This window comes from Pseudomonas oryzihabitans (genome assembly GCF_014522265.1).
GTDB classification, from domain to species: Bacteria; Pseudomonadota; Gammaproteobacteria; order Pseudomonadales; family Pseudomonadaceae; genus Chryseomonas; species Chryseomonas aestiva.
The window spans coordinates 1020001-1476142 of the sequence record NZ_CP017024.1; the positions used below are offsets into that span (position 1 = coordinate 1020001).

Sequence of the window (456142 nt, forward strand, 5' to 3'; positions counted from 1 at the left end):
GCCGCCGCGGAACGCGTCGAGCCGCAGTGGAAGACCGAAACCGTGCGCAAGGGCGACACCCTCTCGACCCTGTTCGAGCGGGCCGGCCTTGCCGCTGCCGTGGTGCACGAGGTGCTGGCCAGCAGCAAGGAAGCCAAGAAGCTGACTCGCCTGCGGGTGGGCCAGAAGATCGAATTCCAGCGTGATACTTCGGGTGACCTGCTGGCGGTGCGCACCAAGCTCACCGCGTTGCAGACCCTGTCGCTGGTCAAGTCCGACCAGGGCTACGAGGTCGAGCACAAGACCGTCACCCCGGACATCCGCAAGGCCTATGCCCAGGGCCGGATCAGCAGTTCGCTGTTCGCCTCGGCGCAAAAGGCCGGGCTGTCCCATGACATGACCATGGCGCTGGCCACCATCTTCGGCTACGACATCGACTTCGCGCTGGACATCCAGGAAGGCGACGAATTCGAGGTGGTCTACGAGGACAAGGTGGTCAACGGCAGGCACGTCGGCTACGGCAATATCCTGGCCGCTCGCTTCGTCAACAAGGGCAAGGCCTACACGGCCGTGCGCTACACCGCCAAGAACGGCACCACCAACTACTACACGGCGGAAGGCGGCAGCATGCGCAAGGCCTTCATCCGTACCCCGGTGGAGTTCTCGCGGATCAGCTCGCGCTTCACCATGGGCCGCTTCCACCCGGTGCTGAACAAGATGCGCGCGCATAAGGGCGTCGACTATGCCGCGCCCACCGGTACGCCGATCCATGCCACCGGCGACGGCAAGATCGCCAAGGCCGGTCGCGAGAATGGCTACGGCAACGTGGTGATGATCCAGCACGGCAAGACCTACACCACCGTCTATGGCCACATGAGCCGGATCGCCAAGGGCATGCAGGCCGGTGCCTCGGTGAAGCAGGGCCAGGTGATCGGCTACGTGGGCATGACCGGCCTGGCGACTGGTCCGCACCTGCACTATGAGTTCCGCATCAACGGCAACCACGTCGATCCGCTCGGGGTGAAGCTGCCCATGGCCGATCCCATCGCCAAGAACGAGATCTCGCGTTTCCTGGCGCAGAGCCAGCCGCTCATGGCCCGCATGGACCAGGAACGTGCCTCTCTGCTCGCGATGAACAAGCGCTGAGATGGAGCGCTACCTGGGGGTAATGTCCGGTACCAGTCTGGATGGACTGGATATTGCCCTGATCGAACAGGACGAGCGGACCCGTTTCGTCGCCGCCCTGGGCGTGCCCATGCCGGACGCGCTACGCCAGGAGCTGCTGGCGCTGTGCGCGCCTGGCGACAACGAGATAGAGCGCATCGCCCGGGCCGAACAGGCCTGGGTCAGGCTGGCCGCCCGGGGTATCGCCGAGTTGCTGGCCCAGCAGGGACTGACCTCCGCAGATATCCGCGCCGTGGGTAGCCACGGCCAGACCATCCGCCATCTACCGGCACAGGGCTACACCCTGCAGATCGGCGATGCCGCCCTGCTGGCCGAGTTGAGCGGTATCGACGTGGTCGCCGACTTCCGCCGTCGCGACCTGGCCGCCGGGGGTCAGGGGGCACCCCTGGTCCCGGCCTTCCATGCCGATCTCTTCGGCCTGGATCGCCCGCGTGCGGTACTCAATATCGGTGGCTTCAGCAACGTGACCCTGCTGGCGCCGGGTCTGCCCGTACGGGGCTTCGATTGCGGACCGGGCAATGTGCTGCTGGATGCCTGGATCCACCACAGTCAGGGGCGATTCTTCGATGCCGATGGCGCCTGGGCGGCGCAGGGGCAGGTCGTGCCGGCGCTGCTGCAACGGCTGCTGAGCGATCCCTTCTTCATGAAGAGCGGACCAAAGAGCACCGGGCGCGAACACTTCAATCTGCCCTGGCTACAGGGACAGCTCGCCCAGCATGACGCGCTGGATCCGGCGGATGTCCAGGCCACCCTGGCCGAGCTGAGCGCTCGCAGCATCGCCGAGAGCATCCTGGCCGCCCAGGCGGTGGACGAGGTGCTGGTCTGCGGCGGCGGGGCGCACAACCGGGATTTGATGGCGCGTCTGGCCAGGCAGCTGGCGCCAGCCGTGGTGCAGAGCACCGCGGCCTATGACGTCTCGCCGGACTGGCTGGAAGCCATGGCCTTTGCCTGGCTGGCCCAGCGCTTCTGCGAGCGCCTGCCCGGCAACTGCCCGGAAGTCACCGGCGCCCGTGGCCTTCGCGTGCTGGGCGCACTCTACCCGCACTAGCCAGCGCGCTGGGCCGAAGGGACTGCCGGGTCAGATGGAGAAGGACTGACCGCAGCCACAGGTGGTGGCGGCGTTGGGATTCTTGATGACGAAACGCGAGCCTTCCAGGCCTTCCTGGTAGTCCACCTCGGCGCCGGCCAGGTACTGGAAGCTCATGGGATCCACCACCAGGTGCACACCATCGCGCTCGATGACGGTGTCGTCGTCGGCGGAATCTTCGTCGAAGGTGAAGCCGTACTGGAAGCCCGAGCAGCCGCCACCCGTGACGAAGACGCGCAGCTTCAGGCGGGGATTGCCCTCTTCCTCGATCAGGTTCTTCACCTTGCTGGCCGCGCCCAGGGTGAACTGCAGGGGGGTCGGGGTGAAGGTTTCAATGGTCATTGCCGTAGTCTCCCGGCTTGCGCCGAACACAATTCAGTCAGGAAATTATCCGCTTGCCCGAGCAAAACGGTCAACTATTGCGCGACCATGGGCTGCCAGCCGAGACGACCGGAGTGAATGACTTGCTGGCAGCGCCACTCTAATATCGCGCCGCCCGATAAGGAGAACGCCCCGATGCTCTATCTTTGGTTGAAAGCCTTCCACCTGATTGCCCTGGTCTGCTGGTTCGCCGGCCTGTTCTATCTGCCGCGTCTGTTCGTCTATCACGCCCAGAGCAGCGACGCCGTGAGCCACGAGCGCTTCTGCCTGATGGAGCGCAAGCTGTATCGCGGCATCATGCTGCCGGCGATGATCCTTACGCTGCTGTTCGGCATCGGCCTGCTGGTGATCAATCCGAGCTGGCTGACCCAGGGCTGGATGCACACCAAGCTGGCGCTGGTGGTGGTGCTGATCGGCTATCACCATGTCTGCGGCGCCATGCGCAAGAGATTCGAGCGTGGCGAGAACAAGCGCAGTCATGTGTTCTACCGCTGGTTCAACGAGGTGCCGGTACTGGTGCTTATCGCCATCGTCATTCTGGTGGTGGTCAAACCTTACTAGGTGCGCGGCAGATCCGCCGGCGACCGGCGTTTTCCTGGAGAAAGCAGTATGCAGCGTTATGCCCTGGTAACCGGTGCCTCGTGCGGGATCGGCCTGGCCCTGGCCGAGGCCCTGGCGCGGCGGGGTCAGCCGCTGATCCTGCTGGCGCGGCGCAAGGACAAGCTGGAGAGCATCGCCGCCGAACTGGCCCAGCGCTTCGACGTGGAGGTGCTGTACCGGGTCTGCGATCTGGCGGAGCCGCTGCACCTGACCGGTCTGCTGCACGAGCTGGAGCAGAGCGAGAGAGCCATCGGCCTGCTGGTCAATTGCGCCGGGATCGGCAGCGGCGGGGATTTTCTCGCCGCCGACTGGCCACGGGTGCAGGAGCAGCTGGAGCTGAACATCCTGGCGCTCACCCGCCTGTGCCATGCCCTGGGCCAGCACATGGCGATCCAGGGTGGCGGCCAGATTCTCAATGTCGCCTCGACCGCAGCCTTCCAGCCCATTCCCTACATGAGCAGCTATGCGGCGACCAAGGCCTATGTGCTGCACTTCTCCGAGGGCCTGCGCGAGGAGCTCAAGAAGCGCGGCGTGTCGGTGTCGGTGCTCTGCCCCGGGCCGACCCGTACCGCCTTTTTCAAGAATGCCGGGCTGCACACCGGGCGCATGGAGCAAGGCAAGCTGCTGATGTCCGCCGAGGAGGTGGCCCTGGCCGCGGTGCGCGGGCTGGAAAGGCGCCAGGCGGTGATCGTCCCGGGCTGGCGCAATCGCCTGGGCAGCCTGTTGCCGCGCTTCTTCCCCCGCGCCCTGGTGCGTTCGGCCGCGGTGCGGGTCGGCAAACTCTTTCAACCCGCGTAAGGGTGATCCCGCCAGTCGAACCTGCCGGTGGGCGGTAGCCGCTGGTACACTCAAGGTCTATTCAGCCAGCAGGAGATCGACGTGGATTGTCTGTTCTGCAAGATCGTCGCCGGGGACATTCCGGCCAAGGTGCTCTACGAGGATGATCAGGTCATGGCCTTCCATGACATCGCCCCGCAGGCGCCCGTGCACTTTCTGGTCATCCCCAAGAAGCACATCGCGACCCTGCACGACCTCAGCGAGGCCGATGACAAGCAGCTCGCCGGCCATATCCTCTTCACCGCCCAGCGCCTGGCGCAGGAGCAGGGCTGCGAAGAAGGCTTCCGCGTCGCGATGAATTGCAACGCCCTGGGGGGCCAGACGGTCTATCACATCCATATGCATGTGCTGGGCAAGCGGCAGATGACCTGGCCTCCGGGCTGAGCCACGTTCTCTCCTCCCTTCGCCCGCCAAGGAGATCACCTTGAGATCCAAGCGCCTCTACTCCCCCCTCGATCGACTGCTGATCCAGGCCGATACCGCTCTGCGTACCCTGACGCCCTTCAGTGGCGCTCCCACGCGCAGCTCGCCGGCCATTCCACTCAAGGATGCCGAGCTGAGCGACGAGGAACGTCGTCACGCGGCCGGCCTCATGCGCATCAACCACACCGGCGAGGTCTGTGCCCAGGCGCTGTACCAGGGTCAGGCGCTGACTGCCAAGTTGCCGGAAGTCCGGGAGGAAATGGAGCGTTCGGCAGACGAAGAGATTGATCACCTGGCCTGGTGCGAGCAGCGCATCCGCGCCCTGGGTGAGCGCCCCAGCCTGCTCAATCCGCTGTTCTATGGGCTGTCCTTCGGGATCGGCGCCGGTGCCGGGCTGATCAGCGATCGCCTGAGTCTGGGCTTCGTCGCCGCCACCGAGGATCAGGTCTGCCGCCATCTGGACGAGCACCTGGACACGCTGCCGGCAGCCGACGCCAAGTCCCGTGCGGTGCTGGAACAGATGCGTATCGACGAAGAGCAACATGCCGAGCACGCCCTGGCGGCCGGTGGCTGGCGCTTTCCCACGCCGGTCAAATACGGCATGAGCCTGGTGTCCAAGGTGATGACCAAGACCACCTACCGCATCTGACCTGCGGTTGGCGCCCACGAAAAAGCCCTGCCTCGGCAGGGCTTTTTGCTGTCTGCAACGCTAGATATCGAAGAAGACGGTTTCCTGCGGACCCTGCAGATGGATGTCGAAGCGATAGGCCAGGCGGCCATCGATTTCGCAACGGCGCGCCAGCAGGGTGGGGCGGCGCTCCGGCTCCGGCAGGTTGTAGACCGGACAGCGGGCGTTGGCCTCGGCTTCATCGTCGAAGTAGAGGCGGGTCTGCAGGTGGATGTTGATGCCGCGGGCGAACAGGGTGACGTTGATGTGCGGCGCCATGGGCTGGCCGCGCTGGTCGGCGACCTGGCCGGGCTTGATGGTGTGCAGCGTCCAGTCACCGGCGTCGAAGGTGGTGGCGGTGCGACCGAAGCCGTTGAAGGCCTTTTCCACGTCGTAGACCGGGTCGTATTGACCCTCATGGTCGGCCTGCCAGAACTCCAGGAAGGAATCGCGCACCAGGTTGCCGTTGCCGTCGAACACCTGGCCGGTGAGCAGGATGTGCTCGCCGGGAGCATCGGGACTGGCCAGCTCGTTCCAGATCTCGACCGCGCGGGTGGGATTGCCGGCGGCGGCCAGGGCCAGGCCGATATGCACATAGGGGCCGGCAGTCTGGGAGGGGGTTTCCGGTAGCAGGTCGTGGCGGTTGGGGGTCATGTCGGCGTCCTCAGTGATGTTCGAAGAACGTCTGCCGCGCGCCGCGGGTGACGATGTCGAAGCGATAGGCCAGGCAGTCCATGGGATTGGCCATGCTCATGTCCAGGCGGGCGATGAGGGTCTGCACCGCGTCAGGATCGGCAATGGACTTGACGATGGGGCACAGCGGGATCAGCGGATCGCCTTCGAAATAGAGCTGGGTGATCAGCCGGGTGGCGATGGCCGGACCCATGACCGAGACGTGGATGTGCGCCGGACGCCAGTCGTTGCTGCCGTTGCGCCAGGGATAGGGACCCGGGCGGACGGTGCGGAAGACGTAGTTGCCCTGGCTGTCGGTACGGGTGCGGCCGACGCCACCGAAGTTGGGGTCCAGCGGTGCCAGGTAGACGTCGTTCTTGTGCCGGTAGCGACCCCCGGCATTGGCCTGCCAGATCTCCACCAGGGAATTGGGCACCGGCTTGCCGAACTGGTCACGCAGGGTGCCGAACAGGATGATGCGTTCGCCCTGGGGCAACTGACCGGTGCCGAAGTTGAGCAGCAGGTCGTTGTCGTGCGGCCCGAGCGGCAACCGCGAGAAGTCCGGGCCGCTGCGCTCGGACGCGGTCTGGTGCTGCAGACTGACCAGCGCCTGGCGCGGTGAGCGGGGAATCGAGGATTTGTAGGCGGGCGTATAGGCCTGGGGATGCCAGGTGCGATCACGGGCGACGTAGCGAACGTCGTGGGGCTTGTTATGCATTGGAATGCTCCACGGAAGGATCGGGGCCAAGACTGGCTGATCCCAGTGTGGCCCAGGTCGCCGCCTGGCTGAATTGAAAGCTGCGCCCTGACCCATAACCTAATGGTTAAGGGTTAACTCGCCGGCCACCTCGCGCAGGACGTCGCAGAATCTCTGGGTGGCCAGCGACAGGGACACGCTGCCATTGCGGCAGATGCCGACCGAGCCGCCGGCTTCGCGGACGCCAAGCTCCACCTCGATCAGCTCGCCGCTGGCCAGGTCGCGACGCACCGCATCCCGCGGAGCGATCCACAGGGCCTCGCTCTGGCGGACATACTGGCGGCTGAGGGTCGGCGACAGGGTTTCCAGCCGCTGGGGACTGAGTGGGATACCGCATTGCACGAAGAGACTCTCGGCGTGGCGGCGGATGGTGGTACCGGGCAACGGCAGCACCAGGGGATAGCGCGCCAGGGTCGCCAGGTCCGCCGGCAGCGCCTGGCTCAGCGGATGCCCCGGACGGACCACCAGGGTCAGGGCCTCGGTATAGAGGTGCTCGAAGTCGAGACCGTGGATGTCGGGACTGTCGGTCATGCGACCGACCACCAGATCCAGATCGCCGACTCGCAGCTGACCCAGCAGGTAGGCGCTGGGGCCGGTGGCGACGTTGACGATCAATTGCCGGTGCCGCTCGTGCAGCCGCGCCAGGACCTCGGGCAGCACCTGGCTTTCCACCGTCGACAGGACCCCGACCCGTACCAGGCCACCGGCCTCGCCGCCGCGCACCAGTTCCATTCCCTCACGCAGGGCCTGGACGCAGGGACCGGCATGGCGCAGGAACAGCAGGCCGGCTTCGGTGAGGGTCACCTCGCCCTTGCCACGCTCGAACAGGCGCACCTCGAGAATCTCCTCGAGTTCGCGGATGGTCTTGGAAATGGCCGGCTGGGATACAGCGATGGCATCGGCCGCCTTGGCGAAGCTGCGCTGCTGGGCGATCTCCAGGAAACACAGCAGATGCCGGAATTTGATGCGGTTGTCGAGATTCATGACGCTCTCAAGGCAAGGCTCGGGCCAGAGACTACCACCCGGCGGTCGTGGAAAACCCTTGGAGTCAGCAGGGGCATCCTTTGCTACAGTGCCGCCTTCTCTTCCGGAATCTCTCCATGTCGATCCGTGCCCAGCAGAAGCTGCAAACGCGCCAGGCGCTGCTGGAGTCGGCGCGCCTGCTGATGAACAGCGGCCGCGGCTTCGGCAGTCTCAGCCTGCGCGAGGTGAGTCGCCAGGCCGGCATCGTCCCGGCGGGCTTCTATCGCCACTTCAGCGACATGGAAACCTTCGGCCTGGCCCTGGTGGCCGAGGTGGGCGACACCTTCCGCGACGCCCTGCGCCAGGTGCGTCATCACGAATTGCAGCAGCGCGGCATGATCGAGGCCTCGGTGGAGATCTTTCTCGGCGCCGTGAGCGACAACCGCGATCAGTTCCTCTTTCTCGCCCGTGAGCAATACGGCGGCTCCCAGGCCGTGCGCCAGGCCATTGCCGAGTTGCGCCAGCGCATCACCCAGGACCTGGCCCGCGACCTGCTCGCCCTGGGTCGGCTGCCCCATCTGAGTCCGTCGCAGATCGATGTCCTGGCCGACCTGGTGGTGAAGACGGTATTCGCCACCCTGCCGGAGCTGATCGATCCGCCGCCGCTGACCACACCGCCACCGCTGTGGCCGGCGGCGAAGATGGTGCAGCAACTCAAGCTGATCCTGATCGGTAGCAAGCACTGGCGGCGCGGCGAGCGCACCAATGCCCCAAAGGAGGGCGTCGCCCTGCTAGCCGATGCAATGGCGCACCAAATAAGAGCAACCTGATCGCCAGGTCAACTTTCAGCGCCCCAGAACCAGGCGACTTGCGCGCCTTGGCAGGCCCCTTGCTGTAGAGCTGGGCAAAACTGCCAAGAGTCCTGCCATGCTGGTCGTCCAAAGCCGCTGCGCACCCCGGGATACCTGGGACGCCGAACTCCACCTCACCTACGACGCCCGCAGCAAGAGTCGCCTGAGAGCCACCACCAGCGCTGGCGAAGACGTCGGCCTGTTCCTCGAACGCGGACAACCGCCGCTGGCCGATGGCGACTGTCTGGAAGCCCGCGATGGCCGCATCGTGCGCATCGTCGCCCGGCCGGAAAAACTGCTGCATGTGACCTGCGCCAGCGCCTTCGAACTGACCCGCGCCGCCTACCACCTGGGCAATCGCCACGTCGCCCTGCAGATCGGTGACGGCTGGCTGCGGCTGCTGGACGACTATGTGCTCAAGGCCATGCTGGAGCAGCTCGGCGCCCGGGTCAGCGAGATCGAGGCCGGCTTCCAGCCCGAGCACGGCGCCTACGGCGGCGGTCACCATCACTCGCGCCATGGCGAGGAAGGTTTCAACTACGCACCCAAGCTGCACCACTTCGGCGTGCGCACGTGAATTCGCCCTTCGCCCTGCTGCGCCTGGCCAGTCCCCAGCTGCCGATTGGCGGCTACAGCTATTCCCAGGGACTGGAACTGGCCATCGACAGCGGCCTGATCCGCAGCGCGGTGGAGGCCGAGACTTGGCTGCGTGACAGCCTCGAACTCAATCTCGCCCGCTTCGAGGCGCCGCTGCTGCTGGCCCATTGCCAAGCCGCCGCGGAGGGCGACTGGACTCGCCTGGGCGCACTGGCCGAGCGTCACCGTGCCAGTCGCGAGACCGCGGAATTCCAGCTGGAAAGTCGCCAGACCGGCTATTCCCTGGCGCAGCTGCTGCTCGGACTGCCGGAGCTGGATGACGCCAGCCGCCGTCTGCTCGGCGAGCTGGCCCCGACCTTCGCCCTGGGTTGGGCGCTGGCCGCCCGGGCCTGGGCCATCGCCCCCCGGGCCGCCCTGGACGCCTGGCTGTGGACCTGGCTGGAAAATCAGCTGGCGGTACTGATGAAAACCCTGCCGCTGGGCCAGCAAGCCGCCCAGCGCCTCACCTCCCTTCTGCTGCCGACCCTGACCGCCGTGGCCGAGCACGCCGCGGCCCTGCCCGAAGCGACCTGGGGCGGCGCCCCCTTCGGCCTGGCCCTCAGCAGCATGGCCCACGAGCGGCAGTACAGCCGCCTGTTCCGTTCCTAGGAGATCTCCTGATGACTACCCAACCCCTGCGCGTCGGTATCGGCGGACCGGTCGGCTCCGGCAAGACCGCCCTCACCCTGGCCCTCTGCCGCGCCCTGCGCGAGCGCTACAACCTGGCGGTGGTGACCAACGACATCTACACCCGCGAGGACGCCGATTTTCTGGTGCGCAACGAAGCCCTGGCGCCCGAGCGTATCCTGGGCGTGGAGACCGGCGGCTGTCCGCACACCGCCATCCGCGAAGACGCCTCCATCAACCTGGAAGCGGTGGATCAGCTCAACCGCCGCTTTCCCGGCCTGGATCTGATCCTGGTGGAGTCCGGCGGCGACAACCTGTCCGCCACCTTCAGCCCGGAGCTGTCCGACCTGACCCTCTACGTCATCGACGTCTCGGCCGGCGACAAGCTGCCGCGCAAGGGCGGCCCCGGCATCTGCAAGTCGGATCTGCTGGTGATCAACAAGATCGACCTGGCGGAGCAGGTCGGCGCCTCCCTGGAGGTGATGGATCGCGACACCCGCAAGATGCGCGGCGACAAGCCCTTCGTCTTCAGCAACCAGAAGACCGGTGTGGGTCTGGAAGAGATCATCGCCTTCATCGAGAAGCAGGGTCTGCTGACCGCCGCCTAGGAACCTGCTCACGACCTCGCGAGCTAGAGACAAACAAGGCGAAAAGGCCTGAGGAAGCGGAGTTTACAAATGGTAAATGAGCATTCCGAAGGACTTTTCAACGCCGTTTGGCCGACGCGCAGCAGGTCGTGAGCAGGTTATGAGTCCAGGATTTCATCACTCAAGGAGCCCCCATGAAACACGCCAAGATCCTCGCCACCGCCGCCCTGCTGCTCGCCCCGGCCCTGGCCTTTGCCCATCCGGGTCATGCCGAGAATGGCCTGGCCGCCGGGGTGCTGCACCCCCTGACCGGTCTCGACCACCTGCTGGCCATGCTCGCCGTGGGTCTCTGGGCAGCCCAGCAGCAGGGCAAGGCGCGCCTGGCGCTGCCCTGCACCTTTGTCGGCACCATGCTGATCGGCGGCCTGCTGGGCTTCACCGGGCTGGAGCTGCCCTTGCTCGAGACCGGCATCGCCGCCTCGGTGCTGGCGCTGGGCCTGCTGGTGGCCCTGGCCGCCCGTCCGCCGGTGGCCGCCGCCGTCGGCCTGACCGCCGCCTTCGCGCTGTTCCATGGCGTGGCCCATGGTCTGGAGCTGCCGGAGATGGGCAATCCCTGGGCCTATGCCCTGGGCTTCGTCGCCGCCACCGCCACCCTGCATGGCCTGGGCTATGCCGTGGTGCGCTACCTGCCCCAGGCGGCCACGCCGCTGGTGCGACTGGCCGGCGTCGCCACCGCTGTGGCCGGGGGCTGGCTGCTCGCCGCCTGATCCGTCAGGCGATCCCCAGTTGCTGGCGCAGTCGCGCCAGCACGCCCTCTTCCGCCACCGCCGGCAACTGCGCGGTATAGCCGCCAAAGCCGGCGAAGCGTGTGGCGAAATCCACCTCGAGCACGAATCTGTTGTCGAACTGCGGCGAGGCCAGGGGTGCCAGCACCTCGGCTGAATAGGTGTCGCGCGGATCGTTGCCCAGCCGCACCGGCAGGTCGCCGCTCTGCTGCCGATAGGCGACCCAGGGCGAATAGGTGAAGGCCTCCAGCCGGCCCCGCGCCAGGTCCAGTTCCAGCAGGCGCAGCAGGCCGTTGCCGCCGGCGTATTCGGTCTGGTAGTTGATCAGCAGCAGATCCACCGGATGGCCCAGGTCATTGGTCAGCCGCAGATGACCGCTGCCGTGGTTGTGGCCGTTGAGGGTCAGGAAGATCTGGTCGTTGCGGCGGATCAGCCGATTCCATAGCCGCACCCCGGTGTCGTTGCGCCGGGTGGAGAGCACGGCCTGGCCGTTCACCAGATCGACGATGTTGTGCGAGGCCAGGATGGTCGGCAGGTGCGGATAGCGATTCAGCATGCCCTGAGCCCAGTCCAGACTCTGGTCCGAGGGACACCAGTCCAGGGTCAGCAGCAGGAAGCCCTGCCCCAGTGCCGAGAAACGATGGGCCTCGTTGAGGCCGGTGACATCGCGTTCGATGAAGGTGGACTGGCGCGCCGCCCGCTCGCGGCCGAAGTACTGGGTGAAGAGTTCGCGACCGTCACGCAGGCGATCCTCGGTGTAGAGCTCGACGACATCATGGTCGCCGGTCATGACGCTGTAGGGCACCCCGGCCTGCTCCAGCCGTGCCATGGCGTGACTGGCCAGGGCCCATTCGCCACGCTGCTCGGCGTTTTCCACCAGATCGCCCAGGTGCACCACGAACGGCAGGTTCAGCGCCGCAGCGTTGTGCGCCAGCCAATGGGTCTGGGCATGAAAGGCCAGTGCCGGCGGATAGCCCAGGTGCCCATAGCGCTCCACCCGCCGGCCATTGGGCAGCATCTCGTGGTTGTTCTCGCTGTAGTACTGGGTATCCGGCAGGACACCGAGCAGGAAGCTGCTGCGCGACGGCAGCGGCGCCAGCGGCGCGAAGGTATGCCGTTCGAACCAGAGTGCGCGGTGTTCCGGCAGGCCGTAGCGCTGGGTGGGCTTGCAGGCGGCCAGCAGCGGCAGACCGGCCAGCGCCAGGCACAGCCGGCGACGTTTGAAATCGGGTGAATCGGTCATCACAGCGGCCTCAGGGCAGGTAGTAGGCCTGCCAGCGGTTGTCGTTGAAGCGGCCTTCCAATACCGGTCGGCGGTTGGCCAGCGGAGTGCCGGCCAGGGCCGCCTGGCTGTCGGCGTCGAGCAGCACATAGGCGGGTCGGGCGACCTGGGTGAGCTGCGCCGCCTGGCCGATATCGAGGAAGGTCGGCAAGGGCACGTCGTAATCCAGATTCATCAGGTAGCGAAAGGCCTTGGTGTCCTGGCCCAGGCCAAGGAACACCAGTTGCCCGGGCTCCCCCTGGCGCAGGCTTTCCAAACGGGTGACGAAGGCGCGGGTGTCGTAGCGCAGCGCCTGCATCGGATCCAGTGCCAGCACCACCAGCAGCCATTGCGCCAGGGCTGCCGCGGCCAGGGGCATGCCCAGGCGGAAGGCGCCGCGCTCGCGCCAGGCGGCCACCAGGGCGAACAGCGTCAGGATGGCGAAGGCGCCCAGCAGGAAGCGCAGATCCAGTTCAGGCCACCAGCCCGCGGCCTGCAGCTTGGGCTGCTGCAGCTTGACCAGCACCCCGAGCACCAGCGGAAAGATCACCAGCAGCGGCAGGAACAGCCGCCGTACCCAGGCCAGGGCACCCTGCCCCTGCAGCAGCACCCAGGCGCCGAGGGCGGCGCAGGCCGGGATGGCCGGCAGGATGTAATAGGGCTTCTTGAAGGTGGGTATCGACAGGGCCACCAGGATCAGCGTGGCGAAGCCGGCCAGCTGGAGCAGCAGGCGGCTGTCCGCCTGGGTCTGGCGCAGCCGCCAGTGGTGCCTCAGCGTCGGCAAGGCCAGCAGTGCCAGGGGAAAGGCCGGCGCATAGCGATAGAGCCCCAGTTGCAGGAAGTACCACCAGGGATAGCCGGCACCGTCGGTGTCGTCCAGCCGCCCAGAAACCTGCATGCGCAGCACGTCTTCGACGAAGGCCGGGCCGCCGGTACGCCAGGCCAGGCCGAACAGCAGGGCGCAGCACAGCGCCAGCACCACGGCGCCCACCAGCCCGTAGCCAAAGCTGCGCCGCCAGTCACCTTGCACCAGCCAGTAGACGCAGACCACGCCACAGGGCTCGATCAACCCCAGCGGTCCGCGCACGGCGAAGCCGGCGGCCATGCACAGGAACACCAGGGCGCGCCGCCGGGACAGGCCGCGCTGGTCGGCGCTCCACAGCAGATAGAAGCAGCCCAGCGCCGCCAGGGTGACGAACTGATCGAGGCAGATCGAACGGGCCTTGGCCAGGAAACCGTTGGTGAGCAGCAGCACCAGCACCGCCAGCAGGCCCCAGGCGCGGGACCGCTCGGCCAGCAGGCGATAGAGCAGCCCGACGATGGCCGCCGAGGCCAGCGCGGTGGGAATCACTGTGGCCAGGCGATTGACCTCGCCGAACAGCTGGGCGAAGACGTCTATCAGCAGCGTCGAAGTGGCGGGATAGTCCGGATAGGGCTGTCCGTAGCTGGTCGGGAAGGCACTGGCCCCGTGGCGAAACATCTCCTGGGCGAAGAGTGCGAAGCGGCCGTCGAAGCCAATGAAGGGCTGCTCCCACAGCCCCAGGGTGAACAGGGGCACCGCCAGCAGACACAGCGCCAGACTTTCCAGGCGCAGGCGCGCCAGACTCGGGATGGACGACACGCGGCAGGACTCCGGCAGGCTGGGAAGGACGGGCTCGCGCCTCGGCGCCACTATCGCCGAACAACCTTAGGGATCGCTGAAACCAGGCTGACGGCAGGCTGACAGGAACCCCAGGACAGAGCGGTTCGGCGATGAGGCGGTCGCGACTATGCCGATGAATTGAAGATTTTTCATGACAGCTGCATCCAAAGCGCCGGCTGCCGGGTATAGCCCCTACAGTCCAACCGACTGTGCCCCCTCTCAATCCGGAGCAAGCGCATGAACAACACCTCCAGCCGTTGCAGCATCCTGGTCCTGACCGCCCTGCTGAGCACCCCGCTGCTGGCCCAGGGCGAGTTGCCCGAGGCCGTCCGCGTGCCCGCCGGCAACAGCCTGATGCTGGAAACCGTGGGCAAGGGCACCATCGTCTACGAATGCCGCGACAAGAAGGACATGCCCGGCCAGACCGAGTGGTTCTTTGTCGGCCCCAAGGCCGACCTGCATGATCGCCAGGGCAAGCAGGTGGGGCGCTACTACGGTCCGCCCGCGACCTGGGAAGCAAGCGATGGCTCCAAGGTGGTCGGCAAGCAACTGGCCGTCGCTCCCGCCGGCGCCGGCAACCTGCCCTATCAGCTGGTGGAGGCCGCGCCCGCCGAAGGCAAGGGCGCCTTCCAGGGCACCACCTACATCCAGCGCACCGCGCTCAAGGGTGGCGTCGCGCCGGCGAAGGCCTGCACCTCGGCCAACAAGGGCGAACAGCAGACCGTGAACTACCAGGCCGACTATCTGTTCTGGAAGAAGGGCTGAGGTCCGGGGGACAGCCAGGAGCGGATCGGCTAGGCTCGGCTGATCCGGTCGCCACCCTGGCGTCCCCAGCCTGGCGCGCGCCCTCGTGACCGAACGTTCCCCCGATCCAGCCACCCTGCTCGCCGCCTGTGCCCGGGGCGAGCGCGCCGCCCTGCAGCGCCTCTATCAGAACGAGGCGCCGCTGTTGCTGGGTATCGTCCTGCGCCTGGTGCGCGATCGCGGGCTGGCCGAGGACATCCTCCACGATGCCTTTCTGCGCATCTGGCGCGGCGCCGCCGGGTTCGCCCCGGAGCGCGGTTCGGCGCGTGGCTGGATGTGCAGCGTGGCCCGCAACCTGGCGCTCAACGCCTTGCGCGATCGGCAGCGCCTCGTGCCCCTGGCGGACAGCTGGGAACCCCTGGCCGAGTCTGCCGATCCGGCGCGAGAGGCCGACGGCCGCCGCCTGGAGGGCTGCCTGCAGAACCTGGAAGCACCGCGGCGGGAGGCCATCCTGGCCGCCTACCTGGACGGCTGCTCCCATGGCGAGATCGCCCAGCGCCTGCAGGCACCCCTGGGTACGGTGAAGAGCTGGATCACGCGTGGTCTCAAGGCGCTCAGGGAGTGCATGACATGAACAGCGACGCCACCCTGCCCCCGGACGAAAAACGCGAACGCCTGGCCGGCGAATACGTGCTCGGTACCCTGGACGCCGAAGAGCGTCGTCGCGTGGAGTCTGCGCTGGCGACGGACGCCCTGCTGGCCGCCGCCGTGGCGCGCTGGGAGGCGCGCCTGCAGCCGCTGGCCGAGCGGGTGCCACCCGTCGAGCCCGGCGCGAATCTCTGGCCGCGCATCGAACGCAGTCTGGGTGAGGCCGACACCCGGGTCGTCATCCGGCGCGAGTCGCTGTGGCAACGGCTGGCGCTCTGGCAGGGTCTGAGTGCGGCAGGGCTGGCCGCCAGTCTGGTGCTCGCGGTGCTGCTACTGCTGCGCCCGGTACCCACGCCAAGCTACCTGGTGGTGCTGGCGGCGCCCAGCGATCGCACGCCCGGCTGGGTGATCCAGACTGCCAGCGCCCATGACCTGCAGTTGATTCCGCTGGGGCGCGATGCCGTGCCGAGCGGCAAGACCCTGCAATTCTGGACCAAGGCCGATGCCTGGCAGGGCCCGGTATCTCTGGGTCTGGTCCAGCCTGGGCGTACTCTGCAGGTACCGCTGGACCGGCTGCCGCCGCTGGAAGCCAACCAGTTGTTCGAACTCACCCTGGAAGACCAGGGCGGCTCGCCCACCGGCCGACCCACCGGACCGATCCAGTTCATCGGCCGGGCAGTGAAGGTGCTCTAGCGAGCGCCCTTAACTCTGGCGGTGGATGTTGAAGTTGTTGAACGCCTGGCAGGTCGCCATCAACTGGATGCGGTTGATGTTGACGTGTCTGGGCTGGTTCAGCGACCAGTGGATGGATTCGGCGATGTCGTCCGGCGTCAGGGGCTCGGTGCCGGCATAGACGGCATCGGCCTTGGCCTTGTCGCCACCGAAGCGCACCACCGAGAACTCGCTTTCCGACAGCCCGGGCTCGATGTTGGTCACCCGCACCCCGGTACCGAGCAGGTCGGATCTCAGGCTCAGGCTGAACTGCTTGAGGAAGGCCTTGGTGGCGCCATAGACGTGGCTGCCCGGATAGGGATAGTCACCCGCGACCGAGCCCAGGTTGACGATGCCGGCGCCAGCGCCATGGGCGATCAGTCGCGGCAACAGCAGACGGGTGCAATAGAGCATGCCCTTGATGTTGGTATCGACCATGGTGTCCCAGTCGTCCAGGTCGCAGCTCTGCGCCGGCGTGTTGCCCAGCGCCAGACCGGCATTGTTGACCAGGGCGCGCAACTGGTTGAATTCCTCCGGCAGGCCGGCGACCGCCGCTTCCACGGCCGCGCGATCCTGGACGTCCAGCACCAGCGGCAGCACCTTGGCCTGGCCGGACAGTTCCTCGGCCAGGGCGTGCAGGCGATCCTCGCGGCGGCCGGTGATGACGATCGACCAGCCGTCCTTGGCGAAGCGGCGAGCGGTGGCGGCGCCGAAGCCGGAGGTGGCGCCGGTGATGAAGATCGAAGACATGAAAGTTTCCTTCTGCGAGGGAGTTTGGCCGAGGCCCACGATAGCTCAGGGTCATTGGTCAGGCGAATACTCAGATCACCGGGAATCCAGCAGATCAGTTATAACGCCTTGGAATTGCACGGTTTTCCGCGCATTGGCGAATTTTTGAACAGTTTCCGCCAGGCCAGGTGCGCCGGGCCTCACGCCCGGCTATGCCAAGCTTATCCACAGGACGATCCACGGAATTCCTGTACAGAACTCGGACCGGGCTTCAGGTGGATAAGTCCGCGCGTACCAGCCAGGCGGGCGGCTCGGCCGGCGCCAGTCCGGTGCAGGCCGCCTCGACACAGGCGGCGAGGCCGGCGAAGCGCAGCTCGCGACCGGTAAGGCCCGGGCCGTAGTGGGCGAACTTGCCGGAATTGGTCAGCAGGGTACGGGCCGCAGGCGGCACCAGGGGCTCGCCGAGCATGCACCAGCAGGTGTCCCCTACCAGCTGGGCGCCGAAGGCTTCCAGCTCGGCCAGGCTACCGGCCCGTTCGGCCGCGGCGCGCACGTCTCGCCCCAGGGTGATCACCAGGGCCACCGCGGGATGCCGCTGCCGGCCGCGGCAGAGCTCGGCCAGGCGCTGGCATTCCTCGGCGGAAAAATGTGGATTGCCCAGGGCCACCAGCTGCACCTCGCGCGCAGCGGCGCTGTCCAGTTCGGCCCAGGCCTGGCGCAGGTCCGCCAGATCTATGTCCTCGACCTCCAGCTCGGGCGCCGCGACCGCGGCCAGGATCGGCGCCTCGGGCGTCACCCCGACCAGATGGAACAGCGGCGCCGCCGAGGTGGTGGCGAAGGCGGCGCCAAAGGCCTTGAGATCGTCGCGGCCGGGCTGGGCCTGTTCCAGCCCGAGCACCGCGGGGATCCGGGTGGGCGAACGCAGGCCGATGCAGTAGCCGAGCAGCGGATAGAAGGCGTCGTCATGGCCCTCGGGTACGCTGATCCGGAAGACCTTGCCCGCGCGGCGGCCGCTGTCCAAATGGCAGCCGGCCAGGGGTGCTCGACCGGTCAGGGCGGTGCAGATGTCGAGGAAGTCGGCGTACTTCTGGGTACGCGCCCCCAGCACGCTGTTGGCGAAGACCACGGCATTGGATTCGGCCCAGACCACCTGCTCGCCCAGGATCGGGGCGCTGTCCAGCAGATAGGGCGCACAGGTGAAGGTGGGACGGCAGCCCAGGGCCACATAGGCCTCGGCCAGGGCGCTGGCCGGTTCGCCCAACGCTGGCGCCACGCCCTGCGCGCGCCAGCGACGCTGATCCACCGACACCGCATTGAGGCTGGTGGGCACCCGTACTCGACCGCCCCACTCCACCAGTCGCTGGGCGAAGGCCAGGCTGGCCGGGCCGGTGTAGATGCAGCCGTCGATATGGGCCTGGGTGATGTCGAGCAATTCGCGAGCGCCCTGCAGGTGCGCCATGCGCACCAGGATCTTCATCGCCGCCTGCACGGCCTGGCCCTCGGCGCCCGCCAGCTTGGCCCGGTCGGTCGCGCTGAGCTGCAAAGCGGCAGGGGCTTCGGTAGCGGTGCCGGGAAAGCGCTCTCCGGGCGCGCCGACCCAGCCATCGTTTACCGCGATCTCGTCCTGCCCGGCGAGGGCCGCGAAGGCCTCGGCGCCCAGGCTGACGACCGGCAGGGAGCGACCGAAGAGTTCTTCCGCGACGATGGCACCCAGGCTGAGGATCTCGTCCGGCTCGGCCAGCAGCAAGGCTGCCGGCCCGCGGCCCGCCAGCAACAGCTCCAGCAGCACGGCGCTGCCGGTGCAGGAACCACGACCGCTGGGAATGGCGAGGATGCGTCCGGCCAGTTCCAGGCCGTGCAGGGGATGGTGGCGATCGATCACCCGGCCGCTGGCCGGATCGACGCCACCCCAGAAACTCAGCCCCAGGGGCGCCCAGGCCAGGCGTCCCCGGGCCTGGCCCGCGACCAGACAGCGACCGCGGACCGCCGCCACCGCTAGTGGCCGCCCAGGTAGGCTTCGCGCACCTGGGGATTGGCCAGCAATTCCTGGCCACTGCCGCTCATGCGGATCTCGCCGGTGACCATCACATAGGCACGGTCGGACAGGCGCAGGGCATGGTTGGCGTTCTGCTCTACCAGGAAGATGGTCATGCCGCTCTGCGCCAGCTCGCGCAGGATCTGGAAGATCTGCTTCACCACGATGGGCGCCAGGCCCAGGCTGGGCTCGTCGAGCAGCAGCAGCTTGGGTCGCGCCATCAGCGCCCGGGCGATGGCCAGCATCTGCTGCTCGCCGCCGGACATGGTCATGGCGCGCTGGTTGCGGCGCTCCTTGAGGCGCGGGAAGAGCTCGAACATGCGCTGCATGTCCTCGTCCACCCAGCGGGTGCCGATGGGGATGGTGCCCATCAGCAGATTCTCCTCGACCGTCATGTCGGGGAACACATGGCGCCCCTCCGGCGACTGGGCGATGCCGTTGGAGGCCACGTAGTGGGCGTTCTTGCGGGTGATGTCCTCGCCCCGGTAGAGGATCTGCCCATTGCGCGCCTGGGGCTGGCTGAAGATGGACATCAGCAGGGTGGACTTGCCGGCGCCATTGGAGCCGATCAGGCTCACCGTCTCGCCTTCGTTGATGGACAGGGAGACGCTCTTCAGGGCCTGGATCGGCCCGTAGAAGACGTCGACGTTGCGAAATTCCAGGATCGGCGTGGTCATGCCACCTCCTCTTCTTCGGCGCCGAGGTAGGCGGCGATGACCTTGGGATCGTTGCGGATGTCGGCTGGCAGGCCACGGGCGATGACCTGGCCATGATCCAGCACCACGATGTGGTCGGAGATGTTCATCACCATGCCCATGTCGTGCTCGATCAGCACCACGGTGATGCGGTGCTGGTCGCGCAACAGGCGGATCATCCCGGCCAGGGCTTCGGTCTCGGCCGGGTTGAGGCCGGCGGCGGGTTCGTCCAGGCAGACGATCTCCGGACGGGTACACATGGCGCGGGCGATTTCCAGACGGCGCTGCTGACCGTAGGAGAGTTCGCCGGCCAGGCGGTTGGCGTGATCCACCAGGTCCACTACCTCCAGCCAGTAGAAGGCCGTGTCCAGCGCCTTTTCCTCGGCGCGGCGATAGCCAGGGGTGTTGAGGATGCCGGTGATGAGGTTGCGGTTGCACTGCATGTGCTGCGCCACCAGCAGGTTCTCCACCACCGACATCTCCTTGAACAGGCGGATGTTCTGGAAGGTGCGGGCGAGACCGGCGCGGTTCACCAGGTGAGTGCCGCCGAACATCTTGTACCAGAGCCGGCTGCCGAACTGCACCGGATTGACGAAGTCGGCCGCCTGGAAGCGCTCGCCCATGATTTTGCCGACGCGGGTCGAGCGACCGTTGGCGGTGTCCAGGCGGATCTCGCCATCGGTGGCCTTGTAGAAGCCGGTCAGGCAGTTGAACACCGTGGTCTTGCCGGCGCCGTTGGGGCCGATCAGCGCGGTGATGGACTGGCGCTGGATCTCGAAGCTCACGTTCGAGAGGGCCTTGATGCCGCCGAATCTCATGCCCAGACCCTTTACGGTCAGAATGTTGTCGCTCACGGCGCCACTCCCTTACGAATCGCGAAGCCACTGCGGGCGATACGGATCAGGCCACGCGGCCGCCACATCATCATCACCACCATGAGCACACCGAACACCAGCATGCGGATGTCGCCGAATTCACGCAGCAGTTCGAACAGCAGGGTCATGACGAAGGCTGAGACCACCACCCCGACGGTGGAACCCAAGCCGCCCAGCACCACGATGGCCAGCACCAGCACCGACTCGAAGAAGTTGAACGAGGCCGGGTTGATGAAGCCCTGGTAGGTGGCGAAGAACACCCCGGCCAGGCCGGCGGTGGAGGCACCGATCATGAAGGCCGAGAGCTTGACCAGCACATGGTTCAGGCCCATGGCGCGGCAGGCGATCTCGTCTTCGCGCAGGGCTTCCCAGGCGCGACCGACCGGCATGCGGGTCAGGCGGTGCTTGATGTAGAGCACCAGCAGCACCACCAGGAACAGCACGGTGTAGATGAAGATCATCGTCGCGTTGGGGTTGTAGCTGATGCCCAGCAGCTCATGGATGGGTACCCCGCCCTCCTTCGCCCGACGCCCGAATTCGATGCCGAAGAAGGTCGGCGAAGGCGCGGCGATGCCGTTGGGGCCCTTGGTCACTTCCAGCCAGTTGTTGAGCACCAGGCGGATGATCTCGCCGAAGCCGAGGGTGACGATGGCCAGGTAATCCCCGTGCATGCGCAACACCGGGAACCCCAGTATCGCCCCCGCTACCGCGGCCAGCACCGCGGCGAGCGGCAGCATGGTCCAGAAGCCCAGGCCGAGGTACTGGTAACCCAGCGCCAGGCCGTAGGCGCCGATGGCATAGAAGCCGACGTAGCCGAGGTCGAGCAGACCGGCCAGGCCCACCACGATGTTCAGGCCCAGGCCCAGCAGCACGTAGATCAGGCAGAGGATGATCACCGTCAGCCAGTACTTGGTGGCCAGGAAGGGAAAGGCGATGGCCACCAGGATGATGATGGGCAGGATGAATCTGAGGTTGGACTTGTGTCCCGGCGGCAGCACGTGGACGCCACCGTCGTTGCGCTTGAAGGACTCGATCCAGTCGCGGCCCTTGGCGGTCTGGCCAAACAGGCTGAGCAGGAAACGACCGGCCATGACTACCGCGACCATGATGCCGACGCGGCCGGGCTGGACGTTGTAGCCATAGCCGTCGAGCACGATGCCGACGATGGGGCCGAACAGGATCAGCGAGACCAGGCCGACCATAAAGGTGTCGCGCAGCACGACCTTGAGATCGAAGGAGGAAGACGTCTGACTCATGGATTCACACCTTCGTGACCTGGGGTTTGCCGAGCAGCCCCTGGGGCCTAAAGATCAGGATCGCCACCAGCAGCGAAAAGCTGAAGACGTCCTTGTAGTCCGAGTTCACCAGGCTGGCGAACTGGGCTTCGGAGATGCCGAGGATGATCCCGCCGAGCATGGCGCCGGGCAGCGAACCGATGCCGCCGAGCACCGCCGCGGTAAAGGCCTTGATGCCGATGATGAAGCCGGCATAGAAGTCGAAGGTGCCGTAGTTGAGGGTGATCAGCACCCCGGCCAGCGCCGCCATGGCCGCGCCGATGATGAAGACGTAGGAGATCACCCGGTCGGTGTTGATGCCGAGGATCTGCGCCATCTTGCGATCCTGCTGGGTGGCCCGGCACATGCGACCGAGGGTGGTCTTCTGGATCACGTAGGTGAGCAGCCCCATGCCGATGATGGAGGCCAGGATGATGAAGATCTTGGTGTAGGTGATGATCACGAAGCCTTCGCCGATGTGCAGGCGCAGGGCGCCGTCGAGCAGCGTCGGTACGCCCTGCTGGCGCGCGCCCTGGGCGAGCTGCACGTAGTTCTGCAGGATCAGCGACATGCCGATGGCCGAGATCAGCGGGGCCAGGCGCGTGGAGTTGCGCAGCGGCTTGTAGGCGATGCGCTCGATGGCCCAGCCGTACACGGAGGTGACCACCACGGTGAAGATCAGGGTGCCGAGGATCAGCACCGGGAAGGAATGCAGGCCGAACACGCTCAGCAGGGCGATGCCGATGGCGGCGAGATAGGCCGACACCATGTACACGTCGCCGTGGGCGAAGTTGATCATGCCGATGATGCCATAGACCATGGTGTAGCCGATGGCGATAAGTCCGTAGACCGAGCCCAGGGTCAGGCCGTTGACCAGTTGTTGCAGGAAGATACCGTCCACGTTTGCAGTCTCGCGCTGGATGGATGACGAGGGCCGCCAGCCACCGCCTCGTCCTGGGGCGAAGACGAGGTGGCGGCTGGCGGATTCACGCGAGGATCAGGGCAGCTGGTGGTACTTGCCCTTGTCGTCCCATTCGTACATCACGTAGTCGGAGACCTTGAGGTCGCCCTTGCTGTCCCAGCTCTTCTCACCCAGTACGGTGTTGACGCTGTGGGACTTCAGCCACTCGGCGGCCTTGGCGCCGTCGGTGCCCTTGATGCCGTTGAAGGCGGCGGCCACGGCCTGCAGCGAGGCGTAGGAGTAGAGGGTATAGCCCTCGGGCTCGTAGCCGGACTTGCGCAGGGTTTCCACCACGGTCTTGCCGGCGGGGTTCTGCAGCGGGTCGGCGCCGAAGGTCATCAGCACGCCCTTGGTGTACTGGGCGCCACCGGCGGTGGTGACCAGGTCGGCGGAGACGATGCCGTCGCCGGAGACGAACTTGGCGGTCACGCCCTGCTCGCGCATCTGGCGTACCAGCGGACCGGCTTCGGGGTGCAGGCCGCCGAAGTAGACCACGTCGGCGCCGGAGGCACGGATCTTGGTGACCAGGGAGTTGAAGTCCTTCTCGCCGCGGGTCAGACCCTCGTAGAGCACCTCTTTCACGCCGCGCTTGTTGAGCTGCGCCTTGGTGGCGTCGGCCAGGCCCTGACCGTAGGTGTCCTTGTCGTGGATGATGGCGACCTTCTTGGCCTTGAGCACGTCGACGATATAGTCGCCGGCCACGATGCCCTGCTGGTCGTCACGTCCGCACATGCGGAACACGCCGGTCAGGCCACGCTCGGTGATCTTGGGGTTGGTGGACGCCGGGGTGATGGAGATGATGCCGGCTTCGTCGTAGATCTCCGAGGCGGGCATGGTGTTGGAGGAGCAGAAGTGGCCGATCACGGCCTTGACCTTCTCCGAGTCCACCAGGCGGTTGGCCACGGCCACGGCCTGCTTGGGCTCGCAGGCGTCGTCACCCTGCACCAGCTTGATCTTCTCGCCATTGATGCCACCGGCGGCGTTGATGTCCGCCGCGGCCTGGGTAGCCCCCTTCCAGAACTGCTCGCCATAGGCGGCACTGGCCCCGGTGTAGGGACCGGCGACACCGATCACGATGTCGGCATGCGCCAGGGAGGAGAGAGTGAACGCAGAACCGATAGCGAGAGCCAGAATGCCTTTTCTGTAAATCTTCGACATGGGAGGTGTGCTCCAGAGGGTGGTTGGCCTGTTCGCCGGAGCAAAGCCTGTGCCATCACCCAGCTGTGTACCGGGCGCAAAGGCCATTTGCCGCCACCGCGATGAGCCAAAACCTTCGTTTGCAGGCGGCGAGGGCTGCTGCCAGTGGACTCGACTGCGCCTTAGACTTTTGTCTTAACTGGCTCATTAGTCTGGATAATTCTGCAAAGCGGTAGCAGCGGAACAGGCAAAAGGCAGCGGTTTGTTACCAGATAGCAACCCGGTTGCACCTGTTTCGCACCAAAACGTAACACCGTCCCCACACTGTGCCACCAAAGTAACCATGATCCTGCGGCCTCAGGCCCCTGGGAAATCCGCCGTTCTCTCAGCCTGCTGGCGGTTATGAACAGCCATGAAAAAGCGGCCGACTTGCACAGGTCTAGATGCGCAAATCGGCCGCTTCGGGCGTTATCGCCCGGCCCGAGGGCCGGTGACAGCGGGTATGGCGGGGTCGCTAGAGCACCACGCGCAGGCACTGCCCCGCGTGATAGAGGGTGAAGCCGGCTTCGTACATCAGACTGCGCCACTGGCCGACCGGATTGGCATCCAGCGACGCCAGGGGCAGCGGCAGGTCGTGGCGATCGCCGCTGCACAGATAGCGGGCAAAGGCCTGCCCCACCACCGTGCCCGTGGTCACCCCGCGACCGTTGTAGCCGGACACCGCCAGCAACCCCGGCGCCGGCTCGAACAGTCGCATCAGATGATCGGGCGTGAAGCCGATACGGCCCGTCCAGCTGCACTCCCACTCGACCTTTCCGAGCGCCGGGAAATAGTGCCGCTGGATACGATCGGCCCAGGCGCGGATGAAGCCGGCCGGCCGCCCCGCCATGTTGCCGAGACTGCCCAGCAGCAGACGGCCATCGGCATCGCGGCGGATGCTGCTGAGCACCGTCCGGGTATCCCAGGAACCACGGCCCCGGGGCAGGATGAAATCCGCTTCCGGACCGAGCGGCCGCGAGGCCACCTGGTAGTAGTAGCCCGGGAAGAATTGCGTCCGCAGAGTGGTCCACTCGCCTTCGGTGTAGGCATTGGAAGCGATCACCACCTGGTCGGCGGTGACTCGTCCCTGTGGGGTTTCCACCTGCCAGCGTTCGCCGACCCGCTGCAGGCGCTGTACCGCGCTCCGCTCGAACAGCTCGCCGCCTTCCTGACGCAGCGCCCTGGCCAGGCCCAGGGCATAACCCATGGGCACCAGGGTGCCGGCGCGATGATCGAGCAGTGCGCCACTGATGTCGCGCGTGCCGCAGGCGCTGTAACAGGCTTCCCCCTCAAGCAGCTCGACCCGGGCACCGCGCCGCTGCCATTGCTCGGCACGCTGCCCCAGATCGGCCAGGCCCTTGGCGCTGTGCGCCATGTGCAGAGTGCCGGCGCGGCGCGGCTGGCAATCGATGCCATAGCGCTCGATGAGACCGAATACCTGACTCGGCGCATCGCCCATCACGCCCAGCAGGCGCTCTCCGACCTCCGGCCCCAGGGTCGCCACGGCTTCGTCCGGCGGGATCCACATGCCGGCATTGACCAGCCCGACATTGCGTCCGGAGCCGCCATGGCCGACGCCATGGGCTTCCAGCAGCACCACCCGCCGCCCGGCCTGCGCCAGGTGCAGGCCGGTGGACAGGCCGGTATAGCCACCGCCGATAACGCAGACCTCGGTGTCACGCTCGCCCTGCAACGACGCCCCCGGCACCGCCGGATACAGCCGCTCCCACAGGCACTCTTCACGCAACTGCATTCTCTGCGCTCCTGGCGGACCCACTCAGTCGAAGACGATGCCCTGGGCCAGCGGCAGTTCGCGGGAATAGTTGACGGTGTTGGTCTGGCGGCGCATGTAGGCCTTCCAGGCGTCGGAGCCGGATTCGCGACCGCCACCGGTTTCCTTCTCGCCACCGAAGGCGCCACCGATCTCGGCACCGCTCGGTCCGATGTTGACGTTGGCGATGCCGCAGTCGCTGCCGGTCGCCGACATGAAGGCCTCGGCCTCGCGCACGTCGGTGGTGAAGATGCAGGACGACAGGCCCTGGGGTACGGCGTTGTTCAGCGCCACCGCCTCGTCGAAATCGTCATAGGTCAGCACATAGAGGATGGGGGCGAAGGTCTCATGGCGCACCGCCTCGCTCTGCTCGGGCATCTCGACGATGGCCGGCGCCACGTAGTAGGCCTCGGGATACTGCTCAGCCAGCTGACGCTCGCCGCCGTAGACCACGCCGCCCTCGCCACGCGCCTGTTCCAGTGCACCCTGCATGGCCTGGAAACTGGCCGCATCGATCAGCGGACCGATCAGGTTGCCTTCCAGCGGATGGCCGATGCGGACTTTGGCATAGGCGGTCTTCAGCCGGGCGACGATCTCGTCCTTCACCGAACGGTGGGCGATCAGCCGGCGCAGGGTGGTGCAGCGCTGGCCGGCGGTACCGACGGCGCTGAACAGGATGGCGCGTACCGCCATGTCCAGATCGGCGCTCGGCGCGAGGATCATGGCATTGTTGCCACCCAGCTCGAGGATGCTGCGGCCGAAGCGCGCTGCAACCCGCGGTCCTACCTCGCGACCCATGCGGGTGCTACCCGTGGCGCTCACCAGCGCCACCCGCGGATCGTCCACCAGAGCCTCACCGGCGGCGCGATCACCGACGATGACCTGACTCAGATCGGCCGGGGCATCGCCAAAGCGCGCCAGGGCCTTCTCGAACAGCGCCTGGCAGGCCAGGGCGGTCAGCGGGGTCTTTTCCGAAGGCTTCCAGATCACCGGATTGCCGCAGACCAGGGCCAGGGCGGCGTTCCACGACCAGACCGCCACCGGGAAGTTGAAGGCACTGATGATGCCCACCACGCCCAGCGGCTGCCAGGATTCGCGCATGTGGTGACCGGGCCGCTCGGAGGCGATGGTCAGACCATAGAGCTGGCGCGACAGGCCAACGGCGAAGTCGCAGATGTCGATCATCTCCTGGACTTCACCCAGGCCCTCCTGGGTGATCTTGCCGGCTTCCCAGGACACCAGCTCGCCGAGATCGGCCTTGTGCGCGCGCAGTTCTTCACCCAGCAGCCGCACCAGTTCGCCCCGGCGCGGCGCCGGCACCGCGCGCCAGGCCTGGAAGGCGCGCTCGGCACGGGAGATCTTCTGCTCCACTTCGGCGGCGCTTTCCAGGGCGACGCTGCCCAGTTGGCTGCCATCGATGGGGAATGCACCCGGTGCTCGCCTTGGGTGTAGTGCTGGGCAGAAACGCCGAGGCGTTCCAACAGGGCCTTGCTCATGCTGAGGTCTCCGCGGAAAGGGAATCGTCCCTGAGTATGGTCAGCCCAGCGGCGCCGGACAACCGACCTTTGCTCGGCATATCATTCCCTTTTTTCATGCCGCGAGTCCGCTCATGCAACGCCGCCACCTGCCGTCCATCACCGCCATGCAGTGCTTCGAGGCGGTCGCGCGTCATCTGAGCTTCACCCGCGCGGCCGACGAACTGGCGCTGACCCAGAGCGCCGTCAGCAAACAGGTCGCCCAGCTCGAGGACCTGCTGCAGCACAGTTTGTTTCGCCGGGTCCGTCGCCGCCTGCAGCTTACCCCGGCGGGCGCCCTCTACCTCGCCGAGGTGGACAAGATCCTCAATCAGCTGGAGATGTCGGCGCGCTATCTGAGGTCCTATGGCGGCGAGACCGAGGTGCTGCGCGTGGCCACCCCGCCGACCTTTGGCGAGCGCTGGCTGGTGCCGCGGCTCAAGGGCTGGCGCCTGCGCTTTCCCAACATCCACCTGGATGTCTCCAGCGCCCTGGAACCGGTGGACTTCCGCGACCCCCGGCATGACGTGGCGCTGTTCTACGGCCACGGCAGCTGGCCGGGCGCCGAGTGCGAACTGCTGCTGCACGAGCACATGGTCGCGGTCTGCGCGCCGGACCTGCTACCCGCCGAGGGCATCGCCGGACCCGAGCAACTGGTGGACTTCGTCCTGCTGCAGAACACCACCCGCCCGGAATCCTGGCACGACTGGTACGCCAGCCTCGGGCGCGACGAGGTGCACAGCCACCACGGCCCGCGCTTCGACACCTTCACCCTCTGCGCCCGCGCCGCCCAGGAAGGCTGCGGGGTAGCCCTGCTCCCGGAATTCCTGGTCGCCGAAGAACTGGCTTCCGGTCGCCTGGTGCTCGCCTGGCCCCATCGCCTGGCCAGCCCACATGCCTACTGGCTGGCCTATCCGGAACAGATGGCCGAGGTGCCCAAGGTGCGCAGCTTTATCGAGTGGATCCGCGAGAAGGCTTGATGCACTGGCCAATCGTGACCATGGCGGTTCGCAGGTGCGACCGCTTGCCGTTTGCCGATCGCGGCCATGGGCCGCTCCTACAAAACATCACTCTCTGTAGGAGCGGCCGCATCGGCGGACCGCCACGGCCGCGATGAGGATGTCCACCGCGAACTTCATCCCGCACCAGAAACGAAAAACCCGGCCGAGGCCGGGTTTTTTATTCAGGGTCGTCTTAGACGCCGGAGGCTTCCGCCGCCGCCACATCCTTGATCGACAGCTTGATGCGACCGCGGTTGTCCACGTCCAGCACCAGCACCTTCACTTCCTGACCTTCTTTCAGCACGTCGGTGACCTTCTCGATGCGCTGATCGCTCAGCTGCGAGATGTGCACCAGACCATCCTTGCCAGGCAGGATGCTGACGAAGGCGCCGAAGTCGACGATGCGCTCCACCTTGCCGACATAGATCTTGCCGATCTCGGCCTCGGCAGTGATGCCCAGGACGCGCTGCTTGGCCGCTTCAGCGGCTTCGCGAGTCTCGCCGTAGATCTTGATGGTGCCGTCGTCTTCGATGTCGATCGACGCCTTGGTCTCTTCGCAGATACCACGGATGGTGGCGCCACCCTTGCCGATCACGTCGCGGATCTTGTCCTGGTCGATCTTCATCGCCAGCATGGTCGGGGCATTTTCGGACAGCTCGGCACGCGACTCGGAGATCACCTGGTTCATCTGACCCAGGATGTTCAGACGCGCTTCCAGCGCCTGCTCCAGAGCGATCTCCATGATCTCTTCGGTGATGCCGTTGATCTTGATGTCCATCTGCAGGGCGGTGACGCCCTTGGCAGTACCGGCCACCTTGAAGTCCATGTCGCCGAGGTGATCTTCGTCACCCAGGATGTCGGTCAGGACGGCGAACTTCTCGCCTTCCTTGACCAGACCCATGGCGATACCGGCAACCGGGGCCTTGACCGGCACACCGGCATCCATCAGCGCCAGAGAGGCACCGCAGACCGAGGCCATGGAGCTGGAGCCGTTGGACTCGGTGATCTCGGAGACCACGCGGATGCTGTAGGGGAAGGCGTCCTGGGTCGGCAGCATGGCCTGGATGCCACGACGGGCCAGACGGCCGTGACCGATCTCGCGACGGCCCGGGCTGCCCATGCGGCCGCACTCGCCGACCGAGAAGGGCGGGAAGTTGTAGTGCAGCATGAAGCTGTCACGGCGCTCGCCTTCCAGGGTGTCCAGCAGCTGCGAGTCACGGGCGGTACCCAGGGTCGCGGTGACCAGGGCCTGGGTTTCGCCACGGGTGAACAGTGCCGAACCGTGGGTCTTCTTCAGCGGACCGACTTCGATCTGCAGCGGGCGAACGGTGCGGGTGTCGCGACCATCGATACGCGGCTTGCCGTCGACGATGTTCTGGCGCACGGTGCGGTATTCCAGCAGACCGAAGGTCTCCTTGACCTCGGCTTCGCTGTACTGACCGTTCTCACCGGCCAGCTTGGCGATGGCCTGGTCACGCAGGGCACCCAGGGCCGCATAGCGATCCTGCTTGATGGTGATGGTGTAGGCACGGGACACGGCGTCGCCGACTTCGGCCTTGACGGCTTCGATCAGGGCGGTGTTCTCGGCAGGCGCCTGCCAGTTCCAGGTCGGCTTGCCAGCTTCGGCAGCGAACTGGCTGATGGCTTCGATGGCCACCTGGAATTCTTCGTGGGCGAACAGCACGCCGCCCAGCATCTGGTCTTCGGTCAGCTCGTCGGCTTCGGATTCCACCATCAGCACGGCGTCACGGGTACCGGCCACGACCATGTCCAGGCTGGAGCTCTGCAGCTGCTCGTAGCTGGGGTTCAGCAGGTAGCCCAGTTCGCTGTGGTAGCCCACGCGGGCGGCGGCAATCGGACCGGCGAAGGGATACCGGAAATGGCCAGGGCGGCGGAGGTGCCGATCATGGCGGCGATGTCCGGATCGGACTTCTTGTTGGTGCTGACCACGGTGCAGACCACCTGGACTTCGTTGAGGAAGCCTTCGGGGAACAGCGGACGGATCGGACGATCGATCAGGCGCGAGGTCAGGGTTTCCTTCTCGGAAGGACGGCCTTCACGCTTGAAGTAACCACCGGGGATGCGGCCAGCGGCGTAGGTCTTCTCCTGGTAGTGCACGGACAGCGGGAAGAAGTCCTTGCCGACGGCGGGCTGCTTGGCACCGACCACGGTGACCAGCACGCTGACGTCATCGGTGGAGACCAGCACGGCACCGGTCGCCTGGCGCGCGATGCGGCCGGTTTCCAGGGTGAAGTTCTGCTCACCGAACTTGAATTGCTTGATTACTGGATTCACAGTCTTTCCTTCTCTTTATTGCCTTGGGGGAAACAGGGGCGACCAGAGGGATTCGGACCCTCGCTGATCTCCGGGGTGACGCAGGCCGATTCTGCCGGCCTTTCAAGCAAAAAAGCCGGAGGCCGGCGCGAGCCGACCTCCAGCTTCAGACTGCTTGCAGCAGGTCTGCATCGTATTAACGACGCAGGCCCAGGCGAGCGATCAGTGCGCTGTAACGAGAGGTGTCTTTGGACTTCAGGTAGTCCAGCAGCTTACGACGCTGGTTGACCATGCGGATCAGACCACGACGGCTGTGGTGATCCTTGCCGTTGATCTTGAAGTGACCTTGCAGCTTGTCGATGTTGGCGGACAGCAGGGCAACCTGCACTTCCGGCGAACCGGTGTCGCCTTCGGCGCGCTTGAACTCGTTTACGATCTGGGCTTTGTCTTCAACGCTCAGTGCCATGATAGGGCTCCTCTGAGGAACAGGCCGGGATAGGTCCCGTGCTTAGGAAAGAGGTGTGACCGTGCCTGCTGACAGCCACCCTCGGTATCGGTCTAGGACCGAATCAGTCTACGGGGGCAACCTGCCCCTCGTCATCAATCTCGCCGATGCCGATGAAACGACCCTGGTCGTCCTGCACCCGCATCAAGCCGAATTTCGGTGCATTGGCCGCCCGGACGGGCTGACCGTGCAACCAGTAGTAGGCGCTGTGCTGAGTCAACTGCACCAGCGGCCAGTGCTCCAGGCCACTGTCGACCGGCAGCAGGAAGCGATCCAGCGCTGCGGAACCGCCTTCGGCGTGCACCGCCTCCAGCTCTTCCAGGCTGATGGCCTGCGCCAGACCGAAGGGGCCGGCCTGGGTACGGCGCAACTCGGCCACATGGGCACCGCAGCCGAGCAGGGCGCCGAGGTCTTCGACCAGGGTGCGCACATAGGTGCCCTTGCTGCAGGCCACTTCCAGCGTCGCGCGATCTTCCTGCAACGCCAGCAGTTCCAGCCGGGCAATAGTAACAGAACGCGGCTCGCGCTCCACTACTTCGCCCGCACGCGCCAGCTTGTAGAGCGGCTGACCGTCGCGCTTCAGCGCCGAATACATCGGCGGAATCTGCTCTATCTGGCCCCGGAAGGCCGGTAGCGCCGCCCGGATGGCCGCTTCGTCGACCGCGACCGCTCGTCGCTCCAGCACCTCACCCTCGGCATCGCCGGTGGTGGTGGTGACGCCGAGTTGCGCCACGGTGCTGTAGCCCTTGTCGGCATCCAGCAGGTACTGGGAAAACTTGGTCGCCTCGCCAAAGCACAGCGGCAGTACGCCGGTGGCCAGGGGATCCAGGCTACCGGTGTGCCCGGCCTTTTCGGCATTGAGCAGCCAGCGGACCTTTTGCAGGGCGGCATTGGAGGAAAAGCCGCGCGGCTTGTCCAGCACCAGCACGCCATGCACCTGCCGGCGAATTCGCTTGACCTGGGCCACCCTACTCCTCCCCGTCCTGCCGACGGTCTTCGGCGACCGCCCGCTCGATCAGCGCCGACAGCTGGGCGCCGCGACGGATGCTCTCGTCATACTGGAAACCCAGTTGCGGAACGGTCCGCAGTTTCATCGCCCGACCCAACTGCTGCCGCAGGAAGCCGGAGGCATCCTTGAGGATGGCGATATTCTGCTTGATCGCCTCGGGGTCATCGTCCTTGCCCAGCACGGTGATGTGCACCTTGGCATGGGACAGATCACGGGCCACGTCCACGCCGGTGATGGTCACCATGCCCAGCCGTGGATCTTTGATTTCGCGATGGATCAACAGCGCCAGTTCGCGCTGTATCTGATCACCGATACGCTGGGTACGGCTGAATTCTTTGGCCATGTCGAAACTCTCGTACAAAAGGCCGCAGACGTCAGGCCTGCCAGCCATGAACCTTGGAAACGCGAACGGCAAGTCCGGACCTGGCAGGGTTCTGCCAGGTCCGCGACCTGCCGTCCTGGTGCAGAGTCGTCGTTACAGCGAACGGGCGACCTGAACCTTCTCGAACACTTCGATCTTGTCGCCGACGCGGACGTCGTTGTAGCTCTTCACGCCGATACCGCATTCCATGCCGGCACGCACTTCGGCCACGTCATCCTTGAAGCGACGCAGGGATTCCAGCTCGCCTTCGAAGATGACCACGTCTTCGCGCAGGACGCGGATCGGACGGTTGCGGTGCACCATGCCCTCGGTGACCATGCAGCCGGCGACGGCGCCGAACTTGGGCGAACGGAAGACGTCACGTACTTCAGCGATACCCAGGATGTTCTCCCGGACGTCACTGCCCAGCATGCCGGTCAGCGCCTTCTTCACATCTTCGATGATGTCGTAGATGACGTTGTAGTAGCGCATGTCGAGGCCTTCCTGCTCGACGATCTTCCGCGCCCCGGCATCGGCCCGGACGTTGAAGCCGAACAGCACGGCATTGGACGCCAGCGCCAGGTTGGCATCGCTCTCGGTAATACCACCGACGCCACCGCCGACTACCCGTACCTGGACTTCGTCGTTGCCCAGACCGGACAGCGAACCCTGCAGCGCCTCGAGGGAGCCGCGCACATCGGACTTGAGCACGATGTTGAGGGTCTTTTTCTCGTCCTGGCCCATGTTCTCGAAGATGTTCTCGAGCTTGCCGGCGTGAGCGCGGGCCAGCTTGATCTCGCGGAACTTGCCCTGACGGAACAGCGCCACTTCGCGGGCCTTCTTCTCGTCGGTCAGCACGGTGAGTTCGTCACCGGCATCCGGGGTGCCGTCCAGGCCGAGAATCTCGACCGGGATGGACGGGCCGGCTTCCTTGATCGGCTTGCCGTTCTCGTCGAGCATGGCACGGATGCGGCCGAAGTTGACGCCGACCAGCGCCATGTCGCCCTGCCGCAGGGTACCGTTCTGGACCAGCACGGTAGCGACCGGACCACGACCCTTGTCCAGGCGCGATTCGATGACCACACCGCGACCGGGTGCTTCCGGCGTAGCGGTCAGCTCCAGGACTTCGGCCTGCAGCAGGATGGCTTCGAGCAGCTCGTCCACACCGGTACCGGCCTTGGCCGAGACGTGCACGAACTGGGTATCGCCGCCCCACTCTTCCGGGATGACCTGACGACCGGCCAGATCGTGCTTGACGCGATCCGGATCGGCATCGGGCTTGTCGATCTTGTTGACCGCCACGACGATGGGGACACCCGCCGCCTTGGCGTGCTGGATGGCTTCCTCGGTCTGCGGCATGACGCCGTCATCGGCCGCGACGACCAGGATGACGATGTCGGTGGCCTTGGCACCACGGGCACGCATCGCGGTGAACGCGGCGTGGCCAGGGGTATCCAGGAAGGTCACCATGCCACGCTCGGTTTCGACGTGGTAGGCACCGATGTGCTGGGTGATGCCACCGGCTTCGCCCGACGCGACCTTGGCGCGACGGATGTAGTCCAGCAGCGAGGTCTTGCCGTGGTCGACGTGACCCATGACGGTCACCACCGGCGCACGGTGCAGGGCCTTGCCACCCTCGAACTTGAGGGACTCGGCCAGTTGGTCTTCTAGGGCGTTCTCGTTGACCAGCTTGACCTTGTGGCCCAGCTCTTCGGCCACCAGCTGCGCCGTCTCGCGGTCGAGCACCTGGTTGATGGTGGCGGGAGACCCCATCTTGAACATGAACTTGATGACTTCGGCGGCCTTCACCGACATCTGCTGAGCTAGCTCAGAGACGGTGATGGTCTCACCTAGATTGACTTCGCGCACTACAGGTCCTGTCGGGCTCTGGAACCCGTGTTGGTTTCGCTTCTTGAGTCGCGATTTGCCACCGCGACCGCCACGCCGGCCAAAGCCCTCTTCCTCGTCGTCGCCACTGCGCACGGTACGGGGAGCTGCGACCTTGTCCTTGATCGACGGGCGATGCTGGGCATTCTTGCGCTCACGGCGCTCGTCTTCTTCGCGCTTGCTGCTCGGGGCAGGATGCACGGGACGACGCGGTTCTTCGCGCTTGCGCTCACCAGCCGGGTCGGCTTTCTTGACCTCGGCGGCAGGCGCGACAGCGGGTTGCTGCTCGGCCACCACGGCCGGGGCTTCCGGCGCGGCAGGGGCTGCAGCCTCGGCGGGGACCGCCTGCTGCGTGGCCTGAGCCGCGGCTTCGGCCTGCTGCTGGGCAGCGGCCTCGGCAGCGCGCTGGGCTTCTTCCTCGGCACGTGCCTGGACAGCGGCCTCTTCGGCGGCGCGCCGGGCTTCCTGCTCGCGGCGCTGTTCGGCCTCGAGTTCAGCGGTGCTGCGCTTGACGAAGGTCTTCTTCTTGCGCACTTCGACGCTGACTGTCTTGCTGCCGGCCACTTTCAGCGTGGTCTGGGTCTTGCGCTGCAGGGTGATCTTGCTTGGCTCGTCGAGCTGCGCGGTCCCCTTCAGGTGCGTCAGCAGGGCCTGCTTTTCCGCATCGCTCACCAACTGCTCAGCACTGCTGTGCGTCAGACCTGCCTCGCGCATCTGCTGTAGCAGACGTTCCACCGGCGTATTGACCGTTTGGGCCAGTTCTTTCACCGTGACTTGCGTCATGCACTTCTCTCCTCAGACTGCGCCGCTTACTCGAACCAATGGGCACGGGCAGCCATGATCAGCTTGCCGGCACGCTCTTCGGTCATGCCGTTGATGTCGAGCAGGTCGTCGATCGACTGCTCGGCGAGCTCTTCGCGATTGACCACGCCACGCTGGGCCAGCGCGCTGGCGAGCTGGGGATCCATGCCGTCGAGGGTCAGCAGATCTTCGCTGGGGCTCTTCTGTTCTTCGGTCGCGATGGCCCGGGTAAGCAGGCGATCCTTGGCCCGGGTACGCAGCTCGTTGACGATGTCTTCGTCGAAGCCATCGATGTTGAGCATCTCTTCCATGGGCACGTAGGCCACTTCCTCGAGGGAGGTGAAGCCTTCTTCCACCAGCACCTGAGCCAGCTCCTCGTCGACATCCAGCTCGTCGATGAAGCGCTGGATGATGTCGCCGGTCTCCGCCTGCTGCTTGGCGTTGATATCCGCCTCGGTCATCACGTTGAGCGTCCAGCCGGTCAGCTGACTGGCCAGGCGCACGTTCTGACCGCCACGACCGATGGCCTGGGCCAGGTTGTCCTCGGCGACGGCGATATCCATGGTACGGCTGTCTTCATCGACGATGATCGAAGCGACTTCGGCCGGGGCCATGGCATTGATGACGAACTGCGCAGGGTTGTCGTCCCAGAGGACGATGTCGACCCGCTCGCCACCCAGTTCACCGGATACCGCCTGGACACGCGAACCGCGCATGCCGATGCAGGCACCCTGAGGATCGATGCGCTTGTCCTTGGAACGGACGGCGATCTTGGCCCGCGAACCCGGATCCCGGGCAGCCGCCATGACATCGATCAGTTGTTCGGAAATTTCCGGTACTTCGATGCGGAACAGCTCGATCAGCATCTGCGGATCGGTACGCGACAGCATCAGCTGCGGACCGCGGTTTTCCGTGCGGATTTCCTTGAGCAGGGCACGCAGACGCACGCCCATGCGGAAGGTCTCACGGGGAATGATGTGCTCGCGCGGCAGCAGCGCCTCGGCATTGTTGCCTAGGTCGACGATCACGCTGTCACGGGTGACCTTCTTGACGGTACCCGAGATGATCTCGCCGACCTTCTCGCGATAGGCGTCCACCACCTGAGCCCGCTCGGCCTCGCGCACCTTCTGCACGATCACCTGCTTGGCGGTCTGGGCGGCAATCCGACCGAACTCGATGGACTCGATCTTCTCTTCGATCACTTCACCGGCCTTGACGCCGGGATGCTCTTCCTGGGCGTCTTCCACCGTCAGATGCGAATCGGGCAACTGATAGTCTTGGTCTTCCACCACGGTCCAGCGGCGGAAGGTTTCGTAGCTGCCGTTGTGTCTGTTGATCGACACCCGCAGATCCACATCTTCTTCGTAGCGCTTCTTGGTAGCCGTGGCGAGAGCCAACTCCAGTGCCTCGAAGATGACGCCGGGTGGAACACCCTTCTCGTTCGAAACAGATTCCACTACCAGCAGAACTTCTTTGCTCATCTTACGCCTCGTATTCGCAATCCTTGGGATCCGCGGTCTCGCGCTCAAATCACTCGAAACGGGGAACGACGTTGGCCTTGTCGATCATCTCGATGGGCAGCAGATACTCATGCTCGTCCACCTGCACCACGACGTCCTGGTCTTCCACACCGCGCAGCAAACCCTGGAAATTACGTCGCCCTTCGAAGGGCGACCGAAGTTTGACCTTGACCTGTTCACCGACGTGGGCAGCGAATTGCTCCAGGGTGAACAGCGGTCTATCCATACCGGGGGAAGACACCTCAAGGGTGTATTCATTGGTGATCGGATCTTCCACATCGAGTACGCCACTTACCTGGCGACTGACAGCCTCGCAATCTTCGACGAGAATGCCGTTGGGATGATCGATGTAGACACGCAGTAGCGAATGCCGCCCTTGGGAGATGTACTCGACACCCCAGCAGACATAGCCAAGCGCCTCGACGACGGGGGCCAGCAAGGCCTGCAACTGTTCTAGCTTGCTCGACACCTGGTTGCCTCGCGTTTTTTGAGAATAAAAAATGGGCATTACGCCCATCCCTAAGAGGTCTGCGCAAGAAAGCGCGACCCGAACTGTCCAGCCAACAAAAAGCCCCTAAAAAGGGGCTTTAAATAACTGGTTGCGGGGGCTGGATTTGAACCAACGACCTTCGGGTTATGAGCCCGACGAGCTACCAGACTGCTCCACCCCGCGTCAAAGCTGGAGCGAGATTATATTCAACTGAACTCTAGGAGTCAACCTACTCTATTCTCGCCGCGTCCTGCAGGACGTCTTTGCTATTTGGTGCCGAAGATGGGACTCGAACCCATACAGCCTATGGCCACTACCCCCTCAAGATAGCGTGTCTACCAATTCCACCACTTCGGCATGAAACCTTTTAAGCCTACTTGGACTCCTGGGGCACGTCCCCGGAAGTACCACCCTGGGCAGCACGTGGCTGGCTCAGGGGAACATCGTTACCATCCTGTTTCGGCTGAGGAGCCTGCTGGACTGGCTGAGTGGGCAAACCCACCTCACGCAGACCCAGCGCACGGTCTTTGGCGTAATACCCCAGACCCAGGCTAGTCGCGAAAAAAACCGCGGCTAGTATAGCAGTAAAACGACTCAGAAAGGTAGCAGAACCTTGACTACCAAACACGGTACCCGAGGCGCCCGCACCAAAGGATGCACCGGCTTCGGCACCCTTGCCCTGTTGCATCAATACCAGCACGATCAGGCCAAGCGCCATCAGCAAGTGGATCACAACTACTGCAGTTTCCAACATTATCCACGTCCTGCAGCGCGGCAAATCGCACTGAACTCTTCAGCATTCAGGGAGGCTCCACCCACCAGCCCCCCATCAATATCCGGCATGCCGAACAACTCGGCAGCACTGGCAGCCTTGACACTGCCGCCATACAACAGCTGAAGGCCTTCAGCGACCTCAGCATCGGCTTCGCGTACCAGAGCACGAATCGCCGCATGAACCTCTTGCGCCTGCTCCGGCGTTGCCGTGAGCCCCGTACCTATCGCCCAGACCGGCTCGTAGGCCAAGACGGCATTGGCAAAAGCTGCCACTCCAACCACCTCGATGACCGCCTTCAGCTGGCCACCTACCACGTCCAAAGTGCGCTCAGCCTCCCGCTCTTCACGGGTTTCGCCGACGCAGAGCACGGGAATCATCCCGCCCTCCTGAATGGCCGCGAATTTCTTCGCCACCACCGCATCATCCTCGCCCAGCAGTGCACGCCGCTCGGAGTGCCCCACCAGTACGTAACGGCAACCGAATTCTGCCAACTGGGTCGAGGACACCTCGCCAGTCAGAGCCCTCTCACCCGCGACGGAGGCACAAGTCTGAGCCCCCACCATCAGCGACGTTGCCGCCAGCGCTTCAGCCACCCCCGGCAGATGCACCAATGTCGGAATCACCACGACATCAACACCCGCTGCGCCATCCAACCCTTTCAAGCCTGCGACCAGCGCCGACACGCCTTGCAGCGAGCCATGCATTTTCCAGTTACCGGCAACCAGGGAACGACGCATGCGTTTTACCTCAGGGAGCGAAGTGGGCGCAGATGTTACTCAATCGAAAACAGGCATGCAAGCAAATCAAGCACATACCTCGCTTATCAGCTCGGCGAGGGCCTCGGCATGGGCGCGCACCTCGCGCTCGTTCTCGCCTTCGACCATGACGCGCAGCAGCGGCTCGGTACCGGATTTGCGCAGCAGTACCCGTCCCTTGCCGGCCATCTTCTCGGTGACCTCGGCACTGGCCTGCTTGACCCGCGGGTTCTCCAAGGGATCCTGGCCGCCACCGAACCTCACGTTTATCAGCACCTGTGGGCACTTGCGCAGCGCCATGCGCGCCTGGGCCAGGGTCTGGCCGGCATTGCGCAGGGCGATGAGCACCTGCAGCGCGGCGATGGTGGCGTCGCCGGTGGTGGTGTACTGGCAACAGACCACATGCCCGGAATTCTCGCCGCCCAGCACCCAGTTGCGCTCCAGCAGCTCGGCCATCACATAGCGATCGCCTACCTTGGCGCGCACGAAGGGAATATCCAGTTCGGCCAGCCCCAGCTCGAGACCGAGATTGCTCATCAGGGTACCGACCACCCCACCCTCGAGGCGACCACGACGCTTGAGATCGCGGGCGATCAGATAGAGCAGCTCATCGCCATCCACTGCCGCTCCGGTGTGATCCACCATCAGCACTCGATCACCGTCGCCGTCGAAGGCGATGCCGATGTCGGCGTGCTGGTCGAGCACCGCCTGTTGCAGCCCCTCCAGATGGGTGGAACCGCAATCCTTGTTGATATTGAGACCGTCCGGCTGCACCCCGAGCACGCTGACATCAGCTCCGAGCTCACGGAAGACGCTGGGTGCGATCTTGTAGGTAGCGCCATTGGCGCAGTCCAGCACGATCTTCATACCGGCGAAACTGGTCCCGGTCGGCACGCTGCTCTTGCAGAATTCGATGTAACGACCCGCGGCATCGTTGATGCGCGAGACCTTGCCGATACGCGCCGAGTCGACCACGGTCATGGGCGTGTCGAGCAGCTCCTCGATCATGGTTTCCAGTTCATCGGGCAGCTTGGTGCCGGCGCCGGAAAAGAACTTGATGCCATTGTCGTAGTAGGGATTGTGCGAAGCACTGATAACGATGCCGGCGCTGGCCTGGAAGGTCCGCGTCAGATAGGCGATACCCGGCGTCGGCATGGGACCCAGCAGCATAACGTCGGCACCGGCAGCGGAAAGACCGGCTTCCAGTGCCGATTCGAACATGTAGCCGGAGTTGCGGGTGTCCTTGCCCACCAGCACTCGACAACCGCCGCGACTGCGAAAGGCGATACCCGCCGCCCAGCCCAGCTTGAGCATGAACTCGGGGGTGATGGGATACGTTCCGACCTTGCCGCGAATACCATCGGTTCCAAAATACTTTCTTGCCATCAGTTCTGTTCCTGCCTGAAGCCTTCGACCGCGGTGATCATCTTCACCGCGTCCACCGTTTCCGCCACATCATGGACCCTGAGGATCTGCGCACCCTTGGCCAGCGCCAGCGCCGCCAGAGCCAGACCGCCTGCCAGGCGTCCCTCTACGGGTCGCCCGGTAACCGCGCCGATCATGCTCTTGCGAGAAACGCCCACCAGCAAGGGTAGCCCAAAGGCGAGCAACTCGGTTTGTCGTCTGAACAGCTCGAGGTTGTGCTCCAGGGTCTTGGCAAAGCCATAGCCCGGATCCAGCACCAGCCGCCCGCGGCAGATCCCGGCCGCTTCGCAACGGGCAATCTGCTCGGCGAGAAAGGCGCCGACTTCGCCGGCGACGTCAGCATAGACGGGCGCCTGCTGCATGGTGCCGGGCTCGCCCCGCATGTGCATCAGGCAGACCGCCAGATCGGTCGCGGCGGCAGCTTCCAGGGCGCCGGGCCGGCGCAGCGAGCGGACATCATTGATCAGACCGGCCCCTGCCTGAGCACCTTCCCGCATGACTACCGGCGAGGAGGTGTCCATGGAGATGACGACATCCAGCTCTCGGGCGATCGCCTCGACCACCGGCACGACACGCTCGAGCTCCTCGACCTCGGACACTGGGGGCGCCCCTGGTCGCGTGGACTCTCCACCCACATCGATGATGGCAGCACCGGCCGTCATCATCGCCTCGGCATGGCGCAACGCGCTGTCGACAGCCGTATAGCGACCGCCGTCGGAGAAGGAATCTGGCGTCACGTTGAGGATGCCCATGACTTTGGGCGCGTCAAAAACAAGAACCCGATTGCCGCAAGGCAATCGGGTCGAAGGGAACGGATTGAACATGGGTGTTTCAGTGTTCTCCGGCCGGACCACCGATGGGTGTTTCAGGACGATCGCTACCGCTTTGCGGTGCCGGCGAATCACCGGTAGGACCACCCCGGTCATGCCAGTCGCGCGGCTCACGCGGCACCTTGCCCGCCATGATGTCGTCGATCTGGTCCGAATCGATGGTCTCGTACTTCATCAGGGCATCGGACATGAGTTCGAGCTTGTCGCGATTCTCGTCCAGCAGGCGCTTGGCAGTGTTATAGCAGTCGTCGATGATGCGACGAATCTCCAGATCGATCAGCTTGGCGGTCTCTCCCGACATGTTGCCGGCGCCACTACCCCCGAACGACCCAGGTAGCCTTCGTTCTCTTCCTCACCATACAGCAGCGGACCGAGCTTCTCGGACAGGCCCCACTTGGTCACCATGTTTCGCGCCAGGGAGGTCGCCCGCATGATGTCGTTGGAAGCGCCCGTGGTGACGCCTTCGAAGCCCAGGGTCATCTCTTCGGCGATACGGCCACCGAACAGCGAACAGATCTGGCTTTCCAGCGCCCGCTTGGACAGGCTGTAGCGATCTTCCTCGGGCAGGAACATGGTCACGCCCAGGGCCCGGCCACGGGGAATGATGGAGACCTTGTAGACCGGATCGTGCTCGGGCACCAGGCGACCCACGATGGCATGGCCCGCTTCGTGATAGGCAGTGTTGCGCTTCTCCTTCTCGGACATGACCATGGTCTTGCGCTCGGCGCCCATCATGATCTTGTCCTTGGCCAGCTCGAACTCGCGCATATCAACGGTGCGCTTGTTGGAACGAGCGGCGAACAGGGAGGCCTCATTGACCAGGTTGGCAAGGTCGGCACCGGAGAAACCCGGGGTACCCCGCGCGATGACGCCCGCGTCGACGCGCTCGCCAATCGGCACCTTGCGCATGTGCACCTTGAGGATCTGCTCGCGGCCGCGGATGTCCGGCAGACCGACCACGACCTGGCGGTCGAAACGACCGGGACGCAGCAGTGCCGGGTCCAGTACGTCAGGCCGGTTGGTGGCTGCGATGACGATGATGCCATCGTTCATTTCGAAGCCGTCCATCTCGACCAGCAGCTGGTTCAGGGTCTGCTCGCGCTCGTCGTGACCACCGCCCATGCCATTGCCACGATGGCGACCGACCGCATCGATCTCGTCGATGAAGATGATGCAGGGGGCATGCTTCTTGGCCTGGTCGAACATGTCGCGGACACGGCTGGCGCCGACACCGACGAACATCTCGACGAAGTCCGAGCCGGAAATGGTGAAGAACGGCACCTTGGCCTCGCCTGCCACGGCCTTGGCCAGCAGCGTCTTGCCGGTACCCGGCGAACCGACCATCAGCACACCGCGGGGAATACGCCCGCCGAGGCGCTGGAACTTGCCCGGATCACGCAGGAATTCGACCAGCTCGGTGACTTCTTCCTTGGCTTCGTCGCACCCGGCGACGTCGGCGAAGGTGGTCTTGACCTGGTCTTCCGACAACAGCCGCGCCTTGCTCTTGCCAAAGCTCATGGGGCCGCCGCGACCACCAGCGCCCCCCTGCATCTGGCGCATGAAGAACATGAAGACCGCGATGATCACCAGGATCGGGAAGCTGGCCACCAGCAGCTGAGTCCAGATGCTCTGCTGCTCGGGCTGCTTGCCGGTGATGGTGACGCTGTTGTTCACCAGATCGCCGATCAGGCCATTGTCCTGGATCGCCGGACGGATGGTCTTGAAGGGATCGCCGTCACGATGCTTGCCGGTGATGACATAGCCATCCACGGTCACGCTCTCGATCTGCCCGTCCTTCACCTGCTGGATGAAGTCGGAATAGTTGAGCGTCTGGGGTTCGTTGGGGCTGGAGAAGTTGTTCATCACGGTGACGAGCACCGCGGCGATGATCAGCCACAGGATCAGATTCTTTGCCATGTCGTTCAATTGACTACCCTCTGCGCCGGTTTCGTGGGTAAACCGTTCGAAGCGAAACCGGCAGTGACCGGTAAGTTACTACACAAAGCCTGGCCCACGGCAGACATCGTCTGTAACGCTATATGAGTCTTCTGCCTTTGACTCTAGGGCAAGGCAGACGTTGCGGCCATCAATTCTCTCAATTGCCCCTAAAACCGCGACCCAATAGCTATTGCTGGCGCGATCTGGTCCCGCGACACGGAGAGCCTTGGATCAGCCCGCCGTACTCCGCTCGCTCATATGGGGGCCAGGACGGAAATAACAAGGCCTCCCGCCGGACACCTGGTATCTGGCCCTGCGAACTGCCCAGGCAGGTCCCCCGGGTGGCTTGCTTCCAGCCGCGAGTCCATCCACTACGGTCATGCCTCACAGTGACCTGACGCCTGCGCTCTTGGCGGTATCCCTTGAGCCGGCGAGACCGGTTCTGTCGGGGGCCACCGTCACGTTGTCGCGTATCGCTGGGCGGCACCGGGCAGCTGGGATAAACTGTTCGGCTTTTATCCGGGGTGAATTATGGCGCTCAACAACGAGCTCAAAAAGCGGTTCAAGGCGATCGGTCATCAACTCAAGCCGGTGGTCACCATCAGCGAGAACGGCCTGAGCGAAGGCGTACTGGGTGAACTCGACCGCGCGCTGAACGATCACGAACTGATCAAGATCAAGCTGGCCGTCACCGAGCGTGATGACCGCCGGGCCCTGATCGACGAGCTGTGCGCGTCGAGCAAGGCGGAGCTGGTGCAGGTGATCGGCAAGATGGCGCTGATCTATCGCAAGGCCCGCGAGCAGAATCGCAATCTGTCCAACGTGGTGCGCTACACCGCCTGATTGCCCGGCGCGCGCCCGGGAACGGGCTGCAGCACCAGGATCAGTCCGCAGAGCAGCAGAACCAGGTAGCCGGCCAAGGCGGTCGGCCCGGTCCAGAAGCGTGCCAGTTCGTTCTGCAGCAGCACCGCCAGTGCACTGGCCAGCAGCAGCTGGCCGCGCAGGTCACGCCACAAGGCGCCCACACCTGCCCACCACACCAGCACCACGATCTGGGTAAAGACCCCACCGCCTGCGGCGCTGAGCATCATGCGTAGCAATTCTTCGCGTCCGGACTGGATCAGCAGCGGCGCCCAGCCCGCCTGGGCCAGCGCCACGGGGATGCACAGGTGCAGGGCGACCAGCGGGCCGACCCAGAACACCTGGGCCAGCTGCCAGGCGGCGGCGAGCAGCCTGGCGAGCCAGCCGCCGGCGCGGTGATCAGACGTGACGGACGGCGACAATTTCGTATTCGACATTGCCACCCGGGGTCTTCACCACCACCACGTCCCCTTCTTCCTTGCCGATCAGCGCGCGCGCGATGGGCGAACCCACCGACAGCTTGCTCTGCTTGATATCCGCCTCGTCGTCACCAACGATCTGGTAGGTCACCGTCTCGTCAGTCTCGGTGTTAGCGATTTCCACGGTGGTGCCGAAGATCACCTTGCCGGTGTGCGGCAAGGCGGCCACGTCGATCACCTGAGCGTTCTGCAGGCGACCTTCGATATCGCGGATACGCGCCTCGACCATACCCTGCTGCTCACGGGCGGCATGGTATTCGGCGTTCTCCTTGAGGTCACCCAGCTCGCGCGCCTCGGCGATGGCCTGGGTGATCTGCGGGCGTAGCTCGGTCTTGAGATGCTTGAGTTCGTCTTCCAGGGCGCGAGCGCCCTGGACGGTCATCGGGTACTTGGTCATGCCTTCACTCCTGCATGCAGATCTTGCAGACGGCGCACGGTCTTCTCGGCGCCGAATTTCAAAGCTTCGCAAATGGCCTGGCCGCCGGCAATGGTGGTGGTGCAGCAGAGCTTGTGCTGCAGCGCGTTGCGGCGGATCGAATAGGAATCGGCGATGGACTGCCGGCCTTCGGTGGTGTTGATGATCAGGGTGACCTCGTCATTCTTGATCATGTCGACCACGTGGGGACGGCCTTCGGTCACCTTGTTCACGCGGCGCACCGGCAGGCCGGCTGCCTCGATCACCCGCGCGGTACCGGCGGTGGCCACGACCTCGAAGCCGAGGCCGACCAGATCGCGGGCGACCTGCACGGCTTCGGGCTTGTCATCGTCCCGCACACTGATGAAGGCGCAACCGGAATTCGGCAGGATCTCGTTGGCGCCCAGCTGGGCCTTGGCGAAGGCTTCGCCGAAGCTGTCGCCGACCCCCATCACCTCGCCGGTGGACTTCATTTCCGGGCCGAGGATGGGGTCGACGCCGGGGAACTTGTTGAAGGGGAACACCGCTTCCTTGACGCTGAAGAACGGCGGGATGATCTCCTGGGTGAAGCCCACCTCGGCCAGGGTCTTGCCAGCCATGACCCGGGCGGCCACCTTGGCCAGGGACTCGCCGATGCACTTGGAGACGAAGGGCACGGTACGGGAAGCGCGCGGGTTGACCTCGATGACGTAGATGTCTTCACCCTGCACGGCCATCTGCACGTTCATCAGACCGATTACGCCAAGTTCCAGGGCCATCTTTTTGACCTGCTCGCGGATCTCGTCCTGGATGTGCTTGGGCAGCGAATAGGGCGGCAGCGAACAGGCGGAGTCACCGGAGTGCACGCCGGCCTGTTCGATGTGCTGCATGATGGCGCCGATCACCACGGTCTTGCCGTCGCACACCGCATCCACGTCCACCTCGATGGCGCAGTTGAGGAAGTGGTCGAGCAGCACGGGACTGTCGTTGGACACCTTCACCGCTTCGCGCATGTAGCGCTTGAGCTCTTCTTCCTGGTAGACGATTTCCATCGCCCGGCCGCCCAGCACGTAGGAGGGACGGACCACCATCGGATAGCCGATGTTCTTGGACAGGGCCAGGGCCTCGTCTTCACTGCGCGCGGTGGCGTTGGCCGGCTGACGCAGATTCAGACGCTGCACCATCTGCTGGAAGCGCTCGCGGTCTTCGGCGCGGTCGATGGCGTCGGGGCTGGTGCCGATGATGGGCACGCCGGCTTCTTCCAGGGCGCGGCAGAGCTTGAGCGGGGTCTGGCCGCCGTACTGGACGATGACGCCCTTGGGCTGCTCGACGCGAACGATCTCCAGCACGTCCTCCAGGGTCACCGGCTCGAAGAACAGGCGGTCGGAGGTGTCGTAGTCGGTGGAGACGGTTTCCGGGTTGCAGTTGACCATGATGGTCTCGTAGCCGTCTTCACGCATGGCCAGGGCCGCGTGCACGCAGCAGTAGTCGAACTCGATGCCCTGGCCGATGCGGTTGGGACCGCCGCCGAGGATCATGATCTTGTCGCGACCGCTGGGCTTGGCCTCGCACTCTTCCTCGTAGGTGGAGTAGAGGTAGGCGGTGTCGGTGGCGAATTCGGCGGCGCAGGTGTCCACCCGCTTGTATACCGGCAGCACCTTGAGCTTGTGGCGATGGGCCCGCAGGTTCTTCTCGGTGACGCCGAGCAGCTTGGCCAGCCGCGCATCGGAGAAGCCCTTGCGCTTGAGCTTGCGCATCAGGTCGTAGTCGAGGTCGGCCAGGCCCAGGGTCTTGATGCGCTCCTCGTCCTTGATCAGGTCTTCGATCTGCACCAGGAACCAGGGATCGATACGCGTCAGTTCGAAGACCTTGTCCAGGCTGTAGCCCTGACGGAAGGCGTCGCCGATGTACCAGATGCGATCGGCACCGGGCACGGTCAGCTCGCGCTTGAGGGTGCTGTCGGCCTCGGGATCGGTCGGGTCCAGCTTGGGATCGAAGCCGACCACGCCCACTTCCAGACCGCGCAGGGCTTTCTGCAGGGATTCCTGGAAGGTACGGCCGATGGACATGACCTCGCCCACGGATTTCATCTGGGTGGTCAGACGGGCGTCGGCCTTGGGGAATTTCTCGAAGGCGAAGCGCGGGATCTTGGTGACCACGTAGTCGATGGCCGGCTCGAAGGACGCCGGGGTACGACCGCCGGTGATGTCGTTCTGCAGCTCGTCCAGGGTGTAGCCGACCGCCAGCTTGGCGGCGATCTTGGCGATGGGGAAGCCGGTGGCCTTGGAGGCCAGCGCCGAGGAACGCGACACCCGCGGATTCATCTCGATCACCACCATGCGCCCGGTGTCCGGGCAGATGCCGAACTGGACGTTGGAGCCGCCGGTCTCGACGCCGATCTCGCGCAGCACCGCCAGGGAGGCGTTGCGCAGGATCTGGTATTCCTTGTCGGTCAGCGTCTGCGCCGGCGCCACGGTGATGGAGTCACCGGTGTGCACGCCCATGGGATCGAAGTTCTCGATGGAGCAGACGATGATGCAGTTGTCCTTCTTGTCACGGACAACCTCCATCTCGTATTCCTTCCAGCCGATCAGGGATTCGTCGATCAGCAGCTCGTTGGTCGGCGACAGGTCCAGACCGCGATTGCAGATCTCTTCGAATTCCTCCCGGTTGTAGGCGATGCCGCCACCGGTGCCGCCCATGGTGAAGGACGGCCGAATGATGCAGGGGAAGCCGACCTTCTCCAGCACGCCGTAGGCTTCTTCCATGCTGTGGGCGATGCCCGAGACCGGACAGGCCAGACCGATGTCCTTCATGGCCTTGTCGAAGCGCGAGCGATCCTCGGCCTTGTCGATGGTATCGGCGTTGGCGCCGATCATCTCGACGCCGAACTTCGCCAGCACGCCATGGCGCTCCAGATCCAGGGCGCAGTTCAGTGCGGTCTGGCCACCCATGGTCGGCAGCAGGGCGTCGGGGCGCTCCTTCTCGATGATCTTGGCCACGGTGGCCCACTTGATCGGCTCGATGTAGGTGGCGTCGGCCATCGACGGGTCGGTCATGATGGTGGCCGGATTGGAGTTCACCAGGATGACGCGGAAGCCTTCCTCGCGCAGGGCCTTGCAGGCCTGGGCGCCGGAATAGTCGAATTCGCAGGCCTGGCCGATGACGATGGGGCCGGCCCCGAGGATCAGGATGCTCTTGATGTCTGTACGCTTAGGCATGGGCTTCTCGAATGCAGGTAATCAGGTCAGGGTCGCGGTGGCCAACTTCACACCGAACCCCACGAACAGGGCGCCGACGCCACCGGTGGCGCCCGCGCTGAGGCGACGCCGCTGACGGAACCAGGCCGCCAGGCGAACGCCGCAGAAAATCAGGAACGACAGGTAGCAGAAGCTGATGGCTTCCAGGACCGCGCCCAGCACCAGAAAGGACAGCGCCGGATGGGCGTAACCGGGGTCCACGAACTGGATGAAGAAGGAGACGAAGAACAGGATCGCCTTCGGGTTCGACAGACTCAGCAGCAGGGCCTTGCGGAACGGCTGGTGGACGTCTTCGCGCAGGGTCGCCTCGGCCTGGCCCTGGGCCGGACTGCGCCAGGACTTGAGTCCGCCGCGCAACATGCCCCAGCCGAGGTAGAACAGATAGGCCGCGCCCAGATACTTGAGGATCTGGAAGAACAGTGGCTCGGCCTTGAGCAGCGAGGCGACGCCCAGGGCGGAGAGCAGCATCAGCACGGCGTCACCGAGGAACACCGCGGAAGCCGCCTGGTAACCGCTGCGGATACCGCGCTGGGCGCTGGTGGCAAGCACGAAGAAGGAGTTGGGGCCGGGCAGCAGGATGACGAACAGGGTCCCGACCACGTAGGTCCAGAAGTCGATGACACCCAGATTCGCCAGCATGAGCCTTACCCTCCTTCCGTCTTAGCGGCGTGCCGCCATGGCCTGGATGAACTTGTCGAACAGCGGTGCCACGTCGTGCGGACCAGGGCTCGCCTCGGGGTGACCCTGGAAGCTGAAGGCGACCTTGTCGGTACGCTCGATGCCCTGCAGGGTGCCGTCGAACAGCGACTTGTGGGTGGCCCGCACATTGGCCGGCAGACTGGCCTCGTCCACGGCGAAACCGTGGTTCTGGCTGGTGATCATCACCACGCCGCTGTCGAGATCCTGCACCGGATGGTTGGCGCCGTGGTGACCATTGGGCATCTTCACCGTCTTGGCGCCGGAAGCCAGGGCCAGCAACTGGTGGCCCAGGCAGATGCCGAACACCGGAATCTCGGTTTCCAGGACGTCCTGGATCGCCTTGATGGCGTAGTCGCAGGGCTCGGGATCGCCCGGGCCATTGGCCAGGAAGACACCGTCGGGCTGCAGCGCCAGGGCTTCGCTGGCCGGGGTCTGGGCCGGCAGCACGGTGATGCGGCAGCCGCGGGCCACCAGCATGCGCAGGATGTTCAGCTTGACGCCGTAGTCGAAGGCCACCACGTGATAGGGCAGCTGTTCGGCCGGGATCTCGGCGTGGCTGTCGGTCTCCAGCGACCAGACGCTGGAACGCCATTCGTAGCGTTCCTTGACGCTGACTTCCTTGGCCAGGTCCATGCCCTTGAGGCCGGGGAAGGCGCGGGCCAGTTCCAGGGCGCGCTCTTCGGTGGCGTCTTCGCCGGTGAGGATGCAGCCATCCTGGGCGCCCTTCTCGCGGAGGATGCGGGTCAGTCGACGGGTGTCGATGCCGGCGATGGCGATGGTGCCGTTTTCCCTGAGATAGTCCGGCAGCGACTGCTTGTTGCGCCAGTTGCTGGCCAGCAGCGGCAGGTCACGGATGATCAGTCCGGCGGCCCAGACCTGGGCGGCCTCGCCATCCTGCGGCGTGGTGCCGGTGTTGCCGATGTGCGGATAGGTCAGGGTGACGATCTGCTTCGCATAGGAAGGATCGGTCAGGATTTCCTGGTAGCCGGTCATGGCGGTGTTGAACACCACTTCGCCGACCGTGTGGCCGTCGGCACCGATGGATTCACCGCGAAAGATGCTGCCATCGGCAAGTGCGAGTATGGCTGGCTTAGTCAAGAAGACCTCCGAAAATCAAGCCTTGGCGGGCAAACGCAGGGTGCAAAAAAACGGGATGACATCTCGAAGAGTCATCCCGTTTTAATGTTGTGATTTCATTCTGCGCTAGCTTTTAGTGGATACACTAAAGCTGCATTGTACAGGAATTGATCACGGCTGGCACCCCCGCGAGCGGGTCAGCGCAACTCCAGCACGTCCTGCATGTCATATAGCGCCGGTTGTTTGTCCTTGAGCCAGAGGGCTGCGCGTACGGCGCCCTTGGCGAAGGTCATGCGACTGGACGCCTTGTGGGTGATCTCGACCCGCTCGCCTTCACTGGCGAACAGCACCGTGTGATCGCCCACCACGTCGCCGGCACGTACGGTGGCGAAGCCGATGGTCTGGCGATCGCGGGCACCGGTCTGGCCTTCCCGGCCATAGACGGCCACTTCTTCCAGATCACGACCCAGCGCCTGGGCAACGACCTCGCCCATGCGCAGGGCAGTACCCGAGGGCGCATCGACCTTGTGCCTGTGGTGCGCCTCGATGATCTCGATATCGACCTCGTCACCCAGCACCCGGGCAGCGGTATCCAGCAACTTGAGACAGAGATTGACGCCGACGCTGAAGTTGGCCGCGAAGACGATGGGGATTTCCTTGCTGGCCTCCAGCAGGGTCAGCTTCTGCTCGGCGGTGAAGCCGGTGGTGCCGATCACCATGGCCTTCTTCGCCTTGCGGCAGAGCGCCAGATTCTGCAGAGTCACATTGGGGTGGGTGAAGTCGATGACGACATCGAAATCATCCAGCACCCGCGCCAGGTCACCCGACAGCATCACCCCGTTACGGCCGATGCCGGCGAGCTCGCCCGCGTCGGCACCCACCAGGCTGCTCTCGGGACGATCCACCGCGGCGGTAAGGCCGGCAGCGCCCTGGGTCTGCTGGACCGCTTCGATCAGGGTCTTGCCCATGCGCCCCGCGGCGCCCATTACAGCTATACGTCGCATCATCAGCTCCAGGCTGCTGGCCGGGCGCCGCCTCGCGACGACGCCCCTGCCGGTTTAGAGGTCGTCGAAGAAGCGCTTCATGCCGTCGAACCAGCCACTGGCCCGGGGCGAATGGGAACTGTCGCTCTGCAGGGTGTTGCGGAATTCCTCGAGCAGCTCGCGCTGCCGCCGGCTCAGGTTGACCGGAGTCTCCACCACCACCTTGCACATCAGGTCGCCGGCGCCACCGCCACGCACGGGCGTCACGCCCTTGCCACGCAGGCGGAACATTTTGCCGGTCTGGGTGCCCTCGGGGATCTTCAGCTTGACGCGGCCATCCAGGGTCGGCACTTCCAGCTCGCCACCCAGGGCGGCATCGGTGAAGTTGATCGGCACCTCGCAATAGAGATGCTTGCCGTCGCGCTGGAAGATCGAGTGCTCGCGCACATTGACCACCACGTAGAGATCGCCGCTCGGACCACCCAGGGTCCCGGCCTCGCCCTCGCCGGTCAGGCGGATGCGGTCGCCAGTGTCGACGCCCGCCGGCACCTTGACCGACAGGGTCTTCTGCTCTTCCACACGTCCCTGACCATGGCAGGCGTTGCAAGGCTCGGGAATGATCTTGCCGCTGCCGTGGCAGCGTGGGCAGGTCTGCTGCACCGAGAAGAAGCCCTGCTGCATGCGCACCTGACCGATGCCGCCGCAGGTAGGGCAGGTGGACGCCGAGGTACCCGGCTTGGCGCCGTTGCCGTCGCAGACCTTGCACTCGACCAGGGTGGGCACGCGAATGGTGACCGTGGTCCCGCGCACCGCCTCTTCCAGATCCAAGTCCAGGGTGTAGCGCAGATCGGCGCCGCGCTGCGGACCGCCACGCCCACCGGCACCACCGCGCCCACCGAAGAAGTCGCTGAAGACGTCGCCGAAGATGTCGGAGAAGCTCGCGCCACCCGCCGCACCACCGAAACCGCCGCCACCCATGCTCGGATCGACGCCAGCATGGCCGTACTGGTCGTAGGCCGAGCGCTTGCCCGCATCGGACAGCACTTCGTAGGCCTCGGCGGCCTCCTTGAACTGCTCCTCGGCAGCCGCGTCACCCGGATTGCGATCCGGGTGGTATTTCATCGCCAGGCGTCGGTAGGCCTTCTTGAGCTCGGCTTCGCTGGCGCCGCGCTCGACCCCGAGCACCTCATAGTAATCACGTTTGGCCATAGACTTTCTGCACCTTAAATTTTCTCACCCTCCAGACACGCCAACGCGGGAGCAGGCTCCCGCGTGGCGGATCCGACGGGCCGAAGCCCGTCAGGTGCGGTAAGCACGCGGCTTACTTGTTGTCCTTCACTTCCTCGAACTCGGCATCGACCACGTCGTCGCCGGGCTTCTTGGCATCACCGTCCGCCTTGGCCGAGGCGCCTTCGGCACCCGCGGCAGCACCCTGCTCGGAATAGAGCTTCTGGGCCAGCGGCGCGGAGGCCTGGGACAGGGCATTCATCTTGGCTTCGATGGCATCCTTGTCGTCGCCGCGTACCGCGGTTTCCAGTTCGCCGATGGCCTTCTCGATGGTGCTCTTCTCCTCCGCGGTGGCCTTGTCGCCGGCCTCGGTCAGCATCTTGCGGGTGCCGTGCACCAGGGCATCACCCTGGTTGCGGGCGGCAGCCAGCTCTTCGAACTTGCGATCCTCGTCGGCATTGGCCTCGGCGTCACGCACCATCTGCTGAATCTCGTCCTCGGACAGACCGGAGGACGCCTTGATGACGATGGACTGCTGCTTGCCGGTGGCCTTGTCCTTGGCGGACACGTTGAGGATGCCGTTGGCGTCGATGTCGAAGGTCACCTCGATCTGCGGCACGCCACGCGGCGCCGGCGGGATCTCGGCCAGGTCGAACTTGCCCAGCGACTTGTTCTGCGCGGCCTGCTTGCGTTCGCCCTGCAGCACGTGGATGGTCACGGCGCCCTGGTTGTCGTCGGCGGTGGAGAACACCTGCGACTTCTTGGTCGGGATGGTGGTGTTCTTCTCGATCAGCGCGGTCATCACACCACCCATGGTCTCGATGCCCAGGGTCAGCGGAGTGACGTCCAGCAGCAGCACGTCCTTGACGTCGCCGGCCAGCACGGCGCCCTGGATGGCGGCACCGATGGCGACGGCTTCATCCGGGTTGACGTCCTTGCGCGCTTCCTTGCCGAAGAAGTCGGCTACGCGCTTCTGCACCAGCGGCATGCGGGTCTGACCGCCCACCAGGATGACCTCGTGGATGTCGGAGACGTCCAGGCCGGAGTCCTTCAGCGCAGTGCGGCACGGCTCGATGGTGCGCTCGACCAGCTCTTCCACCAGGGACTCCAGCTTGGCGCGGGAGACCTTGACGTTCAGGTGCTTGGGACCGCTGGCATCGGCGGTGATGTACGGCAGGTTGACGTCGGTCTGGGTAGCCGAGGACAACTCGATCTTGGCCTTCTCGGCAGCTTCCTTCAGGCGCTGCATGGCCAGCGGGTCACCCTTGAGGTTCATGCCGCTTTCTTTCTTGAATTCTTCGACGAGATAGTCGATGAGGCGGATGTCGAAGTCTTCGCCACCCAGGAAGGTGTCGCCATTGGTGGCCAGCACCTCGAACTGATGCTCACCATCGACCTCGGCGATCTCGATGACCGACACGTCGAAGGTGCCGCCGCCCAGGTCATAGACGATCACGGTGTGGTCGCCCTTGGCCTTGTCCAGGCCATAGGCCAGGGCAGCCGCGGTGGGCTCGTTGATGATGCGCTTGACGTCCAGACCGGCGATGCGACCGGCATCCTTGGTGGCCTGGCGCTGGCTGTCGTTGAAGTAGGCCGGTACGGTGATTACCGCCTCGGTCACGGCTTCGCCCAGGTAGTCCTCGGCGGTCTTCTTCATCTTCTTCAGGACTTCGGCAGACACCTGGGGCGGCGCCATCTTCTGGCCCTTGGCCTCGACCCAGGCGTCACCGTTGTCGGCCTTGACGATCTTGTAGGGGACCATCTCGATGTCTTTCTGCACGACGTTTTCTTCATAACGCCGACCGATCAGACGCTTGACCGCGTACAGGGTGTTCTGCGGATTGGTCACCGCCTGGCGCTTGGCCGGCTGGCCGACCAGGGTCTCGCCATCGTTGGTGTAGGCGATGATGGACGGCGTGGTACGGGTGCCTTCGGCGTTTTCCAGTACCTTGACGTTACCGTTTTCGAGGATCGCGACGCAGGAGTTGGTCGTCCCCAGGTCGATACCGATGATCTTGCCCATGTAGTCTTCTCCAGAAATCTCAGATTCCGCGCGGCCCGCTCAGGGGGCCTTTGATGTTCGCTTGCCTACCAGATGGGGCCGAGCGAAAGAATTTCAAGCCTTTTCGTCGATGCTCGGCTGCTGCGCCGCAGGTGCCTTGCTGACTACCACCATCGCCGGCCGCAGCAGGCGACCATTGAGCAGATAGCCCTTTTGAAACACCTTGAGCACGCTGCCCGGCTCGGCGGTAGCGCTCTCCTCCATGGCCATGGCCTGGTGGTGCTCCGGGTTGAAGGGCGCGCCGAGGGGATCGACGGCCTCGACCTGATAGCGCTTGAGGGTGTCCTGCAGCATCTTCAAGGTCAGCTCCATGCCTTCACGCATGGACTTGAGGGCCTCGTCGCTGGCGTTGGACAACTCCAGGCCACGCTCCAGGCTGTCGAGCACCGGCAGGAGATCGCCGGCGAATTTTTCCAGCGCGAACTTGTGCGCCTTCTCCACATCCTGCTCGGCGCGACGACGCACGTTCTGCAGTTCGGCGACGCTGCGCAGCGACTGATCCTGGGCAGCAGCGAGCTGCTCTTCGAGCGTGGCGACGCGGGTGGCGAGATCCTCGTGCTGGACGTCGCCCTGAGCGGCTGCTTCGTGCTCGGGGTCTGGGAGTTCTGTTCGTCGGCCATGGAGTCCTCCTGTGATAATGCCGGTGGGCGCGCCCGCGAATGGACGATGCCTTGATCGATGGCGCCTATATGGGGCCGCCGGCCGGCGCTTCAAGAGCTGTATGGATTGCCAGTGCCCGAGAGGCACTGTATAAACAACCAGAAAACCGCTTTCGGAGATCGTCGCATGCTGGTGCATCTGTCCGTCCGCAACTACGCCATCGTCGAACACCTCGACCTCGACCTCGAGCGCGGCATGACCGTGATCACCGGCGAAACCGGCGCCGGCAAGTCCATCATGCTCGATGCCCTCGGCCTCACCCTGGGCGACCGCGCCGACAGCGATGCGGTAAGGCCTGGCGCCGACAAGGCCGATGTCCTGGCCAGCTTCGACATCTCCGACATACCCGAGGCGCGCCAATGGCTCGCCGAGCGAGACCTGGAGCAGGACGGGCCCTGCCTGCTGCGCCGCGTCATCACCCGCGAAGGACGCTCGCGCGGCTATATCAATGGCTCGCCCTGCCCGCTGGCCGACCTCAAGACCCTCGGCGGTCTGCTGATCGACATCCACAACCAGCACGAACACCAATCGCTGCTCGGTCTCGATACCCATCGCCGCCTGCTGGACGAATACGCCGGCGCGGGCGAGCTGGTGCGCCAGGTGCAACTCGCCGCCCAGCGCTGGCGCCAGGTGCGCCAGGCCCTGGAGCGCCTGACCCGCAACGGTGACGAGCAACGCGCCCGCCATCAGCTGCTCAGCTATCAGCTGGAAGAACTCGACAACCTCGCCCTGGTCGAGGGCGAGCTGCAGGCCCTGGAGCAGGAGCAGAGCGATCTGGCGAGTGCCGAGCACATCCTGCTGGCCTGCCGCCAGGCCATGGACCTCTGTACCGAGAACGAGCAGGGCAATGCCCAGTCAGCGCTCAATGCCAGCGTGGCACGCCTGACTGCCTTCGACCGCCCGCCTGCGCAGATCCAGGAAGCCAGCAACCTGCTCGCCTCCGCGCAGATCCAGATCGAGGAGGCGATGAACGAACTCAATCGCTTCGTCGATCATTTCGAAGCCGACCCGGAGCGCCAGCAGGCGGTACAGGAGCGTCTCGACAGCGTTTACAGCCTCGCCCGCAAGCATCGCGTGCAACCCGAAGCCCTGCTGGAGCTGCACGAACAGCTGCGCAACGAACTGCAATCGCTGGATGCCGACGACGTCGCTCTGGAGCGCCTGCAGGAAGAGCTGGCCGCCTTCGAGCGCCACTACCAGGAAAAGGCCGGCGAATTGAGCCGTCTGCGCGAGCAACGGGCGCCGGAGCTGGCCGCAGCGGTCGAAACCGAAATGCAGCGCCTGGGCATGCCAGGTGGCCGCTTCAGCATCACCCTCTCGCCGGGCAGCACCGGCGAACCTCAGCCGGTGGGCAACGAGGGGGTCGAATTCCGCGTCAGCGCCAACCCGGGCCAGCCCCTGCGCCCACTGGCAAAGGTCGCTTCCGGTGGCGAACTGTCACGGATCAGCCTGGCCATCCAGGTCATCACCGCCCAGACCTCGCGCACGCCCACGCTGGTGTTCGACGAAGTGGACGTCGGCATCGGCGGCCCGACCGCCGAGGTGGTCGGCCAGCTGCTGCGGCAGCTGGGCGAGCGCGGCCAGGTACTGACGGTCACCCACCTGCCCCAGGTAGCGGCCCAGGGGCATCAGCATCTTTTCGTGCACAAGGAGCGCGGCACCGACGAGACCCGTACGGCGGTTGCAAAACTGGACCGGGCGCGCCGTGTGGAGGAAGTGGCGCGCATGCTCGGCGGCGTCGACCTTACCCGCGAATCCCTCGCCCATGCCCGCAAGCTGGTGGTCAGCCGCTAGATGCGGGCTGGCAACAGACATGAAAAAGGCGACTCGGAGTCGCCTTTTTCATGTCTGGATCTTCACTTGCGCTGACGGATGTACAGCACGAGGTTGTGATCGACCAGCTCGAAACCATGCTCTTCGACGATCTCGCGCTGACGCTTTTCGATCGAGGCATCGGTGAACTCGATGACTTCGCCGGTATCCACATCCACCATGTGATCGTGATGTCCGGTGTCGGCCAACTCGAACACGGCGTGACCGCCATCGAAATTGTGGCGCACCACCAGGCCGGCCGCTTCGAACTGGGTAAGGACCCGATAGACCGTTGCCAGCCCCACGTCCTCGCCTGCTTCCATCAGCGCCTTGTAAACGTCTTCAGCGCTCATGTGGCGCTGCTCGGTGGTGTCCAGCATCTGCAATATCTTGACGCGCGGCAGGGTCACTTTCAGACCCGCTTTGCGGAGTTCGTTGTTCTCTACCATGCTCTTTCTCGGTGCCGAGTGCTTTCGCAGCCCTCGGGAATACGGGTATGATCGGTGCTTCGTTGCCCAGCAAGATAGTGGAAGTCTCCCACCGATGCAAAACCTCAAGCAAACGCTGACCGGGCTCTCTCTGATGGGCCTAGCCATGCTCGCCGGCTGCTCTCTGCCGGGGGTTTACAAGATCGACATCCAGCAGGGCAACGTCGTCACCCAGGACATGATAGACCAGTTGCGCCCCGGAATGACCCGACAACAGGTCCGGTTTATCATGGGCTCGCCGCTGATCCAGGACACCTTCCATCCCAATCGCTGGGACTATCTGTACAGCCTGCAGGCCGCCGGTGGTCAGCGGAAACAAGAGCGTGTCAGCCTGGTGTTCAACGGTGACAACCAGTTGAGTAGCCTGGCTGGCGATTTCATGCCCGGCACCAGCCGTGAACAGCAGATCATGGGTACCGACAGTGGTACCAGTATGGATCCCACCGCGCCGGCGCAACCCGCTGCTGCGCCTGCTGCGACACCGGAAACGCCCGCCGTGCCCGGCTCGACCGAAGACACTATCCAGAAAGAGATCGATAGCGCTCGGCCGGCTGCCATCCCGACTCCCGACCGCATCCGTACCGACGGTCAGTGATCTCCAGCTAGAGGCCAGTCTTGGCTCTGGCCTTTTCGGCCCGCCGCTTGCGACTCTCCTTGGGATCCGCAAGCAGCGGGCGGTAGATCTCGACCCGTTCGCCTTCCAGCAGCTTCCTTTCTTCCGGCTTGGCGACCTGCTTGCCAAAGATGCCGACCCGATAGCCTTCGCGCTGCTCTGGCGTCAGCTGGTCGAGCAGACCCGAAGCCAGCACGGCCTGCGCGACCGTGGCGCCCTCCTCCAGCTCCAGCCTCAATAGCCATTGCCGCTCCGGCAGCGCCAGTGCCACCTCGATGGCGAGACGCTCAGCCATAGAGGGCTCGGGCACGCTGGCAGAAGGCATCCACCATGGTATTGGCCGCCTGATTGAACAGCGGGCCCAGGGTCGCGCGCACGATGGCGCTGTCGTATTCGAAGGACAGATCCAGCGAGATCTTGCAGGCCTTGTCGCCCAGTGCCTTGAATGTCCAGACGCCATGCAGCTGCTTGAAGGGCCCCTTCTCCAGATCCATGGTGATGGACTCGTCCGGCACCAGGGTATTGCGGGTCGTGAACTGCTGACTGAGGCCGCCCTTGGCCACGGTGAGACCGGCGCGCATCAGCCCTTCGTTCTGCTCCAGAATCTGGGCGGACGAGCACCACGGCAGGAACTCCGGATAACGGTCCACGTCATTAACCAGCGCATAGAGCGCTGAAGCAGGATAGGGAAGCAACGCCGAACGTTGGATGTGCGAGCTCATCGGAACCTCGTAGAATAGCGATATCGGTGTCGGACCTTGAATTTGAGGGCGGCGCTCGCATTTTACTCCCGCACCAGCCTGCCACGGTCCAGAACCGCGGTATTGTCCGTGTTTGCTCATACCCGCTCAAGCGCGTGGCGACATTTCCCCCGACTCGCTGTACCCTGGAATCATGGCCAAGCAAAAGAAAGTCTCCCCCGGTAGCATCGCGCAGAACAAGAAAGCGCTACACGAATACTTCGTCGACACCCGCTTCGAGGCAGGTGTTTCCCTGGCAGGCTGGGAGGTCAAGAGCCTAAGAGCCGGCAAGGCGCAGCTGACCGACAGCTATGTGCTGCTCAAGGACGGCGAAGCCTGGCTGCTCGGTAGCCACATCACCCCGCTACAGACTGCCAGTACCCACGTCATCGCCGACCCCACCCGCACCCGCAAGCTACTGCTGAACAAGCGCGAGCTGGGCAAGCTGTTCGGCGCGGTGCAGCAGAAGGGCTACGCCTGCGTAGCGCTGTCGCTCTACTGGAAAAAACACCTGGTCAAGTGCGAGATCGCCCTGGCCAAGGGCAAGAAGGAATTCGACAAGCGTGCCACTGAACGCGAGCGCGATTCCGACCGTGAGATCCAGCGCGCCATCCGCAAGGACGCCAAGTAGCCAAGCGGCTAAAAAAACGTTTCGTCAGCAATGACTTGCGCAGGACGGCTGGAATTCCTATAGTGAACGACCAGCAAGTTTTGGGGGCGATTAGGATTCGACGCCGGTAACGAAACTTGAGGGGCATGCCGAGCTGGTAGCAGAACTCGTAAATTCGCTGCTGCAAACTTATAGTTGCCAACGACGACAACTACGCTCTAGCTGCTTAACGCGGCTAGCAGTCGCTAGGGATGCCTGTAAACCCGAAACGACTGTCAGATAGAACAGGATCGCCGCCAAGTTCGCTGTAGACGTAACGGCTAAAACTTATACAGCTCGCCCAAAGCACCCTGCCCGTCGGGCCGCAATGGGTTAACTCAGTAGACAGGGCTAAGCATGTAGAACCGATAGCGGAGAGCTGGCGGACGGGGGTTCAAATCCCCCCGCCTCCACCAAAAAGAAAGGGCAGCCACTGGCTGCCCTTTTTCTTTGCCTGATCAACGAGGCCCTAGAAGGGAATGTCGTCGTCGAAGCTGTCGTAGTCCTGCTGAGCCGGCTGCTGCTGGGGCTTGGGCTGCTGCTGAGGACGACTGTTGCCAGAGCCGGCATTGCCACCGTTGTCGTACTGCGGAGCCGACTGCTGGGGACGAGGGGCACGCTGCTGCTGGGGCGCAGGGGCGCTCTGGTTGTATTCATCGTTGCCACCGGCATTGCCACCGCGGCCACCCAGCAACTGCATGTTGCCGTTGATATCGACCACGATTTCGGTGGTGTAGCGATCCTGACCGTCCTGACCCTGCCACTTGCGGGTACGCAGGCTGCCTTCGACATAGACCTGGGAGCCCTTGCGGATGTACTCGCCGGCGATCTCTGCCAGACGACCGAAGAACACCACACGGTGCCATTCGGTGCGATCCTGCTGCTGGCCGGTCTGCTTGTCCTTCCAGCTTTCGCTGGTGGCCAGGGTGACATTGGTCACCGCATTGCCATTGGGCATGTAGCGGGTTTCGGGATCGGCGCCGGCATTGCCGACGAGGATGACTTTGTTGACGCCACGGGCCATATGAATCTCCTGATAGGGCTGTCGATCAAGCGGCGACTGGCGTTTGGCTTACCAGTCGCTCCAGTTGCGCCCGATCGACGATTTTAGTATCGATCTTGATGTAGACGGCTTGTTCTTCCGCCACCATTACCGCGTCGGTCACTCCGGCCAGGGCCAACAGGCGTCCGACCAATCCCTGGTCGTTGACTAGCGCGGGCGTAACCGGCAAACGCAGACTGGTGACATAGGGCGGTTCTCGCATCGTGCCAGCTACCACCGCCCATCCCAGGCAAAGCGCCGCACAACCCAGGAAGACGGTGGACAGGCCACCATGCTGGAACAGCCAGCCACCGAGGATACCGCCCAATGCGGAACCAAGGAACTGACTGGTGGAATAGATCCCCATGGCGGTGCCCTTGCCGCCTGCAGGTGCCACCTTGCTCACCAGTGACGGCAGCGAGGCCTCCAGCAGGTTGAAGGCGGTAAAGAACACCACGATGCCAATGACCAGGGCCACCAGGCTGTCGCTGAAAAAGAAGAAGTACAGCTCGCAGAGCACCAGCACACTGATGGCACCCACCAGCACGCGCTTCATCCGTCGCTTCTTTTCACCATAGATGATGAAGGGAACCATGGCGAAGAAGCCGACCACCAGTGCGGTCAGGTAAACCCACCAGTGCTCTTCCTTGGGCAGGCCGGCGTGTTCGGCGAGGGCCAGCGGCAGGACGACGAAACTGGCCATCAGCACAGCGTGCAGCGCCAGGATACCGAAGTCCAGCCGCAGCAGATCGCGATTGCGCAGGGTGGCGCCCAGCGCCTGGCGCGCCAGATTCGACTCTCGATGGGTGAAGGGCGAGGCCTGGTGAGGAACCAGGAACAGCACGATCAGCAAGCCGACCAGTGCCAGCCCGCAGGTCGCCCAGAACAGGCCGGCGAGACCATAGGCACGGGTCAGCAGCGGTCCGGCTACCATCGCCACGGCAAAGGACACGCCGATGCTCATGCCGATGGTAGCCATGGCCTTGGTGCGATGCTGCTCGCGGGTCTGATCCGACAGCAGCGCCATGATGGCGGCCGAAATGGCACCGCCGCCCTGCACGATACGACCGGCGATAACGCCCCAGATCGAGTGGGCATTGGCGGCAATGGCGGCACCAAGGGCGAACACCAGCAGTCCACCAATGATGATGGGGCGGCGACCGATGCGATCGGACAGCGTCCCCAGGGGAATTTGCAGAAGCGCTTGGGTCAAACCATAGGCACCTATGGCCAGGCCAATCAGCGCCGGGGTGGCATCAGCCAACTCCTGACCATAGGTCGCCAGGACCGGGAGCACCATGAACATACCGAGCATACGAAAGGCGAAGACCAGAGCCAGCCCTAGGGCGGCACGGCGTTCGACGCCGTTCATGGCTTCACTGCGCTTGTCGAGCATTGATAATCCTCTCGTCGGCGACAGGCTTTTACGTCGCCACACAGCTTTAAAACAGTCGTGACAATGACCATTTAGGGAGGAAGCGGTGAAGATAGCCGAGCGCTCGTCCGAACGTTCCCGACCGCCAGGATCACGAACGCCCGATCACCGCTGTCGGGCCACCAATTTTACCAGCCTTACCCCCTCTCTCACAGGCGCGGCAGATAGCCGCAGCCCGGGACGAGACCTCTTTCCTATTGAAGCGCCGCCAAAACGAGGCAGAAGTCTACGTGGATAAAATCCTCATCCGTGGGGCCCGCACCCATAATCTGAAGAACATCGACCTTACCCTCCCCCGGGACAAGCTCATCGTCATTACCGGCCTGTCCGGTTCCGGCAAGTCTTCGCTGGCGTTCGACACCCTCTATGCCGAAGGCCAGCGCCGCTACGTGGAATCCTTGTCGGCCTATGCCCGGCAGTTCCTGTCGATGATGGAAAAGCCCGACGTGGACACCATCGAAGGCCTGTCCCCGGCGATCTCCATCGAGCAGAAATCCACCTCGCACAACCCGCGCTCCACCGTGGGTACCATCACCGAGATCTACGACTACCTTCGTCTGCTCTATGCGCGCGTCGGTACGCCCCGCTGCCCGGAACACGACGTGCCCCTGGAAGCCCAGACCGTCAGCCAGATGGTCGATCAGGTGCTGGCCATGCCGGAAGGCGAGCGACTGATGCTGCTCGCCCCCATCGTGCGCGAGCGCAAGGGTGAACACCTCTCGGTATTCGAGGAACTGCGCGCCCAGGGCTTCGTCCGCGTCCGCGTCAATGGCCGTCTGCACGAGATGGACGAACTGCCCAAGCTCGACAAGCAGAAGAAGCACACCATCGAGGTGGTGGTGGATCGCTTCAAGGTGCGCGAAGACCTCCAGCAACGCCTGGCGGAATCCTTCGAGACGGCGCTGAAGCTGGCCGACGACATCGCCATCATCGCGCCCATGGAAGGCGGGAAGGGTGAGGAGATCGTCTTCTCCGCGCGTTTCGCCTGTCCGATCTGCGGCTTTTCCATCGGCGAGCTGGAGCCCAAGCTGTTTTCCTTCAACAACCCTGCCGGTGCCTGTCCGACCTGCGACGGCCTGGGCGTGAAGCAGTTCTTCGATGCCCGCCGTGTGGTCAACGAGGAGCTCAGCCTCAGCGAGGGCGCCATCCGCGGCTGGGACAGGCGCAACGTCTACTACTTCCAGATGCTCGGCTCATTGGCGAGCCACTATGGCTTCAGCCTGGACGAGCCCTTCAAGGGTCTCGATGACAAGCACCGCAAGGCGGTCCTCAGCGGCTCCGGACGCGAGAGCGTCAACTTCCGCTATCTGAATGACCGCGGCGACATCGTCAAGCGCGCCCACCCCTTCGAAGGCATCCTGCCGAATCTGGAGCGGCGTTATCGCGAGACCGAATCCCAGAGCGTGCGCGAAGAGCTGGCGAAGTATCTGAGCACCCAGCATTGCCCGGACTGCAATGGCACCCGCCTGCGCCGCGAAGCCCGGCATGTGTGGGTCGGCGACAAGACCCTGCCGGCGGTCACCCGCCTGCCCGTGGGCGATGCCACCCAGTACTTCCAAGACCTCACCCTCAAGGGCCAGCGGCAGCAGATCGCCGACAAGATCCTCAAGGAGATCCGCGAGCGCCTGCAGTTCCTGGTCAACGTCGGCCTGGACTACCTGACCCTGGATCGCAGCGCGGACACCCTGTCCGGCGGCGAGGCGCAACGTATCCGCCTGGCCAGCCAGATCGGTGCGGGTCTGGTGGGCGTCATGTACATCCTCGACGAGCCTTCCATCGGCCTCCACCAGCGCGACAACGAGCGCCTGCTGGGTACCCTGACCCACCTGCGCGACCTGGGCAACACCGTCATCGTCGTCGAGCACGACGAGGACGCCATCCGCCTGGCGGACTATGTCATCGACATAGGTCCGGGCGCCGGCGTACACGGCGGCCAGATCATTGCGGAAGGTACGCCCGACCAGGTTATGCAGCACCCCGACTCGGTGACCGGGCAGTACCTGTCGGGTCGCAAGAAGATCGCAGTCCCCGCCAAGCGCACGCCGCGGGACAAGAAGAAGCTGCTGAAGCTAAAGGGTGCCCGCGGCAACAACCTGCAGAACGTCAATCTGGAGATTCCCGTTGGGCTGCTGACCTGCGTGACCGGGGTATCCGGCTCCGGCAAGTCGACTCTGATCAACAACACCCTCTTCCCGCTGACCGCCACGGCGCTCAATGGCGCGACGACCCTGGAAGTCGCCGCCCATGACAGCTTCGACGGCATGCAGCACCTGGACAAGGTGGTGGACATCGACCAGAGCCCCATCGGCCGGACGCCACGTTCCAACCCGGCGACCTACACCGGTCTTTTCACCCCGATTCGCGAATTGTTCTCCGGCGTCCCGGAATCCCGCTCCCGCGGCTACACCCCGGGGCGCTTCTCCTTCAACGTCAAGGGCGGCCGCTGCGAGGCCTGCCAGGGCGACGGCGTCATCAAGGTGGAGATGCACTTCCTGCCGGACGTCTATGTCGCCTGTGACGTCTGCAAGGGCAAGAGATACAACCGCGAGACCCTGGAGGTGAAGTACAAGGGCAAGACCATCACCGAGGTGCTGGACATGACCATCGAAGAGGCCCATGCCTTCTTCGAGTCCATCCCGGCCCTGGCGCGCAAGCTGCAGACGCTGATGGATGTCGGCCTGTCCTATATCCGTCTCGGCCAGAGCGCTACGACCCTGTCAGGCGGCGAGGCCCAGCGTGTGAAGCTGGCGCGGGAGTTGTCCAAGCGTGATACCGGCAAGACACTCTATATTCTTGACGAGCCTACTACCGGTCTGCACTTCGCCGATATCCAGCAGCTGTTGGACGTTCTGCATCGCCTGCGGGATCACGGCAATACCGTGGTGGTGATCGAGCACAACCTCGATGTCATCAAGACCGCCGACTGGCTGGTGGACCTGGGCCCGGAAGGCGGTTCGAAGGGTGGTCAGATCATCGCGACAGGTACACCCGAGGAGGTCGCGGCGAACAAGAAGTCCTATACCGGCCACTTCCTCAAGCCCTTGCTGGAACGTGACCGGGAGTAATCTTCGGCACCTTCCAGAACGCAAAAAGCCCGGCCAATGCCGGGCTTTTTCTTGCTCACGAAAAGATGCGGTAGGTTGGGCTGAGCACAGCGAAGCCCAACTTCCGGAAGCCAACCCCTGCCCCTCACCGCCCCGACCCGCCGCCGTTCGCTTGATCCCTGCAGCGGAGCTGATTGTTGGGCTTCGCTGCGCTCAGCGCCAACCTACGATGATTCTGTGCCGCGCTTCCAACCCAACAGCCTGGCGTAGCCGGGCTGTTGGGGCTCTTGGGCTCTTTGCAGACTTAAAGCAGCACCTGCCTAGCAGGCACTGCTTCAACGCCGCCGCCGCGCCCTTTTGGTCCCCTCTCCCCCGGGAGAGGGCTAGGGTGAGGGCAACCTCAGCCACGCGGCTTCAGGCGTCCGCTAGCCAATTAGCCGCTCCCAGCACTCAAGCCCATGACGCCCGGCCAAACTTTCCTCGCCCCAAAGACAACACCCCCGCCAGAATGAACTGAGCGGGGGTGCTGGGTGTTAGGCGCTTGACGATGACCTACTCTCACATGGGGAAACCCCACACTACCATCGGCGATGCATCGTTTCACTTCTGAGTTCGGGAAGGGATCAGGTGGTTCCAATGCTCTATGTTCGTCAAGCAATTCGGTTGGCTGACCAGGCGATGAGGCTGCCTGGCTGGCTCAATTGGGTTTGTGATCGAAGTAGACAACTCGTCTTTGGGGTCTTGCGAACCCACGCGCCGTTTTCGGCGTCGTCTTCCTCACGCTCTGACCGCGGTCAGATTGTTTGGGTGTTATATGGTCAAGCCTCACGGGCAATTAGTATCGGTTAGCTCAACGCCTCACAGCGCTTACACACCCGACCTATCAACGTCGTAGTCTTCGACGGCCCTTCAGGAAGCTCAAGGCTCCAGTGAGATCTCATCTTGAGGCAAGTTTCCCGCTTAGATGCTTTCAGCGGTTATCTCTTCCGAACATAGCTACCCGGCAATGCCACTGGCGTGACAACCGGAACACCAGAGGTTCGTCCACTCCGGTCCTCTCGTACTAGGAGCAGCCCCTCTCAAATCTCAAACGTCCACGGCAGATAGGGACCGAACTGTCTCACGACGTTCTAAACCCAGCTCGCGTACCACTTTAAATGGCGAACAGCCATACCCTTGGGACCGGCTTCAGCCCCAGGATGTGATGAGCCGACATCGAGGTGCCAAACACCGCCGTCGATATGAACTCTTGGGCGGTATCAGCCTGTTATCCCCGGAGTACCTTTTATCCGTTGAGCGATGGCCCTTCCATACAGAACCACCGGATCACTAAGACCTACTTTCGTACCTGCTCGACGTGTCTGTCTCGCAGTCAAGCGCGCTTTTGCCTTTATACTCTACGACCGATTTCCGACCGGTCTGAGCGCACCTTCGTACTCCTCCGTTACTCTTTAGGAGGAGACCGCCCCAGTCAAACTGCCCACCATACACTGTCCTCGATCCGGATAACGGACCAGAGTTAGAACCTCAAGATTGCCAGGGTGGTATTTCAAGGATGGCTCCACGCAGACTGGCGTCCACGCTTCAAAGCCTCCCACCTATCCTACACAAGCAAGCTCAAAGTCCAGTGCAAAGCTACAGTAAAGGTTCACGGGGTCTTTCCGTCTAGCCGCGGATACACTGCATCTTCACAGCGATTTCAATTTCACTGAGTCTCGGGTGGAGACAGCGCCGCCATCGTTACGCCATTCGTGCAGGTCGGAACTTACCCGACAAGGAATTTCGCTACCTTAGGACCGTTATAGTTACGGCCGCCGTTTACCGGGGCTTCGATCAAGAGCTTCGCTTGCGCTAACCCCATCAATTAACCTTCCGGCACCGGGCAGGCGTCACACCCTATACGTCCACTTTCGTGTTTGCAGAGTGCTGTGTTTTTAATAAACAGTCGCAGCGGCCTGGTATCTTCGACCGGCATGAGCTTACGGGGTAAACCCTTCACCCTCACCGGCGCACCTTCTCCCGAAGTTACGGTGCCATTTTGCCTAGTTCCTTCACCCGAGTTCTCTCAAGCGCCTTGGTATTCTCTACCCGACCACCTGTGTCGGTTTGGGGTACGGTTCCTAGTTACCTGAAGCTTAGAGGCTTTTCCTGGAAGCATGGCATCAACCACTTCTCCTTCTAAAAGAAGGATCGTCATCAGCTCTCGGCCTTAACTGTCCGGATTTACCTAAACAGTCAGCCTACCACCTTAAACTTGGACAACCAACGCCAAGCTGGCCTAGCCTTCTCCGTCCCCCCATCGCAGTAACTAGAAGTACGGGAATATTAACCCGTTTCCCATCGACTACGCCTTTCAGCCTCGCCTTAGGGACCGACTCACCCTGCGTCGATTAACGTTGCGCAGGAACCCTTGGTCTTTCGGCGTGCGAGTTTTTCACTCGCATTGTCGTTACTCATGTCAGCATTCGCACTTCTGATACCTCCAGCAAGCTTCTCAACTCACCTTCACAGGCTTACAGAACGCTCCTCTACCGCATCACCAAAGGTGATACCCGTAGCTTCGGTGCCTGGTTTGAGCCCCGTTACATCTTCCGCGCAGGCCGACTCGACTAGTGAGCTATTACGCTTTCTTTAAAGGGTGGCTGCTTCTAAGCCAACCTCCTAGCTGTCTAAGCCTTCCCACATCGTTTACCACTTAACCAGGACTTTGGGACCTTAGCTGACGGTCTGGGTTGTTTCCCTTTTCACGACGGACGTTAGCACCCGCCGTGTGTCTCCCATGCTCGGCACTTCTGGGTATTCGGAGTTTGCATCGGTTTGGTAAGTCGGGATGACCCCCTAGCCGAAACAGTGCTCTACCCCCCAGAGTGATACATGAGGCGCTACCTAAATAGCTTTCGAGGAGAACCAGCTATCTCCGAGCTTGATTAGCCTTTCACTCCGATCCACAAGTCATCCCCTGCCTTTTCAACGGAAGTGGGTTCGGTCCTCCAGTCAGTGTTACCTAACCTTCAACCTGCTCATGGATAGATCGCCCGGTTTCGGGTCTATTCCCAGCGACTAAACGCCCTATTAAGACTCGCTTTCGCTACGCCTCCCCTATTCGGTTAAGCTCGCCACTGAAAATAAGTCGCTGACCCATTATACAAAAGGTACGCAGTCACCTAACAAAGTAGGCTCCCACTGCTTGTACGCATACGGTTTCAGGTTCTATTTCACTCCCCTCTCCGGGGTTCTTTTCGCCTTTCCCTCACGGTACTGGTTCACTATCGGTCAGTCAGGAGTATTTAGCCTTGGAGGATGGTCCCCCCATATTCAGACAGGGTTTCTCGTGCCCCGTCCTACTCGATTTCATTGATAAGAGCGTTTCGCGTACAGGGCTATCACCCACTATGGCCGCCTTTTCCAAAGCGTTCCGCTACTCTCAAATCAACTTAAGGGCTGGTCCCCGTTCGCTCGCCACTACTAAGGGAATCTCGGTTGATTTCTTTTCCTCAGGGTACTTAGATGTTTCAGTTCCCCTGGTTCGCCTCTTAACCCTATGGATTCAGGTTAAGATACCCAGCTTATGCTAGGTGGGTTTCCCCATTCAGAGATCTCCGGGTCGCAGGTCATTTGCCACCTCACCGAAGCTTATCGCAGGCTATCACGTCTTTCATCGCCTCTGACTGCCAAGGCATCCACCGTATGCGCTTCTTCACTTGACCATATAACCCCAAGCAATCTCGCTGGCATCCAAGGACGCTACCGATCTGCAGGCGTTACATGAGTGAAGACGACATTTCGCCGAAAACTTGCGCTTGAGTTCGCAAGATTTTACCTTGACGACACTAACTGCCAGTGAAAACAGTTAATGCAGTCTACTTCTATCACTTTCCCAATTTTTTAAAGAACAGTTCTGATCAAAGACCAGAAGTCAGCTTTTGTGCCCTTCTCATTACCTTTCGGCAGGGAGAAGTCAAAGGCTCACTTCTGAGCTTTTCAAGCAATCGCGTTAGCGGTAGGTGGAGATGGTGGAGCCAAGGAGGATCGAACTCCTGACCTCCTGCGTGCAAGGCAGGCGCTCTCCCAGCTGAGCTATGGCCCCATCGATTGGTGGGTCTGGGCAGATTCGAACTGCCGACCTCACCCTTATCAGGGGTGCGCTCTAACCAACTGAGCTACAGACCCAATCGTCTTACCTTGAGTCTAACTAACTCAATTGCTCTTTTATCAGTGAATCAAGCAATTCGTGTGGGTGCTTGCCAGCAAGCTGACATCTTCGATTAAGGAGGTGATCCAGCCGCAGGTTCCCCTACGGCTACCTTGTTACGACTTCACCCCAGTCATGAATCACTCCGTGGTAACCGTCCTCCCGAAGGTTAGACTAGCTACTTCTGGAGCAACCCACTCCCATGGTGTGACGGGCGGTGTGTACAAGGCCCGGGAACGTATTCACCGTGACGTTCTGATTCACGATTACTAGCGATTCCGACTTCACGCAGTCGAGTTGCAGACTGCGATCCGGACTACGATCGGTTTTATGGGATTAGCTCCACCTCGCGGCTTGGCAACCCTTTGTACCGACCATTGTAGCACGTGTGTAGCCCTGGCCGTAAGGGCCATGATGACTTGACGTCATCCCCACCTTCCTCCGGTTTGTCACCGGCAGTCTCCTTAGAGTGCCCACCATAACGTGCTGGTAACTAAGGACAAGGGTTGCGCTCGTTACGGGACTTAACCCAACATCTCACGACACGAGCTGACGACAGCCATGCAGCACCTGTGTCTGAGTTCCCGAAGGCACCAATCCATCTCTGGAAAGTTCTCAGCATGTCAAGGCCAGGTAAGGTTCTTCGCGTTGCTTCGAATTAAACCACATGCTCCACCGCTTGTGCGGGCCCCCGTCAATTCATTTGAGTTTTAACCTTGCGGCCGTACTCCCCAGGCGGTCAACTTAATGCGTTAGCTGCGCCACTAAGATCTCAAGGATCCCAACGGCTAGTTGACATCGTTTACGGCGTGGACTACCAGGGTATCTAATCCTGTTTGCTCCCCACGCTTTCGCACCTCAGTGTCAGTGTTAGTCCAGGTAGTCGCCTTCGCCACTGGTGTTCCTTCCAATATCTACGCATTTCACCGCTACACTGGAAATTCCACTACCCTCTACCACACTCTAGCCAGACAGTTTTGGATGCAGTTCCCAGGTTGAGCCCGGGGATTTCACATCCAACTTATCAAGCCACCTACGCGCGCTTTACGCCCAGTAATTCCGATTAACGCTTGCACCCTTCGTATTACCGCGGCTGCTGGCACGAAGTTAGCCGGTGCTTATTCTGTCGGTAACGTCAAAACTCACAGGTATTCGCTGTAAGCCCTTCCTCCCAACTTAAAGTGCTTTACGACCCGAGGGCCTTCTTCACACACGCGGCATGGCTGGATCAGGCTTTCGCCCATTGTCCAATATTCCCCACTGCTGCCTCCCGTAGGAGTCTGGACCGTGTCTCAGTTCCAGTGTGACTGATCATCCTCTCAGACCAGTTACGGATCGTCGCCTTGGTAGGCCTTTACCCTACCAACTAGCTAATCCGACCTAGGCTCATCTAATAGCGTGAGGTCCGAAGATCCCCCACTTTCTCCCGTAGGACGTATGCGGTATTAGCGTTCCTTTCGAAACGTTGTCCCCCACTACTAGGCAGATTCCTAGGCATTACTCACCCGTCCGCCGCTAAATCGAGGAGCAAGCTCCTCTCATCCGCTCGACTTGCATGTGTTAGGCCTGCCGCCAGCGTTCAATCTGAGCCATGATCAAACTCTTCAGTTAAGTAGACTGATCGGGTTTTGAGAAAACCCTAAACTTGGCTCAGCAATCGCAAAAAACTCATGAATTCACGAGTTACTTGTGTTGCTGATAATCTTGCGACACCAGACTTATCTCACAAGCACCCACACGAATTGCTTGATTCAACTTGTTAAAGAGCAGTTGGTTGCGACCGTGTCGCTAACCGAGGCGCGCATTCTACGCTGTCCTCACATCCTGTCAAGCGTTGATTTGAACTTTTTCGTTTCAACTCAACCACTTGCGCTTGCCTGACTGGTCTAGCCAATCTCGGCAGCGGGAGGCGAATCCTACAGCATCCTGAGACGCTGTCAACCCCCTCCGCTTCATCCCGTCATCACCCGGAGGTGAAGACCAAACAGCGAAGAATCCGTGGACCCCTCGCCCGGCTCAGACCTAAGTGCTTGATTTTCAAGCCGCTTCAGCGTCTGCGCTGGAAGTGGGGCGCATTATAGGGGAGTTTCGGGGCAGGTCAACAGGTTATTTTCAGAAAGGCCAAAAAAGAAAGGGGGGCTGCTTACGCAGCCCCCTTTCCTATAGACCTCTCGTGCGGCTAGCCGCGGCCGACACGGCGATTGCGCCAGAGGGTGGTGAAGGGGCCGGAGACGGCATAGGCCAGGAAGCCCAGCAGCAGCACGCGCGGCGGGTCGGTGAAGACCACGGCGAAGACCAGCACGGCGATCAGGATGACCACGAAGGGCACCCGCCCTTTCAGGCCCAGGGTCTTGAAGCTCCAGTACTTGAAGTTGCTGACCATGAGCATGCCAGCCGCGGCGACCATCAGGGCTACCAGCAGGGACAGCTTGGAGCCCTGGATGCCGAAGTCACTGAAGCACCAGACGGTACCGGCCACCAAGGCAGCCGCGGAAGGACTGGCCAGGCCGATGAAGTAGCGCTTGTCCACGGAACCGATCTGGGTGTTGAAGCGCGCCAGACGCAAGGCGGCGCCTGCCACATAGATGAAGGCAACGGCCCAGCCGACATTACCCAGGCCGCTCAGTGCCCACTGGAAGGCCAGGATCGCCGGCGCGACGCCGAAGGCGACCATGTCGGAGAGCGAATCGTACTGCTCGCCGAAGGCGCTCTGGGTGTTGGTCATGCGGGCGACGCGGCCATCCAGGCCATCAAGAACCATGGCGATAAAGATGGCGGCGGCAGCGGCCGAGAAACCGGCGGAGGCAATCTCGTACTGCCCCTGGATGAAGGCGGTCTGAGCCGCAACACCCTTGATGATCGAATAGAGGCCGGCAAAGAGCGCCGCGGTGGTGAAGAGGTTGGGCAGCAGGTACACGCCACGGCGTCTGATCTTGCGCCCCTGGGCGTCCTGCGTCTCCTCGATGTGTTCATCCACGGGGATGAGGCCGTCGGTGTTGGTGTTGGACGGGGTTTCTTCGGGACGCTCGCTCATGGATTTTCCTTGGGCATTACCTGACGGATTGGACTGACCTCTTGAGGATAGGGTTCAGCCTAACCTCCCATGCTAAGGCATTGCCGGGGTCGTGGGCAGTGCAATAAAAAACGCGGCCGAAGCCGCGTCTTTACTGTTTGTTACAGGGCTGACGCCCTGCCCGATCAGTTCTTGGTCTTGTCGACGATCTTGTTCGACGCGATCCAGGGCATCATGGCCCGCAGCTTCTCGCCGACCTGCTCGATCGGGTGAGCCGCGTTGTTGCGACGGTAGGCGGTCATGGAAGCGTAGTTGGACGCACCCTCGGCCACGAACATCTTGGCGTACTCGCCGTTCTGGATGCGCTTGAGCGCATTCTTCATGGCGGCGCGCGACTCGGCGTTGATCACCTCGGGGCCGGTCACGTACTCGCCGTACTCGGCGTTGTTGGAGATCGAGTAGTTCATGTTGGCGATGCCGCCTTCGTACATGAGGTCGACGATCAGCTTCAGTTCGTGCAGGCACTCGAAGTAGGCCATTTCCGGCGCGTAGCCGGCTTCGACCAGGGTTTCGAAACCGGCCTTGACCAGCTCGACCGCACCACCGCACAGCACGGCCTGTTCGCCGAACAGGTCGGTTTCGGTCTCGTCCTTGAAGGTGGTCTCGATGATGCCGGTACGGCCGCCGCCGACACCGCAGGCGTAGGACAGGGCGACGTTCTTGGCATTGCCGGAAGCGTCCTGGTGGACGGCGACCAGATCAGGGATGCCGCCGCCCTTGACGAACTCGGAGCGCACGGTGTGACCCGGGGCCTTGGGCGCGATCATGATGACGTCCAGGTCAGCGCGGGGCACGACCTGGTTGTAGTGGATGGCGAAACCGTGGGCGAAGGCCAGGGTGGCGCCCTGCTTCAGGTTCGGCTCGACTTCGTCCTTGTACAGCTTGGACTGGAATTCGTCGGGGGTCAGGATCATGACCACGTCGGCGGAGGCGACCGCGTCCTTGACCGGCTTGACGGTCAGGCCATGGGCCTCGGCCTTGGCCACGGTGGCCGAGCCGCTGCGCAGGCCGACGACGACGTCGACGCCGGAGTCCTTCAGGTTGCAGGCGTGGGCGTGGCCCTGGGAGCCGTAGCCGATGATGGCGACCTTCTTGCCCTGGATGATGGAAAGGTCACAGTCTTTGTCGTAGTAAACGCGCATTGCAGGTTCTCCTGGAAAAGGGGGGTATCAGATGCTCAGGGCTTTGTCGCCACGGGAAATTCCGGTCACGCCGCTACGCACCACCTCGAGGATGGACGCGGCGCCGATCGCCTGGATGAAGCTGTCGATCTTCTCGCTGGTGCCCGCCAGCTGAATGGTATACACGCTGCTGCCGACATCGACGATCTGGCCGCGAAAGATATCGGTGGTGCGCTTGACCTCGGCGCGCTGGGCGCCAGTGGCCTTGACCTTGATCAGCAGGAGTTCGCGCTCGATGTGGGCGCTCTCGGACAGGTTGACCAGTTTCACCACCTCGATGAGCTTGTTGAGGTTCTTGGTGATCTGCTCGACCGTCTCTTCCTGGCCGATGGTGGTCAGGGTCAGGCGCGACAGGGTCGGATCTTCGGTCGCGGCGACCGTGAGGCTTTCGATGTTGTAGTTGCGCTGGGAAAACAGGCCGACCACGCGGGACAGGGCGCCGGGCTCGTTTTCCAGCAGCAGGGAGATGATGTGTCTCATGTTCAGGTCCGCTCCGTCTTGCTCAGCCACATGTCGCGCATCGCGCCATCCTTGATCTGCATCGGATAGACGTGTTCGGTGTTGTCCACGGCGATGTCGAGGAAGACCAGGCGATTCTTCATGGCGAAGGCCTCGGCCATCATCGGCTTGAGGTCTTCCAGACGTTCGATGCGCATGCCGACGTGGCCATAGGCCTCGGCCAGCTTGACGAAGTCCGGCAGGGATTCCATGTAGGAGTGGGAGTAGCGGCTGCTGTACTGCATATCCTGCCACTGGCGGACCATGCCCAGGGCACCGTTGTTAAGGCAGACGATCTTCACCGGCAGGTCGTACTGCATGCAGGTGGAGAGTTCCTGGATGTTCATCTGCACGCTGCCTTCACCGGTGACGCAGGCGACGTCGGCGTCCGGGAAGTTGAGCTTGACGCCCATTGCCGCCGGAAAGCCGAAGCCCATGGTGCCGAGGCCGCCGGAGTTGATCCAGCGATTGGGCTTGTCGTAGCGGTAGTACTGGGCGGCGAACATCTGGTGCTGGCCCACGTCCGAGGTGATGTAGGCATCGCCCGCGGTGACGTCGTACAGGGTCTCGATGACGGTCTGCGGCTTGATGATGCTGCCGTCGCCCTTGTCGTAGGGGAACATCTCGCGACCGCCACGCCATTCCTCGATCTGCTTCCACCAGGCGGCCTGGCTTTCGGCGTGGGGCTTCTCGCTCAGCTCGCGGACCACGGCGACCATCTCGGTGAGGACGCTGTCGACCGGACCGACGATGGGCACGTCGGCCTTGATGGTCTTCGAGATCGACGCCGGGTCGATGTCGACGTGGATAATCTTGGCGTTCGGGCAGAAGCGCGTGGCGCCGTTGATGACGCGGTCATCGAAGCGTGCGCCCACGGCGAGGATGACGTCGCTGTGGTGCATGGCCAGGTTGGCCGGGTAGCTGCCGTGCATGCCGAGCATGCCGAGGAACTGGCGATCGCTGCCCGGATAGCCGCCGAGCCCCATCAGGGTATTGGTGACCGGCAGGTTGAGCAGGCGCGCCAGCTCGGTGAGGGCCGCGGAGGCGCCGCCGAGGATGACACCGCCACCGGCGTAGAGAACCGGGCGCTTGGCCGCCACCAGCATCTCGATGGCCTTGCGGATCTGCCCGGAATGACCGCGTTGCGCCGGATTGTAGGAGCGCAGCTTGATCTTCTTCGGATAGACGTATTCGAATTTCTTGGTCGGATCGCCCATGTCCTTGGGGATGTCGACCACCACCGGACCGGGACGTCCGGACTCGGCGAGGTAGAAGGCCTTCTTGAGGACTTCGGGGATCTCGGAGGGATGCTTGATGATGAAACTGTGCTTCACGATCGGCCGGGAGATGCCGACCATGTCGGTTTCCTGGAAGGCGTCGGTGCCCACCATGTTGCTCGGCACCTGCCCGGACAGGACCACCATGGGGATGGAGTCCATGTAGGCGGTGGCGATGCCGGTGATGGCATTGGTCGCACCGGGCCCGGAGGTCACCAGGACCACGCCGGCCTTGCCGGTGGCGCGGGCATAGCCGTCAGCCATGTGAGTGGCGGCCTGCTCGTGACGAACCAGGATGTGGTTGAGCGCCGGTTCCTTGAACAGGGCGTCGTAGATGTGCAGCAGGGCACCGCCCGGGTACCCGTAGATGTGTTTCACGCCTTCGTCGCGCAAGAAGCGGACGACCATCTCAGCGCCAGTTAATAGCTCCACGTATCACCTCATTCCACGCATGGCGAGCGCCCATTGGTGGACGCTCAAGGTTCGGTTGACTGCAAGGCAGAGCATGGGCGACGGTGGTCACCGACGATTCAGCTGCCTAGAAAGCCTTGTTGGAAGATTCCGATGAATGCTGGAGCTTCCACCCGACGCGAGGTAACGCGGTGCAGGGTATTTGACTGTGGCGGCGCGGGTAGGCACCTCATGGTCTGCCGAGCAGTCAGCTTTGGGCCGACTCGCTACAGCGAACTTTGGATTGTTCGCATTCGACCGGTGCAAGTCAAGCCGAAAGGTGCAACCGGGCGCAATCGGTCGTCGGCGATCAGCCGTGATGAAAAGGTCGACGTCTCCTCTTATAGTGAAGTCCTGTCCTCTCCCCTTCCAGGATTCCCATGCGCTCGATCTTCTGGCTTTCCGCCCTGGCTTTCGCCTGCAGCCTGTCCGCCCAGGCCGCGCAGGTCTACAAGTGGACCGACGACAAGGGTGTCACCCATTTCAGTGCCCAGCCGCCCGAGGGCCAGAAGGCCAACGAGGTGGACGTGAAGACGGCGCCGCAGATCAATGGCGGTGGCACTGCGCCCACCTACAAGATGCCCAACGGCGCCCAGCAGCCGTCGGTGTCCAACGATGCCCAGCAGCAGGAGCTGGATCGCCAGGTGAAGGCGCAGGTGCGCGAGGAGCAGAACAAGCTCAAGGAGCAGTGCGACCAGGCGCGCCAGAATCTGGCGCAGCTGCGCAACAATCCACGCATCCTGGTGCAGTCCGGTCGTGGTGAGACGCGGCGGCTGAGCGAAGAGGAGCGTCAGCAGCGGCTGGCCGAGACCCAGCTGTCCATCGAGCAGAACTGCGGCAAGTAGCTCAGGGGCCTTCGATGATGCGATCGAATTCGGCCAGGGACGCGAGCAGGGGCAGGACCGGATCGAGATTGCCCTGGTAGACCATCTCGGCCATCGGCCGGATGCCCGAGCGCGCCGGCAGCACCGCATCGCTTTCGATGATCAGCTTCATCCGTGGCACGAAGATCCACTGCAGCCACTGGGCAAAGCTCAGGGTATCGACGCAGAAGGGCTCCTGGCTGGCCAGGGCCTCGGCGCTGGGCGCCTGCGCCGACCACCAGCCGAGCAGGCGCAATTCACGCTCGATCTGCAGCAGCTGATCGGCCAGGGCGGGCAGGCGCTCGTCCATCAGGTACCCACCTGCGCCTTCTGCCGGGCCAGGGCGGCCCCGGAGGCATCGCCCTGGGCTTCGCGGGCCTGGGCGATCAGCTGCCAGAGACTGGCCTGCAGGGCCGGACGACCATTGGCGTAGGTCAGGGCGCGACGGGCCAGTTGCTCGCCCTGGGCCGGATCGTTCTGCGCCAGGCGCACCTGGGCCAGGCGATAGAGCACCTGGGGCTCGCGCGGCGCGATGCGCTGGGCACGCTCCAGGCTCGAGGAGGCGCCGTTGAGATCGCCACCACCCTGCTGTTGCTGGGCGGTGGTCAGCAGGGCCAGCACCGGACCGTCGAGCTGCTCGTCGGCAGCCAGGCCGCCGCCCGTGGAAGTGCTGGCGGAGGGGATGCCAGTCGGCGCGCTGCTGGCAGCGGCGGCGCCCTGAGTGGCGGGCGGATAGACCGGCTGTGAATAGCTCGGCTGTACCGGCGCCTGGGCGGGCGGCGTGCTGGGGCTGGACGAGGTGATCAGCGGCGCCGAGGCCGCCGGCGCGGCATAGGTCTCCAGAGGCGCGGAACTGCCGCCCGGCACCATGACGGTCACCCCGGCATCGGCCGGCGCACTGGGCGCTGCGGCCACCGGAGCCTGGCGCTGCGCCGGCAGGGGCCGGTTGTTGCCCTGGCGATAGAGTTCGCCGTTGGACACCGGACCGCCGGAATCGACCACGGGGATGGCGCCACGCTGCGGCGCGGCGCAACCGGCGAGGAGAACACCGGCGATCATCACCGGCCAGACTGCTTTCGTCACCTTGGGACCTCTCAATTCAACCAACCCTTGACCCAATCCATGACCGGACTGCCGCTGTTGCCGTTACCGCCGGCGGCGGGTGCGGCCGGTGCACCACAGGAGGCGCCCGCTGGCGGTTCACTGCCGCGAATATAAGGCATCTGCACGGCATTGGGACACGAGGGATCCGTGCCGCGGCCAGTGGTGGCATCGACCCAGGCCTGGGTGATGTTGTCCGGCACCGGCATATCCAGGGAGACCGGATCGGCGCGGCGCATGAAGTTGCTCCAGACCTGCAGGGCGCCGGTGGCACCGGTCAGCGGTGTCTTGCCGTTGTCGTCGCGCCCCAGCCAGACCACCGCCAGCAGATCCTGGCTGAAGCCGGAGAACCAGCTGTCGCGGGAATCGTTGGTGGTACCGGTCTTGCCCGCCAGGTTCACGCTGGTGGGGATCTGGTTGTAGACCGAGCGGCCGGTGCCCTCGCGCATGACACGCTGCATGGCGTACTGCACCAGGTAGATGGCGCCGGTATCGAAGCGCTGCTCGATCTGGAACGGATAGCGCTTGAGCGGCTCGCCATTGGCGTCGAGCACGCTGCGGATGCTGCGCAGCGGCGTATTGAAGCCGCCGTTGGCCAGCGTCTGGTACATGGTCGCCACTTCCATGGGCGTCAGGGCGCCGGCACCGAGCAGGGTCGCCGGGTAAGGCGGCAGGGCGCGACTCACCCCCAGGCGCTCGACGGTCTTGAGCACCTCGGGTAGCCCCAGGTCCAGGCCCAGGCGCGCCGTGGAGAGGTTGTAGGAATGCGCCAGCCCCTGATAGAGGAAGATGGTGCCGTGCGCCTTGTGCTCGTAGTTCTGCGGCCGCCAGACCTGGCCGTCGGCGCCTTTCACCGAGAAGGGCTCGTCCTGGATCAGGGTGGTCAGGGTGTACTTGCTGGGGCGTTCCAGGGCGGTGAGATAGACCGCCGGCTTGATCAGCGAACCGACCTGGCGCACCGCATCGAGGGCGCGGTTGTAGCCGGCGAAGCGCGGATCGCGGCCACCCAGCAGCGCCTGGACCTCACCGGTTTCCGGATTGGTCACCACCATGGCCGACTCGACGTTTTCCGCGCCCTTGCGACCATCGATGCGCTTCAAAGCCTCGGCCATGGCCGCTTCGGCCTTGGTCTGCAGGATGGGGTCGAAGCTGGTGAAGATGCGCAGCCCTTCCTCGGTGAGGTCTTCGTCGCGGTAGTCCTGCTTGAGCTGACGCTTGACCAGGTCGACGAAGGCCGGGAAGGAACTGTTGGTCAGGCTGCCGGCCTTGGTGATGCCCAGCGGGCGGGCTTTGGCGGCCTCGGCCTCGGTGGCGCTGACCACGCCCTGCTCGGCCATGAGGTCGAGTACCAGATTGCGGCGGGCCATGGCGCGCTCGGGATAGCGACGCGGGTTGTAGTAGGACGGGCCCTTCACCAGACCGACCAGCAGGGCGACCTGATGCAGTTTCAGTTCGCTGAAGGGCTGGCCGAAGAAGTACTGGGCGGCCAGACCGAAGCCGTGGATGGCGCGCGAGCCATCCTGACCGAGGAATACCTCGTTGAGATAGGCCTCGAGGATTTCCTGCTTGCTGTAGTGCAGCTCCAGCAGCAGCGCCATCAGGGCTTCGGTGCCCTTGCGGGTGATGCTGCGCTCGTTGGTGAGATAGAAGTTCTTGACCAGCTGCTGGGTCAGGGTACTGCCACCCTGGCGAACCTGGCCGCTGGTGGCGTTGACCCAGACGGCGCGCGCGATGGACTTGGGCGAGACGCCGTGGTGATGCCAGAACTCGCGGTCCTCGACGGCCACCAGGCCATCGACCAGGTGCGGTGGCGCCTGGTCGAGCTTGATGAGGATGCGATCCTCGTTATGCGCCGGATAGATGCCGCCGATCATCAGCGGTTCCAGGCGGGCCACGGCCAGGTTGCTGCCATCCAGGGCGCTGACGCCGGAGACGGTGCCGCCGGCGAAGCGCACGCGGATCGCCCGGGCCGGTTCGACGCCTTCGTAGAACTGGAAGCCGCGGGTGTTCAGCTCGACCGTGGAGGCACCCACGGAGACGCTGCCGGGGCCGTCCACGGTCTTCTCGCGGCGATAGCCGAGGGCATCGAGTTCGGTGAGGAAGTCGTCACGGCTGAGCTTGACGCCATTGAACAATTCCAGCGGCCGGGCATAGACCTTGGCCGGGATGGTCCAGCGCTTGCCGGAGAATTTTTCCTGGACCACGGCATCCAGATAGATGCATACGCCAGCCAGGGCTACCAGCGCGACCAGACCAAGCTTGACTGCCCAGCCGGACAGACGGCGCCAGTCAAAGGTCTTGCGCTTGCGGGAACGAGAGGATCGGGGTCGCTTCATGGCGGCGCATTATACGCACTTGCCCGTTGGCCGACAGCGGCCCACAAGCGCTTCGTCAGCTGGGGTTCAAGGATGCCCCTTCCCGGTGTCTTGGCTTGCGTGGACCGCCCTGGCAGCGATAATGCCGCCATCCATTTCCTACAAGGACCGCCCGTGAGCCAGCTCCTGATTTCCGCCCTGCAGAACCCGGCGCTCTATCCCCACCCCACCTCGGCGTTCCGGGTGATCGAAACCCATATTTCCTGGGTCGTGCTGACCGGCGAGGTCGCCTACAAGATCAAGAAGCCGGTGAACTTCGGCTTCCTCGACTTCACCGACCTGGAGGCCCGCGGTCACTTCTGCCGTGAGGAGCTGCGCCTCAATCAGCGCCTGACCCGCGATCTCTACCGGGACGTGGTGGCCATCACTGGCAGCGAAGGCGCTCCCGAGCTGGATGGCAGCGGTCCGGTGATCGAATACGCCCTGCGCATGCGCGAATTCCCCCAGAGCCAGCTGCTCAGCGAAGTGCAGCAACGCGGCGAACTGACCGAGGCGCACATCGATGCCCTGGCCGCCCAGATCGCCCGCTTCCACCTGGCAGCGCCCCAGGTGGCGACCGAGCATCCGCTGTGCACCCCGGACGCCGCCATGGCGCCGGTGCGGCAGAATTTCGAGCAGATCCGCGCCATGCTCGGCGAGGCGGCCGACCTCAAGCAGCTCGATCAGCTGGAAGCCTGGGCCGAAGCCAGCTACGCCCGCCTGCTGCCGCTGTTCGAGACCCGCTGCCGAGACGGCTTCATCCGCGAATGCCACGGCGACATCCACCTGGCCAACGCCACCCTGCTCGACGGCGAGGTGGTGCTGTTCGACTGCATCGAGTTCAACGAGCCCTTCCGCCTGACCGACACCATGGGCGATGCCGGCTTCCTGGCCATGGACCTGGAAGACCGGGGTCTCAAGGCGCTGAGCAACAGATTCGTCAACGCCTACTTCGAGGCGACCGGCGACTATGCCGGTCTTGCCCTGCTCGACTTCTACAAGGCCTATCGCGCCATGGTGCGCGCCAAGATCGCCCTGTTCCGCCTGGGCCAGGCCGAGGAGCCGGCGCTGCGGGCCGAGATCCTCGCCAGCTATCGCAGCTACACGGCCCTGGCCGAGGGCTACACCCAGGTGCCTCAGCCCTTCGCGGCGGTGATGCATGGCGTCTCGGGCATCGGCAAGAGCACCGTGGCCCTGGTCCTGGTCGAAGCGCTCGGCGCCATTCGCCTGAGATCCGATGTCGAGCGCCAGCGCCTCTATGTCGACAGCGACGAAGCCACCCGTTACAGCGCCGCAGCCGGCGAAGCCACCTATGCGCGACTGCACGAGATCGGCGCCCAGGTGCTGGCGGCCGGCTATCCGCTGGTGCTCGACGCCACCTATCTCAAGCAGGCCCAGCGCGCCGCGGCCCAGGCCCTGGCCGAAGCCCAGGCCGCCCCCTGCTGATCATCGACTGCCAGGCGGACGACGAACTCATCGCCCGCTGGCTGCAGGAGCGCCAGGCCGAGGGGACCGATCCTTCCGAAGCCACCCTCGCGGTGGTGGCAGCCCAGCGCCAGGCGCAGGATCCGCTCGAACCCGCCGAGCAGGATCGGGCACTGGTGGTGGAACTGGAGCGCGCGGGACAGCTGGAGGCCCTGCCGACTCGACTGCTGCGCCGCCTGGGTCGCGCGCCGGTCTGACCGCGACCTCCTGGGAGGCAGAACAAGCGTTCCGTCACAGCTCGTGGAGTTGTGGATTTACGGTCGCCGACGAGCGGCTTATCGTGCGACCCACGTCACAACCTCTGCGTAACAAGAAGGAATTGGCACCATGTACCTCATCGGCGATCAGCCTCCCTATGTCGATCAGCTGCGTCAGGCGCTGCAGGCCATTCCGGCGCGGCTGGTCAGTGGTGTGGCGCCGAGTCGGCAGCCGCTGCAGCTGAGTCCCGCCGCCCTGCTGCAGGACTGGATGCGCAATGACGAGGTCTATCTGATCCAGCGCGGCCCGCTGCGGGTGGTGTTGGATCAGCGGGCGCTGTTCCAGCTCGGCGAGGGCGATCTGATCGGCCTGGGGCGCACCCTGGACCTGCCGATCCTCAACTACGAGAGCGAGGCCGACGTGCGGGTGCTGCCCTACGACCGCGAGACCTTTCTCGCGGCGGCCACCGCCACGCCGGTCCAGCGCGATGCCCTGCTGAGGTACATGCTGGGCCAGCAGTCGCTGCTGGCCCAGGCGCTGATCCGGCTCAAGCCGCCAGTCACCCAGCCGGCGACCGGCTTCCGTCGCTATGCCGCCGGCGAGGTCATCATCCGCCAGGGCGACTCCGCCGAGCATGTCTTCGTCATCACCGAAGGCCATGCCGAGGCCTGGGTGGATGGCTGCAAGGTCGGCGAGGTCTGCCAGGACGAGATCGTCGGCGCCCTGGCGGTCTTCACCCATACGCCGCGTACCGCCAGCGTCATCGCCAAGACCGTCTGCACTGTGCTGGTGATTCCCCAGGATCAGTTCGTCTCGCTGATGGAGACCACCCCGCGCATCGCCCACAGCCTGATCGAGAACATGGCGCGCCATATCGATACGCTGAACAAGGAAGTCACTCGCCTGCGCACTGCCCCGGAGTGCCCCGCTGGCAGTAATTAAGAAATATTCTCGAATACGCTTGACGATGGAATGAGAATTGTTATTATTCAACTCAGCCGGTCGCGAGATCGGTCGATAACTGGAGGTCCAGCAGTGGTCTTCGGGTTATCTCCTCATCAGGCTAATCACGGTTTTGGACCCGGCTCTGCCGGGTCTTTTTTTGTCCGGAATCTGACGCTAGCGGCGATCCAGTACGACTGGCACAGCATCAGCCGGCCGCTCCTCCCCCAGAACATAGGCCGCCTGCAGTTGCCGGGCAGCCCGCGCGGCACGGTGGGCGTCGCCGGCATGGATCAGACCCAGGGGCCGATTCTCGTCGACCCACTCGCCGGGCAGTGCCAGATCAGCCAGGCCTACGGCAGGATCCACTTTATCTTCCGGGCGCTGTCGACCGCCACCCAGTTCGACCACCAGCAAACCCAAGGCACGGGTATCGACCTGCTGCACCCAGCCCGGGCGGACCGGATGGACGGCGCGCACGATCGGAGCCCGAGGGAGATGCTGCCAGGGCCGCTTGGTCAGGTCGGACGGGCCGCCCAGGGCCAGGTTCATCGCCGCGAAACGCGCCAGGGCGGCGCCGCTCTGCCAGGCCTCAAGCACCAGGCGCTCGGCCGCGATGGCATCGTCGGCCAGTCCGGCCAATTGCAGCGTCTCCTCGGCCAGCGCCTGGATCACCTGCCAGAGGCGCGCGCTGCGCACCTCGCCGGCCAGCAGGGCGATCGCCTCCTCCACTTCCAGGGCATTGCCGGCGCTGCGCGCCAGGGGCTGGCCCATGTCGGTGACCAGGGCGCGGGTACGGACACCTGCCGCCTCGGCGACCTCGACGATGCTGTCGGCCAGGCGCAGGGCGGCTTCCTGCTCGGCCATGAAGGCACCGCCGCCGGTCTTGACGTCCATGACCAGCACGTCCAGGCCGGCGGCCAGCTTCTTGGCCAGGATGGAGGCGGTGATCAGGTCCACCGATTCCACCGTGGCGGTGACGTCGCGAATGGCATAGAGGCGGCGATCGGCCGGGGCCAGATCGGCGTCCGGACCGACGATGGCGCAACCCACCTCGGCCACCACCTGACGAAAGCGCGCGAGGCCAGGACGGATACGATAGCCGGGGATGCTCTCCAGCTTGTCGAGGGTGCCGCCGGTATGGCCCAGGCCGCGCCCGGAGATCATCGGCACATGGCAGCCACAGGCGGCGAGCAGCGGTGCCAGCACCAGGCTGGTGAGATCGCCCACGCCGCCGGTGGAATGCTTGTCCACCACCGGCCCCGGCAGGTCCCAGTGCAGCACCTGGCCGCTGTCGCGCATGGCCAGGGTCAGGGCGGTGCGCTCCGCAGCGGTCATGCCACGCAGCAGGGTGGCCATGGCGAAGGCGGCGATCTGGCCTTCGCTGAGGCTGTCGTCGGCGATGCCGCGGACCAGCCGCTGGAGATCCGCAGCGGACACCTCCAGGCCATCGCGCTTCTGGCGGATCACTTCCTGGGCAAGCCACATGGGCGGACTCCTCAGAAGTCTTCGAAGGCGCCGGGCAGCAGCTCGGCCAGGGTCCAGGTGCGGGTACGGCCGGGTTCGCTGCCGCTGCAGACGATGGTCGCGTCGGGCGCCATCAGCTCCAGCAGCACCTGCCGGCAGGCGCCGCAGGGACTGATCAGGGGGACGCCCGGCGCATGGATGGCCATGGCAGCGAAGCTGCGCGGCGGCAGGCCTCGGCTGATGGCGGCGAACAGGGCGCTGCGCTCGGCGCAGTTGGTCAGGCCGTAGGAGATGTTTTCCACGTTGCAGCCATGGATGACCTCGCCCTCGGCGGTCAGCAGGGCGGCGCCCACGGGAAATTCCGAATGCGGACAGTAGGCGCGCTCGGCTGCAGCGACCGCTTCCGGAAGCAATGCGGCGAGGTGCGCAGGCAGGTTGGTGCTCATGACAGTCTCCAGATCAGAATTGATAACCCACCCCCGCATAGTAGCCCCAGCCGTTGGAGCGACCCTCGAAATCGCCCTCGCCAAAGTTCAGCTCGGTGCCGTCGCGCCAGTTGCCGCCATTGTGGAAGTGCCGCGCCGCGAACATGAAGCGCAGGTGGGTGAAGGCATAGAGCAGCACGTTGGTGGACACGGTGGCATTGGCCGTACGCCCCGGCTCGTCGCCCAACTGCGAGCCGAAATCGAAGTTGGTGAAGCCGACATAGGTCAGGGAGGCGCCGTTGTCGAACCTGGCCAGCGGCCAGATGTACTTGAGCTGGGCCCGATAGCCGTCCCAGGAATCCTCGTTGGCGGCGCCATAGTTTTCCCACTGGCGGCGGCCGTAGAGGTTGGCGGACAGCAGTACCGGAGTACGGGTCTCGATGTCGGTACCGAAGCCGGCGTAGAGGGTGTTCTGCCGACTGGCCTGGCTGCTGCCGTGATCGTAGATCCAGTCGAAGGCCAGGTACCACTCCTTGAACGGCCCGAAGGCCAGCGAGCGGCCGGTGAGCTGATCGAGGGAAATCCGCGGTTCGTGCTCCATGAACAGGGGCGAACCGCGGTCCCAGACGCCGGAGTCGTGGCTGTTGCCGATGCCAAGCACCTTGGGCACGTCGATGTAGCCATAGAGTTCGAAGGGCCCCTTGCGGCCGAAGTACTCGTACTCCAGATAGACGTCGTCCACGGGCTGCGGGCCGAAGCTGATGTCCTTGCTGCCGATCAGGGTCAGATCCTGGTTGTACCAGGACGATAGATAGGGCGAGCGATTTTCCGTCTGTTGCGCGGCAGGACTGGCGGTCTCGCCCTGGGCGCTGTCGGTCGCGACAGCGGGAGCGGCCAACAGCTGAGTGCTGCAGCAGAGCAGGAGCGATAAGGCGCCGAAGCACACGCGACGGGGGCGGGAAAACGTCATGAGGAGGGTTCCTGAGCAAAAGCCTTGAGAAGCCGCGGACAACCCGTGGCGGCGAAGCCGCAGCACGCCACGGTCATCCGCTGTTACGTTTTGGCGCACCCAGGCCAGCTGTGCACCATAAAGTGGACCCGATGGTCCGATCAACATCGACCTAGAGGCCGATGAAGAAGCCGGCCAGGGCTGCGCTCATCAGGTTGGCCAGGGTGCCGCCAAGCATGGCGCGCAGGCCCAGCTGAGCCAGTTCGTGACGCCGCTGCGGGGCGATGCCGCCCAGGCCGCCGAGCTGGATGGCGATGGAGGAGAGGTTGGCGAAGCCGCACAGGGCGAAGGTGACGATGACCTGGGTGTGCGCCGACAGCGGCTGGACGCCAGCCGCCGCCGACTTGACCGGGTCCAGGTAGGTCGAGAGGTCGGCATAGGCGACGAATTCGTTGAGCACCAGCTTCTGGCCGATGAAGCCACCGGCCTGCACCGCCTCGCTCCAGGGCACCCCGATGAGGAAGGCCACCGGCGCCAGCAGATAGCCCAGCACCAGTTGCATGCTCAGTTGCGGCACGCCGAACCAGGCGCCGCACCAGCCGAGGATGCCGTTGAGCAGGGCGATCAGGGCGATGAAGGCCAGCAGCATGGCACCGACCGCCAGGGCGATGCGCAGACCGACCTGGGCGCCTTCGGCGGCCGCATCTATGACGTTGGCCGGACGCTCCTCGCCCTCTCCCAGGGTCTTCATGGCCTGGTCGCGCGGCTGCTCGGTCTCCGGCTCCATCAGCTTGGCCATCAGCAGTCCGCCCGGGGCGGCCATGAAGCTGGCGGCGATCAGGTACTTGAGTTCCACGCCCATGCCGGCGTAGCCCAGCAGCACCGAACCGGCCACCGCGGCGAACCCGCCGACCATGATGGCGAACAGCTCCGAGCGGGTGAGATCGGCGATGAAGGGCCGCACCACCAGCGGCATTTCCGACTGGCCGAGAAACAACGTCGCGGTGACCGTGGTGGATTCCACCCGACTGGTGCCGAGCAGGGCGTGCAAGGCCCCGCCCACCACACGGATGATCCAGCCCATGATGCCCAGGTAGTAGAGCACCGCGATCAGGCTGCCGAAGAACACGATCAGGGGCAGCACCCGCACGGCGAAGACGAAGCCGCCGTTACCGAAGTACTCGAACATCCTCGGTCCGGCGAGGCCGCCGAAGAGGAATTCGATGCCCTTGTCGGCATAGAGCTGCAGGGAGGAAACGGCTCCGGAGACGCTGCCGAGCACCTGCTGGCCCCAGGGAATGTAGAGGACGAACAGACCGAGTCCCGCCTGCAACAGAAAGGCCGCAAGCACGGTACGCACGCGAATGGCGCGCCGCTGGCGGGAAAAGAGGATGGCGATGGCCACCAGCAACAGCATGCCCAGCACAGAGATCATCAAGAGACTCCTGACAGGATCGCCCGATAGCGGCGATCGATGGGCGATATCCGTAAGCAAGGCGCCTGCCAGATCCTGTCCGGGCGATCAGCTTTTTGTGACCGCTCAGTCAGCGAGACGTAGCGGTCGGTCCAGCTGCAGACCCGCGGGCGAGAGCCGTGCCCCATAAGCCAGCACCTGCACGCCCTGCCGGCGGGCTTCGCCCAGGGCCAGGGCATAGGCGGCATCGATCTCCGCCGCCGGGCGCACCGCCTCGATGCCATCGAGCAGCACGCAATAGAGCAGCACCGCCCGCTCGCCGGCCGCGGCCAGGGCCGCCAGCTCGCGCAGATGGCGGGTCCCGCGGGTGGTCACGGCATCGGGAAAGGCGGCGACCGTGGTGTCGGCAAAACCCAGGGTGACGCTCTTCACCTCCAGATACAGCGGCCCGGCGGGATACTCCAGGCGGAAATCGGCGCGACTGTTCTCCAGGCCGTAGGCCACCTCCCGGCGCAGGGCGGTGAAGCCGGCCAGCTCGGGAATGCCACCCGCCAGCAGGGCCTCTTCCACCAGGCGATTGGCACGAGCGGTATTAATGCAGGCCAGGCGCCCGTGATCCGTCTCGACCAGTTCCCAGGTGCCGGGCAGCTTGCGCTTGGGACCACTGGCCCGGCTGAACCAGACCCGGGCGCCCGCCGGCTGACAGTGAAGCATGGACCCGGTATTGGGGCAGTGCAGGGTCAGCACCTCACCGCTGGCGGTCTCGATGTCGGCGAGAAAACGCTTGTAGCGGCGCAGCAGGCGACCCTCCTCCAGGGGCGGATCGAATCTCACCGGGCCCTCCAGCGCTGCAGGCCCTGGGCGATGCGGGCGACGGCCTCGTCCAGGCGCGGCAGCGACTGGGTGTAGGCGAAGCGCACATGGGTGTCGGCACGGTGGCGACCGAAGTCCAGGCCGGGGGTGATGGCCACGTGTTCGGTCTCCAGCAGGAACTGGCAGAAGGCATAGGCGTCGCCGCCAAAGGCGGAGATGTCGGCATAGAGATAGAAGGCGCCCTGAGGCTCGACGGCGATTTCGAAGCCCAGGCCACGCAGCGCCGGCAGCAGATAGTCGCGCCGGCGAGCGAATTCGGTGCGCCGCTCTTCGAAGATGGCCATGGCCTCTGGGGTAAAACAGGCCAGGGCCGCCTGCTGCGCCACGGTAGAGGCGCTGATGTAGAGATTCTGCGCCAGTTTTTCCAGCTCCGGCACAGCGGCGGGCGGCGCCACCAGCCAGCCGAGGCGCCAACCGGTCATGCCGAAGTACTTGGAGAAGCTGTTGAGCACAAAGGCCGAATCGTCGACTTCCAGTACGCTGGGGGCGTCCAGGCCGTAGGTCAGGCCGTGGTAGATCTCGTCCACCACCAGGTGACCACCCCGCGCCCTGAGGGCGGCCGACAGCCCGGCGAGTTCATCGCGATCGAGCAGGGTGCCGGTCGGATTGGCCGGCGAGGCCACCAGGGCGCCGACGCTGGCCGGTTGCCAGTGCCGCTCGACCAGCTCGGGCGTGAGCTGGTAGCGGGTGTCGGCACCGACCGGGATCAGCTGAGCCGCGCCTTCCACCAGGCGCAGGAAGTGCCTGTTGCAGGGATAGCCGGGATCGGCCAGCAGCCAGTGCCGCCCGGGATCGACCAGCAGGGCGCTGGCCAGCAGCAGGGCGCCCGAGCCACCGGGGGTGATCAGCACCCGCTCCGGATCCAGGTCGATGCCGTAGCGCTCGCCATAGAAGGCGGCGATGGCGCGGCGCAACTCCGGCAGGCCGCGGGCCGCGGTATAGCGGGTCTGACCGGCTGCCAGCGCGGCCTGGCCAGCGGCGACCACCGGGGCGGCGGTGGTGAAATCGGGCTCGCCGATCTCCAGGTGGATGACGTCGTGCCCGGCGGCCTGGAGCTGGTTGGCGCGCTCCAGCAGGGCCATCACATGGAAGGGCTCGATGGCCTGGCTGCGTGCGCTGTAGGAATTGGACATGGACGGGGTCCGAACTTGTGGCGAAGGCGGGATTCTAACCAAGGCTTCGCAGACCGGCACCCGCCGCGTCGGCACGGAGCGGGAGGCCAGTAGTAGCGCCCCCTGGAAGCTTCTGGTAAGTTCGCCGGCTTGCATCCGCAGGGCGACTGGCCAGTCGAGAACATATTCAGCCTGGCGTCGGCATTGCGCGGGACGTCATCGGCAGCCACAGACCCCGGGCGTTCCAACATGGAGAGGCCTGGAAACGCATCCAGCCTGTGGACAGGATCAGCGAAAGTGAGAGGGTCAATCATGCCCAGCGAAGCAAATCAGCAGAACAATCATCTGGCCCGTGGCTACGAACCCTACCAGCCTGCCAAGGGCGAGGAATACATGAGTGAGCGCATGCGCGCCCACTTCACCGGCATTCTGAACAAGTGGAAGCAGGAACTGCGCGAAGAAGTCGATCGCACCGTGCACCACATGAAGGAAGAAGCGGCCAACTTCGCCGACCCGGCCGATCGCGCGACCCAGGAAGAGGAATTCAGCCTGGAACTGCGTGCCCGCGACCGCGAGCGCAAGCTGATCAAGAAGATCGACGAGACGCTGCAGCTGATCGAAGACAACGAATACGGCTGGTGCGATTCCTGCGGCGTGGAAATCGGCATCCGTCGTCTGGAAGCCCGTCCGACCGCCAGTCTGTGCATCGATTGCAAGACCCTGGCCGAGATCCGCGAGAAGCAGACCGGGACCTGAGTCCTGCTGCCTCACCGACGAGGGCGCTACGGCGCCCTTTGTTCTGTTCAGATTTCGGTTTTTCCGGCATTCACAGGATGAGCTATGGCCAGGCGCCCCTATGTCGGCCGTTTCGCCCCCACGCCCAGCGGCTATCTGCACTTCGGCTCGCTGGTCGCCGCCCTCGCCTCCTACCTGGATGCCCGCGCCGCGGGCGGGCGCTGGCTGGTGCGCATGGAAGACCTGGATCCGCCACGCGAGGTCCCGGGCGCCCAGGCGGCCATTCTCACCACCCTGGAGGCCTATGGCTTCGAATGGGACGGCCCGGTGCTGCGCCAGAGCGAACGCCTGGACGCCTATCGCGCAGTCATCGCGCAGTGGCTGGCCAGCGGGTTGGCCTATGCCTGCGACTGCTCGCGCAAGCAGCTCGAAGGCAGTGGTGGGATATACCCCGGCTACTGCCGCAATCGCGGCCTGCCGGCGACGGACGCCGCCATCCGCATCCGCGCCCCTGAGCTGGACTACCGCTTCGTCGACCGGGTGCAGGGCGAATTCCGCCAGCACCTGGGACGCGAGGTGGGCGACTTCGTCATCCAGCGTCGCGACGGCCTGATCGCCTACCAGCTGGCGGTGGTGATGGACGATGCCCTGCAGGGAGTCACCGACGTGGTGCGGGGTGCCGACCTGCTGGACTCCACGCCGCGCCAGCTCTATCTGCAGGAATTGCTCGGCCATCCGGCGCCGTGCTATCTGCACGTGCCGCTGCTGATCCAGCCCGACGGCCACAAGCTGGGCAAAAGTTACCGCTCGCCGCCGCTGCCAGCCGAACAGGCCGGCGCCCTGCTGGTACGCGCCCTGCGCGCCCTGGGCCAGCCGACCCAGCCGGCGCTGGCCCAGGAGTCCCCGACCCGGGTGCTGGCCTGGGGCGTCGCCCACTGGGACGCCACGCTGATCCCGCGGGTGCCCCACCTGGCCGAAGCCCAGCTGCCGGACTAGTAGTTGGGCCAGAGTCCGGGCGTGACCAGTTCCAGCAGGTGCCCGTCCGGATCGCGGAAATACAGGCTGATCGCGCCCCGTGGCCACTGGGTACGTTCCTCGATGGCGACCTCGGCGACTGCCAGGTGCCCGACCCAGGCGTCCAGTTCATCCGCCGCGATCGCCAGGGCCAGGTGCTGACAGCCCTGGGCGCCGTGAGGGGGGATGCAGCCGCCCGGCAACCTGACGGGTTGCTCGGTAGTGCCCCGCTGGAACAGCAACAGGACGCTGGCGCCCACCGCATAGGCGGCCAGGCGGTCGTCGGCGAACAGCGGCGCCAGGCCCAGCACCTCGTCATAGAAGCGCCGGGCCCTCGGCAGATCGGCGACATAGAGCGCGGTTTCCAGCACGGCGGCGAGGCGGGGTCTGGTCATTGGCGAACTCCAGCGGGCAAGTAAGCCTTCACGGTAGAAGCCTCCCTCTCCGGGGTACAGCGCTTTTGCTTTACCATGGCGCCATCGCCGTTCGGGAACCGCGCATGTACATCTACCGGCTGGTCCTGCTCCTCGTGGTAGGCATCTATCTGTTCTCCCCCGCCATCATGGATTGGTGGATCGCTCCCAGCGGCGCCTGGTATCGGCCCTACCTGCTGTGGCTCATTCTCATCGTGGTGACCTTCATCCTGCAGAGCCAGCGCGATGCCGACGAGCTTTAGTCTGTCCCAACTGGTCCTGATCAGCGCCGGTTACCTGCTGATCTTCTTTGGCGTCGCCTGGATGACCGAGAAGGGCTGGGTGCCGCGCCGGCTGGTGCGCCATCCGCTGATCTACACCCTGTCGCTGGGTGTCTATGCCAGCGCCTGGGCCTTCTATGGCACCGTGGGCCTGGCCTACGACTACGGCTACGGTTTTCTCGCCTATTACCTGGGGCTGTGCGGCGCCTTTCTGCTGGCGCCGGTATTGCTCTACCCCATCCTGCGCCTGACCCGTGCCTACCAGCTGGCGTCCCTGGCCGATCTCTTCGCCTTCCGCTTCCGCAGCACCTGGGCCGGCGCCCTGACCAGTCTGGGCATGCTGATCGCTGTGCTGCCACTGCTGGCGCTGCAGATCCAGGCGGTGGCCACCAGCACCGGCATCCTGGTGCAGGCCCGCGCCCAGGACGCCCCGGCGCTGGGCTTCTGCCTGTTGATCACCCTGTTCGCCATGCTCTTCGGCGCGCGCCAGATCAACTCCAAGGAGCGCCACGAGGGCCTGGTGGTGGCCATCGCCTTCGAATCCCTGGTCAAGCTGCTGGCCCTGGGCATCGTCGGCGGCGTCACCCTCTATACCGTGTTCGGCGGCCCCAACGGCCTGGAGACCTGGCTGCAGCAGAACCAGAGCGCCCTCTCCACCCTGCACACCCCGCTGCAGGAAGGCCCCTGGCGGATCCTGCTGCTGGTGTTCTTCGCTGCGGCCATCGTCACCCCGCACATGTACCACATGGCCTTTACCGAGAATCTCAGTCCCCAGGCGCTGGTCAGCGCCAGCTGGGGCCTGCCGCTGTTCCTGCTGCTGATCAGCCTGGCAGTACCGCCGATTCTCTGGGGTGGCCTGGCGCTGGGTTCGCCGACGCCGCCGGAGTACTTCACCCTGGGCGTGGGCCTGGCGCTGGACAATCCGCTGCTGGCGCTGGTGGCCTTCGTCGGCGGCCTGTCGGCGGCCAGCGGCCTGATCATCGTGGTAACCATGGCGCTGTCGGGCATGCTGCTCAACCACATCGTGCTGCCGCTCTACCAGCCGCCCACCGACGGCAACATCTATCGCTGGCTGCGCATGACCCGGCGCCTGCTGATCGCCGCCATCATCCTCGGCAGCTACGGCTTCTATCGCCTGCTGCAGGGCCATGGCGATCTCTCCAGCCTGGGCATCGTCTCCTTTGTCGCCACCGTGCAGTTCCTGCCCGGCGCGCTGTCGGTGCTCTACTGGCAGACGGCCAATCGCAAGGGCTTCATCGCCGGCCTGCTATGCGGCCTGGGCCTGTGGTTCCTGAGCATGCTCATGCCGCTGGTGGCCGACATCAATCCGCTGCACATCGGCGTCTTCAGCTATCGCATCAGCGCCAGCAACTGGCACCTCGCCGCCGTGGCCTCGCTGACCGTCAACGTGCTGGTGTTCGCCCTGGTCTCGCTGTTCACCGAAGCCAGCGAAGAAGAGAAGAGCGCCGCCGAGGCCTGCGCGGTGGACAACGTCCGCCGTCCGCAGCGCCGCGAACTGGCGGCCAGCTCGCCCCAGGACTTCGCGGCCCAGCTGGCCAAGCCGCTGGGCGCCAAGACCGCGCAAAAGGAAGTCGAGCGCGCCCTGGCCGACCTGCTGCTGCCCTATGACGAACGCCGCCCCTATGCCCTGCGCCGGCTGCGCGATCGCATCGAGGCCAACCTCTCGGGCCTGATGGGCCCGCGGGTCGCCCAGGACATCGTCGAGACCTTTCTGCCATTCAAGGCGGAAAGCGAGGCCTATGCCACCGAAGACATCCACTTCATCGAGAATCGCCTGGAAGACTACCAGTCGCGCCTGACCGGTCTCGCCGCCGAGCTGGACGCCCTGCGCCGCTATCACCGCCAGACCCTGCAGGAGTTGCCCATGGGCGTCTGCTCCCTGGCTCGGGACCGCGAGATCCTAATGTGGAACCGCGCCATGGAAGAACTCACCGGCATCGACGGCGCCCGGGTAGTGGGCTCGCGCCTGAGCGCCCTGCCCGATCCCTGGCAGGACCTGTTCGAGCGCTTTCTCGCCGAACCGGCGCAGCAGCACCTCTACAAGCAGCGCCTGCCCCAGGAACACGAGCAGCGCTGGCTCAACCTGCACAAGGCGACCATCGACGAACCCCTGGCGGTGGGCAGCAACGGCACGGTGCTGGTAGTGGAAGACATCAGCGAGACACAACTGCTGGAAGACCGCCTGATCCACTCCGAGCGCCTGGCCTCCATCGGCCGGCTGGCCGCGGGCGTCGCCCACGAGATCGGCAACCCGGTCACCGGCATCGCCTGCCTGGCGCAGAATCTGCGCGAGGAGCGCGAAGCGGACGAAGAGATCGACGAGATCAGCAGCCAGATCATCGAGCAGACCCGCCGTATCACTCGCATCGTCCAGTCGCTGATGAGTTTCGCCCACGCCGGCGGCCGCCAGCAGGCCCACGAACCGGTGTGCGTGGCCGAGGCGGCGCAGGAGGCCATCGCCCTGCTCTCGCTCAATCGGCAGAGCGTGGACGTCGACTTCTTCAATCTCTGCGACCCGGAACACCTGGTGCAGGGCGATCCCCAGCGCCTGGTGCAGGTGATGATCAACCTGCTGTCCAACGCCCGCGACGCCTCGCCGGCCGGCGCGCCGATCCGGGTGCGCAGCGAGGCCCATGGCCAGACCGTGACCCTGAGCGTCGAAGACGAAGGCAGCGGCATTCCCAAGGCCATCGTCAGTCGGCTGTTCGAACCCTTCTTCACCACCAAGGATCCGGGCAAGGGGACAGGGCTTGGCTTGGCGCTGGTCTATTCCATCGTAGAAGAGCATTATGGTCAGATAATGATCGATAGTCCTACCGACCCCGTGACCGGCCAGGGCACCCGCATTCGGGTACTGCTGCCGCGCTATCTCGGGTTGCCGGAGGCGCCGTGACGGACCCATCCGCCTGCTGGATGGATCTGCTAAAGCATTCGGAAGTCCAGACGACCGCGACAACACACGCTGCCTGGCGTGGGTCGTCTTGCCTTCCCGTAAGAGAGCGCACTTGATGGCCCATATCCTGATTGTCGAAGACGAGAAGATCATCCGTTCGGCGCTGCGCCGCCTGCTCGAGCGCAACCAGTTCCGCGTCAGCGAAGCCGGCTCCGTCCAGGAAGCCCAGGATCTCTACGACGTTTCCAGCTTCGATCTCGTCATCAGCGATCTGCGCCTGCCCGGCGCCCCGGGTACCGAGATGATCGATCTCGCCAAGGGCAAGCCGGTGCTGATCATGACCAGCTACGCCAGCCTTCGCTCGGCAGTCGATTCCATGAAGCAGGGTGCGGTGGACTACATCGCCAAGCCCTTCGATCACGACGAGATGCTGCAGGCCGTGGCGCGCATCCTGGTGGAACGCGAGCAGCGCCCGCCGATGGTCGCCGAGGAAAGCGTCACGCCGGCGCCGGCCACCGGCGAGATCGGCATCATCGGCAACTGCGCGCCGATGCAGGACCTCTTCGGCAAGATCCGCAAGGTCGCGCCCACCGATTCCACCGTGCTGATCCAGGGTGAATCCGGTACCGGCAAGGAACTGGTGGCGCGGGCACTGCACAATCTGTCGCGGCGGGCCAAGGCGCCGCTGATCTCGGTCAACTGCGCGGCCATTCCCGAGACCCTGATCGAATCCGAACTCTTCGGCCACGAGAAGGGCGCCTTCACCGGCGCCAGTGCCAGCCGTACCGGCCTGGTGGAAGCGGCTGATGGCGGCACCCTGTTTCTCGACGAGATCGGCGAATTGCCGCTGGAAGCTCAGGCACGCCTCTTGCGCGTGCTGCAGGAAGGCGAGATTCGCCGGGTCGGCTCGGTGCAGTCGCAAAAGGTCGATGTTCGCCTGATCGCCGCGACCCACCGGGATCTCAAGGGCCTGGCCAAGATCGGCCAGTTTCGCGAAGACCTCTTCTATCGCCTCAATGTCATCTCCCTGCGTCTGCCCGCCCTGCGCGAACGCGGCGGCGACGTCATGGAGATCGCCCGGGTGTTCCTCGCTCGCCAGTCGGCGCGCATGAGTCGTCCAGGCCTGAAGCTCGGCGCCGAGGCCGAGGCCGCCATTCGCCACTACAGCTGGCCGGGCAACGTGCGCGAACTGGAGAACGCCATCGAGCGCTCGGTGATTCTCAGCGAAGGCCAGGAAATCAATGCCGATCAGTTGGGCATCGACGTCGAGCTCGGCGAACTGGAGCTGGCCGACAGCTACCTGGATCCGCTGCCCAGCTCGGGACTGGGTAACGGCAATGGCGCCCACGAACCCACCGAGGACCTGTCGCTGGAAGACTACTTCCAACACTTCGTGCTCGAGCATCAGGACCACATGACCGAGACCGAGCTGGCGCGCAAGCTGGGCGTCAGCCGCAAGTGCCTGTGGGAACGTCGTCAGCGCCTGGGCATCCCGCGGCGCAAGGCCAGCGCCAGCGCCAGCAGCGACGCCTCCTGATCCATACCGGGACGTGACAGCCCTGCACGTCCCGCGGTAACACCTCTCCAGTCTCTCCCCCATCCTTTGCAATGTGTTACCGCCGTAACAGCCGGCGGGTTCAGCGGTAACGAAAATTTGCCTGTAGCCCCTGAGCAAAAAGGCTACATTTTTCGCAAATCATTGAAAATAAAGGATTTTATAAAACTGGCACGGCATCTGCTTTATGTTCTCGTACAAGAACAATAAGAACGTACCCCAGCCATAACAAAAACAAGACGTAGCGACTCCAGCACAACAAGAACAAGCAGGCGGAGGCGTAGCTAACTGATCATTTTGGAGAAGAGTCGTCTAGCGGGATGGTCCGCGCGATGTCAGGCCAGAGAACAACAAAACTGCCCCGAGGCAGCACCCGTACCAGGCAGAGCAGGAATGATCCTGACGGCATCAGCTTCCAAAGTAATCCGTTTGCTCTTGGCTCTAGACTTCAGAGCCTTTCCGGCGGCAGGTAACCGCACGGAACAGACCACACAAGAAAAACAAGAGGTCTGGATAAACAATAAAAACAAAGCACGTACCACTTTGGGGGGAGCTTCGGCTCCCCCAGTGCCTTTGACAGCCTCCCCTCCCTCGTTCAAGATCCCCTCCTTATCTATTGCGCAACGGTTCCCGCTGTGGGCCAGATTGCGTATAGCCGTCTCTCCGAACAGAAACTCGCATGCTGAAGAAGCTCATCCAGACTCTGCGCTCGCCCCTGCGGCGTACTCCGCCCGCGCCTGCCTTGCCCATCGAACTGCCCCGCAGTCAGCATGCTCTGGAACGAGAGCGCATCAGCCGCTACGCCCTGAGCGTCGTCGAGCGGCTGGAAAAGGCGGGTTATCAGGCCTACCTGGTGGGCGGTTGCGTCCGGGACCTGCTGCTGGGCTTCGAGCCCAAGGACTTCGATGTCGCCACCAGTGCCACGCCCGAACAGGTGCGGGCCGAATTCCGCAATGCACGGGTCATCGGTCGGCGTTTCAAGCTGGTCCACGTGCATTTCGGCCGCGAGATCATCGAGGTCGCGACCTTCCGCGCCAACCATCCCACCGGCGATGCCGAGGACGAGGCCCAGGGCTCGCGCCATGAAAGCGGCCGGATCCTGCGCGACAACATCTATGGCAACCAGGAACAGGATGCCCAGCGGCGCGACTTCACCATCAACGCCCTCTACTACGACGCCAGCGGCGAACGCATCCTCGACTATGCCAATGGCACCCAGGACATCCGCCTGCGGCAGATCCGCCTGATCGGCGATCCGGAGCAGCGCTACCAGGAAGACCCGGTGCGGATGCTGCGCGCCGTGCGCTTCGCCGCCAAACTGGACTTCCAGATCGAGACCGCTACCGCCGAGCCCGTCAGTCGTCTGGCGCCACTGCTGCGGGACATTCCCGCACCGCGCCTGTTCGACGAGGTCATCAAGCTGCTGCTCGGCGGCAAGGCCGAACGTACCTTCGAGCTGCTCTGCCAGTACGGCCTGTTCGCCCCGCTGTTCCCGGCCAGCGGCGAAGCCCTGGAACGCGACCCGGAATACGCCGGCAGCCTGATTCGCCAGGCCCTGGCCAATACCGATACCCGCATCCGTGAAGGCAAGCCGGTCACTCCGGCCTTCCTGTTCGCCGCCCTGCTCTGGCCGGCCCTGCCCGAGCGTGTCCGGCATCACCAGGACCTCGGTCTGGCGCCGATTCCGGCCATGCAGGAAGCCGCCCACGACCTCACCGTGCAGCAGTGCCAACGCACCGCCGTCCCCAAGCGCTTCACCCTGCCGATGCGCGAGATCTGGGACATGCAGGAACGCCTGCCGCGCCGTCAGGGCAAGCGCGCCGATCAACTGCTGGAAAATCCGCGCTTCCGTGCCGGCTACGATTTTCTCCTGCTGCGCGAGAGCGCGGGCGAAGAGACCGGCGGCCTGGGCGACTGGTGGACACGCTACCAGGAGGCCGGTGACAGCCAGCGGCGCGAGATGATCAAGAACCTCAGCCGGGACGAAGGCGCGCCGGCCAAGCGTCGCCGCCGGGGCGGCAGCAGTCGCAAGCGGCGCACCTCGGATGCGCCCACCGCCGGCGACGAATGATGGAACGGGTCTATCTCGGCCTGGGCAGCAACCTGGCCGAGCCACGGCGGCAGCTGGACGCCGCCCTGGAGGCCCTGGACAGCCTGCCCGAGAGTCGGCTGGTGGCGGTCTCCGCCTTCTATGCCAGCGACCCCCTGGGTCCGCCCGACCAGCCGCGCTACGTCAATGCCGTCGCCGCGCTGGATACCGCCCTCGCCCCCCTGGCGCTGCTCGACGCCACCCAGGCCATCGAGCAGCAGCAGGGCCGCGTGCGCAAGGACGAACGCTGGGGTCCGCGCACCCTGGACATCGACATCCTGCTGTTCGGCGAACGGCTGATCGACGAGCCACGCCTGCAGGTGCCGCACTATCACCTCCAGGCCCGCGCCTTCGTGCTCTATCCGCTGGCCGAGCTGGCCCCCTCTCTGCATCTGCCCGACGGCCGCCGCTTGCCGGACCTGCTGTCCGCCTGTCCTTTCGAAGGCCTGGAACGGCTGCTACCGTCCTCACCCAGCCGGTAACACAGCCGTAACACCGAGCATTGACTTGTGCCGGACGCGCCGGGACTATAGCAGCCGTTTGCGCGCGGCAACCCCGCGCCCGCGGCGCCCAGACAACAACCATAGCGCCGTCCCACGAGGACCCCTTGCATGCCTGATATCAGCCTCACGACCCTTCAGGGGCTCAAGCAGCGCGGCGAAAAGATCGCCATGCTGACCGCCTACGATGCCACCTTCGCCCAGGCCGCCAGTCAGGCCGGCGTGGAGATGCTGCTGATCGGCGATTCCCTCGGCATGGTGCTGCAGGGTCACGACAGCACCCTGCCGGTGACCCTCGACGACATGGTCTACCACACCGCCTGCGTCAAGCGCGGCCATGCGGGTGCCTTCATCGTCGCCGACCTGTCGTTCATGACCTATGCCACCCTGGAGCAGACCCTGACCAGCGCCGGTCGCCTGATGCAGGCGGGCGCGCAGATGGTCAAGCTCGAGGGCGATGCCTGGCTGGCCGAGCCGATTCGCCGCCTGGCCGCCAATGGCGTGCCGGTCTGCGCCCACCTGGGCCTGACGCCCCAGTCGGTCAACGTCTTCGGTGGCTTCAAGGTGCAGGGCCGCGATCCGCTCCGCGCGCAGCAGCTGCGCGAGGCCGCGCGCGAGCTGGAAGAAGCCGGCGTGGCCATGCTGCTGCTGGAATGCGTGCCCTCGGCGCTGGCCGAGGAAATCACCCGGACCGCCCGGGTGCCGGTGATCGGCATCGGCGCCGGTGCCGCCACCGATGGCCAGGTGCTGGTGCTGCACGACATGCTCGGTCTGGCCCTGCGCGGGCGCACGCCGAAATTCGTCCGCAACTTCATGGCCGGTCAGGACAGCATCCAGGCTGCCCTGGCGGCCTACGTCGCCGCCGTCAAGGACGGCAGCTTTCCCGCTCCCGAACACGGATTCTCCGCATGAAAACGGTCCATAGCGTCCGCGAACTGCGCGCCGCCGTCGCCGCCGCGCGCCGCCAGGGCCTGCGCATCGGCCTGGTGCCCACCATGGGCAATCTGCACGCCGGCCATATCGCGCTGGTGGAGACTGCCCGGCGTCACGCCGACTTCGTGGTGGCGAGCATCTTCGTCAATCCGTTGCAGTTCGGCCCCGGCGAGGATCTGGACACCTATCCCCGCACCCTGGCGGAAGACAGCCGCCAGTTGAACGAAGCCCATTGCGATCTGCTGTTCGCACCGGCGGTGGCCGAGATGTATCCCAGCGGCATGGACGGCCTGGCTCGGGTAAACGTCCCCCAGGTCTCGGAAGGCCTCTGCGGCGCACGCCGGCCCGGGCATTTCGAGGGCGTGGCGACGGTGGTCACCAAGCTGTTCCAGATGGCGCAACCGGACGTGGCGGTGTTTGGCGAAAAGGACTATCAGCAGCTGGCGGTGATCCGCAAGCTGGTCCAGGACCTGGACATGCCCATCGAGATCGTCGCCCAGCCCACGGTGCGGGCCACCGACGGCCTGGCGCTGTCGTCCCGCAATGGCTATCTCGATGACGGCCAGCGCGCCAGTGCGCCCTGCCTGTACAGCCTGCTCAGGCGGCTCGCCGATCAGCTCGCCGCCGGCGCCGCGGTGGAGGCCACCCTGGCCGCCGGTGTCGCCGAACTGCAAGCTCAGGGGCTTAAGGTGGACTACCTGGAACTGCGTGAGCAGCTGAGTCTGCAACCGGCCGGGCCGGACACCTCGGCACTGGTCCTGCTGGTGGCGGCCTACCTCGGCCAGACCCGCCTGATCGACAACCTGAGCTTTCGCCGCAGGGCCCGAGTGTGACGCAACCGAAGGTTAGCTCACCCGACCCTGACTGAACCCTGGAAGCCCGGAACATACCGGGCTTTTTCATGCTCGAAGCGCGGCGCCACGACCGGCGTCTCGCGGTCACCGACTTTCTCTTGCAAGCCAGCGGCTTGTGGGGCACAACAGCAAACAAGAGCCACCAAGGAAAAGCCTACCCATGGAGTACTATCAACATCCCCTCGACGTGACCCAGCTCGCCTCCTGGAAAGCGCTGCAAGAGCACCGCAAGGCCATGCAGAACTTTCGCATGCGCGACGCCTTCGCCGCCGACCCGCAGCGGTTCACGCAGTTCTCCCTGAACACCAGTGGTCTGTTCCTCGACTATTCCAAGAATCTCATCACCGAGCAGACCCGTGAGCTGCTGGTGAACCTGGCTCGCGAAGCGGGCCTGGAAGGCGCCATCCACACCCTGTTCGACGGCGCCTACGTCAACTCCTCCGAACACCGCCCCGCCCTGCACACCGCCCTGCGCCGCCCGGTGGGCGACAGCGTCCAGATCGACGGCCAGGACATCATGCCCGAGGTGCACCGGGTCCTGAACCAGATGACCCAGCTGGTCACCCGCATCCACAACGGCCTCTGGCGCGGCTACACCGAGAAGCCGATCACCGATGTGGTCAACATCGGCATCGGTGGCTCCTTCCTCGGTCCTCAACTGGTCTCCGAGGCGCTGGTGCCCTTCACCCAGCGCGGCGTGCGTTGCCACTACCTGGCCAACATCGATGGCAGCGAATTCCGCGAGGTGACCTCCAAGCTCGCCGCCGACACCACCCTGTTCATCGTCTCCTCCAAGTCCTTCGGCACCCTGGAGACCCTGAAGAACGCCCAGGCCGCCCGCGCCTGGTGCCTGGCCCAGGGCTGCCCGGAGCCGGAGCTGCACAAGCACTTCATTGCCGTCTCCAGCAACGTCAAGGTGGCGGTGGAATTCGGCATCGCCGAAGAGAACATCTTCCCCATGTGGGACTGGGTCGGCGGCCGCTATTCGCTGTGGTCGGCGATCGGCCTGCCCATCGCCCTGGCCATCGGCATGTCCAATTTCAAGGACCTGCTGGCCGGCGCCTATGCCATGGACCAGCACTTCACCAGCGCCCCCTTCGAAGAGAACATGCCGGTGCTGCTGGGCCTGCTGGGAGTCTGGTACGGCAATTTCTGGGGCGCGACCAGTCATGCCATCCTGCCCTACGACCACCACCTGCGTAACTTCGTGAAGCACCTGCAGCAGCTGGACATGGAGTCCAACGGCAAGAGCGTGCGTCAGGACGGCTCGCCGGTGAGCGTCGAGACCGGCCCGGTGATCTGGGGCGGCGTCGGCTGCAACGGTCAGCACGCCTACCACCAGCTCTTGCACCAGGGCACCCAGCTGATCCCCGGCGACTTCATCGTGCCGGTGGTGAGCCACAACCCGGTGGCCGATCATCAGCAGTGGCTCTATGCCAACTGCCTGTCGCAGAGCCAGGCGCTGATGCTGGGCAAGACCCGCGAAGAAGCCGAGGTCGAACTGCGCGAGAAGGGTCTGGGCGAAGCCGAGATCGCCAAGCTGGCACCGCACAAGGTGATCCCGGGCAACCGCCCGAGCAACACCCTGGTGCTGGAGCGCATCTCGCCACGGCGCCTGGGGGCGCTGGTGGCCCTGTACGAGCACAAGGTGTTCGTGCAGAGCGTCATCTGGGGCATCAACTGCTTCGACCAGTGGGGCGTCGAGCTGGGCAAGGAGCTGGGCAAGGACGTCTACCAGCACATCATCGGCCGCAGCGAAGGCAAGGCCGACGATGGTTCGACCCAGGGCCTGATCGACTACTTCCGCGGTCGTCACCGCGGCTGATCGATCAAGGTCCGCTCGGAAAAGCGCCGCTCTGCGGCGCTTTTTTCGTTTTATCGCCTCGCTGAACCCCGGCAGGCCATCCGCGGCCTAAACTGGGAGCACAACAACACCAAGAAGGAGCCGGCCATGAGCCAACGCTATCCCGTGCCCGAGAGCCTGACTGCCCGCACCCACCTCGACGAAGCCCGTTATCGCGAGCTCTACCAGCGCTCGGTGGAACAGCCGGAGCGCTTCTGGAGCGAACAGGCCAGCGCGCTGCTCGACTGGTCGCGCACCTGGGACGAAGTCCATAGCGGCGATATGCGCCAGGGCCAGACCCGCTGGTTCAGCGGCGGCCAGCTCAACGTCGCCTACAACTGCATCGATCGCCACCTCGCCGCACGCGGCGATCAGACTGCCATCCTCTGGAAGGCGACGACCCCGCCGACAGTCAGGCCATCAGCTATCGCCAGTTGCACGAGCACGTCAGCCGCCTGGCCAATGTGCTCAAGGATCGCGGGGTCGGGAAAGGCGACCGCGTCTGTCTCTATATGCCGATGATTCCCGAGGCGGCCTACGCCATGCTCGCCTGCGCGCGCATCGGCGCGGTGCATTCGGTGGTATTCGGCGGCTTCTCGCCCGAGGCGCTGCGCGACCGCATCCTCGATGCCGACTGCCGGGTGGTGATCACTGCCGACGAGGGTGTGCGCGGCGGCAAGCGTGTCCCGCTCAAGGCCAATGTCGACAAGGCCCTGGCCAAATGCCCGGAGGTCCACACCGTGGTCATGGTCGAACGCACCGGCGCCGCCGTGGCCCGCCAGGAGGGACGCGACCTGCCCTACGCCCAGGCGGTGGCCGCTGCTTCGCCCGACTGCCCGGCGGAGCCCATGGACGCCGAGGACCCGCTGTTCATCCTCTATACCTCAGGTTCCACCGGCAAACCCAAGGGCGTGCTGCACACCACCGGGGGCTATCTGCTGGGCGCCACCCTGAGCTTCAAGTACCTCTTCGACTACCACGAGGGTCAGGTCTTCTGGTGCACCGCCGACGTTGGCTGGGTCACCGGCCACAGCTACATCGTCTATGGCCCCCTGGCCAATGGCGCCACCACCCTGATGTTCGAAGGCGTCCCGAGCTATCCCGATGCCAGTCGCCTCTGGCAGGTGGTGGACAAGCACCAGGTCAACATCTTCTATACCGCCCCCACGGCCCTGCGCGCCCTGATGCGCGAAGGCGACGGGCCGGTACAGCGCACCTCGCGCAAGAGCCTGCAGCTGCTGGGCAGCGTCGGCGAGCCGATCAATCCCGAGGCCTGGGAGTGGTATCACCGGGTGGTGGGCGAAGGGCGCTGCCCCATCGTCGACACCTGGTGGCAGACCGAGACTGGCAGCATCCTCATCGCTCCGCCACCCGGCGCCCTGGCGCTGAAACCGGGTTCGGCCACCCTGCCCTTCTTTGGCGTCCAGCCGGTGCTGCTGGACGAGCAGGGCAAGGAGATCGACGGTCCCGGCAGCGGCGTACTGGCGATCAAGTCCAGCTGGCCGAGCCAGATTCGTACCGTCTATGGCGACCACCAGCGCCTGATCGACACCTATTTCAGCGCCTATCCGGGTTACTACTTCACTGGCGACGGCGCACGGCGGGACGAAGACGGCTACTACTGGATCACCGGGCGGGTGGACGACGTGCTCAACGTGTCCGGTCACCGCATCGGCACCGCCGAGGTGGAGAGCGTGCTGACCGAACATGCAGACGTGGCCGAGGCCGCCGTGGTGGGCTGTCCCCACGAGGTCAAGGGTCAGGCGGTCTATGCCTTCGTCACCACCAAGGGCGGGGTGACCCCGAGCGACGAACTCAAGGCCCGCCTGCGCCAGCAGGTGGCCGACGAAATCGGCAGCTTCGCCAAGCCGGAATTCCTGCAGTGGGCACCCGCCCTGCCCAAGACCCGCTCCGGCAAGATCATGAGGCGCATCCTGCGCAAGATCGCCTGCGACGAACTGGACAGCCTGGGCGATACCTCGACCCTGGCCGATCCTTCGGTGGTCGACAGCCTGATCGACGCCCGCCTCAATCGCGCGCCCCAAAACTGAACGCCGGCCCAAAGAAAAGCCCCGCCTAGGCGGGGCTTTTTCTGCGCGCAGCCTTAGTGGGCGGCTTGCATACGGTGCTTCAGGTCACGCATGCGATCATGGGTCGCACGGGCCTTTTCCAGCTGGCTGCGCAGGTTGGCCTGGGCATCCGGGGTGGCGTGTTCGTTGACGGCACGCTCCAGCGCGTGCAGCAGGCGGTCTTCCTGCTCTTCCAGCTCGCTGACGTAGGTGACTTCTTCCTTTTCCTTGCTGGCAAAGGAGGTTTTGACGTCGGTGTAGTACTTGCGGAAGCTGCCGGCGAAGGTGCCTTGTTCGGCGGGCTTTTCACCCGAGGCCGATACCTGGCTGCTCAGGGCGCTGATGATCTCGGCCTTGCTCTGGGCGATCTCGGTGAACAGGGCCTTCAATTCGGGGTTCTTCACTTCGGTGAGGGCGTGCTCGTAGAAATTCTTGCCGTCACGGGCGATCTCGATCAGATCGTTGAGGGTTTCAGTCGTGCTGGTCATGGCAGTTCTCCGGGGCGAAGGACAGGGGGTGATGGCAGCGCGCGGCGCCGCCATCGTGCCGGGTGTACCGGGCGTTCTTACTGGGCGGCTTTCAGCGCGTCAGCCGATACGGCCTTGACGCCCTTGATGGCCTTGGCTTCCTTGATCGCCAGGTCGCGCTGGGCTTCGGTCGCCACGGTGCCGGACAGGGACACGACACCCTTGTTGGTCTCGACCTTGATCGAGGTGCCCTTGATGTGTTCGTCGGCCAGGAAGGAAGCCTTCACCTTGCTGGTGATCCAGGTGTCGGAAGCGGCTTCTTCGGTCTTGTCCATGGTGTTGTTGGCGGCCAGGGTCATGTTCTGGCTGGTGGCAGCAAAGGCACCGCCGGCCAGCGGCAGGCTCAGTACGGAAGCGGTAACGGCAGCGAGGGCAAAAGTACCGAAAGTCTTTTTCATGAGATGACTCCTGTTTTCCTTGGTTGTACTGCGCTCAGGTCCTGGCAGCAGCGACCTAGATGTAGAGCGCAACGGTGGCGCCGAATTCCGAAACTTGTTAAAGACGTTATTTATCAATGACTTATATAAAATAGATAGAAACAGGAAGCGGGCAAAATGCAATTCGCAGGTGGATAGGCCTGGTAATTTGCACGAGGTCAGACGACTCTTGAGCCTGGATGGGAAGAGTGGCCTGTCAGGGCACCTCACCCGATAAAGCCGGACTTATGGAAAAGATTTCCTCGTGACCAGGCCAGAACTGCCATACCTTTATCCGGTCGAAGCCCAATCGAACCCGACACCTGCGATCGGGCCTTGAGGATCCGGCATGCGGCCTCTTTCTCCTGCGCGCATTGCCCTGGTTTATCTGCTGCTGAGTGCCCTCTGGGTGATCGGCAGCGACGGGCTGCTGTATCTGCTGGTCAGCGATCAGGACAGTGTCTATCTGTGGCACACCCTGAAGGGCCTGGCCTTCATGAGTCTGCTGTCGCTGGTGCTCTATGCATTGCTGCGGCGCCAGGTCAGCTATCGCGAAGGCTTCATCGAAGAGCTGCAGAATCAGCGTGCCACCCAGGATTTCGTCCAGCGCCTGACCAACACCGGTGACTGGCAGCTGACGGCCGATGGTCGCCTGCTCTGCTCCGAACGTGCCCTGTTGATGCTGCACCAGCCCAAGGGCAGCGATCCGCTGGATTTCGCCACCATCGCGGCCTGCGCCCGTGCCGATGACCGCGATCATGTGCACAGCATGCTCGAACGCCTGCAGCACATGCAGGGCCCGCTGAATTTCTCCGCGCATTTCGCCGATGGCCAGGACAGCTGGCGCTGGCTCAACTGGCAAAGCGACTTCGACGAAGCCGGCACCACGCGCGGTGCCCTGGTCGACATCACCAGCCACAAGCTGGCCGAGCAGGCGCTGCAGGACAGCCAGAGACGCTATCGCGAACTGGTCCAGCACCTGCCGCTGGTGGTCTTCGCCAGTGATCACCGTGGCCGCTGGCAGTTTCTTAATCCGGCCTGGGAAGCCCTGACCGGCCAACCCGCCAGCCAGCAACTCAACCACCCCCTGGATCAGGCCTTCCACCCCCAGGATGGGGCCCGGCTGCGCCAGCTGGTGGCCGATTTCGCCGCCGGTCAGCGCCTGCACTGGAATGGTGTGGTACGGCTGCGCCTGTCGGTGGAAAGCCATCGCTGGATGCAGATGGAGCTGCGCGCCGGTCTCGATGGCGAGATCCAGGGCACCCTCACCGACATTCATCACGATTACCAGGCGCAGCAGCTGCAACAGGCCCGCAGCGACGTCCTCGACGATCTGCTCACCGGCCTGCCGCTGGCGGAGATCCAGCAGGGCATCGCCCAGCGGCTGGAACGGATCTATCCGGAGATGCGCGTCGCCCTATTGCTGGACGACCAGGGCGAGCATCTGCGGGTCGCCGCCGCACCGAGCCTGCCACCCGCCTTCCAGGCGGCACTGGAAAGCGTGCCGCGCAGCCACCATGACCAGGGCTGCTGCAGTGCCGTCACCACCAATGCCCCGGTGTTCACCATCGATGTCGAACTGGATCCGGCCTGGCAGAAGCTGCTGCCGGCCGCCCAGGCGGCCGGCATTCGCGGCGCCTGGGCCCTGCCCCTGCAGGACGAGCAGCAGCGCGCCGTGGGCGCCCTGGGCGTCTACTACGGAGAAGCGCGGCTGCCCGAGACGGAAACCCAGGCGCTGATCACCGAATTCACCCGCCTCGCAGTGCTGGCCATCCGGCAACAGCGCGTGGTCCAGGCCCAACGCGCGAGCGAGGCGCGTTACCGCGGCATCTTCGAGCAGGCCTACACCGGCATCATGCTCAGCGACCTGGAAGGTCGCTGGCTGAGCGCCAATCACCACTTCTGCCAGATGCTCGGCTACTCGCAACCGGAATTGCTGCAGAAGGACACCGCCTCGGTGACCCATCCGGACGAGCGCGCCCTGGGCGCCACCCTGCGCAAACAACTGGTCGACACCGGCCAGGACCGCTACACCCTGGAAAAGCGCTATCTGCATCGCAGTGGCCAGCCGGTCTGGGCCAATGTCACCACGCGCCTGATCCGCGACGACCAGGGGGGGCCCCAGTATTTCATCAGCACCGCCCAGGACATCACCCTGCGCAAGCAGCAGGAAGAAAGCCTGCGCCAGGCCGCGGCGATGTTCCAGAACAGTCGCGACGGCCTGCTGCTGCTCGACGAGCGCCGCTGGATCCTGGCGGTGAATCCGGCCTTCGCCCGCCTGCTGGGCGCCCAGGAAGGCACCCTGCTCGGCCAGCGGCTGGGACTGCCCGGCGGCGGTCGCCAGGACCAGCGCTTCTACCGTGAACTCTGGCGCGCGGTGCGCCGCGAGGGCCGCTGGGAGGGCGAACTGCTCTGGCCGCGCCTCGACGGCACTACCTTTCCGGCCTGGACCGCCATCGACACCCTCTACCCCCGGGAAACCCGGCAGTACACGGTCACCGTCAGCGATACCACGCGCCTGCGGGAAAGCGAGGCGCGCCTGAGTCACCTGGCGCATCACGATCCCCTGACCGACCTGCCCAATCGCCTGCTGGCGCGCACCCATCTGGAGCACGCCCTGGCCCTGGCCGAGCCCCAGGAATACCTGGTCGCCGTACTGATCCTCGACTTCGATCATTTCCGCACGGTCAACGAAAGTCACGGCCATGCCCTGGGTGACGAACTGCTGGTGGAATTCGCCGCCCGCCTGCGCGCCCTGCTCAGCGAAGACATCACCCTGGCGCGCATCGGTGGCGACGAGTATCTGGTCATCATCGAGCGGATAGACCGGCCCGAATTCGCCGCCCAGATCGCCCAGGCCATGCTCGGCAAGCTGGAGCAGCCCTTTCACCTCGGCGAGCACGACATCTATCTCAACGCCAGCATCGGCATCAGTCTCTTTCCCGACGATGGCGCCACCGCTGATGACCTCATCCGCAATGCCGACACCGCCATGCACCAGGCCAAGGACCAGGGTCGCGACACCTTCCGCTTCTATACCCAGGCCCTCACCGAGCAGTCGCGGCGGCGGCTGAATCTGGAATCGCGGCTGCGCACGGCGCTCAAGCGCGGTGATTTCGTCCTCTACTACCAGCCGCTGATGAGCGTCAGCACGGCCCAGACCATTGGCGTGGAAGCCCTGGTGCGCTGGCGGGATCCGGAGCTGGGCCTCATCCCGCCCACCGAATTCATTCCGCTGGCCGAAGAGACCGGACTCATCGTGCCGCTGGGCGACTGGATCATCGAAAGCGCCTGCCAGCAGATGCACAGCTGGCTCGCCCAGGGACTGGAGCTGGAGACCCTGGCGATCAACATTTCGCCCCGGCAATTCGCCAAGCGCGACCTGGCCAGCACCATTTCCCGCGCCCTGGCGCGCAGTCGCCTGCCGGCCGAGAATCTGGAACTGGAGATCACCGAAGGCACCCTGATGAACAATGTCGAGGAGGCGCTGCTGTCCCTGGCCACGCTCAAGACCCTGGGGGTGCGCATCGCGGTGGACGACTTCGGCACCGGCTATTCCTCGCTGGCCTACCTGCGCCGCTTCCCCCTGGACAAGCTCAAGATCGACCAGAGCTTCATGCACGAACTGCGCAGCGACAGCGGCACCCACAGCAGCCAGGCCATCGCCGCGGCCATCGTCGCCCTGGGCCAGGGGCTGGATCTCGACGTGCTGGCCGAAGGGGTGGAGACCACCGAGCAGTGGGACATCCTGCGCAAGCTGGGTTGCCAGCAATGCCAGGGTTTCCTGTTCAGTCCGCCACTGCCGCCGGACGAGTTCGAGGCCTGGTATGCCGAACGGCAGAAGGCGCGCGCCTAGCGGCTAAGCGACGAATGTCACGGTATTGCAATCAAAACCGCTCTAGACTCGGGTTTCCACTTTCCGTCTGTCCCCGAGGGTACCAGCATGAAGATCGTGGTTCGTCCCCTGCGCAAGTCCACCACCAGTGCCTGGCAGGTCTGCATCGACAAGCAGGCCATCACCTTCCTCAGCGAAGCCGATGCCCGCAGCTACGTGGCCACGCTGGAGGCGCGCATCGCCGCCCCCATCCGTTGCCGCTGCGCGAAGCGACCACGGCAATGGCCGCGCCGCTCTAGGCCGGCAGCACCCTGACCATTCGTCTTCCGGATCACCCTGGCGCCGCCCGTTCAGCGACGGCCCAGGGCGGTTCACGGCTGTTCTTCGGCGAACGATTGGCTAGCCAGCTATCGAAAATGTAACTTTTGCGGCGTCCGCCCCATCCTACCCCTAGGCCCTGCGTTCGCAGGGGCTCGCTGTCTGATGGATCTGGAACGCCATGCTTGAACTCGCTGCTGCCTTCATCTGCTTCACCTCGCTGCTCACCTACCTCAACTATCGCTTCGTCGGCCTGCCGCCCACCATCGGCGTCATGGTCATCGCGCTGATCTTCTCGGTCGGCCTGCAGAGTCTTTCCTGGCTCGGCTTTCCCGGCCTGGAACACCGCATCGGCGAATTGCTCGGGCAGATCGACTTCAACGACCTGCTGATGAACTGGATGCTCGGCTTCCTGCTGTTCGCCGGCGCCCTGCACGTCAATCTCAAGGACCTGCGCGACTACAAATGGGCCATCGGCGGCCTGGCGACCCTCGGGGTGATCATCTCGACGGTGCTGATCGGCTATCTCAGCCACTGGATCTTCGGCTGGCTGGGCTGGCACGTCGACATCCTCTACTGCCTGATCTTCGGTGCCCTGATCTCTCCGACCGATCCCATCGCCGTACTCGGCATCCTGCGCTCGGCCGGCGCGCCCAAGTCGCTGGAAACCACCATCGTCGGGGAGGCGCTGTTCAATGACGGCGTGGCCGTGGTGGTCTATTCGGTGCTGCTGGGGGTGATCCAGCTGGGCGAGGCGCCCACGGTCAACGCGGCGCTCTGGCTGTTTCTCGAAGAAGCCGGTGGCGGCATCCTGTTCGGCCTGCTGATCGGCTTCGCCTGCTACTGGCTGATGCTGAGTATCGAGCAGCATCAGATCGAGGTGATGCTGTCGCTGGCCCTGGTGATCGGCGGCTCGACGCTGGCCAGCCACCTGCACGTCTCGGGTCCCATCGCCATGGTGGTGGCCGGACTGATCATCGGCAACCTGGGACGAACCAAGGCAATGAGCGACTTCACCCGGCGTTACCTGGACGGCTTCTGGGAGTTGATCGACGAGATCCTCAACGCCCTGCTGTTCGCCCTGATCGGCATGGAGCTGCTGGTACTGCCGTTCAGCTGGGCTCACCTGGGCGCGGCGCTGCTGGTGACCCTGGCGATCCTCTTCGCCCGCTGGATTAGCGTGGCACCGGTGGTGCTGCTCAGCCCGCACTGGCGCAACATGACCCGTGGCACGGCGCGCATCCTCACCTGGGGCGCCCTGCGCGGCGGGGTCTCCGTGGCCCTGGCGCTGAGTCTGCCGGCCGGTCCGGAACGGGATCTGATCCTCGCCCTGACCTACATCGTGGTGCTGGTTTCCATCCTCGGCCAGGGCCTGACCATCGGCCGGGTGGTCAAGAGCGTCACCGGTGGCGCCCCGGTCGCGCGCGACGAGCATCACTGATCGCCGGAAACGAGAAACCCCCGCCATGGCGGGGGTTTCTGGGTACCCGAGCGATCAGCGCGGCAGGTTGCGGCCGGAGAATATCTCGCGCATCTCGTGCTTGAGGCGCTGGGTGATCTGCTGACGCTGTTCGGACGAGAGGCTGCGCGAGGCGTCGCCGAACAGATAGTTGTCCAGCTCGAATTCCTTGAGCAGCATCTTGGTGTGGAACAGGTTGTCCTGATACACGTTCACGTCGGTCATCTGGTAGGCCGCGCGAGTGTCCTCGGACAGGTAGTTCTGGATCGAATTGATCTCGTGGTCGATGAAGTGCTTGCGCCCTTCGATGTCGCGGGTGAAACCGCGCACCCGATAGTCCACGGTGACGATATCCGAGTCGAACTGGTGGATCAGGTAGTTCAGGGCCTTGAGCGGGGAGATCACGCCACAGGTGGAAACGTCGATGTCGACGCGGAAGGTGGCGATGCCGTCGTCCGGATGGATCTCCGGATAGGTGTGCACCGTGATGTGGCTCTTGTCCAGATGGCCGAGAATGGTCTCGCGCAGCGGACCGGGCGACTCCTCGATCTGGCTCTCGGTCGGCTCGACCGGTTGCTCGGAGATCAGGATGGTCACGCTGGCGCCCTGGGGATCGTAATCCTGGCGGGCGATATTGAGGATGTTGGCCCCGATGATATCGACCACGTCGGTCAGGATCTGGGTCAGACGCTCGGCGTCGTATTCCTCGTCGATGTACTGGACATAGGCCTGTTGATCTTCCGACGTCTCGGCGTAGCAGATGTCGTAGATGTTGAAGCTCAAGGTCTTGGTCAGGTTGTTGAAACCATGAAGCCTGAGTTTGCTTTTCACGGTGGTAAAGCTCCCGTCGTGCGGTCTCTGACCGCGGTCCTGAGTGCCCGTCAGTTGCGGATTGCGCAAGCTGCGTAGGGCGGCGAACACCTCTTCGCGATGGCGATTGGCTGTACTTGTCGGGGGCTTGCCCCTTAAGAGCGGCGCATTATGCAGATCGGCAGCGGCTGGGGCCAGAGTCTGCCGGGCCCAGGTGATGAATTGATGTCGGCGGGAAGGGGTGACGCGGAGGGCGACGCCTGGACGGGCGTCGCCTGCAAGAGCATCAGGCGAGTTCGACGAGTTCGTAGCTGTGCGTGATCTCGACGCCGGCCCGACCGAGCATGATGGACGCCGAGCAGTACTTTTCCGCCGACAGCTCGATGGCGCGCTTGACCTGGGCTTCCTTGAGACCACGGCCCTTGACCACGAACTTCAGGTGGATACGGGTGAACACCTTGGGCTCGGTGTCGGCGCGGTCGGCTTCGAGGAAGGCTTCGCAGCTTTCCACCGGTTGCCGCGCCTTGCGCAGGATGCTGACCACGTCGTAGCTGGCGCAGCCGCCCAGGCCGATCAGCACGGTTTCCATCGGCCGCACGCCGAGGTTGCGACCACCGCTTTCCGGCGGGCCGTCCATGACTACCACGTGGCCACTGCCGGATTCACCGAGGAACATGGCCTCGCCTGCCCACTGGATGCGCGCTTTCATCGCTTTCGTCCTACTTATATATGCAAATGGTGATCAGCTTAACATGCTGGATGGCGTAAACTGGGGCGCAGTGAAGGGTTATTCAGCTCGCATTTAAGCTGCGCATGTTCTTATCCGGTCTTTGGATTGGAACCGGCGCAGCCTGTGCATGCACCGGTTCGGACCTCGGTGCCCCCGACTCAGGTTAGCTTTCAACCTCAGGAATCAGCATGGCCGCTATCATCCCACCCGCGAAGTTACAGCACATCGACAAGCTGCTAGCGCACTGCTCGCGTCGCCGCTATACCGCAAAAACCACCATCATCTACGCTGGCGACAACAGCGAAAGCCTATTCTTCATCCTCAAGGGTTCGGTGACCATCCTCATCGAAGACGATGAAGGCCGCGAAATGATCATCGCCTATCTCAATGCCGGGGACTTCTTCGGCGAGATGGGGCTGTTCTCCAAGGAAGGCAGCGAGCCCGAGCGCAGTGCCTGGGTGCGTGCCCGTACCGAGTGCGAAGTCGCCGAGATCAGCTACGGTCAGTTCCGCGAACTGAGCCAGCACGATCCGGACATGCTGTTCTCCCTCGGTCGCCAGATGGCCGAGCGCCTGCGCCAGACTACCCGCAAGGTCGGCGACCTGGCCTTCCTCGACGTCACCGGTCGCGTGGCCCGTACCCTGCTTGACCTGTGCAAGCAGCCCGACGCCATGACCCACCCGGATGGCATGCAGATCAAGATCACCCGTCAGGAAATCGGCCGCATCGTCGGTTGCTCCCGCGAGATGGTCGGTCGCGTGTTGAAGTCCCTCGAAGAACAGGGTCTGGTCCACGTCAAGGGCAAGACCATGGTGGTGTTCGGCACCCGCTGAGCCCGCTTAGCGTGCCCCTGCCAGCAGGCGGGGGCCGCTCCCCCCGCCCATCCTGGCTTCAGTTCTCGACCTGCGGCTGGACCTTCGCGACCCGCACCGTGGCTTTCTCGTCGACGATCTTCTCGTCATTGCCCTTGGCCTTGGGCTCGCCCACGACGAAGTGGAATTCTTCGCCGTGCTTGACCGCGCCATAGAGCACCGCCTTCTCGATCAGCTCGGTACCGCGCAGATGCCGCAGCATCAGCGGATCGCAACGCAGATCGCGATAGAGCGCCAGGCACAGCAGCGCCATCACCACCACGAAGGGTAGCGCGACCACAATGGTCAGATTCTGCAGGCCGTTGAGCGCCGCACCCGGGTTGCCCGGGTCACCGATGGCCAGCATGATCGCCGCCACCGCGCCGGTGAGGGCGCCCCAGAAGATCACCGTGCGCCGCGAAGGCTCGGTAGTGCCGCGCTCGGACAGGGTGCCCATCACCAGGGACGCGGCGTCGGCGCCGGACACGAAGAAGATCGCCACCAGCACCATCACCAGCACCGAGGTCACCGAGACCCAGGGATAGCTGGCCAGCAGGTCGTAGAGGGCGAAGTTGCTGTTCACCGCGCCGTCGACCAGGGTGAAGGCACCCAGGCGCATGGCGTCGATGGCCGCGCCGCCGAAGATGACGAACCAGACCACGCTGACCAGACTCGGCACCAGCAGCACGCCGGTGACGAACTGGCGGATGGTGCGACCGCGACTGATGCGGGCGATGAACATGCCGACAAAGGGCGTCCAGGAAATCCACCAGGCCCAGTAGAACACCGTCCAGCTGGACAGCCAGTTGCCCATGGCCTCGCCACCGCTTGCGCTGGTGCGCGCCATCATCTCCGGCAGGAGGTCGATGTAGTCGCCGATGGCGGTGGGCAGCAGATTGAGCATCAGCAGGGTCGGACCGGCGACGAAGACGAACAGCGCCAGGGCCACCGCCAGCACCATGTTGGTGTTGGACAGCCACTGGATGCCCTTCTCGACCCCGGACACCGCGGAGATGACGAAGGCCACCGTCAGCACCGTGATGATGCTGATGTAGAGCATTTTTCCGGGTTGCTCGATCCAGCCATTGTGTTCGAGTCCGCCGGCGATCTGCAGGGCGCCCAGACCGAGGGAGGCCGCCGAGCCGAACAGGGTGGCGAAGATCGCCATCATGTCGATGACGCGACCGACGGGGCCATTGGCGTGTTCGCCGATCAGGGGGCGAAAGGCCACCGAGATCAGCTGGCTGCGACCGCGCCGATAGGTGCCATAGGCGATGGCCAGTCCGACCACGGCATAGATGGCCCAGGGATGCAGGGTCCAGTGGAACAGCGTGGTCGCCATGGCCACCTGCAGGGCGGCGCTGCTCTGCCCCGCGGCGCCACCGGGCGGCGGATTGAGATAGTGCGACAGCGGTTCGGCGACGCCAAAGAACATCAGGCCGATCCCCATGCCGGCGCTGAACATCATCGCCACCCAGGAGAGGGTGCGGAATTCCGGCTGCTCGTCGTCGCGCCCCAGGGGGATCCGCCCATAGCGACTGGCGGCCAGCCAGATGACGAAGACCACGAAGCCGGTGGAAGTGAGCACGAACAGCCAGCCGAAGTGGGTGATCACCCAGCCTTGGGCGGTGGAGGCGCTGCTGGCCAGGCTGGCCTGGCTGACGAAGCCCCAGATCACGAAGGCCAGCGCGGCGATGCTGGTGACGCCGAAGACTACCCAGTCGGTGGTGCCGGCGAGTCGCCGATCCCGGCGCGACTCCTCGGTCCGGGAGGGATCGGTGACGCTGATATCAAGTGTTTCGCTTTTTTCTTCCGTTGCCATGGTGCTTGCTTGCCCTGGTTATGGATGGCCTGGTGCGGCGGAGCGCTGTCTTGTCCTGCGACAGCCAGCCGTCTCCGCGCCTCGCCACGGTTCAGCGAGTCGGAGGCCATTAACCGGGTTTATTCCGATGGAAACAAAGCCCTGCGTCGGCAGCGGGCACACGGAGGTCGTTCCCGCCACCCGGGGTGGGCGCGAGTCGACATGGATCACCCTGCGGAAAGAAAAAAGCCCCGAGGTTATCCCCGGGGCCTTGTGCGAACGACCGGCGCCTCAGGCGTCTCTGAGCGGGAACCGGCGATCCGGGAAGAACAGACGCTGCAGCTCCTGACCCGGCTCGTCGGCGCGCATGAAGGCTTCGCCGACCAGGAAGGCGCGTACCTCGTTGATCTCCATCAGCTCCACGTCGGCGCGATTGAGGATGCCGCTCTCGGTGATCACCAGGCGATCCTGGGGGATACGCGGCAAGAGATCGAGGGTGGCTTCCAGGCTGACCTCGAAGGTGTGCAGGTTGCGGTTGTTGACCCCCACCAGTGGGGTATCCAGCACCGTCAGGGCGCGCTCCAGCTCGGCGCCGTCATGTACCTCGACCAGGACGTCCAGGCCGACGTCCTTGGCCGTGGCGGCCAGTTCGCCCATCAGGCCGTCGTCCAGCGCGGCGACGATCAGCAGGATGCAGTCGGCGCCGATGGCCCGGGCTTCCACCACCTGGATGGGGTCGACGAGGAAGTCCTTGCGGATCACCGGTAGCTGGCAGGCGGCGCGCGCCTGCTGCAGATAGGCGTTGCCACCCTGGAAGAAGTCCACGTCGGTGAGCACGCTCAGGCAGGTGGCCCCGCCCAGGGCGTAACTGTGGGCGATCTCGGCCGGCACGAAGTGTTCACGGATCACACCCTTGCTCGGCGAGGCCTTCTTCACCTCGGCGATGATCGCTGCCTCCTTGCGCGCCACCTGGGCCTGCAGGGCGCGGGCGAAGCCGCGCGGGGCGTCGGCGGCACGGGCCTGGGCCTCGAGTTCGGCCAGGCTGGTCCGAGCCTTGAGCTGGGCGATCTCCTCGGCCTTGCGGGCCAGGATCTTCTGCAACACGGTTGGCACACTCACGGGCGACCCTCCTCGCGATAGACGGATGTGAAATGGGCGAGCTCGTCCAGCTTTTCCCGGGCCAGGCCGCTGTAGAGCGCATCGTGGGCCAAGAGTACCCCTTCATGCAGGCTGTGGGCGAGATCCGCGGCGTAGAGCGCCGCGCCGGCGTTGAGCACGATCATGTCGGCGGCCTTTTGCCCGGCTTCGGTCTTGCGTCGGCCGAGGGCGTCGCGGATCAGCGCCAGCGAGGCCTCGGGGCCGTCCACTGTGAGGCCGACCAGGGTCTGGCTCTTGATGCCCAGATCCTCCGGCAGCACCTGGTATTCGCTGATGCTGCCGTCCTTGAGTTCGGCGACCCGGGTCGCCGCGGCCAGGCTGAATTCGTCCAGGCCGTCGCGGGAATGCACCACCAGCACATGGTGGCTGCCCAGGCGCTGCAGCACCTCGGCCAGCGGCCGGCACAGCGCGGCGCTGAACACCCCGACCACCTGGTGCCGGACACCGGCCGGATTGGTCAGGGGACCGAGCATGTTGAACAGGGTGCGCAGCCCCAGCGAGCGGCGCGGCCCGGCGGCGTGACGCATGGCGCTGTGGTGCGACTGGGCGAACATGAAGCCGACGCCCACCTGCTCGACGCAGCGGGCGATCTGCGCCGGAGTCAGCTCCAGGTAGATGCCGGCGGCCTCCAGCAGATCGGCGCTGCCGCTCTTGCCGGACACCGCGCGATTGCCGTGCTTGGCGACCTTGCCGCCCGCCGCCGCGACCACGAACACCGAGGCCGAGGAGACGTTGAAGATATTGGCGCCATCGCCACCGGTACCCACCACGTCGACCACGTGGTCGAGGCTCGGCAGCACCACCGGGGTGGCCAGCTCGCGCATCACGCTGACCGCGCCGCAGATCTCGTCGATGGTCTCGCTCTTGATGCGCATACCCATGAGGAAGGCACCGATCTGCGCCTCGTCGGCGCCACCGGTCATGATCTGGCGCATCACCGCCTGCATCTCGGCGACGTTGAGGTCGAGTTGTCCGCTGATGCGATTCAGGGCCTGCTTGATGTCCATCTAGCGCCGCCCTCCCTGCTGCTGGAGAAAGTTGGCCAGCAGATCATGGCCATGTTCGGTAAGGATGGATTCGGGGTGGAACTGCACCCCCTCGATCATGAATTCGCGGTGCCGCAGGCCCATGATCTCGTCCATGCTGCCGTCCGGATGCTGGGTCCAGGCGGTGATCTCCAGGCACTCGGGCAGGGTCTCGCGCTTGACCACCAGCGAATGGTAGCGGGTCACGGTGACGGGATTGGGCAGACCGGCGAAGACGCCTTCGCCGTTGTGGTAGACCGGGCTGGTCTTGCCGTGCATCGGCTCGCGGGCCCGGACCACCTCACCGCCAAAGGCCTGGCCCAGGCTCTGGTGCCCCAGGCAGACGCCCAGCACCGGCAACTTGCCGGCGAAGCGCTCCAGGGTGGCCAGGGAGATGCCCGCCTCGTTGGGCGTGCAGGGACCGGGAGAGACGACGATGCGCTCCGGCGCCAGGTCTTCGAGTGCCTCGACCGGCATCTCGTCGTTGCGCACCACCTTGACCTCGGCGCCCAGCTCGCCCAGGTACTGCACCAGGTTGTAGGTGAAGGAATCGTAGTTATCGAGCATCAGCAGCATGGCGGATCACCCTTGGAATCGATTGCAGCTGTGGAAATGGACTCAGCTTCGCCACGGCGCCGGAAGCGGTTGGCCGGGGGCTGGAACGACAAGGCGGGCCGGACGTACCGGCAAGGGGATGTCAGGCGCGCCAGCGCCAACGGGCGTGGGCCTTGAAGAGAGGCATCGAGAGGGCGGCGCTGCAGGTCACGGGATGGATTCCGACGTGGTTCTTTCCGCACAGTAGCCCAGCCCGCCGCCCGGCGCAACCGCTGGCGGCTCAGGCCTTGAGTCGACCGTAGGCCGCCAGCACCGTCCGCTCGGACTGCACCAGGTAGCTTTCCAAGGCGGCCGTGGCCTCGGCGGGCCTGCCCTCCTCCAGCAGCTCGACGATGGCGACATTCATCTCCAGGTAAGGACCATGGAGGAATTCCGGATCGTTGAGCAGGCCGAAGGCCAGGCGCAACTCGGCGGAGAGCTGGTCGTAGAAGGCCGACAGCCGTGGGCTGTCGGCCAGTTCGACGATAGCTGCGTGGAAGGCCATGTTGCCAGTGCCCACCGCCACCCAGTCCTGGACCGCGCGGGCGCGCTGGGCCGCTGTCACCGCCTCACGCATGTGCAGCGCGCCCGGATGCCGCGGGTAGGCCTTGGCCAGCGCCTGGCATTCGATAAAGCGCCGCACCCGGTAGATGTCGATGATTGAAGCCATGTCGGGTACGCAGACGAACACCCCGCGATTGGGTTCGTGCTTGAGCAGCCCCTCCTGGGTCAGCACCCGGAAGGCCTCGCGCAGGGTATTGCGGGATATCTCCAGGCGCTCTGCCAGCGCCGCCTCGGACAGGCGCTGGCCGGGCTTGAGTTCGCCCGCTACCAATTGGCGGCGGATCTCGGCGGTCACGGATTCGCCGAGGGTACGAATATTGTCGGGCGCAGGGTTCTTCATGGGTTTTCCAGAGCTGGCAGTCGCGCTGCCGATGGTGTCCGAGGCCAAACACTTAGGCAAGGAAACCGGGGTAATGGCGCACCAGCAGGTAGCATCCCTAAGTAGCCGAGTAACAATACAGTGCAAATGAAAGAACTATGACTATATCTTTGTTGAACAATAAGTATCGGTAAAGCCTACAAATAATGGCTTTCCGGTCGGCAGTGGCACAGAGGTTGCCTTAGCCAGGGCATGCCTTCCCGACCAGGACCGCCACCGTGACCCAGACCGCCAGCACTACCCAGGCTTTCACCAAGGACCGCCGAGCTTCACTGATCGCCGCGATCTTCCTGATGGCCACCTCGGCCATCGGCCCCGCCTTCCTCACCCAGACCGCCACCTTCACTGCCACCCTGGGAGCCGCCTTCGCCTTCGGCATTCTCGCCTCCATCCTCATCGACTTCGTGGTGCAGCTGAATGTCTGGCGAATCGTCGCCCTGACCCGTATGCGCGCCTCCGACATCGCCAACGCCGCCCTGCCCGGCAGTGGCTACCTGCTTGCCGTGCTGGTGATCTCTGGTGGCCTGGTATTCAGCCTGGGCAACATCGCTGGCGCCGGCCTGGGCCTGAACGCCCTGCTCGGCTTGGACCCGGCCTGGGGTGGAGCCTTCAGCGCGCTGGTGGCGATAGGCATCTTCCTGTCGCACCGCGCTGGGGTAGCCATGGATCGCATCATGGTGGTCTTGGGCCTGCTCAAGGTGACGCTGATCGTGATCGCCTGCTTCGCCTCCCATCCGCCACTGGGCGAGGCGCTGCGCCAGACCGTCTTCCCCAGCGTCATCAGCTTCACGGCCATCACCACCATCGTCGGCGGCACCGTGGGCGGCTACATCACCTATGCCGGCGCCCACCGCCTGCTGGACCGCGGTACTGTCGGGGTGGAAAACCTCGACGCCGTGTCCAAGGCCGCGCTCAGCGGCATTCTGGTCACTGGCATCGCCCGCTATGTGCTGTTCCTGGCCATCCTCGGGGTGGTCGCCAGCGGCGTGGTGATCGACGTCTCCGGCCAGGCCGCCAACCCGGCCGCCCAGGCGTTCGATGCCAGTCTCGGCGAATACGGCTTGAGGGTGTTCGGCCTAATCCTCTGGGCCGCCGGTATCAGCAGCACCATCGGCGCCGCCTATACCTCCACGACCTTCATCACCGTGTTCTCGCCGAAGCTCAGCGAGCGCGCGCGCAACCTCTTCACCGTGGTCTTCGTACTGATCGCCCTTGCCGTCTATCTGCTGATCGGCAAACCGCCGGCTGCCCTGCTGGTGTTCGCTGGCGGCTTCAACGGCCTGATCCTGCCGATCGGCCTCACGCTGTTCATGTACGTGGGCTGGCGCCGATCCGACCTCATGGAGGGCTACCATTACCCTCGCTGGCTGCTGGTGCTCGGCGCGCTCACCTGTGTGCTGTCGTGGTACCTGGCGATCAAGTCCGCCGGCCCCATCTTCGCTCTCCTCAACGCCGCCTGACCTCGGGAGATCCCTATGCCGACCATCGATCTGAACAGCGACCTGGGCGAAAGCTTCGGCCAGTGGCGGATGGGTGACGATGCCGCCATGCTCGATATTGTCACCAGCGCCAACGTCGCCTGCGGTTTCCACGCCGGCGATCCGGCCGGCATCCTGCGCACCCTGCAGGCGGCCGCCGCCAGGGGGGTCGCCGTGGGTGCCCATGTCGCCTACCCCGACCTGGTGGGCTTCGGTCGGCGCAATCTGGATATTGCCAGCGACGAGCTGAGCGCCGATGTGCTCTACCAGATCGGCGCCCTGCAGGCCCTGGCAAGGGCCGCCGGAACGCGGGTGACCTACGTCAAGCCGCACGGCGCCCTGTACAACACCGTCGCCCAGGACCACCGCCAGGCTCAGGCGGTGATCGCCGCCCTGCGTCAGCTGGACGAGGATCTGGTGCTGGTCTGCCTGGCCGGCTCGCCGCTGCTCGGCTGGGCGCGAGAGGCCGGCCTGACCTGCGTCGCCGAGGCCTTCGCCGATCGCGCCTACACGCCGGAGGGCACCCTGGTATCGCGGCGCCTGCCCGGTGCGGTGCTGCACGATGCCGAACTCATCGCCCAACGCATGCTGCGCTTGGTGCAGGACGGCGTGGTGGAGGCCATCGACGGTAGCCTGACACCCATTGAGGCCGAGTCCATCTGCGTGCACGGCGACAGCCCCGGCGCGGTGGACATGGCGCGTGCCCTGCGTCGCCATCTCGAACGCGCCGGGGTGACGCCCAGCGCCTTCACGGAGGTCCCCTCATGAATCCGCTCAAAGCCGCCCAAGACGCCGCCATCGCCGCCGCCCGCGAGGCACGCGCCCGCTACCGCGACGGCCTGGTCGCCCCCAGTGCCGGCGTCGCCCCCGGCCTGACCCAGGCCAATCTCATCGCCTTGCCGCGCGAATGGGCCTACGACTTCCTGCTTTACGCTCAACGCAATCCCCAGGCCTGCCCGGTGCTGGACGTCATTGACGCCGGCAGCTACGCCACGCCGCTGGCCAAGGGCGCCGACCTGCGCACCGACCTACCGCTGTATCGCGTCTGGCGCGACGGCGTGCTGGCGGAAGAAGTGGCCGACGGCCGCGCCGCCTGGGCCGAGCATGCGGACTTGGTGACCTTCCTAATCGGCTGCAGCTTCACCTTCGAGACCGGCCTGCTGGAAGCCGGCATCGAGATCCGCCACATCACCGACGGCTGCAATGTGCCCATGTACCGCACCAACCGCGCCTGCCGTCCGGCCGGCCGCCTGCATGGCGAAATGGTGGTGTCCATGCGCCCCATTCCCGCCGAGCGGGTCGCCGAAGCGGCCACTATCACCGCTCGCTATCCGGCGGTCCATGGCGCACCGGTCCACATCGGCGAACCGGCGCGCCTGGGCATCTCCGACCTGGCACAGCCGGACTTCGGCGATGCCGTACGCATCGAGCCGGGCGAGATCCCAGTATTCTGGGGTTGCGGTGTCACGCCCCAGGCGGCGGTCATGGCCTCCAAGGTGCCCTTCGCCATCACCCATGCGCCGGGCCACATGTTCATCACCGACGTGCCCGATCGCACCTACCACGTCTAGGAGAAGCCCTTGCGTTTTCTGCCCGTCAACCTGGATGCACTGCTGGTGGAGCTGGCCGATCTCGACGAGACCCTGGCCCTGTTCGACGCCCTGCAGGCCAGGCCGCTCGCAGGGATCGAGGAGGTCGTCCCGGCGGCCCGCACCCTGCTGGTCCAGTTTCGCCCCAGCGCCCTAACAGCGGCCGACCTGGTCGACCATATCGCCGCCCTGCCCCTCGGTGGCGGTGCCCGTGCGGCCGGCAAGCTCGTCGAGATTCCGGTGCACTACAACGGTGAGGACCTGGACGACGTCGCCCAACTGCTCGGCCTGAGCGTGGCCGAGGTGATCCGTCGCCATACCGGCAGCGACTATCAGGTGGCCTTCTGCGGCTTCGCCCCGGGCTTCGGCTATCTGAGCGGCGGGCCAGGCTTTCAGGTGCCACGGCGCTCTTCGCCGCGCACCCGGGTGCCGGCCGGCTCGGTGGCCATCGCCGGCGGTTTCGCCGCCGTCTATCCGCAAGCCAGTCCCGGTGGCTGGCAACTGTTGGGGGTGACGCCCCTGCACCTCTGGGACCTGTCGCGCCCGGAACCGGCCCTGCTCCGTCCCGGCTATCGAGTGCGCTTCCGCGACGCCGGACCACTGCCCGCGGGCGGCCTGCCAGAGACACCGGTTGCAGCCTCCGCCACGCCGGTCACCGCGGACTATCTGGACATCATCACCCCCGGCCTGCGCACCCTGCTGCAAGACCTCGGTCGCCCGGGCCAGACCGGCCAGGGCGTCTCCGCCTCCGGCGCCCTGGATCGGGGCGCCCTGCGCGCGGCCAATCGCGCGGTGGGCAATGAGCCAGGCAGCGGCTGCCTGGAAATCCTGCTGGGTGGCTTCAGCTGCGTTTGCCACGGCCAGGCCTTGGTCGCCGTCACCGGCGCCCCGGCGCCGCTGGAGGTGCTGACCCACGCCGGCCGGCGGCTGCAACCTGCGCCCTATCAGCCCTTCCTCCTGGAAGACGGCGACCGCCTGAGCCTGGGCAGCCCGCCCGCGGGGTTGCGCAGCTACCTGGCACTGCGCGGCGGCTTCGCCGTGGCCCCGGTACTGGGCAGTCTCGCTTTCGATACCCTGGCCAAGGTCGGCCCGGCGCCCCTGGCTGCTGGTGATCGCCTGGGCTTTTATCCCAGGGTCGGCGGTGCCGCCGCGTCCTGCAGCGAAACCGCCCCTCTGGTGCTTCCCAGCGCCGACCAGGAGGTGGTGCTCGACGTGGTCCTCGGTCCGCGCAGCGACTGGTTCACCGCCACCGCACTGGAAACCCTGGCTGGGCAGAGCTGGCGCGTCACGCCCCAGTCCGACCGGGTCGGCATCCGCCTGGCCGGCGAGACGCCCCTGGAGCGCCAGGTATCCGGCGAGCTGCCCAGCGAAGGCACGGCCCTGGGCGCCATCCAGGTGCCGCCCAACGGCCAGCCGGTGCTGTTCCTCGCCGACCATCCGCTCACCGGCGGCTATCCGGTGATCGGCGCCATCGCCAGCCACCACCTGGACCTGGCCGGGCAGATCCCAGTCGGTGCCCGTATCCGCTTCAATCCGCTGGGCCCCTTCGCTGAGCTGCGCCCCAGCGCTTTTCCTGCTGCCGAGAACACTCCATGAAAAAAGTCCTGATCGCCAACCGCGGCGAGATCGCCGTCCGCATCGTCCGCGCCTGCCGCGACTACGGTGTGGCCTCGGTCGCCGTCTACGCCGACGCCGACTTCGATGCCCTCCACGTGCACTTGGCCGACGAGGCCTATGGCCTGGATGGCCAGCGCCCGGCCGAGACCTACCTGGACATCGCCAAGGTGCTGGACGTGGCCCGCCGCGCGGGCGCCGATGCCGTCCACCCGGGCTACGGCTTCCTGTCCGAGCGCGCCGACTTCGCCCGGGCGGTACAGGCGGCCGGCCTGACCTGGATCGGCCCGGACCCGGACACCATCGATGCGTTGGGCGACAAGGTCCAGGCCCGGCGCATCGCCCTGGGCGTCGGCGCCCCCCTGGTGGCCGGCACCGAAGACCCGGTGAACGGCGCCGCCGAGGTGCTGGCCTTCGCCGAGGAGCACGGTCTACCCATCGCCATCAAGGCGGCCTTCGGCGGTGGCGGACGGGGTCTCAAGGTGGCCTGGCGCCTGGACGAGGTTGCCGAGCTGTACGACTCGGCGGTCCGTGAGGCCACCGCCGCCTTCGGCCGCGGCGAATGCTTTGTCGAGCGCTTCCTTGACCGCCCGCGGCACATCGAAGCCCAGGTCCTGGCCGACCGCCATGGCCGGGTCGAGGTAGTGGGCACCCGCGACTGTTCGCTGCAGCGGCGCAACCAGAAGCTGGTGGAAGAGGCGCCCGCGCCTTTCCTCGAAGACGAGCTGCGCCAGCGCATTCACGCCTCCGCGCGAGACATCTGCGCCGCCGCCGGCTATATCGGCGCCGGCACCGTGGAATTCCTGCTGAGCCAGGACGGTACCCTGTCCTTCCTGGAGGTCAACACCCGCCTGCAGGTGGAGCACCCGGTTACCGAGGAAACCTGTGGCCTGGACCTGGTGATCGAACAATTGCGCATCGCCGATGGCCTGCCGCTGTCCTTTACCGAGGTGCCGGCGCCGCGTGGGCATAGCTTCGAATTCCGCATCAATGCCGAGGATCCGGGTCGCGGTTTCCTGCCGACCCCGGGATCCATTACGGCCTTCCGCGCCCCCAGTGGTCCCGGCATCCGCCTGGACAGCGGCGTGGTAGCCGGTTCCCAGGTGGCGCCCAACTTCGACTCCATGATCGCCAAGCTGATCATCACCGGCGCCACCCGCGAGCAGGCCATCGCCCGGGCCCGCCGTGCCCTGGCCGAATTCAGCGTGGAAGGCGTCGCCACGGTACTGCCCTTCCACCAGGCGGTGATGGCCCACGCCGACTTCACCGGGGCGGCTTTCGCTGTGCACACCCGCTGGATCGAGACGGTATTCGCCGAGCAGATCGTCCTGGCACCACGCAGCGAGCCGGCTGACGAAGGCGTGCTGCGCACCTTCGTCGAGATCGACGGCCGCCGCCATGCCCTGGGCCTGCCCACGGCCCTGCTGAGCGGCCTGGCCATGAGCACCCCGGCGGGCGAAACGCCCGCGCCTGCTCCTGCAGCAGACGCCAACGCCCTCACTGCCTCGGTGGCGGGCAACCTGCATGCGTGGCTGGTCGAAGACGGCGCCCAGCTCGAAGCCGGTCAGGTGGTGGCCGTGATGGAAGCGATGAAGATGGAAACCCAGGTCATCGCCCCACGCGCCGGCCGCTTGGCGATCACCCAGGCGGCCGGAGACTACCTGGCGGCTGGGGCCGTCCTGGGGCGGATCGAAGAGGCTTAGCGAGAGGACTTTAGGCGAGGACCTATCGCGGCTACGGGCCACTCCTACAGTAGTTGACGCTTTGTAGGAGCGGCCCATGGCCGCGATCAGCAAAGCACCAGAGTCTTTCAGGAACGGCCGTATCGGCGTACCGCCATGGCCGCAATCCCCACGCGCCTCTAGATCTTGCCTTCCGCCAGCTTCACCGCGCGGAACATGGCGCGACGCTTGTTGAGGGTCTCTTCCCACTCCGCCGCCGGCTGGGAGTCGGCGACGATGCCGCCGCCCGCCTGCACATGCAGCTCGCCGTCCTTGATCACCGCGGTGCGGATGGCGATGGCGGTGTCCATGTTGCCATTCCAGGCCAGGTAGCCCACGGCGCCGCCGTAGATGCCCCGCTTGACCGGCTCCAGTTCGTCGATGATCTCCATGGCGCGGATCTTCGGCGCGCCGGACAGGGTGCCGGCCGGCAGGATGGCGCGCAGGGCGTCCATGGCGCTCAGCTCGGGCTTGAGCCGACCGGTCACGTTGCTGACGATGTGCATCACGTTGGAATAACGCTCGATGACCATCTTCTCGGTCAAGGTCACGCTGCCGGTGGTGGAGACCCGGCCCACGTCGTTGCGCCCCAGGTCGATCAGCATCAGGTGCTCGGCCAGCTCCTTGGCATCGGCCAGCAGATCGCGCTCCAAGGCCAGATCGGCTTCTTCGCTGGCGCCGCGCGGACGGGTCCCGGCGATGGGACGCACGGTGATCTCGCCGTCCTCCACCCGCACCAGCACCTCGGGCGAACTGCCCACCACATGGAAGTCGCCGAAGTTGAAGAAATACATGTAGGGCGTGGGGTTGAAGCAGCGCAACGCCCGATAGAGGTCGATGGGCGCCGCCTGGAAATCAATGGTCATGCGCTGCGAGGGCACCACCTGCATGCAGTCGCCGGCCAGGATGTAGTCCTTGATCCGTACCACCGCATTTTCGTAGTCGTCACGGCTGTAGCTGGAGCGGAAAACCGGCTCGCCAGGCACCTGCATGGCATTGAAGTCCAGGCCCAGACGCGGGGCGATGGGTTGGCGGATGCGCTCGCGCAACGCGGCCAGGCGTGCCTGGCCCTGCTCGTAGGCCTCCGGCTGGATAGGGTCCACCAGCACGATGCAGTGCAGCTTGCCGGCGAGGTTGTCGAACACAACTACCTCGTCCGAGACCATCAGCAGGATGTCCGGGGTACCCAGCGGATCGGGATTGGGCGAGGCACCGAGGCGTTTTTCCACGTAACGCACGCAGTCATAGCCGAAGTAACCCACCAGACCGCCATCGAACTTGGGCAGGTTGGGCACCGCCGGCACGCGATAGCGGGTCTTGAACGCCTCGACGAAGGCCAGCGGATCCTCGGCGGTGCAGGCTTCGAGCTGCCGCTCGCCCTCGTGCACGGTCACCTCATAGCCATGCACGCGCAGCAGCGTCCGGCACGGCAGGCCGATGATCGAATAGCGGCCCCATTTCTCGCCGCCCTGCACCGACTCCAGCAGATAGGAGTTGGGCGCATCGGCCAGCTTGAGATAGAGGGACAGCGGGGTGTCGAAGTCGGCCAGGGTTTCGAAGGCCAGGGGAATGCGGTTATAGCCTTGAGCGGCCAGGCGCAGGAAATCGTCGCGGGTCATGATCAGCCTCGTGGCGAGGAAAACGAAAGGTCGGGTGCACAGCGCGCCGGTCAGATACCGGCCAGGACGAAATCAGGCGCGCCAGCGCCAACGGGCCAGGGCCTTGATGACTTTCATCCATGCTCGCGAGGAGCCTGTGCGGGTGACCACCACGATGCGATCTCTTGCTCTTGAGGCGGGGGGTTGAAGGGCCACGTTAGCCTAGCCGGCGCAGCATGGCAACCGGCCGGCCACCTCGGCGTGCTAGATGAACAGCTCGCGCAGATCGTCGACGACCAGATCCGGCTGCTCCAGGGCGATGGACTCGCCATGGTTGTAGCCATAGCTCAGGGCCACGCAGCGCACCCCCGCGGCACGGGCGGCGCGGATGTCGTTGCGCGAATCGCCGATGAACAGGGCCTGGCCGGCCACCACGCCGGCCTGCTGCATGACCCACAGCAGGCCGGCCGGGTCCGGCTTCTGCTGCGGCAGGGTATCGCCGCCGACGATCCAGTCGAAGTCACCCAGGCCCATGTCGGCCAGGAGCGGCGCGACGAAGCGCTCCGGCTTGTTGGTGATCACCGCCAGGCGCACGCCCAGGGTGCGCAGCAGCGCCAGGCTGTCCAGCACCCCCGGATAGACGCGGGTCAGGGCGTGGCTACCGCCATAGAGCTCCATGAACAGCGCCAGGGCCTCGTCGGCGGCGGCAGCGTCCACGGCGTCGTGCTGCATGTCATCGGCCAGGGCGCGACGCACCAGCACCCGGGCGCCGTTGCCGATCCACAGCCGCACCTTGTCCAGCCCCGCCGGCGCGCGGTCCAGGCGTTCGAGCATGGCGTCCACCGCGGCGGCCAGGTCCGGTGCCGAATCCAGCAGGGTGCCGTCGAGGTCGAACATCACCAGGGCCGGCGGATGCCCGCCACCGAGCCGCACCAGGGCGCTCATACCGAGCGGGCCTTGGCCAGCTCGGCGCGCATCGCCTGGATCACCGCGGCGTAGTCCGCCTGGCCGAAGATGGCCGAGCCGGCGACGAAGGTGTCGGCACCCGCGCGCGCGATCTCGCCGATATTCTTGACGTTGACCCCGCCATCGATCTCGAGCCGGATCGGCCGGCCGGAGGCATCGATCAGGGCGCGCGCCTCGCGCAACTTGTCCAGGGTGCCGGGAATGAATTTCTGGCCGCCAAAGCCGGGGTTGACGCTCATCAGCAGCACCATGTCGATCTTGTCCATCACGTACTTGAGCACGTCCAGCGAGGTGGCCGGATTGAACACCAGGCCGGCCCGGCAGCCGCCATCCTTAATCAGCTGCAGCGAGCGATCGATGTGCTCGGAGGCCTCGGGATGGAAGGTGATGTCGGTGGCGCCGGCCTCGATGAAGTCGCCGATGATGCGATCCACCGGCTTGACCATCAGGTGCACGTCGATGGGCGCGGTGACCCCGTAGTTGCGCAACGCCTTGCAGACCATCGGGCCGATGGTGAGGTTGGGCACATAGTGGTTGTCCATCACGTCGAAATGGACCATGTCGGCACCGGCGGCGAGGACCTTGTCGACTTCCTCGCCCAGGCGGGCGAAATCGGCGGACAGGATCGAGGGGGCGATGGCGAAGGGTTGCATGGGATAGCCTCGGCGAAGGTTGAGGACGGCATTGTAACGGAGATCCGTGTGCGGCTCGGGCGTTCCCGCTGCCCCGACGGGGCGAACGGCGGTAGGCTCGCCAGGGTCAACCGTGCCCCTGTCGAGGATTCCCGTCGATGTCGTCGCCCGCCCTGCTGCCGCTCTGCCTCCTTCTGCTTGGCCTCGCCGCCCCGGTGCGTGCCGAAGAAGCGCCCACCCCGGCGCCGGAACCGCCTGCGGCTCCCACAGCCCTGGCGCCAGCATTGACGCGAAGTCAGGAGCAGCAGCAGGCGCTGATGCGGCAGCTGCCCGCCGAGCAGCAGAAGACCCTGCAGGCCGGCGACGAGTCCTTTCTTGCCCTGCTGGTGCCCGCCGCCCGGGCCAAGGCCAGCGGGACGGTAGTGCTGGTGCCGGGCGACGGCGAATCGGCCGACTGGCCCAATGTGATAGCCCCCGTACGCCAGGAGCTACCCACTTACGGTTGGCAGACCATCAGCCTGAGCCTGCCCGACCCCTATGACCCGGTGGTGGCGATCGAACGCGATACCGCCCCGGCGGACACCGACGCCCAGGTCAACAGCGAGCAGACGGCACCGCCGGTGACCGGTGGCAGCGGCACGGCGCCCGCCGCCCCGACCCAGGCCGAAGCCGGCAGCGGCGAACCGGCCCAGGCGGCGGTCGCGCCGGTCGATCCCCAAGCCGCGGCCAATGCCCAGGCCACCCGGGTGCTGGCCCGCATAGCCGCTGGCATCGACCTGGCACTGCAACAGGGCGCCAACCCCATCGTACTGGTCGGCCACGGCACCGGCGCCTATTGGGCCGCGCGCTATCTGGCGGAAAAGGAACCGGCCGAGGTCAAGCAACTGGTGCTCATCGATGGTCGTGAGCCCCAGGGGCTGCCGCCGCGGCTGGACGCCACCATGGGCAAGACCGATCTGCAGATCGCCGACCTGGTACATGCACCCGGACCGGCCGCCCAACGGCGCAAGGAGCGCGCGGCGCAAAAGGCCAACAAGGGCTATCGGCAGATCGACCTGCCGGTGATTCCCGGCGACCGCGCCGCGGAGCAGGAGCAGACCGTTCGCCGGCTGCGCGCCTGGCTGGATCGCCTGCCACCGGCCGCTAGCGGAAGCCCCGCCGCCTCTTGATCAGCTGATAGGCGGCATGCAGCTCGGCGGTGCGCTGGGCAGCGGCATAGACCGCCGACTGGCCCGCCCCGGCACCGGCCTTCTTGTCGGGGTGGTGGCGGGAGAGCAGCCGCCGATAGGCCTGCTTGACCGTGGCGGCGTCGGCGTCATTGGTAACGCCGAGCAATTGCAGCGCCTTGCGATACTTCTCCTCGCTGCCGGGCTGGCGCGGCGCCGCCTGCACCGGTGGCTGCAGGGCCAGCACCTGGGCTTCGGCCAGACCCATCGCCTGCCCCCAGCCGAGGATCTCGTCGCGGTCCCCAGGGCGCACGCTGCCGCTGATCCAGACCATGCGCCAGCAGGCGCGCAGGATGCCCTCGCTGCGCTCGCTGAGACGCTGCAGGTCGGCCGTCGACGGCAGGGTGCCGCCCTTGCCCTGCTCGAAGGCGGCGATGGCCTTCTTGCGGTCGTCGGCGTCGAGCCCCAGACGCTCGATCTCGCCTTCGGCCTGGCGGATGTGGGCCGTCAGCACCCGACCGCCGCGCTTGGCCAGACGACCGAGCATCTGGAATTGCGCCTGATGTTCGAAGCGCCCGGGGCGCCCCTGCCAGCGTGCCTTCCAGCCCGCCAGGGAAGTCAGCCCCAGCTGGCGTTCGCCGGCATGGGCGAGCAGCGCCACCAGCAGGGCGCCGGGAATGCTGGCCACGGCCCAGCCGGCCAGGAAGCCCAGCACCGTCAGCGGCCAGAACCAGACCTTCAAGAAGCCGTCCCGAACAGCCGCTCCGCTTCCGCCAGCCGCTCCAGGGTGCCCACGTCCACCCAGCGACCGTCCAGCCGCTGGCCCGAGACCTGTCCGGCGGCAATGGCGGGTCGCAACACGTCCACCAGCTTGAAGGCCCCGGCCGTGCGCTCGGCGAACAGCTGCGGATGCAGCACGGCGATGCCGCTGTAGGTGAGCTTTTCCGGGGCATCCAGGGTGATCCCCCGTCCACCAGACCGAAGTCGCCGGCCGGGTGATGCGGCGGGTTGTCGACCAGCACCAGGTGCGCCAGGCGACCGGCTGGCAAGGCCAGGGTGCCGAAGGCGAAATCGGTGCGGATATCGCCGTTGACCAGCACGAAGGGCGCACTGCCCAGCAGCGGCAGCGCGCGGAAGATGCCGCCCCCGGTCTCCAGCGGCTCACCCTCGGCAGAGAAGCGGATGGTGACCCCTAGTTGGCTGCCATCGCCCAGGGCGGCTTCCAGCTGGGCGCCCAGCCAGGCGTGATTGATCACCAGCTCGGAAATGCCTGCCGCGGCCAGTGCCCGGATGTGATGCTCGATCAGCGGCCGGCCGTTCACCTCGATCAGCGGCTTGGGCAGGCTCAGCGTCAACGGTCGCATCCGCTCGCCCTTGCCCGCCGCCAGGATCATGGCCTTCATGCGTCGACCCGCGCGGCGTGCAGCTCGTCGAGCAAGGCGCCGAGATCGGCCAGCTCCGGTCGCCGCGCCACCACGGTACGGATGTAGGCGAGAAAGCGCGGGGTGTCGGCGACGTAGCGCGGCTTGCCGTCGCGATGCCAGATGCGGGCGAAGATGCCCATCACCTTGAGATGGCGCTGCACGCCCATCAGATCCGAGGCGCGCTGGAAGTCGGCGAAGTCGGGCTGCACCGGGATGCCGACGGCACGCGCCTGCTCCCAGTAGCCTAGCAGCCAGCGCTGCACCAGCGGCTCGGGCCAGCTGAGGAAGGCATCCTTGAACAGGCTGGTGATGTCATAGGTCACCGGCCCGATGACCGCATCCTGGAAGTCCAGCACGCCCGGATTGGGCGTGCTCAGCATCAGGTTGCGCGGCATGAAGTCCCGGTGGACCAGCACCTGGGGTTGCGCCAGGGCGCTGTCGATCAATCGGTCGCAGACGGCCTGCCAGCGTTCGAGCTGACTCGCGCTGAAGGTCATGTCCAGTTCGCGACCCACGTACCACTCTGGAAACAGACTCAACTCGCGGGCGAGCAGAGCCCTGTCGTAGAGCGGCAGGCTGCCGTTCGTCGGCTGCTTGCCCTGGAAAGCCAGCAGGGCATCGATGGCCGCCTGGAAATAATCGTCGGCATTGGCCGCATTGATCACCTCCAGATAGGTCAGGGTGCCGAGATCGCTCAGCAGCAGGAATCCCCGCTCCAGATCCTGAGCCAGGATGCGCGGTACATGGACCCCGGCCTCGGCCAGCAGCGCGGCCACCTGGACGAACGGACGGCAGTCCTCCTGCGGCGGCGGCGCATCCATCACGATCAGGCTGCGGCCCTCGCCCGCCCAGCGGAAATAACGGCGAAAACTGGCATCACTGCTGGCCGCGGTCAGGCTACCCTTGGGCACCTCGCCCCAGGCCTGTTCCCGGAAAATTTCCGGTAGAACGGTGGTCAGCCAGTCTTCTATCTGGTTTAAGCGAACATCTTCAGTCATTTACAGCGGATCCCTCGGCCCTAGCCGATGTGCAGGTCATGTTTTATTATCCGCTATCTTTTTGAGCCCATCGAGAGGCCGCGGCCCCTTAATGGCCGGCGTGCAGGACGACTTTAAGGATGGCCGTGAAAACCCCCGCGTTTCGCAGAAAATTTCCCCTCTTGGTAACCGGCAGCCTGCTCGCCATGCAGCCCGTCACCGCCCTTATCGCCGCCCCCGCCGAGCAGTTCAGCTGTAACGCCGGAGCCGGCGGCGGCTGGTCGTGCAACACCCAGGCACCCACCGCGGCCATTCCTCCCCGCCCCAGCAAGGGCGAGACCCAGGGCGTCGCGGCGGAGCCCGCCGCGCGCAAGGGCGATGCTGCCGTGCTGGTGACCGAGAGCAAGGGCCGCGCCCTCAAGTCCCGCAGCGCCGACTACAGCCACCTGGACTGGGTCCCGCGCGATCAGCTGACCCCGGCCCAGTTGGCCGAGACCGGTCCCTACTGCAGCGGTGCCTATGTCGAGCCGCAGCGTCCGGGCATGTACGACGACACCCCGACCGCCAAGGCCCCGACCTATATCTCCGCCAAGGCCTCGCGCTACGAGCAGGAGCAGCAGGTCGCCACCCTGGCCGGTGACGTAGTGCTGCGCCAGGGCGGCATGCAGGTGGAATCCCAGGAAGCCAACCTGCACCAGCTGGAGAATCGCGGCGAGCTCAAGGGCAACGTCAAATTCCGCGACAACGGCCTGCTGATGGTCGGCGACAAGGCCGACATGCAGCTGGACAACGGCCAGGTCCAGGTCGACAACGCCGAATTCGTCATGCACCAGAGCCGCGCCCGTGGCAGCGCGCTCTACGCCAAGCGTGGCGACGACGCCATCATCCGCCTCAAGGATGGCACCTACACCACCTGCGAACCGGGCAGCAACGCCTGGCAGGTCAAGGGCAACACCGTCACCCTGAATCCGGCCACCGGCCTCGGCTACGCGACCAACGCCACGCTGCGAGTCAAGGACATTCCGGTCCTCTATACGCCCTTCATCTACTTCCCGATCGACGACCGTCGGCAGTCCGGTTTCCTGGCGCCCTCGATCAGCACTTCCAGCGACACCGGCTTCGCGATCACCACGCCTTACTACTTCAACCTGGCGCCCAACTATGACGCCACCCTCTATCCGCGCTACATGGCCAAGCACGGCCTGCAGACCGAGGGCGACTTCCGCTACCTGACCCGCAGCAGCGAAGGCGAGGTCTACGGCTCCTACCTCAAGGACACCGACCCGGAGCACGAGGGCGAACCGGAAGCCACCGACAACCGCTGGCTGTACGGCTGGAAGAATCGCAGCGGCCTGGATTCGCGCCTGATGGCCGAGGTGGACTACACCCGCATCAGCGATCCCTACTACTTCCAGGACCTGGACACCGACCTCGGCATCAACAAGCCGACCTACGTCAACCAGCAGGGTCGCCTGACCTACCGCGGCGACACCTTCGTCGCCGGCCTCAACGCCCAGGCCTACCAGCTGGCTACCGTCTCCGACGTGACGCCCTATAACCGCCTGCCGCAGCTGACCCTGAGCGGCGCCCTGCCCTACAACCCGGGCGGCCTGGACTTCACCTACGACACCGAGGCGGTGCGCTTCACCCGCAGCTTCGACGACAACACCTACTTCGACCTGGACGACAACGGCAACCGCACCAACGTGCGCAACCGCCCGGACGTCAACCTGTTCGGCCTGACCCGCGCCGAAGGCAATCGCTACCACGTCGAGCCGGGCATTGCCCGCCCGATGACCGCGTCCTGGGGCTTCCTGACGCCGTCGCTGCGCTATGCCTATACCCGCTACGACCTGGATCTGGACAGCACCGGCCAGAACGACCTGAACTCGCCGCTGGTTGGCGGTAGCCGTCGTGCCGCGGCCGGTTCCAGCGTGACCAGCTTCAACGACAGCCCGACCCGCTCGGTGCCGATCTTCAGCCTCGACAGCGGCCTCTACTTCGACCGCACCTCGAACCTGTTCGGCGAAGGCGGCAAGCAGACCCTGGAACCCCGCGCCAAGTACCTCTACGTACCCAACCGCGACCAGGACGATCTGCCGGTGTTCGATACCGGCGAATACACCTTCAGCTACAGCTCGCTGTGGCGCGACAACCGCTTCACCGGTCGCGACCGCATCGGCGACGCCAACCAGCTGGCCCTGGGTGCCACCAGCCGCTTCATCGAGCCCAACGGCTTCGAGCGCGCCAACGTGAGCTTCGGCCAGCTGTTCTACTTCCGCGACCGCGAAGTGCAGCTGCCCGGCCTGACCAAGGACGACCTGGCCTACGCCCGCAGCCTGGGGCAGAACATCGACAATCCCCAGGCCACCACCTCGCGCTCGCCCTATGCCCTGGCTGGCATGTATCGCTTCAATCGCGACTGGCGCGTGAACGGCGAATTCAACTGGGATCCGACCCTGCACCAGACCGACTCCGGCAGCGTCATGTTCCACTACCAGCCGGAAGCCGAGCCGGGCAAGATCCTCAACGTCGGCTATCGCTATCGTGACAACGTCCGAGTGTTCGATCCGAACTTCGGCCGCTTCACCTACAACAGCGACGACTACAAGGTCGACCAGCACGACATCTCCTTCATCTGGCCGATCGTGCCCCAGTGGTCCGCGATTGCCCGCTGGCAGTTCGACTACAACAAGAGCCGTACCCTCGAAGCCTTCGGTGGCTTCGAATACGACAACTGCTGCTGGAAGCTGCGCCTGATCAGCCGCTACTGGCTCAAGAGCGAAGACGACGTCTTCTACACCGCCCAGAGTTCCGAAGCCGATCGCGGGATCTTCCTGCAGATCGTGCTCAAGGGACTTGGCAACGTCTTCGGCGGCAAGACCGAAGGCTTCCTGGACAGAGGCATTCAAGGCTATCGTGAACGTGAAGACCAAGCTATGTAACGCCCTGCGCCCGCTCGCCCTGGGCGCGGCGCTCGCTCTCTCCCCTCTGGCTCAGGCTGCCGTGGTCCCGCTCGACAAGGTCGTGGCCATCGTCGACAACGACGTGGTCATGCAGAGCCAGCTCGATCAGCGACTCAACGAGGTCAAGCAGAACATCACCCGCCGCGGCGCCGCGGCGCCGCCGGAAAGCGAGCTGCGCCAGCAGGTGCTCGAACGGCTGATCCTGGAAGACATCCAGATGCAGCTGGCCGGGCGCATGGGCGTGAAGATCTCCGACGAAGAGCTCAACCAGGCCGTGGCCACCATCGCCCAGCGCAATGGCCTGAGCGTGGCCGACTTCCGCAAGGCCCTGGCCCGCGACGGTCTCTCCTACGACGCCGCCCGCGAGCAGGTCCGCCGCGAGATGATGATCAGCCGGGTGCGTCAGCGTCAGGTCGGTCAGCGCGTGCAGGTCACCCAGCAGGAGGTGCAGAACTTCCTCGCCTCGGACCTGGGCAAGCTGCAGCTGTCCGAAGAGTATCGCCTGGCCAACATCCTGATCCCGGCAGCGGACAACGCCGGCACCGCCGGTCTCGACGCCGCCGCGCGCCAGGCCCAGGACACCTACAACCAGCTGCGCCAGGGCGCCGACTTCAACCAGCTGGCCATTGCCCGCTCGGCCGGTGACAACGCCCTCGACGGCGGCGAGATCGGCTGGCGCAAGGCTGCCCAGCTGCCCCCGCCCTTCGATCGCCTGATCGGCAGTGTCGGCGTCGGCGGCATCACCCAGCCGGTGCGCGTGCCCGGCGGCTTCGTGATCCTCAAGGTGGAGGAGAAGCGCGGAGGCGAGGCCAGCATCGTCGACGAGGTGCACGTCCGGCACATCCTGCTCAAGCCCAATGCCGTGCGCAGCGACGCCGAGACCCAGCGTCTGGCGGCGCGCCTGCGCGAGCGCATTCAGAACGGCGAAAGCTTCGCCACCCTGGCCAAGAGCTTCTCGGAAGATCCGGGCTCGGCGCTCAATGGCGGCGACCTGGGCTGGATCAATCCGGAATCCCTGGTCCCGGAATTCCGCGAGGTGATGAACAACTCGCCGGTCAACCAGCTGTCGCAGCCATTCCGCACCGCCTTCGGCTGGCACATTCTGGAAGTCCTGGGCCGTCGGGCCACCGACAACACCCAGCAGGCGCGCGAGCAGCAGGCGTTGAATCTCCTGCGTAGCCGCAAGTACGACCAGGAACTGCAGACCTGGTTGCGCCAGATCCGCGACGAAGCCTACGTCGAGATCAAGCAGTAACCCCAAGGCCGCAGGCACCCCCTGCGGCCTTCTTGTTTCCGGAGCCCGCCATGGCCCTGCGCTTCGCCCTGACCTCCGGTGAGCCCGCCGGTATCGGTCCCGACCTCTGTCTGCTGCTGGCCCGCGTGGCCCAGCCCCACGCCCTGATCGCCATCGCCAGCCGCGATCTCCTGGCCGCCCGCGCAATCGAGCTGGGACTCGCCATCGAGCTTATCGAGGTCGCTCCCACGGCCTGGCCCGACCGTCCGGCACCCGCCGGTGCGCTCTATGTCTGGGATACCCCGCTGGGTGCCCCGGTGGTGACCGGCCAGCTCGATACCGCCAATGCCGCCTATGTCCTGGACACCCTGACCCGCGCCGGCCAGGGCTGTCTCGACGGCACCTTTGCCGGGATGATCACCGCGCCGGTGCACAAGGGCGTGATCAACGACGGCGGCGTGGCCTTTTCCGGCCACACCGAATTTCTTGCCGAGCTGACCCATACTCCCCAGGTGGTGATGCTGCTGGCAACGGCCGGCCTGAGAGTGGCCCTGGTCACCACCCATCTGCCACTGCGCGAGGTGCCCGATGCCATCGATCGCCAGACACTGCTGGATGTGACCCGCATCCTGCATGGCGATCTGCAGCGCTATTTCGGTGTGGCGCGGCCGCGCATCCTGGTCTGCGGTCTCAATCCCCATGCCGGCGAAGGTGGTCACCTGGGTCGTGAGGAGATCGAGATCATCGAGCCGGCGCTGGACAGTCTGCGCGCCGAAGGCCTCGACCTCATCGGGCCGCTGCCCGCCGACACCCTCTTCACACCCAAGCACCTCGAGCACTGCGACGCAGTCCTGGCCATGTATCACGACCAGGGCCTGCCGGTGCTCAAGCACAAGGGTTTCGGCGCCGCGGTCAACGTGACCCTGGGTCTGCCGATCATCCGCACCTCGGTCGACCATGGCACCGCCCTCGACCTGGCCGGCAGCGGACGCATCGATACCGGCAGTCTGAAGGTCGCCCTGGAGACCGCCTACAGCATGGCGGCCCATCGCCGTTCGGTGACTTAAGAGGCTGTTCACAGCGCGCGAGCTCAGAGACAAACAAGGCCTGGGCGGCCCCGCAAAAAGCCCTGAGGAAGCGGATCGGACTCGCGGGCGAGTTTACGAAGGGTAAAAGAGCATCTCCGACGGAGCTGGCCTTCCAGGGTCTTTTCAACGCAGTTTGGCCGACGCGCAGCAGGTTATGAACAGGCTCTGAGCGCTCCGGTGACGGTCAAGGGTCTGCTAAACTGGTGGGTCTTTGCCGTCTTGAAATCGCAGGCCCGCTGCCTGCGCCGGAGCACCTGATGACCGAGCTCTACCAACACCGCGCCCGCAAGAGGTTCGGCCAGAACTTCCTGCACGACGCCGGAGTGATCCATCGCATCCTGCGCGCCATCCACGGTCGACCCGGCGAACGCCTGCTGGAAATCGGCCCGGGCCAGGGCGCCCTCACCGAAGGCCTGCTCGGCAGTGGCGCCCGGCTCGACGTCATCGAGCTGGACCAGGACCTGATTCCCCTGCTCCGACTCAAGTTCGGCCTCAATCCGCTGTTCACCCTGCACCAGGGTGACGCCATGAAGTACGACCTCTCCAGCATCGCCGCCGGCGATCGGCTGCGGGTGGTGGGCAACCTGCCCTACAACATCTCCACACCGCTGATCTTCCACCTGCTCAGCTTCGCCGACATCATCGCCGACATGCACTTCATGCTGCAGAAAGAAGTGGTGGAACGGCTGGCCGCGGTGCCCGGCAACGGCGACTGGGGTCGGCTGTCGATCATGGTGCAGTACCACTGCCGTGTGGAACACCTGTTCAACGTCGGTCCGGGTGCCTTCAATCCGCCGCCCAAGGTGGATTCGGCCATCGTGCGCCTGGTGCCCCACACCGAGCGCCCCCACGTGGCGCGCGATCCGGTCCTTCTGGAGCGCGTCGTCCGCGAGGCCTTCGGCCAGCGGCGCAAGACCCTCAGGAACACCCTCAAGGGCACCCTGGACAGCGCCGCCATCGAAGCCGCTGATGTCGACCCGGGGCTGCGCCCCGAACAGCTGGACCTGGCCGCTTATGTACGCCTGGCCAACCAGCTGGCGTCCAGCTGAAGCCCCTCCATCCGTATCTGCCGAGAATCCTCTTGTGACCGAGCCCGATCCGCGCTACCTCATCACCGTGCAGGTCACCACCCGCTACCTGCCCGAACAATCCAGCGCCAGCCAGGAGCGCTACGCCTTCGCCTACGACGTGAGCATCCGCAATGACGGCCGGCTGCCGGCGCAGCTGCTCAGCCGCCACTGGATCATCACCGACGGCAATGGCGAGGCGCAGGAAGTGCGCGGCCCGGGCGTGGTGGGCGAGCAACCGCTGATCGCACCGGGCGAAACCCACAGCTATTCCAGCGGCACCCTGATGCCGACCCAGGTGGGCAGCATGAGGGGCAGCTACCAGATGGTCGCCAGCGATGGCCATACCTTCGAGGCCACCATCCCCACCTTCCGCCTGGCCGTACCCGGCTCGCTGCACTAGGAGTCCCGATGACGCTGTACGCCGTTGGCGACCTGCAAGGTTGCCTCGACCCGCTCAAATGCCTCCTCGACGAGGTCCGCTTCGATCCCGCGCAGGACCGCCTCTGGCTGGTGGGTGATCTGGTCAATCGCGGAACTCAGTCCCTGGAAACCTTGAGATACCTGTACGGGATGCGCGATTCGCTGGTCAGCGTCCTGGGCAATCACGACCTGCACCTGCTGGCAGTGGCCTTGGGCGGCGCCAGGCTGAAGAAGCAGGACACCCTGAGCGACATCCTCGCCGCCCCCGACCGCGACGAGTTGCTGCATTGGCTGCGCCACCTGCCGCTGATGCGGCACGATGCCGGGCGCAACTGCGTGCTGGTCCACGCCGGTCTGCCGCCGCAATGGACGCTGGCCCAGGCCCTGAGCCTGGCCGGCGAAGTGGAAGCCGTATTGCGCGATGACCAGGCCCATGTGCCCTTTCTCGAGCAGATGTATGGCAACGAGCCGGCGCTCTGGCAAGATGAGCTGCAAGGCCAGGAGCGCCTGCGCCTGATCACCAACTACCTGACGCGCATGAGATTCTGCAGCCCGGAAGGTCGCCTGGAATTCAAGAGCAAGGAAGGCCTGGACAGCGCGCCGGCCGGTTTCGCCCCCTGGTTCAGCCACGATCACCGGCTGACCCGCGACGTGCGCATCCTGTTCGGCCACTGGGCCGCGCTCAAGGGTCGCTGCGCGGCGCCCAATGTCGAGGCGCTCGACAGCGGCTGTGTCTGGGGCGGCGACATGACCCTGCTCGACGTCGACGGCAACCGCCGTCATCTCTGCAGTTGCAAGGAGAAGAAATGAGCGAATTCACCTGTATCTCCCCGGAACGGGCGCTGGAACTGCGTAGCGAGGGCGCGCGGATCGTCGACATCCGTGACCCGCACAGCTATGCCACCCTGCACGTCGCCGGCGCCCAGCGTCTCGACAACCAGAACATCCACGACTTCATCGCGGCCGCCGATCTCGACGCGCCGCTGCTGGTGTTCTGCTACCACGGTCACTCCAGTCAGAGCGCGGCGGCCTTTCTGGCCGGCCAGGGCTTCAGCCAGGTCTACAGTGTCGACGGCGGCTTCGAAAACTGGCGTACCCGCTATCCCGAACAGACCGAAAGTGGCGAGGCCCTTTAACACAATGGCTTGACGCTGTGGTTACAAGAATAAACCGAATTGGCTCTTCCACATCTCGCAGATAGGACTATTCTGGAATCAGGCCCTCCGGAAACGGCGGGTTCGATAACCGGCTTTGGACCATCGGTGTAACCACTGGAGATTCGGGGAATTCCAGGGGGACCGTCTCCATCGGTCTCCTTCGTGCGTCTCTCGAAACCCAACCCTACTTCTGCAGGCGGATCGATTAGGCAAGACGACAACGAAGGTATTAGGGACGTTATCTTTCGTCGCCCGGCATGACCGCTCCCCACCGGCAGCAAGGCAAGGCTCCAGGCATCGATTCCAAGCTGGTCCAGGGTATCCAGCGAGGAGACGTCATGAGCATTTTCAGTCACTTCCAGGGGCGTTTTGAAGCGACTCGCCAGGAAGAGTATTCCCTTCAGGAATACCTTGAGATCTGCAAGAAGGATCGTACCGCCTTTGCCAGTGCCGCCGAGCGCATGCTCATGGCCATCGGCGAACCCGAACTGGTGGACACCACCAGCGACTCACGCCTGTCCCGCATCTTTTCCAACAAGGTCATCCGCCGCTACCCTGCCTTTGCCGACTTCCATGGCATGGAAGACTGCATCGAGCAGATCGTGTCCTATTTCCGCCACGCGGCGCAGGGCCTGGAAGAGAAGAAGCAGATCCTCTATCTGCTCGGCCCGGTAGGTGGCGGTAAATCGTCCCTCGCGGAAAAACTCAAGCACCTGATCGAGAAGGTCCCCTTCTACGCCATCAAGGGCTCGCCGGTGTTCGAATCGCCCCTGGGGCTGTTCAATCCCGACGAGGACGGCCAGATCCTCGAAGAGGACTACGGCATTCCCCGCCACTACCTGCGCAGCATCATGTCGCCCTGGGCCGCGAAGCGGCTGCAGGAATTCGGCGGCGACATCAGCAAGTTCCGGGTGGTCAAGCTCTACCCCTCCATCCTCAACCAGATCGCCATCGCCAAGACCGAGCCGGGCGACGAGAACAACCAGGACATCTCCGCCCTGGTGGGCAAGGTGGACATTCGCAAGCTGGAAGAATACCCGCAGAACGATGCGGATGCCTACAGCTACTCCGGCGCCCTGTGCCGCGCCAACCAGGGCCTGATGGAATTCGTGGAGATGTTCAAGGCCCCGATCAAGGTCCTGCACCCCCTGCTGACCGCGACCCAGGAAGGCAACTACAACAGCACCGAGGGCCTCGGCGCGCTGCCCTACAGCGGCATCATCCTGGCCCACTCCAACGAATCCGAGTGGCACACCTTCCGCAACAACAAGAACAACGAGGCCTTCATCGACCGGATCTACATCGTCAAGGTGCCTTACTGCCTGCGCGTCTCCGACGAGATCCACATCTACGACAAGCTGCTGGTCAACAGCTCCCTGGCCAACGCCCATTGCGCGCCGGACACCCTGAAGATGCTGGCCCAGTTCTCGGTGCTCTCGCGCCTCAAGGAACCGGAAAATTCCAACATCTATTCGAAGATGCGCGTCTACGACGGCGAAAACCTCAAGGACACCGATCCCAAGGCCAAGTCGATCCAGGAATACCGCGACAGCGCCGGTGTCGACGAGGGCATGAACGGGCTCTCCACGCGCTTCGCCTTCAAGATCCTCTCGCGGGTGTTCAACTTCGACGCCAACGAGATCGCGGCCAACCCGGTGCACCTGCTTTATGTGCTGGAGCAGCAGATCGAAGCCGAGCAGTTCCCGGCCGAGACCCGCGAGCGCTACATGAGATTCATCAAGGAATACCTGGCGCCGCGCTACGTGGAATTCATCGGCAAGGAGATCCAGACCGCCTACCTCGAGTCCTACAGCGAATACGGCCAGAACATCTTCGACCGCTACGTGCTCTACGCGGATTTCTGGATCCAGGATCAGGAATACCGCGATCCGGAAACCGGCGAGATCCTCAACCGCGCCTCGCTCAACGAGGAACTGGAGAAGATCGAGAAACCGGCCGGCATCAGCAATCCGAAGGATTTCCGCAACGAAATCGTCAACTTCGTGTTGCGCGCCCGTGCCAACAATAACGGCAAAAATCCGAGCTGGCTGTCCTACGAGAAGCTGCGCGCGGTGATCGAGAAGAAGATGTTCTCCAACACCGAGGAGCTCCTGCCGGTCATCAGCTTCAATGCCAAGGCCAGCAAGGAAGACCAGCAGAAGCACAGCGACTTCGTGACCCGCATGGTAGAGCGCGGGTACACCGAGAAGCAGGTACGACTGTTGTCCGAGTGGTATTCACGGGTACGCAAGTCGCAGTAAGGCAGCCTGAGGCTGAGCCCGCGACGACGCGCCAGCTGCGTCGTCGTGGTGTCCTGCAATAGCCCGGAGGGCCTGTATGAGCTATGTCATCGACCGGCGTCTAAACGGCAAGAACAAAAGCACGGTGAACCGCACGCGTTTCCTGCGGCGTTATCGTGAGCACATCAAGAAGGCGGTCGAGGAAGCCGTGAGCCGGCGCTCCATCACCGACATGGAACATGGCGAGCAGATCAGCATTCCTGCCCGCGACATTGACGAGCCCGCCCTCTACCAAGGCAAGGGCGGGCGGCAGACCATCGTCCACCCGGGCAACAAGGAATTCGTCAGCGGCGAACGCATCCCGCGTCCCCAGGGCGGCGGCGGTGGTCAGGGCCAGGGCAAGGCCAGCAACAGTGGCGAAGGCATGGACGAATTCGCCTTCCAGATCACCCAGGACGAATTCCTCGACTTCATGTTCGAGGACCTTGAGCTGCCCAATCTGGTCAAGAAGCAGCTGACCGGCACCGACACCTTCAAGACGGTCCGCGCGGGCATCAGCAACGAGGGCAATCCTGCCCGCATCAACATCATCCGCACCCTGCGCGCCTCCCATGCGCGGCGCATCGCCCTCTCCGGCGGCAGTCGCAACAAGCTGCGCGAAGCCAGGGCGGAGCTGGCGCGGCTGCGGGTGGAGGAACCCGACAACCTGGGCGACATCCAGGCGCTGGAGGCCGAGATCGAGCGGCTGCGCGCGCGCATCGACAAGGTGCCCTTCCTCGACACCTTCGACCTCAAGTACAACCTGCTGTCCAAGCAGCCCAGCCCCAGCTCCAAGGCGGTGATGTTCTGCCTGATGGACGTCTCTGGCTCCATGACCCAGGCCACCAAGGACATCGCCAAGCGCTTCTACATCCTGCTCTACCTGTTTCTCAAGCGGAACTACGAGCGCATCGAGGTGGTGTTCATCCGCCACCACACCAGCGCCAAGGAAGTGGATGAGGAGGAATTCTTCTACTCCCGGGAAACCGGCGGCACCATCGTCTCCAGCGCCCTCAAGCTGATGCAGGAGGTCATGGCCGAGCGCTATCCGGTCAACGAGTGGAATCTCTATGCCGCCCAGGCCTCCGACGGCGACAACTGGAACGACGACTCGCCCATCTGCCGGGAGATCCTGACCAAGCAGATTCTGCCGTTCATGCAGTACTACACCTATGTGGAGATCACCCCGCGCGAGCACCAGGCGCTGTGGTACGAATACGAGAACGTTCGCGGCGCCTTCCCGGACTCCTTCTCGCAGCAGCAGATCGTCTCGGCGGGGATATCTATCCCGTGTTCCGCGAACTGTTCCAGCGGAGACTCGTGTCATGAAACGTGAGCCCATCTCCACCGGCTCGGAATGGACCTTCGAGCTGATCCAGACCTACGACCGGGAGATCGCCCGGATCGCCAAGCGCTATGCGCTGGACACCTACCCCAACCAGATCGAGGTGATCACCGCCGAGCAGATGATGGATGCCTATGCCTCCGTCGGCATGCCCATCGGCTACAACCACTGGTCCTACGGCAAGCACTTCCTGCACACCGAGAAGCACTACAGCCGTGGCCAGATGGGCCTGGCCTACGAGATCGTGATCAATTCCGATCCCTGCATCGCCTACCTCATGGAAGAGAACACCATGACCATGCAGGCGCTGGTGATCGCTCATGCCTGCTACGGTCACAACAGCTTCTTCAAGGGCAACTACCTGTTCCGCACCTGGACCGACGCCAGCTCCATCATCGACTACCTGGTGTTCGCCAAGCAGTACATCACCCAGTGCGAGGAACGCCATGGCATCGATGCCGTGGAAGAACTGCTGGATTCCTGCCATGCGCTGATGAACTACGGGGTGGATCGCTACAAGCGGCCCTACCCCATCTCCGCCGCCGAAGAACGCCAGCGGCAGAAGGAGCGCGAAGAGCAGTTGCAGCGGCAGGTCAACGACCTCTGGCGGACCATTCCCAAGATGGCCGGCAAGGAGTCGCATGACGAAGGGGCGCGCTTCCCCAGCGAACCCCAGGAAAACATCCTCTATTTCGTGGAAAAGCACGCGCCGCTGCTGGAGCCCTGGCAGCGCGAGGTGATCCGCATCGTGCGCAAGATCGCCCAGTACTTCTATCCCCAGCGCCAGACCCAGGTGATGAACGAAGGCTGGGCCACCTTCTGGCACTACACCCTGCTCAACGATCTCTACGACGAGGGCCTGGTCACCGAAGGCTTCATGTTCGAATTCCTGCAATCCCACGCAGGGGTGATCTACCAGCCGGGCTTCGACAGTCCCTACTACAGTGGCATCAACCCCTACACCCTGGGGTTCGCCATGTTCCGCGACATCCGGCGCATCTGCGAGGACCCCACGGAGGAAGACCGCCGCTGGTTCCCCGACATCGCCGGCAGCGACTGGCTGGCAACCGTCACCTTCGCCATGAAGAGCTTCAAGGACGAAAGCTTCATCCTGCAGTACCTCTCGCCCAAGGTGATCCGCGACCTCAAGCTGTTCAGCATCCTCGATGACGACCAGCGCGACGAACTGGAGGTGGCGGCCATCCACGACGACGGCGGCTATCGTCTGATCCGCGAGCAACTCGCCGCCCAGTACAACCTGGGCAATCGCGAGCCCAATGTGCAGATCTGGAACGTGGACCGGCGTGGCGATCGTTCGCTCACCCTTCGCCACTTCCAGCATGACCGCAAGCCGCTGGGCAACTCCACGGACGAGGTGCTCAAGCACCTGCACCGGCTCTGGGGGTTCGACATCCGCCTGGAAAGCATGAGGGGCGAAGATGTCACCCATAGCTTCCAGGTTCCGCCCCGCCACGAGAGCCGCGACCATGACCGGCGTCTGGATCTGGCTTCGCCGATCTGAGCCGAGTCAGGCTTTCGGGCTATCCTAGACCTCCGCAAGGAGGTCTTTTTCTATGCAAATCTACAAGGTGGGCGGCGCCGTGCGCGATCGCCTGCTCGGCCGACCGGTGACCGAAGTCGACTGGGTCGTGGTGGGCGCCACTGCCGAAGCCCTCGCCGCCCAGGGTTATCGTCCCGTGGGCGCCGATTTCCCGGTGTTCCTGCATCCCCGGACCGGCGAGGAATACGCCCTCGCCCGCACCGAACGCAAGAGCGGGCGCGGCTATGGTGGCTTCACCTTCCACGCCGCACCTGACGTCACCCTGGAACAGGATCTGATCCGCCGCGACCTGACCGTCAATGCCATGGCCGAAGACGACGATGGCCAGGTCATCGACCCCTATGGCGGGCGCGCGGATCTTCAGGCGCGCCTGTTGCGTCACGTCTCGCCTGCCTTCGCCGAAGATCCATTGCGCGTGCTGCGCGTCGCCCGTTTCGCCGCCCGCTATTGCAGCCTGGGTTTCCAGGTGGCGCCCGAAACGCTGCTGCTGATGCAGGAGATGGTCGCCAGCGGCGAGCTGGATGCCCTGACCGCCGAGCGGTTGTGTAAGGAAATTTCGCGCGCCCTGCTCGAAGAGCGGCCCGATGTCTTCATCCGGGTGCTGCACGATTGCGGCGCCCTGACTGCGCTGTTGCCGGAGGTGGCTGCCGGGTTCGCTGGCGAGCAGCCCGAGCCGGGCGCCCGGGTCTCTGCCACCCTGCGCCAAAGCGCCGAGGTCCAGGCCTCGCTGAGCGTACGCTGGGCCTGCCTGTTGCTGGACGTACCGGAAGATAAGCACGCTGCCATCAACGCCCGCCTCAAGGTCCCGCGTGATCCCGCCGAGCTGGCATTGCTGCTGGCACGTCATTGGCCCACGGCCCTGCGGGCCCGGCAGCTGACGCCGGAGGCCTGGTTCGAGCTGCTGCAGGGTTTCGATGTGCTGCGCCGCCCGGCGCGCTTCGAGGAATTCCTCCAGGCCTGTGCCTGTGCGGCGGCAGTCAGGACCGAAGAAGGCGAGCCACCGCTGGCCTTGCTGCGTCAAGCGGCCGAGGTGTTGCGTGGAGTCGAGGTCCAACCCCTGGTCGCCCAGGGCTTCAAGGGCGCGGCTCTGGGCGAGGCGCTCAAACAGGCCCGCATCGACGCCCTGGCCCAGCTTTCGTAGGTTGGGTTGAGCACAGCGAAGCCCAACGACCGCTGCGCTATACCCGATCGGCGCTCAGCAAGGCGTCGGGCGTCAACTCCAGCCCCTTCCAGCTGAAAGCCACCGGCCGCAGCACCTGGGTAGTCTGGCCGCGCATTTCTTGCCACAGCTCATCGAGCCGGCGGCCGTTGTCCGGATGCCGCCGCTCGCCGGCCAGCAGGGCCAGCGGCCAGAGCACGAAGGCGTTGCGCAGGATCTCGGCGCGCGGCAGGGTCTGGCCGGCGAACTCGCCGGCCAGGTCGCCATGCAGCAGGATGTCAATGTCCAGCGGCAGGCCCTGGCGATCCGGCGCATAGCGACCGCTGCGGGTTTCGATGGCCTTGAGTCTCTGACTCAGGGCCGCCGGGTCGAGCGCCGTGTCACCCGCCACCACCAGATTGAAGAAGGGCGCACTGCGGATACCCACCGCTTCGCTCTCGAACACCGGCGAGCACTGCATGGCGGTCAGCAGCGTCGCGAGCTCGTCCAGGGCCATGCCCAGATGCTGCTCGCGCTGGATATTGCTGCCCAGCCCCAGATAGACCCGGGTCACGCCTGCCCCCGCTCGATCTCCACGCCCACGCCGCGGGCGGTCGGCACCGCGCCGGGCTTGGTGATGCGCAGGCGCAGCCAGGGCAGCTTGAATTCCGCCTGCAACAGGGCAGCCAGACGCTCGGCAAAGGTCTCCACCAGCTCGAAGGTGGTCTCGTGGGCGAAGGCGGTGATGCGCTCGGCCACCGCCGCATAGTTCAGGGTGTGTTCGAGTTCGTCGTTCGCCGCCGCCGTGCGGATATCCCAGCCCATGGTGAGATCGATGCGCAGGCACTGGCGGATGTCACGCTCCCAGTCATACACCCCTATCACGGTGTCGACCTCGAGTCCCTCGATGAAAACCTTGTCCACTGCCTTTGCCTCGCACCTTTGCCGTGCTCTGTGTGATCGTCGCCGCCGGCCTATCGTCGGGCGGCGGGCTGTCGGTAGAATCGAGCCTTCTCCTGGCGCGGAACCCTACCATGTTCTGGCTGCTGCTCCTGCTGGCCTATCTGCTGGGCTCGCTGTCCTTCGCCGTGCTGCTCAGTCGCCTGTTCGGCACCCGCGACCCGCGTCACGACGGCTCCGGCAATCCCGGTGCCAGCAACATGCTGCGCCTGGCCGGGCGCAAACTGGCGCTGCTGACCCTGGCCGGAGACCTGAGCAAAAGTCTGATTCCCGTGCTCATCGCCCAGCAGCTGGGACTGTCACCCCTGCAGCAGGCCTGGATCGGGCTGGCCGCCGTGGTCGGCCATCTCTATCCGCTGTACTTCCATTTCCGCGGTGGCAAGGGCGTCGCCACGGCAGCCGGGCTGCTACTCGGCCTCTATCCGCCGGCGGCCCTGCTGGGGCTGGTGCTCTGGGCTGCGGTGTTCGCCAGCCTGAGGATCGCCTCCCTGGCATCGCTGGTCGCCGTGCTCGGCATCCTGCCGCTGTTCGCCTGGCAACGTGCGGATCTGCTGGCGCCCATGCTGCTGCTCGCCCTGCTCATCCTGATTCGCCACCGACACAATCTGCGCGCCCTGCGCCAGGGCACCGAGCGTCATTTTTGACCCTGGCGCCGCCCGGGGATTACCCGGCGACGCCCTCCGCCCGTCTCAGAGCGCCGCCAGCTGCTCCATGGGCCAGCGTGCCTTGACGACGATGGCCGGACCCTCCTGCTGGCCGGCCAGCAGGCGCTGGCAACCGGCGTAGGCGATCATGGCGCCGTTGTCGGTGCAGAAGCGCGGCCGCGCATAGAAGACCTGGCCGCCCAGCTCGCCGAGCATCTGCTCCAGGTTCTGCCGCAGCGCCCGGTTGGCACTGACGCCACCGGCGATCACCAGCGACTTGAGCCCGGTCTGCTTCAGCGCGCGCTTGCACTTGATCGCCAGGGTTTCGACCACCGCCGTCTGGAAGGCCAGGGCGATGTCGCACCGGGTCTGCTCGCTGTCGTCACCGGCCGCCCGGCAGCGCTGCCAGGTGGTGAGGGTAAAGGTCTTGAGGCCGCTGAAGCTGAAGTCCAGACCAGGCCGATCGGTCATGGGCCGCGGAAAGACGAACCGCCCCACGACGCCACGCTCGGCCAGACGGGCGATCTCCGGTCCACCGGGATAGCTCAGGCCCAGCAGCTTGGCGGTCTTGTCGAAGGCCTCGCCGGCGGCATCGTCCAGGGATTCGCCCAGCACGCTGTAGCGGCCGATGCCATCGACCCGCACCAGCTGGGTATGGCCACCGGACACCAGCAGGGCGACGAAGGGGAATTGCGGCGGCTGCTCTTCGAGCATGGGCGCCAGCAGATGACCTTCCATATGGTGGACGCCCAGGGCAGGCACGCCCCAGGCCAGCGCCAGCGCCTGGGCGCAGGCCGCACCCACCAGCAGGGCGCCGACCAGGCCGGGGCCGGCGGTATAGGCGATGGCGTCCACGTCCGCGGGACGGCTGCCCGCCTCTTCCAGCACTTCGCGGATCAGCGGCAGCATGCGCTTGACGTGATCGCGCGAGGCCAGCTCCGGTACCACGCCACCGTAGACGCGATGCAGATCGATCTGGCTGAACAGCGCATCGGCCAGCAGGCCGCGCTCGCTGTCGTAGAGGGCGACGCCGGTTTCATCGCAGGACGTTTCCAGTCCCAGAACACGCATGGAGATAAGCCTTCGAGGGTATAGAATGTCAGGCTGCGCATGATAAGCGCCGCTTCCAGCACCGGCCAGCGCTTTTCGTCCGCCGGGGGTTGGCAGCGGGGCAGTTGAAGCGTTACTATCCGCAACCCTTAAAAACCGACGCTTCCCGTGCCCTTTTGCCGCTAGCGTTGGATTAAACCTCGGTAAATTTGAAGGTACGACCTGGATGCCCAACGTCAAAGTCAAAGAAAACGAACCCTTCGACGTAGCGCTGCGTCGTTTCAAGCGTTCCTGCGAGAAGGCCGGTGTACTGGCCGAAGTTCGTAGCCGCGAGTTCTACGAAAAGCCCACCGCCGAGCGCAAGCGTAAAGCTGCCGCCGCGGTCAAGCGCCACGCCAAGAAAGTACAGCGCGAGCAGCGCCGTCGCGAGCGTCTGTACTGAGTTACAGCGCTTCTCTGGCGTCATCAAACAACCCGACCTCTGGTCGGGTTGTCTGTTTCTGGCCTTCCCGCTTCGCCCTGGCGTCCTCTGGCGCAGTGCGGTGCCTCAGAAGTTCGCGCAAGATTTGGCGAGTGATTTTTTGGCCTGGGCAAGGCGCTGCGACGAGTCATAGCAGGGCTATGGCGCGGAGTAGCAACGCCTTCCAGGACGAAAAAGCGCCGCCAAAATTGTGTAGATAACTTCTGAGGCACCGCACTAGACTGCCCTCCTCGCTTCATCCTCCGCTCTTCGCTCCTCTATCCAGACGCTGACCATGGCCGGACTCATCCCGCAAGGCTTCATCGACGACCTGCTCAACCGCACCGACATCGTCGAGGTGGTGGGCGCACGGGTGAAGCTCAAGAAGGCCGGCAAGAACTGGATGGCCTGCTGCCCCTTCCATAACGAGAAGACACCCTCCTTCAGCGTCAGCCCCGACAAGCAGTTCTACTACTGCTTCGGCTGCGGCGCCGGCGGCAACGCCCTGGGCTTCATCATGGACCACGACAACCTCGAATTTCCCGAGGCGGTCGAGGAACTGGCCAAGAAGGCCGGCGTGGACGTGCCACGCGAAGAGAGCGGCGGGCGGCGCAAGCCGCGGCAGCCCACCGACTCGCCGCTCTATCCGCTGCTGGCCGCGGCCGCCGAATTCTATCGCCTGGCGCTGCGCAACCATCCCAAGCGCCAGGCGGCGGTGGACTACCTGAAGAAGCGCGGCCTCACCGGCGAGATCGCCCGGGACTTCGGCCTGGGCTTCGCCCCGCCGGGCTGGGACAACCTGGGCAAGCACCTGGGTGGCGACGACCTGCAGCAGAAGGCCATGCTCGACGCCGGCCTGCTGGTGGAGAACGCCGAGAGCGGCAAGCGCTACGATCGTTTTCGCGACCGGGTGATCTTCCCGATCCGCGACAGCCGGGGCCGGGTGATCGCCTTTGGTGGCCGGGTACTGGGCGACGACAAGCCCAAGTACCTCAACTCGCCGGAAACCCCGGTGTTCCACAAGGGCCAGGAACTCTACGGCCTGTTCGAGGCACGCAAGCACAACCGCGACCTGGACGAGATCCTCGTCGTGGAAGGCTACATGGACGTCATCGCCCTGGCCCAGCAGGGCATCCGCAATGCCGTGGCCACCCTGGGCACCGCCACCAGCGAAGAGCACATCAAGCGGCTGTTCCGCATCGTGCCGAGCATCCTGTTCTGCTTCGACGGCGACCAGGCCGGCCGCAGCGCCGCCTGGCGCGCCCTGGAATCGGCCCTGCCGGTGCTCAAGGATGGCTTCCGGGTGCGCTTCCTGTTCCTGCCCGAAGGCGAGGACCCCGACACCCTGGTGCGCGCCGAGGGGGCGGATGCCTTCCAGGCGCGCTTCGTCCAGCAGGCCCAGCCCCTGGCCGAGTATTTCTTCCAGCAACTGATGATCGAAGCGGACCCGGCCACCCTGGAGGGCAAGGCGCACCTGGCCACCCTGGCGGCGCCGCTGATCGAGAAGATTCCCGGCAACAACCTGCGCCTGCTGATGCGGCAGCGCCTGAGCGAACTCACCGGTCTCGGCAACGACGCCCTGAGCCAGCTGGCACCGTCCGCACCGGCGCAGGATGCGCCTCCCATGGACTATGGCGACTACGCCTACGCCCATGCCGAGGAAGCGCCGGCGCAGCAGCAGTGGACGCCACGCCGCGAGGGCAAGGGCGGGCGCGACGGCAAGGGCTGGAAAAAGGATTTCAACGGCAAGGGCGGCGGCGAGCGCATCCCGCGCCAGCCACCGGTTAAGGTGGAAACCCCGGTGCTGGCCGCGCTACGCAGCCTGCTGCATCACCCGACGCTGGCCCAGGCGGTGCAGGACGCCCGCGACCTGGCCGAGGAAAGCGATCAGTACGCCCAGCTGCTGGTCGCCCTGGTCGAGGCGCTGCAGAAGAAGCCGGGGCAGAGCACCCTGGCGCTCATCGCCCGCTGGCACGGCACCGAACAGGGCCGACTGCTGCGCGCTCTGGCGGAAAAAGAGTGGCTGATTGCCGGCGACAACCTTGAACAACAGTTTTTCGACACCATAACGAGGTTAGCCGCCAGCCAGCGTGATCGCTCGCTGGAGCAACTCCTACGCAAGGCGCGACAGAGCGAACTGAGCTCCGAAGACAAGGACCGCCTACGCGAACTCCTCAGCCGTCCGGCGGGGTCCGTGACCTAACTGGCACGACCACCGTCTAACCGGCTATAATGTTCAGCTATTTTTGCCCGCCTAAGCCTTCAGTGGAAGGGTACCTATGTCCGGAAAAGCGCAACAGCAATCCCGTCTGAAAGAATTGATCGCCCGCGGTCGTGAGCAGGGTTACCTGACTTACGCGGAGGTCAATGACCACCTACCGGAGGATATTTCAGATCCGGAACAGGTGGAAGACATCATCCGCATGATCAATGACATGGGGATCAACGTATTCGAGACCGCGCCGGACGCTGATGCCCTGCTGCTGGCGGAAACCGATACCGACGAAGCCGCCGCCGAAGAAGCCGCCGCCGCCCTGGCCGCAGTGGAAAGCGATGTCGGCCGCACCACCGACCCGGTGCGCATGTACATGCGTGAAATGGGTACCGTGGAACTGCTGACCCGCGAAGGCGAGATCGAGATCGCCAAGCGCATCGAGGAAGGCATCCGCGAAGTCATGGGCGCCATCGCCCAGTTCCCGGGCACCGTCGACTACATCCTCAGCGAATACACCCGCGTCACCACCGAAGGCGGTCGCCTGTCCGACGTCCTCGCCGGCTACATCGATCCCGACGACGGCAGCCTGCCGAACGAGAGCGAGGTCCTGCCCGTCCCGAACAAGGCCACCGATGCCAAGGCCGTGGACGACGAGAAGGACGACGAGGAAGAGAGCGACGACGCCGACGAGGAAGAAGGCGACGGCGGTCCGGATCCGGAAGAGGCTCGCCTGCGCTTCGGCGCAGTCGCCGAGCAGCTGGAAAAGACCAAGAAGGTGCTGAAGAAGCACGGCCGCGACAACGACCACGCTGTGGAAGAATTCGTCGCCCTGGCTCTGCTGTTCTCGCCGATCAAGCTGGTGCCCAAGCAGTACGAAGCCCTGGTGATCCGCGTGCGCGAATCCCTGGAGCGGGTGCGTGGCCTCGAGCGCGCCATCATGCAGCTCGCCGTGCGCGATGCGCGCATGCCGCGCGCCGATTTCCTGCGCCACTTCCCCGGCAACGAGACCAACACCGAATGGACCGCCGGCCTGCTCAAGGGCAAGCCCAAGTACGCCGAAGGTCTCGAGCGTTTCCAGGCCGACATCAAGGCCAAGCAGGCCCAGCTGGCCGAGCTGGAGCGTGACTACGAGCTGAAAGTCTCGCAGATCAAGGACATCAACCGCGCCATGTCCATCGGCGAGGCTAAGGCCCGCCGCGCCAAGAAGGAAATGGTCGAGGCGAACCTGCGCCTGGTGATCTCCATCGCCAAGAAGTACACCAACCGTGGTCTGCAATTCCTCGATCTGATCCAGGAAGGCAACATCGGCCTGATGAAGGCGGTGGACAAGTTCGAATACCGCCGTGGCTACAAGTTCTCCACCTATGCCACCTGGTGGATTCGCCAGGCCATCACCCGCTCCATCGCCGACCAGGCGCGCACCATCCGGATTCCGGTGCACATGATCGAGACGATCAACAAGCTGAACCGGATCTCCCGCCAGATGCTGCAGGAGATGGGGCGCGAGCCGACCCCGGAAGAGCTGGGCGAGCGCATGGAGATGCCCGAGGACAAGATCCGCAAGGTGCTCAAGATCGCCAAGGAGCCGATCTCCATGGAGACGCCTATCGGCGACGACGAGGATTCGCACCTGGGCGATTTCATCGAGGACAGCTCCATGCAGTCCCCGATCGAAGTGGCTACCAGCGAAAGCCTCAAGGAAGCCACCCGCGACGTGCTCTCCGGCCTCACCGCCCGTGAAGCCAAGGTCCTGCGCATGCGTTTCGGCATCGACATGAACACCGACCACACCCTCGAGGAAGTGGGCAAGCAGTTCGACGTCACCCGCGAGCGTATCCGCCAGATCGAAGCCAAGGCCCTGCGCAAGCTGCGCCACCCGTCCCGCAGCGAGCACCTGCGCTCCTTCCTCGACGAGTAAGACGTAGCCGCTGCACCAGAAAACCGGAGCCCAGGCTCCGGTTTTTTTATGCCCGACAAGGGTTTGGCGATCCCCGCCACCCCCGGTATACTCCACCGCGCTATAGGGCCTATAGCTCAGTTGGTTAGAGCAGAGGACTCATAATCCTTTGGTCCACGGTTCAAGTCCGTGTGGGCCCACCATCTTTCAGGAGCCGCGCGTTGCGCGGCTTTTTTGTGTCTGCAAATCGCTCTTCACGCTTTTGGCACTCAGACGTGCAAAAGCGCCAGTATCCCAACCACCACTCCTCCCCCTGCCACCCCATAGACCGCGGCCTGCAGCCAGCGCCTCCGCGTCAGCAGGGTGATGGCGGCCAGGGAGATGGCGACCTGCATCAGCATGGTGGCCTGGGCCCAGCGGTGGTGGCGGTGAAGTTGGGTTTCGCTCAGGGCTTCGTTGGCCATGACCTTTTCCTCCAAGGCTTCGGCCTTGGTGCGGATCTCGGCTTTTTGCTGGGCATAGCGCTGGCTGTCCTGGGTGAAGCGCTGGGCGGTGTCGGGGTTGGTCGCGAGGGCAGCGCCCAGGTCGGCAAGATTCTGCTTTTCGCCCTTGGCCTGGTAGTAGCCCCACTGGTTGGCGGCTTCGGTCTTGGCGATGGCTTCTTCGTTCTTGTAGTAGAGCGCCAGGCTCTCGGCGTTGCCGCCCTGATAGGCGCAGAGGGCGCCTAGCGTCGCCAGGATGGCGGTGGTGACGGCGATGCGGCCGGTGAGGCTGTCGCGGCGATGGGCGCCGTGGGTAACGTGTTCCACCTCGTGGTCGTGGGGGCCGTGGACTTCGTATTCGCTGGACAAGACTCAGCTCCGCTGCGGATTCCTGCGGCGAGGCTAGCCCAGTCGACTTAAGGCCTTCTTAAGACTGGGGCAATCGTGCCTGCAGCCAGCGGCGCAGCGGACCGGCCACCCAGCGCTGCATGGCCAGGCCGAGCAGGACGATGAGCACCAGGTGCAGCGGCAGCATCCAGCCGGGAATAGGGATAGGCAGCGCCAGCACCTCGCCAACGTCTTCGGCCAGGTCTTCGAGGCTGTCGCCGGCCAGGTGCATCCAGCCCAGCAGGGTGCGGGTCCAGGGTTCGAGCACGCCGATCAGTGGGGTGTGGACGGCGAAGATGCACAGCGAGGCCTCGCCGAGGCGCTGGGCCAGGCGGCGCACGCCGGCGCGACCGGGTTCGCCGAAGGTGGCGCAGGCCAGCAGCACCGCGGCCTGGAAGGGCGTCAGCAGGCCATTGTGGACCAGGTAGAACCAGCGGCGGCCATCGCCTTCCAGCAGCAGGGCGCCCAGCCACAGGCCGGTCAGACCGAACAGCAGCAGCGGCACGCGCAGGCGCTGGGTCGTCTCGGCCACCCAGGGCTCTTGCACGGCGCGATAGAGCAGGATGCCGAGCAGGAATTCCGGCAGGCGGATCAGCGGATTGCGGTGGATGACGCCCACGGTGACGGTATCGAAGGCCTGGGCCCAGGTGGCCACCAGCGGGCCGAGCAGATAAAGCCCCCAGAGCACGGCGGCAGCCAGCGCCCAGCGACGCAGGCGCATCAGTCGCGGGCCGAGCAACGGGAACAGCAGGTAGAAGAACAGCAGCGCCGAGATCGACCAGGCGGCGCCGTTGAGCCAGAGAAAGCGCGGTTCCCAGGATTGCAGCAGGAGCAGTTGCAGGAGCACGTGGGTAGTGGCGGCCAGCCAGGACAGCGGCAGCATCTCGTCCAGCGTGCTGCCCTCCTCCAGCTGCAGATAGGGGTGCTGGTTGTAGTAGACCGGCACCCCGTGTTCCAGCCAGGAATCCTGGGACAGCCAGTAGGACAGCCCCAGCGCGACCAGCAGGGTCAGCAGGTGGATGGGATAGAGGTTGCACAGCCGCCGCAGGACGAAGCCACGGGAGCTGCCCTTGAGCGCGCCCTGGCGATCCAGGCTGACGTGGGCCAGCAGGAAACCGGAGAGCAGGAAGAAGGTGCTGGTGGCGAAGAAGCCCATGCCGGCCAGGCGGCGGAAGGCATCCGGCAGATCGCTGTAGAGCCCGCCCAGGTGGTAGACGACCATGTACAGCGCCATGAGGAATCTCAGCCATTCCAGGCCGTAGTAACGGGCAGTGGGGCGGCTTGCGGTTGAAGAGGTCATGGCGGCGGTTTACGGCGAATAAGACCTGATTATAAGCCGCCTGGGCGTAAGCCCTGCCGATGTTCATGACAAAAGCATGACAACCGATTTCCCAAGGTTGCCATGCACCGCTCAGGACGCCGCAGTTCGAAAGTCCTGCCGTGTCTTAAACCGGGACCGCTTCAGCCGGCGAAGGCAGGCTCCGGCAACCCCTGCACGCCGGGGTCCAGGGCGAACAGACCACCCGCCAGCGGCTGATCGCTCAGATCGCCACCCGGACGGATGGAGGTCACGAACAGGGTGTCCAGGTTGCGTCCGCCAAAGGCGCACATGGCCGGCTTCTTGACGGGCACGGCCAGGGAGCGATCGAGGCGGCCGTCGGGCGTGAAGCGATGGATCAGGCCGGCATCGTTGCCGCAGATCCAGTAGCAGCCGTCGACATCCACCGCGGCGCCATCGGGCCGGCCGGGATGGGCGTTCATGTCGACGAACAGCCGCTGGTTGCTGGGTGTGCCCGAGTCGGGATCGTAGTCGAACGCCCAGATCAGCTGGCGGCTGGGATGGGAGTCGGACAGGTAGAGGGTGCGACCATCGGGGCTCAGGGCCAGGCCGTTGGGCACGATGAGGTCGTCCAATAGCAGCCGGGCGCCGTCGCCGGCCGTATGGCTGTAGAGGCGCCCAGCCGGGGCGCCCTGCGCCATGTCCTGCACCATGGTGCCCACCAGGAAGCGGCCCTGGCGATCGCAGCGACCGTCGTTGCATCGCATCGCCGGCTGGGCATGGTCGAGAGTGATCAGGCGCTCGCCGCTGAGTTGGCCGGACGCCTTGGCCTGCAGGGCGAAGAGGCCGCTTTCCAGGCCGGCGAGCCAGCCGCCGCCTGCACGGGCGGCGATGCAGGCGAGCATTTCCGGCGCGCTCCAGCTGTCCAGCACATCTGTCGGGGTCCAGCGCTGCAGCCGTTTGGCCGGGATATCGACCCAGTAGAGCGCCTGTTCGGCAACGTGCCAGACCGGGCACTCCCCTGTGGCGTTGCGGGCATCGACGAGCAATTCGGCAGTCATGGCGGCCCTCCTCAGTCGTCGAAGGGACCGGTGGCGACGAAGGCACCACCCTGGTAGACCATCGACGGATCGTCGGCCGCCGGCATGGGCTGGGCCTCGACCTTGGCGCGGAATTGCTCGGAGTTGTCCTTGGGCTGGAAGCCCAGGTGCGCGGCCAGGCGGTTGTCCCACCAGCTGTCGCGGTTGTCGGAGGCGCCATAGACTATGGTGTGGCCGACGTCGGGGGTGGTCAGGCTGCGCAGGATGAGATCGGTCAGGTCTTCGTAGCTCAGCCAGGTGGCGAGCATGCGGCGATTCTGCGCCTCGGGGAAGGAGGAGCCGATGCGGATGCTCACCGTCTCGATGCCATAGCGATCGAAATAGAAGGTCGCCAGGTCTTCGCCGAAGGCCTTGGACAGGCCGTAGTAGCTGTCCGGACGCTGGGGCACGTTGGCGTCGATGCGCTGGTCCTGGCGATAGAAGCCGATGACATGGTTGGAGCTGGCGAAGACGATGCGCCTCACCCCATGGCGCCGCGCGGCCTCATAGAGATTGAAGGTGCCGCGGATATTGGCTTCGAGGATGGGCTCGAAGGCGTGCTCGGTGGAGATGCCGCCGAAATGCAGGATGGCATCGACGCCTTCCACCAGGGCATGGACGCCAGCCTTGTCCGCCAGGTCGCAGGTCACCACCTCTTCCGCTGGTCCCTGGGCCGCATCCATCGGCGCGATGTCGGACAGCCGCAGGATCTCGGCATGGGGCTTGAGCCGCTGGCGCAGCTCCTTGCCCAGGCCGCCGGCAGCGCCGGTCAGCAGCAGACGATGAAAAGGTGACGAGGAGACTTCGGACATGAGCAGGCGCCTTCTTATGGAGTTATCTGGCAAGAGGTACGACATCCCACCTCTTTTCGCGATTCTCGCGGGCGCCTGGGGTCCTGTCAATGCTGCCTAGGTCGGCAGGCAGGGCAGCCGCAGGCGGAAGGTCGCGCCCTGCCCGGCGATGCTTTCCACGTGCAGGCTGCCATGGTGCGCCTTGACGATCTGGTCGGCGATATAGAGGCCCAGGCCCAAGCCGGCGATATTCTCGGTGCCGCTTGCGCGCTCGAACTGGCGGAAGATCAGCGCCTGGTGCTCCACCGGGATGCCGATGCCATGGTCCTTGACGCTCAACTCCACGTCGGCGCCATCGCTGCGCAGGGAAATCTCCACCGGACGCCCGGCGCCGTATCTCATGGCGTTGGTCAGCAGGTTGGTGATCACCTGCTCGATGCGGAATTCATCCCAGTAGCCGGGCGCCGGGCCTTCCGCGTGCAGCTCCACCGGGCAACCGGCGGCGGCGAATTGCGAGGCGAAGCTGTCGACCACGGTGTTGACCAGGGCGGCGAGGTCGCACTGCGAGGGGCGGATGGACAGCTTGCCGGTGCGGATCCGCGAGATGTCGAGCATGTCGTCGATCAGGTGCACCAGGCGCTGGATCTGCCGCTCGTCACGCTCGGCCATGCCGGCCAGCTTGTCGGGGGTGAAGGCCTCCAGCTTGCCCTTGTCCAGGTACATGCGGCGCAGCTGGGCTTCGAGCATCAGGGTGTTGAGCGGCGTCTTGAGTTCGTGGGAGACCATGGACATGAAGTCGTCGCGGGTGCGGACCGCCTGCTGCAGCTCGACCTGGGTCTGGCGCAATTCGCCGAGCAGGATCTCCTGCTCCTGGCGACTCTGCTCCAGGGCCACCAGTTGCTCGGCCAGGCGCTTGCGGTGCCAGTAGAGATCGACGAAGACCCGGGTCTTGCTCTTGACCGCATGGACATCGAGGGGCTTGTGCAGGAAGTCCACCGCACCGCTCTCGTAGCCCTTGAAGGCGTAGTTGAGGTCGCGGCCGGCGGCGCTGACGAAGACGATGGGGATGTGCCGGGTCTTTTCCAGGCCGCGCATCATCTCCGCCAGTTCGAAGCCGTTCATGCCCGGCATCTGCACATCGAGGATCGCCAGGGCGAATTCGTGCATCAGCAGGAGCTCCAGCGCGGCCTCGGCGGAGCTGGCCTGGAAGATCTCCAGCGCCTCGCTGCGCAGCAGGGCTTCCAGTGCCAGGAGATTCTCCGGCAGGTCGTCTACGAGCAGGAGCTTCGCCTGTTCGACGGGTACTTCAGCCATGGTCGCGTTCCAGCTCGATGAGCAATAGATGGATGCCCGGCACATCCAGCACGAAATCCGGGTGGAATCTCTTCAGCGCCGCCTCGGGCATGGTCGGTACCTCGGCCGACTGCGGCGACTGGACGACGGTGACCGCTCCATTCTGAGCCAGGGCGTGCAGGCCGCTGGCGCCGTCTTGGTTGGCGCCGGTGAGCAGGATGCCGCAGACCTGCTCGCCCAGGGCATCGGCCGCGCTTTCGAACAAGACATCGATGGACGGCCGGGAAAACTGCACCGGCTCGTCGCGTGACAGCGACAGGGTGAAGTCGTCCTCCACCAGCAGGTGATAACCCGGCGGCGCGAAATACAGGCTGCCCGGCAGTATAGCGTCCTTGTCCTCGGCTTCGCGTACCCGCAAGGCCAGTCGCTGCTGAAACAGCTCGGCCAGGCGCGAATTGCGATCGTCCGGCAGGTGCAGCACCACCGCCAGCGGCAGGCGAAAACTGGCCGGCAGGGTCGAAAGCAGGCGCAGCAGCACCTGCAGCCCGCCGGCAGAGGCTCCGATGACGATGAGGCGCAACGGCTTCAGGGGCGGGAACATGCTAGAGCCTGCGGAACAGCCGTTCCTGCTTCACCACCGGCTCGAAGTGGCTGGCGTAGGCGGAGAAGTCCAGCGACTCCTTGCTGCCCAGGCCGAGAAAGCCGCGGTGGCTCAGGGACTCGTGAAACAGGCCGAGCGCCCGATTCTGCAGATTCTTGTTGAAGTAGATGAGCACGTTGCGGCAGGAGACCAGCTGCGTCTCGGAAAAGACGCTGTCGGTGGCCAGGCTGTGGTCGGCGAAGGTCACGTTGGCGATCAGCGACTTGTCGAACAGGGCGCCGTCGTAGGCCGCGGTGTAATAGTCGGAAAAGGCCCGGGTGCCGCCGGCCTTCTGGTAGCTGGCGGTGTAGGCGCGCATCCGCTCCAGCGGAAAGATGCCCTGGCGGGCCTTTTCCATGGAGCGCGGATTGATGTCGGTGGCATAGAAGAGCGTACGGTCGAGCAGCCCTTCCTCTTGGAACAGGATGGCCATGGAGAAGACTTCCTCGCCGGTGCTGCAGCCGGCGATCCATACCTTGAGCGAGGGATAGGTACGCAAGACCGGCACCACCTGCTGGCGCAGGGCGAGGAAGTAGCCTGGATCGCGAAACATCTCGCTCACCGGGATGGTGATGAATTGCAGCAGCTCGGCGAACAGCGCCGGATCACGCAGGACCCGCTCCTGCAGCATAGAGATGCTCGGGCAGTCGAAGCGCGTCAGCGCCTGCAGCACCCGCCGCTTGAGCGAGGCCTTGGAGTAATTGCGGAAGTCGTGGCTGTATCTCAGGAAGATGCCTTCCAGCAGCAACCTCAGCTCGATGTCCTGCAGCCGTTCGCTCATGACCTACAGCCGCTCCAGCGACGGCATCCAGACACGGATCAGCGAGAACAGCCGGTCCAGGTCGATGGGCTTGGCCAGGTAGTCGCTGGCACCGGCGGCGAGGCAGCGCTCCTGGTCATCCTTCATGGCCTTGGCGGTGATGGCGATGATCGGCAGCTTCTTCATGTGCGGCCGCTTGCGGATCTCGCGCATGGCTTCGTAGCCGTCCATCATCGGCATCATGATGTCCATCAGCACCAGGTCGATGGTGTCGCTGTTGTCGAGCTTCTCCAGCGCTTCCAGGCCGTTGCGGGCGATCTCCACCTTGGCGCCCTTCTGCTCCAGGGCACTGGTGAGGGCGAAGATGTTGCGAACGTCGTCATCCACCAGCAGCAGGGTGCGGCCATCGAAGGCCTTTTCGCGGCTGCGGGCGCTTTCCAGCATGCGCTGGCGATCGAGCGGCATGTCGGCCTCGATCTTGTGCAGGAACAGGGTCACCTCGTCGAGCAGTCGCTCCGGCGAGCGCGCACCCTTGATGATGATGGAACGCGAATACTTGAGCAGCGCCGCTTCTTCGTCGCGGGTCAGGCTGCGACCGGTGTAGACGATCACCGGTGGGAAGGAGCAGATGTCTTCGCTGGCCATGCGCTGCAGCAGCTCACCCCCTTCCATGTCGGGCAGCTTGAGGTCGATGACCATGCAGTCGTAGACCTCGTCGCGCAGCAGTTCCAGGGCCTGGCTACCCATCTCCACGGCGGTGATCTCCACATCCACGTCGCCGATCAGCTTGGCGATGCTGTCGCGCTGCAGGGCATCGTCTTCCACCAGCAGCACCCGCTTGATGCCGGCGGCGAACTTGGCTTCCAGCCGGGTGAAGGCCTCACGCAATTCGTCGCGGGTGGTGGGCTTGATGGCGTAGCCGACCGCGCCCATGTGCATGGCCGTCTCGATGCGATCCGAGGCTGAGACCACGTGCACCGGGATGTGCCGGGTCAGGGGATTTTCCTTGAGGCGCTCCAGCACCGTGAGGCCGGAATGATCCGGCAGTCCCATGTCCAGCAGGATGGCGTCGGGGCGGTACTCCAGCGCCGCGGCGAAGCCTTCCTCGGCGCGATGGGCGATCAGGCAGCTGTACTTCAGCTCGTGGGCCAGATCGAAGAGGATCTGCGCGAAGGGCACCTCGTCCTCGATCACCAGCACTCGACGATCCGGATAGGGCCAGCTGTCCCGATCGTCAGCGAAGGCAGCTGCCACAGGCGCCGCTGCCTCGGTGACCGGCGGCGCTGCGGGCGGACGCGGGGTAGCGGCCAGGGTGGCGAGAGGCGCAGGTGCTGCAACCGGCATGGTGGCCTGCGCCGGGGCCATGACCGGCGTCACCGGCAGACCGGGCGCGGCGGCTTCCTGATACTCCAGCGGCAGGCGCAGGGTGAAGGTACTACCCTCGCCCGGCTGGCTGATGACGCCCAGGGCGCCACCCAGCAGCAGCGCCAAGTCGCGGGAGATCGACAGCCCCAGGCCGGTGCCGCCGTAGCGACGGGTAATGGCGCCGTCCGCCTGGCGGAAGGCCTCGAAGATCAGCTCCTGCTGCTCGGCGGCGATGCCGATGCCGGTATCGCTCACGGCGAAGCTGGGCTGGCCGTCTTCCAGCGACAGGCGCAGGGTCACCTGGCCGTGCTCGGTGAACTTGAAGGCGTTGGACAGCAGGTTCTTGAGGATCTGCTCGACCCGCTGGCGATCGCTGAAGAAGGTCGACGGCATCTGCTCGTCCAGCTCCACCACGAAGGCGACGCCCTTGTTCTGGGCCACCGGCTCGAAGGCGGTCTTCAGGGCTTCCACCAGGCGGCGCACGGACATCTGCTCCGGGCGGATCTCCAGCATGCCGGCCTCGACCTTGGAGATGTCGAGGATGTCGTTGATCAGGGTGAGCAGGTCGTTGCCCGCCGAATAGATGGATTCGGCGTAGCGCACCTGCTCGGCACTCAGGTTGCCCACCGGGTTGTCCGCCAGCAGCTTGGACAGGATCAGCGAGCTGTTCAGCGGCGTACGCAATTCGTGGGACATGTTCGCCAGGAATTCGGACTTGTACTGGCTGGCGCGTTCCAGCTCGCGCGCCCGGTCTTCCAGCAGTTGCTGGGCTTCGTTGAGGCGATTGTTGCGGTCGTCCAGCACGTCGCGCTGCTGCAGCAGTTCCTGGGCCTGCTCGGAGAGTTGCTCGTTGGTCTGCTCCAGTTCGGCCTGCTGCTGCTCCAGATGAACCTGGGATTCCTTGAGCGCCTGGGACTGTTCTTCCAGCTCTTCGTTGGCGGTGCGCAGCTCTTCCTGCTGTACCTGGAGCTCTTCGTTGAGTTGCTGGGTTTCCGCCAGCACCTGCTGCAGCCGCTGGCGATAGCGCGCGGCTTCCACCGAGGAACCGATGGAGTCGGCGATCAGGGTCAGCAATTCTTCGTCCTGCGGACGCAGGGCGCGCAGGAAGCCCAGTTCGACCACACCATTCACCCGGCCATCGTTCTCGATGGGCACGATGAGCGCCGCGCTGGCCTGGCGCTCGCCCAGCGCCGAATTGACCTTGAGGTAGTCGAGGGGCAACTGGTCGAGCGCCATTAGGCGACCGTCCAGCACGGCTTGCCCGGCCAGACCCTCGCCCGGAGAAAGGCGCTGGCGCCGGCGACGACCCTCGTCGTCGAGGGCGTAGTCGGCGACGCGCTCCAGGCTGCCGTCGTCGAGCCGTACATAGAGGGCACCGGCCGCGGCACCGAGATAGCGCGCCAGGAATTGCAGGATGCTTTGCCCCAGCGGCGCCAGCGTCGCCTGACCGATGACCGCTTCCGACAGCTGATTCTGGCCGGAGCGGAACCAGCTCTGTCGCTCAAGATTGTCGGTGTGCTCGGCCTGTTGATCGAGCAGCCGGGTGTAGGTCGCGGAAAGCCGCATGAGTTCGCGGCGACCAAAGAAGGCCATGATGCCCGACAGCAGCAGGCTGACGACGAGGAAGGCCGCCACGAACACCACCGTCATGCGGCTGGCCGTCGCGGTACGCTCGGCGCGCATCTGCTCTTCGTAGGCGATGAAGTCGGTGTAGTCGCGGCGGATGCTGTCGATGCGATTCTTCCCCTGGCCATCGCTCAGGGGGGTCTGGAAATCCCCCCCGGTGCGGCGCGCCTCGATCACCTGGCTGGCGTATTGGCGCCACTCTCGGTGTACCGCTTCGATCCGCTCCAGTCGGCGGATCTGCACGGCGCTGTCGCTGACCAGATTCTTCAACTCATCCAGTTGCGGCTCGACATTGGGCAGGGCGCGCTCATAGGGCTGCAGGAACGCGGTATTGCCGCTCAGCAGATAGCCGCGCATCCCGGTTTCCAGATCGACCACCAGGCGGAAGTTGGCGTTGGCCTCGCTGATGACACGGTCGGTGTGCTCGACCCACTGGGTGACCTTCAGCAGGTAATAGATGATGGCGATGAAGAAGATCGCGCTGAAGACACCGATGCTCAGCGGCAGGGAAAGATTGCGCTTGAGGATCTGGCTGAAGTGCTTCTGATCGAGGGGCGACTCGCGATTCATGGGGTCTGAAAGCCTTGTACGGGACAAAACGGTCGGCGACGGCAAAGCCTCGGCCTGCGGGGGGGTGTCGTCACTGACCGTGGCGCAACCGACGGTCGATCAAGGATATCGACACGGGCTGGCCGAAAGGCCTCGAACAGGACCATGGAAGGCGCATCCGCCTAGCACGGACGTCTTGCCCTCCGGCCCCTTTCGCTCCGGTCGGCGCTGACCCCTCGGGTCAACCAGGCGATCGCGGCATTCGGGTCTCGATCAGGCCGCTGGTTCAGCGACGGGCAATCACCCAGACGGCATGAATGATACCCGGAATGTAACCCAGCAGCGTCAGCAGGATGTTCAGCCAGAAGGCGCCGCCGAAGCCGACCTGGAGGAAGACGCCCACGGGCGGCAGGATGATGGCGAAGATAAGGCGGATGAGGTCCATTTCAGGCTCCAGTAGTGGGCAGGCAAGAAGATGCCTCTAAGACTGGCAGGGCCTGAATCAGGTTCCGGCAGGCAATAAAAAACCCCGCCGAAGCGGGGTTTCGCAGACTTAACCCGACATCCTTGTCAGGCCGCCAATCCTTGGCCATCTATCCCTGTAAGTCTCTGCCCGACATCCGTGCCGGGGGGCCATCCTGGCCATATTTCCTTGAAATCATCTGGAGCGCTGGGTACATCCTGTACCGCGATCCGATGGGTGTAGATTACGCAGCTATCAGAGACTAGGCGATGGCTTATCGCGGCGACGTGGTGTAAGCCAAAGCTTACACGACATGGCTTTTTACCTTGCTGGTCAACAGCTTAGAACGCCTCCTCGGCCAGGGCGTAGAGCGGTTGGGCGCCACTGCGCACGGCCGCAGCCAGGCTCAGGGTGCGCGGTAGCAGACGAGCGAAATAGAAACGCGCAGTGGCCAGCTTGGCTTCGGCGAAGGTCGCCTCCTGATCCGCCGCAGCGGCCGCCGCCCGGGCCCAGAGGTAACCATAGGCGACATAGCCGAACAGGTGCAGGTAGTCCACCGAGGCTGCCCCCAGTTCGTGGGGATCGCTGGCGCCGGCCTGCAGCAGCCATTCGGTCGCCCCGTCCAGCTGTTCCAGCGCTTGGCGCAGGGGTGCGGCGAATTCATTGTCCGCCGGCAGACCGCCCAGATAGCCATGGACCTCTTCGCTGAAGGGCCGATAGAGAGTACCGCGGCTGCCGGCCAGCTTGCGGCCGACCAAATCGAGGGCCTGGATGCCGTTGGTGCCTTCGTAGATCTGGGTGATGCGCACGTCGCGCACCAGCTGCTCCTGGCCCCATTCACGGATGTAGCCATGACCGCCGAACACCTGCTGACCGGCGACGCAGAGTTCCAGGCCGAGATCGGTGAGGAAGCCCTTGGCCACCGGGGTGAGCAGCGCCACCAGGGCCTCGGCGCGTTCGCGCTCGACGGGCTCAGGGCTGTACTTGGCGGTGTCGAGCTGCAGGGCGACATAGCTGGAGAACAACCGGCCGCCTTCGTTCAGGGCCTTCATGGTCAGCAGCATGCGCCGCACATCGGGATGGACGATGATGGGATCGGCGTTCTTGGCGGCCTGCTGGATGCCGGCCGGCGACCGACTCTGCAGGCGCTCGCGGGCGTAGGCCAGGGCATTCTGGTAGGAGCGCTCGCTCGAACCCAGGCCCTGGATGCCGACGCCCAGGCGCTCGTAGTTCATCATGGTGAACATGGCGGCCAGGCCCTTGTTGACCTCGCCCACCAGGTAGCCGACCGCGCCGTCGAAGTTCATCACGCAGGTGGCGGCACCCTTGATGCCCATCTTGTGTTCCAGCGAGCCACAGGCCACGGCGTTGCGCGCGCCCAGGGCACCCGCCTCGTCCACCAGGATCTTGGGCACCAGGAACAGCGAGATGCCCCGGGAGCCGGCCGGCGCATCGGGCAGCTTGGCCAGCACCAGATGGATGATGTTCTCGGTGAGGTCGTGCTCGCCGGCGGTGATGAAGATCTTGGTGCCGGTGACCCGGTAGCTGCCGTCGAACTGGGGCTCGGCGCGGGTGCGGATCAGCCCCAGGTCGGTACCGGCATGGGGCTCGGTCAGGCACATGGAGCCGGCCCACTGGCCGCTGTAGAGGTTGGGCAGATAGGCCTGCTTCAGTTCTGCGCTGCCATGGGCGTGCAGGGCCAGGCAGGCACCGGCGCTGAGCATCGGATAGAGGCCGAAGGCCAGGCAGCTGGCGTGCATCATTTCCTCGACCTGGGCAGTGAGCACCTTGGGCATGCCCATGCCGCCGTATTCGGGATCGCCACCGACCCCGACCCAGCCGCCTTCGGCAAAGGCCTGGTAAGCCTGGCGGAAGCCCTGGGGCGTGGTCACTTCGCCGTTTTGCCAGTGGCAGCCTTCCTCATCGGAATTGCGATTGAGGGGCGCCAGTTCCTGGGCGCACAGCTTGCCGGCTTCTTCGAGGATGGCATCGGCGGTCTCGCCGTCCACCACTTCGGCCAGGGCAGGCCACTGACTCCAGCGGTCCCTGACCTTGAGGACGGCATCCAGCACGAAACGGATATCGCGAAGCGGCGGGGTGTAGTCAGCCATGTCGAGTCTCCTCGGAAGGTGTTCTTGTCGGTATGACCCGAGTGTAAGACCGAACCGGAAGGGAGACATAGGTTCATGATCTGACCTGGCGGTCAGCCGATCGGAGGTTCGCGCTGCTGGCTTCTTCGCATGCGTGAAAAAGCGAAAACCCCGCCGGAGCGGGGTTTTCAGTAGAGCGGCGACGGCTTAGTAGCCGAGGGCGAAGTCTTCCTCGGCCAGGGCCATCAGGCTGCCGGCGCCGGCCAGCAGCGCCTCGGCGTGGGCGCGGGTACGGGGCAGCAGGCGCTCGTAGTAGAAGCGCGCGGTGGCCAGCTTGGCCTGGTAGAAGGCGGCCTCGTCGGTGCCGGCGGCCAGCTTCTCGGCCGCGACCCGGGCCATGTCGGCCCAGAAGTAGGCCAGGCAGACATAGCCGGAGTACATCAGGTAGTCGACGGCGGCGGCACCCACCTCCTCGCGATCCTTCATGGCGGCCATGCCGACCTTGAGGGTGAGTTCGCCCCACTCCTTGTTCAGCTTGGCCAGCGGCTCGACGAAGGCCTTGAGTTCGGCGTTTTCGGCGTTGGCCTGACAGAACTTGTGCACCACCTTGGTGAAGGCCTTGAGCGATTCACCCTGGGTCATCAGCACCTTGCGACCCAGCAGGTCGATGGCCTGGATGCCGGTGGTGCCCTCGTAGAGCATGGCGATACGCGCATCGCGCAGGTTCTGCTCCATGCCCCACTCGGCGATGTAGCCGTGGCCGCCATAGATCTGCACGCCGTGGCTGGCCGCCTCGAAACCCACCTCAGTCATGAAGGCCTTGGCGATGGGGGTGAGGAAGGCCATCTGGGTCTCGACCTGCTGCTTCTGCTCCTCGTCCTGGCTGTACTTGAGGATATCCACCAGCTTGGCGGTGTAGTAGATCATCGCCCGGCTGCCCTCGGCGAAGGCCTTCATGGTCAGCAGCATGCGGCGCACGTCGGGGTGCACGATGATGGGATCGGCGGGCTTCTCGGGGGCCTTGGGACCGGTCAGGGATCTCATCTGCAGCCGCTCGCGGGCGTACTTCAGACCGCCCTGGAAGGCCACCTCGGCGTGGGCCAGGCCCTGCAGGGCGGTGCCGATGCGGGCGAAGTTCATGAAGGTGAACATGCAGTTCAGACCGCGATTCGGCGGGCCGATCAGGAAGCCGGTAGCGCCATCGAAGTTCATCACGCAGGTGGCGTTGCCGTGGATGCCCATCTTGTGTTCGAGGGAACCGCAGTGCACGGCGTTGCGCTCGCCGGCCGCGCCGCTGGCGTCGGGCAGGCGCTTGGGCACGATGAACAGCGAGATGCCCTTGGTGCCGGCGGGGGCGTCGGGCAGACGGGCCAGCACGATGTGGACGATGTTCTCGGCCATGTCGTGTTCACCGGCGGAGATGAAGATCTTGGTGCCGGTGATGGCGTAGCTGCCGTCCGCGCGCGGCTCGGCCTTGGTGCGCAGCATGCCCAGGTCGGAACCGCAGTGGGGTTCGGTCAGGCACATGGTGCCGGTCCATTCGCCGGTCACCAGCTTTTCCAGGTAGGTGTGCTTCTGCTCGTCGGTGCCGTGCTGCTCCAGGGTGTTCATGGCGCCGTGGGACAGGCCGGGGTACATGCCCCAGGACCAGTTGGCCTGGCCGACCATTTCCGACAGGGAGATGCCGAGGGACTCGGGCAGGCCCTGGCCACCGTGGGCCGGGTTGTGCGCCAGGCTCGGCCAGCCGCCCTCGACGAACTGGGCATAGGCTTCCTTGAAGCCATCGGGGGTCTTCACCCCCTCTTCGCTCCAGGTGCAGCCCTGCTGGTCGCCGATGCGATTGAGCGGCGCCAGCACCTGTTCGCAGAACTTGGCACCTTCTTCGAGGATGGCGGAGACCATGTCGGGAGTGGCGTCGCCGCAACCGGGCAGGCTCTGGTAGTGCGCGTCATAGCCCAGGAGTTCGTCGCGAACGAAGCGGATGTCCCGCAGGGGGGCTTTGTAATCGGGCATGACTGTTACCTCTTTGCGAATGCTTGTTGTCGAGGGTGGCGGCAGCGTCGCTGCAGACCTTCCGCCAGGGCGTTTAAACAGTTGTTTGAAACTAATGTTCCAGGCCTGCCCTGTCAAGCGTGGCGAGGACGAGTGGAACGACCGGTCAGTCCGCTTCAGCCAGGGCTTCGCGCAGGGCGGCCGCCGTCGTCGGGCGCACCAGCCGCGCCAGTTCCTGGCCGTCCTTGAAGAGGATCAGCGTAGGCCAGAGCTTGACGCGAAAGGAGCGTCCCAGGCGGCGACCGGGGCCGTCCTCGATCTTGAGATGGCGCACGCCGGGGTAGTCCGCGAGCGCCGTGGCCAGCAGCGGCTGGGCGGCACGACAGTGGCCGCACCAGGGTGCGCCGAACTCCAGCAGGGTGACACCCGGCAGGGCGTCGACATCGGTGCGGGCGGGCTCCTTTTCCGCATAGGTGGTCGTCATGGTCATGGCGGGGCTCCTGAAGTCGGTTCCAACGGTGGACAAGTCGCTGGCGGGACTGCTCGGTCACGGGAAAAGGATTAGGGTCGAAGCTGCGGTACGCCCCGATCTCTCGACAATAAAACAAGGCGCTCCATTTCTGCCTCCGTCTCCGCCCTTTCCCGAGGCCCGCCATGAGCCAGACAGCGACTTCCGTTTCACCCGCCACCCTGCGCAAGGTCATCTCCGCCGCGTCCATCGGCAATTTCGTCGAATGGTTCGATTTCGCCCTTTATGGCTTTCTCGCCACCCTGATCGCCGCGCACTTCTTCCCCAGTGGCGATGCCACCGCCGGGCTGCTCAAGACCTTTGCCGTCTTCGCCGTGGCCTTCGCCTTCCGGCCGCTGGGCGGTATCGTCTTCGGCCTGCTGGGTGACCGTATCGGCCGTAAACGGGTCCTGGCGCTGACCATCCTGATCATGGCCGGCGCCACGGCCCTGATCGGCATCCTGCCCAGCTACGCCACCATCGGCATCTGGGCACCCATCCTGCTGACGCTGATCCGTTGCGCTCAGGGCTTTTCCGCCGGCGGCGAATACGCGGGCGCCTGCGCCTACGTGATGGAGCATTCGCCGCGCGATAGACGCGGGCGCTATGGCAGCTTCGTGCCGGTCTCGACCTTTCTCGCCTTCGCCAGCGCGGCCCTGACCGCCTGGGGCCTGGAGCGGCTGCTGGGCGCCGCCACCATGGCCGACTGGGGCTGGCGCATTCCCTTCCTGGCCGCCGCGCCGCTGGGTCTGATCGGCCTCTACCTGCGGCTGAAGCTGGACGAGACCCCGGCCTTCCAGGCCCTGGAAGCCGACCATGAGGTCAGCCATTCGCCGCTGGGCGAGACGCTCAGGCTGCAGGGCCGTTCCATCCTGCGCCTGGGCGCCTTCATTTCGCTGACGGCGCTGTCCTTCTATATGTTCACCACCTACTTCTCCACCTACCTGCAGCTGGCTGGCGGCTTCGACCGGGCCGCGGCGCTGGCCATCAGCCTGATCACCCTGTTCGCCGCCGCAGCCGCCTGCCCGGTGCTGGACGTGTCACCGACCGCATCGGTCGGCGCATGACCACGGTGCTGGCCAGCCTGGTCCTGGCGGTGGGCGTCTATCCGGCGCTGCTGCTGGCCAGCAGTGGCCAGTTCGGCAGCGCCCTGCTGGGTTCGCTGCTGCTGGGCGCCGGAGCGGTACTGTGCAACGTGGTGACGGCGCCGCTGCTCAGCGAGGTCTTCCCGACCCGCACGCGCTACACCGCCGGCGCCATCACCTACAACCTGGCCTACACCATCTTCGGCGGCACCGCCCCGCTGATGGCGACCTGGCTGATCGGCGCCACCGGCAGCAACCTCTCGCCAGCGCTCTACCTGATCCTGATCGCCCTGCTGGGCCTGGTCGGTGGCCTGAGCCTGCCGGAGACCTCCCGGATCGATTTGGACGACGTCAGCGCAGGCGGCGAGGTCAGCTATCGCGCGGTGCGCAGCTAGACCGCTCGTCTCGTGACCGGCACTTCCTCCGGGTCCGTCTGCCGATAGGCAAAAGGCCCGGAGTTTCCCCCATGCCCGCCACTCACGATCTGCAACGCTTCCTCGACGCCCAGGCCGACACCTATGCCACCGCCCTGGCGGAGATCCGCGCCGGGCGCAAGCGCAGCCACTGGATGTGGTTCATCTTTCCGCAGATCCAGGGACTGGGTCGTAGCGAAACGGCACGCCACTACGCCATTGCCTCCCGCGACGAGGCCAGTGCCTACCTCGCACATCCGCTGCTGGGATCGCGCCTGCGGGAGATCACTGCGGCGGCACTGAAGCATCCGGAGCTGTCCGCGACCGCGCTGTTCGGGCAACCGGACGATCTCAAGTTCCACTCCAGCCTCACCCTCTTCGCCGCCGTAGCCGAAGATCCCGAACCCTTTCGCCAGGCGCTGAAGACCTTTTTCGCCGGCCGGCCCGACGAGGCCACCCTGACCCGCCTCTGCTAGCGCCAGAACGCCGGCAGTGCGCCCTCGCGCCCGGTCACCGGATCGCTTGCCGGCAAGGACACCCCGGCGATCAGTCCGACCGAGTGGGCGTGGGCGGCCGGATCGGCGCGCTGGGTGATGAAGTCCTGCTGATCGGGCGGATAGGCGCCCACCACCAGGAAATTTGCACTGGACTGCAGGTTGCGGTGGCCGGTGCCCGCCGGTAGCACCACCACATCACCTGCAGTCACCTCCACATCCTGCCCCTGCTCGCCACCCAGGCGCAGGGTAGCCCGACCGCGCGCCACGCCCAGCACTTCATGGGCATTGGGATGATAGTGATGGTAGCTATAGACGCCGTAGCGCCATTGCGGCGGCCAGGCGTTGTCGGCGAACAGTCGCTCCAGCGCCGCCGCACGGTCGGTCCCTTCCAGAGGAACCTGGCGATAGAGCAGCACGGGCAGGCGGCTATTGGGAATGACGCCGTCGTCGGCGAAATGCAGCTGCTCGGGCTGACCGGCCCCCACTGGCGCGGCCAGGGCCACGGTGGTGGGGGCGAGCCCCAGCACCAGGGAGAGGATGGACAGTGATGGGCGATGCGCCATGCGGGCCTCCAGAGGCTTTGCCAATGGAGGCCCGCCTGCCGCCGGGGTTCAGCGTCCGCGACGAGGGGTCAGGCCAGCCACTCCCGCAACAGTGCCGTGGTCCGTTCCGGCAGCTCCAGTGGCGGCAGGTGGCCGCAGTCGTCCAGCACCACCAGATGCGAGCCCTGGATGCCGGCCGCCATGAGTTCGGCTTCGGCAGGCGGGGTGAGTTGATCCTGGGCGCCGACCACGATGAGGGTGGGCACTTGGACCTGGGCCAGGGTCGGCCGCGAATCGGGGCGGTCGATGATCGACTGCTGCTGGCGCAGGAAGGCCTCCTTGCCCACCGCCTTGCCCATGGCCAGCACGGTATCGGCCACCGGCGTGCCCAGGCGCGAGGCATGGATCAGGCGTGGCAGCAGTTGCGGACTGATGCCGAGAAAGCGACCGCGCTCAGCCAGGTCGAGCATGGCGCGACGCTGGGTGGCACGCTCGGGGGTATCCGGGCTGGCCATGGTGTCGAACAACGCCAGTCGCACTACCCGCTCCGGCGCCTGGCGCAGGATCTCGAAGGCCACATAGCCGCCCATGGACAGGGCGCCCAGGGCGAAACGCGGTGGCGCCTCGGCCAGGACCCGGCGGGCCAGCGCGGCGATGCCAACGTCGCGTGTGAGGTCGGGGATGGACACCGGGCAGGTGTCGGCCAGGTCGGCAGCCTGGGTGGCCCAGAGGCGCTGGTCACAGAGCAGGCCGGGAAGCAGGATCAGGGGTAGCGCGTCGGTAGCTGTCATCACTAAGAACTTGAGAGACACTGCGGAAAACGCGCAGTGTAGCGCGGATCACCAGCGAACCCGGCGGGCTTCGCGGGTTCCAAGGGACATTGCCAAGGATCTGGAAACATCCATGCGTACTGAAGGCTTCTTCGACTGGCTCGGCGCGGCGCTCGGCCAAGTCATCCGTTTTATCATCGACCTGTTCGGCTCGGTCCTGGGCGGCATCGCCGATGCCGTGCACGACTTTCTCCATGGCATGGCGCGCTCCATCGGCATGGACGACTCCTATATCAGCTTCGTGGTCCTGGCCATCGGCCTGCTGCTGCTCTACGCCGCGGTACGGGCCTTCATGGCTCGCTCGATAGTGGGCGGCGTCATCTGGCTGATCCTGGGCCTGATGGTGATGGGCTGGCTGATTCGCGGCTGACTGGTGGCCAGGCCGGCGGCCTGGCACAGTAGGGCTCTCGCTCGGCACGGATGCCGTCATGACCCTACCGTTCTCCTCTGTATTAAAGCGCCACTGGCAACGCCTGCGGCCCGGGACCCACTGCGCCCTCTGCGCCACCTGGCTTCCGCCCGGACTGCCGCTGTGCGAAGGCTGCGACAACGAACTGCCCTGGCTCGGGCCACACTGCCAATGCTGCGCCTTGCCCCTACCGGTAGACGGCCTCCTTTGTGGCAGCTGCCTGGTCAGGCCGCCGGCCTTCGACCAGGTACTGGCGCCCTGGCGCTATGCCTTTCCGGTCGACACCCTGATCAACAGATTCAAGCACCGCGACCAGGGCAGTCTCGGTCGCCTGGCCGGGGCGCTGCTGGCGCGGCATCTGCAGCATCTGTTCGACGAAGGCCAGCCACGCCCGGACCTGCTGCTGCCGGTTCCCCTCTCACCCTTGCGCCTGCGCCAACGCGGCTTCAACCAGGCCGCCCTGCTGGCCAGCTGGCTCGGCAAGACGCTGCAACTGCCGGTGGATGGCAGGTTACTGCAGCGGGTACAGGAGCAACAGAGCCAGCAGGGTCTGAGCGCCAACCAGCGGCGGCGCAATCTCAAGCAGGCCTTCGCCCTGGTGAAGGACGCCCAGCTGCAAGGTCGCCACCTGGCCCTGGTGGACGATGTCCTCACCACCGGCGCCACCGCCGACAGCCTGGCGCGCTTGCTCAAGCGCGCCGGCGCCGGGCGGGTCGACGTCTATTGCCTGGCGCGGACGCCACCACCCGGCGACTAGCCGCTGTCACCAAAACGTCATTTAGTCTGACTAGCCTCGCCTGCACACCGTGAGGGAGCCATGAGCATGCACAACGACCAGACCGATCTCGAACGCCTCGTCCACTTCAGCCGCCGCCGCTTCATCGGCGCCGGCGCCCTGGCCAGCGCGGCCCTGTTCCTGGGCGGTGGCCTGCTCGGTCGCAGCGCCCTGGCCGACGCTGTCAGCGAGGCCACGGGCAATCCCCTGATCGGCTTCGCCAACATCCCGGCCTCCACCGCCGACACCCTGGTGGTGCCGCCCGGCTATCGCGCCAGCGTGCTCATCAGCTGGGGCCAGCCGCTGCACACCGATGGCCCGGCCTTCCGCCCCGATGGCAGCCCCAGCGCCGCCGACCAGGCGGTGCAATTCGGCGACAACAACGACGGCATGGCCTTCTACCCCTTCCCGGACGATCCGGATCGGGCACTGATGGCGATCAACAACGAATACACCAACTACCGCTACCTGCTCAGCCACGGCACGCCGCCCAAGTCCCTGGAAGACACCCGCAAGGCTCAGGCCGCCGAGGGCGTCTCGGTGATCGAGGTGAAGCGCGTGGACGGCCAATGGCACTTCGTCCAGGGCTCGCCCTACAACCGCCGGGTGCACGGCAACACGCCCATCGCCGTCAGCGGTCCGGCTGCCGGCCACGACCTGCTCAAGACCGCCGCCGACCCGGCCGGACGCGAGGTGCTGGGTACCTTCCAGAATTGCTCCAGCGGCGCCACGCCCTGGCATACCTATCTGACCTGCGAAGAGAACTTCACCGACGTCTTCGGCAGTCGCGATGCCAACCTGAAGTTCGATGCGGCCCAGAAGCGCTACAGCGTCAAGCACGCCAGCGTGGAGAACGACTGGCACCTGCACGACGACCGTTTCGACCTGGCGCAGAATCCCAACGAGCTCAATCGCCACGGCTGGATCACCGAGATCGATCCCTTCGATCCCCAGGCCAAGCCGGTCAAGCGCACCGCCCTGGGTCGTTTCAAACACGAGAACGCCGCCCTTACCCGCACCCGCAATGGCCGCGTAGTGGTCTACATGGGTGACGACGAGCGCGGCGAATTCATCTACAAGTTCGTCAGCCGCGATCGCCTGCAGGACGATCCCAAGGCCAATCGCGAGCTGCTCGATCATGGCACCCTCTATGTCGCCCGCTTCGACGAAGGCGACCGTGATCCGAACCGCCCCAAGGGCCGCGGCCAGTGGCTGCCGCTGGTGCATGGCGAGAACGGCCTCACCGCCGCCAACGGCTTCGCCAGCCAGGCCGAGGTGCTCATCCACGCCCGCCAGGCCGGCACCCAGGTCGGCGCCACGCGCATGGACCGTCCGGAGTGGATAGCCGTCAGCCCCAAGGACGGCCAGGTCTATTGCACCCTGACCAATAACACCAAGCGCGGTGAAGACGGCATGCCAGTGGGCGGCCCCAATCCCCGCGCCAACAACCTCTACGGCCAGATCGTGCGCTGGCGCGAGAGCGACGACGATGCCGCGGCCCTGAGCTTCGACTGGGATCTGTTCGTCATCGCCGGCAATCCCAAGGTACACCCGGGCAAGCCGGAAGCAGGCTCGCAGCAGATCAATGCCGAGAACATGTTCAACAGTCCCGACGGCCTGGGCTTCGACGCTGCCGGCCGTTTGTGGGTGCTCACCGACGGCAAGTACAGCAACAAGGGCGACTACGAGGGCATGGGCAACAACCAGATGCTCTGCGCCGATCCGCGCAGCGGCGAGATGCGCCGCTTCCTGGTCGGCCCGGTCGGTTGCGAGGTCACCGGCATGGCCTTCTCGCCGGACTACCGGACGATGTTCGTCGGCATCCAGCACCCCGGCGAGGAAGGCGGCTCCCAATTCCCGGAGCAACGAGCGGATGGTCAGCCCCGTTCCTCGGTGATGGTCATCAGCCGCGAAGACGGCGGTGTGATCGGCGCCTGACCGGCGAGCGGATAGCGCTCGAGCCTTCGCCATGGGGCTCGGGCATGCGCTAGCATCTCCCGGATGCAGGGTGGCAATCGCCATCGTCCCCCGTGACCGAGGAGCGCGCCATGTCTCATCCGTTCGAAAATCTGAGTCCCGACCTGGTCATCGACGCCATCGAAAGCCTGGGCTATCTCAGCGATGCCCGGGTACTGGCGCTCAACAGCTACGAGAATCGCGTCTATCAGATCGGCATCGAAGCCGAGACCCCGCTGATCGCCAAGTTCTATCGGCCGGATCGCTGGACCGATGCGGCCATTCTGGAAGAGCACGCCTTTTCCGCCGAACTGGAAGAGCGCGAGGTGCCCGTGGTCGCGCCCTTGCAGCGCGACGGCCAGACGCTGTTCACCCATGCCGGCTTTCGCTTCGCGCTCTTTCCTCGCCGTGGCGGTCGCGCGCCGGAGCCAGGCGATCTCAACCAGTTGCATCGCCTCGGCCAATTGCTCGGTCGCCTGCATGCGGTGGGCGCCAGCCGACCCTTCCAGCACCGCGAGACGCTGGACGTCCAGGGCTACGGCCATGCCTCTCTGGACACCCTGCTCACCGGCAATTTCATTCCTAAGAGCCTGCTGCCCGCCTATGAATCCGTGGCGCGCGACTTGCTCCTGCGCCTCGACGAACTCTTCGAGAGTGTCAGCTACGACGTCATCCGCCTGCACGGCGACTGCCATCCGGGCAACCTGCTCTGTCGCGATGACGCCTACCATATGGTCGACCTCGACGATTGCCGCCACGGCCCGGCCATGCAGGATCTCTGGATGCTGCTGGCCGGCGATCGCCAGGAGCGGCTGACGCAGTTGTCCGAGCTGATGGATGGCTACGAGGAATTCCACGATTTCCAGCCGCGCGAGCTGGCCCTGATCGAGGGACTGCGCACCCTGCGGCTGATGCACTACAGCGCCTGGCTGGCGCGCCGCTGGGACGATCCGGCCTTTCCCAAGAGCTTTCCCTGGTTCGGCAGCGAACGCTACTGGGGCGACCAGATCCTCACCCTGCGCGAACAGCGCGCTGCGCTGGACGAGGCGCCGTTGCGACTGTTCTAGCCTTTGTGCGACTCAGTGGAAAAGGCTGCGCCGTTTTCCACGCTACAGGCGCCAATGCCCCCTTTCCCCTTGGGAGAGGGCCGGGGTGAGGGTAGGCCCCGCGATGAACTCTTCAATGGAAAAGACTGTGCCGTTTTCCAGGCTACAACACTGATCGCGGCCATGGGCCGCTCTTACCGGAACCTGACCCCCAGGAGCGGCCGCATTGGCGGACCACCATGGCCGCGATCAGACAATGCCTGCCGCCTACGCAGCGGTCGCAGCGGCGCACTGCCATGGCCGCGAGGGCGGGATGCCAGCCTGCCAGAGCTGACGACAGGAAGCCCCACCCATTCCGACATCCCGCAGCCCCTTGAGCTATCCTGCCCGGACAAGAAAGTTGCCTGCCTAAGGATCCCTCATGTCTGCCTTGCGCCAGGGTTACGCCCTGGGCCTTACCGCCTATGGGCTGTGGGGCTTGTTTCCGCTGTTCTTCAAACTGCTGGCGGCCCTGCCGGCGACCGAGATCCTGTTCCAGCGCATCCTCTGGTCCGCCCTGTTCAGCGCCCTCCTGCTGCTCGTCTGGCGCCATCGCGGCTGGTGGGCGGAGTTGCGCGCCCACCCGCGACGGCTGCTCTGGCTGGCGGTGTCCGGCGCGCTGGTGGCCTGCAACTGGCTGGTCTATATCTGGGCGGTCAACAACGCCCACGTGGTCGAGGCCAGCCTGGGCTACTACATCAACCCGCTGGTCAACATCCTGCTCGCCCTGGTGATTCTCGGTGAGCGCCTGCGCCCGCTGCAGTGGATCGCCGTGGGCCTGGCGGTGCTGGGCGTGGCCCAGCAGCTGTGGACCCTGGGGCAACTGCCCTGGGTCTCCCTGGCGCTGGCGCTGAGCTTCGCCTTCTATGGCCTGGTGCGGCGGCAGACGCCGGTGGCCGCGCTGCCGGGCATGGTGGTGGAGAGCTGGATGCTGGTGCCGATCGCCCTGGTCGCGCTGCCACTGCTGACCCCGGGGGTGAGCCTGGAGGCCGAGACCTGGCAGTCCTCGCTGGGCCTGCTGATCGTGCTGGCCGGTCCGGTCACCCTGATTCCCCTGCTGTGCTTCAACGCCGCGGCGCGCAAGCTGCCCTATTCGACGCTGGGCTTCCTGCAGTACCTGGCACCGACCCTGGTGCTGATCCAGGCGGTCTGGCTCTATGGCGAGCCCTTCCCCCGTGAGCGGCTGTTTGCCTTCATCTGCATCTGGACGGGCCTGGCCGTGTTCAGCTTCGATCTCTGGCGCGCCAGCCGCAAGCTCAGAGCGGGCGCAAAGGCGCGCGAGCCAGAGGCAGACAGGGCCTAGGCACTCCCCAAAAAAGACCTGGGACCAGACAGCAGAACGCCCCTCGCAAGGGGCGTCCGGTACCGCGCGGCGCCGATCAGGCTTCGCCGGCGGTCTGCATACGCGCCAGTTCCTGGGCGTAGAGGGCGTCGAAATTCACCGGCTGCAGCATCAGCGCGGGGAAGGAGCCACGCACCACCATGTTGTCCAGCGCCTCACGGGCGTAGGGGAACAGGATGTTGGGGCAGAAGGCGCCCAGGGCATGGGCCATGGAGGCGGCGTCCAGGCCCTTGATCAGGAAGATGCCACCCTGCTGCACTTCGGCGATGAAGGCGGTCTCTTCGTTGTTCTTGACGGTCACGGTCAGGGTCAGCACCACTTCGTGGAAGTCGTCGCCCAGGGTCTTCTGGCGGGTGGCCAGGTCCAGGTTGACGTTGGGCTGCCAGTCCTGACGGAAGATCTCGGGGCTCTTGGGCGCCTCGAAGGACAGGTCGCGGATGTAGATGCGCTGCAGGGAGAACTGAGCGCCGTCTTCCTGGGCGCCATTGGCTTGGTCGGTCATGGTAGGGCCTTGAGTTGTGAGTGTTGGTCAGGCGGACAGCAGCGGATCGAGACGTCCGCTTCGGTCTAGGGCATAGAGCTCGTCGCAACCGCCGACGTGGGTGCTGCCGACCCAGATCTGCGGCACGCTGGTGCGACCGGCCTTGCGGGCCATCTCGCTGCGCAGCGCCGGCTGGCCATCGACGGAGACTTCCCGGTAGGCCACGTTCTTGCGATCGAGCAGGTGCTTGGCTCGATGGCAATAGGGACACCAGGCACTGGTATAGATGACGACGTCAGACATGCGCGGTCTCCAGTGGCCGATGGGGCGGCCACGCTAGGGGTTCACTTCACCAGGGGCAGATTCTCTGCACGCCAGGTGGCGATGCCGCCGTTCAGCCGGGCGGCGGTGAAGCCGGCCTTCTGCAGATCGCCGCACACGGCGCCGGCTTGCTGGCCGGCGCTGTCCACCACGATCAGGGTCTTGGCCTTGTGCTTCTCCAGTAGAGACAGGCTGCTGGCGACTTTCTCCTGAGCGATGTTCAGCGCGCCGACGATATGCCCGGCGGCGAAGTCCTTGCTCGGACGGATATCGAGGACCACGCCCTGCTCGCGGTTGAGCAGGTTGGTGAGTTCGCCGGTGGACAGGCTGCGCCCGCCACGACGGGTCTCGTTGAACAGCATCAGGGCGACGATGGCGAGGAAGGCGGCGACGAGAAGCGGATGATGGGTGGCGAATTCAACCGCCCGACCGATAAATTCCATAATGAAAGAGCTATCCAAGGAGGGCTAAAAATGCTGGCCAGTATACACAGCCCCCCGATGGCGCCATACCCTCGCCGGCCCCGGGTTATCCGCAGGTAACCAGCTCATCTCGAACTGCCTCCTTGGCGGCTTCCGCGGCTCTGCCTAGGCTTGGCTTCCCTTCACTTCCGAGGAATCCAGCCATGACCTCCATCGCCCTGCTCGGCGCCACCGGCAACGTCGGCAGCCGCCTGCTCGACGAAGCCCTCTCCCGCGGCCACCGGGTCACCGCCCTGGTACGGAATCCCGCGCGCCTGGCGGCGCGGCCCGACCTGACGGTGGTCGCCGGTGATGTCACCGATCTGCAGGCCGCCCCGGCCCTGGCCGGTCATGAGGTGCTGATCAGCAGCCTGAGATTCGCCGACCTCGCGCCGAGCGCCCTGGTCGACTTCGCCCGCGCCACCGGCATTCCGCGGCTGCTGATCGTTGGCGGCGCCGCCAGCCTGAATCTGCCGGACGGCTCGCGGCTGTTCGATGCGCCAGCCTTTCCCGCTGAATACCGCAGCGAAGCCGGAGCCGGCATCGCCACCCTGGACACCTTGCGCACGGTGAGCGACCTCGACTGGGTCTTCGTCAGCCCGCAGATGGTCTTCGCGCCCGGCACCCGTACCGGGCGGTTCCGCCTGGACGACGATGCCCTGCTGTTCGACGCGGCCGGCGACAGTCATATCTCCTACGAGGACTTCGCCGTGGCCCTGCTGGACGAGGTCGAACGGCCCGCTCATCACCGCACCCGCTTCACCGTCGGCTATTGAAGTAGAAATGCCCTCTCGTTCGCAGCCTGGCCGCCTGGTCGGGCTGTGAACGCTGAACGGCGTACCTTGCCGTTTTTTTTGCCGGATGTGACGGGCATACTAGGCGCTTCGCCCTAGAAACGTACGACCTCGCATGCGCCGTGTTCTCGCCCTTCTCCTGCTTGCCAGCGTTCTCGCTCCCGCCCTGGCCGACGACCGCGCCGATACCCAGCGGCAGATCGAGCAGACCCGCCGGGAAATCCAGGAGATGCAGAAGGTCCTCAAGCAGGTGCAGGCCGAAAAGTCCGGCGTGCAGAAGCAGCTGCAGGGCACCGAGACCCAGATGGGCGAGCTGGAAAAGCAGGTCGACTCGCTGCAGAAGCAGCTGGAGAACGGCGAAAAAAAGCTGCAAGAGCTGGACGGGCGCAAGAAGAAGCTCGACCAGTCTCGCGCTGAGCAACAACAGCTGATCGCCGTGCAGGTGCGCGCCGCCTACCAGAGCGGCCGCCAGGAATACCTCAAGCTGCTGCTCAACCAGGAGCATCCGGAAAAGGTCAGCCGCACCCTCACCTACTACAACTACCTGAATCGCACCCGCCTGGATCAGCTCGCCAGCTTCAACGACACCCTGCGCGAGTTGCGCGAGGTGGAACAGGGCATCCAGCAGGAACAGGGCGACCTGGTCGCCCGCCGCGAAGACCTGGAAAAGCGGCAGGCGGAGCTCGCCGAGGTGCGCAAGGAGCGCCAGGCGGCGCTGGCCAAGATCAACGCGGACTACCGCGACAAGAGTCGCGAGATCGAGAATCGCGAGCAGGATCAGGCAGCGCTGAACAAGGTGCTCAAGACCATCGAGGAAACCCTCGCGCGCCAGGCCCGCGAAGCCGAGGAAGCCCGGCAGCGACAACTGGCCGAAGCCCGCGCCGCCCAGGCGCGGGAAGCGGCACGGCGCCAGGCGCAAAGCGAGCCGAAAGCCCCGCGCCCCTCGAACGCCCCGGAGCTGGCGGTGTCTAGTGCAGCACCTGCCTATGGCGGCGCCTTCGCCAATGCCCGCGGCAAGCTGCCCTGGCCGGTCGATGGCCGTCTGGTGGCCCGCTTCGGCAGTGCCCGCGGTGACGACCCCCGCGCGAAATGGGACGGTGTCCTGATCGCGGCCGGGGCCGGCACCCGGGTCAAGGCGGTGCACGACGGCCGAGTGGTCTTCGCCGACTGGCTAAGAGGCGCCGGCCAGCTGGTTATCATCGATCATGGGAATGGCTATCTCAGCCTGTACGGACATAATCAGAGCCTGCTCAAGTCTGCGGGTGACGTGGTCAAGGCCGGGGATGCCATCGCGACCGTCGGCGCCAGCGGCGGTCAGGAAGCCTCCGCCTTGTACTTCGCCATCCGCCAACAGGGCCGCCCGACGGACCCGGTCATCTGGTGCCGTGCTCAGGGATAGTGCGACACACCTCGGTTTAGGAGCTGCACATGCCGCATCGCTTTCGTCCCACCGTCCTGGTCCTCGCCCTGCTGTTCAGCGGCGTCGGAGTCGTCCAGGCGCAATCGCCGCAGAGCACGCCGGCTGCGGTGACGCCGGTCGCACCGGGCGCCGCGCCCGCGGCCCCGGCCAGCGCTCCGCTGCCGCTGGACGAGCTGCGCACCTTTGCCGAGGTGTTCGACCGCATCAAGGCGGCCTATGTGGAGCCGGTGTCGGACAAGGTCCTGCTGGAAAACGCCATCAAGGGCATGCTCAGCAACCTGGATCCGCATTCCGCCTATCTGGAACCCAAGGACTTCGCCGAACTGCAGGAAACTACCAGCGGTGAATTCGGCGGTCTGGGCCTGGAAGTCGGCCAGGAGAACGGCTTCATCAAGGTGGTCTCGCCCATCGACGACACCCCGGCGGCCAAGGCGCGCCTGCAACCGGGCGATCTGATCGTCAAGATCGACGGCCAGCCGACCAAGGGCCAGGCCATCAACGAAGCGGTCGACAAGATGCGCGGCAAGCCGGGCAGCCCCATCGTGCTGACCATCGTCCGCGGTGGCGGCCAGCCATTCGACGTCAAGCTGGCGCGGGCGGTGATCAAGGTCAACAGCGTCAAGAGCCAGCTGCTCGAATCCGGCTACGGCCTGCTGCGCATCTCGCAGTTCCAGGTGAATACCGGCGAAGAGACGGTCAAGGCTCTCGCCAAGCTGCGTCAGGAAAACAAGGGCAAGCTCAAGGGCCTGATCCTCGACCTGAGAAACAACCCGGGCGGGGTGCTGCAGTCGGCGGTCGAGGTGGCCGATGCCTTCATGACCCACGGCCTGATCGTCTACACCAAGGGCCGCCTGCCCAATTCCGAATTGCGCTTCTCGGCCGATGCCGCCGATCCCAGCGAGAAGGTGCCCCTGGTGGTGCTGATCAACGGCGGCAGCGCCTCGGCCGCCGAGATCGTCGCCGGCGCCCTGCAGGATTCCAAGCGCGGCATCCTCATGGGCACCGACAGCTTCGGCAAGGGTTCGGTGCAGACGGTGCTGCCGCTCAACAACGACCGGGCGCTCAAGCTCACCACGGCGCTCTACTACACGCCGAGCGGCCGCTCCATCCAGGCCCAGGGCATCACTCCGGACATCGCCGTGGCGCCGGCCAAGGTCACCCCGCAGAGCGGTGGCGACGAATACTTCCGCGAAGCCGATCTGGCCGGTCACCTGGGCAATGGCAATGGCGGCGCCGATCGGCCTACCGGCAGCAAGGCGCCGAACCAGAGTCCACGGCCGCAGGATGACGACTTCCAGCTCTCCCAGGCGCTGTCGCTGCTCAAGGGACTCAACGTCACCCATACCCCGTGAGGGCTGGACGCTGGCTACTGGCCGGGGCGCTCGCCCTGGTCGGCACGCTTGCCCAGGCCGCCACCGCGCAGCTGACCATCGTCATCGACGACCTCGGGCAGAATCCGGCCCGGGATCGTCAGGTCCTGGCACTGCCCGCGCCGGTGGTCCTGGCGATCATCCCCGAGACCCGCTACGCCGCCGAACTGGCCGCCGCCGCCCACCGTGCCGGACGCACCGTGCTGCTGCACCTGCCCATGGACCCGGCCGGCGGTCCCTATGCCTGGCATCCGGAGATGTCTTCGGCCGAACGCCTGCAACGCCTGGACCGTGCGCTGGAGCGGGTACCCGAGGCGGATGGGGTGAACAATCACGAAGGCAGTCGCATGACCGCGGACCGACCGGCCATGGCCGAGTTGATGCAGGTCCTGCAGGAGCGTCACCTGCTGTTTCTCGACAGCCGCACCAGCGCTGCCACCGTGGCTGCGGCGGAAGCCCAGAAGATCGGCCTGGCCAGCGTCTCGCGCGATGTCTTTCTCGACAACGACGCCACTCCGGCGGCGGTGGCGGCCCAGCTGGCCGAAGGCGTGCGGCTGGCCCAGCGCCAGGGCAGCGCGGTGCTGATCGGCCATCCGCACCCGGCAACCCTGGCGGTGCTGGCCCAGCAGTTGCCCCTGCTCAAGGCCCAGGGCGTGGAAGTCATCGACCTGCCGCAGATGATCGCCCTGCGCGCCAACCAGGCCATGCCCGGGCACGGCCGCAGCGGTCGCTATCGCTAGCGACCGGCGGACGGCTTCCAGGCATCAGAGGTAGTTGTTGGTGATGCTGTCGATCACCCCTTCCCTGCGCATCTGTTCCAGGGCCGCCTTGAGGCGTGTCACCACTTCGTCAGGCGTGTCCTTGTTCAGCGCCAGATACTGATCCACCTCGTTGAAGCGAAGCAGCGTCTGCAAGCCGGTCACCCCCTGCTGCTTGGCGAGATAGCGGCCGACGGGATCGGCGGTAGCCCAGATATCGATCTGGCCTTTCACCAATTTGTCGACGTTTTCCTGATCACGCAGGGCGTCGATGACCGGAATGCCCTGGGCGGTCAGCGTCTTGCTGATCACATCGTTGCGATAGGCACCGATGCGATAGCGGGCGGCGTCCTTGAGCGTCTTGATGTCCAGCTTGCTGCCCGGCAGCGCCTGCAGGGTCCAGCTCGAACGGCCGAAGGGTCCCACCCATTTGAACTGATCCTTGCGCGCCTCGGTGTAGGCGACGGAGAAGAGTCCGTAGTTGGGCGTCTCCTGGGTCAGCCGATAGATGCGATCCCAGGGGAAGCGCAGCGAAAGGCTGTACTTGATGCCCGCACGCCTGAACATCTCGCGGACGACATCGGTGGCGATACCGTCGATGGCGTCATCGCGGGCGAAGTTCTTGTCATCGACCGACATGTTGAAGGGAGGGTAATTCTCGGTCAGGAGCACGACCTGATAGTAATCCGGCAGCTCGGCACGGGCCTGGGTCAAGCCCAGCGTGCAACCCAGCAGTACCCCTGCAAGACGCAACCACAGCTTTTGCATTACAACTCCCTGGCGACGCAAGGCCGCATTTTCGAGGTTTCGTCGAGTATCCCTTTACAACGTTCAGCGCTCACTGCGGCTGACCTCACCGCGATCCTCAAGGCTTCGCGGCCCCGTCCAGCTGCCGGGGCCATGCGGAATCCCTGGCACCTCGCGTCCAGACAGGACGCTGGCGAATGCTTACCTCCAGCGCAACTCGCCAGGCGCCCGCCACGCGGCGGCGCACTAGAGATAGTTGTTGGTGATGCTGTCGACCAGGCCTTCGCGGCGCATGGCATCCAGGGCCTGCTGCAGGCGGGTCACCACCTCGTCGGGGGTGTCCTTGTTCAGGGCCAGGTAGAGGTCGGATTCCTGGAAGCTGAGCAGGGTCTGCAGGTTGCTGACGCCCTGCTGCTTGGCCAGGTAGCGGGCGACCACGTCGGTGGTGGCCCAGACGTCGATCTCGCCCTTCTGCAACTTGGCGATGTTCTCCTGATCACGCAGGGCGTCGATGGGGACGATGCCCTTTTCCTGAATCATCAGGCTCACGGCGGAATTCTTGTAGGCACCGACGCGCAGCCGGGCTGCCGTGGCCAGGTCTGGCACCTTGAGGGTGCTGCCGGACAGCGCCATGAACACCTTGCGGGTCTTGCCCAGCGGGCCGACCCACTTGAACAGCGGCAGCCTGGACTCGGTGCGCGACACGGAGAACAGCGCGTAGTTGGGGCTTTCCAGGGTCAGGTTGTAGATGCGATCCCAGGGAAAGCGCAGCGAGAGGTTGTAGTCGATCCCGGCGCGCTTGAACATCTCGCGCACCAGATCGGCGCTGATGCCGTCGATGGCGTCGTCACGCGCGAAGTTCTTGTCGTCCACCGCCATGTTGAAGGGCGGGAAGTTCTCGGTCAGCAGCACCACGCGATAGCCCGCTGGCAATTCCGCCCGGGCTGTCCCCAGGCCAAGGGTGCAACTCAACAGCACGGCGGCGATGGCCAACCAGGACTTGCGCATAGCTCTCTCCTCAGGCGACCGTCCGCGCCGATCGCTCGGCCCGCCGGGATCACAGATATCGATTGAAGATGGTCTGAACCGCGCCGCTCTGGCGCATGTCGTCAAGGGCCTTCTGCAGCTTCTGTACCACCTCGTCGGGGGTCTGCTTGTTCAGCGCCAGGAACAGCTCGCCGCTGTTGAAGCGCAACAGCATCTTGAGTCCGGTCACGTCTTCCTGGCGGGCCAGGTAGCGACCGGCGGGATCACCGGTGGCCCAGACATCGATCTGTCCCTTAACCAGGCGCTGCACGTTTTCCTGATCGCGCAGCGCAAGATCCGGCTGGAAGCCCTGCTGGACGAGACTCTCGGCTATGGCGTCGCCCTTGTAGGCGCCGATCTTTAGCTGCTGCTTGCGGACGTCGTCGAGGCTGCGCAGCTGCAGGTGGCTGTCGGCGCGACCGAGCAGGACCCAGTCATCCGGGCCGATGGGACCGACCCATTTGAACAGGCCCTCGCGCTCCGGCAGCCGGGCGGTGACGAAGACGCCGTGGTCGGGCTGATCCAAGGCCATGCCGTAGATCCGCTCCCAGGGAAATCTCAGGGTGAGGTTGTAGGAGATGCCGGCCCGCTTGCACATCTCGCGGACCATGTCGACGGCGATGCCCTTGAGCTCGCCCTCGCGGGCGAAGTTCTTGCCATCGACGGAGAAGTTGTAGGGCGGGAAGTTTTCCGTCAGCAGCGTCAGCTGATAACCCGCCGGAAGCTCCGCCCTGACCGCGGTGGATACCAGCAGCAAACCGGCCAAGCAGGCCCAGATTCCCTTGCGCACGCCCCTCTCCCTGCCGGCACCGCCGGTGCTTAAGATTTTGTGGAGCGTATCACAATCCCTTTTTCGGCCAGGTACCGTTTAGCCTCGGGAATGGTGCATTCGCCGAAATGGAAGATGCTCGCGGCCAGCACCGCAGAGGCCTTGCCTTCGAGAATGCCGTCGGCCAGGTGCTGCAGATTGCCGACGCCGCCGGAGGCGATCACCGGGATGCCCACCGCCTCGCTGACGGCGCGGGTCACGCCCAGGTCGAAGCCGTTCTTCATGCCGTCCTGGTCCATGCTGGTGAGCAGGATCTCGCCGGCGCCCAGGCCTTCCATCTTCTGCGCCCAGGCCACGGCGTCGAGGCCGGTGGGCTTGCGCCCGCCATGGGTGAAGATCTCCCAGCGCGGGGTTTCGCCGGGGCCGCTGACCCGCTTGGCGTCGATGGCCACCACGATGCACTGGGAACCGAAGCGTGCCGCGGCTTCACCGACGAACTCCGGGGTGAAGACCGCCGCGGTGTTGATCGAGACCTTGTCGGCACCGGCGTTGAGCAGGTTGCGGATGTCCTGCACGGTGCGCACGCCACCGCCCACGGTCAGCGGGATGAACACCTGGCTGGCCATGCGCTCCACCGTGTGCAGGGTGGTATCGCGGCCCTGGTGGCTGGCGGTGATGTCGAGAAAGGTGATCTCGTCGGCGCCCTGCTCGTTGTAGCGGCGGGCGATCTCCACCGGATCACCGGCATCGCGGATGTTCTCGAACTTGACGCCCTTGACCACGCGGCCATTGTCCACGTCCAGGCAGGGGATGATGCGTTTGGCCAGCGCCATGACTGAGTCCTCAGACCTTGAAGTTGTCGCACAGCGCCTGGGCTTCGGCGACGTCGAGGGTGCCCTCGTAGATCGCGCGGCCGGTGATGGCACCGATGATGCCCGGGCTGCGGGCGTCGAGCAGGTTCTGGATGTCACCCAGGTTGTGGATGCCGCCGGAGGCGATCACCGGGATGCTGGTGGCTTCGGCCAGGGCGCGGGTGGCCGGCACGTTGCAGCCCTGCATCATGCCGTCGCGGGCGATGTCGGTGTAGACGATGGCGCTGACGCCGTCGGCTTCGAAGCGACGGGCCAGGTCGGTGACCTGCAGCTCGCTGACCTCGGCCCAGCCGTCGGTGGCGACGAAGCCGTCCTTGGCATCCAGGCCGACGATGACCTTGCCGGGGAAGGCGCGACAGGCCTCAGCGACGAATTCCGGCTGCTTGACCGCCTTGGTACCGATGATCACGTAGCTGACGCCGGCACGCACATAGTGCTCGATGGTCTCCAGCGAGCGGATGCCGCCGCCGATCTGGATCGGCAGGCCGGGATAGCGCCTGGCGATGGCGGTGACCACCTCGCCATTGACCGGCTGGCCTTCGAAGGCGCCGTTGAGATCCACCAGGTGCAGCCGGCGGCAGCCGCCGTCGACCCACTGGGCGGCCATGGCCACGGGATCGTCGGAGAACACGGTGGAATCTTCCATGCGCCCCTGGCGCAGGCGGACACAGGCACCGTCCTTGAGGTCGATGGCGGGGATGATCAGCATGGCAATACCTTGGCTCGGGGGTGAGGGCGATCTAGGGCTTTTCCAGCGCCCAGATGTCGCTTTCCAGGCTGTCGACACGCTCCCTGAGCAGGGTCTGCACGTCGGCAACCGCCTTGTTGTAGTACAGCGGCCCGCACTCGCGGGCGAAGAAATCCAGCAGTTCCTCGACTTCGAACCGTCCCAGGCGGACCTCGAAGCGATCGTCCAGCAGGGTCTGCAAGGCCGTGACCAGGCGCTGGCTCTGCTCGGGCTCGAGCGTCACCAGCGGCGCGGGCGGCTTGCGCGCCATTACCAGCGGCCGTCCCAGGCGAGGAAGTTGGCATAGAGCTGCAGACCGCAGTCGGCGCTCTTCTCGGGGTGGAACTGGGTGGCGAAGCGCGAGCCGTCGGCCAGCGCCGCGGCGAAGTCCAGGCCGTAATGGCCGCGACCGACCACCTGGCGCGGATTGCCGGCCTCGACATAGAAGCTGTGCACGAAATAGAAGCGGGCGCGATCAGGGATGCTGTGCCAGAGCGGATGGTCGAGCACATGGCTGACCTCGTTCCAGCCCATGTGCGGCACCTTGAGGGTCTCGCCCTCTTCCTGCATGCCGCCCGGGAAGCGGCGCACGGCGCCGGGGAACAGGCCGATGCAGTCCACGCCGCCGTTCTCTTCGCTGCGCTGCATCAGCGCCTGCATGCCGACGCAGACGCCGAGGAAGGGCCGGTCCTGGCTGACTTCGCGCACCAGTTCATCGATGCCCTGCCGGCGGATCTCGGCCATGCAGTCGCGGATGGCGCCGACGCCGGGCAGCACGATGCGGTCCGCCTCGCGGATCACCGCGGGATCGCCGGTCACCAGCACCTGGTGGCTACCGGCGTGCTCCAGGGCCTTGGCCACGGAGTGCAGGTTGCCCATGCCATAGTCGATGACGGCTACCGTCTGCATCACAGGCACCCCTTGGTGGAGGGCATGACACCGGCCATGCGCGGATCTTCGCTGAGGGCCATGCGCAGGGCGCGGCCAAAGGCCTTGAACACCGTCTCGATCTGGTGGTGGCTGTTGACGCCGCGCAGGTTGTCGACGTGCAGGGTCACCTGGGCGTGATTGGTGAAGCCCTGGAAGAATTCGAGGAACAGGTCGACGTCCATGCGCCCCACGGTGGCGCGGGTGAAGGGCACGTTCCAGTGCAGCCCGGGTCGGCCGGAGAAGTCGATGACCACCCGCGACAGGGCCTCGTCCAGGGGCACATAGGCATGGCCGTAGCGCTGGATGCCCTTCTTGTCGCCGACGGCCTTGGCGAAGGCCTGGCCGAGGGTGATGCCGATGTCTTCAACCGTGTGATGGTCGTCGATGTGCAGGTCGCCGCGGCAGTGGATATCGAGGTCGATCAGCCCATGGCGGGCGATCTGGTCGAGCATGTGCTCGAGGAAGGGGACCCCGGTGTCGAAGCGCGCTGCGCCCGTGCCGTCCAGATCCAGGGATACCTTGACCTGGGTTTCCAGGGTGTTGCGCTCGACGGTTGCCTTGCGTTCGGCCATAGCCTGCTCCGCGAAAATCGGTGGGCGAAAGGGCCGATATTATAGGGGCGCGGGGGCTGGATCGAAAGCGCGGCGGGACGAGGCGTCCCGCCGCGAGGGGCGCCCGCCTGGGGACGCCGCCCGGTTACCGTCCGGTTCGGCTGCGACTCAGCTGAACAGGGCGGCGGTCTTTTGCAGGGTGATCCAGATGCCCCAGGCCAGCGGGATGCCCACGGCCAGCCAGGCGGCGATGGCCAGCGGCTTGGTCTTGGGATCGGCGCTCCACTCCAGCACCTGGGCGCTGCCGGCGTTGCTGTCATGGCCATTGGCGCGCTCGACGGCGAGTTCGGCCTCGGTCATGAAGTGCTTGTCGGCGACCGGACGCACCAGCAGGTTGCAGATGAAGCCCAGCACCAGCAGACCGGCCAGGATGTACAGGGTGATGTCGTACACCTGGGCGCGGGGATGCCCATACTCAGCTGGTACTCGCGCAGGTAGTTGACCAGCACCGGACCGAAGACGCCGGCGGCAGCCCAGGCGGTGAGCAGGCGACCGTGAATGGCACCGACCATCTGGGTACCGAACAGGTCGGCGAGGTAGGCCGGCACGGTGGCGAAACCGCCGCCGTACATGGACAGGATCAGGCAGAAGGCGAAGACGAACAGCGCCACGCTGCCCAGGTGACCGGTCCAGGGCACGATGGCATAGAGCACGAAGCCCAGGGTGAAGAAGACGAAATAGGTCATCTTGCGGCCGATGTAATCGGAGAAGGATGCCCAGAAGAAGCGACCGCCGATGTTGAACAGGCTCAGCAGGCCGGTGAAGCCGGCGGCGATGGCGGCGATCTGCTTAAGCTGATCGGCGCTGAGTTCACCGTAGGCCAGGCCATTGCCCAGCAGACGGCCACCGAAGACTTCCTGCAGCAGCGGCGAGGCCATGCCGATGATGCCGATGCCGGCGGTCACGTTCAGGCAGAGCACGGCCCAGACCAGCCAGAATTGCGGGATGCCCCAGATCTTGCTCACGTGGACGTGGCGATTGGTGATCATGTTGCTGCCGGCCTTCTTGGTGGACGGCGTCCAGCCCGCGGGCTTCCAGCCGGTCGGCGGTACGCGGTAGCCCAGGGCACCGCTCAGCATGAACACGAAGTAGATCACCGCCATGACCAGGAAGGTCTGCCAGACACCGATTTCGGTGGCCGACGCGAAGTGACGCATCAGGGCGTCGGCCAGGGGTGCACCCACCATGGCGCCGCCACCGAAGCCCATGATGGCCATGCCGGTCGCCATGCCGCGCTTGTCCGGGAACCACTTGATCAGGGTCGACACTGGCGAGATGTAGCCAAGGCCCAGACCGATACCGCCGATCACGCCCGAACCCAGCCACAGCATCCAGATCTGGTGGGTATAGATGCCCAGCGCGGAGATCAGCAGACCACCGCACCAGCACAGGGCCGAGACGACCCCGGCCTTGCGCGGACCGGCGTGTTCCAGCCAGCCACCGAACAGGGCGGCCGAGCAGCCGAGGAAGATGAAGAACAGGGTATAGATCCAGCCGAGCTGGGAGATCTTCCAGTCACAGGTGGCACTGAAGATCTGCTCGAAGAAGCCCATTTCCACCGGGCAGGCCACGGCGGCGGTGATGCCGATTGCCTTGGACAGCGGCAGCCAGAAGACCGAGAAGCCGTAGGCCATGCCGATGCACAGGTGGATGGCCAGGGCGGCCGGCGGGACCAGCCAGCGGTTGAAACCGGGCCGGGCGACGATGCGCTCCTTGGAAAGGAAAGCCGGACGTGCCGAAGCGACACCGCCAGCAGTGAGAGTAGTGCTCATGGGTTCAGCCCTTTTCTAGTGTATTGCGTCCAGGCCGGTGGACATTCCCTGCACGCTTCCCCGTAAACGAGTCAAAGAAACGGCGCCAACCGACCAGAGGTGCGCGACATTAAAGCGCACCCTAGCCAACTGCCAGCCCTGCTCATTTGCCAGGGTACGGGCGGCATCAGCCATCCGACGAAACGGGCGAGTACCACGGCTGTCACAGCGCCGACACCTCGATGTCATCGGGCGCGACCGAGCCCCTATACTGGCCAGTCGCGCCATCGCCCGTCGGAACAGGAATTTCCTCGTCATGAAAGCTTTCGCCAAAGTGCTGGGTATCGTCCTCGTCGGCCTGCTGCTCCTGCTGGTCGCCGTAGGCTTCGCCCTCACCCACCTGGTCGATCCCAACGACTACAAGGACGAGATCCGCCAGCTGGCGCGCGACAAGGCCAACGTCGACCTGCAGCTCAAGGGGGATATCGGCTGGAGTCTGTTCCCCTGGCTGGGCGTCGAACTGCACGATGCCACCCTGGCCAGCGCCGCCACCCCCGATCGACAGCTGGCGCAGGTGCAGCGACTGATCCTCTCGGTCCGCCTGCTGCCGCTGCTGCTGCGCCGCGACCTGGAGATGAGCGACATCAAGATCGACGGTCTGGACCTCACCGCCAGCCGCGATGACCAGGGTCGCACCAACTGGGCCGAGATCGGCCGCCCGGCGCCCAAGGCGGACCCGGGCGCCGCGCCGGCTGATACCGCCACGGGTACCTCGGGCGAGTCGACCACGGGACGCCAGCCGCTCAAGCTCAATGTCGAGAGCCTGACCGTGCGCAATTCCCGGGTCGAATACAGCGATGCCCGCAACGGCGCCCGCTATGCCTTCGAGGGTATCGACCTGGAGACCGGGGCCATCTACGCCGGCACGCCCATTCCCATCAAGCTGGCCGGCACCGCCAGCACCACCCAGCCGCCGGTCAACGCCACCGTGCTGCTCAATGGCAAATTCCGCTTCGATCCGGCCAGCCAGCAGTACGCCCTGGATGATCTCCAGCTGACCGGCGACGCCAGTGGCGAGCCCTTCAACGGCAAGCTGGTCAACTATTCCGCCAGCGGCCAGTTGGCCGTCGACCGCCGCGCCCAGACCGCCGAGTGGACCAGCCTCAAGCTCACCGCCAACGACCTCAAGGCCCTCGGTGATCTCAAGCTGACCGGCCTGGAGAGCGATCCGCAGCTGGCCGGGCGTGTCTCCATCGCCCGCCTGGACTTGCGCGCCTTCCTCGACAGTATCGGCGTCGAATTGCCGGCCATGGCCGATACCAAGACCCTGCAGCGCTTCGAGATGAATGCCCAGGTGCAGGCCAGCCGCAACGCCCTGGCGCTGGACGACTTCAACTTCCAGCTGGACGACAGCACCCTCAAGGGCCGCGTCGCCATCGCCGACATCGCCCGCCGCGCCTTGCGCATCCAGCTCAGCGGCGATCGCCTGGACCTGGATCGCTACCTGCCGGCCAAGGCCGCCGCGGCACGCCAGGCCAATGGCGCGCGCCAGGAAGAGGTCGCCCAGGTCGACGCCATCGCCGCCCAGGGCAACTCGCCGCTGCCCGAGGCGCCGACCCAGCACGCCTGGAGTCAGGAAACCCTGCTGCCGGTGGAGCGCCTGCGCAGCCTGGACGCCGAGGTCGACCTCGGCCTGCAGCACCTGACCCTCAATCGCCTGCCCTTCGAGGGCGCCAGCCTCAAGGCCAGGGCCGCTGACGGCCAACTGCAGCTCAGCGCCCTGGAAGGCGAGCTGTTCGGTGGTCGCTTCGAAGCCAACGGCGCCCTCGACGTGCGCGGCGCCCAGCCGCAACTGATCGCCCGCGAGCGCATCAAGGGCGTACCGGTGGAGCGCATCCTCCAGGCCCAGGGCCAGAAGCCGCCGGTGGAAGGCCAGCTCGATCTGGACGCCGACCTGCGCAGCTCGGGCGCCAGCCAGCGCACCCTGATCGACAACCTGGGCGGTACCGCGCGCTTCGCCCTGCGCAACGGCCAGCTGATCGACGCCAATGTCGAAAGCCAGCTGTGCCAGGGCATCGCCCTGCTCAACCGCAAGCCGCTGGAGCTGCCCCATGCCGGCCAGAACACCCCCTTCCGCCAGTTGAGCGGCAGCCTCAGCATCGTCAACGGCGTGGCCCGCAACCAGGACCTCAGCGTCAGCGTGCCCGGCCTTGCGGTGAAGGGCGCGGGCGACATCGACCTGCGTACCCTCGGCCTGGACTACCGGCTGGGCATCACCGTGCAGGGCGACACCAACGCCGCTTCCGACCCTGGCTGCCAGGTCGGCGAGCGCTATGCGGATATCGAGTGGCCCCTGCAGTGCCGCGGCCCCCTGGAGCTGGGCGCCAAGGCCTGCCGCCTGGATCGCGAGGCCATGGGCCAGATCGTCGCCCGCGCCGCCGGCAATCGTCTGAACGAAAAAATCGAAGAGAAGCTCGGTGATAAGATCAGCCCCGACATCCAGAATGCCATCCGAGGGCTGCTGCAACGTCGATGACTGATGACGACTTTGGTACCGCCGTGCTGGCCTGGTATGACCTGCACGGTCGCAAGGACCTGCCCTGGCAACAGGGCGTGACGCCCTATCGCGTCTGGGTCTCGGAGATCATGCTCCAGCAGACCCAGGTCGCCACCGTCCTGGGTTATTTCGATCGCTTCATGCAGGCGCTCCCTACCGTCGAGGCGCTGGCCGCGGCTGCGGAAGACGAGGTCCTGCACCTCTGGACCGGCCTCGGCTACTACAGCCGCGCGCGCAACCTGCACAAGGCCGCCAAGACCGTGGTGGAGCGTCATGGCGGCGAATTCCCCCGCAGCGTCGAAGCCCTGGCCGAATTGCCCGGCATCGGCCGCTCCACCGCCGGCGCCATCGCCAGTCTGAGCATGGACATCCGCGCCCCGATCCTCGACGGCAACGTCAAACGCGTCCTGGCCCGCTACACCGCCACCGCCGGCTATCCCGGCGAACCCGCCGTGGCCCGCCGCCTATGGGAAGTGGCCGATCGCCTGATGCCCCACGAGCGGGTCGGCCCCTACACCCAGGCGATGATGGACCTGGGCGCCACCCTCTGCACCCGCGGCAAGCCCAGCTGCCTGCTGTGTCCGGTCAAGCCGGGCTGCCGCGCCCATCTGCAGGGCCAGGAAACCGCCTTTCCCACGCCCAAGCCGCGCAAGACCCTGCCACAACGACAGACGCTGATGCCGCTGTTCGTCAACGACGCCAATGCCGTACTCCTGCAGCGTCGCCCCTCGACCGGTCTCTGGGGCGGTCTCTGGGGGCCGCCGGAAGTGGCCGATGCGGCCGAGCTCGAAGCCCTCGCCGAACGCCAGGGCCTGGTCATCGACGAACGTCAGGCGCTGCCCGGCCTGGTGCACACCTTCAGCCACTTCCAGCTGGCCATCGAACCCTGGCTGGTACAGGTGGACCACCGCCAGCACCGCGTGGCCGAGGGCGACTGGCTTTGGTATAACCTCGCCTCCCCGCCGCGCCTGGGCCTTGCCGCCCCGGTGCAGAAACTGCTCAAGCGCGCCGAGCAGGCGCTCAAAGGAGAACCCGCATGACCCGCACCGTGATGTGCCGCAAGCACAAGCAGGAGCTGCCCGCCCTCGATCGCCCGCCCTATCCCGGCGCCAAGGGCGAAGACATCTATCAGCACGTCTCCAAGCAGGCCTGGGAAGAGTGGCAGAAGCACCAGACCATGCTCATCAACGAGCGCCGGCTGAACATGATGAACGCCGAGGATCGCAAGTTCCTGCAGGCCGAGATGGACAAGTTCCTGTCCGGTGAAGACTACGCCCAGGCCGAGGGTTACGTACCTCCCAGCGCCTGAGTCGACGGCTAAGCGCCCGAAAAATCTAAATATTTTTTGGGCTCACTGTTGACACAAGGTCGAGAAACGCTTTTAATGCGCCCCGTTGCCCAGGTAGCTCAGTTGGTAGAGCAGGGGATTGAAAATCCCCGTGTCGGCGGTTCGATTCCGTCCCTGGGCACCAAGACAAGCTTCCGGATCCTGCGGGATCTGGAAATCAGAGAAACCGGCCTAGCGCCGGTTTTTTTGTGCCTGCGATTCTTACCCGCTCGCATCCAAAGGCCGAGCGCGCCCTTCACCTGCCGCTCAGGACGCCTTTGCAGTGACCCGAGCCGTTGGTGCCTGGCCGGAAGAGTCCGAGTGTCGCTTCAGGTGGGTGCTGGAGCCCCGTCCACCGCACCGAGATGGATCGCCAGCCACACCGTAGCGATCGCGGGATCGGTGTAGGTCACCCAGTGCTCGGTATCAGCCGGGATAAACAACGTACTGCCCGGTTCGAGCACCACCTCCCGCCCCTCCAAGGCGATCCGTGCAGCGCCCTTCAGCAGCAGCACCCATTCCTCATGGGCCTGCCGCCAGGGCGCCTCCGCCGGCGTCGTCTGGCCCTGGGAGACGATCCGCTCGATGCGGCAGCCAGGTCGCTCCAGCAGGGAGGTGAACACCTCCGCCGCGGAGGCATCGGGCAGGTCGCGAAACAGATTGAGCATGAAGTTTTCTCGCTGGGCCTCGCGCCAGGGCGCGCTAAGGTCGTCCAGACTGCGCCGGTCCGATCAGACGCTCAAGTCTCGCAGGGATCTGCGTCCCCCAGGAGTCGCCATCGTGGCCTCAGGTGCTCTGCCATTTGCGGTAAAGAGTGCGATCCGCCCGACCTTTTCACGAGGTCGTCCCCCGGCGGTAGAGGATTTCGGCGATGATCGAGCGCAGAAGTGGCAGCCTGTTCAGGACGCCGCTCGACCTTGGCTGGCCATCGGGCGCAGCCAGACCTCGCATAAGGCGCACGGAGGCGCTCACTGCATGCCCATCCCCTCGATTCCCCTTGTCGCTCCCACCCTGCCCGGCGTTCTCGCTCAGGAAGCCGTCGCTCAGCCCGGTCCGCTTGCCGTCGAGCCCACCGCACCCTTCTGGCTCAGACTCCTGAACGGCGTCAGCCTCTGGCTGAACCGGTTGTTTCTCGGCCTGGTCATGGCGCTCATCGGTTTTACCTTATGGCACTGGTGGCAGGGATGAAGCGGCGTCTGGATCAGCTGGAGCTGACCATCCTGATGTGCGGCATCGGTCTCTTGGCCATGGCACTCATCGTCGCCGTGGGCATGCAGGGCCTGGACTGGGCCTGAGCCGGCGGGGCGGCCTTACCGGACCTTTACCTGGCCTGACGTCCGCTGACCGCCAAAGGTGTTTCATGGTGACGCGGCCTATCGAGCGCCGCGAGGAGAGCACCATGGCATCGCGAGCGTCGCTGATTCTGCTGTTGACCGCCACCCTGACCGCCAGCAGCCTGGCTGCCGCCTACGAGGGTCCTGACCAGGGGCAACCCTGGGCAAACCACCCCGCGGTGGTCGCCGAGGGCGGCGAATTCCTGCCGGCAGGCGAATTTCGACGGCATCATCGGCATCACCCCTATTACCGCAGGGATCGCTATCCCTACAGCTATTACCAGCCCTACCCACAACCGGGTTATGGCGCCCCCACTGGCGACCGGTACCGCGGGGCTACTACCCCTACCAGCCGGCCTATGAACCCCGACCCTATTACGGTCCGCCCCGCCATTGGTGAACTGCTTGGCATCACGGCGGCGAGATGATGGCCTTTTGCGATGAGCCACACAGGGAGATGTTTGCCATAGGAGCAGAATGCCATCACCCATTAGGCTTTAGGGCGCTGCCAACATGTATGAGAGAGATGATGTAATCTGCATGGCTTGCCTTGCGACCATGGCTGCGGCCTTCACCGGCTTCATCATGGTGATGGTCCTGCTGTAATCGTCAGATAGACGAAACCCCGCCGAGGCGGGGTTTCGAAGGCGGTATGGCAAGGTCCTAGATAGGACGACTGCCATATTTGCTGTCAGGCTTCTTGGGCGGATCGGCGACTACATTGGCGTCGATCTCCTGAACCCTGCCACCACGGGCCAGGAAGTCCTGCATGGCCTTTTCCAACGCATCCCGCTCGCGCTGCTTGGCTTCCACCGAAGGCAGTTCCTCGGGCTCGACTTCACGCTTCTTCTTGGCCTTGCTCCCGGACGCGGGCGCTTCGCTTTCCCCGCTCTCCTCTTGCTCGGCGTCGTCGGTTGCGGCAGCGAAGTCTTCGTTATCGCCCTCTTCTTCCGCGCCTGTCTCCAGGTCGTCCTGCTCCATATCTTCGTCGCTCATAAACCGCCTCCACAGACTTTGGCAAAATCGGACCGCGCGTTTTGACGCGGCCTCCTAAAAAAAATTCCTGGCTATTCGCCTTGCAGTGTCGCGATCAGGCGCCGTGCGCCACCCTGGTCGCGATGCTCGCCCAGATAGATGCCCTGCCAGGTTCCCAAGGCCAGGCGCCCTGCCTGGACCGGTAGACTCAGGCTGCAGCCGAGCAGACTGCTCTTGAAATGCGCGGGCAGGTCGTCCGGCCCTTCGTAGTCGTGTTCATAACCGGCCTGCCCCTGGGGCACCAGCTGATTGAAGAACCGCTCGAAGTCGCGCCGCACCGCTCCATCGGCATTCTCATTGATGGTCAGCGAGGCCGAGGTGTGCTGCAGCCAGAGGTGCAGCAGGCCGATCCGGCACTCGCCAAGCTCGGGCAGTTGCTCCAGCACCTCAGCGGTGACGAGATGGAAACCACGCGCGCGCGCGCGCAGGGAAAAGCTCCGCTGCAGCCACATGAACAACCCCCGCCGACTGACTGGGCGCGCATTCTAGCGCGACGATCGGAAAAGCAAAGCGGTGATTGCACACCGCTGGCGTGCAGTCTAGACACAGCAGGATGGCGGTTGTTCCAGCCGTATGGCGGACATTAAAAAGGCGCCTCGCGGCGCCTTTTTCCAGAGCGGCGGCTTACAGGTTGTAGCCACGCTCATTGTGCAGGGTGAGGTCCAGACCCACGGTTTCCTCTTCCTCGTTGACTCTCAGACCCATGACCACGTCCAGCACCTTGAGGATCACGAAGGTGACGATACCGGTGTAGACGATGGTGAAGGCCACGCCCTTGAACTGGATGAACAGCTGGGCGCCGATATCGGTGACGGTGCCGAAGCCACCCAGGGACGGGGCGGCGAAGACACCGGTCAGCAGGGCGCCGACGATGCCGCCGATGCCGTGCACGCCGAAGGCGTCCAGGGAGTCGTCGTAGCCAAGCTTGCGCTTGAGGCTGGTGGCGGTGAAGAAGCAGATCACGCCAGCGGCCAGGCCGATGATCAGGGCGCCCATGGGACCGGCAGTACCGGCGGCCGGGGTGATGGCGACCAGACCGGCGACCACGCCGGAGGCGATGCCCAGGGCGCTCGGCTTACCGTGGGTGATCCACTCAGCGAACATCCAGCCCAGGGCGGCAGCGGCGGTGGCGATCTGGGTGGTCAGCATGGCCATGCCGGCCGTGCCGTTGGCAGCGGCGGCGGAACCGGCATTGAAGCCGAACCAGCCGACCCACAGCATGGCGGCACCGACCAGGGTATAGCCCAGGTTGTGCGGAGCCATGGGAGTGGTGGGATAGCCCTTGCGCTTGCCCAGGACCAGGGCCGCGACCAGACCGGCCACACCGGCGTTGATGTGCACCACAGTGCCGCCAGCGAAGTCCAGTACGCCCCAGTCCCACATCAGGCCGCCGTCACCGCTCCAGACCATGTGGGCGATGGGCGCGTAGACGAAGGTGAACCACAGGCCGGTGAAGACCAGCATGGCGGAGAACTTCATGCGCTCGGCGAAGGCACCGACGATCAGCGCCGGGGTGATGATGGCGAAGGTCATCTGGAAGGTGACGAAGACGCTTTCCGGGAACAGGGCGGTGGCCGAGGTCACGGCATCATGTTGCAGACTGGACAGGAAGGCCTTGCCCAGACCGCCGATGAAGGAATTGAAGTTGGTGACGCCTTTCTCCATGCCGGTGGTGTCGAAGGCCAGGCTGTAGCCGTAGACCATCCACAGGATGCTGATGAGACCGGTGATGGCGAAGCACTGCATCATCACCGAGAGGACGTTCTTGGCACGCACCATGCCGCCATAGAACAGCGCGAGACCCGGGATGGTCATGAACAGCACCAGGGCTGTCGAGACCAGCATCCAGGCCGTATCCCCGCTGTTGATGGCTGGTGCCGCAGCCGCTTCCTGGGCCATGGCCAGGCCCGGCAGCGCTACGAAAGACATGAGGGCTCCTAGCCCTGCGTAGGTGCGCAGAGTCATCGTTGTTTCTCCTGGGGCTCGTGTGGGGTTGGGCGGTCGGTTAGCGCGTCAGATGGCGTCTGTGTCGGTTTCGCCGGTGCGGATGCGGATGGCCTGCTCGAGATTCACCACGAAGATCTTGCCGTCACCGATCTTGCCGGTGTTGGCGGCCTTGGTGATGGCCTCGATGACGCGGTCGAGCTGATCGTCGGCGATGGCGACGTCGATCTTGACCTTGGGCAGGAAGTCGACGACGTATTCGGCGCCGCGATAGAGCTCGGTGTGGCCCTTCTGACGGCCAAAGCCCTTGACCTCGGTAACGGTGATGCCTTGCACACCGATCTCGGACAGCGACTCACGCACGTCGTCGAGCTTGAACGGCTTGATGATGGCGGTGACTAGTTTCATGAACTTCTCCCGATTGAGTTGACTGGCCCCAGGAAAACAAACCCCGGCCCAAGTCTAGCGCAGTGACCGTCTGTTTAACCGTTGACGTGGTAATCGCCGTGGTTACGGCAGAAGCGGCCAGAGGGCGCCTCTACCCCATGCGCCTCTGACGCCCGTCTCTGCATCGGCAGTAGCAGAAAGCTTGCCAGGTTTGTGAAGGCGTACGGATTTCGGGCGCCAGCCCGCCTGGCGCGCCTCCTGAAGGGGCAACGCTCGGCCCGGCGGGCAGGACTTTGCACCAACAGCGAACAGCTCTGGCACGGGACTGGCACCAAAGCGGTGCAGAGGCGCTGCCCGGGGTGGCACACCCCGCTGTGCTACACTCGCGCCTTGATCCATTGCAGGGGATAAACCATGTCCACGACCCGTTCGCTGTTCGATTCCCTGACTCAGCAGGCCAGCCGGCTGTTCGGTCAGGACTCGCCGCTACCCAAGGCCGAGATCGAGAGCCAGTTCAAGGCCCTGCTGCAAGGTGCTCTGAGCAAGCTCGATGTGGTCAGCCGTGACGAATTCGATGCCCAGATGGCCGTGCTGGCCCGCACCCGTGCGCGCCTGGAGGCCCTCGAGGCACGCCTGACCGAGCTGGAAAAGCCGCAGACCGCCGAGGTCAAGCCGCCGATCACCCCGGCCACGGACGTCGCGCCCGCCGATTGATCCCCAAGGGCGCGCCAGGATGGTGCAGCCCTGAGTCTGGCGAATCACGATCAAGGAGAGATCATGTCGCTTGCCCTCGTTCATACCCGCGCCCAGGTGGGCGTGGAAGCGCCGCCGGTATTGGTCGAGGCGCACCTGGCCAATGGCCTGCCCGCCCTCACCCTGGTCGGCCTGCCGGAAACCGCCGTCCGCGAAGCCAAGGATCGGGTGCGCAGCGCCATCCTCAATGCCGGCTTCGAATTCCCCAGTCGTCGCATCACCCTCAATCTCGCGCCCGCCGACCTGCCCAAGGACGGTGGTCGCTTCGACCTCGCCCTGGCCATCGGCATCCTCGCCGCCAGCGGACAGCTACCGACGCCGGGCCTCGACGGCTATGAATGCCTGGGTGAGCTGGCCCTGTCGGGCGCGGTGCGGGCGGTGCGCGGCGTGCTGCCTGCGGCGCTGGCGGCCCGAGCCGCCGGCCGCATCCTGGTGGTGCCCCGCGCCAACGCCGAGGAAGCCTGCCTGGCCAGTGGCCTCAGGGTGCTGGCGGTCGATCACCTGCTGGAGTTCGCCGGTCACCTGAGTGGCCAGGCCGTGCTGGCCCCCTATCAGCCCAGCGGCCTGCTGCGGACCCCATTGCCCTATCCCGATCTCGCCGAGGTGCAGGGCCAGCAGGCGGCCAAGCGCGCCCTGGTGGTGGGCGCGGCGGGTGCCCACAATCTCCTGCTGGCCGGTCCACCGGGAACCGGCAAGACCCTGCTCGCCAGTCGCCTGCCAGGGCTGCTGCCGCCCCTGGATGAAGAAGAGGCGCTGCAGGTGGCCGCCATCCATTCGGTGGCCGGCCCCGAGCCGCTGGAACACTGGCCGCAGAGACCCTTTCGCCAGCCGCATCATTCGGCGTCTGGTCCAGCGCTGGTGGGCGGCGGCAGCCGACCCGGTCCCGGCGAGATCACCCTGGCCCACCGCGGCGTGCTGTTTCTCGACGAGTTGCCGGAATTCGATCGCAAGGTACTGGAAGTGCTGCGCGAGCCCCTGGAGAGCGGCGAAATCGTCATCGCCCGGGCGCGGGAACGGGTACGCTTTCCGGCCCGCTTCCAGCTGGTGGCGGCGATGAATCCCTGTCCCTGCGGCTACCTGGGTGACCCCAGCGGCCGCTGCCGCTGCAGCCCGGAGCAGATTCAGCGCTATCGCGGCAAGCTGTCCGGTCCGCTGCTGGACCGTATCGACCTGCACCTGACGGTAGCCCGCGAGCACCTGCGGCTGGGCGCCTCAGCGGCCAATGAGCTCACCACGGCGGAGGCCGCGCGCCAGGTGGCCGACGCCCGCGCCCTCCAGCTGGCGCGCCAGGGGCGACCCAACGCCCTGCTCGGCCTCGATCAACTGCACCAGGTCTGCGCCCTGAGCAAGGCCGATCAGCGTTGGCTGGAGGGCGCGGGCGAACGCCTGAATCTGTCCCTGCGCGCCCTGCACCGGGTGGTCAAGGTGGCCCGCACCCTGGCCGATCTCGCCGGCCAGGCCGAGATCCAGCGGCCACAGCTGGCGGAAGCGCTGCAGTATCGGGCGAGTCACTAGGCGCCGGCAGGCGGGCCGTAGTGTCGCGGCGGCTCCTGCAGGCGATCTCGCAGCGCCTGATTTTCCTGGGCCAGCTCGAAGCACATGGCCCGCCACTGGTGGGCCAGCTCGCGATAATCGTCCCGCTCCGCCCGCAGCGTGGTCAGCATGCGTTCGACGGCCTGCACTGCCTCGTTGGATACGCCCATGACACCCTCCTCTTGTACTGTATTTGCATACAGTAGTCAGAGTATTGCAGCCAGGCAAGGGCCAAGGTACGCAGGAATGAAAAAGGGAGGCCTGAGCCTCCCTTTCGCTGCTGCCGGAACGCGCCGGTCAGTTGAACCGACCGACCTCGGCACTCAGGTCTTCCGCCAGATGACGCAGCTCGCCAGCGGTACCGGCCAGCACCTCGGCGGCATCGCGCTGGGCGGCGTTGTCCACGGCGATCGCCTGGATGTTGCGACTCAGGGCGGTGGCGGTGGTGCTCTGCTCGGCGGTGGCCTGGGCGATGCCGGAGAATTGCTCCACCGCCTCGGCGACCTGCTGGTCGATGCTGCGCAGCGCCTGGGCCACGTCGGCGTTGCGCGCCAGGCCCTGTTCCATCAGGCGATTGCCTTCGTCGATGGCGCCCATGGCACGCTGGGTCTCGCCCTGCACCGCGCCGATCATCTGCGAGATCTCGCGGGTGGCCTCACTGGTGCGACCGGCCAATTGCCGGACTTCATCGGCGACCACGGCGAAGCCGCGGCCCTGCTCGCCGGCCCGGGCCGCTTCGATGGCGGCGTTGAGCGCCAGCAGGTTGGTCTGCTCGGCGATCCCGCTGATGACGCCGATGATGCCGCCAATCTGCTGGGAGCGGCCGTCCAGGCCCTTGATGAGTTCGGCGGTGCTGGCCAGGGAATCGGCGATCTGCTCCAGGGCACCCGAGGCGCCCTGCATGGCCTGAGTCCCGGTGCGGGTCTGCTGGGCGTTTTCCTGCACCAGGCGTTCGGTGCGCTGCATGCCGTCGGCGATGTTCTGGGCGGTGGCGCTGAATTCCTCCACGGCGCTGGCCATGCTGTCGATCTGGCTGGACTGCTCGGCGGAGCGTCTCAGGGTCTGGTCGGAAAGCTGGCTCAGTTGCTGGGAACGCTCGGTGACCGCGCGCGAAGAGCCACGGACCTGCTCAACGGTGGAGGCCAGGGCATCGGCCATCTGGTTGAAGCTCTGGGCGAGTTCGCCGATCTCGTCCTGGCTGCGCGCCTCGACGCGCACGCTGAGCTGACCGCGACCCAGGGCCTGGGCCCGCTCCACCAGTTGGCCCAGCGGCTTCAGCTTGTGGCGCAGCAGGACGACCGAGGCGACCACCGCCAGCACCAGGGCGATCAGGCTGCCGATGGCCAGGCGCAGGCCGACGGCGTGCACCGGGGCGTCCAGCTCGGCCTTGGGCAGGGTGGCGACCACGGTCCAGCCTTCGCCGGCGACCGGCGCGCTGACGCTGAGGAAGTCTTCATTGCCGTCCTGCCAGGTGTGTTCGCGCTGCTTGGGGTCGCTCTTGAGCGCGGCGAGCAGTTCGTCATTCTTTTTCGCATTGGCCGGCGGCACCAGCCAGTTGCCCTGCTCGTCGAGCAGGGCCAGGGAGCCGGTCTCGCCGATGCGCAGCTGGGTCAGCTGGGCCAGCTGCTGGGCCTGGGCGTCGGTGTAGTCGAAGCCGACGAAGAGCACGGCGATGACCTTGCCGCCGCCGTCGCGGACCGGGGTGTACTGGGTCATGTAGGAGCGTCCGAACAGCTGGGCGCGCCCGACGTAGTTCTGACCCTGCAGCAATCCGGCATAGGCCGGGTGCTTGCGATCGAGCTGGGTACCGATGGCGCGGCTGCCGTCCTGCTTCTTCAGCGAGGTGGTGATACGGGTAAAGTCGTCGCCATCGCGGACGAAGATGGTGGCGACGCCACCGGTCAGCCGGGTGAAGTCGTCGACCTGGCTGAAGTCGCTGTTCAGCGCCTGACCGGCGAACAGCAGGGCGGGGGCCGTGGCGCTGCCCAGGGGCAGTCGCTCGCCGGCCAGGCTCAGGCCGCCATCGAAGCGGCGCTCGAACAGGTTGGCCAGCCGTTGGGTGCTGATCTTCAGGGTGCTGAGAAAGGTCTGCTGCTGATCGGAGAGCAGCCGGGCCTCGCTACCCAGGTGCTTGCGCTGGGTGCCTTCGATGGACACGCTCAAGGCATGCAGGGCGAACAGACAGCTGCCGGCGATCACGACAATCAGTACCAGACTGAGGGCCAAGGCAAGTTGTCGGGCGATACTACGACGCGGGGAAATGACCATAGGGGGCTCCAAAGCGCCTACATCCCTGTAGGGCAGTACGAATTTGAGGGCAAGGGCGGTATCAGGGACCGACCGCTCTAGGGCGGTCTTCTTGGCGGTTAACTTTTATTTTATCGGCAGAGGTACGATGAACTAAAGCGAATGACAGCAGTCTGGCGCCTTATTTATGGCGAACGACCTCTGGAAGGCTTTGGGATGCCACTTCCCGTTGCAGGAAATCAGCCAGCTGGCGAAGGCGCGCCTGCCCCGGCGATTGCGCGGCCAGACCAGGTAATAGGCATCACCGCTGGCCACCGCCTCGGGCCAGGGCAAGGCAATGAGTCCGGCCGCCACGTCTTCGGCGAGCATCACCAGATCGCCGATGGAAACCCCGTAGCCACGCGCGGCAGCGGCCATGCCCAGCTCCAGGGTGTCGAACACCTGGCCACCACTCAGGGGCACCGCCTGGGTCAGGCCCATGGCCTGCAGCCAGCGGCGCCAGTCGCGGCGGTCGAAGGTGGGATGCAGCAGTTCTTCCCCTGCAGCCGCGCCAGGTCCCAGGCGCCCTCCCGGGCGGCAGCCGGCGAGCAGACCGGCACCAGCCACTCCTCGAACAGCGGCACCACCTCCCAGTCCACCGGGAAGCGGCCGTCGCCGAGCAGTACCGCGCAATCGAAGGGCTCATGGACGAAGTCGACCCGGTCGCTGGCCATCCAGACGCTGGTGAGCTGGATGTCCAGTTGCGGACTGAGCTGGCGAAAGCGCGCCAGCCGCGCCAGCAGCCAGCGCAGCGACAGGGTGGTGGGCGCCTTGAGTCTCAGGGTGCCCTCGGCCACGGCAAGATTGCCACAGGCCCGCGCCAGCGCCTCGAAGCCCTCGCTCAGCCCCGGCAAGAGCAGCTTGCCGGGCTCGGTCAGCGCCAGCTGACGCCCGGCGCGCTCGAACAGGCGGCAGCCAAAGGTCTCTTCCAGCGTCCGCACATGGCGACTGACCGCACTCTGGGTCAGCGACAACTCCTGGGCCGCGCGGGTGAAGGAGCCGTGGCGAGCGGCGGCCTCGAAGGCGCGCAGGGCATACAGCGGCGGCAGACGCGAGGGGTGCTCGGGCATGACTCAGACTCATGGATGGCATGGTTATTTTCCGATTGTGGGCGGCGCGCCCGCATCCAACAATGAGTTCTTGTCAAACGTCGGCCACCTGCTCAGCGAGATCCACCCATGTCTCTGCCGCGTCTCGAACTGCTCGCGCTGTTGCGTCTCGCCCTGCCCCTGATCGGTGCGCAGCTGGCCTATGTGGCCATGGTCTTCACCGACACCCTGATGATGGGCCGCCTGGGCCCGGCAGCCCTGGCCGGTGGCGGCCTGGGAGCGGCGGTCTACTCCTTCGTCTCGGTGATCTGCGTGGGCGTGATCACCGCGGTGGCCAATCTGGCGGCACTGCGCCGGGGTGCGGGGGATACCGAAGGGGTGGCGGCGGTCACTGCGGCCGGGATCTGGATCGCCGGGGTGCTGGCGCTGCTGGCCGGTACCCTGCTGTGGCATATCGAACCCCTGCTGGCCCTGGCCGGCCAGCCCGAAGAGAGTCGTCAGGCGGCCGGCGTCTTCCTGCGCTGCCTGGCCTTCGCCCTGCCCGGCCATCTGCTGTTCATGACCCTGCGCGGCTTCACCAGTGCTCTGGACCGCCCCGGACCGGTGCTGACCATCGTGCTCGGCGCGGCGCTGCTCAATGCCCTGTTCAACCTGGCGCTGCTGCACGGCTGGGGCGGCCTGCCGCAACCCGGGCTGCCGGGCATCGGCGCGGTGACTGCGGTGGTGATGAATGGCGCGGCTCTGGGCCTGGCGTTGTATATCGCCCGCCATCCGGCCTATGCCGCCTATCCTCTGGGTCGCTATCTGCGCCGCCCGGATCGCCGTGCCCTCGCCGACACCCTCGGCCAGGGCCTGGCGATCAGTGGCACCTATGCGGTGGAGGCCTGCCTGTTCCTGTCGGCGGCGCTGTGCATGGGCGCCCTGGGCGCCACGGCGCTGGCGGCCCATCAGATCGCCAATCAGCTGGTGTACCTGGTGTTCATGTTGCCCGCCGGACTCTCCTATGCCACCAGCATCCGCATCGGCCAGCACCAGGGCGCCGGGCGGCCGCGCGAGGCCCTGCTGGTGGGGCGACTGGCCATCGGCGGCGGCGCCCTGGTGATGCTGGGCATCGCCCTGCTGTTCTGGAGCTTTCCCGGCTGGCTGGTGAGGCTGTTCCTGGCGGATGCGCAGAGCCCGGTGGCGGAGCTGGCACGCCAGCTGGTGCTGATCGCGGCGGTGTTCGTCATCTTCGACGGTACCCAGAGCATCGCCCAGGGTGCGCTGCGGGGTATTCGCCAGGCACGCCTGGGCTTCTACGGCGGATTGCTCTGCTACTGCCTGATCGGCGCCAGCGGTGCCTGGCTGCTGGGCGTCCAGCTGGGTATCGGCCCCCATGGCGTCTGGTGGGGTCTGGCATTCGGACTGGCCTGTGCGGCGCTGCTGCTGACCGGTGCCTTCGAGTGGCTGATGCGGCGGCAGCTGGGCGCGGGCGCTGCGGAGGCTGCGCCGGAGCCGCTGGCCGCGCCGCGCGGCCTGGCGCAAAACGGCTGAGCGCCGCGGCGGCCCAAGCGTTTTACCAAGTGGTCCACTTCTGACCGCTGCGCTAGACTAAAGGCTTTGGGCCACCCCGGCGTTGCGACCGGTGTTCCGGGCCCCAGGATAGCCAGAGATGCAACGTTTCATCGTCGCCGACGACCATCCGCTGTTTCGTGAAGGCCTGGTGCGCATTCTGCGCCAGCTGCAGCCACAGGCGCGGGTGGATCAGGCCGACAGCCTGCAACAGGTCCTGGAACTGGCGCGCCAGGGTGAGCCGCCCAGCGGGCTGCTGCTGGACCTGCTCTATCCTGGCCAGGACCTGAGCTTTTCGCTGCGCGCCCTGCGCCAGGAATTCAAGCGCAGCACCCTGATCGTGGTCTCGATGCTGGAAGACGCCACGGTGATCGAACATATCCTGGCAGCCGGTGTGGACGGCTTCATCGGCAAGGCGCTACCGCCGGCTGCCATGGCCGAGGCGATCGCCGACTGCCTCGCCGGACAACCTGTGGTGCGCTATGCCATGCCGAGCCTGGCCCCGGTCAACCTGACGCCCGATAACCGGGTGCAGGCGCTGACGCCGCGGCAACTGGAGGTGCTCGGCCTGATCACCCAGGGCCTGAGCAACAAGGAGATCGCCCGGATCCTGGCCATCTCGCCCTTTACCGTGCGCATCCATGTCTCCGCCCTGCTGCGTACCCTGGGCGTCAGCAGCCGCGCAGCGGCGGCCGCCTTCGGCGCCAAGGCCGGCCTTGGCTCCCAGCGCTCACTCAGCTAGCCGCGACACGAAAGGCCAGCAGCAGGGCGCGCAATTCCGCCGGTCGCACCGGCTTGGCCAGCACCGGGATCTCGGCGTCGCCCAGCGCCTGCTGGACCTGGGGAATGTCATGGCCGGTCACCACGATGGCCGGGATGCGCCGACCCTGCAGCCGATTGAGATAGGCGATGCAATCGGCACCCGAGGCGCTGCGATCCAGATCGAAATCGGTGATCACCAGGTCGCAACTCACGGCGCCGGAGGGGATGCTGGTGGCAGTGGTGACCTCGCAGCCCCAGCTGCGCAGCAGGGTCGCGGTGGCCAGCAGCACGTTGGCGTCGTCTTCGATGAGCAGGATCCGCCAGCCGGCGAGCAGGTGCTGGGGGCCGCTCACCGACCGTGGGCGCACCTCCAGCGGCAGGGTGGCCAGCGGCAGGCCCTGGAGCGCGACCGCGGTACCGCAGCCGGGGTGCGAACGGATGGTCAGCCGCAACTCGAGCAGGGTGGCGATGCGTTGCACGATGGACAACCCCAGGCCGACGCCCTCGATGTCGCGATCGCGCGTTTCCCGCACCCGATAGAATTCCTCGCACAGGTGCGGCAGGTGCTCGGCGGCGATGCCCGGCCCCTGGTCGTAGACCACCAGGGCGAGCTGGCCCTGGCGGCGGCGCACCGCCAGCAGCAAGGGCTTGCCGGGCGCGTACTTGAGGGCGTTGGACAGCAGATTCTGCAGCGAGGTGAGCAGCAGCGCCGGGTCGCTGTAGACCTGCAGGCCACAGGCACGCCAGCGAATCTCCACCCCGGCCCAGCGCGCCGCCTCGGCGTTCTGCCGCACCAGGTCGCCGAACAGGGTATCCAGATCGACCACCGTGCGCCGCGGACTGACCTGCTTCTGATCGAGGGTGTAGATGTCCAGCAGCGAACGGAACAGCTGCTCGACTCCGAGCAGCGAGCGGTCGATGTTGTCGACCAGCCGCTCCTGATCGGCGCTCAGCTGGCCATCGCGCAAGCAGGCGGTGAACAGGCCGATGGAGTGGATCGGCTGGCGCAGGTCGTGGCTGGCCTGGGCCAGGAAGCGCGCCTTGGCCAGGTTGGCCGCCTGGGTCTCGTGCAGCGAATCCTGGATGCGGGTCAGCAGAAAATACACGTAGCCGGGCACCAGCAGCGCGGTCACCAGCATCATCAGGGCCACCGTGGGATAGCGCTGCAGGAAGGGCATCCCGGCGATGATGGCGGTCAGGGCGGTCAGCGACAGCCCGGTGGCCAGCAGCAGGTAGCCGCGCCCATAGCGCAGGCCGTTGCCCACCGTGACCCAGAGCAGCACGCCGAACAGTGGCAGCAGGGCCTCGCCGCTGGTGATGGAGGAAAAGGTGATGGCGCTGAAGTCCAGGCTCATGGCCAGCAGGCGCCGCCAGGGCTTCACTCCCGGCCGCCGGCGGATCTCGAGGAACAGGCCGACGGCCGCCACGGCGAACAGGGCGTAGCACAGCAGGTTGGCCAGCAGGATGGACGTGTCGAACAGCCCCCAGGCCCAGGCGCCGATGATGTAGGCCGAGGCCGGCAGGATGAAGGCCAAACGGACCTTGGCCTGACCAAGTTCGGGATCGCGGGGGCGGACGCCCAGGGTCTGGGTCGCTGCGTTCATGAGGCCAGATAACCCAGTTGCCAGGCTCGCGGGATCAGGCGAAAGATCACCGCCAGGATGGCGGCCAGGGCCGCGCTGGCGTACCAGGCCGCCAGGCCCAGTCCCGCCTCCAGCGCAGCGCCCAGCACCCCGCCGAGCAGCATGCCCAGCCAGGGCACCAGCTGGATGCGCCAGCCGCGGCGGCGTTCGCCCAGCAGCCAGTGACCCAGGCCGCGTCCGAAACGCGACAGGGCGCCGGTGACATAGGTGAGGCCGATGGGCTGGCCATAGACCTGCTCCACCACCGCATTGACCATGCCCATGGCGAACACCCCGGTCAGCAGCGCCAGGTGGCCCAGGGACAGGCTGGCCGCCAGCCCAAGCAGCAGGGCCAGCAGGCCGAGCAACAGGCAGGCGCGCTGGCGGGTCAGCCGCTGCAGCAGCACACCGCCGGCATTGCCCAGCACGAAGGTGCCGATGGCCAGCGCCAGGTGCCCCGCGGCGGCCCAGCGGCCTGCCGCCACATCGGCAGCGAGACGGGTGGTATTGCCGCTCATGAAGGAAACGAAATCGCCGGTGGCGAGAAAGCCGATGGCATCGGTCATGCCGGCCAGCAGCGACAGGCCGGCGACCAGCGCCAGGCCGACCGCGCCATGCCGTGGTGTCACGGGCGGAAGAGAAGCAGAGGGATTCATGGCAGCCATCCTGGCGCGGCAGCGAAACACGGCTGCCAGTGTGGAACGTCCAGAGTTCCGGCGCCATGGGCGGCCTCCTGGAAGGCGCCCTGGGCTAGACTGATGGACCCGCCTGGCCGGAGGCCTCGTGACCACGCCCCTGTTCGCCCTGGTACTGCTCGCCGCCCTGTTGCACGCCGGCTGGAACGCCCTGCTCAAGATCGGCCTCGATCGCTTTCTCACCGCCAGTCTGATCCAGATCGGCGCCGGTCTTGCCGCCCTGCTGGCGCTGCCCTTCGTCGCCCTGCCGCCTGCCGCGGCCTGGCCCTGGATCGCCCTCTCCGCCCTGCTGCACATCGGCTACAACGCTTTTCTCGCCCGGGCCTATCGCTATGGCGATCTCGGCCAGGTCTATCCCCTCTCCCGCGGCAGCGCGCCGTTGCTGGTCAGTCTGGTGGCCTTTCTCGCCCTCGGCGAACGGCTCTCGCCACCCGCCCTGCTCGGCCTCGGCCTGCTGGTGACCGGGCTCGCCCTGATGGCGCTACTCGGCGCTCGGCGCGGCACGCCACCCAGCCTGGCGCTGCTGGCCTGCGCCTTCACCACCGGCAGCTTCATCGCCGCCTATACCCTGGCCGATGCCCTCGGCGCCCGCGCCAGCGGCAATGCCGTGGCCTATGCCCTCTGGCTGTTCGCGGTCAACGGCGTGGTGGCGGCGCTGGTCCTGCGGCTGAGCCGCGGCGCCGCGGCCTTCGCCGGGCTCGGTCCGCACTGGCGCGCCGGGCTGGCAGGCGGGGTCATGTCGATGCTGGCCTACAGCCTGGTGATCGTCGCCACCACCCAGGCGCCCATCGGCCTGGTCTCGGCACTGCGCGAGACCAGCGTGCTGTTCGCCCTGCTGATCGGGGTCTTCTGGCTGCATGAAAGCCTGCCACTGGGCCGCATCTGCGCCGGCCTGGCCATCGTCGCCGGGGTGGTGGCGATCAAGCTGGCCTGAACGGAGCGCCGCGGGAGCGGCTAAGCTGAGCCTTCTTTCGACCAGGATGGACCCATGGGCAAATCGCTGCGACTCTCGGAAAAATGGTTCAACCGCGGCCTCTGGCTGCTGGCGCTGGTATTCGCCGGCTTTCTCATCGGCCTGGGCGGCACCCTGGTCGGCGATCTGCCCCAGGTGGAGCAGCAGCAGCGTCTAGAAGACTTCATGGACCCCGCCGCCACCGCCGCGGCCCGGGAAGACCAGCGCCAGGCCCAGCTGGCCAGTCGTCAGGCCAGCGACGCCCTGGAACAGGCGCAATTGCGGCAGACCGCGGCCGCGAGCAGCTACCAGGCCAATCGCGAGACCTTCGACAACTGGCTGGCGACCCGCCAGACCACCCAGCGCCCCGAGCAGGATGCCGAACTGATCGCCCGCAGCCGCGCCCTGGACGAACTCAAGGCCGGCGAGCGGGTGGCGGAGCAGGAGGTGGAACGCCAGCAGCAGGCGCTGCTGGATGCCGAGCAGCGCGCCGACAATGCGCAGCGCAGCCTGGCCACCTTCGGTGAGTCGGCGCAGTCGGCCTGGCTGGAGGCGCGCCAGCAGGCCGAGCTGCGGGTCTTTCTCTATCGCCTGGCGTTGACCCTGCCCCTGCTGGCGGTGGCGGCCTGGCTGTTCGTCCGGCAACGCAAGAGCACCTGGTGGCCCTTCGTCTGGGGCTTCATCTTCTTCGCGCTGTTCGCCTTCTTCGTCGAGCTGGTGCCCTATCTACCCAGCTATGGCGGCTATGTGCGCTATCTGGTGGGCATCCTGCTGACCGTCCTGGGCGGGCGCTACGCCATCCGTGCCCTGCAGGACTATCGTGCCCGTCTGGCGCTCAAGGAAGCCCAGCCGGACACCGTGAGGCGTGAAGAGCTGCACTACGACACCGCCCTGGCGCGCCTTGCCAAGGGCGTCTGCCCGGGTTGCGAGCGACCGGTGGACCTCAAGGACCCGGGGATCGACTTCTGCCCCCATTGCGGCATCGGCCTGCACGACCACTGCGGCGCCTGCCAGACCCGCAAGAGCGCCTTCGCACATTTCTGCCACGCCTGTGGGACGGCGGCGCGTGGGCCCGAGCGTCTGGCGGGCGCGCCCTGATGGCGGGCCTCAGGGCTTGTTCGAACTGGCGTTGATGCCCTTCTCGGTGTGCTCGCCGGCGTGCTTGTGCAGCTGGCCGGTGGGGTCCTGCAGCTGGATGACCCTGCCCTGCTGCCAGGCATCGGCGCCGGGGACGACCGTGGGCGTGGGCAGATCGGCGCGGGCGGCCTTGGTCTCGGTGGAGGAGACGCCCAGGCGGCGGTCACGCTCGGCGAGCAGCTTGGGATCGAGCTGGCCATCGGCGGTGAAGCCCATCATCAGCTGGGGCACGCCCAGCGGCAGCTGCAGGTCCTGATCGGTATGCCAGGTGTGCCAGGTCTTGCCGTAGGTATGCACCAGCTTGTCCATCAGCCGGTGCTCGGCCACCTGGGGCACGCCGGGCGCGACCAGCTGACCCGACTTCACCTCGTGCACATGGCTGTGCCAGAGCGCCTGCTCGGCCGCGGGCAGGGTCTTGAACAGCCGCTCGCTGATGATGTACTCGACGCCCATCAGCTTGGCATCGGCGACATTGCCGTCGTAGATCACGCACTGGAACATCTCTTCGCCCAGGACGCTGCAATAGTGGTGAGCTTCCATCTGGCTAGCGGGGTGGCCGTTGTAGAAATGGAAGCCGTCCAGATAGGTGTTGAGGGCGGCGATGGGCGGCTTGCGCTGCAGCACGTCGGCGCCGGCTTCGAGCACTCGGGTATCGGTCTGGGCGGGGGTACCCGGCACCGGTACCGGCGACTGGGTATCATTGGCGGCCTGGGTCAGAGGGGCGCAGGCGAGCAGCAGCAAGGCAGGGAGTCGGCGGGTATTCATGGCGGATTCTCGACGGGAGCTTGCCGAGTTCGAAGGCCGGGCAGACGCCAAGGTTCCACCGCTGCGCTAGGCTCGTCATATGAATGTCATGCAACGGCCATAAATTCGTCATCGTCTGCGCCTGGCCTTTCGGTATAAGCGAAACGCCACCGCCATACCTTTGCACCTCTGGCCTCTTCTCTCTGTCGGGACGACTCAATGAACGCACACAGCTCTCCCTCTGGTCATGCCCTGCGCCGCGTGGTCTTCAACAAGAAGGGCGGTGTCGGCAAGTCCAGCATCGCCTGCAACCTGGCGGCCATCAGCGCCCACGAAGGCTATCGCACCCTGCTGGTGGATCTCGATCCCCAGGCCAACTCCAGCCAGTACCTCACCGGCCAGGTGGGCGACGACCTGCCCCACGGCATCGCCGACTTCTTCAAGCAGACCCTGAGCGGCGGCAAGAAGGCCCAGGCCAACATCCATGCCACCGCCTGGCCGAATCTGGATCTGATCGCCGCCTCCGGCGAGCTGAGCGAGCTGCAGTTCAAGCTCGAAGCCAAGTACAAGATCCAGAAGCTCGCCAAGTACCTCGACAAGCTTGGCGAAGACTATGACCGCATCTACCTGGATACCCCGCCGGCGCTGAACTTCTACAGCATCTCGGCGCTGATCGCCGCCGACCGCTGCCTGATCCCCTTCGACTGCGATGTCTTCGCCCAGCAGGCGCTGTACGACCTGATCGAAGAGCTGGAGGAGATCCGCGAGGACTACAACGAGAAGCTCGTGGTCGAGGGCATCATCATCAACCAGTACCACGCCCAGGCCAGCACCCCGCGCCAGCTGATCGAGGAACTCCAGGCGCGTGATCTGCCGGTACTGGCGGCGCCGCTGATGTCGTCGGTGAAGATGCGCGAATCCCACCAGCAGCATCGTCCGCTGATCCACCTGGACCCAGGCCACAAGCTGACCCGGCAGTACCTGGAGCTGTTCGCCCTGCTGGAAGGCTGAGGGCGCCACAGCGCAAGAACGTTCAAGACGGCGGCGACGCGGTGCGGCACCCTGGGCATCCCCTGCCTTCCGGAGCCCTGCCGATGACCGCTTCCCGCCGCCGCGCCTTCCTCCAGGGCGCCTGGCAGATCATGCCGCTGTCGCTGGCCTGCGCGCCCTGGGGCATCTTGGTCGGCGCCCTGGCCATCGAGACCGGACTCAGCGTGCTGGAAGGCCAGGCCTTTTCCCTGCTGGTGTTCGCCGGGGCGGCGCAACTGGTGGCCCTGGGCATGCTCAAGGCCGGCGCGGGCCTCGCCGCCATCCTGCTGACCACCCTGCTGCTGACCTCCCAGCACCTGCTCTATGGCCTGCACATGAGACGTGTCCTGGCGCCCCAGCCGCTGCCCTGGCGGCTGGGCTTCGGCTTTCTGCTCACCGACGAATTCTTCGCCCTGAACCATGCCGAACAACCGGCCGGCTTCGACCGCTGGCGCGCCCTGGGCATGGGCCTGAGTTTCTATCTGCTGTGGAATCTCTTCACCCTGGCCGGGCTGCTGCTGGGGCGGGTGCTGCCCAATCTGGGCGCCCTGGGCCTGGACTTTTCCATCGCCGCCACCTTCATCGCCCTGGTGGTGCCCCTGGTACGCGACCTGGCCACCGTGGCCTGCGTGCTCATCGCGCTGCTGGTGTCGGTGTGGCTGCATCACCTGCAATGGCAGGGCGCCCTGGTGCTGGGCGGCCTGGCGGGGATGAGCGCGGGCTTCGGGGTGCGCCGCCTGCGGGAGCGCCTGCAATGATCCTTGCCACCGTGCTCGGCATGGCCGTCCTGGTCTTCTGCAATCGCTATCTCTTTCTCGAACCGCGCCTGCCGCTGCGCCTGGGACGCAATCTGCGCACCTTCCTGGAATTCGCCGTGCCCGGGATGCTCACCGCCATCTGCGGCCCCATCCTGTTCTCCGGCGAAAGGACGCTGGCCGCGACCCTGGTCGACCCTTACCTGCTGGCGGCCCTGACCGCGGTGGGGCTGATGCTCTGGACGCGGCGGGTGCTGACCACGGTGATCCTCAGCATGGGCGTGTTCTACCTGCTACGCTGGCTCCTCTAGCGCCAGGATGGAACCGATCGGTGCCACGAGAGAGCCATGAACGGACAACAGGAAAACGCCCGCCTCTGGTCGGCCCGCGGGCTGGGCGGCGTCGAGCTGCTGCACGCCCGCTATCGCCGCCAGCGCTTCGCCCCCCATGTGCACGAAGGCTATGTGCTCACCGTGATCGAGCGCGGCGCCCAGCGCTTTAGCCACCGCGGCGCCGAGCACCTGGCCGCGGCCGGCAGCATGGTGCTGATCAACCCGGACGAGTTGCACACCGGTGCGACAGCGGTCGAGGAAGGCTGGCAGTACCGCGGCTTCTATCCGACGCTGGCGCAGCTGATGCCGGTCTTCGCCGAACTGGGATGCCCGATGGACGCCACCCCGGCCTTCGCCACCAGCGTGCTGCACGATCCCCAGGTGAGTGCGGCCTTCAGCCAGCTGCATCGGTTGGCCGACCATGGCGCCGAGGCGCTGGAGCAGCAGACCGCCTGGCGTGAGGCGCTGCTGTTGCTGTTCGGCCGCCACGCCTGCCTGGGCACTATCCCGCAGCCGGGTCGAGAACCCCTGGCGGTGCAGCGCGCCCGCGAATTGCTCGGCCAGCGGTTGCAGCAACCGCCCAGCCTCGAAGAGCTGGCCCAGGCCGTGGGGCTGTCGCCCTTTCATTTCCTGCGGGTGTTCCGCCGGGCGACGGGCCTGCCGCCCCACGCCTGGCTCAAGCAGCAGCGCCTGACCCGCGCCCAGGGCCTGCTGCGGGCCGACTGGGCGCCCCTGGACGTGGCCCTGCAACTGGGCTTCGCCGACCAGAGTCATCTCACTCGCCAGTTCAAGCAGGCCTACGGGGTGGCACCGGGCGCCTATCGCCGCGCCTGGCACGGCTAGCCGGACACCGACGAACGGTCCTGGCCGCTGAAGCGGCGTGCCAGAGCCCTGCAAGCGGTAACGAGGCCTGGCTGACCGGAGCGCCGGAGAAACTTTTCGTGGTCGCCTCGGGCCTAGTCAGGAAGGGCGCCGGAGCTGCCGGCCGCTCTCCCCTGCCCCTTTGGAGTTACCGGTATGACACTGGAAGAACGCATCCGCCAGCGCGCCTATGAAATCTGGGAACGCGAAGGTCGTCCCCATGGCCAGGATTTCGAGCACTGGTTTCAGGCCAACCGCGAACTGGAAGACCAGCCCGACGACAACCTGACTCAGGTCGGCGGCATCCAGAGCAGCGTCGCCCCGCCGGCACCCAAGCCGCGCAGCCGGTCGCGCAAGAAGGCGACCGCGGGCGACGCCTGAAGCCAGGCGCCCTTACTTGCGGATCATGTCGGCCGCCCGCTGGGTGGCCTCCGAGGTGCGCGTGGCCAGCTTGCGTACCTCGTCCGCCACCACGGCGAAGCCACGGCCGGCTTCACCGGCGCGGGCGGCCTCGATGGCGGCATTGAGCGCCAGCAGGTTGGTCTGGGCAGCGATGCCCTGGATGGAGCCGACGATCTCGGTCACCTTCTGCAGGTTCTCTTCCATGGTGCGGTGCTGGTCTTCCTGGTTGCCGCGCAAGGATTCCTGCTCGTGCAGGGCATGGACATCGGCCAGCGCGCCCACCACCCGCAACGGCGTGCCATCGGCGGTGCGCCGGGTCTGACCACGGGCGCGGAACCAGCGCACCTCGTTGTTCTTCAGCACCAGGCGATAGGTGATGTCGAAGCCGGTGCGGCCGCTGCGGTCATTGATGTGCGCACCGAAGGCCTCCAGTACCCGCTCGCGATCGTCCGGGTAGAGGCGCGAGGCCCAGCTGTCCAGCACATCGGGAAACTCCTGGACGGTCTCGTAACCGAGCAGGTGGCGAAATTGCGGCGACCACCAGAAGGGATTCCTGGGATTGAGCGGATCGCCGGCGATCACCTCCATGTCCCAGAGGCCGTCGTTGAGCATCTCCCGCGCCAACTCGAAACGGGTCAGGGTGACGTCCAGTTCCTGATCGCGCAGGCGCTGGTCATGGATGTCGCGCAGGGAGCCAGCCACCCGCAGCGGTACGCCGCGCTCGTCACGCAGGGTGGCGCCGGTGGCGCGCATCCAGCGGTATTCGCCGGACTTCAGGGCGATGCGATACTGGACATCGAAGGGGGTCTGACCGCTGCGATCCTTCATGTGGGCGGCGAAGGCGTCCAGCACCCAGGCGCTGTCTTCCGGATGCAGGCGCTTGGCCCAGCTGCCGAGTTCGCTGGGAAAATCGCGTTCATCGCGAAAGCCGAGCATGGCGCGGAACTGATCAGACCACCAGAAGGCGTTGCGCGGATTGACCGGATCGCCGGCCACCACCTCCATGTCCCAGAGGCCTTCGCTGGAACCCTGGCTGACCAGCTCGAAGCGGGTCCCCAGGCGCCTGGCCAGCGTCTCGCTTTCGGCCATGCGCGCCGTCAGGGTGGCATTGTCCTGACTCAGCGTCTGCACCTGCTGCTGCAATTCCCGCTGCTGTACCAGCCGCGCCTGCAGCCCCTTGGTCAGGCGTGCCAGGGCAGGATCGCCCTGGAAGCTGCCGCTCTCGGCCAGGGGGGTGACGGTCTCCGTCGCCGCGGCCAGGATATCCAGCGCGCGCATGATCGAGTAGTGCTTGAGCAAGGCCATGATCGAATCCTTAGAGGGAGCAGCCGCGGCAAGGGCTGCGCGCGATCCGAGTCCCTGTATCGGCCTCGCCGCTTCGCTCTTTAGCCCGTTCCAGAGCCTTTTTTCCCTGTCGCCGCTCTGCCGGTCGATTAGCGCCAGTCGTCCAGCAGCCAGACCTCGGGATGATCGTAATGGGCTTCGCCCCGGTGCAGGGTGATGCCCAGGATCTCGCTGCGAAACCCTTCCGCCAGCAGCCAGCGGTAGGCCCCCAGGCGGGCGGTGTTGACGCCGGCCAGCAGGCGCTGCTGGCCATGGTCCCGGGCCAGGCCATCGCAGGCGGCGATCAGCCGGGCGAAGCGCGCCTCGGCCCCCGTACCGGGCAGGACCGCCGCGCACTTCACATAGCAGACCCCGGTGCCCGCCTCGCTGTGGGGCCCGAAATGGCAGACGGCGAAGCCCTCCGCCCGGCCCTGCGCGTCCTGCAGCAGCAGACTCTCGCCGAGTTGCTGTTCACGTACCGCGGCCATCTCGGCGGAAACGTCCAGCCCTGGCGCATTGGCCCGGCCCAGTTCGGCGCAGGACGCCAGCAGCCGGTCGGGCTCGGCCGCCAGGGAAAAGCGCAGCGCCGGCGGCGCCGCCTGTGTTTGCAACGGACGCGCCATCACCGCGGTCAGGGTACGCGGCCAGAAGCCGAAGCCCTGGTAGAGCCCCAGGTGCCGCGGACTGTCGGGAAAGGTGAAGAGTCCGGCATGCACCAGCTGCCAGGCGTCGAGCTGCTCGACCGCGGCGCCCATCAGCGCCTTGGCCACCTTGGCGTCCCAGTAGTCCGGGTGCACCGCCAGCGGGCCGAGGATGCCGTGGCGCCCCCAGCGGGTGACGCAGACGGCGCCGACCAGGCGCTCGCCGTCGAGGGCCTTGAACCAAGCGGTGTGGGGCGCGGCGAAGCGACTGCGCACATAGTCGCGGTCATTCCAGAATTCGCCCGGCTCGGCGGCGCCCATCCAGGTGGCGAACGCCAGGCGCACCACTTCGGTGGTGGCCGGCAGGTCGGCGGCGGTGAGGGGTTCGACACTGAAGGTAGGGCTGGACATGGGGCGGCTCCTGGGCTGTAGGCCTTGGACCCGCCCAGCCGGGGCTTTGCGCCCGGCCGGCAATCGCCGGTTACAGCAGCAGCACCGCCGCCCAGCCGAACAGCAGCATCGGCAGGCTGAAATGCAGGAAGGACGGCACCACGGTGTCCCAGATATGGCTGTGCTGGCCGTCCACATTGAGACCCGAGGTGGGGCCCAGGGTGGAATCCGAGGCTGGCGAACCCGAGTCGCCCAGGGCGCCGGCGGTGCCGATCAGGCAGACGATGGCCAGCGGCGAAAAGCCCAGGTGCAGGCACAGCGGCCCCAGGATGGCGGCGAGGATGGGCACGCTGGAAAAGGACGAGCCGATGCCCAGGGTCACCAGCATGCCCAGCAGCAGGAGCAGCAGCGCGCCCAGGGCGCGGTTGTCACCGATCAGGCCGGCAGCGGTGGCGGCCAGGTCCTTGATCTGGCCGGTGGCGGTCAGCACCTCGGCGAAGCCGCCGGCGGTGAGCATGATGAAGCCGATCACCGCCATCATCTTCGCGCCCTCGCTGAACAGGTCGTCCGCCTCGCGCCAGCGCACCACGCCGGTGGCGGTGAAGACCACGAAGCCGACCAGGGCACCGAGGATCATGGAGTCCAGCCAGAGCTGCACGCCAAAGGCGGCGATCACGGCGACCAGCGCCACCAGCAGGGTGCGGCCGTTGTAGGGGCGGTCGGCCCGCTCGGTGCGCGCCACCAGGTTGAGGTCGTACTGTCGCGGCCGGCGATAGCTGACGAAAACCGCCAGCAGCAGGCCGACCACCATGCCCAGGGCCGGCAGCAGCATGGCGCGACTGGGGTCCACGCCGCTGACGTCGACGCCGGCGCGGGCCACGCTGGCCAGCAGGATGTCGTGCAGATAGAGGCTGCCGAAGCCCACCGGCAGGAACATGTAGGGGGCGATCAGGCCGAAGGTCATGACGCAGGACAGCCGCCGGCGATCCAGCTCCAGGCGCGTCAGCACATAGAGCAGCGGCGGCACCAGCAGCGGGATGAAGGCGATGTGGATGGGCAGGATGTTCTGCGAGGCGATGGATACCGCCAGCAGCAGACCGAGCAGCGCCCAGCGCAGCGAACGTCCGCCCTGGCTGGCCTGCCGCTCCATTAGCGCCAGGGCGCGATCAGCCAGCATGTGCGCCAGCCCGGACTGGCTGATGGCCACGGCGAAGGCGCCCAGCAACGCATAGGAGAGCGCCACCTTGGCGCCATTGCCCAGGCCGGCGTTGAAGGCCAGCAGGGTGCCTTCCAGGCCCAGGCCGCCGACCAGACCACCGGCCACCGCCCCGGCGATCATCGCCACCACCACATGCACCCGGGCCAGACTCAGCATCAGCATGAGTCCTACCGCCACCACCACCGCATTCATCGCCGACTCCGCACCACCAAAAGGGCGCGCACTCTGCCGCAGCCCGGCGCGGGCGTCAAAGGCGCGGGATGGATGGCGCGGCGTCCCGCGTGTCCACAGCAGCCGGGCCGGGCTGCGCATGGAACCCTCCCGGTGGGGACTGCCGGTCGCGGCCGAGGAACAGCCGGCAGGCGTTCCGCCGCCGAGCGGTCCCGCGCGCAGGAAAGCTTCCTGCCCACGCCAGCCCTCTGGAATGAACCTTTCAGCGCCTGGGGGCGTCTGACGCGGACGCTTCCCCGGTCACGCCAAGGATGAACGGCCCATGCAAGACGCCATCGACATGTTGATCACCGCCTTCAGTCCGCACTCCTGCCTGGCCGTCCCGCGGCGCGCCGATCGCACCCTGCTGTTCACCGTCACCGACACGGCCCGCGCGGTCACGGTCACCAAGGCGATTCCCCTGTGCAGCCTGGAATGCACGGCCACCCTGGCCACGGTGATCAAGGATCTGCAGCGCGATCTCGACCGGGCGCTCGGCACCCTGAGCCCGGCAAGCCTCGCCGACCTGCGCCAGCGTGGTCCGAGGGTGCAGCGGTTCGAGAGCTGAGAGGAGTTGGCCGGGGGATTGAGCGTTGGCTGAGTCGCCCTCACCCCAGCCCTCTCCCTGAGGGAGAGGGGGCGCTACGGAGTGAGAGGTAGTTCTGCCGTAGGGTGGATGACGGCGCAGCCTCATCCACCCCTGGCCATGCCGCTCAGCGCCGGCTGGTGCGGGTGCTGACGTCGACCCAGACCGCCAGGACCAGGATGCTGCCCTTGACGATCATCTGCCAGTAGCTGTCCACGTCGAGCATGGACATACCATTGTCCAGACTGGCGATCACCAGGGCGCCGAGCAGGGCGCCGTAGACGGTGCCCGAGCCGCCGCGCATGGAGGTGCCGCCGATGAAGCAGGCGGCGATGGCGTCCAGTTCGCCCATGGTGCCGGCCGAGGGCGAGCCGGCGGCCAGGCGGGCGGTGTTGACCAGACCGGCCAGGGCGCACATCACGCCCATCAGGCCGAAGATGCCGAGCTTGATCGCCTGGACGTTGATGCCCGACAGCCGCGTGGCTTCCAGGTTGCTGCCCACCGCATAGATGCGCCGGCCAAATACCGTCTGGCTGGTGATGTAGCTGAACACCCCGAGCAGCACCAGCAGGATCAGCACCGGCACCGGGATGCCGTCATAGCGGTTGAGGGTCTGGATGAAGGCCACCAGCACCACGCCGATCACCACCACCCGCAGCACGTCGCGCCACAGCGGCGCGAGGGCGAGGCCGAGGGTCTTGCGCTTGCTGCGCTGGCGCCAGGTCAGCACCACGGCCACCGCGAACAGCAGCACGCCCAGGACGCTGCCCACCACCGGCGGCAGATAGCCCTGGCCGAGGTAGACCAGTTCCGGCGACACCGGGGCGACGGTGACGCCGCCGGTGAGACCGAGCAGCACCCCGCGAAAGGCCAGCATGCCGCCCAGGCCGACGATGAACGACGGTATCCCCCGATAGGCGCTCAGGTAGCCGTTGATCAGGCCGATCAGCAGACCGCCGGCGGCCACCGCCAGCAGGGTGATCGGCAGGGGCACGTGGTAGGTGACGTCGAGTATCGCCGCCACCCCGCCGAGCAGGCCGAGTTGCGAGCCCACCGACAGGTCGATCTCGCCGGCGATGATCACCAGCACCATGCCGCAGGCGAGGATGCCGGTGATGGACATCTGCCGCAGCAGGTTGGAGAGGTTGCGCGGGGTAACGAAGCCGCCTTCGGTCTGCCAGCTGAAGAACAGCCAGATCAGGGCCACGGCGATCAGCAGGGCGAGCATCTTGTAACGGGTGAACAGCTGTTTCACGGCGTGCATCAGAAGTGCTCCCGGGCTTGGGCGACCGCCCGTTCGGTGGTACCCAGGGCCGCGGCCAGTACCCGCTCCTGGGTCAGATTCTCATTGGGGAAATCGCCGCGCAGCCGGCCTTCGCCGAGCACCAGTACCCGGTCGGAGACGCCGAGCACCTCGGCCAACTCCGAGGAGACCATGACGATGGCCACGCCCTCCGCCGCGAGCAGGCCGATCAGCCGGTAGATCTCGAACTTGGCGCCGACGTCGACGCCGCGGGTGGGCTCGTCGAGGATCAGCACCTTGGGCCGCGCCAGCAGCATCTTGGCGAGCACCGCCTTCTGCTGGTTGCCGCCGGAGAGGCCGGTGATGGGCAGGAAGGGGCTGCTGGTCTTTAGCTGTAGCCGGGCGATCTCGGTGTCGATGCAGGACAGTTCCGCCTCGCTGTCGATGCGACTCAGGTGGGCGAATCTGTCCAGCACCGTGAGGGTGATGTTCGAGCCCACGCCCAGGTCGGGAATGATGCCCTGGCGCTTGCGATCCTCCGGTACCAAGCAGAGGCCGGCGCGGATGGATTTCAGCGGGGTGCGGGTATCGATGCGCTGGCCATTGAGCCAGACCTCGCCTTCGTAACGGCCGTCGTAGGCACCGAAGATGGCCGAGACCAGTTCGGTGCGCCCGGCGCCCACCAGCCCGGCGATGCCGAGGATCTCGCCGGCGCGCACGGCGAAGGAGACGTCGTCGACGCGCTTGCGCTGGGGATTGTCGACGTCCAGGCAGGTGAAGTGACGCGCCTCGAAGATCACCTCGCCGATCTGGTGGGGGATCTGTGGATAGAGGTTGGTCATGGCGCGGCCGACCATCTGGGTGATGATGCGGTCGACGTCCATCTCGGCCATGGGCGTGGTGGCGATGTGCTTGCCGTCGCGGATCACCGTGATGGTGTCGCAGATGGCCGCCACCTCGTCGAGCTTGTGCGAGATGTAGACGCAGGCCACGCCCTGGGCCTTGAGGTCGCGGATGATGTCCAGCAGCACGGCGATCTCGGAGGTGGTGAGCGCCGAGGTCGGCTCGTCGAGGATCAACAGCCGGGCGTTCTTGTTCAGCGCCTTGGCGATCTCCACCAGTTGCTGCAGACCGCCGCCGTACTGGGACACCGGCAGGGCCACGTTCATGTCCGGCACCTTGAGCCGGCGCATCAGCTCGGCCGAGCGCTGCAGCATGGTCGGGTAGTCCAGCCGCCCGCCGAAGCGACGCGGCTCGTGGCCCATGAAGATGTTCTCGGCCACGGACAGATCGGGTACCAGGGTCAGTTCCTGGTGGATGATGACGATGCCGGCCGCCTCGGATTCGGCGATGGACTGGGCTTCCAGCGGACGCCCGTCCCAGCGGATCTCGCCTTCCCAGGTGCCGTGGGGATAGACCGCCGACAGGACCTTCATCAGGGTGGACTTGCCGGCGCCGTTCTCGCCGCACAGCCCTACGCATTCGCCCGGACGCACCTTGAGATCGATGCCGTCCAGCGCCCGCACCCCGCCAAAGCTCTTGGCGATGCCGTGCATTTCCAGCAGATAGTCGGCCATGGCCGCTCCTTGCCCAGGGGCCGTCCGACGCCAGGCGTCAGACGGCCAGCCGGTGGCCAGTGGTTATTTGCCGTCGATCTGGGCCTGGGTGTAGAAGCCGTCCTTGACCAGCAGGTCGACGTTGGCCTTGGTCAGCTCGGTGGGGGTGAGCAGCAGGGTGTCGACCTTCTTGGTGCCGTTGTCGTAGCTGGAGTTGAAGGCCGGCTTCTCGTTGCGCACCAGTTGCACCGACAGCTTGGCCGCCTCGGAGGCGATCAGCTTGAGCGGCTTGTAGACGGTCATGGTCTGGGTCCCGGCGATCACCCGCTTGATGGCGGCGAGGTCGGCGTCCTGACCGGACACGGCGACCTTGCCGGCCAGCTTCTGCGCGGCCAGGGCCTGGATGGCACCGCCGGCGGTGGCGTCGTTGGAGGCGACGATGCCGTCGATCTTGTTGTCGTTGGCGGTCAGGGCGTTCTCGACAATGGCCAGGGCCTCGGTCGGGTTCCACTCCTTGACCCACTGCTGGCCGACGATCTTGACGTCGCCCTTGTCGATGGCCGGCTGCAGGACCTTCATCTGGCCCTGGCGGAGGATCTTGGCGTTGTTGTCGGTGGGCGCGCCGCCGAGCAGGAAGAAGTTGCCCTTGGGCTGGGCCTTGAGCACGCCACCGGCCTGCATCTCGCCGACCTTCTCGTTATCGAAGGAGATGTAGGCGTCGATGTCGGCGTTGAGGATCAGACGATCATAGGAGATCACCTTGACCCCGGCCTTCTTGGCCTCGGCCACCACGTTGTTCAGCACCGTGGCGTTGAACGGCACGATGACGATGGCATCCACGCCGCGGGAGATCAGGTTCTCGATCTGCGACAGCTGGCGCTGCTCGTTGGCGTCGGCGGATTGCACATAGACCTTGGCGCCGAGTTGCTCGGCGGCGGCGACAAAGTAGTCGCGGTCACGGGCCCAGCGCTCCAGGCGCAGGTCGTCGATGGAGAAACCGATCTTGGGATGCTGGGCGTCGGCCTGGGCGAAACCGGTGGTGCACAGCGCGAGCAGACCGGCGAGCAGGGTCGTCTTGAAATTCATGGTGGCGTCCTTGGTTATTGTTGTTGTGGAGCGAGAGAACGGATTTGAGTGTAACGATTCAGCGCACTTGCACAAGCGGGTCAGGCAGGCTTTTCTGCCGACCCGCTCGCGATCGCTAGCGGTACAGGTAACGGTTGACCACGCCTTCGAGCAGCTCCTGGCGACCGCTCACCGGCTGGGGCGCGAGGCCCTGGCTGAAGGTGTGCTCGGCCAGTTGTTCCAGGCTCAGCTGGCCACCGAGGATGCGCTGACCGAGGGTCTGATCCCAGCCGGCATAACGCTCGGCCTTGAACTTGCCCAGGGGATCGTCCTGCAGGAGCGCCGCGGCGCGCTCCAGCGACAGCGCCAGGGTGTCCATGGCCGCCACGTGGCCATGGAACAGGTCGACGTCGTCCAGGCTCTGGCGCCGCACCTTGGCGTCGAAGTTGAAGCCGCCGCGGGTGAAGCCGCCGCCCTTGAGGATCTCGTAGATCGCCAGGGTCATTTCCTCGACGCTGTTGGGGAACTGGTCGGTGTCCCAACCGTTCTGCGGATCGCCGCGGTTGGCGTCGATGCTGCCGAACACGCCGAGGGCCACGGCGCTGGCGATCTCGTGCTGGAAGCTGTGCCCGGCGAGGGTCGCGTGGTTGGCCTCGATGTTGACCTTGATCTCCTTCTCCAGCCCGAACTGCTGCAGGAAGCCGAAGACGGTGGCCACGTCATAGTCGTACTGGTGCTTGGTGGGCTCCTGGGGCTTGGGCTCGATCAGCAGATCGCCCTGGAAGCCGATGCGGTGCTTGTGCTCCACCACCATGCGCATGAAGCGGCCGAGTTGCTCGCGCTCGCGCTTAAGGTCGGTGTTGAGCAGGGTCTCGTAGCCTTCGCGGCCGCCCCACAGCACATAGTTCTCGCCGCCCAGGCGGTGGGTGGCGTTCATCGCCGTGCAGACCTGGGTGGCGGCGCAGGCGAAGACTTCCGGATCGGGGTTGCTGGCGGCGCCGGCGGCATAGCGCGGGTGGCTGAAGCAGTTGGCGGTGCCCCACAGCAGCTTGAGGCCGGACTCGCTCTGGTGGCGCTCCAAATCGTCCACCAGGCGGGCGAAGTTCTCGCGGTACTCGGTGAAATTGGCGCCTTCGGGGGCGACGTCGGTGTCGTGGAAGCAGTAGTAGTCCACGCCCAGCTTGCTGAAGAATTCGAAGGCGGCGGTGGCCTTGGCGCGGGCCTGCTCCAGGGGCGAACCTGCTGCCTGCCAGGGCCGCTGGAAGGTGCCCTGACCGAAGACATCGCTACCCGGCCAGACAAAGGTGTGCCAGTAGCAGACCGCCATGCGCAGGTGCTCGCGCATGGGCTTGCCCATGACCAGGCGGTCGGCTTCGTAGTGGCGGAAGGCAAGCGGAGAATCGCTGTCGGGCCCGGCGTAGCGGACTTTCTCGACATTGGGGAAATAAGCCATGGCGTTGTCCTTGTTCTTATCTGTCGCACCCGATACGGCGTACCGGTTTGCGTCGATGGTAGCGCCGCCACCCGGGCTGCCTATTGTGAAAATCACCAGAGCCAGGTGCGATTTTGCCGCTTGAGAGGTGGGCTCGCCGGTCGTAGTCTGGAGCCCCGCCCGCGCCTCCTGCCGGAACCCCGCCATGCCCAGCCAGCCGCCCGTCCACCGCGTCGCCCTGCTGTTCAACGGCAGCAAGATCTACGACAGAGGCATCCTCACCGGCATCGGCAACTACCTGAGCGGCACCCGGGCGCGCTGGGATCTGTTCCTCGAAGAGGACTTCCTCTGCCGGCTCAAGGGCATCGAGCGCTGGCAGGGCGACGGCATCATCGCCGACTTCGACGACCCGGCGGTGAGCGCCGCCCTGGCCCACAGCGCGCTGCCGGTGGTGGCCGTCGGCGGCTCCTACGCGGCCCCGACCGACTACCCGCCCGGCATCCCCTACGTGGCCACCGACAATGCCGCCCTGGTGCGCCTGGCCTATGACCACCTGATCGAATCCGGGCTGACCCGCTTCGCCTGCTTCAGCCTGCCCGCCGCCGACACCAATCGCTGGGCCGGCGAGCGCGAGGCAGCCTTTGCCGCCCTGCTCCGCCGCGACGGCCTGCCGGTGGAGATCTATCGGGGCCTGGAGACCAGCGCCCCGCTGTGGGATACGGCGGTGGAACAGCTGATCGCTTGGCTGGAAGCCCTGCCCAAGCCGGTGGGCATCCTCGCCGTCACCGACGCCCGGGCGCGGCAACTCCTGCAGGCCTGTTTCACGGCCGGCATCCCGGTGCCGGAACAGGTGGCGCTGGTGGGCATCGACAACGATCCGCTGGCGCGCACCCTGACCCGCGTGCCCCTGACCTCGGTGATCCAGGGGACCGAGGCCATCGGCCGGGAAGCGGCGCGACTCCTGCACCAGCGCCTGCACGGCGTCGAACTGGGGGCGCCAAGGGTGCTGATCCCGCCGGAGGGCATCAACGTCCAGGCCTCCAGTCGCCACCAGCCGGTGCGGCATCCCCAGGTGATGCGCGCCCTGCACTTCATCCGCCAGTACGCCTGCCAGGGCATCAAGACCGAGCAGGTGGCCAGCTATGTTGGCATCTCCCGCTCGGCCCTGGAGACGTCCTTTCGCCGCGAACTGGGACGCAGCGTCCACGACGAGATTCTCGGCTTCAAGCTGGCCGCTGCGGCCGTGGCGCTGCAGGAAGAGGCCCCGAGTCTGGCCGAGGTCGCCCGGCGTTGCGGTTTCACCTCGGCGCAGTACCTGCACGCGGTGTTTCGCCGGGAGTTCGGCTGTACCCCGCGGCAGTACCAGTCGAATCCCAAACCCCTGGCGAGCGCCCATGAAAAAGCCCGTCCGGAGACGGGCTTTCAGGTAGCTGCCGCGGCTTATTTGCCGACGGTCTGACCCAGGAACCAGGCGCGTTCTTCGGCCTGGTCGATCCACTCTTCCAGCAGGCTGGTGGTGGAGACGTCATTGGCGTCGTCGGTCAGGGTGTGGGTGGTACGCATGTAGGCGGCCAGCGACTGGTTGTCGTCGTGCAGCTCGGTCAGCATCTGGTCCGCCGACAGATCGGTGGCATCGCTGCTGGCCAGGCGCTTGAGTTGCACCATCTGCTCCAGGGAGCGCACGGTGGGCTGGCCGATCTTGCGAGCGCGCTCGGCGATCAGGTCGGTGATGCCGTACAGCTGGGTAGCCTGCTCGTCCAGCAGCAGGTGGTAGTCGCGGAAGTGCGAGCCCTTCATGTGCCAGTGGTAGTTCTTGGTCTTGATGTACAGCGCGAAGACATCGGACAGCAGCACGGCCAGGGCTTCACCTACGGCCTGCTGGTTCTGCAGGGTGGCGTCTTCGCCCTGATGGGCCTTCTGCTTGACGCTGGAAACGGTCTTGAGTTCTTGCTTGGCATTGGCAACGGCCATGAGAGATCTCCTGTCAGGACGTGAAGAGAAAAAGGGGTTCGCCTGGTTGGCGCGAACATCAACGTCTGCAGAAATCGACCGCAGCAGACGAAAAATCGTTCATCGAATTTGCATATCGCCACCCTGGGCATGACGAATGGTTGCCCCTGTTGCGACTGCGTTTCATTGCCCGCCCCAGAGGCCTTCTCCTGCCGCGGCCGCTGCGCTTGTAGCTACTCCTGTAGGTAAAACCGTTTGTCTACTTTGCCGCCAAACCGACGCCGCGTGAGAACTGCTGCTCATTGCGCCCGGTCACCTAAAAGGCAAGGCACACGAACGGTCGCCGAGAACTCTCTGCCGGCCACGACAAGGTTCTGCACACAGGTACCCGCGCATGACGACGCCCCTCAATCCCGCTCAGGGACAACCCTCGCAGACCAAGGACGGTGCTACGGCAGAGGCCCATCTGCACGACCTCAAAGAGGTCGCCAGAGACACGGTGCAGGATGCCAAACAGGAAGGTGCTGCCCAGTACGAACACTATCGGGACACCGCTGCCGACCAGCTCGGTGCCCTTGCACAAAGCGCCCAGGCGGCCGCTGACGAACTTGAAGACAAGGACACCCTGGGCCTGGCGCACTATGTCAGCGACATGGCGCAGAGCCTGACCGGCCTGGCCGAGGATCTGCGTGGCAAGAGCGCCGAGCAGCTGCTGCACCAGGCCGGAACCCTGGCGCGCGACAATCCGGCATTGTTCCTGACCAGCAGCATCGCCATCGGCTTCGGCCTGTCGCGTTTTCTCAAGGCCTCCAGCCAGCCGGACACCGGCAGCAGTTCGCGCGTCAGCGGGCCGGACGAGGTGCCCTCGCTGACCACGCCCGCGGTCGCCGCAGAAAACGAACTGGTGGAGCCAGCGGCCGGTGCCGATGTCATCCACACCAACAACATTCCCAAGGGTCCCGACCTCCATGCGCCGACCACCACCGGCAGCGGCGACCCCCTCGGCGGTGCGGCGATCAATCCGGCGCGTACCGGCAGCAGCCTGAACAGCGGCACCTCATCCAGCCACCTGGATCGTCCCACCCTGAGCGGAGACAAGCAGCCATGATCAACGAGAATCCCACTCCGCGCTCCACCGAAGGCGATACCTCGGTCGTCGGCCTGGTCAAGCAGCTGGTCCACGAGGTACCGGCGCTGTTCACCAAGGAACTGGCACTGGCCAAGGCCGAGCTGGGCGAGTCGCTGCGCACCACCAAGGCCGGTGTGGCCGGGGTCGCGGCCGGCGCCATCGTGCTGCTGGCCGGCTTCATCGTGCTGCTCATGGGCATCGTCTACTTTCTCTCCCAGTACCTCACGCCCTGGGCCGCTGCCCTGCTGGTGGGCGCCGTGGTCATGGTGATCGGTTTCATCATGCTGCAGTCGGGCAAGAAGCAGTTCGAGCCGTCCCACTTCACCCCTGATCGCACCGTCAACAGCCTGCAGAAGGACAAGGACGCCGTACGGAGGGCCGCACAATGAGCATAACCGACCAGATCGATCAGGAATCAAGAAAGAATCCCGAGGAACTCGAACGCGAAATCGACCAGAAGCGCGGGCACATCGAGGACCTGGTGGGCGCGTTGGAAAGCCGCCTGTCCCCAGGCCAGCTGTTCGACCAGGCGCTGTCCTACACCAAGGGCCATGGCGGTGAATTCGCCCATAACCTGGGCAACACCCTCAAGGCCAATCCGGTGCCGGCCGTACTGACCTCGGTGGGTCTGCTGTGGCTGGCGCTGGGGCAGAATCGCACGCCGGCGCCGGCCACCACAGGCACCCCGCTCAAGGACAGGTTGTCCGGTGCGCTGGACTCGGTCGCCGACAGCGCAGGCCATACCCGTGATTCCCTGAACCGTGGCAGTCACGACGTGCGCGACAAGGTCACCGGGCTGGGCGAGAGCGTATCGGTCAAGGCGTCCGAGACCGGGGAGCGGCTGAGCGATAGCGCGGCTCACGCCAAGGACGCCCTGGCCGACCAGGCGCAACAGCTCAAGGGTACCTTCGAGACCCTGCTACGCGAACAGCCACTGGTGGTCGGTGCGCTGGGCATCGCCCTTGGCGCCCTGCTGGGGGCCTCGCTGCCGCGTACCGAGACCGAGGATCGCGCCCTGGGCAAGCACAGCGACAAGCTCACCACCAAGGCCAAGCAGGCGGCTACCAGTGGCTACGAGCAGGTCAAGGCGGCGGGACAGGACGTGGCGAAGGAAGCGCGCCAGGCCAGTCCTGACAGGCGCCAGCAAGGCGGTGCAGGGGTTTCGTCCAGCAACCTGGGTAACGATCCCGATGCGGGGGTCGAGTCGATGGCCGGCTCACCCGCCGCAGGCACTGGCAGTACCCTGGGGTCCACCCAGGCGACCGCAGGCATGAATGTCGGTCGTACCGCGGCCACAGGCAGCACCCCTGGAATGGTAGGCGACGAGAGCGGCATGGCAACCCCACCACGCAGCTTCTGACCGGCAAGACTGCCGGGGTCATCCGATGACCCCAGCCATAGACAGCAAAGGCGCCCGGGTCTGCACCCGGGCGCCTTTGCTTTTTGTGCCCCTGTCAGTAACCCGGATCCGGGTTTTCCTTGGGCTGCTCGGGGCGCTTGTCGTTCTGCGGGCGCTGTTCTTCACCGCCCTGATTGAGTTCCTTGTGGGTCTCGCCGACCTTGCCGGCGTTTTCCGGCTTGTGGTCGAGATCGTCGCGCTTGGCCATGATGCTCACCTCTTGTGGCTGAGTACATTGGGCAACGGGGCGGGGCCAGGGTGCCCCGCTCCCGGCAGATCAACGTAAGGGGGGCGCCATGAACTCCGGCCCCACCGGGTCCTTGACGTGCTCGGCGAGGATGGCGTCGATGGCGGTCAGGTCCTCGGCGGACAGCTGCCAACCGAAGGCTTCGTCAAGGCCCTGCAGTTGCTCAGGCTTACGCGCGCCCCAGAGGGCGATGGTCGGTCCCTGGTCGAGGATCCAGCGCACCGCCAGGGCCAGCATAGACTTGCCATGGCGCTCGCGGGCAAAGGCGGTCAGGGCCTCCACCGCGGCCAGATACTGGGCGAAGCGCGGGGCCTGGAACTTGGGATCGCCCTGGCGCAGGTCGTCGCCATCGAATTGCGTCTGGGCATTCATGCGCCCGGACAGCAGGCCGCGGCACAGCGCGCCATAGGCCAGCACCACCAGGCCATGGCGCTGGGCGTAGGGCAGCACGTCGGCCTCGATGGCGCGTTCGAAGAGGTTGTAGGGCGGCTGCACCGTGGAGGGGTTGGCGAACTGGCGGAAGGCCTCCAGTTGCTCGGGCGAATAATTGCTCACACCGATGGCGAGGATCTTGCCCGCCTGCCGCAGGCGCTCCAGTTCGCGCGCGGTTTCCTCGTGGGGTACCTGGGGATCGGGCCAGTGCACCTGGTAGAGATCGATGCGATCGGTACGCAGACGCCGCAGGGAGTCTTCCACCTCCTGGCGAATGCGCGCGACGCTGGCGTTGCGGCGCACCTCTTCGTTGGGCCATTCCAGGGCCACCTTGGTGGCGATCACCGCCTGGTCACGGATGCCCTCCAGGGCCTTGCCGACGATTTCCTCGGAACGGCCAAAGCCGTACACCGGCGCGGTGTCGATTAGGTTGATGCCGCCCTGCACGGCGCCACGGATGGTCTCGATGGAGCGGGCTTCGTCGGTACCGCCCCACATCCAGCCACCGATGGCCCAGGTGCCGAGGGCGATGCGGGAAACGGGGGTATCGATACCCGGGATGCGTAGGGTTTCAGTCATGGGAAGCTCCAGGCGGGAACGCCAAGTCGGAAGGATCAGCCTTGTGAGGCTAATTCAAAAGGCGTTGAATAGGGCTCAACGAACGCTTGACCCTTATCGCGCGAGGATTGTGCATGCCCACCCTGAATCGCGGCGAACTGGCCGATCTCAATGTCTTCGTCGCCCTGGTCCGGCGGCGCAGCTTTCGCCAGGCCGCCATCGAACTGGGCGTCACCACCTCGGCGCTGAGCCATGCCCTGCGCCAGCTGGAGACCCGGCTGGGGGTCAAGCTGCTCAATCGCACCAGCCGCTCGGTGGTGCCGACCCTGGCCGGCGCGGCGCTGGCGGAAAAGCTCGAACAGGGCTTCGCCCTCATCGGCGAGGCCCTGGGCGAGCTGGACCAGCACCGCGACGCCCCGGTCGGGCGCCTGCGCCTGAGCGTGCCGCGCGATGCGGCGCGGCTGCTGCTGACCCCGACCCTGCCCCGGCTGCTGGCCGCCTATCCGCAGTTGCAACTGGACATCAGCGTCGAGGATCGCCCGGTGGACATCGTTGCCGACGGCCTCGACGCCGGCATCCGCTATGGCGACACCGTGCCCCAGGACATGGTCGCCCTGCCGCTCACCGACGAGTTGCGCTGGATCGTGGTGGGCGCCCCCGCCTACCTCGACCGTCACGGCCGACCGCAGCAGCCGGAGGAGCTTGCCGAGCATCGCTGCGTGCGGCTGCGGCTGGGCAACGGCGCCCTCTATCGCTGGGAGCTGGGCAGCGGCGCCACCACGCGGACGATCGACGTGCCCGGCCCGCTCACGGTCAACGAGACCGAGACCTCGATCCAGGTCGCCCTCGACGGCCTGGCCCTGGCCTATTGCCTGGAGTGGCGAGTGGCCGACGAATTGCGCGACGGTCGCCTGGAGCAGGTGCTGCCCGACTGGACCTCGCCCGGCGCGCCGCTGTGCATCTACTACCCGAGTCGGCGCCAGCCGCCACCCGGCCTGCGCCAGTTGATCGAGGCCCTGCGCCAGAGCTGGACCGGGCGCCACCCCTGAGGACGCGAACCAACCGCCAAGCCCGGGGGTCCCCTGACCACGCCATGATCGCCTGACCGAGGAGGCCCTTTTGCCCACTGCCAACGCCGCCGCAATCGACCTGCCGCTGCCCGTGGAGCGCGAACTCAGCCCCCGGGCGCTGCTCACCGGGGCGTTGCTGGGCATCCTGCTGACCCCGGCCAATGTCTATGCCGGCCTCAAGATCGGCTGGTCGTTCAACATGTCGATCATCGCCCTGCTGGTGAGCTACGGCCTCTGGCATCGCCTGGGTCGCCGCCTGCAGCAACCGGGCTGGACGCTGCACGAGAGCAACATCAACCAGACCGTGGCCTCGGCGGCGGCCAGCATCGTCTCCGGCGGTCTGGTCGCGCCCATCCCGGCCTACACCCTGCTGACCGGCCAGCAATTGCCAACCCTGCCGCTGATGGGCTGGGTGTTCGCGGTGAGCTTTCTCGGCATCTGGGTGGCCTGGTATCTGCGGCCCCTGCTGCTGGCCGATGCCAGCCTGAAATTCCCCGAGGGCCTGGCCACCCTGGAAGCGCTGCGCCAGGTCTATGCCAGCGGTGCCGAAGCCCTGAGCCGCCTGCGGGTGCTGCTGGGCGCCCTGGCGCTGTCGGCGGCGGTCAAGCTGGTGGACAGCTTCGCCTGGACGCTGCCACGGGTCGCGCCCTCGCCGGCCCTGGAACGCCTGACCTTCAGCTTCGATCCCTCGCTGCTGCTGCTCGGCTTCGGCGGCATCATCGGCCTGAGGGTCGGACTGTCGCTGCTGCTCGGCACCCTGCTGGCCTGGGGCGCGGTGGCGCCCTGGCTGCTGGCCAGCGGTATCGCCGCCTTGCCGGCCGGCGCCAGCGGTCCGCAATACGCCTTTCTGGTGCAATGGCTGCTCTGGCCCGGGGTAAGCCTGATGGTCAGCGCCACCCTGGCTGCGCTGGCCGTGCGGCTGATCACCCTGCCCCGCGCCGAACGCCGTCGCCAGGGCTGGCGGCGGCCCCGCGCCTGGCCGCTGGCGCTGCTGCTGGTGGCGGCTCTGCTGGTGGTGGTGCTCCAGGTGCGGCTGTTCGGCATCGATCCCTGGCTGGCGCTGCTGGCCCTGCCCCTGGCGCTGTTTCTCGCCGCCATGGCCGCGCGGGTGGTCGGCGCCACCGGCATCCCGCCCATCGGCGCCATCGGCCAGCTGTCGCAGCTGACCTTCGGCCTGGCGGCTCCCGGGCAGGTCAACATCAACCTGATGGGTGCCAACACCGCCGGCGGCGCGGCGGGCCAGAGCACCGACCTGATGAACGACTTCAAGGTCGGCCAGGCCATCGGCGCGACCCCGGCCAAGCAGGTAGTCGCCCAGTGCCTGGGCATCGCCCTGGGGGCGGTGACCGGGGTGCTTACCTACCGCCTGCTGATTCCCGATCCCCAGGCACTGCTGCTCAGCGCCGCCTGGCCGGCACCGGCGGTGGCCCAGTGGAAGGCGGTGGCGGAGACCCTGACCCAGGGCCTGGGTGCCCTCGATGGCGCCATGCGCCTGGGTATCGTCCTGGGCGCCCTGGTCGGCTTGCTGCTGGGCCTGGCCGAAGCCCTGCTGCCCGACCGCCGCGCGCACTGGCTGCCCAGCTCGGCGGCCCTGGGGCTGGCCTTCATCCTGCCGGCCTCGGTGGCGCTGATGATGACCCTGGGCGCCCTGCTCACCGCCCTGGTGCGCTGGCGGGCGCCGGGCCTGGCCGAGCGCTTCGCCCTGGCCGCCGCGGCCGGCCTCATCGCCGGGGAAAGTCTGGCCGGAGTCGGGGCGGCGTTCTGGCAAATGCTTGCCACCTGAACTGCGACAACGTGTCAACTGGACAATAATTTCCAGACGTAATGTCGCGAACCTTTCAATAACCTTTCAAACCCATGAAATTCGGGGGTTCCGGTCCGATTCAGCTTGCCAGCGCGCTTTTGCAACACATAAGGTTACAAATAGCGCGACCCACCCGCGAGAGGTCTGGGCGCCCTGCGCGAGCTGTCTCCTATAACAAACTCAATCCGAGCTAGCAGTCATGGCCACCACCTCGAAAGCCAAATCCGTCTTCCGCGTCGTCAGCGGAAACTTCCTCGAAATGTACGACTTCATGGTCTATGGCTTCTATGCCACGGCCATCGCCAAGACGTTCTTCCCCGGCGACAACGAACTCGCCTCCCTGATGCTGTCGCTGGCCACCTTCGGCGCCGGCTTCCTGATGCGCCCCCTGGGGGCCATCTTCCTCGGCGCCTACATCGACCGCCACGGGCGTCGCCACGGCCTGATCGTCACCCTGGCGCTGATGGCCCTGGGTACCCTGCTGATCGCCGTGGTGCCGGGCTACGCCACCCTGGGCGTCGCCGCGCCGCTGCTGGTACTGCTCGGCCGCCTGCTGCAAGGCTTTTCCGCCGGCGTCGAACTGGGCGGCGTGTCCGTCTACCTGTCGGAGATCGCCACCCCCGGTCGCAAGGGCTTCTTCGTTTCCTGGCAGTCCGCCAGTCAGCAGGTCGCGGTGGTCTTCGCCGGCGTGCTGGGCGCTCTGCTGAACCATTGGCTGTCGCCCGCCGAGATGGGTGAATGGGGCTGGCGCATTCCCTTCCTGATCGGCTGCCTGATCGTGCCCTTCCTGTTCATCATCCGTCGTTCCCTGGAAGAAAGCCCCGAGTTCGAGGCACGCAAGCATCGGCCGACCTTCGGCGAGACCATGACCTCCATCGGCCAGAACTTCGGCGTGGTGCTGGCGGGTGTGGCCATGGTCTCCATGACCACCGCCTCCTTCTACCTGATCACCGCCTACACCCCGACCTTCGGCCGTCACGAGCTGCACCTGACCGATCTGGACAGCCTGATCGTCACCGCCTGCGTGGGCATCTCCAACTTCATCTGGCTGCCGGTGATGGGCGCCCTGAGCGATCGCGTCGGCCGCCGTCCGCTGCTGATCTTCGCCACCGTGCTGGCCATCCTCACCGCCTACCCGGCGATGATCTGGCTGACCCACGCCCCGGGCTTCTCGCGCCTGCTGATGGTCGAGCTGTGGCTGTCCTTCCTCTATGGCACCTACAACGGTGGCATGGTGGTGGCCCTGACCGAGGTGATGCCGGCCCATGTGCGCACCACCGGCTTCTCCCTGGCCTACAGCCTGGCCACCGCGACCTTCGGCGGTTTCACCCCGATGGTCTGCACCTGGCTGATCCAGGAGACTGGCAACAAGGCCGCCCCCGGCATGTGGCTGACCCTGGCCGCCGTGCTCGGCCTGGTCGCGACCCTGACCCTGTTCAAGGGCAACGCCCAGCCGCGCTTCAAGACCGTAACCGCCTGACAGGGCTGTCGCAGAGCGGCAGGCCCTGCCGCTCTCGCGCCCACCCAGGTCGCTCCGCGCATCGAACTGTCATGACCTTTTGCTATGGTCTAGACCAGATGACCGCATACCGCGGTCGCCGTGCCGGAGCCCGCCGATGCCCACCCTCCCCCGCCTTCTCGCCGGCCTGGCCGGCGGTCTGCTCAGCCTCACCGCTGCCGCCACCGAGCTGACCCACTGGCCGGCCGATGCCGCCCGCCAGCTCGACGCCCTGATCGCCGCCAATGCCAATCAGGGCAACTACGCGGTGTTCGACATGGACAACACCAGCTATCGCTACGACCTAGAAGAGGCCCTGCTGCCCTTCCTGGAGATGAAGGGCGTGCTGACCCGCGACACCCTGGATCCCTCGCTCAAGCTGATCCCCTTCAAGGACGTCGGTGGCCACAAGGAGAGCCTCAACAGCTACTACTACCGGCTGTGCGAGGTCGACGACCTAGTCTGCTACCCCTGGGTCGCCCAGGTGTTCTCCGGCTTCACCCTGCAGCAGCTCAAGGGCTACGTCGACGAACTGATGGCCTACGGCAAGCCGATCCCCGCCACCTACTACGGCAAGGACGACAAGGTGGAGACGGTGGAGATCAACCCGCCCAAGCCCTTCACCGGCCAGCAGGAGCTCTATCGCAAGCTGATGGAGAACGGCATCGAGGTCTATGTGATCAGCGCCGCCCACGAGGAGCTGGTGCGCATGGTGGCCGCCGACCCGCGCTATGGCTATGGCGTGAAACCGGAAAACGTCATCGGCGTCACCACCCTGCTCAAGGACCCGGCCACCGGTGCCCTGACCACCGCCCGCAAGCAGATCGCCGAAGGCAAGTACGATCCCCAGGCCAACCTGAAGCTGCAGGTCACGCCGTATCTCTGGACCCCGGCCACCTGGTTCGCCGGCAAATACGCGGCCATCCTCACCTACATAGATCCCTGGAAGAAACCCATCCTGGTCGGCGGCGACACCCCGGTCAGCGACGGCCCCATGCTGTTCCAGGGCGTGGACGCCGCCAAGAACGGCATCCATCTGTGGATCGACCGCAAGTCCAAGTACCGCACCCAGATCGAGGCGATGATGAAGAGCAACGCCGAGGGCCAGGCCAAGGCCGGCGTGGCGGTGAACGCGGACCAGCACTGGGTGATCGTCAAACCCGAAGACATCCAGTAGGCCGGCGGCGATCGGGCGGGCTAGACTGGAGACTCCTTCTGCCCGCCCTGGAGCCCGCCATGGAACACCTGGTCCTGACCGTCATCGCCCCCGATCGCCCCGGTCTGGTGGAAGCCCTGGCCGACTGCGTGGCCGCCCAGGGCGGCAACTGGCTGGAGAGCCGCATGGCCCACCTGGCCGGCCAGTTCGCCGGCATCCTCTCGGTGGAAGTGGAGCCGGAATTGCGCAACGGCCTGGTGGAGACGTTGCAGCAGCTGGCCATTCCCGGCCTGCGCATCCTGGTCGGCGAACCCGGCCAGCCGGCTGCGGTGGGTGCGCCGCTGGTGCAGCTCGACCTGCTGGGCAACGACCGCGTCGGCATCGTCCGCGACATCACCCGAGCGCTGCATCAGGTGGGCGTCAACGTCGAGCGCCTGTCCACCGAGACCCGCCCGGCACCCATGAGCAGCGAGGCGCTGTTCCACGCCACCGCCCTGCTGGCGCTTCCGGCAGACCTCGAACTCGAAGCCCTGCAAGCCCACCTGGAAACCCTCACCGACGACCTGATGGTGGAGCTCAAGCTCTATCGGCACGGGCATGACCAACACTAAGTAGGCTTCAGAGCGACGATCTATAAAAGCCTATAAAGATCTATAATCGACTTTAATCGCCTTTAAACAGGGAATTGTCGATGCCTGGGCGCTTCTATCACCGCCATGCCATGGCTACCACCTATGCCGCCAAGATCATGGCAGACCCGCTGCATCCCGGTCTGTTTTTGGCAGCGCCCCGGCGAACCGGCAAGACCACCTTCATGCGTGAAGACTTGGCGCCTGCCCTCCAGCTAGCGGGTGCTGAGGTGATCTACGTCGATCTCTGGTCGAATCGACAGACTGATCCGGCCGAGTTAATCAACCAGGCGGTACAGGTGTCCATCGAGCGCAATCTTGGTCTGATCGCCAAGCTGACCAAGCAAAGTGGTGTGGTGAAACTCAAGGTGGGTGGGGTCGAGATAGATACCGGCAGCATCGGCAAAGCCAAGGGCATAACCCTGGCCGCTGCGCTAGCCGCGCTGTCGGATAGTCTCGGCAAGCCGATAGCGCTCATTATCGACGAAGCTCAGCATGCCGTGACCACCACGGCTGGCAGCAATACGCTCTTCGCCCTCAAGGCGGCTCGCGACGAATTGAACGGCTCACACCATCATGGTTTGAGACTTATCTGCACCGGTTCCAGCCGGGACAAGCTGGCGATGCTCAGAAACAGCCGCGATCAAGCCTTCTTCAATGCGCCGCTGGTAAACTTTCCCCATCTCGACAGAGGCTATGTGGACTGGTTCTGCGGGCAGTCCAGGCTCGATTTCGCCCTCGATCCAGAAGTGGTCTGGAGCAAATTCGTCGAAGCGGGCTATCGCCCCGAGGCGATGCAAGCAGCCCGTGAGGTACTCGAATACTCGATGATCGATGATGCTGCAGTGGGCAATGCCGCTTTCGCTGAAGCCGTCGACGAGCATGTGCGAGAGATGTCCGAGAGCGCACTCGCCGTGATTCGCAGCCTCACACCGATTCAAGCGGCCGTACTGAAGGTGATGGCGGTCCAGGGCAAGGACTATGCGCCCTTCGAGCTGGCCACCCTCGGCAAGTATGCAGACATGCTGCGGCTCGCCGGCATGAATGAGGCCCAGGCCCAAGAGGCCGCCTACGCGCAGAATGTACAGCAGGCATTGGCTGCCTTGCAGGAGAAGGCATTGATCTGGAAAGCTGAGCGCGGCGTCTATGCCATCGAGGAACAAGGACTGCCGGACCTCATGCGTAGCGCCGGCATGCTCCCGGACGCTTCGGCAAACTAAGGTGCTCAGCTGACCATCGGGGTGGCGAGCCCTATCGCTCCCGCCCCTTCTCCAGCCGCCGCCGGATGCCCTCGGGACATCGTCCGGCAGTGGCATCCGCCCATCCGCCGGCAGGGCTTCCAGGCCGGCTTCGCCCAGCAGCACCAGCACTTCCTCCTTGAGACGACTCAGGGCAAAGGCCTGCCAGGCCTCGCGTACCGAGGGGAAGAGGTCCAGTTCGTAGTCGAAGGTCCGGATCGGCCGCCGGCTCTCCAGCGCGGCCCGCAAGAGGGGCTGGGCGTGGGGGTGGCGCAACTGGTGCAGAAAGGCTTCGCGCAGTTCCAGGCGATCGTCCTGGGTCAGGCGCGGCAGTGGCAGGTAGCGTTCGGGATCTTCCAGTTCCTCGCGCTCTTCCAGACTGAGGTCGTCCGGATCGAGCAGGCGCAGGGCGCCGCTGGCAAGGTCGAGGAAGTGGGTGCCTCGCTCCCGGCTGTCGAGGGCGGCAGCCAGCAGATCGAGGTCGAGGGTGAGGGGGCGCATGGCAGGACTCCGGCACAGGCGAACAGGAGCGGAGCTCTATCTCCGCTCCTGTTGCGACCCTGGCACCGGAGCTCGCGTTCAGCCCTTCCGCTGATAGGGAAAGAAGCGCCGCTCGCGCAGGTCGTGCTCGATCTGCTCCAGGCTCTTGCCCTTGGTCTCCGGCACCAGTCGCCAGATGAACAGCAGTGCCACCAGGGAAATCCCGGCATAGAGCCAGAAGGTGTGAGCGGCGCCCAGCTTGGTCACCAGACTCAGGGTGGTGAGGGTCACCAGCAGGTCGAAGCCCCAGTGGCTGAAGGCACCGACGCTGGCGCCCTTGCCGCGCACGAACAGCGGATAGACCTCGGCGTTGATCAGCCAGATGCAGACGCCGAAGCCGCCGCAGTTGAGCATCAGGTAGGCGGCCAGGCAGGCTACCACCGTCCAGCGCTCGACATCGGTCTGGGGACCGGCGCCCTGGAACAGGTAGCCCATGATCGCCAGGGCGACGATGGAGCCGGGAATCAGCGTCAGCAGATAGCGGCGGCGACCGATGCGATCCACCAGGAAGCTGCCGACCACGGTCATGATCACCACCAGGATGGTGCTGCAGCCGGTGGCCAGCACCGCGGTCTGATCGGAGAAGCCGGCCTGGGTAAGGATGGTCGGCGCATAGTAGATCAGCGCGTTGTTGCCGGTGATCTGCGAGAACATGGCGATGCCGGCGCCCACCAGCAGGGCCGGTCGGACCCAGGGCGAGAACAGGTCACTCCAGTTGCCTTCCGGCGCGTTACTCACAGTTTTGATCTCGGCCAGTTCGGCCTCGGCCGCGGCCTGGCCGCCGCGGACCCGCTCCAGCACCGCCAGGGCGTCAGCCTCGCGGCCCTTGACCAGCAGCCAGCGCGGGCTTTCCGGCAGCACCGTCATGCCGGCCAGCAGGATCAGCGCCGGCACCAGGCCGAGGCCGAACATCCAGCGCCAGTGCTCGTCCAGGGCGAAGCCGGTGAAGTAGGCCACTGTGATGCCGAACACCACCATGAACTGGAACAGCACCACCAGCTTGCCGCGGTGCTCCGGCGGCGCCACCTCGGCGATATAGACCGGGATGATCTGGGTGGAGCTGCCGGCCGACAGGCCGAGCAGGAAACGCGACAGGATCAGCAGGGTGACGTTGGGCGACAGTGCCGAAAGCACCGAGCCCAGGGCGAACACCAGGGCCACGCCGATGATGGTCTTGCGCCGGCCGAGGCGGTCGGAGATCGGGCCGGTACCGAGGCAGCCGAACAGAGCACCAAAGATGATGGCGCCGGTCACCAGCTGCTTGACGGTGTCGTCCATGGCGAATTCGCGGCCGAGGCCGAGCAGGGCGACGCCGATGATGCCGGTGTCGTAGCCGAACAGCAGGCCACCGAGGGCGGCGATCACGGCGATGAGCACGACCAGCCCCTTGCGCGGGGTGGCCGCCACGGGTGCGGCGAGCGAGGGTGAAGAAGCGAGCATGGGGGAAATCCTTTCTTGTTTTGCCAGGGCAAGGATCGCGGTGGCAACCCGATCCACCCGCGCAGGCGGGCCGTGGGGGAGCATGGCCCAGAGAAAAGCGTGATGCGGCAGGCAGAGAAACGTTAGGTGAATCGTTTCACCTAATGCTGCCAGTTGTAACAGGACTTGTGAAAAGCATCACGAAAGACGCATTGGCAGTGGCCTAGCTGCCAATGGTCAGTTCCTGGAAGCGCTGCTCGGGCAGCGCGGCGGCACCCTGGCCGGGACGCAGCGCCTGGTCGCCCAGGCGCTCGACCAGAAAGTCGATGAACACCTTGAGCTTGGGTGGCAGGTGGCGCGTCGCCGGATAGAGCAGCCAGGCGCCGCCGTGGTAATGCGGCAGAAAGGACCACTCCGGCAGCACCTGGACGATCTCGCCGCGGGCCAGGGCCGCCTGGGCGGTGAACAGTGGCAGGCTGCCGATGCCGATGTGGTTGAGCACCGCGTCCAGCCGCACCCCGGTGTGGTTGGCGGCATAGCGCCCGCGCACGTTGACGTGGACCACCTTGGCGCCCTGGCGGAATTTCCAGCGCGAATCGGCCGGCTCTTCCGCCAGGTAGATGCAGCTGTGCCCGGCCAGATCGCGGGGATGGGCGGGCTGACCGTGCGCGGCCAGGTACTGCGGCGTGGCGCAGAGCAGGTGCTCGATGGTCAGCAACTGGCGGCCCACCAGTCCGGGCGGTGGCCGATCGGTGATGCGGATGGCCAGGTCGACGTTCTCGTCGATCAGATCGACATAGCGGTCCTCCAGCAGCAACTGCACGTCCACCGCCGGGTAGCGCCGCAGGAAATCGGCCATGTGCGGATGGATCACCGTGCTGCCTACCGCCTTGGGCACCGACAGCCGGACGATGCCGGCCGGCGCCTGGTTGAACTGGCCACTGACCTCCAGCACCGCCCGCGCGGCGCCGACCATGTCGCTGCAGCGCCGAAAGACCTCCTCCCCCGCCTCCGACAACCGCAGCTTGCGCGTACTGCGATTGAGCAAGCGTGTGCCCAGGGCCTTCTCCAGGCGTGCCACGCTGCGACTGGTGGAAGACGGGGTCAGACCGAGCTGACGGGCCGCCGCAGAGAAGCTGCCGCTCTCCACCACCCGCACGAAAATGGCCATCTCGCTGAGCAGCGGCAGGGGAAGATTTATGCTCACAGCGCAAAATTCCTTTGGAGAGAGGGTGGATTATCACCCTTGCGTGCGATCTTTAGAATGAGGATGTTTCTCGTTTTCTAGGTAGTAGACGTATGACCGAGCGCCTGTATTTTCTGAGCGACAGCCTGATCGCCGAGGTCGAGGTCCACGCCTGTAGCGCCGCCGAGGACGGTTATATCGTCGAACTGCTGGCCACGCCCTTCCATCCCCAGGGCGGTGGGCAGCCCAGCGACACCGGCTGGATCGGTACCGCCGAGGTGACCCGGGTGGTCCAGGACGGCGACCGCATCCTGCACCACACCACCCGCCCCCTGGCGCCCGGTCGCGTGCTGGCCCGGGTCGACGAAGATCGGCGCCAGCTGCATTCGCGGCTGCATTCGGCCGGGCATCTGCTCGGCCACATCGGCGAGATCCATGGCTGGATACCGGTCAAGGCCCATCACTGGCCGGGCGAAGGCCGCATCGAATTCGTCCCCGGCGAGGATACCGTAGCCTTGGACGTTGAATCCTGGCAGGGCTTCTTCGACGCCCTGGTGGAAGAAGACCTGCCGCTGCACGTCGAGGTGCAGGCCGGTGGCCAGCGCCAGGTGCGCTTTGGCGAGGACGTGGCGCGCTATGCCTGCGGCGGGACCCACGTGCGCTCCCTGCGCGCGGTCGGCGCCCTGAGCGCCCTGGGCGTCAAGGAAAAGAAGGGACGCCTGCTGGTGAGCTACGACATGGCTGGCGCCTGATCAACCGCTCACCTCACCCGCAGAAAGGAAGCGCCATGCTGCTCGAACTCGACGCTCTCGACACCGAGAGCCTGCTCCGTCTCACCGAAGAACGCCTGCTGGCGGTGCGGGTGCGCCGCTTCGTGCCGCGCCCGCTGGCCGACGACCTCGGCCAGCAGATCCTCGGCAACGGCTTCGCCACCTACACCAATGCCCCCAGCATCGGCCGCATCGGCATGGCCTTCTACGAGGCGGAACACCAGCGCGCGCAGATGGACGACTATTTCGCCAGCGTCGCCAGCAACCTGGAAGAATTGCGCCGGCGCTGCCGCCCCTATCTCAATCCCATCGACCTGGTGCGCTGCACCCTCGACGAGGTCTGGCCCGCCGGCGCCCGCCTGCAGACCCTCTGGGGTCGCAAGATGTACGTCGGCCTGTCGCGGGTGGTGAAGCCCGGGGTGCGCTTTCTCGCCCACCACGACATCTTCGCCAAGGACGCGCCGGGCAGCGAGGAAGCCGAAAGCCTGGTCACCCAGCTGGCCTGCAACGTCTACCTGACCATGCCCAGCCGGGGCGGCGAACTGCAGCTCTGGTCACGCGAGCTGGCGCCGGAGGCCTTCGACGCCCTGCGCGGCGACAGCTACGGCATCGAGCCCGACCGGCTCGGTCCGCCCTGCCTGACCATCCGCCCGGAACCGGGCGACCTGATTCTCTTCAATTCCCGCCGCATGCACGCCGTGACGCCAGGCAACGACCAGCCACGGCTGTCGCTGTCGTGCTTCGTGGGCTATCGCGGGGCGGCCGAACCCCTCACGTACTGGAGCTGACATGTCCCCCTACCTGAGCGAATTCCTCGCCCTGGCGACCATCCACTTCCTCGCCGTGCTCGCGCCCGGCCCGGATTTCGCCGTGACCGTGCGGCAGAGCGTGAGATACGGGCGGCTGATCGGCCTGTGCACCGCCCTGGGCATCGGCGCCGGGATCTCGGTCCACGTGCTCTACACCCTGCTCGGCATCGGCGCCCTGATGCACGCCACGCCCTGGCTGCTGGGGGTCGCCAAGGTCGTCGGCGGCGCCTACATCCTCTGGCTGGGCTTCAACCTGATCCGCAGCAAGCCCACCGCCGCGCCGCTGGACGACAGCCAGTGGCAGCAGGCCGACCTGCAGCGGCAGTCGCCCGGCAAGGCCTTCCTCACCGGCTTCCTGACCAACGCCACCAACCCCAAGGCCACCCTGTTCTTCCTGGCCATCTTCACCACCGTGGTCAGCGGCAGTACGCCGCTGACCGTCCAGGGCCTCTATGGCCTGTGGATGTGCGCGGTCAACGCCGGCTGGTTCGCCCTGGTCAGCCTGCTGTTTTCCAGTCCGCGCGTTCGCCAGACCTTTCTGCGCCTGGGCCACTGGTTCGAGCGAACCATGGGCCTGGTGCTGGTTTTCTTCGCCGGTCGACTGCTGTTGTCGGCGCTTTGACGTCAGTCCATTCGTATTGGAGGTCCTCCATGCCCTACGTCCACCGCGCTCCCGCTGGTATTCCCACGGAAAAGTTCGTCGTCCGCCTGCCCGACGGGATGCGTGAACGCATCGCCGCCGTGGCCCGCTCCCATCGGCACAGCATGAACACCGAGATCGTCGCCTGGCTGGAGCGTAGCCTGGTACAGGACGGGGTGCTGGAGCAGCCGCAGGTCGAAGCGGACGACGAGCTGCTCAATGCCAGCGAGCAACTGCTGCTGCAGCGCTTTCGCCAGCTCAACGAGCGTCAGCAGAATGCGCTGATCTCGGTGCTGGAGCTGGAGTTGCCCGTTCCCGTGCACAGCCGCGAAACCGCCTGAGTCCGGCCGGCACCGCCGCGGACGGAACCGGCCGTCGGCAGCAGGGCCGCCCACCAGGCGGCCCTGACGTGCGGCTTTCAAGTATCGATCGGGACGGCCGATGAAGGGGGTCTTCGTTCTCTCTTCCGGAATTCCCATGTCTGTATCCAAAGCCTCCTGGCTGAGCAATCTCGGCATTTCCAAGAAGCTGGCGCTGGGCTTCGGTGCCCTGCTGGTCATGGTGACGGTGGTGGCGCTGTTCGGTTACCTCACCGCCAACACCCTGCTCGACCGCATCACCAAGACGCGCTACAGCGGTCAGCTCAAGGCCGACGTGCTCAACGTCAGGATCGACGAAAAGGCCTACCTGCTCGATCCCAGCGCGGCCAGTGCCACCCGGCAACAGGCCACTCTGGCCAGGGTGACGGAAGACATCGGGCAGGGCCTCACCCTGCTGACCAACCCGGCCAACGTCGCCATCCTGGGCAGCATCCAGCAGGAGATGAAGACCTACCAGGAGCGCTTCGCTGCCCTGCAGCAGGCCAACCAGACCAGCGCCGAGGCGCAGAAGGAACTGACCCGGGTCTCCGACACCGTTACCGAGACCCTCGACCAGCTGTTCGAACTGGTCTTTGCTCCAGGTGGCAGCTACAGCACCGCCGACCTCAAGGCCCTGGCCGAGATGAAGGCGCAGATGGTCGGTGTGCGCCTGGCCATCCGTCGCTTCCTCGGCACTCCCGATGACAGCAAATCCCAGGCGACCCTCAAGGTCATTGACGAGTTGCTCAAGACCCTGGCCAGCGCCCAGAAGCAGATCGATGGCGATACCGCCGCACGCCTCTACAGCGCCACCCAGGACGTGACCCGCTATCGCGCCTTTTTCGAATCCATCGTCGCCCAGAATCGCCAGGCCCAGGCCGCCGTTGCCAGTCTGCAGGAGCAGGGCAACAAGCTGGTGCAGTTGCTGGATCAGCTGGGCGAAGGCCAGCTGAAGTCCGCCGCGGCCGAGCGCCAGGCCGCCCTGCTCAAGCTGCTGCTGAGCAGCCTGATCGCCCTGCTGATCGGCATCGCCGCCGCCTGGCTGATCACCCGCCAGATCACCCAGCCGCTGGCGACCGCCATGGCCATGCTCAAGCGCGTCGCCGCCGGCGATCTCACCCAGCGCAGCGAGGTGAGCCGCCGCGACGAGCTGGGCGAACTGCAACGCACCACCCAGGCCATGGCCGATGACCTGCGTCAGTTGGTCGGTGGCATCGCCAGTGGCGTGGGGCAACTCAGCAGCGCGGCCGACGAACTCTCGGCCTTTGGCGTCCAGACCAGCCGCGGCGCCACCCAGCAGCGCGACGAGATGCATCAGGTGGCCACCGCCATGAACGAGATGGCGGCCACGGTGCACAATGTCGCGCAAAACACCGCCAACGCCTCCAGCGCCGCGCAGAACGCCGACGGCATGGCCCGCGAAGGCAGTCGCACGGTCAAGCGCGCGGCCCAGGAAATCACCCTGGCCGCCGAGGAGGTGCAGGGTCTGGGCGATGCCATGGAGCGCCTGGACGCCGCCAGCGGTCGCATCGGCAGCGTCATCGACGTGATCAAGGCGATCGCCGAGCAGACCAACCTGCTGGCGCTCAACGCCGCCATCGAAGCCGCCCGCGCCGGCGAACAGGGCCGCGGCTTCGCCGTGGTGGCCGACGAGGTCCGCTCCCTGGCGCAACGGACCCAGGAGTCCACCCAGGAAATCGGCGAACTCATCGCCACCCTGCAACAGGGCACCACCGAAGCCAGTGCGCGGATGCAGGCCAGCCGCGACCGCACCCTGGGCACCGTGACCCTGGCCCAGGACGCCGAACGCGCCCTGGAGGTCATCTACCAGGCGGTGGCGGAGATCCAGAATCTCAATCAGCAGATCGCCACCGCGGTGGAAGAGCAGAGCCTGGTCGCCGAGGAGATCAACGGCAACGTGGTCAAGGTCAGCGGCCTGGCCGAGGAATCGGCCACTGCCAACGCCCACGCCGCGGCCTCGGTCAACGAACTGGCCCGCCTGGGCGGCGATCTGCAGCAGATGGTCGCGCGCTTCCGCGTCTGACCCGGGCCGCGCCGGCGCCAGGCACGGGCGCCGGCGGTCTCAGGCTTTCGGCGTCAGCATCTGCCCCTGGATGCCGTCGCCGATCACCAGGAAGTGACCGCCGGCGACATGGTGCAGGGTGCGCAGGCTGTCCTGGCCACGAAAATCCCAGCGTCCCTCGCGAAACACCCGGGTATCGGCCCGGGCGGCGAGCACCTCACCGAGAAACAGGTCGTAGCCTTGCTGGTTGTGCACCTCGGGCAGCACACGGCATTCCAGCCAGGCCACGCAGCCGGCGATCAGCGGCGCGCTGACCTGTTCGCCCGCCAGCGTCTCGATGCCGTAGGCGGCGAACTTGTCCAGCGCGCGACCGCTGGTATTGCCTACCGTCTGCACCAGATCCACCTGGGCGGCGCAGGGCACGCTGAGCACGAAGCTGCCCTCGGCTTCCAGCAATTCGCGGGTCCAGGTCTGCTTGTCGAGCACCACCGCCACCTTGCCCGGCTCGAAATCCACCGCCATGGCCCAGGCCGCGGCCATGACGTTGCGCCGGCCCGCGTGGGCGGCGCTGACCAGCACCGTGGGACCGTGGTTGAGCAGGCGATAGGCCTTGGCCAGGGGGACGGCGGCAAGGGTCGAATTCATGGCTGGACTCCCGCGGTTAAAGCCCCAGGGTAACGCAGCCCTTGCCGTTCGGCGCCGCGCGGGAAAAAAATTGCCGCTTTGCGCCGCGCTCGCCAAACGCCGGGGGACATCAGGGGTCTATCGCCCACTCCCGGTATGGGACCGACAAGAAACCTGCGTTAAGGATGACCTCTATGCCCACTCGCCTGGCTCTCTCCGCCCTGCTGTTCTGCGCCTGCTGTCTCGGCCTGCCGCTGGCCCAAGCACAGACCGCCAGCCCCTCGCACGAGACTTCCGCCACCCAGCCACTCCTCTCCAGCTCCATCAACGACTTCAGCAACGAAGACTGGGATCGTGGCGTCCTGCGCCGGGTGGCCGGCGTGACCATTCCGGCGACCCCGGCCAACGTCGAGGGCTTCATCAGCGGGCGGCAGGTCCAGCTGGGCGATGGCGAGTGGCGTGCCATCACCGAGGTCCAGCGAGTCGGCGACAACCTGGCCGTGTTCGTCGAGGGCCAGCCGCTGGATGCCGAGGCCGTGGGTTATCCCCGGCGCCTGGCGGTGGACGACGCCCCCGGTACCGGGCGCCATCTGCAGCGCCTGCCGGGGCGCTTCAACACCCCGATCAACGACTTCACCAACCAGGACTGGCTCAAGGGCATCTATCGCAAGGCCGCCGGCATTTCCATCCCGGTCACCGAGCGCAATCGCGAGGAATTCAAGCCGGGCGCCATCGTCCGTCTGGCCGACGGCCAGGACTATGCCGTCACCCACGTCAGCGAATTCGGCCGCAGCATGGGCGTGTTCCTCGACAGCCCGGTACTGCCCGGCGAGAAGTACGGCTATCCGCGCCAGCTGACCTTCGTCGCGCCACCGCCCAAGCCCTAAGGGCCTGTTCAAAGTCTCGCGAGCTAGAGCCAAACAAGGCCTAGGCGGCCCCACGAAAAGGCCTGAGGAAGCGGAGTTTATATAGTGTAAATGACCATTCCGAAGGCCTTTGCAACGCAGGTTGGCCGACGCGCAGCAGACTTTGAATCAGGCTCTGACCGCGGGGACTGGCGCTGGTAGAATTCTTGCCCAGCGTCGTCACCCCGGTCCGCCATGTCCAAGCTCAATCCCCGCCAGGCCGAAGCCGTGGCCTACATCAGCGGTCCCCTGCTGGTGCTGGCCGGTGCCGGCTCCGGCAAGACCAGCGTCATCACCCGCAAGATCGCCTACCTGGTGCAGCAGTGTGGCGTCCGCGCCCAGTACATCTGCGCCGTGACCTTCACCAACAAGGCGGCGCGCGAGATGAAGGCGCGGGTGGCCAGCCTGCTGAAAGCCGGCGAAGGCCGCGGCCTGACCGTCTCGACCTTCCACAACCTCGGGCTGAACATCATCCGCCGCGAGTACGTGCACCTGGGCTACAAGCCGGGCTTCTCGATCTTCGACGAGGGCGACATCAAGGCGCTGCTCACCGACATCATGCAGAAGGAATACCAGGGCGACGACGGCCTGGACGAGATCAAGAACTACATTGGCAACTGGAAGAACGACCTCATCCTGCCGGAAGAGGCCCTGGAAAAGGCGCGCACGCCCAAGGAGCAGACCGCCGCGGTGGTCTACCTGCACTACCAGCGCACCCTCAAGGCCTACAACGCGGTCGACTTCGACGACCTCATCCTGATGCCGGTCAAGTTGTTCCAGGAGCATCCCGAGGTGCTGGAGCGCTGGCGCAACCGCATCCGCTACATGCTGGTGGACGAATACCAGGACACCAACACCAGCCAGTACCTGCTGGTGAAGATGCTGGTGCAGGAGCGCGCCCAGTTCACCGTGGTGGGCGACGACGACCAGTCGATCTACGCCTGGCGCGGCGCGCGACCGGAAAACCTGATGCAGCTCAAGGACGACTTCCCCTCGCTCAAGGTGGTGATGCTGGAGCAGAACTACCGCTCCACCAGTCGCATCCTCAGGTGCGCCAACGTGCTCATCGCCAACAACCCCCACGTGTTCGAGAAGCAGCTGTGGAGCGAGATGGGCCACGGCGATCCGATCCGGGTATTGCGCTGCAAGAACGAGGATGGCGAGGCCGAACGCATCGCCCTGGAAATCCTCACGCTGCACCTCAAGACCCAGCGGCCCTACGCGGACTTCGCCATCCTCTATCGCGGCAACCACCAGGCCAAGCTGATGGAGCTCAAGCTCCAGCACCACCAGATTCCCTACCGGCTCTCCGGCGGCACCAGCTTCTTCGCCCGCCAGGAGGTCAAGGACGTGATGTCCTACCTGCGCCTGCTGGTGAATCCGGACGACGACAACGCCTTCCTGCGGGTCATCAACGTGCCGCGCCGGGAGATCGGCTCCACCACCCTGGAAAAGCTCGGCAACTATGCCGGCAGCCGGGATCGCTCGATGTACGCCGCCGCCGACGAGATCGGCCTGGGCGAGCACCTGGACGCCCGCTTCACCGAGCGCCTGGGGCGCTTCAAGCGCTGGATGGACGGGGTCCGCCAGAATTGCGCGGGCGAGGATCCCATCGGCGCCCTGCGTAGCATGGTGATGGACATCGACTACGAGAACTGGATCCGCCAGAACGCCAGCTCCGACAAGGTCGCCGACTTCCGCATGGGCAACGTCTGGTTCCTCCTGGATGCCTTGAAGAACATCCTGGAAAAGGACGAGGACGGCCAGATGACCATCGAGGACGCCATCGCCAAGCTGGTCCTGCGCGACATGCTCGAACGCCAGCAGGAAGAAGAGGAAGGCGCCGACGGGGTGCAGATGATGACCCTGCACGCCTCCAAGGGCCTGGAATTCCCCTATGTGTTCATCATGGGCATGGAAGAGGAAATCCTGCCGCACCGCTCCAGCATCGAGGCCGACACCATCGAGGAGGAACGCCGCCTGGCCTACGTGGGCATCACCCGCGCGCGCCAGACGCTGGCCTTCACCTACGCCACCCGGCGCAAGCAGTATGGCGAGCTGATCGACTGCACCCCCAGTCGCTTCCTCGACGAACTGCCACCCGAGGACCTGCAGTGGGAAGGCCTGGAAGAAGCGCCCCAGGAACAGAAGGCCGCCCGCGGCAACGACGCCCTGGCGGCGATGCGGGCGATGCTGAAGAAGGGCTGAGGATCTCTGCCGGCGCTTACCCTCACCCCAACCCTCTCCCTGAGGGAGAGGGGGCATCCGAAGTCATCCCGGGATTCGCCCCACGCCGAGCAATCCCCTCTCCCCCAGGGAGAGGGTTAGGGTGAGGGCCCGCCCCACGCCAAGCTGACACCCTCACCCCAGCCCTCTCCCGGAGGGAGAGGGAGCACGCGCATGCTGCATCAAGCTTCGGCACACTCCCTCAGGCCCAGGCGCTACACCAACTGCTCCCAGCACTGGAGCAATCCCCTCTCCCTCAGGGAGAGGGTTAGGGTGAGGGCCGCACCACGCCGGACTGACACCCCCTCCTTTCCTACCCCCAAAACGACACCGCCCCCGCTACCGGTCAGGCAGCGGGGGCGGTGGTCTGGCCGCGCCGGGTCTTACTTGGCGAAGCTGGTCACCATGTCGAAGATCGGCTTGGGACGCTTGAGGTCATACATCATTCCGAAGTGGCGCTCGTGGACCACCGAGAGGGTCGGCTCGTCGAGCAGTTCGTAGACGTTGATCTCGGCCACCACGTCCCTGTAGCTGGTGTTGAGCACCGTGAGCATCTGCTTGACGCTGTCGTAGCAGGCCCGATCGCCGTCACGGCCGCCGTCGGTGTTGCCCTGGTAGACGTTGCCGCAGTTCATCTCGTTGAAGAACACCTTGGTCTTGTACTTGTTGGCCATGGCGCGTATCTGGCCCAGGTACATGTCCATCCAGTAGCCCTTGTCGTCGACGTAGGGGTAGTAGTGGAAGCTGATGTAGTCGAAGTTGAAGCCCGATGCCTTGGCCTGGTCGAGGAACCACATGGCCCCATTGCGATCACCCGGGCAACGCGAGGTGGTGGTGCGATCATCCGAGTTGCACGCCATCACGTTGATGGTGGTCTTGAGGTTGGCGCCCAGCTCGTCCGAGGCCTGCTTGATGCCGCGATAGATGCCGACCAGGGTGTTGATGCGATCCTGCGCACCCGCCTTGGCGTAGTCCTGCTCGTTGCCGATCTCCCAGATCTTGATGTCGTTGGCGTAGCGCTTGGCCAGGGTATAGGCCTGCGCCTGGGTCAGCTTGTGGGTGATCACCGGCCGCAGGGTGATGTTGTACTTGCGGGCCAGGGACACCAGCCGATCCAGCTCGGGCAGGTTGGTCACCAGATACTCGCCGGAGCGATAGGTGCGCAGATTGCGCGCCGCCAGTAGCTGCAGGCGGGCCTCCATTTCGGCAGGCGGATAGGCGGCGCTGTTGTCGTGGCCGACCACCCCCAGGGGGATGTTCTTGTAGCCGGTCAACGGCGCCGAGGAGGCGCTGCCACTGGCGACCGGCAGGACCACATTCTGCACCGGTTGCACGCTGGCCGCGGGGGTCGGCGTGGTCGTGGTGGTGCCCTGGGCCAACGCGGTGTTCACCTTCTTGTCGAAGGCGGCCTTGTCGTCGCCCGCGGCGCCACGCATGACCTCCAGTGGCAGGTTGGCGCGCGAGGTGACGCCGTTGGCCAGGCGACTGGTCCAGTAGGCGCTGCCGCTGCTGTCGGCGCTGCGGCCATAGAGGTTCTGGTAGACCTGGTTGACCAGGGCCGCACCGCTCAGCGAGCCATAGAGGGCGGTCGATTCGCCGTTGCCGGCGAAGTTGGCCGCCAGTTGCTCGACGCTCATGTCGCCGGCCAGGCGCGAGGCCCAGTAGTTGAGGCCGCCGGCATCGGCGGCCCGGCCGTAGTAGGCCAGGTAGAGCTGCTCGACGGTGGTCAGCTTGGACGAGGTCGCGGCATTGGCGGCGGTGCCGGTGACGGCGCCAGCCATGGGCGTGCTGCCTGCGGTGGTGCCCGTGGTGCTGGTACCCGTGGCCGGCGCGGCGCCGGTGGTGGTGCCGGTGGTCGCTCCGGTCGTGCCGGTAGCCCCGGTCCCGCCGGTGGTGCCCGCGGTCGCGCCGCCCGTAGCGGTCTCGGTCTTGGCTGGCGTGGCGGCCGTCGGGGTCACCTGCGGACCGATACCGGCGCAGCTGTCCTTGTCCAGGTACTTGGCCAGCACCGCCCACTGCGGACGCTCCTTGCCATTGATCGGCTCGACCGCCTGGTTGTAGGTGCCCCAGCCCGGGCCGGCGGCCCAGTAGGTGGCCGGAATGCAGTTCTGCTTCAGATAGGCCAGCATGCCGTCGAGAATGGGCAACCAGCGCGCATCCGTGTCAGGTACGCCGAAGCCGCCGATGAAGCCGCGCTTGTTGTTGGCCTTGAGCCAGGTGACGAAGGGCTTGAGGCGCTCGACGCCATAGCTGGGCGAGAGGGTCGCCACGTTCAGGCTGGTGTCGAAGAAGGCCTGGGCCATGAAGATCAGGTTGTTGGCCGGGTCCTTGAGCTTGAGCAGCGTATCGTTCCACTGCGGCCAGCGGGTGGTGTCGGCCCAGCCGTTGCCTTCGATGAAGATCGGGTGGGTCGAATCGACCGCGCGCACGCCATCGATGCCGTACTGGGCAGCGGTCGGCCAGTTGCTCACGGCGTCGTGGGGCTCGTTCATGATGTCGTAGCCATAGAGCGCCGCATGGGTGCCCCAGCGCTGAGCGACGCGGGTCATGAGGTTCTGGAAGGCCTCGTAGGGGATTTCGCCCGCGCCGATGACCTTGCCCTGATAGCGGGCGTAGTTGTGCAGATCGAGGATGACCTTGACGCCGTACTTCTGGGCGTAGCCCAGGGTGCGATCGATCAGGCCGGCGTAGGTGGGATCGAGATTGGCCCCCATGGACGATTGCAGGCGCTCCCAGAGGATGGGGAAGCGCACCAGCTTCACGCCCTTGGCGCTCCACTGCTGGAAATGGCTCTCGGCCGGGAAGATGAAGTTGCGGTCGTTGACACCGGGCAGTACTTGGGCGGCGAAGGTGGCGCCGGAGAAGTTGAGACCGACCAGGTCAACGGCCTGGGCGGAGGTGGCAAGCGAAGCGGTGGCGAACAGGGCAGGCAAGAGCAGCGCCTGACGCGGCAGGCGGCGGGAGATGGAGCTAAGGATTGTCATCAAGAAGGAACCAGATAGGCCGAGGTGCGCGATTCGATCCGTGCATCCCACCTCGGTACAGCAGGAAAACTGCCGGGGAAGATCGTTTCCCTAGCACCTGCAAAGCCTAGTGCAAGCGCTAGACCAATAAGAACCCGTGCCATCACGAAGCAGGGGTAAACGCAGCGTTTTGCCAGATGTACGGTGCCGATGATGGCACTTTGTCTACCGCTCGTCGGTGACCATCCGGTCACCCATGAGACCTGTTATCGCGCTGAAGTCAGGTTTGTCCGCTTTCTGACGGCTCAGGGCTTGCCGGCATAGCGGCGGATCAGTTCCATGACCGGTTTTGGGCGGTCCAGGTCGTACATCAGCCCGAAGTGACGCTCATGGGCAATCGGATGGGTCGGCTCGTCGAGCAATTCGTAGACGTTGATCTCGCGAACGATGTCGCGGTAGCGCCCATTGAGTTCGGAAAGGATGGCTTCGAGGCTGTCATGGCAGCCCTGATCGCCCGGCCGGCCGCCATCGGTGGCGCCCTGGTAGATCTCGCCGCAATTGACCTCGTTGAAGAAGATCCGCGTCCGGTACTTTTCCGCCATGGCGCGCATCTGCCCCAGGTAGAGATCCATCCAGCGGCCGCGATCGCGGTAGTGCGGGTAGTAGTGGAAGCTGATGTGGTCGAACGCGAACCCGGCGGCCCGGGCCTGATCGAGAAACCACATGGACCCCAGGCGATCGCCCGGGCAACGGGCCTTGGCGCCCCGGTCGTCGGGGTTGCAGGACATCACGTTGATGGTGGTCTCGAGGCCGGCGTCCAGTTCGTCCGAGGCCCGGCGGATGCCGCGATAGATGTCCACCAGTCGACTGATGCGGATGCCGGCGCCGACCCGCGAATAGTCCTGCTCGTTGCCGATCTCCCAGATCTTGATGTCCTTGGCGTAGCGCTTGGCCAGGGCATAGGCCTGGGCCTGGGTCAGTTGCTGGGTGATCACCGGTCGCAGGGTGATGCGGTACTGGCGGGCCAGGGCCACCAGGCGATCCAGGCGGGGCAGATCCAGCAGCAGGAACTCACCCGAGCGATAGCTGCGCAGGTTGTAGCGGTCGAGCAGTTGCAGGCGCCTTTCCATCTGCGCATCGGGATAGGCGGCGTTGTTGTCGTGGCCGACCACGCCCAGGGGGATGTAGGGCAGGTCGGGCAGGGCGACGGAGTCGGCGGCCCGGACCGGGGCACCCAGGCACAGGGCGGCGACCAGGCCGAACCAGGGCGAAATTCTAGGCATCAGGCGCATCCTTGCAGATAAAAAGAGCAGAGCGGCGGAGCATGGCAAAGTGCCGGCAGCGGCTCAATGCCAAGGGTGTCCAGGCTGCGACCTCCGCCACATCGCCGCAGGTTACAGTAGGTGTCCGTGCGCCGTGCCGAGGACCTGCCCATGACCACTACCCTGCTGCTGGCCCAGGCCTGCAACAATCGCTGGTCTAACCACCGCCTGCTGGCAGCCTGCGCCCTGCTGCCGGTCGCCTTCCTGCGGACGCCCCAACCCGCCGCCTTCTTCGGCTCGCTCTGGGCCCTGCTCGGCCATCTGCTCGATGTCGATCGCTTCTATCTCGATGCGCTGCACGATCAGCCCCGGCCCTACCAGGATACCGACTGGCCTGACCTGGGAGCACTGCGTGCGGCCCAGAGTGCCAGTGACCAGCGCCTCATCTCGCTATGTCGCAACCTCGGTTCCCAGCAACTGACCCAGCTCATCACCCTGCCCCGCGCCAGCGGCCCGGTACGGGAAGGGCGACTGCGCACCCTGCAGCATCTCTTCGTGCACCAGCTGCACCATCGTGGCCAGGCCCACGCCCTGCTCCTGGCCAGCGGCGTGGCGCCGCCGCAACTGGACGAATTCTTTCTCGCCCAGGACGAACCGCTACGCCGGGCGGAGCTGGCGGCCCTGGGGATCAATGAAGGGGAGTTATGGGGGACTGGCTCGTAGTAGCAACTGTCTTTATCGCGGCCATGCCGGTGCGCCGTAGCGACCGCTCCTACAAAAGCATCACCCCTGTAGGAGCGGCCCATGGCCGCGATTCGCTGCTGAAATTCCTATCGCGGCGGCCGATCGCGATCTGTCTTGGAGCGCTGTCGACAAACGCCCACCCGGCCAGCCCCTCTCCCTCCGGGAGAGGGTTGGGGTGAGGGCCGCTCCCCCACCGGCCTCCAGGTAGAAAAGACTGCGCCGTTTTCCACCCTACAGCCGTCTTGCCGCGGGTGCTCAGAAATTCGCCGGCGTGGTCGCGCTGATCAGCCGGGCGGGGGCTTCGAAGGGATTGCGGAAGCGATGCGGGCGGCTGCTTTCGAAGTAGTAGCTGTCGCCGGGTTCGAGGATGTGCACCTCGCCGCCCACGGTCAGCTCCAGGCGGCCTTCCACCACCAGGCCGGCCTCCTCGCCTTCATGGGCGTACATCTCTTCGCCGGTGTCGGCGCCGGGCGGATAGGTCTCGTCGAGAAAGGCCAGGGCGCGACTGGGATGGGCCCGACCGACCAGGCGCATGCGCACGGTGTGGGCGCCACTGGAGATGTCGATGAGCTCATTGGCGCGATAGACCACCTGGGTCGGCGTGTCCTGCTCCAGATCCAGGGAAAAGAATTCCACCAGGGACATGGGGATGCCGGCCAGCACCTTTTTCAGCGAGCTGATGGAGGGACTGACGCTGTTCTTCTCGATCATCGAGATGGTGCTGTTGGTCACCCCGGCACGCTTGGCGAGTTCGCGCTGGGAGAGGCCCTTGAGGGTACGGATGGTTTGCAGGCGGGCACCGACGTCCAAGGTGGGAAAGACTCCTCGAGCAGGCGGGTGAGACGTGGCCAGGCCACGCGCTGAAGGCGTGCCGCGGCACGGTGTTCAGCATCATGGCAACGCTGTTCGAGATTTACAACACCACGACGGACGTGCGGCCCCCGCAAGGCGTTCGCCTGGCGGCGGCAGCGCCCGGAGGCCCTGCCCAGGGCCTAGTCGCGATAGCTGCGCGCCACCCGCTTGAGATTGCACAGCAGCTGGTAGGGGATGGTGTCGCAGCGTTCCGCCAGGTCCGCCACCGACACCTGGCGGCCCCAGAATTCCACCTCGCTGCCCACCCCGGCCTGGGGATGATCGGTGAGGTCGACGGTGAGCATGTCCATGGATACCCGACCGATCAGTTGGCCGGGACGGCCTTCGATGGCCACCGGGGTGCCGTTGGGCGCATGGCGCGGATAGCCATCGGCATAGCCCAGGGCGACCACGCCGACCCGGGTCGGCCCGGCGGTGACGAAGCGCGCGCCATAGCCCACCGGCTCGCCAGCTGGCAGTTCGCGTACGGCGATCACCCGCGAGGTCAGGGTCATCACCGGTTGCAGTCGTTCGGCCGCAGCCTGGGGCGTAGCGAAGGGCGAGACGCCATAGAGCATCAGCCCCGGGCGCACCCAGTCACCGGCCGCCTGGGGCCAGCCTAGGGTCGCCGGCGAATTGCGCAGGCTGGTGGGTCCGGGCAGGCCCTCGGTGGCCGCGCGGAAGGTGGCGATCTGCGTCGCGGTGGCCGGGCTGTCCGGTTCGTCGGCGCGGGCGAAGTGGGTCAGCTTGACGATGCCGCTGACCTTGCCGCTGGCCAGCAGTCGCCGGTAGGCGGCGGCGTAGTCCTGAGGAAAGAAGCCGACCCGGTGCATGCCGGAATCCAGCTTCAGCCAGACCTGCAGCGGCCGCGCCAGAGTGGCCCGCTCCACCGCCTGGAGTTGCCAGTCGGCATGGATCACCGTCCAGAGCTCGTGCTCGGCAATCAGCGGCAATTCGTCGACGCCGAAGAAGCCTTCCAGCAACAGGATGGGCGCACGGATCCCGGCGGCGCGCAGCTCCAGGGCCTCCTCGATGCAAGCCACGGCGAAGCCGTCGGCTTCCTTGGCCAGGGCGCTGGCCACCGCCACGGCGCCATGGCCATAGGCATCGGCCTTGATCACCGCCAGGGCGCGGGCATCGGAGAGTTCAAGTGCCAGGCGATAGTTCTGGCGCAGGGCGGCAAGGTCGATGACGGCGCGGGCGGGACGCATGGGAGGTCTCGGCAGAGAGAGGAAAAGTTGGGAGGCGTTGAAACACCCTCACCCTGGCCCTCTCCCGGAGGGAGAGGGGATGAGGACGCTACGCCTTGACGGCGGCGATGACGTTCATTTCCACCAGGATGTCCGGCTTGGCCAGCTTGGCTTCGACGGTGGTGCGACCCGGGGTGGCGCCCTGGGCGGCCCATTCGTCCCAGGCGCGATTCATGCCCTCGAAGTGCAGGGCGATGTCGCGCAGGAAGATGGTCACCACCAGGATGTGCTGCTTGTCGCTGCCGGCCTCGGCGAGGAATTTGTCGATGTTGGCCAGGGTCTCGCGGGTCTGCTGGTAGATGTCGCCGGAAAAGTCGTCGGCCAGCTGGCCGGCCAGGTAGACGGTGCCGTTGTGGATATTGATTTCGCTGAGGCGGCGATCAGTGTGCAGACGCTGTACGGGCATTGCGCGGGGACTCCTGGGTAGCGGAATAACGGGAGATGTCGAGACCCTCGGCGCTGATCTGCGGCTGCTTGCGGGCGATCAGATCAGCCAGCAGGCGACCGGAGCCGCAGGCCATGGTCCAGCCCAGTGTCCCGTGCCCGGTGTTGAGGAACAGGTTGCGATAGCGGGTGGCGCCGACGATGGGGGTCCCGTCCGGGGTGGCGGGTCGCAGACCGGTCCAGAAGCTGGCCCGGGCAAGGTCGCCGCCGCGAGGATAGAGGTCGCCGGTGATCATTTCCAGGGTCGCGCGGCGGCGCGGATCCAGGTTCAGGTCGAAGCCGCAGATCTCGGCCATGCCGCCGACGCGGATGCGATCGTCGAAGCGGGTGATGGCGACCTTGTAGGTCTCGTCGAGGATGGTCGAGGTCGGCGCCATGGCGGCATCGACGATGGGCACCGTCAGCGAATAGCCCTTGAGCGGATAAACCGGCGCGCGGATGCCCAGGGGCGCCAGCAGCTGTGGCGAATAGCTGCCCAGGGCCAGGACGTAGTGATCGGCGGTGAGCAGTTCGCCATCGACCCTGACGCCGTCGATGCGATCGCCATTGGCGCTGAGTTGCTGGATCTCGGCGCCGAAGCGGAATTCCACGCCCAGGCGGCGGGCCTCCTCGGCCAGGCGATTGGTGAACAGGAAGCAGTCGCCGGTCTGGTCGTTGGGCAGGCGCAGGCCGCCGGCCAGCTTGTGCTTGACCGCCGCCAGCGCCGGTTCGACCCGAGCCACACCGTCGCGGTCGAGCAGCTCGAAGGGCACGCCGGAGCGCTCCAGCACGGCGATGTCCTTGGCCGCGGCCTCCACCTGCTGCTGGGTGCGGAAGATCTGGGTGGTGCCCAGCTGGCGGCCTTCGTAGGCAATGCCGGTGTCCTGGCGCAACTCGTCGAGGCAGTCGCGGCTGTATTCGGACAGCCGCACCATGCGTTCCTTGTTGACCGCATAGCGGGCCGCGGTGCAGTTGCGCAGCATCTGCGCCATCCACAGGTACTGGCTGCTGTCGCCGGTCAGGCGGATGGCCAGAGGCGCGTGCTTCTGGAACAGCCACTTCAGCGCCTTGAGCGGTACGCCGGGCGCGGCCCAGGGCGAGGCATAGCCAGGCGAGACCTGACCGGCGTTGGCATGGCTGGTCTCCAGCGCGGGACCGGCCTGGCGATCGACCACGACCACCTCGAAACCCTGACGGGCCAGATAGTAGGCGCTGGTCGTGCCGATGACGCCGCTACCCAAAACCAGTACACGCATCGCTAGCTCCTGGCCGGCGAGAGGATTTCGCCGGCTTTCCTCGGAATGAAGGCAGATACGGCAAGTATAGAAAGCCGCTCGCAGTGCTAATCACTGAAGAATTGCCTATATTCGGAGTAATTTTCCGGTAAAGACCCCTTTGGCAGAGACCCCCGCGATGCGTACCCATCACCAGGCCAGACGCGAGCTGGACAAGATCGACCGCAACATCCTGCGCATCCTCCAGGACGATGGCCGCATCTCCTTCACCGAGCTGGGCGAACGGGTGGGGCTGTCCACCACGCCCTGCACCGAGCGCGTCCGTCGCCTGGAGCGCGAGGGCATCATCCAGGGCTACAACGCCCGCCTCAATCCGCAGCACCTCAAGGCCGGGCTGCTGGTGTTCGTCGAGCTGAGCCTGGACTACAAGTCCGGCGACACCTTCGAGGAATTCCGCCGCGCCGTGCTCAAGCTGCCCCAGGTGCTGGAATGCCATCTGGTCTCCGGCGAATTCGACTACCTGGTCAAGGCGCGCATCTCCGAGATGGCCTCCTATCGCAAGCTGCTCGGCGACATCCTGCTCAAGCTGCCCCATGTGCGCGAATCCAAGAGCTACATCGTGATGGAAGAGATCAAGGAGACCCTGAGCCTGCCGGTGCCGGACTAACGGCTGGCAACCCCGGAGATCACCGTCTAGGCTGCGGTCTTTCGTCAGATCGCCAAGCAGGCCACGCCATGGATCCCCCCAACGCCAACTCATCACCGCCGCCAATCGCCAGGCCTGGGAGCTGTCGGCGCCGCTCCATGCCCGGGGCGAGGACTGGGAGACTCTGCTGAAACAGGTCCGGCAACCCGGCTTCTCGGTCCTGGATGACTGCCTGACCGCCACCCTCACCGCACTGGACATCCGCGGCCTGAGTTGCGCCCAGGTCGGCTGCAACAACGCCCGCGAATTGCTCTCCCTGGCCAGCCTTGGCGGCCGTCCCGCGCTGGGTATCGACCAGTCGCCGGCCTTTCTCGCCCAGGGCGAGCAGCTGGCCGCGGCGGCGGGCCTGGCGCCGCGACTGGTGGCGGCCGACATCTATGCCCTGCCCGCCGGACTCGGCCAGCACGACCTGGTGCTGATCACCATCGGCGTGCTGAACTGGATGCCCGATCTGCCGGCCTTCTTCGCCGCGGTGCAAGGCCTGCTGGCCCCGGGTGGGCGCCTGGTGATCTACGAGACCCATCCCTTCCTGGAAGTCTTCGAGCCCCAGGCGGATCAGCCGCTGGTGCCGCGCTACAGCTACTTCCGCCGCGAGCCGCTGGTGAGCGACCACCTCATCACCTACGACGGCCTGGATCACGGCCAGGGCGCGCCGAGCTACTGGCACATCCACACCCTGGGCGCCATCGTCACCGCCTGCCTGGATGCCGGCCTGGCGCTGCAACGGCTGGAAGAGCATCCACACTCCAATCGCGAGGTCGACTACGACCTCTATCAAGACCAGGACGCCCAGCTGCCGATGAGTTTCACCTTGGTAGCCGGGCGCCCCGCGGCTTAGGATTGCGCCTTCGCCAGGTCAGCCAGACGTCGCCATGCAGCCCCACGCGCCTTCCTACTACGCCGCCACCGCCAATCTGGAACTGGACTTTCCGTCCCTGGAGGGCGAGGTCCAGGCGGATGTCTGCGTGGTCGGCGGTGGCTTTTCCGGGCTCACTACCGCCCTGGAACTGGCCGAGCGCGGCGCCCGGGTGGTGCTGCTGGAAGCCCGCCGCATCGGCTGGGGCGCCAGCGGCCGCAACGGCGGCCAACTGATCCGCGGCGTCGGCCATGACGTCGAGCAATTCGAACCGGTCGTTGGCACCGAGGGGGTGCGTGAACTCAAGCGCCTGGGCTTCGAGGCGGTGGACCTGGTGCGTCAGCGCATCGCCCGCCACGGCATCGACTGCGCCCTCACCTGGGGCTTCGCCGACCTGGCCAACAAGCCGCGCCACTGGCAGCACCTGCAGGAAGAGCATGCCGCGCTGCAGGCCCTGGGCTATCCCCATCCGCTGCGCCTGGTGCCCAAGGCCCAACTGGCCGAGGTGGTCGGCTCCGACCGCTACCAGGGCGCCCTGGTGGACCAGGGCTCCGGCCACCTGCATCCGCTCAATCTGGCCCTCGGCGAAGCCGCCGCGGCCCGGGCGCTGGGCGTGCAGCTCTTCGAGGACAGCCAGGTCATCCGCCTGGAATACGGCCCCCGGGTGCGCGTCCACACCGCCCGCGGCCGGGTCTCGGCCGAGACCCTGGTGCTCTGCTGCAACGCCTATATCGGCGACCTGCAACCCGATCTCGCCGCCCAGGTCCTGCCGGCCGGCAGCTATGTGATCGCCACCGAGCCGCTCTCGGCCGAACGCGCCGCGCGGCTGCTGCCGGGCAATCGCGCGGTCTGCGACCAGAACGTGGCGGTGGACTACTTCCGCCTCTCCGCCGACCGCCGCCTGCTGTTCGGCGGCGCCTGCCACTACTCCGGACGCGATCCCAGGGACATCGCCGGCTACATGAGGCCGAAGATGCTGGAGGTGTTCCCCGAGCTGGCCGAGGTCCGCATCGACTACGCCTGGGGCGGCATGATCGGCATCGGCGCCAATCGCCTGCCGCAGATCGGCCGGCTGCGCGAGCACCCCAATGTTTTCCATGCCCAGGCCTATGCCGGTCATGGGGTCAACGCCACTCACCTGGCCGGTCACCTGCTGGCCGAGGCCATCCTCGCCCAGTCGGCCGGTTTCGACCTGTTCGCCCGCGTGCCCCATGCGCGCTTTCCCGGCGGTCGCCACCTGAGGTCGCCGCTGCTGGCCCTGGGCATGCTCTGGTATCGCCTCAAGGACAGCCCGTGATCCGCCTGGTCGTACCCCTGCTGCTGGCGCTGCTGGCCGGCTGCGCCACGCCGATTCCGCGCCACGCCTCCCAGGTCCTGCCGGTCGCCGGCACCGCCCTGGACAGCCAGGTGCGCACGGCCGGCGCCACCCATCCGGGCCTGTCGGGTCTGCGTCTGCTGGAAACCAGCACCGACGCCTTCACCGCTCGCGCCGAGCTGATTCGCAAGGCCCAGCGCAGCCTGGACATCCAGTACTACATCGTCCACGACGGCCTCACCACGCGGCTGCTGGTCAACGAACTGCTCAAGGCGGCGGATCGCGGCGTGCGCATCCGTTTTCTCATCGACGACACCAGCAGCGACGGCAACGACTACCAGATCGCCGTGCTGGCGGCCCATCCCAATGTGCAGATCCGCGTCTTCAATCCGCTGCACCTGGGCCGCAGCACCGGTCCGACCCGGGCCCTGGGCCGCCTGGTGGATCTCAACCATCAGCACCGCCGCATGCACAACAAGCTGTGGCTGGCCGACGACAGCGTGGCCATCGTCGGCGGCCGCAACCTGGGTGACGAGTACTTCGATGCCCGCCCGGAGATGAACTTCAGCGATCTCGACCTGCTCGCCGCCGGCCCGGTGGCGCGGCAGCTGGGCACCAGCTTCGACCAGTACTGGAACAGTCCGCTGAGCCAGCCGGCCCGGCGGCTGCGCTGGTTCGCCCCCTCGCCCGCCGCGCTGGTGCGGCTGCGCGCGCGGCTGCATCATTACCTCGACAGCGAACGCACCCGCGACCTGGCGCTGTACAACCGCCTGCGGCGCTACGCCACCGCGCCCCAGCTCGACGGCTGGCTGCAGGAGCTGACCTGGGCCCATGCCCAGGCATTCTGGGATGCGCCGCGCAAGGTGCTGGCCGAGGACGAACCGGACTGGCAGTTGCTGCTCACCCATCAGCTGCAACCGACCCTGGACGGCGCCCAGCACGAACTGCTGCTGGTCTCTTCCTACTTCGTGCCGATGAATCAGGGGGTCGCCTACCTGGGTGGCCTGGCCGCCCGCGGCGTGGACGTCCGGGTGCTGACCAACGCCCTGGAAGCCACCGACGTACCCGCCGTGCACGCCGGCTATGCGCCCTATCGCGCGGCCCTGCTGGCCCAGGGGGTCAGGCTCTATGAGTTGCGCGCCCGCCCGGACCAGAAACGCTCCGCCCTGCCCTACAGTTTTGGCGAATCCGAATCCAGTCTGCACAGCAAGGCCATGGCCATCGATGGGCGCTGGTCCTTCATCGGCTCCTTCAATTTCGATCCGCGCTCGGTGCTGTGGAACACCGAGGTCGGCATCCTGGTGGACAGCCCGGCCCTTACCGGTCGCCTGCGCCAGCTGATGCTGCAGGGCATGGACCCGAGCGTCTCCTATGCGGTCAGGCGCGTCGAGGATCGCGGACAGGTGCGGCTGGAGTGGGTCAGCGAGCGCGACGGCCAGCCCCGGGTGCTGCACCACGAACCGGGCAGCGCCTGGCGGCGCTTCAACGCCTGGGTGGTCAAGGCGGTGGGGCTGGAGCGGATGCTCTAGGCTTCGCCCTCACCCCAATCCTCTCCCGAAGGGAGAGGGGGTTAGCGCGTAGGTTGGGTTGAGACGGCTCCACCGTCGAAGCCCAACAACCAGCACCGTGCCAGCCTTGTTGGGCTCCACTAGCGCTCAATCCAACCTACGACTCCATCAATCTCCCTGCAAAAAATCCGGCAATTGCTCATTTTATGAGCAGTAGTCAACCCAGACTTCGGCTAAGGTCGACCGCACTCACCGGCCCCGCTCCGGCACCCGGCCGCCCCCTGCATCGAGGATCTCCCATGAGCGCTACCGCCCTGCGTCACGACTGGACTCTCGCCGAAGTCCGCGCCCTGTTCCAGCAGCCCTTCAACGACCTGCTGTTCCAGGCCCAGGGCGTGCATCGCCAGCACTTCGATCCCAATCGCGTGCAGGTCTCCACCCTGCTGTCGATCAAGACCGGCGCCTGCCCGGAAGACTGCAAGTACTGCCCCCAGTCCGGTCACTACAACACCGGCCTGGCAAAGGAAAAGCTGATGGAGGTGCAGAAGGTGCTGGAGGCGGCCGCCGAGGCCAAGGCCATCGGCTCCACCCGCTTCTGCATGGGCGCCGCCTGGAAGCACCCGTCCGCCAAGGACATGCCCTATGTCCTGCAGATGGTGCAGGGCGTCAAGGCGCTGGGCCTGGAGACCTGCATGACCCTCGGCCGCCTGGACCAGGAGCAGACCCGCGCCCTGGCCGACGCCGGCCTCGACTACTACAACCACAACCTGGACACCTCGCCGGAGTTCTACGGCAGCATCATCACCACCCGCACCTACGGCGAGCGCCTGCAGACCCTGGCCTACGTCCGCGAAGCCGGGATGAAGATCTGCTCCGGCGGCATCCTCGGCATGGGCGAGTCGGTGGACGACCGCGCCGGCCTGCTGATCCAGCTGGCCAACCTGCCCGAGCATCCCGAGTCGGTACCGATCAACATGCTGGTCAAGGTCCAGGGCACCCCGCTGGCCGACGAGAAGGACGTCGATCCCTTCGACTTCATCCGCACCCTGGCGGTGGCGCGCATCCTCATGCCCAAGTCCCATGTGCGCCTGTCCGCCGGTCGCGAGCAGATGAACGAGCAGATGCAGTCCCTGGCCTTCCTGGCCGGCGCCAACTCCATCTTCTACGGCGAAAAGCTGCTGACCACCGGCAACCCCCAGGCCGACAAGGACATGCAGCTGTTCGCCCGCCTCGGCATCCAGCCCGAAGCCCGCGAAGAGCACGCCGACGAGGTGCACCAGGCCGCCATCGAGCAGGCCCTGGTGGAACAGCGCAACGGCGAACTCTTCTACGACGCCGCCACCGCCTGACCCCGCGCTCCCTCCTGCTCTTCCCCTCCCCCCCTGGGAGAGGGCTGGGGTGAGGGGCCTTGCCACCTGATCGAGAACCCCATGGCCTTCGACCTCGCCGCCCGCCTGGCCCAGCGTCACGCCGAGCACCTCTATCGGCGCCGCCCGCTGCTGGAAGCGCCCCAGGGCCCCGAGGTGGTGGTGGATGGCGAACCCCTGCTGGCCTTCTGCAGCAATGACTACCTGGGCCTGGCCAATCACCCCCAGGTGATCGCCGCCCTGCGCGCGGGCGCCGAGCGCTGGGGGGTGGGGGGTGGCGCCTCGCACCTGGTGATCGGCCACAGCGGTCCGCACCACCAGGTCGAAGAGGCCCTGGCCGAACTCACCGGGCGGCCGCGCGCCCTGCTGTTCTCCACCGGCTACATGGCCAACCTGGCGGCGGTCACCGCCCTGGTCGGGCGTGGCGACACGGTGCTGGAAGACCGCCTCAACCACGCCTCCCTGCTCGATGCCGGCCTGCTCAGCGGCGCGCGTTTCGGCCGCTATCTGCACAACGATCCCGCCAGCCTGGCCACGCGCCTGGCCAAGGCCGAAGGCGACACCCTGGTGGTCACCGACGGGGTCTTCAGCATGGATGGCGATCTGGCCGCCCTGCCCGAACTCTGCCAGGTCGCCCAGCGTCACGGCGCCTGGACCCTGGTGGACGATGCCCACGGCATCGGCACCCTGGGCGCCAGCGGTGGCGGCATCGTCGAGCATTTCGGCCTGGACCAGAGTCAGGTCCCGGTGCTGGTCGGCACCCTGGGCAAGGCCTGCGGCACCGCCGGGGCCTTTGTCGCCGGCAGCGAAGCGCTGATCGAGACCCTGATCCAGTTCGCCCGGCCCTACATCTACACCACCAGCCAGCCGCCGGCGGTGGCCTGCGCCACCCTCGCCGCCCTGCAGCTCGTCCGTGAGGAAGGCTGGCGCCGTGAGCTTCTGCACACTTTGATCCAGAGATTCCGCAGGGGCGCGACGGCTCTCGGCCTGGACCTTATGCTCAGCGCCACGCCGATCCAGCCCATCCTGGTCGGCGACAGCGCGCGCGCCCTCGCACTCTCCGCCGCCCTGCGCCGACGCGGGATCCTGGTCACCGCCATCCGACCGCCCACCGTACCGGCCGGCAGTGCCCGCCTGCGGGTAACCCTGACGGCGGCCCATCGCGAAGCGCACGTGGACCTCTTGCTCGACGCTCTGGCCCAGGCCATGGCCGAATTACCGCCTGACGCGGATAAGTGACCGACCCATGCGCGATACCCTGATCTTGCTGCCCGGCTGGGGCCTGGGCAACGCTCCGCTGGAGCCCCTGCGTGACGAACTCGTCGAGCAGGCACCCTTTCTCGACGTGCTGATCGAACCGCTGCCGACCCTGACCGACACCCAGGCCTGGTTCACCGACCTGGAAGCCCGCATCGCCGAGGGCGGCTGGCTGGCCGGCTGGTCGCTGGGCGGCATGCTCGCCAGCGAATTCACCCTGCGCCGCCCCCAGGGCGTGCACGGCCTCATCACCCTGGCCAGCAATCCCTGCTTCGTCGCCCGCGCCGGCTGGCAGACTGCCATGGCGCGCAGCGTCTTCACCGATTTCTTCGAGGCCTGCTCGCTGGACGCCGACCAGACCCTCAGGCGTTTCACCCTGCTGGTGGCCCAGGGCGCGCGCGACAGCCGCACCCTTGCCCGCCAGTTGCAGGTGACCCTGCCCGAGATCGACCCCGAGGTGGTCATCGCCGGTCTGGAGCTGCTGGCGCGCCTGGACACCCGCGCCGCCCTGCAGGCCTTCAGCGGTCCCCAGCTGCACCTGTTCGGCGCCCATGACGCCCTGGTCCCGGCCAGCGCCGCCCAGGCCCTGCGCGACGAACTGCCCAACGCCCAGGTCGAGGTCCTGGAGCACGCCAGCCATGGCCTGCCCCTGGAGCGCCCGGACGAGGTGGCCACCCGTATCCGTGAATTCATCTATGCAGGACGCGATGGCTGACGTATTGCCCGACAAGCGCCAGGTGGCGCTGTCCTTTTCCCGCGCCGCCGCGCAGTACGACGGCGCCGCCCTGCTGCAGCGCCGGGTTGCCGACGGCCTGCTCGCCCGGCTACCCGTTCTGCATCCGCAACGCTGGCTGGATCTGGGCAGTGGCACCGGCTATTGCAGCCGCGCCCTGGCCCAGCGCCATCCGCAGGCCGAAGGCCTGGCCCTGGACCTGGCGCCCGGCATGCTCCGCCATGCCCGTGCACAGGGCGCCGGTGCCGGCCACTACCTGACCGCCGACGCCGAACGCCTGCCGCTGCGCGACGCCTGCTGCGATCTCGTCCTCTCCAGTCTGGCCCTGCAGTGGTGCCCGGACCTGCCCGCCGTGCTCGCCGAGGCGCGCCGCATCCTGCGGCCAGGCGGTGTGCTGGCCTTCAGCAGCCTGGTCGCCGGCACCCTCGACGAACTGCGCCAGAGCTGGGCCCGGGTGGACGACCAGGTGCACGTCAACCGCTTCCGTCAGCAGGCGGCCTATGCCGCAGCCGCCCAGGCCAGCGGCCTGCAGGTGCTGACGCTGGAGGTCGCACCCGAGCGGCTGCACTTCCCCGATCTGCGCGCCCTGACCCAGCACCTCAAGGCCATCGGCGCACACAACCTCAACCAGGGGCGCCCCCAGGGCCTCACCGGGCGCCAGCGCCTGGCCGCCTTCACCCAGGCCTACGAGGGCCTGCGCGAGCCCGCCGGCCTGCCCGCCACCTACCAGGTGATCCACGTCCTGCTGCGCAAGGAATGACCGCCATGCCCGCCTATTTCGTCACCGGCACCGACACCGAGATCGGCAAGACCACCATCGCCGCCGGGCTGCTGCACCGAGCCCGGCTGCAGGGCCTCGCCACCGCCGGGATCAAGCCGGTGGCCTCCGGGTGCGAGCGCACCGCCGAGGGGCTGCGCAACGGCGATGCCCTGGCGCTGCTCGGCGAGACCTCGCTGCCGCTCGGCTACAGCGACATCAATCCCATCGCCCTGGAACCCGCCATCGCCCCGCACCTGGCGGCCCGCGAAGCCGGCATCGACCTCAGCGTCGCCGCCCTGGCCGCGCCGGTGCGGCGGATCCTGGCGCTGCAGGCCGATTTCAGCCTGGTGGAAGGCGCCGGCGGCTGGCGCGTGCCCCTGGCCGGCCGCGAGTCCCTGTCCGATCTGGCCCGCGAGCTGGGTCTGCCGGTGATCCTGGTGGTGGGGGTACGCCTGGGCTGCATCAACCATGCCCTACTCAGCGCCGAGGCCATCCTCACCGACGGCCTGCCACTGGCCGGCTGGGTGGCCAATCTGGTGGCCCCGGCCACCCTGCGCCTGGACGACAACCTCGCCACCCTGCACGAACGCCTGCCGGCGCCCTGCCTGGGCACGGTGCCGCACCTGGCCGCGGCCACTCCCGCCGCGGTCGCCGCGCACCTGCGCCTGCCGGGCTGATATCAGTCTTTCGGGCGATGGCCGCAGGGCCAGGCCGGCGGCAGACTGCCCTGTCTACCGCTGCCGGATCGCCCCAGTGCCTACCTTCAAGTTCCTGACCTGCCTGGGCCTGCTCGGCCTGACCAGCCATGCCTGGGCGCTGGACAACCAGACCCTCGTGGAGCAGCGCGGCGAGCGCCTCGGCGCCTTCCTTAGCCAGGAACCCGATACCCGCCAGGGCACCCTGGAGGTCAGCCAGAGCGGTCGTGCCAGCCAGGCCTATCTCACCCAGAGCGCCTCCCAGGGCGACCGTACCCGCGTCGAGCAGGGCGGCGTCGGCAACTTCACCAATGTCACCCAGGCGGCCGGCGGTGCGCGTGAGGTCCTCATTGACCAGCGCGAGGCCAGCCAGAGCCACGCCTATGTCTATCAGGGCCATGGCCAGCGCAACACGGTGGACATCGTCCAGCGCGGCCTGCTCGACGAAGCCCTGGTACGCCAGGGCGGTGACGATCAGCGGCTGCGCATCGAGCAGCAGGGCGAGCGCAACGGACTGAATCTGTTCCAGGACGGTCGCGACAGCGCCGCGCGACTCAGGCAGGTGGGCGACGATCATGTCCAGGACGTACTGAGCCTGGGCGCGCGCAACGAGGTCGAGCTGCTGCAGGGCGGCGGTGCCAATCGGGCGGTGGTCGAGCAGCGGGGTAACGACAACCGGGCGACGATTCGCCAGAGCACGCGACAGCAGGACGGGGAGCTGGTCCAGATCGGCCAGCGCAACAGCGCGGCGGTGCAGCAGAACAGCCGCGCCGATCGCCCCCAGAGCGTCAGCGTGCGCCAGCGGGGCGACGACAACGCGGTCCAGGCGAGCGTGACCGGCAATGGCAATCGCCTCGAACTGCAACAGCAGGGCCAGCGCAACAGCGCCGGCGTCCTGATCGGCGGTAACGATTCCCACCTGACCCTGGCTGCCCAGGGCAACGACAACGAGATCAGTGCGGTCTGGGTGGGCGACAACGTCGAACTCGGCGTCGAGCAGGTGGGCGACGGCCATCTCCTGCAGGCGGGGCTGGCCAGCGATGCCCGGGTCAGCGCCAGCCAGCAGGGCGCTGGCCAGTACGCCTCGATCAGTCAGGCAAGCCCAGGCAACGGCCTTGATCTGCGCCAGAGCGGCCAGGGCAACCAGGCGACCATCCGGCAATAGCCGGACACAGGCGGCGACACGGACTGCTGGTTCTTTGGCGTCAAAGCTGCTTCAATAGCCCTTTGACATCACCGTCGAGGACCCTGTCCATGAACGTGACTTCAAGCAATTCGCTCTATGCCGGGGTGCAGGCCTACCAGAACGGTAGCCGCACGGTCGAAAAGGCCGGTGCCGCCCTCGCCTCCCAGACGGCGCGCAACGAGCAGCAAGCCCTGGGCGCGACCACCAACAGCCAGGCCGATCTGGCCAGCGAACTGGTCAATCTGGATGTCGGCAAGTACCAGGCGCTGGCCGGTACCAAGGTCATGCAGACCTCGCAGGAAACCCTGGGCCGGCTGCTCGATACCCGCGCCTGATCAGCCATTCCGTGACTGGAAGGGGCGCCCTGAGAGGCGCCCCTTCTGCGTTCTAGCCCAGGCGGAAACGGGTGGTGTTGGCCGTCAGGGTGCGACTGCCCGCCTCCAGCCCCACCGCCGTGCTCTGTACCGTGCGCGCGTTGCCGAGCAGATCGGCCGCGGCCCCATCGACCTGCTGGATGTTGCCGCTGACCTGATCGGCAGTGACCGCCTGCTGTTCGGCGGCGGTGGCGATCTGCACCAGGGTGTCGGAGACGCCCTGTACCGACTCGGCGATCTCTTCCAGTCGCCGTCCCAGTCCGGTGATCGACTGGGCGTCGCTGGCGGCCTGGCCACAGGCATCCTGCATCAGGGACACGGCCTGGGCCACGGTGCCGCTCAGGCTGCCGACGGTCCCGGCGATCTGCGCCGTGGAGGCCTGGGTGCGCTGCGACAGCGAACGCACCTCATCGGCGACCACCGCGAATCCCCTTCCCTGATCACCCGCCCGGGCCGCCTCGATGGCGGCGTTGAGCGCCAGCAGGTTGGTCTGTTCGGCGATGCCGCGGATGACGTCCACCACCTGCTGGATCTGCCCGGCCTGGGCATTGACCTGGGCCATGGCCGCCGCCGTCTCGTCCAGGCGCTGGTTGAGGCGCTGGATGCTGGCCGTGGTCTGACGACTGTCGCTCTGGCTGGCTTCGGCGATGCCGCGCATCTGCTCGGCACGGCCGGCGGCCTCTTCGCAACTCCGCGCCACGCCCTGGGCGGTGGCGGCCAGTTCGGTGGCGGCGGTGGCGATCTGGGTGATCTGCTGGCGCTGGGCCTCCACGGCGCCCAGCGCCGCCTCGGCCTGCTGACCCAGCTCGCCGGAAGCCGTGCCCACCTGGCGACTCTCCTGTTCGACCGCCTGCAGGCTGCCCCGCAACTGCACCACGGCCAGGTCCAGGGCGCGCCCGATCTCGGCCAGTTCGTCCTGGCCACTCACCTGCGCCGAGCGGGTCAGATCGCCGTCGCGCAGGCCTTCGGCCAGGGTGGTGATGCGCCGGGCGCTGCCACGAATGGCGGCCTGCATGCACAGCAGCAGATAGCAGGTCACCACCAGCAGCAGACCGAAGCCGGCGGCAATGGCGCCAAAGCTGCGCACGGCATCGGCGCCATAGTATTGCAGCCGTTGATCCAGGTTCTTCAGGGTCTGCTGGCGGAAGGTCTGCAGCCCCTGCAGGACGCCGTCCAGGGTGGCTTCGAACTGCTCCGGCCTGAGCGTGATCTCGCCGCCGAATACCCCCTGATCAAGGGTCTTGAGACTGGCGTCCAGTTGGCTGCTGACCTTCTGGTAGTCGTCCTTCCAGCCGGCCATGTCGGCGGGCAGCTTGTTGCCGAGCAGGACGGCGACCTTGGCCAGGCTTTCGCTGGAGTCGCCGACACGCGCGCGCAGGTCGCGCAGCTGCAGGCGGCTCTGCAGGCTGAACTGGCCGGAGACCACACTGGCCTGGCCGACGCTGGCCAGGCGGCCGAGGCGTTCGTACAACTCGACCGACTGGGTGGTGCCGATCTGCATCAGCAGATAGGTTTCCATCCAGGGATCGAGGATGAGGCCGCTGTCTAGGGCGATTTCCTCGCGCAGCGCCTGGACGGCACCGAGGGCGGCGGTGAATCTGTCGTAGCCGTCCGGCCACCAGCCCAGGCCGCGCAGATCCGCGACCTCGAGCCCGGCGAGCGCCTGCTGCAGGGTCTTGAAGCGCGCCTGTACATCCGCGCCGGCCCCTTCGATCCCCAGTTGCTGTTCAAGCAGGGCGAGCCGCTCGCGCCGGCTGTCGTTGCGACTTTCCAGGGCGGCGATGGCGGCCTGAACGGCCGGCGTCTCCTGGCGACTGGTGTCGATCGCCTTCCAGCGCGCGGTCAGGTTGCGCCGGAGGGTGAGTTCTTCCTCCACGGCGTCGAGCCGTTGCAGCAGCCGCACGCCACTGCGCTCGCCACTGACGGTGGCCAGCTTGGCCTGGAAATCGGCGCCCAGCAGCCAGAGACTGACCGCCAGGGGCAGGATGAACAGCACCAGCAGCAGGGCGAACTTGCGGGCGAAGCCGAACTGGCTCAGCACGCGAATCCCCGGTGACAACAAAACACCCATGTTCGACCACTCCTGTGCCAGCCACCGGCAAGCGTCGGCTATCCGTTGCGGATACCTATAGGACGATTTGTCGGCAAACTAACGACTTTCTTGAAAGATAGGGCACAATCGCCGCCCTCCCGTATTCCCAGACCCGGTCCTGTACTCAGGCCCGGGCGTTGCCGTTAAAGGACCGTCCGCGTGGAACGCCTCAAAGCCAAGATTCGCAGCGAAGGCCAAGTACTCTCCGAGCAGGTGCTCAAGGTCGATGCCTTCCTCAACCACCAGATCGATCCGGCGCTGATGCGCGACATCGGTCAGGAGTTCGCCCGCCGCTTCGCCGACGCCGGCATTACTAAGATCGTGACCATCGAAGCCTCGGGGATCGCCCCGGCGGTGCTGACCGGACTGGAGCTGGGCGTGCCGGTGATCTTCGCCCGCAAGCACCAGTCGCTGACCCTGACCGACAATCTACTGGTCGCCAGTGTCTATTCCTTTACCAAGCAGACCGAGAGCACCATAGCCGTCTCGACCATGCATCTGTCGTCCGACGACCGGGTGCTGATCATCGACGACTTCCTTGCCAACGGTAAGGCGGCCAAGGCGCTGATCTCCATCATCGGTCAGGCCGGGGCACAGGTCGCCGGCCTGGGCATCGTCATCGAGAAGTCCTTCCAGGTCGGTCGCGCCGAACTGGATGCCCAGGGCTATCGCGTCGAATCCCTGGCCCGTGTCGCCTCCCTGGCCAATGGTCAGGTCACCTTCGCCGAGTAAGCCATGGCTCAGATACTGCGCATTCTCGGTGCCGATCTCGATCGCACCGAAACCTGGATCCGTTACGACAAGGCCATGTGCCTGGACTGCGTGTCCAGCTGCTGCACCCTGCCGGTGGAGGCCCGCCTGTCCGATCTGATCCGCATGGGCGTGGTGGACGAATTCGAGAAGGGCGAGCCGCTCAAGGACATCGCCAAGCGGCTCAAGAAGGACGGCGTGGTCGAACGCCTCAATGCCAAGACCGGGTTGTTCACCCTGGTGCGGCTGTCCAACAACGACTGCATCTATCTGCATCCCAAGACGCGGCTGTGCACCATCTACGACCAGCGCCCGGAAACCTGCCGCAACCACCCAAGGGTCGGCCCGCGCCCGAACTATTGCGCCTACAAGCCGCAGAAGCTGCGTTAGGCCGCGCTCCCACCGCCATTCAGAGCAGTAGCCTGGAAAACGGCGCAGCCTTTTCCACTGGGCCTCGTGGCGAGGGGCGCCCTCACCCCAACCCTCTCCCTAGGGGAGAGGGGGCTATCCGAGCAGGCGCCCATCTCCATACCCCGGCAAAAGTCGGGATCAGCCCTTTAGCGTGGAAAACCGCGCAGCGTTTTCCACAGGCTCGCTCACCACTACCAGGTGGATAAGGCTGGCGCCGTTATCCACCCTACATACCTGATCACGGCTAGGGCAGCGCTCAGAAATCACCGCTCTCCATTGCCCTTTTCATGTCCGCCCGTTCTTCCAGGCATTCCGGGCCGGCCATGTCGAAGATCCGGCAGACCCAGGGGCGCACCTCGTAGATGCTGCAGTTCATCTGCTCGCGATCCAGGGCCGCGCACCAGCCGTCGTCGAGACGCCTCATGCGGGTGCCGGTCCAGTCTTCCTCGATGTAGCGGGCAGGCACGCCGGCATCGTCGAACAGCAGGACTTCCTGGCGGCAGCACCAGGCCTGACAGCTCTCGCAGGTCACGGTAGGGGTGGAAAGGTCGTGCAGGGGGATGTCGCTCATGTGCGCAGTGTACCGCCCCGGACCGCCCAGCGGTTTCCGGCCGATGGCTGGACCAGTTACCATGCGCGTCCCTGACGGTTGTAACCAGTTGTGACCATGCCCAAGCCCCTTTCTCGCGCAGGAGCCGCCATGACGGCCGCACCCCGCTATCGCTTCTATGTCGTGGTCGCCGTGCTGATCCTGCTGACCTGCGTGGTCGCCGGCCGCATCACCTACCTCAAGCTGATCGACGCCGCCTTCCTCGGCGACCAGGGCGACCGCCGCTCGGTGCGCCACATTCCCATTCCGGTCACCCGCGGCATGATCACCGACCGCAACGGTGCGCCCCTGGCGGTTTCCACCGAGGTGGTGACCATCTGGTGCAATCCGGCCGAGATGCAGGACAGCGCCGACCAGCTGGGGCGCCTGGCCCAGGCCATCCACAAGCCCGAAGCCGAGTTGCGCAACCTGATCCTCGGCCATCCGGAAAAGCACTTCCTCTACCTGGCCCGGGCGCTGTCGCCCATCGACGGCGAGAACATCATGGCCCTCGGCGTTCCCGGGGTCCGCCAGATCAAGGAATACAAGCGCTATTACCCCAGCTCCGACCTGGTGGCCCAGGTGATCGGCATGGTCAACATCGACGGCCATGGCCAGGAGGGGCTGGAACTGGGCTTCGAGGATTGGCTGGCCGGCAAGGGCGGCGTGCGCGAGGTGCTGATCAATCCGCGCGGCTCGGTGGTCAAGAACATCCGCGTGGTGCGCCAGCCGCGACCGAGCAAGGACGTCGCCCTGTCCATCGACCTGCGCCTGCAATTCATCGCCTATCGCGCCCTGCAGACCGCGGTGGAGAAGTTCGGCGCCCAGTCCGGGTCGGCGGTGCTGGTCAATCCCAAGACCGGCCAGATCCTGGCGATGACCAATTTCCCCTCCTACAACCCCAACAACCGCGCCACCCTGCAGATCCCCAACATGCGCAACCGCACCCTGACCGACGCCTTCGAGCCCGGTTCGGTGATCAAGCCGTTCAGCATGTCGGTGGCCCTGGCCTCGGGCAAGTTCAACGAGAACAGCACCGTGGACGTGGCGCCGGGCTGGATGACCATCGACGGCCATACCATCCACGACGTGGCCAAGCGCGGCGTGCTGACCATGACCGGGGTGCTGCTCAACTCGTCCAACATCGGCATGAGCAAGGTGGCCCTGCAGATCGGGCCGCTGCCCATCTACGAGCAGCTCAGCCGGGTCGGCTTCGGCAATCCCCTGGCGCTGGGCTTTCCGGGCGAGAACGCAGGCTACCTGCCCGGCCACACCAAGTGGTCGCAGATCGCCACGGCCAGTATGTCCTTTGGCTACAGCCTGGCGGTCAACGTCGCCGAACTGGCCCAGGCCTACTCGGTGATCGCCAACGATGGCCAGCTGACGCCCCTGACCCTGCTCAAGGACCAGAAGCAGCAGAGTGTCCAGGCCATGGACCCGACCATCGCCCGGCGCATCCGCATGATGCTCAACCACGTGGTGGAAGACGACGGCGGCGTGATCCGCGCCCGGGTGCCCGGCTATCACGTGGCCGGCAAGTCGGGTACCGCGCGCAAGGCCGGCTCCGGCAGCTACACCGAGCACGCCTATCGTTCGATGTTCGTCGGCATGGCGCCGGCGGCCGATCCCAAGCTGGTGCTGGCGGTGATGCTGGATACCCCGACCAAGGAAGGCTACTTCGGCGGCCTGGTCTCGGCGCCGACCTTCAGCGAGATTATGTCCGGCGCCCTGCGCGCCCTGGCCGTGCCGCCGGACAACCTGCCCGACACCAATACCGCCCAGCAGGCGAAGTCCGAGCCGCACCCCCACGGCTAGCCGGGGAACGGCCACAAAAAAAGGGCGACCCCAGGGTCGCCCTTTTGCATGCCGCGCCCGCTGTCAGCGGTGCAGCACGTACTGACCGGTAAAGCGCACCCCATCCTCGCCGCTCTCGGTGACGATGCGCGACTGCAGGGTGATGCGCGCGCGACCGCGGCGGCGGAAGGTGGTCTCGAAACGTTCCCAGGCGCGGGCTTCGGGCGGTTCGCCATAGGCCAGGGCGTCGGCGGTGATGGGCCGCGGATAGCTGATCTGGCCTTCCTGGATGAGGATGTGGCCTTCTTCGATGCCGGCTTCGCGCAGGCGCAGGTACAGCCAGCCCCAGCCGGCCAGCACGGCCACGCAATAGAGACTGCCGCCGAACATGGTGCTGGCGTGGTTGATGTTGGCATCCAGCGGGGCATGCAGCTGCAGGCGCTGCTCGCTCCAGTCGCGGACTTCCAGGCCCAGGGCCTTGGTGATGGGAATATCGTGGTGCAACAGGGATTCGAGGTGACGGCAGTCGCGGCTCATGCCGGGGTCCTTACAGACAGAATTTCACTATCAGGAGCAGACGCAAGCCATGACCCATGGGTCACGTCCTGGCGCCATTGTGCACCAAGGAAGGCCGCTCCGGGGAAATCGCCGCCGGCAGGCGGAAGCGGATACGAGCGCCGCCCAGACTCGACTCGTCGATGGTCAGGCTGCTGCGATAGCCTTCGAGGATGTCCTGCACCACCGCCAGGCCGATGCCCTGCCCGGGGTGCCGGCTGTCCATGCGCATGCCGCGGCGCAGCACGCTTTCGCGCCGTTCGGCTGGGATGCCCGGGCCGTCGTCCTCGATGTCGAGCACCCAGTGCTCGGTATGGCGGCGGGCGCTGACCCGCACCTGGGTCAGGCAGAGCCGATAAGCGTTTTCCAGGAGATTGCCGAACACCTCCAGCATGGCGGCTTCCTCGGCCTGCACCCTTAGATTCGGCGGCAGGTCCATTTCGGCCTGAACGCGTTTCTCGGCATAGACCTTGTCCAGGGTGCTGAACAGGGAGTCCAGCAGCGGCGCCAGTTCCAGCGGCCGGCTGAGCACCGCGCCGCCCTGGCGGGTGGCCCGCTGCAACTGGTACATCACCTGCTGGTTCATGCGCTCGATCTGGGTCTGCAGCGTGCCGACCTCCTGATCCAGCTGCGGCTGCCGGCGCAACTCTTCGGTCACCCCCTGCAACACCGCCAAGGGGGTCTTCAGGCTGTGGGCCAGATCGCCCAGGGTGTCGCGGTAGCGCTCGCGTTGCAGCCGTTCGTGATCGAGCAGGCGGTTGAGCGAGCGGATCAGGCGGCTGATCTCGCTGGGCACGTTCTTTTCGTCGAGCAGCTCGCGCTGGTCGGTTTCCACCGCGTCCAGCTGCTGGCTGAGGCGGCGCAGCGGTCTCAGGCTCCACTGCATGACCAGGGCCAGCAATACCAGCAGCGCACCCAGCACCCCGACCAGCCAGAGAATCACCTGATGCACGAAGGTCGCGCGCAGCCGTTCGTATTCCTCGGCCGGCTGCATGGTGACCACGCTGAAGCCGGCCACCGGCGGATTGCCCAGCAGCACCTCGCGATCGAAGACGAAGAAGCCCTGGCCCTGGTCATCGGTGGCCTTGACCAGCTTGACCCCGCCGCCGTCGAAGGTCGGCCGGTAGTTGGGCCGCTCCTTGATCGCCGAGCGCGAGCGCCAGAGCAGGCGACCGTTCTGGTCGTAGACATAGCCGAGGATCGGCGAACCGGGTCGGTCGAAGACCTCCTCGGCGATCATCTCCGGCATCGCCAGGCGCCCGTCGATGGCCCGCGCCGCGCCGATCAGGGTGTTGGCGTTGGCCTCCAGCCGCGCGGCGACGAAGTTTTCCACGGTACGGTCGAAGGCATTGCGGATCGCCGGCACGATCAGCGCCAGGCAGACGATCACCAGCAGCGCCGCGCTGAGCAGCAGCCGCACGCGAAAGGAACGGATCACTGGCAGCGCTCGGTGAACAGGTAGCCGCGGCCCCGGACCGTTTCGATGGGTTGCATCTGGCAGCTGGCCTCCAGCTTGCGCCGCAGGCGGCCGACCAGCACCTCGATGACGTTGCTGTCGTGCTCGCCGTCATCGTCGTAGAGCTGCTCCATGAGCCGCTCCTTGGTGATCACCTGCTGGTGGTTGCGCATCAGGTATTCCAGCAGCCGGTATTCGTAGGCGGTCAGCTGCAGCGGCTGTTCTTCGTTGAAGGCCTGCTGGCGGCCCAGGTCCAGCTTGAGCGAGCCGGCGCGGATGCTCGGCTGGACGAAGCCCGCCGAGCGGCGCAGCAGCACATTGAGGCGCGCCTCCAGCTCTTCGAACTGGAAGGGCTTGACCACGTAGTCGTCCGCCCCGGCACCGAGGCCCTCGACCTTGTCCTGCCAGCTGCCGCGGGCCGTAAGGATGAGGATCGGCAGGGTGGCGCCCTGGTTTCGCAGCTGACGGATCAGATCAAGGCCGCTCATGCCGGGCAGGCCCAGGTCAATGATGGCGAGATCGTGGTGGAATTCGCGGGCGCTGTAGAGCGCTTCTTCCGCATCGGCCACGGCATTGACGACATGACCGGCTTCACCCAGACGCACCTTGAGGTGGTGGCGCAGCAGGTTTTCGTCTTCGACGACGAGGATCTTCATGCAGACTCCTGAACAGCTAACGGGACTCTCTGTGGCTGCGACCGCACGTAGCTCACGCTGCGCGCAGCGACGCCCCGGCACCGATTATGGCGGCTTTGGCGGGCTGACGGCGAGCGCGGGTGAGGCATGGACGGGGTCACTCACTTTATTCCAGGCAAAAAAAACCTCTCCAGTTGGAGAGGTAAGGAGCACTTCATGGGGATCGGAAACTGCCGTTGGGGGACGGCTCCGTCGCGAGACGGCTACAGGGGACCAGAGCTGACTTGGTGACCCTGCAGTGGAGTTACAAGGATGAACATCGCCAGGTCGGGTCGAAGTGTCCGGACGATCTGCCGTAGCGGGAGCTGCGCTAGGGTGAACATGTCCGGGCGACCTCGGCGTTTCTGATCTGACAGTTGCAGATTAGGCCAATGGCCCTGAACGCTGCCTGAACTCGTCCTGAACGCAAGCTGAACGGCCGCGAAGTGGCCCGAGAGCGACGGATGGCAGCGGTTGCCGATCCGTCGCCCGGCAGGGGTTCAGGGCAGCTTGCCCAGGCAGCCGCCCAGGGTGTCGGCCACGGTCTGCAGGAGCTGGGCATAGCCTTGAGCACCGACCGGGATGCCTGCGCCGAGGGGATCGAGTTCCACCAGGGTCACCGGCAGACCGCTGCTCAGGGTGGTGGCGATCCTTGGCTGCAGCGGCGGCTCGGTGAAGACGCAGGTCGGGCCGGCGGCCTTGAGTTCTTCGCGCATGGCGGCCACGTGACGGGCGCCGGGCTGGACGTCGGCGCCCAGGGCGAAGACGCCACGATGGCTCAGGCCATAGGCTTCCTCGAAATAGTCGAACGCCTCGTGGAAGACGAAATAGGGCTTGCCGGCCAGCGGCGCCAGCTGGGTGCGCAGGCTCTGGTCCTTGGCGGCCAGTGCGCTTTCGAAGGTCTTGAGGTTGGCTGCGTAGCGTTGCGCATTGGCCGGATCGGCCTGGCTCAGGTCGGCGGCCAGCCGGGTGGCGATCACCCGGGCATTGGCCGGGCTCAGCCAGAGATGGGCATCCAGGCTGCCCGGACGATGGTCGTGGTCGTGGGCGTATTCCGGTTCGCCGCCCTGTTCATCACCGTGCTCGTGATCGTGATCGTGATCGTGCTCATCGCCGTGATCGTCGTCATGGGCGTCCGCATGCTCTGCGCCGAAGCGGCGCAGGTGCAGGCCGGGCAATTCCTGGATGGCCAGGTTGGGACCCTGGCGGTCCTTGAGCACCGCCGGCAGGAAGGTCTCCAGATCCGGGCCGATCCAGTAGACCAGGTTGGCCTCGCGCACCTGGCGCAGGTCCGAGGGCCGCAGGGCGTAATGGTGCGGCGAGGCGCCCGGTGGCAGCAGCACGGCCGGCTGGCCGGCGCCGTCCTGGATGGCCGCGGCGATCAGTTGCAGGGGTTTGATGCTGGTCAGCACCTTCACCTCGGCCTGGGCGGGCAGCAGGGTGCAGGCGAGCAGCAGGGAGGCGACGAGGGGTAGGAGGCGCGGCACGTGAAAATCCCGATTCTTAAGAGAGGTGCAATATAATAACGTCCTGGCTCCCAAGGTACTGTTTCATGTCCGACGCCCCCCTGGCCTTCCGGCCCCACGATCATTCGCGCTGCGTCGCCCACGCGCTGGCCGAGGCCGACACACTCTGCAGCCGCGCCGGCGTGCGCCTCACCGACCTGCGCAAGCGGGTGCTGGAGCTGGTCTGGCAAAGCCACAAGCCGCTTGGCGCCTACGACATCCTGGCCGTGCTCAGCGAGCAGGACGGCCGCCGTGCCGCGCCGCCCACCGTCTACCGGGCGCTGGATTTCCTGGTCGAGAACGGCCTGGTGCACCGCATCGCCTCGCTCAACGCCTTCGTTGGCTGCAACCATCCCGGCGAGGCCCATCAGGGCCAGTTCCTGATCTGCCGCAGCTGTCAGGTGAGCATCGAGCTGGAACAGCCGGCGGTGCACCAGGCCATCCTCGACGGCGCCAGCGCCGTGGGCTTCCAGGTGGAAGGCCAGACCGTGGAAGTGGTCGGTCAGTGCGCCGCCTGCCGGAAGCAGGCATGAGCGAGGCGCTGATCCGGCTGCAGGATGTCGGCGTGACCTTTGCCGGCCAGGCGGTGCTCGACCAGGTCAGCCTGACCCTGGACCCCGGCCGCATCGTCACCCTCATCGGCCCCAATGGCGCCGGCAAGACCACCCTGGTGCGCAGCGTGCTCGGCCTGCTCACGCCCGATCGCGGCAGTGTCTGGCGTCGCCCGCGGCTGCGCATCGGCTACATGCCGCAGAAGCTGCAGGTGGATGCCACCCTGCCACTGTCGGTGCTGCGCTTCCTGCGCCTGGTGCCGGGCGTGAATCGCGCCAGTGCCCTGGCCGCCCTGGGTGAAGTGGGCGCCGAGGGCGTCATCGACAGTCCCCTGCAGAGCATTTCCGGCGGCGAGCTGCAGCGGGTGCTGCTGGCCCGCGCGCTGCTTCGCCAGCCCGAGCTGCTGGTGCTCGACGAGCCCGTGCAGGGCGTCGACATCAACGGCCAGAGCGAGCTGTACCGACTGATCGGCCAGTTGCGCGAGCGCCATGGCTGCGGCGTGCTGATGGTCTCCCACGACCTGCATCTGGTGATAGGCGCCACCGACCAGGTGATCTGCCTGAATCGCCACATCTGCTGCTCCGGCCATCCCGAGCAGGTCAGCGGCGATCCGGCCTATCAGGCGCTGTTCGGCCAGAGTGCGCGCAACCTCGCCATCTATCACCATCACCACGATCACGCCCACGACCTGCATGGCAGCGTGGTCAAGACCCCGCATGTCCATGGAGCCCACTGCAAGCATGGCTGATTTCCTGCTGTATGCCCTGCTCGCCGGTCTCGCCCTCGCCCTCGTCGCCGGTCCCCTCGGCTCCTTCGTGGTCTGGCGGCGCATGGCCTATTTCGGCGACACCCTGTCCCACGCCGCCCTGCTCGGGGTCGCCGTGGGCTTCCTGCTGGATGTCAGTCCGACCCTGACCGTCACCGTCGGCTGCCTGGCGCTGGCCGTGGTGCTGGTGGTGCTGCAGCGCCGCCGCGGCCTGGCCGCCGACACCCTGCTGGGCATCCTTGCCCACAGCACCCTGTCGCTGGGCCTGGTGGCGCTGTCGTTCATGCACGAGGTGCGCATCGACCTGATGAGCTACCTGTTCGGCGATCTGCTGGCGGTGGGCCCGGCCGATCTGCGCTGGATCCTTGGCGGCAGCGCCGTGGTGCTGGTGGCCCTGGCCTGCCTGTGGCGTCCGCTGCTGGCCATCACCGTGCACGAGGAGCTGGCCCAGGTCGAAGGCCTGCCGGTAACCTGGATCCGCCTGGCGCTGATGCTGCTGGTGGCCATCGTCATCGCCGTGGCCATGAAGATCGTCGGGGTGCTGCTGATCACCTCGCTGCTGATCATTCCCGCCGCCACCGCCCAGCGCCATGCCCGCAGCCCCGAGCAGATGGCCTGTGGCGCCAGCCTGCTGGGCATGGCCGCGGTCTGCCTGGGCCTGACGCTGTCCTGGTACCAGGACACCCCGGCCGGCCCCTCGGTGGTGGTGGCCGCCGCCGGGATGTTTCTGCTGGGTTACCTCCTGCCCCGCCGCGCCTAGAGACTGCTCAAAGTCTGCTACGCGTCGGCCAGCCGGCGTTGAAAATGGCTTCGGAATGCTCATTTAGCACCACTAAACTCCGCTTCCTCAGCCATTTTAGCCTTGCCTGGCTCTAGCTCGCGAAACTTTGAACGGTGTCCTAGGGCGCCCGCCAGACCGCCTGACTGACATCCACCGCCCGGGGAATCAGCCCCTGGGCCTTGAAGATGTCCGCGGTCCGCTGCTGGGTGGCGATGATCTGCGGCGTCAGCGCCGTCGCGCCATAACCGGTACGCGCCTGCCAGGTGGCGATCACCGTTTCCGGCAGCCCGATCTGGGCAGCCAGGATGCGCGTCACCTCGGGCTTGTGGGCATTGGCCCAGGCGCCCGCCTTGGCCAGTTCCGCCAGCAATAGCCGGATCGCCGCGGGATGGGCGTCGGCGAAACGGCGGGAACCCTCATAGAAGCTGTTGGCGTGCAGCAGTCCCTGGTAGTCGGCGAGCACGCGCACCGGCTGGCTCTGCTGGATGGCCGCGAGATAGGGATCCCAGACCACCCAGGCGTCCACCGAGCCGTTGACGAAGGCGGCGCGGGCATCGGCTGGCGGCAGATAGACCGGCTGGATGTCCTTGAAGCTCAGCCCGGCCTTTTCCAGGGCGGCCACCAGCAGGAAGTTGGCGCTCGAGCCCTTCTGCACCGCCACCTTCCTGCCCTTGAGGCCGGCGACGTCATGGATCGGCGAGGCGGTCGGCACCAGGATGGCCTCCACCGCCTCGCTGGCCGGTTCCGCGCCCAGGTAGACCAGGTCGATCCCGGCCGCCTGGGCGAAGATCGGCGGCGGTGAACCGGTGTAGCCGACGTCGATGCTGCCGGCGTTGAGGGCCTCCAGCAACTGGGGGCCGGCCTGGAATTCGCGCCAGCTCACCTGATAGCCCTGGGCGCCCAGGGCCTGCTCCAGAGTGCCCTGGGCCTTGAGCACCGCCAGCAGACCGCCGCCCTTCTGATAGCCGATGCGCAGGACCTGGTCGGCGGCCTGGGCCGGGGCGAGCATCCCGAGTGCCAGTAGCAGAACGGCGCCCTGCGCCAGCCAGCGTCGGAGAGGGGAGCGAAACATGGCGACCTTCCTGATATTCCATTTGGAAAGGTAAGCGTGACCTACCTAGACCAAAATGTTTAATACGTTTCTCTGCTAAGGCTATGACCGGGCCGGGCAGAGAGAGCAGGCCAAGGTCCGATTGACGCTGGCACCAGGATCGCGCCACCCTGCGCCAGCGGCGGCCACCGGGGCCGTCGCCCCTCTCGGAGCCTGCCATGCCTTTTCTGATCGAGACCTTCGACAAGCCGGACAGCCTGGCCCTGCGCCAGCAGCATCGCCCGGCCCACCTGGATTTCCTGCGCGAGAACGCCGCGGCCCTGCTGGCCTGCGGCGCCAAGCTCAGTGACGATGGCGAGACCGCCAGCGGCAGCGTCTACATCGTCGATGTGGAAACCCGCGCCGAGGCGGAAGCCTTCATCGCCCGCGATCCCTTCACCAGCGCCGGTTTGCCGGGTGAGGTGCGCATCTCCCGCTGGCGCAAGGCGATTCTGGACGGCAAGGCGTTCGTCTAGGTGCTCTCTGGGGCGGCCTGACCGGCCGCCTTCGCCCTACCGCAGATTGGCTTAAGAACACCTTAAGCCTGGCACAATGCCACCTTAATCAACGCCGTTCGCAGCCGTTGCAAGTTCACACTTCCAGGAATCGATTCACAGAAAAGTGATGCAGCGCAAGAAAAGCCGGGCTTTTCCCGCCCTTACCGCAAGGAAGCTAACGAACTAGCCTAAGCTCACCGGGCTCAGATGATCTGATGCGCCGACATCCTTTCCCACTCCCGTGGAAACGCTGTCTCGCTTAGCTAGTACAGAGGACTCAGCATGACCAAGACCACGCCTGAAAAGGATCTGCGCATCGAGACGATTCGCGGACTGGCGCTGTTTCTGATGGTAGCGGGCCATGTCATCGGCAGTTCGTCGACCCTGGGCATGAAGGTGCCCGACGAATCGGTGCTGCGCTATCTCTACGATTCCCTCGTCTATGTCCGGATGCCGCTGTTCACCGCCATCTCCGGCTACGTTTATGCGCTGCGCCCGGTGAATACCGGCAGCGACCTGTCGCGCTTCTACCAAGGCAAGTTCAAACGCATCGGCATTCCCCTGCTGGTGGTGTCGACGCTGTTCTTCGCCTTGCAGATGGCGGTGCCCAACACGAACTACAAGCCGCAGCTGACCGATATTTTCAGCATCTACTTCTTCAGCTACGCACACTTCTGGTTCCTGCAGTCGATCTTCTGCATCTTCGTGGTGATCGCCCTGCTGGAGAAGGCCGGGCTGCTGCTGACCTTGCGCAACTTCGGCCTGGTGTTCGCCGTGGCCCTGGCGGCGTCCTTCGCCTGGGAGAGCTTCCCGGACCTGTTTAGCCTCTACAAGGCGGTGCAGCTGTTTCCCTTCTTCCTGCTGGGGCTGGGTCTCTACCGCTTCGGCGCGCAGCTCATCACCCAACGCAATGTCGTGACCATGGCCGTGGCCCTGGTGATCCTGGTGGCGATCGACCAGGCCTACCTGTTCGAGCTGGTCGATCTCGACGAAGGCGACATGGCCGTGGTGGGCACTGCCCTGGGGCTCGCCGCCATCAGCCTGCTGATCGCCCGCCGCTTCTATTTCAAGCCGCTGGCCTGGCTGGGCTACTTCTCCTTCGAGATCTACCTGTTCCACGTCTTCGGCACCGCCGGTGCGCGCATCGTGCTGAACAAGCTGCAGGTGCACGACGTCTGGGTAGTCTTTACCGTCAGCATGGTCATGGGCCTGTTCCTGCCGGTGGCGCTCAAGCTGGTGCTGGAACGGATCAGTCCGCTGCACTTCCTCAGCGTGGCCTTCTTCGGCGCCAAGACGCGGGTCAACCGCGCCACGCCGCCGCTGCAGAAGAAAGCCGCCGCCTAGGCCGAGCGGCCATGAAAAAAACCCACGCCAAGGCGTGGGTTTTTTATTATCGGCACATCACTCGACGCTGAGGACGACGCGGCCCCGAGTTGGGCACTGCTCCATGCAGCGGTGGGCCTCGACGAACTGCTCGAAGGGAAACACCTGCTTGATCTGCGCCTTGAGCAGGCGATCGCGGGTCAGCTGGTCGATGTGCTGCAGGGCTTCGCGCACCGCGGCGCAATCGGCTTCCAGGCCCATCTCCGGCTGGCCGGTGAAGTCCTGCACGCAGTGGATGTAGAGCTTGAATTTCTTCTTGAAGGCCGCGCAGGCCGGCAGCGGGGTCTGGTTGCCCCCGTTGAGGCCGTAGAGCAGCAGCCGGCCGCGGGGCGCCATGGCCTCGCCGAGCAGCGCCAGTTGCGGACCGCCCAGGGCATCCAGGGCGACGTGCACGCCGACGCCGTCGGTGATGCTGGCGATGCGACTAACCAGATCCTCTTCCTCGGCGGCGATGACCCTTTCCGCACCCAGCTCCCGCAGGTAGTCACGGTCGCCGGCATCGTGGGTACTGGCGATGACCCGGGCACCCAGGGCCTTGGCCAGCTGGATGGAGGCCGGGCCGCAGCAGCGACTGGCATCGGTGATCAGCACCCATTCGCCCGGTTGCAGCCGGGCCTGGTGCATCAGCGCGGTGTAGACGGTGAGCAGCGGGTTGTAGTGCACCGCGGCTTCCACCGGGGTGAGCACGTCCGGGTAGCGCACCAGGGAGGTGGCCGGATAGACCAGGTCGTCGCCATAGGCCGGGTAGCGATTGATGTCGTGGCCCAGGAAGCTGGCCACGCGATCGCCCACCGCCAGGTCGGCCACGCCCTCGCCCAGGGCGGTGACCACCCCGGCCAGCTCGCAGCCGAGACCGGCTGGCGGCACGGCCTGCTCGGGGGCCAGATTCTGCCGCCAGAGCACGTCGTACCAGCTCACGCCGATGGCCTGGACCCGCACCAGCACCTCGCCGGGACCCGCCACGGGCGTGGGTCGGTCGATGCAGGCGAGCACCTCCGGCGGGCCGAATTCGGTGAACTGGATCAGGCGGGACATGGCATTACCTCGCGTTGATGCCAACCCCGGGACGTTTGCCGAGGCGGACTGCTATGACTAGGACTCTAACCAGCCTTCCCTTAGGATTCTATGCATCCCCATCGATAATGGACATCGGGGGTATCGATCCACTCCCTGCCGGGGCCTGAATGAACCGTACCGATCTGCGTCGCGTCGACCTCAACCTGCTCATCGTGTTCGAGACCCTGATGCTCGAGCGCAGCGTCACCCGTGCTGCGGAAAAGCTGTTTCTTGGCCAGCCGGCGATCAGCGCCGCCCTGGCGCGGCTGCGCACCCTGTTCGACGATCCGCTGTTCGTCCGCACCGGGCGCAGCATGGAACCCACCCCGCGGGCCCAGGAGATCGCCGCCCTGCTGTCGCCGGCACTGGACCAGATCTCCAGCGCGGTGAGCCGCACCCAGAGTTTCGAGCCGGCCAGCGCCGACCGGGTATTTCGCGTCGGCCTGTCCGACGACGTCGAATTCGCCCTGCTGCCGCCGCTGCTCAGGCGCATCCGCATCGAGGCACCCGGCACCACCCTGGTGGTGCGGCGGATGAATTACCTGACCGCCGCCGGCATGCTGGCCTCCGGCGAGATCACCGTGGCGGTGGGCTATACCGAGGAATTGCCGGCCAATGCCAAGCGCCGGCCGGTGCGCCGCTTCGGCTTCAAGGTGCTGCGCGCCGACAGTAAGCCCGGGCGCCTGACCCTGGACGAATACTGCGCCCGCCCCCATGCCCTGGTGTCCTATGCCGGCGATCTCACCGGCTATATCGACGAATTGCTCGACAAGCTCGGCCGCCAGCGCCGGGTGGTGCTGGCGGTGCCCCAGTTCAACGGCCTGGGGTCGCTGCTGGCGGAAACCGATCTGCTGGTGATGGTGCCGGACTACACCGCGCGCCTGCTGGCCAGCACCGGTGGCCTGAGGTACGAGGACCCGCCGGAAGAGCTGCGCGACGGCAGCCATGAATTGCCGATGGCCTGGAGCGGCGCCCAGGATCACGATCCCGGCGAGCGCTGGCTGAGGTCGCGCATCCAGATGTTCATTGGCGATCCGGACAGTCTCTAGCGCCCGCCAGTGTCGTGCCTCTGGCCGCCGCGATGCGTCCGACGATCAGGGATAACGATTCCCTCGGCACCGTCCGCACCTTTGGCGCCAGGAACGCCGCCAGGCCCGGCGGCACCGCCCTGTCCCCCGCTACCCCCCTTGCCCGGTAGCGCGCCGCTACCGCCTGCGCCACCTGCACCGCCGGCTCCCCCGTTGCCGGCCAGGAACAGGTATTTAGAATGAGCAGGCGCGGGCGTCGGCAAGACCGGCTGGGCGGCCGTTGCCGCGCTGGCCAGTAGCGCAGTGATCAATACCAGGGCGTGGCTAGATAGCAACATCGTCATCCTCCTGCAGCGGGATCTCGGCCGGAGCCTGGAGACCGTCGCGGCGCGCATGGGCAAGGACAGGGTCTGCAGCCCTGCCACTCTAGCCCAGGGCGAAAGCCGAGCTGAAGCGCTCTAGGCTGCAACTCTACACTGAGCGCCATCACCGGCAGCGATACCTACGGCAAAACCATCACCATCATCGATAAATAAGTTCGAGCCCTTCGATTCGTCGTCGCCCTTGCGCGGCGGCAGACTCGCCTCCCTGACCTCTTTCCACCTCGGGCGGACTCGAACATGGATCTCTTCGCGAAAACCCTCGGCCCCCTGGCCCTGACCTCTACGCTGCTGCTTGCCGCCTGCGGCGATTCCCATCCCCAGGCCAGCGCCGCGCCGCCCGCGCCCAAGGTAAGCGCCGCCGAGGTGCTACGCCAGCCGGTGGTGGAATGGGACGAGGTGACCGGCCGCCTGGAAGCGCCCGAGTCCGTGGTGGTCCGTCCGCGCGTCTCCGGCTACGTCGACCGCGTGCTCTTCCACGAGGGTGCCCGGGTCAAGCGTGGCGACTTGCTGCTGCAGATCGATCCGCGCCCCTTCCAGGCCGAGGTCAAGCGCCTCGAAGCCGAGCTGCAACAGGCCCGCGCCAGCGCCAGTCGCACCGCCGACGAAGCCGCCCGCGGCGAACGCCTGCGCAGCAGCAACGCCATCTCCGCGGAAATCGTCGAGGCTCGCCGCAGCGCCGCCCAAGAAGCCAAGGCCAGCGTCGCCGCCGCCCAGGCACAACTGGATGCCGCGCGCCTGAATCTGGGCTTCACCGAGGTCCGCGCCGCCATCGACGGGCGCGTCGGCCGCGCCGAGGTGACCGCCGGCAACCTGGTCAACGCCGGCGACACCCGCCTCACCACCCTGGTCTCCACCGACAAGGTCTATGCCTATTTCGACGCCGACGAGCGTGTCTTCCTCAAGCAGCAGGCCCTGGCCCGCCAGGGTCAGCGCGGTACGGCCAGCCCGGTCTACATGGCGCTGTCCAACGAGGACGACTTCTCCCATGAAGGCCACATGGACTTCATGGACAACCAGCTCGATCCGCGCACCGGCACCATCCATGGTCGCGCCGTGTTCGACAACGCCGACGGTCGCTTCACCCCGGGGCTCTATGCCCGGCTGCGCCTGGTGGGCAGCGGCACCTACGACGGTACTCTGATCCAGGACGCCGCCGTGGGCACCGACCTGGGCAAGAAATTCGTGCTGGTGGTGGATGGCCAGAGCAAGACGGCCTATCGCACCGTCGACCTGGGTCCGCGCCTGGAAGGCCTGCGCATCGTGCGCAAGGGGCTGGAAGCCGGCGATCGCATCGTGGTCAACGGCCTGCAGCGGGTGCGCCCGGGCATGACCGTCGACGCCCAGTCGGTGCCCATGGCCGATGCCACCACCCTGGCTGCCCTCAAGCGCCAGCGTGACGCGGTCCTCGCCAGCCTGCCGGCGCCTACCCAGCCGCTCAAGGTGGGTAGCCGCTAGATTCCAGGCTCCACCCCGTCCCGTTTCAGACTTTCTCCCGTCCAGGCATCGCGGTATCGCGGTCATGGACCGCTCCCACGATGGCGTCCGTGCCTGTAGGAGCGGCCCATGGCCGGGATGGCTGCGCCTCTGCACGCCTTTCGCTCAAGGACTGCTCCGATGAACTTCTCCCAGTTCTTCATCCGCCGGCCGATCTTCGCCGCCGTGCTCTCGCTGATCATCCTGATCGGCGGGGCCATCTCGCTGTTCCAGCTGCCGATCAGCGAATACCCCGAGGTGGTCCCGCCCACCGTGGTGGTGCGCGCCACCTTTCCCGGCGCCAACCCCAAGGTGATCGGCGAGACCGTCGCCGCGCCCCTGGAGCAGGCCATGAACGGCGTGGAGCACATGCTCTACCTGTCGTCCCAGTCCACCGCCGACGGCAAGCTGACCCTGACCATCACCTTCGCCCTGGGCACCAACCTGGATACCGCCCAGGTGCAGGTGCAGAATCGCGTCACCCGCACCCTGCCCAAGCTGCCGGAAGAGGTGCAGCGCCTCGGCGTGACCGCCGACAAGGCCTCGCCGGACCTGGCGATGGTCGTGCACCTGACCTCGCCGGATCAGCGCTACGACATGCTCTATCTGTCCAACTACGCCCTGATCAACGTCAAGGACGAACTGGCGCGACTGGACGGCGTGGGCGATGTCCAGCTGTTCGGCATGGGCGACTATTCCCTGCGCGTCTGGCTCGATCCGGACAAGGTCGCCTCGCGCGGCCTGACCGCCAGCGACGTGGTCACCGCCATCCGCGAGCAGAATCGCCAGGTCGCCGCCGGTGCCCTCGGCGCGCCGCCGGCCCCGGCAGCACCAGCTTCCAGCTGGCCATCAACACCCAGGGCCGCCTGGTGGATGAGGAGGAATTCGCCAACATCATCGTGCGCGCCGGCAGCGACGGCCAGATCACCCGGCTGCGCGACATCGCCCGCATCGAACTGGGCTCCAACCAGTACGCCCTGAGATCCCTGCTGAACAACCAGCCGGCGGTGGCCATCCCGATCTTCCAGCGCCCCGGCAGCAATGCCATCGACCTGTCCAACCAGGTGCGCGCCAAGATGGCCGAGCTCAAGCAGGGCTTCCCCCAGGGCATGGACTACGAGATCGTCTACGACCCGACCATCTTCGTGCGCGGCTCCATCGAGGCCGTGGTGCACACCCTGTTCGAAGCCATCATCCTGGTGGTGCTGGTGGTGATCCTGTTCCTGCAGACCTGGCGCGCCTCGATCATTCCGCTGGCGGCGGTGCCGGTGTCACTGATCGGCACCTTCGCGGTGATGCACGCCTTCGGCTTCTCGCTCAATGCGCTGTCGCTGTTCGGCCTGGTGCTGGCCATCGGCATCGTGGTGGACGACGCCATCGTGGTGGTGGAAAACGTCGAACGGAACATCGGCCTCGGCCTCGATCCGGTGGCCGCCACCCGGCGCGCCATGGGCGAGGTGACCGGGCCCATCATCGCCACCGCCCTGGTGCTCTGCGCGGTGTTCGTGCCGACCGCCTTCATCTCCGGTCTCACCGGGCAGTTCTATCGCCAGTTCGCCCTGACCATCGCCATCTCCACGGTGATCTCGGCCTTCAACTCCCTGACCCTGTCGCCGGCCCTGGCCGCGGTGCTGCTCAAGGGCCACGACGCGCCCAAGGACCGCTTCTCGCGCCTGCTCGACCGGCTGTTCGGTGGCTGGCTGTTCGCCCCCTTCAACCGCTTCTTCGAAAAAGCCAGCCACGGCTACGTCGGCGCCGTGCGCCGGGTGCTGCGCGGTGGCTCCATCGTGCTGGTGCTCTATGTGGTGCTGCTGGGCCTGACCGGCCTGGGGCTGGTGAAGACGCCGACCGGCTTCGTGCCGCCCCAGGACAAGCAGTACCTGGTGGCCTTCGCCCAGCTGCCCGACGCCGCCACCCTGGATCGCAGCGAAGAGGTCATCCGCCGCATGTCGGCCATCGCCCTCAAGCATCCGGGCGTGGAAAGCACCGTGGCCTTCCCGGGCCTGTCCATCAACGGCTTCACCAACAGCCCCAACAGCGGCATCGTCTTCGTGACCCTCAAGCCCTTCGAGGAGCGCCGTGATCCCTCGCTGTCGGCTGGCGCCATCGCCGCCCAGCTGAACGGCGAATTCGCCGCCATCCAGGAATCCATCATCGCCATCTTCCCGCCGCCACCGGTGCAGGGGCTGGGCAGCATCGGCGGCTTCCGCCTGCAGGTGGAGGACCGCGGCAACCTGGGCTACGAAGAGCTCTACGCCCAGACCCAGAGCGTGCTGGCCAAGGCGCGGCAGCTGCCGGAGCTGGCGCCGGAGTCGCTGTTCACCAGCTACCAGGTCAACGTGCCGCAGATCGATGCCCACATCGATCGCGAGAAGGCCAAGACCCACGGCGTGCCCATCGACGCCATCTTCGACACCCTGCAGGCCTATCTGGGCTCGGTCTACGCCAATGACTTCAACCGCTTCGGCCGTACCTTCCAGGTCAACGTCCAGGCCGACCAGCGCTTCCGCCTGGAGCCCGAGCAGATCGGCCAGCTCAAGGTGCGCAACGACCGCGGCGAGATGGTGCCCCTGTCCACCTTCGTCAAGATCAGCGACACCGCCGGCCCCGATCGGGTGATGCACTACAACGGCTTCCTGACCGCCGAGATCAACGGCGCGCCGGCCCCGGGCTACAGCTCCGGCCAGGCCCAGGCGGCCATCGAGGGGCTGCTCAAGCAGGAGCTGCCCAACGGCATGACCTTCGAGTGGACCGAGCTGACCTACCAGCAGATCCTCTCCGGCAATACCGCCCTGCTGGTGTTCCCGCTCTGCGTGCTGCTGGCCTTCCTGGTGCTGGCCGCCCAGTACGAGAGCTGGAGTCTGCCGCTGGCGGTGATCCTGATCGTGCCCATGACCCTGCTCTCGGCCATCACCGGGGTGATCCTGGCCGGCAGCGACAACAACATCTTCACCCAGATCGGCCTGATCGTATTGGTGGGCCTGGCGTGCAAGAACGCAATCCTCATCGTCGAGTTCGCCAAGGACCAGCAGGCCACCGGCAAGGACCGCGTCGCCGCGGTGCTGGAGGCCTGCCGCCTGCGCCTGAGACCCATCCTGATGACCAGCTTCGCCTTCATCATGGGCGTGGTGCCCCTGGTGACCTCGACCGGTGCCGGCGCCGAGATGCGCCATGCCATGGGCGTCGCGGTGTTCTCCGGGATGCTCGGGGTGACCTTCTTCGGCCTGCTGCTCACGCCGCTGTTCTATGTGCTGGTACGCGCCTTCGTGGAGCGTCGCCAGGCCCGCTCCGCCGTTGCCCAGGAGGCCCAGGCATGAAGGCTTTCGCTCCCCTGCTGCTGGCGCTGGCGGTCTCCGCCTGCGCCGTCGGTCCGCACTACCAGGCGCCCGAGCAGGCGCCCGCGCAACTCAAGGCCAGCCAGCAGCCCGCGGTCTATGACCAGGGTCGCTTCGAGACGCTCTGGTGGCGCCAGTTCGAGGACCCGACCCTCAACGCCCTGGTCGCCAGCAGCCTGGACGGCAACCGCGAATTGCGCGCGGCCTTCGGCCGGCTGCGTGCCGCCCGCGCCCTGCGCGACGACGACGCCAACGATCTCTATCCCACGGTCACCAGTCGCGCCAGCAGCCAGCTCGGCAAGGCCCAGCAGCCCGGCTTCACCGAACAGCGGGTCAACAGCGACCGCTATGACCTGGGCCTGGACATGGCCTGGGAGCTGGACCTGTTCGGTCGCGTCCGCCATACCCTGGAAGCCAGCGATGCCCGCGCCGAAGCCGCGGCCTCCGACCTCGCCGGCCTGCAGGTCAGCCTGATCGCCGAACTGGTGGACGCCTATGGCGACCTGCGCGGCGCCCAACTGCGCGAACGCATCGCCCGTGACAACCTGGGCAATCAGCGCGAGGCGCGCCGCCTGACCGTGACCCTGAGGGACGAAGGCATGGGCAGCGACCTGGACGTGCAGCGCAGCGAGGCACGCCTGGCCGCCACCGAAGCCAGCCTGCCGGAATTCCAGGCCCAGGCCACCCGCGCGCGCAATCGCATCGCCACCCTGCTCGGCCAGCGTCCCGATGCGCTGAGCGTGGATCTCGCGCCCAAGGCCCTGCCGGCCATCGTCAAGCGCCTGCCCATCGGCGATCCCGGCGAGCTGCTGCGCCGCCGGCCGGACGTGGCGGCCGCCGAACGCCGGCTGGCCGCCGCCACCGCCGACGTTGGCGTGGCCACCGCCGACCTCTTCCCGCAGGTCAGTCTCTCGGGCTTTCTCGGCTTTACCGCCGGACGCGGCTCGCAGATCGGCAGCAGTGCCGCCCGCGCCTGGGGCCTTGGCCCGAGCATCAGCTGGGCGGCCTTCGACCTGGGCAGCGTCCGCGCCCGCTTGCGCGGCGCCCGCGCCGGCTCCGACGAGGCCCTGGCCAACTACGAGCAGCAGGTGCTGACCGCCCTGGAAGAGAGTGCCAACGCCTTCAGCGACTATGGCCGTCGCCAGGAGCGCCTGCAGGCGCTGATCCGCCAGTCGGTGGCCAGCCGCGCCGCCGCCGACCAGGCCGAGATCCGCTACCGCGAGGGGGGTACCGACTTCCTGGTGCTGCTCGACGCCCAGCGCGAACGCCTGGCCGCCGAAGACCAGCAGGCCCAGGGCGAAATCGAGCTCTATCGCGGCATCGTCGCCCTCTACAAGGCCCTGGGTGGCGGCTGGGACGTGCAACCCACCCGTCTCGCCCAGGGCAACGCTTCCCCCGCGCCGGCGCGCTAACCGCCGGCGCTTACCCCCGACACGCGTGTTCTCTTGCTCCTTTGGCGTGTCGGGTTTTTTCTTCCGCTACCCGGTGCGGTGCCTTGGGCACCGCACCGGGTAGCCCTCCTCCGCACAGATCTGAGCAAAAGCCCGTCCCAGAGGTCTCAGTGAGACCCGAACAGCGCCCGTCGGACGTTTGCGTCCTGTGCTGGACGCTGCCTGGCTGTTTCCTAATATTTTGTAAGGGAGACGGGGCTAGGATTTTGTGGTCTCTCTTTTATTATCACCTTAGGTTATTAAACCTTCTGTTCTTGTACGAAACTCGAACATCGATTTCTGCGCCTTTCGCCATTCAGGCGATCGCCGCGTGGAGGGATCGAATGCCGCTCGAGGTCTGAGGGAGCCCCATCTACCAACCGCCGTGAGGCGGCTCAGCTAAAGGATGCAGGCATGGTATTGGCGCTGATCATCGCGTTGCCCTTCCTGGGAACACTGCTGTCGCTGGCGACCGATCGCTTCGGCCGGCGCGCCTGCGCCCTGGGCACCGCCGTGGCCCCCGCCCTGGCCCTGGCCCTGCTGGCCACGCAGCTGCCCGCGGTCCTGGACGGCGCCGTGCTGCTGCACCGGGTCGACTGGTTACCGGCGCTGGGGTTGAATCTCAGCCTGCGCCTGGACGGCCTGGGGCTGATGTTCGCGCTGATGATCCTGGTCATCGGCCTGCTGGTGATCCTCTATGCCACCTATTACCTGAGCAAGGATGAAAAGGTCGGGCGCTTCTTCGCCTACCTGCTCTTGTTCATGGGCGCCATGCTGGGCGTGGTGCTGGCGGAGAATCTGCTGCTGCTGATGGTGTTCTGGGAGCTGACCAGCCTGTCGTCCTTCCTCTTGATCGGCTTCTGGAGCCACAGCAAGGAAGCCCGCCAGGGCGCGCGCATGGCGCTGACCGTCACCGGCGGCGGCGGCCTGGCCCTGCTCGCCGGCATCCTCCTGCTCGGCCATATCGTCGGCAGCTTCGAGCTCACCGACGTCCTCGCCGCCGGCCCGCTGATCACCGGCCATGCCCTCTATCCGCTGGCGCTGATCCTGGTGCTGCTCGGTGTCTTCACCAAGTCCGCACAATTCCCCTTCCACTTCTGGCTGCCCCAGGCCATGGCCGCGCCGACGCCGGTCTCGGCCTACCTGCACTCGGCGACCATGGTCAAGGCCGGAGTCTTCCTGCTGGCGCGGCTCTATCCGGCACTGGCCGATTCGGAATGGTGGTTCTACATCGTCACCCTCACCGGCCTCACCACCCTGGTGGTGGGCGCCATCCTGGCGCTGTTCCAGCACGACCTTAAAGGCCTGCTGGCCTACTCCACCATCAGCCACCTGGGCCTGATCACCCTGCTGTTCGGCCTCGACACCCAGCTGTCCACCGTGGCGGCGGTGTTCCACATCCTCAACCACGCCACCTTCAAGGCCTCGCTGTTCATGGCCGCCGGCATCATCGACCACGAGACCGGCAGCCGCGACATGCGCCGCCTGGCCGGACTCTGGCGCTACATGCCGCACACCGCGGTGCTGGCCATGGTCGCCGCCGCGGCCATGGGCGGGGTGCCGCTGCTCAACGGCTTCCTGAGCAAGGAGATGTTCTTCAACGAGACCCTCAACCACGGCCTGTTCGGCAGCTTCAGCTGGATCGTGCCGGCGGTGGCGGTGCTCTACGGGGTCTTCTCGGTGGCCTATTCGCTGCGCTTCATCCACGACGTCTTCTTCAACGGCGAACCGCGCGACCTGCCTCACTATCCGCCCCACGAACCGCCGCGCTACATGAAGATCCCGGTGGAGATCCTGGTGCTGCTCTGCCTGCTGGTGGGCGTGGTGCCGGGCTACACCGTGGCGCCGCTGCTGGCCGCCGGGGCCAGCGCCGCCCTCGGCGGCAGTCTGCCCGACTACAGCCTGTCCATCTGGCACGGCTTCAACACCGCCCTGGTGATGAGCCTCGTCGCCATGGTCGGCGGCGTGCTGGTCTATGCCTTCCGCCAGCCGCTGTTCCGCTGGCAGCAGGGCCTGCCCGACATCGATGCCCTCCAGGTCTTCGAGAAGAGCATGAGTCGGCTGACTGGCTTCGCCCAACGCCTGACCCTCGGCCTGGAAAGCGGCTCGCTGCAGGGCTATATCGCGCTGATGCTGGCTGCCACCCTGGTGCTGCTGGTGGCGGCGCTGTCCGGCCTGGACAGCCTTCACGGCCCGGTGGCCCTGTCGCCCTTCGATCCGCTCACCGCCCTGGGCCTGGGCATCCTGATGCTGACCGCGGTGCTGACGGTGTTCTTCCACCGCAATAGACTCAAGGCGCTGATGACCCTGAGCACCGTGGGGCTGATCGTCTCGCTGCTGTTCGCCCGCTATTCGGCGCCCGACCTGGCGCTGACGCAGTTGTCGGTGGAGGTGGTGACCATCATCCTGCTGGTGCTGGCGCTGTTCTTCATGCCCGATCGCACCCCCATCGAATCCAGCAGCCTGCGCGGCCTGCGCGACGTCCTGCTGGCCGGCGGCCTGGGGCTGCTGGTGGCGCTGCTGGCCTATGCCGTGCTCACCCGGCCCTATACCGGCATTGGCGACTTCTTCCTGGCCAACTCGGTGTCCGGTGGCGGTGGCTACAACGTGGTCAACGTCATCCTGGTGGACTTCCGCGGCTTCGACACCCTCGGCGAGATCACCGTGCTGGCCATCGCCGCGGCGGGCGTCTATGGCCTGCTCAAGCACCTGCACCTGCCGCATCCGCTGGTCGACCCCAAGGGCACGCCCTGGTCGCGCGACAGCCATCCGATGATCCTCAACAACGTGGCCCGGGTGCTGCTGCCGCTGGCGCTGCTGGTATCGGCCTTCATCTTCGTGCGTGGCCACAACCTGCCGGGTGGCGGCTTCATCGCCGGCCTGATCACCGCCATCGCTCTGATCCTGCAGTACGTGGCCCATGGCGTGACCTGGACCCAGCGCCGCCTGCCGATCAGCTACCACGCCCTCTGCGGCCTCGGGGTCCTGATCGCCGCCCTCACCGGGTTGGGCTCGCTGGCGTTCGGCCGGCCCTTCCTGACCACCGCCTTCGACTACTTCGCCATCCCCCTGATCGGCAAGACCGAACTGGCCACCGCGCTGATCTTCGATCTCGGGGTCTACCTCGCCGTCGTCGGCGCCACCCTCCTGATCCTCTCCAACCTGGGCCACGTCAGCCGGGACGAGAAGGACACGGACGGCTCCAGCCAGGAGGTGCTCTAGCATGGAGATCCTGTTCTGCACGGCCCTCGGGGTGCTCACCGCCAGCGGCGTGTACCTGCTGCTCCGGGCGCGCCTCTATCCGGTGGTGCTCGGCCTCACCCTGCTCTCCTACGCGGTCAACCTCTTCCTGTTCGCCATGGGCCGCCTGCGCACCGGCGTGCCGGCGGTGATCGGCAAGGCCGCCGAGCAGGCCGATCCGGTGCCCCAGGCGCTGGTGCTCACCGCCATCGTCATCGGCTTCGCCATGACCGCCTTCGTGGTCGCCCTGTCGCTGCGTGCCCTGGGCGAATTGCGCACCGACCACGTGGATGGCGAGGAGCCGCGCCGATGAAGCACCTGATCATCCTGCCGATCCTCGTGCCGCTGTTCATGGGCGCCCTCCTGCTCATGCGCCCGCGGCTGTCCGCCCGTACCGCGCGCCGGCTATCGCTGCTCGCCACCGCGACCCTGCTGCCACTGGCGCTGCTGCTCCTGCAGCGGGCCGGCAGCGGCCAACTGGAGGTCTATGCCCTCGGCGACTGGCCGGCGCCCTTCGGCATCGTCCTGCTGCTGGATCGCCTGGCCGCGCTGATGCTGTCTACCGTCGCCGTACTGGCCGCGGGCGCGGCGCTCTACGCCTGCCGCGGCGACGACGCGCGCGGTCCGGATTTCCACGCGCTGTTCCAGTTCCAGTTGCTGGGTATCAACGGCGCCTTCCTCACCGGCGACCTGTTCAATCTCTTCGTCTTCTTCGAGATCCTGCTGATCGCCTCCTATGCCCTGCTGGTGCACGGCGCCGGCCCCGCGCGGGTACGCGCCGGCCTGCACTACGTGGTGCTCAACCTGGCGGGCTCGGCGCTGTTCCTGATCGGCATCGGCCTGCTCTACGGCCTGCTCGGTACCCTGAACCTGGCCGACCTCGGCCTGAGGGTCGCCAGCGCCGACCCCGAGCGCGCGCCCCTGTTGGCCGCCGCGGGCTTCCTGCTGCTGGTGGTATTCGGCCTCAAGGGCGCCATCCTGCCGCTGTACTTCTGGCTGCCCAGCGCCTATTCGGCGGCCAGTGCGCCGGTCGCCGCCCTGTTCGCCATCATGACCAAGGTCGGGCTCTACGCCATCGTCCGCGTCTTCCTGCTGGTGTTCGGCGCGGCCGCCGGGCCCCTGGCCCACTACGTGCTGCCCTGGCTCTGGCCACTGGCGGCGGTCACCCTGGCCGCCGGCGTATTCGGTGCCCTGGCCGCCCACCATCTCAAGGCCCTGCTCGGCTACCTGGTGGTCATCTCGGTGGGTATGCTGCTGACCGGCGTGGCCCTGGGCAGCGTCTCCGGCTTGGCCGCCACGCTGTTCTATCTGGTCCACAGCACCTGGATCGCCGGCGCCCTGTTCCTGCTGGCGGATCTCATCGCCCAGCAGCGTGGCGGGCAAGGCGACCTGCTCAAGAGCGGTCCGCCGCTACGTCATCCACGGTTGCTCGGCGGCCTGTTCTTTCTCGGGGCGATCTCCGTTGCCGGCCTGCCGCCCTTCCCCGGCTTTCTCGGCAAGGTGATGCTCTTGCAGGCCACCGGTACCGCCTGGCCGGCACTGATCATCTGGCCGGTGGTGCTGCTCGGCGGGCTGGGCATGCTCATCGCCCTGTCTCGTGCCGGGACCACGCTGTTCTGGCGCGGCAAGGGCGCGACCCTGGACGTGCGCCTCGATCCCGTCCAGCTCGCCGCCACCCTCGGCCTGCTGCTGGGCAGCCCGCTGCTGATGGCGCTGGCGGCGCCGCTGCATGGCTATGTCCTGGAGACCGCCCGGCAACTGCTGGACGTCGCACCCTACTTTGACATCGTCCAGGGGGTTGGCCCATGAAGCGCTGGCGCCTGCTGCCACACCCGCTGCTTACCGTCCTGCTGACCCTAACCTGGCTGCTGCTCAACAACAGCCTGAGTCTCGGCCAGCTGCTGCTGGGCCTGCTGCTCGGCTGGGGCATCCCGTTGCTCTGCCAGGACTTCCTGCTGCACGCCCCTCGCTTGCGCCGTCCCCTGCTCCTGCTGCGCTACATGCTGATGGTGCTGTACGACATCATCGTCGCCAATCTGCACGTCGCGCGGCTGGTGCTGGGCCGGACCGAGGCGCTCAAGCCGGCGTTCATCGAGGTCCCCATCGACATCGAGGACGAATTCCTGCTCACCCTGCTCGCCTGCGTGGTGTCCCTCACCCCCGGCACCGTTTCGTCCGGCCTCAGCGGCGATCGCAAGACCCTGCTGCTGCACGGTCTCGATGTCGCGGACAAGGACGAGGTGATCCGCCAGGTCAAGACGCGCTATGAAGCCCCGCTCAAGGAGATCTTCGAATGCTCACCTACGTGACCCTGCTGTGTATGGGGATGATGGGCGTGGCCGCCGTCCTCAACGTCTATCGCCTGGTGAAGGGACCGGACATCCCGGATCGGGTGCTGGCGCTGGATACGCTCTATATCAATGTCCTGGCGATCATCATCCTGTTCGGCATCTGGCTGGCCACCGACGTCTTCTTCGAAGCGGCGCTGCTCATCGCCGTGACCGGCTTCGTCGGCACCGTGGCGCTGGGCAAGCACATGCTGCATGGCGAAATCATCGACTGAGAACCTATCCCTGATCAGCTGCGCGTCGGCCAAGCGGCGTTGAAAAGACTTTCGGAATGCTCATTTACCATTCGTAAACTCGGGCGCGAGTCCGATCCGCTTCCTCAAGTCTTTTCGCCTTGCTTGGCTCTAGCTCGCAAGATCATGAACAGCTTCTAGAGAGGAAAATCCATGCCCTTCTGGCTCGAACTCCTGATCTGCGCCCTGCTGCTCATCGGCAGCAGCTTCGCCCTTATCGGCGCCATCGGCCTGTACCGGCTGCCGGACTTCTTCATGCGCCTGCACGGTCCGACCAAGGCCACCACCCTGGGCGTGGGCAGCACCATCGTCGCCTCGATGCTGTTCTTCAGCGTCCAGGGCGAGGGCCTCAGCCTGCACGAACTGCTGATCGCCCTGTTCATCTTCATCACCGCGCCGGTCAGCGCCCACATGCTGGCGCGCGCCGCCATCCAGCAGAAGGTCAGGCAGGTCGAGCGTACCGACGGCCGGCCCTGGCGCTAGGACTGGCTACGGCCCGCTCATCGCGCCCGGGCGGTCGGGCTACAGGCGGTCCTAGCGACCGCCGCTGACCTTGCTGAAGTCCTGGCGGCCGAAGGGATTGGGCTGATAGCCCTCGACGCCTTTATTGGCCAGCACCGTCACCGTCGGGTGCGCCAGCGGCAGCCACAGCGCCTGGTCGTGGATGATGCGCTGCGCCTGGTGATACACCGTGGCGCGTGCCATCTGGTCGGACAGGGTCTTGCCCTTGCTGATGGCGCCATCCAGGGTCTTGTCGCAATAGCGGGCGAAATTCAGCCCCGACTGCACCGAGGCGCAGGAGAATTGCGGCGTCAAGTAGTTGTCCGGATCACCGTTGTCGCCGGCCCAGCCCATGAACAGCAGGTCGTGCTCGCCGGTCTTGGCGCGGCGGATCAGTTCGCCCCACTCGATCACCTGGATCTGCGCATCGACGCCGATCTTCTTCAGGTCGGCCTGCAGCATCTGGGCACCCAGTTGCGGATTGGGATTGAGCAGGCTGCCGCTGGGGCGCGTCCAGATGGTGGTCTTGAAGCCGTCCTTGAGGCCCGCCTGGGCCAGCAGCGTCTTGGCCTTGGCCGGGTCATAGGGGTAGGCCGGCACGTCCTTGGCATAGCCCCAGGTGGTGGGCGGATAGACGTTGTCGGCGGCCACCGCGGTGTCCTGGAACACCGCCTTCAGATAGCTCTGCTTGTCGAACGCCAGGTTGATGGCCTGGCGCACCTTGATGTTGTCCAGCGGCGGATGGCTGGTGTTGATGCCGACGAAGGCGGTCATGAAGGCCGGCGTCTGCAGCACCTGCAGGCTCTTGTCCTCCTGGGCGCTCTGCAGATCCTGGGGCTTGGGCGACAGGGCGATCTGGCACTCGCCGCGCTTGAGTCGCTGCAGGCGCACCGCCGAATCCGGGGTGATGGCATAGATCAGCCCATCCAGCTTGGGCTTGCCGGCAAAGTAGTCCGGATTGGCGGCGTAGCGCACCGCGGCATCCTTCTGGTAGCGCTTGAAGACGAAGGGACCGGTGCCTATGGGTTCGTCATTGAGCTGGGCGGTCTTGCCGGCCTTGAGCAACTGCTCGGCGTATTCGGCGGAATAGATGGAGGCGAAGCCCATGCTCAGGGTCGACAAAAAGGTGGCGTCCGGGCTGTTGAGCACGATGCGCACGCCGAGGTCACTGGTCTTTTCCACGCTCTTGATCAGCTTGGGCCACTGCATCGACTGGGCATGGGGATAGCCGCTCTTGGCCACCGCGTGCCAGGGGTGATCCTTTTCCAGCATGCGCTGGAAGCTGAACACCACGTCGTCGGCGGTCAGGGTACGGCTGGGAGTGAAGTAGTCGGTGTGGTGAAACTTCACGTCCGGCCGCAGGGCGAAATCATAGGTCAGGCCGTCGCTCGATACCGTCCAGCTCTGCGCCAGGCTCGGCACCAGCTTGGCTTCGCTGGCGTCGTATTCCACCAGGCGATTCATCAGCACGTCGGCCGAGGCATTGGTGGTGGTCAGGGAGTTGTACTGCACCACGTCGAATCCATCCGGACTGGCTTCGGTACAGACGCTGAGCGTGGCGGCCTGCGCCAGCAGGGGCGCGAAGAGCAGAGGCAAGGCGGCGAGACGCATAGAACGATTCCTTGTGGATCCGAAGTGGGCAAACGGCGCCCGGGTGGCTGGCAACGGCTGACGGGCGCCGCGGGCGGTCGTCTGACGGACGTGGATTGAAAATGGCAGTCGCTCTAAACTAGACCACCCGTCCGTCCGTCACAATGCTTCTGACCGACGAACGGTTGGCATTCCGGCCGGGCTCGCATAGCGCCCGGTGTGCGGGCATTTCATCCGTCGCCCTACCTTGTTATGCCAGAGTACTTCTGGTATAAAACAGCGCTCTTTTTTCGGGGTATGGCCGCTTCAGGTCCCCGGCATTTGCCGGCTCTCCCCGTCAAAACAGGAATCAATACAGTTACAAGCGGCCAACCCATGCCGGGTTTGGCATGAGGTTTATGAGGGCTGAGCCATGTCGAGAGTTTGCCAAGTAACCGGTAAGGGTCCGATTACTGGGAACAACGTTTCCCACGCTAACAACAAAACCCGTCGTCGTTTCCTGCCGAATCTGCAGCACCACCGTTTCTGGGTAGAATCCGAGAAGCGCTTCGTGCGTCTGCGCGTTTCTGCCAAGGGCATGCGTATCATCGACAAGCGCGGTATCGAAACCGTACTGTCCGAGCTGCGTAGCCGCGGCGAAAAATTCTAAGGGGATTCGTCATGCGTGAATTGATCCGTTTGATTTCCAGTGCCGGTACCGGCCACTTCTACACCACTGACAAGAACAAGCGCACCAAGCCCGAAAAGATCGAAATCAAGAAATTCGATCCGGTCGTGCGCAAGCATGTCATGTACAAGGAAGGCAAGATCAAGTAATTGATCGCCCCTTGAACAGGAAACCCGCCTCGGCGGGTTTTTTGTTGTCTGGCGTCTGGCCCGGCGGCGGGCACCGCCGGGCCAGATCAGCGGCTTACTTGAACTGGCCGGTCAGCTCGCGCAGGGCGGCTTCGGCGCCAAGGATCTTCTGCATGCATTCCCGCGCCTTGGTCGGATCGATGCTCAGGCGCGCATAGAGGTCGTCGGGAATCGGCTGGGCCGGGCCGTTGCCGATGCCCTCGGCACGCAGCAGCTGCACGGCGAGGAAGATCAGGTTGGGATAGACCGCCTGCTCGCCTTGGTAGCCCGGATCGCCCTGGAAGCGCAGCGCCGTCACCACCTCTTCGGGCATCTCCCAGCAGCGCATCAGGGCCGCGCCGATCTGCTCGCGGGTGATGCCCAGCAGGTGGTGCTCGACCACCTGGTGATCGAGCTGGCGGTTGGCCTCCAGATGGCGGCAGATCAGCGAGAAGTGCGGCGGAAAGACGTGGGCCAGCACCAGATAGCCGAAGTTGTGCAGCAGGCCGCCGAGATAGGCCAGGCCCATCTCCGGTCGCTCCGCACGCGGCATGGCGCGCGCCAGGCCCTCGATCAGGGCGGCGGTGTAGATGGCCTGCTTCCAGTAGGGCGTCTCGTTCTGCGCCTGGTCGCTGGGCAGGCTCAGGGTCTTGCCCAGGGCCAGGCCCAGGGCCAGGTTGATCACCAGGTCGAAGCCCAGCACCCGCACGATGGCATCTTCCACCGAGCGGATCTTGCCAGGCGCGGCATAGTAGGGCGAGGCGGCCCAGCTGATCACCTGGGCCGCCAGCGCCGGATCTGTCTCCACCACATTGGCCAGGTCGTCCACCGTGGCGTCGGGGTCGACCCGCAGCTTGATGACCTTTTCCGCGGTCTTGGACAGCGGCGGGATTTCCAGCGTCTCTTCCAGGCGCTGCCGGATGCGTCGCGCGGTGAAGGCGGTGGCGGCATGGAGAATTTCCGCCTCGTCGCGCTCCGGTTGCCGCAGATTGGGCTGGATACCGGCCGCCGGGATGCCGAAGCTGCCGGCGGTGGCCTGATTCAGCAGGCGCCTATAGTCAGATGTTTCAACTTCCAGTAGCAGCGAGCGCTCACCGGATTCCAGCAGCAGCCGGGGCGCATCCAGCAGGCGCTCGTCATACAGGCAGGGGGAATTGGTCAGCGACGGCAGCCCTGGCAGGACATCCAGTTCGTAGCGCTCGAGGGTGCGCATCAGCCGCTCCGGCGCCACCACCGCCAGCTGCCGCCCGGTGAATTCCACCAGCCGGCGCAGATCCAGCAACTGATCCTCGGGCAGCAGCACCAGCAGCATGCCGACGCTGTCGCTCAGGAGCACCGTATGCACCCGATTCGCCTGCGGCTGGCGCGTCGTCGCCGGGGTGGGTCGGTAGGCAAGGTTCAACTGGGCAAGCAACTGCTGGATCGAAGGGGGGACTTCAGGGAGGGGCGAAGCGAGCGCTACATCGGTCATGGCATTTTCTTCCTCACGTACACCCTGGAGTATAACCATTCGGCTCCGCAGGTAGCGTCGTCTGTATAAGCTTTGTCAAACCTGGCCGTATTGCTGCCCGTGGCGCAACCAGCGCTCCAGCAGCGGACCGGCATGACTCGGCCAGCGCGCCAGCAATTCCTGGGCGGCATCCCGGACCGCCGGCAGCCAGTGGGCGTCGCGCATCAGGTCGGCCACCTTGAACTGCAGCAGACCGGTCTGGCGGGTCCCCAGCATCTCGCCCGGGCCGCGCAATTCCAGGTCCTTCTCGGCGATGATGAAGCCGTCGTTGGTCTCGCGCATGATAGCCAGCCGCTCGCGACCGATCTGCGACAGCGGCGGATGGAACAGCAGCACGCAATAGCTCACGGCGCTGCCCCGTCCGACGCGCCCGCGCAACTGGTGCAGCTGGGCCAGACCCAGGCGTTCGGGATTCTCGATGATCATCAGACTGGCATTGGGTACATCCACCCCGACCTCGATCACCGTGGTGGCCACCAGCAGTTGCAGATTGCCGGCCTTGAACTCGGCCATTACCGCGGCCTTTTCCGCCGGCTTCATGCGCCCGTGGATCAGCCCGACGTGCAATTCGGCCAGGGCCAGCTGCAATTCTTCGTAGGTGGTCTCGGCCGCCTGGCAGGTGAGTTCCTCGGATTCCTCGATCAGGGTGCAGACCCAGTAGGCCTGGCGCCCTTCGTGACAGGCGGCGCGGACCCGCTCCACCACCTCCTCGCGACGGCTGTCGGTGACGCTCACGGTATTGACCGGCGTCCGTCCCGGCGGCAGCTCGTCGAGCACCGAGGTGTCCAGGTCGGCATAGGCGCTCATGGCCAGGGTGCGCGGGATGGGGGTGGCGGTCATGATCAGCTGGTGCGGTGCCAGGCGGCCGTCGACGCCCTTCTGGCGCAGGGCCAGGCGCTGCTGCACGCCGAAGCGGTGCTGTTCATCGATCACCACCAGCGCCAGGCGGGCGAAGCGTACCTCGTCCTGGAACAGCGCATGGGTGCCCACCACCATGGGCGCCCCGGCGGCGATGCGCTCCAGGGAACTAGCGCGGGCCTTGCCCTTGAGCTTGCCAGCCAGCCAGGCCACCTCGATGTCCAGAGCGGCGAACCAGCGCTGGAAGTTGAGGAAATGCTGCTCGGCGAGGATTTCGGTGGGCGCCATCAGCGCCACCTGGTAGCCGGCCTCGATGGCCTGCAGGGCGGCCAGGGCAGCGACTACCGTCTTGCCCGCGCCCACGTCGCCCTGCACCAGCCGCAACATGGGCTCGGGCTGGGCCAGGTCATGGGCGATCTCGCGGCCGACGCGCTGCTGGGCACCGGTGGGGGTGAAGCCGAGGTTGTCCAGATACAGCTGCGGCAGCCGGCGAGCGGCCGGCAGGGGCACCGCACGCTGGGCGCGCAGGGTTTCGCGCAGGCGCTGCAGGGACAACTGGTGGGTCAGCAATTCTTCGAAGACCAACCGTTCCTGGGCCCAGTGGCGACCCTCGGCCAACTCTTCCAGGTCCGCATCCGGCGGCGGTCGGTGCAGATAGCGCAGGGCATCGGCCAGCGGCCCCAGACGGTAGTGCCCGGCCATCTCCGGCGGCAGCCAGTCGGGCAGGGATTCGGGCCCGAGCCGCTCCAGTGTCTGGGCGCTGAGCTGGCGCAGGCGCAGCTGGGTGAGGCCTTCGGTGGTCGGGTAGATGGGCGTCAGCGTCTGCTCGACCGGCGCCGGGGCGTTCTCGTCCTGGGCGCGGTATTCGGGATGGTAGATCTCCAGGCCCGAGGCGCCGGGGCGCACCTCGCCATAGCAGCGCAGCAGGGTGCCGCGCTTGAGGCCGTCCTTTTGCGCCTGGCTGAAGTGGAAGAATCTCAGCGACAGGGTGCCGCTACCGTCCTGCAGGCGCACCAGCAGGCTGCGCCGACGCCCCATGAGCACCTCGGCGGAGGCGACCATGCCCTCCACCACCGCGTCCTGGCCGGGCCGCAGGGCGCCGATGGGCACGATGCGGGTGCGGTCCTGGTAGCGCAGCGGCAGGTGGAAGAGCACGTCCTGCAGGGTTTCCAGGCCGACCCGCGCGAGTTTCTCCTGCAGGGCGGCGCCGACCCCCTTGAGGGCGGTGACCGGCGTCGCGGCCAGTTCACTCATGCCGGCTGCACGACGCCCTTGGCTTCAGGCCGTGCCACCGAGCACAGGCGGACCGAGTCGGCCAGGACCTCGATGGCCTTGGGCCGCGGAAAGCTGGCGCGCCAGGCGATGGCCACGGTGCGGTAGGGCACCGGCCGCTCGAAGGGCCGTACCTCGATGATCCCGGGGGCATAGTGGTGACTCTCCACCGCCGAGAACGGCAGCACCGAGACGCCCAGGCCCGAGGCCACCATGTGGCGGATGGTTTCCAGCGAAGACGACTCCACCGTGGAATTCTTGTTTTCCTCGTGCTTGCGCACGGTCGGACAGGCTTCCAGGACCTGGTCGCGGAAGCAGTGGCCTTCGCCCAGCAGCAGCAGGCTCTTGTCGCTCAGCTGGTTCTGCGGAATGGTCTTGAGCTTGGTCCAGGGGTGCCGCGCCGGCATCATCACGTAGAAGGGCTCGTCGTACAGCGGCAGGGTCAGGACGTCCGGCTCGTTGAACGGCAGGGCGAGAATGACGGCATCCAGCTCACCGGTGCGCAGCTTGTCGCGCAGCAGGTGGGTGAAGTTTTCCTCGATGTACAGCGGCATCTCCGGCGCCACGCGGTTGAGCTGCGGGATGAGGTGCGGAAAGAGATAGGGCCCGATGGTATAGATGGCGCCGATCTTCAGCGGCGCGGTGAGCTGGTTCTTGCCGGCCTGGGCCAGTTCGCGGATGCCCTGGGCCTGCTCCAGCACCTTCTGCGCCTGGGCGACGATGCCCTCGCCGGTGGGGGTGAGGCGCACGGCACTCTTGCTGCGCTCGAAGATCAGAATGCCCAGCTCGTCCTCGAGCTTCTTGACGCCCACCGACAGCGTCGGCTGGCTGACGTGGCAACGCTCGGCAGCTCGGCCAAAGTGCTGTTCCTGGGCGAGCGTGACGATATAGCGCAGTTCAGTCAGGGTCATAGTCAAATTCCATGGGGTGCCGGCCAATCTTAGCGGCTGTCTCTATCAACGGCCAAGCGCGACGGGCAGCTGCCTGTTCTCCCGGGTTGGACCACAGCCGGGCGCAGGCTACCCTGGCCGTCTGTCCAGGCCTTTGCAGAAGGAAACACCGATGAGCACCATCCTGATCGCCGGTTGCGGCGATGTCGGCAGCCGTCTTGGTCTGCAACTGGTCGCCCAGGGCCATCGCGTCTTCGGCCTCAGACGCAACGTCGCCGCCCTCCCCGCCCAGTTGCTGCCGGTCGCGGGCGATCTGGCCGTCCCCACGCCACCGGCCGCCTGGCCGCGGGAGCCCCTTGACCAGGTGGTCTATGCCACCGCCGCGACCCACCATGACGAAGCCGGCTATCGCGCCGCCTATGTCGATGGCCTGCGCCACCTGCTGGGTTGGCTGGCCGCCTGCGACCAGCATCCGCAACGCCTGCTGTTCGTCTCCAGCAGCGGCGTCTATGCCCAGGGCGATGGCGCCTGGGTCGACGAGACCGCCCCCGCCGAACCCGAGCGCTTTTCCGGGCGCATCCTGCGCGAGGCGGAGGATTTGGCGCTGGGCAGCGGCCTGCCCGCCAGCGTGGTCCGCCTGACCGGTATCTACGGACCGGGCCGCGAGGCGCTGCTGCGCCAGGTGCGCGAGGGCTCCCGGGTGACCCGCGAACCGCCGTTGTATGGCAATCGCATCCATGTCGAGGACGCCGCCGGCCTGCTGGCGCTGCTGCTGCAGCGGGATCGCGAAGGGATCGCCCTGGAAGCGCTCTATCTGGGCGTGGACGACGATCCGGCGCCGCTGGACGAGGTGGTGGACTGGCTGCGGGCGCGCCTGGGCATCACCTTCTGGTCCGACGAAGCCCAGCTGCGCCGCGCCGGCAGCAAGAGGTGCAGCAACGCCCGCGCCCGGGCGCTGGGCTGGACGCCCCGCTACCCCAGCTATCGCGAAGGCTACGCGGCCATTCTCGACCGCTGAAACGACGGAGCCCGGCGATGTGTGGTGCTTGAGAAGTTGACTGCACGATTTTTGGCGGCGCTTTTTCGGCCTGGTCGGCGTTGCCACTCCTTGCCATAGCTCTGCTATGACTCGTCGCGGCGCCTGGCCCAGACCAAAAAATCACTCACCAATTCTTGCGCGAACTTCTCAAACACCACACCGGCCGGGCTCTGGATTCAACTCACGATCCACTCAATCACGCAGGGCTTCACCGCGGGTGGCCTGAAGACGCTCCTCGACCTTGGCGGTGCTCTTCAGGTGCGGCAGGGCTGCCCAGTAGGCGGCGCCCTTCTCGGCGTCGTAGAGGCCCTCCCACTTGGCGATGACCAGCGCGGCCAAGGCGTTGCCGATCACGTTCAGGGCGGTGCGCGCCATGTCCATGATGCGATCCACACCGGCGATGAATGCCAGGCCTTCCAGCGGAATGCCGACGCTGCCCAGGGTGGCCAGGAGCACCACGAAGGAGACGCCCGGTACGCCGGCGATGCCCTTGGAGGTGACCATCAGGGTCAGCACCAGCAGCAGTTGCTGGCTCAGCGACAGGTCGATGCCATAGAGCTGGGCGATGAACAGCGCCGCGATGCTCTGGTAGAGGGTGGAGCCGTCCAGGTTGAAGGAATAGCCGGTGGGCACCACGAAGCTGGTGATGGCCTTGGGCGCGCCATAGGCCTCCATCTTCTCGATGATGCGCGGCAGCACGGTTTCCGAACTGGCGGTGGAATAGGCCAGGATCAGCTCGTCCTTGAGGATGCGGATGATGCGGAAGATCGAGAAGCCGAACAGCTTGGCCACCAGACCCAGCACGCCGAGGGCGAAGAAGCCGATGGCGACATAGACCAGCACCACCAGCTTGGCCAGCGGCAGCAGGGAGGCGAAGCCGAAGTTGGCCACGGTCACCGCGATCAGCGCGAAGACGCCGATGGGGGCGTAGTTCATGATCATGTGGGTGACCTTGAACATGGCCTCGGAAATGCCCTGGAAGACGCGCACCACCGGCTCGCGGGTGGCTTCCGGCAGGGCGCCCAGGCCCAGGCCGAACATCACCGCGAAGAAGATGATCGGCAGCATCTCGCCACGGGCGACGGCGGCGAAGACGTTGGACGGGATCAGGTTGAGGATGGTCGCGATGAAGGCGTGGTCATGCTGCACTTCCGCGGTGGTCTTCTGGTACTGAGAGATGTCGGTGGTGCCCAGGGTGCTCATGTCGATGCCGGCACCGGGTTGCACGCTGTCGGCGAAGAACAGGCCGACGACGATGGCCAGGGTGGTGACGATCTCGAAGTAGAGGATGGTCTTGAGGCCGATGCGACCGAGCTTCTTGGAGTCGCCGACGCCGGCGATGCCGACCACCAGGGTGGCGATGACGATGGGCACCACGATCATCTTGATCAGCCGGATGAAGATGTCGCCGGCCGGCTTGAGGACGTTCGAGATCCACCAGGCCTTCTCGGCGCTGAAGTGATTGAGCAGTGCGCCGACGGCGATCCCCAGCACGAGGCCGATAAGGATCTGCCACGCGAGGCTGAGCTTGGGCTTGGTCATGTACCGACACCTTTGTTCTATTTGGATGGAGTTCGGGACGAACGTCACCGTGCCGGGTCGTGATGCGCAAAGCGCATGCAACGCCAACGTGGAGGGTGCGTTCAGGCTGCGGAAACGGTGCTCGAAAAGGACGAGGAGCACCAAGGCGTCACACTTTTGCCAGAGGGTAACGGGGTATGTCTAATGCCGCTGTCGCCTGCCCTATGCCGTTCCGGCATGAGGGGTCCCGAAAGGGCCGCGCAGCATACAGGCACTGGCGCCTTGCACGCCAGGCATACAGAGGCGCCGCTCATCGCGGCGCCCCATGCACGTCAGCCGTTGAAGGTGGCGGGATCGGGACCGAGGCGCTTGTCCTGATTCAGCCCGGCGATCTGCCGCAGGTCCTCGTCGTCCAGGGTGAAGTCGAAGATCTGCATGTTCTCTTCGATGCGCTTGGGCGTCTTGGATTTGGGGAAGATGATATTGCCGAGCTGGATATGCCAGCGCAGCACCACCTGGGCCGGTGTCTTGCCGTGCTTGGCGGCCAGTTGCTGCAGCACCGGGCTGCCGAGCAGCTCGCCACCCTGGGCCAGCGGACTCCAGGCCTCGGTGGCGATGCCCTTGTAGGTGTTGAAGTCGCGCAACTCCTGCTGCTGCAGCAGCGGATGGCACTCGATCTGGTTGACCACCGGCACCACGCCGGTCTCGGTCAGCAGCGTCTCGATATCGGCCTGACGGAAGTTGGATACGCCGATGGACTTCACCCGACCCTGGTTGCGCAATTCGATCAGCGCCTTCCAGCTGTCGAGGAACAAGCCCTTTTCCGGCAGTGGCCAGTGGATCAGGTAGAGGTCGACATGCTCCAGGCCCAGCTTGGCCAGGCTGGTGTCGAAGGCGCGCAGGGCGCTGTCGTAGCCCTGGTCGGCATTCCACAGCTTGGTGGTGACGAACAGCTCGTCACGCGGCAGACCGGCCTGGGCGATGGCCTTGCCGACACCCTCTTCATTGCCGTAGATGGCAGCGGTATCTATGTGTCGGTAGCCCAGGTCGAGGGCCGTCTTGACCACCTGGGCGGTCTCTTCGGCCGGGGTCTGCCAGACCCCCAGACCAAATTGCGGAATGTGGTGACCGTCGTTGAGCTGAAGACGGGTGATCGCGGACATGCGTCGCTCCTCTGGAATGAGTGGGATACCAGAGGTGTGACTGGTGGCGGTGGCCTTTTGCTCCCGATCAGTCGAGGCGCATGGCTTCGGGCACGCTGTAACTTTCCACCCAGCCCAGCACCGTACGGCCATCCTGCTGCAGCTCGATGCGCTTCCAGCGCTGGAAGGAGCGGGTCTCGATCACCCGCACCTGGGTATCGCCGTCCAGCCGTACCAGGGTGTTGCGCACGCGTTCACGACTGCGGTCATAGACGAAGGGCCACTTGAGGACATCGACCGGGCCGCGCAACATCCAGCCCTGCCCTTCTTCGGCAAAGCGAAAGGACACACCGCCCTCGGCACGGGCCAGGTTGCTGCCCAGCAGCAGCACGGACGCCACGAGCAGTGAGGGGAGGATACGGCGAAGGGTCGAAAGGACATTCGGGGTCATACTGGCCTCGTCTGTAGCACCAAAAAAAACAGCGCCCGAATCGGACGCTGCGAGGGTAGACCCTTTGGTGTGGCAAACGACTGCAGGCTTTGCCCGAGAATGCCAAATGGCCAGCATTCCCGGACAAAACCCTCGCCGCGATGGTCAGGCCGCGCTGAACAGCTTGTGCGGATCGATAACGAATTTCTTCGGTACGCCCGCATCGAACTCGCTGTAGCCGCGCGGGGCCTCGTCCAGGGTGATCACCTGCACGCCGACGATGTCGGCGATCTTGATGCGATCCCACATGATGGCCTGCATCAGCTGGCGGTTGTACTTCATCACCGGGGTCTGGCCGGTGTGGAAGCTGTGGGACTTGGCCCAGCCCAGACCGAAGCGGATGCTCAGGGCACCCTGCTTGGCGGCGGCGTCGACCGCGCCCGGATCGTCGGTGACGTACAGACCGGGGATGCCGATCTTGCCGGCCACCCGCACGATGCCCATCAGCGAGTTCAGCACCGTGGCCGGAGCCTCGCTCTTGGCGCCTTCGTGACCATGGCCACGGGCTTCGAAGCCGACGGCATCCACGGCGCAATCCACTTCCGGCGTGCCCAGCAGCGCGGCGATCTGCTCGTGCAGCGGAGTATCCAGGGACAGGTCGGCGATCTCGAAGCCCTGGGCCTTGGCGTGAGCCAGGCGCACCGGATTGACGTCGCCGACGATGACGACGGCGGCGCCCAGCAGGCGGGCCGAGGCGGCAGCGGCCAGGCCCACGGGGCCGGCACCGGCCACATAGACGCTGGTGCCCGGGCCGACGCCGGCGGTGACGGCGCCGTGGTAGCCGGTGGGCAGGATGTCGGACAGGCAGGTCAGGTCACGGATCTTTTCCATGGCCGCATCGCGATTCGGCAGCTTGAGCAGGTTGAAGTCGGCATAGGGGACCAGCACGTATTCGGCCTGGCCGCCGACCCAGCCGCCCATGTCGACGTAGCCATAGGCACCGCCGGCGCGCGAGGGATTGACGGTCAGGCAGACGCCGGTGTCCTGCTCCTTGCAGGTACGGCAGCGACCGCAGGCGACGTTGAAGGGCACCGAAACCAGATCGCCGACCTTGAGGGTCTCGACGTCACGGCCCGCTTCGATGACCTCACCGGTGATCTCGTGGCCGAGCACCAGGCCTTCGGGCGCGGTGGTCCGGCCACGCACCATGTGCTGGTCGGAACCACAGATATTGGTGGAGACCACGCGCAGGATGACGCCGTGGTCGATACGCTTGCCCTGCGGGGTTTCCATCTTCGGGTAGGGGATGGTCTGCACCTCGACCTTGCCCGCGCCCAGATAGACGACGCCACGATTACCGGACATGTTGCACCTCGCTGTTGTTGTTGGACTGGCTCTAGCGGTTCGAGCCTAGTCCTCGCGAAGCACGGCGTCTGTGGGGATGGCGTTTTTGGCCATGCCGAGGTCGCCCTGGCGGGTCGGCCTGGCGAACCCGTTCACGCCGCCGGTGCGGGCGGCGCGACCGGTCGGGGTCAGGCGGGCGCCAGGGCTGCGGCGCGGCGCTCGCGGCTGAGCAGGTAGCAGCCGATACCCACGCCCAGCAGGGCCAGCCCCATGACGTACCAGGCCGGGCCCAGCGGATGCTCCTTGAGCATCAGGGTGACGACCATGGGCGTCAGGCCGCCGAAGATGGCGTAGGCGACGTTGTAGGAGAACGACAGCCCCGAGAAGCGCACCTTGGGCGGAAAGGCCAGCACCATCACCCGCGGCACGCCGCCGATAACGCCGACCGCCGCACCGGCAAAGGCATAGAGCGGGAACAGCCATTCCGGATGGACCTTCAGACCGGCATAGAGCGACCAGCTGGCCAGCGCCAGGATCAGCCCGCCGACGATGAACACCGGACCGCTGCCGAAGCGATCGGACAGGGCGCCGGAAACGATGCAGCCCAGGGTCAGGAAAACGATGGCCAGACTGTTGGCCTTGAGCGCCATGGCGGCGGAGAAGCCGTACTGGGTCTGCAGCAGGGTCGGGGTCATGAGGATGACCACCACGATGCCGGCGGTGAGCATCCAGGTCAGCAGCATGGACAGGATCACGCTGCTGCGATGGTCGCGCAGCACCGCCTTGAGCGGCACTTCCTCGGCCAGCGACTTGTGGATCGCCAATTCGGCGAACACCGGCGTCTCGTGCAGCCAGCGGCGCAGGTAGACCGAGAACAGGCCGAAGACACCGCCGATGATGAAGGGGAAGCGCCAGGCGTAGTCGGCCACCTCCAGCGGAGTGAAGACGGTATTGATCAGGGTCGCCATCAGCGAGCCGAGCAGAATGCCGAAGGTGAGGCCGGCGGTCAGGGTGCCGCAGGCATAGCCGACGTGCTTGCCGGGGACGTGTTCCGAGACGAACACCCAGGCACCGGGCACCTCGCCGCCGATGGCCGCGCCCTGGATGATGCGCAGCACCAGCAGCAGGATCGGCGCGGCCACGCCGATCTGGGCGTAGGTGGGCATCAGGCCCATGCCCAGGGTCGGCAGCGCCATCATGAAGATGCTCAGAGTGAACATCTTCTTGCGCCCGAGCAGGTCACCGAAGTGGGCCATGATGATGCCGCCCAGCGGGCGTGCCAGGTAACCCGCGGCGAAGATGCCGAAGGTCTGCATCTGCCGCAGCCAGTCGGGCATGTCGGCGGGAAAGAACAGCTTCCCCACCACGGCGGCGAAGAAGACGAAGATGACGAAGTCGTAGAACTCCAGCGCACCGCCCAGGGCGGACAGCGAGAGGGTCTTGTAGTCGTTGCGGCCCAGAGGGCGCGACGTGAGCGGCGCGGAGGCGGATTGCAGTTTCATCGAGGATCCCGGACAAGAGAGGAGCGCAAAGGAAATTCGGCCTCTGGCATCCCTCCGGGTGTAGCGGACAAGACGCGGCCCCGAGTGACCGTCCGCCTGGGGCGGCTGGCAGGGATCGGGCGGGTCGCCGGATGGGCGCCGGACCTGCACCGCGCCGCCTGCGCTCTTGTGGAGCACGGCAGCAGCAGGTCTACCGATCATTACCTGATCATCGGACGTGCACGACCCTCTGGATTGCCTGGCCGTGCACGGTCTCCACGATAGCAAATCTGCAAGGAATTTCCGCTATTCATTCAGTGCCCATTCAGGGCTCATCTGCCGAGCCATGACTGTTCCATGCTGGTGCAAAAGCGGTCGAGCCGCCCTGCCCCAGGCGTTATACTGTAGCCCCCTAACGATCTCCCCAGAGAGATTGGCAGCATTCTTGCGTGCAGATGCTGAACGTTACCTACCTATCCGGGCTCCCGAGGGCCCTGTCATGATCGAAGAGCTCGAACAAGAAGATCCCATCCCCCAGGGCGACCTGGCCATGCAGATCACCGCTCTGCCCCGCGAGACCAACGGCTTCGGCGACATCTACGGCGGCTGGCTGGTGGCCCAGATGGACCTGGCCGGCAGCGCCATGGCCAGTCGCCTGGCGGCTGGCCGCGTGGCCACGGTGGCCATCGACCGCATGGCCTTCATGACGCCGGTGCCCGTGGGCGCACAGCTCTCCTTCTATACCAACACCCTGGAGGTGGGCCGCAGCTCCATCCAGATCCTCATCGAGGTCTGGAGCGACGATCCGCTGTCCAGCGAATGGAGCAAGGTGACCGAGGCGGTGTTCGTCTTTGTCGCCATCGATGGCAGCGGTCGCACCCGGCCGTTGCCCGCGCGGCGCTAGCCCTACCGCTAGGGCTCCTGGGCCAGCGGCGCCTCCCGCACCCTAGTCGGCCGTCCGTGGCGAATGCCTTCGACCTGCGCCAACGCCTGCCGGACCTCGGCGGCGGTGGCCAGCAACCGATAATCGAGGGTGAAGTCGCGCGTGCCGCCGGCTTCGATCCGCGGCACCAGCCCCAGCGCCCGCTGCTGGCCGCGGTTGTAGGAAAAGCTGGTGCCCGGTTCCAAGCCGGTGACATAGCCCTGGGCCGTGGCATCGGTGTTCTTCCACAGGGTGAAGACCGGCAGCTCCCGCACATTGAAGGCCAGCGCCACGCCCTGGTGGGCACTGCGATCGTGCAGCACCGCCAGGCTGCGCCCCTGATCGTCGCCCCAGGGATAGAGGTTGTAGACCGTCTCGCCATAGCCCGGCGTGGGCGCGCGATAGGCCTGCCATTCCCCCAGCTCCTGGCGTGCCCGCGCATCGAAGGGTGACACCTCCCGCACCGGAGCGGCGAACCGGGAGCCCTCGCCGAGCAGCGGCGGACCGAAGTTGCTGTGATAGAGCACCTGGTACTCGGCGGTATGCGCCCCCTGGTTGGTCAGGCGGTCGTGCAGGGTGAAACCGGTGGCCCCCGCGTGGGTAACCAGTTCGGTGTCGATGCGGAAGTTGGCCTGCTTGAAGGCCTCTTCGTGCAGCACGCCCCTGAGGCTGATGCGGTGCGGCGGCTGTTCGTCGATGGTCAGCACCACCTGGCTGGCCGGCAGGTAGCTGGCCCGACCATGCAGGGTCAGCAGTTGCCCCCGGTCCAGGCCCGGATGGCCGACCCACTCGAAACCGGCACGCGCCACCAGTTCGTTGAAGCCTTCCAGCCAGCCCAGGCCATTGCGGCTTTCCAGATTGACGAAGGCCGGATTGACCACCTCGCGTACCGGGGAATCCCAGCCCAGTCGCAGGGTGCCGGCCTGGGCGCGCAAGACGTTCATGCCGCGGGTCGCCACCACGGTGAGTTGCATAGCGCCGGTATCGATCTCGATCAGCACCGAGCCCTCCTGGCGCCCGCCACTCAGGCGGTGCATGCCGACGGTAAAGACCAGGCCATCGCGCAGACCCAGGCGATCGCTGCTGATGCTCCAGTTCTGCACCGGCTTGTCGGGGGCGATGAGGGTGTATTCCCAGGCCGAGACGCTGGCACTGGCAAGAAACAGGAGACAGCCAGACAACAGACGAGCGCGGATCATGGAGTCCCCCCTGGCAGCGCGATCGTCTTGAGTCTAGACCAGCTCGCGCCAGGCTGCAGACCCTGTTCCAGACGCCATCAAAGGTGCGAGACCCGCTCTTCGCGTATAGGTTTGTTCAGGGAAATCAAAGGATTGGGTAAAGACAACCTTTACCATTCAAACGACCGTTCGGTACTTGCCAGGGCAGCGATTTTTGCCGAGGATCGGCTCGTCTCTACCACGGAGTGGACTCCATGAAACCTTCAGCCCTGTTCTTGTTGCTTGCCCTGGCGGGCGTTGCCCCGGCTTATGCGGGCAATACCGAAGCCGGACTCGGCGGCGCCGTGGGTGGTGTGCTCGGTACTCTGGTCGGCCAGCAGGTCGGCGGCAGTACCGGTGCGGCCATCGGTGCCGGCGTGGGCGGTGCAGCAGGTGGTGTACTGGGCGCTGACCGGCGCAATCGGACCGAGGCCGCCATCGGCGGCGGTCTGGGCGCGGCGGGCGGCAACGTGATCGGCAATAGAGTCGGTGGCAGCACCGGTGGCCTGGTGGGTGCGGCCCTGGGTGGCGGTGCCGGCAGTGCCCTGGGCAACAACCTGGGCGACAGCGGTCGCGACGATCGCCGCTATCGCGACCATCCCGGCAAGGGCTGGAAGCACGCCAAGCACAGACACAAGCACTGGGATCGCTAATAGAAACGCCCGGCATTGCCGGGCGTTTTTTATTACGCGCGAAGCTACTGACCGAGATCGCGCAGGCGCTTGCCCTGCATCAGATTGCGTTCGATGCGTTCCAGGGTGACACCCTTGGTTTCCGGTACCAGCAGGAACACCAGGAAGATGAACACCACGTTCAGTCCGGCATAGATCCAGAAGGTGGTGCCCTGCCCCAGGGTGCCCAGCATGGTCAGGAAGGTGGCGCCGACGATCATGTTGGCGATCCAGTTGGTGAAGGTGGAGCAGCCGATGCCGAAGTCGCGGCCCTTGAGCGGCTGGACTTCCGAGCACAGGGTCCAGATCAGCGGACCGGCCGACATGGCGAAGCCGACGATGAAGATCAGCAGCATGACCACGGTAAAGGTCTGCTGACCATGGCTCAGGTTGCCCATGCCGAGCATGGTGCCGACCACGCCCAGGCCCACGGCCATGACCACGAAACCGGTATAGAGGATGGGTTTGCGGCCCCACTTGTCGACCAGGAAGATGGCGATGAAGGTGGCCAGCACGTTGGTCAGACCGACCGCGGCGGTAAACCACATCTGGGCGGCGGTGTCGTAGCCCATGCCTTCGAAGATGCGCGGCGCGTAGTACATCACCACGTTCATGCCGGTGAACTGCTGCACCACCTGCAGGAGTACGCCCAGGCCTACCGAGCGGCGGAAGTTGGGATTCTCCTTAAACAGCGACCAGCCCTTTTGCGGGACCTTGAGCTGCTCTTCGATCTCGGCGACCTCCTGCTGGATGACCTTTTCGTCACCGCGCAGCCGGTGCAGGACCTTGATCGCTTCCTCGCGGCGACCCGCCATGATCAGCCAGCGCGGGCTGTCGGGCAGGGCGAAGACGCCGATCAGGAACAGCACCCCGGGGATGGCGATGATGCCGAGCATCCAGCGCCAGGCTTCGTAGTAGCTGAAGGCGGTGTTGGAGAGGAAGGCGAGCAGGATGCCGGCGGTGATCATCAGCTGGTACAGCGAGATCATCGAGCCACGGATGTTTTCCGGAGCCACCTCGGCCAGGTACAGCGGCGCGGTGAAGGAGGCGATGCCGATGGCCAGGCCGAGCAGGAAGCGGGCGAAGATCAGCATGGTCGGCGAGGTGGCCAGGCCACAGAGGATCGAGCCGATCACGAACAGCACGGCGCCCAGCATCAGCGACTTTTTGCGACCCAGCTTGGCCGACAGCGAGCCGGCGCCGAGGGCGCCCAGGGCGGCACCGGCCATCATGCTGGAGACGATCCATTCGATCACCTGGTCGGAGATCTGGAATTCCTGCTGGATGAATTTGGTGGCGCCGGAAATGACGCCGATGTCGAGGCCGAACATCAGACCGGCCAGGGCGGCCATCAGGCAGGCGAAGATCGCCTTAGGCTGGGCCTTTTCGGTGACGTGACCGTCGGCATTGGTAGTGGTGTTGCTCATGACTGAGGCTCCTCGCTCGCCTTGTGGGCGATCTTGTTGTCGCGGGTCGTTCCGTATCCGCTTGTTACAGACCTGTCCAACGACCCTTGGTTCGGCCGGTGAGAGGCCCTTACCAGAGCCGCGCGGGCTGGGCGTTCACATAGGTGGCATAGAGCGAACCGCCGCCGGTGATGAACAGGCGATTGCCCTTGAGGCCGCCGAATTCGACGTTGGAGACGGTTTCCGGCAGGTGCAGGGTGGCCAGCGGCTGACCGCTCGGATTGAAGACCCGCACGCTGTTCTGCTCGGCCGAGCCGGCCCAGCTGCACCAGAGATTGCCGTCGCTGTCGACGCGGAAACCGTCGATCACGCCCTGCTCCTTGGCATCGATCAGCACCTCGCCGCCGCTCAAGGTGCCGTCATCCTTCAGCGTGAAGGCACGCAGGTGGTTGGGCTTGCCGGGATTGCCGCCGCCAGCGGTGTCGCTGATGTAGAGCCGCTTGCCGTCGGGGGCGAAGGCCAGGCCATTGGGGCGGCCGAAATCCCCCGCCGCCACCGTGGCCTTGCCCTGGGGATCGATGCGATAGACGTTGGTGGGCAGCTCGAATTCGGCCTTGTGGCCCTCGTAGGCGCCGAGGATGCCGTAGCCCGGATCGGTGAACCAGATGGCGCCATCGGCGCCGACCACCACGTCGTTTGGGGCGTTCAGCGGCTTGCCGTCGAAGCGGTCGAGCAGCACCGTGACGCTGCCGTTCAACTCGCGGCGAGTGACGCGGCGGCTGTCGTGCTCGCAGCTGATCAACCGGCCCTCGCGATCACGGGTATGGCCATTGGCGTTGTGGGACTGGTCGTCATAGACGCTGACATGGCCGTCGTCGGCGCTCCAGCGCATCACCCGGGCATTGGGGATGTCGCTGAACAGCAGGCAGCGCCAGTCGGCCATCCATACCGGCCCTTCGGTCCAGAGACCGCCGGACCACAGCCGCTCGACGAAGGCATTGCCCAGGCGGCCCTTGAAGGCCTGGTCGTGGATCTCCCAGGCGGGATCGGGCATGACAATGGGCGGCTTGCCTTCCCAGTTGCGGGTGAGACCAAACTTGTCGTCGGCCAGGGCGCGACTGGCGACCAGACCGGCCGAGGCGGCCAGGGACACGCCAAGAAAGGTGCGGCGGGCGAGAGGCATGAGGAGACTCCTTTGTTGTCGTTATGGGTCCGGCAAGGCCGGTGGCAGAGCGCCTCCGCATCCAGGACGGGAGGCGCCTCCTGCGAGCGCTTCTTTAGTCGCCCTTATTCGGGCAGACGTTCCACCTTGCCCACCACCAGACCGTAGCAGAGGGCGCCGATCAGCGCGGTCACGCCGATGAAGGCGATGGCCGGGGCGAAGCTGCCGTCCTTGACCAGGAAGCCGATGACGATGGGCACGCAGATGGCCGAGAGGTTGCCGATGAAGTTGAACATCCCGCCGGTGAGGCCGATCAGTCGCTCCGGCGCCATGGCCGAGACCATCGACCAGGTGATGGAGGCCAGGCCGTTGCCGAAGAAGGCCAGCGCCAGGCAGGCGATGATCAAGGCGGGCGAGTCGACGAAGTTGGCGCCGACGATGCTGGTGGAGATCAGCAGGCCGCCAATGATCGGCAGTTTGCGCGCCAGGCCCACGGAGGCGCCGCGGCGGACCAGCCAGTCCGACAGCAGGCCCGAGCAGATCACCCCGAGGAAGGCGGCCAGGAACGGCAGCGAGGCGAGAAAGCCGGCCTTGATAAAGTCCATGCCGCGGTATTTCACCAGGTAGGTAGGGAACCAGGTGAGGAAGAACCAGAGGGTGGAGTTGAGGCAGAACTGGCCGATGTAGATGCCCCAGAGCTTGCGCTTGTTGAGCACGCTCCAGAGGTCACGCCATTGGAAGGCGGCGCGGCTGCGATTCTTCTGCTCCAGATCGACCAGACCGCCACCTTCCTGGATCAGCGTGACCTCGGCGGCGTTGGCGCCGCGGAAATCCTTGGGTTCGCGATAGATCCCGTACCAGATGACCGCCCAGAGGAGGCCGACGCCGCCGGTGACGACAAAGACCATGTGCCAGCCAAAGGTCTGCTGCAGGTAGATCAGCACCGGGGTGAGGAAGGCCAGGCCGACGAACTGGCCGGAGGTGTAGAAGCCGATGGCGGTGGCCCGCTCGCGCTCGGGAAACCAGGTGGTGACCACCCGGTTGTTGATCGGATAGGCCGGTGCCTCCAGGGCGCCCACGGCGAGCCGCAGGATGATCAGGCCGATGAAGCTGCCGACGAAACCCAGGCCGATGGTGGCCAGCGACCAGAGCGCGATGGCCACCGGATAGAGGATGCGCGGGGCGACCTTGTCCACCAGCCAGCCCCCGGGGATCTGCATGGCGGCGTAGGTCCAGCCGAAGGCCGAGAGGATCAGCCCCATCTGCACCGGCTCGATGCCCAGGTCCTGCGCCAGGTGCGGCGCGGCGATGGAGAGGTTGCTGCGGTCGAGGTAGTTGATCACCACGGTGACGAACAGCAGCGTCATGATGAAGAAGCGCGCCCGGCTAGGCTTGGCCAGGGTCGGCGCGGCCGCGGCGGCCGCCGGGGAGGCGTGGGTGGGGGTTGGCATGGCTCGGGTCCTGTAATTGACGTTGTGGCGAGCGTTGTTGCGGTCTGGGGTTCAGGGCGCCGCGGCGGCCCTCACCCTGGCCCTCTCCCAAGGGGAGAGGGAATGGTCGGTGCGGTAGTCGAGGCAGGTGCTTCCGCTCTTGCTCCCTCTCCCACAGCGAGAGGGGACGGTCAGTGCGAGCGTCGGGGCCGTAGCTCCTGCTCTTGCCCCCTCTCCCTTGGGGAGAGGGCTGGGTGAGGGAGCAGCGGCGCCAATCTTCGAAAGCAACGCGTCGCGAGCGCAGGCGGAGCAAGGCGAAAGCCGGTGAGAAAGCGGAGTGCACATCGAGTGCATGAGCATTTCGAACCGGCTTTCAACGCCGCTCCGGCAAGCGCAGCAGCGTTGAATCGAAGATTTACCACTCGGCGAAACTGCCATCCTTGTGCCGCCAGATCGGATTGCGCCAGCGATGGCCGACGGCGGCCTGTTCCTTGACGAATTCCTCGTTGACCTCGACGCCCAGCCCCGGCCCCTGAGGGATCTTCACGTGGCCATCGGCGTAGTCGAACACCTCGGGATTCTTGATGTAGTCCAGCAGGTCGTTGCCCTGGTTGTAGTGGATGCCCAGGCTCTGCTCCTGGATGAAGGCGTTGTAGCAGTTGGCATCCAGCTGCAGGTTGACCGCCAGGGCGATGGGGCCGAGCGGGCAATGCAAGGCGATGGCCACGTCATAGGCCTCGGCCATGTTGGCGATCTTGCGCGTCTCGGTGATGCCGCCGGCATGGGACGGATCGGGCTGCAGGATGTCGACGTAGCCTTCCTGGAGGATGCGCTTGAAGTCCCAGCGCGAATACAGTCGCTCGCCCAGGGCGATGGGCGTGTTGCTCATCAGGGCGATCTCCTTGAGCGCCTCATGGTGCTCGCTGAGCACCGGCTCCTCGATGAACATCAGGCGGAACTGCTCCAGCTCCTTCACCAGCACCTTGGCCATGGGCTTGTGCACCCGGCCATGGAAGTCCACGCCGATGCCAAAGTGCGGTCCGCAGGCGTCGCGGATGGCGGCGACATTGGCGATCACCTGGTCGACCTTGTCGTAGGTGTCGACGAACTGCATCTCTTCGCTGGCGTTCATCTTGATGGCGGTGAACCCCTTGGCCTGGCGCTCCAGGGCCTGGGCCGCGGTCTCCGCCGGGCGGTCGCCACCGATCCAGGAATAGACGCGGATGCTGTCGCGCACCTGGCCGCCGAGCAATTCGTGCACCGGGACGCCCAGGGCCTTGCCCTTGATGTCCCACAGCGCCTGGTCGATGCCGGCCAGGGCGCTCATGTGGATGCCGCCGCCGCGATAGAAGCCGCCGCGGTAGAGCACCGTCCAGTGGTCTTCGATGTTGCGCGGGTCCTTGCCGATCAGGTAGTCGGCCAGTTCCTCGACCGCCGCCGCCACGCTGTGGGCGCGGCCTTCCAGCACGGGTTCGCCCCAGCCGTGGATGCCCTCGTCGGTCTCGATTTTGAGAAAGCACCAGCGCGGCGGGACGACATAGGTAGTGAGTTTGGTGATTTTCATGGTGTGGAAATCTCGACAGTAATTATTGGAATCGAGGGATTGAACAGCTCGCGGTCATGGCGGTTCGCCGCTGCGAACGCTCCTACAGGCTCTTGTAGGAGCGGTCCATGACCGCGAGCTTTAAGCGTTCTTTACCGCCTGCCACCCCGCTGCGAAGGCCTGGGCATTGGCGCTGACCTGGGCGGCGTTCAGGCCCGGCTTGTACAGCGCCGAGCCGAGGCCGAAGCCGTTGGCGCCGGCGGCCACGTAGGGGCCCATGTTGTCCGGGGTGATGCCGCCCACCGGCAAGAGCGCCAGCGCCTTGGGAAACACCGCGCGCCAGGCCTTGACCACCGCCGGGCCGAGTTGCTCGGCGGGAAACAGCTTGAGGCTGTCGGCGCCGGCGTCGAGGGCGGCGAAACCTTCCGAGGGGGTGGCCACGCCCGGGGCACTGACCAGGCCGGCAGCCTTGCTGGCACGGATCACCGCCGGGTTGGCGTTGGGCGAGACGATCAGCCGGCCACCGGCGGCGTCCACCTCGGCCACCTGGGCCTCGGTGAGCACGGTGCCGGCGCCGATCAGGCAGCTTTCGCCCAGCTCGGCGGTCAGTCGGCGGATGCTCTCGTAGGGCTGCGGCGAGTTGAGCGGGATCTCGATGACGCGAAAGCCGGCGTCGTACAGGGCACGGCCGACAGCGACGATCTCGTCCGGGGTGACGCCGCGCAGGATGGCGATCAGCGGCAGGTCCTTGAGATAGGGTTCAAGCATGGGAGTCTCCAGTGATGGGGAGCAGGCCGGCGGCCTGGGCCAGGCGCCAGAGCCCGGCCCGGGTGGCCTGCTCCAGCAGGCGGACCTGGTGGATATCGAACAGCGCCAGGGCGTCGCGATAGCGCTGGCAGAGCGTCGCGTCGCCGATCAGCACCAGGGGTGGGCAGGGGGCGCCGGCAAGGGCGGCGACCTGGCTGCGCAGCTCTTCGCCGATCAGCAGGCCGGACAGGTAGTCGAGGCTGTGCGCCGCGCCCAGTTCGCCGGCCAGCACCCGGCTGCGAGCGGTGAAGAGGCGGCCGAACAGGCCCTCGGCCCCGGCATCGCGGGCGGTGACCAGGCCCAGGCGGAAGGCTTCGGCGCTGGCCTCGGGACCGGCTTCGGCAGCCGGACGCCCGAGGATGGAATGCTCGCGCAGGACGGCGAACAGCTCGCCGGTCATGTAGGTGGCGAAGTCGGTCAGGCGACCGTCACGCACCCGCACCCACTTGCTGTGGGTGCCGGGCAATACCAGCAGGGCTTCGGCGGCCAGGTCCGGCTCCAGTTCGAGGGCGCCGAACACCTGGGTTTCCTCGCCGCGCAGGACGTTGGGCAAGGCGCCGCGCTGCATCACCCCGGGGACCAGATGAAGCTCGCCGCAACCGGTGTCCAGGCGCAGCAGGCCGGCGGCCAGGCTGTGGACGTCGGCCGGGCAGTCGGCATAGGGCACCTCGCGCCAGCCACCGCGGCTGCCGACCATGCCGCAGGCGATGGCGGGCAGGTTTGGCCGGGCCTCGCGCCAGTCGCCCACCAGGGTGCGATAGGCCGCGGCGAAGTCGCCATCCGGCACATGCATGATGCCCCAGGGGCGGCTGCGGGTTTCCAGCACGGCGCCCTGGGCGTCGAACAGCTGGGCCCGCAGGGACGAGGTGCCCCAGTCGAGGCCGATGAGGTGCGGGGTGGCGGTCATGCGGGACTCCAGCCGAGTTCGCGGGAAATGGCCCGGGCGCAGGCAGTGACCTCGGGCTGCAGTTCATGCAGCCGCGCCTCGGGCATGTAGGGGATGGCACTGGCCACGCTCAGGGCCGCGACGATGACGCCGTCGGCGCCGCGGATGGGTGCGGCCACGCAGCGGATGCCCAGTTCGTTCTCTTCCAGATCCAGGGCATAGCCCTCGGCGGCGTGGCGCCGCAGCCGCGCGCAATAGTCCGCCCAGGGCAGGAAGTCCTCGCGCAGGCCGGGCTGGCCGGTCCGCCGGGCCACGCCTTCGCCGTAGAGGGCTTCCCACTCGTTTTCGGCGAGATCGAGCATCAGCGCCTTGCCGACCCCGGTCAGCGCCAGCGGCATGCGCAGGCCGACCCGGGATCTCATCTCCAGCCCCCGGCTGCCCGGCAGCTTGTCGAGATAGAGCACGTCGCCACCCTCGCGCACGCCGAGGTGCACGGTGTCGCCACAGTGCTGGGCCAGGCGCTGCAGATGGGGCCGGGCCACACCGGTCAGCGGCAGTTGCTCACGGGCCTGGTAGCCGAGGGCGATGAGATGGCTGCCCAGGATCAGCCGCCCGCCGTCATGGCGCAGATAGCCGGCCTGGGTCAAGGCGGCGACCAGCCGATGGGTGGTGCTGCGGGTGCAGCCGATGGCGGCGCCGACCTGGGCCAGGCTGTCGGCCCCGGCGGCCACGGCTTCGAGCACGGCCAGGCCGCGAAACAGTGCCTGGGCCCCGCTGGGTGCTTCGCCCTTGTTGGAATTGTTGTCGTTCATGGCCTTCACTCTAGAAGCCTCGCGGGCAAATCTCAATATGTGATACGTCATCCCATATTGTGGGATATAAGTTAGATATGACAGCCTTGTCACATAGCTGCAATATTGGCGCTATCTAATGCACGGCACATTGCAAGGACTCGAGAGGCAGAGCGCTCCATGACGGGTAAATCCATCCTGATCGTCGACGATGAGGCGCCCATTCGCGAGATGATCGCCGTGGCCCTGGAAATGGCGGGCTATGAATGCCTGGAGGCGGACAACAGCAAGGACGCCCACGCCCTGATCGTCGATCGCAAGCCCGATCTCATCCTGCTCGACTGGATGCTGCCCGGCACCTCCGGCCTGGAACTGGCCCGCCGCCTCAAGCGCGACGAGCTGACCGACGCCATCCCCATCATCATGCTCACGGCCAAGGGCGACGAGGACAACAAGGTCCAGGGACTGGAAACCGGCGCCGACGACTACATCACCAAGCCCTTCTCGCCCCGCGAGCTGGTGGCGCGCCTGAAAGCCGTGCTGCGCCGCACCGGCCACATGGAGAGCGACGGTCCGCTGGAGGTCAACGGCCTGATCCTCGATCCGATCAGCCACCGGGTGACCATCGACGGCGCCCCCGCCGAGATGGGCCCCACCGAATACCGGCTGCTGCAGTTCTTCATGACCCACCAGGAACGCGCCTACACCCGTGGCCAACTGCTCGATCAGGTCTGGGGCGGCAACGTCTATGTCGAGGAGCGCACCGTGGACGTGCACATCCGCCGCCTGCGCAAGGCCCTCGGCGAGACCTACGAGAACCTGGTACAGACGGTGCGCGGCACCGGGTATCGCTTTTCCACCAAACTCTGACGCGGGATCACCGCCGCCGTGAACATCAACTGGCGCTCCCGTCTGGCCACCCAGCTGGCGACCGTGGTCGCCGGCTGCGCCCTGGCCGGCTGGCCGTTCGGCCATGTCGGCCTGGCGGTGGCCCTGGGACTGGCGGTCTATCTGGCGGTCACCCTCAGGCACCTGCTGCGCCTGCACGCCTGGCTGCTGAGCGAAGCCCCGGGCGCGCCGCCGGAGGCCGAGGGGCTATGGGGCGAGGTGCTCGACCGGCTCTATCGCCGCCAGCGCCACGAACAGCGTCAGCGCGAGGAACTGCTCGCCGTCATCGGCCGTGCCCAGGCCTCCACCGAGGCCCTGCGCGACGCCATCATCCTGGTGGATCGCCACGGCAACCTGGAGTGGTGGAATCGCGCCGCGGAAACCCTGCTCGGCCTGCGCCAGCCTCAGGACCTCGGCCAGCCCATCACCAACCTGGTGCGCCATCCGCGCTTTTCCGACTACTTTCTCGGCGGCGACTACGGTGAGCCGCTGGAACTGGCCTCGCCGCTCAACGACGATGAATACCTGCACATCCTGGTCACCCGCTTCGGCGAAGGCGATCGGCTGCTGCTGGTGCGCGACGTGACCCGCCTCCACCAGCTGGAACAGATGCGCAAGGATTTCGTCGCCAACGTCTCCCACGAGTTGCGCACCCCGCTGACGGTCATCACCGGCTACCTGGAGACCCTGCTGGACAATGCCGACCACGCCACTCCGCGCTGGCGGCGGGCGCTGGGGCAGATGCAGCAGCAGGCCGGACGCATGCAGCACACCATCGACGACCTGCTGCTGCTGGCACGCCTGGAAGCCACCGATTATCCCGCCGACAACCGCCCGGTGGGCCTGGAGCCGCTGCTCGCCTCCATCCTGCAGGATGGCCGTGCCCTGTCCGGCGCCGTGGGCCACCGCCTGAGCCTGGAGTGCGAACCGGGCCTGGCGCTGCTGGGCAGCGAGACCGAATTGCGCAGCTGCTTTTCCAACCTGGTGTTCAATGCCGTCAAGTACAGCCCCGAAGGCGGCGAGGTACGGGTGCGCGCCTGGCAGGACGCCGAGGGTGCCCACGTCGCGGTGCAGGACAACGGGCCCGGCATCGACGCCCGCCACCTACCGCGCCTGACCGAGCGCTTCTATCGCCTCGACGCCAGTCGCGCTTCCAGCACCGGCGGGACGGGCCTGGGCCTGGCCATCGTCAAGCACGTGCTGATCCGCCATCGCGGCGGCCTGGACATCCACAGCGTGCCCGGCGAAGGCAGCTGCTTCACCTGCGATTTCCAGCCCGAACAGATCGCCCAGCGCACCGCTGCCTCGGCCTGAGCCGTCCCCTCCCCGCCGTGCTATCGTCCGGCCATCCCGGTCACGGTCCCCTGTCATGCCTCCAGCCCTGCGCCTGCTGCCGGTCCTGCTGCTCGCCCTGCTCGGCTGCCTGCTGCTGGGCAGTCAGGCCTGGCACCGCGCCGAACAGGCGAGCCTGGCCGAGGCCAGTCTGCTCGGCCAGGAGCAGCTGCGCCTGCATGCCAGCGGCCTGCAGACCCTGATCGACCGCTTTCGCGCCCTGCCGACGGTGCTGGCCCAGGACCCGGAGCTGATCGCCGCGCTCACCACCCCGCCCGATGCCGCCGCCACCGAGCGCCTCAATCTCAAGCTGGAAAGACTCAATACCGCCGCCCAGTCCTCGACCCTGGAGCTGCTGGATCGCAGCGGCCTGGCCATCGGCGCCAGCAACTGGCGGCTGCCCACCAGCTATGTCGGCCACAACTACGGTTTCCGGCCCTATTTTCGCGAGACCCTCGCCGGCGGCAGCGGCCGCTTCTATGCCGTGGGGGTCACCACCGGCATTCCCGGCTATTTCCTCTCCCATGCGGTGCTGGACGCCCAGGGGCGCTTTCTCGGCGCGGTGGTGGTCAAGCTGGAATTCCCGGCCATCGAGGCCCGCTGGGGCGAGCATCCCGAGGTCCTACTGGTGAGCGATGCGCGCGGCGTGGTCTTTGCCGCCAATCGCCCGGCCTGGCGCTATCGCCTGCTGCGCGAGCTGACCCCGGCCGAGCGCGCCGAACTGGCCACCACCCGCCAGTACGACAGGCGCACCCTGCAACTCCTGCCCTATCGCCAGCAGCGGGTGCTCGGCGAGCAGCGCCAGGTGGCCCACATCGAGGCGCCCGAAGGCAGCGCCGACTACCTCTGGGACAGCCTGCCGCTGCCCAGCGAAGGCTGGACCCTGCACCTGCTGCGGCCCACCCGCGACCTGCAGGGTGGCGGCCCGGGCGCGGCGCTGGCCGCCGCCTGCGCCTGGCTGCTGCTGGTCTGCGCCGGTCTCCTGTGGGCGCAACGGCGCCGCCTGCAGCGCCTGCGCCAGCGCAGTCGCCTGGAGCTGGAGCAACTGGTGGAAGCCCGTACCGCGGAACTCCGCACCGCCCAGGACGGCCTGGTGCAGGCCGCCAAGCTGGCCGCCCTGGGGCAGATGTCGGCGGCCCTGGTGCACGAACTCAACCAGCCGCTCACCGCCCAGCGCATGCACCTGGCGAGTCTGCGCCTGCTGCTGGACCACGCTCGGCTGGACGAAGCCCGCGCCGCCCTGGAGCGCCTCGATGGTCTGCTGACCCGCATGAGCGGCCTCACCGCCCATCTCAAGACCTATGCGCGCAAGACCCCCGCCGGCCTGCGTGAACGGGTCGATCTGGCCCGGGTGGTGGACCAGGCGCTGGAATTGCTGGAGGCGCGCCGCGCCGAGCTGGCCGTGGAGCTGATCCTGGAGCTGCCGCGTCCGGCCTGGCTGCTGGGCGATCCCATCCGCCTGGAGCAGGTGCTGGTCAACCTGCTGCGCAACGCCCTGGACGCCGTGGCGGAGCGACCCCGACCGCAGGTCCGGGTCAGCCTCGCGCGCGAGGGCGAACACTGGTTGCTGGCGGTGGCCGACAACGGCGGCGGCATCGCCGCCGAGCACCTTGACCAGGTGTTCGATCCCTTCTTCACCACCAAGCCGGTCGGCGAAGGCCTCGGTCTGGGCCTGGCGGTGTCCTCGGCCATCGTCCAGGCCCAGGGCGGCAGCCTGACGGCCAGCAACGCTGTGGAGGGCGCGGTCTTCGCCTTGCGGCTGCCGGCCGCGCTGGCGTCAGCGGCCTAGCGCACGCAAAGCGTCACCAGCAGGGCGAAGCCCCAGCCGAGCAGCCCGGTCACCAGCAGGGGCGCCGCATCCCAGGGACCGCGGGTGGCATCCAGAAGCGGCAGGCCGACGCCACCGAGCAGGGCGCTGGCAAGGACGCCGGCGAGGATCCGGACCAGTGGCCAGTGGCTGTCGGCCGACTCCTCGGGAGCGGCAGCAAGGGTCTCTTCTTCGGACATGGCAGGGCTCCGCCAGGAAATACAGAGCGCGACCCTAGCCGGGCAACCTGAAGCTGCGATGAAGCGGCGCTTCAGATTGCCTTCAGCTTGACCGCCAAGACTGCATCTCGCATTCCCCTGGAGAGGTCGCGATGCTCGACGTGACTTGGCAGTCCCCGCAAGGTTTTACCCTGGCCGATCGCAGCGGTTCGCTGCTGGCCCGCCTGGAGCCGCTCGAGGCGCCCGGTCGCCAGACGACCGAGGCCTTCATCGGCGCCCGTTTCGCCCTGGAGCATGGCGCCCGCATCAGCCACTTCCTGCCGCTGCTGCTCGCCCTGCGCGATGCCGAAGGCGAGCTGCAGGCGGCGGTGGGCATCCGTCCCGCCCTCGACCAGCCGCTGTTTCTCGAACGCTATCTGCCGCAGCCGGTGGAGACCCACGTGGCGGCGGCGCTCGGCCGGCCGATCGATCGCGCGGAGGTGGTGGAGGTCGGCAATCTGGCGGCGCTGGGCCCTGGCCAGGCGCGTCTGCTGATCGTCGTCACCACCTGGCTGCTGGCCCGCAGCGGCCGGCGCTGGGTCACCTTCACCGGCCCCACCCGCCTGATCAACAGCTTTCATCGCCTTGGTCTGGCGCCCCAGGTACTGGGCGCGGCCGATCCGGCCTGCCTGGGCGCCGAACGCGAGAGCTGGGGCTCCTACTACGCCAACGATCCCCAGGTCTGCGCCGGCGACATCCACCAGGGCTATCACCAGCTGCTGCAGGCCGGCATCTTCGCCCGCCTGGGCCTTCCCACCCTTGGCGAGGAAGACTGCCATGTCGCCTGAAGCCCGCTCCGTCGTCGATTTCTTCACCACCCTGGAACGCCACGCCTGGCACGGCGACCGGCCGGCGCTGATCGGCAGTCACGAGACCTGGAGCTATGCCCGGTTGCTGCAGGAGGTCACCGCCCGCGCCGCCTGGCTGCGCGAGCACGAGATCCAGCGGCTGGCGCTGGACCTGCCCAACGGCCCCGAATTGCTGGCCTGGGACCTGGCCGCCCTGCGCGCCGGGCTGCCCTGCGTGACCCTGCCGGACTTCTTCAGTCCCGCGCAGCGTGCTCACGTCCTGCGCGACTGCGGCGCCGATCTCCTGCTGGGGCGCCCCGAGCGCACCGCGGAATGGGCCGCGGCAGGCTTCACCGCGGGCGCCGGCGGCTGGCAGCGGCCGGCCTCGGCCCGCGCCCCGTTGCCGGCGGACACCGCCAAGCTCACCTATACCTCCGGCACCACCGGCACGCCCAAGGGCGTCTGCCTCAAGGCCGGGCAACTGCTGCGGGTGGCTGCCAGCCTGGAAGCCGTTAGCCGACCGCTGATGCCCGAGCGCCATCAGGTGCTCCTGTCGCTGGGCATCCTGCTGGAAAATCTCGGGGTCTATGCCGCGCTGCTGGCCGGTGCCGAGGTGGTGGTGCTCAAGGGCACCGACCAGGGCGTCAGCGGTTCCGCCGGCATCGACTGGGCACAGCTGGCCGCCTGCCTGCAGCAGCGCCAGCCGCACAGCCTGATCCTCATGCCGCAGCTGTTGCAGGGACTTGTGGAACTGGGCGAGCGTGGCCTGCTGCGCCTGGACCCGCTGCGCTTCGCCGCCGTGGGTGGGGCGCCGCTGAGCGCGGCCCTGCTGACCCGCGCCAGCGCCCTGGGCCTGCCGGTGTTCCAGGGCTATGGCCTGTCGGAATGCGCCTCGGTGGTGGCCCTCAATCGCCCTGACGCCAACCGCCCGGGCAGCGTCGGCCAGCCCCTGCCCCACGTCCGCCTGCGCCTGGCCGCCGACGGCGAGGTGCTGGTCGGCGGCGTCGATTTCGCCGGCTACCTGGGCGAGCCCGGCAGCGCCACCGACGAGGTGGCCACCGGCGATCTCGGCGAATTCGACGCCGACGGCTACCTCTATCTGCGCGGGCGCAAGAAACACCAGTTCAGCCTGGCCTCGGGACGCAACGTCGACCCGGGCTGGATCGAGGCCGAACTCACCCAGGGCGGCCCCATCGCCCAGGCCTATGTCCAGGGCGAAGGCGCCCGGCACCTGGTGGCGCTGCTCTGGCCGCGCCAGCCGGACCTGCCCGACAGCTTTCTCGCCGATCAGGTCGCCTGCCTCAACCAGCGCCTGCCCGATTACGCCCGCATCGGCGCCTGGCGCCGCCTTGCCGAACCCTTCACCCCCGCCAACGGCCTGCTCACCGCGACCGGACGCCTTCGCCGCGACGCCATCCAGGCGCACCACGCGGCCCTGCTCTCGGACCTTCTGGAGATACAAGCATGAGTTTCTTCGCCACCCTGCAAGCCGAAACCGCCGCGGAACGCCAGGCGCTGTTCGAGGTGCCCATCATCCGTGCCGCCCTGAGCGGTGACGTCGCCCTGGAGAGCTATATCGCCTTTCTCGGCCAGGCCTATCACCACGTCCGCCACACCGCGCCGCTGATGATGGCCTGCGGCGCCCGCCTGCCGGCGCGGCTGGAATGGCTGCGCGGCGCGGTCTGCGAATACATCGAGGAGGAATACGGCCACGATCAGTGGATCCTCAATGACATCGCCGCCTGCGGAGGCGACGCCGAGGCCGTGCGCGCCAGCCGCCCCGAGTTGTCCATCGAGCTGATGGTGGCCTATCTCTACGACTTCATCGCCCGCGACAACCCGGTCGGCCTGTTCGGCATGGTCAATGTGCTCGAAGGCACCAGCATCGCCCTGGCCACCCAGGCGGCCGGCGCTATCCGCGGCCAGCTGGGCCTGCCGGCCACCGCCTTCAGCTACCTGGATTCCCACGGCAGCCTCGACCAGGAGCACATGGCGACCTATCGCCAGCTGATGGATCGCCTGGACGATCCGGCCGACCAGGCCGCGGTGATCCGCGTGTCCAAGGTGATCTATCGCCTCTATGCCGACATGTTCCGCGCCCTGCCCGGCGCCGGGCAACCGGAGCAGCGCCATGCAGCTGCCTGACTGCCGCATCCTGCTGACCGGGGCCAGCGGCGGCATCGGCCTGCCGCTGGTGGAACAACTCTGCGCCGGCGGCGCCCAGGTGCTGGCGGTGGCCCGTGACACCCGCGCCCTGCAACCCCTGGCCGAGCGCCTGGGCGGCCGGCTGCGCCTGCTCGACGCCGACCTCACCCGCCGCGCCGATCGCCAGGCGGTGCTGGCCGAGGCCAGTCGCGGCCAGGGTGTCAACGTGCTGCTCAACGCCGCCGGCAGCAACAGCTTCGCCCTGCTCGAAGCCCTCGACGAAGATGCCATCGACAACCTGCTGGCGATCAACATCGGCGCGGCCATCCAGCTGACCCGTCTGCTGCTGCCGCTGCTGCGCCGCCAGCCACGGGCGGTGATCGCCCATGTCGGCTCCACCCTGGGTTCCATCGGCTATCCCGGCTATGCGCCCTATTGCGCCAGCAAGTTCGCCCTGCGCGGCTTCACCCAGGCCCTGCGCCGGGAGCTGGCCGATACCCGCATCCGGGTGCTCTACGTGGCGCCCCGCGCCACCCGCACGGCGATGAACAGTCCGGCGGCCATGGCCGTGAACCAGGCGCTCAAGAGCCAGGTGGACGAACCCGCCATGGTCGCCGGCGCGGTGATCCGCGCACTGGTCGAGGATCGCCAGGAGCTTTATCTCGGCTGGCCGGAAAAGCTCTTCGTCCGTCTCAACGGCCTGCTGCCCGGCCTGGTGGATCGCGCCCTGCGCCGCCAGCTGCCGGTGATCCGCCGCTTCATCGATCCCGCCTTCGCTCCGGAGAAACACCCATGACGTCCCCACGCAAGGCCCTCGGCCTGCTGCTCGCCGCCCTGCTTGCCAGCCCCTTCGCCCTGGCCGACGATGGCCAGCGCCTGGCGCAGATCCAGCAGCGCTGGGCCGAGATCCAGTACCGCCTGCCCAGCACCGAAAAGCCCGCCGCCTTCGAACAGCTGGCCGGCGAGGCCCGCGCCTTCACCCAGGCCGCCCCCCAGTCGGCCCCGGCGCTGATCTGGCAGGGCATCGTGCTCAGCAGCTGGGCCGGCGCCCAGGGCGGACTGGGTGCGCTGCGCAAGGTCAAGGAAGCCCGCACCGACCTGGAACAGGCGCTCAAGCTCGATCCCACGGCGCTGCAGGGGTCCGCCTACACCAGTCTCGCCGCCCTCTACGACCGGGTTCCCGGCTGGCCGATCGCCTTCGGTGACGCCAGCGAAGCCGATCGTCTGCTGCAGCAGGCCCTCGCCCTCAACCCCAACGGTATCGATACCCTATACTTCTGGGGCGACCACCTGTATCGCCAGAAGCGCTATGCCGAAGCCCGCGCCGCCCTGCTCAAGGCGCAGCAGGCCGCGCCCCGCCCCGGACGCGAATTGGCCGACCAGGGACGGCGGGGCGAAATCGCCGCGCTACTCAAGGACGTCGACCAGAAGCTGAAGTGACGAGGCCCCCATGCGCGTGCTGCTGATCGAAGACGATCCCGACCTCGGCGAGGGCATCCGCACCAGTCTGCGGGAAGAGGGCTATACCCTGGACTGGCTCAAGGACGGCGAAAGCGCCGTCCACGCGCTGCGCGAAGAGGGCTTCGACCTGGTGGTGCTGGATCTCGGCCTGCCGCGCCTGGACGGCATCCAGGTGCTGCGCCAGAGCCGCGCCAACGGCCTGACCACCCCGGTGCTGATCCTCACCGCCCGCGACGACACCGAAGACCGGGTCGCCGGCCTCGACGCCGGTGCCGACGACTACCTGGTCAAGCCCTTCGACATCAAGGAACTCAAGGCCCGCCTGCGCGCCCTCCTGCGGCGGCGCAACGGCCCCTCGCAGATCCAGCTCGAAGGTGGCGGCATCGCCCTCGACCCGGCCACCCGCCGGGTCACCTTCGACGGTCAGCCGGTCAACCTCACCCCGCGCGAATACCAGCTGCTGCACGAATTGCTGGCCAATCCGGGCAAGATCTTCAGCCGCGATCGCCTCATGGGGCTGCTCTACGGCTGGGACGAGGGGGTGGAAAGCAACACCCTGGAAGTCCACATCTACAACCTGCGCAAGAAGTTGCGCGCCGACCTGATCCGCACGGTCAGGGGCATCGGTTACCGCCTCGAGTGCCCATGACCTCCATCCGCCGCCGCACCGTCGGCCTGGTGCTCTCGCTGCTGCTGATCGGCACCCTGCTGATCGCCCTGACCAACGTCCACGACAGCCAGCGCGAGATCGGCGAGATCTACGATGCCCAGCTGGCCCAGAGCGCGCGCATCCTGCAGGGCATGCTGCGCGCCGCGCCCCGCGGCGAAGGCCGTCTGGCGCTGCACGCCAGTGTCACCCAGGCCCTGGCCGAAGCCACCGACAGCCCCTATGGCCACAGATACGAGGCCAAGATGGCCTTCCAGGCCTGGAACGCGCGCGGCGACCCCCTGATGCGCTCGCCCAGCGCGCCCATCTTCATCATGCCGACGACCCCGGGTTTCACCGAGCAGACCCTGGAGGGCGAGGCCTGGTATGGCTTTCTGCTGCCCGACCCCGAGCACGACCTGATGCTCTGGGTCGGCGAGCGCGAAGAAGTCCGCGCCGATCTGGTCCGCCGCATCCTGCGCCATACCCTCACCCCGCACCTGATCGGCCTGGTGCTGCTGTCGCTGCTGGCCTGGCTGGCCATCGGCTGGGGCCTGCGGCCGCTGCGGCGCATGGCCGGGCTGATCCGCCACCGCGATCCGGAATCCCTGCAACCGCTGCAGCTCGATCCGCTGCCGCGCGAACTGGAACCCATGCAGGCCGCGCTCAATCGCCTGCTGCTGCAGATCGAACAACTGCTGCAGCGCGAACGCCGCTTCATCGCCGACGCCGCCCACGAACTGCGCACGCCCCTGGCGGTGCTGCGCCTGCATGCGCAGAACGCCCTGTCCGCGCAGACCGCGGCGGCCCGCGACGAGGCGCTGAAATTCGTCGTCAGCGGCACCGATCGGCTGACCCGGGTGGTCAACCAGCTGCTGATCCTGGCCCGGCTGGAACCTCGGCCGAGCTGGAGCGCCGAGCAGCGCTTCGACCTGCGCACCGCCCTCAGTGCCACCCTGGAGGAGCTGGGCCCCTGGATTCTCGACAAGGGCCTGGACCTCAGCCTCGACGCCGAAGCCAGCCAGGCACAGGTCCACGGCGACAGCGCCATGCTGGGCATCGCCCTGCAGAATCTGCTGACCAACGCGGTCAATGTCTCGCCCCCGGCGGCGAGATCCGCGTCCGGCTGGAGATCAGCGCCGGCTGGGCCGAGATCCAGATCCTCGACCAGGGCCCCGGCATTCCAGTGGAGATCCTGCCGCGGCTGTTCGAACGCTTCTACAGCAGCGGGGCGGCCAACGGCGCCGGCCTGGGGCTGTCCATCGTCCAGACCGTCGCCCAGCACCTGGGCGGACGCATCGAACTGGGCAACCGTCCCGAAGGCGGCGCCTGCGCCCGTCTGGGTCTGCCGGTGCTGCCGGGCCCCGGCTAGGGACTCGACCACTCGCCAGCCTTAGGGCAAGGTAGCGGCGCACCGGCCGCGAGAGGACGCCCCCATGCAAGCCCAGGTCTATCTGGTCGACGACGAAGCCAGCATCCGCGAAGCGGTGCGCCAGTGGCTGGAGCTGTCGGGGCATCAGGTACGGCTGTTCGCCCGCGCCGAGGACTGCCTGGTGGCCGTGACGCCGGATTTCGCCGGCGTGGTGGTCAGCGACGTGCGCATGCCCGGCATGGACGGCCTGGCCCTGCTGGACCGGCTGCAGGCGCTGGATCCCGACCTGCCGGTGATCCTGCTCACCGCCCACGGCGACGTCGCCCTGGCGGTCAGCGCCATGCGTCAGGGCGCCTACGATTTCCTGGAAAAGCCCTTCAGCCCCGAGGCACTGCTCGGCGATCTCGGCCGCGCCCTGGAAAAGCGCCGGCTGGTGCTGGAGAACCGCCAGCTGCACCGCCGGGTCGACGACCAGAGCGCCCTCGCCCGTCGGCTGCTCGGCGTCTCGCCCGGCATCGTCCGCCTGCGCCAGCAGATCCTCGACCTGGCACCGACCCCGGTCAACGTGCTCTTGCGCGGCGAGACCGGCAGCGGCAAGGAACTGGTCGCCCGTTGCCTGCACGACTTCGGTCCTCGGGCCGGCAAGGCCTTCGTCGCGCTCAATTGCGCGGCCATCCCCGAGCAGCTGTTCGAGAGCGAATTGTTCGGCCACGAGAGCGGCGCCTTCACCGGTGCCCAGGGCAAGCGCATCGGCAAGCTGGAATACGCCAACGGCGGCACCCTGTTTCTCGACGAGATCGAGAGCATGCCCCTGGCGCAGCAGGTCAAGCTCTTGCGGGTGTTGCAGGAGCAGCGCCTGGAGCGCCTCGGCTCCAACCAGAGCATCGCCCTGGACCTGCGCATCGTCGCCGCCACCAAGCCGGATCTGCTGGAAGAGGCGCGCGCCGGGCGCTTTCGCGAAGACCTGGCCTATCGCCTCAATGTCGCCGAACTGCACCTGCCGCCGCTGCGGGCGCGACGCGAAGACATCCCGCTGCTGTTCGATCACTTCCTCGCCGAGGCCGGCGCCCGCCTGGGGCGCCCGGTCACCCCGCCCGGCGCGGCGCGGCTGGCCCAGCTGCTGGGTCACGGCTGGCCGGGCAACGTCCGGGAACTGGCCAACGCCGCCGAACGCGAGGTGCTCGGCCTGGGCACGCCGGCCGCGGCCCAGGGCCATTCCCTGGCCGATCAGTTGGAAGCCTTCGAGGCCCAGTGCCTGCGCGCCGCCCTGGCCCGCCACGGCGGCGAGATCAAGGCGGTGATGGACGAGTTGCAGCTGCCGCGGCGCACCCTCAACGAGAAGATGCAACGCCATGGCCTGGTGCGCGCCGACTTTCGCGACGACGACTGAGGCGCCATCGGCGGAAATCCGCTCATTGCCCACCGGCTTTCGGCGATCTTTCGCCGATCCGCCCCGGCAAAACCCAGTCAGAATGCGGCTTCGCGACCTGGCACGCGCCCTGCTATAGCCCTTGTCGACGCCCCGAGCGCCCTAATAACAACGACAAGAGGAACACCCCTGTGGATAGCACCGCTACCCTCGCGGCCGGCCAGACCGCGCCCAAGACCACCTCGCAGCGCATCAAGTCCATCTTCAGCGGTTCCGTCGGCAACCTGGTCGAATGGTACGACTGGTACGTCTACGCCGCCTTCTCGCTGTATTTCGCCAAGGCCTTCTTTCCCAAGGGCGACCAGACCGCCCAGCTGCTCAACGTGGCCGCCATCTTTGCCGTGGGCTTTCTCATGCGCCCCATCGGCGGCTGGCTGATGGGCCTCTATGCCGACAAGGCCGGCCGCAAGTCCGCGCTGATGGTCTCGGTGATCATGATGTGCGCCGGCTCCTTGATCATCGCCCTCACCCCCAGCTACACCACCATCGGTGTCGCCGCCCCCATCATGCTGGTGCTGGCGCGGCTGCTGCAGGGCCTCTCGGTGGGCGGTGAATACGGCACCTCCGCCACCTACCTGAGCGAGATGGCGACCAAGGAAAGCCGTGGCTTCTACTCCAGCTTCCAGTACGTCACCCTGATCTCCGGCCAGCTGCTGGCCCTGGCCACCCTGATCGTGCTGCAGCAGACCCTGACCGTCGAACAGCTGGAGAGCTGGGGCTGGCGCATTCCCTTCCTGATCGGCGCCGCCTGCGCCGTGACCGCGCTCTACCTGCGCCGCGGCATGGAAGAGACCAGCTCCTTCAAGAAGGCCGAGAAGCCCAAGGAATCCCTGATGCGCACCCTGGCGCGCCATCCCAAGGAATTCCTCACCGTGGTCGGCCTGACCATGGGTGGCACCCTGGCCTTCTACACCTACACCACCTACATGCAGAAGTACCTGGTCAACTCGGTGGGCATGAGCAAGACCGACGCCACCTCCATCTCGGCGGCGACGCTGTTCCTGTTCATGCTGCTGCAGCCCGTCGTCGGCGCCCTCTCCGATCGTGTCGGCCGGCGCCCGGTGCTGATCGCCTTCGGCGTGCTCGGCACCCTGTTCACCTATCCGATCCTCACCGCCCTGGGTAGCGTCACCAGCTGGTGGGGCGCCTTCGGCCTGATCATGGTGGCGCTTGTGATCGTTAGCTTCTACACCTCGATCAACGCCGTGGTGAAGGCCGAGCTGTTCCCCACCGAGATCCGCGCCCTGGGCGTCGGCCTGCCCTATGCCCTGACCGTGTCCATCTTCGGCGGCACCGCCGAATACCTGGCGCTGTGGTTCAAGAGCATCGGCATGGAAAGCGGCTACTACTGGTACGTGACCGGCTGCATCGCCTGCTCGCTGCTGGTCTACGTCTTCATGAAGGACACCCGCGATCACTCGCGCATCGTCCACGAATAACCGCTCGTCCCTGGGTGCGGGCCTCTCGGTCATTAGATTTGGCCGTCCGGCCCGCACCCCTTTGCCTGGGCTTTGGGGCACGCCATCGTAGCGCCACCGGCAGCGCTCACAACGGTCATTTCGCTGGCCGCTGTGGCGAGTTCGCCCCCTCCTCCCAAGCCCCGGTTACACACTCATGGAAATCGACTACGGTCCCAGCTACGCCAAACTGGGTATCCAGTTTCAATACCAGTGGAGCAGCCTGCTGCGCGATGCCCTGAAGAAACACGGCATCACCGACGCCCAGGCCAAGGCCATCTGCGGCGACTTCGCCTTCGATCTCTCCAAGCTCATCGACGAAGCCGAAATCAAGGCCGACGGCCTCTCCTATCGCCCGGTGATCGCCTTCACCGAGGACGAGGAAACCCTGCTGGTGCAGTCCGCCGAATTCGATTACCACGAAGCGGCCTATGCCACTGCCGCGGCGGCGTTCGAGAAGAAATAAGACGCGGGCACGGGGCCTTGCGCCCTCACCCCAACCCTCTCCCCCAGGGAGAGGGGGTGGTCTGGAGCGGTGCAGGGCTTCTCCTCCAGACATGAGACTCAGTGTCGTTCCAGTGTTACTGCGATAGCGATTCGCGACGCCTGGCCCTGGCGCCCTCACCCCAACGCTCTCCCCAAGGGAGAGGGGGTGGTCTGGAGCGGTGCAGGGCTTCTCCTCCAGACATGAGACTCAGTGTCGTTCCAGTGTTACTGCGATAGCGATTCGCTTAGGCCAATTGAGGCCGTTTCACCTCCTCTCCTTCCAGGTTCGTCGACAAAGCCGAAATCAAGGCCGACGGCCTCTCCTAGCGCCCGGCGATCGCCTTTATCAAGGACTAGGAAACCGTGTTGGTGCAGTCAGCCACCTTTGACTATCACAAAGCGGCCTATGCCACTGCCGCGACAGCGTTCGAGAAGAAGTGGGACTTGCGGGGGCCTGGCGCCCTCACCCCAACCCTCTCCCAGGGAGAGGGGGCGGTCTGGAGCGGTAGCGGGCTCTTCCGCCAGACATGCGTCCTGAAACTGTTTTCAGTGCTACTGCGATAGCGATTCGCAACGCCTGGGCCTGGCGCCCTCACCCCAACCCTCCCCCAAGGGAGAGGGGGCAGTCTGGAGCGGTAGCGGGCTCTTCCGCCAGACATGTGTCTTGAAGCTTTTTTCAGTGTCACTGCGATAGCGGTTCTGACTGTATGACTGTCTTTCAGCGGGTGCTGCTACACAGCTCCGCTTCGCTCCTTATTGCCCCCTCTCCCTTTGGGAGAGGGCCGGGGTGAGGGCAATGCTCTCGCCAACGTATCAGGTAGCTGAGCCGCGCCAACTTCCTCAGCTCAGCGCTCTCGAAAACCTCGTTCCAGAGCCTCGCCAACACTACCTCTCCAGGCGATACTCCCCAGAGCACCTCTCGCCCCGTACCGCCCCCTCTCCCTCCGGGAGAGGGCTGGGGTGAGGGTAACCCCAACGCCAAGCCCCCCAGGGAAAGGATTCCCATGCCCCTCATCACCCATGCTCGCGCCCTGCGCCGGGGCCAGACCGATGCCGAGCGCCTGCTCTGGCAACACCTGCGCGGCAAGCGTCTACAGGGCCATAAATTCCGCCGTCAGCATCCCTATGGCCGCTACATCCTCGACTTCGTTTGCCTGGAAGCACGGCTGGTGATCGAGCTGGATGGCGGCCAGCATCAAGGCACCGCCACTGATCGCGAGCGCGATGCCTAATTGGAGGCCCAGGGCTTCCAGGTCCTGCGCTTCTGGAACCACGACCTCCTGACCCAGCCCGACGCCGTCCTCGAACGCCTGCACACCGCCCTCAGCCAGGCTTGACCTTGGGCTTGCGCGCGCGCGGCGGTGCGCCACCGGGCTTGGCTTTGGCCTTGGTCCCGCCGGTACGCCGCTTCTTCTTCCAGGGCGCGCCCTTGCCCGCCGGCGGCGGACCGCTGATGGTCAGGGTCAGGCCAAGACAGCGCTCCACCTGCTTGCCCATCCAGGCCGACTGCTTGGTGACGAATTCGGCCAGGCTCAGTTCGCCTTCCTGCACCCGATCCAGCGCCTGCTCCCAGAGCGCCGTGGTGCCCGGATCGGCGATGGCCCGGGGCACGGCGTTGATCAGGCCGAAGGCCGCCGGCGTCGCCGCCAGGGCCTTGCCCTGCTTGATCAGGTAGCCGCGGTCCAGCAGGCCCTGGATGATGCTGGCGCGGGTCGCCTCGGTGCCGATGCCGGTGGTGTCCTTGAGCTTCTGCTTGAGCGCCGGATCCTCCACCAGCTTGGCGACATTCTTCATCGCCTTGATCAGATCGCCCTCGGTGAAGGGCTTGGGCGGCTGGGTCAACTGATCCCTGCAGCGCACCTCCACCACCGGATAACGCTCACCCTCGCGCAACTCGGGCAGCGCCTGGGGCGGCGGCGCCTCGCGGCCCTTGGGCGGCGTGAGCGACTCGGGCAAGGCGCGACGCCAGCCTGCTTCCACCAGGCGCTTGCCGGTGGCCCGCAGGCGTTCGCCGCCCGCCTCGAAGTCGGCCTGGGTGCGATCGAATTCGTGCTGTGGCAGAAACTGCGCCAGATAGCGGGCGCGGATCAGGCCATAGACGTTGCGCTCCTGCGGACTCAAGCGCCCCAGGTCGCGGGTTACCTGGGTCGGGATGATGCCGTGGTGGGCGCTGACCTTGGCGTCGTTCCAGGCCCGCGAGCGGCGACTGGCGTCCAGATGGTCGCGCAGGGGGGCGAGGCCGCTATCAGCGCTCAGCAAGGCGGCCAATAGCGCCGGCGCCTCGGCATGCTGGGACAGCGGCAGGAAGCCGCAATCGCTGCGCGGATAGGTGATCAGCTTGTACTTTTCGTAGAGCGCCTGGGCCACGTCCAGGGTCTGTTGGGCGCCGAGATTGAAACGTTTGGAGCAGACCTCCTGCAGGGTGCCCAGATCGAAGGGCAAGGGCGCCGCCTCGCGGATGCGTTCGGTCTTGAGCTTGACCAGCCGCGCCTGCCCGGCCGCGTCGATGGCCCGCGCCGCCGCCTGGGCCACCTCGGGCTTGAGGCAGCGGCCCTGGTCGTCACAGACATCCGCTGGCGGCTGCCACTGGGCCTGGAAGCGACTGCCCGCGGCGTCCAGCATCGCCTCCACGGTCCAGAAGGGCACCGGCACGAAGGCGGCGATGGCGCGATCGCGATCCACCACCAGGCGCAGGGTCGGCGTCTGCACCCGCCCGACCGAGAGCACGCCCTGGTAGCCGGAGCGACGCCCCAGCAGGGTGAACAATCGGCTCATGTTCATGCCGATCAACCAGTCGGCGCGCGAGCGTCCCAGGGCGGACTGATAGAGCCCATAGGTCTCGGCACCGGGCTTGAGCGCGGCCAGGGCGCGGCGGATGGAGACGTCATCCAGCGCCGACAGCCATAGCCGGCGAATCGGCCCCCGATAGCGGCAATGCTCCACCAGCTCGCGGGCAATCATCTCGCCTTCGCGATCGGCGTCGGTGGCGATCACCAGCTCACTGGCCTCGCCGAGCAGGCGCTTGACCGCCTTGAACTGGCTGCCGGTGGTCTTCTTGACCTGCAACTTCCACTGCTCGGGGACGATCGGCAGGTCGTCCAGCGACCAGCGCTTGTAGCGGGCGTCGTAGGCGTCCGGTGGCGCCGTTTCCAGCAGGTGGCCGATGCACCAGGTGACGGTCACACCCTGCCCCTGCAGGCAGCCCTCACCGCGACGGGTAGCACCGAGGACACGGGCGATGTCCTTGGCCTGGGAGGGTTTTTCGCAGAGATACAGCTGCATGGCGGGCGTCACAGGAGGGGAATCGCCACAGGATGCAAAGCGCCAGCGGGCAGCGCAAGAACTAATCTGTATATCCGTACAGAAAGCGGCATTTGCGCAAATTCGCTTAATGGGCCACAGCGCCCGCAGGACGTGGATCACAGCTTGAACGGCTGCTGCCGGGGGAGCGGAATCTTGCCCGTGACGGCCGGTCCTTGGGCTACGGCACTTTCGCCGTCTTTAGCCGAGCTCTGGGAGGCGTCAATGAACACTGTAGCTATGGATCGCGCCACGGCCGAGAGCACCGGCGCCGGAAATTTCGTCGACACCGCCAGCGGCCAGGCCCTGCGGGCCAGCATTGCGGCCATGCGCCGTACCACCAGCCAGGTGCAGCGCATCAACGATCAACTCTGGGAAGTCTGGCCCGACGGCCGTCGCAAGCTGCTGCTGCGCTAGGATCTTCCGCCCGACGCCCTAAGCGGGCGTCGGCGTCTCCAGCGCGGCCAGATAGGTCGCGACCTCGGCCTGGATCCAGGTGGTGAAGCGCTCCTGCTTTTCCGCCGATTCGGCGCGTTCCGGCCAGACCAGCCAGTAGGCATAGGGATAGGGCGCCACCACCGGACTGAGCTGAACCAGGCGACCTTCGTCCAACGCGGCCTGCACCAGGCTGCGTCGCTCCAGTGCCAGCACCTGACCCAGGCGCAAGGCCTCCAGCACCAGATTGGAGTCGTTCACGCTGAGGCCACAGCTGGGCGGGGTCCGTTCCAGGCCGGCGGCCTTGCCCCAGGACTGCCAGGTCTCCTCGGTATGCATCAGCGGCCGGGCCAGGGCCTCGTCCAGATCCCTTGGTAACTGCCCACCCCCATAGTGCGGCGAGGCGACCAGCAGGACTTCGTCCTGAAACAGCTGCAGGGCGGTCAGCCCATCCCACTGACCTTCGCCCATACGCACCCCGATATCCACCATGCCCTGGCGCAGATCCTGGAAATCCATGCTGGTCTGGATGCGGATGTGGTATTCCGGGTGCAGGGCACGAAAACGTGGCAGTCGTGGCAGCAGCCAGTGGGTGGCGAAGGAGGGAAAGGTGGCGAACACCAGTTCGTTGCGGCGTGGCCGGGCCTGCAGCCGCCGCGTGGCTTCGCCCAGATCCTCGAGCAACTGGCGGACCTGCTCGGCATAGACGCGACCGTCACCGGTGACCTCGATCCCGCGCCCCTGGCGCTCGAAGAGCACCATGCCCAGCTGGTGCTCCAGGCCCTTCACCTGCTGGCTCACCGCGGCATGGGTGAGGTGCAATTCGCTGGCGGCCCGGGTCACGCTGCCCAGACGGGCAACCGCTTCGAAGCAGCGCAGGGCATTCAGCGGCGGTACGCGCGACATGTAAGACTTCCTTAACTATTCCGTCAGATTTTCTCGCTGGAAGTAGCTTCCTCGAATCCTTAATGTCTTGTCCAGAGCGGCACCTGGCGTGAAACGCGCAACAGGGGTGACGTTCCACGTGAAACAGGATTCACTCTTTCTGACAGGATGCCCCCATGCAACTCATTGGCATGCTCGACTCCCCTATGTGCGGCGAGTCGCGATCTCCCTGCGCCTGCTGGTACTGCCCTTCGAACTGCGCCAGGTGTCGCTGTTTCGCGAGGTCGAGCGCTTTCGCAGCTTCAATCCGGTGCTCAAGGCGCCCACGCTGATCTGCCTGGACGGTCAGCGGCTGATGGATTCGTCGCTGATTCTGGACTATGCCCAGCACCTTGCCTGCGGCAGTCGGCAATTGTGGCCGAGCGGCCATGCGGCCCGGGCAACCGCCCTCGGTCGCAGCGGCTTGGCGCTGGCCCTGTCCGAGAAAGCGGTGCAGCTGGTGTACGAGCGCGACCTGCGGCCGGAAGAGAAGCGTCATGCGCCCTGGCAGCAGCGGGTGGAGGGACAATTGCGCGCGGCCTGTGGCGCCCTGGACAAGGCCTGGCTGGGCCCACGTCCGCCGCTGGGTGAAGACAGCATCGGCCAGGATGCCATCGATACCGCGGTGGCCTGGACCTTCCTGCACTTCGCCCTGCCGGGACTGATCGAGCGGCGTAACTACCCGACGCTGGAGGCCCTGACCGTCGAAGCGGAGGCGCTGTCGGTGTTTCGGGATTATCCGCTGGCCTGAAAGGCATCGCGGCCATGGGCCGCGATGTTATTGGCGACGGATTACCCGCGGTAATACCGCTGCGGTACGAAGGGGGTCTTGGCGACCTTGACCGGCACCTGCTTGCCGCGCACCACGGCGAACAGCTGGGCATCCAGGGCGGCGAAGTCGCTGTCGACATACCCCATGGCCACCGGCGCCCCCAGGGTCGGGCCGAAGCCGCCACTGGTCACGCGACCGATGCTGGCGCCATTGGCATCCACCAGTTCCGCGCCTTCGCGCACCGGCACCCGCTCCTGCACCAGCAGGCCGACGCGCTTGCGACTCACGCCCTCACGCTGCTCGGTGAAGATGCGCTCGGCACCGGGGAAACCGCCGGCGCGACCGTTGCCTTCACGACGCACCTTGGACAGCGCCCACCCCAGGTTGGCCATCACCGGCGTGGTGCCGGCATCCATGTCGTGACCATAGAGGCAGAGACCGGCTTCCAGGCGCAGGGAGTCGCGCGCACCCAGGCCGATGGCCTCGACTTCCGGCTCGGCCAGCAGATGGCGCGCCAGGGCTTCGGCGGCGGCGCTCGGCACCGAGATCTCGTAACCGTCTTCACCCGTGTAGCCACTGCGGCTGACGATGCAGGGCTGTTCCAGCAGCTTGACGCGGCGGACCTGCATGAAGGTCATCTCGGCCACCTCCGGCGCCAGGCGCGACAGGACCGCGGCGGCCGCAGGGCCCTGCAGGGCCAGCAGGGCGCGATCGAATTGCGGCAGCACCTGGCAGCGATCGCCCAGGTGCTTTTCCAAATGGGCGAGGTCGGCTTCCTTGCAGGCGGCATTGACCACCAGGTAGAGGCAGTCACCCAGGTTGGCGACCATGAGGTCGTCGAGGATGCCGCCGTTGTCGTCGGTCAGCAGGGCATAGCGCTGCATGCCGCTGGGCAGGTCGATGATGTCGACCGGCACCAGGGTCTCCAGGGCCTCGGCGGCCTCTTCGCCTTCGAGCAGGACCTGGCCCATGTGGGACACATCGAACAACCCGGCCTGGGCACGGGTGTGCTGGTGCTCCTTGAGCACGCCGAGCGGGTATTGCACCGGCATCTCGTAGCCGGCGAAGGGCACCATGCGGGCGCCGAGTTCCAGGTGCAGGGCGTGCAGCGAAGTCTTGAGCAGGGACATGGTAGGGCTCCGTGTCGGGTGGCGGTTTGCTCGCTCCTTACAGGAGGAGTGAGCAAACGCTGGGCTATGGGGTCGCGACGTGGGTGATCGGGTCAGCCCTCACCCCGGCCCTCTCCCAGGGGGAGAGGGGGAAGAGCAGCTCTGCTCTCCTCTCCCCTCGGGCGAGGGGCCGGGGGTGAGGGTCAGGCCTCGCCGTAGGCTTCGATCGGCGGGCAGGAGCAGACCAGGTTGCGATCGCCGTAGACGTTGTCGATGCGCGCCACCGGCGGCCAGTACTTGCCGTCCACCAGGCTCGGCAGCGGGAACACCGCCTGCTCGCGGCTGTAGGGGTGGGTCCACTCCCCAGCCAGTTCGCGCGCGGTGTGCGGCGCGTTCTTCAGCGGGTTGTCCTGGGGATCCAGGGTGCCGGCTTCGAGGGCGCGGATCTCTTCGCGGATGGCGATCATGGCGTCGCAGAAGCGATCCAGTTCCTGCTTGGACTCGCTCTCGGTGGGCTCGATCATCAGGGTGCCGGCCACCGGGAAGGACATGGTCGGGGCATGGAAACCGAAGTCGATCAGGCGCTTGGCCACGTCGTCCACGGTCACGCCGCTGCTGTCCTTGAGCGGACGCAGGTCGAGGATGCACTCGTGGGCGACCAGGCCACCGGTGCCGCTATAGAGCACCGGATAGTGCTCTTCCAGTCGGCGGGCGATGTAGTTGGCGCTGAGGATGGCGATCTGCGAGGCGCGGGTCAGACCGGCGCTGCCCATCATCTTCAGGTACATCCAGGAGATCGGCAGGATGCTGGCGCTGCCATAGGCCGCCGCGCAGACCGCGCCTTCCTTGCGTTCCAGCCGGGCATGGCCGGGCAGGAAGGGTGCCAGATGCGCCTTGACGCCAATGGGACCGACACCCGGACCGCCGCCGCCATGGGGGATGCAGAAGGTCTTGTGCAGGTTGAGGTGGGAGACGTCGCCGCCGAACTGGCCCGGGGCGCAGAGACCGACCATGGCATTCATGTTGGCGCCGTCGATATAGACCTGGCCACCATGATCATGGACCACCTGGCAGATCTCGCGGATGGCCTCTTCGAACACCCCGTGGGTGGACGGGTAGGTGATCATCAGCGCGGCCAGGCGTTCGCTGTGCTGCTCGGCCTTGGCGCGCAGGTCGTCGAGATCGACGTTGCCACGCTTGTCGCAGGCCACCACCACCACGCGCATGTCGACCATGCTGGCGGTAGCGGGGTTGGTGCCGTGGGCCGACGCCGGGATCAGGCAGACGTCGCGCTCACCCTGGCCGCGGCTCGCGTGATAGGCGCGAATGGCCAGGAGGCCCGCGTACTCGCCCTGCGAGCCGGCGTTGGGCTGCAGGGAGACGGCGTCGTAGCCGGTCGCGGCGCAGAGCATGGCCTCCAACTCGGTGGTGAGCTGGGCATAGCCCTCGGTCTGGTCGGCCGGGGCGAAGGGGTGGATACCGCCGAACTCGGCCCAGGTGACCGGGATCATCTCGCTGGCGGCGTTGAGCTTCATGGTGCAGGAGCCCAGCGGGATCATGGTGCGATCCAGCGCCAGGTCCTTGTCCGCCAGCTTGCGCAGGTAGCGCATCAGCTCGGTCTCGGATCTATGGCTGGCGAATACCGGATGGGTCAGGAAGGCCGACTGGCGCTGCAGCGCTGCGGGCAACTCCACGCCCTGGGCGTCACCCAGCTCGGCGACCTGGGGCGCGGGCTTGCCGTCGGCCAGGATCTCCAGCAGCGCCTGGACGTCGGCGAGGGTACTGGTCTCGTCCAGGGACACGCCCAGGGCCTCGGCGCTGACGTCGCGCAAATTGTAGCCACGGGCACGGGCGGCCTCGTGCAGGGCGGCGGTGCGCGCGCCGAACACCAGGGTCAGGGTGTCGAAGGCAGTGTGCTGGGTCTCGTGGCCCAGGCGCTGCAGGCCGGCGGCCAGCAGGCTGGTCAGCCGCTGCACCCGGGTGGCGATGCAGGTCAGGCCTTCGGGACCATGGTAGACCGCGTACATGCTGGCGATGTTGGCCAGGAGCACCTGGGCGGTGCAGATGTTGCTGGTGGCCTTCTCGCGGCGGATGTGCTGCTCGCGGGTCTGCAGGGCCAGGCGATAGGCCGGGTGGCCGTGGCGGTCGATGGAGACGCCGACGACGCGACCGGGCATGTCACGCTTGTACTTGTCCTGGGTGGCGAAGTACGCCGCATGGGGGCCGCCGAAACCGAGCGGTACGCCAAAGCGCTGGGCGGTGCCGATGGCCACGTCCGCGCCCAGTTCACCGGGCGGCGTGAGCAGGGTCAGGGCCAGCAGGTCGGCGGCCATGGCCACCAGGGCACCGGCCGCCTGGAAGGCCTGGATGCTCTCCCGGTAGTCACGGATCTCCCCGGTGGTCATCGGATACTGGAACAGCGCGCCGAAGAAGCGGCCGTGATCCTCGATCTCGGTTTCCACGCCCACCACCACCTCGATGCCCAGGGGCTCGGCGCGGGTACGCAGGACGTCGAGGGTCTGCGGATGGCAGTGCACGGAGGCGAAGAAGGCGCTGGCCTTGTTTTTCGCCAGGCGCTTGCAGAAGGTCATGGCCTCGGCGGCGGCGGTGCCCTCGTCCAGCAGCGAGGCGTTGGCCACCGGCATGCCGGTGAGGTCGCCGATCAGCGTCTGGAAGTTGAGCAACGCCTCTAGGCGACCCTGGGAGATCTCCGGCTGGTAGGGAGTGTAGGCGGTGTACCAGGCCGGATTTTCCAGCAGGTTGCGCAGGATCGGCGCCGGGGTGTGGGTGTTGTAGTAGCCCTGGCCGATCAGGCTCTTGAGCAGGCGATTCTTGCCGGCGATGGTGCGCAGCTCGGCCAGGGCGTCGGCCTCGGACAGCCCGGCGGGCAGGTCCAGCACGCTGGTGCCCTTGATGCTCTCGGGATCACCTGGGCGGTCATGGCCTCCAGGGATTCGTAGCCGAGCAGGTTCAGCATGGCGATCTCGTCCAGCTCGCGCGGACCGATATGACGCGGGACGAATTCGTCGGCGGTGCTGAAGGTGTCGTGCAGCGACATGGCGGTCTTACCCCTTGATCAGTTGCTGATAGGCGGCTTCGTCGAGCAGCGCGGCGAAGGCTTCGGCATTGGCGGGCTGGAAGCGAAAGAACCAGCCGGCGTTCAGCGGATCGCTGTTGATGGTTTCGGGCGCATCGTTGAGCGCCTCGTTGACCGCCAGGACCTCGCCGTCCAGCGGCATGGTGATGTTGCTGGCGGCCTTGACCGACTCCAGCACCGCCACTTCATCGCCCTGGGCGTAGCTGCGCAGCTCCGGCAATTGCACGAAGACCAGGTCGCCGAGCGAGTCCTGGGCATAGTCGGTGATGCCAACGGTAATGCTGCCATCGGCTTCCTGACGCAGCCATTCGTGTTCTTCGGTATAGCGCAGACCCATTGCCAGACTCCTGCGGACCTTTGTCCTGATGGATAGATAGGTCTAGCAGTGCAAGGGTAATGCCAGGAATAAAATCCAGTATTTTCAATAATTTAACTAGAAAAGCAGAGTTGCACTGTAACGATATCGTTACGACATTTCACCCCAGACAGCCATATCCGTAACGATTAAAGAACACCGTATCGAAATCGATCCATTAATAGCTGGGCTGTTAGGCCAGGCAGTTCAGCTGCACGATTTTGACTGGAAATTGATCGCCACGGCATGAGGCACGCAGAGCCAAGTGCCTACTTTTATCAGCCAGAAAACAGACGAACTGAATGGTCGGTCTGATCGTTTGCGATAGACACGCCTGCAGCACGCTTCAATGCACTGAACAAGCCTGCAGCTCAGGAGGTAGGCGGTAATTGTTCAGCAGAAAGGGCCGACACTGTTTGGCCCTTTCTTTCATTTTGATCCGACAGGCTCACGTTTTATCAGTAGCGATAGATGCAGAGACCTGAAGGAAAAAATGAATGAGTGCAAGAGTATCAGTGGCCCATTCCGCGTATACCCGCCACCACGTGAGCCGCAACATCATTGAGATCGTAGCCGCCTACCAACTCAATCAGACTGTCTGCGGAATCCACCGAAGGAGGCGCTACGTAACCTGGCTGCGCATCTTGGAAAATATAGGTATTACCGTGGTAGTGAAAAACCGCAGCATTGACCTCCCCTACGGTTTCCTTCGATACAATATCCAAGACGGTGGATATGTCTTTCGCCCCTGCTACTGCGCTGTCTGCAATGGTGGTCACCGCTTCAGGCTTGCCAACAGGAGAGCCGTAAAGAATATAACTATCAGAAATGTCAAATCCTGCTACTTTGACCAGGTTAGCAATGATCGATGCTGATTTCTCAGCACTAGAGGCTGTCGCCTCATAATTGACCAGGTTTCCATTGAAAAGTGTTAGATTTCCGCTGCCCTCACCACTCATAACAATATTAACGCCATGTCCCAGCGAACCATGTGAGGAGGCATTATGAGCGTCTACCCCCTTCACGAAGGACAGATCTACCGTTGCACTACCGTGACGCGCTTCGATATTGACATCTGCTTGCTGGATGATGGCTGTAACGCCAACATTACCGTTACTTGCACTTACGCTAATATCTTTAACACGCGCATGAGCTAACGATGCCACCGAGTCAAACTCTGCAGCCGCAACCGTACTGACATCAGCGCTACCGCTTGCAAACTCGATGGAGTGCAGATAAGCACTGGTACTCCGCCCATCCATGCCTTGCTCGCTGAGTACAACAGAAAGCGATTTGGTAGAATTGGTCGCATCCAAGGTTTCAAGTCTGTCAAAATTTGACAATACGATGGAGCTGGACGCAGAAAATCCGCTATCTGCAATAGCCAAATTCAGATGCTTGATCGTCGAATCAAGGGTAGAACCTCCGGCCACGGTATCCAGTGTTTGCCCGTCGATCCGAGCGACCTTTTCGAGATGGTCGCTGTTAATATTCAGCGTTGTCAGAGAGGCTCTTGCTTCCCTAATAGGAACCGAGCCCTCAACATACTTTGCGAACGCCGCATATTCATCGAAGTCGTCCACATCGATAGTCAGTGAGTGCTTATGGCCGAAACTGTAGACCGTCACATCGTCAATCACACTGCCTTGTGCAGGCGCCGACTTTTTCGATAGGTTCTTCACAATACTCTCCTGGACAATGATTGATCCAGGCGCACTTGGCTCGCCTCGGACTTCAAGAGGTTATCCACCGGGCTACCGAGGGTGCGCCATCGCTTTGAACTACAGGTTACGTAGGTCATTCCTGCGTCAGCAAGGTCTAGTTCAGGTTACAAGAAATGCCTAGAAATTGGTTATTCGACTAGCACAGACTTACTCGAGGTCCTGAAAACGCGAGACTGGTTGAGACGCTCGTCATAAACCAACACATCGGGCACTACAGCGATCGGAAAGTCCTTTCATTCCGACGATTTATAGGCGTATCGAAAACCTGAGCATGTCGTATTTCTGCAATATGTTTTATCAGGATGAAAGCTGTGGTGTTGAGCATGAATCTAGGCATCAGAACGGTCACGCGTCTGATCTGCAGGCTGGTTTCGCTTTGTCATAAAGTCGACCGTGACACCCTTGCCATTGAAGAAGTCGCTCCAGCACTTCCCGTCTAGGACAGGCATGCTGGGACAACAGCTATCGGATGCTGGACGGCCATTACCCGGCAATACGGTTTTCGATCCAAGGTTGCCTCGCGAATGCACCGATGGCATCTACCTCATAGTTACCTGCCATCTATAAATCAATCCTTTCCGCCTAGGCCTTGCACAAGCACGTCCGTGCACCGGGCGAAACGTCGACACGGTCGCGAACTTCCGCCCCGCTTCATCGGACCAACAAGGCACAACAAGACCTCTGCCAAGCGGCTTTGCCCTCTCCCATCCTTGTCTGGAGTCTTTGTCATGGCTGTGAAAACCGTTGCCGATCTGCTCGTCGCCACCCTCGAAGCGGCTGGTGTGGACACCATCTGGGGCCTGCCGGGCGACTCGCTCAACGGCCTCACCGAAAGCCTGCGCAAGCGCGACCGTATCCGCTGGCGCGGCGTGCGGCATGAAGAAGCCGCCGCCTTCGCCGCCAGTGCCGCGGCCGACACCAGCGGGCGTCTGGCGGTCTGCGCCGGCTCCTGCGGTCCGGGCAATCTGCACCTGATCAACGGCCTGTTCGACGCCCAGCGCAGCGGCGCGCCGGTGCTGGCCATCGCCGCCCAGATTCCCTCCAGCGAGATCGGCCTGGGCTATTTCCAGGAAACCCATCCGGAGCGGCTGTTCCGCGATTGCAGCGACTTCTGCGAGGTGGTTTCCCATCCCGAGCAGCTGCCGCGCATTCTCGAGACCGCGATGCGCTCGGCCATTCTCAATCGCTCGGTGTCGGTGGTGGTGATTCCCGGCGACGTGGCCCTGGCCGAGGCGCCGCTCAAGGAAGTCCAGTGGAGCGAGCCGGTGCGTCCGGTGGTGGTCCCGCCGGAGGCCGAACTGGATGCCCTGGCCGAGTTGCTGGCTGGCGAGAAGCGCATCACCCTGCTCTGCGGCGCCGGTTGCGCCGGTGCCCATGCCCAGGTGGTGGCCCTGGCCGAGCGACTGCAGGCGCCGGTGGTCCATGCCCTGCGCGGCAAGGCCCATATCGAGTATTCCAATCCCTATGGCGTGGGCATGACCGGCCTGATCGGCTTTTCGTCCGGCTATCACGCGCTCAAGGAGTGCGACCTGCTGCTGATGCTGGGCAGCAACTTCCCCTATCGCAACTTCTTCCCGGATCACGGTCGGGTGGTGCAGATCGACGTGCGCGGCGCCCACCTGGGCGTGCGTACCCCGCTACTCAAGGGGCTGGTGGGCGATGTCCGCGCCACCCTCGACGCCCTGCTGCCGCGCCTTGCGCCCAACAGCCACAGCCGTTTCCTGGAAAAGGCCCAGCAGCACTACCGCAAGACCCGCGCCGAGCTGGACGAGCTGGCCACTGCCACCGCCGATGGCGAGCCGCTGCATCCGCAGTACCTCACCACCCGCGTCAGCGAACTGGCCGCGGCGGACGCCCTCTTCACCTGCGACGTCGGTACCCCCACGGTGTGGGCGGCGCGCTACCTGGCGATGAATTTCGAACGCAAGCTGGCCGGCTCCTTCAGCCACGGCTCCATGGCCAATGCCCTGCCCCAGGCCATGGGCCTGCAGGCGGCCTATCCCGATCGCCAGGTGGTGGCGCTGGCCGGCGACGGCGGGCTGTCCATGCTGCTGGGCGAGCTGGCGACCCTGGCCAGCGAGAAGCTGCCGGTCAAGGTCATCGTCTACGACAATGCCACCCTGGGTTTCGTCGCCATGGAGATGAAGGCTGCCGGCATGCTCGACGAGACCACCGATCTGGGTGAGGTCGATTTCGCCCGGGTCGCCGAGGCCTGCGGCGTGCGCGGCTGGAAGGTGGAATCGGCCAGTCTGCTCGACGCCACCCTGGAGGAGGCCTTCGCCCACCCCGGCCCGGCGCTGGTGGATGTGCGCATCGCCAAGCAGGAGCTGTCGCTGCCACCGAAGATCGAGGCCGCCCAGGCCAAGGGCTTCAGCCTCTACATGCTGCGCGCGGTGATGAGTGGTCGCGGCAGCGAGGTGGTGGACCTGGCCAAGACCAACGTCCTGCGCTGAGAGCCTATTTAAAGGCTGCTGCGCGTCGGCCAAACTGCGTTGAAAATGGCTTCGGAATGCTCATTTACCACTCGTAAACTCGTTCGCGAGCCCGGTCCGCTTCCTCAGCCATTTTCGCGGGGCCGCCCAGGCCTTGCTTATCTCTAGCTCGCGAGCCTTTAAACAGGCTCTAGAACTTTAACGCCGCGGGATGCCGTAACGCCGCAGGCGCATGGCGATGGCCGAGTGGGAGGTCTGCAGGCGCGCGGCCAGCTGGCGGCTGGACGGATACTGCGGATAGAGCCGCTCCAGCAGCGCCGCCTCGTAGCCCTGGACAGCGGCTTCCAGGGTGCTGACTTCGGTTTCGACCTGCCCCTCCACCGCCGTGCCGGCCAGGTCGAGGTCGTCGACATCGATCTGGCCGCTCTCGCTGATGGCGGCGGCGCGAAAGAGGATGTTCTGCAATTGCCGGACGTTGCCCGGCCAGGCATTGCCCAGCAGCACGCCGTAGGTGGCCGGCGCCAGGCGACACGGCGGTCGACCGATCTGGGCGCAGGCCTGCTGCAGGAAGTGCCGCGCCAGCAGCAGGATGTCCTGGCCACGCTCGCGCAACGCCGGCACCTGCAGGCTGAGTACATTGAGGCGATAGAAGAGGTCCTCGCGGAAGGTACCGGCCGCGACCATGGCCTGCAGATCGCGATGGGTGGCGGCGAGAATCCGCACATTGACCTTGGTTTCCTGGGCTCCGCCAACGCGGCGGAAGCTGCCATCGGAGAGGAATCTCAGCAGCTTGGCCTGCAGATAGGGCGACATCTCGCCGACCTCGTCGAGAAACACCGTGCCCTGGTCGGCCAGCTCCAGCAGGCCCGGCTTGCCGCCGCGCTGGGCCCCGGTGAAGGCGCCCGGGGCATAACCGAACAGTTCGCTCTCGGCCAGGCTCTCCGGCAGGGCCGCGCAGTTCAGCGCCAGAAAGGGCGCCTCGCGCCGCGCACTGGCCGCATGGCAGGCACGCGCCACCAGTTCCTTGCCGGTGCCGGTCTCGCCGAGGATCAGCAGTGGCGCCTCCAGGGCGGCCAGGCGCTGGGCCCGGGCCTTGAGGGTACGGATGGCGGCGCAGTCGCCGAGCAGCGAATCGAAGCCCTCGGGGGTGTCGTGGCGCAGCGCCGAGAGGCGGCCACCGATGCGACTGGGGGCATAGAGGGTCAGCAGCCCGCCGGCCAGTCCGCCCACGGGTTCGCCGATGGGGGTGGCGTCCAGCAACAGCGCCTGGCCGCGCAGCACCACTTCGCGCAGCGGCAGACGAAAGCCCTGGTCCAGCAGCTCACTGGGCAATTCGCTGTCGTTGAAGAGTTCGGCCAGAGTAGTGCCGCTGTCTTCGCCGGCGAGGGCGGCAAAGGCCGGATTGGCCAGCAGGATGCGCCCCTCGCCGTCCACCGCCAGCACCGGATCGGCCATGGCGGCGAGCAGGGCATCGAGTTGCAGGGAGCGTCGCTGGCCCGGCAGGATGTCCACTACCCGCACCGCCTCGACCCCCACCACGGTGAGCAGGGCGGCGCGCAATTCCTCCAGCACCGCTGCGCTCAGGGTCGGCGCATCGATGTAGACATTGGGCGGCACCATCTCCACAGCGTCCAGATTGAGATTGCGGGCACCGAGCAGCGCCAGGACTTCCTGGGTGATGCCGACACGATCGATGAACGACACATGGATACGCATGGAAACCCTGGGGTCTGAAAGCGAAAGGGCTAATGCTACCCAAATGCTCGGGGTAGAATCACTTCTCATTTACCCAGGCGGGACCGCCATGACCAGCAAAGACCCTCTTCTACTCGATCAGCAGCTGTGCTTCGCGCTGTACTCCACCTCGCTGGCCATGACCAAGGTGTACAAGCCGCTGCTCGAAGAGGTGGGGCTGACCTACCCGCAGTACCTGATGATGTTGGTGCTCTGGGAAAACGACCGCCTGCCGCTCAAGGAGCTGGCACGGCGGCTGCACCAGGATTCCGGCGCCCTGACCCCGGTGCTCAAGCGCCTGGAAGCCGAGGGCTACGTGACCCGACAGCGCAATACCGAGGACGAGCGCAACCTGTCCATCGAGCTGACCGAGTCTGGCCGGACCCTGCGCGAGCGGGCCAAGAAGATCAATGGCACCATCGGCGGCTACTGCGCGCTGGGTGACGCCGAGATGACCCGGCTGCGCGAAAATCTGATGACCCTGCGCGCCAAGCTGGAACGTTGATCCTCGCCAACCGCTGCCACTGATCGCCTGCTCCCGAAAATATATTTGCGCGATAACCAATATCGCGATAACTTAAATCCGTACCCGGGCCAGCCCTCTCGCCAACAGCCCGCCCAATTAGTTATCGCGATACACAAATCAGGAGCACACCATGAACATCCTCTACACCGCTTCCGCAACCAGCACTGGTGGCCGCGACGGCCGTTCCATCAGCAGCGACAAGGCCCTGGACGTGCAGCTGTCCACGCCCAAGGAGCTGGGCGGCGCCGGGGGTGCCGGGACCAATCCCGAGCAACTCTTCGCCGCCGGCTACTCGGCCTGCTTCATCGGCGCGCTCAAGTTCGTCGGCGCCAAGGAAAAGATCGCCGTGCCGGCGGACGTCAGCGTGACCGCCCAGGTCGGCATCGGTCCGATCCCCACCGGCTTCGCCCTGGACGTCGAACTCGTCATCAGCCTGCCGGGCCTGGAGCGCGCCGTGGCCGAAGACCTGATCGAGAAGGCCCACCAGGTCTGCCCCTACTCCAACGCCACCCGCGGCAACGTGGACGTGCGTCTGACCCTGGCCTAAGGGTCGCGGTATTACCCAGGCGCTTCAGCCGAGGCGCCCGGTCTTTCCCGTTCGAGGAGTCCTCTGTCATGCGTACCGTCTCTCGTCTGCTTGGCCTTTCCGCGCTCACCCTGGCCCTGGGCAGCGCCTTCGCCGCGCCCCAGCCCGATCCGGCCCTGGAACGCACCACCCAGGGCTTCGTCGATGCGCTGAATGGCAGCGGTGGCCAACCCCTGGAAACCCTGAGTCCCAAGGATGCCCGCGCGGTGCTGTCCGGCGCCCAATCCGGCGTCAAGGTCGATCTCTCAGGGGTCAAGACCAGCGAAAAGACCATCCAGGTCGACGGCAAGCCGCTGCAGCTGACCATCGTCCGCCCGGCGAACGCCAAGGGGCAGACACCGGCCTTCATGTTCTTCCATGGCGGCGGTTGGGTGCTGGGTGACTTCCCCACCCACCAGCGCCTGGTGCGTGACCTGGTGGTGGCCTCCGGTGCCACGGCGGTGTTCGTCAATTACACCCCGAGTCCGGAAGCTCACTTCCCGGTGGCCATCAATCAGGCCTATGCCGCGACGAAATGGGTCGCCGAGCATGGCAAGGAGATCGACGTCGATGGCAGTCGCCTGGCGGTGGCCGGCAACAGCGTCGGCGGCAACATGGCCGCGGTGGTCAGCCTGATGGCCAAGGACAAGGGCACGCCCACGCTGCGCTACCAGGTGCTGTTCTGGCCGGTGACCGATGCCAGCTTCGACAACGGTTCCTACCAGACCTATGCCGAGGGCCGCTTCCTGACCCGCAACATGATGAAGTGGTTCTGGGACAACTACACCACCAGCGAGACCGAGCGCGCCAACGTCTATGCCTCGCCGTTGCGGGCCAGCGAGGCCCAGCTCAAGGGCTTGCCGCCGGCGCTGGTGCAGACCGCCGAGAACGACGTGCTGCGGGACGAAGGCGAGGCCTATGCGCGCAAGCTCAACGCGGCTGGCGTCGAGGTCGTCCAGGTGCGCTACAACGGCATGATCCACGACTACGGGCTGCTCAACGTCCTGGCCAAGGTGCCCGAGGTCCAGGCTGCGCTGACCCAGGCCGGCCAGTTGCTCAAGCAGCATCTGCAGTAAGACCGGGCCTGGTACCCAGGGGGTGGTTCCGTTCGCGGCGCCACCCCCTTTGCGTTTCAGGGTTGCTTGCCCAGGGCGGCGAAGCGCTCCGCCAGCCAGCCATGCAACTGCCGCACGGCGGGCGAGAACTGCCGGCGGTGCGGGCAGAACAGCTGCAGCGGCAACGGCTCGCCGGGCTGCTCGGGCAGCAGGCGCACCAGCCGGCCGCGCTGCAGATCGTCGCGCATGTCCAGCCAGGACTTGTAGACGATGCCCTCCCCGGCCACCGCCCAGCGCCGCACCACCTCGGCGTCGTCGCTCTGCAAGGGTCCGCTGACGGCCACCTGGCGCAGGCCGCCGTCGGCCTGTGGAAAGCTCCACTTGTCATAGGTGCGCCCATGCAGCTGGTAGAGCAGGCAGGCGTGCCTGGACAGGTCGTCCAGGCTGCGCGGCGCCCCCTGGCGGGCCAGATAGGTCGGCGCCGCCGCCAGCAGCCGGCGGTTGTCCGGGGCGAGCGGCAGGGCCACCAGACTGTCATCCTGACTGCGGCCGTAGCGGATGGCGATGTCCACCGGATCGCGATAGACGTCGGCCTGCTGGTCCGAGACGTAGAGCCTGAGCGTCAGGCCGGGATGGCGCTGACGAAACTCGGCCAGCCAGGGCAGCAGGAGATTGCGTCCCAGATCCGAAGGCGCCGCCACCTGCAGCACCCCGCGCAATTCCGGACTCTCCCCCTGCAGCCGCTCGCGCCCCTCGCGCAAGGTCTCCAGCACCTCGCGGGCATAGGGCAGATAGGCCTCGCCCTCGGCGGTCAGGCGCAGGCTGCGGGTCGAGCGGGCGAACAGGCGGATGCCCAGTTCGCGCTCCAGCCGGCCGATGGCGGCGCTCACCTGACCCGGCAACAGGTCTGCCTCGCGAGCGGCACGGGAAAAGCTGCCCAGGGCGGCGGAACGCACGAAGAGGCCGAGGTCGTCGAAGCGGATCATTTTCACTCCTGCAGTGAAGGTGCTATCCGATTCTGCCGCTTTTTCCGGTCGAGCATGAAGACGACCATGGGCCCATGTCTTCTTATCGTACAAAGGAATCCGCCCATGAAAGCCATCATCCACGGTGACACCACCCTCCCCGCCAGCGATCCCCGCGCCCTGCAGGACGCCGTGCTGACCGATCCCACGCCCGAGGCCCATGACCTCCTGGTGGAAGTCCGTGCGGTGTCGGTCAATCCGGTCGACACCAAGGTGCGCCAGGGTCTGGTGCAGCGCGAGTCCAAGGTACTGGGCTGGGACGTCTCCGGCGTGGTGCGGGCCGTGGGCAGCGCCGTCAGCCGCTTCGCCGTGGGTGACGAGGTCTACTATGCCGGCGAGCTGTTCCGCCCCGGCTGCAACAGCGAGCTGCACCTGGTCGACGAACACCTGGCCGGGCACAAGCCCAGGAGTCTGGACCACGCCCAGGCCGCGGCCCTGCCGCTGACCGCCATCACCGCCTGGGAACTGCTGTTCGACCGTCTCGGCGCGACCGAAGGCGGCGGCGCCGGCCAGCAGTTGCTGGTGATGGGCGCGGCAGGCGGCGTCGGTTCCGTGCTGGTGCAGCTGGCCCGCCAGCTCACCGAGCTGACCGTGATCGGTACCGCCTCGCGCCAGGAAACCCAGGACTGGGTGCGCCAGCTGGGTGCCCATCACGTCATCGACCACCACCAGCCCCTGCGGCCCCAGCTCGAAGCCCTGGGTCTGGACGGCGTGACCCTGGTCGCCAGCCTCACCCACACCGATGAGCACTTCACCCAGCTGGTGGATGTCCTGCGGCCCCAGGGCCGTCTCGGCGTGATCGACGATCCGGCGCAACTCGACGTGGTACCGATGAAGGCCAAGTCGCTGTCGCTGCACTGGGAACTGATGTTCACCCGCTCGCTGTTCCAGACCCCGGACAAGGTGCGCCAGCACGAGATCCTCGAACGCGTCGCCGGGCTGATCGACCAGGGCACCCTCAAGACCACCCTGGGCGAGCACCTGGGCCGGATCGATGCCGCCAATCTGCGCCGTGCCCATGCCCGGCTGGAAAGCCACCAGGCCCGCGGCAAGCTCGTGCTGGAGGGTTTCTGATGCCTCGCTGCAGTGCCCTGACCCTCGCCGTCGCCCTGGCCGTGGCTAGCCTCACCGCCCAGGCCGCGCCGCTGCCCCAGGAGCGCACCCTGGGCCAGCTGGAGCCGGTGTTCGCCTTCCAGGACGCCATGCCCACCGGGGTCACCGTCAGCGAGACCGGCCGGATCTTCGTCAACTATCCGCGCTGGGGCGACGCGGTGCCCTTCACCGTGGCCGAACTCAAGGACGGCAAGGCGGTGCCCTACCCGGATGCCGCGTTGAACGTGGAAACGCCCGGTCAGCCGGGCAAGGGTTTCATCAGCGTGCAGAGCGTGGTGGCCGATGGGCGCGGTCACCTCTGGGTGCTGGATACCGCCGCACCGGGCTTTGCCGCGCCCAAGGCCGGCGGCGTCAAGCTGGTGGCCATCGACCTCAAGACCAACAAGGTCGCCAGGACGCTGGTCTTCCCCGCGGCGGTGCTCGAACCCAACAGCTACGTCAACGACGTGCGCTTCGACTTTCGCGTCGGTCGCGCCGGGGTGGCCTATGTCACCGACTCGGCGCCGCCGGGCGGACTGATCGTCCTCGACCTCGCCACCGGCCAGGCCCAGCGCCGCCTGACCGGCGCGCCCCAGGCCAACGTCGATCCCAGCTTCGTCCCGGTGGTGGAAGGCGAGCCGCTGCTGATGCAGCGTCCCGACGGCAGCAAGGTCCGCCCGGCCATCGCCAGCGACGGCATCGCTCTCTCGCCGGACGGCGGCACCCTCTACTTCAGCCCGCTGTCCAGTCGTCATCTCTATGCCGTACCCACCGCCCTGCTGCGTGATCCCAAGGCGAGCGAGGCCCAGGTCCGCGCCGGGGTGCAGGATCTCGGCGAAAAGGGCGCGTCCGACGGACTCGAAGCCGATGCCCAGGGCCGCGTCTATGCCGGCGACTACGAGCACAACGCCGTGCGCCAGCGCCAGGCCGACGGCAGCTGGAAGACCCTGGTCCACGATCCGCGCGTGCTCTGGCCCGACACCTTCAGCATCGGTCCGGACGGCTACCTCTATTTCACCGCCAACCAGCTCCATCGCCAGGCGCAATTCCACGGCGGCCAGGACCTGCGCCAGAAGCCCTACAGCCTGTTCCGCGTCAAGATCGACGCCCAGCCGGCCCCTACCCACTGATCCGATCAGGAGTTATCCATGCAGCTGTCCCAGATCGCCCGTACCCGCTACACCACCAAGGCCTTCGACGGCTCCCGCAGCATCCCGGCCGAACAGGTCGAAGAACTGCTGGAGCTGCTGCGACAAGCGCCTTCCTCGGTCAACTCCCAGCCCTGGCACTTCGTGGTCGCCGCCAGCGCCGAGGCCAGGGCGCGCATCGCCCGTGGCATGCAGAGCCCCTACAACGAACCCAAGGTGTTGCCGGCCTCCCACGTCATCGTGCTCTGCACCCGCCTGGAGATGACCGAAGGCCATCTGGCCCAGGTGCTGGAGCAGGAAGCCCGGGACGGCCGCTTCGCCAAGCCCGAAGCACGCGCCACCCAGGACGGTACCCGCCGTCACTTCGTCGACCTGCATCGTCATGAGCGCCAGGATGTGCAGCATTGGATGGAGAAGCAGACCTACCTGGCGCTAGGCACCCTACTGCTCGGCGCTGCCGCGCTGGGCATCGATGCCACCCCCATGGAAGGCTTCGACGCCAGCAGCCTGGACCAGGAACTCGGCCTGCGTGAACAGGGCTACACGGCCCTGGTGGTGGTCGGCCTGGGCTATCGCGGCGAGAGCGACTTCAACGCCGCCCTGCCCAAGTCCCGCCTGACCCGCGAACAGGTCTTCACCTTCCTGTAACCGCAGAGCACCGTAGCGTGGATAACGGCGCAGCCTTATCCACAGCGCGCCGCCGGTAGCCGCCAGTGGAAAACGCTGGCGAGTTTTCCACGCTACGACGCGCAAGTTGGGTTAAGCCCAACAACGGCAGCAGGTGCCTTCCCGCAGACAGGAAAAAGCCGACCGCTACAAGGGGTCGGCTTTTTCATGTGGGCCTGCTGGGCTTCGACGATGAAGCCGTCCCAGCCCAACAGGCCCAGCCCCCGATCAACCGCCCTTCAGATCCGCCAGGATCGAGAAGGCGCGCAAGCGATCCGCCTGCTCGTAGACATCGCAGGTAAAGATCAGCTCGTCGGCATCGGTCTTTTCCAGCAACAGCTCCAGCCGCTCGCGCACCTTGTCCGGGCCGCCGATCACCGCCATGCCGAGGAGGCTCGATACCGACTCCTTCTCGTGAGGCAACCAGACGCCTTCCATGCTGCGTACCGGCGGTTGCAGGCGCAGGCTGTCGCCGCGGAACAGCGCCAGGATGCGTTGGTAGACGGTGGTGGCCAGGTAATTGGCCTCGTCGTCGCTGTCGGCTGCCACCAGGGGTACCCCGAGCATCACGTAAGGACGATCGAGCACCGCGGACGGCTTGAAGTTCTCGCGATAGAGGCGGATCGCCTCGTGTACATAGCGCGGCGCGAAGTGCGAGGCGAAGGCATAGGGCAGCCCCTTGGCCGCCGCCAGCTGGGCACTGAACAGGCTCGAACCCAGCAGCCAGATCGGCACCTCGGTGCCCACCCCGGGCATGGCGATCACGCCCTGCCCCGGCTGCTGCGGCCCGAAGTAGTGCTGCAGCTCCTCCACGTCCCGCGGGAAGTCGTCGGAGCTGCCCAGGCGGTCGCGCCGCAGGGCATAGGCGGTGCGCTGATCCGAGCCCGGCGCGCGGCCCAGGCCGAGTTCGATGCGGCCCGGATACAGCGAGGCCAGGGTGCCGAACTGCTCGGCCACCACCAGGGGCGCGTGGTTGGGCAGCATGATGCCGCCCGATCCCAGGCGCAGGGTGCTGGTGCCGGCGGCCAGGTAGCCCAGCAGCACGCTGGTCGCGGAGCTGGCGATACCGTCCATGTTGTGGTGCTCGGCGACCCAGTAGCGGGAAAAGCCGAGCTGCTCGACATGGCGCGCCAGGGTCAGGGCATTGTGCAGCGCCTGGGTCGCATCGCCGTCGTCACGGATGGGGACCAGGTCGAGGACCGACAGGGCGGTCTTAGAGAGACGGGTCATCAGGATTCTCCTCGGCGGCCTGATCGTAGGCCGCCCTGTGGCGCTGAATTAAAGGCTGCTTCGCGGAGGCCCAGGCGGCCAGGGCACCCACCGGCACCATCAGACTCTGGCCCAGCTCCGTGAGGGCGTATTCCACCTGGGGCGGCTTGGTCGGCGTCACCGTGCGGGACACCAGGCCATCGCGCTCCAGCTGACGCAGGGTCACGCTGAGCATGCGCTGGGAAATGCCGTCGACCCGCCGGCGCAACTCGTTGAAGCGCAGCGGACCGGGTTCCAGGGTGAAGAGCGTGAGCAAGGACCAGGCATCGCCAATCCGGTCCAGCACGTCCCGGATGGGACAGGCATGGGCATGCAGGCGGCGACGGCTGGAGATACGACTGACCACGGCGTCCATGGCGATCCTCGAAGCAGAACTGGTTCCCAGCCTACGCCTTTCGGGCGGTTATTAAAAGTAACCACCTGTCAGGACTGGTATTGCCGCCTGGGCCAGGGCACAATCCAAGAGGTGGTGACCGTTTTTATTGATTGAACGTTCAATAAAAAATAGTTACCCTCCGAGGCTCCTTCCGCTCTGTTCAGGAGATGCCTCGTGCCCAAGGTCGGGATGCAGCCCATCCGCCGTTCGCAGCTCATTGCCGCGACCCTCGAAGCCGTTGACGAAGTCGGCATGGGCGACGCCAGTATCGCCTTCATCGCCCGCAAGGCCGGCGTCTCCAACGGCATCATCAGCCACTACTTCCAGGACAAGAACGGCCTGCTCGAGGCCACCATGCGGCATCTGATGAATGCCCTGCGCCAGGCCGTGCGCGAACGCCGTGCCGCCCTGCCCGGTGACGACCCGGCCGCCAACCTGCGCGCCATCATCCAGGGCAACTTCGACGATACCCAGGTCAGCGGCCCGGCCATGAAGACCTGGCTGGCCTTCTGGGCCACCAGCATGCACCAGCCCAATCTGCGCCGCCTGCAACGCATCAACGACCTGCGTCTCTACTCCAACCTCTGCTGGCAATTCCGCCGCCTCCTGCCCCACGAACAGGCCCGCGCCTCGGCCCGCGGCCTGGCCGCCATCATCGATGGTCTCTGGCTGCGCGGCGCCCTCTCCGGCGACGCCTTCAACACCCAGCAGGCCCTGCAGATCGCCTACGACTACCTGGACCTGCAACTGGCCAAGGCCTGACCGCTCCCTGACCGCTGCAACCCCGGCCGGTCCGCTCCGGCCGGGGCTCCCCTCCCGCTTTTCCTTAGCCATCCCTCTCTGATCGAAGCGCTCTGGGCCGCCCATCGACCCGTCTCGGCACGCCTGCGAATTTTTCATTGATTGAACGTTCAATAAAAATTAAGTAGACTGGCTTCATCGCTGGCGCAGAGAGACCTTTCTTTCGCGCCCCCTGTGTTCCTTGCGGGTGCCACGGCGCCCGCCCAGCTTGGGAGAACGTCCATGGCCCGTTTCGCCGAACAGCAGCTCTACATTGGTGGCCGTTATGTCGCCGCCACCGGTGGCGCCACCTTCGAAACCCTGAATCCCGCCACCGGCGAGGTGCTCGCCGTGGTGCAGAGCGCCAGCCGCGCTGACGTGGACAAGGCGGTGGCCGCTGCCGCCGAAGGTCAAAAGGTCTGGGCCGCGATGACCGCCATGCAGCGCTCGCGCATCCTGCGCAAGGCCGTGGACATCCTCCGCGAGCGCAACGACGAGCTGGCGCTGCTGGAAACCCTCGACACCGGCAAGGCCCTGTCCGAGACCCAGGCCGTGGACATCGTCACCGGCGCCGACGTGCTCGAGTACTACGCCGGTCTCGTCCCGGCCCTGGAAGGCGAACAGATCCCGCTGCGCGAGACCTCCTTCGTCTATACCCGTCGCGAGCCGCTGGGCGTGGTCGCCGGCATCGGCGCCTGGAACTACCCGATCCAGATCGCCCTGTGGAAGTCCGCCCCGGCCCTGGCCGCCGGCAACGCCATGATCTTCAAGCCCAGCGAAGTCACCCCGCTGACCGCGCTGAAGCTGGCCGAGATCTACACCGAGGCCGGCCTGCCCGCTGGCGTCTTCAACGTGGTCAATGGTGTCGGTCCCGAAGTGGGCGTGGCGCTGACCGAACATCCCGGCATCGAGAAGATCTCCTTTACCGGCGGCGTCGCCACCGGCAAGAAGGTCATGGCCAGCGCCGCCGGCTCGACCCTCAAGGAAGTCACCATGGAACTGGGCGGCAAGTCGCCGCTGATCGTCTGCGACGATGCCGACCTGGAGCGCGCCGCCGACATCGCCGTCATGGCCAACTTCTTCAGCTCCGGCCAGGTCTGCACCAACGGCACCCGCGTCTTCGTGCCCCAGGCGCTCAAGGCCGACTTCGAAGCCAAGGTGGTGGAGCGGGTCAAGCGCATCAAGCTGGGCGATCCCCTGGCCGCCGAGACCAACTTCGGGCCGCTGGTCAGCACCCCGCACATGGAAAAGGTGCTGGGCTACATCGCCCAGGGCCAGGCCGAAGGCGCCCGCCTGCTCACCGGTGGCGAGCGCGTCACCCAGGGCGAACTGGCCAAGGGCAACTTCGTCGCCCCCACCGTCTTCACCGATTGCCGTGACGACATGGCCATCGCCCGCGAAGAAATCTTCGGCCCGGTCATGAGCATCCTGGCCTATGCCGACGAGGACGAGGTGGTGCGCCGCGCCAACGACACCGAGTACGGCCTGGCGGCCGGCGTGGTCACCCGTGACCTGGCCCGTGCCCACCGCATGATCCATCGCCTGGAAGCCGGCATCTGCTGGATCAACACCTGGGGCGAATCCCCCGCCGAGATGCCGGTGGGTGGCTACAAGCACTCCGGCGTCGGTCGCGAGAACGGCCTCACCACCCTCGGCCACTACACCCGCATCAAGTCGGTGCAGGTCGAGTTGGGCGATTACGCCTCGATCTTCTAAGCCGCTCAGGCAGCGCTTTTCTCCCCTCTCCACTGGAGAGGGCCCGGGGCTGGGGCCCGACCCCACCCGCCGTCAGGAGGAGACTTTTTCATGGCACACGAATTCGATTACATCGTCATAGGCGCCGGCTCGGCCGGCAACGTCCTGGCCACCCGGCTGACCGAAGACCAGGACGTGACCGTCCTGCTGCTGGAAGCCGGCGGCCCCGACTACCGCCTGGATTTCCGTACCCAGATGCCGGCCGCCCTCGCCTATCCGCTGCAGGGCAAGCAGTACAACTGGGCCTACCAGACCGAGCCCGAGCCGCACATGGACAACCGCCGGATGGAATGCGGTCGCGGCAAGGGCCTGGGCGGCTCCTCGCTGATCAACGGCATGTGCTACATCCGCGGCAACGCCCTGGACTATGACAACTGGGCGCAACTCGACGGCCTGGACGACTGGACCTACCTCGACTGCCTGCCCTACTTCCGCAAGGCCGAGAAGCGCGATGCCGGTGGCAACGACTGGCACGGCGACGACGGCCCGGTCTCGGTGACCACCGCCAAGCCGAATACCAATCCCCTGTTCGAAGCCATGGTCGAAGCCGGTGTCCAGGCGGGTTATCCGCGCACCGAAGACCTCAACGGCTATCAGCAGGAAGGCTTCGGCCCGATGGACCGCTTCGTCACCCCGAACGGCCGGCGCTCCAGCACCGCCCGCGGCTATCTGGACCAGGCCAAGGGTCGCCCGAACCTGACTATCGTCACCCATGCCACCACCGATCGCATCCTCTTCGAGGGCAAGCGCGCCAACGGCGTCGCCTACATGAAGGGCGATTCCCTGGAAGCCATCACCGTGCGCGCCCGCCGCGAGGTGCTGCTCTGCGCCGGCGCCATCGCCTCGCCGCAGATCCTGCAGCGCTCCGGCGTCGGCCCCGCGCCGCTGCTGCGTCGCTTCGACATTCCGCTGGTCCACGACCTGCCCGGCGTCGGCCAGAATCTACAGGACCACCTGGAGATGTACCTGCAGTACGAGTGCAAGCAGCCGGTCTCGCTGTACCCGGCGCTGAAGTGGTACAACCAGCCGCAGATCGGTCTGGAATGGATGCTCAAGGGCACCGGCCTGGGCGCCAGCAACCACTTCGAGGCGGGCGGTTTCATCCGCTCCAGCGAGGAGTTCGACTGGCCCAACATCCAGTACCACTTCCTGCCGATCGCCATCAATTACAACGGCACCAACGCCATCGAGGCCCATGGCTTCCAGGCCCACGTCGGCTCCATGCGTTCGCCCAGCCGCGGCCGCATCGAACTGACCTCGCGCGATCCGCGCCAGCACCCCAGCATCCTGTTCAACTACATGAGCACCGAACAGGACTGGCGCGAATTCCGCGACGGCATCCGCCTGACCCGCGAGATCATGCAGCAGCCGGCGCTGGACCCCTATCGTGGCGAAGAGATCAATCCGGGCCGTGATTGCGTGACCGACGCCCAGCTGGACGCCTTCGTGCGCTCCCATGCCGAGACCGCCTATCACCCGTCCTGCTCCAACAAGATGGGCACCGACGACATGGCGGTGGTCGACGGCGCCGGTCGCGTGCACGGACTGGAAGGCCTGCGCGTGGTGGACGCCTCCATCATGCCGATCATCGCCACGGGTAACCTCAACGCCCCGACCATCATGATCGCCGAGAAGATCGCCGACAAAATCCGTGGTCGCGCCCCGCTGCCGCGCAGCAATGCCGCCTACTACGTCGCCAACGGCGCCCCGGTACGGGGTACTCCCATGCGCGACGTCAACGGCCAGCGCGCCGCCGAGCCCGTCCCGCAGCGTCGTGACCAACCGGCCGCCTGATCCCAGGCAGCGGAACGCAAGAAGGGCGCCCGCGGGCGCCCTTCTCGTATATGCCTTTCCAGGTGACGACGGGCAGTCCGCTCTTCCCCCTCTCCCTCGGGGTGAGGGCAGCCTGCCCAGCCGCTCACCTCACAGGCAATCCTTCACCGCCGTCAGAATGGTCCGCGGCCGCAGCGGATTGTTGGCCATCTGTTCACGCAGCTGGATGCGCGTACCGCGCGACGCCGACCCGATGTCGATGATGGCCGCCGTGGCGCCCGGCACCTTGCTGTCCACCAGCACGCGCTGCCCACTGCTGCCTTGCGGCTGGACCAGCACGTGCCGACCATCCTTCTCCAGGCCGGTCACCAGGCAGGTGCGATAGTCCTCGGCACTCTTGCCCGTGCGCAGCTCCATGGGCGGATTGCGTTCAAGATTCGCCTGGCTGGTGCAACCGGCCAGGGCAGCGGCCAGGAAGGCCAGGGTTTTGGTTCTCATCAGCGGCTCCTCGCAAGCTCTTTGCGTCATTTTAGCCGCAGCTGGCTTACGTCAGCCTTAACCGTCGCACATCCTTGGTTTACAAGGGCTTTCCCATGGCTATAATGGCGTCCCCTTGCCGGTATAGCTCAGCTGGTAGAGCAACTGACTTGTAATCAGTAGGTCCCGGGTTCGACTCCTGGTGCCGGCACCATCTTCTTCAAGGTCTTGGACAAGCCACCTCTGCCGTGGCTGCCCCCGTCCAGGACCTCTCCCCAATCCTGTCAGTCGCATCCGATCTTCGCTGGTGAAGACCGGATCGATGCTTTGTATCCGTCATTCCCGGATCCTAGCCTCGGCAAATCGGCGGAGAGGTCTACCGCACGCCTCTCCGCCGGAATGTCCGCGGCTAGCGCCCCAGCCGAGCGCCGTAGGTCCGGGAGAGCGCGGCCAGCGAATAGTTCGCGCGCATGAAGGCCTGGGCGTTCGCCGCGCGTCGCTGGGCCTCCGGGCGATCCTCATGGAGGCGGCGCAGCTGGGCCGCTGCCGCGGCGATGGAAGGACTGCCCCAGACGGCACCCGCCACCAGGGTCGGCATTTCGCCCTCCTCGACCGGCACCTCTTCGACCGCGACCAGGAAGCTGGTGGCGTCGCTGCAGAAATCCCGGGGTCCGGAATAGTCGGACACGACGGTGGGCTTGCCCAGCAACATGGCATGGGCGATGCCGTAGCCGAAGCCTTCCGACTTGTGCAGCGAGACGAAGGCATCGCAGCTGTCCAGCAGGCCCCAGTAGTGGCTGGCGGAAAGGTCATGGTCGAGGATGCTGATGCGCTCGTCACCGCCGATGGCCTCCAGCACCCGGTCCCAGTAGCCGCCCTTGTTGCACCAGTGCTCGAAGTCGACGTTCCTGATCTTGAGCACCAGCTTCACGCCCTTCTCAGAGGGGAAGGCGGTCTTGAAGGCCTGCACCACGGAGAGCGGATTCTTTCGGGGTATCGAGCTGTGGAAGTCACCGATCGAGAGAAAGACGAAGTCCTCTTCGGCCAGGCCGATGGCTTTTCGCTCGAACGTCTCGAAGGCTGCGGGCACGGCAATTCCCTTGCCGACGTTGACGATGGGCGTGGCGGTGACGCGGGCATAGATGTCCTGCAGATACGCCGTAGGCACCCAGATTTCATCCATCAGCTCGAGGCCCAGGCCGTGGCTGAGCGGCGGGCTGGAGGTCTCCCAGAGAAAGAAGCCGATCTTGTGCGCCTTCTCCAGCAGATCCGCTGGCAGGCGCGAGCACTCGTAGGGGATGCGGTCGGCGTTGACGTGAAAGATGATCACCGGGCGCTCGACCTCGGTAGCCTCGCGGCATTGCTCTCCACCCAGTTCGAGTTCGTCCTTGTCGACGGAGACGATCGCCGGTCTGATGCCAAGTCCCTTCAGCGCCTCGACGGTCATGCGCAGATTGGCTCCCAGACCGGTCTGGGAGGTATGGCCGATGACGAAGACCTTGTTTTCCAGGGGACAGGTGCCTTCGATCAAGGCGCGCAACCGTTCGGCCAGCCGACCGTGCTCGCGGGTGCCCTTGCCTGGCTGCAGGATCTGCAGTTGCGGATAGCGCCGGTACAGCACCTCCGCCAGCCACTGCCTGGCCACCTCGGTACTGGGCTCGTAGCCCAGCAAGGCCTTGGCCATGACCGATTCGGCCCGTCCCAGGCCAGCGCCGACGTCGCCCCGCCAGTAGTCGAGCCAGGCAGCGGGCAGCAGATCGACGTGAAAGCCCGAGGCGCAGCAGAAAAACACCTTGTTGAAGGTGAATTCCACATAGCGGGCGGCCGAGACCTCGTGGACCCCGGCATCGCGCAACTCTTCGTCCAGGGCGATCCGCCAGTACCAGTTGATGTCGAAGGGCAATCGGGAAGAATCCGGATGGCGTGCCTGCAGCGGTCGGATCAGGCGTTCACCGCACAGCCGCAGAAAGGCCGCGGAGCCGGCATTGGGTGAAGAGATCAGCCGATACAGCAGGTGCAGGTACCCGGACCGGGAGAACAGGTTGTCCTTGTCCACCTCATGCTTCTTCCAGAACAGGAACAGCAGCCTGGAGACGAATTGCTCGGTCACCTCGTCGCTGAAGGCGCAGCCCTGGAGGTAGTCGCTGAGGCCGGCGGACACCGGAAACACCGTGCCGGCCTGCCACTGCTCGCGGAATTCATTGACATACCAGCTCACCAGCTCGGTGCGGCCCTTGAGCGACTGCAGATTCGCCGCCTGACCGAAACGCTCGTAATGGACGTGCTCCATGTACCTGGAAATATAGGCATGGCTGCCGTCGTCCATCCGGCTCAGGATCGAATCCTGCTTGAGGACGGCAGCCGCATTGGAGCGGACCAGGGCATCCCACAGCGGCGTGTGGTAGATGGCCGCCTTCTTCAGCAGCGCTTCATAGGGCGTGATGGTCGTCTTGAGAAACGGCAGGGCACAGCCATTCGCCACGATCTGCGGCACGTTCGACGGACTCGCGCCGGCCAGCTGGGGAATCTGGAAGACCAGGCTGTAGGGTGCCCCGGCCGTTTCCATATGGCGTATCTCGCCGCCGAACTCCAGGCTCAGGGACACGGCCAGGTAGGGATTGCGGATATCCACGGCCCAGCCGACCACGGCATTGTCTTCCGCGAGGGTGAAGCACCCCAGGACCGGCGCCGTCGTCCAGTCCTGCAGCAGCAGCGTCAGCTGCTGCGAATCGCCCAGGTGGGTCGTGCGCGTCAGGCAGAACAGCAGGCGCTCCCAGTTGCTGGTCAGGCCATCGGCAGCCAGCGCCAGGCTGACCAGCGCCTGGGGCAGGCGGCCGAAATCCAGCTTGCGCGCGAGAAATTCCTCGGTGTAGAGAATGCCCAGCACCCACTCGAAAACGCCTTTCTCCACCAGGAAGGCGATGGCGGCCCTGGCTTCCTCGGCATTGGGCAGGCGCCCCAGCAACTGGGTGTAAGCGTTGCGGATCAGGGTCACCTTGCGCAATTCTTCGGGCAGGATGTCGCTGCCGGACAGCTCGTAGAGTCCCGCGTCCTGCATGCAGGTCAGGGCATCTTCCAGGTTGGCGATGACCGGGCTGTTGGTCAGCTCGTACTGGCTGTCCCTGACCACCACGCGGATGGGCTCGAAGGATTTCAGACTGGGCAGGTCGAGGATGAAGCCCTGGCAGCCATCGCTGCCGAGGATGGTCTTCAGATCGGACCTGAAGCGGTTCGCCACCGCGGACGCGATGATCTTGCCGGACTGGATCGCCACGACCTTGACCCGCTCCAGGGGGGCGCCCTTGTCGTAGGCCCAGCCCTCGATGCGCTTGGTGGCGCTGGTATCGACGCACCCGATGAACGTGGTTTCCATGTTGCCTTACCGCCTCTGCTGATCCAGCTCCAAAAGTCTCGCCGCGTAACGCCTGCCCACCGTGTCCGGCGCGAATCCGCTCAGTGTCGAGCCGCGCTCGCGAATGCCCGCCCGGGCGTTCGCCCGGTTTCTCAGCGCCTGCACGGCATCCCGCAGCACAGGCTCGCCCCAGCAGTTGCCCGCGCCTTCGAGATAGTCCGCAGCACAGGTCTGCACCACCGCGCAGGGCACGAGCTCGACCCCGGCGACGCCGGTGCAGAAATCGCGGTTGCCGCCCGCCGCCGAGGCCACCACGTCCAGTCCCAGCAGCAGGGCTTCGGCGATGCCGCGGCCAAAGCCCTCGGCCCGATGCAGGGAAACGAAGCAATCGCAGGCGGCATAGAGCGCCAGGACGTCATCCCTGGCGAGCACCTGGTCGATCAGCACGATGCGCTCATCGCCTGCGGCGAGCGCTTGCAACGCCAGCCAGGCGGCGGGCTCCTTGTCCGCCCGCATGCCTTTCACCACCAGGCCTACCGACAGGTCGTGCTGTGCGAAGGCCTGCTGGAAGGCGCTGATGACGGCAGCGGGATTCTTGCGGCGGAACGAAGAGCCGCCATCGAAGGCAAAGACGAAGTAGTAACGCCCGGGCTCCAGGTCGAACCGCCGGCGCAGCAGCTCTTGCGGCTCAATGGGGGCTACCTGCACGGCCATGGGCATCAGGCAGATCGGCACCGCCGCCGCGGCCGACAGGGCCGTCTCGATGTAGCGGCTCGACGCCCAGACCTCATCGACCAGGGCGAAGCTATGCGCCCAGGCCGCCGGCCAGCGCTGCAGCTCCCAAGGCCAGTAGCCGATGGTGTAGCGGCCGGCCAGGAGGCCGCTGCCTTGCTCGAGATAGACCCGGGCGTGTTCGAGGGCGGTCAGGCAGAAGAGGTTGTAGCGATAGCGCGGCGCCGCGGCGACCCAGGCGGCCACGCTCCGGTCCCCCTCGTCCACCCCCGGGCTCACATTGAGGATGACGAAGGGAATGCCCGCCGCCTCGAGGGCACGCGCGGCCATGCGCAGGTCCTCGCCGATGCCCAGCTCGCCATAGGCGTAGCCGATCAGGTTGACGCCGAACGGCTGGAGCTCGCCTCCCCTGTGCGGGGGCCAGGCCAGGCGATTGGCCCCCAGCAGCGCATCCAGCGCGGTTTCCTGCCGGCCGTTCGAGCTCAGCCACTGTCTGTAGCCGGTCCGGCCCGGTGCGGTGGTCAGGTCGAAGGCCTGCTGCAGATCGCTGCGCGTCGCGTGGAGCAGGCGGGCGAAGCGGGTGTCCTCGATCGCCACCGCGTCCAGCAGGAAGGCCTTCTGCCAGAAGGGAATCTCCAGGCACTCCGGTGCCAGCTCCCGAAAGCCACCGCCAAAGAAGAACCAGGCCAGGGCCGCCCGTTGTGACTGCTCGTCCGCCAGGTCGGTGGCAATGCCCAGGTCGTCGCGCCGCTGGATCAGGGCCAGGATCAGGCGCGACACGCCATCCGACCAGACGGTCGCCGGCAGCGACGCACGCCCGGAGAGTTCGGCCCAGAAGACCTCCAGTTCTCGTAGCGCAGCGTACTCCCGACTGCCCGAGGTGATCAGCCAGCCCAGGTAGGCTCCGCGGGCCGCTTCGTCGTCGAGAGGAAAGCGCGGCTGGAGATCGAGTGGCCGCACCTGCCAGATCAGCAGGAACAGCCGATAGAAGGCGGCCACGCCCGCGACCGCCAGCTGCGGGACCGGCACCCGATAGTAGTCACTGCCGCGCAGGGCCTGCGGGCCCGCCTGCCAGTAGTCGGTCAGGTCGCTGCTCATGTCCGCTGCGGCGCCAGGTCGAGACCGCCGTAGGGTCCCAGGGCCCAGTCCTGGTTCAGCGAGGGACTGTAGAAACGATCCGTCAGTTGCTGCGTCGAGTAGGTTTCGTACAGGGCGCGCTGCTCGCGCTGGGCGCGGGCGGCCTTGTCGGCCGAGCTGTCCTTGCCGCGCGTGGCCGACTCGGCGTGGAGCAATTCGGCAAAGGGGGTCCAGAGCACCTTCAGGCCCAGTGCATCGATGCGCAGGCACAGGTCGACATCGTTGAAGGCCACCGGATAGCGCTGGGCATCCATGCCTTCGAGACCGAGGTAGAGATCGCGCCGCATCAGCAGACAGGCCGTGGTACAGGCGCTCTGCTGACGGGTCAGCTGGTTGAAGCCCAGATAGCCGGGATCCTCGCGCAGCCAGTGGTTGCCGGTATGGGCGGCCAGGCCGTTGATGCCCACCACCACGCCGCCGTGCTGCACCATGCCGTTGCGCCACAGCAGCTTGGCGCCCACGGCGCCGACTTCGGGTCTGGCCGCCAGACTGACCATCTCGCGCAACCAGTCCGGCTGCAGCACCTCGATGTCGTTGTTGATGAATCCCACGTATTCCCCGGTCGCCAGCGCCACCCCGCGGTTGTTGAGGGTGGCGTAGTTGAACGGATAGGGATGCGCCAGCACCTTCACCCCGCGGGCCTGCAGCGCCTGCAGATAGTCCAGCGTCGCCGGATCGTCGCTGCCGTTGTCGATGACGATGACTTCGAGGGCGGGATAGTCGGTCGCTTCCAGCAGGCCTTCCAGGCAGGCCTGCAACAGGCTGAAGGCGTTGCGGGTGGGCACGATCAGACTGACCCTGGGCAGCCGTTCGGGCAGCGCCCAGTGGGCGCGCAGCGCGCCCGGCAGCTGCGCCTGACGACTCAGACAGCTACCCGGACGCAGTCGCTCCAGCAGCCCGTTCAGGCGCTCCAGGCGCTCGGGTTTCTGGCGGTCGCACTCGGCGGGCGTCGCCGGGCAGAGGGCGCTGCGATGGCTGAGCACCTGCGCGACCCGCGCCACCGGCAGCTCGGCGCGCAGGGTCGCCCAGATCAGCGCGGCGACGACCGCCTCGCGGTCACGCGGGGCCTCCGCCGTGCGCTCCAGGGCCTCCAGCGCCGCAAGGATGACCGCGCGGCCGAACAGGGCGGTCTCGGTAAACAGATCCGTCCCCAGATAGAGATCGAAATCCCAGCTGGGCTTGAACCAGGGATTGCCCCGACTGCCATCCGGCTGGTCCTGGTCGCAGTCGGCGAACGCCCAGGCCGCCGGCGGCTCGCCCTCGCCGCCCGCCAGGGCCAGCACCAGCTGATCCAGCGTCTGGGGCCGCAAGCGCGAGCTGAAGGGCAGCAACAGGACCCCGTCCGCCCCCTCGTCGATCAGCTGCCGCAGCGACTCGGCGAAATCGGCCGTGGCGACCCGCTGCCCGCTTGGCGCCAGACGCTGTGCCTGCAGGCTGTCCAGGCAGGCCTGGCGTTCATAGTCCGCTGCCTCGCCATGGAGCAGCACGGCGATCCGCCGGCCCGCTACCTGCTCGGGAAAGGCCGGCGGACGCTGGTGCAGGGCGAACCACTGGGGGTAGTGGCCAAAGCCGGCACTGCGCGGACAACGTTGAGCGTAGTCCTGGGCCAGGCGCAGGGCGAGTTCACGCAGCTCGGGCGCGGCCTGCTCCGGCCAGCCGGCGGCCAGCAGGGCGCCAAGGCCTTCGGCCCGGCAGCAGACGAGGATGGGGCTGCCGGCCAGCGCCCGGCCCTGCGGGTCTTCGATATGGATTTCGTGACGATCGCCATCCGCCAGCGTCCAGGGCAGTTCCAGACGGAAACCGTGATCGGCGTCGGGACGATAGCTGAGGGCGGGGTGCCAGAGGTCGGCGCGACCACGAGCCAGGATCCGATCGGCCAGCCGCGCCCGCACCTCCAGGTGCGTCCCTGGCGTCTCCGCGGACCACAACCAGCCGGTCACCGCCAATCCACCGCCATACCAGACCTGGCTGCCGGGCACGGCCGCCTCGACGGGCGCCTCGCGCAGCAGCTCCAGGGGATCGCCGACACGCGGGCCACCGTTGGCGACGCGCACGACAATCTGGCGCGCGTCGGCCAGCCAGGCGTCGCGCAGCTGCAGGGCAAAGCCGTGAAAACCATCGCCAAGGCAGGGACCGCTTTGATATTCGTCGGCGCGCACCAGGGCCACGCTGGCCCCATCGACGAGCACCTCGAGCGCGAGTCTGAGGTCCGGCTGGGCGAGGTCGCAGGCCCAGCCCTGAAGCACGCCCCCGTGCAACCCTTCGATACGTCCTTCGATACGTCCTTCGATGTTGGCGGCGCCGGACCGAGCAGAATCATTCATGGAGAAAACCGAGAGGAAAGACTTCGTTCAACACGGCCGCCAGGGCTGGCGGCAGTGCACTGAGGCGCTGGGCGCCGGCCTCGTGGGCCACCCGGCCTGCCGGGGCGTGCAAGACCAGCCCGGCGGTACGGGCGCGCTCGGGGCCCACCAGGTGGTGGTCGGAGCCTGTTCCAGACTGAGGACGAGGGTGCATCCCGCCAGCGCTGGCAGCCGCTGCGGCGCGATGCCAGGGACCTCGGGAAGCATCCGGACATTGCCAATGGCCAGCAGCGTTGTTGTCCAGGGTGAGGAATCGCCGAGCAGGAACCGGCACTTCAGGCCGCGCTGCCGACAGCGGCGCAAGACCATCAGCCAGCGCTGCGCCAGGCCCGGTGCCTGCAGAAGATCGCCGATCAGCACATTGCCCAGCTCCGTCCGCGGTGACGCCGGCTCGGCCCTGGGCGCGGCCAGCTGAATGACCGGCACTGCCGGACAACGCAGCTGCAGGGACGTCGTCAGGGCCGCGTAGGGCGTCAGCAGCGCCCTGGCCCGCTGCAGGAACAGCGCAGCGGATTCCAGCAAGGGCGAGGCAAAGTCATCGCTGCCCTGTACCTCATAGGGAATGTTCAACTGCAGGGGCAGCGCCCGCAGCGCATCGGGGCAGTCCGCGGCCTGCAGATAGCGCAACCGCGCCGGAGCCAGCTGCCCCAGATCCTCCAGCAGCAGATCGGCCTGGGCGGGCAAGCGATAGTCCAGCAGCAGAGGCAAGCCGTAGCCATGCAGGCGCAGCTCGATGAGCAACTGGCCGTCGTGCTGCCGATGGGCCAGGGTGCAGGCCGGCGGCTCCCCGCCCGCCAACGCCTGCCGCGCGAAATGGCTGGCCGATGCGACCTGGGCGATGATGCCCGCCGTCGCGATCCGAGGGCCGAGCAAGACCAGGCGCGCGCGCTGCAGACGATCTCGATAGGACCGCAGTGGATCCTGCCGGCGGTAGCGCTCGAAGGCGCGGTCAGCCGCGGGATAGCGCTCGCGCAGCAGCGCATTGTTGAAGGCGACCCGCGCCAGTTTCTCCTGGCCGAAGGAGACCCCACCCTGGTGACCGACGAAGACCCGATGGGCCGCCAGATGCCGCCAGCCACGCTCGCGGGCACGCAGGCACCAGTCGGTCTCTTCGCCATAGCCCCGCTGGAGATGGAGTTCATCGAGCAGGCCGACATCGTCCAGCGCGGAGCGTCTGATATAGAGGCAGAAGCCACAGCCCACCTCGACCTCGGGCGCCGGCTCGTCGCTCGCCGCCGCCTGGGTGTTGAGGACCTCCAGCTCGTCCGCTGTCGGCAGCGGCTGGCCCTCGCAGGGGGCCGGAAAGCTCAGCAGCTCGCCGTTGTTGCTGAACGGCGTGGCGGTCGCGGCGTCCGGGCGCTCCTGGACGGTCCCGCGCAAGAGGTCCAGCCAGGCTCCGGCGACCAGGGTATCGGCGTTGAGCCAGACCACGTCGCGCCGGCCATGCAGCGTCATGCCGCGATTCATGTTCCTGATGAAGCCCAGGTTGACCGGGCGCCGGTGCAGCTCGATGTCACCCGCCGCGGCCAGGGCCTCCAGCGCCTGGATCAGGTGCGCATCGCGGCTGGCATCATCGAGCACGATCAGCTGCATGGGCGTGCGATTGGCCGCCCGGCTGCGCAGGACACTCTCGATGCAGGCCAGGGCGGCCGTCCGCCCCTCATAGACCGGTATCAGCACATCGACGACCGGATCAGGCGCCTGCCCGGACGAGATCGCGGGGGTCGGGACGCTCAAGACACCGGTGGCCAGAGGACTCCCTCTCAGGTCCTGGCCGTCCGGCCACTGCAGCCGCAGGCTTGCGACATCCTCGGTCAGCTGCAGACGAAAGCCGCCATGAGCACCGGCATTGCCCGCCTCCGCCAGGAGCGGACAGGATTGTCTGGCTAGCAGAAGGCTCGGCGCTTGCCCCTCCAGCGTCAGGGTCAACCGGGGGGACTGCCGAAGGTGGCGGGTATCCAGAGCCCAGCCATGGATTTCCCGGCGCAGCGGATCGAATTCCACCTGTCCCCAGCAACCCGGCGGCAGATGCGCGAGCAGCAGACCCAATTCGGCGGCACTGCCGGCATAGGGCAATTCGGCCGCCAGCTGTTCATTCCTGAATCCTGGCAAGGCGATCAGGGCGCGCAGGCGCAGGAGACGGACCGCGGTGGTCGTGCGCGCGGGATTGGCCGGCGCCGACAGCAGGTCGAAGGCAGTCTGGTGTTCACCCTTCGCCAGCAGCACATGGCCCAGCAGGGCCCAGACCTCGCCCTGTGGCCCGAGCCGGGTAGCGGCCTCGGCCAGGGCCAGGAAGGCGTCTTCCAGCCGGCCTTGCTGCAGGGCCTCCAGCCCTTCGGATACCAGGGCCGCCGGACGCTGCTCGGTGATGCGCAGGGCCAGCGCGAGACGCTCGGCGGCGGTCTCCAGGCAACCGGCTTCCCGGAGTGCCTGATAGTCCTCCATGAGCGATGCAGAGCTCAAGATCGAAACTCCCGTGCAAGGGTCCGTAACGACGAGAACCCCCGGCCAGGCGCCGGAGGTTCGCTAGCGGGGATGAGGCGTCAGACCTGGCCAGCGATGACCAGTACCCCGGTGTCGTGCTGCTGGGCCTCTGCCGAGCCGACGATGCTTACCACCACCGAGGCCCGCGAGGCGCCATCGGCCAGGGTGCTTTCCCAGTACGCCAGACCCGCCGCATCGGCGCTGCGGCCGAGCATGTTCTGGTAGAGGGACTGCACGAAGGTCGCGTCGGAGGCGCCGCCCATCTTGTTCTGGTACTCGCTGGAGCCCAGGAAGGCGCCGGCGATGGCCGTCACGTTGCCGCCATTGGCCGCGACGTTGTCCAGCCAGTAGTGGGTACCCGCCTGATCGGCACTGCGGCCGAGCAGGGCTTCGTACATCCGGACCGCGCTCGCCTGCGTTTCGGTGGCGGTCACCGTCAGGGAGTTCTTGCCATCGGCGTCGGTGAAGAAGGTGACGTCCTTCGCCATGACCACGCCCGGTGCGGTGCTGGAGGTGCTGCTCAGGGTGACGGTGCCATCGCTGCCGACCTTGACGCCGTAGTCGGTCAGCTTGCCGGTCACCACCACGACGTCAAAGCCGGCACCGCCGTCGATGGTGTCCTTGCCATTGCCGGCATAGACCACGTCGTTGCCGGCGCCGGTCTTGACGGTGTTGACCCCGCCGTGGAGCACCACGGTGTCATTGCCGCCCGCCAGGGTGATGGTGTCGTTGCCGGCCCCGCCATCGATGTAGGTGCTGACGTTGTCGGTGACCGTGAGCGTGTTGCCGCCGGTCCCACCGACGATGACCCGGCCGAAATCGGCGGTATTGACCGGTGCGTCCTTGATCACCTGCTCGGATTGCGCGGTCTGGGCCGAGGCGCCGAAGGTCACGGTCACGGTGGCCTGGGTGTCGAACACGAAGGCATGGGCATTGGCCAGCGCGTTCGGGATAGTCAGGGTCACCTGGCTACCGCTGGAGCCCAGGTTGTCGAGCAGGACCAGTTGCGGTGCCACGGCTTCGCCGTTGCTGTTGTGGACGGTATTGACGGTGCTGCCGTCGTACTTGGTCACCGCGACGTTGGCGTTGGCACTGGTCGAGCTGTTCAGGCCGAGTACCGAGGAAATGGCTGCCAGGGTATTGGAGCTCAGCGAGCTGGAGGTCAGGGAGTTCTGGACGGATTGAGCGCTGACGGGCTGATCGTATTGCATGGTTAAGTCTCCTGAAGCGCTTCTTCACGAAAGGCGCACATCGAACGGTGGGGGTCATGACCATCCCAGGGAGACTGGTAGCGGCAAGCGTTCATCTCGACGCCAGGGTTGATCGATACGTGCAGCGCGGTCAGGAAGGCATTCGCCGGGGCGACACACTCCTCACCGGGCAAAAGGGGTTGTGGCGCCTGACCGGCAAAACCGGCCCAGGCCTCGAGCCGATAGTCGGCCCGGCGCGGACCGACCAGGGCAATGGCGATCGCGGTGATGGGGAGCTGCCCACTCGGACTGCCGAGAAACTGGCCGGTGGTGACCGCTGGCTGCTGCACGCCGGCGATCTGGCAGGCATAGGCGAGATCGATCCCTTCGGGCCGCCCGGGCCAGTCGATGCAGAAGCCTCCCAGGGGCTGTGCGGTCCTGGGGTCGCCCAGGGTCGAGGCGTGGACGCTCTGGATACCTGGCGCGAAGTGTCCGGTCAGCCTGAGTGCGACGGCTGTCGGCCGGCCCCCGTCGTGGCTGACAACAACCTTCACTGGCGGCGGGCGCAGGATCGCCTCGGAGGTGTCGATACGATCGATCCGGAGATCGATGGTCTGGCAGCCGGCTCCTTGCAACTGATACTCGGTGATCAGCAGCGTCCCGCAGCCGTTCTTGACGCGGATGATCAGGGTATCGCCCAGCCGCGCCAGGGTATTGCGCACCACGCTTTCGCCAGGGAAGAAATCGACGGTGCTCTTGCCGATCAGGGTCGGTTGCAGGCTGATCAGGCAGGGGCGCTCGGCATCGTGCAAGGAGGCATAGCGCGCGATGTACAGGCCCGGCTCCAGGCTCAGCAAGCGAGTCCTGAAGGTGAAGTCCTTCTGATCCTGCACCTGATTAGCCTCGCTACGGTTATGGTCATTAACGCTCAGGGCGCTAAGATCACCCGAAAATTGTGACGAACATCACATTTATCGCGATAAACCGATAAGCGGGCAACGAGCGGTAACAAACGGCTCTTCTTCCAGGTGTAACCAGCCCCCTTTCCACCCAGAAGCCCGTGCTAGAGCGGTATAGACAGACTAAAAAATTGTGACTGGATATGTCCCGTTTTCGCTGCATCCCACTTTCGGCTACCCGGGGAGGCCAACCGCACAATGCGAAGAATGGAGGTATGGAGGCAGGTGGGCCGAGCGCGAGTTGGCGCTTGGGCCAAGGCAGGCGCTCGCTAGCACGTCCAGGCGCTACGGTAGGCGCTCAGGCAGAGGCAGGAAGCGAAAGAGAGAGATCCGGCAGCCGTGCCGGTTGCACCGCAACCAGGGTGTCGTTGCATGGACGCCGACACCCGGTTGCCGCTGCGAGAGATTCAGCCGCGCTCGGCGTCTTCCGGTTTGAGTCCGGTCTTGCGCGTCTCGTCGGGCTTGGGCACGGTCAGCCAGGCATTGATGCGCTGGATGTCGGCATCCTTGAAGTCACCGCTCCAGCGCAGCAGGACCAGCTGGTTGGTGATGAAGTCGTATTGCGCGCGCAGGTAGTCGCGCCGGGCGCTGTACTCCTGGCGCACCGCATTCAGCACGTCCACCGCGGTAGCTGCACCGAAGGAGAAGGACTTCTCGCTCGCCTCGCGCGCCTTGACCGCCGAGTTCAGCGCATTGCGCGATGACTCGATCTTGCTCAGGCTGGCAAAGCTCTTCAGGTAGGCGGTCTTGGTTTCCTTGACCACCTGGCGCCGCACCGCTTCGTAGTCTTCTTCGGCCGATTCCTGGGAGCCATACAGACTGCGCGTCCGGGCGCTCACCGAGCCACCGCTGTAGATCGGAATCTGCAGATTGAGGCTGGCCGAGTAGGTATCGACGACATCCGCGGCGATGACGTTCTCGTAGGCGAAGTCACTGCGTTGCGCCCCGAATTGCAGACTCAGGGTGGGCAGATGGCCGGCCTTGGCCTCACTGACGGCGTACTCGGCCGAATTCAGGGCTTCCTGCTTGGCCTGCAACGCCGGATTGTGATTGATGGCCGACTGCACCCAGTCGGTTTCCGTACCCGGCAACGCGGTAAAGAGGGTGCGGTCATCGATGCGCTTGAAGGGCTGATAGATGTCCCGCCCGACCAGCTCGGCCAGCGCTTCGCGCGTCACCTGGATCTGGTTCTTGGCTTCGATTTCCGCGGTCTTCAGGCTGTCCACCCGCGCGGACAGCTGCAGCTTGTCGGTGATGGTCGCCAACTGCCGGTCGAACAGCGCCGAGACGCTGTCGAGGTTGCGCTGGGTCGCCTGGCGCTCGGCGGTGGCCAGCTCCAGTTCATCCTCGGCCGCCAGGGCGGCGAAGTAGCGCTGGACCACGTCCGCGGCGGACTGGATGCGGGTGTCTTCGGCCAGCGAGCGATACTGCTTGGTGAGCTCACTGTACTTCTTGAAGCCACGCCAGGCGGCCGGGTTATAGATCGCCTGGGTCAGACTCAGGTTGTAGGTCTGACCGTCGTAGAACAGCGTCTGGGGACCTTCGGTGCGCTTGATGCGACTGGTGGAGGCGCCGCCGCTCAGCTGCGGCAGCATCTGACCGAAGGCACCGTCCTGCTGCCCCTGACTGGCCTTGACCTGGGCATCCGCGCCACCGATGCGGGGATCGGATTCCATGGTCTTCTGGTACAGCTGCCAGAGATCCAGGTAGGCCGCCGGCTCATGGGTGGCGACAGGCGCCGCCTGACCCAGCAGCGGCAGGGCCAGACCCAGGGCGAGAAGCAGTCGGGCGGGCTTGAACATCGCCTTACTCCTCGATCATCGAACGCGCCATGGCATTGCGCGCCGGCTTGAGCAGATAGTTGAGCAGGGTACGGGCGCCGGTGTTGATCAGCACCTCGGCCGGCATGCCCGGCACCAGCTCGCGACGACCCAGGTCGGCGCGGCCCTTGTCGGTCAGGGTCACGCGTGCCAGGTAGTAGGGCGCACCGGTCCGCTCGTTGGTGAAACGGTCGGCGGAGATATAGACGACTTCGCCTTCGAGGATGGGGGTGGTGGCGTTCTTGAAGGCGCTGAAGCGCACCTCGGCCAGCTTGCCCAGTTCGATACGGTCGATATCGTTCGGCTGCACCTCGACCTCGACCAGCAGGTCGGCGCCGAGCGGCACGATGTCCAGCAGGTGGGTACCGGGCGCCACGACGCCGCCGATGGTATGCACCGCCAGGCCCATGACCATGCCGTCGACCGGCGCCTTGATCACCGTACGGTTGACGAGATCCTGCAAGGCCCCTACCCGCTCGCGCAGCTCATAGATGCGCGACTGGGTCTCGGCCAGCTTGTTGGCCACGTCGGATTTGAATTTCTGGGTGGTCTGCAGGATCTGCAGCTTGGTTTCCCCCATCTGCACCTTGGCGCGGGCGATGGCCGATTGCTGATCGGCGATCTCGGCCTGCAGGCGCGACAGGTTGCGCTCCTGGTCGCGCAGGCGCTCGTTGTTGACGTAGCCCTGCTTGAGCAGCTCGCTCAGGTCCTTGATCTCGCTGCCATAGGACTGCGAGAGACCCTGCTTGCTCTGGATGATCGCCGAGAAGCCGCGGATCTGCTGCTCGAGCTCGGCGCTCTTGTTCTTGAGGACGTCGATCTCACCCAGGCGCGCATTGCGCTGGGCGATGAAGATCTGCCGTTCGCTGTTGCGGGCTTCCTGGACGCGCTTGTCATCCTCGGGGAAGTCGCTGGTGCCGAAGGTCACGTCGTTGCGATCGTCGCGCTCGGCGATCAATCGCGCTTCCAGCGCCTGGGAGGCGATCAGTTGGCTGCGCGCCGCTTCGAGCTGGGCACGGGCCTGGGTATCGTCCAGGCGCAGCAGGACATCGCCGGCCTTGACGTGGTCACCGTCGTGGACCATCAGCTCCTTGACGATGCCGCCTTCCAGATGCTGCACGGTCTTGCGCGAACTCTTGATGGTCAGATAGCCCTGGGCGAGCACGGCGCTGTCGAGCGGGGCCAGGCCGGCCCAGAGACCGCCCAGGCCAAAGACGACGATCAGGATGATGTAGCCCAGTCGACGGACCGGCTTGTCGGAAATCTTCAGGCCCTCGGCCTCGGCTTCAGCGAGATACTGGGTATTCATCAGGCCATACCTCCCGATTGCTCAGTGCTGCCATCGGTTTTGGGCAGGGACTCGGTTTCAGCAGCGGCAACGGGCGTTGCCGCGGGGCGGCCCTGCAGTTGCGCCAGGACCTGATCACGCTGGCCGGACATGACGATCTGGCCATCGTTCATCACGATGAGGTTGTCGACGTAGGCCAGGACGCTCACGCGGTGGGTCACGATGAACAGCGTCGCGCCGGTCTGCTTGAGGCGCAGCAGCGCCGCGCCCAGGGCCTTCTCGCCCGCCTCGTCGAGGTTGGAGTTGGGCTCGTCCAGCACCACCAGCCGCGGATTGCCATAGACGGCGCGGGCCAGGCCGATGCGCTGACGCTGACCCCCGGAGAGGGCACCGCTATTGGCGCCGATGATGGTGTCGTAGCCCTGGGGCAGGCGCAGGATCATGTCATGCACCCCGGCCAGTTCAGCGGCCTCGACCACGGCCTTGGCATCCACCTGGCCAAAGCGGGCGATGTTGTCGCTGATGCTGCCGTCGAACAGTTCGATGTCCTGCGGCAGGTAGCCAATGTACGGACCGAGTTCCTCGCGCTTCCACTGGGCGATGTCGGCGCCGTCCAGGCGCACCTTGCCGCTCTGCGCCGGCCAGATGCCCAGCAGCGCGCGCGCCAGGGTCGACTTGCCCGCCGCGCTGGCACCGAGAATGCCGACCGAGGCACCCGCGGTGACGTTGAACGAGATGCCCTTGAGGATCGGCTGAAAGGCGCCAGGCGGCGTCAGGATCAGTTGCTCGACCGAGATATTGCCCTTGGGCGCCGGCAGCGACATGCGCGGCGGCTCGGCCTGCACGTTGCGCATCATCTCGTTGAGGCGGGCGTACTGGCCGCGGGCGGAAATGAAGCCTTTCCAGCTGCCGATCATCAGATCGATAGGCGCCAGGGCACGGCCCAGCAGCAGGGAACCGGCGGTCATCAGACCGGGGGTGATCTGGTGGTCGATGACCAGCCAGGCACCCAGGCCGAGGATCAGCGACTGCAGCACCATGCGCAGGGTCTTGGACAGGTTGCTCAGGGCGCCGCCGTGCTCGCTGGCACGCGCCTGCAGGCCCAACACGTGGGTATTGCGCTTGCGCCACTGCTTGAACAGGCTGGGCATCATGCCCATCGAGGCCACCACCTCGGCGTTGCGCAGGTTCTTGCTGGTGAACTGGGTCGCCCGGGCGTTTTCCTGGTTCGCCTCGGCCAGCCGCTTGCCGGTCAGCTTCTCGTTGGCATAGGCCAGGAGGATCAGCAGGATCGCGCCGAGCACGGTGAGGGCGCCGAACAGCGGATGGAAGAAGTACATCACCGCGATGTAGATCGGCAGCCAGGGGGCGTCGAAGAAGGCGAACAGCCCTTGCCCGGTCAGGAATTGGCGCAGGCCGGTCAGGTCATTGAGGGGTTGCGCCGAGGCCTGGGCACCGCCGGTATAAAGCGCCTGCTTGAAGCTGGCGTCATAGAGACGTTCGTTAAGCAACAGATCGAGGCGCGTGGAGACTCGGACCAGAATGCGCGAGCGGATCCACTCGAGGGCGCCATAGGTCGCCATCAGCAGCAGCATGATCAGGGTGAGCATGACCAGCGTGGTGATGCTACTGCTGCTCAGGACACGGTCGTAGACCTGCAGCATGTAGAAGGAAGGGACGAGCAGCAGCAGGTTGATGAAGAGGCTGAAAAAGCCGACCGTTAGAAAGCTGCCCTTGCAGGCAATCAACGCCTGCTCGAGATCTGTCTTGGGTTTGGATTGCATGCAGATACCAGCGGGGACAAGAAGGAACAAAACCGCAGGGTGCGGACTCTATCACAGGTTTTTGAGGGGTGTTCCCCCTACCCGCGGAGCCCGCGATCCTACCCGATGACCGGGGCCAGAGCCTTAAGCCTGCCTTATATCCGGGGTCTCGACGGCATCGCTGGCCGGCAGATGGCGCTGCTGCAGGATGCCCTGGCGGGTGCGCTCCACCAGTTGCAGCGAGGCCTCGCGCCAACCGACCCAGGCCCAGTCCTGCAGCGGACGTGCGGACGGGAAGCTGCCTTCGGCCTCGTAGCGCTCCACCTGAGCGGCCAGGGACGCCGGATCCTGCAGCTGGAAATAGGCCATGAAATCCCCACCCACCTCGCGGAACACGGGGATGTCGCTGGCCATGGCCGGCAAGCCGCGCTGCATGGCTTCCACCAGCGGCAGACCAAAACCCTCCACATAGGAGGGGAATACCAGGGCCCGGGCATTGGCATAGGCGTATTCCAGGCTGGTGTCGTTGGCGCCGTTGAACATGAACAGCCGGCGCTTGTATTCCGGATGGGTCTTGATGCGTTCGATCAGCGCCTCGGTCTTCCAGCCCACCTTGCCGATGATGCACAGGCGCACATCGGCGCCCCGGGCCCAGAGCAGGTCGAAGGCGTCGAGCAGATAGGCGTGGTTCTTGCGCGGCTCGATGGTACTGACCATCAGGTACACCGGGGTCTTGCCGTCGAACAGGCGCTTGACCTCCGGATCGCAGGCGGCACCGCTGCCATTCAGGTCGAGTTCCGAGCCCAACTGGAAGTAGCCGTGCCACTGGCGCTCAGCCGCGGCGCCGCGACGCAGGCGCAGTTCCGCCGCGACTTCCTGGCTGATGGTCTGGGAAATGGCCATGAAGCCGTCCGCGGTGCGGGCGATCCAGTCGAACCACTCATCGAAGACCTTGACCAGGTGGTTGTCGCAGAACTGCGGATGGGTGAGCGGGATCAGGTCGTACATCACCGAGACGATGCCCACTCCACGCGCCTTGAGCGATTCGGCGAGCTTGAAGAAATCGGCATGCCAGGAGGAATCCAGCAACACCAGCTGGTCACCGGGCTCGATGTCCAGAGGGGTGGCACGCTCGGGCTCTTCACCCGCCTGGTAGTCCTGCTCGCGCAGGATGTTCAGCGGCCACTGGATGACCTGGCTGGTCGCCCGGCACGGCCAGTACCACAGCCGGCGCAGCAGCAGGGAGCGGTCGGCGTACGGCAGCTTCTGCTCGACGCGGTCGTGCCAGCGCCAGAAGCGGTCCTGCAGGCGGTCCAGGCGGCCGATCCACTGCCGGCGACGGATCCGGCCCTCGTCGACCTCCAGCGGCTCCAGGCTGTTCACCCGGTAGAGCTGATCGTGCTTCATCATGACCGGAATGCACTCGACCGAGGGCTCCAGGTGCGGCAGCTGCTTGATGACGTTACGCACCACCCGCTGGATACCGGAGTTGTCGGAAGGGTGTTCGTAGACGTAGGTGCATTCGATCAGTAGACGCATGGCAACTCGCAAATCCTCGCTAGACCCGGGCAGGCCTGCCAGAGAAGGGCCGATGGAAGGCCGAAATGAAGGAGCGCCAACCGGAAAACTGCGGGGGCCGGCGTCTGGATCCGTAGGGACAAAATTGGCGGGCGATTATAAGGCCCAGGGCACACAGCGCCCAGCCCGGTCGTCTCGGCAACGTCAGGGCCGGTCATAAAACTGCTACCAGACGTGGACTAATCGTGGTCAGCCCGGATAATGCGTGCCTTTGCGCCAGGGCTGTCCGGGCGGCTAAGAGCGCTGGAAAGGCGTCCGGACCGATTCCTTCGGCAGAGCCTCCCGACGCCCCTCAACCGCCCTCGCGTGAGGGTGCGTTCAACCAGAGCTGTCGAGCACACATGAAGGTCTTCGTTTCCATCAATGTTCTCAAGCCGCCAATGACCGGTATTGGGCGCTATACGCTGCATTTGCTGGAGCAGCTCGTCGATCATCCCGCGGTGGAAGACATCAAGGCCTATGGTGACGACGGCCTCATGGACCGTGCCGCCTTGCGCGCCAAGCTTCAGCGACTGGCCGAAGGTGAAGCGCCATCGCCCACTCGGCTGCGCTACGGTCGGCTCCGGCGGTGGCTCGGGTATCGTCCCTGGCTACGCCGGCTCTACCGGGCACGATTGAACAAAGCCTTTCTCCCTTGGGGTGCGCAGCTGGATGGCTACGTCTATTGGGAACCCGGCTATTTCCTGCTGCCTTTCAAGGGCCCCAGCGTTGCCACGCTCTATGATCTTTCGCACCTTCGTCATCCAGAACTGCATCCCCCGGCGCGCATCGACGAAATGCGGCGTTTGATCCCGCACACCATCGAGGCTTCCACGCGCCTGATCACGATCTCGAAATTCATCCGTAACGATCTGGTCGACACGCTTCAGTTGAAAAAGCCTGTGGACCTGGTCAGCCCCGGAATCGCCGCCGACTTCTTCACCATCACCGATGTCCAGCGACGGGAATGCCGGCAGCACCTGGGCCTCCCAGGGCAGTTCATTCTTTCGGTAGCGACCCTTGAGCCGCGCAAGAATCTCGCACGCCTGCTACGAGCCTTCGAAAGCCTGCCGCCTGCCCTACGCCAGCGTTATCCACTGGTCCTGGCAGGCGCACCCGGCTGGCAGAATTCGGAGCTGGCCGAGCTGATGGCCAGGTTGCAAGAGGCAGGTGAGTTACTGTTCCTCGGCTATGTCGATCAACGCCATATCCCCGCGCTTTATGCCAACGCGACACTGTTGGCATATCCCTCGCTTTATGAAGGCTATGGCATGCCTATCGCTGAAGCCATGGCCGCTGGCTGCCCGGTCCTGACATCCACTGTGAGTTCGATGCCTGAGGTCGCCGGAAACGCTGCGGTATTGGTCGACCCCCTGGATGAGTCATCAATAGCAACGGGGCTCAAGCGTCTGCTAGAGGACGCGGACCTGCGCAACCAACTGACCGAGGCGGGCATCGTTCGTACGCGAGAAATGACTTGGGCCATTCGGGTCGAGGATCTCATCGCCAGCCTTACCGCGGCCGCGCCGTGAGCCCTGCGCATAACCGGCAAGACCTATACGAGAAGAGTTGATGTCTGTTTCCTTGAAGTCCAATACCGCCTGGTACCTGCTGAGTTTCATTGCGCTGTCGGTACTTTATTCCTGCTTCGCCACTCAGGTGCCGCTCAACTCCGACGCTGCATCGGCGCTGCTCGAAGCCCAGGATATCGCCGCCGGCAATCTGCTGCTGAGCGGCTGGAATCTGTCCACGGTCTCGTTCTACTTCACCGAAGTCCTGCCGTATGCGGTGCTGATCAAGGTGTTTGGCTGGCACCTGAGCTGGGCCTATGTGGTGCCCGGGATGCTGCTCGCCGGCGTGGTAGTGGTCGCGGCCCACCTCATCGTTCGCAAGCGCGGTATCGCAGGGCTACCGCCCCTGGTGATCGTGGCCGCACCCGGCTTTTTCGCCAGCAACCTGCTGTTGGTCCCCTGCATCCACATGGGCGCCTACCTGGCAACCTTGCTGGCCTGGTGGCTGGTAGAGACCTACGAAGAGCGCCAGGGTCGTTGGCGGCTGGCCCTGCTGACCCTGTTGCTGGGCCTCGTGCTCTTCAGTGACGACATCGTTCGCTATGTTCTGCTGCTGCCACTGCTCGCTGCCGTGCTGATCAAGGTGCGCCACAATCCGAAACTGTGGTGGGTCATCACCAGCTGCATCGCGGCGGTGCTCCTGGCTAAGCTGCTGGCCCTGATGGTCAAAGCCGCGGGCGGCTTTACCACGCCCGGCTTGCCACCGCTGAGATTCGCAAGCTATGCCGCCCTGTGGCAAAACCTCGAACTTACCTTGCAGGGCATGCTGGCGTTCTTCGACGCCGAGTTCTTCGATCAGCGGATATTTTCACACGGCGGCCTGAGCAAGGCCTTCCATGCCGCGATTGCCTTTGGTTTCTTCGGCGCGCTCTACTGGATCGCCAGGCAGCGACGGGCACTGGATACGCTAAGCACCGGCTGCCTGCTGGGCGCGGCCATCCTGCTGGGCGCCTATGTGCTCAGCAATCTGCCGGTGAACCTGATGACCACGCGTTATCTGGTTCCGGTATTCATCCTCGGCGCTATCGTCCTGGGGCGTCATCTCCTGATTGAACGCAGGATGGTTGTCCTGGGCAGTGGCATTGCCCTCGCCTATGCAGCCACCATTCTGGCCGTGCCGAAGTGGGACTACAGGACACCCAACCGCAGCTTTCCGCTTGCCCAGGTATTGCTCAAGCACAACCTGCAGGACGGTTACGCGACCTTCTGGAATGCCAGCGTCAACGCCGTCGTTTCAGACGCTGAAATCTCACCGATCATTATCGATGCCGAAGGGGCAAAGCCCTTCGACTGGCTATCAAAGCCCGAATGGCACCATAACGGCGGCAGCTTTCTGATCTGCGATACCGAGCAGCAGGTTATCCATGCCATTCGCCAACTTGGCGTGCCGGAACATCAGGAAAAGGTCGATGGCAAATTCCTGCTGATCTGGAAGGGTCCCGTCAGCCTCCAGCGGCCCTGACGAAACCACAATGCGCCGAAGAAGACCGTAACAAGGCGATCAACCGTGCGGTATGTCTTTGGCGCGCCTCGGCCGTCAGGTGATAGTTGGTATCGAAGAAGTCATCCGCCGGGTACATGAAATCCAGCGGTCGCCCCAGATACGTCAAGCCATGCGCGCGGGCCGCTGCAGGGAGGCCCTCATAAAAGGCCCGCTCGACCGGATCGTCATGATAAGCCGGCCGATCGAGCATGGCAGGGGGTACGAACACCGCGCAGCCACCGGCCCTCTCCACCTCCTGGGCAAAGGCCTGCCAGAGCTTCCAGCTGCCACTCAGCGCTGTGGCCTGAGCACCGTAATGCTGGACCGCTGAGTGAAGCGCGCCAGCGAACAGCTCAGGACTACGCTCCTCATGCCGACTCAGGGCCTGGTCGCCCCGCTCATCCAGATGCTGCGCACCATAGAGTCCTGCCACCTGAAAGCCTGCCGGCACGCCGCGATAACCCTGGACCACGCGTTCCAGCGGCGTCATCGCCAGAAGCTTGGCCAGTCGCCAGGGATTCAGGCCATAGCTGACTGGATGGCTCAGCCAGTATTCCAGGTAGACCTGGTTCACTTCGAAGCGATCGTGATAGAGCGGGTACTCCAGCGGCAGCAGTACCCAATCCCCGGGCTTTACCGCCTGACGCGCGTAGATCAGCAGATAGGGACTCAGGATGCCCGCATTGACCCCCAGGTTCACCACAGGCCGGCCGAAGGCCTGCTCGAGCTGGGGTGAGTCGATGCCGAACATGGCACCCGATCCCGCGACTACCACCAGCTTGGGCGCTTGCACACTTGCCGCGCGGGCCAGCTTCTTGGCATAGGCGCCCTCGACCCAGAGGTTGTTGACGAAGGGCCGGCCAAGCTGGCCTGCGACCAGCATGACCCAGGCGACGCCAAAGCACAGGCAACCGATGAATACTCCCAGGAAAAAGCGTCTGGTACGTCGCATGATGATCGCTAGAAATTGAAGTAGAGAAAGGCTCGGTCCGGGCGGGCGAGCATCGCCTTGGCCACCAGCAGCACCAGGATGGCGCCCACCAGACCCCGCCAGATCGGCGACAAACGCAAGGCGATGGTGAACGCACGGGGCGCCACCACGCATACCCCCAGCAGCAGCGGTGCCGCCAGCCAGAGCGAACGATCGAGATGCAGGGCGGATGCTTCCACCAGCAACACCCCCAGCCCAGGCAGACTCGGCCAGCTCCACTGCCCCAGAGCGGTGATCAGGGTCAGGGCATGCGCCAGGTCACTGGCCCGGAACGGGATCCAGGCGAGCATCACCATCACCAGCGTCAAGGCCCAGGCCAGGGGTCCCGGAAGGCGCCAGGGCGAAAGCCAGCGCCAGGCATGATTCAGACAGAGCAACGTGCCGTGGGCGGCGCCCCACAGGATGAATTGCCAGCCAGCGCCGTGCCAGAGTCCGCCCAGGAGCATGGTGATCAGTAGACTCAGCCACTGACGGCCCCGCCCATGGCGGCTGCCGCCCAGGGGAATATAGAGGTAATCCCGCAAAAACCGTGACAGCGAAATATGCCAGCGTCGCCAGAACTCGATGATCGAACGGCTGCGATAGGGAGAGCGGAAGTTGATGGGCAAGCGAATGCCGAACATCAGCCCCAGACCTACCGCCATGTCGGCATAGCCAGAAAAGTCGAAATACAACTGCAGGCCATAACTCAAGGCGGCCAACACAGCCTGGGGCGCAGCCGGCTGGGCCAGGTCGAACAGGCCATCTACGCCGGGCGCCAGGCTGTCGGCGAGCAGCACCTTTTTGGCCAGCCCCAGTACGAACAGCGTCGCGCCGAGTTGCCAATGCCAGGGGCGAGTGGCAAACCCGCGCTCGATCTGCGGTAGCAGGCTGCTCGGGCGGCAGATCGGGCCCGCGATCAGGTGTGGAAAGAAACTCACGCACAGCATGAAGTCGCCCAGCCGCCCCGGCGCCGCCAGCCGGCCGCGGTAGAGATCCACCTGCCAGGCGATCTGCTGGAAGGTGTAGAAGGAAATGGCCAGTGGCAGCACCCATTGGCCGGGCAGACTCAGCCCGGCCATGCCGGCAAAGAAGCCCAGGTACTTGTAATAGGCCAATAGCCCCAGATTGAAGACCAGAGCCCCCACCAGCCAGCGCCGGCTGCGGTGTCGCCATACCTGCACGCCCAGTCCGTAGTTGACCAGCATGGAGGCCAGCAGCAGAAAGAGGTAGCGCCAGTCCCAGAAGGCATAGAACAGCCAGGAGGCTGCCAGGAGAAAGAAGACTGAGCTCTGCCGCCCCAGCCGGCGCACCCCTAGAAAGCCCAGGAAGGCGAGCGGCAGGAAGACCAGCAGGAAGGCGAAAGAGCTGAAGACCATGGCGAGAGTGGCGGCAGTTGGACGAGGGCCGGACGGCGCTGGCGTGAAGCCGGGCACTCTAGCATGAAGCCAAGGCGGCCTGGCGTCAGGGAGCCAGGCCAAACCGCATGTTAGACTTCGCGCCCCTCAGGCTGCCGTGGCGCAGGATCCGCATGCGTGTCCTCCATGTATTCAAGACCTACCTCCCCGATACCCATGGTGGTATCGAGCAGGTGATACGTCAGATGTGCGGCGCGACGCGCACGCTGGGGGTGAGCAATCGGATCCTGACCCTGAGCGAACAGCCCTCCCCTGAATGCATCGAGGTCGAGGGCATTCCGGTGCAGCGGGTGCGCCAGGACGCCAATATCGCCTCTACCGGTCTATCCCTCGCGGCCTTCGGCGCCTTCGCCCGGGCGGCGCGCGACAGCGACGTCATCCACTATCACTTCCCCTGGCCGTTCATGGACGTGCTGCAACTGGCGGTGCGGCCGGGCAAGCCCTATGTGGTCAGCTACCACTCGGATATCGTCAAGCAACGCCATCTGCTGCAACTCTATCGCCCCCTGCAGCGCCACTTCCTGAGTCGCGCCAGCCGGATCATCGTGGCCACCGAGCCCTATAGGCGCAGCAGCCAGGAGTTGCGCGGCCTGGAGGCGCACACCGAGGTCATTCCGTACGGTCTCGACGAAGCCAGCTATCCGGCGCCGTCCCAAGAGTGCCTTGCGCAATGGCGCCAGCGCCTGGGTCCGCGCTTTCTGCTCTTCGTCGGCGTGCTGCGCTATTACAAGGGCCTGCACCTGCTGCTCGACGCCCTCGCCGACCTGGACCTGCCGCTGGCCATCGTTGGCGACGGACCGGAACGGACCGCGCTGGAAGCCCAGGCCCACCGCCTGGGCCTGCGCAACTGCCACTTCCTCGGACGCCTGCCGGAAGAAGACGTGGCGGCGCTCTACCGCCTCGCCGAGACCTTTGTCTTTCCGTCGCACCTGCGCTCGGAAGCCTTCGGCATGGCCCTGCTGGAAGCGGCCATGTACGGCAAGCCGCTGATCAGTTGCGCCATAGGGTCGGGCATGAGCGAGATCAACCGGCACGAACAGACCGGCCTCGATGTGGCGCCCACCTCCGCCGCGATCCGGGAAGCCCTGCTGCGGCTCTGGCAGGCGCCGGAAGAGCGGGCACGTTTCGGCGCCGCCGCGCGCGCCCATTTCGAGCGGCACTTCCAGGCGGATCAGTTGGGTCGACGACTCGCGACGGTCTATGCGCAGGTAGCCCCCGATGCCGCTAGCCCAGGTACGGCAGACGGCTACAGACACCCTCGGTAGACTCTGCCGTTCAATTCATCCTGCCGCGTCCCCGGAGGTCAACCACCCTCATGTCCCTGATGCAGATGCTCAACGACGATCGGCTCAGACCGCTGCGTTTCATCCTGGTGGGCGGCCTTGCCACCCTGGTCCATATCCTGGTCGCAGGCACGCTGCTGGCACTTTTCGCGCTGCAGCCCTATGGAGCCAACCTCGTCGCCTTTCTGGTGGCCTTCGGCGTGTCCTACTGCGGTCACCGCTACCTGACCTTTGCTCGCCAAGGCTCGATCCTGCGCTTCTTCGTCGTGGCGATCGCCGGGTTTGCGCTCAACAATCTGCTCCTGACGGGTCTACTCGCCCTGGGACTGTCTGCGTTCCTGGCGATCGTCGTGGCCACCGCGCTGGTCCCCGTCTTCAGCTATCTGGCTTCTTCGCTTTGGGCTTTCCGATGAAAACGACGCCGCAGCTTTCCCTGGTTGTTCCGGTCTACAACGAAGAATTGGCCATCGGCCTGTTCTACGATGCGGTCTGCCATCATCCCGAGCTCAGCCAGCTGTCGCTGGAGCTGGTCTTTATCAACGATGGCAGCCGTGACGCCACCGCGCAGCAGCTCGACCTGCTGCACGCCCGTGACGAGCGCGTGGTGGTGCTGCATCTTTCCCGTAACTTCGGCAAGGAAGCGGCGCTCTTCGCCGGCATCGAGCACGCGCGGGGGATGCCGTGGTCCCCATCGACGTGGACCTGCAGGATCCCCTGGATGTAGTGCCGCGCCTGCTGGCGCAGTGGCGCGACGGTGCCGACGTGGTCCTGGCCAAGCGGGTCGACCGTAGCAGCGACACGACCTTGAAGCGTTTCACCGCCGAATGCTTCTATCGCCTGCACAACCGGATCACCCATACCCCCATCGAGGAGAATGTCGGTGACTTCCGGCTGATGAGTCGCGAGGTCGTGGAAGCGATCAAGGAGATGCCCGAGCGCAATCTTTTCATGAAGGGCATCCTGTCCTGGGTCGGTTTCGAGACACGCATCGTCGAATACCAGCGTGCCGAACGCAGCGCCGGTACCAGCAAGTTCAACGGCTGGAAGTTGTGGAACCTGGCCCTGGAAGGCATCACGTCCTTCAGCACCCTTCCCTTGCGCCTCTGGACCTATCTAGGCGGCGCCGTGGCCTTGTTCGCTCTGGCCTATGCCGCCCTGATGGTTTTCGAGAAGCTGCTGTATGGCAACCCGGTACCCGGCTACCCCTCGCTGATGACCGCCATCCTCTTTATCGGCGGCGTGCAACTGATCGGCATCGGCGTGCTGGGCGAGTACATCGGCCGCATCTACATCGAGAGCAAGCGCCGGCCACGCTATGTGATCAAGCGCGAACAGAAGCCCCGCGGTACTGCGCAGCAACCGGTGACCGAAAAAGAAACATCGCGTTGAATGCAGGCGCCCGTCAGGGCGCCTCGATCCGGCACACCGTGCCAATGTCTTCTTCGCGGCACCACTGGCCATAGTGCCCGCCCATGGCCTGCTCGATCCGTTCGCGGGAATAGGCATTCTCGCTACGGCCGAAGACGAAGAGCTGGCCAGGCCGCAGGGGCCGATCCAGCACCGCCGCCTTGGTCGCGCAGTCGCCGACCACCCGGGCGATGAAACCGGTGTTGAGCGGCACGGCGTGGAGTGCGGAAAAGTACTGGAGAAACAGCGCATCGAAGGGTTTGCCGCCACAGCCGTAGTTGGGTAGCAGGTGGACCTCGGTCGCCGAGGCGACCCGCGCATCCCAGGTCGCACGGTCATAGTCGAAATGGGGTTGGCGGCTGGCCGCCTCCACCAGGTAACCCCGGTGATGGCGAGTATCGGCGTACTGCACCACGATCAGCGCCAGCAGGGCCAGACGCCAGACACTGGACGCCCGGGTGAGGTAGAAGCCCAGAGCCAGGATCAGCAGGCCATAGCCCACCGGCCAGAAGAACCGTCCCGAGCCCCGGAAGATACGCGCCAGCTGCTTCACGCCGGGTAGCAACGGGTACTCGAAGAGCGCCGTCCCGCCCAGATACACGCGGTTGGATAGCGCATAGAGGGTCAGCCCGATGAAGACCAGCAGCAGCACCCAGTGCTGACGGCACTGCGACAGCAACCAGCGCGGTGCCAGCAGCAGGATGCTCAGCAGCATGGCCAGCAGGCCAACGCCGAGGTAGTTGTGGCCGTCGATCTGCAGCCCGGTCGCATCCAGGACCAAATCGCCGGAGGGCAGGAACACGCTGGGCGCCAGGTGGGTTCCCAGGAACGGCGACAGCAGGTTCATCGAGGATTCGATGTAGCCCACCTCAGCCGGTGGCATGCCCTGGCTGAAACTCAGATAGCCCAGTACGTACAGCACCAGCGCCAGCAGGGGCAGCGGCGCGACCAGGGCCATGGCCACCTTACGCCAGGGGCTGGACTGACGAACGCCAATGGCCAGGGAGGCAGCGCCATACAGCGGATAGAGCATGGCGATCAGATAGGGGTGGATGGTGGCCGACAGCACCAGCAGCGCCGTGCCATAACGCCAGAATTGCCCGGGAACCAGTTGTCCGCGCGATAACCGAGCGTAATGCGCCAGCATCAGGATCATGAGGAATTGCGCATTGAGCGCCGCGTGGGGAATCCGGATCATCAGCGCCGGCATCATCAGCGCGAACAGCGTACCGCCCAGGAGCGCTGCCGGAGTACGGCCGCGAAAGGACGCCGCGGCATAGGCGCCCGCGAGCCCCTGGAGCAGGTAGCAACCCAGCGTCCAGACGCCGAAGTAGTGACTGCCCGGTGGCAGCCAGGGATAGATCACCTTGAACAGGATGGCCGCCAGCGGAATGCTGTCGGTATAGGCCACCGACAGGCCCTCGGGGCGTTGAGCAGCCGGGTATAGAGCAGCGGGAAGCGCCAGCGGTCCTGGACGAAGGCCCACATGCCGGTGATGTGCTGCGTCGGATCGGTGCGGTTGTCGAAGAAGAAGCCCGAGTGACCGGTCAGAAAGTCCCACGGAAAGATGCGCGCGATGTACAGCACCCCCAGCAACAGGGCCAACCCGTAGTAGAGGGTACGGCCCATGGGCCGGTCGAGAACGGCCAGGCGGCCGGTAACAGCAGTCATGAAAGCTCCTGAGCCTTTGAACGATCGCGAACGGCTTGTTGAGCCAGGGCGCGGAACAGCCCGTCGATACGGTTGGAAATGGCTGGCCAGGCGTGACTGCGCAGCCATTCCCCCTGCCGCGCCGGTCGCTGGGCGGCCAGATGCTCACGCAGTCCCGTGGCGATGGCCTGGGCATCGGTACCGGGCAGCCGGTAGACCGCCTCGTCGACGTCCTCGAAGATGTCCAGCGGCGTGCAGAGCACCGGCTTGCCGGCCAGCAGGCCCCAGCGCACCGCAGCGCTGGAAGACTCCTGGGTGTGCTGGTAGGGAAAGACCACCACCTCGGCCAGGCTCAGCCAGGCCAGGGATTCGCGGTCGTCCAGGAAGCGGTCGATCAACCGGGCACGGCCTTCCAGGCCCAGCGCCGCGATCCGCTGGCGGCACTCCTCGGCCAGGGCCGCGCTTTCCGGTACCGGGTACTGGGCGTTGACCAGCAGCAGGTAGAGGTCGTCGTGCTCGGCGGCGACCTCGGCGAAGGCCTCGATCAACTGCAGGATGCCCTTGGGCGGCAGCAAGAAGCCGTAACTGGCCACGATGCGCCGTCCGGCCAGGGCCTGGGCCTCGTCCGGCAGTTCCAGCGCCTGGGGCGGCGGCATCACCCCGTGGGGGAACAGCATCAGGTTGTCGGCCAGGCCAAAGTCCTTGAGGCGATTGAGGTCGTGGCTGCTGTGCACCAGCAGGCGACTGCTCTGGCGCAGCGCCAGGCGCAGTTGCCGCAGGCTGCGGTGATCGCCCGGCCGGTCGAGATCGGCGGTGGAATGGAAGGTAACCAGGGTGCGGATACCGCGCCGATGCACCTCGTGCAGGAAGCGGGCGAAAGGCACCAGGCCGAAGAAGCCGAAGTTGAACTGGATCAGCAGGATGTCCACCGGCTGACGATCGAGGGCCTGCAGCAGATCGTCGAGCGAATCCTGGCCGCCCTGATCCCAGACCCGCTGGATCTCCTGCCCTTCCGGATTGATCAGGGCGACGTGGCGGTTGGCGAACACCTGGGTGGCCGCCAGGGGGCCGGCGATCAGTTGCTGGCTATAGCCGGCGATACCGCAGGCGCTGTTCCAGGTGGTGACGGTGCCGACCCGGGGCTGCGGCTTGCAGGGCGGCAACGCCCGGACCCGGGCGATGGCGGCCTGGGTGCGGCGGGCGACCTGTTCCCAGGTGTAGTCCCGGCGAATCAGGCGGTCGGCCCGCAGCAGGCGCGAGCGCACCAGGGCCTGCCAGCGGCCTTCGCGGCGCGCGGCGGCGAAGTCGGCCAACAGCCGCGCCAAGTGATCGGTATCCGGCTCGGCCCACAGCGAGCCGCTCAGCTGCATGTGGGTCTGGGCGCGGGTAAAGCGGTAATCGATGAGCCAGCTGGTCTCGGGCGTACAGAAATCCGTCTGGCCGCCATAGCCGGTGGTGACCACGGCGCACTCGTGCAGCATGGCTTCGGCCAGGGGCAGGCCGAAGCCCTCGCCGCGACTGGGCGCCACCAGCACATCGGCCCAGACGTAGAGGGCGCGTATCGCCGCCTCGGGCAGATCGAGATTGAACAGCTCGACCGCCGGCGCCGCCGGATGCCGCGCGCGCCAGGCCGCCAGTTCGGCGGCGATATCGTGATGGGGGTTGGGAAAGGTCTTGATGACCAGCACCACGTCATCCGCCGCCGTGAAGGCACGGGCATAGGCGTCGAGCAGGACGTCGACGCCCTTGCGCGGAAAGCAGGACGAGATGTGCAGCAATTTCAGCGTCGTGGTACTGCCGGGCAGCGCCCGACCAAGCAGCGCCGGCTCCGCCGGGGTGCGCAGGATATGATCGGCGCCCAGGCCGACGGTCACCACGGGCACGTCGACGCCATTGTCCTCCAGCACCCGGGTCACATAGGACGACATGCTGGTGACCAGCTGCAGATAGCGATTGAAGCCGGCCACGGCCTCCACCGGCAGCAGGGATTCCTCCCAGCCATAGCAGGACAGCACCCGGACCTCGCCCGCCATGTCGCTCACCCGTGGCGGATAGAGCAGGCGCAACACGGCGGCTGCCGGCTGATCGGCACGGGCATGGGCCGCGGCGCTGGCAGGGTCGGCGGCGAGAAACTCGGGGGACACGGGAATGGGCCCCGGACCTTCGGTCGCTCGCAGCGCCACGCTGGCGCCGATGGCGGCGAAGCCCCGGGCCAGTTCGCGGTTGACCACCGCCAGGCTGTAGCTGCTGTCGAACGGACCTTCCAGGCGCACCTCGACGCGCGCTTGCCGGGGCTGCGGCAGCCGGATTCCGTCCGCCAGCAACTCATCCGCCAGCCAGGCGTAGAAGCCTTCCGCCGTCCAGCGACGGGCCTGATCTTCAGCCCGGCGCTGCACCCCGTAGCGCAACGCCGGATTGTCCATCAGGCGTTGCAGGACATCCGCCGTGTGCGCGGGCGCGGTGGCCGCCAGCGGCCAATAGCCGTCGCCGAGGATTTCGCGCCCTGCCCCGCTCTGGGCATTGCCCACCAGCGGAATGCCCAGCGCCAGCAGGCGCAGCAGCCAGGCCGGATCGGGCCTGGGCTCCAGACTGAATGCCAGGTCCACCGCAGGCAGCGGCTCCTCGGCGCGCAGCACGGTCAACTCCACCCGCTCCATGGCGGCCATGCCAGCCAAAAAGTCGGCGCGCGGCGCCGGCTGCTCATCGCCATAGACGCACAGCCGCCAGGGGGCACCCGGCAACTGAGCCAGCTGCAGCAGTCCGCTGACCGCTTCCGCGTGCTGCAGCTCCAGCGCGTGCACGAGCACGGTGAAGGGACGGGGACGATCCAGATCCAGGGGCGCCGGAACCGGCGGCACCTGCCACTGCAGTTGCTCGACCCGGCGGACCGGCACGGTAACGTCACGGGCATAGAGGGCTTCCAGTACGCCCGGCTCGCCACTCAGGACGCCACGGATGGCGGGCTGTCGGGCAATCACCTCGGCGAGGCCAACGGCCTCCACCTGGGTACCCGGCAAGACCAGGATCCGCCCCTGGCAGCGCGCCAGGCGACGTGCCTGAGCGGATTGCAGCTGGCCGTGCACCAGCAGCACTTCGTCCACGCCGGCGCCGGCATAGTCAGCGAGCGGACGCAGGTCGGCAGGCCCCTCCGCCGGCGGCTCGTCGGTATAGATGTCCGCCGCCAGACCGGCCCGGCGAGCGACGTCACGCAGGCCGAGCAGATAGGTCCAGCCATAGGGTCCGGTCAGGGGCCCCAGGACCCACTGGTGGAAGGTGGCGAGGGGCTGGGTCATGCCGTTTCGGCTCTGAAGGCCGACACGGCATAGTGTTGCCAGGTCAGGGGCTCCGCCTGCTGGCCCTCCAGCAACAACTCGGCTTCCAACGGCCGCTGAATGGCCACCTGGGCGAAGCCCTTGTGCTGGCAGAGAAACTCCAGCAGCGGCGCCGGCAGCGGCCGCTGCCGGGCGGGATCGAGCCAGAAGGCGCAGGCGCTGGACGCCTCGGCGGGATCGAGCGCCTGCAACAGCAGCAGGCCGCCCGGGACCAGGACCCGGAGCGCTTCGTCGAGCAGGGTGGAGAGCTGTGCCATATCCAGTCGATCCGCCAGCTCGAAGGCGCACAGCGCCCCGATGCTGGCTGCCGGCTGTTCGCTCAGCCAGCGCAGAGCCTCGCCCTGCACGACCGGCAGACCCTGGGCCACGGCCTGGGCGACCACTTCGGCATCGGTTTCCACACCGAGGCCGTTGACGCCCTGCGGCAGGTTCGCCAGCCACTGACCGGCGCCACAGTCGAGCTGGACCAGGGGCAGGCCCTGGCGCACCGGCAGGCATTCCTGGACCAGCGGCAGATAGAAGCCGAGCAGGCCGCGCAGGGCCTGTTCGTCCAGGGCGAAATGCTCACGCAGGGTGCGTTCCAGGGCCAGCGGTACGCCGAGCGCGGCGCTTTGCGGCGCCAGCGGCAGGGCCGGTGCGGCTTCGAGTAGATTCAGGCGCATCCGCAGCTCCTGCTCGCCACGATCCAGCTGGGCTTGGGCCTGGGCCAGCTGCGCCTCGACTTGGGCCAATTGGTGCTCCAGCTCGCCCAGGCGCGGCTCGGGCGCCTGATCCTGCAGCACCTGCCAGCGCTGCTGATGCCACTCCAGCAGGTTGCTCTGCTGCTGCAGCAGGATCGCCTGCAAGGCCAGCTGGTTCTGCCAGCGGTAGTAGCGGGCATTGTCGCGCTGCTGCCGCCCCGGCAGGCCGGCCACCTCCAGCATCAGGCTCAGCAGTCGCCCGATCACCGGCACCCGGCGCAGCTTGCGCTTGAGCAGCGCACGGCGCAGTCCCGGCGCGGCGGCGCCATGGCGCTGCCCTTCCGGGCTGAGATGGATGGCCGCCAGCAGATCGAAACGATCCTCGCCGCTGCGCAGCCGGGTCAGGTAGTGGGACAGCCGCTCCGGCTCGATGGGATGCCCGGTCAGGTAGTGATAGGCCGCGCGCACCAGGGCCTCGTCGTCCAGCTCCTGCAGGGCCTCCCAGGTGGGCTCGGCCGGCGCCGCGGCCGGCTGCAGCGCCTGGGTGCGCTGGCGAATGTCGGCGATCAGGTTGGCGAGGTGATCGTCGAGACGGGAAAGATCCAGGTCGGGGCCAGGGGTAGACATCGCGGGGGCGCTCGGTCGGACAGGAGGGAGACGATGGCCAGGCCATCGCGAGGAGACGGCAAGGATACCCGCTCGGGCGCCCTGGATGAACGTCTCCGCCCGTTCCCACCGCCGACACCTCGTCGGCGCCCTGGCAATCGGGGGTCAAGAAAAGCGGGGCCTGGCCGAATCAGCGAGGAGAGACGAAACGATTGAGCCCTGGCACAGGATTTGAAACTGGGCCGGTAAGCGTCAAGAAAGCGCCAAATCTTGGCTGAGGACAGTCGCCAGAATTTTGTAGTTGGCAGGCCGGGCAGGAGCCCGGCGGCAGCACCTATCCCGGTACCCTCATGACCCTTCGCAAAACCCTGGCCGCCCTGGGCGGCATCCTGACCCTTGGCGCCCTGCTGGGCGCTGCCGCCCCCGCGCGTGCCGTGGAGCTGGTCGGCCTCAACCTTTCCGGCGCCGGCTTCGCCAGCCAGGTGCTGCCGGGCCTGAACGAGCGCAACTACATATTTCCGGTGGAGGCCTACTTCCAGCAGTGGAGCGCGCGCGGCGTCAAGCTGGTCCGCTTCCCGATCATCTGGGAACGCCTGCAACCCAGCCTGGGCGGCGCCTTCGATCCGACCTATGCCGGCCTGATCGATCGCACCTTCCTCTATGCGCAGAACCACGGCATCAAGATCATCCTGGATCTGCACAACTACATGAGATACCGCGGCACGGTGATCGGCACCGGCAGCGTCGGCTACAACCACTACCAGGATGTGCTGACCCGCATCGCCCAGCGCTGGAGCAGCCAGGCGTCGCTGTATGGCTACGACATCATGAACGAACCCCACGACGCCACCGCCCAGTGGCCCGTGGCCGCCCAGTACGGCATCAACGGCGTGCGCAGCGTGGACAACGTGCGGCCGATCTTCATCGAGGGCAACGGCTGGGCCGAGGCCACCCGCTGGCCGCAGTGGAACGACTCGCTGCTCGCCCTGCGCGATCCGGTCAACAACCTGATCTTCGAAGCCCACACCTATTTCGACGGTGACGGCGGTGGCGGCAACTATTCCAACACCAGCGCCGCCGCCTATGCGGACGACTATGGCGTGCAGCGGGTTCGGCCCTTCGTGGAATGGCTGAAAAAGAACGGCAAGCGCGGCTTCATCGGCGAATTCGGCATACCGGATAGCGATCCGCGCTGGAACGTGATCATGGACAACATGCTCGCCTACCTGAAGCAGAACTGCATCCCGGCCACCTACTGGGCGGCCGGCCCGGGCTGGGCCAACTACAACATGTCGGTGGAGCCGGTGAACGGCCAGACCCGTCCGCAGTGGCCGACCCTGGCCAAGTACCTGGATGGCAGCAGCTGCAGCACTTTTGGTCCTGGCGCCCAGGCGCCCAAGAGCGCCAGCCAGGCCGATCTCAATGGCATCCAGCAGCTGTACCTGGCGTACATGGGCCGCGCCTCGGATCTGGCCGGCCTGCAGTACTGGGCCAACCGCGTCGCCTCCGGCGAGATGAACGTGGGCCAGATCGCCGCCAGCTTCACCGAAAGCCCCGAATACCGCGGTCAGTACCAAGGCCTGAGCAATGCGGCACTGGTCAGCAAGGTCTACACCAACGTCATCGGCCGCAGCGCCGAAACGGCAGGTCTCAACTACTGGGTCGGCGAGCTGAGCAACGGCAACGTCAAGCCGCAGACCCTGGTGCTGGCCATGGTGCGCGGCCTGGGCGACAGCGACAAGAGCAACTTCGACGCCCGCACCTCGGCGGCCTTCAGCAACATGAAGTGAATCCCCGGCTCCGACCAGGCCTCTGGTGATTCTGACGAACCGCTCTGGAAAGAGGCCAGCGAACTTCGCTAGCCTCTTCTGCCGCCTCGGTGGCGAGCCGCCCTGCCCTCAAGGATGAGATCCCGCTGCCTTGAGAGCCCTGCATGAGTGACCTGTACCGCTCGTTTCCTGCTACCGGCAACCCCGTCGTCGATGGCCAACTGATCGGCAACGCCTGGAACACCCAGGCCCTGACCTATAGTTTCGCCTACGGCGATATCAATCGGAATGGCATCCCCGACTTCAATGAGGGCGACTGGCAGGATTTCTATCGCGAGATCCTGGCCAATGCCAGTGCCTTCACCAACCTGACCTTCACCCAGGTCGCCGAGCCCGGCAACATCAACTTCCGTCTGCGTGAAGGTGGCGGCGGCGAGGCCGGCATTCCGGCGCCCGGCGTGACCAGCGTCGACTCCGTGGTAGGCATCGACCCCAATGTGCCGGGGTCTGCCGCCGTCGTGCGGCTGGGCACCTATTCGGAAACCTGGTTTCACGAACTCGGGCATTCACTGGGACTCAAGCATCCCCACGATGAAAGCAATGGCATCGCGCCCCTGCCGGGCGTGACCGATCCCGCCAGCAAGGGCACCGGCCACCTCAATTCCCAGATCTATTCGGTGATGGGCTACACCTATCCCTTCTGGGGCGAAGACAATCCCTTCACACCGCAGGTGGATTTCGACACCTCGCTCAATGCCCAGCCGGGCTCCTTCGGCGCCCTCGACATCGCGGCGCTGCAAGCCATGTACGGCGCCCGGCGCAGCGCGACGGGCAACGACGTCTATACCTTCAGCGACGATGTCGATGCCAACCGCGGCTATACCACGCTCTGGGATACCGGCGGGATCGACGAGATCCGCTACACCGGCACCAGCCGCGCCAAGCTCGACCTTCGCCCGGCTACCTTACAGGCGGAAGTAGGCGGTGGCGGCTGGCTCTCCACGTCGGAAACCCTGACCGGTGGCTTCACCATCGCCCATGGCGTGCTCATCGAGAACGCCACCGGCGGCCCGGCGGCCGACCTGCTGATCGGCAACGACAGCGGCAACCTGCTCAAGGGCCTGGGTGGCAACGACCGGCTGCAGGGCTTCGCCGGCAATGACATCCTGGAAGGCGGTGATGGCGACGATATCCTGGAGGGCGGCGCCGGCAACGACCAGCTGTTCGGCGGCACTGGCAACGACACGGCCGTCTTCTCCGGCGCGCGCAGCCTTTATTCGATCCTGCAGCAGCTCAATGGCGTGCTGACCTTCACCGACCTGCGCAGTGGCGCCCCGGATGGTCGGGACAGCGTGCTCGGGGTCGAGAACTTCCAGTTCGCCGACGGGGTGCTCAGCCTTGCCGCGCTGAATCCGGGGCAACCCTCGCCCGGGGCTGCGCCGACCCCCACGATTTCCGTGGCCGACCCCAGCATCCCCACCGTCAGCCTCACGCTTCCGGGTCTGTCCGACAACCAGACCGACCTTCTCGTGGCGCTCTATGTCGCGGCCTTCAACCGTGCGCCTGATTTCGCCGGGATCAGCTACTGGTCCGGCGAAGTGAGCAGCCAGACCGGTACCCTGGGCAAGGTAGCCGCCAGCCTCTATGCCGCCGGTCAGCAGAACGGCGAGGCCGGGACCCAGCTCGACAACGGCGCCTACGTGGACTTTCTCTACCAGAATGTCCTGGGTCGCCCCGCCGACGCGGCGGGCCTGGCCTACTGGACGGCCGACCTGGACCAAGGCGCGCCCCGTGACAGCTTCATCGCCACCTACCTCACCGCCGCCCTCGAACACCAGAGCGATGCCACGCACCTGGCCGCCCGCGTCGCCGTGGCCAAGTACGCAGCGCGCCTCGATCAGCAGGGCGAGCGCCCGGATCTTGCCGGCGTCCTCACTACCGTGACCGATGGCCAGTCGGCCCAGGCCCGCATCGATCAGCTTCAACAACAGCATCCGGGCGTCGAACTCACCCAGGGCCAGCCGCTGGTGGGTCTGGTCGGACTGCCCCAGGACCCGCTGTCGAACGCTGTCGTCGGCTGATCCGCACCCGAGCAGGGATGCTCGGCGGTGCCTTTGGCATTTGAGCACAGCGAACGCCGCCGAAGCCTGACCTTCCTGAACCGACGCGATCTCGAAGCCCTCTGGAATGAACCTCTCCTGACCCGGGCGTTCTATTGAATCCCGACAGCGCGCTGTCTCTTCCAAGAGGACCTGTCATGAAAGACGCTATCGATCAGCTCATCGCCGCCTTCGATCCGCACGCCTGCCAGGCGGTAGCGCGCCAGGCGGATCAGAGTCTGGTCTTCACCGTGAACGACAAGGCCCATGGGGCCTCGGTGACCAAGGTCATACCCTGGCGCGCACTGGATTGCCAGACCACCCTGAGCACGGTGATCAAGGATATCCAGCGCGACCTCGACCACAGCACCGGCCATCTCAGCCGGGGCTGCACCCAGGATCTGCAGACTCGCGGGCCACGGATTCGACGCTACCACGACTGAGCCGCCACTATCGCGGTTTCAAATCTGCAGTGCGCAACAGCAGCCTGGTTCGCTAAAGCCAGGGCTGATCGTGCCGATAGCTGGAACATCCAAACAGACAAGGATGTTCCCATGACAGCCCATATCATCATCGAAGACGCAGTAACCCCCCAGCTGCTGACCTCGGCCATCGAGGCCTATGAATTTGATAAGGAGCGCTCTGCGCGTAAGAAAGACGGCCTAGGTAAGATCGAGACCTTCGGGCTGCTCTGGGGTTATTGCATCCCAGCCTTCGATCAGCGGCCAGCGCGGATCGTATGCACCACTGCTACGGTAGAAGTTTCAGCGGATCGCCGTCAGGACTCGGTTGCGCCTAATCTCGATTCAGTGGCTGCCAAGCGGGATATTTTCCGTCGCTACTGGCCGCAGCTCGATCTGGTCGGAACATTCCATTCACACCCTTACGAAAGCCTGGAAGAAGTTCGCTTTAATAAAGGGTGGCGTGGCAGTGAGGGAGACAAAGAGTTCTGGCCTTACTTTCACGAGACCCTGATGCCAGAACTACCCTTGATGGCACATCTAGTGGTTGCAATCTGTGCCCGCCAACGCTCGGCACCATGGGAGGCACCACAACGCTTGGAGGGAACTGAGTTTTCCTCAGGTTACGCTCTTGCCTCAGCTCGTAGACAGTTCTGGCTAAAGGGCTATGTTTCCTTCCCAAGCACTCAGGGACAGGCATGCACGAGCAATGAAGTCGAACTGGATGTAGCGTCTTTTGGCTCAGGCTTCAAATCTTTCGTGTAATTACCGACAGAGATAATCATGTTACTGAACATCGATCGCCATACCAAGGACGCCGTGCGCGCACCTGCACGCACGCTCAAGACATTCGATTTGAGCGAAGAGGATCTTCAAAACATCCTGTTCAAGACATTGGATCGCCTGATTGCCGATGACGAGCTCATCCTGCTCATGGAGTCTCGCAAATGGCAGGAAGAGCCAGATTTGATGGCTGTAGACAAGGATGGAAATCTTTTCATCTTCGAACTCAAGGCCTGGGAATCGCAGAGCTCGAATCTGCTTCAGGTACTGCGTTACGGTCAGATCTTCGGCAGCTCGACCTATCCCGATCTCAACGCGCTGTACCAGCGACAAAATCCCTCCCAAACGTTAGCACAGGCTCATGCGGCGACGTTTGGAATCGCCTTGCCGGAAGAAAAATACAATCAGCGCCAAGTTTTCGTGGTAGTAACCAACGGCGTTGACCATCGAACGCGCGAAGCCATCCGCTATTGGCGCTCTTGCAGCCTGGATGTACGGCCCTGGATTTATCGTGTCTATGAATCGGCACAACCTGGCCAAGTTCAATTGGAAATGGCAGCCTTTCGAACAGGCGATAATCCCTACGAAGATTTGGCAGGTGGTTACTGGCTATTGAACACCAATTACAGCAATAGCCCTTTAGACCACGAAGACATGCTAAAAGAAGGAAAGGCTGCTGCCTACTTCGAGCCATGGAAGCTCAAGATAGAGCGCATCCAACCTGGCGATACAGTGTTTCTCTATCGCTCAGGGAAAGGCATCGTGGGCTGGGGAAAAGCGGACAAGCACCTGCAAAAACGCAACTATCAAGATAGAATCGAAGAGGAGTATCGCCAAGAAGAATACTTTAGGCGATTACTGAATTTCCAACGCCTCAGCCAGCCGATGACTGCCGCGCGCATCAAAGCCATTACCGGCATCAATTATTGCTTTATGACAACCTTGTTCGGCCTGGATGCTGAAAGTGGCGAAAAAATTCGCCAGGCACTTTCCAGCTGATTGCAATCCAGTATAGGAGCGCCTTCTGCATCTTTGGAGCGCAGAAGGCTATCCTCTTCAAAGCTGATACTCGATCCCCTGGGCGATCTGCCCCGAGACCAGCACCCGGTTCTCTGCCGACTCCGACAGGCTGGCCAGCAGGCCCGCCGCGTCCAGCGCGCCGCTTTGCAGTTGCGAGGTCCAGTAATCCAGCCCGGCCTGTTCGGCGGTGCGGCCCAGCACATGGCCGTAGAGACTGGCGACCAGTGCCTGGGGTGCAGGCGAACTGCCATTGAGTGCCTGGAATTCGCTGCTGGCGACGAAACCGGCGGCCACCTGGTACAGGCTGGCGCCGGCATCCATCTTGTCGATCCAATAGCCCAGGCCGGGCTTGTCGGGCGTGCGGTCGAAAGCCGCTTGATAGAGACGATAGGCCTGACCGGCTACGCCTTCGGTATCCAGGGCCAGGCTGCGGTCGGTGAAATGCACGCGTTCGACGTTCTGTAGAACAACGGCGCCGTAATTACCGCCGTCCTCGTTGTACAGCACAGAGGTCTGACCTGGATTGACGGATGCGCTCTTGTAAGAAGCATTTATCGTCAGCTCGTCATGCCCAGTCAGCCCATTGATCACTGGCGCATAAGGTCCCGTATATCCGTGCCAGTCAAAGCTGATGGCGTCGTTCAAGTAGCTGCCATAAGTGAAGCCTTGATCAACAGTAATCGGATTGGACGCCACAGCATTACCTGGCGCCCCATAGAGATACTGCAAGGCCAAGAGATCGAAGGCACCGAGATGCTTGGCACCGCCGGTGTTGTAGGCCATTGCCGTATTAGCTGCCGTAGCCAGCTCGATAGGCAGATAAGGGCCCTTGTCGTATTGGCTGTATTCCCCAGGATGCTTGAGACCCAGTGCATGCCCGGTTTCGTGTACCAGCAACTGCAGACCCGGTAGACGGCTGAGGTCAGCCACCTGGGGCGTCGTCCAGTTGAACCACACCACACTGCCGCCATCCCGAGTATAGGATTCGGCTTGGTGGTCAGGTGATTTGGGCACACCGGCGCGTCCGGAATAGAGGCCGTATTGCAGCAAGCCGCCCTGCTCGACCTCTTGAAAGGTCACGCCGATCTGGCTGGAAAATTCAGTCAGCATCGAGCGCACCGCGGCCTGCTGGCCAGCATCGAGCATGCGGAAATCATCTACCGCGTAGTCACTTGGACCCTGACGCAAAAAGCTGTAGCTGATGACCGCACCCGTGCCGGGCTGGTGGTTGTAAGCCAGGCTGATACGCCCCGGCTCCAGCAGCGCATCGATTCGAATATCTCCGGTAGCCATCGTGTTTCCTCCCTGAAGCAGCCGCCCCCATGGCAGCCACCGCTAGCCTGCCTGTATAGCAAGCCGGGAGAGAAAACGATACGGAGTTCACATTTTGACAGGCAAAAGAAAAGGCCGCGCCGCGTCCGGGTTGGCCTTGAGGAGATGCAAGGAAGGTCGAGGGCTCATGGGCGCCTCGTTATCGGCGATAGGAAACCGAAAATTGACCAAGCGTTCAATCCAGGCACGACGTGCGTGCAAAGGTTTGCTATCCATTTAACGAATTTATTAAGAATTGGGGACTGAGAGATTAATTTGCAATGACAGCCGACGAAAAGCGTTGAGCTGTCAATCGTCAGGATGCCGCAGTTGGAGGGCTGCAGCTCACGCGTGGCGGGCGTTCGGAAGGGTATGCACGGGAGCATTAGTGACATCTGAGAGCATTGGAGATTTTGATGCCCCTGCCAAGTTCAGACCGAAAAGCTGTACTCATTGATCAATGAGTTTGGATGACCTCACGACCTTCACTTGATGTACCCAAGGTGCGACTGAAGGCGTGCTTGCTGTAGGAGACCACAGCCTGAACGGCAACCTATCGAGCATCGCTCAACTCGGATATTCGTACCTAGCTGATGAGATCTTGCTAAGCACCCGTAGTGCATAAACTCATTAGGATAAATCGCCTGACTCGGGCGTAGGCTCTCTATCTTGACGATTAGCTACTTAATTTATTTAAAGCAAAAAAAACGGAGAGCCGAGGCTCTCCGTTTTCACATCACTAACGCGATTAGGCGTGAGCGAAGTTGGCGCTGGTCAGGCCACCGGTGTAGCCGGTCAGCTCGATCAGACCGTCGCCAGCGGTCAGGGTGCTGGAGGCAACAGTTTGGGTCCCAGCTGCGTCGTTCAGAATGTAGGTGTTGCCATTGAACACGAAGGATACTGCAGCAGCAGCAGACGTGTGCGAAGCCAGAGTTTGGGCAGCAGCGTTAGCAGCATCAGCCAGAGTAGCGGATGCAGCAACGGTCTGAGCCTGAGCAGCAGTCAGAGTGTTGATGGCGCCAACGTTGGTGCCCAGAACGATCTTGTCGCCAGCAGCGAAGTCAGTGACCTTGATCAGATCATTGGCGATAGCGGCATTAGCGTCGGACAGGCCAGACTGAGTACCCAGGGTGAAAGAACCAACCAGGTTGGTCAGGGCGCTGACATTCAGAGTGTCGTTACCAGCACCCAGAGTGATGGAAGCAACGTGGTTAACGGTAGCGCTAGTACCAGCAACGCCGTTCAGGTTGACGATGTCGTCACCAGCACCAGCGTTCAGGGTAACGGCCTTGCTACCGGAAGAGATGCCCAGGGTATCGTTGCCCGAGCCACCAGTCAGGCTGGTCACGGAAGTCAGAGTGCTGGCATCAATGGTCAGGCCGACGGTGGAGCCAGAAGCATTGATGGTGGTCAGCGCGTCGGTACCAGTGATGGCAACGGTAGTGCTGGTAGGAGCGGTAGCAGCGCTGGACACATTCAGGGTCAGCGAGCTCAGCACGTCGGTGCTGCCGGCTTCAGTGACGTTGATGGTAGTAGTAGTACCAGTAATGTTTGCAGCGGTACCGGAAGTGCCAGCCAGGGTCAGACCGGTAACGGTGCTAGCATCGCCCAGAGTCAGAGTGGAAGCACCGCTAGCGGCGTTCAGAGCGATGGAAGCGCTGGTGGTACCGTCAGCGAACACTACGGAAGTAGCGTTGGTCAGGTTGGCATCTTGAACAGCGCTGCCATTGATAGCGAAGACCGACTTGTTAGCCAGCTGAGAAGCGGCCAGGGTGTAGAACTGAGCAGCAGTACCGATAGCGGTAGTACCAGCAGTAGCGCCAGTGTAGGTGGCCAGAGTAACGGGAGTAGCAGTGCCGTTCACAGATACAGTGACGGTAGCGGTGCTGTCAGTGAAGGCACCTTTGACGGTAGAACCGGTAGCGGTAGCGGACGAGGCAGCGGTAACCGAAGTAGCGTACTGGATCTTGCTGTCCAGCAGTACGCGGTCGGTACCGGTGGCGCCGTTGGTCAGTGCCAGGGCCAGCTTGTCGACGGTTACGTCGGTGCTGTTGATCCAGTAGTTCAGTTCGTTGCTGGCAGCGGAGCGGCCAAACAGGTTCACGTACAGCTGGTTCACAACTTGAGCGCGGGTCAGGCTGCCGAACGAAGCGGTGTATTCGGGCTGCTGAGCGAAGGAAGCACTGATCTGATCAACAGTAGCGTTGGCTTGAGCGGTCCAGTAAGCCAGGCCAGCTTTTTCAGCGGGACGGCCGAAGTAGGCCAGGTACAGGTTCTGAACTTGGGTAGCGGTAACAGCCATTTCCTTGCATCTCCTAAGATTTTGTCGAATTCGACTTCAGGCCTTCCGTCAATGGATGGGTGCCCGTCGGCCCCGGCCTGTCGCCTCACCCCAACTGCTGGGGCGAAGCCCCCATGATGGGTTTCGTTTCGATAACGGCTTTGTAAAGAGGTTCACATCCAGGATGTGCGTTCGTCGTACAAAGCAGCGGTATCGGCGGCAATCCTACACAGACCTTTGTGACGGGAACAAGCGTTTCTTCAGAGCCTTTCACGCTTTACTCAGATGGATTGATCGTACCGAGACCTATCGGGTCGACATCACCCTGAGTGCGCTGATATAGAGACTAAAGTTCTCAACCTGCTGGCATAGCCGTGGGAATCGTCGTTTAACGGTCACAAACCGCTGTAAAAAGCCATAAATCTGACGCAGACCCTTTTTTCGCTGGCTTTTGCGTCTGGACCATTCGCTCCACTTTTACGACCGTCTGCGATCGACGCCCTACCTCTCCCCTAACCAATGGTCGTGTCTACGGGCGGACGAACGGTCGCACTTCAAGTAGCCATAAGTGGGTTAAAAGCGCTCAAAACCGGCCAAAAGCTGGCCAGATGCCGCTATTAGCCAGCCAAGCTTTTTGCTGCGATCTAGCTTCCGAGCTGCATGCGAAGACGGCTTTGATCAGTTTTTAGCCTGACCCGGCTATCAAAACGTCGCTACTTGTACCTGCCGACTTGCTTCTTATGCGACCGCTTTTCTTTCTGTTCCAAAGCAGCCATTAGAAAATGCAGCTACAGAAGCGCTGCATCCTCGGCATGTTGGGCTTCGCTGCGCTCAGCGCCAACCTACGGGGAGCTGGGGCCGCGTCTGCATCCCGTTAGCTGCAATTCTTTGCACTTAACGGAAGCCTGGATGAGCCTCCGACCATCTTTACCGCTGGCGAAACGAGCGAAGCATTTAATCCTCTTTCCAGACTACTTTTCGTATAGAAGGCACTTTGCCACATCCAGCTTTTTTCATTTAGCGCAACAATCGTGAATCGTATGTCTATTTAGCCGTGATAGGTTTCACAGTCCCTGGGCACTTCGCTCAACTTTCTAGAGGGATGAAAGCTATGGCCGCTTCGGATTACACGAATCAAATCCAACAGATCTATCTCGCCTACCTGGGTCGCCCGGCGGACCCGGCAGGTCTGGCCTACTGGGCCGATCAGGTCGATAGCCAAGGAGGCGATCTGTCGTTGGTGCTTTCCGGTTTTTCCGCGTCGGAAGAGTCCGCAGCCCTGTACGGCGAGATGAGCACCAACCAGACCATCAGCTCGATCTATTCCAATCTGTTCAAGCGCGAAGCCGACGATGCTGGCGCGGCCTACTGGCAGGCGCAGATCGAAAGCGGCGCTGTCGATCAGGCCCAGGCGGCCCTGGCCATTCTGCTGGGCGCCCAGGACTCCGACGTCACGGCGGCCAACAACAAGCTCACCGCCGCCAATGCCTTCACCACCAGCGTCGCGGCGAGCGGTGCGACCGGCTACAGCGATGCGGATGCGCTGGCCGTGGGTCGCAATTTTCTGAGCAACATCGACGCCACCGACGAATCCCTGGCCAATCTCGATACAGCGGTTGCCGCCGCAGTCGCCCAGGCCACGGGCACGGATACCACGCCCACACCCGAGCCGACGCCTGAACCCGAGCCGACTCCGGCCTTCGCCGCCACTTTGGGCCAGGACGGCACCGTGACTTTCGACAATCCAGGCGCAGCCCTGACGGTCGCTCAAGAGAATGGCGGCTTCGTCTTTACCAGCGATGGCAGCTCCTCCACGGTGACAGGCACCATCAACAGCATCACCGTACCGGCCGGTACCACCCTGAGCATCGCCAGTGCCGCTGCGGCCAATATCCAGTTCCCGGGCGAAGGTACCCTTGCCTTGACCGATACCAGCGCTGATGCGGCCGCTCTGACCGCCATCAACAACGCGACTACCAGCAAAATCACCGCCGACGCCCTGACCGCGATCACTGGTGAATTGACCGCTGTGCAAGGCGTACTGGAAGCTATCACCACGGGTACGGAGCTGTCGGCTACTGGCCTGAACAGCGTGACCTTGACCGACAAGCTCACCGCCGGCGCCCTGGATAACGTGGTGTTGGCCAACACTACTACCCTGACCCTAGCGGACGTGGCCGATAACGCCCTGACGCTTACGGATCAGACGGTAGCCGCGGGCAAGACACTGACCATCGATGCATCTGCCGTCACCAGTGCGGTCACTATCGATGGTAGCGCGGAAGCCGATGGCACCCTGGTCCTTAAGGGTGGTTCTGGCGCTGACACCCTGAGCGGTGGCAAGGGTGCGGACATCCTGACTGGGGGCGCAGGTATCGATAATTTCGTCTTCGGCGCGAACAACGCCTCGACCCTCGGTGCCCTGGATACCATCACCGACTACAGAACGGCGAATACGGCCGACACCATCACCCTGCAAGGCGCTACGGTCGTGGCATCCGACCAGGCGACCGTTCAGGACCTGTCGACCGCAGGCAGCCTGGCGGATGCGCTGAACACTGCCGCCACTGGAGCAACGACCGACAACGGCCTGAGCGTCTTCCTCTTCGGGGGCGACACCTATGCCTATGTGGAGACCACCGGCAGCGGTACCACCTATGTGGAGAACGATACGCTGATCAAGCTGGCGGGCACGCCTTTCGCTGCCGGTGACAGCATCGTTGGCCTGGGTATCGCGAACGTCTGATAGCTCGGTAATAAAGAAGCCCCTGCTCCAGCGATGGAGCAGGGGCTTTTTCCATGGGCAGGGTCACGAGGGAATCACGTCGTCGCCAAGCGACTGAGGGCGTAGAGACTTGACCGTGAATCCCGGCCAACCCTGCGGTAGGCAGGCCACCACCTCTTCTTTAGAGATCCTAAGGTGGTGGCAACCCTCACACGCCGAATCAGGCAGCGATAATGAGGTGCTGGCTATCCAAAGCCCCGGTAAAGCCGGTCAGCTCGATCAGGCCGTCGCCAGTCGCTACGCCAGTCGCGGCAGAATGATCGACGAAGAGGTAGGTGTTGCCGTTGAACTGGAACAGAGTGCTATGAGCCTCGGCACCTGAAACGTTGCTAGCCGCCAATTGCAGAGCCTCCGCCAGACTGGCCGCATTGCCGACGGCATCCTGCTGGGTAGCGCTTTGGCGTACCAGACTGCCGGTTGTGGGGTCAGCGAAGACTACCGAGGCATCGAGCTTGTCGGCTGCCGAGAAGTCGGTGACCTTGATCAGACCTCGACCGATAGCCGTATTGGCGCTGGCCACCTGATCGGCATCACCGGTCGCGAAATTGCCCAGGAGATTGCTCAGACCAATCAGCTTGAGCAAGTCATTACCTGCCCCCAGCGTCATGGAGAGGCCATAGCCTGCCGATGGATCACGACCTGCCGCACCTTTGAGTATCAGGGTGTCGTCGCCCGCACCGGCATCGACGGTCAGGGCATTCTTGCCGGACGCCAGCAGCAGCTGGTCATTGCCGCTGCCACTGAGCAGGGTTTTGAGGGAGCCCGGCAGATCCTGGTAGAGCCCGCTGATCTTGAGGTTGGCGGAGGACGCAGAGGCATCGAGCCGACTCAGGGCCGTCATGTCGAAAATCTGGACTTCGGTATCCCCCCCACTGACCTTCAGGGTGAGGCTGGCAAGCTGATCGGTATAGAAGTAATCCTCGGAGATGGTCAGCTGTAAACCCGCCGAAGCTGCGGTTCCCGACAGGGTCAGGGAGGTCAGGGTGTTCGCATCGTCGAAGGTCAGCCCGGTGTGGCCCCGGGCTTCCTGCAAGGTGATCGTGGCATCCGTCACGCCAGCGTGGAAACGCAAGTGTGGCACCGGATTGCCATCGGCCAGCTCGGCAACACCCTGGCTGCCAATGCTGTACTGCGGATTGTCGTCATCGGCGACGAAACTGAAATTGCTGCCATCCAACGGGCCTGTATAGCCCGTCAACTCGACCAGACCATCCCCTACCGTCACGGTGCTACTCAAGGCGTGGTCGAGAAACAGGTAGGTGCTGCCGTGGTACTGAAAAGCCGTACTACGAGCAAGGTTGGCATCGCCAGCGGCATTGTTAGCCGCCAGTTGCAGCGCTTCGGCCAGGGTCGCAGCCGTCTCGATCTGTTGTTGCTGGGCGTCGCTCTGAGCCACGAACTGACCACCAGCGGAGAGTCCGCGGTAGTTGGCACCAAGCTCCAGGCGATCCTCGGAGGTGAAATCGGTCACCTTGACCAGCCCCTGCTGGAGGGCAGCGTTGGCGGCAGCAAGGCTATCTGCCGTACCGAGGTACATCTGCCCCAGATTGCTCAGGGTAAAGAGGCTGAAAGTGTCCTTGCCGTCGCCCAGCGTTACCGAGGTCGTATGCTGGGTGGGCTTGGTGGCGAAATAGACGTCGCTCACCTGAACCGTATCGTTACCCGCTCCAGCCTCTACGACCAGATCCCTGCCACCATGCCTGACGGTCAGGAGGTCATCACCACTGCCCGTGGTCAGCCGCGAGAGGCTGTACGAGTCATCCAGACTCAGCTCCAGACTGCCGCTAGAGGCCGCTCCATCGACGGTTGTGAGGGCATGCCAACTCGAGAGTAACAGTTTGGTTGGTACGGCCCGATCACCGCCACTGATGGCCACGTTCAATTCGGCCAGAGTATGCGGGTATGCCATGTCCGTCAGGAGCATGTATACGTTCGAGTTGGGGGCACTGCTGACGGTCCCCTGCAGCGTAAGGCTGGTCAGCGCATCCATCAGCTGGATTCTTGTACCACCAGCGGCATCGTTCAGCTGGATGGTAGTCGTCGTTGTGCCTTCTGGTAGGCGCACGTTGGTCGTCGAATTGCCCAGACCATCCTGCAAGCCCAGAGCACCGTTGAAGGCGTAGGCATAGGGATCTGCCGCAGGTACGGAAGGCGCCGGGGTAGCCGGCGCAGGTTCGACCGCCGCTACCTGGTTGGCTGCCAGTTGGTAGAACTGACCAAGGGAACCGACTTCGCGGGCGTACTGTTCGAGTGTATAGGTCGTCCCTTCAACGGTGATCGTGAGCTTCGCATCGGTGAAGGCTTCCTTTACCGATGCAATGTCACTGGCATCGCTTTGCGCTGCCGTAATCGCCGCGGCGAATTCGGTCTTGCCATCGAGCAATTCACGGTCGGTGGACTGGGCGCCGTTGACCAGGGCCAGGGCCATGCGGTCCACGCTGATGTCGTCGCTGGCGATCCAGTAGTCCAGCTCGTTGCCCTCGGCCTTGCGACCGAAGAGGTTCTGGTAGAGCTGGGCGACCACTTCTTCACGAGGAAGATCGCCATAGACGGCCTGGTATTCGGGTTGTTCGGCAAAGGAGGCGCTGAGGCCCTCGACGGTCAGGTCCGCCTGGGTACTCCAATAATCGAGGCCGGCTTGCTCGGCCGGGCGGCCGAAATAGGCGATATAGAGATTCTGAATCTGCGATGCGGTAATGGCCATGTCCCTGGTCTCCGGTAGAGGTCGTCAACGACCTCAGGCTGTCCCTAGCTGAAGGTTTGGTTGCTGATGCGAGGCAGTGACCGGTGTGGAAGCGGCCAGGTTTGCTCGGCGATCCGGAGGGAGGATACAAAACAAGTCACGCGGATCACAGAAAAAAGTGAACCAATTCACACTTTTTAGCGGATTCGAGGCTATCCCTTCGCTACCGATTGCCGGGAAAGGGTCGTGTCAGAGCGAGCACGAAAGCGGCATTTTCCGGGCTTCTGGGGCCCGGAAGCCTGCAAGCCTCAAGGCCGCTGGGCGATCACCGCGTAGTCCTGCGGGCCGTAGAACCAGCGGTCGACGTGGCGAGCCACTTCGCTGTCTTCATGCAGGCGATGCTCGGGTTCCACGGCGTTGACCTTGTGGATCTCCACCTGGGCGTAGCCCTTGAACTGCACCAGGAATTCGGTGAAGGCCGGCGGCAACGGGTGGATATGGGTGGGGTCGGTCCAGAAGTAGTTGGCCGAGGTGACGATGTTTTCCGGGTTGGGCGTTTCGAAGAGGATCAGCCCGCCCGGCGCCAGGGCGTGAAGGCAGACATCAAGCAGTTGGTTGAGGCGCTCGAAGCCCAGGTGCTCGATGACGTGGAAGGCGGAGACGGCGCCGATGCTGCCGGCCGGTTGGGCGGCCAGCCAGGCGATGGCATCGGTGTGCTCGGCGGGCAGGCCGCGGGAGCGGCACAGCTCGACGTTGGTGGCATTGAGGTCGATGCCCAGGCGCTCTACCTCAGATGGCAACAGTGCCAGCCACTCGCCCCGGCCACAGCCGATGTCCACCAGCGGCAGTCCGCGAGCCAGAGCCGGGTTGGCGGCGATGGTGGGCAGATAGTAGGACAGCCGCGCGTTGATGGTCTCAGCGCTGCCGCGGAAGCGATCCTCGAAGGCCAGATAGAAGCTGTCGGGCACGGTGCCGCTGGGCAGGTTGCTGGCCGGTGCCTCGGCGGCATCCATCTCGGGTGTCTGGACGGCAGTCGCCAGCGCCGGCTGGGACGCCGCCGCGCGCGGCGCGCTTTCCAGGGCGGTCAGGCGGGCGCGGAGTTCCTGGTTCAGGTTCTCGGCCAGGCGCAGGCGTTCGCGCAGCTCGGCCAGGGCCGGATCGGGCGTGGCCTGGCGGGCGCCAAGCACCTGCTGTTCGGCGCTGAGTACCCGGTAATGCTGCTCGTGGCGCTGGATATGGGCTTCCAGGCGTTCATGCAGGGCCAGGTGGCGCGCGGCGTCGCGCTGCTGGCGCTGGGCATTCGGGCAGCGGCGCAACAGGCTGCCGAGCAATGGCAACTGGCGGCAGCGCCGGCGCAGGCGCGCGCCACGCAGCCCCGCCACCGGAGCGCCGTGGGCACGGCCTTCGGCGGAATCACGCAGGCCGGCCAGCAATTCGAGCTTGTCTTCACCCGCGCGCAGGCGCTGCAGATGATGCGCCAGCCCCTCGGGATCGATCTCGCGACCCAGCAGGTAGGGGTAGGCCGCGCGCAGCAGCGCCTCGCCCTCCAGGTTCAGCAGGGCGTACCAGGGGCGAGTTCGGGACGGGAAGCGGACATGGCAGGGCCTAGGCGGGCTGGGAAACGGGGGTCACGTCGTGCAACCCGGCGGAGAGATCGCAGAGGCCACCGAAGACCGAACCCAGGATGCCGGCCACTTCGAAGCGGATGCAGTTGTCCCGCCAGTGATAGCAGTGGCGGGTATGGTCGGGACCTTCGTGCAGGGCCAGGGTCAGGGTGTACTTGCCCGGGGCGAGGCGCATGGGAAATTCGTAGCGCAGCACCCGCGTTTCGCCCGCGGCCAGCACCAGGGGTACGCCGAGCAGGAAGCTGTTGGTGCCATAGATGTCCTGGCCGAAGCGGTCACGGATCATCATGCCCAGGGTGGCGTCGGGCAGGTGCTCGCGCGCGCTGACGCGGACGTCCAGATGGGCGACGTCACCGCAGGCCAGGGTATCGCTGCCGGAACCCACGCCGCGCAGCACGGCGGATTCGATACGGGCTTCGCCGGTGCCGTAGCCGCTCTCCTCGGCTTCCACTTCCAGCTCTTCGCGGTCGGCGCCGAGCAGCTGGTTGTAGCGATTGACCGCCGCCTCGGGGGTGTCGTCGGCGACCACACGGCCTTCGCTCAGGACGATGCAGCGATCGCAAAGCATCTTCATGGCGTTGAGGTCGTGGGAGATGAAGATGATGGAGCCGCCGGAGGCGCGGAAGGCCTTGATGCGCCTCATGCACTTCTGCTGGAAGTGGCCGTCGCCCACCGACAGGGCTTCATCGACCAGGAAGATGTCCGGATCGGCATGGATGGCGATGGAAAAGGCCAGGCGCATGACCATGCCGGAGGAATAGGTGCGGATGGGCTCGTCGATGAAGCGACCCAGCTCGGAGAACTCGATGATGGCGGCGCGCTTGGCTTCGATCTCTTCGCGGTTCATGCCCAGCAGCAGGCCGTTGCCGAGGATGTTCTGCACCCCGGTGAGATTGCCGTCGAAGCCGGTGCCCAGTTCGAGCAGGCCGGTGACGCGCCCCTTGATGTCGATCTCGCCGCCGTCGGGCAGCAGCACGCCGTTGAGGATCTTGAGCAGGGTGGACTTGCCGGCGCCGTTGCGGCCGAGGATGCCCAGGGTCTCGCCGCTGCGGACCTCGAAGCTGATGTCTTCCAGCGCCACATGGCGGGTGTGGTAGCTGCGGCGGAAGAGGATTTCCTTCAGGCGCAGCGCCGGGCGGCTATAGAGCTTGAATTCCTTGCGTACATGGGAAACGCGGAGCATGACGAAGGCCTGCTAGATGAAGTCGCGGATGTCGCGTTCGAGCTTGCGACCCAGAACGATGCCCAGGCCCAGCAGCACGGCGCCCGCCAGGATCAGGACGCCGATCGCCAGCAGATCCGGCCGGCTCGCCTGGATCAGGGCGGCGCGGTAGGCCTCGACGATGTAATAGAAGGGGTTGGCGGCGAACCAGGGGTGCCAGCGCTCGGGCATGATGGTGATGACATAGACCACCGGGGTCAGCCAGAACCAGAGTTGCATGACCACGCCGACGATCTGGCCGATGTCGCGCAGAAAGACGCTGAGGATGGCGAAGATCAGCCCGAGGGCATAGGCCAGCAGCTGCTGGCAGAGAAAGATCACCGGCCACCAGAGCACGGTGGACGGGAAATGGAAGCCGATGATCGCCAGGAAGGCGACGAAGAAGCCCATGGAGATGGCATAGAGCACCGTCTCGCTGAGCAGGATGTACAGCGGCAGCGACCAGAGCGACAGCCGGACCTTGCCCAGCAGGTGGGCCTTCTCGTGGAACACCTGGGTGATGCGGGTCAGGGTGTTGGAGAAGCAGTTCCAGGCGAGCAGCCCGGTGACCAGGTAGACGCTGTAGCTGTACTGGCCGAGGGACTGCATCCCCATGGCATCCAGGCGCATGCCCATGATGTTGGAGAACACCAGGGTAAAGATGAGGATGTTGACCAGCGGCAGGATGAAGGTCCAGGCCGCGCCGAGTACCGACGCGGAATGGCGATCGATCAGATCCTGCCGAGTGAAGTTGAGGATCAGCGAGTAGTTCATGGGCAGAGATCAGGAACCGGATTGGCGCCAGTCCGCGAGGACCTGGGCGACGAGTGCAGAAGGCTCGATGCGCGGTTGCCAGCCAGTGAGGCGGCGGAGTTCACCGGCATCGCCGACGGCGCGGGCGATATCGCTCGGGCGCAGGCGGGCGGGATCCTGCTCGACCTGGATCGGGCAGGCGGCCTGATCGATCAGGGCGTCGAGCAGTTCCTGGACGCGCAGCGGACGGCCGGAGGCGATGTTGAGCGCGGTGCCGCTGGGGATGTCTTCGCTATGACCCAGCAGCGCCACATAGGCGGCGACCACGTCCTGGACGGCGAGGAAGTCGCGCTGGGCGCTGAGATCGCCGACGCGCAGCACGGGCGGCTGCTCGCCACGCTCGATGGCCGCGATCTGGCTGGCGAAGTCGGTGAGCACATAGCCCTTACCCTGACCCGCGCCACTGTGGTTGAAGGGTCGCGCGCGGATTACCCGCACCCGGGAGGTGGCGGCGAACTGGGCGGCGGCGAGATCGGCAGCGGCCTTGCTCGCGGAATAGGGGTTGAGCGGATGCAGGGGCACCTGCTCATCGACCTCGGCATGGCGCTTGAAGCTGGCGCCATACATGTCGCCGGAACCGATCTGCAGGAATACCGGGGGCTGTTGGAGGGCAGCGGCGGCGGTCAGCAGATTGAGGGTGCCGTGCAGGTTGATCTGCCAGCAGCGCTCGGGCTGGGCGAAACTGCCGGAGACGCTGGCGAAGGCCGCCAGGTTGACAATGGCGGCCGGTTGCAGCTGGTGCACCAGTGCCAGGGTGGCAGCCGTATCGCTCAGGTCGAGGGCATGGCCGACGACCTGTGCCTGGCTTGGCAGCGAGCCGTCACGGCAGGTGCCGTGCAGCTCGGCGGCCGGAAAGGCGGCGGCCAGCGCCGGCAGCAGATGGCTGCCGACGAAGCCGCTGGCGCCGGTAACCAGGACCGGCTGACCGGCGAAATCACGCACGGGCGAGGGGCTTCAGGCGCGCCAAGTCGGCTTCCACCATCTCGGTGATCATCTCTTCGAGGGTGGTGGTGGCCTGCCAGCCCAGCTTGGCGCGGGCCTTGGACGGATCGCCCAGCAGCACGTCGACCTCGGCGGGACGGAAGAAGGCCGGGTCGATGACCAGGTGCTTGTCCATGTCCATGCCGACCACGTCGAAGGCGATGCGGCACATGTCGCGCACGGTGGTGGTACGGCCGGTGGCGATGACGTAGTCGTCGGCGACGTCCTGCTGCAGCATCAGCCACATGGCCTGGACGTAGTCACGGGCATGGCCCCAGTCACGCTTGGCGTCGATGTTGCCCAGGCGCAGTTCGTCCTGCAGGCCGAGCTTGATGCGGGCGACGGCGTCGGTGACCTTGCGGGTCACGAATTCCAGGCCGCGCAGCGGGGACTCGTGGTTGAACAGGATGCCGCTGCAGGAGAACAGGTCGAAGCTCTCGCGGTAGTTGACGGTCATCCAGTGGGCGTAGAGCTTGGCGGCCGCATAGGGCGAGCGCGGGTAGAACGGGGTGGTCTCGCGCTGTTCCGGCTCCTGGATCAGGCCGTACATCTCGGAGGTGGAAGCCTGGTAGCAACGGGCGTCCGGCTTGATCAGACGGGCCGCTTCGAGCACGTTGACGGCGCCGATGCCACTGACCTGACCGGTCAGCAGCGGCTGGTTCCAGGAGGTCTTGACGAAGGACTGGGCGCCCAGGTTGAACACCTCGTCGGGCTGGTATTGCTGGAACAGGCGGATCAGACCCGACAGGTCGAGCAGGTCGCCGTCGATCATCTCGACGTCCTTGGCGATACCCAACCACTCCAGACGTGCCAGGTTGACGTCGGAGGTGCTACGCCGGGGGTTGAGGCCTAGTACCTTGTATCCCTTGCCGAGCAGAAACTGCGCCAGGTAGGCGCCATCCTGGCCAGTGATACCAGTGATCAGAGCAGTTTTTTGGGCCATCGCGATACGGTTCCGAAAGTTATGAGACGAGGTGCGAGCGACTCACACAAAAAAGACCGGCGATGCTACCACAGATATATGGCTGGAAGCGTGCGGTGCTCGGCAGGGCCTGGCATCCGGAAGGCCGATGCCAGGCGGTTGTCTGGGCCGACGAATGCACGGGAAGGGCGCGCCGTGGGGTTTAGAATGTCTCCGCTCAGATACAGGTAGGTCCTCCTGACATGCGCGAAATCACCAGCCGTTCGGCACCCTACAGCAGCATCGTCTATCTCGAATCCATCTTTCCCGATGGTTCCGCCTTCCGCGGCTCGGGCAGCGTGGTCGGCGACAACGACGTGCTCACCGCCAATCATATGGTCTACAACGCCGCGCATGGCGGTTCCGCCGTCCAGGTCATGGTCGCGCCCGGCGCCTTCGTCAATGACGCGACAGGTGCCTGGTCCGCACCGCTGGGTACCTACCTGGCAGACAACTGGTCGAGCAGGGTCGGCAACTGGGACGCCAATGGCGATGGCCTGGTCTCTCCCGCGGAGGCGCAGAACGACCTGACGCTGCTGGGTTTCAACGTCAACCTGAGCGCGGTTACCGGCACCCTCACGCCCACACTGAGCGGCGCCACCTCCTTCGCCGGCACCGTGCTCGGCTATCCGGGTCGGGGCACGGGCCTCATGGAGGACACCGGCACGGCGACCCACTACGACGGCGTCGCCGCCTATCAATTCTCCACCGGACTGGGCAGTGGCGCCTCGGGCGGGCCGCTGCTGGACAGCAGTGGCCACCTGCTCGGCGTGCTGTCTTCGGGCAATACCAGCGACACCCTGTCGACCTACGCCAGCCTGGGCGATGCCGGCAACTGGAAGTGGTACCTGAATGCCAGCATCGACAACGGCAGCGGGGCCGCTGCCGGCTCGCGACCGGTGGGCCTGGGCGTCAACAGCGGCAGCAAGGACGGCGAGTTCTTCTTCCAGGATCGCCTGTCGCTGGATGGCGATCATCGCGGCAGTCTCTATGGCTATGGTGGTGGCGATGTGCTGCGGCTGGAAAACGCGGCGAGCGCCTACAAGTGGCAGGCCGCCGGCAACGTGGTCAGCCTGACCAGCAACAGCGGCGACCTCGCGCTCAACCTGCACGACATCAACCTGCTCAACTTCAGCGATCGCAACCTCTATGTCCTGACCGCCGATCAGGCGCAGATCGCCCGCCTCTACAACGCGGCCTTCCACCGGGTACCGGACTACTCAGGCCTCGACTATTGGATGTACGACCACGCCAAGGGCACGACCAGCCAGACCATTGCCCAGTCCTTCACCGCCTCGAGCGAGTTCAAGGGGCTGTTCTCCGCGGCGGACGATCGCTCCTATGTCACCCAGCTGTATGCCAACGTGCTCGGCCGTACCGGCGAGACCGCCGGGATCGACTACTGGCTGCATGACCTGGGCACCGGGCTGGGCCGCGCCAATGTGTTGCAGTCCTTTTCCGATTCGACGGAAAACCAGGCGCTGACCAGCGGTGCCAATGGCTTCATCCTGCTGGTGGGTCAGAACGAGTGGGCCTAGCCTGAATCTCCGGCGGTTGGGCTTCGACGAAGAGGCCGTCTCAACCCAGCCTGCAACGGCACTTAGGTTGGGCTGAGCGCAGCGAAGCTCAAGGGGGTCAGGTCGCAGCTCCCGTCGAGTGGCTTCGACGAGGGGAAACGAAAGCCGCCCCGTCCCTGCAATCTTTCTGCAACACTCTGCCCGTTAGGCTCCGTCTCCCTTGTCATCAGACGGACCTGCGCCATGCCCACGACCCGTGAAACGATCAGCGCCTATTACCAGAGCATTCTCGGCCGCACTCCGGATGCTGCGGGACTCGATTACTGGACGGCGCAGGTCGACCAGGGCACTGCCAGTCTCGCGCAGGTAGCCACGGGTTTTTCGCTCTCGACCGAAGCGGCCTCCAGCAGGGTGCCTGTCGTCGCCCTCTACCTGAGCAGCTTTGGACGGTTGCCGGATACCGAAGGGCTGCAGTACTGGACCCAGGCACTGCAGAACGGCACACCTCTGGAAGCCATCCAGCAGGCGTTTCTGCAATCGCCGGAGTTCGCCACGATGGCCGCGGGCTCGGCAACGGCCTTTCTGACCGCCGCCTACGAGAATGCCCTGGGGCGGCCCGCCGATGCGGACGGTCTGCAGTTCTGGACCCAGCAACTGGCGGCCGGCACCAGTCGGGCAGCGGTGCTGGCAGCGCTTGCGGATTCGCCGGAAGGTCAGCCCCATGCGCTGGCCAAGGCGCAACTGAGTCTTGCCTATCAGGGGGTCAGTGGCCAGTCGCCGAGCCTGACCGAGTTGAACGACCTCCTGGCGCAACAGGGACAGCAGTCATTGACCGAACTGGTCACCCGCACGACCGAGCGCCTGATCGACAATGCCGCACCCGCCCCTGCGCCTGCCGAGCCACAGCCAGCCATCTTCACCTTCACGCCGGAGGCAGGCACCCAGGCCGGCGCGTCGGATGCGTCCGGGGTCATCCGCTGGGGCCAGTACCTCATCGTCGGCGATGACGAGGGCAATGTGCTCAGGGTTTACGATCAGCACGGTGGCCAGGCGCTCGACGCATTTGACTACGGCAGTGTGCTGGGCCTGAGCGACGAACTGGATTTCGAGGCCATGACCTTTACCGGCAGCCTCGGTACGGAGGGAACCCTGTATCTCACCGGCTCGCACAGCAACAGCAAGAGCGGCAAGGAGGCGCCGGGACGCGAAGCCATCCTGGCCGTGAAGCTGACCACCGACGCCCAGGGCAAACCGGTGTTCGATACCACTGGCATCCAGACCTACAAAGGCCTGGTCGCGGCGCTCGATGCCTGGGATGCCAGTGGCAGCAGTGGCAAAGCGGCGGGCTACTACGGCCTGAAGGTCTCCTCCGCTGCCGGCATCGCGCCCGAGCACGTCAACGGCTTTTCCATCGAAGGCCTGACCACCTCTCCTGACGACAGCCAGCTCTGGCTGGGTTTTCGCGCGCCGCAGCTGGATACCGGATCGCGCGACAAGGCGCTGCTGATTGCCGTGACCAACTATCAGGCCGTGCTGGCCGACAACAGCCTCTCGCCTACCTTCGAGGCCATGGAGCTCAATCTCGGCGGGCGGGGTATCCGCTCCATCGACCGGGCCCTGGATGGCAGTGGCTACCTGATTCTGGCCGGTCCTGCCGGCAGCGCCTCCGCCGCGGTCACCCACGATTTCCGCCTGTTCACCTGGAGTGGTGATCCCGCTACCGCGCCCATCGAACTCGACAACAACCTGGATGCGCTGCTGGCCGCCACCGGGGGCAGTTTCGAGTCCATCGCCTCCCCCACCAGCGTCAGGCCGGGTACCGAGATCCTGCTGCTGCAGGACAATGGCGATACGCTCTGGCAGGGGCAGACGCAGGTATCCAAGGACCTCGACCCGGCGCAGCAGCACTTCCAAGGCAACCTGGTCACCCTGGGTACAGCGGCCGTGGACCTTGCCGCTCCCCTCCTGGTGGCCAGCAGCCCAGCGGTCGATGCGCGGGATGTCCCCACCGGCAGCCGCATCAGTCTGACGTTCGATGAAGGCATCGCGCTGGGCAGCGGCAGCCTCCAGCTGGTGGACCAGGCCGGCACCGTGGTTCAGGTGTTCAAGGCGGGAGATCCGGGCGTCGCGGTCGACTTCAACGTCCTCAATCTGACGCCGACGGACAGGCTGCAGGCGAGCAGCGGCTACCACCTGGAGCTACAACCGGGCGCGCTCGTCGACCATGCGGGCAATGCCGTGGCCGCTCTGGACATCAGCTTCGCGACTGCCGCCAGGCCTCACTACAACCTGTTGATCACCGAGGTCAATTCCAACGCCAAGGGCGGAGATTTCTTCGAGCTGTACAACTACGGCTCTACCAGCATAGATCTCAGCGGCTGGCGCATGACCGACGAAGCCGGTCAGTTCTCCTCCGCGATCACGCTCGACGGCAATAGCGTTCTCGCCGCCGGTGCGACGCTGGTGGTCGCCGATGTGGCTGCGGCGAACCTGAGCGCCTTCAAGACGGCGTGGGGCTTGAGCGGTGCTACCCCAGTGGTCAGCGTCGACGGGCCCGGTCTCGGCAAGGAGGATGCCGTGGTGCTGTTCGACAAGCTGGGCAACGTCGCGGCGGCCTTCAACTATGACCTGACCGCCGTACTTGCCAGTGATGGAACCCTGATCACGACGGCCTCCGCTGGTAGCGGTGCAACGTTCAAGGACGGTCAGCACGCAGGTGCGGCCTACGGTGTCGGCGCTGGTGCCTCGGCCGTCTGGGATGGTCTGTCGACGACCCAACCCACCTATGTCGGCGCAGCGCTCGGCAGGGATGGGGCCTTCGCCCAAGCCGGCGATGCCGCCGCCATCGGCTCACCGGGCATCGTGCTGATCGGGCAGGAGCCGCTTTCGACCGGCGTGGCAGGTTAGGCGGCAGAAAGCGGAGTGCATTCGCCTAGGTCGAACGACGCCGATCGATCTTCCGATTCAGGATGATCGACGTCTGGGTCTGCTTGACCCCTTCGAGGTTGCCGATGCGGTCGAGCAGTTCGTCGAGTTTTTCGTGGGTGGTGCAGCGCAGGAAGGCCAGGTAGTCGAACTGGCCGCTGACCGAGGAGACTTCCTCGACCTCGACCATCTTTTCCAGGGCGCGGATGACGCCGGCGGTGCTGCGCGGCAGGACGCTGATGGCGCAGTAGGCGCGCACGGCGGCCTGTTCCAGTTCGGAGCCCAGGCGCAGGCCGTAGCCCTGGATGATGCCATCGCGCTCCAGGCGCGCCAGGCGGGTGACCACGGTGGTGCGCGCCAGGCCCAGCTGGCGGGCCAGGGTGGCGTTGGAGGCGCGGGCGTTCTGCTGCAGCAGGTGGATGAGCTGCCAGTCGGTCGGATCGAGTTTGGTGAACATCGTGGCTGCCTGCCGGGGGCGGGCGTCGGGGCCGGGGGCCGCCGACGCGGGAGCCGCCATTCTAGGCGGGGCGGCCGAGGGCAGCCAGGGCGGTGTCCAGAGATTCCTGCTGCTGGCGTTCGTACAGCGCCATCTCGTCGAGCACCGGCGCACCCAGGGCGGCTTCGAAGGCGGCGCGATTGCCGCCGCTCTGGTACTCCTGCTGGCTGCCGGCCCCCAGGTTGGACTGGAAGATGCCCGCGGCGCTGACGGGCAGGAAGTCTTCGTAGGTGATGGGATCGGCGAGGAGCTGGCCGGCGGCGATCAGGGCCTCGGGATCGCGGCTATCGCTAGCCGCTTGGCTGCCGGCCACGGCGCGATAGCGGAACCAGGCCAGGCCCTGGCGGCGCAGCTCGTCCCAGTTGTCGGGCAGCGCCTGGAACACCTCGGCCAAGACCGTTGCGTAGTCACTGCCGGCCACCTTGCTGCGCTGGCGGACCTCCTGCAGCAGTTCATCGTAGCGCTGGCGACCGGCCGGGGTGAGGGCGATGCCGCGCTGCTCGATCTCGCCGAAGCGCGCCGTGTGCGAACCCTGGACCTCGCCCTGGAACAGGATGGGTTCTTCCAGCGCCTTGAAGCTGGTCTGGCGCAGCAGGATGGGGCACTGGCGGCGGGGCGGGCCTTCGATGGTTTCCTTGGGTGCGATGCCACGGGCGGGCATCCGCGCCTGGACGGCGTCGATGTCGAGGGTTCGCGGGGTCAGGTGGTTGATGTGCGGGCCCTTGAAACAGACCACGTCGGCGATCAGTCGATGGGCGTCGTGCAGGCGCTGATAGAGGCTGGCGTCGACATTGGCCTCGCGGTGCCAGCGAAAGGTCTCCAGGGCTTCCTGGACGAAGGCATCGGCTTCGGCATCCGTGAGCCCGCCCTGGGCCTCGGCGCGCTCGATCAGCTCCAGCGCGCCCGGGGTGAAAATACGGCGCTCGTTCAGGACCCTTTCGGCCAGCTGGCGCAGCTCGGCGTCTTCGATCAGCTCCAGACGCAGCAGCGAGGTGAAGACGCGAAACGGATTGATCTGCAGGGCGGCCGGCTCGACCGGACGGAAGGCGGTGGAATGCACTGGCACCCCGGCCACGCTGAGGTCGTAGTAGCCGACCGGCCGCATGCCCATCACGGCGAACAGACGACGCAGGGTGGCCAGTTCGGCCGCGGTGCCGACGCGGATGGCACCGTGGCGCTCCAGGTCCAGGCGCTCCGCGGAGTCTCCGGCGAAGCCCGGTTGTCCGGCGTTCACCTCGGCGACCAGTTCCAGCAGGGTGCCGTACTGGGGCACCTCCTGGCGGTACATCGCCGACATGGCCTGGGAAAAGCGGGTGCGGATCAGATCCGGGGAAAGCAGCGACGCGGCGGTCATGGGAGCGGCTCCTGGCTCAGGCTAGAAGCCGATTTCGACATGCCCGCGCGGGCTGCTCAAGCGATCTTTGCTCATTGGATCATTCCCCGGGGGAATGGGCGGACTGCCCTAGTGATCCTTGTGCTGGGTCTTGGGCTTCTTCACATGATCGGCGCCGGTATTGTTGCCCGAACCGCCGCTGGAGCCATTGTCGGCCGCGCCGACGCCGGTGCTGGGCGCTTTCTCCATGCCATGGGTGCTGGTGGGATCGGGCCGCGCGGGGGTGGCCGGGGGATTGGTCGGGCTGGTCTGGGCCAGGGCGGCGCCGGACAGGCCGAGGCCCAGGATCAGGGCGGGAAGCAGGGGAAGCGTGCGCATGGGAGGACTCCTCTGGACGGATTCACTCCCCTTTAGGCACCTCCCGCGCAGGGAGGTGCCGCACCGCGGATCAGCTACCGCTGGTGCTGGTCTTGTGGACCTTCTTGTGCGCCACCTTCTTGTGGTGGGTGGTGGCCTGCTTGCCGGTCTTGGCCGGGCTGCTGCTGGTCGCGGCAGGCGGCGTAGCCGGATCGGCGGGCGCCGTCTGGGCGAAGGCGGCAGAGGTGGCCAGCAGGCCGGCGAGGGTCAGGCAGAGGGTGGTGCTTTTCATGGAAGTCACTCCTTCGGTGGCTGATTGCAGGTTCAGTTAGCCGCCTTTCGCCCGGCAAATCCGTGTCCTCGTCCACAGCCGGGGCCATTGGTAACAAGATATTTCAATCGACTGCCAAGGCGTTAACAGTCTGACGACCTCTTCGCCAGGGTCCCGGCTTGGGCATAATGCCGGGACGCCCCCCTGATCGTAGCCGCGCATGCCCAAGAGTCCTCACCTTCCCAAGCGCCCCCGCTGGAGCAGCCTGCTGCTGCTGGCCCTGGGTCTGACGCTGCTGCTGATTCCGCTGCGCTACGCGGCCCAGCACTATTACGAGGCGCAACTGGGCGAGCAGAACGGCCAGACCCTGGATCTCTATGTCGCCAACCTGCTGGGCACGCTGCGGCGCTACGAGGTGCTGCCGGACCTGCTGGGCGATCTGCCGGTGCTGCGCCATGCCCTGGAAGGCCAGGGCGACAGCACGGCCCAGGACGCCGCCAGCCAGATGCTGGAAGACATCCGCCAGCGCACCGGGGCGGACGTCATCTACCTGATGCAGGACGACGGCACCTGCCTGGCCAGCTCCAACTATCGCCAGGCGGACAGCTTCGTCGGGCGCGACTTCTCCTTCCGGCCCTATTACAAGGCGGCCATGCAGGGCCAGCCAGGGCGCTTCTTCGGTCTCGGCACCACCTCCAGCAAGCGCGGCTACTATTTCGCCGCCGCCGTCCGTGATGGCACGCGGGCCATTGGCGTGGTGGTGGTCAAGGTCGACCTGGACAGCGCGGAAAAGCTCTGGGGCAATGCGCCCGAGCAACTGCTGGTCACCGACGACCTGGGCGTGGTCATCCTCACCTCCCATGACGCCTGGCGCTTTCGCGCCACCCATCCGCTGGACGAACGCCAGCGCGAGCAGGTCAATGCCAACCGGCCCTACCCCACCACCAATCCGGCGCCCCTGACCCTGGTGCCCGGCGACTGGCTGACCCAGACCCGCAATCTCGACGAGGTCGGCTGGAACGCGCAGATCCTGGCGCCGCGGGAGATGGTCGAGCGCCAGGTGCGCAGTGCCCTCTATGTCGGCGCGGCGACCCTGCTGGCGCTGCTGCTGTTGCTGGTGGTCATGACCCTGAGACGGCGCCACTTCATCGAGCGCCTGGCGCTGGATGCCCGGGCCAAGCGTGACCTGGAGCTGAACGTAGAGGAGCGCACCCGCGACCTGCAGACGCTCAACGCGCGGCTGCAGCAGGAGGTGCACGACCGCGAGCAGGCCCAGCGCGAACTCATGCGCGCCCAGGACGAAGCCGTGCAGGCCGGCAAGCTGTCGGCGCTGGGGACCATGTCGGCCAGCATCAGCCACGAACTCAACCAGCCGCTGGCGGCCATCCGCAGCTACACGGAAAACGCCGTCGTATTGCTCGACCACGATCGGCTGGACGATGCCCGCGGCAATCTCAAGCTGATCGGCGAGCTGACCACGCGGATGGCCAACATCATCGCCCACCTCAAGGCCTATGCCCGTGGCGCCCGCCGTGCGCCGGAGAGCGTGGTGCTGCAGGGCGCCCTGGAAGACGCCCTGGCGCTGGTCGCCGCGCGGCGCCGGGCCATGCAGGTGGAGCTGATCCGCGACCTGCCCGATGCGCCGCTGTGGGTGCAGGCCGGCGAAACCCGCCTGCGGCAGATCATCAGCAACCTGCTGAGCAATGCCCTCGACGCCCTCGCGGAAAAGACCAGCACCCGCCGGCTGTGGCTGACCACCAGCATCGACGAGCGCGGCGTGACCCTGATCCTGAGAGACAACGGTCCGGGCTTTTCCAGCGAGGCCCTGGCCCGCGCCCACGAACCCTTCTTCACCACCAAGGCCACCGCCCAGGGCCTCGGCCTGGGCCTGGCGATCTGCGATAACCTGTTGCGGACCCTCGGTGGCCACCTGCACCTGTCCAACCATGGCGACGGTGGCGCCGAGGTACGTCTCTATCTGCTGCACGGCAAGCCGGGGGTCGCCTCGGTGCCCCAGGAAGAAGTCCGCGGTTGACCGTCAGCCCTCTACCTTAGGTCCCAGTCATGAGTGCCCTGCCCCCCTTCGATCCCGCCAGCCAGATCCTGCTGATCGACGACGACGCCCACCTGCGCCTGGCGCTGAGCCAGACCCTGGACCTGGCCGGTTTCAAGGTGACGACCCTGGCTGATGCCCGCGAGCTGGAGCTGGCGGCCGTGCGCGACTGGCCCGGCGTGGTGGTCAGCGACATCCGCATGCCCGGCATCGATGGCCTGGAGTTGCTGGCCCAGCTGCACCAGCGTGACGCCGAATTGCCGGTGGTGCTGATCACCGGCCACGGCGACGTGCCCCTGGCGGTGCAGGCCATGCGCGCCGGCGCCTATGACTTCCTGGAAAAGCCCTTCGCCAACGATGCGCTGATCGACAGCGTGCGCCGCGCCCTGGGCGCCCGCCACCTGGTGCTGGAAAACCGCAGCCTGCGCCTGGCCCTCGCCGAGCGTCATGAACTCCAGACCCGGCTGATCGGCCAGACTCCGGGCATGGCCCGGCTGCGCGACCAGATCGGCGCCCTCGCCGCGACCCAGGCCGATGTGCTCATTCATGGCGAAACGGGCGCCGGCAAGGAGGTGGTGGCCCGCGCCCTGCACGATCTGTCGAATCGTCGCGACGGCCCCTTCGTCGCCATCAACGCCGGCGCCCTGGCCGAATCCGTGGTGGAGAGCGAACTCTTCGGCCATGAACAGGGCGCCTTCACCGGCGCCCAGAAAAGACGCATCGGCAAGTTCGAATACGCCAGCGGCGGCACCCTCTTCCTCGACGAGATCGAGAGCATGAGCCTGGATGTCCAGGTCAAGCTGCTGCGCCTGCTGCAGGAGCGCAAGGTCGAACGCCTCGGCTCCAACCAGCAGATCCCGCTGGACATCCGGGTGGTCGCCGCCACCAAGGAAGACCTGCGCCAGGCCGCCGACCAGGGTCGCTTCCGCGCCGACCTCTACTACCGGCTCAATGTCGCCACCCTGCGCATCCCCGCCCTGCGCGAGCGCAGCGAAGACATCCTGCCGCTGTTCCGCCATTTCGCCCTGGCCGCCGCCCAGCGCCATGGCACGCCGCTGCGCGAAGCCGATGCCGAGCAGCGCGCGGCCCTCATCGCCCACAGCTGGCCGGGCAACGTGCGCGAATTGCAGAACGCCGCCGAGCGCTTCGCCCTGGGGCTGGAGCTGGCGCTGGACAACAGCGCCTATGCGCCCCTGGCGCCCATGACGGCGCCGCCCGTGGCCGCGGCCCCGGTGCTGGCGGCGCCCGCCGCGGCAGACCTGGCCGCCGGACTGGGCGAGCAGGTCGAGGCCTTCGAGCGCGAACTCATCCAGCGCGAGCTGGCCCGACCCCACGCCTCTCTGCGCAGCCTGGCGGAAGCCCTCGGCCTGCCGCGCAAGACGCTGTCCGACAAGCTGCGCAAGCATGACCTGCAATTTACCGGCGGTGCGACGGACGAAGGCGACTAGGCCAAGGTCGGCTGGTCGCGCCTGATCGCGAGTGGCAGAGTGAGGGGCTCAGGCGTCGTGCAACAGGCGTCGTGCAACAGGCGTCGTGCAACACGCATTCGCAAGGAGACCCTCTTGACCTCGCTCATGCTCGCAGAAGCCGCCGCCAGTGGCGCGGCGGTCGCCCGCCAACTGGCGACCATCGACCAGGCCCTGGCGGCCCTGGCCGACGACCTCCGGGCCAATCCGCCACAGCTGGCGCTGACCGTGGCGCGTGGCAGCTCGGACCATGCGGCCAGTTATTTCGCCTACCTGGCGATGGCCCACCTGGGGCTGCCGGTGCTGTCCCTGCCGCCCTCGCTGGTGACCCTGCGCCAGGCGCCGCTGCGCGTCGAAGGCCAGCTCGCCCTGGGCTTTTCCCAGTCCGGACGCAGTCCCGATCTGATCGAGACGCTGTCCGCCCTGGATCGCTACGGCGCCCGTACCGCGGCCCTGGTCAACGAAATCGACTCGCCGCTGGCCCTGGCCTGCCGCCATGCCATCGGCGTGCAGGCCGGTCCCGAACACAGCGTCGCCGCCACCAAGAGCTTCATCGCCACCCTGGCCGCCGCCGCCCGGCTGATCGCCCACTGGCAGAAGGACGAGACCCTGCTTGCCGCTGGAGTCGCCTTGCCCGAGGCCCTGGATCACGCCGCCGAACTGAGCTGGGCGCCGGCCCTGACCGTCCTGCGCGACGCCGAGCGCTGCATGGTGGTCGGCCGCGGGCCGGGCTTCGCCATCGCCCAGGAGGCCGCGCTCAAGCTCAAGGAAACCTCGGCGCTGCAGGGCGAGGCCTTCAGCGGCGCGGAATTGCAGCACGGTCCCCTGGCGCTGGTGGAGCGTGGCTATCCGCTGCTGATCTTTGCCCTGCGCGGCCCCGAACAGGCCGGTCTGCTGCAACTGGCGCGGGACCTGCGCGCACGCGGTGCGCGGGTGCTGCTGGCCGCGCCGGACGAGATCGCCGAGCGCGACCTGCCCCTCGCCGTCGCCGGTCATCCGGACCTGGACGGCCTGCTGGCGATCCAGAGCTTCTATCGCCTGGCCGCACTGCTGGCCGAGGCCAGGGGCCAGGACCCGGACCAGCCGCGCCACCTGCGCAAGGTCACCCTCACCCGCTGAGGCGGCGATCGCTTGTCCAGGCGCTGCCGCTTGCAGAGCGCCTGGATTACCCGCTCCATCCAAAGAGCTAAGTCTTTGGAGCTAGCCGCCGACGGCTGGTCGACGGGTAATCTGCCAAGCGGTCCACAGAGCCGGTAAGTCGCTGGAAATCGGTCAGTTTTTTCTTGTCGCCCCCGGCGATTTGTCTCAGCGTTCGCGCAACGGATGATGAGACAGCCCATATGGACATGCGCGCGATACCTGCGAGCAAGGTCTGCCTGACGACGAGAAACGTCCTCCTGGCAGAACTGCTCAAACCCTTTCTCGAAGAACGCCACGGCATCGAGCTCAGCTGCGCCCGCGAGCTGGAAGCGGCCGGCGAGACCAGCCTGGTGCTGGTCGATCTCGGCAGCGTGCCCGAGGCGCCACTGGAGCGCTGGCTGGAAAGCCTGGCGCCGGCGGTCACCGTGGCCTTTCTCAACGCCAGCCTCGAACAGGCCCTGCCCTGGGTCGAGCGCTTTCCCGCCATCCAGGGCGTGTTCGCCCCCCAGGCCAGTCGCGACCAGCTGCTGCAGGGGCTGGGCGCACTGCTGGCCGGCGAGGACTGGCTGCCCCGCGCCATCCTCGCCCACCTGCTGCGGCGTTCCCGCGAGCGCCCCAGCATCGCCGCCGACGGCCTGACCCGGCGCGAGCGGGAGATCCTCCGGCTGGTCGGGCGCGGGCTGTCCAACGCCGCCATCGGCGAGGCGCTGTGCCTGAGCACCCACACGGTCAAGAGCCACATGCACAACCTGCTGCGCAAGACCGGCGCGGCCAATCGCGCCGAGGCGGCGCTGCGCTTCCATGCCGGGCAGGACCTGCCGGGATGAAGGCAGCCTGGCTGCTGCTCGGCCTGCTGCTGGCCGGACCGCTGCGGGCCGAGGGCGAGCTGATCCAGGGACTGCTGGTGGACAACACCATCTCCCGCTTCGGCCACGACTTCTATCGCCACTTCGCCGACCGCCTGACCGATACCACCGACCTGGACTTCAACCTGGTGGTGCGCGAACGGCCTTCGGCGCGCTGGGGCAGCCTGGTCTGGGTCGAGTACGAGCAGCGGCTGCTCTACCGGCAGTTCATTCCGCCGAACAACAGCGAACTCAAGGATGCCGCCTACGCCGCGGCGGACCAGGTCCACGAGGGCATCACCCGCCGGCGCCTGGAAAATCTGCTGCAGGACACTTTCGACATGGATAAGGACGAGTTATGAACGCGCACGCCTGGAAGGCCCTGCCCCTGCTCTGCACCCTGGGCGTCACCCCGGCCATGGCGACCGAGCTGGTCTACTCGCCGGTGAATCCGTCCTTTGGCGGCAATCCGCTCAATGGCACCTACCTGCTGAACAACGCCACCGCCCAGGATCGCCACAAGGATCCCGACCTGCGCAGCAGCGCCAGCAGCCAGTCGCCCCTGGAACGCTTCACCAGCCAGCTGGAATCGCGGCTGCTGTCCCAGGTGCTGACCGACATCAAGGACGGCAACTCGGGCACGCTGTCCACCGACCAGTTCATCGTCAACATCGTCGACGATTCCGGCAACCTGACCGTGCAGATCACCGACCGCGGGACCGGGGAGATTTCGGAAATCTCCGTCAACGGCTTCAACCAACCCTGAGCACGGATGCCTGCCATGAACGCCTTTTCCCTGGCGGCGGCCCTGACCGCCGCCCTCGTCCTGACCGGCTGCGTGCGCGACCCCATGCCCGCCGAACAGAACGCCGCCCCGACCCTGACGCCGCGCGCCTCCACCTACTATGACCTGCTGGCGCTGCCACCGCCCAAGGGCCCGCTGGTGGCCGCCGTCTACGGCTTCCGCGACCAGACCGGGCAGTACAAGCCCAATCCGGCCAGCTCCTTTTCCACCGCCGTGACCCAGGGCGCCGGCAGCATGCTGGTGGACGCCTTGCAGGCCAGTGGCTGGTTCGTGGTGCTCGAACGCGAGGGCCTGCAGAATCTGCTGACCGAACGCAAGATCATCCGTGCCACCCAGAACAAGCCGGACCTGCCGGAGAATCTGCAGCAGGCGCTGCCGTCGCTGCAGGCGGCCAACCTGCTGCTCGAAGGCGGCGTGGTGGCCTACGACACCAACGTCCGCAGCGGCGGCGAGGGGGCCCGCTACCTGGGCATCGGCCTGTCCGAGGAGTACCGGGTGGATCAGGTCACGGTCAATCTGCGTGCCATCGATACCCGCAGCGGTCGGGTGCTGGCCAATGTCATGACCTCCAAGACCATCTACTCCATCGGCCGCCAGGCCGGGGTCTTCAAGTTCATCGAATTCAAGAAGCTGCTCGAAGCCGAGTCCGGCTACACCACCAACGAGCCGGCGCAGCTGTGCGTGCTCTCGGCCATCGAGGCGGCGGTCGCCCATCTGGTCGCCCAGGGCGTGGAGCGGCGCCTGTGGCTGGTGGCCGACGGTCGCGATCCGCGGGATCCGGCGCTGACCAAGTACCTGGAGCCGACCCGGCGCTAGGGATTAAGCCGCCGGCCCCGCGGGATTCGCTCCCTGGAGCGATAGCGATGGGCCAGGCGGCTCCGGACAATGCCAGGCGGAGAATCTTAGGCAATGACGGTGACAGAGATGCGCAGCCCAACCCGCGGCCTGGCCGTGGTCCTCGCCCTGGCACTCGGCCTGGACACCCTGGCGTCGGCCGCCGATCTCATGGAGACCGGCGACCTGGGTCAGGCCCCAGCGGCCGGGCGCGACGCCGTCATCCGCCAGCTCGGCGTAGGCAACCAGGCGCTCATCGACCAGCGCGGCACCGCGCTGCGCGCCCAGGTCGCCCAGAGCGGCGCCGCCCAGGAAGCCCGCATCCTGCAGGATGGAACGGAACTGAGCGCGGTCATCCTCCAGGGCGGCTACGGCAACGTCGCACGCATCGAGCAGGTCGGCAGCGGCAACCAGGCCGACATCCTGCAACTCGGCGTCCAGGGCAACGCACGCATCGAACAGCACGGCTCGGGCCTGTCCAGCCGCATCGTCCAGTACGGAAGCAACCAGAACACGGTGGTACGTCAGTACCGCTGATGGCACTCATGGAGATCAGACAGATGTTTCTACTCAGGCCCCTGGCCGCCCTGACGCTGGCCCTCGTGGCCACCAACGCCCTCGCCCAGAACAGCACCGCCCTCGTCCAGCAGGACGGCACCAGCGGCACCCTCACCCTGGACCAGAGCGGCGCCGGCAATAGCGCGTCCCTCTATCAGCTGCAGGGCGAAGGCAACGCGATCAGCGTGGTCCAGACCGGCGCCAGCAGCGCCACCATCACCCAGGGCGGCGACATCTACGGCTATGCCCAGGGTAACGTGGCGACCCTGCGCCAGGAAGGCGGCAGCAGCGTCCATAGCCTGGCCCAGGACGGCTTCGGCAACCAGGCCACCATCAGCTCCGTGGGCAGCAACAGCGGCACCCTGGTCCAGTCGGCCTCCAGCGCCCAGCTGACCCTGGAGCAGAACGGCGACAACAACCAGGTGCGTGTCGACCAGAGCGGCGATGCCGTGACGGCCACCCTCGCCCAGTCCGGCACCGACAACCGCATCGACCTGACCCAGCAGGGCTACTCGGTCGACACCGTGGAGCTGACCCAGCGTGGCCAGGCCAATGTCGCCACGGTGCTCTCCTCCGGCAAGTTCAACGAACTGACCTTTACCCAGGACGGCAATCGCAACACCCTGAACGTCGACCAGGCCGGCCGCGGCAATCGCTTCAGCGGCAGCTCCACCGGCGACGACAACCTGGCCAGCGTCACCGTCCAGGGCGACAGCAACCAGACCAGCATCGTCCAGAGCGGCAACGGCAACGAGGCGCGTCTCGACGTCACCAGCGCCATCAGCACGGCCAGCGTCAGCCAGGTCGGCGACAGCAACCGCGCGAGCATCCTGCAGACCTCGGCCAACTTCAACGGCTTCAACGACAGCGCGCGGATCTCGCAGAGCGGCTTCGGCAACAGCGCCACCATCAACCAGCGGTGACGCGCGCCACCTGGCTGCTCGCGGCCCTCCTGCCCCTGGCGGGCGGCGCCGCGGCCAGCGCCCGTCTGGAGTTGCAGCCGCAACCGGCGGGCGCTCAGGTACAGCTGTGCTTTACCGGCGAAGACACACCCCTGAGCTACGAACTCGTCATCGAATTGCACGGACCGGGTGGTGTCGCCCGCACCCGTCAGGCCGGCGCGGCCAGGGGTGACGGTTGCCCGGTCACCACGCGCCTGGGCGCCGCACCGGGCAGTCTGATCGAGGCGACGCTGAGTTGGCAGCGGCAGGGGCAGGCGCAGCCTGTCATCGAGCGACGGCTGCAGCTGTAGCTCAGCGCAAAGGTTCCACGTGGAACCTGGGCTACAGGGTCAGCGGCAATTCCAGCGGGGTCTGCTGCCGCGCCGCCAGGCGCTGCTGGAATTCGGCCGGGTCATGGATCAGCACGTCCTGGCCGGCAAAGGCCTGGGCGGCGATCAGTCGCGACAGCCAGAAGCGCACGCAGGCGACGCGCAGGAGCACCGGCCACAATTCGGCTTCCCGCGGCGTGAAGTGACGATCGGCGGCATAGGCCGCCAGCAGCGCCCGAGCGCGCGGCAGGTCCAGGGCGCCGCTCTCGGTGGAGCACCAGTCGTTCACCGTGATGGCGAGGTCATAGAGCATCCAGCCGGAACTGGCGTTGTAGAAGTCGATGACGCCCGACAGCCGGGGGCCGTCGAACATCACGTTGTCGCGGAACAGGTCGCCGTGCAGATTGGCCTCGGGCAACGGTGGCTGCTCGCTCAGCAGCTCGCGGATCTCCCCCAGGGTGCGCTCCAGCAGCGGCCGGGCCGTGGCGTCCAGGCCCGGCGCCAGGCGCTCGCCTTCGGCCAGCATCCAGGCCAGGCCGCGATCACTGGCGCGCTCGATGCGGCGCTCGCCGGCGGTGGCCCGGTGCAGATGGCCCAGCAGGTGGCCGACTTCGCCGCAATGATGGGGATTGGGCGCACGCTCGTGGCGGCCGGCCAGGCGTGGTTGCAGCAGCGCCGGCTTGCCGGCCAGCTGGCGCAGGGCCTGGCCATCCTGGGTGCGCACCGCATAGGGCACCGGCAGGTCGGCGTCGTGGAGGACATCGAGCAGTTCGATGAAGAACGGCATCTCCGCCACCGGACCGCGCTCCACCAGGGTCAGGACGAATTCGCCGCCTTCCAGGCTGATGAAGTAGTTGGTGTTTTCCGAGCCCTCGGCGATGCCCCGGAAATCCCGCAGCCGGCCCAAACCATAGGGCGCGAGAAAGGCTTCGAGGGTGGGACGATCGAGGGGCGTGAAGACGGACATGACAGGGCCTGGCGGAGGAATGTGCGAGCGGCGCGCAGTTTACCGGTCCAGGCGCCTTGCGCCTACCAGCTGAACAGGCGCCAGCTGGGGACGTGCAGGGTCGGCTTGTCGTTGGCGGCGGTGCTGCTGCCATCGGCGGGCACCAGCTCGTAGGGCGCGCCATGCTTGGGGATTACCCGGGTGGATTGCAGCACCCCGCGGATGCGCGTCTCCTCGATGGTCTGGTCGCCGGCCTGGTAGCGGATCACCTTGATCTCGTCAGGCAGGGGCTTTTCCCCCGGTGGCAGCGGTTCTGCGGCCTGGACCAGCGGCGCCAGCAGCAACGCGGCGAAGAGGAAGCGACGAGCACCCATGGTAACCTTTGACCTTTTGAACGGAGCGAGTGGTCGATTCTAGAACCCGGCCCAGTTGTCGTCGAGACTGGCCGGACAGACGCCGCACACGCCACGACAAAGGTTTAGACCATGAGCCACGCCCCTCTCGTCCTGGTGGACGGTTCCTCCTATCTCTATCGCGCCTTCCATGCCCTGCCGCCGCTGATGACCTCCACCGGCAAGCCGACCGGCGCGGTGAAGGGCGTGCTCAACATGCTGCTCTCGCTGCGCCGCCAGTATCCGGACAGCCTCTTCGCGGTGGTCTTCGACGCCAAGGGCCCGACCTTCCGCGACGAACTCTTCGCCGACTACAAGGCCCAGCGCCCGGCCATGCCCGACGACCTGCGCGGCCAGGTCGAGCCGCTGCACGCCTGCATCCGCGCCCTGGGCCTGCCGCTGCTGGCCGTCGAAGGGGTCGAAGCCGACGACGTCATCGGCACCCTCGCCCGTCATTGCGCCAGCGCCGAGCGCCCGGTGGTGATCTCCACCGGCGACAAGGACATGGCCCAGCTGGTCTGCCCCTATGTCACCCTGGTCAACACCATGAGCGGCAGCGTGCTGGACGTGGAAGGGGTCAGGACCAAGTTCGGCGTCGGTCCCGAGCTGATCATCGACTACCTGGCGCTGATGGGCGACAAGATCGACAACATCCCCGGGGTACCCGGGGTGGGCGAGAAGACCGCCGCCGGCCTGCTCAACGGCATCGGCGGTGGCCTGGATACCCTCTACGCCAACCTCGACGCGGTAGCCGCCCTGCCCCTGCGCGGCGCCAAGTCGCTGGCCGCCAAGCTGGATCAGCATCGCGAGCAGGCCTACCTGTCCTACCAGCTGGCGACCATCAAGCTGGACGTGCCGCTGGAACTGACCTTCGACGAGCTCAAAGTCGGCGAGCCCCATGTGGAAGCCCTGATGGCGCTCTACCAGGAACTGGAATTCAAGTCCTGGCTGGATGACCTGATCCGCGACACCAAGCGCCAGGGCGCTCCCCTGCCGCTGGCCGAGGATGCCGCCACCACCCAGGTAGAAACCCACTACGACACCGTGCTGGAGCAGGCCGACTTCGACGCCTGGCTGGCACGCCTGCAGGCCGCCGACCGCTTCGCCTTCGACACCGAGACCACCAGCGTCGATGCCCAGCGGGCCGAGCTGGTAGGGTTGTCCTTTGCCGTGGCGCCGGGCCAGGCCGCCTATGTGCCGCTGGCCCACAGCTACATGGGCGCGCCGACCCAGCTCGCATTGGAGCCGGTGCTGGCCGCGCTCAAGCCGCTGCTGGAGGACCCGGCCAAGCTCAAGGTCATGCAGCACGGCAAGTACGACCTCAATGTGCTGACCCGCTACGGCATCACGATCCAGGGCATCGCCTTCGACACCATGCTCGAATCCTATGTACTGGACGCCACCGCCACCCGCCACGACATGGACAGCCTGGCGCTCAAGTACCTGGGCCACAGCACCATCCGCTTCGAGGACATCGCCGGCAAGGGCGCCAAGCAGCTGACCTTCGACCAGATCGCCATCGAGCAGGCCGGGCCCTATGCCGCCGAGGATGCCGACGTCACCCTGCGCCTGCACGAGACGCTCTGGCCCAAGCTGGAAGCCATCCCCGGCCTGGCTGGGGTCCTGCGCGACATCGAGATGCCGCTGGTGCCGCCGCTGGCGCGCATCGAGCGCAACGGCGCCCTGGTGGATTCGGCGCTGCTCGGGGTGCAGAGCCGCGAGCTGGGCGAGAAGATGATCGCCCTGGAAAAGGAGGCCTATGAACTGGCCGGCCAGGAATTCAACCTGGGTTCGCCCAAGCAGCTGGGCGAGATCCTCTTCGTCAAGCTGGGCCTGCCGGTGGTCAGCAAGACCGCCTCCGGCCAACCTTCCACCGCCGAGGCGGTGCTGCAGGAACTGGCCGACCAGGACTTCCCGCTGCCCAAGGTGCTGATGCAGTACCGGCAGATGAGCAAGCTCAAGAGCACCTACACCGACAAGCTGCCGCAGCAGATCAATCCGCGTACCGGCCGTATCCATACCAGCTACCACCAGGCGGTGACGGCGACCGGCCGGCTGTCTTCCAGCGACCCGAATCTGCAGAACATCCCGATCCGTACCGCCGAGGGCCGGCGCATCCGCCAGGCCTTCGTCGCGCCGAAAGGCTATCGCCTGCTGGCGGCGGACTATTCTCAGATCGAGTTGCGCATCATGGCTCACCTGGCCCAGGACGAAGGTCTGCTGCACGCCTTCCAGAACGACCTGGACGTGCACCGCGCCACCGCCGCCGAAGTGATGGGTGTGCCGCTGGAAGAGGTCAGCAACGAGGATCGCCGCCGCGCCAAGGCCATCAACTTCGGTCTGATCTATGGCATGAGCGCCTTCGGCCTGGCCAAGCAGATCGGCGTCGGCCGGGCCGAGGCCCAGGCCTACATCGATCGTTATTTCCAGCGCTATCCCGGCGTGCTGGCCTACATGGAGCGCACCCGCGCCCAGGTGGTGGACCAGGGCTATGTGGAGACCCTCTATGGCCGCCGGCTGTACCTGCCGGAAATCCACTCCAAGAACCAGGGCCTGCGTCGCGCCGCCGAGCGGGCGGCGATCAACGCGCCCATGCAGGGCACCGCGGCGGACATCATCAAGCGCGCCATGATCGCCGTGGATGGCTGGCTGCAGTCGACCCCGGAGCTGGATGCCCGGGTGATCCTGCAGGTACACGACGAACTGGTGCTGGAGGTCCGCGAAGACCAGGTGGAGCGCCTGCGCGACGGCCTGCTACCGATGATGAGCGGCGCCGGCGAGCTGGATGTGCCACTGCTGGTGGAGTCGGGGGTGGGTGGCAATTGGGACGAGGCGCACTGATGGGCGCTGGAGGTTGGGATCGTTGGGCTTCGCAGGCTCAGCCCAACCTACGGGTCCTGTCACCCTCGGTCGCGTGGAAAACGGCGTAGCCTTTTCCACCTGAGGATTGAGTGCCAAGGGTACCCTCACCCCGGCCCTCGCCCTGAGGGAGAGGGGCGGTTTGGAGCGTGGCTTTGGCACCGCGACCTCGTAGCGTGGAAAACGGCGCCGCCTTTTCCACCTGAGGATTGAGTGCCAAGGGCACCCTCACCCCGGCCGTCTCCCTGAGGGAGAGGGGGCGGTTTGGAGCGTGGTTTTGGCACCGCGACCTCGTAGCGTGGAAAACGGCGTAGCCTTTTCCACCTGAGGATGGGGCGCCGAAGGTGCCCTCACCCTAGCCCTCTCCCAGAGGGAGAGGGGATACGGCTTCAGCGCACCACGCCTTCCTCGCGCAATACCTTGAAGATGGCGGCCGCTGCCGTTTCCGGGGTCAGGTCCTTGAGGACCTGGCCACCATCGCCGGAGGCCTTGGCCGTGGCGGCCTTGAAGCGGTCGGCGGCGGTCTTGGCCTTGATCACCTTGAGGCGCTTGGGACGGGCCTTGGCCGGTTGCAATTCGCCGTTTTCGAACAGGCTGTCCTGCACGATCTCGATGGTCTCCACCTGCAGCTCGCCACGCCGGGCCGGGCCGAAGGCGCTTTGCCGCGGCGCCGGAGCGGCGCTGTCGACACTGGCGACAAAGGGCAGCCGTACCCGCAGCCGCCGGCGCTGACCGCGCGGCAGGGCTTGCAGTACGGTCGCCTGGCCACCTTCCACGGCTTCCACCGCGGCGAGGCCGACCACCAGCGGCCAGCCGAGGGTCTCGGCTAGCAGATAGGGCAGCAGACCCGAACCTTCGCCGGTTTCCGCCTGGCTGCCGGTCAGTACCAGGCCGGCACCGACCTCGCGCAGGGTCTCACCGAGGGCTGGCAGGGCATCGGCGCCCGCCGGTTGTTCCAGTACGTGCAGGGCCGGCACACCCATGCCCAGATAGCCGCGCAGGGCCTCTTCGGCGGGATCACCGGCGTGCAGGACGCGCAGCTTGTCGCCCACCAGGCGCAGGCCGAGTTCGACGGCGCGGGCATCCTGTTCCGCCCGCCGGGCACGCCCGGAAGTGGGATGGGCGCCAACGGACACCAGGGCCACGACCTTGACGCCGTCCAGCGACGGCAGCTTCTGCTCAAGCGACATCCTGCAACTCCCCTGCCCGCTGTTGTTCGACCAGCCGCGCCAGGGCGGCCAGGATGGCGTCACCGTTGCCGATCACCGACAGATCGGCGCGCTTGACCATGTCGCAACCCGGATTGGTGTTGATGGCGATGACCTTGTCGCAACTGGCGATGCCCTGCAGGTGCTGCACGGCGCCGGAGATGCCCACGGCCAGATAGACCCGGGCGGTGACCCAGGTCCCGGTGGCGCCGACTTGGCGGTTGCGCGGCATATGGCCGTCGTCTACCGCCACCCGCGAGGCGCCCTCGGTGGCGCCCAGTAGCGCGGCGGTGCTGTGGAAGAGATCCCAGTCGCGGATGCCGTTGCCACCGGAGAGGATGAATTCGGCCTCGGCCAGGGGAATCTGCATGGGGTCGACAGCGACCGGGCCGAGGTCCTCGATGCGTGGCAGGTGGCGGGCGATATTGCCGCTCAGGGTTACCGGCAGGACCTCGTGACGGGTCTCGCCGACCGGCTCCGCGCACTCCGGCAGGGCCAGGACCAGCCTCGGCAGCGGCTGCTGCAGATCCTGGCGACCGGCCCCGGCACGGCCGATGACCAGGTTGTCCTTGACCTGCCAGACGCGGGTGGCGGGGCGCTCGTGCAGAGCGGCGCCCAGGCGCCGACCCAGCTCACCGCCACCACTGCGGCTGTCGGGCAGCAGCCAGTGACGCGGCTGCAGTTCGTTGTTCACCGCACGCAGCGCCAGCACCCGCTGTTCGGGGCATAGCCCTGGAATTGCTCGCCGTCCAGATGCAGCAGGCGATCCACCCCGGCGGTATCGAAGGCCGTTTCCTTGACCTCGCCAAAGACCACTGCCAGCACGGCGCCCTCGGCGCCGGCCAGTTGCCGGGCCAGGCCCAGCAGGTCACGGTCATGGGCGGTCAGGCGACCACTGACCAGATCCGGCACCACGGCGATGTAGAAGGCCGGTTCGGCGATCCGGTGCAGCGGCAGCTGTTCTTCCACCGCCTGGGCGGCGCCACGACGACCGCCGCCCTGCTGGGCGCCGCTGCGGTCGATACGCTTGACGCCCTGGGGGCCGACGAAACCGACAGCCGCGGCGTGGGGATTCTTGCGGACCAGGCCGTTGGGCCCCATCCAGCGGCTTTCGGCATCGGCGCTGCTGGCGATGCTCGCATGCAGCGGATGCAGACGGTTGCGCGCGATCCACTCGCGGCGCGGGTCGCGACGAATGATGCTCATGCTGGGCGCTCCGTTTGGAAATGGCAGGTGAGGCGCGCGGTGGGCCCCTCACCCCAGCCCTCTCCCCTGAGGGGAGAGGGGGTAAAAGCGGTGAACACCGGGACTTGTCTGGCACACCTGATCATCCCCTCTCCCCGCGGGGAGAGGGCTAGGGTGAGGGGGCCCCGACGCCCGCTCACGACAGGGCCTCCGCGACCGGCCGCCGTGCGGCGGCCGGCTTGCTGTCCACCGGTGCCTCGACGATGGCCTCGGCCACCAGCTCGGCGATGTCCTTGATCTCCGGGCGCGGGGCGACCACGCCTTCCAGCATCAGGGTGCACTGGGGGCAGCCCACGGCCACCAGCTCGGCGCCGGTTTCCTGGATGTCGGCCATGCGCATGTCGGGAATCCGCTGCTTGCCGGGGATGTCGGTGATCGGCGCGCCGCCGCCACCGCCGCAGCAGCGCGAACGGAAGCCGGAACGCTCCATCTCCTTGACCGCGATGCCCAGCGCCTTGAGCACCGCGCGCGGCGCCTCGTACTCGCCGTTGTAGCGGCCCAGGTAGCAGGGATCATGATAGGTGATGGTGGCGCCCTGCTCGGCCAGGGCGTGCTGGCCCAGGTGCAGGGTGCCGCGGCTGAGCAGGGTCTCGATGAAGGTGCTGTGGTGCTGCACCTGATAGTGGCCACCCAGTTCGCCGTATTCGTTCTTGAGCATGTGGAAGCTGTGGGGATCGCAGGAGACGATGGTCTGGAAGCGATACTTGCCCAGGGTCTCGATGTTGCGCCTGGCCAGTTGCTGGAAGGTCGCCTCGTCCCCCAGACGACGGGCAACGTCACCGCTGTCGCGTTCTTCCAGACCGAGCACGGCGAAGTCCACCTTGGCCGCCTTGAGCACCTTGACGAAGGCGCGCAGGGTGCGCTGGTTGCGCATGTCGAAGGCGCCGTCGCCGACCCAGAACAGCACCTCGGCCTGGCCCTTGTCCTGCATCAGCGGCAGGTCCAGGTCGGCGGCCCAGTTCAGGCGGCCACCAGGGGCGAAGCCGCCGGGGTTGTCGGTGGCGATGAGATTTTCCAGCACCTCGGCGCCCTTGTTCGGCGTCTCGCCGCGTTCCAGGGTCAGGTGCCGACGCATGTCGACGATGGCATCGACGTGCTCGATCATCATCGGGCATTCCTCGACGCAGGCGCGGCAGGTGGTGCAGGACCAGAGGGTCTCGGCGTCCACCAGGGCCTTGCCCTGACGGGCAACGATGGGCAGGTGCGGACCGCCAGCGTGCTCGCCGACCGGCTGGCCGGGATAGGGCGAGCCGAAGTAGCGGGCATCGCTGCCGCCCTTGAGGCCGACCACCATGTCCTGGATCAGCTTCTTGGGGTTGAGCGGCTGGCCGGCGGCGAAGGCCGGGCACATGGCCTCGCAGCGACCGCACTGGACGCAGGCGTCGAAGCCGAGCAGCTGGTTCCAGGTGAAGTCGGCGGGCTTTTCCACACCCAGCGGCGCCTTGGGATCGTGCAGGTCCAGCGCCTTGAGGCCGCTGGAGCGGGCGGCGCTGGCGTTGTGCGGGGTGCTGAAGCGCTCGGCGCGGCGGTGCCAGGCCAGGTGCAGGGCGCCGGCGAAGGCGTGCTTGATGGGACCGCCCCAGGTCATGCCGAGGAACAGCTCGGATACGCCCCAGGCCACGCCCACCGCCAGCACCGCGGCCAGAATCCAGCCACCGAAGTCCGGTGGCAGGATGCCGGCGACCGGCAGGGTGGCGATGAAGAAGCTCGCGGCAAAGGCCAGCAGGCTCTTGGGCAGGCGCATCCAGGGACCCTTGGACAGCCGCGCCGGCGGGTTGCGGCGGCGCTTGGCGACAAACAGGGCACCGGTGAACATGCAGGCGGTGGCCGCCAGCAGCGCCCAGCCGAGGATGCGGCTGTGCAGGCCGAAGCCGTGCACCAGGATGGCCAGCAGCGCCGCCAGGACGAAACCGCCCGCGGTGGCCACGTGGGTCTTGGAGATGTACTTGTCGCGGTCGACCACGTGGTGCAGGTCCACCAGGTAGCGCCGCGGCATCTTCAGCAGCCCGCCGAGCCAGTCGACCTCGGCCGGACGCCCTTGCCGCCAGAGGCTGAAGCGGCGCACGGCGCCGATCACGGTGAGGGCCAGGGCGGCGAAGAGCAGGATGGGGAGGATGGTACTGAGCATTGCGGGTCTCCCTACGGGACCTCGGGTGGCTGCGGATCACCCCCTCTCCCTGGGGAGAAAGCCGAGAGGGGGAGCCCACGTGCACGCCAAGGCGTCAGCGAGGCCCCTCATCCCCGCCCTCTCCCTCAGGGAGAGGGGGCTGTCCGTGCCGACCGGACGTTGCGAACCCTCACGGGGCGTGTCTTAGAAGTCCTTGCACAGGCGCAGGGCGTCGTAGATGGCGGCGTGGGTGTTGCGCTGGGCCACGCAGTCGCCGATCCGGTAGAGCAGGTAGCCGTTGCCGGTCTCGCCGAGCGCCGGCTGTGGCTCGATGGCGAACAGCGCCTCGATGTCCATCTGGCCCTTGTTGCGCGAGTCTTCCTTGAGGGCGTAGTAGAGCCCCTCGTCCGGGCGTACGCCGTTCTCGATGACGACCTGGTCGACCACGCGCTCCTCGCGGGCGCCGGTGTATTCGTTCTCCAGTACCGCGATCTTCTTGTCGCCCTCGGCGTAGACCTTTTCCAGCATCAGGTCGCCGGTCATGATCACTTCCTTGGGATAGAGGCTGCGGTAGTAGGTCGGGAAGGTGGTCCCACCGATGGCCACGCCCGGCTTGATGTCGTCGGTGACGATCTCGACCTGGGCGCCCTTGTCGGCCAGGTAGTCGGCCACCGACATGCCGGTGAATTCGCAGATGGTGTCGTACACCAGCACGTTCTTGCCCGGCTCGACCTTGCCCGAGAGGATGTCCCAGCTGCTGACGACCAGGCCGTCGGCGGCGTGCCAGTGGTCGACCTGTTCCAGGAAGGGATGGCCGCCATTGGCCAGGATGACGATGTCCGGGCGCAGGTCGAGGATGGTCGCCGGATCGGCAGCGGTGCCCAGACGCAGGTCGATGCCCAGGCGCGTCAGCTCCAGCTGGTACCAGCGGGTGATGCCGGCGATCTGGTCGCGCTGCGGCGCGCGGGAGGCCAGGGTGATCTGGCCGCCGAGCTGCTCCTGCTTCTCGAACAGGGTGACGTCATGGCCACGCTCGGCGGAGACGCGCGCGGCCTCCATGCCGGCCGGACCGCCGCCGACGATGACCACCTTGCGCTTGGGCCCGGTGGACTTCTCGATAATGTGCGGCAGGCCCATGTATTCGCGGCTGGTGGCGGCGTTCTGGATGCACAGCACGTCCAGGCCGTTGTACTGGCGGTCGATGCAGTAGTTGGCGCCGACGCACTGACGGATCTGGTCGATCTGGCCCATCTTGATCTTGGTGATCAGGTGCGGATCGGCGATGTGGGCGCGGGTCATGCCGACCATGTCGACGTAGCCGCCCTCCAGGATGCGGGTGGCCTGGTTCGGGTCCTTGATGTTCTGGGCGTGCAGCACCGGCACGTTGACCACTTCCTTGATGCCCGCCGCCAGGTGCAGGAAGGGCTCCGGCGGATAGGTCATGTTGGGGATGACGTTGGCCAGGGTGTTGTGGGTGTCGCAACCCGAGCCGACCACACCGATGAAGTCGAGCATGCCGGTGTCGCTGTAGTACTTGGCGATCTGCTTCATGTCGTCGTGGGACAGACCGTCCGGGTGGAATTCGTCGCCGGTGATGCGCATACCGACGCAGAAGTCGTCACCGACCTCGGCGCGCACGGCCTTGAGCACCTCCATGCCGAATCTCATGCGGTTCTCGAAGCTGCCACCCCATTCGTCGGTGCGCTTGTTGACCCGCGGCGACCAGAACTGGTCGATCATGTGCTGGTGCACGGCGGACAGCTCGACGCCGTCCAGGCCGCCGGCCTTGGCCCGGCGCGCGGCCTGGGCGAAGTTGCCGATCACCCGCCAGATCTCTTCCGGCTCGATGGTCTTGCAGGTGGCGCGGTGCACGGGCTCGCGGATGCCCGACGGCGACATCAGGGTCGGCCAGTGGCCGCCGTCCCAGCGCGAACGACGCCCCATGTGGGTGATCTGGATCATGATCTTGGCGCCGTGCTTGTGCATGGCGTCGGCCAGATTCTGAAAGTGCGGAATGATGCGGTCGGTGGAGAGGTTGACCGAACTCCACCAGTGCTGCGGGCTGTCGATGGCGACCACCGAGGAACCCCCGCAGATGGCCAGGCCGATGCCGCCCTTGGCCTTCTCTTCGTAATACTTGACGTAGCGCTCGGTGGTCATGCCGCCGTCGGTGGCATAGACCTCGGCATGGGCCGTGGAGAGTACGCGGTTGCGGATGGTGAGCTTGCCGATCTGGATCGGCTGGAACATTGCTTCGAAGGCCATGACCTTCTCCTCGATCGGCTGGTGCGCGGTCTTGAGCCGCGCTCTTGCTCTGGGGTGTCGCTGGGGTGGCGGCGAGCGGGTCGGCGGCCACCCGGGGGCGCGGCGTTACTTCGGCCGGGTAACGAACAGGCCGTCGTCGTGGCCTTCTTCGGAACCGCTGTATTCCTGGACGGTGACGGTGCGGATGGCACTGCCCTTGGCGGCCAGGATCTGGTCGATGGCGCCGGAGAACCAGCCGGTGAACATGTAGTCCACCTTGCGATTGACCTTGCCGTAGACGTAGACGAAGGCGGAATGCTTGAGCTTGACCTCGGCGTAGCCGGTGTCCAGGTCGAGCTTCTGGGTCTCGAACAGGCCCCAACCGCGCTGCGACAGGCGCTTCATGTAGTGCTCGAACACCGCGGCGCCATGGATGCCATGGCATTCGGCTTCCTTCTCGCACCAGTGCCAGGCGGACTTATAGCCGGCCTTGTAGAGGATCTCGGCGTACTTGTCGGCGCCCAGGACTTCTTCGATGCCCATGTGGTTGTTGACGAAGAAGTGCCGGGGTACGTACAGCATCGGCAGGGCGTCGGTGGTCCAGACGCCGGTTTCGTCGTCGACCTGGATGGGCATTTCGGGGGCGTGGCTGGCCATGTGTGGAGCTCCGATTCGCTAATACGTATCTAAAAAAAGGTGTGGGTGAATGCCTGTGGAGCCGTAGCGAGCGCGCCGCTGGCAAGGAGCCCCGCAGCGCCAGGTGAGAGCAGTACCGAGGTACGGCGAACCTGGCGCGAGGACGCGACGCCGCTAGCGGTGTGCGCAGTAGGCTCCAGAGGTATTCACTACTCGCCCCAGACTTCGCCGAGGATGCGCATCCAGTTCTCGCCCATGACCTTGCGCACGGTGCGCTCGGGCATGCCGCGCTTGAGCAGGGTCTCGGTCAGGTTGGGGAATTCGCCCACGGTGCGGATGCCCAGCGGGTTGACGATCTTGCCGAAGCTGGTCAGGCGACGGGCGTAGCCCTTGTCGTGGGTCAGCCACTCGAAGAAGTCGTGGCCGTGGCCCTGGGTGAAGTCGGTGCCGATGCCGATGGCGTCTTCGCCCACCAGGTTCATCACGTACTCGATGGCCTCGGCGTAGTCGTCGATGGTCGAGTCGATGCCCTTGGCCAGGAAGGGGGCGAACATGGTCACGCCGACGAAGCCGCCGTGGTCGGCGATGAACTTGAGTTCCGCGTCCGACTTGTTGCGCGGATGCTCTTTCAGGCCGGACGGCAGGCAGTGGGAGTAGCAGACCGGCTTCTTGGATTCGAGGATGACTTCCTCGCTGGTCTTGGAGCCGACGTGGGAGAGGTCGCACATGATGCCGACGCGGTTCATCTCGGCGACGATCTCGCGGCCGAAGCCGGACAGACCGCCGTCGCGCTCGTAGCAGCCGGTGCCCACCAGGTTCTGGGTGTTGTAGCACATCTGCACGATGCCCACGCCGAGCTGCTTGAAGATCTCGACGTAGCCGATCTGGTCTTCGAAGGCATGGGCGTTCTGGAAGCCGAACAGGATGCCGGTCTTGCCCTGGGCCTTGGCCTGGCGGATCTCGGCGGTGGTGCGTACCTGGACCACCAGATCGCTGCACTCGCGGATCAGCTTCTGGCTCGCCGCGATGTTGTTGACCGTCGCCTGGAAGCCCTCCCATACCGAGACGGTGCAGTTGGCGGCGGTCAGGCCACCCTTGCGCATGTCTTCGAAGAGTTCGCGGTTCCACTTGGCGATGATCAGCCCGTCGATGACGATGCTGTCGGCGTGGAGTTCGGTGGCATTCATGACAGGCTCCGGCGTTGGTCTCGCGCCGGAACGGGTGCCGGCGATTCGAGGCCAGCATAGCCCCGGGGTCCTGGCCGACCGGATGCAAAAACGACAGGGGTATCACCAGAAGCGTCAGTGACCGGATCGGCCTACCCCGGCGGCAGGCCCGCGACCGCCGCCGCGGACTCCGGCGCCGACGACCGGTGCGGCCGGTCTTCCCGCGGACTCAGGCCGAAGCGCTGGCGGTAGCAGCGGGAGAAATAGGACGCGGACTCGAAGCCGCAGGCCAGGGCGACGTCCAGCACACTGGCCTCGCCCTGCTGCAGCAGCTGGCGCGCCCGGTCCAGGCGCAGCTGCAGATAGAAGGTGGAGGGGGTCGTCTGCAGATGGAGGCGGAACAGCCGCTCCAGCTGGCGGCGGGTCACCTGGATGCCGGCGGCCAGTTCCAGGGTGCCCAGGGGCGTCTCGGTATGGCGCTCCATGCGCTCCACCACCCGGATCAGCTTGCGGTTGGCGATGCCGTAGCGCTGCGCCACCTGCAGCCGCTGGTGCTCGCGCGGCGGGCGGATGCGCCCGAGCACGAATTGCTCGGAGACCTGCACCGCCAGTGCGCTGCCGTGGCTGCGGCCGATCAGCTCCAGCAGCAGGTCGAGACTGGCCGTGCCGCCGGCGCAGGTGATGCGACCGCGGTCGATCTCGAACAGCTCGCCGGTCACTTCCAGTTGCGGCCAGGCTTCGCGAAAGGCCGCCACCGCCTCCCAGTGCAGGGTGATCCGGTGGCCGTCCAGCAGCCCGGCGCGGGCCAGCACCTGGGCACCGGTGTCGATGCCGCCCAGGGGATGGCCGTGGCGGGCGACCTGGCGCAGCCAGCTGGCGAGGTCGTCGTCGTAATGGGCCAGGGGCTCGAAACCGGCCACCACGAACAGGGTGGTGCCCGGCTCCAGGGCGTCGAGGCCGCCGTCGACATTGACCGACATGCCGTTGCTGGCGGTCACCGCCGCGCCCTCGCGACCGAGGATGCGCCAGCCATAGCTGCCCGGACGAAAGCGATTGGCTACCCGCAGGGGTTCCAGGGTGGCGATGAAGCCCAGGGCGGAAAAGCCGGGCAACAGGAGAAAGGCAAAGGACTGCGGCATGGGTGGGGCGTCCCTGGTAACGATTGGCTTGTGCAAGCAAGAAGGTCGCCAGGGTGCAAATTCCGGTCGTCGGGCTGCACATGACCGCGGGGCGAGGCGCCTAGGGTAGAAGGCAACCGGCAGTCATCCCCGCCCGCCGCCCCAGGGAGTTCGCCATGCCCAACAAGACCCTCAGCACCACCCTCCTCGCCTGCGGCCTGCTGGCCGCCACCCTCGGCAGCGCCCGCGCCGCCGATCCCGACAGCTGCCAGACGGTGCGGATGGGCATTGTCGGCTGGACCGACGTGGTCGCCACCAGTGCCCTGGCCGAGGTCATGCTCGAAGGCCTCGGCTACGGCGTGAAGCCGACCACCGCCTCCCAGCAGATAATCATGGCGGCCATGGGTGACAAGAATCTGGACGTGTTCCTCGGCTACTGGCAGCCGACCATGCAGCCGGTGGTGCAGCCCTTCGTCGACAAGGGCCAGGTCAAGGTGCTGACCCCGCCGCTGCTGGCCGATGCCCAGTCCACCTTCGCGGTACCCGAGTACGTCTACGAGGCGGGCCTGAAGACCTTTGCCGACATCGCCCGCTTCAAGGACAAGCTCGGCGGCAAGATCTACGGCATCGAGCCGGGCAGCGGCGCCAACCGTGGCACTGCCGAAATGATCAAGACCGACCGCTTCGGCCTCAAGGACTTCCAGCTGGTGGAGTCCAGCGAGGCGGGCATGCTCACCGCCGTGCGCCGCGCCGAGAAGCGCAAGGAGTGGATCGTCTTCTTCGGCTGGAAGCCGCACCCGATGAACCTGCAGATCAAGATGCGCTACCTGACCGGCAGCGAAGACGTCTTCGGCCCCAACGAAGGCCAGGCCACGGTCTCGGTGGTCACCACCGCCGACTATCCGCAGCGCTGCCCCAACGTCCAGCGGCTGCTCGGCAATCTGCACATGGACAGTGCCGAGGTCAGTGCCGTGATGGCGCCCATCCTGGAGCGCACCGCGCCCAAGGACGCCGCCCGCGCCTGGCTCAAGAACAACCCGCAACGCCTCGACGCCTTTCTCCAGGGCGTGACCACCCGTACCGGCCAGCCCGCCGCTGCTCTCAAGCTCTGATCGCCCAAGGACAGACCCCATGAACACCGATGTCATCGTCACCTGCGCCCTGACCGGCGCCGGTGATACCGTAGGCCGCAATCCCCATGTCCCCGTTACCCCGGCGCAGATCGCCGCCGCCGCCCTGGAAGCGGCGCGCGCCGGCGCCACCGTGGTGCACGCCCATGTGCGCGATCCCGCTACCGGCAAGCCGAGTCGCGACGTGGCCCTCTATCGCGAGGTGGTCGAGCGCATCCGCGAGGCGGACGCCGAGATCGTCATCAACCTCACCGCCGGCATGGGCGGCGACCTGGAGATCGGGCCGGGCGAGACGCCCACCGACTTCGGTCCCGGCTCGGACCTGGTCGGCCCGCTCACCCGCCTGCTGCACATCGAGGAATTGCGTCCGGACATCTGCACCCTGGATTGCGGCACCCTCAACTTCGGCGATGGCGACTTCATCTATGTCTCCACCCCCGCGCAACTGCGCGCCGGGGCCAGGCGCATCACCGAACTGGGGGTAAAGGCCGAGCTGGAGATCTTCGACACCGGCCACCTCTGGTTCGCCAAGCAGCTGCTCAAGGAGGGGCTGCTGAAGGATCCGCTGTTCCAGCTGTGCCTGGGCATTCCCTGGGGCGCCCCGGCCGACACCACCACCATGAAGGCCATGGTCGACAACCTGCCGGCGGGCGCCTGCTGGGCCGGCTTCGGCATCGGCCGGATGCAGATGCCCATGGCCGCCCAGGCCATGCTGCTGGGCGGCAACGTCCGCGTCGGCCTGGAAGACAATCTCTGGCTGGACCGGGGTGTCCACGCCACCAACGGCAGCCTGGTGGAGCGGGTCATCCAGATCATCGAACGGCTGGGCGGGCGCGCCCTGAGCCCCGCCGAAGGGCGCGACCGCATGCAGCTGGGAGGTGCCCGATGAGCGCCGTCTTCGCCGCCCTCGGCACCGGCGTGATTGGTGCCGGCTGGATCGCCCGCGCCCTGGCCCGCGGCCTTACGGTGCGCGCCTGGGATCCGGCACCCGGCGCCGAGGCCGCCCTGCGCACCCGCCTGGCCAATGCCTGGCCAGCCCTGCAAGCCCAGGGCCTGGCACCCGGTGCCAGCCTGGACCGCCTGAGTTTCCATACCGACCTGGACGCCGCGGTGGCCAACGCCGACGTCATCCAGGAAAGCGCCCCCGAACGCCTGGAGCTCAAGCGCGAACTGCATGCCCAAGTCAGTCGCGCGGCCCGGCCTGACGCCCTGATCTGCTCCAGCACCTCGGGCCTGCTGCCCAGCGACTTCTATGCCGAGGCGCTGCACCCCGAGCGCTGCCTGGTGGGCCATCCGTTCAATCCGGTCTATCTCCTGCCGCTGGTGGAGGTGGTGGGGGGCAGCCAGACCTCGGCGGCCAACCTGGAGCGCGCCGAAGCCTTCTATCGCGAGCTGGGCATGCGACCGCTGCGGGTGCGCAAGGAGGTGCCCGGCTTCATCGCCGATCGCCTGCTCGAAGCGCTCTGGCGCGAAGCCCTGCACCTGGTCAACGACGGCGTCGCCACCACTGGCGAGATCGACGACGCCATCCGCTATGGCGCCGGCCTGCGCTGGTCGTTCATGGGCACCTTCCTGACCTACACCCTGGCCGGCGGCCCGGCGGGCATGCGCCACTTCATGCAGCAATTCGGTCCGGCGCTGAAGCTGCCCTGGACCTACCTGGAAGCCCCGGAGCTGACCGACGGCCTGATCGACGCCGTGGTCGAGGGTACCCAGGCCCAGCAGGGCGATCTGGAACTGGCGGCGCTGGAGCGCTATCGCGACGACTGCCTGCTGGCGGTGCAGGCGGCCATCGCCGACTGCAAGACGCGCCACGGGATTCGGGACTAGGAGCGGCCATGATCATCCATCGCACCGCGGTCGCGCCCGAGTGGGTCGACTATAACGGCCACCTGCGCGACGCCTACTACCTGCTGATCTTCAGCCACGCCAGCGACGCCCTGATGGACGCCATGGGCCTGGACGCCGCCGGCCGCGCCGCCAGCGGGCACTCGCTGTTCACCCTGGAGTGCCACCTCAACTTCCTCCATGAGGTGAAGGCGGACGCCCAGCTGGAGGTGCGGGTGAGATTCCTGGCTCTGGACGCCAAGCGGCTGCACCTGCACTTCGGCCTCCATCACCAGGGCCAGGCCGACCTGCTGGCCGCCTCCGAGCAACTGCTGCTGCACGTCCACCTGGACGGGCCCCGCTCCGCGCCCTTCGCGCCACGGGTGCACGACTGGCTGGCGACCCGGCTGGCGGCGCAGCGGGATGAACCCTGGCCGGAGCATGTCGGGCGGGTCATCGGCCTGCCTCCGCCCCGCCCATGAAGGTACCGCCGCTGTCGACGGACATGGCCGCCTTCGTCGCGGCCAGCCAGGCCTTCGCCACTACCGATCCGGACCTCCAGGCGCAGCGCCAGGCCTATGCGCGGCTCTGCGCCGCCCTGGCGCCGGCTGACTACAGGGGCCTGGCGGTCAGCGATCACCGCGCTGGCGCCGTGCCGTTGCGGCTGGTGGCGCCGCGGGAGTCCGCCGCTGACCGCCCCGCCCTGCTCTATCTGCACGGCGGCGGCTGGATGCTCGGCGACCTGGATTCCCATGGCTTTCTCGCAGCACGGCTGGCGCGACGACTGGGACTGGCGGTGCTGCTGGTGGACTATCGCCTGGCGCCCGAACAGCCCTATCCCGCCGCCCTGGACGATGCCTGCCAGGCCTGGGACTGGTTGCAGCAGCAAGCCTCGACCCTGGGGCTGGACCCGACCCGGCTGGCGGTGGCCGGCGACAGTGCCGGCGGCACTCTCGCTGCCGGCCTGTGCCTGGCGCTGCGGCAGCAGGGGCGTGCCCAGCCGCGGGCCCAGGCATTGATCTATCCCGCGCTGACCGCACGGATGCTGCCCAGCGAACGCCGGCAGGCCCAGGCGCCGCTGCTGAGCGCCGCCGACTGGCGGGCGTGTCTGAATGTCTATCTGCCCCGCCCGGCGGAGCGCCGCGAGCCTCTCGCCCTGCCGTTGCAGGCTGGCAATTTCAGCGGGTTGGCGCCGGCCCTGGTCGCCGTGGCCCAGCGCGATCCCCTGGCCGACCACGGCCGCGCCTATGCCGCTGCCCTGCGTGGCGGCGGAACGCCCTGTCGCCTGTGGCAAGGTGCCGGTCTGTTGCATGGCGCCCTGCGCGCGCGGGGCCGGCGGGCCGAGGCCCTGCGCGAGGCCCTGGAGCGCTTTCTCGCTGGCGAATTGGCCACCCTGCCCGCCGCTGACCTGGCAAAAGACAAAAAAAAACCTCAACCGCTGGAGACGGAAGAGGTTCAAACGCCCTGATGGGCCTCAGTGTGTAACCGGGGGTTGCTCGACTCTGGTGGCGAACAACCGGAAAATGTCGTTGATAGGCGCCATTCTAACGGCGAACCTCGCCCTTGACCCTGCGGCAGATTGTCCGGGCAGGGCGTCGTAATAAATCTACATTGCCTGGGCAGACGGCGAGGCGCTTTCCAAAAACGACATCCGGCTATGCGGCGACGCCAGCCCGGCTTGCCGTCTGCGACACCAGTGGGAGAATCCAAGCATTCCACCGGAGAGGGCAGCACCATGATGATCGCCGACTTGATCGACCAGGACGACTTCCGCGACCGCCTGCGTGCGCTGGGTTTCAACGTGACACCCGCGGCGACCGCGGACGAGGCCTGTCGCCAGGCGGTGACGGGCCTCAACCAGGAACGCGCCCAGGTCCTGCGGCAGCTGATCCAGGAATTGCTGTCGGGCAGCGCGGCGCTGCTGCCGGCGGTGCGCCAGGCCATCGACCAGCAATTGCTGCCGGCCCTGGCCCCGACGCGTGCCTAGCGAACCCTAGGGCCGCAGCAGACTCAGCCGGCCCAGCAGCGGCAACCGCCCCAGGCCTCGCAACGGGGGCGTCAGCAGGCGCTCGCCCTGGCGGGCAAAGGCGGCGGCCAGCGGCGTGTGCAGGCCCAGGCTGATCACCCCCAAGGCCAGGGCAAGTCCGCCGATATAGTCATCCGAGCCCCAGTGGGCGCCGGCCACCAGCCGCGGCAGCATGAACAGCGTGGCCAGCGCGGCCACCACCAGCCGTCGTCCCCCGCGGGTGAAATGCGCCATGAACAGCGCCCAGAGCAGCAGCACCGAGGCATGGTCGCCGGGAAAGCTGGCGCCGGATCTATCCTTCAACTCCCAGCCGTGTTCCAGCCCGGGAAAGCGATCGCTGAGCAGATAGGCGCCGGCGAGCACATCGGACGGACTGGCGTGCTGCAGGCCCGCGGCTTCGATGCCCTTGGTCAGCAGGGTGCGCACGATCAGCAGGATCACCAGCAGACCGACGAAGGCCGCCAGCGCTGGCCGTACCTGCCGGGCCGGATAGGCCCAGCCGCCACGGACCAGCAGCGCCAGCAGGATCAGGCCGACCAGGGCATCCACCGGTCGCAGGCTGAAGAAGGTCCAGAGATAGAGCCAGGCGGTGGACTGCGCCAGCGGGGCATTGAGGGCGTGGAACAACCCGGCGTCGAAGGCCAGCAACTGACTCCGAACGTCAGGGATCAGCCAGAGCAGCAGCAGGCCCAGGGCCAGGCCCTGGCACAGCGCCAGGCGGCGCCACTGCCAGGTGGAAGGGAAGAGTGAAGCGTTCATCGAGGTCTCTTTTCACGAAAATTTCACGAATAGACCCGCTTGACCTCGGTAACGTCACACTTTGTTACAGCCAGATGACGCAACAGTCCTTTGCATCCGCTGACTCAACCCAGGAAGGCCAGGGCCTCGTCTGCGACCAGCTCCGGTAATTCCTCCGCCAGGTAATGGCCACCCGGCAAGGCGCACCCGCTGACCTGGGTGGCCACCTGGCGCCATTCGGCGAGGGGATCGAAACAGCGCCCCACGGTGCCTTCCGCGCCCCAGAGTATTCGCAGCGGCAATTCCAGCCGGCGCCCCGCATCCAGATCGGCCTGGTCATGCGCCAGGTCGATCCCGGCACTGGCCCGGTAGTCCTCGCAGATGCCACGGGCGGTGCCGGGCAGGCTCAGGCAGCGCAGGTATTCGGCCAGCACCTCCGGCGGAAAGGGCGCCAGGCCGGCACTGCGGGTACCCATCACGCCCTTGAGATAGCCTTCCGGATCGGCTTCGATCAACCGCTCGGGCAACGGCGCCGGGCGGATCAGGAAGAACCAGTGCCAATAGGCGCGGGCGAAGGCCTCGTCGGTCTGCCGATACATGGCCAGGGTCGGCGCGATGTCCAGCAGCATCAGCCGCTCCACCGCCGCGGGATGATCCAGCGCCAGGCGATGGGCAACGCGGGCGCCACGGTCGTGGGCCAGCACGGCGAAGCGCTCGTGGCCCAGCAGGCGCATCAGCGCGACGTTGTCCCGCGCCAGGGTGCGCTTGCTGTACGCCTCGGCACCGGCGTCCGGCTTGGCGCTGTCGCCATAGCCGCGCAGGTCGGCGGCCACCAGGGTGAAGCGCTCGGCCAGCCGCGGCGCCACCTTATGCCACATGACATGGGTCTGCGGATGACCATGGAGCAGCAGCAGGGCCGGACCCTGGCCGCCGACGCGGCAATTGAGCTCGACGCCGCCGACGTTCAGCCGCCGCTGTTCGAATCCCGCAAAGAGGCCGTCCATCTCAGGCCAGGGCCGCGGCGATGGCCTGTCCGAGGCTGTCGGTGGTGCCCTGGCCGCCGAGGTCGCGGGTCAGGGGCGCCTGCTCCGGCCCCTGGCGCAGCACGGCCTCGATGGCCGCCACCACGGCAGCGCCGGCTTCGGCGTGGCCGAGATGCTCCAGCATCATGGCGCCGCACCAGATCTGGCCGATGGGATTGGCGATGCCCCGCCCGGCGATATCCGGCGCCGAACCGTGCACCGGCTCGAACAGGCTGGGGAAATTGCGCTCCGGATTGATGTTGGCCGAGGGCGCGATGCC

The 456142-nt window shown here is 65.9% G+C and carries 382 protein-coding genes, 7 tRNA genes, 3 rRNA genes, 1 other RNA gene and 21 pseudogenes (2 of these 414 running past the window's edge); 200 read left to right on the forward strand and 214 right to left on the reverse strand.

The window, feature by feature from the left end:
• Both BGI51_RS04715 and BGI51_RS04720 read left to right on the forward strand, forming a co-directional pair.
• Positions 1-1125, forward strand: partial view of a peptidoglycan DD-metalloendopeptidase family protein gene (locus tag BGI51_RS04715; protein WP_187980446.1) — the 3' portion only. The gene continues 312 nt to the left of window position 1, outside the view; the window shows 1125 of its 1437 coding nt (coding positions 313-1437); its start codon lies off the left edge, out of view; the stop codon is at positions 1123-1125.
• A gap of 1 nt (position 1126) precedes the next feature.
• The gene (locus tag BGI51_RS04720) at positions 1127-2212 is read left to right on the forward strand and encodes an anhydro-N-acetylmuramic acid kinase (RefSeq protein ID WP_187980447.1); all 1086 of its coding nucleotides are present in this window, start codon (positions 1127-1129) and stop codon (positions 2210-2212) included.
• Positions 2213-2242: 30 nt separating this feature from the next.
• On the opposite strand, the gene erpA is transcribed toward BGI51_RS04720, so the two are convergent.
• Positions 2243-2593, reverse strand: a complete 351-nt coding sequence (erpA, locus tag BGI51_RS04725) for an iron-sulfur cluster insertion protein ErpA (protein ID WP_007162616.1) — start codon at positions 2591-2593, stop codon at positions 2243-2245.
• A gap of 174 nt (positions 2594-2767) precedes the next feature.
• Here erpA and hemJ point away from each other — a divergent pair, with 174 nt between their 5' ends.
• The 4 genes from hemJ to coq7 all read left to right on the forward strand — a co-directional run bounded on the left by hemJ (position 2768) and on the right by coq7 (position 5141).
• A complete protein-coding gene (hemJ, locus tag BGI51_RS04730; protein WP_058792657.1) occupies positions 2768-3193 on the forward strand; it encodes a protoporphyrinogen oxidase HemJ in 426 nt (141 codons plus the stop codon).
• A 48-nt stretch (positions 3194-3241) separates the two neighbouring features.
• On the forward strand, positions 3242-4030 hold the full coding sequence (locus tag BGI51_RS04735; protein WP_133863071.1) for an SDR family NAD(P)-dependent oxidoreductase: 789 nt from the start codon (positions 3242-3244) through the stop codon (positions 4028-4030).
• Between the two features lie 81 nt (positions 4031-4111).
• Positions 4112-4453 carry a histidine triad nucleotide-binding protein gene (locus tag BGI51_RS04740; protein ID WP_017642985.1) on the forward strand — a complete coding sequence of 114 codons (342 nt, stop codon included), beginning with the start codon at positions 4112-4114 and terminating at the stop codon, positions 4451-4453.
• A gap of 40 nt (positions 4454-4493) precedes the next feature.
• On the forward strand, positions 4494-5141 hold the full coding sequence (gene coq7 / locus BGI51_RS04745) for a 2-polyprenyl-3-methyl-6-methoxy-1,4-benzoquinone monooxygenase (RefSeq protein WP_187980448.1): 648 nt from the start codon (positions 4494-4496) through the stop codon (positions 5139-5141).
• A 60-nt stretch (positions 5142-5201) separates the two neighbouring features.
• Here the strand turns inward: coq7 and pcaG are convergent, their stop codons facing one another.
• The 3 genes from pcaG to pcaQ form a co-directional block, all read right to left on the reverse strand.
• Positions 5202-5813 carry a protocatechuate 3,4-dioxygenase subunit alpha gene (gene pcaG / locus BGI51_RS04750; RefSeq protein WP_187980449.1) on the reverse strand — a complete coding sequence of 204 codons (612 nt, stop codon included), beginning with the start codon at positions 5811-5813 and terminating at the stop codon, positions 5202-5204.
• A gap of 10 nt (positions 5814-5823) precedes the next feature.
• Positions 5824-6549 carry a protocatechuate 3,4-dioxygenase subunit beta gene (pcaH, locus tag BGI51_RS04755; RefSeq protein ID WP_007162622.1) on the reverse strand — a complete coding sequence of 242 codons (726 nt, stop codon included), beginning with the start codon at positions 6547-6549 and terminating at the stop codon, positions 5824-5826.
• Between the two features lie 99 nt (positions 6550-6648).
• Entirely contained in the window at positions 6649-7572 is a 924-nt protein-coding gene (pcaQ, locus tag BGI51_RS04760) for a pca operon transcription factor PcaQ (RefSeq protein ID WP_133863067.1), read from the reverse strand.
• 116 nt (positions 7573-7688) lie between these two features.
• Between pcaQ and BGI51_RS04765 the strand changes: the two genes are divergently transcribed.
• The 5 genes from BGI51_RS04765 (at position 7689) to BGI51_RS04785 (ending at position 11019) form a co-directional block, all read left to right on the forward strand.
• The gene (locus BGI51_RS04765; RefSeq protein ID WP_187980450.1) at positions 7689-8381 is read left to right on the forward strand and encodes a TetR family transcriptional regulator; all 693 of its coding nucleotides are present in this window, start codon (positions 7689-7691) and stop codon (positions 8379-8381) included.
• 97 nt (positions 8382-8478) lie between these two features.
• Positions 8479-8979 carry an urease accessory protein UreE gene (ureE, locus tag BGI51_RS04770; RefSeq protein WP_187980451.1) on the forward strand — a complete coding sequence of 167 codons (501 nt, stop codon included), beginning with the start codon at positions 8479-8481 and terminating at the stop codon, positions 8977-8979.
• A complete protein-coding gene (locus tag BGI51_RS04775) occupies positions 8976-9647 on the forward strand; it encodes an urease accessory protein UreF (protein WP_187980452.1) in 672 nt (223 codons plus the stop codon). Before ureE ends, BGI51_RS04775 begins: the two co-directional genes overlap by 4 nt.
• 11 nt (positions 9648-9658) lie before the next feature.
• A complete protein-coding gene (gene ureG, locus BGI51_RS04780; RefSeq protein ID WP_187980453.1) occupies positions 9659-10273 on the forward strand; it encodes an urease accessory protein UreG in 615 nt (204 codons plus the stop codon).
• Positions 10274-10446: 173 nt separating this feature from the next.
• On the forward strand, positions 10447-11019 hold the full coding sequence (locus BGI51_RS04785) for a HupE/UreJ family protein (RefSeq protein ID WP_187980454.1): 573 nt from the start codon (positions 10447-10449) through the stop codon (positions 11017-11019).
• Between the two features lie 4 nt (positions 11020-11023).
• On the opposite strand, the gene BGI51_RS04790 is transcribed toward BGI51_RS04785, so the two are convergent.
• Positions 11024-12280, reverse strand: a complete 1257-nt coding sequence (locus BGI51_RS04790) for a metallophosphoesterase (RefSeq protein WP_187980455.1) — start codon at positions 12278-12280, stop codon at positions 11024-11026.
• 10 nt (positions 12281-12290) lie between these two features.
• Positions 12291-13919 (reverse strand): ArnT family glycosyltransferase, encoded by a 1629-nt coding sequence (locus BGI51_RS04795; RefSeq protein ID WP_187980456.1) that lies wholly within the window; start codon positions 13917-13919, stop codon positions 12291-12293.
• Between the two features lie 258 nt (positions 13920-14177).
• Between BGI51_RS04795 and BGI51_RS04800 the strand changes: the two genes are divergently transcribed.
• From BGI51_RS04800 to BGI51_RS04810, 3 genes are all read left to right on the forward strand, one after another.
• Complete coding sequence (locus BGI51_RS04800; RefSeq protein ID WP_187980457.1) at positions 14178-14705, forward strand: DUF3455 domain-containing protein; 528 nt, start codon at positions 14178-14180, stop codon at positions 14703-14705.
• A gap of 85 nt (positions 14706-14790) precedes the next feature.
• Positions 14791-15318 (forward strand): sigma-70 family RNA polymerase sigma factor, encoded by a 528-nt coding sequence (locus tag BGI51_RS04805; protein WP_187980458.1) that lies wholly within the window; start codon positions 14791-14793, stop codon positions 15316-15318.
• The gene (locus BGI51_RS04810; protein WP_187980459.1) at positions 15315-16025 is read left to right on the forward strand and encodes an anti-sigma factor; all 711 of its coding nucleotides are present in this window, start codon (positions 15315-15317) and stop codon (positions 16023-16025) included. The genes BGI51_RS04805 and BGI51_RS04810 overlap by 4 nt, the downstream gene beginning before the upstream one ends.
• Before the next feature lie 9 nt (positions 16026-16034).
• Here the strand turns inward: BGI51_RS04810 and BGI51_RS04815 are convergent, their stop codons facing one another.
• From BGI51_RS04815 to amaB, 9 genes and pseudogenes are all read right to left on the reverse strand, one after another.
• On the reverse strand, positions 16035-16793 hold the full coding sequence (locus BGI51_RS04815; protein ID WP_187980460.1) for an SDR family oxidoreductase: 759 nt from the start codon (positions 16791-16793) through the stop codon (positions 16035-16037).
• 250 nt (positions 16794-17043) lie between these two features.
• Positions 17044-18765 (reverse strand): cis-3-hydroxy-L-proline dehydratase, encoded by a 1722-nt coding sequence (lhpI, locus tag BGI51_RS04820; protein WP_187980461.1) that lies wholly within the window; start codon positions 18763-18765, stop codon positions 17044-17046.
• A gap of 2 nt (positions 18766-18767) precedes the next feature.
• Positions 18768-19484 carry an ABC transporter ATP-binding protein gene (locus tag BGI51_RS04825; RefSeq protein ID WP_007162636.1) on the reverse strand — a complete coding sequence of 239 codons (717 nt, stop codon included), beginning with the start codon at positions 19482-19484 and terminating at the stop codon, positions 18768-18770.
• Positions 19481-20356, reverse strand: coding sequence for an ABC transporter ATP-binding protein (locus tag BGI51_RS04830; RefSeq protein ID WP_187980462.1), 876 nt, complete (start codon positions 20354-20356; stop codon positions 19481-19483). Before BGI51_RS04830 ends, BGI51_RS04825 begins: the two co-directional genes overlap by 4 nt.
• Positions 20353-21633, reverse strand: a complete 1281-nt coding sequence (gene livM / locus BGI51_RS04835; protein WP_133863054.1) for a high-affinity branched-chain amino acid ABC transporter permease LivM — start codon at positions 21631-21633, stop codon at positions 20353-20355. Before livM ends, BGI51_RS04830 begins: the two co-directional genes overlap by 4 nt.
• 4 nt (positions 21634-21637) lie before the next feature.
• Positions 21638-22552 carry an ABC transporter permease subunit gene (locus BGI51_RS04840; RefSeq protein ID WP_007162639.1) on the reverse strand — a complete coding sequence of 305 codons (915 nt, stop codon included), beginning with the start codon at positions 22550-22552 and terminating at the stop codon, positions 21638-21640.
• 96 nt (positions 22553-22648) lie between these two features.
• A complete protein-coding gene (locus tag BGI51_RS04845; RefSeq protein ID WP_187980463.1) occupies positions 22649-23770 on the reverse strand; it encodes a branched-chain amino acid ABC transporter substrate-binding protein in 1122 nt (373 codons plus the stop codon).
• A gap of 493 nt (positions 23771-24263) precedes the next feature.
• Positions 24264-25541 (reverse strand): L-pipecolate oxidase, encoded by a 1278-nt coding sequence (gene amaA / locus BGI51_RS04850; RefSeq protein WP_187980464.1) that lies wholly within the window; start codon positions 25539-25541, stop codon positions 24264-24266.
• 24 nt (positions 25542-25565) lie between these two features.
• Positions 25566-27055 (reverse strand): annotated as a pseudogene (amaB, locus tag BGI51_RS04855) (L-piperidine-6-carboxylate dehydrogenase).
• Between the two features lie 113 nt (positions 27056-27168).
• On the opposite strand from amaB, the gene BGI51_RS04860 reads away from it, so the two are divergent.
• Complete coding sequence (locus BGI51_RS04860; protein WP_133863051.1) at positions 27169-28053, forward strand: LysR substrate-binding domain-containing protein; 885 nt, start codon at positions 27169-27171, stop codon at positions 28051-28053.
• 214 nt (positions 28054-28267) lie between these two features.
• Here BGI51_RS04860 and pnp read toward each other — a convergent pair.
• The 14 genes and pseudogenes from pnp to ftsH all read right to left on the reverse strand — a co-directional run bounded on the left by pnp (position 28268) and on the right by ftsH (position 42623).
• Positions 28268-30369, reverse strand: a pseudogene (gene pnp, locus BGI51_RS04865) (polyribonucleotide nucleotidyltransferase).
• Between the two features lie 175 nt (positions 30370-30544).
• Entirely contained in the window at positions 30545-30814 is a 270-nt protein-coding gene (gene rpsO / locus BGI51_RS04870; protein WP_133863049.1) for a 30S ribosomal protein S15, read from the reverse strand.
• Between the two features lie 92 nt (positions 30815-30906).
• Positions 30907-31820, reverse strand: a pseudogene (truB, locus tag BGI51_RS04875) (tRNA pseudouridine(55) synthase TruB).
• Position 31821: 1 nt separating this feature from the next.
• Positions 31822-32205: a 30S ribosome-binding factor RbfA gene (rbfA, locus tag BGI51_RS04880; RefSeq protein ID WP_133863047.1), complete on the reverse strand. Its 384-nt coding sequence runs from the start codon at positions 32203-32205 to the stop codon at positions 31822-31824.
• 132 nt (positions 32206-32337) lie between these two features.
• The gene (infB, locus tag BGI51_RS04885) at positions 32338-34893 is read right to left on the reverse strand and encodes a translation initiation factor IF-2 (RefSeq protein ID WP_187980466.1); all 2556 of its coding nucleotides are present in this window, start codon (positions 34891-34893) and stop codon (positions 32338-32340) included.
• A gap of 26 nt (positions 34894-34919) precedes the next feature.
• On the reverse strand, positions 34920-36392 hold the full coding sequence (gene nusA, locus BGI51_RS04890; protein ID WP_017640621.1) for a transcription termination factor NusA: 1473 nt from the start codon (positions 36390-36392) through the stop codon (positions 34920-34922).
• Positions 36393-36441: 49 nt separating this feature from the next.
• Positions 36442-36900: a ribosome maturation factor RimP gene (gene rimP, locus BGI51_RS04895; RefSeq protein WP_133863045.1), complete on the reverse strand. Its 459-nt coding sequence runs from the start codon at positions 36898-36900 to the stop codon at positions 36442-36444.
• Between the two features lie 127 nt (positions 36901-37027).
• A tRNA-Met gene (locus tag BGI51_RS04900) sits at positions 37028-37104 on the reverse strand.
• Positions 37105-37192: 88 nt separating this feature from the next.
• Positions 37193-37278 (reverse strand) — tRNA-Leu (locus BGI51_RS04905).
• A 16-nt stretch (positions 37279-37294) separates the two neighbouring features.
• Positions 37295-37675: a preprotein translocase subunit SecG gene (gene secG / locus BGI51_RS04910; RefSeq protein WP_133863044.1), complete on the reverse strand. Its 381-nt coding sequence runs from the start codon at positions 37673-37675 to the stop codon at positions 37295-37297.
• Positions 37675-38433 carry a triose-phosphate isomerase gene (gene tpiA, locus BGI51_RS04915; RefSeq protein ID WP_187980467.1) on the reverse strand — a complete coding sequence of 253 codons (759 nt, stop codon included), beginning with the start codon at positions 38431-38433 and terminating at the stop codon, positions 37675-37677. Before tpiA ends, secG begins: the two co-directional genes overlap by 1 nt.
• Before the next feature lie 66 nt (positions 38434-38499).
• The gene (gene glmM, locus BGI51_RS04920; RefSeq protein WP_158893783.1) at positions 38500-39837 is read right to left on the reverse strand and encodes a phosphoglucosamine mutase; all 1338 of its coding nucleotides are present in this window, start codon (positions 39835-39837) and stop codon (positions 38500-38502) included.
• Positions 39837-40700 (reverse strand): dihydropteroate synthase, encoded by an 864-nt coding sequence (gene folP, locus BGI51_RS04925; protein WP_187980468.1) that lies wholly within the window; start codon positions 40698-40700, stop codon positions 39837-39839. The genes glmM and folP overlap by 1 nt, the downstream gene beginning before the upstream one ends.
• A 7-nt stretch (positions 40701-40707) precedes the next feature.
• Positions 40708-42623: pseudogene (gene ftsH / locus BGI51_RS04930) on the reverse strand (ATP-dependent zinc metalloprotease FtsH).
• Between the two features lie 552 nt (positions 42624-43175).
• On the opposite strand from ftsH, the gene BGI51_RS04935 reads away from it, so the two are divergent.
• Positions 43176-43487, forward strand: a complete 312-nt coding sequence (locus BGI51_RS04935) for a YhbY family RNA-binding protein (RefSeq protein WP_133863039.1) — start codon at positions 43176-43178, stop codon at positions 43485-43487.
• Here BGI51_RS04935 and BGI51_RS04940 read toward each other — a convergent pair.
• The 9 genes and pseudogenes from BGI51_RS04940 to grpE form a co-directional block, all read right to left on the reverse strand.
• Complete coding sequence (locus BGI51_RS04940; RefSeq protein ID WP_133863038.1) at positions 43475-43927, reverse strand: hypothetical protein; 453 nt, start codon at positions 43925-43927, stop codon at positions 43475-43477. The genes BGI51_RS04935 and BGI51_RS04940 overlap by 13 nt on opposite strands.
• Positions 43905-44381 carry a transcription elongation factor GreA gene (gene greA / locus BGI51_RS04945; RefSeq protein WP_133863037.1) on the reverse strand — a complete coding sequence of 159 codons (477 nt, stop codon included), beginning with the start codon at positions 44379-44381 and terminating at the stop codon, positions 43905-43907. The genes BGI51_RS04940 and greA overlap by 23 nt, the downstream gene beginning before the upstream one ends.
• Positions 44378-47599 (reverse strand): carbamoyl-phosphate synthase large subunit, encoded by a 3222-nt coding sequence (gene carB, locus BGI51_RS04950; RefSeq protein ID WP_133863036.1) that lies wholly within the window; start codon positions 47597-47599, stop codon positions 44378-44380. Before carB ends, greA begins: the two co-directional genes overlap by 4 nt.
• Before the next feature lie 21 nt (positions 47600-47620).
• Positions 47621-48277 (reverse strand): leucine efflux protein LeuE, encoded by a 657-nt coding sequence (gene leuE / locus BGI51_RS04955; protein WP_007162660.1) that lies wholly within the window; start codon positions 48275-48277, stop codon positions 47621-47623.
• 21 nt (positions 48278-48298) lie between these two features.
• Positions 48299-49435 (reverse strand): glutamine-hydrolyzing carbamoyl-phosphate synthase small subunit, encoded by a 1137-nt coding sequence (gene carA, locus BGI51_RS04960; RefSeq protein ID WP_187980469.1) that lies wholly within the window; start codon positions 49433-49435, stop codon positions 48299-48301.
• A gap of 176 nt (positions 49436-49611) precedes the next feature.
• Positions 49612-50418 (reverse strand): 4-hydroxy-tetrahydrodipicolinate reductase, encoded by an 807-nt coding sequence (gene dapB, locus BGI51_RS04965; protein ID WP_133863034.1) that lies wholly within the window; start codon positions 50416-50418, stop codon positions 49612-49614.
• Positions 50419-50472: 54 nt separating this feature from the next.
• Complete coding sequence (dnaJ, locus tag BGI51_RS04970; protein ID WP_007162663.1) at positions 50473-51606, reverse strand: molecular chaperone DnaJ; 1134 nt, start codon at positions 51604-51606, stop codon at positions 50473-50475.
• 112 nt (positions 51607-51718) lie between these two features.
• Positions 51719-53647, reverse strand: coding sequence for a molecular chaperone DnaK (gene dnaK, locus BGI51_RS04975; RefSeq protein WP_133863033.1), 1929 nt, complete (start codon positions 53645-53647; stop codon positions 51719-51721).
• A gap of 93 nt (positions 53648-53740) precedes the next feature.
• Positions 53741-54306 (reverse strand): annotated as a pseudogene (gene grpE / locus BGI51_RS04980) (nucleotide exchange factor GrpE).
• Positions 54307-54472: 166 nt separating this feature from the next.
• Here grpE and recN point away from each other — a divergent pair.
• Complete coding sequence (gene recN / locus BGI51_RS04985) at positions 54473-56140, forward strand: DNA repair protein RecN (protein ID WP_187980470.1); 1668 nt, start codon at positions 54473-54475, stop codon at positions 56138-56140.
• 62 nt (positions 56141-56202) lie between these two features.
• On the opposite strand, the gene fur is transcribed toward recN, so the two are convergent.
• The gene (gene fur / locus BGI51_RS04990; protein ID WP_007162667.1) at positions 56203-56607 is read right to left on the reverse strand and encodes a ferric iron uptake transcriptional regulator; all 405 of its coding nucleotides are present in this window, start codon (positions 56605-56607) and stop codon (positions 56203-56205) included.
• 94 nt (positions 56608-56701) lie between these two features.
• On the opposite strand from fur, the gene BGI51_RS04995 reads away from it, so the two are divergent.
• Positions 56702-57241, forward strand: a complete 540-nt coding sequence (locus BGI51_RS04995; RefSeq protein WP_187980471.1) for an outer membrane protein assembly factor BamE — start codon at positions 56702-56704, stop codon at positions 57239-57241.
• Positions 57242-57248: 7 nt separating this feature from the next.
• Here the strand turns inward: BGI51_RS04995 and BGI51_RS05000 are convergent, their stop codons facing one another.
• Positions 57249-57554, reverse strand: coding sequence for an RnfH family protein (locus BGI51_RS05000; protein WP_187980472.1), 306 nt, complete (start codon positions 57552-57554; stop codon positions 57249-57251).
• Positions 57547-57981, reverse strand: a complete 435-nt coding sequence (locus BGI51_RS05005; protein WP_133863028.1) for a type II toxin-antitoxin system RatA family toxin — start codon at positions 57979-57981, stop codon at positions 57547-57549. The genes BGI51_RS05000 and BGI51_RS05005 overlap by 8 nt, the downstream gene beginning before the upstream one ends.
• 172 nt (positions 57982-58153) lie before the next feature.
• On the opposite strand from BGI51_RS05005, the gene smpB reads away from it, so the two are divergent.
• Positions 58154-58630: an SsrA-binding protein SmpB gene (gene smpB, locus BGI51_RS05010; RefSeq protein ID WP_007162671.1), complete on the forward strand. Its 477-nt coding sequence runs from the start codon at positions 58154-58156 to the stop codon at positions 58628-58630.
• An 82-nt stretch (positions 58631-58712) separates the two neighbouring features.
• Positions 58713-59064, forward strand: a transfer-messenger RNA (tmRNA) gene (gene ssrA, locus BGI51_RS05015).
• Between the two features lie 53 nt (positions 59065-59117).
• Here the strand turns inward: ssrA and ssb are convergent.
• Positions 59118-59672 (reverse strand): single-stranded DNA-binding protein, encoded by a 555-nt coding sequence (gene ssb / locus BGI51_RS05020; RefSeq protein ID WP_158893811.1) that lies wholly within the window; start codon positions 59670-59672, stop codon positions 59118-59120.
• 25 nt (positions 59673-59697) lie between these two features.
• Entirely contained in the window at positions 59698-61086 is a 1389-nt protein-coding gene (locus BGI51_RS05025) for an MFS transporter (RefSeq protein WP_187980473.1), read from the reverse strand.
• A gap of 269 nt (positions 61087-61355) precedes the next feature.
• Between BGI51_RS05025 and uvrA the strand changes: the two genes are divergently transcribed.
• Positions 61356-64190, forward strand: a complete 2835-nt coding sequence (uvrA, locus tag BGI51_RS05030) for an excinuclease ABC subunit UvrA (RefSeq protein ID WP_187980474.1) — start codon at positions 61356-61358, stop codon at positions 64188-64190.
• Positions 64191-64708: 518 nt separating this feature from the next.
• On the opposite strand, the gene rrf is transcribed toward uvrA, so the two are convergent.
• From rrf to BGI51_RS05075, 9 genes are all read right to left on the reverse strand, one after another.
• Positions 64709-64824 (reverse strand): 5S ribosomal RNA (gene rrf, locus BGI51_RS05035).
• A 159-nt stretch (positions 64825-64983) separates the two neighbouring features.
• Positions 64984-67876 (reverse strand): 23S ribosomal RNA (locus tag BGI51_RS05040).
• Positions 67877-68180: 304 nt separating this feature from the next.
• Positions 68181-68256 (reverse strand) — tRNA-Ala (locus tag BGI51_RS05045).
• Positions 68257-68262: 6 nt separating this feature from the next.
• A tRNA-Ile gene (locus BGI51_RS05050) sits at positions 68263-68339 on the reverse strand.
• Between the two features lie 96 nt (positions 68340-68435).
• A 16S ribosomal RNA gene (locus BGI51_RS05055) occupies positions 68436-69972 on the reverse strand.
• The 16S, 23S and 5S rRNA genes sit together here with 2 tRNA genes alongside, the layout of an rRNA operon.
• Before the next feature lie 568 nt (positions 69973-70540).
• On the reverse strand, positions 70541-71395 hold the full coding sequence (gene pssA, locus BGI51_RS05060) for a CDP-diacylglycerol--serine O-phosphatidyltransferase (RefSeq protein WP_133861906.1): 855 nt from the start codon (positions 71393-71395) through the stop codon (positions 70541-70543).
• A 164-nt stretch (positions 71396-71559) separates the two neighbouring features.
• Entirely contained in the window at positions 71560-72576 is a 1017-nt protein-coding gene (gene ilvC / locus BGI51_RS05065) for a ketol-acid reductoisomerase (protein WP_133861907.1), read from the reverse strand.
• A 27-nt stretch (positions 72577-72603) separates the two neighbouring features.
• Positions 72604-73095 carry an acetolactate synthase small subunit gene (gene ilvN, locus BGI51_RS05070; protein WP_007159690.1) on the reverse strand — a complete coding sequence of 164 codons (492 nt, stop codon included), beginning with the start codon at positions 73093-73095 and terminating at the stop codon, positions 72604-72606.
• A gap of 2 nt (positions 73096-73097) precedes the next feature.
• Positions 73098-74822 (reverse strand): acetolactate synthase 3 large subunit, encoded by a 1725-nt coding sequence (locus BGI51_RS05075; RefSeq protein WP_133861908.1) that lies wholly within the window; start codon positions 74820-74822, stop codon positions 73098-73100.
• Positions 74823-75220: 398 nt separating this feature from the next.
• On the opposite strand from BGI51_RS05075, the gene BGI51_RS05080 reads away from it, so the two are divergent.
• Positions 75221-75685: a DUF4124 domain-containing protein gene (locus BGI51_RS05080; RefSeq protein WP_133861909.1), complete on the forward strand. Its 465-nt coding sequence runs from the start codon at positions 75221-75223 to the stop codon at positions 75683-75685.
• A gap of 1 nt (position 75686) precedes the next feature.
• Here BGI51_RS05080 and BGI51_RS05085 read toward each other — a convergent pair whose 3' ends face one another.
• The 3 genes from BGI51_RS05085 to mrcB are packed head-to-tail and all read right to left on the reverse strand — an operon-like array spanning position 75687 to position 79140.
• Positions 75687-76013, reverse strand: a complete 327-nt coding sequence (locus tag BGI51_RS05085; RefSeq protein ID WP_133861910.1) for a YqcC family protein — start codon at positions 76011-76013, stop codon at positions 75687-75689.
• Positions 76013-76762, reverse strand: a complete 750-nt coding sequence (locus tag BGI51_RS05090; protein WP_187981264.1) for a tetratricopeptide repeat protein — start codon at positions 76760-76762, stop codon at positions 76013-76015. The genes BGI51_RS05085 and BGI51_RS05090 overlap by 1 nt, the downstream gene beginning before the upstream one ends.
• A gap of 35 nt (positions 76763-76797) precedes the next feature.
• Positions 76798-79140 carry a penicillin-binding protein 1B gene (gene mrcB / locus BGI51_RS05095; protein ID WP_187980475.1) on the reverse strand — a complete coding sequence of 781 codons (2343 nt, stop codon included), beginning with the start codon at positions 79138-79140 and terminating at the stop codon, positions 76798-76800.
• A gap of 153 nt (positions 79141-79293) precedes the next feature.
• Here mrcB and BGI51_RS05100 point away from each other — a divergent pair.
• A pseudogene (locus BGI51_RS05100) lies at positions 79294-80840 on the forward strand (AAA family ATPase).
• A 130-nt stretch (positions 80841-80970) separates the two neighbouring features.
• Positions 80971-81783 (forward strand): cyclic nucleotide-binding domain-containing protein, encoded by an 813-nt coding sequence (locus BGI51_RS05105; protein ID WP_187980476.1) that lies wholly within the window; start codon positions 80971-80973, stop codon positions 81781-81783.
• A 177-nt stretch (positions 81784-81960) separates the two neighbouring features.
• Here BGI51_RS05105 and deoA read toward each other — a convergent pair whose 3' ends face one another.
• From deoA to BGI51_RS05135, 6 genes are all read right to left on the reverse strand, one after another.
• Positions 81961-83271, reverse strand: coding sequence for a thymidine phosphorylase (deoA, locus tag BGI51_RS05110; RefSeq protein ID WP_187980477.1), 1311 nt, complete (start codon positions 83269-83271; stop codon positions 81961-81963).
• A gap of 11 nt (positions 83272-83282) precedes the next feature.
• The gene (locus tag BGI51_RS05115) at positions 83283-83696 is read right to left on the reverse strand and encodes a cytidine deaminase (protein WP_187980478.1); all 414 of its coding nucleotides are present in this window, start codon (positions 83694-83696) and stop codon (positions 83283-83285) included.
• A 13-nt stretch (positions 83697-83709) separates the two neighbouring features.
• A complete protein-coding gene (locus BGI51_RS05120; RefSeq protein ID WP_252977211.1) occupies positions 83710-84645 on the reverse strand; it encodes a nucleoside-specific channel-forming protein Tsx in 936 nt (311 codons plus the stop codon).
• Positions 84646-84796: 151 nt separating this feature from the next.
• A complete protein-coding gene (locus BGI51_RS05125) occupies positions 84797-86059 on the reverse strand; it encodes a NupC/NupG family nucleoside CNT transporter (RefSeq protein ID WP_187980479.1) in 1263 nt (420 codons plus the stop codon).
• Positions 86060-86164: 105 nt separating this feature from the next.
• On the reverse strand, positions 86165-86872 hold the full coding sequence (gene sfsA / locus BGI51_RS05130; RefSeq protein WP_187980480.1) for a DNA/RNA nuclease SfsA: 708 nt from the start codon (positions 86870-86872) through the stop codon (positions 86165-86167).
• Positions 86869-88044, reverse strand: a complete 1176-nt coding sequence (locus BGI51_RS05135; RefSeq protein WP_187980481.1) for a pyridoxal phosphate-dependent aminotransferase — start codon at positions 88042-88044, stop codon at positions 86869-86871. Before BGI51_RS05135 ends, sfsA begins: the two co-directional genes overlap by 4 nt.
• A gap of 291 nt (positions 88045-88335) precedes the next feature.
• Here BGI51_RS05135 and dksA point away from each other — a divergent pair, with 291 nt between their 5' ends.
• Positions 88336-88779, forward strand: coding sequence for an RNA polymerase-binding protein DksA (dksA, locus tag BGI51_RS05140; RefSeq protein WP_007159704.1), 444 nt, complete (start codon positions 88336-88338; stop codon positions 88777-88779).
• Between the two features lie 84 nt (positions 88780-88863).
• Positions 88864-89754 (forward strand): tRNA glutamyl-Q(34) synthetase GluQRS, encoded by an 891-nt coding sequence (gene gluQRS, locus BGI51_RS05145; RefSeq protein WP_187980482.1) that lies wholly within the window; start codon positions 88864-88866, stop codon positions 89752-89754.
• Here gluQRS and BGI51_RS05150 read toward each other — a convergent pair.
• Positions 89751-90167 carry a VOC family protein gene (locus BGI51_RS05150; RefSeq protein ID WP_187980483.1) on the reverse strand — a complete coding sequence of 139 codons (417 nt, stop codon included), beginning with the start codon at positions 90165-90167 and terminating at the stop codon, positions 89751-89753. The two genes, gluQRS and BGI51_RS05150, sit on opposite strands and share 4 nt — an antisense overlap.
• 104 nt (positions 90168-90271) lie before the next feature.
• On the opposite strand from BGI51_RS05150, the gene BGI51_RS05155 reads away from it, so the two are divergent.
• The 9 genes and pseudogenes from BGI51_RS05155 to acs all read left to right on the forward strand — a co-directional run bounded on the left by BGI51_RS05155 (position 90272) and on the right by acs (position 103205).
• Complete coding sequence (locus BGI51_RS05155; RefSeq protein WP_007159707.1) at positions 90272-90448, forward strand: hypothetical protein; 177 nt, start codon at positions 90272-90274, stop codon at positions 90446-90448.
• Positions 90432-93380: a sensor histidine kinase gene (locus BGI51_RS05160; protein WP_133861921.1), complete on the forward strand. Its 2949-nt coding sequence runs from the start codon at positions 90432-90434 to the stop codon at positions 93378-93380. Before BGI51_RS05155 ends, BGI51_RS05160 begins: the two co-directional genes overlap by 17 nt.
• A 115-nt stretch (positions 93381-93495) precedes the next feature.
• On the forward strand, positions 93496-94917 hold the full coding sequence (locus BGI51_RS05165) for a sigma-54-dependent transcriptional regulator (protein WP_187980484.1): 1422 nt from the start codon (positions 93496-93498) through the stop codon (positions 94915-94917).
• 697 nt (positions 94918-95614) lie between these two features.
• Entirely contained in the window at positions 95615-97006 is a 1392-nt protein-coding gene (locus BGI51_RS05170) for a polynucleotide adenylyltransferase PcnB (RefSeq protein ID WP_187980485.1), read from the forward strand.
• Positions 97003-97506: a 2-amino-4-hydroxy-6-hydroxymethyldihydropteridine diphosphokinase gene (folK, locus tag BGI51_RS05175; RefSeq protein ID WP_187980486.1), complete on the forward strand. Its 504-nt coding sequence runs from the start codon at positions 97003-97005 to the stop codon at positions 97504-97506. The genes BGI51_RS05170 and folK (BGI51_RS05175) overlap by 4 nt, the downstream gene beginning before the upstream one ends.
• 129 nt (positions 97507-97635) lie before the next feature.
• Positions 97636-98436 carry a 3-methyl-2-oxobutanoate hydroxymethyltransferase gene (gene panB / locus BGI51_RS05180; RefSeq protein ID WP_187980487.1) on the forward strand — a complete coding sequence of 267 codons (801 nt, stop codon included), beginning with the start codon at positions 97636-97638 and terminating at the stop codon, positions 98434-98436.
• Positions 98433-99290, forward strand: a complete 858-nt coding sequence (panC, locus tag BGI51_RS05185) for a pantoate--beta-alanine ligase (protein WP_187980488.1) — start codon at positions 98433-98435, stop codon at positions 99288-99290. Before panB ends, panC begins: the two co-directional genes overlap by 4 nt.
• 181 nt (positions 99291-99471) lie before the next feature.
• A complete protein-coding gene (gene pgi, locus BGI51_RS05190; RefSeq protein ID WP_133861927.1) occupies positions 99472-101136 on the forward strand; it encodes a glucose-6-phosphate isomerase in 1665 nt (554 codons plus the stop codon).
• Positions 101137-101262: 126 nt separating this feature from the next.
• Positions 101263-103205 (forward strand): annotated as a pseudogene (gene acs / locus BGI51_RS05195) (acetate--CoA ligase).
• 53 nt (positions 103206-103258) lie between these two features.
• Here acs and BGI51_RS05200 read toward each other — a convergent pair.
• The gene (locus BGI51_RS05200; RefSeq protein WP_133861929.1) at positions 103259-103711 is read right to left on the reverse strand and encodes a PA2169 family four-helix-bundle protein; all 453 of its coding nucleotides are present in this window, start codon (positions 103709-103711) and stop codon (positions 103259-103261) included.
• A gap of 77 nt (positions 103712-103788) precedes the next feature.
• Positions 103789-104148 (reverse strand): BON domain-containing protein, encoded by a 360-nt coding sequence (locus BGI51_RS05205; RefSeq protein ID WP_017640375.1) that lies wholly within the window; start codon positions 104146-104148, stop codon positions 103789-103791.
• Between the two features lie 367 nt (positions 104149-104515).
• Here BGI51_RS05205 and BGI51_RS05210 point away from each other — a divergent pair, with 367 nt between their 5' ends.
• The 3 genes from BGI51_RS05210 (at position 104516) to BGI51_RS05220 (ending at position 109760) form a co-directional block, all read left to right on the forward strand.
• Complete coding sequence (locus BGI51_RS05210; RefSeq protein ID WP_187980489.1) at positions 104516-108022, forward strand: bifunctional diguanylate cyclase/phosphodiesterase; 3507 nt, start codon at positions 104516-104518, stop codon at positions 108020-108022.
• A gap of 87 nt (positions 108023-108109) precedes the next feature.
• A complete protein-coding gene (locus BGI51_RS05215) occupies positions 108110-108316 on the forward strand; it encodes a hypothetical protein (protein WP_252977212.1) in 207 nt (68 codons plus the stop codon).
• Between the two features lie 184 nt (positions 108317-108500).
• On the forward strand, positions 108501-109760 hold the full coding sequence (locus tag BGI51_RS05220; protein ID WP_133861932.1) for a cation:proton antiporter: 1260 nt from the start codon (positions 108501-108503) through the stop codon (positions 109758-109760).
• Between the two features lie 54 nt (positions 109761-109814).
• On the opposite strand, the gene speD is transcribed toward BGI51_RS05220, so the two are convergent.
• Positions 109815-110609, reverse strand: coding sequence for an adenosylmethionine decarboxylase (speD, locus tag BGI51_RS05225; RefSeq protein ID WP_007159721.1), 795 nt, complete (start codon positions 110607-110609; stop codon positions 109815-109817).
• A gap of 265 nt (positions 110610-110874) precedes the next feature.
• Positions 110875-111297 (reverse strand): OsmC family protein, encoded by a 423-nt coding sequence (locus BGI51_RS05230; protein ID WP_158891526.1) that lies wholly within the window; start codon positions 111295-111297, stop codon positions 110875-110877.
• 209 nt (positions 111298-111506) lie between these two features.
• Between BGI51_RS05230 and crp the strand changes: the two genes are divergently transcribed.
• Positions 111507-112151 (forward strand): cAMP-activated global transcriptional regulator CRP, encoded by a 645-nt coding sequence (crp, locus tag BGI51_RS05235; RefSeq protein ID WP_017640369.1) that lies wholly within the window; start codon positions 111507-111509, stop codon positions 112149-112151.
• Between the two features lie 58 nt (positions 112152-112209).
• Here the strand turns inward: crp and BGI51_RS05240 are convergent, their stop codons facing one another.
• The 5 genes from BGI51_RS05240 to BGI51_RS05260 all read right to left on the reverse strand — a co-directional run bounded on the left by BGI51_RS05240 (position 112210) and on the right by BGI51_RS05260 (position 117651).
• Positions 112210-113991 (reverse strand): BCCT family transporter, encoded by a 1782-nt coding sequence (locus BGI51_RS05240; RefSeq protein ID WP_187980490.1) that lies wholly within the window; start codon positions 113989-113991, stop codon positions 112210-112212.
• Between the two features lie 270 nt (positions 113992-114261).
• Positions 114262-115089 carry an indole-3-glycerol phosphate synthase TrpC gene (trpC, locus tag BGI51_RS05245; RefSeq protein WP_187980491.1) on the reverse strand — a complete coding sequence of 276 codons (828 nt, stop codon included), beginning with the start codon at positions 115087-115089 and terminating at the stop codon, positions 114262-114264.
• Positions 115086-116135 carry an anthranilate phosphoribosyltransferase gene (trpD, locus tag BGI51_RS05250; protein WP_187980492.1) on the reverse strand — a complete coding sequence of 350 codons (1050 nt, stop codon included), beginning with the start codon at positions 116133-116135 and terminating at the stop codon, positions 115086-115088. Before trpD ends, trpC begins: the two co-directional genes overlap by 4 nt.
• Positions 116136-116729, reverse strand: coding sequence for an anthranilate synthase component II (locus BGI51_RS05255; protein ID WP_158891520.1), 594 nt, complete (start codon positions 116727-116729; stop codon positions 116136-116138).
• A gap of 259 nt (positions 116730-116988) precedes the next feature.
• Positions 116989-117651, reverse strand: coding sequence for a GntR family transcriptional regulator (locus BGI51_RS05260; protein ID WP_187980493.1), 663 nt, complete (start codon positions 117649-117651; stop codon positions 116989-116991).
• A 257-nt stretch (positions 117652-117908) separates the two neighbouring features.
• On the opposite strand from BGI51_RS05260, the gene BGI51_RS05265 reads away from it, so the two are divergent.
• The 5 genes from BGI51_RS05265 to BGI51_RS05285 are packed head-to-tail and all read left to right on the forward strand — an operon-like array spanning position 117909 to position 124074.
• Positions 117909-119150, forward strand: a complete 1242-nt coding sequence (locus BGI51_RS05265; protein WP_252977213.1) for an NRAMP family divalent metal transporter — start codon at positions 117909-117911, stop codon at positions 119148-119150.
• Positions 119151-119165: 15 nt separating this feature from the next.
• Positions 119166-119936, forward strand: coding sequence for a LamB/YcsF family protein (locus BGI51_RS05270; protein WP_187980494.1), 771 nt, complete (start codon positions 119166-119168; stop codon positions 119934-119936).
• On the forward strand, positions 119933-120739 hold the full coding sequence (locus BGI51_RS05275) for a putative hydro-lyase (protein ID WP_187980495.1): 807 nt from the start codon (positions 119933-119935) through the stop codon (positions 120737-120739). Before BGI51_RS05270 ends, BGI51_RS05275 begins: the two co-directional genes overlap by 4 nt.
• Positions 120740-120748: 9 nt before the next feature.
• On the forward strand, positions 120749-122353 hold the full coding sequence (locus BGI51_RS05280; protein WP_187980496.1) for a 5-oxoprolinase/urea amidolyase family protein: 1605 nt from the start codon (positions 120749-120751) through the stop codon (positions 122351-122353).
• Complete coding sequence (locus BGI51_RS05285) at positions 122350-124074, forward strand: acetyl/propionyl/methylcrotonyl-CoA carboxylase subunit alpha (RefSeq protein WP_187980497.1); 1725 nt, start codon at positions 122350-122352, stop codon at positions 124072-124074. Before BGI51_RS05280 ends, BGI51_RS05285 begins: the two co-directional genes overlap by 4 nt.
• A gap of 158 nt (positions 124075-124232) precedes the next feature.
• Here BGI51_RS05285 and trpE read toward each other — a convergent pair whose 3' ends face one another.
• The 3 genes from trpE to rpe all read right to left on the reverse strand — a co-directional run bounded on the left by trpE (position 124233) and on the right by rpe (position 127309).
• Positions 124233-125711 (reverse strand): anthranilate synthase component I, encoded by a 1479-nt coding sequence (trpE, locus tag BGI51_RS05290; protein ID WP_187980498.1) that lies wholly within the window; start codon positions 125709-125711, stop codon positions 124233-124235.
• 243 nt (positions 125712-125954) lie between these two features.
• The gene (locus BGI51_RS05295) at positions 125955-126635 is read right to left on the reverse strand and encodes a phosphoglycolate phosphatase (RefSeq protein WP_187980499.1); all 681 of its coding nucleotides are present in this window, start codon (positions 126633-126635) and stop codon (positions 125955-125957) included.
• On the reverse strand, positions 126632-127309 hold the full coding sequence (gene rpe / locus BGI51_RS05300; protein ID WP_187980500.1) for a ribulose-phosphate 3-epimerase: 678 nt from the start codon (positions 127307-127309) through the stop codon (positions 126632-126634). The genes BGI51_RS05295 and rpe overlap by 4 nt, the downstream gene beginning before the upstream one ends.
• A 137-nt stretch (positions 127310-127446) precedes the next feature.
• Between rpe and BGI51_RS05305 the strand changes: the two genes are divergently transcribed.
• The gene (locus BGI51_RS05305) at positions 127447-128457 is read left to right on the forward strand and encodes a DUF3530 family protein (protein WP_187980501.1); all 1011 of its coding nucleotides are present in this window, start codon (positions 127447-127449) and stop codon (positions 128455-128457) included.
• Here BGI51_RS05305 and BGI51_RS05310 read toward each other — a convergent pair.
• From BGI51_RS05310 to BGI51_RS05320, 3 genes and pseudogenes are all read right to left on the reverse strand, one after another.
• A complete protein-coding gene (locus BGI51_RS05310) occupies positions 128432-129196 on the reverse strand; it encodes a DnaJ domain-containing protein (RefSeq protein ID WP_187980502.1) in 765 nt (254 codons plus the stop codon). The genes BGI51_RS05305 and BGI51_RS05310 overlap by 26 nt on opposite strands.
• Positions 129193-129857: pseudogene (murU, locus tag BGI51_RS05315) on the reverse strand (N-acetylmuramate alpha-1-phosphate uridylyltransferase MurU). The gene BGI51_RS05310 and the pseudogene murU overlap by 4 nt, the downstream one beginning before the upstream one ends.
• Positions 129854-130876, reverse strand: a complete 1023-nt coding sequence (locus tag BGI51_RS05320; RefSeq protein ID WP_187980503.1) for an aminoglycoside phosphotransferase family protein — start codon at positions 130874-130876, stop codon at positions 129854-129856. Before BGI51_RS05320 ends, murU begins: the two are co-directional and overlap by 4 nt.
• 119 nt (positions 130877-130995) lie before the next feature.
• Between BGI51_RS05320 and BGI51_RS05325 the strand changes: the two genes are divergently transcribed.
• The 11 genes and pseudogenes from BGI51_RS05325 (at position 130996) to BGI51_RS05375 (ending at position 145116) form a co-directional block, all read left to right on the forward strand.
• On the forward strand, positions 130996-133800 hold the full coding sequence (locus BGI51_RS05325; RefSeq protein ID WP_187980504.1) for an LPS-assembly protein LptD: 2805 nt from the start codon (positions 130996-130998) through the stop codon (positions 133798-133800).
• The gene (locus BGI51_RS05330) at positions 133781-135076 is read left to right on the forward strand and encodes a peptidylprolyl isomerase (protein WP_187981267.1); all 1296 of its coding nucleotides are present in this window, start codon (positions 133781-133783) and stop codon (positions 135074-135076) included. Before BGI51_RS05325 ends, BGI51_RS05330 begins: the two co-directional genes overlap by 20 nt.
• Before the next feature lie 50 nt (positions 135077-135126).
• On the forward strand, positions 135127-136122 hold the full coding sequence (gene pdxA / locus BGI51_RS05335; protein WP_187980505.1) for a 4-hydroxythreonine-4-phosphate dehydrogenase PdxA: 996 nt from the start codon (positions 135127-135129) through the stop codon (positions 136120-136122).
• A 278-nt stretch (positions 136123-136400) separates the two neighbouring features.
• On the forward strand, positions 136401-137192 hold the full coding sequence (gene rsmA, locus BGI51_RS05340) for a 16S rRNA (adenine(1518)-N(6)/adenine(1519)-N(6))-dimethyltransferase RsmA (RefSeq protein ID WP_017640354.1): 792 nt from the start codon (positions 136401-136403) through the stop codon (positions 137190-137192).
• Between the two features lie 34 nt (positions 137193-137226).
• Positions 137227-137613 (forward strand): Co2+/Mg2+ efflux protein ApaG, encoded by a 387-nt coding sequence (gene apaG / locus BGI51_RS05345; RefSeq protein WP_187980506.1) that lies wholly within the window; start codon positions 137227-137229, stop codon positions 137611-137613.
• A gap of 8 nt (positions 137614-137621) precedes the next feature.
• Positions 137622-138443, forward strand: a complete 822-nt coding sequence (locus tag BGI51_RS05350; protein ID WP_187980507.1) for a symmetrical bis(5'-nucleosyl)-tetraphosphatase — start codon at positions 137622-137624, stop codon at positions 138441-138443.
• Positions 138440-138769: a thiosulfate sulfurtransferase GlpE gene (gene glpE, locus BGI51_RS05355; RefSeq protein ID WP_187980508.1), complete on the forward strand. Its 330-nt coding sequence runs from the start codon at positions 138440-138442 to the stop codon at positions 138767-138769. The genes BGI51_RS05350 and glpE overlap by 4 nt, the downstream gene beginning before the upstream one ends.
• 359 nt (positions 138770-139128) lie before the next feature.
• A complete protein-coding gene (locus BGI51_RS05360) occupies positions 139129-141051 on the forward strand; it encodes a PrkA family serine protein kinase (RefSeq protein WP_133861950.1) in 1923 nt (640 codons plus the stop codon).
• Between the two features lie 76 nt (positions 141052-141127).
• Positions 141128-142398: pseudogene (locus tag BGI51_RS05365) on the forward strand (YeaH/YhbH family protein).
• Positions 142395-143936 (forward strand): SpoVR family protein, encoded by a 1542-nt coding sequence (locus tag BGI51_RS05370; protein WP_133861952.1) that lies wholly within the window; start codon positions 142395-142397, stop codon positions 143934-143936. Before BGI51_RS05365 ends, BGI51_RS05370 begins: the two are co-directional and overlap by 4 nt.
• 52 nt (positions 143937-143988) lie before the next feature.
• Positions 143989-145116: a multifunctional CCA addition/repair protein gene (locus tag BGI51_RS05375; RefSeq protein ID WP_187980509.1), complete on the forward strand. Its 1128-nt coding sequence runs from the start codon at positions 143989-143991 to the stop codon at positions 145114-145116.
• A 37-nt stretch (positions 145117-145153) separates the two neighbouring features.
• Here the strand turns inward: BGI51_RS05375 and folK (BGI51_RS05380) are convergent, their stop codons facing one another.
• Complete coding sequence (folK, locus tag BGI51_RS05380; protein WP_187980510.1) at positions 145154-145687, reverse strand: 2-amino-4-hydroxy-6-hydroxymethyldihydropteridine diphosphokinase; 534 nt, start codon at positions 145685-145687, stop codon at positions 145154-145156.
• Complete coding sequence (gene folB, locus BGI51_RS05385; RefSeq protein ID WP_187980511.1) at positions 145684-146037, reverse strand: dihydroneopterin aldolase; 354 nt, start codon at positions 146035-146037, stop codon at positions 145684-145686. Before folB ends, folK (BGI51_RS05380) begins: the two co-directional genes overlap by 4 nt.
• A gap of 110 nt (positions 146038-146147) precedes the next feature.
• On the opposite strand from folB, the gene plsY reads away from it, so the two are divergent.
• Positions 146148-146717, forward strand: a complete 570-nt coding sequence (plsY, locus tag BGI51_RS05390) for a glycerol-3-phosphate 1-O-acyltransferase PlsY (protein WP_187980512.1) — start codon at positions 146148-146150, stop codon at positions 146715-146717.
• 45 nt (positions 146718-146762) lie between these two features.
• On the opposite strand, the gene tsaD is transcribed toward plsY, so the two are convergent.
• The gene (gene tsaD / locus BGI51_RS05395) at positions 146763-147788 is read right to left on the reverse strand and encodes a tRNA (adenosine(37)-N6)-threonylcarbamoyltransferase complex transferase subunit TsaD (protein WP_187980513.1); all 1026 of its coding nucleotides are present in this window, start codon (positions 147786-147788) and stop codon (positions 146763-146765) included.
• A gap of 205 nt (positions 147789-147993) precedes the next feature.
• Here tsaD and rpsU point away from each other — a divergent pair, with 205 nt between their 5' ends.
• The 4 genes from rpsU (at position 147994) to BGI51_RS05415 (ending at position 152542) form a co-directional block, all read left to right on the forward strand.
• On the forward strand, positions 147994-148209 hold the full coding sequence (gene rpsU, locus BGI51_RS05400; RefSeq protein WP_007159750.1) for a 30S ribosomal protein S21: 216 nt from the start codon (positions 147994-147996) through the stop codon (positions 148207-148209).
• Positions 148210-148522: 313 nt separating this feature from the next.
• Entirely contained in the window at positions 148523-150430 is a 1908-nt protein-coding gene (gene dnaG / locus BGI51_RS05405; RefSeq protein ID WP_187980514.1) for a DNA primase, read from the forward strand.
• 76 nt (positions 150431-150506) lie between these two features.
• Positions 150507-152360 carry an RNA polymerase sigma factor RpoD gene (gene rpoD / locus BGI51_RS05410; protein ID WP_187980515.1) on the forward strand — a complete coding sequence of 618 codons (1854 nt, stop codon included), beginning with the start codon at positions 150507-150509 and terminating at the stop codon, positions 152358-152360.
• A gap of 105 nt (positions 152361-152465) precedes the next feature.
• Positions 152466-152542, forward strand: a tRNA-Ile gene (locus BGI51_RS05415).
• 66 nt (positions 152543-152608) lie between these two features.
• Here BGI51_RS05415 and BGI51_RS05420 read toward each other — a convergent pair.
• The 12 genes from BGI51_RS05420 to BGI51_RS05475 all read right to left on the reverse strand — a co-directional run bounded on the left by BGI51_RS05420 (position 152609) and on the right by BGI51_RS05475 (position 167625).
• Positions 152609-153190: a DUF4337 domain-containing protein gene (locus BGI51_RS05420; protein WP_187980516.1), complete on the reverse strand. Its 582-nt coding sequence runs from the start codon at positions 153188-153190 to the stop codon at positions 152609-152611.
• Positions 153191-153248: 58 nt separating this feature from the next.
• Positions 153249-154508 carry an acyltransferase family protein gene (locus BGI51_RS05425; RefSeq protein WP_187980517.1) on the reverse strand — a complete coding sequence of 420 codons (1260 nt, stop codon included), beginning with the start codon at positions 154506-154508 and terminating at the stop codon, positions 153249-153251.
• Between the two features lie 161 nt (positions 154509-154669).
• Entirely contained in the window at positions 154670-155548 is an 879-nt protein-coding gene (locus tag BGI51_RS05430; RefSeq protein WP_187980518.1) for an SMP-30/gluconolactonase/LRE family protein, read from the reverse strand.
• Positions 155549-155559: 11 nt separating this feature from the next.
• On the reverse strand, positions 155560-156378 hold the full coding sequence (locus BGI51_RS05435) for an NAD-dependent epimerase/dehydratase family protein (RefSeq protein ID WP_187980519.1): 819 nt from the start codon (positions 156376-156378) through the stop codon (positions 155560-155562).
• 96 nt (positions 156379-156474) lie between these two features.
• Positions 156475-157671, reverse strand: a complete 1197-nt coding sequence (locus tag BGI51_RS05440) for a hybrid sensor histidine kinase/response regulator (RefSeq protein WP_187980520.1) — start codon at positions 157669-157671, stop codon at positions 156475-156477.
• Positions 157664-158251, reverse strand: coding sequence for a chemotaxis protein CheB (locus BGI51_RS05445; RefSeq protein ID WP_187980521.1), 588 nt, complete (start codon positions 158249-158251; stop codon positions 157664-157666). Before BGI51_RS05445 ends, BGI51_RS05440 begins: the two co-directional genes overlap by 8 nt.
• A 1-nt stretch (position 158252) precedes the next feature.
• Positions 158253-159071, reverse strand: a complete 819-nt coding sequence (locus tag BGI51_RS05450) for a CheR family methyltransferase (protein WP_133861965.1) — start codon at positions 159069-159071, stop codon at positions 158253-158255.
• 3 nt (positions 159072-159074) lie between these two features.
• Positions 159075-162611, reverse strand: coding sequence for a response regulator (locus BGI51_RS05455; RefSeq protein ID WP_187980522.1), 3537 nt, complete (start codon positions 162609-162611; stop codon positions 159075-159077).
• A gap of 265 nt (positions 162612-162876) precedes the next feature.
• Positions 162877-163035 carry a YqaE/Pmp3 family membrane protein gene (locus tag BGI51_RS05460; protein WP_007159763.1) on the reverse strand — a complete coding sequence of 53 codons (159 nt, stop codon included), beginning with the start codon at positions 163033-163035 and terminating at the stop codon, positions 162877-162879.
• A gap of 359 nt (positions 163036-163394) precedes the next feature.
• Positions 163395-165164: an acyl-CoA dehydrogenase C-terminal domain-containing protein gene (locus BGI51_RS05465; RefSeq protein WP_187980523.1), complete on the reverse strand. Its 1770-nt coding sequence runs from the start codon at positions 165162-165164 to the stop codon at positions 163395-163397.
• Positions 165165-165350: 186 nt separating this feature from the next.
• Positions 165351-167156, reverse strand: coding sequence for a phenylacyl-CoA dehydrogenase (locus BGI51_RS05470; RefSeq protein ID WP_187980524.1), 1806 nt, complete (start codon positions 167154-167156; stop codon positions 165351-165353).
• Between the two features lie 145 nt (positions 167157-167301).
• Positions 167302-167625 (reverse strand): thioredoxin family protein, encoded by a 324-nt coding sequence (locus BGI51_RS05475; RefSeq protein ID WP_187980525.1) that lies wholly within the window; start codon positions 167623-167625, stop codon positions 167302-167304.
• A 164-nt stretch (positions 167626-167789) separates the two neighbouring features.
• On the opposite strand from BGI51_RS05475, the pseudogene BGI51_RS05480 reads away from it, so the two are divergent.
• A pseudogene (locus tag BGI51_RS05480) lies at positions 167790-169123 on the forward strand (MFS transporter).
• A 71-nt stretch (positions 169124-169194) separates the two neighbouring features.
• Entirely contained in the window at positions 169195-169617 is a 423-nt protein-coding gene (locus tag BGI51_RS05485; RefSeq protein ID WP_187980526.1) for a DUF1810 domain-containing protein, read from the forward strand.
• Here BGI51_RS05485 and BGI51_RS05490 read toward each other — a convergent pair.
• Both BGI51_RS05490 and BGI51_RS05495 read right to left on the reverse strand, forming a co-directional pair.
• Positions 169614-170201, reverse strand: coding sequence for a cupin domain-containing protein (locus tag BGI51_RS05490; RefSeq protein ID WP_187980527.1), 588 nt, complete (start codon positions 170199-170201; stop codon positions 169614-169616). The genes BGI51_RS05485 and BGI51_RS05490 overlap by 4 nt on opposite strands.
• A gap of 68 nt (positions 170202-170269) precedes the next feature.
• Positions 170270-170971, reverse strand: coding sequence for an alpha/beta fold hydrolase (locus BGI51_RS05495; RefSeq protein ID WP_187980528.1), 702 nt, complete (start codon positions 170969-170971; stop codon positions 170270-170272).
• Positions 170972-171083: 112 nt separating this feature from the next.
• Between BGI51_RS05495 and BGI51_RS05500 the strand changes: the two genes are divergently transcribed.
• The 5 genes from BGI51_RS05500 (at position 171084) to rarD (ending at position 176538) form a co-directional block, all read left to right on the forward strand.
• Positions 171084-171380 (forward strand): hypothetical protein, encoded by a 297-nt coding sequence (locus BGI51_RS05500; RefSeq protein ID WP_133861974.1) that lies wholly within the window; start codon positions 171084-171086, stop codon positions 171378-171380.
• A gap of 58 nt (positions 171381-171438) precedes the next feature.
• Positions 171439-172176 carry a ComF family protein gene (locus BGI51_RS05505; protein ID WP_187980529.1) on the forward strand — a complete coding sequence of 246 codons (738 nt, stop codon included), beginning with the start codon at positions 171439-171441 and terminating at the stop codon, positions 172174-172176.
• A gap of 66 nt (positions 172177-172242) precedes the next feature.
• Positions 172243-174132, forward strand: coding sequence for a PhoX family protein (locus tag BGI51_RS05510; protein ID WP_187980530.1), 1890 nt, complete (start codon positions 172243-172245; stop codon positions 174130-174132).
• Positions 174133-174242: 110 nt separating this feature from the next.
• On the forward strand, positions 174243-175217 hold the full coding sequence (locus tag BGI51_RS05515) for a serine/threonine protein kinase (RefSeq protein WP_133861977.1): 975 nt from the start codon (positions 174243-174245) through the stop codon (positions 175215-175217).
• 400 nt (positions 175218-175617) lie between these two features.
• The gene (rarD, locus tag BGI51_RS05520) at positions 175618-176538 is read left to right on the forward strand and encodes an EamA family transporter RarD (RefSeq protein WP_187980531.1); all 921 of its coding nucleotides are present in this window, start codon (positions 175618-175620) and stop codon (positions 176536-176538) included.
• 76 nt (positions 176539-176614) lie between these two features.
• On the opposite strand, the gene secB is transcribed toward rarD, so the two are convergent.
• From secB to BGI51_RS05535, 3 genes are read right to left on the reverse strand one after another with little or no spacing between them, the layout of a single operon-like run.
• Positions 176615-177079 carry a protein-export chaperone SecB gene (gene secB, locus BGI51_RS05525; RefSeq protein ID WP_007159775.1) on the reverse strand — a complete coding sequence of 155 codons (465 nt, stop codon included), beginning with the start codon at positions 177077-177079 and terminating at the stop codon, positions 176615-176617.
• 27 nt (positions 177080-177106) lie between these two features.
• A complete protein-coding gene (gene grxC / locus BGI51_RS05530; RefSeq protein ID WP_133861979.1) occupies positions 177107-177361 on the reverse strand; it encodes a glutaredoxin 3 in 255 nt (84 codons plus the stop codon).
• Between the two features lie 41 nt (positions 177362-177402).
• Positions 177403-177822 (reverse strand): rhodanese-like domain-containing protein, encoded by a 420-nt coding sequence (locus tag BGI51_RS05535; protein ID WP_133861980.1) that lies wholly within the window; start codon positions 177820-177822, stop codon positions 177403-177405.
• Positions 177823-178004: 182 nt separating this feature from the next.
• Between BGI51_RS05535 and BGI51_RS05540 the strand changes: the two genes are divergently transcribed.
• The 4 genes from BGI51_RS05540 to BGI51_RS05555 all read left to right on the forward strand — a co-directional run bounded on the left by BGI51_RS05540 (position 178005) and on the right by BGI51_RS05555 (position 182164).
• Positions 178005-178616: an NAD(P)-dependent oxidoreductase gene (locus tag BGI51_RS05540; RefSeq protein WP_187980532.1), complete on the forward strand. Its 612-nt coding sequence runs from the start codon at positions 178005-178007 to the stop codon at positions 178614-178616.
• 133 nt (positions 178617-178749) lie between these two features.
• Positions 178750-180033, forward strand: a complete 1284-nt coding sequence (locus tag BGI51_RS05545; RefSeq protein ID WP_133861982.1) for a murein hydrolase activator EnvC family protein — start codon at positions 178750-178752, stop codon at positions 180031-180033.
• A 29-nt stretch (positions 180034-180062) separates the two neighbouring features.
• Complete coding sequence (locus BGI51_RS05550; protein ID WP_007159780.1) at positions 180063-181406, forward strand: S41 family peptidase; 1344 nt, start codon at positions 180063-180065, stop codon at positions 181404-181406.
• Positions 181403-182164, forward strand: coding sequence for a divergent polysaccharide deacetylase family protein (locus BGI51_RS05555; RefSeq protein WP_133861984.1), 762 nt, complete (start codon positions 181403-181405; stop codon positions 182162-182164). The genes BGI51_RS05550 and BGI51_RS05555 overlap by 4 nt, the downstream gene beginning before the upstream one ends.
• Positions 182165-182188: 24 nt before the next feature.
• Here BGI51_RS05555 and BGI51_RS05560 read toward each other — a convergent pair whose 3' ends face one another.
• From BGI51_RS05560 to BGI51_RS05600, 9 genes and pseudogenes are all read right to left on the reverse strand, one after another.
• A complete protein-coding gene (locus BGI51_RS05560; RefSeq protein ID WP_133861985.1) occupies positions 182189-182950 on the reverse strand; it encodes a substrate-binding periplasmic protein in 762 nt (253 codons plus the stop codon).
• Positions 182951-183175: 225 nt separating this feature from the next.
• Complete coding sequence (locus tag BGI51_RS05565) at positions 183176-183937, reverse strand: substrate-binding periplasmic protein (protein WP_064306835.1); 762 nt, start codon at positions 183935-183937, stop codon at positions 183176-183178.
• Between the two features lie 49 nt (positions 183938-183986).
• The gene (locus BGI51_RS05570) at positions 183987-184745 is read right to left on the reverse strand and encodes a substrate-binding periplasmic protein (RefSeq protein ID WP_187980533.1); all 759 of its coding nucleotides are present in this window, start codon (positions 184743-184745) and stop codon (positions 183987-183989) included.
• Between the two features lie 29 nt (positions 184746-184774).
• Positions 184775-185557 carry an imidazole glycerol phosphate synthase subunit HisF gene (hisF, locus tag BGI51_RS05575; protein WP_007159785.1) on the reverse strand — a complete coding sequence of 261 codons (783 nt, stop codon included), beginning with the start codon at positions 185555-185557 and terminating at the stop codon, positions 184775-184777.
• A 10-nt stretch (positions 185558-185567) separates the two neighbouring features.
• Positions 185568-186305 (reverse strand): 1-(5-phosphoribosyl)-5-[(5-phosphoribosylamino)methylideneamino]imidazole-4-carboxamide isomerase, encoded by a 738-nt coding sequence (gene hisA / locus BGI51_RS05580; RefSeq protein WP_007159787.1) that lies wholly within the window; start codon positions 186303-186305, stop codon positions 185568-185570.
• A 31-nt stretch (positions 186306-186336) separates the two neighbouring features.
• Positions 186337-186594 carry a DUF2164 domain-containing protein gene (locus tag BGI51_RS05585; protein WP_007159788.1) on the reverse strand — a complete coding sequence of 86 codons (258 nt, stop codon included), beginning with the start codon at positions 186592-186594 and terminating at the stop codon, positions 186337-186339.
• On the reverse strand, positions 186594-187232 hold the full coding sequence (hisH, locus tag BGI51_RS05590) for an imidazole glycerol phosphate synthase subunit HisH (RefSeq protein ID WP_183632598.1): 639 nt from the start codon (positions 187230-187232) through the stop codon (positions 186594-186596). Before hisH ends, BGI51_RS05585 begins: the two co-directional genes overlap by 1 nt.
• A complete protein-coding gene (hisB, locus tag BGI51_RS05595) occupies positions 187232-187825 on the reverse strand; it encodes an imidazoleglycerol-phosphate dehydratase HisB (RefSeq protein WP_058768514.1) in 594 nt (197 codons plus the stop codon). The genes hisH and hisB overlap by 1 nt, the downstream gene beginning before the upstream one ends.
• A 147-nt stretch (positions 187826-187972) precedes the next feature.
• Positions 187973-189636, reverse strand: a pseudogene (locus BGI51_RS05600) (OFA family MFS transporter).
• 295 nt (positions 189637-189931) lie between these two features.
• Here BGI51_RS05600 and BGI51_RS05605 point away from each other — a divergent pair.
• The 4 genes from BGI51_RS05605 to BGI51_RS05620 all read left to right on the forward strand — a co-directional run bounded on the left by BGI51_RS05605 (position 189932) and on the right by BGI51_RS05620 (position 193644).
• Complete coding sequence (locus BGI51_RS05605) at positions 189932-192151, forward strand: AsmA family protein (protein ID WP_187980534.1); 2220 nt, start codon at positions 189932-189934, stop codon at positions 192149-192151.
• Positions 192148-193212, forward strand: a complete 1065-nt coding sequence (gene mutY, locus BGI51_RS05610; protein ID WP_187980535.1) for an A/G-specific adenine glycosylase — start codon at positions 192148-192150, stop codon at positions 193210-193212. Before BGI51_RS05605 ends, mutY begins: the two co-directional genes overlap by 4 nt.
• A complete protein-coding gene (locus tag BGI51_RS05615; protein WP_017639567.1) occupies positions 193209-193481 on the forward strand; it encodes an oxidative damage protection protein in 273 nt (90 codons plus the stop codon). Before mutY ends, BGI51_RS05615 begins: the two co-directional genes overlap by 4 nt.
• A gap of 87 nt (positions 193482-193568) precedes the next feature.
• Positions 193569-193644, forward strand: a tRNA-Phe gene (locus BGI51_RS05620).
• A 184-nt stretch (positions 193645-193828) separates the two neighbouring features.
• Here the strand turns inward: BGI51_RS05620 and BGI51_RS05625 are convergent.
• On the reverse strand, positions 193829-194167 hold the full coding sequence (locus BGI51_RS05625) for a cupin domain-containing protein (RefSeq protein WP_187980536.1): 339 nt from the start codon (positions 194165-194167) through the stop codon (positions 193829-193831).
• 307 nt (positions 194168-194474) lie between these two features.
• Between BGI51_RS05625 and BGI51_RS05630 the strand changes: the two genes are divergently transcribed.
• Together BGI51_RS05630 and BGI51_RS05635 are read left to right on the forward strand one after the other, a co-directional pair.
• Positions 194475-194687: a hypothetical protein gene (locus tag BGI51_RS05630; RefSeq protein ID WP_133861995.1), complete on the forward strand. Its 213-nt coding sequence runs from the start codon at positions 194475-194477 to the stop codon at positions 194685-194687.
• A gap of 211 nt (positions 194688-194898) precedes the next feature.
• Positions 194899-195261 (forward strand): hypothetical protein, encoded by a 363-nt coding sequence (locus tag BGI51_RS05635; RefSeq protein WP_252977214.1) that lies wholly within the window; start codon positions 194899-194901, stop codon positions 195259-195261.
• Positions 195262-195496: 235 nt separating this feature from the next.
• Here the strand turns inward: BGI51_RS05635 and sutA are convergent, their stop codons facing one another.
• The 4 genes from sutA to glnK form a co-directional block, all read right to left on the reverse strand.
• Positions 195497-195829: a transcriptional regulator SutA gene (sutA, locus tag BGI51_RS05640; RefSeq protein WP_133861997.1), complete on the reverse strand. Its 333-nt coding sequence runs from the start codon at positions 195827-195829 to the stop codon at positions 195497-195499.
• A gap of 71 nt (positions 195830-195900) precedes the next feature.
• Complete coding sequence (locus BGI51_RS05645; RefSeq protein WP_007159806.1) at positions 195901-196320, reverse strand: secondary thiamine-phosphate synthase enzyme YjbQ; 420 nt, start codon at positions 196318-196320, stop codon at positions 195901-195903.
• Positions 196321-196492: 172 nt separating this feature from the next.
• On the reverse strand, positions 196493-197833 hold the full coding sequence (locus tag BGI51_RS05650; protein WP_133861998.1) for an ammonium transporter: 1341 nt from the start codon (positions 197831-197833) through the stop codon (positions 196493-196495).
• 48 nt (positions 197834-197881) lie between these two features.
• On the reverse strand, positions 197882-198220 hold the full coding sequence (gene glnK, locus BGI51_RS05655) for a P-II family nitrogen regulator (RefSeq protein ID WP_003096476.1): 339 nt from the start codon (positions 198218-198220) through the stop codon (positions 197882-197884).
• Positions 198221-198613: 393 nt separating this feature from the next.
• On the opposite strand from glnK, the gene BGI51_RS05660 reads away from it, so the two are divergent.
• Together BGI51_RS05660 and BGI51_RS05665 are read left to right on the forward strand one after the other, a co-directional pair.
• Positions 198614-198913 (forward strand): accessory factor UbiK family protein, encoded by a 300-nt coding sequence (locus BGI51_RS05660; protein ID WP_187980537.1) that lies wholly within the window; start codon positions 198614-198616, stop codon positions 198911-198913.
• A gap of 63 nt (positions 198914-198976) precedes the next feature.
• Entirely contained in the window at positions 198977-200467 is a 1491-nt protein-coding gene (locus BGI51_RS05665; protein ID WP_187980538.1) for a YifB family Mg chelatase-like AAA ATPase, read from the forward strand.
• On the opposite strand, the gene BGI51_RS05670 is transcribed toward BGI51_RS05665, so the two are convergent.
• The 3 genes and pseudogenes from BGI51_RS05670 to BGI51_RS05680 all read right to left on the reverse strand — a co-directional run bounded on the left by BGI51_RS05670 (position 200464) and on the right by BGI51_RS05680 (position 203841).
• On the reverse strand, positions 200464-200655 hold the full coding sequence (locus BGI51_RS05670; protein WP_027597468.1) for a hypothetical protein: 192 nt from the start codon (positions 200653-200655) through the stop codon (positions 200464-200466). The genes BGI51_RS05665 and BGI51_RS05670 overlap by 4 nt on opposite strands.
• 127 nt (positions 200656-200782) lie before the next feature.
• Positions 200783-202753: a methyl-accepting chemotaxis protein gene (locus BGI51_RS05675; RefSeq protein WP_187980539.1), complete on the reverse strand. Its 1971-nt coding sequence runs from the start codon at positions 202751-202753 to the stop codon at positions 200783-200785.
• A gap of 132 nt (positions 202754-202885) precedes the next feature.
• Positions 202886-203841 (reverse strand): annotated as a pseudogene (locus BGI51_RS05680) (LysR substrate-binding domain-containing protein).
• Positions 203842-203949: 108 nt separating this feature from the next.
• Here BGI51_RS05680 and BGI51_RS05685 point away from each other — a divergent pair.
• Together BGI51_RS05685 and BGI51_RS05690 are read left to right on the forward strand one after the other, a co-directional pair.
• Positions 203950-205353, forward strand: coding sequence for a NorM family multidrug efflux MATE transporter (locus BGI51_RS05685; protein WP_187980540.1), 1404 nt, complete (start codon positions 203950-203952; stop codon positions 205351-205353).
• A gap of 118 nt (positions 205354-205471) precedes the next feature.
• Positions 205472-206113 carry a LuxR C-terminal-related transcriptional regulator gene (locus tag BGI51_RS05690; protein ID WP_187980541.1) on the forward strand — a complete coding sequence of 214 codons (642 nt, stop codon included), beginning with the start codon at positions 205472-205474 and terminating at the stop codon, positions 206111-206113.
• Here BGI51_RS05690 and BGI51_RS05695 read toward each other — a convergent pair.
• On the reverse strand, positions 206106-207737 hold the full coding sequence (locus BGI51_RS05695; protein WP_187980542.1) for an ATP-binding response regulator: 1632 nt from the start codon (positions 207735-207737) through the stop codon (positions 206106-206108). The two genes, BGI51_RS05690 and BGI51_RS05695, sit on opposite strands and share 8 nt — an antisense overlap.
• Positions 207734-208411: a YoaK family protein gene (locus tag BGI51_RS05700; RefSeq protein WP_187980543.1), complete on the reverse strand. Its 678-nt coding sequence runs from the start codon at positions 208409-208411 to the stop codon at positions 207734-207736. The genes BGI51_RS05695 and BGI51_RS05700 overlap by 4 nt, the downstream gene beginning before the upstream one ends.
• A 127-nt stretch (positions 208412-208538) precedes the next feature.
• Here BGI51_RS05700 and BGI51_RS05705 point away from each other — a divergent pair, with 127 nt between their 5' ends.
• Together BGI51_RS05705 and BGI51_RS05710 are read left to right on the forward strand one after the other, a co-directional pair.
• On the forward strand, positions 208539-209384 hold the full coding sequence (locus BGI51_RS05705; RefSeq protein WP_187980544.1) for an EamA family transporter: 846 nt from the start codon (positions 208539-208541) through the stop codon (positions 209382-209384).
• A 54-nt stretch (positions 209385-209438) separates the two neighbouring features.
• Positions 209439-210500, forward strand: coding sequence for a serine endopeptidase (locus BGI51_RS05710; protein ID WP_187980545.1), 1062 nt, complete (start codon positions 209439-209441; stop codon positions 210498-210500).
• Between the two features lie 9 nt (positions 210501-210509).
• On the opposite strand, the gene BGI51_RS05715 is transcribed toward BGI51_RS05710, so the two are convergent.
• Entirely contained in the window at positions 210510-211304 is a 795-nt protein-coding gene (locus BGI51_RS05715; RefSeq protein WP_187980546.1) for an OBAP family protein, read from the reverse strand.
• A 231-nt stretch (positions 211305-211535) separates the two neighbouring features.
• Between BGI51_RS05715 and BGI51_RS05720 the strand changes: the two genes are divergently transcribed.
• The 5 genes from BGI51_RS05720 (at position 211536) to BGI51_RS05740 (ending at position 214641) form a co-directional block, all read left to right on the forward strand.
• Positions 211536-212294 (forward strand): ParA family protein, encoded by a 759-nt coding sequence (locus BGI51_RS05720; RefSeq protein WP_187981268.1) that lies wholly within the window; start codon positions 211536-211538, stop codon positions 212292-212294.
• A gap of 83 nt (positions 212295-212377) precedes the next feature.
• A complete protein-coding gene (locus BGI51_RS05725; protein WP_187980547.1) occupies positions 212378-213070 on the forward strand; it encodes an AzlC family ABC transporter permease in 693 nt (230 codons plus the stop codon).
• Positions 213067-213378 (forward strand): AzlD domain-containing protein, encoded by a 312-nt coding sequence (locus BGI51_RS05730; RefSeq protein ID WP_133862009.1) that lies wholly within the window; start codon positions 213067-213069, stop codon positions 213376-213378. The genes BGI51_RS05725 and BGI51_RS05730 overlap by 4 nt, the downstream gene beginning before the upstream one ends.
• A 36-nt stretch (positions 213379-213414) precedes the next feature.
• A complete protein-coding gene (locus tag BGI51_RS05735; protein WP_187980548.1) occupies positions 213415-214242 on the forward strand; it encodes an AraC family transcriptional regulator in 828 nt (275 codons plus the stop codon).
• A 174-nt stretch (positions 214243-214416) separates the two neighbouring features.
• Positions 214417-214641 carry a DUF2934 domain-containing protein gene (locus tag BGI51_RS05740; protein ID WP_007159825.1) on the forward strand — a complete coding sequence of 75 codons (225 nt, stop codon included), beginning with the start codon at positions 214417-214419 and terminating at the stop codon, positions 214639-214641.
• Between the two features lie 12 nt (positions 214642-214653).
• On the opposite strand, the gene BGI51_RS23745 is transcribed toward BGI51_RS05740, so the two are convergent.
• The 3 genes from BGI51_RS23745 to BGI51_RS05755 all read right to left on the reverse strand — a co-directional run bounded on the left by BGI51_RS23745 (position 214654) and on the right by BGI51_RS05755 (position 218427).
• Positions 214654-215967, reverse strand: a complete 1314-nt coding sequence (locus BGI51_RS23745; protein WP_187980549.1) for a methyl-accepting chemotaxis protein — start codon at positions 215965-215967, stop codon at positions 214654-214656.
• A 128-nt stretch (positions 215968-216095) separates the two neighbouring features.
• On the reverse strand, positions 216096-217037 hold the full coding sequence (locus BGI51_RS05750; RefSeq protein ID WP_187980550.1) for a GNAT family N-acetyltransferase: 942 nt from the start codon (positions 217035-217037) through the stop codon (positions 216096-216098).
• Between the two features lie 70 nt (positions 217038-217107).
• A complete protein-coding gene (locus tag BGI51_RS05755) occupies positions 217108-218427 on the reverse strand; it encodes a Na+/H+ antiporter family protein (RefSeq protein WP_187981269.1) in 1320 nt (439 codons plus the stop codon).
• A gap of 301 nt (positions 218428-218728) precedes the next feature.
• On the opposite strand from BGI51_RS05755, the gene BGI51_RS05760 reads away from it, so the two are divergent.
• On the forward strand, positions 218729-219013 hold the full coding sequence (locus tag BGI51_RS05760) for a hypothetical protein (protein WP_133862013.1): 285 nt from the start codon (positions 218729-218731) through the stop codon (positions 219011-219013).
• 145 nt (positions 219014-219158) lie between these two features.
• On the opposite strand, the gene BGI51_RS05765 is transcribed toward BGI51_RS05760, so the two are convergent.
• From BGI51_RS05765 to xylA, 4 genes are all read right to left on the reverse strand, one after another.
• Positions 219159-220295, reverse strand: coding sequence for a sugar ABC transporter permease (locus tag BGI51_RS05765; protein WP_059313241.1), 1137 nt, complete (start codon positions 220293-220295; stop codon positions 219159-219161).
• Positions 220295-221851 (reverse strand): D-xylose ABC transporter ATP-binding protein, encoded by a 1557-nt coding sequence (gene xylG, locus BGI51_RS05770; RefSeq protein WP_187980551.1) that lies wholly within the window; start codon positions 221849-221851, stop codon positions 220295-220297. The genes BGI51_RS05765 and xylG overlap by 1 nt, the downstream gene beginning before the upstream one ends.
• Positions 221852-221914: 63 nt before the next feature.
• Positions 221915-222916 (reverse strand): D-xylose ABC transporter substrate-binding protein, encoded by a 1002-nt coding sequence (xylF, locus tag BGI51_RS05775; RefSeq protein ID WP_059229005.1) that lies wholly within the window; start codon positions 222914-222916, stop codon positions 221915-221917.
• A 115-nt stretch (positions 222917-223031) separates the two neighbouring features.
• On the reverse strand, positions 223032-224348 hold the full coding sequence (gene xylA, locus BGI51_RS05780) for a xylose isomerase (RefSeq protein ID WP_187980552.1): 1317 nt from the start codon (positions 224346-224348) through the stop codon (positions 223032-223034).
• A 184-nt stretch (positions 224349-224532) separates the two neighbouring features.
• Here xylA and BGI51_RS05785 point away from each other — a divergent pair, with 184 nt between their 5' ends.
• The gene (locus tag BGI51_RS05785; RefSeq protein ID WP_187980553.1) at positions 224533-225786 is read left to right on the forward strand and encodes a XylR family transcriptional regulator; all 1254 of its coding nucleotides are present in this window, start codon (positions 224533-224535) and stop codon (positions 225784-225786) included.
• Here BGI51_RS05785 and BGI51_RS05790 read toward each other — a convergent pair.
• Entirely contained in the window at positions 225768-226298 is a 531-nt protein-coding gene (locus BGI51_RS05790) for a Dps family protein (protein ID WP_059228999.1), read from the reverse strand. The two genes, BGI51_RS05785 and BGI51_RS05790, sit on opposite strands and share 19 nt — an antisense overlap.
• A gap of 373 nt (positions 226299-226671) precedes the next feature.
• On the opposite strand from BGI51_RS05790, the gene BGI51_RS05795 reads away from it, so the two are divergent.
• From BGI51_RS05795 to BGI51_RS05805, 3 genes are read left to right on the forward strand one after another with little or no spacing between them, the layout of a single operon-like run.
• Complete coding sequence (locus tag BGI51_RS05795) at positions 226672-227385, forward strand: hypothetical protein (protein ID WP_252977215.1); 714 nt, start codon at positions 226672-226674, stop codon at positions 227383-227385.
• Entirely contained in the window at positions 227382-227795 is a 414-nt protein-coding gene (locus BGI51_RS05800; protein WP_133862017.1) for a phage holin family protein, read from the forward strand. The genes BGI51_RS05795 and BGI51_RS05800 overlap by 4 nt, the downstream gene beginning before the upstream one ends.
• Entirely contained in the window at positions 227792-228766 is a 975-nt protein-coding gene (locus BGI51_RS05805; RefSeq protein WP_187980554.1) for a DUF3618 domain-containing protein, read from the forward strand. Before BGI51_RS05800 ends, BGI51_RS05805 begins: the two co-directional genes overlap by 4 nt.
• 94 nt (positions 228767-228860) lie before the next feature.
• Here BGI51_RS05805 and BGI51_RS05810 read toward each other — a convergent pair whose 3' ends face one another.
• Together BGI51_RS05810 and BGI51_RS05815 are read right to left on the reverse strand one after the other, a co-directional pair.
• Complete coding sequence (locus BGI51_RS05810) at positions 228861-229013, reverse strand: hypothetical protein (protein ID WP_017639863.1); 153 nt, start codon at positions 229011-229013, stop codon at positions 228861-228863.
• A 69-nt stretch (positions 229014-229082) separates the two neighbouring features.
• The gene (locus BGI51_RS05815) at positions 229083-230063 is read right to left on the reverse strand and encodes an aldo/keto reductase (protein WP_187980555.1); all 981 of its coding nucleotides are present in this window, start codon (positions 230061-230063) and stop codon (positions 229083-229085) included.
• A 113-nt stretch (positions 230064-230176) separates the two neighbouring features.
• On the opposite strand from BGI51_RS05815, the gene BGI51_RS05820 reads away from it, so the two are divergent.
• From BGI51_RS05820 to BGI51_RS05845, 6 genes are all read left to right on the forward strand, one after another.
• Positions 230177-231091 (forward strand): LysR family transcriptional regulator, encoded by a 915-nt coding sequence (locus BGI51_RS05820; protein WP_187980556.1) that lies wholly within the window; start codon positions 230177-230179, stop codon positions 231089-231091.
• 70 nt (positions 231092-231161) lie between these two features.
• Positions 231162-232895, forward strand: coding sequence for an OPT/YSL family transporter (locus tag BGI51_RS05825; RefSeq protein WP_187980557.1), 1734 nt, complete (start codon positions 231162-231164; stop codon positions 232893-232895).
• Between the two features lie 220 nt (positions 232896-233115).
• Positions 233116-234396, forward strand: coding sequence for an MFS transporter (locus BGI51_RS05830; RefSeq protein ID WP_133862022.1), 1281 nt, complete (start codon positions 233116-233118; stop codon positions 234394-234396).
• 136 nt (positions 234397-234532) lie between these two features.
• On the forward strand, positions 234533-235591 hold the full coding sequence (locus BGI51_RS05835; RefSeq protein WP_187980558.1) for a haloacid dehalogenase-like hydrolase: 1059 nt from the start codon (positions 234533-234535) through the stop codon (positions 235589-235591).
• 59 nt (positions 235592-235650) lie between these two features.
• Positions 235651-236181, forward strand: coding sequence for a glycine cleavage system protein R (locus tag BGI51_RS05840; RefSeq protein WP_187980559.1), 531 nt, complete (start codon positions 235651-235653; stop codon positions 236179-236181).
• Between the two features lie 80 nt (positions 236182-236261).
• Positions 236262-237419: an ATP-binding protein gene (locus BGI51_RS05845; RefSeq protein ID WP_187980560.1), complete on the forward strand. Its 1158-nt coding sequence runs from the start codon at positions 236262-236264 to the stop codon at positions 237417-237419.
• A 147-nt stretch (positions 237420-237566) separates the two neighbouring features.
• Here the strand turns inward: BGI51_RS05845 and BGI51_RS23855 are convergent.
• The 3 genes and pseudogenes from BGI51_RS23855 to BGI51_RS05860 all read right to left on the reverse strand — a co-directional run.
• A pseudogene (locus tag BGI51_RS23855) lies at positions 237567-237938 on the reverse strand (UPF0158 family protein); the annotation flags it as partial.
• A gap of 78 nt (positions 237939-238016) precedes the next feature.
• Positions 238017-239417 (reverse strand): sugar porter family MFS transporter, encoded by a 1401-nt coding sequence (locus tag BGI51_RS05855; RefSeq protein ID WP_187980561.1) that lies wholly within the window; start codon positions 239415-239417, stop codon positions 238017-238019.
• 202 nt (positions 239418-239619) lie between these two features.
• The gene (locus tag BGI51_RS05860; protein ID WP_187980562.1) at positions 239620-240603 is read right to left on the reverse strand and encodes a LysR family transcriptional regulator; all 984 of its coding nucleotides are present in this window, start codon (positions 240601-240603) and stop codon (positions 239620-239622) included.
• 92 nt (positions 240604-240695) lie between these two features.
• Here BGI51_RS05860 and BGI51_RS05865 point away from each other — a divergent pair, with 92 nt between their 5' ends.
• From BGI51_RS05865 to BGI51_RS23970, 6 genes and pseudogenes are all read left to right on the forward strand, one after another.
• The gene (locus BGI51_RS05865; protein WP_187980563.1) at positions 240696-241334 is read left to right on the forward strand and encodes an alanyl-tRNA editing protein; all 639 of its coding nucleotides are present in this window, start codon (positions 240696-240698) and stop codon (positions 241332-241334) included.
• Positions 241335-241369: 35 nt separating this feature from the next.
• Positions 241370-242140: a 2OG-Fe(II) oxygenase gene (locus BGI51_RS05870; protein ID WP_187980564.1), complete on the forward strand. Its 771-nt coding sequence runs from the start codon at positions 241370-241372 to the stop codon at positions 242138-242140.
• Position 242141: 1 nt separating this feature from the next.
• Positions 242142-242783 carry a LysE family translocator gene (locus tag BGI51_RS05875; protein ID WP_158893854.1) on the forward strand — a complete coding sequence of 214 codons (642 nt, stop codon included), beginning with the start codon at positions 242142-242144 and terminating at the stop codon, positions 242781-242783.
• Positions 242784-242812: 29 nt separating this feature from the next.
• Positions 242813-243142 (forward strand): Arc family DNA-binding protein, encoded by a 330-nt coding sequence (locus BGI51_RS05880; RefSeq protein WP_158893856.1) that lies wholly within the window; start codon positions 242813-242815, stop codon positions 243140-243142.
• A gap of 217 nt (positions 243143-243359) precedes the next feature.
• Positions 243360-244505 (forward strand): annotated as a pseudogene (locus BGI51_RS23965) (methyl-accepting chemotaxis protein); the annotation flags it as partial.
• Positions 244479-245204: a methyl-accepting chemotaxis protein gene (locus BGI51_RS23970; RefSeq protein ID WP_437179448.1), complete on the forward strand. Its 726-nt coding sequence runs from the start codon at positions 244479-244481 to the stop codon at positions 245202-245204. The pseudogene BGI51_RS23965 and the gene BGI51_RS23970, both read left to right, overlap by 27 nt.
• 39 nt (positions 245205-245243) lie before the next feature.
• Here BGI51_RS23970 and BGI51_RS05890 read toward each other — a convergent pair whose 3' ends face one another.
• Positions 245244-245828, reverse strand: coding sequence for a flavin reductase family protein (locus BGI51_RS05890; protein ID WP_187980566.1), 585 nt, complete (start codon positions 245826-245828; stop codon positions 245244-245246).
• A gap of 173 nt (positions 245829-246001) precedes the next feature.
• Between BGI51_RS05890 and BGI51_RS05895 the strand changes: the two genes are divergently transcribed.
• Together BGI51_RS05895 and rep are read left to right on the forward strand one after the other, a co-directional pair.
• Positions 246002-246694 carry a hypothetical protein gene (locus BGI51_RS05895; protein WP_187980567.1) on the forward strand — a complete coding sequence of 231 codons (693 nt, stop codon included), beginning with the start codon at positions 246002-246004 and terminating at the stop codon, positions 246692-246694.
• Positions 246695-246907: 213 nt separating this feature from the next.
• On the forward strand, positions 246908-248920 hold the full coding sequence (gene rep, locus BGI51_RS05900; protein ID WP_187980568.1) for a DNA helicase Rep: 2013 nt from the start codon (positions 246908-246910) through the stop codon (positions 248918-248920).
• 401 nt (positions 248921-249321) lie between these two features.
• On the opposite strand, the gene BGI51_RS05905 is transcribed toward rep, so the two are convergent.
• Positions 249322-251922, reverse strand: coding sequence for a cellulase family glycosylhydrolase (locus tag BGI51_RS05905; RefSeq protein WP_187980569.1), 2601 nt, complete (start codon positions 251920-251922; stop codon positions 249322-249324).
• Between the two features lie 284 nt (positions 251923-252206).
• A complete protein-coding gene (locus BGI51_RS05910) occupies positions 252207-253184 on the reverse strand; it encodes a hypothetical protein (RefSeq protein ID WP_252977216.1) in 978 nt (325 codons plus the stop codon).
• Between the two features lie 150 nt (positions 253185-253334).
• Here BGI51_RS05910 and BGI51_RS05915 point away from each other — a divergent pair, with 150 nt between their 5' ends.
• Positions 253335-253886 carry a DinB family protein gene (locus tag BGI51_RS05915; RefSeq protein WP_187980570.1) on the forward strand — a complete coding sequence of 184 codons (552 nt, stop codon included), beginning with the start codon at positions 253335-253337 and terminating at the stop codon, positions 253884-253886.
• A gap of 276 nt (positions 253887-254162) precedes the next feature.
• Here BGI51_RS05915 and BGI51_RS05920 read toward each other — a convergent pair whose 3' ends face one another.
• The 4 genes from BGI51_RS05920 to dadA all read right to left on the reverse strand — a co-directional run bounded on the left by BGI51_RS05920 (position 254163) and on the right by dadA (position 257688).
• Positions 254163-254717: a cupin domain-containing protein gene (locus BGI51_RS05920; RefSeq protein WP_007159860.1), complete on the reverse strand. Its 555-nt coding sequence runs from the start codon at positions 254715-254717 to the stop codon at positions 254163-254165.
• A gap of 182 nt (positions 254718-254899) precedes the next feature.
• The gene (gene alr / locus BGI51_RS05925; RefSeq protein ID WP_187980571.1) at positions 254900-255970 is read right to left on the reverse strand and encodes an alanine racemase; all 1071 of its coding nucleotides are present in this window, start codon (positions 255968-255970) and stop codon (positions 254900-254902) included.
• Positions 255971-256058: 88 nt separating this feature from the next.
• On the reverse strand, positions 256059-256415 hold the full coding sequence (locus BGI51_RS05930) for a RidA family protein (protein ID WP_187980572.1): 357 nt from the start codon (positions 256413-256415) through the stop codon (positions 256059-256061).
• Positions 256390-257688: a D-amino acid dehydrogenase gene (gene dadA / locus BGI51_RS05935; RefSeq protein ID WP_108581632.1), complete on the reverse strand. Its 1299-nt coding sequence runs from the start codon at positions 257686-257688 to the stop codon at positions 256390-256392. The genes BGI51_RS05930 and dadA overlap by 26 nt, the downstream gene beginning before the upstream one ends.
• A gap of 157 nt (positions 257689-257845) precedes the next feature.
• Between dadA and BGI51_RS05940 the strand changes: the two genes are divergently transcribed.
• From BGI51_RS05940 to BGI51_RS05990, 11 genes are all read left to right on the forward strand, one after another.
• Positions 257846-258334: an Lrp/AsnC ligand binding domain-containing protein gene (locus tag BGI51_RS05940; protein ID WP_007159864.1), complete on the forward strand. Its 489-nt coding sequence runs from the start codon at positions 257846-257848 to the stop codon at positions 258332-258334.
• A gap of 91 nt (positions 258335-258425) precedes the next feature.
• Entirely contained in the window at positions 258426-259211 is a 786-nt protein-coding gene (locus BGI51_RS05945; RefSeq protein WP_252977281.1) for a class I SAM-dependent methyltransferase, read from the forward strand.
• 34 nt (positions 259212-259245) lie between these two features.
• A complete protein-coding gene (locus BGI51_RS05950; protein WP_187980573.1) occupies positions 259246-260526 on the forward strand; it encodes an NAD(P)/FAD-dependent oxidoreductase in 1281 nt (426 codons plus the stop codon).
• The gene (locus tag BGI51_RS05955) at positions 260523-262073 is read left to right on the forward strand and encodes a phospholipase D family protein (RefSeq protein WP_187980574.1); all 1551 of its coding nucleotides are present in this window, start codon (positions 260523-260525) and stop codon (positions 262071-262073) included. Before BGI51_RS05950 ends, BGI51_RS05955 begins: the two co-directional genes overlap by 4 nt.
• Positions 262074-262351: 278 nt before the next feature.
• Positions 262352-263401, forward strand: a complete 1050-nt coding sequence (gene bioB / locus BGI51_RS05960; protein WP_187980575.1) for a biotin synthase BioB — start codon at positions 262352-262354, stop codon at positions 263399-263401.
• 81 nt (positions 263402-263482) lie between these two features.
• Positions 263483-264658 (forward strand): 8-amino-7-oxononanoate synthase, encoded by a 1176-nt coding sequence (bioF, locus tag BGI51_RS05965; RefSeq protein WP_133862047.1) that lies wholly within the window; start codon positions 263483-263485, stop codon positions 264656-264658.
• 7 nt (positions 264659-264665) lie between these two features.
• The gene (locus tag BGI51_RS05970) at positions 264666-265391 is read left to right on the forward strand and encodes an alpha/beta fold hydrolase (RefSeq protein WP_187980576.1); all 726 of its coding nucleotides are present in this window, start codon (positions 264666-264668) and stop codon (positions 265389-265391) included.
• Positions 265372-266169, forward strand: a complete 798-nt coding sequence (gene bioC, locus BGI51_RS05975; RefSeq protein WP_187980577.1) for a malonyl-ACP O-methyltransferase BioC — start codon at positions 265372-265374, stop codon at positions 266167-266169. The genes BGI51_RS05970 and bioC overlap by 20 nt, the downstream gene beginning before the upstream one ends.
• A 5-nt stretch (positions 266170-266174) precedes the next feature.
• Complete coding sequence (bioD, locus tag BGI51_RS05980; protein WP_187980578.1) at positions 266175-266846, forward strand: dethiobiotin synthase; 672 nt, start codon at positions 266175-266177, stop codon at positions 266844-266846.
• Positions 266847-266922: 76 nt separating this feature from the next.
• Positions 266923-268029, forward strand: coding sequence for a hypothetical protein (locus BGI51_RS05985; RefSeq protein WP_187980579.1), 1107 nt, complete (start codon positions 266923-266925; stop codon positions 268027-268029).
• Between the two features lie 89 nt (positions 268030-268118).
• The gene (locus BGI51_RS05990; protein ID WP_187980580.1) at positions 268119-268385 is read left to right on the forward strand and encodes a hypothetical protein; all 267 of its coding nucleotides are present in this window, start codon (positions 268119-268121) and stop codon (positions 268383-268385) included.
• A 52-nt stretch (positions 268386-268437) separates the two neighbouring features.
• Here BGI51_RS05990 and BGI51_RS05995 read toward each other — a convergent pair whose 3' ends face one another.
• Positions 268438-270495: a methyl-accepting chemotaxis protein gene (locus BGI51_RS05995; protein ID WP_187980581.1), complete on the reverse strand. Its 2058-nt coding sequence runs from the start codon at positions 270493-270495 to the stop codon at positions 268438-268440.
• Between the two features lie 180 nt (positions 270496-270675).
• On the opposite strand from BGI51_RS05995, the gene BGI51_RS06000 reads away from it, so the two are divergent.
• On the forward strand, positions 270676-271248 hold the full coding sequence (locus tag BGI51_RS06000; RefSeq protein WP_044343057.1) for a xanthine phosphoribosyltransferase: 573 nt from the start codon (positions 270676-270678) through the stop codon (positions 271246-271248).
• A 3-nt stretch (positions 271249-271251) separates the two neighbouring features.
• A complete protein-coding gene (locus tag BGI51_RS06005) occupies positions 271252-271656 on the forward strand; it encodes a YkgJ family cysteine cluster protein (RefSeq protein ID WP_093255091.1) in 405 nt (134 codons plus the stop codon).
• A 277-nt stretch (positions 271657-271933) separates the two neighbouring features.
• On the opposite strand, the gene BGI51_RS06010 is transcribed toward BGI51_RS06005, so the two are convergent.
• The gene (locus BGI51_RS06010) at positions 271934-272248 is read right to left on the reverse strand and encodes a YkgJ family cysteine cluster protein (RefSeq protein WP_187980582.1); all 315 of its coding nucleotides are present in this window, start codon (positions 272246-272248) and stop codon (positions 271934-271936) included.
• A 129-nt stretch (positions 272249-272377) separates the two neighbouring features.
• Here BGI51_RS06010 and BGI51_RS06015 point away from each other — a divergent pair, with 129 nt between their 5' ends.
• Positions 272378-274081 (forward strand): peptidoglycan D,D-transpeptidase FtsI family protein, encoded by a 1704-nt coding sequence (locus BGI51_RS06015; RefSeq protein ID WP_187980583.1) that lies wholly within the window; start codon positions 272378-272380, stop codon positions 274079-274081.
• Between the two features lie 63 nt (positions 274082-274144).
• On the opposite strand, the gene BGI51_RS06020 is transcribed toward BGI51_RS06015, so the two are convergent.
• The 4 genes from BGI51_RS06020 to znuA form a co-directional block, all read right to left on the reverse strand.
• Positions 274145-274597, reverse strand: coding sequence for a thioesterase domain-containing protein (locus BGI51_RS06020; RefSeq protein ID WP_017642321.1), 453 nt, complete (start codon positions 274595-274597; stop codon positions 274145-274147).
• Between the two features lie 61 nt (positions 274598-274658).
• Entirely contained in the window at positions 274659-276053 is a 1395-nt protein-coding gene (locus BGI51_RS06025) for an ATP-binding protein (protein ID WP_133860002.1), read from the reverse strand.
• On the reverse strand, positions 276050-276727 hold the full coding sequence (locus BGI51_RS06030; RefSeq protein ID WP_007159882.1) for a response regulator transcription factor: 678 nt from the start codon (positions 276725-276727) through the stop codon (positions 276050-276052). Before BGI51_RS06030 ends, BGI51_RS06025 begins: the two co-directional genes overlap by 4 nt.
• Positions 276728-277245: 518 nt before the next feature.
• On the reverse strand, positions 277246-278232 hold the full coding sequence (gene znuA, locus BGI51_RS06035; protein WP_187980584.1) for a zinc ABC transporter substrate-binding protein ZnuA: 987 nt from the start codon (positions 278230-278232) through the stop codon (positions 277246-277248).
• Between the two features lie 65 nt (positions 278233-278297).
• Between znuA and BGI51_RS06040 the strand changes: the two genes are divergently transcribed.
• From BGI51_RS06040 to znuB, 3 genes are read left to right on the forward strand one after another with little or no spacing between them, the layout of a single operon-like run.
• Positions 278298-278783 carry a Fur family transcriptional regulator gene (locus BGI51_RS06040; RefSeq protein ID WP_133860004.1) on the forward strand — a complete coding sequence of 162 codons (486 nt, stop codon included), beginning with the start codon at positions 278298-278300 and terminating at the stop codon, positions 278781-278783.
• Positions 278780-279550, forward strand: a complete 771-nt coding sequence (znuC, locus tag BGI51_RS06045) for a zinc ABC transporter ATP-binding protein ZnuC (protein ID WP_187980585.1) — start codon at positions 278780-278782, stop codon at positions 279548-279550. Before BGI51_RS06040 ends, znuC begins: the two co-directional genes overlap by 4 nt.
• A complete protein-coding gene (znuB, locus tag BGI51_RS06050; RefSeq protein ID WP_133860006.1) occupies positions 279543-280328 on the forward strand; it encodes a zinc ABC transporter permease subunit ZnuB in 786 nt (261 codons plus the stop codon). Before znuC ends, znuB begins: the two co-directional genes overlap by 8 nt.
• Before the next feature lie 139 nt (positions 280329-280467).
• Here the strand turns inward: znuB and BGI51_RS06055 are convergent, their stop codons facing one another.
• On the reverse strand, positions 280468-281421 hold the full coding sequence (locus BGI51_RS06055; protein WP_187980586.1) for an aliphatic sulfonate ABC transporter substrate-binding protein: 954 nt from the start codon (positions 281419-281421) through the stop codon (positions 280468-280470).
• A gap of 197 nt (positions 281422-281618) precedes the next feature.
• Between BGI51_RS06055 and BGI51_RS06060 the strand changes: the two genes are divergently transcribed.
• Together BGI51_RS06060 and BGI51_RS06065 are read left to right on the forward strand one after the other, a co-directional pair.
• Positions 281619-281915, forward strand: a complete 297-nt coding sequence (locus BGI51_RS06060) for a YciI family protein (RefSeq protein ID WP_187980587.1) — start codon at positions 281619-281621, stop codon at positions 281913-281915.
• Between the two features lie 303 nt (positions 281916-282218).
• Positions 282219-283280, forward strand: coding sequence for an acyltransferase family protein (locus BGI51_RS06065; protein WP_133860008.1), 1062 nt, complete (start codon positions 282219-282221; stop codon positions 283278-283280).
• 57 nt (positions 283281-283337) lie between these two features.
• Here the strand turns inward: BGI51_RS06065 and BGI51_RS06070 are convergent, their stop codons facing one another.
• The gene (locus tag BGI51_RS06070; protein WP_187980588.1) at positions 283338-284354 is read right to left on the reverse strand and encodes a zinc-dependent alcohol dehydrogenase family protein; all 1017 of its coding nucleotides are present in this window, start codon (positions 284352-284354) and stop codon (positions 283338-283340) included.
• 149 nt (positions 284355-284503) lie between these two features.
• On the opposite strand from BGI51_RS06070, the gene BGI51_RS06075 reads away from it, so the two are divergent.
• The 10 genes and pseudogenes from BGI51_RS06075 (at position 284504) to BGI51_RS06120 (ending at position 298328) form a co-directional block, all read left to right on the forward strand.
• Positions 284504-285424: a LysR family transcriptional regulator gene (locus BGI51_RS06075; protein ID WP_027597405.1), complete on the forward strand. Its 921-nt coding sequence runs from the start codon at positions 284504-284506 to the stop codon at positions 285422-285424.
• 599 nt (positions 285425-286023) lie between these two features.
• Positions 286024-287241, forward strand: a complete 1218-nt coding sequence (locus BGI51_RS06080; RefSeq protein ID WP_187980589.1) for an efflux RND transporter periplasmic adaptor subunit — start codon at positions 286024-286026, stop codon at positions 287239-287241.
• A 159-nt stretch (positions 287242-287400) separates the two neighbouring features.
• Positions 287401-290576: pseudogene (locus BGI51_RS06085) on the forward strand (efflux RND transporter permease subunit).
• Positions 290573-292006 (forward strand): efflux transporter outer membrane subunit, encoded by a 1434-nt coding sequence (locus BGI51_RS06090; RefSeq protein ID WP_187980590.1) that lies wholly within the window; start codon positions 290573-290575, stop codon positions 292004-292006. Before BGI51_RS06085 ends, BGI51_RS06090 begins: the two are co-directional and overlap by 4 nt.
• 432 nt (positions 292007-292438) lie before the next feature.
• Positions 292439-295246 (forward strand): monovalent cation/H+ antiporter subunit A, encoded by a 2808-nt coding sequence (locus BGI51_RS06095; protein ID WP_187980591.1) that lies wholly within the window; start codon positions 292439-292441, stop codon positions 295244-295246.
• Between the two features lies 1 nt (position 295247).
• Complete coding sequence (locus BGI51_RS06100) at positions 295248-295577, forward strand: Na+/H+ antiporter subunit C (protein WP_017642337.1); 330 nt, start codon at positions 295248-295250, stop codon at positions 295575-295577.
• Entirely contained in the window at positions 295574-297073 is a 1500-nt protein-coding gene (locus tag BGI51_RS06105) for a monovalent cation/H+ antiporter subunit D (RefSeq protein ID WP_187980592.1), read from the forward strand. The genes BGI51_RS06100 and BGI51_RS06105 overlap by 4 nt, the downstream gene beginning before the upstream one ends.
• Complete coding sequence (locus tag BGI51_RS06110) at positions 297070-297573, forward strand: Na+/H+ antiporter subunit E (RefSeq protein WP_187980593.1); 504 nt, start codon at positions 297070-297072, stop codon at positions 297571-297573. The genes BGI51_RS06105 and BGI51_RS06110 overlap by 4 nt, the downstream gene beginning before the upstream one ends.
• Positions 297558-297827 carry a K+/H+ antiporter subunit F gene (locus BGI51_RS06115; RefSeq protein ID WP_133860016.1) on the forward strand — a complete coding sequence of 90 codons (270 nt, stop codon included), beginning with the start codon at positions 297558-297560 and terminating at the stop codon, positions 297825-297827. The genes BGI51_RS06110 and BGI51_RS06115 overlap by 16 nt, the downstream gene beginning before the upstream one ends.
• A gap of 171 nt (positions 297828-297998) precedes the next feature.
• Positions 297999-298328, forward strand: a complete 330-nt coding sequence (locus BGI51_RS06120) for a Na+/H+ antiporter subunit G (RefSeq protein WP_133860017.1) — start codon at positions 297999-298001, stop codon at positions 298326-298328.
• A 51-nt stretch (positions 298329-298379) separates the two neighbouring features.
• Here BGI51_RS06120 and BGI51_RS06125 read toward each other — a convergent pair whose 3' ends face one another.
• Positions 298380-299957, reverse strand: coding sequence for an ABC transporter substrate-binding protein (locus BGI51_RS06125; protein WP_187980594.1), 1578 nt, complete (start codon positions 299955-299957; stop codon positions 298380-298382).
• 391 nt (positions 299958-300348) lie between these two features.
• On the opposite strand from BGI51_RS06125, the gene rpmB reads away from it, so the two are divergent.
• Together rpmB and rpmG are read left to right on the forward strand one after the other, a co-directional pair.
• Positions 300349-300585 carry a 50S ribosomal protein L28 gene (gene rpmB / locus BGI51_RS06130; RefSeq protein WP_007159903.1) on the forward strand — a complete coding sequence of 79 codons (237 nt, stop codon included), beginning with the start codon at positions 300349-300351 and terminating at the stop codon, positions 300583-300585.
• A gap of 11 nt (positions 300586-300596) precedes the next feature.
• The gene (gene rpmG, locus BGI51_RS06135; protein WP_007159904.1) at positions 300597-300752 is read left to right on the forward strand and encodes a 50S ribosomal protein L33; all 156 of its coding nucleotides are present in this window, start codon (positions 300597-300599) and stop codon (positions 300750-300752) included.
• Between the two features lie 94 nt (positions 300753-300846).
• Here rpmG and BGI51_RS06140 read toward each other — a convergent pair whose 3' ends face one another.
• The 3 genes from BGI51_RS06140 to BGI51_RS06150 all read right to left on the reverse strand — a co-directional run bounded on the left by BGI51_RS06140 (position 300847) and on the right by BGI51_RS06150 (position 305321).
• Positions 300847-302241 (reverse strand): aminoacyl-tRNA deacylase and HDOD domain-containing protein, encoded by a 1395-nt coding sequence (locus BGI51_RS06140; RefSeq protein WP_187980595.1) that lies wholly within the window; start codon positions 302239-302241, stop codon positions 300847-300849.
• Between the two features lie 75 nt (positions 302242-302316).
• Positions 302317-304392, reverse strand: coding sequence for an ATP-dependent DNA helicase RecG (gene recG / locus BGI51_RS06145; RefSeq protein ID WP_187980596.1), 2076 nt, complete (start codon positions 304390-304392; stop codon positions 302317-302319).
• Complete coding sequence (locus tag BGI51_RS06150; RefSeq protein WP_133860021.1) at positions 304389-305321, reverse strand: hydrogen peroxide-inducible genes activator; 933 nt, start codon at positions 305319-305321, stop codon at positions 304389-304391. The genes recG and BGI51_RS06150 overlap by 4 nt, the downstream gene beginning before the upstream one ends.
• Before the next feature lie 151 nt (positions 305322-305472).
• Between BGI51_RS06150 and BGI51_RS06155 the strand changes: the two genes are divergently transcribed.
• Positions 305473-306318, forward strand: coding sequence for an NAD-dependent epimerase/dehydratase family protein (locus BGI51_RS06155; protein WP_187980597.1), 846 nt, complete (start codon positions 305473-305475; stop codon positions 306316-306318).
• Between the two features lie 213 nt (positions 306319-306531).
• On the opposite strand, the gene gltP is transcribed toward BGI51_RS06155, so the two are convergent.
• The 5 genes from gltP to BGI51_RS06180 all read right to left on the reverse strand — a co-directional run bounded on the left by gltP (position 306532) and on the right by BGI51_RS06180 (position 312278).
• Complete coding sequence (gene gltP, locus BGI51_RS06160) at positions 306532-307881, reverse strand: glutamate/aspartate:proton symporter GltP (protein ID WP_187980598.1); 1350 nt, start codon at positions 307879-307881, stop codon at positions 306532-306534.
• A 311-nt stretch (positions 307882-308192) separates the two neighbouring features.
• A complete protein-coding gene (locus tag BGI51_RS06165) occupies positions 308193-309023 on the reverse strand; it encodes an aldo/keto reductase (protein WP_133860024.1) in 831 nt (276 codons plus the stop codon).
• Between the two features lie 67 nt (positions 309024-309090).
• Positions 309091-309453, reverse strand: coding sequence for a hypothetical protein (locus BGI51_RS06170; RefSeq protein WP_187980599.1), 363 nt, complete (start codon positions 309451-309453; stop codon positions 309091-309093).
• Positions 309454-309597: 144 nt separating this feature from the next.
• Positions 309598-310797 carry a formaldehyde dehydrogenase, glutathione-independent gene (gene fdhA, locus BGI51_RS06175; RefSeq protein WP_133860026.1) on the reverse strand — a complete coding sequence of 400 codons (1200 nt, stop codon included), beginning with the start codon at positions 310795-310797 and terminating at the stop codon, positions 309598-309600.
• A gap of 167 nt (positions 310798-310964) precedes the next feature.
• The gene (locus tag BGI51_RS06180) at positions 310965-312278 is read right to left on the reverse strand and encodes an MFS transporter (protein ID WP_187980600.1); all 1314 of its coding nucleotides are present in this window, start codon (positions 312276-312278) and stop codon (positions 310965-310967) included.
• Between the two features lie 481 nt (positions 312279-312759).
• On the opposite strand from BGI51_RS06180, the gene BGI51_RS06185 reads away from it, so the two are divergent.
• Positions 312760-313161, forward strand: a complete 402-nt coding sequence (locus BGI51_RS06185; RefSeq protein WP_026083995.1) for an acyl-CoA thioesterase — start codon at positions 312760-312762, stop codon at positions 313159-313161.
• A gap of 8 nt (positions 313162-313169) precedes the next feature.
• On the opposite strand, the gene BGI51_RS06190 is transcribed toward BGI51_RS06185, so the two are convergent.
• Positions 313170-314378: an aldose 1-epimerase family protein gene (locus BGI51_RS06190; protein ID WP_252977217.1), complete on the reverse strand. Its 1209-nt coding sequence runs from the start codon at positions 314376-314378 to the stop codon at positions 313170-313172.
• Between the two features lie 233 nt (positions 314379-314611).
• Here BGI51_RS06190 and BGI51_RS06195 point away from each other — a divergent pair, with 233 nt between their 5' ends.
• Positions 314612-315049: a hypothetical protein gene (locus tag BGI51_RS06195; RefSeq protein ID WP_017642352.1), complete on the forward strand. Its 438-nt coding sequence runs from the start codon at positions 314612-314614 to the stop codon at positions 315047-315049.
• 44 nt (positions 315050-315093) lie between these two features.
• Here BGI51_RS06195 and BGI51_RS06200 read toward each other — a convergent pair whose 3' ends face one another.
• The 7 genes from BGI51_RS06200 to BGI51_RS06230 all read right to left on the reverse strand — a co-directional run bounded on the left by BGI51_RS06200 (position 315094) and on the right by BGI51_RS06230 (position 323113).
• The gene (locus tag BGI51_RS06200; RefSeq protein WP_064309180.1) at positions 315094-316494 is read right to left on the reverse strand and encodes a sugar porter family MFS transporter; all 1401 of its coding nucleotides are present in this window, start codon (positions 316492-316494) and stop codon (positions 315094-315096) included.
• Positions 316495-316603: 109 nt separating this feature from the next.
• Positions 316604-317656 (reverse strand): SMP-30/gluconolactonase/LRE family protein, encoded by a 1053-nt coding sequence (locus BGI51_RS06205; RefSeq protein WP_133860030.1) that lies wholly within the window; start codon positions 317654-317656, stop codon positions 316604-316606.
• 104 nt (positions 317657-317760) lie between these two features.
• Positions 317761-319086 (reverse strand): MFS transporter, encoded by a 1326-nt coding sequence (locus tag BGI51_RS06210; protein ID WP_187980601.1) that lies wholly within the window; start codon positions 319084-319086, stop codon positions 317761-317763.
• 394 nt (positions 319087-319480) lie between these two features.
• On the reverse strand, positions 319481-320629 hold the full coding sequence (gene dgoD / locus BGI51_RS06215) for a galactonate dehydratase (protein ID WP_187980602.1): 1149 nt from the start codon (positions 320627-320629) through the stop codon (positions 319481-319483).
• Between the two features lie 120 nt (positions 320630-320749).
• Complete coding sequence (locus tag BGI51_RS06220) at positions 320750-321376, reverse strand: 2-dehydro-3-deoxy-6-phosphogalactonate aldolase (RefSeq protein ID WP_187980603.1); 627 nt, start codon at positions 321374-321376, stop codon at positions 320750-320752.
• Positions 321369-322322: a 2-dehydro-3-deoxygalactonokinase gene (locus BGI51_RS06225; RefSeq protein ID WP_187980604.1), complete on the reverse strand. Its 954-nt coding sequence runs from the start codon at positions 322320-322322 to the stop codon at positions 321369-321371. Before BGI51_RS06225 ends, BGI51_RS06220 begins: the two co-directional genes overlap by 8 nt.
• Positions 322319-323113, reverse strand: a complete 795-nt coding sequence (locus BGI51_RS06230; protein ID WP_187980605.1) for an IclR family transcriptional regulator — start codon at positions 323111-323113, stop codon at positions 322319-322321. Before BGI51_RS06230 ends, BGI51_RS06225 begins: the two co-directional genes overlap by 4 nt.
• Positions 323114-323272: 159 nt before the next feature.
• On the opposite strand from BGI51_RS06230, the gene phoB reads away from it, so the two are divergent.
• The 3 genes from phoB to BGI51_RS06245 are packed head-to-tail and all read left to right on the forward strand — an operon-like array spanning position 323273 to position 327101.
• Positions 323273-323962, forward strand: a complete 690-nt coding sequence (gene phoB / locus BGI51_RS06235; protein WP_133860036.1) for a phosphate regulon transcriptional regulator PhoB — start codon at positions 323273-323275, stop codon at positions 323960-323962.
• Positions 323963-323980: 18 nt separating this feature from the next.
• Positions 323981-325294, forward strand: coding sequence for a phosphate regulon sensor histidine kinase PhoR (gene phoR, locus BGI51_RS06240; RefSeq protein ID WP_187980606.1), 1314 nt, complete (start codon positions 323981-323983; stop codon positions 325292-325294).
• A 55-nt stretch (positions 325295-325349) separates the two neighbouring features.
• On the forward strand, positions 325350-327101 hold the full coding sequence (locus BGI51_RS06245; RefSeq protein WP_187980607.1) for a sensor histidine kinase: 1752 nt from the start codon (positions 325350-325352) through the stop codon (positions 327099-327101).
• Here the strand turns inward: BGI51_RS06245 and BGI51_RS06250 are convergent.
• Positions 327098-327319, reverse strand: coding sequence for a hypothetical protein (locus BGI51_RS06250; RefSeq protein WP_187980608.1), 222 nt, complete (start codon positions 327317-327319; stop codon positions 327098-327100). The two genes, BGI51_RS06245 and BGI51_RS06250, sit on opposite strands and share 4 nt — an antisense overlap.
• 131 nt (positions 327320-327450) lie before the next feature.
• On the opposite strand from BGI51_RS06250, the gene BGI51_RS06255 reads away from it, so the two are divergent.
• The 11 genes and pseudogenes from BGI51_RS06255 to BGI51_RS06305 all read left to right on the forward strand — a co-directional run bounded on the left by BGI51_RS06255 (position 327451) and on the right by BGI51_RS06305 (position 338458).
• Complete coding sequence (locus BGI51_RS06255) at positions 327451-328125, forward strand: thermostable hemolysin (protein WP_187980609.1); 675 nt, start codon at positions 327451-327453, stop codon at positions 328123-328125.
• Complete coding sequence (locus BGI51_RS06260) at positions 328115-329593, forward strand: AMP-binding protein (protein WP_187980610.1); 1479 nt, start codon at positions 328115-328117, stop codon at positions 329591-329593. Before BGI51_RS06255 ends, BGI51_RS06260 begins: the two co-directional genes overlap by 11 nt.
• The gene (locus BGI51_RS06265) at positions 329590-330270 is read left to right on the forward strand and encodes a TenA family transcriptional regulator (RefSeq protein WP_187980611.1); all 681 of its coding nucleotides are present in this window, start codon (positions 329590-329592) and stop codon (positions 330268-330270) included. Before BGI51_RS06260 ends, BGI51_RS06265 begins: the two co-directional genes overlap by 4 nt.
• The gene (locus BGI51_RS06270; RefSeq protein ID WP_187980612.1) at positions 330257-331066 is read left to right on the forward strand and encodes an SDR family oxidoreductase; all 810 of its coding nucleotides are present in this window, start codon (positions 330257-330259) and stop codon (positions 331064-331066) included. Before BGI51_RS06265 ends, BGI51_RS06270 begins: the two co-directional genes overlap by 14 nt.
• Positions 331063-331710, forward strand: coding sequence for a tetratricopeptide repeat protein (locus BGI51_RS06275; protein WP_187980613.1), 648 nt, complete (start codon positions 331063-331065; stop codon positions 331708-331710). Before BGI51_RS06270 ends, BGI51_RS06275 begins: the two co-directional genes overlap by 4 nt.
• Before the next feature lie 10 nt (positions 331711-331720).
• Positions 331721-332380: a response regulator transcription factor gene (locus BGI51_RS06280; RefSeq protein WP_027597373.1), complete on the forward strand. Its 660-nt coding sequence runs from the start codon at positions 331721-331723 to the stop codon at positions 332378-332380.
• A pseudogene (locus BGI51_RS06285) lies at positions 332377-333749 on the forward strand (sensor histidine kinase). Before BGI51_RS06280 ends, BGI51_RS06285 begins: the two are co-directional and overlap by 4 nt.
• Positions 333750-333813: 64 nt before the next feature.
• A complete protein-coding gene (locus BGI51_RS06290) occupies positions 333814-335139 on the forward strand; it encodes a sigma-54-dependent transcriptional regulator (RefSeq protein ID WP_187980614.1) in 1326 nt (441 codons plus the stop codon).
• A 170-nt stretch (positions 335140-335309) separates the two neighbouring features.
• Complete coding sequence (locus BGI51_RS06295; RefSeq protein WP_007159929.1) at positions 335310-336617, forward strand: MFS transporter; 1308 nt, start codon at positions 335310-335312, stop codon at positions 336615-336617.
• A gap of 175 nt (positions 336618-336792) precedes the next feature.
• Complete coding sequence (locus BGI51_RS06300) at positions 336793-337101, forward strand: hypothetical protein (RefSeq protein ID WP_158895215.1); 309 nt, start codon at positions 336793-336795, stop codon at positions 337099-337101.
• 1024 nt (positions 337102-338125) lie between these two features.
• A pseudogene (locus BGI51_RS06305) lies at positions 338126-338458 on the forward strand (endonuclease domain-containing protein).
• On the opposite strand, the gene BGI51_RS06310 reads toward BGI51_RS06305, so the two are convergent.
• Positions 338445-340403, reverse strand: coding sequence for a DNA topoisomerase III (locus tag BGI51_RS06310; RefSeq protein ID WP_187980615.1), 1959 nt, complete (start codon positions 340401-340403; stop codon positions 338445-338447). The pseudogene BGI51_RS06305 and the gene BGI51_RS06310 sit on opposite strands and share 14 nt — an antisense overlap.
• A 243-nt stretch (positions 340404-340646) precedes the next feature.
• Here BGI51_RS06310 and BGI51_RS06315 point away from each other — a divergent pair, with 243 nt between their 5' ends.
• The gene (locus tag BGI51_RS06315) at positions 340647-340838 is read left to right on the forward strand and encodes a hypothetical protein (protein WP_158895221.1); all 192 of its coding nucleotides are present in this window, start codon (positions 340647-340649) and stop codon (positions 340836-340838) included.
• Between the two features lie 18 nt (positions 340839-340856).
• On the opposite strand, the gene BGI51_RS06320 is transcribed toward BGI51_RS06315, so the two are convergent.
• Positions 340857-341762: a LysR substrate-binding domain-containing protein gene (locus tag BGI51_RS06320; protein ID WP_187980616.1), complete on the reverse strand. Its 906-nt coding sequence runs from the start codon at positions 341760-341762 to the stop codon at positions 340857-340859.
• Between the two features lie 155 nt (positions 341763-341917).
• On the opposite strand from BGI51_RS06320, the pseudogene BGI51_RS06325 reads away from it, so the two are divergent.
• Positions 341918-342531, forward strand: a pseudogene (locus BGI51_RS06325) (glutathione S-transferase).
• A 41-nt stretch (positions 342532-342572) separates the two neighbouring features.
• Here the strand turns inward: BGI51_RS06325 and gcvT are convergent.
• The 4 genes and pseudogenes from gcvT to BGI51_RS06345 all read right to left on the reverse strand — a co-directional run bounded on the left by gcvT (position 342573) and on the right by BGI51_RS06345 (position 348795).
• On the reverse strand, positions 342573-343682 hold the full coding sequence (gene gcvT / locus BGI51_RS06330; protein ID WP_187980617.1) for a glycine cleavage system aminomethyltransferase GcvT: 1110 nt from the start codon (positions 343680-343682) through the stop codon (positions 342573-342575).
• A gap of 182 nt (positions 343683-343864) precedes the next feature.
• Positions 343865-346719: pseudogene (gcvP, locus tag BGI51_RS06335) on the reverse strand (aminomethyl-transferring glycine dehydrogenase).
• Between the two features lie 7 nt (positions 346720-346726).
• Complete coding sequence (gcvH, locus tag BGI51_RS06340; protein ID WP_007159937.1) at positions 346727-347095, reverse strand: glycine cleavage system protein GcvH; 369 nt, start codon at positions 347093-347095, stop codon at positions 346727-346729.
• Between the two features lie 530 nt (positions 347096-347625).
• Positions 347626-348795 carry a hypothetical protein gene (locus tag BGI51_RS06345; RefSeq protein WP_187980618.1) on the reverse strand — a complete coding sequence of 390 codons (1170 nt, stop codon included), beginning with the start codon at positions 348793-348795 and terminating at the stop codon, positions 347626-347628.
• 770 nt (positions 348796-349565) lie between these two features.
• Here BGI51_RS06345 and poxB point away from each other — a divergent pair.
• Positions 349566-351290 (forward strand): ubiquinone-dependent pyruvate dehydrogenase, encoded by a 1725-nt coding sequence (poxB, locus tag BGI51_RS06350; RefSeq protein ID WP_187980619.1) that lies wholly within the window; start codon positions 349566-349568, stop codon positions 351288-351290.
• A 177-nt stretch (positions 351291-351467) separates the two neighbouring features.
• Here poxB and BGI51_RS06355 read toward each other — a convergent pair whose 3' ends face one another.
• Positions 351468-352985, reverse strand: coding sequence for a sigma-54-dependent transcriptional regulator (locus tag BGI51_RS06355; protein WP_187980620.1), 1518 nt, complete (start codon positions 352983-352985; stop codon positions 351468-351470).
• Positions 352986-353073: 88 nt separating this feature from the next.
• Here BGI51_RS06355 and BGI51_RS06360 point away from each other — a divergent pair, with 88 nt between their 5' ends.
• From BGI51_RS06360 to BGI51_RS06370, 3 genes are all read left to right on the forward strand, one after another.
• Positions 353074-353508: a MarR family winged helix-turn-helix transcriptional regulator gene (locus tag BGI51_RS06360; RefSeq protein ID WP_187980621.1), complete on the forward strand. Its 435-nt coding sequence runs from the start codon at positions 353074-353076 to the stop codon at positions 353506-353508.
• 151 nt (positions 353509-353659) lie between these two features.
• Positions 353660-354076, forward strand: a complete 417-nt coding sequence (locus BGI51_RS06365) for an organic hydroperoxide resistance protein (RefSeq protein ID WP_077171140.1) — start codon at positions 353660-353662, stop codon at positions 354074-354076.
• A gap of 68 nt (positions 354077-354144) precedes the next feature.
• The gene (locus BGI51_RS06370; RefSeq protein ID WP_187980622.1) at positions 354145-355170 is read left to right on the forward strand and encodes an alpha/beta hydrolase; all 1026 of its coding nucleotides are present in this window, start codon (positions 354145-354147) and stop codon (positions 355168-355170) included.
• Positions 355171-355226: 56 nt separating this feature from the next.
• On the opposite strand, the gene BGI51_RS06375 is transcribed toward BGI51_RS06370, so the two are convergent.
• Positions 355227-356135: a LysR family transcriptional regulator gene (locus BGI51_RS06375; RefSeq protein ID WP_187980623.1), complete on the reverse strand. Its 909-nt coding sequence runs from the start codon at positions 356133-356135 to the stop codon at positions 355227-355229.
• Positions 356136-356240: 105 nt separating this feature from the next.
• Here BGI51_RS06375 and BGI51_RS06380 point away from each other — a divergent pair, with 105 nt between their 5' ends.
• Genes BGI51_RS06380 through nfsB form a run of 3 tightly spaced genes read left to right on the forward strand, consistent with a single transcriptional unit; the run spans position 356241 to position 359062 of the window.
• Positions 356241-357248, forward strand: coding sequence for a zinc-binding alcohol dehydrogenase family protein (locus BGI51_RS06380; RefSeq protein WP_187980624.1), 1008 nt, complete (start codon positions 356241-356243; stop codon positions 357246-357248).
• Positions 357248-358396: an L-dopachrome tautomerase-related protein gene (locus tag BGI51_RS06385; protein WP_187980625.1), complete on the forward strand. Its 1149-nt coding sequence runs from the start codon at positions 357248-357250 to the stop codon at positions 358394-358396. The genes BGI51_RS06380 and BGI51_RS06385 overlap by 1 nt, the downstream gene beginning before the upstream one ends.
• An 18-nt stretch (positions 358397-358414) precedes the next feature.
• Complete coding sequence (gene nfsB, locus BGI51_RS06390; protein ID WP_187980626.1) at positions 358415-359062, forward strand: oxygen-insensitive NAD(P)H nitroreductase; 648 nt, start codon at positions 358415-358417, stop codon at positions 359060-359062.
• A 246-nt stretch (positions 359063-359308) separates the two neighbouring features.
• Here nfsB and BGI51_RS06395 read toward each other — a convergent pair whose 3' ends face one another.
• Both BGI51_RS06395 and BGI51_RS06400 read right to left on the reverse strand, forming a co-directional pair.
• The gene (locus BGI51_RS06395; protein WP_187980627.1) at positions 359309-360310 is read right to left on the reverse strand and encodes an LLM class flavin-dependent oxidoreductase; all 1002 of its coding nucleotides are present in this window, start codon (positions 360308-360310) and stop codon (positions 359309-359311) included.
• Positions 360294-360704 carry a winged helix-turn-helix transcriptional regulator gene (locus BGI51_RS06400; RefSeq protein ID WP_017641695.1) on the reverse strand — a complete coding sequence of 137 codons (411 nt, stop codon included), beginning with the start codon at positions 360702-360704 and terminating at the stop codon, positions 360294-360296. Before BGI51_RS06400 ends, BGI51_RS06395 begins: the two co-directional genes overlap by 17 nt.
• Positions 360705-360899: 195 nt before the next feature.
• On the opposite strand from BGI51_RS06400, the gene betI reads away from it, so the two are divergent.
• From betI to betA, 3 genes are all read left to right on the forward strand, one after another.
• The gene (gene betI / locus BGI51_RS06405; protein WP_017641694.1) at positions 360900-361487 is read left to right on the forward strand and encodes a transcriptional regulator BetI; all 588 of its coding nucleotides are present in this window, start codon (positions 360900-360902) and stop codon (positions 361485-361487) included.
• A gap of 261 nt (positions 361488-361748) precedes the next feature.
• A complete protein-coding gene (gene betB, locus BGI51_RS06410; protein ID WP_187980628.1) occupies positions 361749-363221 on the forward strand; it encodes a betaine-aldehyde dehydrogenase in 1473 nt (490 codons plus the stop codon).
• 90 nt (positions 363222-363311) lie between these two features.
• Entirely contained in the window at positions 363312-365054 is a 1743-nt protein-coding gene (gene betA, locus BGI51_RS06415; RefSeq protein ID WP_187980629.1) for a choline dehydrogenase, read from the forward strand.
• A 129-nt stretch (positions 365055-365183) separates the two neighbouring features.
• Here the strand turns inward: betA and BGI51_RS06420 are convergent, their stop codons facing one another.
• The gene (locus BGI51_RS06420; protein ID WP_027597345.1) at positions 365184-365531 is read right to left on the reverse strand and encodes a hypothetical protein; all 348 of its coding nucleotides are present in this window, start codon (positions 365529-365531) and stop codon (positions 365184-365186) included.
• Positions 365532-365648: 117 nt separating this feature from the next.
• Between BGI51_RS06420 and BGI51_RS06425 the strand changes: the two genes are divergently transcribed.
• Positions 365649-365724: transfer RNA gene (locus BGI51_RS06425), tRNA-Thr, on the forward strand.
• A gap of 195 nt (positions 365725-365919) precedes the next feature.
• Here BGI51_RS06425 and BGI51_RS06430 read toward each other — a convergent pair.
• The 10 genes from BGI51_RS06430 to BGI51_RS06475 form a co-directional block, all read right to left on the reverse strand.
• Complete coding sequence (locus BGI51_RS06430; protein WP_187980630.1) at positions 365920-368883, reverse strand: glycosyltransferase; 2964 nt, start codon at positions 368881-368883, stop codon at positions 365920-365922.
• Positions 368884-368889: 6 nt separating this feature from the next.
• The gene (locus BGI51_RS06435; RefSeq protein ID WP_187980631.1) at positions 368890-370692 is read right to left on the reverse strand and encodes a glycosyltransferase; all 1803 of its coding nucleotides are present in this window, start codon (positions 370690-370692) and stop codon (positions 368890-368892) included.
• Complete coding sequence (locus tag BGI51_RS06440) at positions 370689-373055, reverse strand: glycosyltransferase family 2 protein (RefSeq protein WP_252977218.1); 2367 nt, start codon at positions 373053-373055, stop codon at positions 370689-370691. Before BGI51_RS06440 ends, BGI51_RS06435 begins: the two co-directional genes overlap by 4 nt.
• Positions 373056-373082: 27 nt before the next feature.
• Positions 373083-375557 (reverse strand): glycosyltransferase family 2 protein, encoded by a 2475-nt coding sequence (locus BGI51_RS06445; protein ID WP_187980632.1) that lies wholly within the window; start codon positions 375555-375557, stop codon positions 373083-373085.
• Between the two features lie 80 nt (positions 375558-375637).
• Positions 375638-376789: a DUF4214 domain-containing protein gene (locus BGI51_RS06450; RefSeq protein WP_187980633.1), complete on the reverse strand. Its 1152-nt coding sequence runs from the start codon at positions 376787-376789 to the stop codon at positions 375638-375640.
• Between the two features lie 2 nt (positions 376790-376791).
• The gene (locus tag BGI51_RS06455) at positions 376792-377661 is read right to left on the reverse strand and encodes a cell wall-binding repeat 2 family protein (protein WP_187980634.1); all 870 of its coding nucleotides are present in this window, start codon (positions 377659-377661) and stop codon (positions 376792-376794) included.
• Between the two features lie 473 nt (positions 377662-378134).
• A complete protein-coding gene (locus tag BGI51_RS06460; protein ID WP_173149889.1) occupies positions 378135-379529 on the reverse strand; it encodes a TolC family outer membrane protein in 1395 nt (464 codons plus the stop codon).
• Between the two features lie 4 nt (positions 379530-379533).
• Positions 379534-380856, reverse strand: a complete 1323-nt coding sequence (locus BGI51_RS06465; RefSeq protein ID WP_187980635.1) for an HlyD family type I secretion periplasmic adaptor subunit — start codon at positions 380854-380856, stop codon at positions 379534-379536.
• Positions 380856-382619 (reverse strand): type I secretion system permease/ATPase, encoded by a 1764-nt coding sequence (locus BGI51_RS06470; RefSeq protein WP_187980636.1) that lies wholly within the window; start codon positions 382617-382619, stop codon positions 380856-380858. Before BGI51_RS06470 ends, BGI51_RS06465 begins: the two co-directional genes overlap by 1 nt.
• 123 nt (positions 382620-382742) lie before the next feature.
• Positions 382743-384137: a glycosyltransferase family 4 protein gene (locus BGI51_RS06475; RefSeq protein ID WP_187980637.1), complete on the reverse strand. Its 1395-nt coding sequence runs from the start codon at positions 384135-384137 to the stop codon at positions 382743-382745.
• Between the two features lie 380 nt (positions 384138-384517).
• On the opposite strand from BGI51_RS06475, the gene BGI51_RS06480 reads away from it, so the two are divergent.
• Entirely contained in the window at positions 384518-385687 is a 1170-nt protein-coding gene (locus BGI51_RS06480) for a glycosyltransferase family 4 protein (RefSeq protein ID WP_187980638.1), read from the forward strand.
• A gap of 52 nt (positions 385688-385739) precedes the next feature.
• On the forward strand, positions 385740-387188 hold the full coding sequence (locus BGI51_RS06485; protein WP_187980639.1) for a hypothetical protein: 1449 nt from the start codon (positions 385740-385742) through the stop codon (positions 387186-387188).
• Here the strand turns inward: BGI51_RS06485 and BGI51_RS06490 are convergent.
• Positions 387169-388092 (reverse strand): hypothetical protein, encoded by a 924-nt coding sequence (locus BGI51_RS06490; RefSeq protein WP_252977219.1) that lies wholly within the window; start codon positions 388090-388092, stop codon positions 387169-387171. The genes BGI51_RS06485 and BGI51_RS06490 overlap by 20 nt on opposite strands.
• Positions 388093-388169: 77 nt before the next feature.
• Entirely contained in the window at positions 388170-389558 is a 1389-nt protein-coding gene (locus BGI51_RS06495) for an MBOAT family O-acyltransferase (protein ID WP_187980641.1), read from the reverse strand.
• Positions 389559-389710: 152 nt separating this feature from the next.
• Here BGI51_RS06495 and BGI51_RS06500 point away from each other — a divergent pair, with 152 nt between their 5' ends.
• The 3 genes and pseudogenes from BGI51_RS06500 (at position 389711) to BGI51_RS06510 (ending at position 392269) form a co-directional block, all read left to right on the forward strand.
• Positions 389711-390862: a glycosyltransferase gene (locus BGI51_RS06500; RefSeq protein WP_187980642.1), complete on the forward strand. Its 1152-nt coding sequence runs from the start codon at positions 389711-389713 to the stop codon at positions 390860-390862.
• A gap of 50 nt (positions 390863-390912) precedes the next feature.
• Complete coding sequence (locus BGI51_RS06505) at positions 390913-391293, forward strand: GtrA family protein (RefSeq protein WP_187980643.1); 381 nt, start codon at positions 390913-390915, stop codon at positions 391291-391293.
• A pseudogene (locus tag BGI51_RS06510) lies at positions 391290-392269 on the forward strand (glycosyltransferase family 2 protein). The gene BGI51_RS06505 and the pseudogene BGI51_RS06510 overlap by 4 nt, the downstream one beginning before the upstream one ends.
• A 13-nt stretch (positions 392270-392282) precedes the next feature.
• Here BGI51_RS06510 and BGI51_RS06515 read toward each other — a convergent pair.
• Genes BGI51_RS06515 through BGI51_RS06525 form a run of 4 tightly spaced genes read right to left on the reverse strand, consistent with a single transcriptional unit; the run spans position 392283 to position 398576 of the window.
• Positions 392283-393698, reverse strand: a complete 1416-nt coding sequence (locus BGI51_RS06515) for a DUF6311 domain-containing protein (protein ID WP_252977220.1) — start codon at positions 393696-393698, stop codon at positions 392283-392285.
• Complete coding sequence (locus tag BGI51_RS23370) at positions 393650-393958, reverse strand: hypothetical protein (protein WP_252977221.1); 309 nt, start codon at positions 393956-393958, stop codon at positions 393650-393652. Before BGI51_RS23370 ends, BGI51_RS06515 begins: the two co-directional genes overlap by 49 nt.
• Positions 393955-397230, reverse strand: coding sequence for a glycosyltransferase family 4 protein (locus BGI51_RS06520; protein ID WP_252977222.1), 3276 nt, complete (start codon positions 397228-397230; stop codon positions 393955-393957). Before BGI51_RS06520 ends, BGI51_RS23370 begins: the two co-directional genes overlap by 4 nt.
• Positions 397227-398576: a methionine biosynthesis protein MetW gene (locus tag BGI51_RS06525; protein ID WP_187980644.1), complete on the reverse strand. Its 1350-nt coding sequence runs from the start codon at positions 398574-398576 to the stop codon at positions 397227-397229. The genes BGI51_RS06520 and BGI51_RS06525 overlap by 4 nt, the downstream gene beginning before the upstream one ends.
• Positions 398577-398905: 329 nt before the next feature.
• Between BGI51_RS06525 and BGI51_RS06530 the strand changes: the two genes are divergently transcribed.
• The 5 genes from BGI51_RS06530 (at position 398906) to BGI51_RS06550 (ending at position 404666) form a co-directional block, all read left to right on the forward strand.
• Positions 398906-400345, forward strand: a complete 1440-nt coding sequence (locus BGI51_RS06530; protein ID WP_187980645.1) for a cellulase family glycosylhydrolase — start codon at positions 398906-398908, stop codon at positions 400343-400345.
• Between the two features lie 143 nt (positions 400346-400488).
• Positions 400489-402405: a DUF4214 domain-containing protein gene (locus BGI51_RS23750; protein WP_187980646.1), complete on the forward strand. Its 1917-nt coding sequence runs from the start codon at positions 400489-400491 to the stop codon at positions 402403-402405.
• Between the two features lie 176 nt (positions 402406-402581).
• Positions 402582-402866 (forward strand): hypothetical protein, encoded by a 285-nt coding sequence (locus BGI51_RS06540; protein WP_187980647.1) that lies wholly within the window; start codon positions 402582-402584, stop codon positions 402864-402866.
• Between the two features lie 111 nt (positions 402867-402977).
• The gene (locus BGI51_RS06545; RefSeq protein WP_187980648.1) at positions 402978-403649 is read left to right on the forward strand and encodes a hypothetical protein; all 672 of its coding nucleotides are present in this window, start codon (positions 402978-402980) and stop codon (positions 403647-403649) included.
• Positions 403650-403667: 18 nt separating this feature from the next.
• The gene (locus tag BGI51_RS06550; protein WP_187980649.1) at positions 403668-404666 is read left to right on the forward strand and encodes a hypothetical protein; all 999 of its coding nucleotides are present in this window, start codon (positions 403668-403670) and stop codon (positions 404664-404666) included.
• Between the two features lie 57 nt (positions 404667-404723).
• On the opposite strand, the gene BGI51_RS06555 is transcribed toward BGI51_RS06550, so the two are convergent.
• On the reverse strand, positions 404724-405980 hold the full coding sequence (locus BGI51_RS06555) for a DUF4214 domain-containing protein (protein WP_187980650.1): 1257 nt from the start codon (positions 405978-405980) through the stop codon (positions 404724-404726).
• A 766-nt stretch (positions 405981-406746) separates the two neighbouring features.
• On the reverse strand, positions 406747-408300 hold the full coding sequence (locus BGI51_RS06560) for a beta strand repeat-containing protein (RefSeq protein WP_187980651.1): 1554 nt from the start codon (positions 408298-408300) through the stop codon (positions 406747-406749).
• Between the two features lie 1090 nt (positions 408301-409390).
• On the opposite strand from BGI51_RS06560, the gene BGI51_RS06565 reads away from it, so the two are divergent.
• Positions 409391-411025 carry a DUF4214 domain-containing protein gene (locus tag BGI51_RS06565; RefSeq protein ID WP_187980652.1) on the forward strand — a complete coding sequence of 545 codons (1635 nt, stop codon included), beginning with the start codon at positions 409391-409393 and terminating at the stop codon, positions 411023-411025.
• Positions 411026-411224: 199 nt separating this feature from the next.
• Here BGI51_RS06565 and BGI51_RS06570 read toward each other — a convergent pair whose 3' ends face one another.
• The 6 genes from BGI51_RS06570 to BGI51_RS06595 form a co-directional block, all read right to left on the reverse strand.
• Positions 411225-413768, reverse strand: coding sequence for a bluetail domain-containing putative surface protein (locus BGI51_RS06570; RefSeq protein ID WP_187980653.1), 2544 nt, complete (start codon positions 413766-413768; stop codon positions 411225-411227).
• 287 nt (positions 413769-414055) lie between these two features.
• On the reverse strand, positions 414056-415180 hold the full coding sequence (locus tag BGI51_RS06575) for a class I SAM-dependent methyltransferase (protein ID WP_187980654.1): 1125 nt from the start codon (positions 415178-415180) through the stop codon (positions 414056-414058).
• Positions 415181-415352: 172 nt separating this feature from the next.
• Complete coding sequence (locus BGI51_RS06580) at positions 415353-416555, reverse strand: ABC transporter ATP-binding protein (protein WP_187980655.1); 1203 nt, start codon at positions 416553-416555, stop codon at positions 415353-415355.
• A 12-nt stretch (positions 416556-416567) separates the two neighbouring features.
• Positions 416568-417347, reverse strand: coding sequence for an ABC transporter permease (locus BGI51_RS06585; protein ID WP_017641613.1), 780 nt, complete (start codon positions 417345-417347; stop codon positions 416568-416570).
• A gap of 9 nt (positions 417348-417356) precedes the next feature.
• Positions 417357-418328, reverse strand: a complete 972-nt coding sequence (locus BGI51_RS06590; protein WP_187980656.1) for a GDP-mannose 4,6-dehydratase — start codon at positions 418326-418328, stop codon at positions 417357-417359.
• Positions 418321-419310: a GDP-mannose 4,6-dehydratase gene (locus BGI51_RS06595; protein WP_017641611.1), complete on the reverse strand. Its 990-nt coding sequence runs from the start codon at positions 419308-419310 to the stop codon at positions 418321-418323. The genes BGI51_RS06590 and BGI51_RS06595 overlap by 8 nt, the downstream gene beginning before the upstream one ends.
• 221 nt (positions 419311-419531) lie before the next feature.
• Between BGI51_RS06595 and BGI51_RS06600 the strand changes: the two genes are divergently transcribed.
• Positions 419532-420866, forward strand: coding sequence for a DUF4214 domain-containing protein (locus BGI51_RS06600; protein WP_187980657.1), 1335 nt, complete (start codon positions 419532-419534; stop codon positions 420864-420866).
• Positions 420867-421088: 222 nt separating this feature from the next.
• Positions 421089-423752 (forward strand): DUF4214 domain-containing protein, encoded by a 2664-nt coding sequence (locus BGI51_RS06605; protein WP_187980658.1) that lies wholly within the window; start codon positions 421089-421091, stop codon positions 423750-423752.
• A 25-nt stretch (positions 423753-423777) separates the two neighbouring features.
• On the opposite strand, the gene BGI51_RS06610 is transcribed toward BGI51_RS06605, so the two are convergent.
• The 4 genes from BGI51_RS06610 to BGI51_RS06625 all read right to left on the reverse strand — a co-directional run bounded on the left by BGI51_RS06610 (position 423778) and on the right by BGI51_RS06625 (position 426248).
• On the reverse strand, positions 423778-424227 hold the full coding sequence (locus BGI51_RS06610) for an Lrp/AsnC family transcriptional regulator (protein ID WP_187980659.1): 450 nt from the start codon (positions 424225-424227) through the stop codon (positions 423778-423780).
• A 61-nt stretch (positions 424228-424288) separates the two neighbouring features.
• The gene (gene hglS, locus BGI51_RS06615; protein ID WP_187980660.1) at positions 424289-425620 is read right to left on the reverse strand and encodes a 2-oxoadipate dioxygenase/decarboxylase HglS; all 1332 of its coding nucleotides are present in this window, start codon (positions 425618-425620) and stop codon (positions 424289-424291) included.
• A gap of 108 nt (positions 425621-425728) precedes the next feature.
• Entirely contained in the window at positions 425729-425977 is a 249-nt protein-coding gene (locus BGI51_RS06620) for a hypothetical protein (RefSeq protein WP_187980661.1), read from the reverse strand.
• A gap of 70 nt (positions 425978-426047) precedes the next feature.
• Entirely contained in the window at positions 426048-426248 is a 201-nt protein-coding gene (locus BGI51_RS06625) for a hypothetical protein (protein ID WP_187980662.1), read from the reverse strand.
• Positions 426249-426447: 199 nt separating this feature from the next.
• Between BGI51_RS06625 and BGI51_RS06630 the strand changes: the two genes are divergently transcribed.
• From BGI51_RS06630 to BGI51_RS06675, 10 genes are all read left to right on the forward strand, one after another.
• Positions 426448-428262 carry a sensor histidine kinase gene (locus BGI51_RS06630; RefSeq protein WP_133860335.1) on the forward strand — a complete coding sequence of 605 codons (1815 nt, stop codon included), beginning with the start codon at positions 426448-426450 and terminating at the stop codon, positions 428260-428262.
• Positions 428263-428291: 29 nt separating this feature from the next.
• Positions 428292-429728, forward strand: a complete 1437-nt coding sequence (locus BGI51_RS06635) for a sigma-54-dependent transcriptional regulator (RefSeq protein WP_187980663.1) — start codon at positions 428292-428294, stop codon at positions 429726-429728.
• 126 nt (positions 429729-429854) lie between these two features.
• Complete coding sequence (locus tag BGI51_RS06640; protein ID WP_187981276.1) at positions 429855-430865, forward strand: SIS domain-containing protein; 1011 nt, start codon at positions 429855-429857, stop codon at positions 430863-430865.
• A gap of 227 nt (positions 430866-431092) precedes the next feature.
• Entirely contained in the window at positions 431093-431713 is a 621-nt protein-coding gene (locus tag BGI51_RS06645) for a helix-turn-helix transcriptional regulator (protein ID WP_252977223.1), read from the forward strand.
• Positions 431710-432093: a curli production assembly/transport protein CsgE gene (csgE, locus tag BGI51_RS06650; protein WP_133860331.1), complete on the forward strand. Its 384-nt coding sequence runs from the start codon at positions 431710-431712 to the stop codon at positions 432091-432093. Before BGI51_RS06645 ends, csgE begins: the two co-directional genes overlap by 4 nt.
• Positions 432090-432497, forward strand: a complete 408-nt coding sequence (locus BGI51_RS06655; protein ID WP_187980664.1) for a curli assembly protein CsgF — start codon at positions 432090-432092, stop codon at positions 432495-432497. The genes csgE and BGI51_RS06655 overlap by 4 nt, the downstream gene beginning before the upstream one ends.
• A 15-nt stretch (positions 432498-432512) precedes the next feature.
• Positions 432513-433352: a CsgG/HfaB family protein gene (locus BGI51_RS06660; RefSeq protein ID WP_017641598.1), complete on the forward strand. Its 840-nt coding sequence runs from the start codon at positions 432513-432515 to the stop codon at positions 433350-433352.
• A gap of 108 nt (positions 433353-433460) precedes the next feature.
• A complete protein-coding gene (locus BGI51_RS06665) occupies positions 433461-433907 on the forward strand; it encodes a curli fiber surface-exposed nucleator CsgB (protein WP_252977224.1) in 447 nt (148 codons plus the stop codon).
• 23 nt (positions 433908-433930) lie between these two features.
• Positions 433931-434851: a hypothetical protein gene (locus BGI51_RS06670; RefSeq protein ID WP_252977225.1), complete on the forward strand. Its 921-nt coding sequence runs from the start codon at positions 433931-433933 to the stop codon at positions 434849-434851.
• Positions 434848-435180, forward strand: coding sequence for a hypothetical protein (locus tag BGI51_RS06675; RefSeq protein WP_187980667.1), 333 nt, complete (start codon positions 434848-434850; stop codon positions 435178-435180). The genes BGI51_RS06670 and BGI51_RS06675 overlap by 4 nt, the downstream gene beginning before the upstream one ends.
• Before the next feature lie 31 nt (positions 435181-435211).
• Here BGI51_RS06675 and BGI51_RS06680 read toward each other — a convergent pair whose 3' ends face one another.
• Positions 435212-436165 carry a homoserine kinase gene (locus BGI51_RS06680; RefSeq protein ID WP_187980668.1) on the reverse strand — a complete coding sequence of 318 codons (954 nt, stop codon included), beginning with the start codon at positions 436163-436165 and terminating at the stop codon, positions 435212-435214.
• A gap of 62 nt (positions 436166-436227) precedes the next feature.
• Positions 436228-436518, reverse strand: a complete 291-nt coding sequence (locus BGI51_RS06685; RefSeq protein WP_027597317.1) for a DUF2782 domain-containing protein — start codon at positions 436516-436518, stop codon at positions 436228-436230.
• Positions 436519-436629: 111 nt separating this feature from the next.
• On the opposite strand from BGI51_RS06685, the gene polA reads away from it, so the two are divergent.
• Entirely contained in the window at positions 436630-439377 is a 2748-nt protein-coding gene (gene polA, locus BGI51_RS06690; protein ID WP_187980669.1) for a DNA polymerase I, read from the forward strand.
• 407 nt (positions 439378-439784) lie between these two features.
• Here the strand turns inward: polA and etfB are convergent, their stop codons facing one another.
• The 7 genes and pseudogenes from etfB to BGI51_RS06725 form a co-directional block, all read right to left on the reverse strand.
• On the reverse strand, positions 439785-440558 hold the full coding sequence (gene etfB / locus BGI51_RS06695) for an electron transfer flavoprotein subunit beta (protein ID WP_187981277.1): 774 nt from the start codon (positions 440556-440558) through the stop codon (positions 439785-439787).
• Between the two features lie 16 nt (positions 440559-440574).
• Positions 440575-441809 (reverse strand): annotated as a pseudogene (etfA, locus tag BGI51_RS06700) (electron transfer flavoprotein subunit alpha).
• 175 nt (positions 441810-441984) lie between these two features.
• Positions 441985-443976, reverse strand: coding sequence for a dimethylglycine demethylation protein DgcB (gene dgcB / locus BGI51_RS06705; protein WP_187980670.1), 1992 nt, complete (start codon positions 443974-443976; stop codon positions 441985-441987).
• Between the two features lie 183 nt (positions 443977-444159).
• The gene (dgcA, locus tag BGI51_RS06710; RefSeq protein WP_187980671.1) at positions 444160-446220 is read right to left on the reverse strand and encodes a dimethylglycine demethylation protein DgcA; all 2061 of its coding nucleotides are present in this window, start codon (positions 446218-446220) and stop codon (positions 444160-444162) included.
• Between the two features lie 105 nt (positions 446221-446325).
• Positions 446326-446856 (reverse strand): DUF5943 domain-containing protein, encoded by a 531-nt coding sequence (locus tag BGI51_RS06715; protein WP_007160248.1) that lies wholly within the window; start codon positions 446854-446856, stop codon positions 446326-446328.
• Between the two features lie 188 nt (positions 446857-447044).
• Positions 447045-448022, reverse strand: coding sequence for a dipeptidase (locus tag BGI51_RS06720; RefSeq protein WP_017641587.1), 978 nt, complete (start codon positions 448020-448022; stop codon positions 447045-447047).
• Positions 448023-448153: 131 nt separating this feature from the next.
• Positions 448154-449140 (reverse strand): GlxA family transcriptional regulator, encoded by a 987-nt coding sequence (locus BGI51_RS06725; protein WP_187980672.1) that lies wholly within the window; start codon positions 449138-449140, stop codon positions 448154-448156.
• A gap of 155 nt (positions 449141-449295) precedes the next feature.
• On the opposite strand from BGI51_RS06725, the gene choX reads away from it, so the two are divergent.
• From choX to BGI51_RS06755, 6 genes are all read left to right on the forward strand, one after another.
• On the forward strand, positions 449296-450231 hold the full coding sequence (gene choX / locus BGI51_RS06730) for a choline ABC transporter substrate-binding protein (RefSeq protein WP_187980673.1): 936 nt from the start codon (positions 449296-449298) through the stop codon (positions 450229-450231).
• Positions 450232-450250: 19 nt separating this feature from the next.
• On the forward strand, positions 450251-451138 hold the full coding sequence (locus tag BGI51_RS06735; protein WP_187980674.1) for a 3-keto-5-aminohexanoate cleavage protein: 888 nt from the start codon (positions 450251-450253) through the stop codon (positions 451136-451138).
• The gene (locus BGI51_RS06740) at positions 451135-452079 is read left to right on the forward strand and encodes an L-carnitine dehydrogenase (protein ID WP_187980675.1); all 945 of its coding nucleotides are present in this window, start codon (positions 451135-451137) and stop codon (positions 452077-452079) included. The genes BGI51_RS06735 and BGI51_RS06740 overlap by 4 nt, the downstream gene beginning before the upstream one ends.
• 8 nt (positions 452080-452087) lie before the next feature.
• Complete coding sequence (locus BGI51_RS06745; protein ID WP_187980676.1) at positions 452088-452558, forward strand: thioesterase family protein; 471 nt, start codon at positions 452088-452090, stop codon at positions 452556-452558.
• The gene (locus BGI51_RS06750; protein ID WP_252977226.1) at positions 452555-453544 is read left to right on the forward strand and encodes an alpha/beta hydrolase; all 990 of its coding nucleotides are present in this window, start codon (positions 452555-452557) and stop codon (positions 453542-453544) included. Before BGI51_RS06745 ends, BGI51_RS06750 begins: the two co-directional genes overlap by 4 nt.
• 267 nt (positions 453545-453811) lie before the next feature.
• Positions 453812-454063: a hypothetical protein gene (locus tag BGI51_RS06755; RefSeq protein WP_064309107.1), complete on the forward strand. Its 252-nt coding sequence runs from the start codon at positions 453812-453814 to the stop codon at positions 454061-454063.
• Positions 454064-454069: 6 nt separating this feature from the next.
• Here BGI51_RS06755 and BGI51_RS06760 read toward each other — a convergent pair whose 3' ends face one another.
• From BGI51_RS06760 to BGI51_RS06770, 3 genes are all read right to left on the reverse strand, one after another.
• A complete protein-coding gene (locus tag BGI51_RS06760; protein ID WP_187980677.1) occupies positions 454070-454861 on the reverse strand; it encodes a phosphatase PAP2 family protein in 792 nt (263 codons plus the stop codon).
• A gap of 104 nt (positions 454862-454965) precedes the next feature.
• Complete coding sequence (locus BGI51_RS06765) at positions 454966-455844, reverse strand: alpha/beta fold hydrolase (protein WP_187980678.1); 879 nt, start codon at positions 455842-455844, stop codon at positions 454966-454968.
• A 1-nt stretch (position 455845) separates the two neighbouring features.
• Positions 455846-456142, reverse strand: partial view of a tartrate dehydrogenase gene (locus BGI51_RS06770; RefSeq protein WP_187980679.1) — the end only. Its footprint extends 789 nt past the window's final position; 297 of the gene's 1086 nt are visible here — the last part of the coding sequence; its start codon lies off the right edge, out of view; its stop codon occupies positions 455846-455848.

Bases quoted from the DNA above. Each gene is read 5' to 3' on its own strand.
- BGI51_RS04720 (WP_187980447.1), top strand. From the start codon at position 1,127: ATGGAGCGCTACCTGGGGGTAATGTCCGGTACCAGTCTGGATGGACTG.
- erpA (WP_007162616.1), bottom strand. From the start codon at position 2,593: ATGACCATTGAAACCTTCACCCCGACCCCCCTGCAGTTCACCCTGGGC.
- hemJ (WP_058792657.1), top strand. From the start codon at position 2,768: ATGCTCTATCTTTGGTTGAAAGCCTTCCACCTGATTGCCCTGGTCTGC.
- BGI51_RS04735 (WP_133863071.1), top strand. From the start codon at position 3,242: ATGCAGCGTTATGCCCTGGTAACCGGTGCCTCGTGCGGGATCGGCCTG.
- pcaG (WP_187980449.1), bottom strand. From the start codon at position 5,813: ATGACCCCCAACCGCCACGACCTGCTACCGGAAACCCCCTCCCAGACT.
- pcaH (WP_007162622.1), bottom strand. From the start codon at position 6,549: ATGCATAACAAGCCCCACGACGTTCGCTACGTCGCCCGTGATCGCACC.
- pcaQ (WP_133863067.1), bottom strand. From the start codon at position 7,572: ATGAATCTCGACAACCGCATCAAATTCCGGCATCTGCTGTGTTTCCTG.
- BGI51_RS04765 (WP_187980450.1), top strand. From the start codon at position 7,689: ATGTCGATCCGTGCCCAGCAGAAGCTGCAAACGCGCCAGGCGCTGCTG.
- ureE (WP_187980451.1), top strand. From the start codon at position 8,479: ATGCTGGTCGTCCAAAGCCGCTGCGCACCCCGGGATACCTGGGACGCC.
- ureG (WP_187980453.1), top strand. From the start codon at position 9,659: ATGACTACCCAACCCCTGCGCGTCGGTATCGGCGGACCGGTCGGCTCC.
- BGI51_RS04785 (WP_187980454.1), top strand. From the start codon at position 10,447: ATGAAACACGCCAAGATCCTCGCCACCGCCGCCCTGCTGCTCGCCCCG.
- BGI51_RS04790 (WP_187980455.1), bottom strand. From the start codon at position 12,280: ATGACCGATTCACCCGATTTCAAACGTCGCCGGCTGTGCCTGGCGCTG.
- BGI51_RS04800 (WP_187980457.1), top strand. From the start codon at position 14,178: ATGAACAACACCTCCAGCCGTTGCAGCATCCTGGTCCTGACCGCCCTG.
- BGI51_RS04810 (WP_187980459.1), top strand. From the start codon at position 15,315: ATGAACAGCGACGCCACCCTGCCCCCGGACGAAAAACGCGAACGCCTG.
- BGI51_RS04815 (WP_187980460.1), bottom strand. From the start codon at position 16,793: ATGTCTTCGATCTTCATCACCGGCGCCACCTCCGGCTTCGGCGCCGCC.
- BGI51_RS04825 (WP_007162636.1), bottom strand. From the start codon at position 19,484: ATGACCACGCCGATCCTGGAATTTCGCAACGTCGACGTCTTCTACGGG.
- livM (WP_133863054.1), bottom strand. From the start codon at position 21,633: ATGAGTCAGACGTCTTCCTCCTTCGATCTCAAGGTCGTGCTGCGCGAC.
- BGI51_RS04845 (WP_187980463.1), bottom strand. From the start codon at position 23,770: ATGTCGAAGATTTACAGAAAAGGCATTCTGGCTCTCGCTATCGGTTCT.
- amaA (WP_187980464.1), bottom strand. From the start codon at position 25,541: ATGCAGTTGCGTGAAGAGTGCCTGTGGGAGCGGCTGTATCCGGCGGTG.
- BGI51_RS04860 (WP_133863051.1), top strand. From the start codon at position 27,169: ATGCAACGCCGCCACCTGCCGTCCATCACCGCCATGCAGTGCTTCGAG.
- rpsO (WP_133863049.1), bottom strand. From the start codon at position 30,814: ATGGCACTGAGCGTTGAAGACAAAGCCCAGATCGTAAACGAGTTCAAG.
- rbfA (WP_133863047.1), bottom strand. From the start codon at position 32,205: ATGGCCAAAGAATTCAGCCGTACCCAGCGTATCGGTGATCAGATACAG.
- infB (WP_187980466.1), bottom strand. From the start codon at position 34,893: ATGACGCAAGTCACGGTGAAAGAACTGGCCCAAACGGTCAATACGCCG.
- nusA (WP_017640621.1), bottom strand. From the start codon at position 36,392: ATGAGCAAAGAAGTTCTGCTGGTAGTGGAATCTGTTTCGAACGAGAAG.
- secG (WP_133863044.1), bottom strand. From the start codon at position 37,675: ATGTTGGAAACTGCAGTAGTTGTGATCCACTTGCTGATGGCGCTTGGC.
- tpiA (WP_187980467.1), bottom strand. From the start codon at position 38,433: ATGCGTCGTTCCCTGGTTGCCGGTAACTGGAAAATGCATGGCTCGCTG.
- glmM (WP_158893783.1), bottom strand. From the start codon at position 39,837: ATGGCAAGAAAGTATTTTGGAACCGATGGTATTCGCGGCAAGGTCGGA.
- folP (WP_187980468.1), bottom strand. From the start codon at position 40,700: ATGTTCAATCCGTTCCCTTCGACCCGATTGCCTTGCGGCAATCGGGTT.
- BGI51_RS04935 (WP_133863039.1), top strand. From the start codon at position 43,176: ATGGCGCTCAACAACGAGCTCAAAAAGCGGTTCAAGGCGATCGGTCAT.
- greA (WP_133863037.1), bottom strand. From the start codon at position 44,381: ATGACCAAGTACCCGATGACCGTCCAGGGCGCTCGCGCCCTGGAAGAC.
- carB (WP_133863036.1), bottom strand. From the start codon at position 47,599: ATGCCTAAGCGTACAGACATCAAGAGCATCCTGATCCTCGGGGCCGGC.
- leuE (WP_007162660.1), bottom strand. From the start codon at position 48,277: ATGCTGGCGAATCTGGGTGTCATCGACTTCTGGACCTACGTGGTCGGG.
- dapB (WP_133863034.1), bottom strand. From the start codon at position 50,418: ATGCGACGTATAGCTGTAATGGGCGCCGCGGGGCGCATGGGCAAGACC.
- dnaJ (WP_007162663.1), bottom strand. From the start codon at position 51,606: ATGGCCAAACGTGATTACTATGAGGTGCTCGGGGTCGAGCGCGGCGCC.
- dnaK (WP_133863033.1), bottom strand. From the start codon at position 53,647: ATGGGCAAGATCATCGGTATCGACCTGGGGACGACCAACTCCTGCGTC.
- recN (WP_187980470.1), top strand. From the start codon at position 54,473: ATGCTGGTGCATCTGTCCGTCCGCAACTACGCCATCGTCGAACACCTC.
- fur (WP_007162667.1), bottom strand. From the start codon at position 56,607: ATGGTAGAGAACAACGAACTCCGCAAAGCGGGTCTGAAAGTGACCCTG.
- BGI51_RS04995 (WP_187980471.1), top strand. From the start codon at position 56,702: ATGCAAAACCTCAAGCAAACGCTGACCGGGCTCTCTCTGATGGGCCTA.
- BGI51_RS05000 (WP_187980472.1), bottom strand. From the start codon at position 57,554: ATGGCTGAGCGTCTCGCCATCGAGGTGGCACTGGCGCTGCCGGAGCGG.
- BGI51_RS05005 (WP_133863028.1), bottom strand. From the start codon at position 57,981: ATGAGCTCGCACATCCAACGTTCGGCGTTGCTTCCCTATCCTGCTTCA.
- smpB (WP_007162671.1), top strand. From the start codon at position 58,154: ATGGCCAAGCAAAAGAAAGTCTCCCCCGGTAGCATCGCGCAGAACAAG.
- ssb (WP_158893811.1), bottom strand. From the start codon at position 59,672: ATGGCCCGTGGCGTCAACAAAGTCATCCTCGTCGGCAATGCCGGCGCC.
- BGI51_RS05025 (WP_187980473.1), bottom strand. From the start codon at position 61,086: ATGCTCGACAAGCGCAGTGAAGCCATGAACGGCGTCGAACGCCGTGCC.
- pssA (WP_133861906.1), bottom strand. From the start codon at position 71,395: ATGAGCGAGCGTCCCGAAGAAACCCCGTCCAACACCAACACCGACGGC.
- ilvC (WP_133861907.1), bottom strand. From the start codon at position 72,576: ATGCGCGTTTACTACGACAAAGACTGTGACCTTTCCATCATCCAGGGC.
- ilvN (WP_007159690.1), bottom strand. From the start codon at position 73,095: ATGAGACACATCATCTCCCTGCTGCTGGAAAACGAGCCCGGCGCCCTG.
- BGI51_RS05080 (WP_133861909.1), top strand. From the start codon at position 75,221: ATGCGCTCGATCTTCTGGCTTTCCGCCCTGGCTTTCGCCTGCAGCCTG.
- BGI51_RS05085 (WP_133861910.1), bottom strand. From the start codon at position 76,013: ATGGACGAGCGCCTGCCCGCCCTGGCCGATCAGCTGCTGCAGATCGAG.
- BGI51_RS05090 (WP_187981264.1), bottom strand. From the start codon at position 76,762: ATGATCGCCGGTGTTCTCCTCGCCGGTTGCGCCGCGCCGCAGCGTGGC.
- mrcB (WP_187980475.1), bottom strand. From the start codon at position 79,140: ATGAAGCGACCCCGATCCTCTCGTTCCCGCAAGCGCAAGACCTTTGAC.
- BGI51_RS05105 (WP_187980476.1), top strand. From the start codon at position 80,971: ATGTACCTCATCGGCGATCAGCCTCCCTATGTCGATCAGCTGCGTCAG.
- deoA (WP_187980477.1), bottom strand. From the start codon at position 83,271: ATGTGGCTTGCCCAGGAAGTGATCCGCCAGAAGCGCGATGGCCTGGAG.
- BGI51_RS05115 (WP_187980478.1), bottom strand. From the start codon at position 83,696: ATGAGCACCAACCTGCCTGCGCACCTCGCCGCATTGCTTCCGGAAGCG.
- BGI51_RS05120 (WP_252977211.1), bottom strand. From the start codon at position 84,645: ATGACGTTTTCCCGCCCCCGTCGCGTGTGCTTCGGCGCCTTATCGCTC.
- BGI51_RS05125 (WP_187980479.1), bottom strand. From the start codon at position 86,059: ATGATCTCTGTGCTGGGCATGCTGTTGCTGGTGGCCATCGCCATCCTC.
- BGI51_RS05135 (WP_187980481.1), bottom strand. From the start codon at position 88,044: ATGTCCAATTCCTACAGCGCACGCAGCCAGGCCATCGAGCCCTTCCAT.
- dksA (WP_007159704.1), top strand. From the start codon at position 88,336: ATGCCCAGCGAAGCAAATCAGCAGAACAATCATCTGGCCCGTGGCTAC.
- gluQRS (WP_187980482.1), top strand. From the start codon at position 88,864: ATGGCCAGGCGCCCCTATGTCGGCCGTTTCGCCCCCACGCCCAGCGGC.
- BGI51_RS05150 (WP_187980483.1), bottom strand. From the start codon at position 90,167: ATGACCAGACCCCGCCTCGCCGCCGTGCTGGAAACCGCGCTCTATGTC.
- BGI51_RS05155 (WP_007159707.1), top strand. From the start codon at position 90,272: ATGTACATCTACCGGCTGGTCCTGCTCCTCGTGGTAGGCATCTATCTG.
- BGI51_RS05160 (WP_133861921.1), top strand. From the start codon at position 90,432: ATGCCGACGAGCTTTAGTCTGTCCCAACTGGTCCTGATCAGCGCCGGT.
- BGI51_RS05165 (WP_187980484.1), top strand. From the start codon at position 93,496: ATGGCCCATATCCTGATTGTCGAAGACGAGAAGATCATCCGTTCGGCG.
- BGI51_RS05170 (WP_187980485.1), top strand. From the start codon at position 95,615: ATGCTGAAGAAGCTCATCCAGACTCTGCGCTCGCCCCTGCGGCGTACT.
- folK (WP_187980486.1), top strand. From the start codon at position 97,003: ATGATGGAACGGGTCTATCTCGGCCTGGGCAGCAACCTGGCCGAGCCA.
- panB (WP_187980487.1), top strand. From the start codon at position 97,636: ATGCCTGATATCAGCCTCACGACCCTTCAGGGGCTCAAGCAGCGCGGC.
- panC (WP_187980488.1), top strand. From the start codon at position 98,433: ATGAAAACGGTCCATAGCGTCCGCGAACTGCGCGCCGCCGTCGCCGCC.
- pgi (WP_133861927.1), top strand. From the start codon at position 99,472: ATGGAGTACTATCAACATCCCCTCGACGTGACCCAGCTCGCCTCCTGG.
- BGI51_RS05200 (WP_133861929.1), bottom strand. From the start codon at position 103,711: ATGACCAGCACGACTGAAACCCTCAACGATCTGATCGAGATCGCCCGT.
- BGI51_RS05205 (WP_017640375.1), bottom strand. From the start codon at position 104,148: ATGAAAAAGACTTTCGGTACTTTTGCCCTCGCTGCCGTTACCGCTTCC.
- BGI51_RS05210 (WP_187980489.1), top strand. From the start codon at position 104,516: ATGCGGCCTCTTTCTCCTGCGCGCATTGCCCTGGTTTATCTGCTGCTG.
- BGI51_RS05215 (WP_252977212.1), top strand. From the start codon at position 108,110: ATGAAGATCGTGGTTCGTCCCCTGCGCAAGTCCACCACCAGTGCCTGG.
- BGI51_RS05220 (WP_133861932.1), top strand. From the start codon at position 108,501: ATGCTTGAACTCGCTGCTGCCTTCATCTGCTTCACCTCGCTGCTCACC.
- BGI51_RS05230 (WP_158891526.1), bottom strand. From the start codon at position 111,297: ATGAAAGCGCGCATCCAGTGGGCAGGCGAGGCCATGTTCCTCGGTGAA.
- crp (WP_017640369.1), top strand. From the start codon at position 111,507: ATGGCCGCTATCATCCCACCCGCGAAGTTACAGCACATCGACAAGCTG.
- BGI51_RS05240 (WP_187980490.1), bottom strand. From the start codon at position 113,991: ATGGCAACGGAAGAAAAAAGCGAAACACTTGATATCAGCGTCACCGAT.
- trpD (WP_187980492.1), bottom strand. From the start codon at position 116,135: ATGGACATCAAGCAGGCCCTGAATCGCATCAGCGGACAACTCGACCTC.
- BGI51_RS05255 (WP_158891520.1), bottom strand. From the start codon at position 116,729: ATGCTGCTGATGCTCGATAACTACGATTCCTTCACCTACAACCTGGTG.
- BGI51_RS05260 (WP_187980493.1), bottom strand. From the start codon at position 117,651: ATGAAGAACCCTGCGCCCGACAATATTCGTACCCTCGGCGAATCCGTG.
- BGI51_RS05270 (WP_187980494.1), top strand. From the start codon at position 119,166: ATGCCGACCATCGATCTGAACAGCGACCTGGGCGAAAGCTTCGGCCAG.
- BGI51_RS05275 (WP_187980495.1), top strand. From the start codon at position 119,933: ATGAATCCGCTCAAAGCCGCCCAAGACGCCGCCATCGCCGCCGCCCGC.
- BGI51_RS05285 (WP_187980497.1), top strand. From the start codon at position 122,350: ATGAAAAAAGTCCTGATCGCCAACCGCGGCGAGATCGCCGTCCGCATC.
- trpE (WP_187980498.1), bottom strand. From the start codon at position 125,711: ATGACCCGCGACGATTTCCTGCGCCTGGCCGCTCAAGGCTATAACCGC.
- BGI51_RS05295 (WP_187980499.1), bottom strand. From the start codon at position 126,635: ATGAGCGCCCTGGTGCGGCTCGGTGGCGGGCATCCGCCGGCCCTGGTG.
- rpe (WP_187980500.1), bottom strand. From the start codon at position 127,309: ATGCAACCCTTCGCCATCGCCCCCTCGATCCTGTCCGCCGATTTCGCC.
- BGI51_RS05305 (WP_187980501.1), top strand. From the start codon at position 127,447: ATGTCGTCGCCCGCCCTGCTGCCGCTCTGCCTCCTTCTGCTTGGCCTC.
- BGI51_RS05320 (WP_187980503.1), bottom strand. From the start codon at position 130,876: ATGACTGAAGATGTTCGCTTAAACCAGATAGAAGACTGGCTGACCACC.
- BGI51_RS05325 (WP_187980504.1), top strand. From the start codon at position 130,996: ATGGCCGTGAAAACCCCCGCGTTTCGCAGAAAATTTCCCCTCTTGGTA.
- pdxA (WP_187980505.1), top strand. From the start codon at position 135,127: ATGGCCCTGCGCTTCGCCCTGACCTCCGGTGAGCCCGCCGGTATCGGT.
- rsmA (WP_017640354.1), top strand. From the start codon at position 136,401: ATGACCGAGCTCTACCAACACCGCGCCCGCAAGAGGTTCGGCCAGAAC.
- BGI51_RS05350 (WP_187980507.1), top strand. From the start codon at position 137,622: ATGACGCTGTACGCCGTTGGCGACCTGCAAGGTTGCCTCGACCCGCTC.
- glpE (WP_187980508.1), top strand. From the start codon at position 138,440: ATGAGCGAATTCACCTGTATCTCCCCGGAACGGGCGCTGGAACTGCGT.
- BGI51_RS05360 (WP_133861950.1), top strand. From the start codon at position 139,129: ATGAGCATTTTCAGTCACTTCCAGGGGCGTTTTGAAGCGACTCGCCAG.
- BGI51_RS05370 (WP_133861952.1), top strand. From the start codon at position 142,395: ATGAAACGTGAGCCCATCTCCACCGGCTCGGAATGGACCTTCGAGCTG.
- BGI51_RS05375 (WP_187980509.1), top strand. From the start codon at position 143,989: ATGCAAATCTACAAGGTGGGCGGCGCCGTGCGCGATCGCCTGCTCGGC.
- plsY (WP_187980512.1), top strand. From the start codon at position 146,148: ATGTTCTGGCTGCTGCTCCTGCTGGCCTATCTGCTGGGCTCGCTGTCC.
- tsaD (WP_187980513.1), bottom strand. From the start codon at position 147,788: ATGCGTGTTCTGGGACTGGAAACGTCCTGCGATGAAACCGGCGTCGCC.
- rpsU (WP_007159750.1), top strand. From the start codon at position 147,994: ATGCCCAACGTCAAAGTCAAAGAAAACGAACCCTTCGACGTAGCGCTG.
- dnaG (WP_187980514.1), top strand. From the start codon at position 148,523: ATGGCCGGACTCATCCCGCAAGGCTTCATCGACGACCTGCTCAACCGC.
- rpoD (WP_187980515.1), top strand. From the start codon at position 150,507: ATGTCCGGAAAAGCGCAACAGCAATCCCGTCTGAAAGAATTGATCGCC.
- BGI51_RS05425 (WP_187980517.1), bottom strand. From the start codon at position 154,508: ATGACCTCTTCAACCGCAAGCCGCCCCACTGCCCGTTACTACGGCCTG.
- BGI51_RS05430 (WP_187980518.1), bottom strand. From the start codon at position 155,548: ATGACTGCCGAATTGCTCGTCGATGCCCGCAACGCCACAGGGGAGTGC.
- BGI51_RS05435 (WP_187980519.1), bottom strand. From the start codon at position 156,378: ATGTCCGAAGTCTCCTCGTCACCTTTTCATCGTCTGCTGCTGACCGGC.
- BGI51_RS05440 (WP_187980520.1), bottom strand. From the start codon at position 157,671: ATGGCTGAAGTACCCGTCGAACAGGCGAAGCTCCTGCTCGTAGACGAC.
- BGI51_RS05445 (WP_187980521.1), bottom strand. From the start codon at position 158,251: ATGTTCCCGCCCCTGAAGCCGTTGCGCCTCATCGTCATCGGAGCCTCT.
- BGI51_RS05450 (WP_133861965.1), bottom strand. From the start codon at position 159,071: ATGAGCGAACGGCTGCAGGACATCGAGCTGAGGTTGCTGCTGGAAGGC.
- BGI51_RS05455 (WP_187980522.1), bottom strand. From the start codon at position 162,611: ATGAATCGCGAGTCGCCCCTCGATCAGAAGCACTTCAGCCAGATCCTC.
- BGI51_RS05460 (WP_007159763.1), bottom strand. From the start codon at position 163,035: ATGGACCTCATCCGCCTTATCTTCGCCATCATCCTGCCGCCCGTGGGC.
- BGI51_RS05465 (WP_187980523.1), bottom strand. From the start codon at position 165,164: ATGGCTGACTACACCCCGCCGCTTCGCGATATCCGTTTCGTGCTGGAT.
- BGI51_RS05470 (WP_187980524.1), bottom strand. From the start codon at position 167,156: ATGCCCGATTACAAAGCCCCCCTGCGGGACATCCGCTTCGTTCGCGAC.
- BGI51_RS05475 (WP_187980525.1), bottom strand. From the start codon at position 167,625: ATGACCATGACGACCACCTATGCGGAAAAGGAGCCCGCCCGCACCGAT.
- BGI51_RS05485 (WP_187980526.1), top strand. From the start codon at position 169,195: ATGCCCGCCACTCACGATCTGCAACGCTTCCTCGACGCCCAGGCCGAC.
- BGI51_RS05490 (WP_187980527.1), bottom strand. From the start codon at position 170,201: ATGGCGCATCGCCCATCACTGTCCATCCTCTCCCTGGTGCTGGGGCTC.
- BGI51_RS05495 (WP_187980528.1), bottom strand. From the start codon at position 170,971: ATGACAGCTACCGACGCGCTACCCCTGATCCTGCTTCCCGGCCTGCTC.
- BGI51_RS05500 (WP_133861974.1), top strand. From the start codon at position 171,084: ATGCGTACTGAAGGCTTCTTCGACTGGCTCGGCGCGGCGCTCGGCCAA.
- BGI51_RS05505 (WP_187980529.1), top strand. From the start codon at position 171,439: ATGACCCTACCGTTCTCCTCTGTATTAAAGCGCCACTGGCAACGCCTG.
- BGI51_RS05510 (WP_187980530.1), top strand. From the start codon at position 172,243: ATGCACAACGACCAGACCGATCTCGAACGCCTCGTCCACTTCAGCCGC.
- BGI51_RS05515 (WP_133861977.1), top strand. From the start codon at position 174,243: ATGTCTCATCCGTTCGAAAATCTGAGTCCCGACCTGGTCATCGACGCC.
- rarD (WP_187980531.1), top strand. From the start codon at position 175,618: ATGTCTGCCTTGCGCCAGGGTTACGCCCTGGGCCTTACCGCCTATGGG.
- secB (WP_007159775.1), bottom strand. From the start codon at position 177,079: ATGACCGACCAAGCCAATGGCGCCCAGGAAGACGGCGCTCAGTTCTCC.
- grxC (WP_133861979.1), bottom strand. From the start codon at position 177,361: ATGTCTGACGTCGTCATCTATACCAGTGCCTGGTGTCCCTATTGCCAT.
- BGI51_RS05535 (WP_133861980.1), bottom strand. From the start codon at position 177,822: ATGGAATTTATCGGTCGGGCGGTTGAATTCGCCACCCATCATCCGCTT.
- BGI51_RS05540 (WP_187980532.1), top strand. From the start codon at position 178,005: ATGACCTCCATCGCCCTGCTCGGCGCCACCGGCAACGTCGGCAGCCGC.
- BGI51_RS05545 (WP_133861982.1), top strand. From the start codon at position 178,750: ATGCGCCGTGTTCTCGCCCTTCTCCTGCTTGCCAGCGTTCTCGCTCCC.
- BGI51_RS05550 (WP_007159780.1), top strand. From the start codon at position 180,063: ATGCCGCATCGCTTTCGTCCCACCGTCCTGGTCCTCGCCCTGCTGTTC.
- BGI51_RS05560 (WP_133861985.1), bottom strand. From the start codon at position 182,950: ATGCAAAAGCTGTGGTTGCGTCTTGCAGGGGTACTGCTGGGTTGCACG.
- BGI51_RS05565 (WP_064306835.1), bottom strand. From the start codon at position 183,937: ATGCGCAAGTCCTGGTTGGCCATCGCCGCCGTGCTGTTGAGTTGCACC.
- hisF (WP_007159785.1), bottom strand. From the start codon at position 185,557: ATGGCGCTGGCCAAACGCATCATCCCCTGCCTGGACGTGGACAATGGC.
- hisA (WP_007159787.1), bottom strand. From the start codon at position 186,305: ATGCTGATCATCCCCGCCATCGACCTCAAGGACGGTGCCTGTGTCCGC.
- BGI51_RS05585 (WP_007159788.1), bottom strand. From the start codon at position 186,594: ATGGCGCGCAAGCCGCCCGCGCCGCTGGTGACGCTCGAGCCCGAGCAG.
- hisH (WP_183632598.1), bottom strand. From the start codon at position 187,232: ATGCAGACGGTAGCCGTCATCGACTATGGCATGGGCAACCTGCACTCC.
- hisB (WP_058768514.1), bottom strand. From the start codon at position 187,825: ATGGCCGAACGCAAGGCAACCGTCGAGCGCAACACCCTGGAAACCCAG.
- BGI51_RS05605 (WP_187980534.1), top strand. From the start codon at position 189,932: ATGAAAGCTTTCGCCAAAGTGCTGGGTATCGTCCTCGTCGGCCTGCTG.
- mutY (WP_187980535.1), top strand. From the start codon at position 192,148: ATGACTGATGACGACTTTGGTACCGCCGTGCTGGCCTGGTATGACCTG.
- BGI51_RS05615 (WP_017639567.1), top strand. From the start codon at position 193,209: ATGACCCGCACCGTGATGTGCCGCAAGCACAAGCAGGAGCTGCCCGCC.
- BGI51_RS05625 (WP_187980536.1), bottom strand. From the start codon at position 194,167: ATGCTCAATCTGTTTCGCGACCTGCCCGATGCCTCCGCGGCGGAGGTG.
- BGI51_RS05630 (WP_133861995.1), top strand. From the start codon at position 194,475: ATGCCCATCCCCTCGATTCCCCTTGTCGCTCCCACCCTGCCCGGCGTT.
- BGI51_RS05635 (WP_252977214.1), top strand. From the start codon at position 194,899: ATGGCATCGCGAGCGTCGCTGATTCTGCTGTTGACCGCCACCCTGACC.
- sutA (WP_133861997.1), bottom strand. From the start codon at position 195,829: ATGAGCGACGAAGATATGGAGCAGGACGACCTGGAGACAGGCGCGGAA.
- BGI51_RS05645 (WP_007159806.1), bottom strand. From the start codon at position 196,320: ATGTGGCTGCAGCGGAGCTTTTCCCTGCGCGCGCGCGCGCGTGGTTTC.
- BGI51_RS05650 (WP_133861998.1), bottom strand. From the start codon at position 197,833: ATGACTCTGCGCACCTACGCAGGGCTAGGAGCCCTCATGTCTTTCGTA.
- glnK (WP_003096476.1), bottom strand. From the start codon at position 198,220: ATGAAACTAGTCACCGCCATCATCAAGCCGTTCAAGCTCGACGACGTG.
- BGI51_RS05660 (WP_187980537.1), top strand. From the start codon at position 198,614: ATGTCCACGACCCGTTCGCTGTTCGATTCCCTGACTCAGCAGGCCAGC.
- BGI51_RS05665 (WP_187980538.1), top strand. From the start codon at position 198,977: ATGTCGCTTGCCCTCGTTCATACCCGCGCCCAGGTGGGCGTGGAAGCG.
- BGI51_RS05670 (WP_027597468.1), bottom strand. From the start codon at position 200,655: ATGGGCGTATCCAACGAGGCAGTGCAGGCCGTCGAACGCATGCTGACC.
- BGI51_RS05675 (WP_187980539.1), bottom strand. From the start codon at position 202,753: ATGGTCATTTCCCCGCGTCGTAGTATCGCCCGACAACTTGCCTTGGCC.
- BGI51_RS05685 (WP_187980540.1), top strand. From the start codon at position 203,950: ATGTCTCTGCCGCGTCTCGAACTGCTCGCGCTGTTGCGTCTCGCCCTG.
- BGI51_RS05690 (WP_187980541.1), top strand. From the start codon at position 205,472: ATGCAACGTTTCATCGTCGCCGACGACCATCCGCTGTTTCGTGAAGGC.
- BGI51_RS05695 (WP_187980542.1), bottom strand. From the start codon at position 207,737: ATGAACGCAGCGACCCAGACCCTGGGCGTCCGCCCCCGCGATCCCGAA.
- BGI51_RS05700 (WP_187980543.1), bottom strand. From the start codon at position 208,411: ATGAATCCCTCTGCTTCTCTTCCGCCCGTGACACCACGGCATGGCGCG.
- BGI51_RS05710 (WP_187980545.1), top strand. From the start codon at position 209,439: ATGGGCAAATCGCTGCGACTCTCGGAAAAATGGTTCAACCGCGGCCTC.
- BGI51_RS05715 (WP_187980546.1), bottom strand. From the start codon at position 211,304: ATGAATACCCGCCGACTCCCTGCCTTGCTGCTGCTCGCCTGCGCCCCT.
- BGI51_RS05725 (WP_187980547.1), top strand. From the start codon at position 212,378: ATGACCGCTTCCCGCCGCCGCGCCTTCCTCCAGGGCGCCTGGCAGATC.
- BGI51_RS05730 (WP_133862009.1), top strand. From the start codon at position 213,067: ATGATCCTTGCCACCGTGCTCGGCATGGCCGTCCTGGTCTTCTGCAAT.
- BGI51_RS05735 (WP_187980548.1), top strand. From the start codon at position 213,415: ATGAACGGACAACAGGAAAACGCCCGCCTCTGGTCGGCCCGCGGGCTG.
- BGI51_RS05740 (WP_007159825.1), top strand. From the start codon at position 214,417: ATGACACTGGAAGAACGCATCCGCCAGCGCGCCTATGAAATCTGGGAA.
- BGI51_RS23745 (WP_187980549.1), bottom strand. From the start codon at position 215,967: ATGGCCTTGCTCAAGCACTACTCGATCATGCGCGCGCTGGATATCCTG.
- BGI51_RS05750 (WP_187980550.1), bottom strand. From the start codon at position 217,037: ATGTCCAGCCCTACCTTCAGTGTCGAACCCCTCACCGCCGCCGACCTG.
- BGI51_RS05755 (WP_187981269.1), bottom strand. From the start codon at position 218,427: ATGAATGCGGTGGTGGTGGCGGTAGGACTCATGCTGATGCTGAGTCTG.
- BGI51_RS05760 (WP_133862013.1), top strand. From the start codon at position 218,729: ATGCAAGACGCCATCGACATGTTGATCACCGCCTTCAGTCCGCACTCC.
- BGI51_RS05765 (WP_059313241.1), bottom strand. From the start codon at position 220,295: ATGCACGCCGTGAAACAGCTGTTCACCCGTTACAAGATGCTCGCCCTG.
- xylG (WP_187980551.1), bottom strand. From the start codon at position 221,851: ATGGCCGACTATCTGCTGGAAATGCACGGCATCGCCAAGAGCTTTGGC.
- xylF (WP_059229005.1), bottom strand. From the start codon at position 222,916: ATGAATTTCAAGACGACCCTGCTCGCCGGTCTGCTCGCGCTGTGCACC.
- xylA (WP_187980552.1), bottom strand. From the start codon at position 224,348: ATGGCTTATTTCCCCAATGTCGAGAAAGTCCGCTACGCCGGGCCCGAC.
- BGI51_RS05785 (WP_187980553.1), top strand. From the start codon at position 224,533: ATGCCCAGCCAGCCGCCCGTCCACCGCGTCGCCCTGCTGTTCAACGGC.
- BGI51_RS05790 (WP_059228999.1), bottom strand. From the start codon at position 226,298: ATGGCCGTTGCCAATGCCAAGCAAGAACTCAAGACCGTTTCCAGCGTC.
- BGI51_RS05795 (WP_252977215.1), top strand. From the start codon at position 226,672: ATGACGACGCCCCTCAATCCCGCTCAGGGACAACCCTCGCAGACCAAG.
- BGI51_RS05800 (WP_133862017.1), top strand. From the start codon at position 227,382: ATGATCAACGAGAATCCCACTCCGCGCTCCACCGAAGGCGATACCTCG.
- BGI51_RS05805 (WP_187980554.1), top strand. From the start codon at position 227,792: ATGAGCATAACCGACCAGATCGATCAGGAATCAAGAAAGAATCCCGAG.
- BGI51_RS05810 (WP_017639863.1), bottom strand. From the start codon at position 229,013: ATGGCCAAGCGCGACGATCTCGACCACAAGCCGGAAAACGCCGGCAAG.
- BGI51_RS05815 (WP_187980555.1), bottom strand. From the start codon at position 230,063: ATGACTGAAACCCTACGCATCCCGGGTATCGATACCCCCGTTTCCCGC.
- BGI51_RS05820 (WP_187980556.1), top strand. From the start codon at position 230,177: ATGCCCACCCTGAATCGCGGCGAACTGGCCGATCTCAATGTCTTCGTC.
- BGI51_RS05830 (WP_133862022.1), top strand. From the start codon at position 233,116: ATGGCCACCACCTCGAAAGCCAAATCCGTCTTCCGCGTCGTCAGCGGA.
- BGI51_RS05835 (WP_187980558.1), top strand. From the start codon at position 234,533: ATGCCCACCCTCCCCCGCCTTCTCGCCGGCCTGGCCGGCGGTCTGCTC.
- BGI51_RS05840 (WP_187980559.1), top strand. From the start codon at position 235,651: ATGGAACACCTGGTCCTGACCGTCATCGCCCCCGATCGCCCCGGTCTG.
- BGI51_RS05845 (WP_187980560.1), top strand. From the start codon at position 236,262: ATGCCTGGGCGCTTCTATCACCGCCATGCCATGGCTACCACCTATGCC.
- BGI51_RS05855 (WP_187980561.1), bottom strand. From the start codon at position 239,417: ATGCTCGCTTCTTCACCCTCGCTCGCCGCACCCGTGGCGGCCACCCCG.
- BGI51_RS05865 (WP_187980563.1), top strand. From the start codon at position 240,696: ATGACCGAGCGCCTGTATTTTCTGAGCGACAGCCTGATCGCCGAGGTC.
- BGI51_RS05870 (WP_187980564.1), top strand. From the start codon at position 241,370: ATGCTGCTCGAACTCGACGCTCTCGACACCGAGAGCCTGCTCCGTCTC.
- BGI51_RS05875 (WP_158893854.1), top strand. From the start codon at position 242,142: ATGTCCCCCTACCTGAGCGAATTCCTCGCCCTGGCGACCATCCACTTC.
- BGI51_RS05880 (WP_158893856.1), top strand. From the start codon at position 242,813: ATGCCCTACGTCCACCGCGCTCCCGCTGGTATTCCCACGGAAAAGTTC.
- BGI51_RS05890 (WP_187980566.1), bottom strand. From the start codon at position 245,828: ATGAATTCGACCCTTGCCGCCGTCCCCCTGGCCAAGGCCTATCGCCTG.
- BGI51_RS05895 (WP_187980567.1), top strand. From the start codon at position 246,002: ATGCCCACTCGCCTGGCTCTCTCCGCCCTGCTGTTCTGCGCCTGCTGT.
- rep (WP_187980568.1), top strand. From the start codon at position 246,908: ATGTCCAAGCTCAATCCCCGCCAGGCCGAAGCCGTGGCCTACATCAGC.
- BGI51_RS05905 (WP_187980569.1), bottom strand. From the start codon at position 251,922: ATGACAATCCTTAGCTCCATCTCCCGCCGCCTGCCGCGTCAGGCGCTG.
- BGI51_RS05910 (WP_252977216.1), bottom strand. From the start codon at position 253,184: ATGCCTAGAATTTCGCCCTGGTTCGGCCTGGTCGCCGCCCTGTGCCTG.
- BGI51_RS05915 (WP_187980570.1), top strand. From the start codon at position 253,335: ATGACCACTACCCTGCTGCTGGCCCAGGCCTGCAACAATCGCTGGTCT.
- alr (WP_187980571.1), bottom strand. From the start codon at position 255,970: ATGCGTCCCGCCCGCGCCGTCATCGACCTTGCCGCCCTGCGCCAGAAC.
- BGI51_RS05930 (WP_187980572.1), bottom strand. From the start codon at position 256,415: ATGCCCGTACAGCGTCTGCACACTGATCGCCGCCTCAGCGAAATCAAT.
- dadA (WP_108581632.1), bottom strand. From the start codon at position 257,688: ATGCGTGTACTGGTTTTGGGTAGCGGCGTCATCGGCACGACCAGCGCC.
- BGI51_RS05940 (WP_007159864.1), top strand. From the start codon at position 257,846: ATGCGTACCCATCACCAGGCCAGACGCGAGCTGGACAAGATCGACCGC.
- BGI51_RS05950 (WP_187980573.1), top strand. From the start codon at position 259,246: ATGCAGCCCCACGCGCCTTCCTACTACGCCGCCACCGCCAATCTGGAA.
- bioB (WP_187980575.1), top strand. From the start codon at position 262,352: ATGAGCGCTACCGCCCTGCGTCACGACTGGACTCTCGCCGAAGTCCGC.
- bioF (WP_133862047.1), top strand. From the start codon at position 263,483: ATGGCCTTCGACCTCGCCGCCCGCCTGGCCCAGCGTCACGCCGAGCAC.
- BGI51_RS05970 (WP_187980576.1), top strand. From the start codon at position 264,666: ATGCGCGATACCCTGATCTTGCTGCCCGGCTGGGGCCTGGGCAACGCT.
- bioC (WP_187980577.1), top strand. From the start codon at position 265,372: ATGCAGGACGCGATGGCTGACGTATTGCCCGACAAGCGCCAGGTGGCG.
- bioD (WP_187980578.1), top strand. From the start codon at position 266,175: ATGCCCGCCTATTTCGTCACCGGCACCGACACCGAGATCGGCAAGACC.
- BGI51_RS05990 (WP_187980580.1), top strand. From the start codon at position 268,119: ATGAACGTGACTTCAAGCAATTCGCTCTATGCCGGGGTGCAGGCCTAC.
- BGI51_RS05995 (WP_187980581.1), bottom strand. From the start codon at position 270,495: ATGGGTGTTTTGTTGTCACCGGGGATTCGCGTGCTGAGCCAGTTCGGC.
- BGI51_RS06005 (WP_093255091.1), top strand. From the start codon at position 271,252: ATGGCTCAGATACTGCGCATTCTCGGTGCCGATCTCGATCGCACCGAA.
- BGI51_RS06010 (WP_187980582.1), bottom strand. From the start codon at position 272,248: ATGAGCGACATCCCCCTGCACGACCTTTCCACCCCTACCGTGACCTGC.
- BGI51_RS06015 (WP_187980583.1), top strand. From the start codon at position 272,378: ATGACGGCCGCACCCCGCTATCGCTTCTATGTCGTGGTCGCCGTGCTG.
- BGI51_RS06020 (WP_017642321.1), bottom strand. From the start codon at position 274,597: ATGAGCCGCGACTGCCGTCACCTCGAATCCCTGTTGCACCACGATATT.
- BGI51_RS06030 (WP_007159882.1), bottom strand. From the start codon at position 276,727: ATGAAGATCCTCGTCGTCGAAGACGAAAACCTGCTGCGCCACCACCTC.
- BGI51_RS06040 (WP_133860004.1), top strand. From the start codon at position 278,298: ATGTCCGACGCCCCCCTGGCCTTCCGGCCCCACGATCATTCGCGCTGC.
- znuC (WP_187980585.1), top strand. From the start codon at position 278,780: ATGAGCGAGGCGCTGATCCGGCTGCAGGATGTCGGCGTGACCTTTGCC.
- znuB (WP_133860006.1), top strand. From the start codon at position 279,543: ATGGCTGATTTCCTGCTGTATGCCCTGCTCGCCGGTCTCGCCCTCGCC.
- BGI51_RS06055 (WP_187980586.1), bottom strand. From the start codon at position 281,421: ATGTTTCGCTCCCCTCTCCGACGCTGGCTGGCGCAGGGCGCCGTTCTG.
- BGI51_RS06060 (WP_187980587.1), top strand. From the start codon at position 281,619: ATGCCTTTTCTGATCGAGACCTTCGACAAGCCGGACAGCCTGGCCCTG.
- BGI51_RS06065 (WP_133860008.1), top strand. From the start codon at position 282,219: ATGACCAAGACCACGCCTGAAAAGGATCTGCGCATCGAGACGATTCGC.
- BGI51_RS06070 (WP_187980588.1), bottom strand. From the start codon at position 284,354: ATGTCCCGCCTGATCCAGTTCACCGAATTCGGCCCGCCGGAGGTGCTC.
- BGI51_RS06075 (WP_027597405.1), top strand. From the start codon at position 284,504: ATGAACCGTACCGATCTGCGTCGCGTCGACCTCAACCTGCTCATCGTG.
- BGI51_RS06080 (WP_187980589.1), top strand. From the start codon at position 286,024: ATGGATCTCTTCGCGAAAACCCTCGGCCCCCTGGCCCTGACCTCTACG.
- BGI51_RS06090 (WP_187980590.1), top strand. From the start codon at position 290,573: ATGAAGGCTTTCGCTCCCCTGCTGCTGGCGCTGGCGGTCTCCGCCTGC.
- BGI51_RS06095 (WP_187980591.1), top strand. From the start codon at position 292,439: ATGGTATTGGCGCTGATCATCGCGTTGCCCTTCCTGGGAACACTGCTG.
- BGI51_RS06100 (WP_017642337.1), top strand. From the start codon at position 295,248: ATGGAGATCCTGTTCTGCACGGCCCTCGGGGTGCTCACCGCCAGCGGC.
- BGI51_RS06105 (WP_187980592.1), top strand. From the start codon at position 295,574: ATGAAGCACCTGATCATCCTGCCGATCCTCGTGCCGCTGTTCATGGGC.
- BGI51_RS06110 (WP_187980593.1), top strand. From the start codon at position 297,070: ATGAAGCGCTGGCGCCTGCTGCCACACCCGCTGCTTACCGTCCTGCTG.
- BGI51_RS06115 (WP_133860016.1), top strand. From the start codon at position 297,558: ATGCTCACCTACGTGACCCTGCTGTGTATGGGGATGATGGGCGTGGCC.
- BGI51_RS06120 (WP_133860017.1), top strand. From the start codon at position 297,999: ATGCCCTTCTGGCTCGAACTCCTGATCTGCGCCCTGCTGCTCATCGGC.
- BGI51_RS06125 (WP_187980594.1), bottom strand. From the start codon at position 299,957: ATGCGTCTCGCCGCCTTGCCTCTGCTCTTCGCGCCCCTGCTGGCGCAG.
- rpmB (WP_007159903.1), top strand. From the start codon at position 300,349: ATGTCGAGAGTTTGCCAAGTAACCGGTAAGGGTCCGATTACTGGGAAC.
- rpmG (WP_007159904.1), top strand. From the start codon at position 300,597: ATGCGTGAATTGATCCGTTTGATTTCCAGTGCCGGTACCGGCCACTTC.
- BGI51_RS06140 (WP_187980595.1), bottom strand. From the start codon at position 302,241: ATGACCGATGTAGCGCTCGCTTCGCCCCTCCCTGAAGTCCCCCCTTCG.
- recG (WP_187980596.1), bottom strand. From the start codon at position 304,392: ATGAGTGAACTGGCCGCGACGCCGGTCACCGCCCTCAAGGGGGTCGGC.
- BGI51_RS06150 (WP_133860021.1), bottom strand. From the start codon at position 305,321: ATGACCCTGACTGAACTGCGCTATATCGTCACGCTCGCCCAGGAACAG.
- BGI51_RS06155 (WP_187980597.1), top strand. From the start codon at position 305,473: ATGAGCACCATCCTGATCGCCGGTTGCGGCGATGTCGGCAGCCGTCTT.
- gltP (WP_187980598.1), bottom strand. From the start codon at position 307,881: ATGACCAAGCCCAAGCTCAGCCTCGCGTGGCAGATCCTTATCGGCCTC.
- BGI51_RS06165 (WP_133860024.1), bottom strand. From the start codon at position 309,023: ATGTCCGCGATCACCCGTCTTCAGCTCAACGACGGTCACCACATTCCG.
- BGI51_RS06170 (WP_187980599.1), bottom strand. From the start codon at position 309,453: ATGACCCCGAATGTCCTTTCGACCCTTCGCCGTATCCTCCCCTCACTG.
- fdhA (WP_133860026.1), bottom strand. From the start codon at position 310,797: ATGTCCGGTAATCGTGGCGTCGTCTATCTGGGCGCGGGCAAGGTCGAG.
- BGI51_RS06180 (WP_187980600.1), bottom strand. From the start codon at position 312,278: ATGAAACTGCAATCCGCCTCCGCGCCGCTCACGTCGCGCCCTCTGGGC.
- BGI51_RS06190 (WP_252977217.1), bottom strand. From the start codon at position 314,378: ATGATCCGCGCTCGTCTGTTGTCTGGCTGTCTCCTGTTTCTTGCCAGT.
- BGI51_RS06195 (WP_017642352.1), top strand. From the start codon at position 314,612: ATGAAACCTTCAGCCCTGTTCTTGTTGCTTGCCCTGGCGGGCGTTGCC.
- BGI51_RS06200 (WP_064309180.1), bottom strand. From the start codon at position 316,494: ATGAGCAACACCACTACCAATGCCGACGGTCACGTCACCGAAAAGGCC.
- BGI51_RS06205 (WP_133860030.1), bottom strand. From the start codon at position 317,656: ATGCCTCTCGCCCGCCGCACCTTTCTTGGCGTGTCCCTGGCCGCCTCG.
- BGI51_RS06210 (WP_187980601.1), bottom strand. From the start codon at position 319,086: ATGCCAACCCCCACCCACGCCTCCCCGGCGGCCGCCGCGGCCGCGCCG.
- dgoD (WP_187980602.1), bottom strand. From the start codon at position 320,629: ATGAAAATCACCAAACTCACTACCTATGTCGTCCCGCCGCGCTGGTGC.
- BGI51_RS06220 (WP_187980603.1), bottom strand. From the start codon at position 321,376: ATGCTTGAACCCTATCTCAAGGACCTGCCGCTGATCGCCATCCTGCGC.
- BGI51_RS06225 (WP_187980604.1), bottom strand. From the start codon at position 322,322: ATGACCGCCACCCCGCACCTCATCGGCCTCGACTGGGGCACCTCGTCC.
- BGI51_RS06230 (WP_187980605.1), bottom strand. From the start codon at position 323,113: ATGAACGACAACAATTCCAACAAGGGCGAAGCACCCAGCGGGGCCCAG.
- phoB (WP_133860036.1), top strand. From the start codon at position 323,273: ATGACGGGTAAATCCATCCTGATCGTCGACGATGAGGCGCCCATTCGC.
- BGI51_RS06245 (WP_187980607.1), top strand. From the start codon at position 325,350: ATGCCTCCAGCCCTGCGCCTGCTGCCGGTCCTGCTGCTCGCCCTGCTC.
- BGI51_RS06250 (WP_187980608.1), bottom strand. From the start codon at position 327,319: ATGTCCGAAGAAGAGACCCTTGCTGCCGCTCCCGAGGAGTCGGCCGAC.
- BGI51_RS06255 (WP_187980609.1), top strand. From the start codon at position 327,451: ATGCTCGACGTGACTTGGCAGTCCCCGCAAGGTTTTACCCTGGCCGAT.
- BGI51_RS06260 (WP_187980610.1), top strand. From the start codon at position 328,115: ATGTCGCCTGAAGCCCGCTCCGTCGTCGATTTCTTCACCACCCTGGAA.
- BGI51_RS06265 (WP_187980611.1), top strand. From the start codon at position 329,590: ATGAGTTTCTTCGCCACCCTGCAAGCCGAAACCGCCGCGGAACGCCAG.
- BGI51_RS06270 (WP_187980612.1), top strand. From the start codon at position 330,257: ATGCAGCTGCCTGACTGCCGCATCCTGCTGACCGGGGCCAGCGGCGGC.
- BGI51_RS06275 (WP_187980613.1), top strand. From the start codon at position 331,063: ATGACGTCCCCACGCAAGGCCCTCGGCCTGCTGCTCGCCGCCCTGCTT.
- BGI51_RS06280 (WP_027597373.1), top strand. From the start codon at position 331,721: ATGCGCGTGCTGCTGATCGAAGACGATCCCGACCTCGGCGAGGGCATC.
- BGI51_RS06290 (WP_187980614.1), top strand. From the start codon at position 333,814: ATGCAAGCCCAGGTCTATCTGGTCGACGACGAAGCCAGCATCCGCGAA.
- BGI51_RS06300 (WP_158895215.1), top strand. From the start codon at position 336,793: ATGGAAATCGACTACGGTCCCAGCTACGCCAAACTGGGTATCCAGTTT.
- BGI51_RS06310 (WP_187980615.1), bottom strand. From the start codon at position 340,403: ATGCAGCTGTATCTCTGCGAAAAACCCTCCCAGGCCAAGGACATCGCC.
- BGI51_RS06315 (WP_158895221.1), top strand. From the start codon at position 340,647: ATGAACACTGTAGCTATGGATCGCGCCACGGCCGAGAGCACCGGCGCC.
- BGI51_RS06320 (WP_187980616.1), bottom strand. From the start codon at position 341,762: ATGTCGCGCGTACCGCCGCTGAATGCCCTGCGCTGCTTCGAAGCGGTT.
- gcvT (WP_187980617.1), bottom strand. From the start codon at position 343,682: ATGTCCCTGCTCAAGACTTCGCTGCACGCCCTGCACCTGGAACTCGGC.
- gcvH (WP_007159937.1), bottom strand. From the start codon at position 347,095: ATGGGTCTGCGCTATACCGAAGAACACGAATGGCTGCGTCAGGAAGCC.
- poxB (WP_187980619.1), top strand. From the start codon at position 349,566: ATGGCTGTGAAAACCGTTGCCGATCTGCTCGTCGCCACCCTCGAAGCG.
- BGI51_RS06355 (WP_187980620.1), bottom strand. From the start codon at position 352,985: ATGCGTATCCATGTGTCGTTCATCGATCGTGTCGGCATCACCCAGGAA.
- BGI51_RS06360 (WP_187980621.1), top strand. From the start codon at position 353,074: ATGACCAGCAAAGACCCTCTTCTACTCGATCAGCAGCTGTGCTTCGCG.
- BGI51_RS06365 (WP_077171140.1), top strand. From the start codon at position 353,660: ATGAACATCCTCTACACCGCTTCCGCAACCAGCACTGGTGGCCGCGAC.
- BGI51_RS06370 (WP_187980622.1), top strand. From the start codon at position 354,145: ATGCGTACCGTCTCTCGTCTGCTTGGCCTTTCCGCGCTCACCCTGGCC.
- BGI51_RS06375 (WP_187980623.1), bottom strand. From the start codon at position 356,135: ATGATCCGCTTCGACGACCTCGGCCTCTTCGTGCGTTCCGCCGCCCTG.
- BGI51_RS06380 (WP_187980624.1), top strand. From the start codon at position 356,241: ATGAAAGCCATCATCCACGGTGACACCACCCTCCCCGCCAGCGATCCC.
- BGI51_RS06385 (WP_187980625.1), top strand. From the start codon at position 357,248: ATGCCTCGCTGCAGTGCCCTGACCCTCGCCGTCGCCCTGGCCGTGGCT.
- nfsB (WP_187980626.1), top strand. From the start codon at position 358,415: ATGCAGCTGTCCCAGATCGCCCGTACCCGCTACACCACCAAGGCCTTC.
- BGI51_RS06395 (WP_187980627.1), bottom strand. From the start codon at position 360,310: ATGACCCGTCTCTCTAAGACCGCCCTGTCGGTCCTCGACCTGGTCCCC.
- BGI51_RS06400 (WP_017641695.1), bottom strand. From the start codon at position 360,704: ATGGACGCCGTGGTCAGTCGTATCTCCAGCCGTCGCCGCCTGCATGCC.
- betB (WP_187980628.1), top strand. From the start codon at position 361,749: ATGGCCCGTTTCGCCGAACAGCAGCTCTACATTGGTGGCCGTTATGTC.
- betA (WP_187980629.1), top strand. From the start codon at position 363,312: ATGGCACACGAATTCGATTACATCGTCATAGGCGCCGGCTCGGCCGGC.
- BGI51_RS06420 (WP_027597345.1), bottom strand. From the start codon at position 365,531: ATGAGAACCAAAACCCTGGCCTTCCTGGCCGCTGCCCTGGCCGGTTGC.
- BGI51_RS06430 (WP_187980630.1), bottom strand. From the start codon at position 368,883: ATGGAAACCACGTTCATCGGGTGCGTCGATACCAGCGCCACCAAGCGC.
- BGI51_RS06435 (WP_187980631.1), bottom strand. From the start codon at position 370,692: ATGAGCAGCGACCTGACCGACTACTGGCAGGCGGGCCCGCAGGCCCTG.
- BGI51_RS06440 (WP_252977218.1), bottom strand. From the start codon at position 373,055: ATGAATGATTCTGCTCGGTCCGGCGCCGCCAACATCGAAGGACGTATC.
- BGI51_RS06450 (WP_187980633.1), bottom strand. From the start codon at position 376,789: ATGCAATACGATCAGCCCGTCAGCGCTCAATCCGTCCAGAACTCCCTG.
- BGI51_RS06460 (WP_173149889.1), bottom strand. From the start codon at position 379,529: ATGTTCAAGCCCGCCCGACTGCTTCTCGCCCTGGGTCTGGCCCTGCCG.
- BGI51_RS06465 (WP_187980635.1), bottom strand. From the start codon at position 380,856: ATGAATACCCAGTATCTCGCTGAAGCCGAGGCCGAGGGCCTGAAGATT.
- BGI51_RS06470 (WP_187980636.1), bottom strand. From the start codon at position 382,619: ATGCAATCCAAACCCAAGACAGATCTCGAGCAGGCGTTGATTGCCTGC.
- BGI51_RS06475 (WP_187980637.1), bottom strand. From the start codon at position 384,137: ATGCGTCTACTGATCGAATGCACCTACGTCTACGAACACCCTTCCGAC.
- BGI51_RS06480 (WP_187980638.1), top strand. From the start codon at position 384,518: ATGAAGGTCTTCGTTTCCATCAATGTTCTCAAGCCGCCAATGACCGGT.
- BGI51_RS06490 (WP_252977219.1), bottom strand. From the start codon at position 388,092: ATGCTGGTCGCAGGCCAGCTTGGCCGGCCCTTCGTCAACAACCTCTGG.
- BGI51_RS06495 (WP_187980641.1), bottom strand. From the start codon at position 389,558: ATGGTCTTCAGCTCTTTCGCCTTCCTGCTGGTCTTCCTGCCGCTCGCC.
- BGI51_RS06500 (WP_187980642.1), top strand. From the start codon at position 389,711: ATGCGTGTCCTCCATGTATTCAAGACCTACCTCCCCGATACCCATGGT.
- BGI51_RS06505 (WP_187980643.1), top strand. From the start codon at position 390,913: ATGTCCCTGATGCAGATGCTCAACGACGATCGGCTCAGACCGCTGCGT.
- BGI51_RS23370 (WP_252977221.1), bottom strand. From the start codon at position 393,958: ATGACTGCTGTTACCGGCCGCCTGGCCGTTCTCGACCGGCCCATGGGC.
- BGI51_RS06520 (WP_252977222.1), bottom strand. From the start codon at position 397,230: ATGACCCAGCCCCTCGCCACCTTCCACCAGTGGGTCCTGGGGCCCCTG.
- BGI51_RS06525 (WP_187980644.1), bottom strand. From the start codon at position 398,576: ATGTCTACCCCTGGCCCCGACCTGGATCTTTCCCGTCTCGACGATCAC.
- BGI51_RS06530 (WP_187980645.1), top strand. From the start codon at position 398,906: ATGACCCTTCGCAAAACCCTGGCCGCCCTGGGCGGCATCCTGACCCTT.
- BGI51_RS23750 (WP_187980646.1), top strand. From the start codon at position 400,489: ATGAGTGACCTGTACCGCTCGTTTCCTGCTACCGGCAACCCCGTCGTC.
- BGI51_RS06540 (WP_187980647.1), top strand. From the start codon at position 402,582: ATGAAAGACGCTATCGATCAGCTCATCGCCGCCTTCGATCCGCACGCC.
- BGI51_RS06545 (WP_187980648.1), top strand. From the start codon at position 402,978: ATGACAGCCCATATCATCATCGAAGACGCAGTAACCCCCCAGCTGCTG.
- BGI51_RS06550 (WP_187980649.1), top strand. From the start codon at position 403,668: ATGTTACTGAACATCGATCGCCATACCAAGGACGCCGTGCGCGCACCT.
- BGI51_RS06555 (WP_187980650.1), bottom strand. From the start codon at position 405,980: ATGGCTACCGGAGATATTCGAATCGATGCGCTGCTGGAGCCGGGGCGT.
- BGI51_RS06560 (WP_187980651.1), bottom strand. From the start codon at position 408,300: ATGGCTGTTACCGCTACCCAAGTTCAGAACCTGTACCTGGCCTACTTC.
- BGI51_RS06565 (WP_187980652.1), top strand. From the start codon at position 409,391: ATGGCCGCTTCGGATTACACGAATCAAATCCAACAGATCTATCTCGCC.
- BGI51_RS06570 (WP_187980653.1), bottom strand. From the start codon at position 413,768: ATGGCCATTACCGCATCGCAGATTCAGAATCTCTATATCGCCTATTTC.
- BGI51_RS06580 (WP_187980655.1), bottom strand. From the start codon at position 416,555: ATGCTCCGCGTTTCCCATGTACGCAAGGAATTCAAGCTCTATAGCCGC.
- BGI51_RS06585 (WP_017641613.1), bottom strand. From the start codon at position 417,347: ATGAACTACTCGCTGATCCTCAACTTCACTCGGCAGGATCTGATCGAT.
- BGI51_RS06595 (WP_017641611.1), bottom strand. From the start codon at position 419,310: ATGGCCCAAAAAACTGCTCTGATCACTGGTATCACTGGCCAGGATGGC.
- BGI51_RS06600 (WP_187980657.1), top strand. From the start codon at position 419,532: ATGCGCGAAATCACCAGCCGTTCGGCACCCTACAGCAGCATCGTCTAT.
- BGI51_RS06605 (WP_187980658.1), top strand. From the start codon at position 421,089: ATGCCCACGACCCGTGAAACGATCAGCGCCTATTACCAGAGCATTCTC.
- BGI51_RS06610 (WP_187980659.1), bottom strand. From the start codon at position 424,227: ATGTTCACCAAACTCGATCCGACCGACTGGCAGCTCATCCACCTGCTG.
- hglS (WP_187980660.1), bottom strand. From the start codon at position 425,620: ATGACCGCCGCGTCGCTGCTTTCCCCGGATCTGATCCGCACCCGCTTT.
- BGI51_RS06620 (WP_187980661.1), bottom strand. From the start codon at position 425,977: ATGCGCACGCTTCCCCTGCTTCCCGCCCTGATCCTGGGCCTCGGCCTG.
- BGI51_RS06625 (WP_187980662.1), bottom strand. From the start codon at position 426,248: ATGAAAAGCACCACCCTCTGCCTGACCCTCGCCGGCCTGCTGGCCACC.
- BGI51_RS06630 (WP_133860335.1), top strand. From the start codon at position 426,448: ATGCCCAAGAGTCCTCACCTTCCCAAGCGCCCCCGCTGGAGCAGCCTG.
- BGI51_RS06635 (WP_187980663.1), top strand. From the start codon at position 428,292: ATGAGTGCCCTGCCCCCCTTCGATCCCGCCAGCCAGATCCTGCTGATC.
- BGI51_RS06640 (WP_187981276.1), top strand. From the start codon at position 429,855: ATGCTCGCAGAAGCCGCCGCCAGTGGCGCGGCGGTCGCCCGCCAACTG.
- BGI51_RS06645 (WP_252977223.1), top strand. From the start codon at position 431,093: ATGCGCGCGATACCTGCGAGCAAGGTCTGCCTGACGACGAGAAACGTC.
- csgE (WP_133860331.1), top strand. From the start codon at position 431,710: ATGAAGGCAGCCTGGCTGCTGCTCGGCCTGCTGCTGGCCGGACCGCTG.
- BGI51_RS06655 (WP_187980664.1), top strand. From the start codon at position 432,090: ATGAACGCGCACGCCTGGAAGGCCCTGCCCCTGCTCTGCACCCTGGGC.
- BGI51_RS06660 (WP_017641598.1), top strand. From the start codon at position 432,513: ATGAACGCCTTTTCCCTGGCGGCGGCCCTGACCGCCGCCCTCGTCCTG.
- BGI51_RS06665 (WP_252977224.1), top strand. From the start codon at position 433,461: ATGCGCAGCCCAACCCGCGGCCTGGCCGTGGTCCTCGCCCTGGCACTC.
- BGI51_RS06670 (WP_252977225.1), top strand. From the start codon at position 433,931: ATGTTTCTACTCAGGCCCCTGGCCGCCCTGACGCTGGCCCTCGTGGCC.
- BGI51_RS06680 (WP_187980668.1), bottom strand. From the start codon at position 436,165: ATGTCCGTCTTCACGCCCCTCGATCGTCCCACCCTCGAAGCCTTTCTC.
- BGI51_RS06685 (WP_027597317.1), bottom strand. From the start codon at position 436,518: ATGGGTGCTCGTCGCTTCCTCTTCGCCGCGTTGCTGCTGGCGCCGCTG.
- polA (WP_187980669.1), top strand. From the start codon at position 436,630: ATGAGCCACGCCCCTCTCGTCCTGGTGGACGGTTCCTCCTATCTCTAT.
- dgcB (WP_187980670.1), bottom strand. From the start codon at position 443,976: ATGCTCAGTACCATCCTCCCCATCCTGCTCTTCGCCGCCCTGGCCCTC.
- dgcA (WP_187980671.1), bottom strand. From the start codon at position 446,220: ATGGCCTTCGAAGCAATGTTCCAGCCGATCCAGATCGGCAAGCTCACC.
- BGI51_RS06715 (WP_007160248.1), bottom strand. From the start codon at position 446,856: ATGGCCAGCCACGCCCCCGAAATGCCCATCCAGGTCGACGACGAAACC.
- BGI51_RS06720 (WP_017641587.1), bottom strand. From the start codon at position 448,022: ATGAATGCCACCGAACTCCACGCCGACAGCATCGTCATCGACGGGCTG.
- BGI51_RS06725 (WP_187980672.1), bottom strand. From the start codon at position 449,140: ATGCCGCAGTCCTTTGCCTTTCTCCTGTTGCCCGGCTTTTCCGCCCTG.
- choX (WP_187980673.1), top strand. From the start codon at position 449,296: ATGCCCAACAAGACCCTCAGCACCACCCTCCTCGCCTGCGGCCTGCTG.
- BGI51_RS06735 (WP_187980674.1), top strand. From the start codon at position 450,251: ATGAACACCGATGTCATCGTCACCTGCGCCCTGACCGGCGCCGGTGAT.
- BGI51_RS06740 (WP_187980675.1), top strand. From the start codon at position 451,135: ATGAGCGCCGTCTTCGCCGCCCTCGGCACCGGCGTGATTGGTGCCGGC.
- BGI51_RS06745 (WP_187980676.1), top strand. From the start codon at position 452,088: ATGATCATCCATCGCACCGCGGTCGCGCCCGAGTGGGTCGACTATAAC.
- BGI51_RS06750 (WP_252977226.1), top strand. From the start codon at position 452,555: ATGAAGGTACCGCCGCTGTCGACGGACATGGCCGCCTTCGTCGCGGCC.
- BGI51_RS06755 (WP_064309107.1), top strand. From the start codon at position 453,812: ATGATGATCGCCGACTTGATCGACCAGGACGACTTCCGCGACCGCCTG.
- BGI51_RS06760 (WP_187980677.1), bottom strand. From the start codon at position 454,861: ATGAACGCTTCACTCTTCCCTTCCACCTGGCAGTGGCGCCGCCTGGCG.
- BGI51_RS06765 (WP_187980678.1), bottom strand. From the start codon at position 455,844: ATGGACGGCCTCTTTGCGGGATTCGAACAGCGGCGGCTGAACGTCGGC.